356 protein-coding genes, 2 rRNA genes, 14 pseudogenes and 3 riboswitches (1 of these 375 running past the window's edge) are annotated in these 461,373 nt (G+C 43.6%); of the genes and pseudogenes, 236 read left to right on the top strand and 136 right to left on the bottom strand.

All coding sequences use genetic code 11. The features are described 5' to 3' along the window. Window positions 1-331 precede the first annotated feature (331 nt). From ACH59B_RS13965 to ACH59B_RS13940, 6 genes and pseudogenes are all read left to right on the top strand, one after another. Complete coding sequence (locus ACH59B_RS13965) at window positions 332-604, top strand: phage holin family protein (protein WP_045244603.1); 273 nt, start codon at window positions 332-334, stop codon at window positions 602-604. Between the two features lie 606 nt (window positions 605-1,210). Then, window positions 1,211-1,729: a hypothetical protein gene (locus ACH59B_RS13960; RefSeq protein ID WP_019687446.1), complete on the top strand. Its 519-nt coding sequence runs from the start codon at window positions 1,211-1,213 to the stop codon at window positions 1,727-1,729. Beyond that, entirely contained in the window at window positions 1,726-2,424 is a 699-nt protein-coding gene (locus ACH59B_RS13955) for a hypothetical protein (RefSeq protein WP_045244477.1), read from the top strand. The genes ACH59B_RS13960 and ACH59B_RS13955 overlap by 4 nt, the downstream gene beginning before the upstream one ends. A gap of 420 nt (window positions 2,425-2,844) precedes the next feature. Further along, window positions 2,845-3,384, top strand: a complete 540-nt coding sequence (locus ACH59B_RS13950; RefSeq protein WP_145958753.1) for a hypothetical protein — start codon at window positions 2,845-2,847, stop codon at window positions 3,382-3,384. A 243-nt stretch (window positions 3,385-3,627) separates the two neighbouring features. Beyond that, window positions 3,628-3,936 carry a DUF2500 family protein gene (locus ACH59B_RS13945; protein ID WP_045244478.1) on the top strand — a complete coding sequence of 103 codons (309 nt, stop codon included), beginning with the start codon at window positions 3,628-3,630 and terminating at the stop codon, window positions 3,934-3,936. 103 nt (window positions 3,937-4,039) lie between these two features. Then, window positions 4,040-4,510, top strand: a pseudogene (locus ACH59B_RS13940) (nuclease). 118 nt (window positions 4,511-4,628) lie between these two features. On the opposite strand, the gene ACH59B_RS13935 reads toward ACH59B_RS13940, so the two are convergent. Further along, complete coding sequence (locus ACH59B_RS13935; protein ID WP_017427683.1) at window positions 4,629-5,081, bottom strand: hypothetical protein; 453 nt, start codon at window positions 5,079-5,081, stop codon at window positions 4,629-4,631. Window positions 5,082-5,323: 242 nt separating this feature from the next. Here ACH59B_RS13935 and ACH59B_RS13930 point away from each other — a divergent pair, with 242 nt between their 5' ends. Both ACH59B_RS13930 and ACH59B_RS13925 read left to right on the top strand, forming a co-directional pair. After that, a complete protein-coding gene (locus ACH59B_RS13930; protein WP_404301852.1) occupies window positions 5,324-6,739 on the top strand; it encodes a transcriptional regulator in 1,416 nt (471 codons plus the stop codon). A 444-nt stretch (window positions 6,740-7,183) separates the two neighbouring features. After that, window positions 7,184-7,606 carry a hypothetical protein gene (locus tag ACH59B_RS13925; RefSeq protein ID WP_044788171.1) on the top strand — a complete coding sequence of 141 codons (423 nt, stop codon included), beginning with the start codon at window positions 7,184-7,186 and terminating at the stop codon, window positions 7,604-7,606. A gap of 119 nt (window positions 7,607-7,725) precedes the next feature. On the opposite strand, the pseudogene ACH59B_RS13920 reads toward ACH59B_RS13925, so the two are convergent. Then, window positions 7,726-8,031 (bottom strand): annotated as a pseudogene (locus ACH59B_RS13920) (hypothetical protein); the annotation flags it as partial. A gap of 256 nt (window positions 8,032-8,287) precedes the next feature. Here ACH59B_RS13920 and ACH59B_RS13915 point away from each other — a divergent pair. From ACH59B_RS13915 to ACH59B_RS13905, 3 genes are all read left to right on the top strand, one after another. Beyond that, window positions 8,288-9,106 (top strand): MerR family transcriptional regulator, encoded by an 819-nt coding sequence (locus tag ACH59B_RS13915; protein ID WP_017427687.1) that lies wholly within the window; start codon window positions 8,288-8,290, stop codon window positions 9,104-9,106. Window positions 9,107-9,127: 21 nt separating this feature from the next. Beyond that, window positions 9,128-10,303, top strand: coding sequence for an MFS transporter (locus ACH59B_RS13910; RefSeq protein WP_017427688.1), 1,176 nt, complete (start codon window positions 9,128-9,130; stop codon window positions 10,301-10,303). Window positions 10,304-11,094: 791 nt separating this feature from the next. After that, window positions 11,095-11,898: a discoidin domain-containing protein gene (locus tag ACH59B_RS13905; RefSeq protein ID WP_045244480.1), complete on the top strand. Its 804-nt coding sequence runs from the start codon at window positions 11,095-11,097 to the stop codon at window positions 11,896-11,898. Window positions 11,899-11,947: 49 nt separating this feature from the next. Here the strand turns inward: ACH59B_RS13905 and ACH59B_RS13900 are convergent, their stop codons facing one another. Next, window positions 11,948-12,160 (bottom strand): hypothetical protein, encoded by a 213-nt coding sequence (locus tag ACH59B_RS13900; protein ID WP_017427690.1) that lies wholly within the window; start codon window positions 12,158-12,160, stop codon window positions 11,948-11,950. A gap of 449 nt (window positions 12,161-12,609) precedes the next feature. On the opposite strand from ACH59B_RS13900, the gene ACH59B_RS13895 reads away from it, so the two are divergent. Both ACH59B_RS13895 and ACH59B_RS13890 read left to right on the top strand, forming a co-directional pair. Continuing rightward, a complete protein-coding gene (locus tag ACH59B_RS13895; protein ID WP_017427691.1) occupies window positions 12,610-13,155 on the top strand; it encodes a GNAT family N-acetyltransferase in 546 nt (181 codons plus the stop codon). 279 nt (window positions 13,156-13,434) lie between these two features. Then, complete coding sequence (locus ACH59B_RS13890; protein ID WP_017427692.1) at window positions 13,435-14,850, top strand: helix-turn-helix transcriptional regulator; 1,416 nt, start codon at window positions 13,435-13,437, stop codon at window positions 14,848-14,850. Window positions 14,851-14,988: 138 nt separating this feature from the next. Here the strand turns inward: ACH59B_RS13890 and ACH59B_RS13885 are convergent, their stop codons facing one another. The 3 genes from ACH59B_RS13885 to ACH59B_RS13875 form a co-directional block, all read right to left on the bottom strand. Then, window positions 14,989-15,309, bottom strand: coding sequence for a hypothetical protein (locus tag ACH59B_RS13885; RefSeq protein WP_016821966.1), 321 nt, complete (start codon window positions 15,307-15,309; stop codon window positions 14,989-14,991). A gap of 1,094 nt (window positions 15,310-16,403) precedes the next feature. After that, complete coding sequence (locus ACH59B_RS13880; RefSeq protein WP_031461602.1) at window positions 16,404-16,718, bottom strand: multidrug efflux SMR transporter; 315 nt, start codon at window positions 16,716-16,718, stop codon at window positions 16,404-16,406. Further along, window positions 16,715-17,053 (bottom strand): multidrug efflux SMR transporter, encoded by a 339-nt coding sequence (locus tag ACH59B_RS13875; protein ID WP_016821963.1) that lies wholly within the window; start codon window positions 17,051-17,053, stop codon window positions 16,715-16,717. Before ACH59B_RS13875 ends, ACH59B_RS13880 begins: the two co-directional genes overlap by 4 nt. 88 nt (window positions 17,054-17,141) lie before the next feature. Continuing rightward, window positions 17,142-17,242: riboswitch (guanidine-I (ykkC/yxkD leader) on the bottom strand. Window positions 17,243-17,464: 222 nt separating this feature from the next. Between ACH59B_RS13875 and ACH59B_RS13870 the strand changes: the two genes are divergently transcribed. From ACH59B_RS13870 to ACH59B_RS13860, 3 genes are all read left to right on the top strand, one after another. Then, a complete protein-coding gene (locus ACH59B_RS13870; RefSeq protein ID WP_016821962.1) occupies window positions 17,465-17,560 on the top strand; it encodes a hypothetical protein in 96 nt (31 codons plus the stop codon). A 246-nt stretch (window positions 17,561-17,806) separates the two neighbouring features. Next, window positions 17,807-17,932 (top strand): hypothetical protein, encoded by a 126-nt coding sequence (locus ACH59B_RS13865; protein ID WP_257125939.1) that lies wholly within the window; start codon window positions 17,807-17,809, stop codon window positions 17,930-17,932. A gap of 242 nt (window positions 17,933-18,174) precedes the next feature. After that, complete coding sequence (locus ACH59B_RS13860) at window positions 18,175-18,282, top strand: hypothetical protein (protein WP_016821960.1); 108 nt, start codon at window positions 18,175-18,177, stop codon at window positions 18,280-18,282. Window positions 18,283-18,478: 196 nt separating this feature from the next. Here ACH59B_RS13860 and ACH59B_RS13855 read toward each other — a convergent pair whose 3' ends face one another. Further along, window positions 18,479-19,948 carry an FAD-binding protein gene (locus tag ACH59B_RS13855; protein ID WP_242210995.1) on the bottom strand — a complete coding sequence of 490 codons (1,470 nt, stop codon included), beginning with the start codon at window positions 19,946-19,948 and terminating at the stop codon, window positions 18,479-18,481. Between the two features lie 412 nt (window positions 19,949-20,360). Between ACH59B_RS13855 and ACH59B_RS13850 the strand changes: the two genes are divergently transcribed. Continuing rightward, entirely contained in the window at window positions 20,361-21,242 is an 882-nt protein-coding gene (locus ACH59B_RS13850; RefSeq protein WP_044788167.1) for a glycosyltransferase, read from the top strand. Between the two features lie 527 nt (window positions 21,243-21,769). Next, the gene (locus tag ACH59B_RS13845; RefSeq protein ID WP_016821956.1) at window positions 21,770-23,182 is read left to right on the top strand and encodes a helix-turn-helix transcriptional regulator; all 1,413 of its coding nucleotides are present in this window, start codon (window positions 21,770-21,772) and stop codon (window positions 23,180-23,182) included. A gap of 730 nt (window positions 23,183-23,912) precedes the next feature. On the opposite strand, the gene ACH59B_RS13840 is transcribed toward ACH59B_RS13845, so the two are convergent. After that, window positions 23,913-24,791, bottom strand: a complete 879-nt coding sequence (locus ACH59B_RS13840; RefSeq protein ID WP_117289553.1) for an SDR family NAD(P)-dependent oxidoreductase — start codon at window positions 24,789-24,791, stop codon at window positions 23,913-23,915. Window positions 24,792-24,946: 155 nt separating this feature from the next. On the opposite strand from ACH59B_RS13840, the gene ACH59B_RS13835 reads away from it, so the two are divergent. The 3 genes from ACH59B_RS13835 to ACH59B_RS13825 all read left to right on the top strand — a co-directional run bounded on the left by ACH59B_RS13835 (window position 24,947) and on the right by ACH59B_RS13825 (window position 27,011). Further along, window positions 24,947-25,420: a MarR family winged helix-turn-helix transcriptional regulator gene (locus tag ACH59B_RS13835; RefSeq protein ID WP_167438453.1), complete on the top strand. Its 474-nt coding sequence runs from the start codon at window positions 24,947-24,949 to the stop codon at window positions 25,418-25,420. 161 nt (window positions 25,421-25,581) lie between these two features. Further along, window positions 25,582-26,064 carry a hypothetical protein gene (locus ACH59B_RS13830; protein ID WP_228552592.1) on the top strand — a complete coding sequence of 161 codons (483 nt, stop codon included), beginning with the start codon at window positions 25,582-25,584 and terminating at the stop codon, window positions 26,062-26,064. A 446-nt stretch (window positions 26,065-26,510) separates the two neighbouring features. Next, window positions 26,511-27,011 (top strand): DUF2798 domain-containing protein, encoded by a 501-nt coding sequence (locus ACH59B_RS13825; protein ID WP_167438454.1) that lies wholly within the window; start codon window positions 26,511-26,513, stop codon window positions 27,009-27,011. A 186-nt stretch (window positions 27,012-27,197) separates the two neighbouring features. Here the strand turns inward: ACH59B_RS13825 and ACH59B_RS13820 are convergent, their stop codons facing one another. The 3 genes from ACH59B_RS13820 to lexA all read right to left on the bottom strand — a co-directional run bounded on the left by ACH59B_RS13820 (window position 27,198) and on the right by lexA (window position 28,591). Beyond that, window positions 27,198-27,338, bottom strand: coding sequence for a hypothetical protein (locus ACH59B_RS13820; protein WP_162835279.1), 141 nt, complete (start codon window positions 27,336-27,338; stop codon window positions 27,198-27,200). A gap of 41 nt (window positions 27,339-27,379) precedes the next feature. Then, window positions 27,380-27,544, bottom strand: coding sequence for a hypothetical protein (locus tag ACH59B_RS13815; protein WP_016821950.1), 165 nt, complete (start codon window positions 27,542-27,544; stop codon window positions 27,380-27,382). Between the two features lie 420 nt (window positions 27,545-27,964). Then, the gene (gene lexA, locus ACH59B_RS13810) at window positions 27,965-28,591 is read right to left on the bottom strand and encodes a transcriptional repressor LexA (RefSeq protein ID WP_013310545.1); all 627 of its coding nucleotides are present in this window, start codon (window positions 28,589-28,591) and stop codon (window positions 27,965-27,967) included. A gap of 189 nt (window positions 28,592-28,780) precedes the next feature. On the opposite strand from lexA, the gene ACH59B_RS13805 reads away from it, so the two are divergent. From ACH59B_RS13805 to ACH59B_RS13790, 4 genes are all read left to right on the top strand, one after another. Beyond that, window positions 28,781-29,149, top strand: coding sequence for a LysM peptidoglycan-binding domain-containing protein (locus ACH59B_RS13805; protein WP_045244483.1), 369 nt, complete (start codon window positions 28,781-28,783; stop codon window positions 29,147-29,149). Window positions 29,150-29,257: 108 nt separating this feature from the next. After that, a complete protein-coding gene (locus ACH59B_RS13800) occupies window positions 29,258-29,464 on the top strand; it encodes a DUF896 domain-containing protein (protein ID WP_016821948.1) in 207 nt (68 codons plus the stop codon). A gap of 117 nt (window positions 29,465-29,581) precedes the next feature. Then, the gene (locus ACH59B_RS13795; protein WP_045244484.1) at window positions 29,582-30,091 is read left to right on the top strand and encodes a hypothetical protein; all 510 of its coding nucleotides are present in this window, start codon (window positions 29,582-29,584) and stop codon (window positions 30,089-30,091) included. A gap of 156 nt (window positions 30,092-30,247) precedes the next feature. Next, complete coding sequence (locus ACH59B_RS13790) at window positions 30,248-31,042, top strand: HAD family hydrolase (RefSeq protein ID WP_180986866.1); 795 nt, start codon at window positions 30,248-30,250, stop codon at window positions 31,040-31,042. Between the two features lie 97 nt (window positions 31,043-31,139). Here ACH59B_RS13790 and ACH59B_RS13785 read toward each other — a convergent pair whose 3' ends face one another. Next, window positions 31,140-31,682: a cupin domain-containing protein gene (locus ACH59B_RS13785; RefSeq protein ID WP_045244485.1), complete on the bottom strand. Its 543-nt coding sequence runs from the start codon at window positions 31,680-31,682 to the stop codon at window positions 31,140-31,142. A gap of 281 nt (window positions 31,683-31,963) precedes the next feature. Between ACH59B_RS13785 and metH the strand changes: the two genes are divergently transcribed. The 27 genes from metH (at window position 31,964) to ACH59B_RS13650 (ending at window position 61,122) form a co-directional block, all read left to right on the top strand. Further along, a complete protein-coding gene (gene metH, locus ACH59B_RS13780) occupies window positions 31,964-35,404 on the top strand; it encodes a methionine synthase (RefSeq protein WP_044788161.1) in 3,441 nt (1,146 codons plus the stop codon). A 79-nt stretch (window positions 35,405-35,483) separates the two neighbouring features. Further along, window positions 35,484-36,416 (top strand): ribonuclease Z, encoded by a 933-nt coding sequence (gene rnz, locus ACH59B_RS13775; protein WP_016821944.1) that lies wholly within the window; start codon window positions 35,484-35,486, stop codon window positions 36,414-36,416. A gap of 571 nt (window positions 36,417-36,987) precedes the next feature. Continuing rightward, complete coding sequence (locus ACH59B_RS13770; RefSeq protein WP_243208147.1) at window positions 36,988-37,728, top strand: HAD-IIA family hydrolase; 741 nt, start codon at window positions 36,988-36,990, stop codon at window positions 37,726-37,728. 64 nt (window positions 37,729-37,792) lie between these two features. Continuing rightward, entirely contained in the window at window positions 37,793-38,611 is an 819-nt protein-coding gene (locus ACH59B_RS13765) for an Fpg/Nei family DNA glycosylase (protein ID WP_026065468.1), read from the top strand. Beyond that, a complete protein-coding gene (locus ACH59B_RS13760) occupies window positions 38,601-39,449 on the top strand; it encodes a deoxyribonuclease IV (protein WP_029515048.1) in 849 nt (282 codons plus the stop codon). The genes ACH59B_RS13765 and ACH59B_RS13760 overlap by 11 nt, the downstream gene beginning before the upstream one ends. A gap of 75 nt (window positions 39,450-39,524) precedes the next feature. Beyond that, on the top strand, window positions 39,525-39,863 hold the full coding sequence (locus ACH59B_RS13755; RefSeq protein WP_016821941.1) for a cyclic-phosphate processing receiver domain-containing protein: 339 nt from the start codon (window positions 39,525-39,527) through the stop codon (window positions 39,861-39,863). After that, window positions 39,860-40,174, top strand: coding sequence for a thioredoxin family protein (locus tag ACH59B_RS13750; RefSeq protein ID WP_016821940.1), 315 nt, complete (start codon window positions 39,860-39,862; stop codon window positions 40,172-40,174). Before ACH59B_RS13755 ends, ACH59B_RS13750 begins: the two co-directional genes overlap by 4 nt. Continuing rightward, complete coding sequence (locus tag ACH59B_RS13745) at window positions 40,171-40,944, top strand: ABC transporter ATP-binding protein (protein ID WP_016821939.1); 774 nt, start codon at window positions 40,171-40,173, stop codon at window positions 40,942-40,944. The genes ACH59B_RS13750 and ACH59B_RS13745 overlap by 4 nt, the downstream gene beginning before the upstream one ends. Before the next feature lie 22 nt (window positions 40,945-40,966). Continuing rightward, on the top strand, window positions 40,967-42,025 hold the full coding sequence (locus ACH59B_RS13740) for an SAM-dependent methyltransferase (protein WP_016821938.1): 1,059 nt from the start codon (window positions 40,967-40,969) through the stop codon (window positions 42,023-42,025). 178 nt (window positions 42,026-42,203) lie between these two features. Further along, window positions 42,204-43,697: a serine/threonine-protein kinase gene (locus ACH59B_RS13735; protein ID WP_019687422.1), complete on the top strand. Its 1,494-nt coding sequence runs from the start codon at window positions 42,204-42,206 to the stop codon at window positions 43,695-43,697. Window positions 43,698-43,737: 40 nt separating this feature from the next. Then, window positions 43,738-44,715 carry an SAF domain-containing protein gene (locus ACH59B_RS13730; protein ID WP_103042472.1) on the top strand — a complete coding sequence of 326 codons (978 nt, stop codon included), beginning with the start codon at window positions 43,738-43,740 and terminating at the stop codon, window positions 44,713-44,715. Between the two features lie 22 nt (window positions 44,716-44,737). After that, window positions 44,738-45,451 (top strand): hypothetical protein, encoded by a 714-nt coding sequence (locus ACH59B_RS13725; RefSeq protein WP_016821935.1) that lies wholly within the window; start codon window positions 44,738-44,740, stop codon window positions 45,449-45,451. Further along, window positions 45,448-46,305, top strand: a complete 858-nt coding sequence (locus tag ACH59B_RS13720; protein ID WP_404301835.1) for a hypothetical protein — start codon at window positions 45,448-45,450, stop codon at window positions 46,303-46,305. Before ACH59B_RS13725 ends, ACH59B_RS13720 begins: the two co-directional genes overlap by 4 nt. Beyond that, entirely contained in the window at window positions 46,305-48,140 is a 1,836-nt protein-coding gene (locus ACH59B_RS13715; protein ID WP_017427709.1) for an ATPase, T2SS/T4P/T4SS family, read from the top strand. The genes ACH59B_RS13720 and ACH59B_RS13715 overlap by 1 nt, the downstream gene beginning before the upstream one ends. Further along, window positions 48,130-50,214, top strand: coding sequence for a hypothetical protein (locus ACH59B_RS13710; protein WP_404301833.1), 2,085 nt, complete (start codon window positions 48,130-48,132; stop codon window positions 50,212-50,214). Before ACH59B_RS13715 ends, ACH59B_RS13710 begins: the two co-directional genes overlap by 11 nt. 49 nt (window positions 50,215-50,263) lie before the next feature. Next, window positions 50,264-50,743, top strand: a complete 480-nt coding sequence (locus tag ACH59B_RS13705) for a hypothetical protein (protein ID WP_016821930.1) — start codon at window positions 50,264-50,266, stop codon at window positions 50,741-50,743. A 40-nt stretch (window positions 50,744-50,783) separates the two neighbouring features. Further along, on the top strand, window positions 50,784-51,179 hold the full coding sequence (locus ACH59B_RS13700; protein ID WP_016821929.1) for a hypothetical protein: 396 nt from the start codon (window positions 50,784-50,786) through the stop codon (window positions 51,177-51,179). A 1-nt stretch (window position 51,180) separates the two neighbouring features. After that, window positions 51,181-51,735 (top strand): hypothetical protein, encoded by a 555-nt coding sequence (locus tag ACH59B_RS13695; protein WP_017427711.1) that lies wholly within the window; start codon window positions 51,181-51,183, stop codon window positions 51,733-51,735. Continuing rightward, a complete protein-coding gene (locus ACH59B_RS13690) occupies window positions 51,722-52,711 on the top strand; it encodes a hypothetical protein (RefSeq protein WP_017427712.1) in 990 nt (329 codons plus the stop codon). Before ACH59B_RS13695 ends, ACH59B_RS13690 begins: the two co-directional genes overlap by 14 nt. A gap of 455 nt (window positions 52,712-53,166) precedes the next feature. After that, entirely contained in the window at window positions 53,167-53,706 is a 540-nt protein-coding gene (locus ACH59B_RS13685; protein WP_017427713.1) for a cupin domain-containing protein, read from the top strand. 687 nt (window positions 53,707-54,393) lie between these two features. Beyond that, on the top strand, window positions 54,394-55,947 hold the full coding sequence (locus tag ACH59B_RS13680) for an ABC-F family ATP-binding cassette domain-containing protein (RefSeq protein WP_013371468.1): 1,554 nt from the start codon (window positions 54,394-54,396) through the stop codon (window positions 55,945-55,947). Window positions 55,948-56,032: 85 nt separating this feature from the next. Beyond that, a riboswitch (TPP riboswitch) is annotated at window positions 56,033-56,141 on the top strand. 315 nt (window positions 56,142-56,456) lie between these two features. After that, on the top strand, window positions 56,457-57,050 hold the full coding sequence (locus tag ACH59B_RS13675; protein ID WP_404301829.1) for a thiamine phosphate synthase: 594 nt from the start codon (window positions 56,457-56,459) through the stop codon (window positions 57,048-57,050). Window positions 57,051-57,107: 57 nt separating this feature from the next. Further along, a complete protein-coding gene (gene thiO / locus ACH59B_RS13670) occupies window positions 57,108-58,256 on the top strand; it encodes a glycine oxidase ThiO (RefSeq protein WP_404301827.1) in 1,149 nt (382 codons plus the stop codon). Beyond that, window positions 58,253-58,456 (top strand): sulfur carrier protein ThiS, encoded by a 204-nt coding sequence (gene thiS / locus ACH59B_RS13665; protein ID WP_016821918.1) that lies wholly within the window; start codon window positions 58,253-58,255, stop codon window positions 58,454-58,456. The genes thiO and thiS overlap by 4 nt, the downstream gene beginning before the upstream one ends. A 2-nt stretch (window positions 58,457-58,458) precedes the next feature. Beyond that, window positions 58,459-59,226 (top strand): thiazole synthase, encoded by a 768-nt coding sequence (locus ACH59B_RS13660; protein WP_404301825.1) that lies wholly within the window; start codon window positions 58,459-58,461, stop codon window positions 59,224-59,226. Beyond that, window positions 59,223-60,281 carry a ThiF family adenylyltransferase gene (locus ACH59B_RS13655; RefSeq protein ID WP_404301823.1) on the top strand — a complete coding sequence of 353 codons (1,059 nt, stop codon included), beginning with the start codon at window positions 59,223-59,225 and terminating at the stop codon, window positions 60,279-60,281. The genes ACH59B_RS13660 and ACH59B_RS13655 overlap by 4 nt, the downstream gene beginning before the upstream one ends. Window positions 60,282-60,429: 148 nt before the next feature. Beyond that, on the top strand, window positions 60,430-61,122 hold the full coding sequence (locus tag ACH59B_RS13650) for a response regulator transcription factor (protein ID WP_404303968.1): 693 nt from the start codon (window positions 60,430-60,432) through the stop codon (window positions 61,120-61,122). 64 nt (window positions 61,123-61,186) lie between these two features. Here the strand turns inward: ACH59B_RS13650 and ACH59B_RS13645 are convergent, their stop codons facing one another. Both ACH59B_RS13645 and ACH59B_RS13640 read right to left on the bottom strand, forming a co-directional pair. Continuing rightward, window positions 61,187-61,687 (bottom strand): C40 family peptidase, encoded by a 501-nt coding sequence (locus ACH59B_RS13645; RefSeq protein WP_013371461.1) that lies wholly within the window; start codon window positions 61,685-61,687, stop codon window positions 61,187-61,189. A gap of 280 nt (window positions 61,688-61,967) precedes the next feature. Next, entirely contained in the window at window positions 61,968-62,609 is a 642-nt protein-coding gene (locus ACH59B_RS13640) for a thiamine diphosphokinase (RefSeq protein WP_318300520.1), read from the bottom strand. A gap of 146 nt (window positions 62,610-62,755) precedes the next feature. Between ACH59B_RS13640 and ACH59B_RS13635 the strand changes: the two genes are divergently transcribed. After that, a complete protein-coding gene (locus ACH59B_RS13635; protein WP_013371459.1) occupies window positions 62,756-63,220 on the top strand; it encodes a low molecular weight protein-tyrosine-phosphatase in 465 nt (154 codons plus the stop codon). 141 nt (window positions 63,221-63,361) lie between these two features. Here the strand turns inward: ACH59B_RS13635 and ACH59B_RS13630 are convergent, their stop codons facing one another. Then, entirely contained in the window at window positions 63,362-64,096 is a 735-nt protein-coding gene (locus tag ACH59B_RS13630; RefSeq protein WP_017427717.1) for an esterase family protein, read from the bottom strand. Window positions 64,097-64,351: 255 nt separating this feature from the next. On the opposite strand from ACH59B_RS13630, the gene pdhA reads away from it, so the two are divergent. From pdhA to ACH59B_RS13590, 8 genes are all read left to right on the top strand, one after another. Next, window positions 64,352-65,419 (top strand): pyruvate dehydrogenase (acetyl-transferring) E1 component subunit alpha, encoded by a 1,068-nt coding sequence (gene pdhA / locus ACH59B_RS13625; RefSeq protein WP_016821911.1) that lies wholly within the window; start codon window positions 64,352-64,354, stop codon window positions 65,417-65,419. 100 nt (window positions 65,420-65,519) lie between these two features. After that, a complete protein-coding gene (locus tag ACH59B_RS13620; protein ID WP_013371456.1) occupies window positions 65,520-66,500 on the top strand; it encodes an alpha-ketoacid dehydrogenase subunit beta in 981 nt (326 codons plus the stop codon). Between the two features lie 34 nt (window positions 66,501-66,534). Beyond that, window positions 66,535-68,148: a 2-oxo acid dehydrogenase subunit E2 gene (locus tag ACH59B_RS13615; RefSeq protein WP_045244499.1), complete on the top strand. Its 1,614-nt coding sequence runs from the start codon at window positions 66,535-66,537 to the stop codon at window positions 68,146-68,148. Window positions 68,149-68,151: 3 nt separating this feature from the next. Continuing rightward, on the top strand, window positions 68,152-69,573 hold the full coding sequence (gene lpdA / locus ACH59B_RS13610; protein ID WP_016820706.1) for a dihydrolipoyl dehydrogenase: 1,422 nt from the start codon (window positions 68,152-68,154) through the stop codon (window positions 69,571-69,573). 237 nt (window positions 69,574-69,810) lie between these two features. Next, window positions 69,811-70,605, top strand: coding sequence for a thymidylate synthase (gene thyA, locus ACH59B_RS13605; RefSeq protein WP_016820707.1), 795 nt, complete (start codon window positions 69,811-69,813; stop codon window positions 70,603-70,605). A 17-nt stretch (window positions 70,606-70,622) separates the two neighbouring features. Next, window positions 70,623-71,111, top strand: coding sequence for a dihydrofolate reductase (locus ACH59B_RS13600; RefSeq protein ID WP_045244500.1), 489 nt, complete (start codon window positions 70,623-70,625; stop codon window positions 71,109-71,111). Window positions 71,112-71,347: 236 nt separating this feature from the next. After that, on the top strand, window positions 71,348-72,835 hold the full coding sequence (locus ACH59B_RS13595; RefSeq protein WP_045244501.1) for a glutamate synthase subunit beta: 1,488 nt from the start codon (window positions 71,348-71,350) through the stop codon (window positions 72,833-72,835). Between the two features lie 620 nt (window positions 72,836-73,455). Then, window positions 73,456-75,810, top strand: coding sequence for a type IA DNA topoisomerase (locus ACH59B_RS13590; protein WP_045244502.1), 2,355 nt, complete (start codon window positions 73,456-73,458; stop codon window positions 75,808-75,810). Window positions 75,811-75,836: 26 nt separating this feature from the next. On the opposite strand, the gene ACH59B_RS13585 is transcribed toward ACH59B_RS13590, so the two are convergent. Together ACH59B_RS13585 and ACH59B_RS13580 are read right to left on the bottom strand one after the other, a co-directional pair. After that, window positions 75,837-76,601 carry an HAD family hydrolase gene (locus tag ACH59B_RS13585; protein WP_045244503.1) on the bottom strand — a complete coding sequence of 255 codons (765 nt, stop codon included), beginning with the start codon at window positions 76,599-76,601 and terminating at the stop codon, window positions 75,837-75,839. A 66-nt stretch (window positions 76,602-76,667) separates the two neighbouring features. Then, entirely contained in the window at window positions 76,668-77,585 is a 918-nt protein-coding gene (locus tag ACH59B_RS13580) for a hypothetical protein (protein ID WP_045244504.1), read from the bottom strand. Window positions 77,586-78,038: 453 nt separating this feature from the next. On the opposite strand from ACH59B_RS13580, the gene ACH59B_RS13575 reads away from it, so the two are divergent. The 5 genes from ACH59B_RS13575 (at window position 78,039) to ACH59B_RS13555 (ending at window position 83,461) form a co-directional block, all read left to right on the top strand. Further along, window positions 78,039-79,196: an MFS transporter gene (locus ACH59B_RS13575; protein WP_031461574.1), complete on the top strand. Its 1,158-nt coding sequence runs from the start codon at window positions 78,039-78,041 to the stop codon at window positions 79,194-79,196. A gap of 81 nt (window positions 79,197-79,277) precedes the next feature. Next, window positions 79,278-80,003 carry a phosphonate ABC transporter ATP-binding protein gene (locus ACH59B_RS13570; RefSeq protein ID WP_404301815.1) on the top strand — a complete coding sequence of 242 codons (726 nt, stop codon included), beginning with the start codon at window positions 79,278-79,280 and terminating at the stop codon, window positions 80,001-80,003. After that, window positions 80,000-81,334: a hypothetical protein gene (locus tag ACH59B_RS13565; protein WP_016820714.1), complete on the top strand. Its 1,335-nt coding sequence runs from the start codon at window positions 80,000-80,002 to the stop codon at window positions 81,332-81,334. The genes ACH59B_RS13570 and ACH59B_RS13565 overlap by 4 nt, the downstream gene beginning before the upstream one ends. A 1-nt stretch (window position 81,335) precedes the next feature. Next, a complete protein-coding gene (locus ACH59B_RS13560; protein ID WP_016820715.1) occupies window positions 81,336-82,034 on the top strand; it encodes a response regulator transcription factor in 699 nt (232 codons plus the stop codon). Next, window positions 82,031-83,461, top strand: a complete 1,431-nt coding sequence (locus tag ACH59B_RS13555) for a cell wall metabolism sensor histidine kinase WalK (RefSeq protein ID WP_016820716.1) — start codon at window positions 82,031-82,033, stop codon at window positions 83,459-83,461. The genes ACH59B_RS13560 and ACH59B_RS13555 overlap by 4 nt, the downstream gene beginning before the upstream one ends. 78 nt (window positions 83,462-83,539) lie before the next feature. On the opposite strand, the gene ACH59B_RS13550 is transcribed toward ACH59B_RS13555, so the two are convergent. Continuing rightward, complete coding sequence (locus ACH59B_RS13550; RefSeq protein WP_016820717.1) at window positions 83,540-84,766, bottom strand: glucose-1-phosphate adenylyltransferase; 1,227 nt, start codon at window positions 84,764-84,766, stop codon at window positions 83,540-83,542. A gap of 237 nt (window positions 84,767-85,003) precedes the next feature. On the opposite strand from ACH59B_RS13550, the gene glgB reads away from it, so the two are divergent. Together glgB and glgA are read left to right on the top strand one after the other, a co-directional pair. Then, the gene (gene glgB, locus ACH59B_RS13545; RefSeq protein WP_404301812.1) at window positions 85,004-86,929 is read left to right on the top strand and encodes a 1,4-alpha-glucan branching protein GlgB; all 1,926 of its coding nucleotides are present in this window, start codon (window positions 85,004-85,006) and stop codon (window positions 86,927-86,929) included. Between the two features lie 21 nt (window positions 86,930-86,950). After that, complete coding sequence (gene glgA, locus ACH59B_RS13540) at window positions 86,951-88,402, top strand: glycogen synthase GlgA (RefSeq protein ID WP_123797274.1); 1,452 nt, start codon at window positions 86,951-86,953, stop codon at window positions 88,400-88,402. A 77-nt stretch (window positions 88,403-88,479) separates the two neighbouring features. On the opposite strand, the gene ACH59B_RS13535 is transcribed toward glgA, so the two are convergent. Beyond that, window positions 88,480-89,550 (bottom strand): hypothetical protein, encoded by a 1,071-nt coding sequence (locus ACH59B_RS13535; protein ID WP_404301810.1) that lies wholly within the window; start codon window positions 89,548-89,550, stop codon window positions 88,480-88,482. Between the two features lie 39 nt (window positions 89,551-89,589). After that, the gene (locus ACH59B_RS13530) at window positions 89,590-90,768 is read right to left on the bottom strand and encodes a M20 family metallopeptidase (RefSeq protein WP_404301808.1); all 1,179 of its coding nucleotides are present in this window, start codon (window positions 90,766-90,768) and stop codon (window positions 89,590-89,592) included. Between the two features lie 148 nt (window positions 90,769-90,916). Here ACH59B_RS13530 and ACH59B_RS13525 point away from each other — a divergent pair, with 148 nt between their 5' ends. From ACH59B_RS13525 to ACH59B_RS13515, 3 genes are all read left to right on the top strand, one after another. After that, on the top strand, window positions 90,917-92,380 hold the full coding sequence (locus ACH59B_RS13525; protein ID WP_017427733.1) for an ABC transporter substrate-binding protein/permease: 1,464 nt from the start codon (window positions 90,917-90,919) through the stop codon (window positions 92,378-92,380). Then, window positions 92,367-93,089, top strand: a complete 723-nt coding sequence (locus ACH59B_RS13520) for an amino acid ABC transporter ATP-binding protein (RefSeq protein ID WP_013371435.1) — start codon at window positions 92,367-92,369, stop codon at window positions 93,087-93,089. Before ACH59B_RS13525 ends, ACH59B_RS13520 begins: the two co-directional genes overlap by 14 nt. 243 nt (window positions 93,090-93,332) lie before the next feature. After that, a riboswitch (cyclic di-AMP (ydaO/yuaA leader) is annotated at window positions 93,333-93,502 on the top strand. A 6-nt stretch (window positions 93,503-93,508) separates the two neighbouring features. Continuing rightward, window positions 93,509-94,177: a 3D domain-containing protein gene (locus ACH59B_RS13515; protein ID WP_019687404.1), complete on the top strand. Its 669-nt coding sequence runs from the start codon at window positions 93,509-93,511 to the stop codon at window positions 94,175-94,177. 199 nt (window positions 94,178-94,376) lie between these two features. Here ACH59B_RS13515 and ACH59B_RS13510 read toward each other — a convergent pair whose 3' ends face one another. Beyond that, window positions 94,377-95,183 carry a polysaccharide deacetylase family protein gene (locus tag ACH59B_RS13510; RefSeq protein WP_016820724.1) on the bottom strand — a complete coding sequence of 269 codons (807 nt, stop codon included), beginning with the start codon at window positions 95,181-95,183 and terminating at the stop codon, window positions 94,377-94,379. A gap of 303 nt (window positions 95,184-95,486) precedes the next feature. Between ACH59B_RS13510 and ACH59B_RS13505 the strand changes: the two genes are divergently transcribed. The 5 genes from ACH59B_RS13505 to ACH59B_RS13485 all read left to right on the top strand — a co-directional run bounded on the left by ACH59B_RS13505 (window position 95,487) and on the right by ACH59B_RS13485 (window position 99,101). Then, on the top strand, window positions 95,487-96,509 hold the full coding sequence (locus tag ACH59B_RS13505; RefSeq protein WP_126666526.1) for an NADH:flavin oxidoreductase/NADH oxidase: 1,023 nt from the start codon (window positions 95,487-95,489) through the stop codon (window positions 96,507-96,509). 86 nt (window positions 96,510-96,595) lie between these two features. Further along, window positions 96,596-97,264, top strand: coding sequence for a PspA/IM30 family protein (locus ACH59B_RS13500; protein WP_013371430.1), 669 nt, complete (start codon window positions 96,596-96,598; stop codon window positions 97,262-97,264). A gap of 129 nt (window positions 97,265-97,393) precedes the next feature. Next, window positions 97,394-97,801 (top strand): DUF350 domain-containing protein, encoded by a 408-nt coding sequence (locus ACH59B_RS13495; protein ID WP_013371429.1) that lies wholly within the window; start codon window positions 97,394-97,396, stop codon window positions 97,799-97,801. 24 nt (window positions 97,802-97,825) lie between these two features. Then, window positions 97,826-98,332, top strand: coding sequence for a DUF4178 domain-containing protein (locus tag ACH59B_RS13490; protein ID WP_017427734.1), 507 nt, complete (start codon window positions 97,826-97,828; stop codon window positions 98,330-98,332). Window positions 98,333-98,345: 13 nt separating this feature from the next. Next, window positions 98,346-99,101: a DUF4247 domain-containing protein gene (locus ACH59B_RS13485; protein WP_016820728.1), complete on the top strand. Its 756-nt coding sequence runs from the start codon at window positions 98,346-98,348 to the stop codon at window positions 99,099-99,101. A 133-nt stretch (window positions 99,102-99,234) separates the two neighbouring features. Here the strand turns inward: ACH59B_RS13485 and ACH59B_RS13480 are convergent, their stop codons facing one another. Next, on the bottom strand, window positions 99,235-99,468 hold the full coding sequence (locus ACH59B_RS13480; protein ID WP_016820729.1) for a helix-turn-helix transcriptional regulator: 234 nt from the start codon (window positions 99,466-99,468) through the stop codon (window positions 99,235-99,237). A gap of 266 nt (window positions 99,469-99,734) precedes the next feature. Here ACH59B_RS13480 and ACH59B_RS13475 point away from each other — a divergent pair, with 266 nt between their 5' ends. Genes ACH59B_RS13475 through ACH59B_RS13460 form a run of 4 tightly spaced genes read left to right on the top strand, consistent with a single transcriptional unit; the run spans window position 99,735 to window position 101,791 of the window. Further along, window positions 99,735-100,448, top strand: a complete 714-nt coding sequence (locus ACH59B_RS13475) for a hypothetical protein (RefSeq protein ID WP_016820730.1) — start codon at window positions 99,735-99,737, stop codon at window positions 100,446-100,448. After that, complete coding sequence (locus ACH59B_RS13470) at window positions 100,399-100,947, top strand: accessory gene regulator ArgB-like protein (RefSeq protein ID WP_080690737.1); 549 nt, start codon at window positions 100,399-100,401, stop codon at window positions 100,945-100,947. Before ACH59B_RS13475 ends, ACH59B_RS13470 begins: the two co-directional genes overlap by 50 nt. After that, window positions 100,920-101,051 (top strand): hypothetical protein, encoded by a 132-nt coding sequence (locus ACH59B_RS13465; protein WP_016820731.1) that lies wholly within the window; start codon window positions 100,920-100,922, stop codon window positions 101,049-101,051. The genes ACH59B_RS13470 and ACH59B_RS13465 overlap by 28 nt, the downstream gene beginning before the upstream one ends. 5 nt (window positions 101,052-101,056) lie before the next feature. Beyond that, entirely contained in the window at window positions 101,057-101,791 is a 735-nt protein-coding gene (locus ACH59B_RS13460; protein ID WP_016820732.1) for a hypothetical protein, read from the top strand. A 270-nt stretch (window positions 101,792-102,061) separates the two neighbouring features. Here the strand turns inward: ACH59B_RS13460 and ACH59B_RS13455 are convergent, their stop codons facing one another. Next, a complete protein-coding gene (locus tag ACH59B_RS13455; protein ID WP_016820733.1) occupies window positions 102,062-102,277 on the bottom strand; it encodes a helix-turn-helix transcriptional regulator in 216 nt (71 codons plus the stop codon). Between the two features lie 88 nt (window positions 102,278-102,365). Between ACH59B_RS13455 and ACH59B_RS13450 the strand changes: the two genes are divergently transcribed. The 3 genes from ACH59B_RS13450 (at window position 102,366) to mobB (ending at window position 104,626) form a co-directional block, all read left to right on the top strand. Next, the gene (locus ACH59B_RS13450; RefSeq protein WP_016820734.1) at window positions 102,366-102,605 is read left to right on the top strand and encodes a helix-turn-helix transcriptional regulator; all 240 of its coding nucleotides are present in this window, start codon (window positions 102,366-102,368) and stop codon (window positions 102,603-102,605) included. Window positions 102,606-102,800: 195 nt separating this feature from the next. Further along, window positions 102,801-104,078, top strand: a complete 1,278-nt coding sequence (gene glp / locus ACH59B_RS13445) for a gephyrin-like molybdotransferase Glp (RefSeq protein WP_019687401.1) — start codon at window positions 102,801-102,803, stop codon at window positions 104,076-104,078. Then, window positions 104,075-104,626, top strand: coding sequence for a molybdopterin-guanine dinucleotide biosynthesis protein B (gene mobB, locus ACH59B_RS13440; RefSeq protein WP_019687400.1), 552 nt, complete (start codon window positions 104,075-104,077; stop codon window positions 104,624-104,626). Before glp ends, mobB begins: the two co-directional genes overlap by 4 nt. An 8-nt stretch (window positions 104,627-104,634) precedes the next feature. Here the strand turns inward: mobB and xerS are convergent, their stop codons facing one another. Further along, window positions 104,635-105,735, bottom strand: a complete 1,101-nt coding sequence (xerS, locus tag ACH59B_RS13435) for a tyrosine recombinase XerS (protein ID WP_017427738.1) — start codon at window positions 105,733-105,735, stop codon at window positions 104,635-104,637. 109 nt (window positions 105,736-105,844) lie between these two features. Here xerS and ACH59B_RS13430 point away from each other — a divergent pair, with 109 nt between their 5' ends. The 3 genes from ACH59B_RS13430 to ACH59B_RS13420 all read left to right on the top strand — a co-directional run bounded on the left by ACH59B_RS13430 (window position 105,845) and on the right by ACH59B_RS13420 (window position 111,283). Further along, a complete protein-coding gene (locus ACH59B_RS13430; protein ID WP_019687398.1) occupies window positions 105,845-106,354 on the top strand; it encodes a GNAT family N-acetyltransferase in 510 nt (169 codons plus the stop codon). A 228-nt stretch (window positions 106,355-106,582) separates the two neighbouring features. Then, entirely contained in the window at window positions 106,583-107,755 is a 1,173-nt protein-coding gene (locus ACH59B_RS13425; protein WP_019687397.1) for a M20 family metallopeptidase, read from the top strand. Window positions 107,756-108,211: 456 nt separating this feature from the next. Then, window positions 108,212-111,283 carry a X2-like carbohydrate binding domain-containing protein gene (locus ACH59B_RS13420; RefSeq protein ID WP_107733532.1) on the top strand — a complete coding sequence of 1,024 codons (3,072 nt, stop codon included), beginning with the start codon at window positions 108,212-108,214 and terminating at the stop codon, window positions 111,281-111,283. A 284-nt stretch (window positions 111,284-111,567) separates the two neighbouring features. Here the strand turns inward: ACH59B_RS13420 and ACH59B_RS13415 are convergent, their stop codons facing one another. Next, on the bottom strand, window positions 111,568-112,485 hold the full coding sequence (locus ACH59B_RS13415) for an AEC family transporter (RefSeq protein ID WP_126666525.1): 918 nt from the start codon (window positions 112,483-112,485) through the stop codon (window positions 111,568-111,570). Window positions 112,486-112,725: 240 nt separating this feature from the next. Between ACH59B_RS13415 and ACH59B_RS13410 the strand changes: the two genes are divergently transcribed. After that, on the top strand, window positions 112,726-113,637 hold the full coding sequence (locus ACH59B_RS13410; RefSeq protein WP_017427743.1) for a copper amine oxidase N-terminal domain-containing protein: 912 nt from the start codon (window positions 112,726-112,728) through the stop codon (window positions 113,635-113,637). A 159-nt stretch (window positions 113,638-113,796) separates the two neighbouring features. After that, window positions 113,797-114,585 carry an SDR family oxidoreductase gene (locus ACH59B_RS13405; RefSeq protein ID WP_016820742.1) on the top strand — a complete coding sequence of 263 codons (789 nt, stop codon included), beginning with the start codon at window positions 113,797-113,799 and terminating at the stop codon, window positions 114,583-114,585. A gap of 90 nt (window positions 114,586-114,675) precedes the next feature. Here the strand turns inward: ACH59B_RS13405 and ACH59B_RS13400 are convergent, their stop codons facing one another. Further along, window positions 114,676-115,404: a DsbA family oxidoreductase gene (locus ACH59B_RS13400; protein WP_017427744.1), complete on the bottom strand. Its 729-nt coding sequence runs from the start codon at window positions 115,402-115,404 to the stop codon at window positions 114,676-114,678. Window positions 115,405-115,613: 209 nt separating this feature from the next. Here ACH59B_RS13400 and ACH59B_RS13395 point away from each other — a divergent pair, with 209 nt between their 5' ends. The 11 genes from ACH59B_RS13395 (at window position 115,614) to ACH59B_RS13345 (ending at window position 127,721) form a co-directional block, all read left to right on the top strand. After that, window positions 115,614-116,642, top strand: coding sequence for a LacI family DNA-binding transcriptional regulator (locus ACH59B_RS13395; RefSeq protein WP_017427745.1), 1,029 nt, complete (start codon window positions 115,614-115,616; stop codon window positions 116,640-116,642). Then, window positions 116,635-117,513 carry a ribokinase gene (gene rbsK / locus ACH59B_RS13390; protein WP_031461559.1) on the top strand — a complete coding sequence of 293 codons (879 nt, stop codon included), beginning with the start codon at window positions 116,635-116,637 and terminating at the stop codon, window positions 117,511-117,513. The genes ACH59B_RS13395 and rbsK overlap by 8 nt, the downstream gene beginning before the upstream one ends. After that, the gene (gene rbsD / locus ACH59B_RS13385; RefSeq protein WP_126666524.1) at window positions 117,513-117,947 is read left to right on the top strand and encodes a D-ribose pyranase; all 435 of its coding nucleotides are present in this window, start codon (window positions 117,513-117,515) and stop codon (window positions 117,945-117,947) included. The genes rbsK and rbsD overlap by 1 nt, the downstream gene beginning before the upstream one ends. Window positions 117,948-117,978: 31 nt before the next feature. Further along, window positions 117,979-119,460 carry a sugar ABC transporter ATP-binding protein gene (locus ACH59B_RS13380; protein WP_017427748.1) on the top strand — a complete coding sequence of 494 codons (1,482 nt, stop codon included), beginning with the start codon at window positions 117,979-117,981 and terminating at the stop codon, window positions 119,458-119,460. A gap of 1 nt (window position 119,461) precedes the next feature. Next, a complete protein-coding gene (gene rbsC, locus ACH59B_RS13375; RefSeq protein ID WP_017427749.1) occupies window positions 119,462-120,430 on the top strand; it encodes a ribose ABC transporter permease RbsC in 969 nt (322 codons plus the stop codon). 34 nt (window positions 120,431-120,464) lie between these two features. Beyond that, window positions 120,465-121,385 (top strand): ribose ABC transporter substrate-binding protein RbsB, encoded by a 921-nt coding sequence (rbsB, locus tag ACH59B_RS13370; RefSeq protein WP_113050368.1) that lies wholly within the window; start codon window positions 120,465-120,467, stop codon window positions 121,383-121,385. 220 nt (window positions 121,386-121,605) lie between these two features. Then, complete coding sequence (locus ACH59B_RS13365; protein WP_019687387.1) at window positions 121,606-122,613, top strand: ABC transporter substrate-binding protein; 1,008 nt, start codon at window positions 121,606-121,608, stop codon at window positions 122,611-122,613. A gap of 32 nt (window positions 122,614-122,645) precedes the next feature. Beyond that, entirely contained in the window at window positions 122,646-124,361 is a 1,716-nt protein-coding gene (locus ACH59B_RS13360) for an ABC transporter ATP-binding protein (protein WP_404301793.1), read from the top strand. 37 nt (window positions 124,362-124,398) lie between these two features. After that, on the top strand, window positions 124,399-125,379 hold the full coding sequence (locus tag ACH59B_RS13355; protein ID WP_123797268.1) for an ABC transporter substrate-binding protein: 981 nt from the start codon (window positions 124,399-124,401) through the stop codon (window positions 125,377-125,379). A 229-nt stretch (window positions 125,380-125,608) separates the two neighbouring features. After that, window positions 125,609-126,673 (top strand): FecCD family ABC transporter permease, encoded by a 1,065-nt coding sequence (locus ACH59B_RS13350; RefSeq protein WP_404301791.1) that lies wholly within the window; start codon window positions 125,609-125,611, stop codon window positions 126,671-126,673. A gap of 1 nt (window position 126,674) precedes the next feature. Next, window positions 126,675-127,721, top strand: coding sequence for an iron ABC transporter permease (locus tag ACH59B_RS13345; RefSeq protein ID WP_017427753.1), 1,047 nt, complete (start codon window positions 126,675-126,677; stop codon window positions 127,719-127,721). An 80-nt stretch (window positions 127,722-127,801) separates the two neighbouring features. On the opposite strand, the gene ACH59B_RS13340 is transcribed toward ACH59B_RS13345, so the two are convergent. After that, entirely contained in the window at window positions 127,802-127,969 is a 168-nt protein-coding gene (locus ACH59B_RS13340; RefSeq protein WP_007432475.1) for a hypothetical protein, read from the bottom strand. A 359-nt stretch (window positions 127,970-128,328) separates the two neighbouring features. Next, a complete protein-coding gene (gene aiiA, locus ACH59B_RS13335; protein ID WP_019687382.1) occupies window positions 128,329-129,084 on the bottom strand; it encodes an N-acyl homoserine lactonase AiiA in 756 nt (251 codons plus the stop codon). A 465-nt stretch (window positions 129,085-129,549) separates the two neighbouring features. On the opposite strand from aiiA, the gene ACH59B_RS13330 reads away from it, so the two are divergent. From ACH59B_RS13330 to ACH59B_RS13310, 5 genes are all read left to right on the top strand, one after another. Next, on the top strand, window positions 129,550-130,506 hold the full coding sequence (locus tag ACH59B_RS13330) for a tyrosine-type recombinase/integrase (protein WP_017427755.1): 957 nt from the start codon (window positions 129,550-129,552) through the stop codon (window positions 130,504-130,506). Window positions 130,507-130,748: 242 nt separating this feature from the next. After that, window positions 130,749-131,750, top strand: coding sequence for an ROK family protein (locus tag ACH59B_RS13325; RefSeq protein WP_017427756.1), 1,002 nt, complete (start codon window positions 130,749-130,751; stop codon window positions 131,748-131,750). 36 nt (window positions 131,751-131,786) lie between these two features. Then, window positions 131,787-133,007: a sugar MFS transporter gene (locus ACH59B_RS13320; protein ID WP_017427757.1), complete on the top strand. Its 1,221-nt coding sequence runs from the start codon at window positions 131,787-131,789 to the stop codon at window positions 133,005-133,007. A gap of 472 nt (window positions 133,008-133,479) precedes the next feature. After that, window positions 133,480-134,286, top strand: a complete 807-nt coding sequence (locus tag ACH59B_RS13315; RefSeq protein WP_017427038.1) for an HAD-IIB family hydrolase — start codon at window positions 133,480-133,482, stop codon at window positions 134,284-134,286. A 68-nt stretch (window positions 134,287-134,354) separates the two neighbouring features. Next, complete coding sequence (locus ACH59B_RS13310; RefSeq protein ID WP_017427037.1) at window positions 134,355-135,260, top strand: ROK family protein; 906 nt, start codon at window positions 134,355-134,357, stop codon at window positions 135,258-135,260. Window positions 135,261-135,377: 117 nt separating this feature from the next. On the opposite strand, the gene ACH59B_RS13305 is transcribed toward ACH59B_RS13310, so the two are convergent. Beyond that, window positions 135,378-137,339, bottom strand: coding sequence for an endonuclease MutS2 (locus ACH59B_RS13305; protein WP_193189872.1), 1,962 nt, complete (start codon window positions 137,337-137,339; stop codon window positions 135,378-135,380). 701 nt (window positions 137,340-138,040) lie between these two features. Between ACH59B_RS13305 and ACH59B_RS13300 the strand changes: the two genes are divergently transcribed. The 3 genes from ACH59B_RS13300 to ACH59B_RS13290 all read left to right on the top strand — a co-directional run bounded on the left by ACH59B_RS13300 (window position 138,041) and on the right by ACH59B_RS13290 (window position 142,728). Further along, a complete protein-coding gene (locus ACH59B_RS13300; protein ID WP_404301784.1) occupies window positions 138,041-139,030 on the top strand; it encodes a helix-turn-helix transcriptional regulator in 990 nt (329 codons plus the stop codon). A 138-nt stretch (window positions 139,031-139,168) separates the two neighbouring features. Then, window positions 139,169-141,007 carry an ABC transporter ATP-binding protein gene (locus ACH59B_RS13295; protein WP_404301782.1) on the top strand — a complete coding sequence of 613 codons (1,839 nt, stop codon included), beginning with the start codon at window positions 139,169-139,171 and terminating at the stop codon, window positions 141,005-141,007. Beyond that, window positions 141,007-142,728 carry an ABC transporter ATP-binding protein gene (locus ACH59B_RS13290; protein WP_404303966.1) on the top strand — a complete coding sequence of 574 codons (1,722 nt, stop codon included), beginning with the start codon at window positions 141,007-141,009 and terminating at the stop codon, window positions 142,726-142,728. The genes ACH59B_RS13295 and ACH59B_RS13290 overlap by 1 nt, the downstream gene beginning before the upstream one ends. 82 nt (window positions 142,729-142,810) lie before the next feature. Here the strand turns inward: ACH59B_RS13290 and ACH59B_RS13285 are convergent, their stop codons facing one another. Further along, the gene (locus tag ACH59B_RS13285; protein WP_404301780.1) at window positions 142,811-144,025 is read right to left on the bottom strand and encodes an MFS transporter; all 1,215 of its coding nucleotides are present in this window, start codon (window positions 144,023-144,025) and stop codon (window positions 142,811-142,813) included. 382 nt (window positions 144,026-144,407) lie between these two features. Here ACH59B_RS13285 and ACH59B_RS13280 point away from each other — a divergent pair, with 382 nt between their 5' ends. Next, window positions 144,408-145,511, top strand: coding sequence for a DUF3900 domain-containing protein (locus ACH59B_RS13280; RefSeq protein ID WP_016820767.1), 1,104 nt, complete (start codon window positions 144,408-144,410; stop codon window positions 145,509-145,511). A 119-nt stretch (window positions 145,512-145,630) separates the two neighbouring features. Here ACH59B_RS13280 and ACH59B_RS13275 read toward each other — a convergent pair whose 3' ends face one another. Next, a complete protein-coding gene (locus ACH59B_RS13275; RefSeq protein WP_016820768.1) occupies window positions 145,631-146,560 on the bottom strand; it encodes an L-lactate dehydrogenase in 930 nt (309 codons plus the stop codon). Between the two features lie 232 nt (window positions 146,561-146,792). On the opposite strand from ACH59B_RS13275, the gene ACH59B_RS13270 reads away from it, so the two are divergent. The 11 genes from ACH59B_RS13270 to ACH59B_RS13220 all read left to right on the top strand — a co-directional run bounded on the left by ACH59B_RS13270 (window position 146,793) and on the right by ACH59B_RS13220 (window position 157,134). Continuing rightward, entirely contained in the window at window positions 146,793-148,184 is a 1,392-nt protein-coding gene (locus tag ACH59B_RS13270) for an amino acid permease (protein ID WP_090890563.1), read from the top strand. Window positions 148,185-148,347: 163 nt separating this feature from the next. Beyond that, window positions 148,348-149,598: a YCF48-related protein gene (locus ACH59B_RS13265; RefSeq protein WP_031461541.1), complete on the top strand. Its 1,251-nt coding sequence runs from the start codon at window positions 148,348-148,350 to the stop codon at window positions 149,596-149,598. A 152-nt stretch (window positions 149,599-149,750) separates the two neighbouring features. Then, entirely contained in the window at window positions 149,751-149,933 is a 183-nt protein-coding gene (locus tag ACH59B_RS13260) for a hypothetical protein (RefSeq protein ID WP_013371387.1), read from the top strand. Between the two features lie 188 nt (window positions 149,934-150,121). Further along, window positions 150,122-150,517, top strand: a complete 396-nt coding sequence (locus ACH59B_RS13255; RefSeq protein WP_044786033.1) for a DUF2500 domain-containing protein — start codon at window positions 150,122-150,124, stop codon at window positions 150,515-150,517. A gap of 134 nt (window positions 150,518-150,651) precedes the next feature. Then, window positions 150,652-151,401, top strand: a complete 750-nt coding sequence (locus ACH59B_RS13250) for an SDR family NAD(P)-dependent oxidoreductase (RefSeq protein WP_404301776.1) — start codon at window positions 150,652-150,654, stop codon at window positions 151,399-151,401. Between the two features lie 119 nt (window positions 151,402-151,520). Further along, window positions 151,521-151,943: a cell wall hydrolase gene (locus tag ACH59B_RS13245; RefSeq protein WP_016820774.1), complete on the top strand. Its 423-nt coding sequence runs from the start codon at window positions 151,521-151,523 to the stop codon at window positions 151,941-151,943. A 58-nt stretch (window positions 151,944-152,001) separates the two neighbouring features. Beyond that, window positions 152,002-152,457 carry a spore coat protein GerQ gene (gerQ, locus tag ACH59B_RS13240; RefSeq protein WP_017427029.1) on the top strand — a complete coding sequence of 152 codons (456 nt, stop codon included), beginning with the start codon at window positions 152,002-152,004 and terminating at the stop codon, window positions 152,455-152,457. A 389-nt stretch (window positions 152,458-152,846) separates the two neighbouring features. After that, window positions 152,847-154,148, top strand: coding sequence for a hemolysin family protein (locus ACH59B_RS13235; RefSeq protein ID WP_172494064.1), 1,302 nt, complete (start codon window positions 152,847-152,849; stop codon window positions 154,146-154,148). A 200-nt stretch (window positions 154,149-154,348) separates the two neighbouring features. After that, the gene (gene bioB / locus ACH59B_RS13230) at window positions 154,349-155,356 is read left to right on the top strand and encodes a biotin synthase BioB (protein ID WP_404301773.1); all 1,008 of its coding nucleotides are present in this window, start codon (window positions 154,349-154,351) and stop codon (window positions 155,354-155,356) included. Between the two features lie 36 nt (window positions 155,357-155,392). Further along, a complete protein-coding gene (locus tag ACH59B_RS13225) occupies window positions 155,393-156,511 on the top strand; it encodes a glycerol dehydrogenase (RefSeq protein WP_404303964.1) in 1,119 nt (372 codons plus the stop codon). A 131-nt stretch (window positions 156,512-156,642) separates the two neighbouring features. Further along, complete coding sequence (locus ACH59B_RS13220; RefSeq protein WP_016820779.1) at window positions 156,643-157,134, top strand: hypothetical protein; 492 nt, start codon at window positions 156,643-156,645, stop codon at window positions 157,132-157,134. Window positions 157,135-157,208: 74 nt separating this feature from the next. Here the strand turns inward: ACH59B_RS13220 and ACH59B_RS13215 are convergent, their stop codons facing one another. After that, a complete protein-coding gene (locus tag ACH59B_RS13215; protein WP_016820780.1) occupies window positions 157,209-158,441 on the bottom strand; it encodes an aminopeptidase in 1,233 nt (410 codons plus the stop codon). A 163-nt stretch (window positions 158,442-158,604) separates the two neighbouring features. Here ACH59B_RS13215 and ACH59B_RS13210 point away from each other — a divergent pair, with 163 nt between their 5' ends. The 9 genes from ACH59B_RS13210 (at window position 158,605) to ACH59B_RS13170 (ending at window position 169,106) form a co-directional block, all read left to right on the top strand. Then, window positions 158,605-158,901: a hypothetical protein gene (locus tag ACH59B_RS13210; protein ID WP_013371376.1), complete on the top strand. Its 297-nt coding sequence runs from the start codon at window positions 158,605-158,607 to the stop codon at window positions 158,899-158,901. A 126-nt stretch (window positions 158,902-159,027) separates the two neighbouring features. Beyond that, window positions 159,028-159,831 (top strand): MBL fold metallo-hydrolase, encoded by an 804-nt coding sequence (locus tag ACH59B_RS13205; RefSeq protein WP_404301770.1) that lies wholly within the window; start codon window positions 159,028-159,030, stop codon window positions 159,829-159,831. A gap of 136 nt (window positions 159,832-159,967) precedes the next feature. Next, window positions 159,968-160,987 (top strand): aldose 1-epimerase, encoded by a 1,020-nt coding sequence (locus ACH59B_RS13200; RefSeq protein WP_016820782.1) that lies wholly within the window; start codon window positions 159,968-159,970, stop codon window positions 160,985-160,987. A gap of 153 nt (window positions 160,988-161,140) precedes the next feature. Then, a complete protein-coding gene (locus ACH59B_RS13195; RefSeq protein WP_017427023.1) occupies window positions 161,141-161,851 on the top strand; it encodes a FadR/GntR family transcriptional regulator in 711 nt (236 codons plus the stop codon). 99 nt (window positions 161,852-161,950) lie between these two features. Further along, window positions 161,951-163,495, top strand: coding sequence for a 2-isopropylmalate synthase (locus ACH59B_RS13190; protein ID WP_017427022.1), 1,545 nt, complete (start codon window positions 161,951-161,953; stop codon window positions 163,493-163,495). A 165-nt stretch (window positions 163,496-163,660) separates the two neighbouring features. Continuing rightward, window positions 163,661-165,049: a class II fumarate hydratase gene (fumC, locus tag ACH59B_RS13185; protein ID WP_016820785.1), complete on the top strand. Its 1,389-nt coding sequence runs from the start codon at window positions 163,661-163,663 to the stop codon at window positions 165,047-165,049. A 204-nt stretch (window positions 165,050-165,253) separates the two neighbouring features. Further along, a complete protein-coding gene (locus ACH59B_RS13180; protein WP_016820786.1) occupies window positions 165,254-166,720 on the top strand; it encodes a potassium/proton antiporter in 1,467 nt (488 codons plus the stop codon). Window positions 166,721-166,938: 218 nt separating this feature from the next. Continuing rightward, entirely contained in the window at window positions 166,939-168,060 is a 1,122-nt protein-coding gene (locus ACH59B_RS13175) for a phosphodiester glycosidase family protein (protein WP_016820787.1), read from the top strand. A 41-nt stretch (window positions 168,061-168,101) separates the two neighbouring features. After that, entirely contained in the window at window positions 168,102-169,106 is a 1,005-nt protein-coding gene (locus ACH59B_RS13170) for a stalk domain-containing protein (RefSeq protein ID WP_017427021.1), read from the top strand. 116 nt (window positions 169,107-169,222) lie between these two features. On the opposite strand, the gene ACH59B_RS13165 is transcribed toward ACH59B_RS13170, so the two are convergent. Then, window positions 169,223-169,762: a helix-turn-helix domain-containing protein gene (locus ACH59B_RS13165; protein ID WP_016820789.1), complete on the bottom strand. Its 540-nt coding sequence runs from the start codon at window positions 169,760-169,762 to the stop codon at window positions 169,223-169,225. A gap of 271 nt (window positions 169,763-170,033) precedes the next feature. Here ACH59B_RS13165 and ACH59B_RS13160 point away from each other — a divergent pair, with 271 nt between their 5' ends. Beyond that, window positions 170,034-170,447 (top strand): DoxX family protein, encoded by a 414-nt coding sequence (locus ACH59B_RS13160; RefSeq protein ID WP_016820790.1) that lies wholly within the window; start codon window positions 170,034-170,036, stop codon window positions 170,445-170,447. A 49-nt stretch (window positions 170,448-170,496) separates the two neighbouring features. Next, window positions 170,497-171,363: a VOC family protein gene (locus ACH59B_RS13155; RefSeq protein WP_102998025.1), complete on the top strand. Its 867-nt coding sequence runs from the start codon at window positions 170,497-170,499 to the stop codon at window positions 171,361-171,363. 71 nt (window positions 171,364-171,434) lie between these two features. Here ACH59B_RS13155 and glsA read toward each other — a convergent pair whose 3' ends face one another. Further along, a complete protein-coding gene (gene glsA, locus ACH59B_RS13150) occupies window positions 171,435-172,373 on the bottom strand; it encodes a glutaminase A (RefSeq protein WP_017427020.1) in 939 nt (312 codons plus the stop codon). Between the two features lie 176 nt (window positions 172,374-172,549). On the opposite strand from glsA, the gene ACH59B_RS13145 reads away from it, so the two are divergent. Further along, window positions 172,550-172,831 carry an AMP-binding protein gene (locus tag ACH59B_RS13145; RefSeq protein ID WP_017427019.1) on the top strand — a complete coding sequence of 94 codons (282 nt, stop codon included), beginning with the start codon at window positions 172,550-172,552 and terminating at the stop codon, window positions 172,829-172,831. Between the two features lie 167 nt (window positions 172,832-172,998). On the opposite strand, the gene ACH59B_RS13140 is transcribed toward ACH59B_RS13145, so the two are convergent. Next, on the bottom strand, window positions 172,999-173,310 hold the full coding sequence (locus tag ACH59B_RS13140) for a hypothetical protein (RefSeq protein ID WP_017427018.1): 312 nt from the start codon (window positions 173,308-173,310) through the stop codon (window positions 172,999-173,001). Between the two features lie 290 nt (window positions 173,311-173,600). Between ACH59B_RS13140 and ACH59B_RS13135 the strand changes: the two genes are divergently transcribed. The 5 genes from ACH59B_RS13135 to katA all read left to right on the top strand — a co-directional run bounded on the left by ACH59B_RS13135 (window position 173,601) and on the right by katA (window position 178,323). Continuing rightward, window positions 173,601-174,506, top strand: a complete 906-nt coding sequence (locus ACH59B_RS13135) for an NrtR DNA-binding winged helix domain-containing protein (protein WP_017427017.1) — start codon at window positions 173,601-173,603, stop codon at window positions 174,504-174,506. Window positions 174,507-174,537: 31 nt separating this feature from the next. Further along, window positions 174,538-175,020 (top strand): NADAR family protein, encoded by a 483-nt coding sequence (locus ACH59B_RS13130; protein WP_017427016.1) that lies wholly within the window; start codon window positions 174,538-174,540, stop codon window positions 175,018-175,020. 5 nt (window positions 175,021-175,025) lie between these two features. Beyond that, the gene (locus ACH59B_RS13125) at window positions 175,026-175,925 is read left to right on the top strand and encodes a TIGR02452 family protein (RefSeq protein WP_017427015.1); all 900 of its coding nucleotides are present in this window, start codon (window positions 175,026-175,028) and stop codon (window positions 175,923-175,925) included. 49 nt (window positions 175,926-175,974) lie between these two features. After that, a complete protein-coding gene (gene cysC / locus ACH59B_RS13120; protein ID WP_017427014.1) occupies window positions 175,975-176,577 on the top strand; it encodes an adenylyl-sulfate kinase in 603 nt (200 codons plus the stop codon). A 288-nt stretch (window positions 176,578-176,865) separates the two neighbouring features. After that, complete coding sequence (katA, locus tag ACH59B_RS13115; RefSeq protein ID WP_017427013.1) at window positions 176,866-178,323, top strand: catalase KatA; 1,458 nt, start codon at window positions 176,866-176,868, stop codon at window positions 178,321-178,323. Window positions 178,324-178,444: 121 nt separating this feature from the next. On the opposite strand, the gene ACH59B_RS13110 is transcribed toward katA, so the two are convergent. The 7 genes from ACH59B_RS13110 to ACH59B_RS13080 form a co-directional block, all read right to left on the bottom strand. Beyond that, on the bottom strand, window positions 178,445-179,755 hold the full coding sequence (locus ACH59B_RS13110; protein WP_017427012.1) for an MATE family efflux transporter: 1,311 nt from the start codon (window positions 179,753-179,755) through the stop codon (window positions 178,445-178,447). Beyond that, window positions 179,722-180,564 carry an ABC transporter ATP-binding protein gene (locus ACH59B_RS13105; protein ID WP_017427011.1) on the bottom strand — a complete coding sequence of 281 codons (843 nt, stop codon included), beginning with the start codon at window positions 180,562-180,564 and terminating at the stop codon, window positions 179,722-179,724. The genes ACH59B_RS13110 and ACH59B_RS13105 overlap by 34 nt, the downstream gene beginning before the upstream one ends. Beyond that, window positions 180,557-181,393, bottom strand: a complete 837-nt coding sequence (locus tag ACH59B_RS13100) for an ABC transporter ATP-binding protein (RefSeq protein WP_017427010.1) — start codon at window positions 181,391-181,393, stop codon at window positions 180,557-180,559. The genes ACH59B_RS13105 and ACH59B_RS13100 overlap by 8 nt, the downstream gene beginning before the upstream one ends. Window positions 181,394-181,400: 7 nt before the next feature. Continuing rightward, window positions 181,401-182,255, bottom strand: coding sequence for a nickel transporter permease (gene nikC, locus ACH59B_RS13095; RefSeq protein ID WP_017427009.1), 855 nt, complete (start codon window positions 182,253-182,255; stop codon window positions 181,401-181,403). Next, window positions 182,252-183,196, bottom strand: a complete 945-nt coding sequence (gene nikB, locus ACH59B_RS13090; RefSeq protein WP_017427008.1) for a nickel ABC transporter permease — start codon at window positions 183,194-183,196, stop codon at window positions 182,252-182,254. Before nikB ends, nikC begins: the two co-directional genes overlap by 4 nt. Before the next feature lies 1 nt (window position 183,197). Then, the gene (gene nikA / locus ACH59B_RS13085) at window positions 183,198-184,733 is read right to left on the bottom strand and encodes a nickel ABC transporter substrate-binding protein (RefSeq protein WP_017427007.1); all 1,536 of its coding nucleotides are present in this window, start codon (window positions 184,731-184,733) and stop codon (window positions 183,198-183,200) included. Window positions 184,734-184,937: 204 nt separating this feature from the next. Further along, window positions 184,938-186,401, bottom strand: coding sequence for a DHA2 family efflux MFS transporter permease subunit (locus ACH59B_RS13080; RefSeq protein ID WP_068981556.1), 1,464 nt, complete (start codon window positions 186,399-186,401; stop codon window positions 184,938-184,940). Between the two features lie 137 nt (window positions 186,402-186,538). Here ACH59B_RS13080 and ACH59B_RS13075 point away from each other — a divergent pair, with 137 nt between their 5' ends. From ACH59B_RS13075 to ACH59B_RS13065, 3 genes are all read left to right on the top strand, one after another. After that, window positions 186,539-187,108 (top strand): TetR/AcrR family transcriptional regulator, encoded by a 570-nt coding sequence (locus tag ACH59B_RS13075; protein WP_016820806.1) that lies wholly within the window; start codon window positions 186,539-186,541, stop codon window positions 187,106-187,108. A 195-nt stretch (window positions 187,109-187,303) separates the two neighbouring features. Further along, on the top strand, window positions 187,304-187,555 hold the full coding sequence (locus ACH59B_RS13070) for a YolD-like family protein (RefSeq protein ID WP_025364962.1): 252 nt from the start codon (window positions 187,304-187,306) through the stop codon (window positions 187,553-187,555). 37 nt (window positions 187,556-187,592) lie between these two features. Then, window positions 187,593-187,799 carry a hypothetical protein gene (locus ACH59B_RS13065; RefSeq protein WP_017427005.1) on the top strand — a complete coding sequence of 69 codons (207 nt, stop codon included), beginning with the start codon at window positions 187,593-187,595 and terminating at the stop codon, window positions 187,797-187,799. A 126-nt stretch (window positions 187,800-187,925) separates the two neighbouring features. Here ACH59B_RS13065 and ACH59B_RS13060 read toward each other — a convergent pair whose 3' ends face one another. Further along, on the bottom strand, window positions 187,926-188,255 hold the full coding sequence (locus ACH59B_RS13060) for a DUF3817 domain-containing protein (protein ID WP_016820809.1): 330 nt from the start codon (window positions 188,253-188,255) through the stop codon (window positions 187,926-187,928). A 330-nt stretch (window positions 188,256-188,585) separates the two neighbouring features. Here ACH59B_RS13060 and ACH59B_RS13055 point away from each other — a divergent pair, with 330 nt between their 5' ends. Further along, window positions 188,586-190,625: a fibronectin type III domain-containing protein gene (locus tag ACH59B_RS13055; protein ID WP_038978019.1), complete on the top strand. Its 2,040-nt coding sequence runs from the start codon at window positions 188,586-188,588 to the stop codon at window positions 190,623-190,625. A 110-nt stretch (window positions 190,626-190,735) separates the two neighbouring features. Here the strand turns inward: ACH59B_RS13055 and ACH59B_RS13050 are convergent, their stop codons facing one another. Next, on the bottom strand, window positions 190,736-191,617 hold the full coding sequence (locus ACH59B_RS13050) for a helix-turn-helix domain-containing protein (protein WP_017427003.1): 882 nt from the start codon (window positions 191,615-191,617) through the stop codon (window positions 190,736-190,738). Between the two features lie 185 nt (window positions 191,618-191,802). Here ACH59B_RS13050 and ACH59B_RS13045 point away from each other — a divergent pair, with 185 nt between their 5' ends. Further along, window positions 191,803-192,834, top strand: coding sequence for a quercetin 2,3-dioxygenase (locus ACH59B_RS13045; RefSeq protein ID WP_017427002.1), 1,032 nt, complete (start codon window positions 191,803-191,805; stop codon window positions 192,832-192,834). A 10-nt stretch (window positions 192,835-192,844) separates the two neighbouring features. Then, a complete protein-coding gene (locus tag ACH59B_RS13040) occupies window positions 192,845-194,182 on the top strand; it encodes an MFS transporter (protein ID WP_038978018.1) in 1,338 nt (445 codons plus the stop codon). A gap of 222 nt (window positions 194,183-194,404) precedes the next feature. On the opposite strand, the gene ACH59B_RS13035 is transcribed toward ACH59B_RS13040, so the two are convergent. From ACH59B_RS13035 to ACH59B_RS13015, 5 genes are read right to left on the bottom strand one after another with little or no spacing between them, the layout of a single operon-like run. After that, entirely contained in the window at window positions 194,405-195,793 is a 1,389-nt protein-coding gene (locus ACH59B_RS13035; protein WP_017427001.1) for a HAMP domain-containing sensor histidine kinase, read from the bottom strand. After that, window positions 195,784-196,443, bottom strand: a complete 660-nt coding sequence (locus ACH59B_RS13030) for a response regulator transcription factor (protein WP_019687345.1) — start codon at window positions 196,441-196,443, stop codon at window positions 195,784-195,786. The genes ACH59B_RS13035 and ACH59B_RS13030 overlap by 10 nt, the downstream gene beginning before the upstream one ends. Window positions 196,444-196,481: 38 nt before the next feature. Further along, window positions 196,482-197,240 (bottom strand): lantibiotic immunity ABC transporter MutG family permease subunit, encoded by a 759-nt coding sequence (locus ACH59B_RS13025; RefSeq protein ID WP_025364956.1) that lies wholly within the window; start codon window positions 197,238-197,240, stop codon window positions 196,482-196,484. 1 nt (window position 197,241) lies between these two features. Continuing rightward, the gene (locus ACH59B_RS13020) at window positions 197,242-197,973 is read right to left on the bottom strand and encodes a lantibiotic immunity ABC transporter MutE/EpiE family permease subunit (protein ID WP_257125894.1); all 732 of its coding nucleotides are present in this window, start codon (window positions 197,971-197,973) and stop codon (window positions 197,242-197,244) included. A gap of 1 nt (window position 197,974) precedes the next feature. Beyond that, window positions 197,975-198,682 carry a lantibiotic protection ABC transporter ATP-binding protein gene (locus ACH59B_RS13015; RefSeq protein ID WP_257125893.1) on the bottom strand — a complete coding sequence of 236 codons (708 nt, stop codon included), beginning with the start codon at window positions 198,680-198,682 and terminating at the stop codon, window positions 197,975-197,977. Between the two features lie 150 nt (window positions 198,683-198,832). On the opposite strand from ACH59B_RS13015, the gene ACH59B_RS13010 reads away from it, so the two are divergent. Further along, complete coding sequence (locus ACH59B_RS13010; RefSeq protein WP_103042453.1) at window positions 198,833-199,960, top strand: FAD-binding oxidoreductase; 1,128 nt, start codon at window positions 198,833-198,835, stop codon at window positions 199,958-199,960. A gap of 179 nt (window positions 199,961-200,139) precedes the next feature. On the opposite strand, the gene ACH59B_RS13005 is transcribed toward ACH59B_RS13010, so the two are convergent. Beyond that, window positions 200,140-201,006, bottom strand: coding sequence for a MurR/RpiR family transcriptional regulator (locus ACH59B_RS13005; RefSeq protein ID WP_016820820.1), 867 nt, complete (start codon window positions 201,004-201,006; stop codon window positions 200,140-200,142). 180 nt (window positions 201,007-201,186) lie between these two features. On the opposite strand from ACH59B_RS13005, the gene ACH59B_RS13000 reads away from it, so the two are divergent. Further along, complete coding sequence (locus ACH59B_RS13000) at window positions 201,187-202,206, top strand: Gfo/Idh/MocA family oxidoreductase (RefSeq protein ID WP_019687338.1); 1,020 nt, start codon at window positions 201,187-201,189, stop codon at window positions 202,204-202,206. Between the two features lies 1 nt (window position 202,207). After that, on the top strand, window positions 202,208-203,203 hold the full coding sequence (locus ACH59B_RS12995) for a Gfo/Idh/MocA family protein (RefSeq protein ID WP_019687337.1): 996 nt from the start codon (window positions 202,208-202,210) through the stop codon (window positions 203,201-203,203). 105 nt (window positions 203,204-203,308) lie between these two features. Here ACH59B_RS12995 and ACH59B_RS12990 read toward each other — a convergent pair whose 3' ends face one another. Together ACH59B_RS12990 and ACH59B_RS12985 are read right to left on the bottom strand one after the other, a co-directional pair. Then, window positions 203,309-203,686: a TetR-like C-terminal domain-containing protein gene (locus ACH59B_RS12990; protein ID WP_019687336.1), complete on the bottom strand. Its 378-nt coding sequence runs from the start codon at window positions 203,684-203,686 to the stop codon at window positions 203,309-203,311. A 1-nt stretch (window position 203,687) separates the two neighbouring features. Then, on the bottom strand, window positions 203,688-204,599 hold the full coding sequence (locus ACH59B_RS12985; protein ID WP_404301754.1) for an AraC family transcriptional regulator N-terminal domain-containing protein: 912 nt from the start codon (window positions 204,597-204,599) through the stop codon (window positions 203,688-203,690). Window positions 204,600-205,002: 403 nt separating this feature from the next. Between ACH59B_RS12985 and ACH59B_RS12980 the strand changes: the two genes are divergently transcribed. Continuing rightward, a complete protein-coding gene (locus ACH59B_RS12980; RefSeq protein ID WP_080942679.1) occupies window positions 205,003-205,992 on the top strand; it encodes an aldo/keto reductase in 990 nt (329 codons plus the stop codon). 123 nt (window positions 205,993-206,115) lie between these two features. On the opposite strand, the gene ACH59B_RS12975 is transcribed toward ACH59B_RS12980, so the two are convergent. Further along, window positions 206,116-208,350, bottom strand: a complete 2,235-nt coding sequence (locus ACH59B_RS12975) for an alpha-galactosidase (protein ID WP_404301751.1) — start codon at window positions 208,348-208,350, stop codon at window positions 206,116-206,118. Window positions 208,351-208,852: 502 nt separating this feature from the next. On the opposite strand from ACH59B_RS12975, the gene ACH59B_RS12970 reads away from it, so the two are divergent. The 7 genes from ACH59B_RS12970 to ACH59B_RS12940 all read left to right on the top strand — a co-directional run bounded on the left by ACH59B_RS12970 (window position 208,853) and on the right by ACH59B_RS12940 (window position 216,074). Then, window positions 208,853-209,710: a GRP family sugar transporter gene (locus tag ACH59B_RS12970; protein ID WP_404301749.1), complete on the top strand. Its 858-nt coding sequence runs from the start codon at window positions 208,853-208,855 to the stop codon at window positions 209,708-209,710. Between the two features lie 103 nt (window positions 209,711-209,813). After that, complete coding sequence (locus ACH59B_RS12965; RefSeq protein ID WP_080942680.1) at window positions 209,814-210,875, top strand: LacI family DNA-binding transcriptional regulator; 1,062 nt, start codon at window positions 209,814-209,816, stop codon at window positions 210,873-210,875. 52 nt (window positions 210,876-210,927) lie between these two features. Beyond that, window positions 210,928-212,100, top strand: coding sequence for a Gfo/Idh/MocA family protein (locus ACH59B_RS12960; protein WP_031461508.1), 1,173 nt, complete (start codon window positions 210,928-210,930; stop codon window positions 212,098-212,100). Between the two features lie 36 nt (window positions 212,101-212,136). Then, window positions 212,137-212,865 carry a ThuA domain-containing protein gene (locus tag ACH59B_RS12955; RefSeq protein WP_404301747.1) on the top strand — a complete coding sequence of 243 codons (729 nt, stop codon included), beginning with the start codon at window positions 212,137-212,139 and terminating at the stop codon, window positions 212,863-212,865. Between the two features lie 74 nt (window positions 212,866-212,939). After that, window positions 212,940-214,046, top strand: a complete 1,107-nt coding sequence (locus ACH59B_RS12950) for a Gfo/Idh/MocA family protein (RefSeq protein WP_031461507.1) — start codon at window positions 212,940-212,942, stop codon at window positions 214,044-214,046. 416 nt (window positions 214,047-214,462) lie between these two features. Next, complete coding sequence (locus tag ACH59B_RS12945; protein ID WP_025364944.1) at window positions 214,463-214,834, top strand: hypothetical protein; 372 nt, start codon at window positions 214,463-214,465, stop codon at window positions 214,832-214,834. A gap of 58 nt (window positions 214,835-214,892) precedes the next feature. After that, the gene (locus tag ACH59B_RS12940; protein ID WP_031461506.1) at window positions 214,893-216,074 is read left to right on the top strand and encodes a DUF4272 domain-containing protein; all 1,182 of its coding nucleotides are present in this window, start codon (window positions 214,893-214,895) and stop codon (window positions 216,072-216,074) included. Window positions 216,075-216,147: 73 nt separating this feature from the next. Here the strand turns inward: ACH59B_RS12940 and ACH59B_RS12935 are convergent, their stop codons facing one another. Next, complete coding sequence (locus tag ACH59B_RS12935) at window positions 216,148-218,868, bottom strand: putative Ig domain-containing protein (RefSeq protein ID WP_404301744.1); 2,721 nt, start codon at window positions 218,866-218,868, stop codon at window positions 216,148-216,150. Between the two features lie 347 nt (window positions 218,869-219,215). Here ACH59B_RS12935 and ACH59B_RS12930 point away from each other — a divergent pair, with 347 nt between their 5' ends. The 22 genes and pseudogenes from ACH59B_RS12930 to ACH59B_RS12825 all read left to right on the top strand — a co-directional run bounded on the left by ACH59B_RS12930 (window position 219,216) and on the right by ACH59B_RS12825 (window position 246,292). Next, window positions 219,216-220,826: a response regulator gene (locus ACH59B_RS12930; protein WP_404301742.1), complete on the top strand. Its 1,611-nt coding sequence runs from the start codon at window positions 219,216-219,218 to the stop codon at window positions 220,824-220,826. An 18-nt stretch (window positions 220,827-220,844) separates the two neighbouring features. Next, window positions 220,845-222,596: a sensor histidine kinase gene (locus ACH59B_RS12925; RefSeq protein WP_404301740.1), complete on the top strand. Its 1,752-nt coding sequence runs from the start codon at window positions 220,845-220,847 to the stop codon at window positions 222,594-222,596. 185 nt (window positions 222,597-222,781) lie between these two features. Continuing rightward, complete coding sequence (locus tag ACH59B_RS12920; RefSeq protein ID WP_404301738.1) at window positions 222,782-224,095, top strand: ABC transporter substrate-binding protein; 1,314 nt, start codon at window positions 222,782-222,784, stop codon at window positions 224,093-224,095. Window positions 224,096-224,157: 62 nt separating this feature from the next. Next, complete coding sequence (locus tag ACH59B_RS12915) at window positions 224,158-225,093, top strand: carbohydrate ABC transporter permease (RefSeq protein WP_404301736.1); 936 nt, start codon at window positions 224,158-224,160, stop codon at window positions 225,091-225,093. A gap of 1 nt (window position 225,094) precedes the next feature. Beyond that, a complete protein-coding gene (locus tag ACH59B_RS12910) occupies window positions 225,095-225,931 on the top strand; it encodes a carbohydrate ABC transporter permease (RefSeq protein WP_016820843.1) in 837 nt (278 codons plus the stop codon). A 55-nt stretch (window positions 225,932-225,986) separates the two neighbouring features. After that, entirely contained in the window at window positions 225,987-227,606 is a 1,620-nt protein-coding gene (locus ACH59B_RS12905; protein WP_126666492.1) for a glycoside hydrolase family 43 protein, read from the top strand. Window positions 227,607-227,686: 80 nt separating this feature from the next. Next, window positions 227,687-228,835, top strand: coding sequence for a glycoside hydrolase family 88 protein (locus ACH59B_RS12900; protein ID WP_404301734.1), 1,149 nt, complete (start codon window positions 227,687-227,689; stop codon window positions 228,833-228,835). 438 nt (window positions 228,836-229,273) lie between these two features. Continuing rightward, window positions 229,274-231,664: a cellulase family glycosylhydrolase gene (locus ACH59B_RS12895; protein WP_404301732.1), complete on the top strand. Its 2,391-nt coding sequence runs from the start codon at window positions 229,274-229,276 to the stop codon at window positions 231,662-231,664. A gap of 325 nt (window positions 231,665-231,989) precedes the next feature. Next, window positions 231,990-233,190, top strand: a pseudogene (locus tag ACH59B_RS12890) (macrolide family glycosyltransferase). A 99-nt stretch (window positions 233,191-233,289) separates the two neighbouring features. Further along, window positions 233,290-233,739, top strand: a complete 450-nt coding sequence (locus ACH59B_RS12885) for an Rrf2 family transcriptional regulator (protein WP_016820848.1) — start codon at window positions 233,290-233,292, stop codon at window positions 233,737-233,739. A 270-nt stretch (window positions 233,740-234,009) separates the two neighbouring features. Beyond that, window positions 234,010-234,669, top strand: coding sequence for a nitroreductase family protein (locus ACH59B_RS12880; protein WP_016820849.1), 660 nt, complete (start codon window positions 234,010-234,012; stop codon window positions 234,667-234,669). A 102-nt stretch (window positions 234,670-234,771) separates the two neighbouring features. Next, window positions 234,772-234,882, top strand: a complete 111-nt coding sequence (locus ACH59B_RS12875) for a DUF6254 family protein (RefSeq protein ID WP_014599788.1) — start codon at window positions 234,772-234,774, stop codon at window positions 234,880-234,882. Between the two features lie 370 nt (window positions 234,883-235,252). Next, on the top strand, window positions 235,253-236,782 hold the full coding sequence (locus ACH59B_RS12870; RefSeq protein WP_123797241.1) for a right-handed parallel beta-helix repeat-containing protein: 1,530 nt from the start codon (window positions 235,253-235,255) through the stop codon (window positions 236,780-236,782). Between the two features lie 311 nt (window positions 236,783-237,093). After that, the gene (locus ACH59B_RS12865; protein ID WP_404301728.1) at window positions 237,094-238,398 is read left to right on the top strand and encodes an NtaA/DmoA family FMN-dependent monooxygenase; all 1,305 of its coding nucleotides are present in this window, start codon (window positions 237,094-237,096) and stop codon (window positions 238,396-238,398) included. Window positions 238,399-238,731: 333 nt separating this feature from the next. Continuing rightward, window positions 238,732-240,792, top strand: coding sequence for a beta-galactosidase (locus tag ACH59B_RS12860; RefSeq protein WP_404301726.1), 2,061 nt, complete (start codon window positions 238,732-238,734; stop codon window positions 240,790-240,792). Between the two features lie 470 nt (window positions 240,793-241,262). Then, window positions 241,263-242,225 carry a zinc-binding dehydrogenase gene (locus ACH59B_RS12855; RefSeq protein ID WP_404301724.1) on the top strand — a complete coding sequence of 321 codons (963 nt, stop codon included), beginning with the start codon at window positions 241,263-241,265 and terminating at the stop codon, window positions 242,223-242,225. Window positions 242,226-242,341: 116 nt separating this feature from the next. Continuing rightward, a complete protein-coding gene (gene trxA / locus ACH59B_RS12850) occupies window positions 242,342-242,659 on the top strand; it encodes a thioredoxin (protein ID WP_025364931.1) in 318 nt (105 codons plus the stop codon). 170 nt (window positions 242,660-242,829) lie between these two features. After that, window positions 242,830-243,935 (top strand): annotated as a pseudogene (locus ACH59B_RS12845) (flavin monoamine oxidase family protein). A gap of 90 nt (window positions 243,936-244,025) precedes the next feature. Then, complete coding sequence (locus tag ACH59B_RS12840) at window positions 244,026-244,679, top strand: metalloregulator ArsR/SmtB family transcription factor (protein ID WP_404301722.1); 654 nt, start codon at window positions 244,026-244,028, stop codon at window positions 244,677-244,679. A 28-nt stretch (window positions 244,680-244,707) separates the two neighbouring features. Beyond that, the gene (locus ACH59B_RS12835; RefSeq protein ID WP_404301720.1) at window positions 244,708-245,034 is read left to right on the top strand and encodes a thioredoxin family protein; all 327 of its coding nucleotides are present in this window, start codon (window positions 244,708-244,710) and stop codon (window positions 245,032-245,034) included. A gap of 335 nt (window positions 245,035-245,369) precedes the next feature. Beyond that, window positions 245,370-245,657, top strand: coding sequence for a hypothetical protein (locus ACH59B_RS12830; protein WP_107733587.1), 288 nt, complete (start codon window positions 245,370-245,372; stop codon window positions 245,655-245,657). Between the two features lie 146 nt (window positions 245,658-245,803). Further along, window positions 245,804-246,292 (top strand): OsmC family protein, encoded by a 489-nt coding sequence (locus ACH59B_RS12825; RefSeq protein WP_404301717.1) that lies wholly within the window; start codon window positions 245,804-245,806, stop codon window positions 246,290-246,292. A 143-nt stretch (window positions 246,293-246,435) separates the two neighbouring features. On the opposite strand, the gene ACH59B_RS12820 is transcribed toward ACH59B_RS12825, so the two are convergent. Next, window positions 246,436-247,098: a metalloregulator ArsR/SmtB family transcription factor gene (locus ACH59B_RS12820; protein WP_019687315.1), complete on the bottom strand. Its 663-nt coding sequence runs from the start codon at window positions 247,096-247,098 to the stop codon at window positions 246,436-246,438. Window positions 247,099-247,747: 649 nt separating this feature from the next. Here ACH59B_RS12820 and ACH59B_RS12815 point away from each other — a divergent pair. Then, entirely contained in the window at window positions 247,748-248,698 is a 951-nt protein-coding gene (locus ACH59B_RS12815; RefSeq protein ID WP_123797237.1) for a LacI family DNA-binding transcriptional regulator, read from the top strand. A gap of 74 nt (window positions 248,699-248,772) precedes the next feature. Next, window positions 248,773-249,399, top strand: coding sequence for an HAD family hydrolase (locus ACH59B_RS12810; protein WP_123797236.1), 627 nt, complete (start codon window positions 248,773-248,775; stop codon window positions 249,397-249,399). Between the two features lie 2 nt (window positions 249,400-249,401). On the opposite strand, the gene ACH59B_RS12805 is transcribed toward ACH59B_RS12810, so the two are convergent. The 3 genes and pseudogenes from ACH59B_RS12805 to ACH59B_RS12795 all read right to left on the bottom strand — a co-directional run. Then, window positions 249,402-249,674, bottom strand: a complete 273-nt coding sequence (locus tag ACH59B_RS12805) for a transposase (protein WP_260148572.1) — start codon at window positions 249,672-249,674, stop codon at window positions 249,402-249,404. Beyond that, complete coding sequence (locus ACH59B_RS12800) at window positions 249,646-249,798, bottom strand: IS110 family transposase (protein WP_260148659.1); 153 nt, start codon at window positions 249,796-249,798, stop codon at window positions 249,646-249,648. Before ACH59B_RS12800 ends, ACH59B_RS12805 begins: the two co-directional genes overlap by 29 nt. A 354-nt stretch (window positions 249,799-250,152) precedes the next feature. Then, window positions 250,153-250,368: pseudogene (locus ACH59B_RS12795) on the bottom strand (transposase); the annotation flags it as partial. 812 nt (window positions 250,369-251,180) lie between these two features. On the opposite strand from ACH59B_RS12795, the gene ACH59B_RS12790 reads away from it, so the two are divergent. The 12 genes and pseudogenes from ACH59B_RS12790 to ACH59B_RS12735 form a co-directional block, all read left to right on the top strand. Beyond that, window positions 251,181-252,887, top strand: coding sequence for a sensor histidine kinase (locus tag ACH59B_RS12790; protein ID WP_123797235.1), 1,707 nt, complete (start codon window positions 251,181-251,183; stop codon window positions 252,885-252,887). A 2-nt stretch (window positions 252,888-252,889) separates the two neighbouring features. Then, window positions 252,890-254,296 carry a response regulator gene (locus tag ACH59B_RS12785; protein WP_404301714.1) on the top strand — a complete coding sequence of 469 codons (1,407 nt, stop codon included), beginning with the start codon at window positions 252,890-252,892 and terminating at the stop codon, window positions 254,294-254,296. Window positions 254,297-254,343: 47 nt separating this feature from the next. Continuing rightward, window positions 254,344-256,014 carry an extracellular solute-binding protein gene (locus ACH59B_RS12780; protein WP_260148571.1) on the top strand — a complete coding sequence of 557 codons (1,671 nt, stop codon included), beginning with the start codon at window positions 254,344-254,346 and terminating at the stop codon, window positions 256,012-256,014. A gap of 312 nt (window positions 256,015-256,326) precedes the next feature. Continuing rightward, complete coding sequence (locus ACH59B_RS12775; RefSeq protein WP_016820865.1) at window positions 256,327-258,063, top strand: sugar ABC transporter substrate-binding protein; 1,737 nt, start codon at window positions 256,327-256,329, stop codon at window positions 258,061-258,063. A 63-nt stretch (window positions 258,064-258,126) separates the two neighbouring features. Next, entirely contained in the window at window positions 258,127-259,041 is a 915-nt protein-coding gene (locus ACH59B_RS12770; RefSeq protein ID WP_123797233.1) for a sugar ABC transporter permease, read from the top strand. A gap of 13 nt (window positions 259,042-259,054) precedes the next feature. Then, on the top strand, window positions 259,055-259,948 hold the full coding sequence (locus ACH59B_RS12765; protein ID WP_016820867.1) for a carbohydrate ABC transporter permease: 894 nt from the start codon (window positions 259,055-259,057) through the stop codon (window positions 259,946-259,948). A gap of 64 nt (window positions 259,949-260,012) precedes the next feature. Further along, window positions 260,013-261,650 carry an alpha-glucosidase gene (locus ACH59B_RS12760; RefSeq protein WP_031461486.1) on the top strand — a complete coding sequence of 546 codons (1,638 nt, stop codon included), beginning with the start codon at window positions 260,013-260,015 and terminating at the stop codon, window positions 261,648-261,650. 925 nt (window positions 261,651-262,575) lie between these two features. After that, complete coding sequence (ppsA, locus tag ACH59B_RS12755) at window positions 262,576-265,194, top strand: phosphoenolpyruvate synthase (RefSeq protein WP_404301711.1); 2,619 nt, start codon at window positions 262,576-262,578, stop codon at window positions 265,192-265,194. A gap of 588 nt (window positions 265,195-265,782) precedes the next feature. Beyond that, a complete protein-coding gene (locus tag ACH59B_RS12750) occupies window positions 265,783-266,478 on the top strand; it encodes a response regulator transcription factor (RefSeq protein ID WP_039276033.1) in 696 nt (231 codons plus the stop codon). A 1-nt stretch (window position 266,479) separates the two neighbouring features. After that, window positions 266,480-267,535, top strand: a complete 1,056-nt coding sequence (locus ACH59B_RS12745; protein WP_242210945.1) for a HAMP domain-containing sensor histidine kinase — start codon at window positions 266,480-266,482, stop codon at window positions 267,533-267,535. Between the two features lie 222 nt (window positions 267,536-267,757). Next, entirely contained in the window at window positions 267,758-268,918 is a 1,161-nt protein-coding gene (locus ACH59B_RS12740) for a S9 family peptidase (RefSeq protein ID WP_025364918.1), read from the top strand. Window positions 268,919-269,137: 219 nt separating this feature from the next. Next, window positions 269,138-269,341, top strand: a pseudogene (locus tag ACH59B_RS12735) (ATP-binding cassette domain-containing protein); the annotation flags it as partial. Between the two features lie 117 nt (window positions 269,342-269,458). On the opposite strand, the pseudogene ACH59B_RS12730 reads toward ACH59B_RS12735, so the two are convergent. From ACH59B_RS12730 to ACH59B_RS12720, 3 genes and pseudogenes are all read right to left on the bottom strand, one after another. Next, a pseudogene (locus ACH59B_RS12730) lies at window positions 269,459-269,632 on the bottom strand (MBL fold metallo-hydrolase); the annotation flags it as partial. A gap of 271 nt (window positions 269,633-269,903) precedes the next feature. Further along, window positions 269,904-270,074, bottom strand: coding sequence for a hypothetical protein (locus ACH59B_RS12725; protein ID WP_016820875.1), 171 nt, complete (start codon window positions 270,072-270,074; stop codon window positions 269,904-269,906). Window positions 270,075-270,227: 153 nt separating this feature from the next. Beyond that, entirely contained in the window at window positions 270,228-271,964 is a 1,737-nt protein-coding gene (locus ACH59B_RS12720; protein WP_039276030.1) for a glycoside hydrolase family 2 protein, read from the bottom strand. Between the two features lie 148 nt (window positions 271,965-272,112). Between ACH59B_RS12720 and ACH59B_RS12715 the strand changes: the two genes are divergently transcribed. The 4 genes and pseudogenes from ACH59B_RS12715 to ACH59B_RS12700 all read left to right on the top strand — a co-directional run. Continuing rightward, entirely contained in the window at window positions 272,113-272,949 is an 837-nt protein-coding gene (locus tag ACH59B_RS12715) for an AraC family transcriptional regulator (RefSeq protein WP_080942682.1), read from the top strand. After that, a pseudogene (locus ACH59B_RS12710) lies at window positions 272,906-273,229 on the top strand (MaoC/PaaZ C-terminal domain-containing protein); the annotation flags it as partial. The gene ACH59B_RS12715 and the pseudogene ACH59B_RS12710, both read left to right, overlap by 44 nt. 854 nt (window positions 273,230-274,083) lie before the next feature. After that, window positions 274,084-274,314, top strand: a complete 231-nt coding sequence (locus tag ACH59B_RS12705; protein ID WP_039276028.1) for a DUF1848 family protein — start codon at window positions 274,084-274,086, stop codon at window positions 274,312-274,314. Window positions 274,315-274,358: 44 nt separating this feature from the next. After that, window positions 274,359-274,850: pseudogene (locus ACH59B_RS12700) on the top strand (DUF1848 family protein); the annotation flags it as partial. A 304-nt stretch (window positions 274,851-275,154) separates the two neighbouring features. On the opposite strand, the gene ACH59B_RS12695 reads toward ACH59B_RS12700, so the two are convergent. Further along, window positions 275,155-275,706 carry a TetR/AcrR family transcriptional regulator gene (locus ACH59B_RS12695; RefSeq protein ID WP_016820879.1) on the bottom strand — a complete coding sequence of 184 codons (552 nt, stop codon included), beginning with the start codon at window positions 275,704-275,706 and terminating at the stop codon, window positions 275,155-275,157. Between the two features lie 194 nt (window positions 275,707-275,900). Between ACH59B_RS12695 and ACH59B_RS12690 the strand changes: the two are divergent. From ACH59B_RS12690 to ACH59B_RS12665, 6 genes and pseudogenes are all read left to right on the top strand, one after another. Beyond that, window positions 275,901-276,167, top strand: a pseudogene (locus ACH59B_RS12690) (alcohol dehydrogenase); the annotation flags it as partial. A 69-nt stretch (window positions 276,168-276,236) separates the two neighbouring features. After that, the gene (locus ACH59B_RS12685; protein ID WP_031461481.1) at window positions 276,237-277,460 is read left to right on the top strand and encodes a multidrug effflux MFS transporter; all 1,224 of its coding nucleotides are present in this window, start codon (window positions 276,237-276,239) and stop codon (window positions 277,458-277,460) included. Window positions 277,461-277,542: 82 nt separating this feature from the next. Next, window positions 277,543-277,791: pseudogene (locus ACH59B_RS12680) on the top strand (aldo/keto reductase); the annotation flags it as partial. Window positions 277,792-278,038: 247 nt separating this feature from the next. After that, the gene (locus ACH59B_RS12675; RefSeq protein WP_016820882.1) at window positions 278,039-278,920 is read left to right on the top strand and encodes a LysR family transcriptional regulator; all 882 of its coding nucleotides are present in this window, start codon (window positions 278,039-278,041) and stop codon (window positions 278,918-278,920) included. Between the two features lie 186 nt (window positions 278,921-279,106). Further along, window positions 279,107-280,975, top strand: a complete 1,869-nt coding sequence (locus ACH59B_RS12670; protein ID WP_031461480.1) for a beta-glucoside-specific PTS transporter subunit IIABC — start codon at window positions 279,107-279,109, stop codon at window positions 280,973-280,975. A gap of 30 nt (window positions 280,976-281,005) precedes the next feature. Next, window positions 281,006-282,439 carry a 6-phospho-beta-glucosidase gene (locus ACH59B_RS12665; RefSeq protein WP_031461479.1) on the top strand — a complete coding sequence of 478 codons (1,434 nt, stop codon included), beginning with the start codon at window positions 281,006-281,008 and terminating at the stop codon, window positions 282,437-282,439. 429 nt (window positions 282,440-282,868) lie between these two features. Here the strand turns inward: ACH59B_RS12665 and ACH59B_RS12660 are convergent, their stop codons facing one another. Further along, complete coding sequence (locus ACH59B_RS12660; RefSeq protein WP_017426964.1) at window positions 282,869-283,414, bottom strand: TetR/AcrR family transcriptional regulator; 546 nt, start codon at window positions 283,412-283,414, stop codon at window positions 282,869-282,871. 268 nt (window positions 283,415-283,682) lie between these two features. Between ACH59B_RS12660 and ACH59B_RS12655 the strand changes: the two genes are divergently transcribed. From ACH59B_RS12655 to bluB, 9 genes and pseudogenes are all read left to right on the top strand, one after another. Continuing rightward, entirely contained in the window at window positions 283,683-284,657 is a 975-nt protein-coding gene (locus ACH59B_RS12655; RefSeq protein WP_404301704.1) for an aldo/keto reductase, read from the top strand. Between the two features lie 109 nt (window positions 284,658-284,766). Then, window positions 284,767-284,979 (top strand): 4-oxalocrotonate tautomerase DmpI, encoded by a 213-nt coding sequence (dmpI, locus tag ACH59B_RS12650; RefSeq protein WP_016820887.1) that lies wholly within the window; start codon window positions 284,767-284,769, stop codon window positions 284,977-284,979. Window positions 284,980-285,049: 70 nt separating this feature from the next. Further along, the gene (locus ACH59B_RS12645) at window positions 285,050-285,583 is read left to right on the top strand and encodes an NAD(P)H-dependent oxidoreductase (RefSeq protein ID WP_017426962.1); all 534 of its coding nucleotides are present in this window, start codon (window positions 285,050-285,052) and stop codon (window positions 285,581-285,583) included. A 127-nt stretch (window positions 285,584-285,710) separates the two neighbouring features. Further along, window positions 285,711-286,463: a carboxymuconolactone decarboxylase family protein gene (locus ACH59B_RS12640; RefSeq protein WP_404301701.1), complete on the top strand. Its 753-nt coding sequence runs from the start codon at window positions 285,711-285,713 to the stop codon at window positions 286,461-286,463. Between the two features lie 78 nt (window positions 286,464-286,541). After that, window positions 286,542-287,288, top strand: a complete 747-nt coding sequence (locus ACH59B_RS12635) for an SDR family oxidoreductase (RefSeq protein ID WP_016820890.1) — start codon at window positions 286,542-286,544, stop codon at window positions 287,286-287,288. A gap of 31 nt (window positions 287,289-287,319) precedes the next feature. Beyond that, complete coding sequence (locus ACH59B_RS12630) at window positions 287,320-287,715, top strand: cupin domain-containing protein (RefSeq protein WP_016820891.1); 396 nt, start codon at window positions 287,320-287,322, stop codon at window positions 287,713-287,715. Between the two features lie 146 nt (window positions 287,716-287,861). Further along, window positions 287,862-288,722 carry a DUF3737 family protein gene (locus ACH59B_RS12625; protein ID WP_404301698.1) on the top strand — a complete coding sequence of 287 codons (861 nt, stop codon included), beginning with the start codon at window positions 287,862-287,864 and terminating at the stop codon, window positions 288,720-288,722. Beyond that, window positions 288,652-289,884 (top strand): MalY/PatB family protein, encoded by a 1,233-nt coding sequence (locus ACH59B_RS12620; protein ID WP_225164887.1) that lies wholly within the window; start codon window positions 288,652-288,654, stop codon window positions 289,882-289,884. Before ACH59B_RS12625 ends, ACH59B_RS12620 begins: the two co-directional genes overlap by 71 nt. Before the next feature lie 92 nt (window positions 289,885-289,976). Next, a pseudogene (gene bluB / locus ACH59B_RS12615) lies at window positions 289,977-290,611 on the top strand (5,6-dimethylbenzimidazole synthase). 463 nt (window positions 290,612-291,074) lie between these two features. Here bluB and ACH59B_RS12610 read toward each other — a convergent pair. Next, window positions 291,075-291,542: pseudogene (locus tag ACH59B_RS12610) on the bottom strand (tyrosine-type recombinase/integrase); the annotation flags it as partial. Window positions 291,543-291,693: 151 nt separating this feature from the next. Here ACH59B_RS12610 and ACH59B_RS12605 point away from each other — a divergent pair. Next, window positions 291,694-292,371, top strand: a complete 678-nt coding sequence (locus tag ACH59B_RS12605; RefSeq protein WP_404301696.1) for an SDR family NAD(P)-dependent oxidoreductase — start codon at window positions 291,694-291,696, stop codon at window positions 292,369-292,371. 309 nt (window positions 292,372-292,680) lie between these two features. Here ACH59B_RS12605 and ACH59B_RS12600 read toward each other — a convergent pair whose 3' ends face one another. The 3 genes from ACH59B_RS12600 to ACH59B_RS12590 all read right to left on the bottom strand — a co-directional run bounded on the left by ACH59B_RS12600 (window position 292,681) and on the right by ACH59B_RS12590 (window position 296,227). Beyond that, window positions 292,681-294,189 carry a S9 family peptidase gene (locus ACH59B_RS12600; RefSeq protein WP_164965157.1) on the bottom strand — a complete coding sequence of 503 codons (1,509 nt, stop codon included), beginning with the start codon at window positions 294,187-294,189 and terminating at the stop codon, window positions 292,681-292,683. Between the two features lie 260 nt (window positions 294,190-294,449). After that, window positions 294,450-295,415 carry an alpha/beta hydrolase gene (locus tag ACH59B_RS12595; protein ID WP_026065422.1) on the bottom strand — a complete coding sequence of 322 codons (966 nt, stop codon included), beginning with the start codon at window positions 295,413-295,415 and terminating at the stop codon, window positions 294,450-294,452. Between the two features lie 452 nt (window positions 295,416-295,867). Further along, window positions 295,868-296,227 carry a glycoside hydrolase family 3 N-terminal domain-containing protein gene (locus tag ACH59B_RS12590; protein WP_107733594.1) on the bottom strand — a complete coding sequence of 120 codons (360 nt, stop codon included), beginning with the start codon at window positions 296,225-296,227 and terminating at the stop codon, window positions 295,868-295,870. A gap of 268 nt (window positions 296,228-296,495) precedes the next feature. Here ACH59B_RS12590 and ACH59B_RS12585 point away from each other — a divergent pair, with 268 nt between their 5' ends. Both ACH59B_RS12585 and ACH59B_RS12580 read left to right on the top strand, forming a co-directional pair. Then, complete coding sequence (locus ACH59B_RS12585) at window positions 296,496-297,173, top strand: response regulator transcription factor (RefSeq protein WP_016820900.1); 678 nt, start codon at window positions 296,496-296,498, stop codon at window positions 297,171-297,173. A gap of 187 nt (window positions 297,174-297,360) precedes the next feature. Beyond that, window positions 297,361-298,248, top strand: coding sequence for a HAMP domain-containing sensor histidine kinase (locus ACH59B_RS12580; protein WP_243537225.1), 888 nt, complete (start codon window positions 297,361-297,363; stop codon window positions 298,246-298,248). 87 nt (window positions 298,249-298,335) lie between these two features. On the opposite strand, the gene ACH59B_RS12575 is transcribed toward ACH59B_RS12580, so the two are convergent. Continuing rightward, entirely contained in the window at window positions 298,336-298,851 is a 516-nt protein-coding gene (locus ACH59B_RS12575; protein ID WP_019687294.1) for a TetR/AcrR family transcriptional regulator, read from the bottom strand. Window positions 298,852-299,190: 339 nt separating this feature from the next. Between ACH59B_RS12575 and ACH59B_RS12570 the strand changes: the two genes are divergently transcribed. The 3 genes from ACH59B_RS12570 to ACH59B_RS12560 all read left to right on the top strand — a co-directional run bounded on the left by ACH59B_RS12570 (window position 299,191) and on the right by ACH59B_RS12560 (window position 301,750). Next, a complete protein-coding gene (locus ACH59B_RS12570; RefSeq protein WP_260484560.1) occupies window positions 299,191-299,325 on the top strand; it encodes a hypothetical protein in 135 nt (44 codons plus the stop codon). Beyond that, complete coding sequence (locus ACH59B_RS12565) at window positions 299,322-300,293, top strand: alpha/beta hydrolase (protein WP_404301690.1); 972 nt, start codon at window positions 299,322-299,324, stop codon at window positions 300,291-300,293. The genes ACH59B_RS12570 and ACH59B_RS12565 overlap by 4 nt, the downstream gene beginning before the upstream one ends. Window positions 300,294-300,817: 524 nt before the next feature. Then, entirely contained in the window at window positions 300,818-301,750 is a 933-nt protein-coding gene (locus ACH59B_RS12560) for a chlorophyllase/cutinase-like alpha/beta fold protein (protein ID WP_244944251.1), read from the top strand. A 760-nt stretch (window positions 301,751-302,510) separates the two neighbouring features. On the opposite strand, the gene ACH59B_RS12555 is transcribed toward ACH59B_RS12560, so the two are convergent. Continuing rightward, window positions 302,511-303,899 (bottom strand): MFS transporter, encoded by a 1,389-nt coding sequence (locus ACH59B_RS12555; RefSeq protein ID WP_045245378.1) that lies wholly within the window; start codon window positions 303,897-303,899, stop codon window positions 302,511-302,513. 318 nt (window positions 303,900-304,217) lie between these two features. Here ACH59B_RS12555 and ACH59B_RS12550 point away from each other — a divergent pair, with 318 nt between their 5' ends. Continuing rightward, complete coding sequence (locus ACH59B_RS12550) at window positions 304,218-305,231, top strand: LacI family DNA-binding transcriptional regulator (protein ID WP_080561166.1); 1,014 nt, start codon at window positions 304,218-304,220, stop codon at window positions 305,229-305,231. Window positions 305,232-305,543: 312 nt separating this feature from the next. On the opposite strand, the gene ACH59B_RS12545 is transcribed toward ACH59B_RS12550, so the two are convergent. The 6 genes from ACH59B_RS12545 to ACH59B_RS12520 all read right to left on the bottom strand — a co-directional run bounded on the left by ACH59B_RS12545 (window position 305,544) and on the right by ACH59B_RS12520 (window position 314,210). Continuing rightward, on the bottom strand, window positions 305,544-307,022 hold the full coding sequence (locus ACH59B_RS12545; protein ID WP_019687286.1) for a sucrose-6-phosphate hydrolase: 1,479 nt from the start codon (window positions 307,020-307,022) through the stop codon (window positions 305,544-305,546). 11 nt (window positions 307,023-307,033) lie between these two features. Then, the gene (locus ACH59B_RS12540) at window positions 307,034-308,269 is read right to left on the bottom strand and encodes an MFS transporter (RefSeq protein WP_044785903.1); all 1,236 of its coding nucleotides are present in this window, start codon (window positions 308,267-308,269) and stop codon (window positions 307,034-307,036) included. Window positions 308,270-308,469: 200 nt separating this feature from the next. Beyond that, window positions 308,470-309,453: a LacI family DNA-binding transcriptional regulator gene (locus ACH59B_RS12535; RefSeq protein ID WP_029515032.1), complete on the bottom strand. Its 984-nt coding sequence runs from the start codon at window positions 309,451-309,453 to the stop codon at window positions 308,470-308,472. 547 nt (window positions 309,454-310,000) lie between these two features. Further along, a complete protein-coding gene (locus ACH59B_RS12530) occupies window positions 310,001-312,043 on the bottom strand; it encodes a serine hydrolase (protein WP_044785902.1) in 2,043 nt (680 codons plus the stop codon). A 123-nt stretch (window positions 312,044-312,166) separates the two neighbouring features. Next, window positions 312,167-313,468 (bottom strand): ATP-binding protein, encoded by a 1,302-nt coding sequence (locus ACH59B_RS12525; protein ID WP_044785901.1) that lies wholly within the window; start codon window positions 313,466-313,468, stop codon window positions 312,167-312,169. 1 nt (window position 313,469) lies between these two features. Then, the gene (locus tag ACH59B_RS12520) at window positions 313,470-314,210 is read right to left on the bottom strand and encodes a LytTR family DNA-binding domain-containing protein (RefSeq protein WP_017426931.1); all 741 of its coding nucleotides are present in this window, start codon (window positions 314,208-314,210) and stop codon (window positions 313,470-313,472) included. 342 nt (window positions 314,211-314,552) lie between these two features. Here ACH59B_RS12520 and ACH59B_RS12515 point away from each other — a divergent pair, with 342 nt between their 5' ends. After that, on the top strand, window positions 314,553-315,362 hold the full coding sequence (locus ACH59B_RS12515; protein ID WP_404303906.1) for a helix-turn-helix domain-containing protein: 810 nt from the start codon (window positions 314,553-314,555) through the stop codon (window positions 315,360-315,362). Between the two features lie 22 nt (window positions 315,363-315,384). On the opposite strand, the gene ACH59B_RS12510 is transcribed toward ACH59B_RS12515, so the two are convergent. The 11 genes from ACH59B_RS12510 to ACH59B_RS12460 form a co-directional block, all read right to left on the bottom strand. Further along, window positions 315,385-316,017, bottom strand: coding sequence for a GNAT family N-acetyltransferase (locus ACH59B_RS12510; protein ID WP_017426929.1), 633 nt, complete (start codon window positions 316,015-316,017; stop codon window positions 315,385-315,387). A gap of 336 nt (window positions 316,018-316,353) precedes the next feature. Then, the gene (locus ACH59B_RS12505; RefSeq protein ID WP_017426928.1) at window positions 316,354-317,055 is read right to left on the bottom strand and encodes an SDR family oxidoreductase; all 702 of its coding nucleotides are present in this window, start codon (window positions 317,053-317,055) and stop codon (window positions 316,354-316,356) included. 464 nt (window positions 317,056-317,519) lie between these two features. Next, window positions 317,520-317,975, bottom strand: a complete 456-nt coding sequence (locus ACH59B_RS12500; RefSeq protein ID WP_031463558.1) for an Rrf2 family transcriptional regulator — start codon at window positions 317,973-317,975, stop codon at window positions 317,520-317,522. A gap of 165 nt (window positions 317,976-318,140) precedes the next feature. Continuing rightward, window positions 318,141-321,779, bottom strand: coding sequence for an S-layer homology domain-containing protein (locus tag ACH59B_RS12495; RefSeq protein ID WP_404303903.1), 3,639 nt, complete (start codon window positions 321,777-321,779; stop codon window positions 318,141-318,143). A gap of 319 nt (window positions 321,780-322,098) precedes the next feature. Further along, window positions 322,099-322,644, bottom strand: a complete 546-nt coding sequence (locus ACH59B_RS12490; protein ID WP_404303901.1) for a PTS glucose transporter subunit IIA — start codon at window positions 322,642-322,644, stop codon at window positions 322,099-322,101. Between the two features lie 87 nt (window positions 322,645-322,731). Beyond that, complete coding sequence (locus ACH59B_RS12485) at window positions 322,732-325,398, bottom strand: glycosyl hydrolase (protein WP_404303899.1); 2,667 nt, start codon at window positions 325,396-325,398, stop codon at window positions 322,732-322,734. Between the two features lie 668 nt (window positions 325,399-326,066). Then, window positions 326,067-326,936, bottom strand: a complete 870-nt coding sequence (locus tag ACH59B_RS12480) for an SMP-30/gluconolactonase/LRE family protein (RefSeq protein WP_017426924.1) — start codon at window positions 326,934-326,936, stop codon at window positions 326,067-326,069. Window positions 326,937-326,993: 57 nt separating this feature from the next. Continuing rightward, entirely contained in the window at window positions 326,994-328,175 is a 1,182-nt protein-coding gene (locus tag ACH59B_RS12475) for a serine hydrolase domain-containing protein (RefSeq protein ID WP_404303897.1), read from the bottom strand. Window positions 328,176-328,306: 131 nt separating this feature from the next. Further along, a complete protein-coding gene (locus ACH59B_RS12470) occupies window positions 328,307-330,730 on the bottom strand; it encodes a glycoside hydrolase family 3 N-terminal domain-containing protein (RefSeq protein ID WP_193190651.1) in 2,424 nt (807 codons plus the stop codon). Between the two features lie 36 nt (window positions 330,731-330,766). Further along, window positions 330,767-332,140, bottom strand: a complete 1,374-nt coding sequence (locus ACH59B_RS12465; RefSeq protein WP_016820933.1) for a PTS transporter subunit EIIC — start codon at window positions 332,138-332,140, stop codon at window positions 330,767-330,769. Window positions 332,141-332,155: 15 nt separating this feature from the next. Then, complete coding sequence (locus ACH59B_RS12460; protein WP_193190653.1) at window positions 332,156-333,136, bottom strand: family 43 glycosylhydrolase; 981 nt, start codon at window positions 333,134-333,136, stop codon at window positions 332,156-332,158. A 430-nt stretch (window positions 333,137-333,566) separates the two neighbouring features. Between ACH59B_RS12460 and ACH59B_RS12455 the strand changes: the two genes are divergently transcribed. Next, window positions 333,567-334,577: an AraC family transcriptional regulator gene (locus tag ACH59B_RS12455; RefSeq protein ID WP_102998097.1), complete on the top strand. Its 1,011-nt coding sequence runs from the start codon at window positions 333,567-333,569 to the stop codon at window positions 334,575-334,577. 135 nt (window positions 334,578-334,712) lie between these two features. On the opposite strand, the gene ACH59B_RS12450 is transcribed toward ACH59B_RS12455, so the two are convergent. From ACH59B_RS12450 to ACH59B_RS12405, 10 genes are all read right to left on the bottom strand, one after another. Beyond that, window positions 334,713-335,426 carry a glycoside hydrolase family 16 protein gene (locus tag ACH59B_RS12450; protein ID WP_017426919.1) on the bottom strand — a complete coding sequence of 238 codons (714 nt, stop codon included), beginning with the start codon at window positions 335,424-335,426 and terminating at the stop codon, window positions 334,713-334,715. Between the two features lie 197 nt (window positions 335,427-335,623). Further along, window positions 335,624-337,531 (bottom strand): carbohydrate-binding protein, encoded by a 1,908-nt coding sequence (locus ACH59B_RS12445; protein ID WP_404303894.1) that lies wholly within the window; start codon window positions 337,529-337,531, stop codon window positions 335,624-335,626. A 1,692-nt stretch (window positions 337,532-339,223) separates the two neighbouring features. After that, on the bottom strand, window positions 339,224-381,514 hold the full coding sequence (locus ACH59B_RS12440) for a non-ribosomal peptide synthase/polyketide synthase (RefSeq protein ID WP_404303892.1): 42,291 nt from the start codon (window positions 381,512-381,514) through the stop codon (window positions 339,224-339,226). Window positions 381,515-383,560: 2,046 nt separating this feature from the next. Further along, a complete protein-coding gene (locus ACH59B_RS12435) occupies window positions 383,561-384,250 on the bottom strand; it encodes a type 1 glutamine amidotransferase (protein ID WP_045245286.1) in 690 nt (229 codons plus the stop codon). Window positions 384,251-384,435: 185 nt separating this feature from the next. After that, window positions 384,436-385,203: an IclR family transcriptional regulator gene (locus ACH59B_RS12430; RefSeq protein WP_404303890.1), complete on the bottom strand. Its 768-nt coding sequence runs from the start codon at window positions 385,201-385,203 to the stop codon at window positions 384,436-384,438. Between the two features lie 207 nt (window positions 385,204-385,410). Next, entirely contained in the window at window positions 385,411-387,261 is a 1,851-nt protein-coding gene (locus ACH59B_RS12425; protein WP_016818806.1) for an ABC transporter ATP-binding protein, read from the bottom strand. Continuing rightward, entirely contained in the window at window positions 387,248-389,017 is a 1,770-nt protein-coding gene (locus tag ACH59B_RS12420) for an ABC transporter ATP-binding protein (protein WP_404303888.1), read from the bottom strand. Before ACH59B_RS12420 ends, ACH59B_RS12425 begins: the two co-directional genes overlap by 14 nt. Before the next feature lie 79 nt (window positions 389,018-389,096). Continuing rightward, window positions 389,097-389,504 carry a MarR family winged helix-turn-helix transcriptional regulator gene (locus ACH59B_RS12415; RefSeq protein ID WP_045245283.1) on the bottom strand — a complete coding sequence of 136 codons (408 nt, stop codon included), beginning with the start codon at window positions 389,502-389,504 and terminating at the stop codon, window positions 389,097-389,099. An 865-nt stretch (window positions 389,505-390,369) separates the two neighbouring features. Then, window positions 390,370-392,043 (bottom strand): RICIN domain-containing protein, encoded by a 1,674-nt coding sequence (locus ACH59B_RS12410; protein ID WP_277376395.1) that lies wholly within the window; start codon window positions 392,041-392,043, stop codon window positions 390,370-390,372. A gap of 387 nt (window positions 392,044-392,430) precedes the next feature. After that, window positions 392,431-392,604 (bottom strand): epoxide hydrolase N-terminal domain-containing protein, encoded by a 174-nt coding sequence (locus tag ACH59B_RS12405; protein ID WP_354005623.1) that lies wholly within the window; start codon window positions 392,602-392,604, stop codon window positions 392,431-392,433. Here ACH59B_RS12405 and ACH59B_RS12400 point away from each other — a divergent pair. Then, window positions 392,588-393,337, top strand: coding sequence for a LysR family transcriptional regulator (locus ACH59B_RS12400; protein ID WP_277376394.1), 750 nt, complete (start codon window positions 392,588-392,590; stop codon window positions 393,335-393,337). The genes ACH59B_RS12405 and ACH59B_RS12400 overlap by 17 nt on opposite strands. Before the next feature lie 153 nt (window positions 393,338-393,490). On the opposite strand, the gene ACH59B_RS12395 is transcribed toward ACH59B_RS12400, so the two are convergent. From ACH59B_RS12395 to ACH59B_RS12385, 3 genes are read right to left on the bottom strand one after another with little or no spacing between them, the layout of a single operon-like run. Then, a complete protein-coding gene (locus ACH59B_RS12395; protein WP_031463540.1) occupies window positions 393,491-394,588 on the bottom strand; it encodes a GerAB/ArcD/ProY family transporter in 1,098 nt (365 codons plus the stop codon). 20 nt (window positions 394,589-394,608) lie between these two features. Next, on the bottom strand, window positions 394,609-395,820 hold the full coding sequence (locus tag ACH59B_RS12390; RefSeq protein WP_017426908.1) for a Ger(x)C family spore germination protein: 1,212 nt from the start codon (window positions 395,818-395,820) through the stop codon (window positions 394,609-394,611). A gap of 17 nt (window positions 395,821-395,837) precedes the next feature. Then, the gene (locus ACH59B_RS12385; RefSeq protein WP_257127057.1) at window positions 395,838-397,337 is read right to left on the bottom strand and encodes a spore germination protein; all 1,500 of its coding nucleotides are present in this window, start codon (window positions 397,335-397,337) and stop codon (window positions 395,838-395,840) included. A gap of 357 nt (window positions 397,338-397,694) precedes the next feature. On the opposite strand from ACH59B_RS12385, the gene ACH59B_RS12380 reads away from it, so the two are divergent. After that, window positions 397,695-399,863: an amidase gene (locus ACH59B_RS12380; RefSeq protein ID WP_277376393.1), complete on the top strand. Its 2,169-nt coding sequence runs from the start codon at window positions 397,695-397,697 to the stop codon at window positions 399,861-399,863. 481 nt (window positions 399,864-400,344) lie between these two features. Here ACH59B_RS12380 and ACH59B_RS12375 read toward each other — a convergent pair whose 3' ends face one another. Together ACH59B_RS12375 and ACH59B_RS12370 are read right to left on the bottom strand one after the other, a co-directional pair. Continuing rightward, the gene (locus ACH59B_RS12375; RefSeq protein ID WP_249507467.1) at window positions 400,345-400,866 is read right to left on the bottom strand and encodes a GNAT family N-acetyltransferase; all 522 of its coding nucleotides are present in this window, start codon (window positions 400,864-400,866) and stop codon (window positions 400,345-400,347) included. Window positions 400,867-400,897: 31 nt separating this feature from the next. Beyond that, entirely contained in the window at window positions 400,898-401,350 is a 453-nt protein-coding gene (locus ACH59B_RS12370) for a MarR family winged helix-turn-helix transcriptional regulator (protein WP_017426905.1), read from the bottom strand. A gap of 114 nt (window positions 401,351-401,464) precedes the next feature. Here ACH59B_RS12370 and ACH59B_RS12365 point away from each other — a divergent pair, with 114 nt between their 5' ends. After that, window positions 401,465-402,109, top strand: a complete 645-nt coding sequence (locus ACH59B_RS12365; protein ID WP_016818794.1) for a YitT family protein — start codon at window positions 401,465-401,467, stop codon at window positions 402,107-402,109. Between the two features lie 211 nt (window positions 402,110-402,320). Continuing rightward, window positions 402,321-403,208, top strand: a complete 888-nt coding sequence (locus tag ACH59B_RS12360; RefSeq protein WP_016818793.1) for a dihydrodipicolinate synthase family protein — start codon at window positions 402,321-402,323, stop codon at window positions 403,206-403,208. 89 nt (window positions 403,209-403,297) lie between these two features. Here the strand turns inward: ACH59B_RS12360 and ACH59B_RS12355 are convergent, their stop codons facing one another. Continuing rightward, on the bottom strand, window positions 403,298-406,945 hold the full coding sequence (locus ACH59B_RS12355; protein ID WP_404303882.1) for a glycosyl hydrolase 115 family protein: 3,648 nt from the start codon (window positions 406,943-406,945) through the stop codon (window positions 403,298-403,300). A 139-nt stretch (window positions 406,946-407,084) separates the two neighbouring features. Between ACH59B_RS12355 and ACH59B_RS12350 the strand changes: the two genes are divergently transcribed. Both ACH59B_RS12350 and ACH59B_RS12345 read left to right on the top strand, forming a co-directional pair. After that, window positions 407,085-407,897, top strand: coding sequence for an AraC family transcriptional regulator (locus tag ACH59B_RS12350; protein ID WP_404303880.1), 813 nt, complete (start codon window positions 407,085-407,087; stop codon window positions 407,895-407,897). A 98-nt stretch (window positions 407,898-407,995) separates the two neighbouring features. Then, window positions 407,996-408,850, top strand: coding sequence for an SDR family oxidoreductase (locus tag ACH59B_RS12345; protein WP_017426900.1), 855 nt, complete (start codon window positions 407,996-407,998; stop codon window positions 408,848-408,850). A gap of 304 nt (window positions 408,851-409,154) precedes the next feature. Here ACH59B_RS12345 and ACH59B_RS12340 read toward each other — a convergent pair whose 3' ends face one another. Then, window positions 409,155-409,808 (bottom strand): GntR family transcriptional regulator, encoded by a 654-nt coding sequence (locus tag ACH59B_RS12340; protein WP_019687259.1) that lies wholly within the window; start codon window positions 409,806-409,808, stop codon window positions 409,155-409,157. A 159-nt stretch (window positions 409,809-409,967) separates the two neighbouring features. On the opposite strand from ACH59B_RS12340, the gene uxuA reads away from it, so the two are divergent. Together uxuA and ACH59B_RS12330 are read left to right on the top strand one after the other, a co-directional pair. Further along, entirely contained in the window at window positions 409,968-411,044 is a 1,077-nt protein-coding gene (gene uxuA / locus ACH59B_RS12335; RefSeq protein ID WP_404303878.1) for a mannonate dehydratase, read from the top strand. Next, window positions 411,045-412,655: a mannitol dehydrogenase family protein gene (locus ACH59B_RS12330; protein ID WP_404303876.1), complete on the top strand. Its 1,611-nt coding sequence runs from the start codon at window positions 411,045-411,047 to the stop codon at window positions 412,653-412,655. Window positions 412,656-412,761: 106 nt separating this feature from the next. Here ACH59B_RS12330 and ACH59B_RS12325 read toward each other — a convergent pair whose 3' ends face one another. Next, window positions 412,762-413,523, bottom strand: coding sequence for an SDR family oxidoreductase (locus ACH59B_RS12325; RefSeq protein WP_016818786.1), 762 nt, complete (start codon window positions 413,521-413,523; stop codon window positions 412,762-412,764). A gap of 307 nt (window positions 413,524-413,830) precedes the next feature. Here ACH59B_RS12325 and ACH59B_RS12320 point away from each other — a divergent pair, with 307 nt between their 5' ends. The 4 genes from ACH59B_RS12320 to ACH59B_RS12305 all read left to right on the top strand — a co-directional run bounded on the left by ACH59B_RS12320 (window position 413,831) and on the right by ACH59B_RS12305 (window position 418,373). Continuing rightward, window positions 413,831-415,039, top strand: coding sequence for a sugar MFS transporter (locus ACH59B_RS12320; protein ID WP_277376389.1), 1,209 nt, complete (start codon window positions 413,831-413,833; stop codon window positions 415,037-415,039). 252 nt (window positions 415,040-415,291) lie between these two features. Continuing rightward, window positions 415,292-416,530 (top strand): aspartate aminotransferase family protein, encoded by a 1,239-nt coding sequence (locus ACH59B_RS12315; RefSeq protein ID WP_404303874.1) that lies wholly within the window; start codon window positions 415,292-415,294, stop codon window positions 416,528-416,530. Between the two features lie 34 nt (window positions 416,531-416,564). Then, window positions 416,565-417,614, top strand: a complete 1,050-nt coding sequence (gutB1, locus tag ACH59B_RS12310; RefSeq protein ID WP_404303872.1) for a 2-amino-2-deoxy-D-mannitol dehydrogenase GutB1 — start codon at window positions 416,565-416,567, stop codon at window positions 417,612-417,614. Window positions 417,615-417,644: 30 nt separating this feature from the next. Further along, entirely contained in the window at window positions 417,645-418,373 is a 729-nt protein-coding gene (locus ACH59B_RS12305) for an HAD family phosphatase (RefSeq protein WP_290404059.1), read from the top strand. 446 nt (window positions 418,374-418,819) lie between these two features. Here ACH59B_RS12305 and ACH59B_RS12300 read toward each other — a convergent pair whose 3' ends face one another. From ACH59B_RS12300 to ACH59B_RS12275, 6 genes are all read right to left on the bottom strand, one after another. Beyond that, entirely contained in the window at window positions 418,820-419,431 is a 612-nt protein-coding gene (locus tag ACH59B_RS12300) for a DUF1349 domain-containing protein (RefSeq protein WP_016818781.1), read from the bottom strand. Between the two features lie 37 nt (window positions 419,432-419,468). Further along, on the bottom strand, window positions 419,469-420,023 hold the full coding sequence (locus ACH59B_RS12295) for a GNAT family N-acetyltransferase (RefSeq protein ID WP_404303869.1): 555 nt from the start codon (window positions 420,021-420,023) through the stop codon (window positions 419,469-419,471). 137 nt (window positions 420,024-420,160) lie between these two features. Beyond that, the gene (locus ACH59B_RS12290) at window positions 420,161-421,090 is read right to left on the bottom strand and encodes a D-alanine--D-alanine ligase (RefSeq protein WP_404303958.1); all 930 of its coding nucleotides are present in this window, start codon (window positions 421,088-421,090) and stop codon (window positions 420,161-420,163) included. A 36-nt stretch (window positions 421,091-421,126) separates the two neighbouring features. Further along, window positions 421,127-422,638, bottom strand: a complete 1,512-nt coding sequence (locus ACH59B_RS12285) for a PLP-dependent aminotransferase family protein (protein WP_019687249.1) — start codon at window positions 422,636-422,638, stop codon at window positions 421,127-421,129. A 310-nt stretch (window positions 422,639-422,948) separates the two neighbouring features. After that, a complete protein-coding gene (locus tag ACH59B_RS12280) occupies window positions 422,949-423,485 on the bottom strand; it encodes a hypothetical protein (RefSeq protein ID WP_167441011.1) in 537 nt (178 codons plus the stop codon). Between the two features lie 69 nt (window positions 423,486-423,554). Next, on the bottom strand, window positions 423,555-423,722 hold the full coding sequence (locus tag ACH59B_RS12275) for a hypothetical protein (RefSeq protein WP_162835295.1): 168 nt from the start codon (window positions 423,720-423,722) through the stop codon (window positions 423,555-423,557). A 165-nt stretch (window positions 423,723-423,887) separates the two neighbouring features. On the opposite strand from ACH59B_RS12275, the pseudogene ACH59B_RS12270 reads away from it, so the two are divergent. Together ACH59B_RS12270 and ACH59B_RS12265 are read left to right on the top strand one after the other, a co-directional pair. After that, a pseudogene (locus ACH59B_RS12270) lies at window positions 423,888-424,546 on the top strand (LysR family transcriptional regulator). A gap of 129 nt (window positions 424,547-424,675) precedes the next feature. Further along, the gene (locus ACH59B_RS12265) at window positions 424,676-425,497 is read left to right on the top strand and encodes an AraC family transcriptional regulator (RefSeq protein WP_222822307.1); all 822 of its coding nucleotides are present in this window, start codon (window positions 424,676-424,678) and stop codon (window positions 425,495-425,497) included. A 36-nt stretch (window positions 425,498-425,533) separates the two neighbouring features. On the opposite strand, the gene ACH59B_RS12260 is transcribed toward ACH59B_RS12265, so the two are convergent. Together ACH59B_RS12260 and ACH59B_RS12255 are read right to left on the bottom strand one after the other, a co-directional pair. After that, entirely contained in the window at window positions 425,534-426,538 is a 1,005-nt protein-coding gene (locus ACH59B_RS12260; protein ID WP_016818776.1) for an aldo/keto reductase, read from the bottom strand. 433 nt (window positions 426,539-426,971) lie between these two features. After that, a complete protein-coding gene (locus tag ACH59B_RS12255) occupies window positions 426,972-427,655 on the bottom strand; it encodes a winged helix-turn-helix domain-containing protein (RefSeq protein ID WP_404303956.1) in 684 nt (227 codons plus the stop codon). A 258-nt stretch (window positions 427,656-427,913) separates the two neighbouring features. Here ACH59B_RS12255 and ACH59B_RS12250 point away from each other — a divergent pair, with 258 nt between their 5' ends. Further along, window positions 427,914-428,108, top strand: coding sequence for a helix-turn-helix domain-containing protein (locus ACH59B_RS12250; RefSeq protein WP_228552616.1), 195 nt, complete (start codon window positions 427,914-427,916; stop codon window positions 428,106-428,108). Window positions 428,109-428,164: 56 nt separating this feature from the next. Here ACH59B_RS12250 and ACH59B_RS12245 read toward each other — a convergent pair whose 3' ends face one another. The 5 genes from ACH59B_RS12245 to ACH59B_RS12225 all read right to left on the bottom strand — a co-directional run bounded on the left by ACH59B_RS12245 (window position 428,165) and on the right by ACH59B_RS12225 (window position 435,376). Next, on the bottom strand, window positions 428,165-429,646 hold the full coding sequence (locus tag ACH59B_RS12245; RefSeq protein ID WP_103042413.1) for a glycoside hydrolase family 5 protein: 1,482 nt from the start codon (window positions 429,644-429,646) through the stop codon (window positions 428,165-428,167). 561 nt (window positions 429,647-430,207) lie between these two features. Further along, window positions 430,208-431,212, bottom strand: coding sequence for a LacI family DNA-binding transcriptional regulator (locus tag ACH59B_RS12240; protein ID WP_019687244.1), 1,005 nt, complete (start codon window positions 431,210-431,212; stop codon window positions 430,208-430,210). A 223-nt stretch (window positions 431,213-431,435) separates the two neighbouring features. Next, window positions 431,436-432,500 (bottom strand): polysaccharide deacetylase family protein, encoded by a 1,065-nt coding sequence (locus ACH59B_RS12235; protein ID WP_045245264.1) that lies wholly within the window; start codon window positions 432,498-432,500, stop codon window positions 431,436-431,438. 274 nt (window positions 432,501-432,774) lie between these two features. Further along, window positions 432,775-434,148, bottom strand: coding sequence for a tetracycline resistance MFS efflux pump (locus ACH59B_RS12230; RefSeq protein WP_045245263.1), 1,374 nt, complete (start codon window positions 434,146-434,148; stop codon window positions 432,775-432,777). A 340-nt stretch (window positions 434,149-434,488) separates the two neighbouring features. Next, on the bottom strand, window positions 434,489-435,376 hold the full coding sequence (locus ACH59B_RS12225) for a LysR family transcriptional regulator (RefSeq protein WP_044787911.1): 888 nt from the start codon (window positions 435,374-435,376) through the stop codon (window positions 434,489-434,491). 112 nt (window positions 435,377-435,488) lie between these two features. Here ACH59B_RS12225 and ACH59B_RS12220 point away from each other — a divergent pair, with 112 nt between their 5' ends. Further along, window positions 435,489-436,874: an MFS transporter gene (locus tag ACH59B_RS12220; RefSeq protein ID WP_019687240.1), complete on the top strand. Its 1,386-nt coding sequence runs from the start codon at window positions 435,489-435,491 to the stop codon at window positions 436,872-436,874. Between the two features lie 77 nt (window positions 436,875-436,951). Here ACH59B_RS12220 and ACH59B_RS12215 read toward each other — a convergent pair whose 3' ends face one another. The 6 genes from ACH59B_RS12215 to ACH59B_RS12190 form a co-directional block, all read right to left on the bottom strand. Then, entirely contained in the window at window positions 436,952-437,179 is a 228-nt protein-coding gene (locus ACH59B_RS12215; RefSeq protein ID WP_404303864.1) for a DinB family protein, read from the bottom strand. Then, window positions 437,151-437,945, bottom strand: coding sequence for an SDR family NAD(P)-dependent oxidoreductase (locus ACH59B_RS12210; protein ID WP_249507462.1), 795 nt, complete (start codon window positions 437,943-437,945; stop codon window positions 437,151-437,153). The genes ACH59B_RS12215 and ACH59B_RS12210 overlap by 29 nt, the downstream gene beginning before the upstream one ends. A 212-nt stretch (window positions 437,946-438,157) precedes the next feature. Beyond that, on the bottom strand, window positions 438,158-439,207 hold the full coding sequence (locus ACH59B_RS12205) for an AraC family transcriptional regulator (RefSeq protein ID WP_249507461.1): 1,050 nt from the start codon (window positions 439,205-439,207) through the stop codon (window positions 438,158-438,160). Window positions 439,208-439,470: 263 nt separating this feature from the next. Further along, window positions 439,471-440,493: an NADH:flavin oxidoreductase/NADH oxidase gene (locus ACH59B_RS12200; protein ID WP_016818765.1), complete on the bottom strand. Its 1,023-nt coding sequence runs from the start codon at window positions 440,491-440,493 to the stop codon at window positions 439,471-439,473. Between the two features lie 215 nt (window positions 440,494-440,708). Then, window positions 440,709-441,137, bottom strand: coding sequence for a MarR family winged helix-turn-helix transcriptional regulator (locus ACH59B_RS12195; RefSeq protein WP_016818764.1), 429 nt, complete (start codon window positions 441,135-441,137; stop codon window positions 440,709-440,711). A 253-nt stretch (window positions 441,138-441,390) separates the two neighbouring features. Continuing rightward, window positions 441,391-441,654 (bottom strand): WGxxGxxG family protein, encoded by a 264-nt coding sequence (locus tag ACH59B_RS12190; protein ID WP_016818763.1) that lies wholly within the window; start codon window positions 441,652-441,654, stop codon window positions 441,391-441,393. A gap of 151 nt (window positions 441,655-441,805) precedes the next feature. Between ACH59B_RS12190 and ACH59B_RS12185 the strand changes: the two genes are divergently transcribed. Then, entirely contained in the window at window positions 441,806-442,324 is a 519-nt protein-coding gene (locus ACH59B_RS12185; RefSeq protein WP_016818762.1) for a DUF3231 family protein, read from the top strand. Window positions 442,325-442,434: 110 nt separating this feature from the next. Here ACH59B_RS12185 and ACH59B_RS12180 read toward each other — a convergent pair whose 3' ends face one another. The 8 genes from ACH59B_RS12180 to ACH59B_RS12145 form a co-directional block, all read right to left on the bottom strand. Next, entirely contained in the window at window positions 442,435-443,499 is a 1,065-nt protein-coding gene (locus ACH59B_RS12180; RefSeq protein ID WP_017426882.1) for a Gfo/Idh/MocA family protein, read from the bottom strand. A 156-nt stretch (window positions 443,500-443,655) separates the two neighbouring features. Beyond that, a complete protein-coding gene (locus tag ACH59B_RS12175) occupies window positions 443,656-444,378 on the bottom strand; it encodes a hypothetical protein (protein WP_068981553.1) in 723 nt (240 codons plus the stop codon). Window positions 444,379-444,545: 167 nt separating this feature from the next. Beyond that, entirely contained in the window at window positions 444,546-446,147 is a 1,602-nt protein-coding gene (locus ACH59B_RS12170; protein WP_017426880.1) for an alpha-amylase family glycosyl hydrolase, read from the bottom strand. A gap of 194 nt (window positions 446,148-446,341) precedes the next feature. Further along, on the bottom strand, window positions 446,342-447,184 hold the full coding sequence (locus ACH59B_RS12165; RefSeq protein WP_013371135.1) for a carbohydrate ABC transporter permease: 843 nt from the start codon (window positions 447,182-447,184) through the stop codon (window positions 446,342-446,344). Window positions 447,185-447,212: 28 nt separating this feature from the next. Continuing rightward, window positions 447,213-448,091, bottom strand: a complete 879-nt coding sequence (locus ACH59B_RS12160) for a carbohydrate ABC transporter permease (protein WP_016818758.1) — start codon at window positions 448,089-448,091, stop codon at window positions 447,213-447,215. Between the two features lie 78 nt (window positions 448,092-448,169). Continuing rightward, complete coding sequence (locus tag ACH59B_RS12155; RefSeq protein WP_019687230.1) at window positions 448,170-449,471, bottom strand: ABC transporter substrate-binding protein; 1,302 nt, start codon at window positions 449,469-449,471, stop codon at window positions 448,170-448,172. A 196-nt stretch (window positions 449,472-449,667) separates the two neighbouring features. Next, window positions 449,668-450,774, bottom strand: a complete 1,107-nt coding sequence (locus ACH59B_RS12150) for a response regulator (RefSeq protein ID WP_102998128.1) — start codon at window positions 450,772-450,774, stop codon at window positions 449,668-449,670. Continuing rightward, entirely contained in the window at window positions 450,767-452,575 is a 1,809-nt protein-coding gene (locus ACH59B_RS12145) for a histidine kinase (protein WP_102998129.1), read from the bottom strand. Before ACH59B_RS12145 ends, ACH59B_RS12150 begins: the two co-directional genes overlap by 8 nt. Window positions 452,576-452,750: 175 nt before the next feature. Between ACH59B_RS12145 and ACH59B_RS12140 the strand changes: the two genes are divergently transcribed. Then, window positions 452,751-453,749 (top strand): substrate-binding domain-containing protein, encoded by a 999-nt coding sequence (locus ACH59B_RS12140; protein WP_016818754.1) that lies wholly within the window; start codon window positions 452,751-452,753, stop codon window positions 453,747-453,749. Window positions 453,750-453,788: 39 nt separating this feature from the next. Continuing rightward, window positions 453,789-456,065: an alpha-galactosidase gene (locus tag ACH59B_RS12135; protein WP_123797196.1), complete on the top strand. Its 2,277-nt coding sequence runs from the start codon at window positions 453,789-453,791 to the stop codon at window positions 456,063-456,065. Window positions 456,066-456,130: 65 nt separating this feature from the next. Here ACH59B_RS12135 and ACH59B_RS12130 read toward each other — a convergent pair whose 3' ends face one another. From ACH59B_RS12130 to ACH59B_RS12110, 5 genes are all read right to left on the bottom strand, one after another. Further along, window positions 456,131-456,691 carry a GNAT family N-acetyltransferase gene (locus ACH59B_RS12130; RefSeq protein ID WP_019687226.1) on the bottom strand — a complete coding sequence of 187 codons (561 nt, stop codon included), beginning with the start codon at window positions 456,689-456,691 and terminating at the stop codon, window positions 456,131-456,133. Next, window positions 456,692-457,414, bottom strand: coding sequence for a YjjG family noncanonical pyrimidine nucleotidase (locus tag ACH59B_RS12125; protein ID WP_016818751.1), 723 nt, complete (start codon window positions 457,412-457,414; stop codon window positions 456,692-456,694). A 355-nt stretch (window positions 457,415-457,769) separates the two neighbouring features. Further along, complete coding sequence (locus tag ACH59B_RS12120) at window positions 457,770-458,621, bottom strand: alpha/beta fold hydrolase (protein WP_404303856.1); 852 nt, start codon at window positions 458,619-458,621, stop codon at window positions 457,770-457,772. A gap of 381 nt (window positions 458,622-459,002) precedes the next feature. After that, window positions 459,003-459,119: ribosomal RNA gene (rrf, locus tag ACH59B_RS12115) — 5S ribosomal RNA — on the bottom strand. Window positions 459,120-459,269: 150 nt separating this feature from the next. Then, a 23S ribosomal RNA gene (locus tag ACH59B_RS12110) occupies window positions 459,270-461,373 on the bottom strand (it continues 842 nt past the right edge of the window).

Raw genomic sequence — 461,373 nt, 5'->3', positions numbered from 1 at the left:
TCGAAGCAAGAAAGTTCTACATGTATCCGTTCAACTCCCATCATCAAATTACATCCAGTTTATCACAATAGTAATTTAACTACAACCTGTGTTAGTTCCGTTTAGGCTGAAGCCTTGCGTAGATCGACATGCTATTTAGATTGATTACTGTTATTCAACAATCTTCTGCTGTCATTGCTTTGCAACCAGCACGCCAGAAAGAAATACCTATAGGTTTGGATATTACGGTAGGAAATGCATTAGCAGAGATAAATGAACAGTAATTGAAGGGAAAGAAACCAAACGAAGAGGGGTCAGGATAATTTTCCTGAGCTGAGATGGTGGAAGAAGGTTGGATAAGTGGAAGATTTTTAAATTCAGTGCCACTTTAGTTAGCGTTGTGACGTATTTTTACGGTGGGTGGTCGGGAGTATTGGGGGCGGTGTTTACTCTGGTTATTATTGATTATGTGATTGGATTATTTGCTGCTGGTGCAGAAGGTGGTGAGAAGGGAACCGAACCAAATTTAAAAAGTAAGATTGGTCTTCGTCGGCATCGCTCGAAAAGTATTTATTTTTGCAATGGTGGCAGACTTGGCGCACCTATCCCTCTCGTGGCCCGATAGGCCGTAGAAGTTTTGAAAAGTAAGGTATTGCATTTGCCTTCATTAAAGCAAGTCAGGGACAACGATACGTTGCTCAAACATCATTTAAAGAAGCTGGGGGAGAACGTAAGCTTCAGGAGGCTTTGCAGTATGCTTCACTTACTCTTTTCAGTCAAGGTATTGTAGTATCTCAACTAGAGTTAGGATCGCAATTGAGAAGGCATATCATGAGTATAAGGCAAAGACGAAGGCAGTACTTGCTACTGAAGCACAGCCAAACGAGGAGGTAGCACAGGCCGCAGCTAAGGAAGCTGTATCGGGTCTGGCTGCAAAGCTCAATGAATTCTTGGCACAGGCTACTGCAGAAGCCGTACTCACTGCTTCTGCTCAGGTGCAGGTTGAACCTGAGCCTATTCCGGCACCAGTAGAACCTACGCAGACGACTGTAACTACGGAATAAAGAATGAAGAAAATACCCTACCAGCAGTGCTGATGGGGTATTTTTTACCGTAAAAAGAACGTGTGTTCTGGTATGATTGATACATAATAAAGTCGAAAATACATACCATATTATTGTAAACATGTGTATAATATCGTATAACTAATATAAGGGAGGGGATGATAAAGATGAGTTCAATAGGTAAGATTTTCTCTGGACTAACTGGACAAACACCTCGCCCAATTAAAGAAAAAAATAAAGTGCATGAAAATGAAAATTTAGTAATCATTTTCTATGATTATAAAAAATCTAACTCGTATTTGAGTGTACTGAATGATGCTAATGCTAATGGATTAAGACAATTAATTTTTCCCCCCAACAGATTTTCAAAAGTTATAAAAAATCTTTCTGAACTAAATTTTAAAGTTAAAAATATTGAATTTGACCCTCCGCTAAACCAGGAGGATCAACTTTCAATTAATAAAACATTAGTTGAAGGCATTATAGAAGAAAACTTTATAAAGATACATGATGAAATTAGTTTTTATAATTCAGAGCAAGATTCAATACCGAAGAAACTTTCATTTATGAGCAAGAATGGTAACTATTATTCTTTGTTTAATAATGGCGTAATTTCAATTGAGGAAGAAGAGGATGTAGGCGAGCTTAATCCCTTTCTAACTACTCTAAAGGGTGGGGGATTTTGAGATATTTTTGGAATGCATTCAAATATTTATTTACTGTTTCTGCAACCCCCGTTTCTCTCCTCCTTCTGTTGATTTTTAATATAAGACCCTTCAAAAAAATACTAGAAATAACAGGATGGACACTCAATGCCACTAATGTTGAAACGACAACAGCTGCAATTGATTTAGCGATTTTAGTATTATTGTACAATATATTGGGTAAAGTGTTTTCAAAATTTAAAAAGCCTGTTTCAATAAAGTTTTCCATTGAAGATCCTAAAGACCCTGAAGGTGATCTTACTGTGAAATATGACTCCTCAACTGGTTTGAAGAAAATGAAGATAAAAGTATCAGTCGATTATAAGAATAATTTCTTGAAATTTTTATCAAGGTTAGGATCAGAACATTATATTGAAGTACACTGGAATAATTGGTTTACATTTGAGATAGATGAAGAAATCTCAAATAGTATAGGTGGAGCTACATCGGTAAATAAATGGTCTGCTCCTATTTCGCTTGGAAATTATGATTATCAGGCGAAATTCGATATACCTTTCTATTTCACTATAAACAATACATTAAGAAGAAATGGGTCTATAGTCCCTGAATTGAGATTTCATAGTAATTTTGTATTGAATTATGTTATGATTCTATTGACCTACATGTGGATAGACAAAAAAGAGCAAAAAATTGATGTCATTTTACTAAGGGAGTGAACGTTATGTTTGCAGTGCAAATACTACGTTTTGATGGGGTAAGGAGTTTAGAAGAAGCAGCACGTTTACTTGAGGAATCGTCTATATTAGACGAGGTAGTAAATGATGAGCTGTGGCCGGCACACGAACCATTGACAAAACGCTGAATCAGGTGTCAGGATTTGACCTTGGAATTAATGAATTAGTTTCTGGGACACGAGTTCCTGTTCGCTTTTTACTTGCTGAAGGACACAATGAGAGATATAAAAGAAAGGAGAGTTGGTTTGAAGGTGAGGAATTGGTTCCAAAAGAAGATCGCATAAATGTTGTCAAATACAGTTCCATTTTTTTTGAGTATCAACAAGCTGTGTATATAGCTCCATTGATGCCATTTAGTGCAAATTTGAATACATATTGTAGTGATTTGCTACCAACTGAGATATGGAGGCACATCAAAAAGAGCCTTCTGATTATAAGTTAAGTAAAGACTTTTTTTATTGGTTGCTTAATGTATTTACGAGAAATAACAAACTTGTTTCATTTAACCCTTCAATACGAATTCGTTCTTGGACAGGTTTTCATGGAACTACACAAGATACTGTTCATAAATTAATGGGCGAAGGAGAACATATATCGGCTATTCTTGGAACTTTGGCATTCTTGTTTATGGATGACCCATTTAAATCACTAAGCCTAAGTATTCAATACGAAAATGAAAGAATACCTGTGCATTTATGGGCAAATGGAAGTCTCTCGATCCATGATTACGAATATGAGGGAATGTTTGCTAATGCCTATCAAGATGAGAAAAGAAAAGTCCTTTTATCAATTCTGATGTATACCGAAGTCCTACCAGCTCTTTTCCAAGCTTATCAGCAAGCTATCACAAATAATAAATGGAACGAGCAAGCTAAGGAAGAATTCAGAAATTATATAGGTGATGAAATTATTACACGTGTTAAATCTGAACTTCAGATATAAATAAAATGTTTTGAGATTTGTAAACTCGAATAGGAATGGTTATTATCCTTTTTATAACTTGTATTTTGATCATGACTTGCTTCTAACAACATATTGTCCATCTTAGATGCGAAAATATCGGTGATACCCTGCTGGCATACGCTGGTGGGGTGTTTTTCTATTAATTTTCATTGGATATCAAAATAATCAGTTGAAAAGCCGATATTATAATTACCAACGAATGAATATTTAGGAGGATTATAGATGGGCTTTTGGATTCTTTCAGCTTTGGTCGTGGGACTTATTCTTTCAGCGATCATAGGTGCAGATATTACAGCCAGAAAAAATCGTAAACAACCGAAAATAGAACGGATAGGAGAAGTGGTTGATAAACGAGTTAATTGGACCGAAGGATCGTCCTCAAAAACATTCTACATAACCTGCGAGTTTGAAAACAATGAGCGAAAAGAAATTATAGTTAGGGAAGATAAATACGGTCTTTTTGTTGTAGGAGATAAAATAAAAGTAACAAGTCAAGGTACTTGGGACTGGGTAGAACGCGTAGTAACGTAAGGTCATCAGGATATTTACAGAATCAACCAAGCGGTATATACTTTCTATATAAATCCGAAAGCATCGGTAGCACTCCGCTGGCTCAAGCCGGTGGGGTGTTTTTCTGCTTTATAGGGGGAGGAATACATATGTTAAATGGATTTTTACCGTGTTAATAACAATCCTATTAGCTGGATGCAGCGTACAACAAGACGTTGTAAAGACTACTAAGAGCGACCCTGTAGCCGTTCCAGTAACCCAGGTATCGGCTGACACGGTCAAACTGGAGTTTCCGTCAGAGCGCTATCCTGAGACAGCATAGCACATAAAAGAGGCCATAGCAGCCGGAAAATCATCGGTATGCACCATCGAACGAGCAGGAGCCGATCATAACCGCGAGCTGTCCCTTAAAGGCGTGCCGACTAAAAAGGGCAAGGATAGAGACGAGTGGCCTATGGCCTTATGCGCCGAAGGTGGAGAGGGTGCAGACATTAAGTACATAAGTCCAAAGGATAATCGTGGAGCAGAATCGTGGGTCGGTCACAAGCTGGACGACTATGCTAACGGAACAAAAGTTGAATTTATCGTTAAATAGTAAAAAGCCCGGCCGACCTATTAAGGTTAGCTGGGCTTAGTAGACACTAAGTATAGCAAAATTGAATTCAAAAAGTGTCTCGGATATAACTCCAAGATACTCACCTGCTTGAGGTTGGTTAGTTAATGTCTGATGGATACTGACCGGTAGTACCCCAAGCTTCGCCTTCAACTCTGTTACCGCCAGCTCGGAATTGAATTACGTATTCCCCTGATGGCATCCCGTTAGGGTATGAATTAAGACTAGTCCACGTTAATGTATCACCTCTGCCAACAGTTTTATTAAGGTATTCCCTCCCGTTACCCTGCAAGCTCCACGAAATTGTGTTGCTTCCTGTATTCTTCACTTTAATCTTTACATGTCCATAACCTTTTTTGACAGTAAACTCCATCGTCGGACTTGTCCCGCCAAGAACCTCATGTACTTCTTGACCAGTTGACTGGATAACTATACCTCCATGCCTCTTTGATAATTCAACCCCCATAACTGGTGTGGCGGAAGCAGCCAGCGGAGCTACTGCCGTAAGAGCCAATAGACCTGTAAGAATGATTGCTGTGTTTTTAAGCTTCATCAAAAACCGTCCTCCCGAATGGTATAATTTGTACTACTGACCAATCATAGCACATAAAAAGGAATAAAATGTACATTTTCATTAACAAAATGGTAAAAAAATTAATATTCGAAAATATATAATTCTTTTAAGTATTGCATGACAAATATTTCAAAACTTATTGACAACTGTTAAATTATGAACAACAATAGAATGCAATAATATATAAGTTTTGGAATTTCTGTATGAAGGGTGGATATGACATGAAGCATACACCTACGATTAGAGCAGAATTAGACAGATACCTACAACAAGAAGGTTTGAGCATGACGGAGTTTGGACATATAGCAGGCATGAATAGGGGAGCGGTAAGCGCCATTGTTTCAGGGAATAAGTCTATGTCTGTTAACCAGCTTGACTTAATCACTGAGGCTATGGGTTTACCAGAAGGTCACTTTTATGATCTATTTATAGAAAACTACATCATCGACCATCCACCCAATATGAGGCGAATCGAACCGTTTTTGTTTCGTTGTGCGGAGTTGGACAAGTTGGATGCGATCCGTCGAGTGGTGGGAGCCATCATGGACAATCTACTTTATTCACCCAAGCTATTTGAAAATGCAGAGGAATTATTGGTACAGGGACGACATAAGGCTGCATTGCTGCTCTATGAAGGGGTAGCTGAAGCGGAGAGATATCAACATTCTGAACGTTTGGCAGTCTGCCAATATCGTATATTCACGATTCAGATTGGGGACGATCAAAGCCAAAATGTTAGGGTAGCAGCCGTTTTTGAGGCTTTTGTCGAACGCTTAGATGAAATAGAACAGCTTGACGCGCTGAAGGATTTAGCTAACGTGTACAGGTCTTTGCGTAAATGGGACAAGGTAGACGAAATGGCAAGGCAAATGAGAGCTAAAGCTGTAATCCAATACTCGTTTGTCCATAACGAGCAACACAAAGATGGAACGCTAGAAAAGAAAACAAGAGGACCGTTATTTGGATACATTGCTTATGCTGATCTATTGTGTGCCAGTGTTTGTGAAGCCCGGGGCGATTATCAGCAAGCTTTACAATATACATATGCCTATGCTGATTTAGACTGGGTTAAAGAGGACGACGAGGATACTAAGCACTGGATGAACTTGTTCAGTCAGTGGGCAGAAGGTAATACTTACGTATATAAGCTTTTATCTGGAGATATAAATGTACTGCATGATTATGTTGAATATATTGTAGCGACATCAGAGACTAACGAAAATGAAAAGATATCAAAACTGCTTAATGTTATAATTGCCGCAAACCAATATAGCATAGATGTAGACGATATACTAAAACGATTTGAAACCCTTATCGGGACTTTTTCACAACAACTATCATCAGATGATATGTACACCAGACAAGTGATACCGGATTATATCGCGTGGTTTGGTTATGAGTTAGGTTTTTATTTTTTACATCGAGGGAAGTACATTGATGGCTTTAAATATTTGATGAATGCAATGGTAAAGTCACATATAATAAATAATGAAACTTACTTTATAAACTGCATGGGGTTGTTTGTTCGTTTTCAAGCCCATGCGGTTCCTGAAACTAAAGCTGAGTATTTCAATCTTATTGAAAGGGTGTGGGAAAACAATGTTCAAAAAAGTGGTACTTCTAATCATTGCGGCTAGCTTTTTGTTGATTGTTACTGTGCCGGATCAAGCCTTTAACCATCACCATAGTATTCAGCCTAACGTTACCATTGGAGGATTTTAAAGCTAAAGCTCTGCTAACCTTATGGTTGGTAGAGCTTTCTTTAGTGCAGGAATTACCACACATACGGCAGAATAACTATCTGAGGTGATCAGTATGAACCATACATATAAAATGTTAAAGCCGGGTATAGAACTATTTACAGCTGCATTAGGATAGTAAGAGTATATGTAGTACAGCCGTTGGGAGAGGGTTTGATAAATATTGTGGACTACGGTGGAGAAGTTTACACTGGAGTCGGTTAAGATTAATGGATTGTGTTTCTTTCGTAATAGTTTGAATTTAGAGTAGAAGTGAAAGGACCTACCAGATTGTAGATGGTGTCACTTTAAGGTAGAGCATATCAAAAATAGGAGGGGAAAATGATGAAAAAAAGAATATTTCAGTTCTTGATTTTATCTTTATCTATAGCAACTACGGTAGGTGCAGTTCCAGCTTCACCCAGTAAAACTAGTGGAAACAATATAATTTCTCAAAGATCGGGTGGAAGCGCAACTGTAAAAGAAGCCTTTAGTGTCCCTAAAGGATGGGGGCATGTTAAACTTTGTATGAAGAATCACTCTGATCATCCAGTAAGAGTAAGTTTAACTCACAGCGGTTCAAACAAACTATATATTGAAAGTTTAATAATCGTTCCTCACGACACAGTGACTTGGAAATCTACAGACCAAGGTTTTAGCGACGGATTGCGTTCTGGAGACTACATACTTCAGTGGAGAGGCAGCGATTATAAAGTTGACGGAGAAACATGGGGAGTAGCTGATTCACAGCCTGGAAACCTCTAAATTACTCTAGGAATACAACTTGTCCTTCTGGCCATTTGATGCGGAAAGTTAAATATGTGTTTGTTCAAGCCAGCAAGTGAATTAATCCCCTTAATTGGTGGGAGAGCTTTTTTCGTTAATCAATTTGAATTTAGAGCAAATGTGAGAAAGGATTCCGCTGGTATGTAACCAGTATGGAGTCCTTTGTTATTATTGTGCTTATCAATGGCAAAGAATGAAGGGCCTCTACCTGCATCTTTAGCGTCATACCAAGCGATGAAGGCGTTCAATTCTTTTTTACTCAAATCGAATTCTTTATCAAATCCATTATCCATTGTTACAGTCAAAATAGCGCGATCACCAGTTGGTTGCGATGATCTATCTGTATCCGATGATCCAGGTGTTGTAGACGGATCGGGCTTTGTTGATGGATCAGGTGTTGTGTTTAAATACTATGAAGGTATCGTATGATAAAAGAAATCGCAAGAGGATTAATTGTATTTTTAAAAGAGTGGAAGCAAGTGTATAAAAGGTTTTCAGGTGGTGCAGGTCCACGGTGGTTCCGACCTTTTACACCAACATAGGTTGAGACAAGGAAGGCAATCGATCTTAGATATGAAAAGGAGAAACATTCACACCCTTGACTTTCCCCTGCACGGGAAACTGTATACTCCCATTATGTTATAGATTGGAGATGATATTTTGTTTAAAATCAGTGAGTTTTCCAGGCTAAGCAAGGTCTCTTTAAAAACTCTTCGCTATTATGACCAGATTGGCATACTGAAGCCGAGAAAGGTGGATCGCGATACTGGCTACCGTTTCTATTCCGCAGATCAGCTTCTTGAGCTCAACCGAATCCTATTCTATAAGGAATTGGGTTTCACTTTGCCACAAATTACACAGTTGCTCCACGAAGATATTACATTGGAGAATATTCAAGGGATGTTTAAGCTGAAAAGAAGCGAAATCCAGCAAATCATCGATACGGAACAAGCCAAACTTGTCAGGATTGAGGAACGTATGCAGCTTATAGAAAAAGAGGGGCAAGTCGAAACAGGGCAAGAAATCAGAGTCAAAGCAGAAGGTGCCAGGCAGTTTCTTTTTCAGAAAGCATGCGGGAGAGAAGAGGACATTCCAGACCTGTTTCGTAAATTTAATCAGTTATTAACAAAGGAAATTCGCCAGTTGACTCAAGGTCCGCAGGTTGTTTTGTGGAAAGAAATAGACGGAAAAGAGGATGAGTTCGAGTTTGAAGTCGGTTACTTTTTAACCTGTGAGTTGCTATTATCTCCAGACCCATTTCGGCTACGGACTCTTCCTCCTGAGCCGATGATGGCCACAATGGCTTTTCGTTCAAATTCTAACTTTGCTTGTACAGCCTGTGTCCATTTAGCTACGTGGATTGAGAAAAATAACTATCAGATCAAGGAAAACGAATCTGGTAGGGAAATATATTTACCATTATCTCCAGAACAAGATGCACAATTCATGGAAATACAAATTCCAATTATAAATAAATAACTGGAGAAGGAGTGGAGTGAATTGAAAAATAAACTGATCATCTATGTCCTGGCACTGGCTGTTTTTCTGATCGGAACCATTGAATACATTATCACAGGAGTCATTGAAATGATTGCTATGGACTTAGGAGTATCTACTTCCGAAGCTGGGTTACTGGTGACTGTGTTTGCTCTCGCAGCAGCTATTATCGCTCCGATTTTGATTGCATTAACGATAAATGCAGATCGCAAGAAGCTACTGATGGCCACCCTTAGTGTGTTTATTGCCAGCAACGGACTTATGTTTGTAGATCTTGCTTACGAAACAGTACTATGGGTACGAATGATTCAAGGAGCTAGCGGAGGAATTACTACGGTGGTAGCCATGGCAGTAGCGACACGACTCGTTGAAAAAGAAAAAAGGGGGAATGCCATCGGTATCATTTTGATGGGGCTTAGCAGTTCGCTAGTGCTCGGGGTTCCCATTGGCACATTTTTTAGTGAGATGTTTGGATGGAGAGTTCTATTTATTTTAATCGGTTTGTTAAGTGTTCTTCCTTTACTTATCATCTATAAAAAGGTGCCGGCAATCAAAGAAAAAGAAAAGGTTACCCTCAGAATGCAGCTCTCCATTTTAAGGAATTCAACAATTCTGACTGCTTTGGTTATTACTTTACTTTATATCGGCGGCTATTCTACACTGTTCACCTATATTACGCCTTTCTTGCAAGCCACATCCTCTCTTTCCATAACCGAAATTAGCGGTGTTCTATTCCTGGCGGGAATTTGCAGCTTTGTTGGATCAAGAGTGGGCGGACAATTGGCAGATGCAAAAGGATCGAAATTTACAATTTGTTTCGGACTCCTGTTACAAGGGGCGACTCTTCTTTTATTCGCTCTAGCGGGTGTCAATATCTTGGTATTAATCTTGGTTTTAATGATTTTTATGTTAGCAACGTGGAGTATTTCCCCCGCCCAGCAACTATATCTAGTTACTCTAGCGCCTCGAAATCCGGACATTACCCTTAGCGTAAATACTTCGTTCATCCAATTTGGTTTTGCACTGGGATCTGGATTAGGCGGGATTGTCATTAGTCGTATATCTGTCCTGTTTTTGAATTGGCTGGGTTTTGCCGCTGTAAGCATTGCTTTACTTCTTGCCATCTTACTATTTAAAAAAATGAGCAGTAGGACTGGAACTCCTATTGTTACTAAATAAATATGAAATGGACTGACTAGGGTGAAACTAAATTTATATTCCGCCTTCTTCAAGTGAGCCCATCATGTATTCCACATCTCTTAGAGTGAGCAATGATGCTTCTAATCTCCACTCTAAGGGGTGTATCTTTATTTACTGTGTGAAAGAATTGCACGAAGATTAGTAGTTATCCCGATGCAATTTGCGGTAATTTGAAAGAGATAGATCATAAAAAGATGCAAACTGTTTTGAAAAAAAATTAGAGGACTGGAAACCCACATCAAGTGGAATTTCAGTGATGGGGCGAAAAGTATATTGCAGAAGTTTTCCAGATTGTTGCTTAAATAGATGGGGAATTCTTGAAAGGGAAAGGCGGACTCCACGAGCCAAATCCTTGATTTGGTAATCCTCAGTGTACTGTTCTACAAGGATATCGAGTACTTCTTGAATACGGGCATCCAGTATTCTTTTTTTTACTATTTAGCCTAGATACTAATAAAATATTCTCTTCCAAAGTGCTTAGAGTAAGTTCGTTCCTTAGCGAAGCCAATGTATCTAAACAGTAGGAAAGTATCGCCAATGGCATGTGTGCAGAAGGTGACGCAGGTGCTGATGGAACTAAAGTAAGGTTTATCGTGAAATAAAAACAAGGACTCAACCAGTATAGCACTGGCATGAGTTTTTTTAATACCCAATAAAAAAAAAATATGCAAAAATATAGAACATATTTATAGATAAGCAAGTTTATGTTTAGACACATTTCCTCAATTAAATTATTCTTAGTTCTATTAAACATATTGGAGGATTATTTAATGAAGAAAGCATGTATAACAATTCTATTTTTAGTTCTTTTATCGCTTCCCTTGTCAAATGTCTTTGCAGCTGAAGTAGAGTATTCAGAAAATTTAATTCCCAAAATGACATCTAACACTTTGCCATCTGGAGTAGCTAGTGCGAGCAATGAATTTTCATACGCATATAGATCTTTTGACGGAGATTTTGCTACTATCTCTAGTGCTTGGGGATCTAATGAAACTACTGCATGGTTAAGATATGACTTTCTTAAACCTGAAGTTATTGAACAATACGTTATATATCCACAGACAACGGCAACCGACCGAGCTCCTAAAGATTGGACTTTTGAAGGCTCAAATGATGGGATTACTTGGAACGTGCTAGACACTCAATCAAATATCACTGAATGGGTAGATAGCACTCCAAAAAAATTCACTTTTTCTAACTCTAATTCATACAAGGACTATAGAATTAATATTACAGCGAACAATGGAAGTCAGTATATAACTCTTGGCGAATTAGAGATGATGTCTAAAGTATCAAGTTCCACTCCTAACCCAGGAACAGAGGAACCGACTCCAAACGGGGACCGTGCAATCCTTGTTGTCACCATGACAACTGGCTTGGAGAAAGAATTCGATTTGAGTATGCAAGAGGTCAATGACTTTATTGCATGGTACGAAGGCAAACAAGCTGGTTCTGGATCAGCATCCTATGCAATCAATAAACATGATAACAATAAAGGTCCATTCAGTAGCCGTAAGGACTACATGTTGTATGATCGTATCCTAATGTTTGAAGTAAGTGAATACTCTAAATAAATTAAAAGCTCTGCCGACCCATTAAGGTTAGCAGAGCTTTTTAATGTTATCACTTCATTGCACTGGTTTGGCGGTAATCTCTATATATCTCCGTTAGTCCCAAGACTTCTTCCATTGTCAGGTTATTACGAAGGTGATTCAGCGCTTCGGCGATATACAATGCTACCACTATTTGCTTTTGTTCATCAGTTCGTGGCCGTTCCTCTTGTAATTTGTCTTGTATGTTCCTGCGATGTATTTCTAGGAATCTTTCTAAATTCATAATCATCGCTCCTTTTTTGTTAAGCTGGATGGTTTTCGTTTTAGCCTATTCAAATAGTAAACCATGATCACGGAATTCAAATGTCTGGACTTTGTGACCAGGTAGTAATTCTGTTTCCTTGTAGAAAACTTCAAACTCAATTAGCAGGCAATCAGTGAATTTATCAAAAGTACATATGACCAGGAGAAGATCTTCTATTAATATTCACAAAATAGTCCAATCGGATTATACTTGACGCGACGGATACAGAGCAACCCCGACAGCATCGATGACACCCTATGGCTCAAGCGAGTGAGTGTTTTTTGCGTTTGGGGAAGTATACATATATGTCTAGCAGGAGGGAATATGAATAGGCGAATGGAATGAAGTAAACTGAAATTATATTCGAGACAGACATGCTATAATTGAATCCAATCAAGTATTAAAGTCCAGCATTAAGGAGAGATATTTTGGAGCAAATTAGAGGAATTGAAATTGTTGAAATGACATTCGATAACAAGGATGATTACGAATGCAAAGATCAACCTTTTATGGTCATAGGGAGACTTATCCCCAAACTAGAAAATGGCATATGGAGTTATCATGAAGAACTTTATGAGCAACCTTATGAGTCAAAATACCCGGAACACGAAGATCTTGATGAATATATTAATAGCAATGACAGTATTGCTTTCTTATACTATTCCGGAAGGAAATGCTTGGGACATATAAGACTGGGGACAGTAGAGGAAACTAAATTTGCTTCTATTGACAGGCTTATTGTATTAGAAAGTAGCAGAGGAAAAGGAATTGGAACTGCCTTGTTAAACAAGGCAAGAGAGTGGGCATTACAAAAAGGAATGCAGGGATTTACGCTTGAGACGCAGGATATTAATTTACTCGCTTGCCGATTTTATTTGAAAAATGGGTTTGATATTGGAGCAGTGGACACTATGCTTTATTCAAACTCAAAATACAAAGATGAAAATGCGGTATTTTTCTATTCAAAATTCTAATGCATCATGATAATTTAATGTATTGTATTTACAGAATCCCGTTATGCAATCCGAAAGTATCGGTGAAACCCTACTAGCCAAAGCCAGTGGGGTATTTTTACGTTTATAGTTGGTGGAATGCTATTATTTGAGACATGCGATGAGTTTTTTATTTCATTTCATGCGAAAAATTGAATGTTTATATTAGTCGAATAATATATTGACATATGGTTAATTATGGTGAAAAATGAAGTATGTTTTTAAAAAATATGGAATATTCAAGCGAAGGGTGGCTATGGCATGAAGCATACACCTACGATTCGGGCGGAATTAGACAGATACCTGCAACAAGAAGGTTTGAGCATAGCGCAATTTGGGCATATCGCAGGCATTAATAGGGGAATAGTAAGTGCCATTGTGACAGGTAATAAGTCTATGTCTGTTAATCAGCTTGACCTAATGACTGAGGCTATGGGTTTAACAGCGGGCTGCTTTTACGACTTATTTATAGAAAACTACATCATCGACACGTCCCCGAATATGAGACGAATCGAGCCATTTTTGTATCGTTGTGCAGAGTTGGACAAGTTGGGTGCGATCCGTCGAGTAGTGGGAACCATCATGGACAATCTACTCTACTCGCCCAAACTTTTTGACATTGCGGAGGAATTATTGGCACAGGGACGACATGCGGCTGCACTGCTGCTCTATGAGAGTGTAGCTGAAGCGGAGAAATACCAACATTCTGAGCGTTTGGCAGTTTGCCAATATCGTATTTTCACGATTCAAATTGGTGAGGACCAAAACCGTAATCTAAGAGCAGCCATACTATTTGAACCTTATATTGAGCGTCTGGACGAAATAGAGCAGCTTGACGCATTGAAGGATTTGGCAAACGTGTACAGGTCTTTACGTAAATGGGACAAGGTTGAGGAAATGGCACGGCAAATGAGAGGGAAAGCGGAAGTTCAATATTCCATAAAACATCAGGCAAAACGAAATTCTCAAGAGCTTGAAAAGGAGACAAAGGGCCCACTATTTGGATATATTGCTTACGCCGATTTGTTGTGTGCAAGTGTTTGTGAAGCCCAAGGCGATTATCAACAAGCTCTACAATATACATACGCCTATGCGGAATTAGACTGGGTCAAAGAGACTGACGAAGATACTCAATACTGGGTAAACTTGTTCAGTCAGTGGGCAGAAGGTAATACGTATGTAAATATGCTTCTGTCTGGAGATGTTAGTGTGCTACCGGCCTATGTTGAATATATAGCAGCCACATCAACCAATAATGAAAATGAGAAGCTCTCAAAGCTGTTGAACGTTATGATAGCGGCTAACCGATATGGAATAGATGTGAATGATGTCATTTCTCGTTTTGAAGCGGAGATTCATTCGTTTTCTGAACAGCCCACATCTGATGATATGTATACTCAACAAGTAATGCCAGACTATTTCGCGTGGTTTGGTTACGAAATTGCTCATTATTATTTACAGCGAGGAAACTACAATGATGGCTTCAAACAATTGATGTATGCAATGCTAAAGTCACATATAATAAATAATGAAACTTACTTTATAAATTGTATGGGCCTGTTTGTGCGTTTTCAAGTCCATGCGACTCCTGAAGTCAAAATGGAGTTTCACAATCTTATTGAAAAGGTGTGGTTAAGTAATGTTGAAAAGAATGGCATTGTTAATCGTTGCGAGTAGCTTTTTGTTTTTTATAACCGTACCCGCTCACAATCATGATCAGCTTGTTCAGACCTTTGTACAAATAGGTGGATTCTAAAGTAAAAGAAAGCTCTGCTAACCTTAATGGGTCGGTAGAGCTTTAACTGTTCACGCCTCTTATAGTGTATCAAGGTAGTCTTTCTGGAATTTGATAAAATCTTGCACACTATCGTGATAGGTAAATCTACCGCCATTTTTATTAATAATCCAGTTGATCTTCTCGTCATTTAACAAGACTCCATACATGCAATGATGAAGCAGTTCAATTTGCTTTTCATCCCTAATTCGGATCAAGTGTTTTTCTTGTTCGTCAATCAGATACCATTTCGTTTCTGTTTCATCTACATCTGCATCCACATACAGTATTGATACCGATAAGGGGAACGGCCAGTCAAACCAATGTTCTCGCTTGTCTTCTCCATAACCTTCAAATGCCATGGTTATTTCCTCCTACTTGGATAATTTCCTGATTAGTTTAAATGGATCTAACGTGTTGCGATTGTACGCTTTATTGATAACTGTTTTTTTGGGAACTCGCAGCTACTCTCAGCCTTTGGCATCTGGGCACCAATGCGGTGAATGACCTGCCGTTTGAGGTTGGAGCGAACTGCGATGCGTCTGTTTAGGCTGGGTTAATGGGGGGATCGAACTGGTAATCCTGGTTCAAGAGAGAATTTTCGGTAATTTCTTTTGGCAATGACGACGTAGGCTTTTAGGAATACACACATTAAATTTACTGCTGTTCTTGTCTTATTCTACTGGCTCAGGAATATCGCCCCCATATTCTTTCCATGGCTTATCGTGCGCCATCGTAAACTTCTGCAAAAGTTTAGTGTAACTTTGGCAACTCTCTATTCCGCTAATGCTGCATAATAGTTGTGTCCGCTTTCGTCGTTCATTGTTCTGATCTGTATAGTATACAGAAACGCGGGTAACAGAAGAGGTTGAATGTTTTGTTACCTGATATCGAACGCTACAACCAACGAAGACGGATACGCTCTATATTGTAATCATGGGAGGCTGGGATGGTGACCAAAAGATCATTACATTTCCTCGTCTGAAAATAGGCATTATACGGAATTAAACCTCCAATGATCCAGAGTTTATTTTTTGTACTCAAAATATAACTTGCGCATAACACATCAGGAGGCTACATACATGTCATGTCAATAAGACTCGAAGGTAATGGATTATGGGACCCACTGGAAAATACTGTTGATAACGTTCGGTCTTATAAAATAGAAAAAATATTGTATATGTGGTTGGTGAAAATAGCTTCATTAAATTGGATTCAAGTACCAACACGTATGAGCAAAAGCAATGGATTTCCGAATTTACTTCCAAAGATAGAGAGATATTCAATAAATTAATGGAAAAGTAGAGGGGAGCATAAGCAAATATGGTAGAATTTTATTTCAACGGCAGCCATGGACAAGGAAATAAAGTCCCAGACTGCCGTAGCTTTTTCAAAGTTAACATTCATCGTTAGTTTGCTCAGGAAACGACCTTTAGAGCTACACCAATATATATTTTTAACTGGCTAGTTTCAGCCCTACAGCAGAGCTAAGGACCAACCCTATACACAAAATACGCATTAATCCGCGTGGCTCGTTATAAAAGATCATGCCGAGGATAGCACCTCCAGAAGCGCCAATTCCAGTCCATACAGCGTAAGCCGTTCCCATCGGGAGTGTTTGCATTGCCAACGACAAAAATATAAAACTTAGGCCAAAACCAGTAATCAAAAGAGTCAGCGATTTCCAACTGCGGGCTTGATTGAACTTGTTTATAAGCAAAACCCCGATCATTTCAAAAATCCCTGCTAAGATCAAATACACCCAATTCATAGTCCACTTACCTCCTCTTTCTTCTTACTAAGCATTTTCAGACCAATCACTCCAATAAGCAGCAGCCCGATCAAAGCTACTTTCGAAACACTTATGTCTGCGCCAAACAATAGGATTTCAGCTACTACAGTTCCTGCCGTTCCTAGTCCGACAAATACAGCGTATACAGTTCCAACCGCTAATGAACGAGCCGCCTTGATCATCAAATAAAAGCTGATGTAAATAGCGACTACTGTACCACTCCATTCCCAAAAACTATCCGCATGCTTTAACCCACTAACCCAAGCAACCTCGAATATAGCCGCCACAATGACTGAAATCCACGTTTTGTTCATAACACACTCCTCCTTAAACTTTTTATTAAAAATTGGGCCATAAAAGAAAAAAGATAAAAGCCTGGGAAATAAACCGCACAATGCGTTTATCTCCCAGGCTTTTATCCCTCCGTGTCACAGCCATATGGCTGTGCGTTTTCTCTCGGACCAGACCAATCTTGTGATTGCGGAACCCTAGAAAACGTTTTTATTCAGTTATTGGCTAAAAACATACTAACACGCGATGTAACGTGAGTCAATTTACAATTCACCTACTAACTTGCCAGTTACTTTGACGCCGATGCCTAGTCTACAACTTCATTTTCACTGGATTCGCCTGGTTGGGTATATTTTCTGTTTAACTGAATGCCCGGTCACAGAGTCGTAGCTATACATATATTAAGGTGAAAACAATTAAAGGAGGGCTAAGCTATGAGTGGATGTGCAGGTGGTGTGTGGACTTCTACAGCGGCAATTTTGGTGCTCTATATCCTTTTGGTTATCATCCTTAAATCGTGCTGGGTTTAATATTGCGAAGAAAATTATATAGACCCCATCATTCAAGTTCAATGCCCTTATTTCTTTAGTAATCTGCCCGAAATCAGATTAGATAACAAGCTCTGCCGACCGATTAAGGTCAGTAGAGCTTGTTTTATTTGAACATCTTCTCGACTAGCTTTAACAACTCAGATGCGCTATGATATCCACTTTATATTCTAGTTACAATTACCAAAGTATAGTGCAATCTAATATTTTAAAATGAGGGGTTAATTGATGTTGGGTATGTGGAAATTTAGTCACAGAATGCTGAGTCTTAAAATTAAAGTTGTCCATAAGATTTTAATTGGTACGATCGTTATGGGGATTGGAACTACAGTAGGCAGCGACCGAGCCGGATAAAGCACCTATTCTCATTGGTGCCTGCTCTAACGGAGAGGTTGCGTCCAATATTAATGAAAACGAGAATAAGAGTGGATATATTCAAAATAGGGGAAAAATGTTTCTGTGAACTAGCAATGCTTTCCTTCCCTAGCTTCTAGCTGGTCCTGCTAGTGTGGTGTTTTTTATTTACCAGTATGCCCTACCACAGAATGTATTTTTACATATATTAAAGTGACGACAGATAAAGGAGGTTAAAAGGCATGGGTGCATATGAAGGTAATGGCGGCGGCGGTGTATGGACTTCTACAGCGGCAATTCTAGTGCTCTTTATTCTCTTAGTTATCATTACTAAATCACTTTGGGTTTAATTTGTGAAAAGAACTGCTGGGTAATTTCACTTCACTCATGGATTGTAAAAGGTTGATCCCAATAAGCGCATAAACTATTTGGCAATAGCCACAGCATTCGCTGTTCTTTTGGTGGGTGCTCGCTGAATTTCTGCCATAATAGTTTTGCGCTTATTGGGTTTTATCGGAAGGGAGATTGTCTCATCTGAAGGGTTTATTAGCCTATACCGAATGCCTTTTCTTCAAGATCTTCTATAATTTCTAACGCAACAAAATATCCAAAAAATAATGTTAAAATATCCTCATATCGTTTTCCTGATCCTCTTGCTCTACTTAATATTATGTTTTGACTTTCTTGTATTTCTCTTTTATGGAGTGATCGAGAAACCACAGATGAATCGGGAGCGATCAGATCCACCATTAGAGTGGACAACTTTTTCTGAAACTCTTCAATTGGAAAGTCATTATTTTCTTTTGAGTACAGCTGCATAGTTTCAGGTGGATCTTTAAATGTAATCGGGTATTGAGTATTGAAGACACCTTCATTAGCTATTTTGTCAGCAATTAATTTACCGAAAACGATACCCGCTGCAAATGCTTGCCCAGGGATTCTTCCCATACCAAGAACACCATTAAATTGAGCTTCTCCAGTAGCAAAAACACGATTCAAGTTTATAACTTCAGCATTCGCATTGATTTCGATTCCTCCTGAAGAATAGTGCATTGTTGGTGTAATTTTGATTCTTTTATTTTTAACCACATTAGTGCTAAATCCATATTTTTTAAATCTTTCATTCAATATATTTTCATCAGCATGGCTCATATCCAAGTACATATCCTTTTTTTGCTTGATGCAATCGAGTTCAAAATGTAAAATCTCGTCAATCATTTCATGGTAATCATCTCGAGCAATGGCATCACATATATACTCATCTTTTAATAGTTGAATTCCTTCCTCATCTACTATTTTCCCTTGACTTAAAGAAACAACTCCGCCCAATAAAATTTGTCTTCCATTGTATATTGACCAAGGATGAGACATCACTGTAGACATTCCCTTTAATCTTGCACCCATTTTTTTAGCTAAGATAAGCGTTTCTCCAGTCGAACCCGGTGAATTATCATTGTAGTTAAATTGCCCCGCATATCCTCCCGTAGCTAATACCAAATAATTAGTATATATCCTGATAAATTGATCTAATTGGATGTCATAAAATAATGCGATAATTCCTTCATTATACTTTTCCAAATGAATCAAAATTTTATTACACAGCGGTTGTTCAATATGTTGTAACAAACAATTAATTAATTTCTTTCCTCCCTGTGATTTAATCAAACATTCAGGCATGATACCAAAGGATGTTTTCTCATAAGAGATTCCTAATTCCTCGAAAAAATTTATGACTATGTTGGAGTTTCTATATAGCGTTTCAATAACCGATCGATCTGCTCCACATTTATCAACCGTAAGATTAATAATATTATTAATATCATTCTCTGATGGAACACGTGTATTTGCGGCTGCAAGAAAGGAGTTGCTCTGTTTGGGCGCATTCTTTTTTGTTGTAATCGTGTACTTGATATTGTTTTTTGATAAATAATAAGCAACAGCAAGCCCCGATATACCCGTACCAACAATCAAAATTGGAGTGTAGTGTTCTACGGATGTTACATTTCGTTCCATCATTCTATCTCCCTTTTTAAGATGCAGATATTATCTTAGGCTGAATCTCACAGTCCGTTTTCCACTTAGATATATTTGTTTGTTACCGATGAAGAATGGAATCTAAGTGAAATATTTTTCCTAATTGTACAAATTTATTACTTATATTGTCAACTTCGTCTAAGAAGTAATTAGCCCGACTTTGAAGCAGGGATATTCAAACCAATCAATCTTTGATGGCACTAGCTTCTAGGACTGGAAGCTTCTAAATTTTCAAAAGGGCATATTATATTACCGGGAAGCCGCTTCGAAATATATTTCAGAACATATCTTAGAACATGAGAATATAGAGGGAACCATTATCAAAAAAATAGGGAAGCTGCTTTGTGATTTTAATACTGATTCCATTTGAAAAATATGAAATGGAGGGAATATTGTGCCACGAGCTTCGGTCATACTGCCAGTTTACAATAATGCAGCTTTTGTCTTGGAGGCAATACACAGTATTTTAGCTCAAACTTATTCGGATTTTGAATTAATTGTTATTGATGATGGTTCGACAGATGGATCTACCTTTCTTATTTCACAAATATCAGACCCTAGAGTGATAAAAATCTTCCATAATACCAATCGAGGGTTGATCGCTTCTTTAAACGAAGGATTAAAAAAGGCCAATGGTGAATATATCGTTCGTATGGATAGCGATGATATTTCTACGCCAGATCGACTAGCTGTACAAATCGCATTTATGGATCAAAATCCATTGATTGATGTATGCGGTGCTGCTTTTACTTCATCTAGTGGGGGATCAATAAAGGTAAATCCGGCCAGTCATGACGAAATAAAAACATGGTTGTTATTTCATTGTTGTATCTGCCATCCTGCTATAATCATGCGCAATAGCATGATCCGTCGGCTTGGCATTCAATATGATAGTAATTATCCCCATGCCGAAGATTACGAGTTGTGGAACCGACTAGCTTTCCAAGTACAAATGGCGAACATCCCCATAAACGTATTGTATTATCGTCAACATAATGGACAAGTGTCCAATCAGCATAGAGCTATACAAGATGCTACTGCTCGGAGAATTCGTCAAAGACAGTTTAGTAAGTTAGGCTTGGAATTATCAGATGAAGAGAACCAGATTATGCTGGATATTCTTGAGTTTAAAATTAATCCCTACGATTATGATAGTTACACCAGAGCTTTAGGTTTTGCCAACTGGGTGCTGGACCAAAACAGTAAGTATTTAGTTTATAACCAGGAACTATTAAACATGGCGTTTTCACGGTGCATATCCCATATTCCTTATTAACAGAGAGTTAAGCAAGTGATCCGGTTGGAAAGAAGATACTCTAATAGCACAAGCTTTTGAAGTTTTTGCAAAAAGGTGATTAGGCTCTGCCGGTTTAGCTGGTTGAGCCTTTGTTTTGTTTGTCTGTATGCCCTGTCACAAAACGCAGCTATACATATATTAGAAGTTTTTATCCTCTTGGTTATAATTACTAAAGCATTTTGGATTTAATTTTATGAAAAAACTGTTAGGCAACACACTTCACTTTTTTTAGATGGTAAAAGTTGAACCCAATGGCGCATAGGTTATTTGGCAGTAGCCATAGTAATCTCTTCCTTTTGGTTAACTAAGTTTTTACAGCGTACTTAGGGGACCCTGCCATAATAGGTTGTTGCGCTTATTGGGTTCTGCTGTCAGTGAACAGCATGGACTATACATTGAAATCTTACATTATTCGCATAATATATTGACATATGGTCAATTTTAGAGAAAAATAGACTACAACAATATAAAAATTTTGGAATTTTTATGTGAAGGGTGGATATGGCATGAAGCATACACCTACGATTCGGGCGGAACTAGATAGATACCTAAAACAAGAGGGTCTGAACCTGACGCAATTCGGGCATATTGCAGGCATTAATAGGGGAATAGTTAGTGGCATTGTAACAGGCAATAGTTCTATGTCTGTTAACCAAATTGATAGAATTACAGAGGCTATGGGTTTACCAGAAGGCTATTTTTACGACTTATATGTAGAAAACTATATCATCGACATTCCCCCCAATATGAGGAGAATCGAACCATTTTTGTATCGCTGTGCAGAGTTGGACAAGCTGGATGCGATCCGTCGAGTGGTGGGAGCTATCATGGACAATCTACTCTACTCACCCAAACTATTTGACATTGCAGAAGAATTATTAGCCCAGGAACGACATGATGCTGCACTATTGCTCTATGAGAGTGTAGCAGAAGTGGAGAAATATCAACATTCTGAACGTTTGGCCATCTGTCAATATCGGATTTTCACGATTCAGATTGATGACGATCAAAGCCGCAATCTTAGGGCAGCCATACTTTTTGAGCCTTATGTCGAGCGCCTAGACGAAATAGAACAACTTGATGCATTGAAGGACTTAGCTAATGTGTATAGGTCTTTGCGTAAATGGGATAAGGTTGATGAAATAGCGAGAAAAATGAGAGCTAAAGCGGAAATCCAATACACTTTGAAACATCAACAGAGCAGCCGAGAACGCACTGAGTCTACTAAGAAGCTAACTCGCCCCATGTTTGTGTACATTACCTATGCCGATTTATTGTGTGCAAGTGTCTGTGAAGCCCGAGGCGACTATCAACAAGCTTTACAATATACATACGCCTACACAGATTTGGATTGGGTCAAAGAGACTGACGAAGATACCCAATACTGGATTAGCTTGTTTCAGCATTGGGCAGAAGGTAATACTTATGTTAATAAACTTATGTCCGGAAACACTAGTGTGCTGCTAGATTTTGTTGAATATATAGGAACAACCGCCAATGAAAGTGAGAAGCTCTCAAAGTTGTTGAACATTATTATAGTAGCTAACCGATACAATTTGGATATAGATGGTGTACTTACAAAATTTAAAATAGACATTGATGCCTCTACTCAACTCCCGACATCTACTGATATGTACACCCAACAAGTGGTACCTGACTATATTGCATTGTTTTGTTATGAAATGGCCTATTATAATTTAAATAGGAAGAAGTACAGTGATGGTTTTAAACAATTATTATGTGCAATGGTAAAAGCACATATACTAAACAATGAAACATATTTCATAAACTGCACAGGTCTCTTTGCACATTTCCAAGCATATGCGTCTCCAGAGACCAGAGAAGAGTATTTTAAACTATTAGAAAAGGTGTGGTTAGACAATGTTGAAAAAAATGGCACTGTTAATCGTTGCGAGTAGCTTTTTATTTTTTATAACTGGTCCCGTCCTGACGCAACATATTCAGATCCTTGTACAAATTGGAGGTGCTTAAGCACAAAACTCTGCTAGCCTTATGGTTAGCAGAGTTTTTTAGTTAAAGGAATTGTTACACTATGCGCCGAATGAGTCGCTGAAGTGATCAGTTTTCAAGCATACATATAAATATTTCGATGGCACAAAGTTATGACAAATTATATCTTCCTATGAAATGAGGTTTTTTAATGATTAATCATACCAATATTCTGAGAGGGGATATTATTACTGGTGATGAAACTGCAGAAGCATACGGGAGAATAGACGACAAAAAATAGATTACTATAGAGAAATTAAAATATTGTATGAAGCGACAAGAGTGACACAAGGCATACCGTAATCATAGTGAAGCTGGGGCCGTGACCCAAAAGATCGTGTTACGCCGCCTGGAGTGTAAATAGGTACTGTATGGAACACTGAGCCTCAGATTAATCTGAGGCTTATTTTTATGTGGACCAATTTACGAACTTATCAGAGTGACTGATAACGCGTGGGCTATCAACGTTATAAAGAACGAAATCACAAAGCTGAATGGGTTCGCTGCTGCTTTTTGGTGACTCATTCCGTTCATTGATTTAGCAAATGATTGAAGATATGCTTGTATGTAGTGCGGGGTTGGCATTATTGATGATTAATGCTTCATTCATTGCCGTCTTATCCCTTCATCAATCATTTCTTATGGAAGGAATCCCTTCTGTTCCAGCAAATCCTCTGTGACCTTCCACAGTTTTTGCTGCATCTTGGGATCTCCTCCAGGTGAGACTGGTTGAATAGATTTCCCAGTTCCGACGTTAAAGTATCCACCTGTTTTTTTATGATATTCCGGATCTACAATTAATCGGGTGATGATATCTGCTCCTCTTCGCGGATCTCCAAGATGAAGGATTTTCAACAATCGTTCTAATAGAGGGGCAAACCAAAGTTCTCGTCCCAATCCGGTAACATTGAATCCTGGATTTAGTGCATTTACGCTGATTCCCGTATCCGACCATCGTCTTGCCAGTTCAGCAGTGAACATAATATTCAATAATTTGGTCTTTCCATAGATGGGCGATGAGCCACGAGCGGTAAAGGCAGTTGTATCCGTTAAATCCTCGGGGAGCTTCAAAACTCCATGATGGCGTGAAGCTTCGGAGGCAACATTGACAACTCTGGCCTTGCCTACGTTCTGCAGGCACGGTTTTAGTGTATATGTTAACAGCCACGGCGATAAATAATTTATAGCAACCATTTCAGGAAACCCCTCGGGAGTGACGCGTTGCTCAAAAGCATGGATACCCGCATTGTTTAACAGCACATCAATATTAGAGTATGCGGCGGCTATCTCATCCCCGATTCGTTTAACATCCTTCAGTACCGATAAATCTCCATAAAAAAAGTCAACCTTCGCTGATGGGCTAACCAGCTCAATCTGTTTTCTTGTAGCTTCAGCACGTTCCCTACTCCTGGCAGTCAAAACAAGGTCAAAGCAGCCGCGTTTTCCCAATTCAACTGCGACTAGTTGTCCAAGACCACTGGTGGCACCTGTTATGACAACAGTAGTATTTTTAGACATTCGTCATTTCTCCTTCATGTGTTACAATTTTATTGGAGTAGCCAATTCGGTGAGTTAGCATATTTGATTGACATATGTCCACTATAATAATTTGGTTGATATATGTCAATCAAATTTGACTTGTGGTTTTTTGAACGAGAGAAAGGTGATTGAAGATGAAATATAATGAAGTTAAAAATGAACCAAGGGGGAAATTGGAGATTGAGTTGGGCGAGCAGCTTAACGCACTTATCAGCGCTTCACACGCCCTGAATGTCAGAGCTGCTGCGAAATTTGACTCCTCCTTACAACCTGCCGCCTTCCATATTGTTCGTTGGCTGTATTCTTATGGCCCAACAAATGCCGCCACTTTAGCGGAATCAACTGCGATGGATCGAAGTTCAGTGAGTCGTCTTGTCAAACAGCTTGAGTCTTTGGGGTATTTGAACAGAGAGGCCTCCCGAAGTGATGGACGAGGAATTGTATTATCTCTTACTGAGCATGGACAGCAAAAATTAATTGATGCGCTTAAGGAGAAAGAGTCCGTTTTCTATGAACGAATTTCGGACTGGGAAGATGCTGAGCTTCATAATTTTAACCAAATGCTTAGGCAATTTAATGGACTCCATCGCCACGGATCACAACCTTAAGAAGTGACCCGCATGTAAGGAGTTTGGATATAGAGTAGAAGTGGATAATGAAATCTACCCGAATGTGTATTTTTTATGTCAGACAAAGCTCCCCTTACTTTGACAATCAATAAGCCGTATGTTTATGGATGAAGATAAATAGGAAGGAAAGGATGAAAATAATGAGTATGAAATTAGGAAGGAAAACTACTTTATGTTTCTCCACAATTGCTCTCTTATTTTCAGTTTTGTCCCCGCTATCAGCCTCGGCAGATGTAGCAAGCGTCACCCATGACACCTATACAAACTCTTTAAATCAGGAATTAGTTTCATCTCAATTAGTAATTTTTAAAGATGACACAGCATATACAGATGTATCTATTGTCGGGAAAAGAGTGAAATTTTCGATTAGTGGTTTAGAAAACCCGTTTAACACTAATTATTACAATCGATTAGTCTGGACTAGTACTGATGAAGAACCAAATATAAAAAATATTCTGACAGTAAAAGTTGCGCCAAAGACAGGGTCGCTTTACAGTTCCAGCAACTATGAAAACCTTTCACTGATAAAACAAAAAATCAACTCTGACTCACCTGTATATGGATGGATTCAACTAGAATCCAAAGAGTGGGTTAAAGCAGGATCAGCTATAATCAAATATTAGAATGTGTAGTATAAGTAAATACTATAAATAAGCGAAATCCCCGCCGACCAGCTAAGGTAGTGGGGATTTTTCAATATAAAATAAGACTTCATCAACTATTGACAGAGTCTTTTAGAAAATTGTTGAAAGTAGTGTTCTTAAGAAGGGAAAAGTGTTTCGAAATCTGGAAAAACGCCATCACTAAGCCAACGGGTAGGGCCTTCAAAACTTCCATCGAGTGTAGCGGTAGCATAATCTCCATTGGAGCCATACAAAGTAATAGAGATATTTTTTATTATTTGTATTTAATGCTATAAATGTGTAATGATTTTGTACATAGTTCATTAGTTGTGAAGAATATTCCTTACTTGTCTTTGTTTGTTACGATATGTTCATAAAAAGTTCACTTACATGAAAATTTGGTTGCAGCTAAAATAATCACATCCAAAAATGAAAGGTTGAATTAAATGCCAACAACTAAAAAGGAAAGCTTTTACTTTGGGGTTATTATGTGTTTTGGAATGGTCGTTATTATGACCTTCTATAATCTTTTGATTAACGGATTGATTGGAAAAATTAGCTTGATTACCATTGCTGTTGAATTTCTAATTGGATTTATTATAGCGCTCATATTAGATTTATATATCGTGGATCCTGTAGCAAAAAAAGTTGCTTTAAGTCTACCTTTTGATAAATCCAAAAAAATATTTTTAATTATCACGATTTCAACATGTATGGTGTTCGGAATGGCCTGTTCTATGTCTTTCTACGGTTTATTAACTTCAATTCTAAGTCAGGGTATTGGCGATCATTCATTATTTGAAGCCTATTTAGAAATTTTTATAAAGAACTTTGTTGTGGCCTATCCATTACAATTATTGGTTATGGGTCCTGTTGTTCGAGCCTTGTTTATAAAATTTATAAAGAAAAGCGGGCAAGTGGGACCTTATAAAAAAGTATTAAATTAAATAATAGAGCAAATCCATTGCAGCAATGTTAAGCTAATGAATGGTTTTACAGCTAGAAATGTTTAAGTTATGAAAATCGGATACAAGTTTGAGGAAGCTATAACTGGCGGGATTGGTAGTTTGGTGTATTATTTAACACAAAAAAAGCAGGAAGAATTCTTCCTGCTTTTTGCTTGAAAATAATTATTAACGTCTGCGTTGTCCATCATTCACGCTAAACAGATTAACAGCCAGTGCGTTACCTCTTGCACGCGCATTGGCTCTTTGGTTGGAACGGATGTTTAATCTTCTTCTTCTCAATTCACGGTTGCTGTGTCTTCTGCTCATAATATCACCTCCCTTCAAAGAAATGAAGGTACGGTTAAATCTTAATGATGTTTATGCTTACGCTTGGAAATTTTGATATTTAATGCGTTAGTTGCGAGTGCATTTCCGCTTCCTGTTTTAGCAGCTGCGGCTTGAAAGACTTTAACGACCAGATATCTGTTTTTCCCGATGCGATGCTTATACGTTTTAACTCTATTTCTGATCATCTGCATAACTCCTTTGCTTTAGGTCTGCTATATACATATGTCAATTGTGCTAGTAATGTATCAGCATAAATCTACTAAAGACAAAAAGAAGCTAGTACCTATGTTCCTAAATGTTTAACAAAAAAAGCTCATGCTAGCCTGCGTTCGCCTTCCCAACTTTACGTTATAGAGGAAGGCCACCGTAGGTTCATATGTGTCAAATTTCCATTTGTTTAGCTAATAAAAGTAAACAGTTTAAGATCAGAGTGGAACTATCTCGGATATGGGGCGGATATAATAGTAGAGACAATATAGGTTGCTGAAAAGGAAAGAATAGTTGGAGACACATACATAGTAAATATAACAAAAATATAAAACCGGCTCGCCTAGGCGGCCGGTTTTATATTCGTGGTAGTATAACGGGGAAGAAAGCACGATAAATCAGTGGAAGTCCCGGAAGAGTCCAACAACCTTGCCCAATATGCTGACGTGTGTCAGTCGAAGTGGCTCAAAGGCTGGATTTTCAGGTTGAAGCCGGATATGATCTTTTTCTTTGTAAAAGGTTTTAACTGTAGCCTCGTCTTCATCTGTCATAGCTACTACAATGTCTCCGTTATCAGCAGTCTGCTGCTGACGTACGATTACATAGTCTCCGTTAGCAATACCAGCTTCAATCATGCTTTCGCCTACAACAGATAACATGAATATTTTATCCTCACCAACAAAGTGTTGGGGAAGAGGAAAGTAATCTTCAATATTTTCTGTCGCCGTAATAGGAAGACCAGCGGTTACTTTGCCGACGACGGGAACACGACTAATGGAGTAATTAATCAAGTTGCTGTTATCCGATTCGTCTTGACCGAGTAATTCAATAGCCCGTGGTTTCGTAGGATCGCGGCGAATGAGTCCTTTTTTCTCCAAACGATCCAAATGACCGTGAACCGTAGAACTGGAGGCCAATCCGACTGCCTCGCCTATTTCGCGCACAGAAGGGGGGTATCCCTTTAGACGCACTTCATTGCGGATAAATTCAAGAATGGCCTGCTGGCGGCTCGAAATCTTAGACATACCGTATCAACCCCATTTAGTAACGTTTGGGAAAATTATAGCATAGAACCTCCGTTCGTACAAACATAAGTTCTAAATAATCCCTAAAAATATTCACGAACTTTTGTTCTCTTTTCTATTGAACAAAACAAACGTTCGTGTTATATTGTGAAAAACATAAGAACAAACGTTTGGAGGACGCGGCCAATTATGAAATATAGCACTTATCAAAGTATTTTTCCGATGAATTTAGAGAATTTACAGGAGACCCGAAAAGAGGGTAAGGTACGTTTGTTACAGGCTCTTACCAATACTCTTTTACTCAAGCTTCTTATTCTAGTAATTATCGTTTGGGTTGCAGGGGCAGGTGTACTTACGGTTTTTGCAGCACCTCCAGTTTCCAATGAAGAAATGATTAAGCTGACTGTACAACCTGGAGATACGTTATGGAAGATTGCCGTGAATCATAAACCGAAACGAATGGATACACGGGTATATATTGAAGGAATTGTACGTATTAACGATTTGGAGGATCGGGGGGTGCAGGCAGGTCAGGTACTTAAGCTCCCACCCTTCTGATCTATAAGACTATAGAGCTTGTCAAGGAGCGCAATGAGGGAGCCTTGACAAGCTCTTTTCTACATGTCAAAGTGTATTATATCTTTGCTTTTATGGAGGGGACACAATTTGGATATAGACAGTTTGGTACAGCGCATTAATGAATTAGCGCGCAAAGCAAAAGCCGAAGGATTGACGGAAGAGGAAACCACGGAGCGCGCCAACCTTCGGGAAATTTATTTGGGCAACATTCGCCGTAATTTTCGGCAGCAACTTGAAACCATTGAATTTGTGGACGATGATACGTCGAAGGGAAATGGCGGGCTGAAGCATTAATGTTGCTAAAGCCTGCATCATTTGCCTTTTGTTATTAGGTATCTTTCTTGGTATCTATATAGATCAGCTTTAAGGCAATTGTTTTAATGTAATATTTATTGGGAAGGGAATTGAGAGATGGCCCGATCATTTGAAAGAAAAGTACGTAAAAACACAGCGCATTTAAATAAAACGCGCAAGAAACAAGGCATTCAAACCATTAACGGCGCAGGTTCAGCAATGGACATTTTCCGTGGCCGTAATATTACTGTGCCAATCATGCTGGCTGGTCTTGCTGTATTGTACATGCTTATGAGTTACTTTTTGACTAAGACCGGCATGCGGGGAATGGATTGGCTGGTATTTGGCTTGTACTTGATGCTGGCTGTTATCTTCTTCATTCGCCGTCCTTATTTAAAAGTGGGAAAAGATACCCTTTATATGTTAAAAGGTGGCAGAGAACGGCCGATGACGGCAGGGGACATGAAAGCCATCAAAATTGAAAAGGGTTACGTTACCGTTGAAAGAAAAGGGAAGGGCGGTAATTTTATTTTCACAAAATCACTGGGACGCTATGATACAAATGCCATCGCAGAGCGCCTTGAAAAATTTGCACTATCCAATCAGATACAGGTAGATAAGAAATAACCGATTTAGCCTGTAGCTCTGTAAGTAAGGCCGTATGATGTTATTTTTCATATAACATGGTGCGGCCACTTGCTTAATATGGGCACACATAATGATCTGATTCGTGACCAAACAGACAAGCTTACATATACAGTGGAAAGAGAGTGGATAATTCGTATGACGATTCAGGCGATAATGTTTGATCTTGATGATACCCTTCTGTGGGATGAACGTAGTGTAGAAGAGGCATTTGATGCAGCATGTCAAACAGGCTCCCGAGAAACAGGCGCTGATCCGAAAACGCTGGAAGAAGCCGTACGCAAGGAAGCGCGCGCTTTGTATGAATCCTATGAAACCTTTAGTTTTACTCAAATGATTGGCATTAATCCGTTTGAAGGACTGTGGGCGAATTTTACAGCAGGTGAGCAACCTGAATTCCGCCAATTGGAACAGTTGGCTCCTGTTTATCGTAAGGAATCATGGCGCAGAGGGCTTCAGCAACTGGGGATAGATAATGAGGAGTTGGCGGAAAAGTTGGCTGCCCAATTTGCTTCGGAAAGACGTGCACGTCCACATGTATATGAAGAAACGTTTGAAATTCTGGATCAATTGAAGGGACAATACAAGCTGCTATTGCTGACAAATGGTTCCCCTGATCTACAACAGGAGAAGCTGGATGGAGTTCCTCAATTGGCTCCTTTTTTTGATCATGTTGTCATTTCAGGTTCTTTTGGTCGGGGCAAGCCTGATCCTTCTATATTCCAGCATGCTTTGGGACTTCTAGGAATTGAACCTGGACAAGCTTTAATGGTAGGAGATAAGCTGACGACTGATATTCAAGGGGCTTTGTCAGCTGGTGTACATTCGGTGTGGTTGAATCGGAACGATAAAACCAATACTACAGAGATCAAGCCGAAGTTCCAAATCAAGCATTTGTCTGAGTTGCATGGAATTATTCAATCTTTAAAGTAAATAATCTACAGTCTTCTAAACAAGTATAAAGAAAACTCCCTTCGCTCGATATGCTACAGAGCAGAGGGAGTTTTCTTATTGACACAATACATCGTAATTATGCTGTAGTGAATGTTGGATCTTCGAACGGTTCAGCAATCCATCCATTTTCTTCGATGAACAAGCGGACTGCGACGATCTTTTGATCTTCCATTAAAGTGAAGAAGTGCGGTGTATTTTCAGGAACAGAAATAACGTCGCCTGGTGAAAGCTCTACATTAAAATAGCCGATCTCTTCAGAGCCTTTAATGATAAAAATCCCTTTACCAGCAACAATGGCGCGGATTTCATCCTCGGTATGGGTGTGAATTTGCTCGAATTTGACCAGCAGCTCCTCCAAATTCGGCGTTGCTTCAGATAAAGTGATGACGTCCCAGATTTTATATCCGCGACGTGCGGCTAAATCTTTGATTTCAGGTTCAAATGTTTTAAGAACAGCGGCTTTTTGATCATCTGTCAAAGTAAAGTTTTCTTGCAGCTCCCCTGGCAGCTTGGAAGCATCCCAGTGTTCATACAATACCTGGTAGCTCTCCAAAAATTCACGTACTCGCTCTTCACCGCTAATTCGCTCATTCGTATTGCGTATAAAAATTTCTGCCATGCACAAATCCCTCTTTTCCACTTGGATTAATGTTGTATAAAGAATACCATGTCTTAACCAGTTGTACAATACAGGCTGAAGCATTTATGTGGGAACGACTATAGTAATACGATACAGTTTAAAGACGTTCGTCTATAACGATGCATACTACAAAAATAGATCAGCTAAGTCGTTTGTAAAGAAGAATAGCCTGCATAAAACGTATGTTTTTACTTCAATCTATCTAAATGATACGGTTTCTGCTAAACTAGGATTTAACGTTTTGCGGGGGTGAAGAAATTTTGGATAAAGTTAGCTTGCAGGATGCGTTACAACGAAGAATACTCCTTCTTGATGGGGCTATGGGCACTATGATTCAGCAGGAAGACCTTTCTGCCGCTGATTTTGGTGGGGAAGAGTTAGAAGGCTGCAACGAGATGTTGGTCTTAACAAGACCGGATGTCATTCAAGGGATTCATGAAGCATACTTGGAGGCCGGAGCAGACCTGATTGAAACGAATACATTTGGAGCGACATCCGTCGTTTTGGCGGATTACGATATACCAGAACGTGCCCGTGAAATTAATCTGGTGGCGGCCAAACTGGCGCGTAACGCGGTGGATAAATATAGCACTGCGGACAAGCCTCGTTTTGTTGTAGGAGCTATGGGTCCAACTACAAAAACCTTGTCTGTCACAGGCGGTGTTACATTTGTAGAGCTGATTGAAAGCTATCAGGAGCAGGCTTTGGCGCTTATTGAAGGTGGGGTAGATGTTCTTCTGTTGGAGACCTCACAGGATACGCTTAACGTTAAGGCAGGTAGCATTGGAATTCGTCAGGCTTTTGAGCAGACAGGGATTGAGCTTCCATTAATGATTTCTGGCACGATTGAGCCGATGGGAACAACGTTGGCCGGACAAAACATCGAATCCTTCTGCATATCACTCGAACATTTACATCCAATCTCGATTGGACTGAATTGTGCTACAGGTCCAGAGTTTATGCGTGATCATATTCGTTCTTTGTCTGAAATGTCCTCTGCAGCTATTAGCTGTTATCCAAATGCGGGCTTGCCCGATGAAAATGGTCAATACCATGAATCGCCGGATTCATTAGCTCGTAAAATGGCTGCTTTCGCTGAAAAAGGCTGGTTGAATATTGCGGGAGGCTGTTGCGGTACTACTCCAGAGCATATAAGAGTAATGAGTGAAAGTATGGCGCAGTTTGAGCCTCGTCAGCTCGTAGGTCATCATCCTCCTGCCGTATCAGGCATTGAGCCTGTGTATATTGAACAGGATAATCGTCCGTATATGGTTGGTGAGCGAACGAATGTTCTGGGTTCCCGGAAATTCAAGCGTTTGATCGTGGAAGGCAAATATGAAGAAGCGTCTGAAATTGCCCGCGCTCAGGTAAAAAGCGGAGCACATGTCATTGATATTTGTGTGCAAGATCCGGACCGTGATGAAATGATAGATATGGAAGCGTTCTTGAAACTGGTTGTAAACAAGGTGAAAGTACCATTGGTGATTGATACCACGGATATTAAAGTTATCGATAAAGCACTTCAATATTCGCAAGGTAAGGCAATTATTAACTCCATTAATTTGGAGGATGGTGAAGAGAAATTTGAGAAAATGGCTCCTATTATTCATAAATACGGCGCTGCTGTTGTTGTCGGAACGATTGATGAACGTGGACAGGCAATTGGGCGTGAGGATAAGCTCGAGGTAGCTAAGCGTTCTTATGATCTGTTGGTGAACCGTTACGGTTTGGCAGCGGAGGATATAATTTTTGATACGCTCGTATTCCCAGTAGGAACAGGGGATGAGCAATATATCGGTTCGGCTAAGGAAACGATTGAGGGCATACGTATCATTAAAGAAGCGCTTCCCGGGGTTCATACCATATTGGGCATCAGTAACGTATCCTTTGGTTTACCGGAAGCGGGTCGTGAAGTGCTCAATTCTGTCTATTTGTACGAATGCACCAAAGCGGGACTGGATTATGCAATTGTAAATACGGAGAAGCTTGAACGCTATGCATCGATCCCCGAGCATGAACGGAAATTGGCGGAAGACCTGATCTATAAAACAAATGACGATACGTTATCTGCATTTGTAGCAGCTTTCCGTAACAAAAAAGTGGAGAAAAAAGAGAAGATATCAAACCTTTCGCTCGAAGAACGGCTGGCTTCCTATGTAGTGGAGGGAAGTAAGGAGGGACTGATCCCGGATCTGGAGCAAGCGCTCGCTAAATATTCTTCTCTGGAGATTATTAACGGACCGCTAATGAAAGGGATGGAAGAAGTAGGACGTTTGTTTAACAACAACGAACTGATTGTTGCGGAGGTTCTGCAAAGCGCTGAAGTAATGAAAGCATCCGTGGCTTATTTAGAACCGTTCATGGAGAAAAATGAATCCTCAGTAAAAGGTAAGATTTTGTTGGCTACGGTTAAAGGTGATGTGCATGATATAGGTAAGAATTTGGTGGAGATTATTCTATCCAACAATGGTTACCATATTGTAAATCTGGGTATAAAAGTACCACCAGAACGCATCATTGAAGCTTATCGTGAAGAAAAGGCTGACATGATCGGCCTGTCCGGTCTGCTTGTTAAATCGGCACAACAAATGGTGCTAACCGCGCAGGATTTGAAAAATGCGAACATTGATATTCCAATAATGGTTGGTGGAGCTGCCTTAACGCGTAAGTTTACTAAAAATCGTATTCGTCCTGAGTATGATGGGCTGGTAGCCTATGCGAAAGATGCTATGGATGGACTGGATATTGCCAATAAGCTTATGGACCCTGAGTCCCGTAAAAAAATGGCCGAGGACATGAAGGCTGAGCAGGAGGCGGAAGCGGCAACGGTCGTGGAGGTCAAGCCGCTCCCTAAGCTAACTCGGGCTGTACGTTCTAACATTGCTCAGGATTTGCCCGTCTATATCCCGCCGGATACGGATCGCCATGTACTGCGTAACTACCCACTGAATTATATTCTGCCTTATGTGAATATGCAGATGCTAATGGGGCATCATCTTGGCTTAAAAGGCAATGTTGAGCAACTGCTAGCTTCGGGGGATCCGAAAGCGATTCAGTTGAAGGAAACCGTAGACAGCATCATGTTTGAAGCTGTTACAGACGGAATTATTCAGGCGAGTGCTATGTATCGGTTCTTCCCAGCTCAGTCCCAAGGAAACCAAATTCTAATCTATGATCCATCGGATGTAAGCAAGGTACTGCACACATTTACGTTTCCACGTCAGCAGGTAGAGCCTTATCTATGTCTGGCTGATTTTTTGAAATCAGTGGAATCAGGGGTTATGGACTATGTAGGTTTTATGGTTGTTACCGCTGGTCATGGCATTCAGAAGCTATCCACCCAATGGAAAGACAACGGAGATTACCTGCGCTCACATGCACTTCAAGCAGTAGCGCTCGAAGTGGCAGAAGGGTTAGCAGAACGGCTTCACCATATTATCAGGGATAGCTGGGGTTTCCCGGACCCTGCCGATATGACGATGAAACAGCGGCACGGCGCTAGATATCAAGGTATACGGGTATCCTTTGGCTATCCGGCATGTCCGGATCTGGAGGATCAGGGACCGTTGTTCCAATTGTTAAAACCTGAGGACATTGGCGTTGAGCTAACGGAAGGGTTTATGATGGAACCGGAGGCATCAGTATCAGCCATGGTGTTCAGCCACCCTCAGGCGCAGTATTTTAACGTCGAAAAGGTTTAACACCTTTATCAGATGGGATAGCAAAAACCCTCCGAGCTTCGGAGGTTTTTTGCTGGTCAGCAGGAAGAAGGTAAATGTCATGGAATTATATTTTCTCGGTACAAATGCAGGGGTACCTACAATTCAGCGAAATGTAACATCCATTGCTCTTCGTTTACTGGAGGAACGAAGAAGCATGTGGTTGTTTGACTGCGGTGAAGGCACTCAACAGGAAGTGTTGCGTTCGCCGCTCAAGCTGAGCAGACTTGAAAAAATATTTATCACTCATTTGCATGGGGATCATCTTTTTGGTCTGCCGGGTCTTTTGTCGAGCAGGGCATATCAGGGAGGTACGGCACCTCTGACGGTATATGGACCGCCTGGTCTTCAGCAATATATTGAGCTATCTTTAGGGATCAGCCAATCTCGTATCAATTACCCACTACATATTGTGGAGCATACGGGCGGGGTTCTGTTCGATGACGGTCAATTTCGGGTGGAGTCAGCTTTGTTGGATCATCGGATTGACAGTTATGGCTACCGAATTGTAGAGATGGATAAGCCCGGTAAGCTTAACCAAGAACTGTTGGAGCGATACGGGATCAAGCCTGGCCCAGTGTACGGTAAATTAAAGCGTGGAGAAAGTGTGGAAGTAGAGGGTGGAGTTATTCTGCATCCTCAGGATGTATTGGGTTCACCTAAAAAAGGGCGGATCGTCACTATTTTAGGTGACACGAGACCTTGTCCGAATACAGTAGTGCTGGCACGAGATGCAACTGTCGTCGTTCATGAAGCCACATTTCTGCATGATCTGGCGGATACGGCGTACGAGTATCATCATAGTACGGCGCTTCAGGCAGCGGAAGCTGCCAAAGCCGCAGGCGCAGGGCAGTTAATTATGACGCATTTTAGTTCTAGGTATAAAGATCAAGAGCAGCTTCAGCCTTTGCTGGAGGAAGCGCGAAGCCTATTCCCCAATTCATTGCTTGCGGAGCAGCATGTGTTGTTACCGGTACCTGATATCGGCCAATAAATGATTGGAGAAAAGATATGTGCATAGGTGCCGGGGCTTGCTCCGGTGCTTTTCTTTTTCCCTAGAAATTATTTTCCGGGAAAGCGCAGGATGCGACAAGAGGTGAGACGGGCATTAGTATGGGATGAACGAAATTGTTCTACCACATATGGAGGCATGTCATATTGGAGCTTCTATATATCGAATTTAAAGGATTTAGTTGCTTGAGTACGCCCAGGAAATACAGGGAATTTCCTTTGAAGACGTAGCATCTTCGATGAGATTCGACGAAGAAATGATCTTATGCTATGTGGAAGCGACGGCTTTTAGCGAGGGATGACGCTATTTTGGATGGTTTACCAGCAATACATGGACTTCATAAGCATTTTTGACTTAAGATAGATGAGAGGAATGGAAATGACCGATTATTTAATGCCCTAAGTCATTCAGGTGGTTAAATAAAAAGGAGAATACCATTCATGGGGTGAATTATTATTTTCAATGTTATGATGTATGAAATGAAGCGGGGGAGGGGATTGCGATAAAATCGTTACTAATTGATCTGGATGGAACACTTTATCATGGAAATCGGATGATCAAGGGTGCGGATCTGTTCATTTCGCGATTGCGTTCAGAGCATATACCTTATGCATATGTCACCAACAATGCTTCACGCACACCCGAATTGGTGGCCGAGCATTTGATTGGTATGGGAATTGAAGCAGCTAGTCATGAAGTATATACTTCAGCGTTAGCAGCTGCACAATATGTTGCACAGCAAAGCCCTGGAGCTCATGTATATTGTATTGGTGAAACGGGATTACGCGAGGCACTCACAGGGGCTGGCTTGCAGCTTGTTCAGAATCATCCTGATTATGTGGTACAGGGGATAGATCGTCAATTTACATATGAAACGCTGGCAGCTGCCATGCGTTGGATTCGTGAGGGAGCTACATTTATTTTGACAAATCCGGATCTACAATTGCCTTCGCATGACGGGCTTACACCAGGTGCAGGTACCATTGGAGCTGCCATTGAAGCTGCTTCACAGGTCAAACCGGTCGTCATCGGCAAGCCTTCAAGCGTGCTAATGAATTATGCACTAAATCGCTTGAGCATTAGAGCGGATGAAGCTCTGGTTGTGGGCGATAATATGCTTACAGATATTGCGGCAGGTGCAGCAGCAGGTTGTAAAACAGCTCTGATTCTGACGGGTGTGACGACTCGCGCTAATATGGATGAACATATTCGTACCGTTGGAGTAAAACCTGACCTGATGTTTGAAAGTTTGGACGAACTGCAGGAATGGATGCAAAAAGAGCTGAAATCATAAAAGGATATGACTTAGAAATATATGAGAATTCAAAGCTATGAGCTACGAAAGGAAAGATGTTGATATGCCGGAACTTCCTGAAATGGAAAACTACAGAATCTTATTATCAAAACAAATTTTGGACATTCCGATTACTGGAGTGGCGGTTAGCCGTGAAAAGTCCATTAATACTGAAGTGGAAACCTTTAAGAAGCAATTGCTGGGTGCGACCGTTGTATATTTAGAGCGTCGGGGCAAGCATTTGATTTTTCATTTAAATACGGGTAAACGGCTTGTGCTTCATCTCATGTTGGGAGGATTGTTGTATCTGGGAACGGAGGAGCAACGTCCAGACCGTACGGTTCAGATCGAATTGGATTTTAGCGGAGCGAAGCTTTATTTTATCGGACTGCGCTTAGGTTATCTGCACTTGCTGACGGCTAAAGAAACAGATGAAGCTTTGTCAGACCTGGGACCTGATCCGTTAGACCGTCGTATGACATTGGAAAATTTTACAGCACGTCTAAAAGGGCGACGGGGAATTTTGAAAACAACACTGGTAAACCAGCAGGTTTTTTCGGGGATTGGCAATTGCTATTCGGACGAAATTGCATATATCGCCGGATTTACACCGGGTTCCAAGGTGCAAAATATTGTGCAATCCCCAGAAAAAGTGGAGAAGCTATATCATGCTACTCAATCCGTACTTCGTGAAGCTACTGCGGAGGGCGGTTATATGGAAATGCCTCTAATGGAGGGAGACACGCTCACAGGTGGCTTTGATCATCAGTGTCGAGTATATGACCGTGAAGGAGAAGAATCTCCAAGCGGTGGGAAAATTGTAAGAGTCGAGCTGGCGGGGAAAAAAGCATTTTATTGCCCGGTGCAGCAGCATGATGCCTAAATTGCTTATCGGCTCTCACGTGAGTACGCGGGGTGGCTTTTCCAAAGCTGCTATACGTGCACGAGAGCAGGGAGGACGTTCATTTCAATATTTTCCGAAAAATCCTCGTAGTCTCAAGCTGAAGGAATGGAACTCCATAGATGCTGCTGCTTGTAAAGATTACTGCTCAGAGCACCAGCTTCAATCTATTGCTCATTCGCCCTATCCCGTTAATCCAGCTCATGGTCGCGAACGTGGTCAGGAACTTTACGAGTTGATGGTTGCTTCATTACGCAACGATTTGGATATTGCTGAAGCCTGTGGATCGAAGGGGATAGTTGTTCATTTTGGGCATATGCATTCGTCTGACCCGCTGGAGGGCTATCATAATATTATTAACTGTCTGAATGATGTGCTCGAAGGCTGGCAGGGAAATGCTAAAATATTAATTGAAAATCAAGCTGGGGATCACGGTCCCATGGGAACCACGCTCGAGGAAATGGTCCAAATTCGCCAATTGTGTCGAGATCCTGGCAGTATCGGATTTTGCCTGGATACTTGTCATGCGTATGCAGCAGGATTGTGGAACGGTGGAGTGGACGAGGCTTTGTTTGAAAAAGGGGACCGTCTCGGTTATTGGTCAGCGCTGTACGGAGTTCATTTGAATGATTCCAAACACCCGTATGGCTCTAAAAAAGACAGACATGCGCGCGTAGGGCAAGGTTACATTGGTATTGAAGGCATGCGCTGGATAACAGAACAAGAAGCTGTAAGAGGTATTCCCGTCGTTTTGGAGAGTGAGGCGGGACCTGATGGGACACATCAGGAGGACATTCGAATGATTCAAAGCTGGGAGTAAATTATTTTAAATAAATAATAGTTATCTTAGAGGCTTATGTAAGCTTACTTTTTTGGGAAGAAGGAGGAGAAGTTGGTGTATTTGTTTATGGACGATTATCGACCTTGTCCTCCAGGTTTTAAGCTGGCAAGGGACGCGGATGAGTGTCTGCTTCTGCTTCATGAATACCCAATTTCGATACTATCGTTAGATTATGATTTGGGTCCGGGTCAACCGACGGGAAAGGATGTAGCTGCTGCTATTGCAAGTAAACAGTTATATCCGCGTGAAATTTACTTGCATTCCTCCAGTCCGCAGGGGCGCCGAGCCATGTATGAACTGCTTTATGCGAATAAGCCGGAGGGAGTCACTGTGCATAACGGGCCGATTCCTGAGGTGCGTATGCAAGAGATCATAAACGAGTCTAAGCGATGAAAGAGATCGGACAAAAAGAAGCACGCCGTGCCATATGGGAGGGATGCAAGCTGGCTTTGTTTGTATACACTCCCATGTGCGGAACATGCGCGGCTGCCCGTAGAATGTTAGAGGTAGCAGAGCATTTGCTCCCCGAAGGAGCAGTGGTGCAGAGCAACATTAACTATATTCCTGAACTGGTTCAGGAGTATCGGATTTCCAGTGTCCCCGCGCTTCTTATATATAATGGTGAAAACAAAAATCCTGAAATCATCTACAAAATGGAATCTGTAGAACACTTGCTGAGCAGGATAAGGAGCGTGATGGAATGATATCCATGAAGAACATTACATTACAGCGGGAAGAAAGACGTATCTTGGACGATGTAAGCCTAGAAATACGAGAAGGTGAACATTGGGCTATTCTGGGTCGAAATGGTTCCGGCAAAACAACATTGTTGGAAATGATGACAGGGTATATGTTTCCAAGTCGTGGTACGATTGAGGTGCTTGGGCAAACGTATGGTCAATGTGATGTGCGGGAAGTTCGCAAGCAGATCGGATATATTAGCCAGACATTACTGGAAAAGCTGGCGCTAAAAGATCCCGTTTGGGAAGTGGTAGCTACAGGTGCGTATGCTTTTTTGCGTTTTTATCAGGAGATTCCGACGGAGGCAAAAGAAAAAGCCGTATCTCTTTTGGAGGGTATGAATTTAGGCGATCTGATTCATCACCCGTTAGGTACCTTATCTCAAGGAGAACGTAAAAAGGTAATGCTGGCCCGCTCGCTGATGGCTGAACCTCGCCTACTGATAATGGACGAGCCTTGTGCCGGATTGGATTTATTTGAACGGGAAAAGATGTTGGTCGAGATTGATCAGCTTCGCAAGCGAGACTTATCAGTGGTCTATGTAACTCATCACATTGAGGAGATTGTCCCTCTCTTTACGCATGTTGCGTTGATTCGGGATGGCAAGGTTGCAGCTGCTGGATTGAAAAAAGAAGTTTTAACGAAAGAATTGATTATGCACACTTATGAAGTTCCAGTTGAGCTGGAATGGGATGGAGAACGTCCTTGGATTCGGGTGTGCGCTGGAGGGTAACGTTATTTTGGAGGAACTATACGTGAATACAGATGAACAGAGTGAGTCCACTTTGTCGACATCGAGATTTGTTTGTACGGCCAACCATGGTTTTGCACCCTATGCTCAGGAGGAGCTTAGAAGATTATTTGGCTCTGTGAAAAGCACGATGCTTCTACCTGGTGAAATTTTTCTAGCAACATTACCTGCGCAAGAAATTGAGGCAGTGAAGACGATTACAGGTCAGCCACCGATGTTTCTGCGTCACTTGTTTCCTGTTCATTTTCAGGAGGAAGGTACGGATCTGGTTCAAGTGCAAGAGCGTCTGGTTGCATTTATCCGTAACCGCAGGGAATTGATAGATCAGCGTGTTTCTTTGCAAGTACGCAAAGGATCTAATAGCAGTTGGGCTGAAAGCGCAGGTGCGCTCAAGCTGGCTTTGAGTGAACAATTAAGTGATCTACCTATGGAATTGGTAGTACATGGCGCCGATGTTATTGTGTCCGTTTTTGCAGATACAGATACGTGGTACGCAGGCGTATCACATCCTCAGGACAACCTATCAGATTGGAGCGGAGGTGCAGTTCGTTTTCAGAAGGAGGACGGACAGATCTCGCGTGCCAAATTCAAGCTACTGGAAGCAGAAGCAACGTTCGGCATTGATTTTAGCGCTTTCCATCAGGGACTGGATATTGGGGCAGCACCGGGTGGATGGACTTCCTTCTTGCTGGAGCGTGGACTGAAAGTTACAGCGGTTGATCCGGCCAAGATGGAGCCATCGCTGATGAAGTACGCCAATCTGACATTTTTGCGTAAAAATGCAAGTGAAGTCAAATTTAAAGAGAATTCGTTCGATCTGCTGGTTTGTGATATGAGTTGGAGTCCAAAACAGATGGCAAGGCTCGTTACTGATTTACTGTATAGTTTGCGGAGTGGTGGTACGGCTATCGTAACAGTCAAGCTAATGCATAAAAAGCCCTTGGCGCTTATTCATGATGTGATTGCTTCCTTTGAGGAGTCCGGCATGCAGATTCAGCGAGCCAAACAGCTTTTCCATAACCGAGATGAGATTACCCTGTATATGATCAAGTATGGAAAATAATTCTTTACAATAGATGCAGTGTGCTATATAATAAATCCAAATTGTTCCTTTAAAAAATATTTGTATTAAATCAAGGGAAAGCATCCCGCGAAAATTGTTTTCATGTCATTATGAAGACTTCATTTTGCGGTGGCTTTCCCTTTTTTGCGTTGTCTGCTTGTAGAAGGGAGGTAAGAGAATGATGAATCAACCATCACAATTAGAGTTCGGGTCAATTGTCGGTGAACGTTACCGAATTATTCGTACGTTAGGTTCGGGAGGCATGAGCCGCGTGTTCATGGCCGAAGATTTAAAGCTGCCGGGCAAGCATTGGGCAGTGAAGGAGTCGATTGCCGATCCAAAAATAATGAAGATTGTACGGACGGAAGCCGAAATGTTGATTTCGCTAAGCCATCCACGTTTACCGAGGATTGTTGATTTTTTTGAATATCCTCCATCTGGTGCGGTATATCTGGTTATGGACTACATCGAAGGAATTACACTGGAAGCATACATGAGGGGATACCAAGGCTGTATTCCACAGGAGCAAATCATTCCATTCGCTCTGCAGGTACTGGATGTACTTGATTATTTGCATACCCGCCAATTGCCAGTCATTTATCGGGACCTCAAGCCGGCGAATATTATGCTGACACCGGAAATGGAATTTAAACTGATCGATTTTGGGATAGCGAGGAGCTATAAGTCCGAGCTGGATCAGGATACGATAAAGCTGGGCACAGTGGGCTTTGCTGCCCCAGAGCAATATGGAACAGGACAGACGGATGCTCGCTCGGACCTGTACAGTCTAGGGGCGTTACTATTGTATCTATGTACAGGTGGTAAATATAGCGAGTGGACAGCAGGAGTTGAAGGGTATATTCGCGGGGAATTGCCTCGACATTTGATTCCGATAATTCGAAAGCTGCTGCGGCATCATCCTGAGGAACGATTTCAGTCTGCTGAGGAGGTCATTGGAGAACTGAGGCGCAGTGCTAATTTTCAGTCTGCTCAACCAGGGAAATCTGTTAGTAATGCTTCGTCGGATTATGCTGGAACAAGGGTAGTGGCAGTGTTGGGTGTGTCTTCCGGCTCCGGTGCTACACACACAGCAATTGCAGTGAGCCACTACTTGGCTCGAAAGACCCACTCCGTAGCCTTGGTTGAGCTGCATAGTACAGCTAAGGCATTTGCCCGACTGCAAGAAGTCGTGGAAGGCATACCTGTTGGACAAGCAAGTTCAAGTCGGCGTTTTGAAGTCGATGGAGTTCATTATTGGCGGCAAACATCTCGTGCAGATGTCATTTCCTTGCTGGGCGGATCCTACAGATTTATCGTACTGGACTTGGGGAATGGGCAGGACAATGAACGACTGGAAGAATTTTTGAGAGCCGATTATCCGCTAGTTGTCGGCTCAGGGGCCGAATGGAGAGTTCAGGATATAACGGGTCTAGCCCGATCTCTTCAGCGTCATCCGCAACACAAATGGAATTACTGCTTGCCATTGGCACCCTCGGGGGCTGTCCGCAGGTTACGAAAGGAGCTAGATCACGATAAAGTATTTGCGCTGCCGTTCCATTCAGATCCTTTCGAACGGGATGATGAAATGGATCAGGTATTGGACGAGCTTTTTCGTGGAGTCATTACAGACACTCGGAAAAGACGTTTCAGATTCCTTAAACAACAGCACTAAATAGGCAGGTATATATCTAAAGAGGTAGGGGAGAAGCTGTGTGTCCAAGCTAAGAAAAAGCAGCAAACAAAAACTATATGCAGGTTGTGTTGGCGCGGGTATTGTAGGCATGATCTTTGTGGGCTACCTTATGGTGAATATCCATCAAATGAGTGAGATCAGGAAGCAGGCAAAGGTGGAGGCAGAGCAGAAATGGAAACTGTATGAACAAGAGCAACGGACTGCGAAAACAGGCTGGGCGGTTGTTCGTGACATTTCACCAGGCGAGCAGATTACATCTAATGATTTGAAGGGAATTAAGGTTCCTGGTTCTCAAGCCCCGTCTAATTTGTTGACAAATAAAAGTGAAGTTTCTCGCACTACAGCTAAGATAGAACTAAAAAAAGGAGCTGTGCTTACATCAGCTATGATTACTGCTGATGAACCCACACCTAAGGATCTACGCAACCGTGAGTTAAAAGTGGTGGTACTGCCCAGCAGCCTGAAGCCAGGGGACGAGGTAGATATTCGCATTCAATTTCCAACAGGTCAGGATTACATTCTATTATCCAAAAAGAAGATTTCTCGGCTAGAAGGCCCAACCGTATGGGTTACTATGAATGAGCAGGAAATACTATCCCTTTCGAGTGCTATTGTAGATGCCTATCTGCATAAAGCATCCATCTATGCTCTGACATATGTAGATCCCCAATTTCAGCCCAAGGCCATACAGACCTATCCGCCTAATGCACAGGTGTTAGCGTTAATGAATAGTGATCCGAATTTAGTCCGTGTTGCTGAACAAATACTGTCCAAGCAGCTACGAAATTCTCTAGAAAATGCAATTAATTCATCAAACAATGTGATTTCAACACCTGTGGAAAAAGGTCTAAGTGAGGAGGTTGCAGCTCAGCATGCAGGCACAACTATTGAAGATGCAGTAAGTGGAATTGATGATACAGGGAGTGAGGAACAGGACCACGAAGAACAAACGAAGATTCTAACGCAGGGTGGTAGCTCTGATCCGTATGCCAAATAAATGAGAGAAAAGGAACGGAAGTATGAAAACATGGATATTTGCCGGTCTTTGTGACAAAAGCGATACTTTATTATACATCAGCAGCGTATTGGCAGCTTCAGGCCAACAGGTACTGCTTGTGGACGCTACACTGCGGGGACAATATCGGTACAGCATAGGAATGCTCGATAAACCACTACCCATTACACAGTTTTGTGGATTCGATGTGGCGATTGGATTTACAGCATGGGAAGATCTGCATATCGGTATGCTGGCTGATCAAAAGGCAGAACAGACTTATGACATTGTTATTTTGGATGTAGAGCTACCTGATTTTTGTCCAATTTCTGTTTGGAAAATTTCGGAACTCCGGGTTTGGGTCAGTGATTATAGCCACATGCTAATGCACAGCGGACAGAATTGGCTTGAGCATTTGTTTGGCCAACCTGGATTTCCCAAAGATCTTGTATTTCACAAGCTATTTATACAGGCAGTGGATTGCGGTGTGGAGGAGGCGTATTTGTGGGAATACATGAATCGCTTTCCTGCCTTATGGCAACCAGAGCCGTATGTACTGCCATGGGATGAAGGACAGCTTGCTCTAAAGCTGGAAAATGAGCATAAAAAACAGCTTCTGTTAAAACCTCTATCCAGAATATATAAGAGAGAATTGTGCCGTTGTATTGGAGAATGGATGAGTTGGGAGATAAAAGAAAGTCGTCGTGCGCTAAAGCGTGCGGAAAGGAGGAGAGCATGAGCACCATTTTGTTTTGGAGCCCCACTAAGGGAGCGAGTGGAAGTAGCTCATTAGCGGCAGCAATAGCAATTACCATAGGTAATTTATATAGAGGAAGACTTTTGTTGACTCATTTGGGCCGTAGGCATACCGGTATTGAATCAGGATTTCCTATACAGGAGTATGGCATGGACGATCCAAGTCTACAGATTCAGGAAGGGGGCTGGGATGCTGTTTCACGTTTAGTTCTGAGAGGGACGCTGTCTAGAGAAAATATTCGTAACTATACGACACCTGTACTAGAACACACTCTGGATGTACTTGAGGGAACCTCTGGTTTTGGAGCTGCACCGCCGCTACTTTCCCCTGATCTTGTAAAAGTGGTAATTGATACAGCGAATCAATATTATGATTTAACGCTGATTGATGCAGGGAGTGGAGTAGGCTGGGGGGCTGTACAGCATGAAGCATGTGCACGTGCCAAACTGGCCGTTCTTTCGCTCACTCAGAATATGCGTGAGTTGGACGCTTATTTTGAATCTGTGTCTCCATTATCCACATATTCGTCATTACCCATATTAGTTGTCCTTGGAAAATATGATGTGCATTCACAAGCGAATGAAGCGAATATCCGCAGGAGATATGGCTACAAGGGTACTTTGCTTACAGTCCCTTACAGCACCGACTTTATGGATGCATGGAACCGCAGGGATGTGATTGGTCATGTGCAACGCGAGGTGCGAAGTGGAAAAGAGCAGCAACGTAAGCCTTTTATGTCTGTAGGATGGGCGCAGAGCATACGGCAGATTAGCAAAGCTATTCTGGAGGCGGCAGAGTCCGATCTTCGGCTCAAGGCTTTGGAGAGGGGCGCTTAATGCTGTCCGCTCATATGATCAACGGATTAATTATTACCTGCATTGTGCTACTGTGCATCGTACTGATTATTTTTAAATATCGAGGAAATCTTCACTCGCAACATTCAGCTCTTCGGGTAGAACCAAAGAGCGAAGATGCCACATTCGAAACATTGATAGAGTATATCAAAAATGCGCTTCATGAACTAAGTCATAGCCAGATGGCGGATGCCGGATTACATGAAGAGGAATATAGGCGGCGTATCCATCAAAGGGCAGAACTACGAAGGGCGTTAAAGGACTGTGCCAATGGCAGCAGTGGAGATAAACGTTTTGTTAAAAATCTGATGAGTGAGCTTCTGATTAACGGTTACGGATTGAACGAGAAAATCGCCGATACTGTTATGCCATTCTCCAGACCTGAGTTGTTTAGCACACAAGATCAATTCGAAATTATTTTTTACCAATATCAGCAGAAATTTGGCGCGGATGCACTATCACGTTTGCTGGATACTTATGACTTAGCCGAAATGAGGTATTCACAGCAAGGTGAAGAGGATGGAAGCTATTTCGTAACGACAGAGGATATCCGCTATATCTATGACTGTGAATACCGTCCCCTTTCCTTTATGGAGAAAGTGGATATTATTGTGCAGCGGATTTATCAACATTACAAAGGTTTTTCTGTCATTGATGATATTCGTGACCAGAGGATCGATGGTGTAAGTGGGGGTGTAAGTGGTGTGCCGGAAGGGAGTATTTCTTCATCACCACAGTGGCCTTCAGATAGGTATGCATTTGAACAAACCTCTGCGCCCATAATGAATGGATATGAGAGTGTATGGATTTTCTACAAAGGTAAAACTATCCACCTTTCATTCCTCTCCTTTGGATCGGAACGTGAGCTTAAAAGGGTATGTCAAAATATTTACAAATACAATTACCCAGGACAGCTTTCTGAAGCGAATGGTTATAAGGTCAATGAAATGAAGGATGGATCACGGGTAGTAGTAGTGCGCCCGCCTTTCTCTGAATCATGGGCTTTCTTTGTTCGTAAATTTGATATTCAAAGCGCTTCGCTCGAACAGTTAATTAGGGGACAAAACGCTGATGTTCCAATCCAGCTACTATCATATCTAATGAAAGGCAGTCGGATTACTGCAATTACAGGTGCGCAGGGTTCAGGTAAGACAACATTGTTAATGGCGATGGTCAAGCATATTTACGCTTCGTATACGCTTCGCGTTCAGGAAATGGCCTTTGAACTGCATCTACGCAGCATTTACAGTCGCCGTAATATTCTTACTTTTCGAGAAACAGATCATATTTCAGGGCAACAAGGTCTTGACTTGCAGAAAAAAACAGATGGAACCGTTAATATTCTAGGCGAAGTAGCGAGTGATGAAGTAGCTGCTTGGATGATTCAAATGTCGCAGGTTGCTAGTTTGTTCACTATTTTTACTCACCATGCTAAAACATTTCGTGATCTTGTATTTTCACTTCGTAATTCACTGCTCAAAACAGGAGTATTTCAGCATGAAGATATTGCTGAAGAACAGGTAGTGCATGTCATTAACTTTGATGTTCATCTCAAGCGTGATGCGCAAGGGCGGCGTTATATCGAACGGATCACAGAATGTGTACCGCGTAATCCAGAGCATACGAATATAGGTCCCAATGCTTCATCGAGTTATAGCTATCGCCATGTTATGGAATATCGAAATGGAAGCTATATACCAATGGAGCCCTTAACAGCTAAAAGTGTAGAAGAAATGTGTGAGCAGATGAATGCAAACGATGCGGCAGATTTCCGCAGTTTTTTGACCCGTTATTGGGAGGAAGACTATGAGTCTTAAAGAAATTTTATTGTGGGTTTTGCTTATATCAGGTGGGGGATTTGCAGTTCTATATACAGTTTTGTATGGGTTGCATAAGCATAAGAGCTATGCAGTTCGCAGAGGTAGAATTCATTCTGTACAGGAAGCACGAAAGGGAAAAGCGGTACTTCAACGGGAACTTCAAACTTTAATGCATAAATTGTATACGCTGTGTATGAGGGTCCCTATCACAGCTGGATACATCACAAGTGTACGTAAGCGACTAGCTGGTCAGCATGCATACGATGAGTATAAGCTTCGTCTGCAGACCATGAAGATGATACTGCTCATTTGGGGGGCTTTTGCTTGCAGCGGCGTTGTGCTGCTGATGATGAAACCAGGAATAGAGTTTGCTGTATTGGCCGTTTTATGCGGAGTGGTAATCAACAGCCTTATTATAGACGTGACCACTAGCCAAATGGAAAAAAGGCTACTTGGGCAAATGATCGAATTGTTCGCCAATGTACGTCATCACTATCATCAGCACGGTATGGTGGAAGAAGCCATATCCGAAGCAGCCGATTTAGCAGAGGCAGAGGCTGGAAGACATGCACGGCTCATCCATGAGGCGCTGACAGATGCGGATCCCCACGAGGCCCTCGAAAGATATTATGAATCAGCTCCAAATCGTTTTTTAAAAGCCTTTGCTGGTATCTCGTATATGGTCATGGAGTTTGGTGATCGGGTTGAGGATGGTGGTTCCATTTATTTAAAGGGGCTAAGCAGTCTTGCACGCGAAATCCAGTTGGAGTTGCTGAGGAGAAATAAACTGGACTACCTGCTAAAAAGTTTAAACGTGATCGCTCTGGCCCCTGTTTTCTTTACTACCCCAATCGAGAGATGGGCGAGATCCAGCTTTCCATCCATGGATGAGTTTTATCAGGGGAAATTGGGTTATATCACAAAATTGACCGTTTACATTGTTATCATCCTATCCTACTTTCTGTTACAGAAACTGCAACAGTCCGACGAGACAGGATATCGTGCGGGTAAAGGGCGTAGGGTGTGGGAGCAGAGGTTATATCGTATGCCCATCATTCGTAATATGGTGGATTCTCTAATTCCTCGGCAGCATATGTCATCTTATTTCCAGATAACCCGACTCCTAAAGGAAAGTGGTGCGGAGGTAAAGTTCGAGTGGCTCTACATTCGCAGAATTGCTCTTTTTATCTTAGGATTAGTGCTTAGTATTAGTACTATATTTGTTTTACATGGAGCTGAAAAAAGGCATATCCTTCACGCGCCAGTACAATCGGGGCAAATGTTTGGACGTTTAAGTCCGACAGAGGAAAAGGAAGCTTTGAAGCAGAGTGAGATTGACCGCAAAATCATGCAAATGTTGAACATGAAAGCGGACAGCACATACGAGCGAACGTACGCTGCTTTAGAACATTATGCTAATGGCACAGCTACTCCAGAGCAGCTATCCAGGAATACTCATCGAATCCTCCAAAAGCTGAAAGATTGGAATGAAGAATATATAAAGTGGTGGGAAGTACTGATTAGTATGATTGCTGGGTATGTAGCCTACCAAATGCCCATACTTTTATTATATTTGCAACGGAAAATGCGTCATTTGGACATGAAGCATGAGGTCTATCAGTTTCAAACGGTTATTTCCATTTTACGGGTTATGGAACGAATGTCTGTCGAGGAAATATTGGAGTGGCTGAATAGATTTTCAGTAATCCTCAAAAGACCTCTGCAAAAATGTCTGCTTCATTATGAACATGGGCCTGAGGCGGCTCTCGATTTGTTGAAAGAAGAAGCACCTTTGCCGGAATTTCAACGTCTGGTGGACAAGCTCCATTTATCTTTGGGTAAAATTACCATTAGAGAGGCGTTTGATGATTTGGAATCCCATATGTCCTACTATTTTGAACAAAGAAAACAGGAGTATGAAAAAATAATAGACAGCAAGGCGATCTGGGGGAGGATGATTGGTTTTGCCCCAATGTATGGTCTTATCTTTTTATATTTGGTAATTCCACTGATCGGTATGAGCTTTGTTCAAATGGATAGCTATTATGAGCAAATACAAAAAATTCAGTAAGTAAGTTCAATGATGATTAACCAATATTACAAGTTGAGGAGAGAAAAAAATGAATAATGCATCAACGGCATTAAAGGTAGCCGCTGGGATATTTTTGACCATCGCACTAATCACAATTGTAGTTATACTGTTTATCTCAGCTCAGGAAGCCACTAAAACGGCACAAAACAATTTCGCCGATATCCAGACCGAATTGTCTCAAGCCTCTTTTACGGTATACGACGGCACAACGATTAGCGGCTCCCAGGTAACCAATGCGCTGCGGAAGTTTCAGGGAAAGGACCAGTTCGGTATTCAAATTAAAACTGGCAAAAACATGTCAGGACAGTGGTACGGAAATGCTCTGAACATTAGTCCAGACAGTGAGCAGTATGGCGCTGTGAATGGCGGCAGTGATAAGACAGGAAAAATCGCGAATACACTGAATGAAAAGGAGAATGAATATGTAAATCCAAGTGGTAAATTCAAGGCTGAAATCGTTAAAGACAAATCTAACGTGGTACGTGGGTTGTTGTTTACCCAGTCTTAAGTAGTACAGCAAGAATAATAGTTATAAGGGAGTCGTGAGTATGTCTGATCACGCTTCAAGTATGCTGCGGCTTGGTGTGTCAGTTATTCTATTTGTAACCGCATGTGCAGCAGCAGCAAACTTGTCCAGTCAACTGGATAGCGCACTGGAATTAAGGTCGCAGCAGGAGGAGCAATCTGAGGGACGGATCTCCCGTACTATAGGGGTGGAGACGCCGCAACGGATTAAAGGGACTCAAGTCATTCAGACCATTCGCTTGAACTTGCAGGAGGGGATTTCGGTTCAAGTTGACGGTTCAGAGTACGATGTATATTCTGAACCGTTTGAGCCTGATGTATCTACCTTGGATGCTTCCTCTATATATGCCATGTACTCACAGCGTAATGGGAATGGAGACATAACATCTGTACGTTTTGAGAAATTGGGGGAGGACTGAAGTGGTTCAAACAATATCTAAGCTGTTGGGAGCACTGCTAGCTGTATTACTTTTGTACATCGTACCCGCAGCTCAAGCTGCTGAACGGCAGGATGATATATCCGGGTTAAATACATATCATTCGACTGTACATTTTGTTGATATGGTAAGAACCAAAGGTTACATTACACCGACGATGTATAACGATTTTATACGTGATCTGGAGCTGACAGGCAATACGTACGAAGTTCATTTGGAGCATATGCACAAAAAATATGTACCGAATTATGCAGATGCGGCGAAGCCAGACAGTTTTCTGGGTAATTATGAAGTTGTATACGATAGTTACTATAACCCGCAAATCTTACCTGTACTGTTTCCTGATTATTCGCAGCCCAAGTCGGAACAGATACGTCGGTATACCTTGATGGCCGGTGATTATTTTACAGTACGATTATATAATACGAATCGGACTCCTGCGGATTTATACAAATCATGGCTTCTGGGTGGAATAGATAACGATAAGCCGGCAGTTTCAGCTTCTTACGGGGGCATGGTTTTGAATGAAGATTACTGATTTTGCAGTTATATTTATCCTACTCTTTTTGCCCTTTGGTGTGGTTAGTGATTTACGAGTGCAGAATCAGCGTGAAGTACAGCAGCTAGAAATGAAATATACGTCTGCTCTCCGTACCGCAGTTCAAGATGCAGGTGTTGTGCTCTCACAGAATGAACGTCAGGAACGCGAGGCCGGATATGGATCAGATAAGTTTTTTCGTGTAGATAAAGAAGAAGCGCTGGTCACGTTCTTGCACACTTTTTTCCTTAATATGGACATTGATGGGGATACAGCAGCACAACGTGCGTTATTGAATTACATACCAGCTATTGTGATACTGGATTATGATGGTTATTATACGTTCGCTTCATCATCCTATAAAGATGCGTATGGACAAGCGGTTATAGGCCCCAAGTGGAGCGAAAAAAAGCCTTATGCCTATGTTGATTCCGCAGGCAATAGTGTGGGATTCACCCTGGATAATTATCTACATGCCTATGATGCGCAGAATCACAGATGGGTGGAGGGGGTTCAAAAAGAGCTTGAGGGTCAGACCCCCATTTCGTTACTGAACAATTCATTAACCTTTGAGCAAATACGCCGTTCCACCATTGTTCGCACCATTCAGGAAGATCTGGCTCGACTGATTAATGTCCATAACGAAAAAGTAGCACGGAATGGCATTTCCTATACGTTCACCCTACCACTCATTTCACAAGAGGAGTGGTATAACACAATAGATGATGTGGGTATGATCGCGTTTATCCAAGGTATTCCAGTTGGAGACAGGTATTACAATAACTATGGGTTTGGTGGTGGAAGAGTCGTCCGAAAGCAATCTATTATTGGTGGCATAGAACCGGGTACTGGAATGAAATATTTTTATAGAGATTCATATCCAACCCCTTTTCAAGCGACTGAGCGTTTTACGGATGAAAAATCTGCGGCAGCTGCTGGTTATTTTGAGTACCAATATCATAACAGCTTAAAATAATTACCCTCCGGGGTGGGTTTCGTATTATTAGGTCAACCAAAAGGTTGGCCTGTTTTAATAGGAGTTTAATCTGACGTTAGCCGGGAAGAACTTTGTTTTGAAATGGGCAGAGAAATAGACGAATCTCCAAGCCAAGCCGATAGCACAGTAGAAGCAGTGCCAGCCTAGTCTTTTGCCTTTATGGTCACTGCTTTTTTAAAGAGTGAGTCAAATAAATGGAATTTAATACTCGACTTACCGGGGGAGTTCCAAAGAAGATGATACCACTTGGAAGTATATGTTATTAAATGTAACTTTAAGTAATAACATCTTTTGAAGTGAAGGACGAAAACGCTTGTGAATATTTTTGTCTTGGCCTCAATTAGGCTTTTGCCTATTGTTAAAGGTTTTTTAGTCCTTTATATAGGCAGCCGCATATGATAAGTAAACACTGAATCAAATAAAGGAGAATGAGTATGTACTATAAATCATGCCATCACTTTCCATGGCATATTCCTATGTATAACAGCTGTAATTACAATTATCGGAGTTATGATCCTCAAGACTACAATTGGTATAATAACGACAGTAATCTCTATGAAAAGATAATATTAAGAGATTATGGACAAAGTCCATTTGTAGTGAATATGGACCAGGCTGCAAAACAAAACAAAAATTATCGTACCGCTATATGGACAGGAAAACATTTACAAGTGACTCTAATGAGCATTAATGTTGGCGATGATATCGGTTTAGAAGCTCATCCAACAACTGATCAATTCATACGTATTGAAGAAGGTCAGGGACTTGTTCAAATGGGGGATAGGAAAGACCAATTAGATTTTCAAGTGATGGCCTATGATGGCTATGCAATTATGATACCTGCTGGAAAATGGCACAATGTAATTAATACAGGAAATATGCCCCTTAAGATATACGTTATCTATGCACCGCCTGAGCATCCATTTGGAACAGTTCATGAATCAAAAGAAATTGCCATGTCTGCTGAAAGATAAATAAATCCAATTATATTTTATTTCTTCCCGGTCCGGAACCCAGGCCGGGATAATTACATTTTCTCCATTTTATTATTCCTTCGATACTCATGAGGACTGTCTACATAGAGTTCTGTTTTTTAATTGTTATTAGAACTTATCAATTATTAAGGTATTCATTATTTGGAATTGTAAGCTTATGTATACTAACTTCAACGCTGGTTCAACATCTTAGAACTGAGCTTGAAGCTTAAATTGCCAAAAGAAGCAAAGAAACTCCTTATGTACCTACCGAAGAGGAGCTTAAGCGCTAATTCTATATGATTTAGCAAGCGAAAAACCTTCAAGACATATTGATTGTCAATACGTTGCTATTTACCGACTTTTGGGAAGCGAGTTGACCAATATCAAGTTGGCCAATATCAATTTCTACTACTTTCAAATCCGGTTTAATAAGGGTAAGGAGGGCAAGAAAAATAAGCCATGTCCTTAGTGTATATTTTCATTAAAATGTTGGTGGAACCCTTGACTAACATTAGCTGGCTTTCTTTTTTTAGGCCTATCCATCTGAAAACCTTAAAATTCGCTGTTTTCAATGTTCCGATAAGGGTGCCGAATGTGCTACAATAAAGCTTTGAAAGAAACGAAAGATTGATGAAATAAGAACACTCGGCAGTGCCGATGACAATAAGGAGCCAAAAACAGCTTATGAGTTTATTGACTGTAGAAAATGTATCCCACAACTTTGGGGACCGTGCATTATTTAAAAATGTTTCCTTTCGATTACTTGCGGGGGAACGTGTAGGATTGGTAGGAGCTAATGGTGTTGGTAAATCGACACTCATGAACATTCTGACTGGAAAATTGCTTAAAGATGAAGGCAAAGTGGAATGGACTCCACGTGTACGTTATGGCTATCTGGATCAGCACACCAAGCTGACGCCGGGCAAAACAGTACGTGATGTATTAAAAGACGCTTTTCTTCCTTTGTTGGAACTAGAAAAGGAAATGATGCAAATTACAGACAAAATGGGAGAGGCTTCTCCCGAAGAGTTGGAAGTTTTGCTGGAACAGATGGGAGAAATTCAAGAGCAATTGGATATGGGGGATTTTTACCTCATTGATGTGAAGGTTGAAGAAATGGCGAATGGATTAGGTCTCTCTGCCATCGGACTGGATCGGGATGTAGCAGCACTTAGTGGTGGGCAACGGACAAAGGTGCTTCTTGCTAAGTTGCTGTTGGAAAAGCCAAATGTATTGCTGCTGGATGAGCCTACCAACTATTTGGATGTGGAGCATATTGAATGGCTTACGCGATATTTGAAGGATTATCCCTATGCCTTTATCCTCATCTCACATGATACTGAATTTATGAACCAAGTCGTTAATGTAATCTACCATCTTGAATTTGCTAAGATGACCCGCTATTCAGCTAACTATGAAAAGTTTCTTGAAATGGCGGATCTGAACAAAGCACAGCATATTGATGCATATGAGAAGCAGCAGGAATATATTAAGAAACAGGAAGATTTTATTCAGCGCAATAAAGCGCGCGCATCTACATCAGGCCGTGCAAAAAGCCGTGAAAAGCAGCTTGATCGGATCGAACGTATTGATAAGCCTGAAGAAGCTGCAAAGCCAACCTTTCAGTTCAAAGAAGCCCGTGCGAGCGGGAAAACGGTTTTTGAGGGTATTGATTTTGAAATTGGCTACACTCATGCCCTTTTGCCTAAAATGTCCATGACGATCGAACGTGGCGAAAAGATCGCAATTGTTGGCTGCAATGGTGTTGGTAAGTCTACGTTGCTCAAAACCATTCTCGGGAAAATACCTCCAATCAGCGGAAAAACCTATCAAGGGGATTTCTTGCAGCCTGCTTATTTTGAACAGGAAGTAAAGGCGGAGAAAATTACACCGATTGACGATGTATGGAATGAATTTCCGCATTTGAATCAGCATGAAGTACGAGCGCATTTGGCGCGCTGTGGTTTGAAGAATGAGCATATCACCCGGCCTTTGTCTGCGCTTAGTGGTGGAGAACAGGCTAAAGTCCGCCTTTGTAAACTGTTAATGCGTGAGAGCAACTGGGTACTGTTTGATGAGCCTACCAATCACTTGGATGTCAAAGCAAAGGATGAACTCAAACGCGCTTTGAAGGAATACAAAGGGACCGTATTGCTTGTATCCCACGAACCGGACTTTTACGAGGATTGGGTAACCAAAACGTGGAATGTAGAAGAGTGGTCTAGTAAAGTTAACTAAAATCCAGTTCTGACAGATTTCACACAAGGTGGGGTTTGCAGAATTAGGAAAATATGCTAAGCTATCTTTAGCTGATACAATAAAATAGTCACACTAGGGGAGCCGCCCATGCGGCTGAGACGAAAAAAATGGATTTCGGACCCTTTGTACCTGATCTGGGTTATGCCAGCGTAGGGAAGTGAGTACTGTACAAACAAGGTAGTAGCTCTTTACTTTTGTTTGCGCAGGGAACGATATACGTTTACGGATATAATAGTCCGTTCGATTTTGAACGTTTGTCAAGCCACTTCCTTTGGGAAGTGGCTTTTTGCGTTTCGTTCATCCTCATTTGTTCGAGCTTCCGTAGACGGATTACATATGATCTCCTTTCATTATTGCTGGTACATGTGACTGGCTCCGTATGATATTACCCAATAGGGAGCTGCAACAATATAGTTCAGCTTATACGATTATTTTATATTTTTTAGTCCAAGTGAGGTGAAAATGAGATCGAATTACACGTAATTACGATGGAAAGCATCTCCTGTGTGGATGTACCCCAAGTGGCTACCGCTATTTGTCCTTATATTCATTATGTACACGCACGTTCGAAACAGAAGGGTGCCTCTGCTTTGCTTTCTTTGACTCGTAGCATGATCGAGCAGGAAGTTCCTTTGCAGCAAATTGTAGTAAATGACCGTATGGACGTAGCTTTACTTACCTTGGCAAGAGCTGTCCAGCTACCAGCTAATGGGTTATCTGTGATGGATGCGAAAAGTCTGCTTCCAGTGGGTACACGCTGTGGAGTGTCTGTACATTCCTTGGAGGAGGTGCAGACCGCCGAGCAGGGGGGAGCAGACTATGTACTATTTGGTCATGTATATGAGACCTATTGTAAGGCCGGTCTTGTACCGCGAGGTGTAGCACAGCTTGAACGCATTTGCAGATTGTCGGCCATTCCGGTGATAGCGCTGGGAGGCATACAACCTCATCATGTTCCAGAGCTCTATCATGCCGGAGCAAGCGGAATTGCGGTGATGTCTGGTATATGGGAAGCAGAGTCACCCGTTGCAGCAGCGATGGAATATAGGCGAATGGTGGATCTTGTAGTTCACGACCTGTAGCAAGAAAACGAAACGAAGGGAAAGCAGAATGCTCACCGGAGAGGAGACACGGAACATATGTCAAAGACACATACAGAGAAAAAAGCAATAGGACACGCAGAATGCTTGGTCATAGGCGGGGGTGTGATCGGCAGTGCCATTGCTTATCATGTGGCTAAGGAGGGACGAAGTACAATTATGCTGGAACGATGTATCCCCGGTGAGGGAGCATCAGGAGCAGCGGCGGGAATGCTGGCAGCGGAAAGTGAAGAGTTCTCAGACCTTGAGCTGGCACGATTTGCTCGCGCAAGTCGCGATGCATTCCCTGACCTTGTCTGTGATTTGGAGCGTTTATCGGGTATTTCAGTGAATTTTCGTACCGAAGGTTTTGTGACCCCTTTTCGTTCAGAAGCAGAGGGCCAAAGGCGCTGGAATGCTGCGAATATCCGAGAGGATGATAGCCCTATTTGGTGGGATGCCAGGGAATTGGCTCGACGGATTCCGGGCTTGGCAGATCAAGTAATTGGGGCTATATACCGATCAAAGGAGACACAAGTGGCCCCTGTTCAGCTTTGCCGTGCTTATGCAGGGGCAGCTGCGGTGCTGGGAGCAACAATATGGTCTGGAACTCATGCCGAGGAACTGATCATACAGGACGGCCGAGTTTGCGGTGTGCGAACGGATAGTGGATTTTTTTCCTGCGATCAGGTCGTGATTGCCGCAGGCTTGGACAGCTTGAAATTGCTAGAACAAATTGGATTTGATTATCCTCTTTATCCAGTCAAGGGTGAAGTGGTAGCAGTCTCCTTGAAGGACCATCCGTTGGATTATACCATTTATGCCGACGATGTTTACCTCGTGCCTAAACAGAATAACGAGCTTTGGATTGGGGCTACGAGTCTTCCACATCAATATGACAAAGAGGTGACCGTAGGAGGCTTAAAAGGACTGTTAGCACGTGCATCTGCCTGGTTGCCGCGTGTACAAGGAGCTTCTTTTATACGTGCTTGGGCGGGCTTACGTCCACAGGCAGCTGCGGAGCGTCCTTTCATTGGCCCTGTTCCTGGAGTAGAGGGCGTCTATGCTGCAGTCGGGCATTATCGTAACGGTGTCTTGCTTAGTGATGCGACTGGGCGAGCGATGGCAGCTATGCTTAAAGGGGCTGATGCGGCTGGACTTGGAATAAGCAAATTTTCTTCTGAACTCCTCAAGGAGGAAAGCTTGTGAAGCTGATCATTAACGGACAGAGCATGACCATTTCTAATCGAATCACTCATGTGGATCAATTGCTGCATGAACTTGATTTAAAGGTGAAAACCGTAGTGGTAGAGCTGAATCGGCATATATTGACTCGTGAAGATCATCATGAGACGGTACTTAAGGATGGAGATTGCCTAGAAATCGTACATTTTGTAGGAGGCGGTTGATCATGTTAACCATTGGAAAAGCATCATTTACCTCAAGGCTGTTGCTGGGAACAGGGAAATTTTCGGATCTGGATATCCAATCCCATGCTGTAGAGGCTGCTGAGACGGAAATATTAACGTTCGCTGTGCGCAGACTGAATTTGGAGGAACGGGATAAGCAACATTTTCTTGATACGTTAGATTTGAGCCGGTATACACTTCTTCCCAACACAGCAGGAGCAACAACAGCAGAAGAGGCAATCCGTATTGCCAAGTTGGCAAAAGCCTCTGGCTTGTGCGACATGATTAAGGTGGAAGTCATTGGGGATAGCAAAACGCTGTTGCCTGACCCTTTTGAAACGTTGAAGGCTAGTGAAAAACTGCTAGAGGAAGGCTTTGTCGTACTGCCCTACATATCGGATGATGTGATACTAGCAAAGAGGCTGCAAGAGCTTGGAGTACATGCCATTATGCCTGGTGCCTCACCGATTGGTACAGGACATGGTTTGCTCAATCCGTTTTCATTAGAGTTAATTATTGAGCAAGCAGAAGTTCCGGTTATCGTCGATGCAGGTATTCGCTCACCTGGTGACGCAGCAATGGCGATGCAGTTGGGAGCAGATGGTGTTCTCCTAAATACAGCTGTGTCGGGAGCGAAGAACCCTGTGAAAATGGCTGAGGCCATGAAGCTGGCTGTGCGTGCAGGCAGATATGGTTTTGAGGCAGGGATGATACCTGTAAAACGATATGCTTCAGCGAGCAGCCCAACAGAAGGCATGGTTCAAGGATGAGGATATCTGAAAAATCCGGTGCTGGAACACCACAAATTGATCGTTATTCCAGACAGGAAAGGTTTGCACCCTTTGGGCCTGCAGGCCAACGCCGGCTTGCTTCTTCTCACGTACTAATCATAGGTGTTGGAGCGCTGGGTACAGGCATTGCAGAAACGCTAGTTCGTGGAGGCGTAGGTACGGTAAGTCTCGTAGACCGGGATTATGTGGAATGGAGCAATTTGCAGCGCCAGCAGCTTTTTCAGGAAAGTGATGCAGCGCAAAGGTGTCCCAAAGCAATAGCGGCCCAGCGAAGATTAAAGGATATTAATTCGCAAACAGTCATCCATGCACATGTTTTGGATGTTGGGGTAGAAGAGCTGGAAGAGTTGATCCAGAGGGTGGATCTCATGATGGATGCAACCGATAACTTCGATACTCGGCTTCTTATGAACGACATGGCTCTCAAGCATCATATTCCTTGGATTTATGGAGGATGTGTGGGTAGCTACGGTGTAACTTACACTTTTTTACCGGGTCAAACACCTTGTCTACACTGTCTGATGGGAACTGTACCGTTTGGAGGAGAAACATGTGATACAGCCGGCATTATTCCGCAGGCAGTACAAATGGTCACCGCTAACCAGACTACAGAAGCTTTCAAACTTCTTGGTGGATATCCCGAGGACTTGAGAGGAAAATTGCTTTCGTTTGATTTGTGGAAAAATGAATATGTAGCAATAGCAGTGGATCGTCTTAAAAAGTCGAATTGTCCTTCTTGCGGTAGCCAACCGACGTATCCCTATTTATCGGCCTCTCATCGGCAGAAAACAGATGTTTTGTGCGGTAGGGATACCGTTCAAATAAGACCTGCCAACCGGATATATCTGAATCTCGCAGAGATAGCAGATAGATTTGCAGCATTGGGCGAGGGAAACGTAGAGTGGAATTCGTATCTGGTTTCCTTTAGTGTGGGAGAGCATCGCTTGGTGTTTTTTGCAGATGGCAGAGCGCTGATCCATGGGACAAAGGACGTGGCCAAAGCAAGAAATCTATATCATCGTTATTTGGGCTAAAAACCATAAACCTTAAAGCAGAAAGCCATTCTTCAGAGAATGATTTTCTGCTTTTTTGTTACACTAATACAAATATGTTTAATGGCTTATAACAAACTTGTTCGTATCCAATATGTAATGCGATGTCCAAACCAGGTGGGTGAAAAAGATGAGCCCGTTAATTGTACTTGTGGATGAAAATGAAGCGCCCGCTGTATTCGTTCGTCCATTGGAGCAGGCAGGTTATCAGGTGGTTCATGTTCGTAATACGTCGGATGTACGCTCTTATATAGCTCAGCATCCTGTGAGTTTGCTACTCCTAAACATTAAAGATGAACAGGCGGGCACTCAAGGCTTGATTCGCATTTTGCAGCAGAACCATCCTCATGTCCCGATACTTGCAATGATTTCATCAGATGAAGAGGCACATATGGTTTCCTGCTTTGAACAAGGAGCTCATGATGTAATGGTAGTGCCCTTTTATCCTAGAGTTCTTCAGGCTAGAGTGGCTAATTTATTACGAATTTTTGGTGTTGAACGTGATGCGAAAAGGGCAATCGAAGCGGGGGATATACATATAGACACTGCAAGCAGAATGGTGAGCAGAGGGGAGCGAAAACTGGAATTAACTCCGAAAGAATTCGATCTTTTGCTACATCTGGCAATGCATCTTAACCAAGTTTGCAGCAGGCAGCAAATTTTAAAGGATGTTTGGAAACATGATTATATCGCTGATACGAACGTAGTAGATGTGTACATCAGGCATTTAAGGGTTAAAGTAGATAGAGGACAAAAGTTTAAAATGATTCGAACGGAAAGAGGTATTGGGTATTCACTCAGAACGCCAACCGAAGCAAAATAGCAAAGTTATATAAAAAAAGCCGGAACTTTTCGTCCCGGCTTACCTATTTCAAATGAGTGTTACATTACAGCACGCGACGTGCTTTAATGTATGTTCTTTTCCAGTTGCCAGAGTTTAAATCAGAGATGGTCACCCCAGGTCCGCCGTAAGTGTGTAAAATTTTACCCCCGCCCATATATACTGCTACGTGAGTAATGTTACGTCCTGTGGCACGGCTACCGCTTGAAAAGAACACTAAGTCCCCTTTTTTCAAATTGGCCTTGGATACGGCATGTCCGACTTTAGATTGTTGAACAGAAGTACGCGGCAAATCGACTCCGTATTTCTTGAATATGTGCTTCATGAAAGAAGAACAGTCAAAATTGCGTGTGGTGCTTGTGGAAGCTCCAAACTTATAAGGAGTACCCATATATTTTTTGCCGTAGTTAATTACTTTTTGACCTACGGTAGTAGTAGCAGTAGCAGCTTGTGCTGTATTTGTTCCCTCAATGGCAAAAGTACCAAAGCCGATCGTGGCAGCGACTCCTGCGATAATTACCTTTTTTATGATTTTATGCATATTCATGTTGTAAATACCTCCGAAAATTGATTTGTGCAATAATTTGCTGAGTTGCTAACTAACTGACAGCGTTGAGTATAACAGTTTTGAAGCCACCTAATAGTTGGAAAACTACTCTCAAATGCTTGAGGGACAAGACTTACGTCGTAATTATTAAAAAACGATTAAAAATTACAATTTGTAAAAAATAAAATGATTCTAGAACCTGTGAAAACGGAAAAACCCTTGTTAATCAAGGGTTTTGAGTGGAGGAACAACTTTTGGAATAGTTACAACAATGTCATAATTAATCCTTGCTTTGAATAACGAGTAGTAGACCGCTTTTAATAGAAATTGTACCTTTTGCAGCCGTTAGCTTATTGCTAACACCACGTGATTGTCCCATTTTAAGGGTTGCATTATGAAGTGGATACATAAATCCTTCCAGTTGTATACCTGTTACTTCGGCGGTCATTGGAATCAGCGATATATATGTATAGCCCATAGGCTGGATCTCGAGCGTTGATCCGGTCAGCTCGATATAATTATGTGCGTCCATGATAGCGCAACTAATATGATGCTGCATGGCCCGTACTAATATTTGAACATTGGCTAATGTGTGATCCATCCGAGTACCAGTCACACCGAGCATGAGTACATGATCTGCTTGTTCGTCCATAGCGATTTCTAAAGCGAGTTCTGTATCTGTTAGGTCCTTAAGTACTGGATCACACGCAAGCATACGTTGGCTTGCTGATTTTACCCTTTCTTGTTCCTCTGAAGTAATCGAATCAAAATCTCCTACAGAGACATGAGGCGTAATACCGTGTTCTATCAGGAACAGGGCACCTTTATCTGCACCTATAATAAAATCATCGGGTTGTATTTGTTGTAAATCTTCTTCATTAAGACGACCGCCTGAAAATACAATGGCTCGTTTTTTCGTCATATCCAACATCCTTTCATTCTGCATACGGTCCCATATATACGATCATTTTAAGTATACCGCGATAAATATGGCTTGCACAATTTTGGAGGACCTGGCTACAATGGAACTGAAAAAAGAAGTGTGACGTGAATAGGAAGGGGAACGAAATGATTAACGTTTTGTTTGTGTGTTTGGGCAATATTTGCCGCTCTCCCATGGGGGAGGCAATACTGAGACATAAAGCAAAGGAACGGGGATTAGACGCAGAAATCCGGGTGGACTCGGCTGGAACAGGCGATTGGCACATTGGAAATCCTCCGCATGAGGGAACGCTAAAGCAGCTTAAACTGCACGGAATCAGCGAACAAGGCATACAGGCACGGCAAATAACGGATCGTGATTTTGACGCGTTTGATTATATTGTGTGCATGGATGACTCTAATGAACGAAATATGCGTAAACTTGCAGGTGGAGCTGATGCTGATATTCTAAAATTCATGGATTTGCTTCCCCAAGAAAAGTTAAGAGAAGTACCCGACCCATATTTTACCGGAAATTTTGAAGAGACCTATCGATTATTGGACGCGGGATGCGAGGCCTTGCTGGACAAGATCATAGAAGAAAAGCTATAATGTGAACGACAGATGACGGCAATCGTTGCCGTTTTTCGTTATACATTTTTGAAAGCGCAACCAAATCATAAAAAAGAGGAAGGAGCCTTATGACCTCCTAGGTCAATGCTCCATTCCTCATCATGCTGGGATGTTTTTTACTCAGGCACGATCCAAAAAATACATTAGCGCGTCAGGCAACTCGTTTTGCCAAAAGCCCCATAAATGTTTGCCATCCTTTTCACGGTAAGAAACTTCGGCGTTCCGCTCGCGCAGTAAATGTGCGCATTGACGGTTCAGCTCTACAAAGTTGTAAATGCCGGTATCACTCTCAAAAGCATCTTCCTGAAGGCCAACTGTCATCCAAACATTTAGATGCGACAGTTCTTTCTCACGGGCAATAATTTCTTGCGAAGCTTCATAGTAGGCACCTGAGAGGCTGATAATACGATTAAACAGCTCAGGATACAATAGCGCCAAATGCAAAGACACACTGCCTCCCAGTGAATCTCCAGCAAGAATGCGGGAAGCTGCATCTTTTCTTATAGGATACTTTTGTTCCACATAGGGAATAATCTCTTCTGCAAAACAGGCAGTGTATGCCTCAAAACGATTGCCGAAGGGAGCGTACTCCTGAGTTCTGATTTTGGTGTTCACTTCTACACCTACAATAATGAAGGGTTCCACGCCTTCATCCAGTATGAGACGGTTGGCGTGTGTTGCAATGCGTCCAAAGTTGAAGAATTCCTCTCCATCCTGACAGTAGACGACAGGGTAGCTCAATATTTCATTATAGCCGGGCGGCAAATAAATCCGAAGAATTCGGGTTTCGCCAAGTAAGCGGCTGTCTACTTCGTCTTTAAGGATAGTTCGTTTTAAATACCTAGAATCCGTCATTTTTCGTCACCTTTCTTGGGTATTATTTTGCATTAAGGATCACAATAAGTTAAGATTACCCTGATTGCAATAGATGTTTAAAATTTCAATCATGTACTAAGCTGTTATAGTAAAAAACACACCCTGTTACATACACAAAAATGTGGCAAACTCAAAAAAAATAACTAAATCTTTGACGCGAGCGATATAACAGGTGTATAATAATCCTATAACAGCGGAACTTGATATTCAAATTTTTTTGTTGAGGTGAAGAAAATGAGCAAGGTTCCTTATGAAGTTTACACAGAGGAAGTTGAGGCTCTGTCCGTGCTTTCTCCGGATGGTGAAATTATCAATAAAGATAAATTGCCTAAACTTACAGATGATCAATTGAAAGAAATTATGTATCGTATGGTATTTACACGTACTTGGGATGACCGTGCTGTTAACTTGGGCCGTCAAGGACGTCTCGGCTTCTACGCTCCGGTATCCGGACAAGAAGCAACAATGGTTGGTAGTGAATTTGCGCTCCAAAAAGAAGACTTTATTGCACCAGGCTACCGAGATATTCCGCAACTCGTTTGGCATGGCCTGCCATTATATCAAGCTTTCTTATATTCCCGTGGTCATCAACACGGTGGTCAAATTCCGGACGGCGTTAACGTATTGATGCCGCAAATTATCATTGGTGCGCAAATTCTGCACGCTATGGGTATTGCAATGGGCTACAAACTGAAAAAACAAAAACAAGTCGTCATTACATATACAGGCGACGGCGGTTCTTCCGAAGGTGATTTCTACGAAGGTCTGAACTATGCTGGTGTGTACAAGTTGCCAGTTATTTTCTTTGTGCAAAATAATGGTTACGCGATCACAACGCCATTCTCAAAACAAACAGCTGCTCTTTCGATCGCTCATAAAGCAGTAGCTGCTGGTATTAAAGGTGTTAAAATTGACGGTATGGACGTGCTTGCAGTTATTAAAGCCGTTCAAGAAGCTGCAGAGCGTGGACGTAATGGCGAAGGCGCAACATTGATTGAAGCCGTTACTTACCGTTTTCGTCCGCATTCCCTTTCTGATGATGCGACGAAATATCGTTCTAAAGAAGAAGAAGGCGAATGGAATGCAAAAGATCCAATTGCCCGCTTTGCGAAATATCTTGAGAAAAAAGGTCTTTGGACTGAAGAAGATACAGCTCGCGTAAAAGAAGAAGCTAAGGCAAAAGTGAACGAAGAGATCAAAAAAGCCGAGAAAACAGAAAAAATGACAATTTCTGGCCTGATCGATAGCATGTTCGAAACTACGCCTAAGCATTTGGAAGAACAAAAAGCTGATTTTAAATAATTGAACTTGAAAGAGACCGGGCGGGAACCCGATCCGGTCTGCTTTTCGATTGACCTGAACTGAAATTGATCTGTCAATGTTTAAGGAGGAAATGAAGCAAATGGCACAAATGAACATGAAAGAAGCGATTCGTGACGCACTGCGCGTAGAGTTGAAACGCGACCCTAACGTCCTGCTTTTCGGTGAAGACGTAGGTCATGTAGGTGGCGTATTCCGCGCTACAGAAGGTTTGCAAAAAGAATTTGGCGAAGAACGTGTATTCGATACTCCGCTGGCGGAATCCGCAATCGGGGGTCTTGCTGTCGGTCTGGGTATCCAAGGATTCCGCCCTGTAGCTGAAATCCAGTTCGTAGGCTTTATCTTTGAAGCACTCGATCAAATGGCAATTCAAGCATCCCGTATGCGTTACCGTTCCGGTGGACGTTACAATTCTCCAATCGTATTCCGTACACCTTTTGGTGGCGGTGTTAAGGCAGCCGAGCTGCATACTGATTCCTTGGAAGGTCTTTTGACTCAAACACCAGGTATTAAGGTTGTTGTTCCTTCCAACCCTTACGATGCAAAAGGTCTTATGATCGCGTCTATTCGCGATAACGATCCAGTATTTTTCATGGAGCATTTGAACCTGTACCATGCATTCCGTGCTGAAGTTCCTGAGAATGATTACACAGTTGAACTGGGCAAGGCTAATGTAGTTCGTGAAGGTTCTGATGTAACGATCATTACTTACGGTATGATGGTACACACTTCAGTTAAGGCTGCTGAAGAGCTGGAAAAAACAAAAGGTATTAAAGTGGAAATCATTGATTTGCGTACAATCAGCCCGATTGACATTGATACCATTGTTGCTTCCGTTCAAAAAACAAATCGTGCCATCGTTGTTCAAGAAGCGCAAAAGAGTGCCGGTGTTGCTGCTGAAGTTATTGCACAAATTAACGAAAAAGCAATCCTGCATCTGGAAGCACCAGTTCTGCGTGTAGCAGGTCCGGATACCGTTTATCCATTTGCTCAAATTGAAGATACTTGGTTGCCAACGCCAACACGTATCATTGATGCGGTTAATAAAGTATTGGAATTTTAATTAAAGCACACCGTAAATTTGGGAGGTTTTAAACGTGGCAAAATTTGAATATAAATTCCCGGAGCTGGGTGAAGGTCTTCACGAAGGCGAAATCATCAAGATGCACATCAAGCCCGGCGACAAAGTAACTGATGATGATATCATCATGGAAGTACAAAACGACAAGGCTGTAGTTGAAGTTCCATGTCCGGTTAATGGTACGGTTCAAGAAGTATTTGCCAAAGACGGAGACGTCTTTAACGTAGGTCAAGTTGTAGCTGTCATCGACGCAGAAGGTGAACTTCCTGAACAAGAAGATGCACCGGAAGCACCAGCAGCTAGCCCTGAGCCAGTTGCTGCTGCACAAGGCGGAGCTGCAGGTGCAGCTAGATTTGAATATAAATTCCCAGAGCTGGGTGAAGGTCTGCACGAAGGTGAAATCATCAAGATGCACATCAAACCTGGCGACAAAGTAACTGATGATGATATCATCATGGAAGTACAAAACGACAAGGCTGTAGTTGAAGTTCCATGTCCGGTTAATGGTACGGTTCAAGAAGTATTTGCCAAAGACGGAGATATCTTTAACGTAGGTCAAGTTGTGGCTGTCATCGCTGCTGAGGGTGAACTTCCTGAGCAAGAAGAAGCACCAGCTGCTGTTAAACAAGAAGAGGATGCTGCAAAAGGCGGAGCGAACACGCAACCAGGTGCAACACCTGCTGCTTCGAATAAAGACGTACTGGCTACACCTAGCGTCCGCAAATTTGCACGTGAGCAAGGTGTTAACCTCGCTCAAGTGAGTGGTTCCGGCAAAAACGGTAAAATCACTAAAGAAGATGTAGAAGCTTTCAAAAATGGCGGAGGCCAAGCGGCTGCACCAGCAGCGAAAGAAGCTGCAAAAGCGCAAGAGCCAGCTAAGAAAGAAGCGAAAGCTGCAGCACCATCCGCACCAGCTGCAGATCCGCGTGCTGAGGAAGAACGCGTACCATTTAAAGGTATCCGTAAAGCAATTTCCAATGCTATGGTTAAGTCGGCTTACACGGCTCCACACGTTACAATTATGGATGAAGTGGATGTAACAGAGCTGGTTGCTTTCCGTACTCGTATCAAACCAATTGCAGAGAAGAAAGGCACAAAAGTAACTTACCTGCCGTTCATCGTAAAAGCTTTGGTTGCTGCTTCCCGTCAATTCCCGGCTCTGAATGCCTCGATCGACGAAGAAGCTAACGAAATTGTCTACAAAAAATACTACAACATCGGTATCGCTACAGATACAGACAACGGCTTGATCGTTCCTGTTATCAAAGATGCTGATCGTAAAAGTATCTGGATGATTGCTGATTCCATTCGTGATCTGGCTGTACGCGGTCGTGATGGTAAATTGGCTGCCAATGAAATGAGAGGAAGCACAATTTCCATCACGAACATTGGTTCCGCAGGCGGTATGTTCTTTACTCCAATCATCAACTTCCCTGAAGTTGCAATTTTGGGTACTGGCCGCATCAGTGAAAAAGCAGTCGTGAAAAACGGTGAAATTGTTGCCGCTCCAGTAATGGCTCTTTCCCTGAGCTTTGACCACCGTATTATTGACGGTGCAACTGCTCAAAACTTCATGAACTATATCAAACAGCTGCTCGCTAACCCTGAGCTGCTTGTAATGGAGGTGTAATCAATGGTAGTAGGAGACGCTTCTCTGGATATTGACACGTTGGTTATCGGTGCGGGTCCTGGCGGCTATGTAGCTGCCATCCGTGCCGCACAATTGGGACAAAGCGTATTGATCGTTGACAAATCTGAGCTGGGCGGTGTCTGTCTGAACCGTGGATGTATTCCATCCAAAGCTTTGATCTCTGCAGCTCATCAATACGAAGCAGCTAAACATGGCGAAACTTTCGGTATTACGGCTGAAAATGTAAAAGTAGATTTTGCTAAAACGCAAGAATTCAAAAACGGTGTTGTTAAGAAAATGACTGGCGGCGTAAGCGGCTTGCTCAAAGGCAACAAAGTCGAAGTTTTCAACGGTGAGTGCATGTTCATCAACGAAAACGAAGCGCGTGTATTCAACGAACATGAATCACCACGTTACCGTTTTAAAAATGCGATTATCGCAACAGGCTCCCGTCCTATCGAATTGAAGCCATTCCCGTTTGGCGGACGCATTCTGTCTTCTACAGAAGCATTGAACCTGCCTGAAATTCCGAAAAGCCTGATCGTTATCGGTGGTGGATACATTGGTGCAGAGCTTGGACAAATGTATTCCAAATTCGGTTCCAAAGTAACGATCATTGAAGGTATGGATACTGTTCTTCCTGGCTTCGATAAAGATATGACTTCCATCGTTTCGAAAAGCATGAAGAAAACAGGTATCGAAATCTTCACTGGCGCTAAAGCGGAAAGTGCGGAACAAACTGATAAAGATGTAACAGTGAAATTCTCTGTTAACGGTGAAAGCAAAGAAGTAACTGCTGAGTACCTGCTTGTAACTGTTGGACGTCGTCCAAATACAGACGGTGAACTGGGTCTGGATTTGATCGGTGTAGAACTGGATGACCGCGGAATGGTGAAAGTTGACCACCAAGGACGCACAAGCATTCCTCACATCTTCGCAATCGGTGATATTGTTCCTGGTCTTGCTCTGGCTCACAAAGCTTCTTACGAAGGTAAAGTAGCTGCTGAAGTAATTGCCGGCCAACCATCTGTTGTAGACTACAAATGTATTCCGGCTGTTGTGTTCACAGATCCAGAATGCTCTAGCGTAGGCTACACAGAGACACAAGCTAAAGAAAAAGGCTACAATGTCAAAGTTGGTAAGTTCTCTTACGGAGCAAACGGTCGTGCTGTTTCCCTGAACGCTGCTGAAGGCTTTGTGAAAATCGTAGCTGACGCAGATACAGGTCTGGTACTGGGTACGCAAATCGTAGGTCTGGAAGCTTCCAACCTGATTGCTGAGCTGGGTCTGGCGATTGAAATGGGTGCTACACTTGAAGATATCTCCCTGACTATCCATGCTCACCCTACACTGGGCGAACTTGTGATGGAAGCAGCAGAAGTCGTAATGGGTCATCCGATCCACGCATTGGCGCCACGTCGCTAATTCCATTTCATTATCTTGTTTTTGGATTCATACATGAAAAAAGAGGCAAGGAGCGCTATATGTGCGCTCTTTGTCTCTTTTTTCAAACTTTAAGATTATTGGACTATCATGAAAATTCACACAGTACATGGTCAAAAAAGTACCCTACATGATAAACTTAATGGTGTAGATCGAGAGTTTTCAAAATTAAAAATGGACGATGCTGTTTTTTATTCATGCTCAAAGGAGAGAAACAACGTGCGCAACTACTTGGAATTGCTGGAGGATATTTTAGAGAACGGGGTAAAAAAAGAGGATCGGACAGGGACGGGAACATTATCTGTTTTCGGAAGGCAACTTCGTTTTGATCTGGCCAAGGGCTTCCCGTTAGTGACCACTAAAAGAGTACATTTGAAATCGGTTATACATGAGCTGTTATGGTTTTTGCGAGGTGATACCAATATTGCTTATCTCAAGGAGAACGGAGTTAGCATTTGGGATGAATGGGCAGATGAACAGGGGAATCTGGGACCTGTATATGGATCGCAATGGCGCGCATGGGAAACAACGGACGGACAACATATTGATCAAATTGCGAATGTCATTGAAGCTATCAAAAACAATCCGGATTCACGTCGACATATTGTCAGTGCTTGGAACGTGGCTGAAATTGAATCGATGAAATTGCCGCCATGTCATTTTGTATTCCAGTTCTACGTAGCTGGGGGAAAGCTATCCTGTATGCTGACGATGCGTTCAGTGGATACCTTCCTTGGACTGCCGTTCAACATCGCTAGTTATGCATTGCTGACGCATATGGTTGCACAGCAGTGTGGTTTGGAGCCTGGAGAGTTTATTTGGTCAGGTGGCGATGTGCATATTTATTCAAACCATATACAACAAGTGCATACGCAGTTGGAGCGTGATCCTTATCCCTTGCCACAGTTGAAAATTCTGCGCAAGCCTGAATCCATTTTTGATTACACTTACGAGGATTTTGTTTTTGAGAATTACGAGCATCATCCAGGGATTAAGGCGCCTGTCGCCATCTGATTAGAGGAGGTGGAAAGATGAGCATTTCGATGATATGGGCTATGGCACAAAATGGTGTGATTGGTCGGGATAACAGTCTTCCTTGGCGCCTTCCCAGAGATATGGCCTTCTTCAAAGAGCAGACGATTAATAAAACAGTACTCATGGGACGCAAGACGTGGGAATCCTTTGGCGGGAGAAGCCTACCAAACCGCCGCAACGTCGTTTTGACTCGAGATGAGAGCTATCAGGCGGAAGGTGCAGAAGTGATCCATACACTGGAGGAGGGGCTCCAACTTGCACAGCAAGAAGAGCTAATGGTCATTGGCGGAGCGGAGATTTATTCACTGTTTTGGCCACATGCGGATCGACTGATTGTGACTCGAATTGAGGGGACTTTTGAAGGCGATACGACGTTTCCTGAGCTGGATTGGAGCGGCTGGACTATAGTCAGTGAGACGCCGGGTATCAAGGACGACAAAAACTTGTATGACTACCGTTTTGTTGTTTACGAGAGAACAGAATAACATACAGGAATTCAACCTAGCTCATTTGAAAAATTAATAAACCATATAAAAAATCCTTTTGGCTGTAGATGCAGAAAGTTGCATAAGTTTTCATTACTTTTACGCTGTATTGTGATACAATAAATCAAATTCAATGAGAACAGACCCTTTCATAACACAAACAGACAAGTTCGAATTTGATTAGAATTCTGAATGGATGATCGGGGTTCATAAGCGAAGAGATGGGGGAACGTAACATGTCTACACCAACTGGATTTATGGAATACACACGACAGCTTCCTACAGACCGGGACCCGGCAGAGCGTATAAAGGATTGGGAAGAATTCCATAAGCATATGTCTGAAGAAGAGCTGCGTACCCAAGGGGCGCGTTGTATGGACTGCGGAACTCCTTATTGTCATACGGGGATGGATCTCATGGGAGCAACTTTAGGCTGCCCAGTTCATAATCTTATTCCGGAATGGAACAATCTCGTATATCGTGGTTTGTGGAAGGAAGCGTTAGATCGGCTGCACAAAACGAATAACTTTCCAGAATTTACGGGTCGTGTCTGTCCTGCGCCATGTGAAGGTTCATGTACAGTTGGCCTTATTGGGGAGTCTGTTACCATTAAGACAATTGAGGAAGCGATTATCGAAAAAGGCTTTGAGGAAGGTTGGGTCGTTCCTAACCCGCCGGAAAAACGTACAGGCAAACGAGTGGCTATTGTTGGCTCGGGTCCTGCGGGATTGGCTGCGGCGGCACAGCTTAACAAGGCAGGGCACAGCGTGACTGTGTATGAGCGTGCAGATCGTGTAGGTGGGTTGCTGATGTACGGAATTCCATCCATGAAGCTGGATAAGAAGGTTGTACAGCGCCGTGTAGATTTGCTGGAGGCTGAAGGTATCCAATTCATCACGAATACGGAAATTGGCAAGGATATCCCTACTGAGCAGTTGGTTGCCGACTATGATGCAGTTGTGCTATGCGGTGGATCTACAAAGCCGAGAGAATTCAATATTGAAGGCAGCGATTTGAATGGTGTTCATTATGCTATGGATTATTTGAATGGCACCATCAAGAGTTATCTGGATTCCAACCTCGAAGATGGCAACTATTTGTCCTCCAAAGGTAAGGACGTTATTGTTATCGGTGGTGGTGATACAGGTTCGGACTGTGTAGCTACTTCTTTGCGGCATGGTTGCCGGAGTGTCACTCAATTTGGCACACACACCAAAGCTCCGCTGGAACGTGATCCGATTGCGAATCCTTGGCCGCAGTTTCCGAATGTGTACTCTCTCGATTATGCACAGGAAGAAGCGAAAGCGTTGTTCGGAGAAGACCCGCGTGAGTTCTCTATCATGACAACCAAATTTGTGGGTGATGAGAATGGCAATCTGAAAGAACTGCACACCATTCAAATTCAACGTATTGTCGATGAAACAGGACGTAAAATCTATCAACCGATTCCAGGTACGGAACGCGTATTTCCGGCACAAATTGCGCTGATTGCAATTGGATTTGATGGGCCTGAGCAAACGATTGCGAAGGAAATAGGTTTGGAAACAGACCGCCGTTCCAATGTTAAGGCACGTTATGGGGAATATGTGACGAATGTGGATAAGGTTTTTGCTGCAGGTGACATGCGCCGCGGGCAGAGTCTTGTCGTGTGGGCTATTAATGAAGGCCGAGAAGCAGCACGTGAAGTTGATAAATACCTCATGGGTGCTACTGTTTTGGTATAATTATAAATTTTTATGTTACCGTTACGAATCAAGTAAAGGCTCCATCTTAGGATGGGGCTTTATTTGTGTTTAAAACTTTATCACTAGTAGTTGTTGAAACCAATTTTCTAGTGAGGTATACAAATCGTTGTAAATTAAATGTTATATAAAATAACTCTAAATTAACTTTAAATTAACTTTTTAATCATGTATTTGTTATCTATAGTGATCATAACATAAATAAGGACGGTGTGTGTAGCCTTTTCAAAGAAAAATACATTTATTTTACAAAATAATTAGATAAAAACTTAAATTGTGTAATATAAATTAACATTAATATTACACAAGTTTGCTAATAGTGCAGTTTTATTTTGGGTTTTCTATATTTATATTGCTTTAAAAGGAAGATGACATGATCTTTTCCAAGGTTACATAAAATCATGACCTGAGAGAATCATGATATCTATGGTATAATAGACGTACATTGTTGAAGCGCTAGACTAAATGAATTTACAAAGGAGCTTTCGCCGGGAGAAGGCTCCTTTTGCATGAGGCCGGGAACCTGTGTTTTCATTTGCGTTCCATGTATATCTATGATTCATGGAGGAGAAACAGAAGGCCGTCAGGAAGGAATGGAATGAATGAAGACGTTGATTATTGCTGAGAAACCAGATATGGGGCGGACAATTGCCGCTGTTATGGAGCCGCGTGCTAAAAATAACCGTACCTATTTGGAAGGGGAGAAATACATTGTAACCTGGGCGATCGGTCATTTGTTGGGTCTGGCTGAGCCGGATGCTTACGATGCTAAGTACAAACGATGGAATATTCAAGATCTTCCGATTATCCCTGAACAATTCAAAATCGTACCTAATCCGAAAACAAAAGATCAGCTAAAAATGATTGGTGAGCTGGCCAAACGCTGCAATGCCATCGTGAATGCTTGTGATGCTGGACGGGAGGGGCAATATATTTTTGCGTTAATTCAGCAGCAGTTAAATCTACGACAGCCGGTTAAGCGATTGTGGATCTCGGACTTGACGGCGGAAAGTATTGCGACTGGCTTTGAACGATTGCGAGATGCCTCGGAGTTTGAATTCCTGACTCAAGCTGCGCGGGCACGAAGTGAAGCGGACTGGCTGATTGGCATGAACGCCTCCAGAGCGTTCACAACACGACATAACACCTTGCTGTCGGTAGGACGGGTGCAGACTCCCGTGTTGGCACTAATTCATGATCGAGAAAAGGAAATTGAAGCATTTCAGTCTCAAACCTTCTATGACGTATGGGCTGAGTTCAAGCAAGATCAGATTAAGTACAAAGGGGCATGGCAGGGTGATCGGCTGACGAATCCGGAAGAAGCTGAGGGGATCGCTGCGGCGGTACGCGGAAAAGAGGGTGAAATTACCAAATATGATACGAAGCAGACAAAGGAGTATCCTTTTAAATTATACGATTTGACGCTGCTTCAACGCGAGGCGAATGCCAAGTACGGTTATTCGGCTAAAAAAACGCTGGATGTGGCACAAGCGCTTTATGAGCGTCACAAGGTCATTTCCTATCCGCGGACCAACTCTAATTATGTGACAGAGCAGAATATAGACGGCATGCATAAGGCATTACGGATGCTGGGGACAGGCCCTTATGCTGATCTGGTACAACAAGCAAACCCTAATTTGGTCCATAAACAGAATAAATCGGTCTGCAATCCGTCTCGTGTTGAGGATCACCATGCTATTTTGCCGACGTTAAAAAGGCCGGGAACGCTAAGCAAGGAGGAACAAAATGTATATGACCTGGTTATTCGTAGGTTTCTGTCGCATTTTTTTCCGCCGGCTGAATATAAAATGCATACCGTAATGACGCAGGTGGACAAGCATCTGTTTAAAACTAATATTAAGGAGCTTCTGTCCTTGGGATGGAAAGTGGTTTTGAGCAAGGCTGATCAGGATAAAGGTAAAAAGAGCAAAACATCCAAAAAAGAGGATGAAGAGGAAACGGACGAGTGGACGGACAAGAAGTTTGAAATTGATGCAGGGCGTCCGGTAGATTGTGTTCGCGCTGAGATGAAAGAAAAGGCGACTCAGCCTCCTAAAAGCTACACGGAGGGCACATTGCTTAAAGCGATGGAAAGCGCGGGAAAGCAGATGGAGAATGAGGAATTACGCGAGGTTATGAAGGATGCTGGATTAGGTACACCTGCGACACGGGCCGCCACAATTGAACGATTAAAGAAAGTCGGCTACATTGAGATGAAGGGCAAAAAGATTCTGATTACAGATAAGGGAAAGATGGCTATTGACCTGATCCGTCATGCCGGGGTAGATCTATTAGCTTCACCGGAGATGACAGGTCAATGGGAACGCCGTCTTCATCAAATTTCCAAGGGTGAGGCAGCTCAGGAGAAGTTTATGGATAACGTTAAAAGATTTACGTTGTCCATCATTGATAAGGTAAGGCAGCAGCCACCTGCTCCCGCAAATGCCTTTGGCGAGGAGGCAAGGAGTAATCGCTCGGGAGGAAAGACGAACGCCCGCGGCGTAGGTACGAGTGAAAGTGCCACCACCGCCAAAGGAAGAGACCGCACAGCATCAGGAGGCGGTAGCAGTGCAGGAAGTGCTGCGCTAAAGCAAGCATCGGCGCCAATAAGTCGCAGTTCGACTACAAAAGCAGTGCGGAGCTCATCTGATGGACAGTCAGATACTTCAGCAAGCCAAAGGCAGGCGTTAGGCAGCTGCCCGTGCTCCAATTGCGGTGGAAGCATTATTGAAGGCCGCAAAGGATATGGGTGTAGCCACTTTAAGCAGGGCTGTGGTTTTGTCATTTGGAAGGAATATGCGGGCAAGCAGATTACCGAAACGATGCTCAAGTCTCTGCTCGCCAAGGGGCAGACGCAATTGTTGTCTTTTAAACGTAAAGATGGATCGACCGTCAAAGCGCGGATTGTTCTGGATGTGCCAGGAACAGGACAACTTAGCGTTCGTGAGGATGTCTGAGATAGGAGCATCAACAAAAAAGGACCCTATCCGAGGGTCCTTTTTTGTTGATGCAATTGTATGCTTTCGTGGATCACCCGTGGCACTTCTGTTAGCTTTTGTATAGTATACATCACAGAGTTCACGCTTTTTTGCAATTCAACCATATTGTAAATCCATTCTTTGGGCTGCTTAAGATACACAGCGTGAATACCTGCCGCAAGGGCTGGAGATACGTCGGTGCGTAAAGAATTCCCAATCATCCAGGTGATGCTTCGGTCCAAGCGATTCATTTGGATGATTTCTTCCAGTGCATCTACATTTTTATGCTGGCGAATGTAGATACGGTCATCAAAGTAAGTAGCCAGCTTCATTTGTTCAATCTTTCTTTCTTGAATGACCTGCTCACCCCCAGTGTAAAGATGAAGGGAATGCCCTGCTTTTTGGAGTGAATTTAACGTTTCGGCCATACCTGGATACGGTTCGATTTCCTGCTCGTACACACTTCGGCCAAGCGAGCGAAGCTCCTGCTCTTCCCGAGAATCCGTACGGCGTCCAAATTGTTTCGAGAAAAACTGGTACGTATCTATTAGGGATTGTGGAAAATGCTCGCTGGCAAAACCCACCTGATGAACTCCAGCCACATCAATTTCGATTTGTTTTTCACGGATCGAATTTCTCGTTAGGTTATGAGCTGCAAACCATTCCTGAAGCAAATCGAAAAAGTGGTTGAGAATAAGATCGAAATACTTGTTGCAGTGGACCAAAGTGTCATCAAGATCAAATAAAATGTGCTGCTTCGGATACGACATGGTGCATACTCCTTCCAAGCCAAAGCTTTAACGGTGTTCGGTTTATAACTAAAGTTGCGATTCAAATTACAATCCAATATAGGATTCCAAAAATACCTGCAAATCAGCCGCACCGTCGGGACGGATGCTGAATTTTTCCTTGTGATAGCGTCCAATGTGGATGCGGAGCAAGCCAGCCACACGCAAAATCATCATATCAGACATAAGTGTATCTTCCAATCGTCTCAAATCATGACGCATGTCTTCAAGAGACTTAGGACCTTGAGCTACATAACGCAAAATGCGCAGTCGTTGCGGATCATTGACAGCACGAGTAAGCCGTAGTAGAAGCGTAGGCGGTTCTTCCTCACTCTCCTCGGGAATATCTACCGGATACTGGATCAGCAGTGTACGAGTATAAAAGCAATATGAATTAATTGGGCGATTATGGACGACCGGAAACAGCACCACTGTATCGAGATCTTCCATATGTGGGACGACTAGCCCGGCTGTTGCATATTCAACAAGTGCTTCCGGTTCCATTTTACTTAACAGCATGCGCTTTTCCGCAGCGTCTTCTTCTGCCAACACACGCAGTTCGCCTTCCAAGGTCCGAAAATAATCACGATCCCACAATCTGAGGAGTGGTGCATATACCTTACGAATGCGTAAAGATTCTTCAAAGGTTAAAAAAGGAATATGCGGAACAAGCAGCTCAAACATATCCTTGTCCGGTCCGTGATCCAAGTAAGAAATATAGTCGGATATTTCATCTGATTCCGGTCGAAGCAACGCCCAGGCATAGAGTGCGTCATAATCGCTAAAAGGGCAATCCTGAGCTGTAGCAAGCTCAGTACGAACTTCTTGTTGTAGTCGTGCATCCACCTTGTCGATCCATTCATGGCCCAAGTCCATATCTTGGACCCACTTTTTAGTTACATAGGCCATAAAGCTGCCGAGCAATTCATAAATTGGAGAAGTGTCTATTTTAATTTGATAACTCATGGAACCAAATGCCTCCTATTCTGTCTTCTAGCCCAGAGCGGTGAACGTAAATAAAGCCCGTCCATAAGCAAAACATGAGCATTTTGAAATTGCCCACTTATTTATTATGGCTTGTTCTGCCGGGCATTGTCCACTATAATATGAAATAGTGCGTTGTGACGTGAACTTGGTCGGATTGAACATACGAGGCTCTTCACCAAATGGAGTCGGATACATACCAGACTAGCTCTATCCGTAAAATCGTCATCTCAGATGGCGATTTTTTTCTTTTTCTCTTTAATACACTAAAATTAACGCTAAAAACATCTTAATATGTAATATACCGATTTTTCAGATGGTCATGGTATACATCGTGATAAGAATTATTATTGATTATGGTATCAAATGCAAATCATTTCTAAGCATTCATTTTATGATGTTAATAATTTAATTGTTCGGGCAGGAGGAGCTAGGATGTCGTCGTCGTTACGTGTTCATTATTTTATTTTAATTGCAGTTATTATTGTTGCTGGATTATGTCAGGGTTTGCTATTACCTATTTTGTCGATTTCTTTGGAACAAATGGGTGTTTCGTCTTCGCTAAACGGAATGAACGCGGCTGCACTGTATATTGGTTCATTTGCAATGACACTGGTGGCTGAACGGACTTTGGGATGGCTGGGGTTCAAAAAGCTGATGGCCGGTGGTCTTGTGCTTGTGCTCATTACGCTGCTGCTGTTCCCGCTAATTCCTGATATTCGGATTTGGTTCGTACTGCGTCTGCTCGTAGGTATTGGAGACAGTGCGTTGCACTATTCTGCGCAGTTGTGGATATTGCTAGTAACTCCACCAGAGAATCGAGGCCGCAACATTTCCTTTTATGGTATGTCTTACGGTCTGGGTTTTGCATTAGGCCCATTGGGATTATGGCTACTCGATTATGGAATGCTGGTTCCATTTGCTGCGTTGGCTTTTTTGTGCTTGCTTGTGTTGCTGTTAGTGTTAATCAAGCTACCTGACTCCAGACCGGAGAAGCAGGAAACTGAGGCGCGTCCCGCACAAAGATTCCGACGCAGCTATAGCTGGGCATGGTATGCTCTGTTGCCTGCATTTCTATACGGTTATATGGAAGCGAGCCTGAACAGTAATTTTCCAGTCTATGGCCTGCGTATTGGCTTCCATACCGATGAAATTGCTGCTTTGCTGCCTTTCGTTAGTTTGGGAGGCTTAGTGTTGCAACTGCCTTTGGGTATATTAAGTGACCGTTGGGGACGTAAAAAAGTGCTAATGAGCGTAGGTATAGCGGGAGGATTGACCTTTATGTTGCTACCCTGGAGTGGTAATCATTTTATGTTCACTTTGGTATTGCTGACCATCGCAGGTGGATTGGTAGGCTCCTTTTTCTCACTCGGTTTGGCCTATGCAGCTGACCTGTTGCCCAAATCATTTTTGGCGGCTGCAAATGTGCTGGCATCCTTTCATTTTAATCTGGGAAGTGTGGTCGGACCTAATATTAGCGGAGGGTTGCTAGACATTGGAACTCAAGGCAGCATGTTTCTAGTTCTTGGAGGTAGTTACATTGTTTTCGGATTGTTGGGTCTGTTTTCCCGAAAAAGAGTACCGGCGGTTTAAAACTGCGGTTTGCATGGTATTTGTTTCACAATTACTATAAAATATAAACATGTATTGATGGCGGACAAAGGGGAATCATAGATGATTAAAATTCGGAAGCTGACCAAGCACGTGGGGCCTGAACGTACCCCGTTGCTTCGAGGGATTGATGCTGAAATTCATCAGGGTGAATTCATTGCTATAGTGGGGCCAAGCGGAAGCGGTAAAACGACACTTCTTCGCTGTCTTGCTTTACATGAATCTTGGGAAGAAGGCAGTTTAATTGTAGGAGGCAATGATGTACTGAAATCCGGGTGGACAGGCAAGATGAAATTAAAGCAGGAATGGGCATATCTGGAGCAAAATCCGCATCTTAATATGAATCGGACCGCTCTTAAAAATGTGCTCATTGGCAGATCGGGTCAGACCCCCTGGTGGAGAATGGTTACTGGTATGGTGCGTTCCGACGATTATATGGGAGCGATGGACGTTCTGGAGGATCTGGGTCTGCTGGATAAGGCGCATGATAAATGTGACAAGCTCAGCGGCGGCGAACGGCAGCGGGTAGCCACAGCGCGTGCTCTCGTTCACGGAGCTAAGGTTATTTTAGCTGATGAGCCTGTAAATGGACTTGATCCTGCCTCAGCAGCGCATGTACTGGAAACCTTTCGCAAGCTGTGTTCTGACGAGCGAGTAACAATCATTACTGTACTGCCACTGGAAATGGCTGAACGTTTTGCTTCCCGAATCTGGGGTCTGAATGAGGGTAAACTGGTGTTTGATATCCAGGGAAGACGATTGACACAGGCAGAAAAGAACAAATTGTGAAGGGGACGGCAAGAGAAGTGAAAAAAATGCTGTTGAAAATGGTGGCTTGCTGCTGTTCCTTGCTGCTTCTTGCTGGATTTTTAAGCGGCTGTAATGTGATTAGCGATCCGATTTCGCTGATGCAGACACCAACGATGTCTGACGAGAAACAACAGCTGAATGGAGCAGTGAATACGCAATTAGGGGCGGTACAGCCTTTAAGGCCGAATGATCCAGATGATCCTACGCCAATTCGGACGGGAGATTTGAATAATGATGGTATAGACGAAGCAGTGCTCTTTTATGAAACACCAGATGAGAGTGTAAAGATACATGGTGCCTTGTTTGAAGATCAGGGCGGGACGTGGGTAAAGAAGCTTACATTTGATGGGGAAGGCACAGTGTTGGAATCATTTAAACTAGTGGATCTAACAAATGACGGTACGCTTGATATTGTAGCAGGTTTTTCGAGCGGAGACAGTAATGAGAACGGGGACCAGAAGGGCCTCATCGTATACTCTTATACTGGAGGAACGTTAGAAAAAATATATGCAACGGGCTATACGGACTTCGTTGTAGACGATTTTAACCATAAGAAGATGGATTTGAACGGGGATAATCTGAATGACTTGACGATTATCTTGCTCCGTCGTAATGAATTCTTCACTGTGAAAACATTCCAATTCAGTGGAGGGACCTTTAAGGAAATTGGATCGTTGGATTTGGACAGTCAGGCTCTAGGTGTCTACAATGTCGTTGCTGGTAAGGTAGCCCAAGGTAGGCAAGGGATCATTATTGATACAAAGATTGCCGAGACAACTACGGTCTCCAATGTTATCGTGATGGATCACGGCAAACTCAGAAAGCTCAATCTTATGGATGTTACCTTCAAGGATGCTACCATCGCTAGTGGTGATGTGGATGGTGACGGTATTCTTGAATTTGGAAATTTAGAGAAGCCTAAAGGCTGGAGCAACAGGCCACTGGATGAAGTTCCTTATTTTGTATCGTTCTATCAGTGGGATGGAGCCAAAGGGACGATTTTCAAGCAGCAACAGTATCGTGATTCTAATGAACAGGTCTACTTCAGACTGCCGAAAGAGCTGCATGGCAAGGTGACTATTGATCCGAAGGTTTCCAGGAAAGACAGCTATTTGCGGTTTATTCTGGATGATACAGACAAAACGATAGCGGAAATTAAATTTTTCTCGTTATCACAATGGGAGCGAAACAACGAAGGCTATAGCCAACTGTGGCGAACGAATGCACAGGTAATTGGTATTAAGCGATCCAGCGAGCTGGAACCACGTAAAACCATTAAAAACAAGATGGGGGAAAGGCAGGTAGAGTAGAGTGAGTAAAGTTTTAATCATGGAAGACGAGGAATCGATCCGTAGCTTTATCGTTATTAACTTGAAACGTAACGGTTTTGAGGTCCTGGAGGCAGCAGATGGGCATGAGGCTCTGAATATTTTGAACACAGTGCGGGATATTGATATCGCGCTGCTTGACGTGATGGTGCCTGGGATGGATGGTTTTGAGGTTTGTCGGAGAATTCGGGAAACGAATGAGCGTATTGGCATTATCTTTCTGACAGCCAAGGTACAGGAACAGGATAAGGTGTATGCCTTGTCTGTAGGGGCTGATGATCATGTGAGCAAGCCTTTCAGCCCGACAGAGCTGATTGCACGTATCCAATCGTTATTGCGTCGGGTAAATGTACATCGTGAAACAGCAGCCAAGGTGTCTTTCCAGTCCGGTCCGTTCACGCTGGATTTGATAGCTAAGCAATTTAAGAAAAACGGACAGCTGATCGAACTGACACCGACAGAGTTTTCGCTGATTCAGTTTTTTCTGGAGAAAGAAAATACGCCGCTTAGCCGAGATGTACTACTTGACCACGTATGGGGCAAGGAATATATGGGCGATCCGAAAATTGTAGATGTGAATATCCGTCGTCTGCGGCAGAAAATTGAAAACAATCCATCCGAGCCGGCTTTCTTACAAACCGTGTGGGGACATGGATATAAATGGAAAGGTCAGTCTCAATGATCAAAAAGGGGATTCGCCGACAGATTGTGCTTCACTATTTTTTCGTAGTGTTCTTGGCGCTTCTGTTAGTAGAAGTCATTTTTATGTTTGCACTCCGGTCGTATTATTACGACTCCATTTACAAACACATCGAAAGCCGTATCGAATCGGTAAGTGAATTTGCATCCAAATTCAAAGAGCCAGAACAGTCTTTGCAATCGTATTTGTTGAATACATTTTCTCTGCCCTTCACTGAATTACAATTGCTTGATGAACAGGGAAATGTAATTGATAACTCGACAAATTTTGCTGCGGATCTAAGTGTGCAAACCAGTGATGTGACACAAGCCTTAGCTGGAGATACGGGCAAATGGATTGGAAAGCAACCCGGCACGGGACAGCAGGTGATGGCGGTATCTCAGAAACTGGACAATATCGTCGGAGATCAGGTGTATATTATCCGGTATACGACTTCGTTGGAATTAGTAAATGATAAATTATTCATCATTACATTATTTTCGGTGGGAATCATGGCAGCTGTACTGATTATTGTATTTATAGTAAGCACAGGGCTTGCCAATTCCATTGTCAGACCGATTAACAATATTCGCGATGTATCTGCTCAGATGGCACAGGGGCGATTTGATGCACGTATCAAAGGCGATTATCGCTATGAACTGGGTGAATTGGCATCGACGTTGAACTACATGGCACAGGAGATTGTCCGAACCAACCAAATCAAGGATGATTTTATTTCTTCTATTTCTCATGAGCTGCGTACTCCGCTTACATCGATTAAGGGCTGGAGTGAAACGTTAAATTCTGGCGGATATGACCCGGAAGAGACGAAAATTGGGATGCAGATTATTTCCAAGGAAACGGATCGACTGATTGGCTTAGTGGAGGAAATTCTCGATTTTTCCAAACTGGAGCAAAATGCCATGAAGCTCGTGATGGGAACAGTTGATCTTCGAGAGCTTTTGCAGGAAATTATGCTGAACGTATGGGCAAAGGCGGAAATGAAGCAGATCAAGCTTCAACTGGATTCCGAGGAAACGGCTTATCTCGTTCATGGAGACGGTAACCGTCTGAAGCAGGTATTTTTGAACATTGTAGATAATGCTATCAAGTTTTCGCATGAAAGCTCGATTATTTATTTGTCTCTTCAACGCATTAAGGGGAATATCGAGATATCGGTACAGGATACGGGGATTGGGATTAGTGAAGAAAATCTTGCCAGAGTAAGGGATCGCTTTTTCCAGGTAGACCACCAAAATGGGGGGACGGGTCTGGGATTGGCAATCTCGCAACAGTTTGTTGAGCGTCATCACGGTCAGATGCTCATCAGAAGTGAATTGGGAGCTGGAACCACCATTACGGTTTCATTGCCTGCTCTGCAAGCAGAGTCATCCGTGGAACCACCACAACTCTCGGAAGGGCAAATTTAAAGTCAGTTGTAAGAAGTAATAAAAAACAGCCAGTCCTCACTATATTGGAGGGCTGGCTGTTTGAAATTTTAGGGAGAGTTATGAAGTAAAGCCTTCTGCACGCAAGCGTGTGTTACGCTCATAGGCTTCTTTTAGCATACGTGTAGTTTGCGGCCGTACTGCCATTTTACCAAATACTGTTTCATTGGGTCCGATAACCATAATTTCGCTCGGATTACCTTTAATCACAGCACCATCACGAATCACAGCACCTTCACCGATAATGGCATGCTCAATATGCACGTTGCGCCCAATACGTGTGTCGGGCATAACGATACTTTCCTTGATGGATGAGCCTTTTCCCACCTCGACGCCACTAAACACTACAGAGCGCTCAATTTGGCCTTCTACTTGGCAGGAATCATGCAGGAGGCTGTCCAATGACTGCATTTTACGACCAGGCACCTTTTGCGCGCTCAGCCTTGTGCGGCGTTCACGTGTATACATCGGCCAGTCTTGATGCTGAAGGTCAATTGCGCAATTTTCATGGAGCAGATCCATGTGGGAGTCCCATAGGCTTTTAACTGTACCTACGTCTTTCCAGTAGCCCTGGAATTCATAAACGTATAGAGATTCTTGGTCCGCCAGCATTTTAGGTATGATATCTTTGCCAAAATCATGACTGGATTGAGGATCCTGTGCGTCTTCCAACAGGTAATTTCTTAAGTAATCCCATTTGAAAAGATAAATCCCCATAGAGGCCAAATTACTTTCGGGTTTCTCCGGCTTCTCTGCAAATTCAGTGACACGCAGATCTTCATCGGCGCTCATAACACCAAAACGGTGTGCTTCATCCCAAGGAACCTCCATGACAGAAATAGTTGCCGCAGCTCCTTTTTCCTTATGGTAGTTCAGCATCTCGCGATAATTCATATAGTAAATATGATCACCGGATAAAATAAGCACATGCTCTGGATTTTGGCTGTCAATATATTCGATATTCTTATGAATAGCATCTGCCGTTCCTAAGTATTCAGCGTTACCTGTATTATAAGATGGAAGCAGGGTAATTCCTTTGTCATCCGTTTTTGTAAGGCCCCATGGAGTCCCATCCCCAATATGTTCGTGCAAGGATTCCGCCTCATATTGCGTCAGTACACCTACAGTATCAATGTTTGAATTTACGCAATTACTGAGAGGAAAATCGATGATCCGGTAATGACCGCCAAAAGGTACGGCGGGTTTTGCAATCGTTGAAGTAAGGGGAGCAAGACGGCGCCCCTCTCCGCCTGCCAGCAGCATGGCAATGCATTCTTTATTAAACATTTCGTTTCCCTCCCGGTTTAGTTGTCTGTTGTAGTACATACATAAACGGTATGGGGTACTCTTGAAACCATCAGGTATATAAGATTCCCCAAAAACTAAGGTTTATTTTTTTCCTAGTCATTTTTCTGTTCATTGTGGCTAGAATGGGGTAATAACTCAGGTCAGCTTTGACCCAAAAGCGAATGCATTACCGACTCATACATTTTTACTCACAAAACATAAAAGGGTGGTGACGTGATGACAGACCAAACTCTTCCGCAACAGACGATATCATCGGAAGATATTTATTTGTTTCATGAAGGAACGCTTTATCACAGCTACCGATCTTTGGGTTCCCACCTTACTGTGGAGAACGGAGAACAGGGCGTTCGTTTTACGGTCTGGGCTCCTCATGCTCTCCATGTCGGGCTTGCTACAGATCGCAACAACTGGAATGGGGAACAGGATTCCTTATATAGGGTTCCCAAATCCGGTTTTTGGAGTCGTTTTTTTCCGGGGATATCCCAAGGAACATTTTACAAATACGACATTACAGGTCCAAATGGTGAACGATTTCTGAAAGCAGATCCTTACGCCGTACGTGCTGAAGTAAGACCGGCTACGGCGTCAGTGGTAGCTTCATTGGATGGTTATGTTTGGAACGATGCAGCTTGGCGCCGTAAACGTAGAGCACCATATGGTAAACCTCTACATATATATGAGCTTCATCTAGGCACTTGGAAGCAAAAAGCAGATGGTACGTTTTATACATACAGGGAGATGGCTGAGCTTCTTGTGCCTTATGTAACAGATATGGGGTATACACATATTGAGCTGATGCCGCTGAGTGAGCATCCGTATGACCTTTCCTGGGGCTACCAACTCACCGGGTATTTTGCACTCACAAGCCGTTATGGTGAACCACATGATTTTATGTATTTGGTGGATCGTTGCCATCAGGCGGGAATTGGAGTGATTATGGATTGGGTTCCAGCTCATTTTGCCAAGGATGCTCATGGATTGAGACGGTTTGACGGATCGCCGCTGTTCGAATACGCAGACCCGCTAATTGCGGAAAAGCCCGGCTGGGGAACCCTGACATTTGATTATAGCAAGCCAGAAGTACGTTCTTTTCTGATCTCCAATGCATTGTTCTGGATGGATGTGTACCATATTGATGGTCTGCGTGTAGATGCAGTGACGAGCATGTTACGGCTTGATTTTGAAAAGCAGGATGGACAATATTGTCTCAATTCCAAGGGAGGGATTGAAAATGAGGAGGCTATCGCCTTCCTTCAACAGCTGAATGAGACGGTATTCCGCTATTATCCATACGCACTCATGATGGCAGAGGAGTCCAGCGCTTGGCCGATGGTGACCTCCCCAGTAAGCGATGGAGGACTCGGTTTTAATTACAAATGGAATATGGGTTGGATGAACGATACACTTGATTATATGGAATCAGAGTTTGATCAACGACCCGATCGCCATAATTTGCTGACATTCCCCATAGCCTATGCGTACAGCGAAAATTTTACACTGCCATTGTCACATGATGAGGTTGTGCATGGTAAAAAGTCGCTGCTTGATAAAATGCCGGGTACCTATGAACAAAAATTTGCCGGACTACGGGCACTTCTTGGCTACCAAATGACCTCACCAGGTAAAAAGCTTTTATTCATGGGAGGGGAATTTGGTCAATTTATTGAGTGGAAGGATGAGGATCAGCTTGACTGGTTTTTGCTGGACTATGACAGTCATCGGTCTCTGCACGCATATTCGAAAGCACTGAATCATTTATATCTTCAGGAGAAGGCGTTATGGGAATTGGACCATTCGTGGGACGGCTATCAATGGATTGAAGCTGAAGACCGCGGACAGAGTGTGATTACGTATTTACGTAAAGGCAAAAAAGCAGGAGATACGCTGGTTGTCCTCATTAATTTTCAACCTGTGCCAAGAGAAAATTATCGAATTGGGTTGCAAAAGGCAGGAAGCTATATGGAATTACTGAACAGCGATCATAAGGACTTTGGGGGGAGTGGTCAGCTTAACTCTGGGGTGATACGTACTTCCAAAATCCCTTACCACGGCCAGCTTCACAGCTTGGAGGTGACGATTCCACCCCTAAGCATCGTTATACTCAAGAAAACACCACCACGTAGGTCTAAAAAAGTAGATTAACCACATAAGGAGGAAGCACATATGAACATTTTGTTTGCGGCAGCAGAAGCACATCCATTTATTAAAACAGGCGGGTTGGCTGATGTTATTGGCGCACTGCCAAAGGCACTTCATCAGGCAGGATGCGACGTCCGAATCATCTTACCTAAATATGCGGGCATTCCCGATACCTATAAGAAGTCTCTGCGTCCGGTAACGGTCAAGCATGTAGCTGTAGGCTGGCGTGATCAGTATTGTGGAGTAGAGGAGCTGACGTTGGACGGGATCAGGGTTTATTTTATAGATAATGAATATTACTTCGGTCGTGACGGTATTTACGGTTACATGGATGATGGCGAACGCTTCTCCTTCTTTAACCGGGCGATTTTGGAAGTGCTGCCTGAACTGAATTTTCGGCCGGATATTGTGCATTGTCATGACTGGCATACGGCAATGGTTCCGCTGCTTCTGAATGCCGATTATCGACATCTGCCCTTTTACAACGATATTCGCACGGTGTTTACGATACATAATCTGTTGTATCAGGGTGATTTTCCATATGAGGTCTTAACGGAGCTGCTTAACTTGGATGGAAGCTATTTTACTTCCGAAGGTGTGGAATATTATGGCAGACTGAATTTTATGAAAGGTGGGCTTACTTACTCCGATCATGTCACGACCGTGAGTCCAACCTATGCAGAGGAGATTCAAACTGAATTTTACGGATACGGACTGGAGGGTTTACTTCGTAAATTAGGAGAGCAGGGACGCTTAACGGGGATTGTGAATGGAATCGATACCCAAAGCTACAATCCTGCCACAGACAACCGTATTTATACAAAGTACCGCACAAGTCTGGCAAAGAAAAAGGAAAATAAAATTGCCTTGCAAAAGGAGCTAGGTCTGCCGGTGCGTCCGGACGTACCTATGATAGCAATGGTAACTAGACTTGTGGATATGAAGGGACTAGATCTGGTTACGAGAGTGCTTGACGAAATCTTGTATTATGACGCTATTCAGTTTGTCGTGCTGGGAACAGGGGACCCGGCTTTTGAGCACTGGTTCCGGGAAGCAGCGGGACGGTATCCTCTGAAAATGTCGGCGCAGCTTACTTTTAGCGAGCCACTGTCACGAAAAATATATGCGGCAAGTGACATGTATCTTATGCCATCGAGGTTTGAGCCTTGTGGGATTAGTCAACTGCTGGCGCTTCGTTATGGAAGTATCCCTATAGTGCGAGAAACTGGAGGGCTGAACGATACTGTACAGGCTTACAATGAATCCACAGGTGAAGGTAACGGTTTTAGTTTCACGAACTATAATGCACATGACATGCTGCACACCATTCGTCGTGCTGTTGATTACTATCGCCAACCTGAGCATTGGAACAAGCTTACACAGACGGCCTTTGCAGGAGAGTACAGTTGGGATGTATCGGCCGAGGCTTATATGGATATTTACCGTTCGCTAGCAAAGATTGATGGAACAGAGTAGGATACCATATTTGTGCTAATAAAAAAGGGAATCCCTTTAGCCAGTGTCTGGCTGAGGAATTCCCTTTTTTGCTGCGGTCAGTCGCCCCCGCCACCACAACTGCTTCCACACGAAGATCCGCTGCTACAAGAGGAATGACTCCCAGAATCGCCTGAATCGTGGTGAGAAGAGCCTCCACCATGAGAACTGTCATGGGAGGAATGATGGTGCGAGTGGTGTGTATCCCAGTTTGAGCAGCCGCTTGCAGAGCTACAGCCGGATGAGCTGGCTAGGGCGGCACTGCTTGTAGAGTCTGGGTGCATGTGTATGGCAAATTCATCAGGCCGATACCATGAATACCACACAACAGCCAGTAGCAAATAGTCAACCTGCAAATAGTTGATCTTGGGGAGCTGCTTGCCCTCAGGATCATTTACAGCTTTATTTACCCGCTCACGGAGGTGTTGGACTATCTTATGAACCGCTTGTTGTGTCTGCTTTGAAATGCCTATATTTTCACTTATATTCCATCGGTCACCTACTGGCTGCGCTGAAGCTGTCAGGTTGTAATAGTGTGAAAGCTCATCATTCGGTAATGGATGTTTAAAAAAAGTTCCCCACAAACTGGCGCTATAGCGATTCCAGCCAAAGCATTCCACATACAACCAGTCAAACCACGCCCGCTCCTCTGGCATCGGCTGAGAGCCGCCCGAATGGGGAGCATGGTGAAGCATACGACCAAAAAAAGCTTCCGAGAACTGCTGGTATTCGCGCGTAAACATTAACATTTCGTGCCATAGTTCATCCACATCACTACTGAACATAGGCACTCGATTCATAATCGCGCATAGCATGAAGTATCGTTTTAGCTCATGCCAGCGCCAGTCATATTCTTGTTCCGTCAGATTAGGGTGGGCTTCCATGACACGTTGCTTTACGTTGTGAGCATAGGAGGCTGGAATGGATCGCTCCAGCAGCTCCTTCAGCTCCGTAATTTCTGGATGACGCTCTTGCGTGAGTGACGAAGGAAACGGGGAACTAAGGAAAAATGCATTCCGGCGGCGCGTGCTTCTGTTTCCACGATTCCTGCGTATTGCTCGGAATATAAACCAAAAAATGATGAGGTCAACCACAATAAACAACGTCCAAAAGCTACTCATACTATTCATAAAGGCACTCCTTTCTCCAAGAAGACGGCATTTCCGATTTTAGCTTTTGCTATTCAGTAGAGCGAATTCTTCTTTAATCTGTGCCAGCAGATCAGAACTTGTGATTACATCGCAAGCTGTCCATGCCAAGGTCCTCGCGGCCAAGAGCATTCCTTCCATTGCGCGGTCCTGCATCGCCAAATCGCGGAATTCTGGTGTATGCAAGGCATGCTTCTCGTCAATAACTTGAATGTACGGATGGATCGCAGGGCAATGAAGTGATACATTTCCGATATCCATAGAGCCATGATCTTCGCCTTCCGTAATATCTTCTTGCGCAATACCAGCCTGCACCAAATTTGCAGTAAAGATGTCGGAGAGTACACCGTTAGTCACCATTTCATCATAAGAAGTCTCATAATTGGAGGTTTCCAAGCGACACCCGGCTTGTAAAGCAGCTCCTTCAGCAATTTGAATAACACGACGGGTAAGCGGGTTCAATTCTTGGCGTGTCGCGGCTCTCACGTAAAATTGAGCTGAGGCGTAATCAGGAATAATATTGGCAGCCTGCCCACCCTGATTAATGATGCCATGGATACGTACTGTACTTTTCACCTGTTGCCGAAATGCGTTGATCCCATTAAACGTTTGAATCACTGCGTCCAAAGCATTAATCCCTTCGTGCGGACTGGCCGCAGCGTGAGCGGATTGACCAAAAAATTCGAACTGTACAGCATCAATCGCCAGCGATTTTCCTGATTTTTCGTAGCGATCGAAGGGATGTGTCATCATGACTATGTCGCAATCATCAAACAATCCAGCCGCCGCCATCGGAACTTTTGCACCGCGTGTTTCTTCGGCAGGTGTGCCGTAAACACGTACTTCTCCACCAGTCTCGTCGATGATCGATTTGAGACCGACGGCAGCGCCTGTACTCATCATGCATATCAAATGGTGTCCACAGGCGTGCCCTAAACCTTTCAGGGCGTCATATTCTGCCAGAAAAGCAACAACTGGTCCAGGCTTGACTGCTTTGTAAGTAGCAATAAAGGCCGTTTCTATACCCAATATGGGTGCCTGAACTTCAAAACCGTGAAAGGCAAGTTCTTCTTTTAGACGGGCAGAGGCCAGGAATTCCTCGTTTCCAAGTTCAGGATTTGCGCCTATATACAACGAAATGTCCTTAAACCGCTCGGTATGCTGTTCAATGGTGTGTTGAATGGTCTGTTTAAAATTCATGCTGAAAACTCCTTTATATATGCTGTAATGTAGGTACTGCGATAGATATACTAAAATTGTACTATAACATTCATTGCATAATCATGCATATTCATTTATAATGACACAATCTTATTTATTATAAAGAATTTAAGGAGAGAAAAAAAGATTGAAAAAGGCATATCGTTTTACCGCCCTGGTTTTGACGGCGGTTATCTTGCTGTTGGCTGGTCTTCCTATGCTCACTGCATACGGATCGGAAGGAAAGCCACAGAAAAAACTTGTAGTGGGTATGAGTGCTGACTTCCCGCCGTATGAGTTTCACAAAGTTATTAACGGTCAGGATACCATTGTCGGGTTTGATGTTGAAATCGCCAAGGAAATCGCCAAGGATCTGGATGCAGAGATGGTCCCAGAGGACATGAGTTTTGACTCTTTGCTGCCTGCTCTGCAAAGTGGTCGCGTAGACTTGGTCCTGTCTGGTATGACACCGACAGATGAACGCAGAAAGAGCATTGATTTTTCGGATGTATACTATCGTTCCAAGCAAGTCATTATGGTTCGTCCAGAGGACAAAGACAAATATTCAACGATGGCTGCTCTAAAAGGAGAGAAGCTCGGTGCGCAGAAGGGGAGTATCCAGGAAGAAATTGCGCAAAAAGTACCTAATGCTTCGGTAACCTCATTGGATAAAATATCCGATCTGGTACTCCAGCTTCGGACCAAGCGTATCAACGCGGTTGTAATCGAAGATACCGTTGCTAAAGGATACACGCTAGACGGTACCGTAACACTTGCCAAAGCAGTACCTGAAGATGAAGGAGCAGAAACTGCTGTAGGCATCCGTAAAGGAAATGCGGAATTGCTTGCTTCAGTAAATAAAACGTTGGCTCGCCTGAAAGCGGACGGTTCGATTGAGAAGTTTTCTACAGAAGCGAGTGCACTGTCTGCTGACAGACAGGTTTCTTCGAATAGCATTGTAGATATATTTTTGAAATATCGCAGTTTCTACGCTACGGGTATCGGCTACACTCTATTGCTGTCTGCGCTCGGAGTACTGTTCGGATTCATTATTGGCCTGATCATATCCTTGCTACGGATGAGTGGTATTCGTATTATCGAGTGGCTAGGTACCGCATATGTAGAGATACTGCGCGGCACACCTATGCTGGTGCAGCTTATGATCATTCATTACGGAGTTGCTTTGACGTTAGGTGTTAATTTTACGCCACTCCAGTCCGGTATAATTACGTTGTCTCTGAATAGTTCGGCATATTTGGCTGAAATTTTCCGTGCTGGTATTCAGGCCGTAGACCGTGGACAGATGGAAGCTGCCCGCTCGCTCGGGATGGGACGAGGCAAAGCGATGCGTCACGTTATTTTACCGCAAGCATTTAAATCTATATTGCCTGCTATTGGTAATGAGTTCATTACGATCATTAAAGAATCTTCTATTATTTCGACCATTGGGATGGTGGACATTATGTATCAAGCCCAGGTCATTAAGAATATTACCTACGAAGGCTTAAGTCCATTCGTAATCGCAGCTGCTATTTATTTTGTAATGACATTCAGCTTATCTAAGCTGTTGGGTTTATGGGAAAGGAAGTTGAGAGCCAGTGATCACCGTTAAACAACTGCGTAAATCATTCGGTAAGAATGAAATTTTAAAAGGCATTGATATAGATATCGCCAAAGGTGAAGTAGTCGTCATTATCGGCCCCAGTGGTTCGGGGAAAAGTACGTTTTTGCGTTGTATGAATCTGTTGGAACAGCCAACAGAAGGGGAAATCTTGTTTGAGGGTGAGCCGATTACGGCCCGTGGTCATAATATTAATGCGACTCGAGAGAAGATGGGGATGGTTTTCCAACATTTTAATCTGTTTCCGCATAAAACAATACTGCAGAATCTGACGCTTGCACCAACGCAGGTGAAGAAGCAATCGGGGAAAGAAGCGGAGAAAATTGCGTTGGAGCTCCTGCGGACCGTGGGTCTTGAGGATAAGAAGAATACCTACCCGAACCAGTTATCTGGCGGTCAAAAGCAACGTATAGCGATAGCACGTGCTCTCGCCATGCAGCCGCACGTAATGCTGTTTGATGAACCTACCTCTGCCCTGGACCCTGAAATGGTTGGAGAGGTTCTGGATGTGATGAAGAAGCTTGCTGAAGGCGGCATGACGATGGTGATCGTGACGCATGAAATGGGCTTTGCTCGTGAGGTAGGAGACCGAATCATCTTTATGGACAACGGTCAAATTATAGAGCAAGGTACGCCGGAGCAAGTTTTCGGAACTCCAAGCCATGATCGTACCCGTGATTTTCTGGCTAAAGTGCTGTAAGAAAATGCTTTTATGAATTATTGACAAAGCCCTCTCGTGATGATATTTCACGGAGGGCTTTTCTCTTTTTGTCACCATATCTCCATATTTTCGTAACAAAAAACCGATTTTTGATGACAAAATTGTAATGGATATAGTATGATGTTCAAGGTTCCCAACATTTTCATGCAGATAAGGTTACAAAATTGTGATATTATGCAGTAAGCCAAAACTTACCGGGGCAGCAGCAATGATAACAATTACTCAGGTGCTGGGCTCAAACCATGGGAAGTGCGGGGGACGTAACAACGGCAATTATTCCAATGCGTCATATAGATGTTGTGGAATATGCCTAGGGGTGAATTGCACAAGCATAGGGCTTCTCCTGAGTCCGAATCCGACAGCTAACTTCGCAGGCATAACAGAGGAGGTACATATCTTTGAAACACTTAAAACATATTGGAAAAACCATGAAATTTGCGGTGCTTGCCGCAGCGATTGCAGGATTGGCACAGACAGCTGGAGTAGCAAATGCTGCTTCGCTTCATACTGCCAAAGAAGGCGATACTTTCTTTTTGCTTGCTCAACGTTATGGGGTATCGGTAGATGACTTGACGAAGGCTAACCCGGATATTGCGTCCAACAACATATATGCAGGTCTACAAATTAAAGTGCCAGACGAAAAAAGTGTGAAGGCGGCTTCGGATTCGAAACCACAGCTTCTTACGGAGAAAGCACCAGCGAATGAGAGGCCAACAATTGAAGCATGGGGCAAAACATTCAATTACAGTAAAGTTGTTGATGTTAAAGCAACAGCATATTCAGCCGCAGCTGATGAAAATGGCAAATGGGGTGCAGTCGATTACTACGGTAATCCGCTTAAACTGGGTACAATTGCAGTAGACCCGAAAGTCATTCCTATGGGAACAAAGGTGCTAGTTACAGGCTATTCCCATCCCGGCTTGCCAGACCATTCTTTTGTAGCCGTTGCCCGTGATCAGGGCAGCGCTATTACCGGAAAGCGGATTGATATCTTTATCCCTGGCAACAAATCATTCGTGAACGACTTCGGCTTCCAAAATGTGAAACTGTACGTTATTGATAAATAGCATTGTGCATATATTTGAATTCATTAAACATAATATATATTATGTAAACTTAATATTATAGCACACAACATATAACTGGGACGACTTCTTATCAGTACGGTCGTTTATCGCTAAAAAAGGCTGTCTTACAAGCAGAAGCATTCTGCTCGTCAAGGCAGCCTTTTTACGTTGTTGGTATATACGAGGCTTAGACATACTGTTATTTTCGTTCCGATGTGTGAAGTAGCCGGGGGACTGTGACAAACTTGTAGCCCTTAGCTTTTAAAGAGTGGATTAGACCCGGCAAAGCTTGGACAGTACCTTGCAAGTTGGAACTTTGACCTCCACCTGCATGCATTAAAATAATGGAGCCAGGTCTGGTAGCCGGGATCACGTTACGCTGAATCTGTGTTTTGCTTAATCCCTTCCAGTCTAGAGAGTCCACATTCCAATTGACGATCATGTACCCATGACGACGCGCCCACTGAATTTGAGGCTCCGTGATTTCACCATAGGGTGGTCGTATCAATCTGGGCCGAAAACCTGCGCTGGCTTCTAAAATACGTTCTGTTTTTGTAATCTGGTGGCGAAAGCGTTCTGGTGTGGCCTTCCTGAAATCCGGATGAGTATAGGAATGGTTTCCTATAGCATGACCCTCGCGGATGATGCGGCGTATGATCCCCGGATGCTTTTCCGCACGATGGCCGACGATAAAAAACGTAGCTTTGATACCGTTTGCGTGTAATACGTCCAAAACCTGCGGCGTATACCTTGAATCGGGCACATCATCAAAGGTTAAGGCAATTTGGCGGGTGTGCGGGCCGCACATTTTAAAAATGTCCGCATGCTTTTTTCGTAGCATCGCTAATGTTGGAGTAGCTCGATCTTTACTTTGATATACCGAAGTAGCGACAGTAGCTTCCTTGGGATGGGGCGTTCCGATGTTGGGAGGCGTGTCAGCGTGAACGGGAAAACTTGAAAATGCTAGTAACAGTGCTAAACATGGCAACACTCCCCTGTACCGCATTTGTATTCCCCCTTTCCGTGCAGTGGTACCTAGTGGTGCTCTCAGCTATTATGTACCTGTCCTATTAAAATTATGCTGGTGATTGAGTGAAGCCCTACATGACTGAAGAGAAGTACATCAAGAAGCGGATATCCGTGAAGATGACGAAGTAAACGCGCATATTCTCCTAAACATGAACGAAAACTGGAGCATTTTCGTAAGTTTTAGCCTTACAAAGGATTCGGTATACCGTGACAGCTGGTGTATAATGGGGATGCTAATCATAATGCTACAGACTTGGAATTGAGGGAAGGATGGATAAAAGTGACCGACTTGTTTACTCCTTATCAATTAAAGGGGCTTTCTTTAAGAAATCGGATTGTCATGCCCCCAATGTGCCAATACAGCGTGGAGGCCAAGGACGGCAAACCGACGGATTGGCATTATGTCCATTATGTGAGTCGCGCGGTAGGAGGGACTGGACTCATAATTGTGGAAATGACAGCGGTTCATCCGGATGGGCGCATTACGGATCGTGATTTGGGCATTTGGAGTGATGAACATATTCCTGCATATCGTAAAATGGTAGAGGAAGTCCACAAGTATGGTGCCAAAATTGCCATTCAATTAGGCCATGCCGGACGCAAGGCTGAAGATGCTGAGCCACCTGTAGGCCCGTCCTTGATCCCCTTTAGTGAACGATTTAAAGAGCCGCACGCTTTGACGCGAGCAGAAGTCAAGGAACTGGTTCTTGCCTACAAAGAGGGGGCGCGTCGGGCGGTAGAAGCTGGTTTTGACACGGTAGAGATTCATGGCGCTCACGGCTATCTAATCCATCAATTTCATTCTCCTTTAACCAATACCCGAGAAGATGAGTATGGGCAGGATTTATCACTGTTTGGTGTTGAGGTGATACGTGCTGTTAAAGAGGTACTTCCTGCTGATATGCCTGTGCTAATGCGGATATCTGCCAAAGAATATGTCCAAGACGGATATGATGTTGAATACATAGCAGCCATAGGGGAACGATATCGTGATGCGGGTGTAGACATTTTCCATATTTCTTCTGGTGGTGAGGGTCCGATTGGTTCCAGCGGAGGTCCGTCTGCGCGTGCTGGTTATCAGGTGGATTTGGCTCATACCATCCGTGAGAAATTGAATGTGCCTGTCATTGCTGTCGGCTTATTGGATGATTATGAGGATGCCCGCCGAGTCGTTCAGCACAATGAAGCTGATCTGGTAGCCATAGGGCGTGCCATGCTGCGTGATCCCTATTGGGCGCTGCATGCATCACGGGCGCTAAAAGTACAGGCGGATATTCCAGAGCCTTATCTACGCGGTTTTTAGATATTTTTGAAACCTCTTTGCAAAGCTTGCGTAAACATGTGTACAGAGCTTAAAATTTAAGCATTCAATTCTAGGAGGAACTTCACATGTCTATTTTCAAACGATTAAGAGATCTTACGATGTCTAACATTAACGCCATTATCGACAAGGCAGAAGATCCAGTTAAAATGACGGATCAATACATTCGTGATATGCAAGAGGATCTGGAAGACGCAGAGAAAGCGGTAGCCGCTCAAATTGCTATTGAAAAGAGATTTAAACAGCAATACGAAGAACAGGCAGCTTTGGTGAAAAAACGCGAAGAACAGGCTCATACGGCTGCAAAAGCACAAAATGTGGATCTTGCTCGTCGTGCGCTGGAAGAAAAGAAATCTGCCGAACAAAAAATGAACGAGTTCCAAGCTGGTTATGAGCAAAACAAAGCTGCAGCTGACAACCTGCGTGGTAAGCTGGATGAAATGCGCAGACAGCTGACTGAAATGAAAAACAAGCGCGAGACACTGGTTGCCCGTTATAATGCAGCTAAAGCGCAAACTGAAATTAACAAAGCGATGAATGGTTTTAGCTCGGATACGGCAACTGCTGGATTAAAGCGTATGGAGGAAAAAATGCTGCAAGCAGAAGCACGTGCTGAAGCGAGCAACGAAATGGCTTCCAAGGAAAAATCGCTGGATGAAGAGTTCAAAGAGCTGGATAAGAAAAGTGCTGTGGACGACGAACTTGCTGCTTTGCTGAAACAATACGAAAATAAATAAGAACTTTTAAGCATTGCCGCTAGTGTGATGGCTCAGTAAGCGAAGGAGAAACGTTATCTCCTTCGCTTTTCCCTGCCTGGGGGCGTAAATCAATATATGTAGTCAAGAAGATGTGGAGGATGGTAGCAAATGCATTTTTTAGAAACGATGAAAGCGATGCTGGTATGGACGGGCGCAGGTGCTATTTTGCTGTTCGTATTAATGTATGTCGATTCTTTATTTACAAAGTATAAGGATTTTGCCGAAGTAAAAGCCGGAAATATGGCTGTAACAGTCCGGATGATTATGAAGCTGATTGCACAAGGATACATTTTATCGGGTTCAATTGCTACAGCTAATAATTTGCTCGAAGCGCTTGTGTATTCTGTGATTGCCTTTATCATCTTGCTTGTTTTGGAAGTGATTGTGCGTCTGCTGTTGCGGTATTGGGCACAGTTTGATCTGGACAAAGGTACCCAAGAAGGTAAAATTGGTTTCGGTCTGTTTTCAGGAGCGCTGCATTTGGTGGGTGCCTTGATCATTACAGCATGCTTCTAGGCAAAGTAAGGAGGAAATATGACCATGAGTGTATGGAAACGAATTTCAAATCTATTTGCCAAGCCTGAACCGCCGAAAGCGGAAAAAAGCATGCTTCACTTAAATCCTGGGGATATTTGTGAAGTGTCGCTTGTCACCTATGAAGTGGTAGGTCGTGTACATAATCGTGCCCGGAATGCCGTTGTTTTGACGCTTCAGGATGGTAATCAAGTGAGTTATCTTCATATTGAGGAACGGGAAACACTGCAATTCGGACTATATCAGGCTATCGATGGCAGACTAGACAACCCGGAGGAAGTACCGACCATTTTAGAACTGGATGATACAACGTATCATTTGGAAGAACAGTATTTTGGGCATGTTACCGTTATGGGCCGTGCTCCTTTCCGGCAGGGTGGAGAGCAACATGTTTGGCAGTACCAGTCTGATGATTACCATCTATTGCGGGTAGAATGGCAGGACGGTCGCTTTATGCTTTATGAAGGAGAAGAAGTGATTACCGGAGACGTCAAGGTTATTCGGGCAAGCTAGGAGAGGGTTACACATGAGCAAACGCACCTGGCAATATGCATTAAAGATCATTGTGGCGCTGAGCTTGTTCGTATCCGTGCTAAGCGGCTGCGGGGCGCCAAATGTGAAAGATACGTATCCGCTGGAATCCGTTAGTGGTAGCGGAAACTCGACCTCGTACGTGTATCGGGCGGCAGGCAAAACGGTTCCCGAAGTAGCGGAGGAATTGAAAGAACAGCGTACACCGGAACAAATATCGCCTCAGAGCAATGAGCGGATGTTTCTGGTATATAGCGATGAATGGTACCATTTGCAGCAAGATCCAGCTAAGAAGGAAGATACACTCATTGAAATCGACAGTAAAAAGTATGTCGAGCAAAATTACAGTTCCAGCTTTCTAAAAGGATACTTAACTGCAACTGTGCTGGATGCTCTGTTCGATTCATTGCGGGGGTCTGGCTCCTATCGAGGTTATTCGAGCAGAGATGTATACCGACCTTCACAAGGGCAATATCGTGCTCCAACAGCACAGGAGAAAAAAGCGATTCCGCCGATAACGGTGGAACGAAAAGGTTCAGTTACCCGTAGAGGGAAAAATTCGGATTCCAGCGTTGGATCAAGCGGAAGTCTATTCGATCGAGGCTCCAGCAGTTCACCGAGCAGAGGCTCGATTTCACGTGACCGAGGCAGCAGCGGTGGTTCCAGCATATTTGATTCACCGCGCAAATCTTATAGTAAGCCTAAAACACGCAGCGGCTCAGGTAAAATTAGCCGGCGAAGTCGACGATGATGGGTAATATTTTATTTTCTTCTAAAGTTGTTTGCGGAACTGTGGAACTGTCTTGCACAGTTCCTTTTTTTGTTGTTTAACATTTACTAATGTAAATTGAATGGATGCTCCCTCACTTCGATTTTATTGCCGTCTATTTTGACCTGCGATCAGGGCTTATGTGCTCAATGCCATCTTCTTCAATGATATTGCTTTTTTTGATATGGAGATGACGAGCTATCTTTTCTATAGCACCCATCCGTGGTTCAGAAAGTCCGCTCTCCCAAGCTGAAATTGCTTTATTGGTAACCCCAGCGATCTCAGCAAGCTCTTGTTGAGTCAAATGATATTTTATACGTAATTTTTTGAAATTGTCACTTAAAGCCACAATAATCCCTCCACCCCAAATTAAGTAGATTATAACCTTGATATCGAAAAAAAACCAACATAATACATTGGCAAAAGCAACGTCGCTCACTTGGGGTGACTTTTTTTATTACCACGAATGGATGTCGAGTTTGAAAAAGAAAACCAGGGGGAGAAAATCTCATCTCATATTCATACAAAAAATTCCAGTTTACTAGATTATTTCATTGCCACATCTATTAGTAAAATATACAATTACATCAGGCGAAATAGGAGGATGATGTAACTGTGTTATCTGCTTTCTTATATATTATACTTGGTTTTTTCGATGCTTTAGCGGCAGTTACTTTGGTCTTGAAGCTTTATATGCTTCCCGTGTGGGAAAATCGAAGAAAAATAATTTTCTATGCAATGGGCATAGCCTTGTTTTCCTTTCTCATGAGAGAAGTTATAGGCATGCCTAAATTTGATTTTCCGCTTCAGTATTTGTTAATGGTTCTCTTTTTAAGATTTGGTTTAGGGATCAAAACATATCTTGCGGCTTTTTCTGCTGGTTCCGGTCTTACAGCTTACATTAATCTACAGCTATTTGTATATATCTTTGCAAACTTTTTCGGAGTAGCACAACCAGGTGTTATAAGTGATACAGCTGGCTCTTCCATTTACGTTATACAGCTAGCTTCTATTTTTACTGCGTACTTTATTTCTTTTGTCATGGGGAAATACAACTTTGGTTTCTCATTTATCATTCAGCCCCCACATGATTTTTTGAAAGGTGAAAATTACCTATCACCCCTTAATAAAATGTTCATTATAGGCTCCTTAATATCATTTGTCACGATTCTTGTTACTTTGTATATGCTCTATAACTCCAATACGATAGGACTACTTTCCATCTCATTGCTGACTTTTGGAATTTCGTACTTCTTATCAGAGAAAGGAGATTACGAGGATGCTAGAAACGCTATCGAGGCACATCGCATCAGAAATAAAGAAAGCTGATCCTGATGGACCTACAAGTGTAGAAGTGATGGAGTATGCGATTGGTGTGAAAATTACCGAAATTTCGGCAGTACTAATGGTCGCAGTTATGGCCTGGATAACAGGACATTTTTGGGGGGCATTACTAGCCCTGGCTACGATCATGTTTGTAAGGAGATTTTCAGGAGGGGTACACTTCAGCAACCTTACCCTTTGTGTCTGTTTTACAACGGCCATATGTGTAACTATACCTTTCGTATCTTTAAGTTTATCAACGATTTTAATAATTAACGCTTGTTCATTATTAATGTTTGTAGTATATGCTCCCAATCATTTTATCTATATTAACAAGACCAAACATCACAAATATTACAAAACGATATGTATTTTGGTTTGCATATTAAATATTTTTATACAATCTCACATAATATGTTTATCTTTAATTATACAAGCATTCAGTATTCTTCCTTTATGGAAAGGAGGTGAGCGAAAATGGATAAGAAATTGGCGAGAGCTTTAAGTATAAGCCTTGGTAATTACGCTAACGAGTCTACCAAAAAAGAAAAAACAATTTTTGGCGCTAAACCTGTACCAGCTGAGCTGAAGAAAACAGAAAAGAACTGAATTTAATGGAAGAGGGAAAGCGAATCCTAGCTACTCCATTGCTTGATGACAATTCACTTGGAGATTGCTCTTTTTTTTGTGAGAATCACCTAGTTGCGATTGAATTGTGGAAGCCCAAAAGCAATTATCACATCCCGCTTTTTCATACTTCTCATGGAAGATTTACAGTTCCCACCACCCTCCATGAATGTTCCGTAGGCTTACCCACTTTTTGCAATTTGGACGGATCTAATTTGGTTAACATCACACAAGTGGACAAGATCGTTACGGGAGATTATGGAGGGGGGCAGGTTGTTTTTAAAAATCAAGACATTAAAGAAAGTATAAATTCAGCAAATTTATCTCGATGGAAACAAATATATGAGAATGCAATGAATGCCGATAGAGAAATTCGTTATATTTTCGGATCGGAAATTAAGGTAGTGGGTAAAGCGGCAGTGAGCGGTTTTTTTAAAGTAGGGAATATGCTTAGTGTGGATATGTGGGAACCTAAAAAAAATTATTATGTCCCGCGTTTTCACTCTGGAGATCGCTCTTATTCAATCGGGCTAACCGCTCAAGCTTGCAGGGAAGCTTTTCCGTATCTATATCCTGCTTATAAAGACACCCTGATAAACCTAGAATTGGTTTGTGAGATTGAGTCTAACGCATTTGGAGGTTTGGTACGATTCGAAGGATCAGACTTCACTTGCTCGATGTCTCATAATAAACTTAAAGCACTTAAAAAATTGTGGAAATGACCCATGAAAATTCAGGGGTCATTTTTGTTACCAGATTTAAATGAATAAGTCAATAATCAGTTAGACTAGGATAAGCCGGACGGGTTCGATTTAATTCGACATATTTCCCGTTTTTAATCATTTTCTATGTGATAAAATTTGATTATGAAAAAAATAACAATCTTTTAAATTAAGATGAAAACAATCTACATATAAGAAAAGGAGGGTGAAAGCGGGATATATAATGTAAATGCCGGCATGTACAAACGGTCCGAAGGAAATGCCTGTTTGTCAGGCAAGTTCCCACTCATATAAGTCCTCAGCTTTACACTCCAATATCCTAGAAATGAGGACTGCCGCCTCAAATGACATTTTGTCACGTCCCGCGATCCAGTTGGATATTTGTTGCCGCGAATATCCAGTTCGTCGGGCGAGCCATGATTGAGTGCGTCCATGAGATTTGAGCTCCTCTTTCAAAAGGCATTTCCCCCGAGTAAGTTTTTGCACCTTACTTGCTCCTAACAGGGGAAAAGTGTTTCGTTCAGAGTATACAGGTAAATTACTTTTTTATCAATTATATTGTGGAGTTGATTGGATGGTTGCAGATAAAAATGAAAATGTAACTTGCACTAGCTTTTATACAATAAAGATGGCACGACTCGCTTCAGGTTATAGTGAGTTAATAGCTTGCAATATACTTGGTATGTCAATGAATGAATTAAAACATATAGAGGAAGATTCATCCGATTTAACAATAGCTCGAGCGCAGCAAATGTCCTCGTTGTATGAGGTTTCAATAGATTCAATCTATTTCGGTAAAAATAATATAACCTAATATACGTAGAAAACTGACGTGATGACATGCAAAACAAAAAAGCAAAATCTACCAATAACAGCCGAGATATGATATTCAGGCTGTTTTTTGGCGGATAGAGACTTGCAGTATCCAATAAACACCGTTCGGATTTGCCAGATAACGGTTTTAGCGTTATAACAGAAAGAGGGTATTTTAGAAGAACGGAGTGAGAACATGAATCAGACGCCATTAAACACAGAAAAATTCCAACGTAAAGCAGTTAAGGTGGAAGAAGCACAAAGCAGGATAGCTAGCTATGTTCAACAGGGCGAAAGGGAGGACGTAGGGCTCGAGCAAGCACATGGTCGCTATCTGGCGATGGATTTGACTGCGCCACATCCGTATCCCCGCTTTCGTCGTTCTGGTATGGACGGCTATGCGATCCTTGCCTCGGACACTGAAGTCTGTTCGACCGGTCAGGAAATCTGGCTACACGTGATTGATGAAATTCCTTGTGGCACCGTATCGGACAAGCGGGTGGAGACGGGAATGGCAGTCCGCATCATGACAGGAGCACAACTACCTGAAGGAGCGGACACGGTGGTGATGCTGGAGGCGACACAGCTGCGTGAGGAAAATGGACAGACATATGTTGGCTTGAAGAAGCGTATGGAAGTTGGCAAAAATGTGACACAAATTGGTCATGAGATTAAGGAAGGTCAGCTTTTGCTCAGTAAGGGAACTTGCGTGGGAGCGGGGCATGTCTCGGTACTAGCTACTTTTGGTGTACATCGGGTGCCTGTTTACAGGAAGCCACGGGTGGCTGTCTTTTCCACTGGATCAGAATTGCTCGCAGTGGATGAGCCGTTACAACCGGGGAAAATTCGAAACAGTAATACATATATGCTGGCTTCTCAAATTAGAGAGGCAGGAGGAGAGCCGTTCATTCTGCAAGCCATTCATGATGATTTGAACCTTGCTCGAGCTTCTGTCCGAGAAGCGATAGCTGCCTATGATATTGTGGTTACGAGTGGTGGAGTGTCGGTGGGTGATTTTGATATTATGGGTGATCTCGTACGACAGGAAGATGTGAATATGCTGTTCAACAAGGTTACGATGCGTCCAGGTAGTGTAACCACAGCCGCAGTGATAGACGGTAAGCTGTTATTTGCGCTCTCTGGCAATCCCGGTGCATGCTTTGTAGGCTGTGAGCTGTTTGTACGACCAACTATTCAAATGATGTTATCTTCGGCACATCCGTATTTGCAAACCTGGACGGCGAAGCTAGGAGCAGATTATACGAAGGTAAACAACTATACCCGCTTTGTACGCAGTTCTCTGGAGTTACGTAGTGGGCAAGTATATGCGATTCCTGCGCGAGTAGATGAATCCAGTGCTATGGTTACGATTAAGGACAGCGATTGTCTGATCGTAGTTCCTCCCACAACAGAAGGCTTGCACGAAGGTGAAGAGGTGCATGTACTGGTGCTTCAAGGCGGACAGGTGACGTGAAAACGAAATATCCATTTGTATGTCAAATCGTCGGATTCAAAAATACAGGAAAAACAACCTTCCTCGGAGGTTTGATTCGTTATGCGCAGCAGTCAGGACTGCGTGTAGCTGTGATCAAGCATGATGGTCATGAATTTGAGATGGATCATGAGGGGACAGATACGTATAAGCACCGACAGGCGGGTGCCAAAGGCGTAGCGATTGTTTCGGCAGGAAGAACTGCCATTTTAGAGGAACATAGTCGGCCTGTGATCGGACTCATCCGGCATTTTCAGACCTATGACTGTGTGTTGCTGGAAGGTTTCAAGCAGGAAAAATATCCGAAGCTGATCATGGTGCGGGAACAATCGGATGCGCAGCTTGTTCAGGAACTGACAAATGTACAGGGAGTAGTAGTTTGGGAGTACCACATGGATTGGGCTCAGGACTACTACTCAGTTGAACAAACGGTGCAAATATTTCCTGCCGATGCCAGTGAACCGGCAGGCTGCTGGCTACTCGAACAGATTCAGAGGCACAAAATGGGATTCCAGACAGAGCAGGGATGAGAGGGCTACTAATTAGCGGAGTCAGTCTGAGTCTCTATCCGTCGTTCGATCGCCTGAGACATCGTTTTGTCAGTCAGGTGGGCATAGACTTCCGTTGTTTCTGTCGAAGCGTGACCCAGCTGTTCCTTGGTTTTGTAAATATCATTTTGTAAATAATAGTCTGTAGCAAAGGAATGACGGAGCTTGTGAACGGTCAAATAGGGCTTGCCGAACCGCTTGGCGTATTTGATGATCATTGCTTGAATCGCTCTTTTAGTCATCCGTTTGCCCTCAGCACTACCGTTGGGTCGCGCGACAAAAAGAGCTTTTTCTTTTTTTGGAGCGCGATAACGGGTATGTCTTAAGGATAAATAAAGTGCGAGATCATCTTTGGATTGCTCGCGGAAATATACTGGCGTTTTAAAAGTTTCATCGTTATTTCCTTTACGGTACACATACAGCAATTTATTGTTTATATCGAGATCGTCCATGTTCAAGTTGACGATTTCGGATACACGCAGTCCCGAGTTCAGAATAAGACTTGCGATACAGGCATCTCGCTCCTTGTTCAATTCATAAGAGTATAGGGCTTGCTTGTTATCAGCCAAATCTTGTCCATAGCCTTCATAAATATAGCCGATAAATTCAAGCAGTTCTTCCTCTTCCAGTATTTTTCCTTTGAGCTTGGCGGCCGTATCCTTGGGTTTATGTACGCGCTTAATTTCGACTTTGGCCATAATATTGCGCTTGAGCAACGGATAAAAGTTTTCATCCTCAGCGATTTGGCTCAAATAATGAAAGAGTGAACGCAAGGACGATAGCTTACGTGAAATGGTGATGCGGGAATTGGAGCCTTCGCGTTTGGTAGACAGGAACAAACGAAAACCTGTAATGCTATCCATATGGAGTGTCTCTAATTCTTCCAGTGTCACTTGGGCATTCGTTTCTCCGGCAGACAAGCCTTCCGAGCGAAGCCATGAAAAAAAAGCTTCGTAATCCCGCACATATTCCAGCAAAGTAGAGGGGGATAGGTCGGGAAGCTTGTAATCCATAAATTGCTGTACGTACCATGGCAAATCCGGCAACTTTTCATCCAGTTTGCGCCGGTCGATGATCTTTTGTATGTTCATAGGGTTCACCTCGTCCGGTCATAATACATGTATTTTAGCATATTTTGAACAGCACTGGATGGGAGTAATCAAAGTAAAGAACAAGCTGACCGCCAAGAGAGGTGAAAGTATGGGATATAATATCAAAACAGAATTGAAGCTGTCCATAAAGAGTGTACCAGAGTCGCAGAAGGACATTATTGTCCAGCTCATGCAATTTTACTTATACGATTTTACAGCCTATCTGCGAATTGATGTCACTGAGAAGGGGACATTCCCGGCTTATCCAGACTTGTATCAATACTGGACGAGCGGCGAACAAAAGCTGCCTTTTTTGATCTGGAGACAGGATATTCCTGTGGGCTTTGCACTCGTTGACCGAATGTCTAGCAATCGAGAAGCTGACTATTACATGGCTGAGTTCTTTGTACTTCGTCCTTATCGACACAATGGCGTGGGCACTTGGGCGGCTCATGAGCTGTTTGGACGTTTTAATGGGCGATGGAAGGTGACTCAGATGAGCACGAATAGACCAGCCCAATCCTTTTGGCGCAAGGTCATTGGAAGCTATACGAATGGTGAGTATAGGGAGCAAACACATCCAGTACGAGGGAATATAAGTCAGTTTTTCAATACATGAAAAATTCATAATAGAAAACCACCAGAAAAAAGCCGAGGAGAATATTTTGTCGGCTTTTTTGTTGTCATTTCAAGCCTTCTGTTCATGGATCGTTCCAATTAGAACTTGCATTGACATTGGTAAAAACGCAGGTATACAGTTATTTGGTAATTCATATATAACTTATTGGAATCATTTATGGTAAGATAAGGATAGAAGTATATAAATTCAATAGGAAAAGAGGGTAATATGCTGGAGAAATGGGTTCAGGAACTAAAAGATGGTGAACAAGAACTGATTGCGTGGAGAAGATATTTGCATCAGCATCCAGAGCTTTCTTTTGAGGAAACGAATACATCTGCATTTATCGCAGACCAATTACGCTCTTTTGGTATTGAAGTAAGAACGAATGTCGGTGGTAACGGTGTGCTCGGTTTTTTAGAAGGCGGGCAGCCAGGTAGAACGATTGCATTTCGTGCTGATTTTGATGCACTTCCTATTCAGGATGAAAAGGATGCGCCTTATAAATCGACCGTTCCCGGTGTTATGCATGCTTGTGGACATGATGGTCATACCGCTGCGTTGCTAGGAGTGGCACGAGTGTTAAGCCATCACCGTGAGACACTGAAGGGGAAGCTTGTGTTTATTTTTCAACATGCCGAAGAAAAACCGCCTGGTGGAGCCAAATTCATGATTGAGGATGGTTGTCTGGATGGGGTGGAAGCAGTATATGGTATTCACCTTTCCTCGGAAATTCCACTGGGCAAAATCGGTTTAAAGAGTGGGCCGGCAATGGCTGCTGCCGATGCCTTTTCAATTCAAATCAACGGCAAGGGCGGACATGGCGCCAGACCGCATCAGACAGTGGATTCCATTGTTATTGGAAGTCAAATTGTGAACGGACTACAACAGGTCGTGAGTCGCAGAGTGGACCCTACGGAATCAGCAGTGTTAACGATTGGGGTATTTCAAGCAGGAACTGCCTTTAATGTAATTGCAGATAAAGCCAAAATTGAAGGGACCGTACGTACGTTTAATAAGGATATACGCAAGGAAGTCGAAAACGAAATTCGTAGTATCGTAAAAGGTCTAACGGATGCTTATCATGCGGGATACGAAATTGATTATTTGAATGGTTATCCTGCTCTGGTGAATGCCGAGGCCGAAACAGAACGGGTACGTGAGCTAGTCAGTAGGCTGTATGGAGCAGATGCTTTTATGGACTTAAAACCGGCCATGGGAGCAGAGGATTTTGCCTATTATCTAGAACAACGACCTGGAGCTTTTATTATTGTGGGCGCTCGTAATGAGGATGAACGAACCCATTTTGCTCACCACCATCCTCGCTTTGATTTTGATGAGCGTGCGTTACTCATCTCAGGACATATTTTTTTAGCGCTGGCGCTTGAATATTTGCAGTAATTTCAACCTATTAATGAATAGCCATAGCATTACGGAAGCCCGAACCGCGCATAGCGCGGTTTTTTGCTGTAAATCAAAGTATTTTGGTACCTCGTTCGAATGAAATTTAAAGAAAATAATTCATTATATGAAAAATTCATATTAGTAATTTATAAGAGGAATCAACTGTAAGTGGAAGCCAACTCGTTATCAAGCAGAAGATACTATTACATTATCTTGATTTTTCACACAAGGAAATGAGAAAAAGATGACGAATCTTTTGAGCAGACACCGATGTAAGCGCTAACAAAAAAGAGGTTGCAAATCTATTGGATTACTGGAGGTGAGCTTGAGAGAACGCTTGTTTGATTGATGAATGGAATAATAACGATAGGAACGAATCCGCAATTGACTGCTTACTTTTAGCTCGAAATGACTTGCATTTTTAAATGATTACGGAGAAGGAGGTTGAATTCATTGACTAAGGCAAAAAGCAGGTTGAGAATTGTATGTTTGGCGCTTATAGTAGCGGGTGCTTCCTGGACAGGCATGATAGCACCCACCCATGCTGCTCCAAGTGACGATTATACTTGGAAAAGTGTCGTTACAGGCGGTGGAGGTGGTTTTGTACCTGGTATTATTTTTAATGAAACGGAAAAAGATCTGATCTATGCCCGTACAGATATTGGAGGAGCTTACCGCTGGAATCCTGCGAGTGAAAGCTGGATTCCGCTGACGGATTCTGTGGGCTGGGAGGATTGGAACAAAAATGGTGTCGATGCACTAGCCACCGACCCTGTGGATCCGAATCGTGTATATATAGCTACAGGCACGTATACTAATTCCTGGGATAAACAAAACGGGCAAATTATGCGCTCTACCGACAAGGGGAATACGTGGCAAACTACAAAGCTTCCCTTTAAGGTAGGAGGCAATATGCCGGGACGCTCAATGGGTGAACGTCTGGCAATTGATCCGAATAAAAACAATATATTATTCTTCGGAGCTCGAAGTGGTAATGGATTGTGGAAAAGCTCCGATTACGGGGCGACCTGGAGCAAGGTGAGTAGTTTTCCGAATCCGGGGACGTATGTACAGGACCCTTCCAATGAATACACCAGTGATATTGTCGGTTTAGCCTGGATCACTTTTGACAAAAAAACGGGCTCTTCCAGTAAAGCAACACAGACCATCTATGTGGGTGTCGCAGATAAAAAGCAAAGTGTCTATCGCAGTACTGATGGCGGGACAACCTGGTCTGCTATAGCGGGCCAGCCTACAGGCTATTTGCCACATCACGGCGTTTTATCGCCAGATGGCGACCTGTATATTTCTTACAGCGATGGAGCTGGACCGTATGATGGAACAAAGGGTGAGCTGTGGAAACTGAATACAGCCAGTGGACAGTGGACTAACATTAGCCCCGTTGCCAGCAGCAGCGCAGACAATCATTTTGGATATGGTGGACTGACAGTGGACGCCCAGAAGCCAGGTACACTTATGGTTGCAACGTTGAATGCCTGGTGGCCGGATGAAACGATTTACCGCAGTACTGATCGTGGGGCAACTTGGAGCCCTATTTGGGAATTTGATGGTTATCCAGCTCGTAAGCTGAAGTACAATTTGGATATATCCGGTGCGCCTTGGCTGACTTTCAATGCCAATCCTGCACCGCCGGAAGTATCGCCCAAGCTGGGCTGGATGATTGGAGATCTGGAAATAGATCCATTTAATTCAGATCATATGCTGTACGGCACAGGAGCTACGATATACGGCTCTAAAAATCTGACCAATTGGGACAAGGGAGGTAAGCTGGACATCTCGGTAGCCGCTAAAGGGGTAGAGGAAACGGCGATTTTGGATTTGGTGAGCCCTCCAACTGGAGCTCCTCTGGTGAGTGCAGTGGGTGATGTCTCCGGATTCAGACATGATGACCTGTTCAAGGCTCCTGCTAAAATGCTGGATAATCCAACCTTTACAAGCAGCGAAAGCATTGATTATGCCGAGTTAAGCCCTTCTTTTATGGCTCGGGTAGGTAAAGCGGACTATAAAAAAGATCCAAACGCCAAATCTATCGGATTATCCAATGATGGCGGAGCGAACTGGTACAAAGCTAATAGCGAGCCTTCCGGTACAGCAGGAGGAGGCAGCATCGCTGTAGCGGCAAATGGTAATGGATTGCTGTGGAGTACATCGGACAAAGGTGTATTTTATTCCAAAACCGGAGGAAACTCATGGACAGCAAGCACGGGAGTTCCAGCTAATGCAAAGATCGCCTCTGACCGAGTAAATCCTAACAAATACTACGCGTTTGCTGCTGGGAAAATATATGTAAGTGTTGATGGAGGCGCATCCTTCACACCATCCACAGTTACTGGTTTGCCAAGTGTAGGGAATGCAGATATTGGTGCTGTACGAGGAGCGGAAGGAGATGTGTGGTTTGCTGGAGGCTCCGAGGACGGAGGGCCATACGGCTTATGGCATTCCAAGGATTCAGGTATTACATTCACCAAGCTTGATCATGTGCAGGAGGCGGATTTTGTAGGCTTTGGCAAAGCAGCACCCAATCGTACGAATGCAGCAGTGTTTATCGTTGGTAAGATTGACGGAACTCGTGGATTTTATCGTTCGGACGATGCTGGCGCAAACTGGGTGCGCATTAATGATGACAAGCATCAATATGCTCGAGTGACCACCATTATTGGGGACCCTCGGGTTTACGGACGTGCTTATCTGGGAACGAATGGCCGAGGCATTCTGGTGGCAGATCGTGTGGGTGGTGACCAGCCATCTACCGGGCAAGCAAGTATTACGCCGACGGCTGCAACCTATGAAGTGGCTAACAGTAATACCGATATTACTGTCAAGCTTACTCTTAACGGTAATACACTAGAAGCGATCAAGCAGGGGAGTGTGGCACTGAACAAAGGTGAAGATTATATGGTTAGTGAAGAAACAGTTATTCTTACCAACAAGTATTTATCTAAACTTCCTAAAGGAGAGACAACGCTCAACTTCCATTTTAGTACAGGCAATGATGCGTTGTTCACGATTACGGTGAAAGGGGATACGCCAAGTGAGCCGGGAACAGGCGAGGGTGCTCTGAAGGTGCAATCCTTCAATGGGAATGTATCTGCAACAAGTAATACGATCAGTTCCAAGTTTAAAATAACCAATACAGGAAGCTCACCCGTTTCCCTAGCAGATGTGACATTGCGTTATTATTACACCGTTAACGGCGAGAAATCACAAAACTTCTTTACGGATTGGTCAAGCATCGGTACAGAGAATGTCATTGCTAACTTCAAAAAATTAACTAATACGAAGCCAGGTGCAGATTCTTATGCAGAAATTGGTTTTAAGTCGGCAGCAGGTTCTTTAGAGCCTGGTCAGAGTGTTGAGCTACAAACCCGGATATCCAAAGCGGATTGGAGCAATTATACACAAACTGATGATTATTCCTTTAATCCCACAGCAAACAGCTTACAAGATTCCACTAAAATAACCGCTTACCTGTCTGGGATCAAGCAATGGGGAATTGAGCCTTAAATCTTCATAAAAATAATCTTAAGTCAGCCACTCTAATGAGCGAGCTGGCTTTATTTTTGGAGGAATCAGAGGTTTAAATTCAAACACATAACTATTTCACTATATGAAAAATTCATAATAGAAAAAATTCCTTCTCGCATACCATCATCGTCAAACAAACACACCACTATAAACAGAAAAAGAGGTACAATAACGAACGTGTGTTCCTATTTTAATTGAAAAAGAAACGCTCCTGTCGTCAGACAAAAAGCGTTACAAATCAAGCTTTATATTTATCATACACCTCAAGTAAGATGACGGGATATTGAAATTAATAAGGTCATCGTAATGACATTCACAATCGTAGAAAGTAATACTGTCTGTGCCGCAAAGTCAGGTTCATTTTTATATTCTTCCGCCAAAATACTCGTGTTAACACCAGTAGGCATACCTGATGCAATGAGCAATGCTTGAGCGGGAATCCCCTTAAGACCTAGGAAAAACACGAGCATAAAGCCAACTATTGGACCTGCAATCAGGCGTAATACCATACTGATATACACGGCTGTCCGGCGCAAATGAAAAGGATACTGCACAATTTGTGCTCCCAAAGTAAGCAGAGCCACTGCGACCATCGAATGGCTAATATAATTTAGAGGCTCAGCCAGCAAATTAGGCAATGGACTGTGCAGTAGATTCAGGAGCAGGCCCAGCACAAGCGCGTAGGGGACAGGCATTTTTAAAAAATTAATTAAAATTTTTCGTGTATTGGCCTTACCGTTCTGTACAACAAAAGTACCATATGTAAATGTAACAAAGCTTTGAAAAGTCATAATCAGAGCTTGGACAGAAATAGCCAGCGGATCACCTTTAAACACCAACTGATTAATTGGTAGACCATAATTCCCTGAATTATCTAGCATGACACTGTTTGTAAAAGCTCCACGCATTCCGGGGCTGTATTTCAGAGATCTGGCAACAGTAGTACTGATTACGTACAGAATAGCTATGTACAGGGCATAAAAAAGTGAAACCTCACCCATGAGAATTAAAGAAATTTCAGAGTTATAAAGACCGGTAAACACAGCTGCAGGGGTGACATAATAAAAATTAATTTTAGCTAGGGTATACAAATCCAATCGAAAATAATACTGCATGATACAGCCAAAACCGATAAGGACAAAGATAGGTAAAACAACGTCTAAAAGAATGGTGCCGAACATGTCTGTCTCCTCTTCTTTTTATTATACGAATGTAAACGTTAATCCTAAAATTGCATGTGCATTTCCCATTATACTGTGGAAATAGGTTGAAGCATAATAAAATTTATTATAATGATTCTGCCATCAGCCCCTACAAATGCAGCACTAGTAAAAAAGGGCTTCATATTCAGCTTATAGTAGCCGTTAATATATGTAGGTTACATTTAAACCTGGTCTTTTACTATAAGGAGGAAGCGCATCATGAGAAACACTTGGACAGCATTATTAGCGTGTATACTGGTCTTGGGACTGGCAGCAGGAACAGCCGAAGCCAAACAGGGGCGCGGAAATGGTCAGGAGAACAAACAGGAAGCAAAGGCGTCTGATAAAGACCGGAATGAAAAGAGCAGCAAAAAAGATAAACACGACGAAATCAAAAAGAACACCCCTGTTGCAGTAACGGATGATACATACGGGGAGTCCAAAGACCAAAAAGGTCGCAAGGGACACAACGGATATAACGGTCTGCTACAAGCAGTAGAAAATACAAAAGATAAGCCGGCAGGAGCGGTTATTGCGAATCTGCTGCTTACAAAATACCCGGATCGTTTGACCTCGGGGCAGGTAGCTGAACTTGAATTGATCCGAAATTCTGACAAAGCACTAACTAAGGCTGCTGAGCTACTGGATAAAAACGGAAATGTAACAGATGCCGTTTACATGCAGGAGGAGGCAGTTTTGGCTGATGTGTCCAATCTGGATAGCTACAAAAAGCTGGATGTACTCTTGAGCAAGGCTGGACGGTCATCAGGTATGAAGCTGTTCGTGAATGGTGAAAAATACGATGCCAAGCCGATTAACCGCAATGGCACCACACTTGTCCCGTTTAGAACAGCTTCCGAAGCTCTGAATGCCAAGGTTTCCTGGGATCCGAAAGAAAAGGCTGTTACTGTCAGTCGCAATGGTGTGTCCGTCAAATTATTCGTGAATAGCGCCAAAGCATATATTAACGGCCAGCCGTATTCTATCGAGCAACCAGCATCCATAGTGGATGGAACTACAATGGTACCTGTAAGGGTAATCGGAGAGGCTTTGGGAGCAAATGTTAAATGGGAGCCTGAGAGCCAGTCCGTTGTTGTATATGAGCAGTCAACAATATCTGAAGCATTATAGTGCTATAAACCAAGAAAATAGTGTATAACAGAAAGGGCGCCTGACTAAATGTCAGGTCCTTTTTTGTGTTGCCTTGCTACTTTGTACCTAGCTATTCGCATTATGTGCTGGTCATGTGTACAATTAAATAGAGAAATCTCAGAAAAGGGAGTGTCATAGATGGATTTAGGACTAACGGGAAAAGCAGCCTTTGTTGCAGGCTCCAGTAAAGGCCTTGGCAAAGCAAGTGCACGCGAATTGGCACGTGAGGGTGCGAATGTTGTTATTTCTGGACGAAATGAAGCAGAGCTTCAGCGGACTCAGGCCGAATTACAGGAAACAGCGAGTGGTCGCGTTGAATATGTAGTTTGTGATGTAACCAAACCTGAACATATCTCCCAGGCCATCCGCCGTACAGTTGATTGGTTTGGCACCGTCGATATTTTGGTTAACAATGCGGGCGGCCCTCCTGCGGGCACCTTTGATGATTTTACAGATGAAGTATGGATGCAGGCCTTTGAGCAAAATTTACTTAGTCATATCCGGTTGATCCGTGAGGCGTTACCCTATATGAAAAAACAACAAAGTGGTAGAATTTTAAATATCGCCTCATCATCAGTGAAGCAGCCGATTCCGGGCCTAATTATTTCCAATACACTACGTACTGGAGTTGCCGGATTGGCGAAAACATTGTCCATGGAATTAGCCCCATATAATATTCTGGTACATACTGTAGCACCAGGGAGAATTGCAACCGATCGCGTACGTAGCTTGGACGAGCATCGAGCCGAAAAATCCCACCAAACGACGGATCAAGTTCGCAAACAAGCAGAAGAGGGCATTCCGTTGGGACGGTACGGTGAGCCTGAAGAGTTCGGTAAAGTCGTTGCTTTTCTGGCGTCATCGGCTTCATCCTATTTGACCGGCAGCACCATTCTTGTGGACGGCGGAATGATTAAATCACTATAAAAAAATAAAGAAGCGTGCCGCATCAGGTTTAATTGGTGCAGGCACGCTTTTTCATAAGTTATCTAAAAAGAGGTTTAGTTCATTGGCTGATCAGCTCTCGCGGCTTGGAAGCTCACAACCATCATCAGTACATACACCAGCTGCATTCTGCTTGGACGAGCTGCCGCTAATCATAGTGAAAGGAGAACGTTCATCCCATGCTTTTTGAAGCACATCGTGAAATACCTCCTCAGGCTGAGCACCAGAAACAGCAAATTTTCGATCAAATACAAAGAATGGAACACCCTGAACGCCTAACTTAGCACCTTCAGTTTCATCAGCTCTAACTTCGTCGGTAAATCGGTCACCGGCTAATATGGCAGCGGCTTCGTTATGATCCAAACCAACTTCGGCTGCCAACGCTGCCAGTACTTCATGATCCCCAGTATGCTTGCCTTCCATGAAGACAGCCTGAAATAAACGCTCGCTCAATTCCAGCATTTTGCCTTGTGTGTGAGCCCAATGCGTTAGACGGTGAGCATCGAAAGAGTTTGTCGGCACCATGGCATGAATATTGTACTTCAGACCTGTAGAACGTGCGTTTTCGGTCATGCGATCATTCATGGCATGAGCCTCTTGCAGACTAACGCCATATTTTGCTGATAGTTCCTCATTAATCGTCTTACCACTATCTTTCACAGCATTCGGATTTAATTCAAAACTCTTGAATGTCAATTGAACCTCATCGCGATGTGGGAACTGCTGCAAGACTTGCTCCAAACGGCGTTTGCCAATATAACAGAACGGACACATATAATCAGACCAAACTTCGATATTCATCAGGAAATGCCTCCATATATATATTTTATTAAGCAACTGAGAGTGAATCTGCCTACTTTAGTGTAAGCGAAAGGTGAAACTTCACCAGTTACAAAAAGAATTATACGGCTAATGCTTTCGACGTGCAAATATTTAATGCTTGTCAAAAAATAAATGCTATGATATTTTATATCTGTAACCGGTTACACAATTGGAGTTGAACCTACATTATGACAACAATTAAGCAAGTAGCAAGTTTTGCAGGTGTTTCCGTGGCGACCGTATCCCGAGTTATTAATGAAACCGGCTATGTCCACGAGGATACACGGCGAAAAGTTGAAGCTGCGGTGAAGCAGCTAAATTACAAGCCTAATGAAGTTGCACGTTCTCTGTATAAAAAGAAATCCAGATTAATCGGCCTGCTGCTGCCGGATATTACAAACCCTTACTTTCCCTTGTTGGCTCGTGGGGTGGAGGATCGAATGCAGGAAAATGATTTTCGTATTATTTTCGGTAATAGTGATGAGGATCGCCAAAAAGAATTAGATTACATGGATACTTTTGTTCAAAATAATGTTGTTGGGGTTATTTCATCTACCAATGACCCTGCTGCCGACTGTTACGCCAAACTGAAAATACCAGTCGTTTTTCTCGATCGGACTTCCAGTGACAGTCTCTCCGTTTATGCGGATGGAGCTCATGGCGGTCGCTTGGCTGCACAGGCTATGGTTGCCCGTGGCAGCAGACAAATTACAGTCATGCAGGGTCCTGCTCATATTCGTCCAGCACAAGATCGTTTTCGCGGAGCAGTGGAAGAGCTTCAGCATTCTGGTATTGCTTACCATATCGTCGAGACAACGTCCTTTTCGTTCAAGGAAGCTGAGTTATGGGCTAAAGAGCTGTTCAGCAAGTATCCGGATACGGACGGAGTTATTGCCAGTAACGATATTGTAGCTACCGCGGTGATGCATGAAGCACATAGATTAGGAAAGAAAATCCCGGAAGATGTTCAAATTATCGGGTTTGATGATATACCATTAAGCAGCTTGTTATTTCCGCCATTATCAACAATCCGGCAGCCTGCTTATGAAATGGGCTGGGAAGCGGCAGGTCTGCTCATTCAATTGATTGAGCAGTCGCAAGCAACGAAGTCAAGTGTACCTAATCTTCATTCGAAAGTACTTACCTATTCAAGCATACAATTGCCCGTCAAATTTATCGAACGGGAAACAACGAGAAAGGTGGATCATCATGGCTAAAATTTCGGTTATCGGAAGCAGTTCGATGGACCTCGTAGTTACTTCTTCCAAGCGTCCCGGTGCTGGTGAAACCGTATTGGGAGAAAGCTTTACAACCGTACCTGGCGGTAAAGGAGCCAATCAGGCAGTAGCTGCAGCACGACTCGGGGCGGACGTTACGATGATTGGACGTGTAGGAGACGACCATTTGGGACAACAGATTTTACGCAATTTTGAAGAAAATCATGTTCATATTAACTATGTGAAACCGGTTACACATATGGAAAGTGGTACAGCACACATTGTACTAGCCGAGGGTGATAACAGTATTGTCGTGGTAAAAGCAGCGAATAATGAAGTTACACCCGCTTACGTGGAAGAAGCGCTTGATGTTATTCGAAGTTCGGATATTGTATTAATTCAACAGGAAATACCAGCAGAGACGATTGTCTATGTAAGCGAAATTTGTGCGAAGTATCAGGTACCCTTGCTGCTGAATCCAGCCCCGGCTCGTGAGGTGGAAGAAAGCGTAATTGCCAATGCAGCCTACATTACGCCAAATGAGCATGAAGCCGCCATCATGTTTAAGGATATGAGTCTTCAAGAAGCGCTGCACAAATATCCGAACAAGTTGTTTGTAACGGAAGGCAGCAACGGTGTACGGTTTTTCGACGGAGAACAGGAAGTTGTAGTTCCTACTTACAAGGTCGAAGCCGTGGATACAACAGGTGCAGGAGATACGTTCAACGCTGCTTTTGCGGTGGCACTGGCTGAAGGAAAATCGGTGGCAGATAGTGTGAAATTTGCTAATCGTGCTGCGTCCTTGTCTGTTACCAAATTTGGAGCGCAAGGTGGAATGCCAACCCGTCGTGAAGTGGAGGAGCAATTATAATGAAGAAACATGGAATCCTAAACAGTCATATATCCAAAATACTAACGGATTTCGGCCACACGGACTTTATTGTCGTGGCTGATGCTGGCTTACCTGTTCCTGAAGGCGTTACCAAAATTGATTTGGCATTGAAACTGGGTATTCCGTCCTTTCAGGACGTTGTTGATGTCATTGCCGCAGATATGATGATTGAAAAAGTAACACTGGCTGAAGAAATCAAACAAGAAAATGAACAAGCACTCCAGTATATTATGCGCACCTTTGCAGGAGAGCAACTAGAGCATTCGCAGATTATTCAGCCGACTGCCGTCATTGAGTTTTGCTCACATGAACAATTTAAGACATTAACTCGGCAAGCCAAAGCTGTCATCCGTACAGGAGAGGCTACGCCGTTTGCCAATTGTATTTTACAGGCAGGAGTTCTTTTTGGATAAATTAGTGTTGAATAAAAAAGGGGGGAATAGCATGCAGATTCAAATGAAAGGAATTCACAAAGCCTTTGGAACCAATCAGGTACTAAGTGGTGTTGACTTTGATCTCCGTGAAGGAGAAGTACATGCCCTCATGGGTGAAAATGGTGCAGGCAAATCAACGCTGATGAATATTTTAATCGGACTGCATCGACGCGATGAGGGAACGATCATCATTGACGGTCAGGAAACCTATTTTGCCAACCCCAAGGAAGCGGAGCAAAAAGGAATTGCTTTTATTCACCAGGAACTGAATGTATGGCCAGAGATGACGGTACTGGAAAATCTATTTATCGGCAAGGAAATGACTTCCAAGTGGGGATTACTAGATAGCTCTAGAATGAAAGCGCTAGCAAATGAGCAATTTAGCAAGCTTTCAGTAAACCTTCCTTTGAACGGTGAAGCAGGCGAGTGTTCAGTGGGTCAACAACAAATGATTGAAATAGCCAAAGCACTCATGACGGATGCCAAAGTGATCGTAATGGATGAACCGACAGCAGCCTTAACCGAACGGGAAATACAAAAGCTGTTTGAGGTTATTACTTCCTTGAAAAAAGATGGTGTTTCAATTGTGTATATATCTCATCGGATGGAGGAGATATTCGCGATCTGTGATCGGATTACCATTATGCGTGACGGGAAAACCGTAGATACTCAAGCGATCCCCGATACGAATTTTGACGAGGTTGTACGGAAAATGGTTGGCAGAGAGCTGACTGAACGCTACCCGGTAAGAACGCCTGCTTTGGGAGAAGTGGTGCTAGAGGTCAAAAACGCATCACATAAAGGTCTATTTGAAAATGTGAATTTTACAGTGCGCTCTGGGGAAATTGTAGGTTTTTCGGGCTTGATGGGCTCGGGACGGACCGAGATCATGCGGTCGTTATTTGGACTGGATACTTTGGATCGTGGTGAGATACACGTACGTGGGAAAAAGGTGTCTATTCGCAAGCCGGATGATGCAGTGAAACTAGGGATTGGCTTCATTACAGAAGATCGAAAAGATGAGGGCTTAGTGCTGGATTTTTCCATTCGGGAAAACATGGTGCTGACGAATCTGTTCAGTTTTACATCAAAAGGATTTATATCAGGCAAAAAAGAGATGGATTTTGTTAATACATTAATTAAGCGCTTACAAATCAAAACCCAATCAGCCGAAGCGACGGTTGGCAGTTTGTCAGGTGGCAATCAGCAAAAGGTGGTTATTGCCAAATGGGTAGGTATCGGTCCCAATGTGCTCATTCTTGACGAACCGACGAGAGGCGTGGATGTAGGAGCCAAACGGGAAATCTACCAGTTGATGAACGAACTGACCGAACGTGGAGTCGCAATTATCATGGTATCCTCAGAGCTTCCCGAGGTACTTGGCATGAGTGATCGTATTGTCGTGGTGCACGAGGGAAAGATCAGCGGAGAGCTAAGCAGGGAAGAAGCCACACAAGAAAATATTATGACGCTAGCTACAGGAGGACAGTAATATGACAACTATGAATGAAGCAAAAGGTAGCAAAGGCATCCAAATATCACAAATCACACAGAAGCTTGGCCCATTGTTGGGGCTCATTATTTTGGTGATCATTGTATCGGCCTTAAATCCCAGCTTTTTGGAACCGCTTAATATTTTGAATTTGTTGCGCCAGGTATCTATTAATGCGTTGATTGCGTTCGGTATGACCTTCGTTATTCTTACAGGCGGAATCGATTTGTCCGTTGGCTCTATATTAGCACTATCCAGTGCGTTTGTCGCAAATATGATGTTGGCCGGCTTCGATCCGATTTTGGCGATTATCATTGGCTGTGCATTGGGTGGCGTGATGGGAATGGTCAACGGCTTGATGATTACGAAAGGTAAAATGGCTCCGTTTATCGCCACACTCGCAACCATGACTATTTTTAGAGGATTAACATTAGTTTATACCAACGGTAACCCTATTACGGGGCTCGGGGATAGTCTGGTATTTCAATTATTCGGTCGTGGTTATCAGTTTGGTATTCCGGTCCCGGCGATTACGATGCTCATTACCTTTGCTGCTCTGTGGATCATTCTGCATAAAACACCTTTCGGACGCAAAACGTATGCCATCGGCGGCAACGAGAAAGCTTCGATTGTTTCAGGTATTAAAGTACCACGTGTAAAAATCTGGATTTACTCTTTGGCGGGAATGCTTTCCGCATTGGCGGGTGCTATCTTGACCTCACGCTTGAATTCAGCGCAGCCGACAGCAGGTGCTTCTTATGAACTGGATGCCATTGCGGCTGTCGTACTAGGTGGAACAAGCCTTTCGGGAGGACGCGGACGGATTGTAGGTACATTAATTGGTGTGCTAATCATCGGGACACTAAACAACGGCTTGAATTTGTTGGGGGTTAACTCTTTTTACCAAATGGTCGTAAAAGGAATCGTCATTGCTATTGCTGTATTGATTGATCGTAAAAAATCCGCATAATACACCTAATCTGCATAGAAGGAGACACACAAATATGAAAAAGCTTACATTAATCATGACATCCTTGCTGCTCCTGCTCATGACAGGGTGTTCCCTGGAACCGCCCGAATGGGCGAAGCCTAAAGCGGCTGCAGACCTGAAGGACATTAAAATCGGCTTGTCGATCTCAACATTGAATAATCCATTCTTCATTTCCCTCAAAGACGGAGTTGTTGCAGAGGCCAAAAAACAAGGATTGCAGGTTATTGTGGTTGATGCACAAAATGATTCTGCGAAGCAAAGTAATGATGTGGATGATCTGATCCAACAGGGAGTAAATGCGTTACTCATTAATCCGACAGATTCGTCGGCTATCTCCACTGTGGTCCAGTCAGCGAATGCTTTGAACATTCCTGTAATTACGCTGGACCGTTCCGCTGACAAAGGTGATGTGAAAGCGCTAGTCGCTTCAGACAACGTCGAGGGAGGACGGATGGCTGCCAGATACGTGATTGATCAAGTCGGAAAAGGCGCCAAGGTTATTGAGTTGGAAGGCGTTCCAGGCGCATCGGCTACCCGTGAACGTGGGAAAGGCTTCCATGAAGTGGCAGATAAGGACCTGAAGGTCATCGCCAAGCAGTCGGCTGATTTTGATCGGACCAAAGGTTTGAATGTGATGGAAAATCTACTGCAAGGCAACCCGGATGTTCAGGCGGTATTTGCCCACAATGATGAAATGGCGTTGGGAGCGATTGAAGCCATTCAAAGCTCTGGTAAGAATATTCCAGTCATCGGCTTTGATGGTAATGAGGATGCGCTTAAATCAATTAAGGAAGGGAAGCTGACAGCTACTGTGGCTCAGCAGCCTGAGTTGATTGGACAATTGGCAGTGCAAGCAGCCAAGGATGTACTTCAAGGTAAAACCGTGAAAACATCGATTCCCGCCAAACTGGAGTTAGTGGATCAATCCAAATAGGAATGGGCATGTGAACCAACCTATGAAGCTTTCGAACTGATGCAAAGAATACGCATCAGTTCTTTTTTTTGGATATTTTCCCAAGACGATATATACACATAAATGGAAGTTTTTAATTTTTGTATTGTAAGAAGAGACGGTAAAAGATAGAATAACACTTGTATGATAATGAGAATCACTATCATTTCATGAAGGCATATATCTAAGGAGGACGTATATTGTGCAACAAAAGAACAGATTAAAAAGAGGAATTATGCTTGGTTTTGCCGTTTTTTTGATGGTTGTATTGGCTGCATGCGGAAATGCAGCAAGTAGTAACCAGACCAATGACAAGAGTGGAACGGATGCCCTTAACGGGCAATCCAAATCAGTTGCCACGCGCGAATATGTTGATGCCACTGGCAAAAAGATCAGTATCCCTGCAAATCCACAGCGGGTTGTCACGACACAATATTTGGATGCGATGCTGGCTTTAGGTGTTAAACCAGTAGGGGCTGCTTCTCATGTGTTAGAAGGCGACTATTTGAAAGGAAAGATTGACGGGATTGCTGATATTGGGAACCCAACGAATGTGGAAAAGGTACTAGAGCTACAACCTGATCTGATTATAGCAACAGAAGATACCTCGCCAGAAGTGAAGGAGCAGCTGGAGAAGATTGCTCCAACCGTAGCCGTTTCTTTTGGAGATGGAGATGTATTTAAGCAACTGCGGGATGTCGCAGCCGTACTGGGTAAGGACAAGGAAGCCGATCAGTGGATTGCTAGTTTTGACAAAAAGGCTGAAGAAGGTCGAAAAAAGATGGCTGGAAAATTCAAGAAAGATGAAACGATTACCATTTATATGACCTACGGTAAGGACGTGCTGAGAGTGTATGGGGCGCGAAATGTAGGACATGTCATCTACCGTTCACTGGAATTGAATCCTCCAGAGTACATACGTCAGAAGCTCGCAAAGGATCCGAAGTATAACTTTGTATACGATAGCATTTCGATGGAAAAACTGCCTGAACTGTCAGGAGATCGTATTATTATGCTGGTTTACGATGAAGCGACTAAGGACGGAATGTTGAAGGAAATTGAACAAAGTGCGCTGTGGAGAAATCTCCCGGCTGTCAAAAACCACAAAGTGTATTTCATCAAGGCCGATCCTTGGTTTACCTACTCACCACTGGCTATCGATCAATCACTGGATGAGGCCGTTAACATGTTTTCCGTCGAACCTAAATAATCAGCTCATTTAAATAGGAAGGGAGAAGTCTTATGCTAAGACGATTTTTTGAATATTACCGTCCCTACCGGACTTTGTTTATCATTGATTTTACTTGCGCCATACTAGCTGCACTGCTGGAGTTAGCTTTTCCGCTTGCAGTCAATCGGGTAGTTGATGATTTGCTACCCAGTGGAAATTGGAAATGGATTTTATTTGCCTGTTTATCTTTGCTTGGGATTTATGTCGTAAGCGCCGGATTGAACTATGTCGTTACCTATTGGGGACACAAGCTGGGGATAAACATTGAGTCAGATATGCGTAAAAAGCTGTTTGATCGAGTACAAAAGCAATCCTTTCGCTTTTTTGACAATAACAAAACAGGCCATCTAGTCTCCCGTATGACCAACGATCTGATGGATATCGGAGAGATTGCCCACCACGGACCTGAAGATTTGTTCATCGCACTGATGACCCTGGGCGGGGCTTTCGGTATCATGCTCAGCATTAACTGGAAACTAGCAGTTCTGACGTTTATTATCGTTCCACTAATGATTTACCTGTCCTTGTACTTTAGTCGTAAAATGAATGCCGCCTTCCATCGTATGTTTTCTGATATTGCGGACTACAACGCCCGGATTGAAAATAACGTTAGTGGTATCCGTGTTGTTCAAGCATTCTCCAACGAAGCACATGAAATGGAGCGTTTTGCTGAAAATAATGGACGGTTTCGTAAAACAAAGCTGATCGCATATCGCATTATGGCATGGAATTCTTCAATTAGCTTTATTCTGATGAAGCTGGTCTCGTTGTTTGTGCTTGTATGTGGAACATGGTTTGTTATTAAGGGGCAGATGTCCTATGGGGAATTTATCGCATTTGTAATGCTGTCCAATGTATTCCTCGCACCCATCAAACAAATTAACTCTGTCATTGAAACGTATCCCAAAGGAATTGCCGGCTTCCGACGTTACTTGGATTTGCTGGAAAGTGAATCTGACGTAGAGGATCTTCCAGGTGCGGAGACCGTTAAGCATCTCAACGGAGATATTCAATTTGAAGGTGTAACGTTTGGCTATGAAAACAAAGACAAGGTACTGCGCAAAGTGGACCTTGCTATTCATGCGGGAGAAACTGTAGCTCTTGTGGGTCCTTCAGGAGCAGGCAAAACGACACTTTGCAGCTTGCTGCCACGCTTCTATGATGTCGAGGAAGGCAGCATTAAGATTGATGGTATGGATATCCGTGAAATGAAGCTGGATTCGCTGCGGTCCATGATTGGAATCGTACAGCAGGATGTATTCCTTTTTGATGGAACGATTCGTGAAAATATCGCTTACGGCAAACTTGATGCTTCAGAAGATGAGATCTGGGATGCTGCCCGTCGAGCCCAGATTGAAGAACTTGTTCGATCCTATCCAGAAGGGCTGGATACGATGATCGGTGAGCGAGGCGTAAAGCTGTCCGGTGGTCAAAAGCAACGTTTATCCATTGCCCGGATGTTTCTGAAAAATCCGCCAATTCTCATTTTGGATGAAGCGACATCAGCATTGGATACAGAGACAGAAGCTGCAATTCAGCAAGCTCTGACAGAGCTATCTCAAGGTCGCACGACACTCGTGATTGCCCATCGTCTGGCAACGATTAAAAATGCTGACCGCATTATTGTAGTTGCAGATCAAGGGATTGCCGAGCAAGGAAAACATGAAGAATTAATGGCTGTAAAAGGTGCATATAGCCGCCTACACCAAGCTCAGTATGGAACGTAAGAGTCAATTGCGACTTCGTAAATAGAGAGAGGAATGAATGAGTTTGACAAAGAAAATGTGGATTGTGACGATGCTTTTGTCAGTTATTGTCATTCTTAGCGCCTGTGGTGGAAAGGTAAATCTGCCAGACGAAAAGCAAAATCAAGCTTCTGGTGAATCAAAGTCAGCTGCAACGAAAACAGTTAAGACGATTCATGGAGAGATTCAGATTCCGATTCATCCTCAGCGGATTGTAGTAGATATGTACCAGAATGATTTATTAGCATTAGGAATTAAACCTGTGGGAAGTGTTAAATATTATCTGGATAATCCGTTTTCGAAGGATCTTGTACAAGGCATTGCAAGCATTGGAGACCGCGGTAGTGTATCCATTGAAAAAGTATTGGCTCTACAGCCGGATATGATTCTGATTGGTTCCAAGGATGCTTCTGAATATGAAAAATATAGTAAAATTGCTCCGACGATAGTCATCCCTTATGGAACATACAAGAATGTGCATGAGGAACTGACAGCTTTTGGTGAGCTGCTGGGAAAAGAACAGGAAGCTAAAACATGGCTTGCCCAATACGACCAGCGATTGCAAGCTGCACGTGACAAATTAAAGGGAATTGTTCAACCCGGGGATACTTTCACAGTAATGGAAGCCACAGATAAAGAATACTATGTATACGGTGATAATTTTGGCAGAGGAGGACAGGCGGTTTATAGAGGATTGAATTTGACACCTCCACCACTTGTCCAAAAAGAACTATTAGGCGAGACTCAATGGAAGTTAATTTCCAAGGAAGTTATTAATCAATATGCTGGCTCTTACATTTTTCTGACGGTTAACAAGGATTTGAGCGGTTATGAAGGAGACAGCATATGGAAATCACTAAGTGCAGTCCGAAATGGGAAGGTTTTTGAGCTTCAGGAGGATCGATACTGGTACTTCGATCCTATCGCTATTATGGGGCAAGCTGAAGAATTGGCAGATATGATCGTCCAGCGGAATAATGAAAACGTCTCACAGAAGTAATGGTTTCGGTAATGTTGGCAGCCCTTTGGTATTTTTGCCGGAGGGCTTTGTTTTTTCACAAAATAGCAGGGCATTAGAGAATCGTCGAAATTTTGCTATTGAAGCCGTTGCCACATTAATTTACAATAGTAAAGATTGCATGATAATAATTCTCATTATCAAACATTATCTCCACTACAGGTTTTCGTGATACCTACATACTATTCAACAGTAAGGGTGAACCATAGTTATGAAATTATCAGAATCTTCGGATAGTCCTGCTCAAAGTAATCACAATCAGCCGCCGACTCAATTTCACTCGCGGCCATGGGCGGCTTCGCTTATCCTGACAGCCGGATTAGCACTGTTAGCGTTCGGTATCGCTCTTTCTTTATCATTTGGTGCTGCCTCAATCAGATTGGAGGAGGTCTGGAACGCCGTCTTTCATTTTAATCCTGAGCTGCAAAACCATCAAATTATATGGGAAATCCGTCTACCTCGAATTCTGGGTGGTGTGTTAATCGGAGTTTGTTTTGCCGTAGCAGGGGCCATTATGCAGGGAATGACCCGCAATCCGCTTGCGGACTCTGGCTTGCTTGGGCTGAATTCGGGCGCCAGCTTGACGATGGCGATTTGCTTTGCTCTTTTTCCGGGTACTTCCTTTTTGCAGTTAATGTTGTATTCTTTTGTAGGTGCAGCCTTGGCGGTTGTGATGGTCTATGGTACAAGCGCTATTTCCAAATCAGGTATTACGCCAGTTCGTCTTGTATTGGCGGGTGCAGCTGTCACAGCGTTGCTGTCTGCCTTAGGTGATACGATCAGTTTATACTTTAATGTTGGACAGGATTTGGCCTTTTGGTACGCTGGGGGACTTAGTGGAACTAAGTGGGTTCAGCTAGGCATTGTCGTTCCGTGGGTTGTGGCAGCTTTTATCGGTACTCTCATGTTATCACGCTCTATTACGTTACTTAGTCTAGGCGATGAAATTGCGTTGAGTCTTGGTCAGCGAACTGGGATGGTAAAGATCGCCGGGATGATTCTCGTATTGATCCTGGCGGGTGCCGCGGTATCGTTGGTTGGTTCTATAGGGTTCGTAGGGTTGATTATTCCCCATATTACGCGCAAACTGGTTGGGGTTGATTATCGCTGGATTATTCCTTGTTCGGCTATTATGGGAGCTTTACTTATCGTTTTTGCCGATCTGGCGGCTCGTATGATTAACGCACCTGAGGAAACACCAGTGGGCGTACTTATTGCCTTAATTGGTGTTCCATTCTTCCTTTATCTGGCACGTAAAGAAAGGAGGGCACTGTAAGATGAGTAACGTTACGAATGGGGCTATTGCCAAAGCAAGTCACCGTAAAAAAATCCATGATTGGATCGTTGTTATCATTTTGCTTGTATTGCTCGTTGCTGCATTCACCATAAGCGCGAATACGGGAACGATCCGGCTTTCGCCAATGGAGCTTTTTAGAACCTTGTTCGGACAAGGGACTCCACAGCAGGAATTAATTCTGTTTGAATTCCGGTTGCCGAGAATGGTTATTTCCATTCTGATTGGCGCAGGTTTGGCTGTTTCCGGTTGCATTATGCAGGGGGTATCGCGTAACAGCCTAGCGGACCCTGGTATTCTGGGGATTAATGCAGGCGCCGGGCTGATGGTTATGCTGTTTGTACTGCTTTTCCCATCGATGCAAACGATGAATTCATTATTTTTACTTCCCGCTCTTGCGCTCATTGGATCGGGAGCGGCTGCTATTCTGATTTATGCTCTTTCTTACAAAAAAGGCGAAGGTATTTCTCCGACAAGGCTATTGCTGAGCGGAATTGGGGTAGCGGCGGGTATCAGTGCTGCCATGATCATTATGACTCTTAAGTTAACACCTGAAAGCTACACGTTTGTAGCTAATTGGTTAGCAGGAAGCATATGGGGTTCAAATTGGAAATTCGTAATGGCTCTGCTGCCTTGGCTAATTGTATTGCTTCCTTTCGCATACTATAAAGCAAATGTTATGAATGTGCTTAATTTGGGGGATCAGACGGCATCCGGGTTAGGTACACCTATCGAAAAGGAACGTATTCTTCTCCTCGCGGCTGCGGTCGGACTGGCTAGTTCAAGTGTGTCGGTTAGTGGCGGAATCGGTTTTGTCGGTTTGGTAGCTCCACATTTGGCAAGAAAGCTGGTGGGTCCGAAGCATAAAATGTTGCTTGTAACGTGTGCTTTAGTCGGAGCACTTCTGGTACTCGTAGCGGATACGATCACACGAGCCTTACCTTTACAGAAAGAAATTCCGACAGGATTAATTGTTGCCATCATAGGTGCGCCATACTTCTTATATTTGCTGAGTCGCTCAAAAGGATAAAAAATAAAAAATAACCTTCAACACCACTAAGGAAGTGGAACTGAAGGTTATTTTTTTATTTCTTGTAGCAGCCTTTCATCTCAACGGGAAGTATTCAAGGCATGAGAGGTTTGATGCAACTCTCTGATCATTTTATGCAACGTGTAATTTTCCTGCCGTGTCACACCGTGTTGATTTTCCTGAACCAGCAGCTGATGAATGTTTCGTTTTAAAATCTCACTTCGACGTTCCAGCATTTCGGTACTCATAAATAAATGAACACTCCCTTTGTCATGAATAAATCTACATTTTAGAAATAAGCATAGACTGAATATAAGGTTGCCTTTCGACTTCTTTAAGTATATCGTGCTGGATGATCAAGGGAAAACGGAACGAGACAGCAAAATACTTATCCTCATCATCCATACCGTGTCGACAGCTACTCACCCCATGAGTTCTTAGATATACTTCCTTATGCTGGCGATAACAGGAGATTAGGGACAATTAGCTTCACATATATGGAATCACTTATCAATTTGCTGGAAGCTGTGGTGAGGAGCCAACCAAAACTGCAAAGGTTACAACTACCTAATGAGAAGAAAAGAATAAGAGGCTATAACATTTATCATTATTTATATTGTGGATATACTGGCTGAACAGCTACTTGCTCAGGATCATGACCGAAGAACAACAGACTCGGCTTGACCTCCTGCACAATCTGCTGAATACGGGCAATTGACTGGCGCGTCTGTTCACGGTCAAAGCCGTCAAATGGCACGTCGTTTGCGTAATTCTCCTGAGTATAGGCAACATCAATCGTCAGCATGATCGGACCCGATTCCTTTGTTGTGATCAGCGCGGACTGATGACCCGGCGAATGACCCGGAGTATAGAGCAGTTGCAAGCCCGGAACCAGCTCATGGTCCCCTTGGAGCAGTCGGTAATTCAAGTTCGTCTGCACGCATTCCGGCGGCGCATACTCTAGATTACCGATCGCAGCGTCTGCTTCGGTCTGCTGCACATAAATCGGTGTATTCGGAAAATGCGGATTGCCTCCGGCATGATCCATATGCATATGGGAGATAACGATGGCATGAATATCGTCTGGTTGATAGCCGATCCGATCCAGTACTGCCACGATACTATCATCGGCTGTCATACGGGGGATGAAGCGTCCTTCAAACGGTGTACTTTTAAAATAATCTGGGTTGTCGATAAACGAATCTGGCATACCGGTATCTATGAGGATCGGACCGTGATCTGTCTCCAGCAGATACGACCAGATTTGCAGACGCACCAGTTCACCGGGCTGTGCATGATGGTTGAGTGAGGAGCGATCAATATCAAGCTGACCGACCGGCAACCAGTGCAATTTGTTAATCATACAATCATCCTCCAGTATTAGTTTACATAATAATTATTATGTAGTTTATAAACGAAATTATAGCTGGCAGAAAATGATGCTTGTACTTCATTGTAAGATGGGGCGATGGAGTCTCATGCTTTCGCCGTAATCCCACTCTTTCAAAAATTAATTTCTAATAGTTTAAATGATAAGGCATGTAGGCGTCCAGCAGGAATCTGCCGTCAGACAGGCAGTATGTGTTGACGTATAATCGGATGAACAAAAAAGGGTAAGTACATAGACTGGACAAGAGAGACACGCTTTATTTATACTTAAAAAGGGCTCAAAAAACTGCGTATAATATAAATTATACGCAGTTTAGGTTTAAAACGACTTTTAGATGCTCTCCTGCATAAGATGTCGATTGGATTGTCGATAAAAATCAGACGAAAATGATCGTTTTACAGCATTTTTTGGATTTTGAACTGAATGGAGGCAAGCACGATGAAAAAAGAATTGCGTCATATGGATCTGGATACTATAGACGAAATTGATGAAGTGTATAATGAGGAGCTGGAAGCATTTTTGATCTGGATGAAGGATGCCGGATATACGATACATACGCAAAAGAATTACACAGGGGATGTAAAACAGTTTTTACGTACATTGCGTGATAAACCACTCGACCAGGTGAAAAAGATTCATGTGATGTCATATTTATCTAAAGCGCGGGAGGGAGGCGCCGGAGATAGTACGCGGAACCGGAAGCATGCTGCGGTGAATAGTTTTTTTAGAGCGCTACAGGAATTTGAATTATGCAGCACCAATCCGGCAGCGGGAATTAAAAAAGCAAAGACTGAAAAGAATCGTATGCCCGTTTATCTGGATGAGAAGGACATTCAGCCATTTTTGCTTGCGGTGGAAGGGAAATATGCAAATCGTAATATGGCTATTTTTCTGCTCATGGTCTACATGGGATTGCGGGTGGGGGAGGTCCATTCTTTGAATGTCTCGGATTACAGCCGAGAAAGACGCACATTAGATGTGTTCGGTAAAGGGCGTAAATGGCGTACCCTTCCAGTACCAACGGCTGTATGTGATTTTATAGAGCAAGCGTTGGAGGAAAGATTGACGCCGTGGAGAGGTAAAGAGGACGCGATGTTCGTATCCCAAAAAGGCCGACGTCTGGCAGTGCGTTCTATTCAACAGATTGCTACAGAAACGTTTGAACGATTCCAGGAAGAAAAGGGTATAGAACGTCGGGAGGCTTATTCCAGCCATAAGCTGCGACATACATTTGCGACAATGCTATTACGTAAAGGAGCAGACCTACGTACCGTACAGGAGCTATTAGGGCACTCATCCATCCAAACGACAACGGTATATACTCATGTTACAGATCGAGAAAAAGAAAAAGCGATGGATAAGCTGGATATTCAGATCCCAATAACGGGATTGTAAGTATGTTCCACGAGTGTATTGTATAATGAAATAAATTGGTTTGCATAAATATTATTATGTAAACCAATTAAAAGAATTAAAACTTGAATTGTAAATTGTAACCATGATTTTACGTTCTTATTTAATAGCCAGTATCCTATGCTCTTGACAAAGGTAATATTTTGCTACAAGATTAGTGAGATCACTTTATAAATATGGTTTATGAAGTGGTCTCACTAATTTTGTAAACAAAGGAGCACTGTATGGAAAAAGCCAATACAAATTTAATTAAAGAAATAAACTTGAATCTGGTTCGCAAAGTATTGAAGCAGGTTAGCAAGGCCACAAAGCCCCAACTGGCCGCATTGACTGATTTAAGCGTGGTGACTATCAACACTCTTATGCAGGAATTGCTTAATAATGGAGAAATTTTTGAAGATGAAATCGTTCCTTCAAATGGTGGTAGACATGCGTTAACCTATCGTTTTAATTATGAGTATAGTCTGGCACTGATTATACACATTAATGAAAAACAAGGAATGGATGTAGTATCGACCACGGTAGTTAATTTAAACGAGGACGTCCTCATGAAAGAAGAACATCCCTTTCAAATTTTTGATGCTACACAATTTTATTCCATAATTCAAGATATCATTTCTCTTTATCCTTCCATTAAAGTTATTGGTATTGGAATCCCGGGACAATCTGTAGATGGAGAGATTACAGTCAGCAGTCATGAAAGGTTGAATGGAATTCGGCTGGCAGAGGATGTGCAGAGCCAATTTGGTTTGCCAGTTATTGTGGAGAATGATGTAAATGCGGCTGTATGTGGATACGTTTACAGAGAACAGATCGATGAAGATCAATGTGTGCTGGCTGTCTATTTTCCTGAAAATTCACCACCGGGGATGGGAATTTATTTGCGTAATGGGGTTTTAAAGGGCAAGCATGGATTGGCTGGTGAAATCAAATTCCTTCCGTCTATAGTTTGGGATGAAAGCAAGGGAAGAGAAGTTTTTTTCAATAGTGTATGTGAAATTATTCAAATATTACAGTCTGTATTCGATCCTAATCAAATTGTGGTCTATAGAGAGAATATAGAAGAAGAGGCTTTCTATCATTTTTTGGAAGCCTACAAAGCTAAGCATGAGATGCCTTTGTATCCTGACATTGTTCTCTCAGATTTATTTTATGAAGATTTTAAAACAGGGTTGAGAGGGTTAACTCTAAAAGAATTAGAACGTCCTATTATTGTCTTTAAATAATAATGACATCATCGTATTGAGCAGAGGAGGAAAGGAATGTTGGCAACCTGGTTTCTGATTATTATTTATCTAGCGTTTATTAGCTTGGGAATCCCGGATTCCCTGTTTGGGGCAGCATGGCCTGTGATGTGGCCGGAACTTGGGGCAGCTTTTGGGCCAGCTGGAATAGTATCCATGGTCGTTGCAGGCGGAACCATTGTATCAAGTCTAGCTAGCGGAAGTATCATTGAAAAAATAGGCACAGGTAAGATTACCCTAATGAGCTGCTTTTTGACTGCAGGAGCGTTACTTGGATTTTCTTTTGCGCCTTCATTATTTTGGCTTGTACTATTAGCAATTCCTCTTGGTCTTGGCGGGGGAGTTGTTGATGCAGCACTCAATCAGTATGTGGCTACTCATTATAAGGCACATCATATGAGTTGGCTGCATTGCTTTTGGGGAGTTGGAGCTACCATGGGGCCAATAATTATGTCTTTCTACATTTCGAACTACAATTCATGGAGAAGTGGTTACACAGCCGTATCCATGATTCAGTGGGGCCTTGTTATTATTTTGCTCATTACACTGCCATTATGGAAACGTGTTACCGCGATACAAAATCCCATTATTTCTGAATCCCCATCAGACTACTCACAGATGGATGACAATATCGTACAAGTTGAGAACATACCCAAACAAAATCCAATTCAAATGAAAGGAGTTAAGAACACGCTCATTGCTTTTTTGTTTTATTGTGGTGTGGAAGCCACGGTGGGCTTATGGGGAGCCAGCTATTTGGTAAGCGCAAGGAACATCACAGCCGACACTGCTGCTGGTTGGATATCTTTATACTATGGTGGAATCACGGTTGGCAGGCTTATTACGGGGTTTGTAACTATAAAAATAAATAATGGTATGCTAATCCGAATTGGCCAACTTACTGCTGTTGCAGGAGGACTCATTTTGTTGCTTCCTTTGCCTGTTGCCTTTTTATTACCCGGTTTTATTCTTATTGGTTTAGGGCTTGCGCCGATTTACCCTGGACTTCTTCATGAAACACCAACACGGTTTGGTAAGGAAAATTCCGCTAAACTCATGGGGTATCAAATGGCAGTTGCTTATACAGGAACGACTTTGCTCCCGCCCATTTTTGGGATTATAGCTTCACAGGTAAGTATTCATTTTTTTCCAGTTGCAGTCGTTGTGTTCCTTCTTTTTATGCTGCTCAGTTCAGAACAAGTGAATCGGATACTGAAGAAGAAAATTTTGAAGAGTTAAGACAAATTACAACTTGACCTGAAACGCGTTTCATCGGCTAAAGTAAATATATAACCTAAAAGAGAAAGGAGAGTACCCTATGATCTCACTCATTTTATTATGTTTAGTTATATGGGGGGGAACGTATTGTTGTGTAGTGTTATCAAGAGATCCTATAGAAGTAAAGCCTTACCGCTCCATCGATGATTTTTTCGAGTAGCTTTGTATCCACTTAATAAAGGTCTTTTTTTACTAACTTTATTAACATGTTTAATTAAGTGATTTATGAAGTGAATCGAATCTGTTTCGAGCCCATTACATTGGATAGGTTTTGCTAAAGGTCGAGATACGAATACAAGGGAGTGGGACAATGTGGGGATTGAAAATGTCTTAGGTTAATAGAGACTTTGATATTGATCCCTGGAAAGAACATAAAAAACCGTAAGTATGAACTGACCGGTAGGAAACTCTAACAATTAAGGGAGGCTTATTTATGTTTAAACTGGTAGTAAGTGATTTGGATGGTACTTTTCTGAACAATAGTGGTACTTTTGATGTTGAATTATTTAATCAGGTGTACGGAGAGATGAAAGAAAATAATATCGCCTTTGTTGCTTGTACAGGTAAGCAATGTGAAAGAGTAGAAGAGTTGTTTGATGAGCACGGAAAAGGAATCTGGATCTTGGGAGACAGTGCTACTCGCATTAAAAGGGATGGAGTCGTTGTAAAAGAGTTTACAATTGAACGTAATTTGGCTTTACAAGCGATCGGTCAAATTGAAGCTTTCGCTAAGGATTTTATTATCATCGCATGTACAACTGAAGCAGCCTATGTCCACTCTCAAATTCAAGAGGAATATTACAAGATTGTGAAGGGCTCCTACAAGGAAGTGCTGAAGATTGATTCGTTTGATCAAATAAATAGCAACTTTCTTAAAATAACTGTTTACGATCCATCAGGGAGAAGTTCCATTTTAAGAAAACATGTTGAAAAGACGCTACTAGACCAAATTTATATTGTAGATTCTGAAGCAAATTGGCTGGATATTACAGCCCTTCATACCCATAAAGGGGAGACGGTAAGAAAACTCCAAGAGATATTGGGTGTTACTATGGACGAAACCATGTCTTTTGGAGATGGTGAAAATGACGTGGAGCTTATGAGTATTGCCAAATACAGTTTTGCTGTAAAAAATGCTTGTGAGAATACTAAAAATGCAGCAAGTTTTATCACCAAATCCAATGAAGAGAACGGTGTGTTATTAACGATAAAGAAAATGATGGATTTACAAAAGCATTAATATTAATTATCGTTTTTAAGAGATACACTCCAGATTTCACACTACCCAATGAGAGGACTATAAGCAGCATGAAAAATAAAATACTGGTTTTTGATATTGGTGGCTCTTTTATTAAATTCAGTTTATATTTTCAAGATAAATTTATGACGAAAGGTAAAGTTGCTACACCATTAGATTCACTAGAGAATCTGCTTATAGTCTTGAAGCAAATTCATAATCAGTTTATAGATGAATGTGAAGGAGTAGCCGTCAGCATGCCAGGTATTGTGGACTCGGTCACTGGTCATATGGTGCATGGTGGTTCGTTAAGGTATATAAACGATATCAATATGATCGAAGTTTTCAAGAAAGCGTTTCATTTGCCTGTAGCTATTGAAAATGATGGGAAGTGTGCAGCTCTTGGAGAAGTATGGCGCGGCTCACTACAGGGGATCGCTGATGGTGTAGTTTTGGTAGTTGGAACAGGAATGGGCGGTGGAATCATCTCTCAAGGGAAATTGCTGAAAGGCCATCATTTATCGGCTGGGGAATTCTCCTTCATCAGAACTAACAATGAGCATGCAGACAATGTTGATTATCTGCTTGGTATGCAAGGGAGTAGTTCTGTTTTAGCTAAAACTGTTGCCAAGGCTAAAGGACTTCCTGAAGATGCTATAACAGGTGAAAAAATATTCAAGCTTATTGAAGAAGGTGATCACACGGTACAAAAGATTTTTCAAGAATACTGTAGGAACATCGCAACACAAATTATTAATTTACAAACAATTCTTGACCCTCAAAAGTTTGTGATCGGGGGAGGCATATCTGCCAATCCTTTGCTGGTTGCTACCATTAAAGAAGAATTAGAGAAACTTTACCTGCATTCGATCTTAAATTTTGTGCGTGCAGATATTGAACAAAGTAAGTTAGGCAATGAAGCGAATTTGCTAGGTGCTATATACAACTACATGCAGTCACACCATCTTGAGGTATAAGATAAAATAAAAGTAAAAGAGCGTGCCTTGAACTTAAGACACGCCTTTTTGCTTTTTTAAGTTTACATAATATATATTATGTTTATTTATTTGATACGTATAACATTTCAAAGCAACTTATTTTTCATTTTCCGGGGGAGATTCAATTATCAGCCCCTGAACATGCTTGCGCGTTAGAAGCTTCCGTTTTTTGCGGTTTTCCTTTGTTTCTAAAACAATATCCAAATCATAGTCGTCAGGATACAATTCTGTTGCAGCGATGTGAAGAGTGAGCCTCTTTTTATTTATGATCAGCTTTTGTCCTTGAATCAAAATTCCAACATTGCCTCGTTCATCCTCGGTTTTGTAAACAATACCGGTTCGATCTAGGTAGCTGGCATAAACACTATCTCCAAGAGCAAATGGCTTGGTTATGAGCGGGTGCTCTTGTTTTCCCTGTTTTGCGACTGTGCGGTCTGTAGATGCTTTTTTAGAGGCAGGTTTATATACATCGTCAGACTTTTTATCATCAAAAGAAGGGGGAATAACCAAAAACTCCTGTGCATCCTGAGACGTTCTTCCAGCAGAAATGGCCTCAGAACGCTCGATAATGCGAGTCCACATGCCTAGCTTCAAAGCAATTGCGTATGCGTAGCTTTCCCCGGCCTCGCCAATGCGAAGTCGGTACAAGGGTTGCAATGTTTCGGTATCAAACTCCATGCGAGCATTTTGGAACCCCGGTGTGTTTTCAGCAAAATGCTTGATTTCGCTAAAGTGCGTGGTAGCCACTACTGTCGCACGGCGACGATGAAATTCTTCCAGTAACGCGATAGATAGGCCTACGCCTTCTCCCGGATCAGTACCAGAGGCCATTTCGTCGATCAGGATCAGAGTAGAGCTGCCTGCCGTTTCCAAAATGCCAATCATATTGCGAATATGAGCAGAAAAGGTGCTCAAAGCATGTTCAATGCTTTGGCCATCCCCGATGTCTACCACAATGTCCTCGAATACAGCCATTCGGCTACCTTGCAAAACAGGTACCAGCAGGCCGGATTGCACCATGAGTGTTAACAAACCTACGCTTTTGAGAGCCATCGTTTTTCCGCCTGTATTTGGCCCGGTAATAATAAGTGAAGAATAACCTTCACCAATTGAGAAATCAAGCGGCACCATAGTATGGGCCATCAATGGGTGACGTGCACCATAGATATCTATTATCCCATCATCGTTAAGCTCGACAGAGACAGCATCCAGAGTCATAGCGTATTTGGCTTTAGCTAATAAAAAATCCAGTATGCCTACCGTCTCTGTATTAATGCTTAGTTCACGGTTGTATGACTCAGCCATTGCAGTCAGGTCTCCTAGCACTTTCATTTCCTCTTTTGATTCTTCTGCCATATTTGCGCTCTGTTCGAATTGCAGATTTATGATCTCGGCAGGTTCCACATAGACGGTCTGACCGCTACCTGACTCATCCAGTACATTGCCTTTCACTTGTTTGCGGAATTCTTTTTTGATCGGAAGGACGTAACGGCCATTGCGCTGACTGATCATATTTTCCTGCATGATGGCTCGGTGACGGCTGATAAGAGAATCTAGTTTCCTCTTGATACGTTCTTCAGTAACTGCAATTTTTTTGCGAATTTTAGCTAGTTCTTTACTGGCATTATCCGTTACTCGACCCGAATAAATGCATCTCTCGATTTCGGATAGGAGTGACTCCATGTCATACATGGAAGAGGCATAAGCACTGACGGTTGGAGCTGAATCCGCCTTGGCATGCATATATTTCATCAGCTGCATGCAGCTTCTGATGAATTGGGCCAAATGAGAAAAATCACGCTCGCTGAACATATAGCCAGTTCCCAAGAGGTGCAGAATGTGCTCCATTCCTTCCAATGAAGGAACAGGTACGCTAGCTCCGTGGCGAATGAGCTGTAAAGCTTCGCTCGTTTCGTTAAGACGAATTTTGATTGTACGGATATCTGTAATTGGCTGCATGGAAGCGGCATGCTGCTTACCTAGGTACGAAAAAGCACATTCAGACACTCTTGTTTTAATCTGATCATATTCCAAACGCAACATTGTAGTTTCATTCATGGATAAATCTCTCCTTTAGTTGTGTATTGACAGGATTTTTTAAAACCTTTCTGAAAAACAAAAAAGGGCGGAGAATGAACAAAACGTCCATTCTCCGCCCTTTAAGGGAGAGGGAGTGTATCATCAAATAAGCCTATAATCCAGCATGTGCTCTCATCAATTCTGCGTTTTAATCCACATGCCAACCAACATATCAGTTCATTGGCTTATGAATAGAAAAACGTGTAAAAGGAGTTCACAAAAGTTGGAAACAAAAAAACCGTGCTGAACACAGCACGGAATAAGGCCTAGATGAAAATAATCCCTAAGGCGATTTATGATATCCGCATGTTCTTAACTAATACCAGGGTAAAAACTCAGCAAGAAACAAACCTGTCCCTAAAGGGTACAAGCGCCTGATGGTCTTCCCTGAATATGCAATTGCTTAGTTAAGAACGTTCACCGACATTAAAATCTCTCCCTTAATTGAAGATCTATCCATAATATACGATCAGACAGGTAATGAAGTCAAGGGCGACTTCTTCAATTCGATGTAAAAGTGACCATGAGGATAAGGGGTTTATGTAATATATATTATGTAAACTAACTACTCGGTGAATGATTATCATCTTTTAATTGAGAATGATAATCATTATAATTGTAATGGTGAATGAAACTCGTATGTACTGCGAATCCAGCTATAAGAAGGAAGTGATGACAAGATGAAGACACAAACTTCACCGTCTACTTTTAATGAATATTTTAATCAGATAATCGATTCCAACTTAATGATTCATGAAAATAGCTCCACTCCAGCAGGAATACAGCACGAACATTTTTATCAGATACCCGAAAAGTGGGGAGACGGAATACATCGAACACATTTTTTGCGCAATGGCCTTGAGCTATCACAAAGCAAAATGTTATTTCATGAGCCAGTCCAGATATCAAGAAGAATTGATAAGCCTTATCTGGAGTTGGCACTAAACATCGATTATTCCGCCACTTGGTCTGTGGATGATTTTCGTTCAGATCGTGAGCACGGGGGACATGTACAGCTCGTCTACATGAATGATGTGAAGATTCACGCAGAGATAGCAGCTAGTAATGTGATGAATCATCTAGAGCTGCGTTTTAATCCATTGCTATGGCAAGAGTTACTACAGGAACTGGGTATTCGTTTGGAGCAGTCTTTTGCTTGCATAGAAGCGTTGATTACTCCTGATATGCGGGCTATTGCTCAGGAATTGTCGTCTCATTCTTATGAGGGCATAACCCGTCAGCTTTTCTTGGAGAGCAAGACGCTGGAATTGATGGCTCTGTTTTTGCAAGAAACACGCACTTCTCCACCTAAACTTACTATGACAATTAAACCCACTGATGTGCAATGTATTCACGAGGCGCGAGACATTTTACTCCGTACACTGGTGCAGCCACCCAGTCTGATTCGGTTGTCACAGATGGTACATATTAATGAGCAAAAACTGAAAAATGGCTTTAAAGAGCTATTCGGCACAACAGTATTTGGCTTTGTGCGCCAGCAGAGACTGGAAAAAGCCAAGCAACTGCTAGAACAGGAGCAGATTTCAGTCAGTGAAGCGTCAGCGATGGTCGGCTATAGTAACTTTAGTCATTTTGCCGCACTATTCCGTAAAACATATGGCTACAATCCAAGTGCCTACCGAAAAAATAAGAATTTATGCTCCTTATAAAACCTTCATCTTTATAAAACTCTCCTTCCAGTGGTGATGTTTCTCCCGGAATTGGCGGTAGGAAGCAGAATGTGAGCCTACAATAGACACAGGCTCAAGCATTCTGCAACTGCCGTATTTGGAAAGGAGAAATGATTCATGCAACCAAAAACGGGCATTGCCCGATTACTTCAAATCGCTGGGGAAAAACGCGGATTACTTGCTGTTTCCGCTTTATTTTCCGGTTTAAGTGCCATTTTCATGTTGGTGCCTTATGCTTCAGTTTATTTTGTACTCAAGGAGCTACTTGAGCACGCTGCACAACCTACAACAGCAGACGGGCCATTGATGATTCAATGGGGACTGATTGCTTTAGCAGGTTTATTAGCCAGCCTTATTACAATGTACATCGGCGGGCTTATCTCACATATTGCGGCTTTCCGTATTTTATACGGCTTACGCGTCAAGCTGTCTGCGCACATCGGTAAACTCCCCTTAGGATGGCTTAATGGCACTTCCACGGGGGCTGTCAAAAAGACTTTGGAGCAAAATGTGGAAAAAGTAGAGACGTTTGTCGCTCACCAATTACCGGATCTGGTGCAGGTTATCGTGACAGCAGTAGTGATGATTGTCACCATGTTTAGCTTGAATATATGGTTGGCGTTTGCTTGTATCGTGCCGATTCTGCTTGCTTTCACCGTTCAAATGACGCTGATCGGTGGCTCCAAAACACAGGATAACATCAAGGAATATTATAACTCACTGGAACGTCTAAACGGATCGGCTGTGCAGTATGTCCGTGGTATACCCGCAATCAAGGTGTTTGGACAGACGGTGCATTCGTTTCGTAAGTTTTATTCCGATATGGTGCATTATCGTGAATATTGCATGAGATTCACTGACCAATTTGAAACTGGTTTTCTCGTCTTTAAGGTAATCATTGGCTCATTCGCTGCTTTTGTACTTCCTGTCGGTGTATACCTGTTGAGTGGTAACCCGCAGAATGTTGCATTTGCCTCGGTGTTACTATTTTTTCTGGTAATGGCCCCCGGGGTGTCAGCACCCATGTTTAAAATTATGCATCTCATGTCTTCAATGCGTGATATTAATGAAGGCGTTGATCGGATTGATCGTATTTTTAAAGAACCTGCAATACAAGAGCCAGCACATCCGCAAAAGCCGACTACTTATGATGTGCAGTTCGAGCAAGTTTCCTTTTCCTATGGAAACACAGAAGAGGTTAACAAGCATGAGGACGGAGATGACAATCCATCGACCTATGTGCTGTCTAATATCACTTTTACGGCAAGACAAGGGAAAATGACCGCTTTAGTCGGCCCGTCTGGTTCCGGTAAATCGACGATCGCCAATTTGGTGCCGCGTTTTTGGGATGTACAGAAAGGTGCAATCCGCATTGGTGGGGCCGATATCCGCCAGATGAGCACATCTAACCTGATGGATACGGTTGCTTTTGTATTTCAGGAAACTTTTTTGTTTTATGACTCCGTATTTAACAATATTGCCGTAGGTGATGCGAAGGCTTCTATGGAGCAGGTTATAGCGGCTGCAAAGGCAGCACAGTGTCATGAGTTCATTTGTAAGCTGCCGAACGGCTATGATACGCTCATCGGAGCTGGAGGGGTATACCTATCGGGCGGAGAAGAGCAGCGACTTGCGGTAGCACGTGCCATTCTCAAAAATGCACCTATTCTCGTATTGGATGAAGCTACGGCATTTGCTGATCCTGAAAATGAATATGAAATGCAGCTGGCATTAAAAGAACTAATGAAAAACAAGACGGTTATTGTTATTGCACACCGTTTGTCTACTATTCAGCATGCGGATCAGATTCTGGTGCTTCAGGAAGGACGTATTGCTGAACGGGGTCAGCACAGTGAGTTGCTGGAAGTAAACGGCCTGTATGCCCACTTATGGCAGGCCTATACGGATGTCGGACAATGGCAGATTGGGGCACGGGAAGAGGAGGCGGCTCAATGATGAGAATGTTGCAAAGTATCACGGCTGGAAATCCAAGGGTACTGTTAAAACCGGTATTATACACAACCTTAGCCAATATCGCAGGGTTGGTTCCTTTTGCCTTGCTGGTAGGGGCGGCCCGTCTGATTTTCGAGCCTTTCATCCATCCGGGAGCTTCGCTCCAATCTGCTGGCTTATGGTGGATTAGTGGAGGTCTGCTCCTGTCGCTACTTCTGCTGTTTCTGTGTGAGATTCCGGCCTATCGTTCCCAATACCGTGGAGCCTATGATGCCTCGGTAACCGGGAGGTCGCGTCTAGCTGAGCATTTGCGAAGACTATCTCTGGGATTTCTGAACAAACGCGATCCCGGTGACCTAGCCAATATGATGATGGGTGATTTTACAATGGTGGAACATGGAATTTCCCATTTGGTGCCGCAGATGATCGGGGCGGTGACGATGCCATTTCTGGCATTAATTGGATTATCCTTTTTAGATTGGCGGATGGCGCTGGCATTGTTTGCTGCTTTTCCGGTGGCCATTTGCTTGGTATTGCTTACTTCCCGTATCCAGCGGCGGCTGGGGGCCAATCATATGCGTGCCAAAATCAATGCTGCGAATCGTCTACAGGAGTATTTAAATGGTATTCGGGTGATTAAAGCCTACCAGCTAACTGGTGAGCGTTTTGTCCGGCTGGAGCTTGCGTTTAGAGAACTGATGCGGCACAGCATCCGTATTGAAGGGTTGTTAGGACCGATTGTATTGGCTGCTATTGCTTTCATGCGGTCTGGCTTGACGTGGATGGTTATGATCGGTGTATATCTACTGCTGGCGGGTCAGATGGATGTTATTGTGTTTGTTTCTTTTCTGATTGTAGGAACACGTATTTATGATCCCCTAACCACTGCACTTGTAAACTTCGCTGAATTTAGATACCACGAGCAGGCAGGTGAACGTATCGTCCAATTGCTGAACGAGCCAGTGATGCCGGGTGACCAATTGCCTTCGGAGAGACACGATATTGAACTAAGAAACGTAAGTTTTGGATATGGTGATCAGCCAGTATTGCGGAATGTGAGTATGTCTATGCCGTTTCGTTCTTTCACAGCATTAGTAGGACCCTCCGGCAGCGGAAAAAGTACGGTATTGCGGATGATTGCCCGCTTTTACGACCCGGATCAGGGCAGCGTGCTATTAGGTGGAAACAACATACAACAGATGAATACGGAAGCGCTATTGCGCAAGATATCTATGGTGTTCCAGGATGTATATCTGTTTCAAGATACCATTGCGAACAATATTCGATTTGGCAAAAGCGATGCTACACAGGAAGAAATCGAAGCTGCTGCTCGCCAAGCTTGTTGCCATGATTTTATATCCAGGCTACCCAAGGGATATGATACCCGGGTAGGTGAGGGAGGCAGTACGTTATCGGGCGGCGAGAAACAGAGGATATCCATTGCCCGCGCTATACTTAAAAATTCGCCGATTGTTTTGCTAGATGAAGCTACGTCTTCGCTGGACCCTGAGAATGAAAGGGATATTCAGCAGGCTATTAATCGTCTTGTACAAGGTCGAACAGTTATTGCGATTGCTCATCGGCTCAAAACGATTCGAAACGCAGACCGTATTGTAGTGTTGGACAAAGGAAGGGTCGTGGAGCAGGGAAGACATGATGAACTGTTGGGTAACAACGGCCTATATGCACGATTGTGGAACAGACAGCATGAGGTAAGAGAGTAATAGTCTGTATGAACTCAGGATATAAACATTAAGAAACCGCCCCGGGAGATGTCATATCTACCAAGGGCGGTTTCTTGTGGTGTTATTCAGAATCATCGGCTATGACAGCTTGTACAGGCTGCCTGTCACGTAGCAATGGTAACAACAGCATCGCTCCCAGTAAAAATAAACCGGCACTCACGGAATATACGGTGTTCAGGGAGGATTCGCGTTTGAGTGTACCGCCGATGCTCATACCCACGACCATCATCCCCGAGAACAGGGGAGAGAGGGCACCACCGACGCGGCCGATAAAAGCAGCTTCGGCATTTTTCATCATCATCGTGTTGATACCAATATGAATGCAAGGATAAAATAGACCGCTGAGTACTTGCAATGCCATTGTCAGCACAATATTGTGCGACCATCCGACTCCAAAGGTTGTCAGTGTGCTGACCAGAAGTCCAGTCGCCAGCAGCAATTGCGGCTGGACTTTTTTGGCAACCCCCATAATCAGACCGCCGCCCAACAGCATAGCCGCCCCGTTCGCCATTAACGGCCATTGTAAAAATTCCTTATCTTGTCCAAGGTTCTCGATAGCTACAAAAACCATTAATGGTTGAATAAGTCCGACCGCCAGCCCAATTATGGTAAATGTTCCTCCAAGCGTGCGAAGTGTACGGTTATTCCATACATAACGTATTCCTGCTTTAAGCTCTTCAATGAAATGAGTTGGTCGATCTATCTCAATTACTTGCTCATCTTGTGGGATACGAGTTAGAACAAGCGCAGAGATAAGAAACAACATTCCTGTTATAGACAATGAAGAGAAAATTCCAAAGTGTTGATAAATAAATGCACCGACGACAGGACCGATAACCATAAATAATGCCATGAGAGACTGAAAAAGAGCCATCACTCCCTGAAGCTGTTCTGGTGCTACATGCTGCTTTAATATTTTCATCGCAGATGGCTGAGAAAATTGAGATAGAATGGCCGAAAAGAAAGTGGATAGCAAGAGCACCTGCCATGACCCGTACCACAATGCGAGCAACACGATAAAAATAGACGCGGCCGACAGCAGATCGCAACTAACCATTGTCCGTTTAGGCCGCCAACGATCTGCAAATGTACCTCCAATGATGGCAAACAGAAAGATAGGCGCAAATTCAGCGACCGAAATGAGCGATACGTATACAGGATCATTATGGGTCAGATCTGTTACATACAACAGTATGGCAAAGTTCCGCACCCAGATGCCCAAATTTAGCAACGCATTGGAGGCGATAATGGTCCTTATATATGGATTTTTAAACAACAACAAACTCTCCTTTCTTATTTTCAGAGTATTTCCTTGAATATTTTTATAAACAAAATTAAAATTTGTCTATATAACAATAGATAATATAATAAATATACTGTTATTTAGTCAAATGTTTTTTGTAATCCCTGAATAAAATAGAGAATAGAAAAGGAAATAGTCAATCATGCAAAAAGCGGATTAGAATAGAAGAGGGGTGGATCACTACATATTTACAAATTGGATGGGATATCCAAATAAAAAAAACAAAATTACATAATAAACATTATGTTAACTATTACGTGTCTATTATCTATCAGAATCTGAATCCGATGTACCTTTTAAAATCATAGTGATATAATTACGCGTACATGCCTGAAAAGGAGCGTATAGAACGTAAATGAACTTTCAAGTGGACTTTTTATCTTTTTTTGTGATTCAGGTAGACGGGAAAGAAGGACAAGGCGGTAAGTCCTACAAGCATTATGCTACAATGGATGACTATGATTACGACGAGAGTGATGTCAAAAAATTTTTGGACGGGGAATTTGCTCGCATTAGCAAGCGAAAGGTTGAAAAAAATCCCAGCACAGAGCAGGCACCGACTAAAATCGGCCGCTTTATCGTCGAACCGGAACATGAGCTGAGCAGTAATCCGAATTTCAATATGTTCGCTCGACTACGAGCAGCAGAGGATAAGGAAGATTTTAAAAATGCATGTGATGACCTGGTGCGGATGTATCTGGATACAAGCGCGGTACGAGGTGGAGCACTGATCATTGTACAGGCTACATTAAATACCCACTCTGACGACCCGTTTATTTTTGTACTCAAATGTGATTTTGAACCTAAAATTGCACGAATTACTGAAAGCAGCCTGGTCAGTGAGGTCGAAATGGCCATTTCAGCCCGTAATATGAAATCCATCATGTATCCATACATGCTGGAGGAGGGTATGAACGATGAGTGGGAGCTTAAAATACATCAGTCTTCGCATGCGCGGTATTTTGAAGACTTTTTGAAATTCGTCACTTATGAGCAATCCATGCCGGAAATTGTTAATGAACATGTCATGGGCTTTGTTCAGAACTATGTAGAAACCAAATGGCCGGATGCATCTAATGAGGAAAGACAGCAGGAAGAGCGCGATCTGGAACTGTGGGCGGCCAGCGAAAAACGGGATCTACAAGGAAAATGGGAGCCTCTTCAGGTCGTAGAAGCTGCGCAGCATATTGTCGAGCTAAAACCGGAAATTGAAGTTCGTTTCAAACTGGATGATACGGCTGTGCGTGGGTTACTATCCGACTTTGGTGCCAAGCTGCATATCACGAAACTTCATGATAGATATGCACTTATTATTGAAGGTGATGCATTTACGTTTGAAAAGGGATTTTCTCCGATTGAGCTGCTACAACCTGAATCCTTTGAAACGGTGGCTGAGCGACTCAAAGAGAAACGGCAACATGAAAATGAGGGTATGGATGGCGATACACCACCTTGGTAATTTGGAACGTATAGCAGGGCGACAAACTGAATTTTATTATCAAAAAACGGACCTCACAACGGATGTATCCGCTGTGGAGGCCCGTTTTTGTTTAGCTTTTATGTTCCTAACTTACTGAATTACATATGCACTTTACTAATTTGATCTCTTAGCTTGTCCGCAGATTGAATCAACCTTGCACGTTCCTCGTCATTGAGCGGAAGATCCAAAATTTCACGTACTCCATTGTGATCGACGATACTTGGTACACCTAAATAAACATCAGATACACCGTTATAATCTTCCAGCAGGGTGGACACATTAAGTACCGACCCCTCATCTCCAAGAATAGCGGCTACGATACGGTCGAGAGCCAGTCCGATGGCATATGATGTTGCGCCTTTGGCATCTATAATTTCATAGGCAGCATTTTTGGTATTTTCAAAAATTTCATTTTTCGTTTCTTCGCCCAGTTCCAGAGGTGTTCCAGCAACGTTAGCTGTGCTCCATACAGGTAATTCGGAGTCACCATGTTCACCAATAATATGTGCGTGGATGCTTCGTGGGTCGATACCCTTTTGCTTCCCGATCAGATAGCGGAAGCGTGCGCTGTCTAGTAATGTACCCGATCCAATAACTCTGCTTGAAGGCCAACCACTGCGTTTCCAAGAGATGTAGGAGAGAATGTCCACCGGGTTGGTTGCGATCAGCAAAATGCCATGGGTATTGACCTTGACTATATTATCAATAATACTTTCAAAAATTTCGGCATTACGTTTAAGCAGATCAATGCGCGTTTCTCCAGGTTTTTGTGAAGCGCCTGCTGTAACAATGATGATATCTGCATCACGACAGTCTTCATAATCACCCGCCCACACTTTTACACCGCCGAGAAAGGGAAGCCCATGATTCATATCGAGCATTTCCCCTTTCGCCTTCTTGACGTTAACATCAATAAAGACAAGTTCTGACATGCGTTGGCGCAGCAGTAGGGTATAGCCAGTTGTTGTACCGACCGCTCCCATGCCGACAATAGCCACTCTACTTCGTTTGTAAGGTTTTAAGCTCATTAAATCCTCATCTCCTTCTCGGGTTGTATACCTTTTCATTTTGGGGTATTTCTTTAAAATTTATGTTTCTAACTCAGTGTACCGTATATATTTACCCACCGCAAAGAAATATGACATTTTTCCTTGACTTCAAAGGCGAGCTCGCTAATAATTAATCGAATGATAAGAACATGCACTAAAGCGTTGCAGCACCGATATTGACGCATGAAATTATGGAAAGAGGATTAGGAATATGGACTTATTTCGAAAAAAAACAGGACTGCTCTCGCACGAGGAAAGCGGATCTACAGGTCACTTAAAGAGAACAATGGGGCCTTTTGATCTCACCATGCTAGGAGTAGGATGCATCATCGGGACAGGGATTTTTGTTATTACTGGCAAGGCAGCAGCAGAAAATGCAGGTCCCGGCTTGATGCTTTCTTTTGTTATTGCAGGGATTGCCTGCGTATTGGCAGCCTTGTGCTATGCAGAGCTTTCATCTACAGTTCCCGCGGCTGGGAGCGCTTATGCATATAGTTATATTGTTTTTGGAGAAGTTCTGGCCTGGGTACTAGGTTGGGACTTGATTCTGGAATATGGAGTGGCGGCCGCCTCTGTGAGTAGTGGCTGGTCTGCTTACTTTCAAGGCTTGCTGGCCGGATTTGATATACATCTACCGTTAGCTTTAACCGCAGCCTTCGATTCGACCAAGGGGACCATTATTGATCTGCCAGCGGTGTGCATCATCATGCTCATCACACTGTTGCTTAGTCTCGGAGCCAAGGAAACGGTCCGATTCAATTTCATTATGGTTTGTGTCAAAGTCGGGGTCGTACTGCTATTTATTGGAATTGGAATCTTTTATGTTAAGCCTGCCAACTGGACACCGTTCTTGCCTTATGGATTTTCTGGTGTATTGAGTGCTGCGGCAATCGTATTTTTTGCTTATCTAGGCTTTGATGCTATCTCAACTGCTGCTGAAGAGGTACGCAATCCGCAACGGAACATGCCCATCGGCATTATTTCCTCTTTAGCGATCTGCACGATATTGTATATTGCCGTTTCAGTTGTGTTAACGGGAATGGTACCTTATACGCAGTTGGGCGTTAGTGATCCGGTTGCGTTTGCTCTCCGCTTTATTCATCAGGATTTTGTAGCTGGATTAATTTCAGTTGGTGCGATTGCTGGGATGACGACCGTTTTGCTGGTGCTGTTGTACGGCCAGACACGATTAATTTTTTCTATGTCACGAGATGGTCTTTTACCCGTTTTTCTTTCTAAGATAAATGCCAAAACTCAAACACCGATTCGAAGCACATGGCTGGTGGGTAGCATTATCGCATTGGCAAGTGGTTTGTTCCCGTTACATGCACTGACCAACTTGACGAGTATTGGAACCCTGTTCGCTTTTGCTGTAGTTTCGGTTGGGGTCATCGTTTTGCGGAAGACACGACCAGATTTAAAAAGAGGGTTTACCGTACCATGGGTTCCGTTACTTCCGCTACTGAGTGCTTTGGTTTGCATCGGTCTGATGCTTCAGCTTCATATCAGCACCTGGATCGGATTTATCGTGTGGCTACTGCTTGGATTACTGATTTATTTCTTCTATGGATATCACAAAAGTTTGTTGAATCATAAATCCTAACAATATTAGTATGAAAAAAGCCGGCATTCTTCACTTTTGTGAAGGAGCCGGTTTTTTTTGTCATTACGCGAAAAGTGTCACATAGGGGTGTTTATGGTATAATTCTGTTTCAGATAAGCTTTTGGCACGTGATTACCGCATGCCATCGAGGGAGGATTTTGATATGAAACTGCGCTGGCGTGCGCTATTGGGAGGAGTAATGCTATTGACGGGCATCCTGCTAACTGCCTGTTCTGCTGAACCCCCAAAAACTGTAACTAAACCTCCGATTGAGGAACCAGATGACCAGGGACAAACGATAACTATTAATCCGCCGGTAACCCCAAAGGCTGGCGATCCAAACGCCAAATATGTAGTACAGACACGAATCGCGGATTTTCATTTAATCGATAACAATAAAGGGTTGGTTTGGGGAGTTACCCATAATGAGCTTCGACTTTATGATACCCATGATGGTGGGAAAACATGGAATAATATTTCTCCTTCTGAAAACGTCCAATTTCAAGACAAGCTTGAATATGGCAAGGATATCAGTTTCACAGATTCACGTCACGGTTGGGTCGTCCGCCAAAATCTGGACCAAACAGCAACAGTCATTCTAAGAACGGCAGATGGAGGGCAGAGCTGGGATGTTTCAGCGCTACCTAGCGGAGACCATGTAAGCTCGATTCAATATGTAAATCCAACCACAGGCTGGATCATGGCTTATACAAAACTGAATGAGCAGGATCAACAAAAAATGTTGTATCACACCACGGACGGAGGAGCCACGTGGAATAAAGTTGCGCAAAGTTCTGGTATGACTTCCAACAAATCAGGCTCAGGTTTACCCGATCAAGGCAGTATGGCGGGAATGAGCTTTTCTTCCAACAATCAGGGTTTTGTGGCGATTAACGTGGACAATAGCGTGAAATTGTATAAAACTTCGAATCAAGGGAAAACGTGGACTTCAGTCGCTAACAGCATGCAAGGGTGCCCTCAGGCTAAGGCAGAAGCTCAGCAGTCTCTTAAAGGTAACAGTTCCTCATACTGGATTCCGGTTTTCTGCTATGGGGATAACGGTACCAAATATAACGGGCTGTTTACGAATAATACAGGAACACAATGGAATGATGTGCCATTGGGTCTGAGTAGCAATAATAATTCTATAACTCCTGGGCGTACCTTTCTAAACGATAAAGAAGGATGGGTTATAACCGTAAACGGAATGAGCCGTACAATAGATGGAGGCAAGACGTGGACAAGTCTCAAAGGCAACAAGGTGCTGCCTTCGAAGCTAAAAGACTACCCACGATCAGTCAAGCTGCGTTTTGCTTCTTCATCGGTAGGTTGGCTGCTTTTGGAACGACTCGACGACAAGAAATCACTGCTGTTAAAAACAACAGATGGTGGTGCAAACTGGAGAATTTTATAATCACGATAAAGGTGATTGCCCTGGGATGTCTTCCCAGGGCGTTTTATTTTTAAAAAATTTAAATTTTATACGACAACATGTGAAAAAAATCACAAACTAACAAATGAGCCACTGTTATACTAAACCTGTAAACAACGATAGGAGTGATAATCATGAGAGCGAATCAGGATCATATGTTAACCCAATACTACCTTCAATTTTGCTACACTTGTCAGGATGCCTACGGTTGCACGACGGAAGAGGACTGCAAGCAATGCGCAGAGCGTTACGCCGAAGAAGAAGATCATGAAGTTCTGGATGAAACACAACGTTATCTCCAACTTGTACATGTGTAAATCGATGAGCCATTCTGATATCGCCATATCTTGAGCCTCCCGGATTAATCCGTGGAGGCTCTTGGCGTTCTTGAGGGTTGCTATCAAATTTGGGCAGCAACATACATATACTGTTATAGAAGGCTTGAGGCAGGTCAGGATGCCCAGTGGTTTCCCTGTGGAATGCCTGGCGGAGAGGAGTGCGGTGCATGGGATTTGAGTCATTATGGATGTTCGATTGGCTGGGTACGGTATTGCCCGTATTTTTCGTAGTTGTGTTGGGTATTGTCGTGTTGTCTGCGGGCAGGGAAGTCATGGAATGGAGCCGGAACAAGCGGCAGCCTGTGTTGACGGTGGGTTCCCGCATTACGGCCAGAAGGACACATCTCCAACAGAGGCGCCAAGAGGAACAAGGGAGTCATACCTATACTTTCTATTATGTAACCTTTGAAGTGGAGAGTGGCGACCGGATGGAGTTCAAGGTATCAGGGGAAGAATATGGTCAATGTGCTGAAGGGGATGAGGGACGGCTTACTTTTCAAGGTACAAGGTATATCGGGTTTCAGCGTCTTAATCGTTATAGCTTGGAGCAGGTTAAAATGTAGGATTCAGTCAAAAACATTCATGCTCATTTACAGCCTTCTGCGAGGAGCCAGGGTAGGGGGCTGTGAATGTTTCTTGTACGGCACATTTTGGTACATATATACTAAAACAGAGTAGTTCAGAGGAGGAATAAGTCGTGTCATTTGAAGGACAAGTTGTTATTGTAACAGGAGCGGCGCATGGCATCGGGAAAGAGGTCGCTTTTGCCTATGCTGCTCAGGGTGCCAAAGTTGTATTTGCTGACTACAATGAGGAAGAGGGCGCCGCAGCCGCTGCAGCAGCCCGGAACGAGGGTCATCAGGCTATTTTTATTCCTTGTGATGTGCGTAAGGAAGCAGATATTGTAGCGCTGATCCGTGCCACGGAAGAAGAATACGGTACAATTCATACGTTGATTAACAATGCAGGCGTATCCAGGTGGAAATCTCCATATGAGTTAACCGTAGCAGAATGGGATGACATTCTGAATACAAACGTACGCAGTTGTTTTATTGCAACCAGAGAAGCGGCTAAGGTAATGAAGCGAAACGCAGAAGGGGGCTCAGTGGTTAATATGACCTCTACACGAGCTTTCATGTCAGAGCCGGATACAGAAGCCTACGCAGCATCCAAAGGAGCCATAGCAGCCCTTACACACGCGATGGCCATATCGCTAGGAAAGGATAGGATTCAGGTCAATTGTATTAGTCCAGGATGGATTGAAACCGGGGATTACGAGCAATTGCGTGCGGAAGACCATCAACGGCATCCGGCTGGGCGAGTAGGGACCCCTAAAGACATCGCACGAGCCTGTCTGTATTTAACACAACCCGGCAATGATTTTGTAACAGGCACGAATCTAGTGGTCGATGGTGGCATGACGCGTAAGATGATCTACGAGCCATGATAAAAGCCTAAATGAGTAGTCCCATTCATGGGGCTATTTTTTTATTTTCTGGACTGTCACCTATTGGGCATTTGTACCATAGGATAGGGTATGTGAAGGAGAAGCAAGGAGGGGACGCGGTGGCTGTAATCAAGACCAACTCAGAGGATGTGAGGACCCTCGCCCGGCTGATGCGGGCTGAGGCTGAAGGTGAAGGCGAGTCTGGAATGCTCATGGTTGGCAATGTCGGTGTGAACCGAATTTTAGCCAATTGCCTAGATTTCCAAGGGATACGCCTCATGAATGACATGGTGTTTCAAAGCCCCGGAGGTTTTGAAGCTACTCAGAAGGGGTATTTTTATCAGAGGGCCCGTGATCGGGACATTCGACTTGCCCAGCGTGTAATCAATGGTGAAAAAATACGTCCAGCATCCAATGCATTATGGTTTTTCAGACCGGCTGGAGACTGCCCGGGTACCTGGTATAACCAGACCAATACCGGACGCTTTAAAGCCCATTGCTTTTTTAGCCCGACTGCACAGGACTGTCCTAATGTATATTAGACACCTTTCAGGATGGCTTGAAGAATTAAAAATTAAAACCATTTTAGGAGGAATTTAAATGATTTCACAGCAAGCTTACCGTCCCGTATCTTATGCTTCCGGCAATGGATATCCCGAATGGCCAAGAGGAATGGCTCCAGCCGGAACCATGCAACCTATGACTGGCTTTCCACCTCAAGTAAGTAGTGGCAGCCCTATGACACCAACGGGTACGGTAGTGCAGGTTCAGACTCCTCAATACGAGCAATCATACATCGAGAATATTTTACGCTTGAACTTGGGCAAAACGGGAACTTTTTATATGACCTATGAAAATAACCGAGAATGGAATGCTAAAATATTCAAAGGCATTCTGGAAGCAGCAGGTCGGGACCACATTATTATTAGTGATCCGGCGACAGGCAAACGGACCATTCTGCTGATGTTAAATCTGGATTATGCAACTTTTGATGAGCCATTGTTGTACCAATATCCCGGCGTCATCGGGAACCCGGGCGGATCTCCGGTTCGCTGATGCCTTCATATATATGAGTTTACATCCTCTGCCAGACGGCAGGGGATGTATTTTGTTTATATTCTTTCTCAAATATAGTTGCTTTCTTGGTGGTAAGAGGCGAAAATGAGAGCTTTTCGACCTAAATGATAGAGGGATTGATTTTTCTGACATTGCTTGTAGTTTGACTGTATAGAGTATAGTTATATAATTAAATATAAGCTGATGAATGATTTAAACATTTATGCGGAATATGGCTTATGGAAGCCGGAAGGGGTGAATGTGTTGGGAAGTTGACGCTGCTTATGATGTGTTATCGTTCTGTCTATGATGAAAATATCCGAAGGAGGTGCGCCTGTCTGCCGTAATGACGGCTGATGGGGAGCATATTGAGTGACCCTTTACCGAGTATGTTTAACTTAATTATTGTTTTTGCATTAGTATTATTGAATGGATTTTTTGTATCTGCGGAATTTGCCATGGTGAAGGTCAGGGGCAGCCGTATCGAAACCTTGGTGGAGGCGGGCAATAAAAAGGCCGTATACGCCGCCAATATGATACACAATTTGGACGCTTATTTGTCTGCCTGCCAATTGGGTATTACCTTAGCATCGTTGGGACTGGGATGGATCGGAGAGCCGGCCATCGCACATTTGATTGAGCCTATATTTACTGCCGTTGGCTTGGGAGCGGTATACGTACACGGTACTGCCGTGGTGATTGCATTTATTGTCATTACGATTCTGCATATTGTGTTGGGTGAATTGGCACCCAAAACGATAGCTATTCGTAAATCTGAGACTATTACACTGTATTCGGCCATGCTGATGACTTGGTTTTACAAGTTGATGTATCCATTCATATGGGCGTTGAATGGAATGGCGAACAGCCTGTTGCGTTTATTCCGTCTGGAGCCGGTATCCGAATATGATGATTCCGCGCATACGGGGGATGAAATACGCATTCTGATGAAAGAAAGCAATAAGAGCGGACTAATTGATAATACGGAATTGGCGCTTGTTGATAATATATTTGATTTTGCCGACACGACCGCCAGGGAAATCATGATTCCGCGCACGGAGATGATCTGTTTATACAGTAATGAGTCCACAGAAGAAAATCTCGCGATTGCAACGGAAAGCATGAGAACCCGTTATCCAATCTGCGCCGAAGATAAGGACCATATTATCGGCTTTATCCATATTAAAGATCTTCTACGTGCGAACACGCTGGATACCCGTACGATGATTCGCCCGATTCTTGCTGTTCCTGAATCAACGCAAATTAGTGATCTGCTCAAACGCATGCAGCGTAGCAAGACGCAAATTGCAATTTTGATTGATGAATACGGTGGCACATCGGGTATGGTAACATTGGAAGATATTATGGAAGAAATCGTCGGTGAAATTCAGGATGAGTTCGACCAAGAACGTCCGAGTTGTGAGCAGATTAATGACGAGGAATTTTCCATTGACGGTATGTTATTAATTGATGAAGTGAACGATCGTTTCGGGCTGGATCTTGATCATGAGGATTATGATACAGTAGGGGGCTGGCTCTACTCACATGTAGAGGTTATCCCTCCACAGCCAGGTCAGTCTGTAGTGTTTGAAGGATGTATGTTCATTGTAGAAGAAGTTGAAAACAAGCGGATTTCACGTATTCGGCTAATCAAACAGCCTATCATCGTGGAGGAAGCAGGAGTTTCATAATGGAATAAATATGGAAAGCGACCTTTAATGATGTGGGGTCGCTTTTTAATTTGTCTTCTTTACATAAAGGATGTGAATTGATATGATATCTGTGTTATTGTCAACCTATTATATAATTATTAAGTTGACAATAAAGTGGATTTCCTTACGGTAAAAATCTCATCTGCTTACATAACCATCTAAATGAGGGAGGATGAAGTATGAATTTATTCAATAAGGCTGTAAATTGGGACTCATTAGCTGAAAAAGCGATACATTTCAGCAATCTGACGCTGGAAGAAGGCACGGCGGTACTGGAAGCGGACGATGTGGAAATATTACCGATTATGCAAGCTGCATTTCAGGTAAGGCATCATTTTTACGGAAAAAAAGTAAAGCTCAATATGATCATGAACGCCAAAAGTGGTCTGTGCCCGGAGGATTGTGGTTATTGCTCACAATCCATCGTTTCTACGGCACCTGTCAGCAAGTATAGTATGCTGGATAAGGAATCATTGTTGGCTGGGGCAAGGGAAGCCCTAGCACGAAAAGCGGGGACATATTGCATTGTAGCTTCCGGCAAAGGTCCGACAGATCGGGAACTGGATCAGGTGATTGATGCTGTACAAGAAATTAGTCGTACCATGCCGCTCAAAATTTGCGCTTGCTTGGGGATTCTCAAGGGAGATCAAGCACAGCGATTGGCAGATGCTGGGGTACACCGTTACAATCATAATTTAAATACAAGCAAAGCCAACTATCCCTCGATTACGACCACACATACATATGACCAACGCATCGAAACTGTGAAAATGGCTCAATCACACGGAATGTCTCCATGCTCTGGCGTTATTATCGGTATGAGCGAGACGAATGAGGAAATCGTTCACATGGCTTATGCCTTACGAGAGTTGGATGCCGACTCTATTCCGATTAATTTCCTGAATCCAATCCCCGGAACCCCTTTGGGAGAAGCACAGCGGATCTCGCCGATCCAAGCTTTAAAGGTGTTGGCACTGTTTCGGTTCATCTGTCCATCCAAAGAAATACGCGTCGCAGGCGGAAGGGAATTGAATTTACGCTCATTACAACCGCTAGCCCTTTATGCAGCAAATTCGATTTTTGTAGGAGATTATTTAACGACAGCAGGCCAAGAAGTTACCGCTGATCATCAAATGATAGAAGATTTTGGCTTTGAAATTGAGATGTGTGCCCTTTCAGCCGTATAATAGAGATTGTACAAACATGGAAGGGAGAGTTGAATGATGAGCGAAAAAGTATTTATTAGTCCAGGTAAATATGTGCAAGGGAAAAATGTGATTGATAAAACAGGTGAATATGTTAAGCCTTTAGGCCATACGGCTTTGGTTATTGCGGACAAGCTGGTTTGGGAGATTGCAGCCGATCGAGTGGTCAAAAGTCTGGAGCAGGCTGATATCACTGCTATAAAGGTTGACTTTCAAGGAGAAGCATCCAAAAATGAAGTAAACCGTATTGCTGATGAGGGACGAAGCGGCCAGGTCGATATTGTCATTGGTGTAGGTGGCGGTAAAACACTGGATACCGCCAAAGCCGTTAATGAGCTACTCGGTTCCTCGGTGGTGATTGTTCCAACAACCGCCTCTACAGATGCCCCTACCAGTGCTCTATCTGTTTTGTACACGGATGAGGGTGCATTTGATACCTATACCTTTTTCAGTAAAAATCCGAGCTTAATCCTGGTTGACACGAAGGTCATATCCCAGGCACCGCCTTTGTTCCTCTCCTCAGGTATTGCGGATGCCATGGCAACGTGGATTGAAGCCCGTGCAGTCATTGAAGCTCGTGCTACAACTATGGCTGGCGGCTTGCCAACCTTGGCGGCAGAAGCCATTGCGTCCAAGTGCGAGGAGGTTCTTTTCGATTACGGACTGCAAGCTTATGAATCTGTGAAGCGCAAAGTCGTTACACCAGCGCTTGAAGCGGTGGTAGAAGCCAATACATTGCTAAGCGGTTTGGGCTTTGAAAGTGGCGGCTTGGCAGGTGCACATGCCATTCACAATGGTTTTACCGTACTCGAAGGAGACATTCATCACCTGACGCATGGCCAAAAAGTAGCTTTTGGCACCTTAGTACAGCTTGCCTTGGAAAAAAGACCTTTAACTGAGGTGGAGCGGTATATTGATTTTTACCTAAAACTGGATCTGCCGGTTACGCTGGAAGACATTAAGCTGCAGGAAGCTTCCCGAGAGGATTTATACCGGGTAGCTCAGGCTGCTACCAAAGAAGGCGAAACCGCTCACAATTTACCATTTGCTGTTACAGCGGATGATGTGCTTGACGCGATTTTAGCGGCTGATCAGTATTCAGTTGCCTACAAGACTAAAATTGGACATAGAAACTAATCGCATACGAAATAAGTAGATTCAAAGGTCGCTGATAAGCGGCCTTTTTCCATTATTTAACTTGCGGCTTATGGTATGATTTTCATGGTACATAATTAGAAAATTACCTAAAATTTGAGAGGGGTTTAGCGATGGCCAAATGGAATGTAGAAGACCAAGGTATTCAATATAGTATTGAGTACAAGCGTGGCTTTACCGGAGGAAAAATTATTGTGAATGGTAGCGAGCAGAAGGTGAAAAGCCAGAACGCATTTTTGAACTTGATTGATTTTCCAATTCGATTGAAGGAGAAAGCTGTGAATGTTGTGGTCATTGGCAACAAAGCAGATTTAGCTGTGGACGGTATTTATCTTGGGTCCAATCAACCTTATGTTCCAGTAAGTAAGGCTCCGGGCTGGAGCTGGGCTTTTGTCGTGGTCAGCTTGGTTATAGGGTGGCTATTTGCAGGTATCTTTGGTCTGTGTTTGGGGATATTAGGCAGCATGTTTTATGTGAAATCATCTTTATCCTTACATCAAACCATTAATCGAAGAGTTGTAAGCTGCTTTATTGTCTTTTTCATCATCAGCATAGTACAAATCGTATTTGGACTTGCAGCGAATTATTGGATTAATACACTGTAAATGTATGTAACATAACTTAAAGATGAAGCAAGAAGGCTCTCTCGCATGAAGCGGTGAGAGCCTTTTTTACCGTGTTAAATCGCCCAATTTCCTTTACGGAAGATCGGTTCCTCAGTACCGTCTTCGGTAACGCCGTTGATGTCCATTTCACCTGAACCAATCATAAAATCGACGTGAGTCAGACTGGAGTTCAGACCGTTGGCAGCCAACTCCTCTTGAGTCATATCCTTACCGCCTTTAAGATTGAATGCATAAGCATTACCGATAGCCAGATGGTTAGAGGCATTTTCATCAAACAATGTATTGTAGAATAAAATATTTTTATCAGAGATCGGTGACTTATGAGGCACGAGCGCAACCTCGCCCAGGTAGTGTGAACCTTCGTCCATTTCTACGAGATGCTGGAGAGTCTCCAAACCGGTTTCGGCCTGTACATCGACAATACGACCATTTTCAAAGGTCAGTGAGAAGTTGTCGATGATATTGCCACTGTAGCTGAGTGGCTTGGTGCTGCTGACTTTACCGTTTACTCCCGTTTTAAGTGGAGCAGTAAATACTTCCTCAGTAGGCATGTTGGCTACAAAAGTATGTCCCTGTTGGTTGACGCTTTCGGCTGCTACCCATAGATGGTCTTTTGCCAGTTCGATAGTGAGGTCTGTACCTGGCGCCAGATAATGCAGCTTTTTATAGCGTTTGGAGTTTAAAATATCAGCTTTGCTGGAGAGGGTTTTCAAATGCTCATTCCACGCCTCCACAGGGTTGTCCAGATCCACACGTACAGTGCTGAAAATGGCTTCCCACAGTTTATCCATTTGCTCGGAAGCTGGCAGATCAGGGAATACTTTGGCTGCCCATTCTGCTGAAGGATAAGCAATCAGAGACCAGCTGAACTTGTCAGCCATTTGGTATTCACGGTATTGACGTAACTCATGTGATCGCACACGCTGGGCAGCGGTAATTCTGCTGGACGGAATCCCTTGAAGCAAATCAGGATTCTCGGCAATGACATGGAGCACTGCAGCGCCATTTTCGACTTCTTCTGTCATTTCGGCTGCGTACCATTTGGGGGCAATATTAAAAGTTTCATCAGGAGCTAGTTCATACTGTAATCGGGTAACCGTCTCATCACTCCATTTTACTTTTACCAGCTTAGCTCCGACAGTATACGCTGATTTAACGATAAGTCGTACGAGTTCGGCGGACAAGATTGGCGCATGAACGATAAGTGTCTGCCCAGGTTGGACATTGGCGCCCACTCGAACGGCTAATTCCGCATATTTCTGCAATTTTTGTTGAAAATCTGACATGTAACTTTCCTCCATTTCACGAAAAAGCCTCAAATAAGAATAGGGTAATTCGCACAGTTTTTTTGCAAATTCCACACATAGCTTATATATTGTACAATGTAACGAAAAGGTTCACAAATCAGTTTTGGTACTTTTTAGTGAAAATGAAAGGGCGGATAAATAAATGACGGAGCAAAATTCTTCTCAGGAATTGAAAGAAGTACATATTCAGCAGGCGCAAATGACTAGAGATGAGAACGGTGCATATTTAGGCCAAGTGGTATTTGGAGTAGACGGACAGAGTTCTATATATGAAATCACCTTCCACAGTAAAAAGGGAAAGGAGTGGGATTATAGTCTCCATTTTGCAGGAGAGCCACGCTTGGAGGAAGAGATGCTACAGATGGATAGCTGGATTGAAGAGAACGATGATCTTTTCGACTATTTGCTGGATGCGGCATGGAGTAAATTACCCGAGTAATGTAAACATGGTCTATTTTCGTGACAAGCGGATTATATTTAGCAGTGTCCGCATAATCTGCTGACATGGGGGAAGCCTAAAGGTCGAGTATAACAGGAAATTCCATGTGAATAGGAGGGTGAAGCTTTGGCAAATCATCTGTTCACCGAAGGAATGACGGCAAATGAAGAGGCTGCTCCCGATCTCCTGAGCTTACGGACGCTGTTTGTAAATGTGTGTTTTATCGGAGAGCCGGGAAGCCGATCCTGGGTGCTGGTGGATACGGGGATGGCAGGATTCACAGACTCGATTATACGCCTAGCTGAGGAACGGTTTACGGGTCCTCCGGTTGCTATTGTGCTTACTCACGGTCATTTTGACCATGTAGGTTCGGTTATTGAGTTGGTTCAGCATTGGGGTACACCTGTTTATGCACACCCTTTGGAATTACCTTATTTAACGGGAATGAAAGATTATCAAAAACCTGACCCTAGTGTTGGGGGAGGCTTGATGTCGGGAATTTCCTTCTTGTATCCCAATGATGCTATAGATCTCGATGATCGCATCACCTCCTTGCCCCAAGATGGCAGTGTCCCCGGCGCCCCTGGTTGGAAGTGGCTGCATACACCAGGACATACGCCTGGTCATGTATCGTTTTTTCATGAGCGGAGACGCTTAATGGTAGCTGGTGACGCTTTTATCACGGTAAAGCAGGAATCGGCCTTGGCTGTGCTTTTACAGGAAAAAGAAATCCACGGACCGCCTGCGTATTTTACAACAGATTGGCAAGCTGCACAGCGGTCAGTGAAGATGTTAGCCGGCTTAAAGCCTGCAATTGCAGTTACAGGGCATGGACATTTCATGCAAGGTGCCGAGCTGACTGATCAGTTGGAACAGCTGGCTGGAAATTTTGAACACATGGCAGTACCCAAACAAGGACGTTATGTGTAATATGTGTGAAGGACGATGCCTTGCGGGGCATCGTTTTTTTGCGTGGACGTGGAATTTTTTTGCTGGACATGGTATAGTCAAGCCAAAAGCTAAACGCTTTCATTAAACATCGTCATTTCATCAAGGAGGATTTTTGATGACACAACAGCATACTGCAATTGGTGATCTTTATTATGGAATACCGGCGATTCGTCTTAAATTTGGACGATATGAAGCGGTTGCCCTGCCAGGAAACGGCGCAAATCTGATTTCTTTTCGTGACAATGAGACGGGATATTCTTTTTTACGTGAGCCAGATGCTGAGAGCATAGAGGCTTTTAAGCAAAGCCCATCCGTTTACGGAATTCCTTTCTTATTCCCTCCGAATCGATATGAGGATGGAAAATTCCTGTGGAATGGTGTTACATATGAGCTGCCAATTAATGAAGAGGCTACCCATAACCATTTGCACGGCTTTTTACACACCGTTCGGTGGGAGGTTGAGGATTACGGTTCCGGGGAGCAAGGTAGTTATGTGGTAATGAATCAGCATGTAAGGGAAGGGCATCCTATGTTCCGTTATCTACCCTTCACCTTTACGATGAAGCTGACGTACAGCCTTGACGAATTTGGCCTGCATCAGCGTTATGTGATCCATAACGAGGGGGATCAGCCGATTCCCAACTTGTTTGCCTTTCACACAGCCATTCGGGTACCGTTTGTACCTGATAGCTCGCCTGAGGATTACAAGATTAAGGTTACGATCGGTGAGCGGCGTGAGCTGACAGATCGGTTGTTGGCCACTGGACAGTTCCAACCTTTATCCCCGGAAGAGGAACTGATGAAGACAACAGGAGTTAGCCCTTATTTTGCCTCTATGGATAATCATTATACGGCGGCTCCGCAAAATGGACGTAACTATATGGAACTCACACACAGTAAGACAGGTGCTACCCTTGTATACGATGTAGGCACTGCTTATAAGCACTGGATGATCTGGAACAACAAAGCGAACCAGGAATTCATCTGTCCTGAACCGCAAATGAACATGATCAATGCACCGAATCGACCAGACTTGCCTGCGGAAGACATCGGGTTAATTGCACTGGCTCCGGGACATATTTTTGAAACAACCAGCCGTCTGTATTGTGTTACTCCGAATAAAACGAAATCTTAATATGTTTTTTATCCAAATAAGCTTGCATCGTGGTGAACGGTGCAGGCTTTTTCGATTGCTAAGGCTCCAGTTACAAGACCACTAAGAAAGATTATGAAAAAGGTTGCAGAAAAGCAATGTGTCATAGTATGATACGAAACAGGAGATGATCAGATGAATCATGGAATGATGCCTTTTCAAGCTGTTAAACGCAAGCAAATTGCAGATGAAGTGGCTGAGCAGTTGCAACGAAAAATTGCTGCTGGTGAATGGAATGTAGGCACTAAGATTCCAACTGAGCCCGAGCTTATGAAGCTATTTGGAGTCGGGCGATCTACAGTTCGGGAGGCGGTTAGCGTACTGGTGCATGCCGGTCTATTAGAGAAAAAGCAAGGACACGGGACCTTTGTCTGCCAACCGACGACTTCTCAAGAACCATTGGATTACCGACTAAGCCGTGCTGAAATTATTGAAGTTTATGAAGTGCGGAGCGTGCTGGAACTGGAGATTGCCAGATTAGCTGCATTACGTCGTAATGACGAAGATTTACGCTTGATGCGAGAGGCACTGGACCGTCGAGCTGCGACATTGGCCGCTGGAGATATGAATGGGTACTTGGATGCGGATATCACTTTTCACTTGGCTGTTGCAGCAGCTACAGGCAATAAGGTGCTTACGGACGTATACCGCAGCTTTGTAGAGGCTATTCGCAAGGCGCTGAGCAATCTGATTACCAATCCAGTGATGCCAAATCATTTTACACTTCAGCATGAAAAAATTTATGAAGCGATCTTGGATCAGGATGGTAAGGCTGCAGAGTTATATAGTATTCAGCATTTGGACGGCACCAAGCTGGAGCTGCAAAAGCATATGGGAAGTTCCTAATTTTTTTAATCCTAAACATCAGATGATCGGATGAATAAAATGATGTATAAACCTTCTACTTTGAGCATCTCCTAAAATTAAACCAAAGGTGGTATCTGTATGCGCAAAATATGGGTGTTGGACACAACGTTAAGAGATGGAGAACAATCACCAGGAGTTAGCTTAACCAGCACAGAAAAGGTGGAAATCGCTCTTCAGCTTCAAAAATTAGGCGTAGATCGGATTGAGACCGGCTTTCCGGCAACCTCACCTGGTGAGATCATCAGCATGCAGGAGATTGCCAAACAGGTCACCCAAGCAACACTGGTTGGTTTTGCACGCTCGAAAGAGCAGGATATAGATGCGGTCAGAGAAGCTCTACGGGGAGCGGAGGACGCTTGTCTTCACTTGTTCCTGGCTACCTCACCTATTCATCGCCAGCATAAGCTACGAATGGATAAAGCGAAGGTATTAGAGACCGCTGCTGCTGCCATTCGTTATGGACGTAAGTATTTCAGCAAGGTAGAATTTTCGGCAGAGGATGCCAGTCGTACCGAGTTGGACTTTATTTGTGAAGTTGTAGATATGGCAATTCGCGCTGGAGCGACCGTCGTCAATTTACCGGATACCGTAGGTTATGCCTCGCCAGATCAGTTTGGAGAAATGTTTAGAATCGTAAAACAACAAGTACCAGGTATTGAAAAAATACAGCTTAGCACACACTGTCATGATGATCTTGGGATGGCAACAGCTAATACGCTGGCAGCTATCCGTAACGGTGTAGATCAATTTGAAGGTACCATTAATGGTATTGGCGAGCGAGCCGGAAATACACCTATCGAGGAGGTCGCACTGGCCCTTGACACGAGAACCGATCTCTATGGTGCACAAACGAGTCTGGTTTTGGAGGAGCTGTATGCTACCAGTCGATTGGTAAGCAAGCGTACTGGAATGTCGGTACCGGGGAACAAGGCCATTGTTGGGGCCAACGCATTTGCACATGAGTCCGGTATACACCAGGACGGGATGCTGAAGGAGCGTACAACATATGAGATCGTGTCCCCTGAGCGCATTGGTTTGAAGACCAGTAAACTTGTATTAGGCAAGCATTCGGGAAGTCTTGCGTTTAAGGAAAAACTGGCGGACATGGGGTTTGATGTTTTGACAGAGGAACAACTTCAGGCTGCATTTCGCAAATTCAAAGCCTTGGCAGATAAGAAAAAACAGGTGTTGGATGAGGATTTACTTGTCCTGATGGATGAAAGCCGCAATGCCTCACCTCAAATTTACACACTAAATTCTATTCAGGTGTCCTATGGTAATCAGTCGGTTCCAGTCGCCTCTATACGGTTGAATAAACAAGATGGCACATCAATTGATGAAGTTGCGATGGGTAATGGTTCTGTAGATGCGATTTTTCATGCGATTGACAAGGCTAGTGGTGAAGTGGTGGAGTTGGAGGATTACTCCATCCAGTCTGTAACGTATGGCAAAGATGCGTTGGGGGAAGTTCACGCTATTTTGAGGCAAGGTGAGTACACAGCACTGGGAAGAGGTACTAGTACAGATATTTTGGAAGCTAGCGCTAAAGCTTATATCGACGCACTAAATAAGCTACTGGGCAGAAAAGAAGTGCATGCCAAAAGCAACATCACGATTAGCTGAGGCTGGTAATCAAGCTCATAGCTGAATTTTTTCTTCTATCTCCTCTAACCTTATCGTAAAAAAGCGCTTGCAAAATATATGATAACATTTGAAATTTAATGTATAATAGGCAAAGAAGATCACCATATTTTGTCTGAATTACATAGGCCAAGAGGAGGAAATGAGTTGAACTACCGCATTGAAAAGGATACGTTGGGCGAAATCAAAGTACCGGCAGATCGTTTGTGGGGAGCGCAGACACAGCGCAGTAAGGAAAATTTCCCGATTGGCTCGGAGAAAATGCCATTAGAGGTCATTCAGGCGTTCGCGGTACTCAAAAAAAGTGCGGCGATCAGCAATTATAAGTTGGGTAAGCTATCTCAGGAAAAACAGGATGCTATTATTTATGCAGCGGATGAAATTCTAGCTGGACGAGTTGATGACCATTTCCCATTGGTTGTATGGCAGACAGGGAGCGGTACGCAGTCTAATATGAATGTCAATGAAGTGATTGCTCATCTAGGCAGCGAATGGTTACAAGAACAGGGAAAAGATGCGAAGCTGCATCCGAATGACGATGTGAATATGTCGCAAAGCTCAAATGATACGTTTCCTACAGCGCTTCATGTAGCGGGTGTCATTGCGGTCGAGGACCGTTTGTTGCCTGCCATTGACAAGCTGAAAGAGACTTTTCAACAGAAGTCAGAACAGTTCAAGGATATTATCAAAATTGGTCGAACCCATTTGCAGGATGCGACACCGCTTACACTGGGTCAGGAAATTAGCGGCTGGTATGCCATGCTGGACAAAAGCAAGCGAATGATCGTCGACATGGTTCAATATATGAAGGAGCTGGCGATTGGCGGAACAGCAGTGGGCACAGGAATTAATGCTCATCCAGAGTTTGGCTCCCGAACCTCTGCGGAAATTTCCGGCTTCACTGGCAAAACGTTCACTTCTGCACCTAATAAATTTCATGCGCTGACCAGTCACGATGAAGTGGTGGCTGTACATGGAGCAATCAAAGCGCTAGCTGCGGATTTGATGAAAATCGCCAATGATGTTCGCTGGCTGGCTAGTGGTCCGCGAAGCGGCTTGGGGGAAATCACGATTCCTGCTAACGAGCCGGGTAGCTCCATTATGCCAGGTAAGGTAAATCCCACCCAGAGTGAAGCACTGACGATGGTCGTTACGCAAGTCATGGGTAATGATGCAGCTATCGGATTTGCAGCAAGTCAAGGTAATTTTGAACTGAATGTGTTTAAGCCAGTAATCATATACAACTTTTTGCAATCAGTTCATCTACTGGCCGATTCCATCATTGCTTTTAATGACAACTGTGCCGTTGGCATCGAGCCCGATCTCGCCAAGATTGAGCACAATTTGAATAATTCACTAATGTTGGTGACAGCATTGAATCCACATATTGGATATGAAAATGCTGCTAAAATCGCCAAACTTGCACATGCAGAAGGGCTGTCTCTAAAGGAAGCGGCACTCCGCAGTGGACTGCTGACGGAAGAGCAGTTTGACCAATATGTTGTACCAGCACATATGATTCAGCCCAAAGCCTAAGCACGACGAACGGGTACAGCTTGAGAAATTTAAAAAAAATGTACAAACCAGCTTGTGGAGTGCGGAATTTAGCACAGACCATGAGCTGGATTTTTTGATTTTCTCATATATTTTTTTACTTATGATTAGTATTCTGTGTGATTTGAGGGTATATAGTTAGAAGGCGAAAAAATGAACATTTATTTTCAAGATAGGAGAAGCCGTATGGAACAGACAACCGTGATTAATTTGATTGTGCTTTTGCTGTCCGGCTTGCTGCTGGTCGGTGTGCTGACTACCAAATTTTCCAGCCGTTTCGGTATGCCTGCGCTCGTTTTGTTTATTGCTGTAGGCATGGTGCTCAGTCAGTTTATTTATTTTGATAATGCCTTTATCACACAGCTGGTGGGCATTCTCGCGCTCATTGTAATCTTGTTTGAAGGCGGGATGCAGACAAAGTTTACAGATGTTAAGCCAGTAATTCGACCTGCGTTGTCATTATCAACGTTAGGGGTCATCATCACGACTGTAGTCATTGGCGTGTGCGCCAAGTTTATTTTAGGCGTAAGCTGGATGGAATCCATGCTGTTTGGCGCTATTGTCGGATCGACAGATGCGGCAGCTGTGTTTTCCGTTTTAGGAGGTAAAAACATCAAAAAGCGAATTACCTCGACGCTTGAAGCGGAATCCGGCAGTAATGACCCGATGGCTGTATTTCTCACAGTAACATTGATTGAGCTGATACATCACCCTGAGCAATCCATTTGGATACATATCTTGTTGTTTTTATGGGAAATGGGTTTTGGTCTAGCCGTTGGTTTTGTACTCGGACGCTTAGGTGTATATGCGATTAATAAAATGAATTTTGATTCATCCGGTTTGTATCCTGTAATGGCATTGGCATTTGCAGTCTTGACGTATGCGGCGGCATCATTACTGGAGGCGAGCGGATTGCTGGCGGTATATGTCATGGCCATTGTATTGGGAAATTCCGACTTGACCTACAAGCGATCCATTATCCATTTTAACAATGGCTTCGCCTGGATGGTGCAAATTATGATGTTTGTCTTGCTCGGCCTATTGGTCTTTCCCGATCAATTGCTGGGCATTGCGTGGCAAAGTTTGGCGCTCTCCTTCATCCTCATGCTGGTGGCTCGTCCAATAGGTGTGTTCCTAAGCTTGCTTTTTTCCAGGTACTCTGTTCGCGAGAAGACACTGTTATCCTGGGCAGGACTGCGGGGAGCGGTACCCATTGTACTAGCAACTTATCCATTACTGGACGAAATGGATGTAGGACCTTTGTTTTTTAATGTCGTATTTTTCGTTGTGCTCACCTCTGCGATTATTCAAGGTACCACGATCTCGTGGCTAGCGGTGAAGCTTGGCTTGATGGACCCTAACGAGACATCGTCGCCTTCACTGTTGGAATTAGTTTCTTTGGGAAAAACCACTTCGGAAATCAACCACATTCAGGTACAAAAGGGGATGTCGATAGCCGGCAAGGCGATTCAGGATATACAGCTGCCTGAAGACATCTTATTCACAGCCATTATTCGGAACGAGCAAATTATTGCCCCGAGAGGTACAACTGTGATTGAACCGGGCGATACTTTGTATGTGCTTAGTCCCAAACTTAAGCGCCAGCAGATGAAAGAGCTGTTCATGCTACTCGAACCGGAGGCTGCTCCGTAAATAGGATATCCCCCTATTTACAGCCCTTCACATTTATGTGAAGGGCTTTTTGCTGTATTCTTTTTAAGAGTGGATGAATCTGTTAAAAAATTGACACTATCATTCTACAAAATTAGTTTATGATATTGTCGTTAGATGTCGCAGCCTATCGCTACTGATCATTTGATGGGCAATAGTGAAGAAATACGATAGAAGTCACCAAACAGGAGAGATGATGAATGAAACCGGAAGTCTTGCCACAGCGTGCAGCAGCTCGCAGGCAGAAAAATAAGAAAAAGAAACGAAAAGGAAAATTTGGTCGCTTTATGTTGCGACTTTTTATTGTATTCCTGTTAGCAGGAATTGGGGGCGGTGCATGGTTGTTTTTAACCCCTTCTGGCAAGGAGATGCGCTATTTGGCTGCGGATACGCTGATTACGACTCAGCATCGTCACTGGGCGAAATATTTTATCGGCGAAGCAGAGGCGAAGAAGCGCGTGGCTGAATATTCGGCCCGGTTCGAAGAGATGGGAGAGGAAAAGGATAGACATACAATCAATCTGCCTGATCTGATACCTACTAAAGTACAACAGACGCCGTTGGTTGAAGTGGAAGAGGTATCGGGTCGTAACTATCATGGCTATGTTATGACGGTGCATGACCCCACTAAAATTAGGCTCGGGGTTCCTGCTAAAGTCGGCCGGGGAGAACATGTATCTAGTATGGTCGAGCGTTTGGGGGCCGTTGCTGGTGTAAACGGCGGTGGATTCGCTGATCCCAACTGGAACGGAAATGGCTTTAAACCGATTGGTGTTGTCATTTCTCAGGGCCAGATATACTACAACGATATGGGTAAAAATGCCTCTGTTCAAATCGTAGGTATTGATAAACAGGGAAAAATGATAGCCGGTCACTATTCGTTGTCCGAGTTGTCCAAAATGAATGTGCAAGAAGCGGTTACTTTCCAACCACGCCTAATTGTGAATGGAAAAGGTCTGATTCGCAATGCAAGCGAGGGATGGGGCATTGCTCCCCGTACCGCGATGGGACAGAGAGCAGACGGGGCAATCCTTTTCGTAACCGTCGACGGTCGCCAGCCTGGGTACAGCATAGGTGCCAACTTGTATGATATGCAAAATATTTTACTTAAGCATGGAGCGGTTATCGGTGCTAATTTGGATGGAGGTTCATCAACGGTGCTCGTCAAGGATAACACCATTGTCAACAAGCCTTCCTCTGAATACGGAGAACGATATTTGCCGACTGCGTTTCTCGTATTTGAGCATCCAGAGACCGTCAGTATTCCGAACATCTGGGCAGGGATGAGACCTGGAGACATTGACGCAGCCAAAAAGAAATAGAGCCGGAATGAACAAGTCTATTAAGTGAACGGAGACTCATAATGAAGCTAGATCGAACAGGATTTCAGCGATTGTTTGTCGCCTTGCTGATGCTACCATTGCTCTTGACAACAATGCACCAAGGAGAAGTCGAAGCGGCTGAACAGGGAACCACAGCACCTCAATCAACACCACAAACAGATATTGTTATAGCCGGTCAACCCTTAAACAACAAGACCAAATCTCTATTGATTGACGGTAAGCTCATGGTACCGCTTAAACCTTTGGCTGAAGCTGTAGGTGCAAGCTACCATTGGGATGCTAAAAAAAAGCAGGTCACGCTGCAAAAGTGGGCAGAACCCTTAGTTCTTAAGGAGCGATTACGTAAGAGCAAGCAGCAGCTTACATTTGAGGTTGTAGGTAAAGACGTATATGTGCCTCTTAGAGATGTATCGCTTGATTTAGGTTATACGTTAGAGAAGACAAATACACAGATTCAGATCCAGCCACCGATTCACGGTAAACTAAAAGAACAAATATATGAGGGAGATCTCGTGGCAGCACGTGAAGCATTAATCCACTTAGAAAGACGTTCTGTCCATCCTTATATAGAAGAACATCGTCCTAACACTGAGCTGCTGTCCAGTGTCTATATGTTCCCCCAAGGCGAAGCATTGCGGTATTTTACAGTGAACGGGGATGTGCTGAGTCTGGTTGAAGTGAAGGACGGTTTTCCGATTGTTACCTATCAAGGGTATGTGGGAGCTCCCTTTGATAAAACCTTTACGATGGAATACGATCCACTGGAGCTGTTTTTGGCTAATAAAGCCAAAGATCAGTGGGGAACCTATCCGAAATTAAATAAGCCGCTGATCTACGAGTATACTACAGGATGGGGGGACAGCAGCTCTACTTATTATGGGCGTATTACTACGGATAAAAAAGAAGAGTTGTTGGGTACGACGGGTGATCCGGTAAGCGGGCTCCCAGCCAATGCCAAGCAGATCATGAAAACCTTTAAGCTGCCGTGGGAATCACGTACAGATGCCCAGCAGGCGATGGGATAAGTTTAGCAGAGTAGCTACTACAAAAAAGCGTGTATCGTTGAAGTTAATTTAACTTCCCGGTACACGCTTTTTACAATGAAATGGGTAATGAATATTGTGATATGCTCAAATCTTGTTTAGGCGTCATTTTCTGCTTCGAGAAACACGGAGATCAGAATACGCGCGTTGTTTTCTCCAACATTTTTGGCATAGTGGGGGATGGCTGCTCTCCAGCTAAAGGAATCTCCTGCTTCCAGAGTAGCTGAATCCTCACCCTGCTCCACGTATACCGTACCCTCCAAAATAAAATGAATCTCATCCCCTGCATGAGCATGTTCTTCTTCTGTAGATGAGCCTGGCGGCATGTCCACCAGCATCATTTTGACATTACCCTGACCACCCAAATGATCGACCTGGAGTTTGTTTTTACCATACAATGTTTTACGACGCTCGTCCTTACGAATCACTTGCATCCGTTCCTCTTCTTTAAGAAGCAGAAAAGCGAGAGGTACGTTCAGCGCATTAGCGATGCTGTCCAATGTAGCGATGGAAGGGGAGGTTTTATTATTTTCGACTTGACTCATAAATCCTTGAGATAGACCGGTTCGTTCGCAGATTTGCTGGATGGATAAATTTTTACGTTTACGAGCCGCACGAATGTTGCATCCTATACCCATAGAGCGTTCCTCCTTTTAGGGAAATATAATATATACTAATTTATTATTCATCATACCAAATAATTTGTTGACAGACTATAGTTTCTTATGCTAAATTCACATTACAAAATAATTATTACTATTACTAATAATTTGAGTGTAATTCATACTTATGTGTTGCAGTATAGATTCGGACGTCATTATTTTTTTGGCTAAATTATTAGTAATATAAATTAATTATTCATATACGCTTGTATGAGTGTATTAAAACAAACAGAATGGAGAGATAAAGATGAGTTCAGCAAGCAGAAATGTTTCTACAATTATGCGGGTGGCGCTCGGAATTTTGTTTTTGGCGCACGGAATTGCTAAATTCCAAATGGGATTGGGTAATGTTGCAGGCTGGTTTTCCAGCATTGGTGTCCCAGGATTTTTAGGTTATGTCGTTGCGGTGATTGAGTTGGTCGGCGGGATTGCATTAATTCTTGGATTGCTTACTCGCTATGTATCCGGACTTTTAGTTATTGTATTGATCGGCGCTATTTTCACGGCCAAATTGTCCGGCGGGTTGATGGGGAATGGTCAAGGCGCTGGCTATGAGCTGGATATTGCTTTTATTCTGGTAGCTCTTCATCTCGTATTTGCGCCGACAACTCGCTGGTCTCTGGATTCTTTGTTCAGCCGTCGTGGGTCAACAGAACAATAAATTTGATTAAGCCTTAGTCCTCCAATCCATGTAGAAAGAGGGAAATCTCATGACAGCACATATTCATGACAACACTAAAATCGGGCAGGTTTCATTAAAAGTTAGTAACTTGGAGCGCTCTATTCAATTTTACACTGAGGTCATTGGTTTACAGCTTCTACGTCAAACAGCGGATACCGCTGAATTGACTGTTGACGGAAAGCATGCGCTACTGATTCTTAACTATATTGAAAATGCAGTTATTCTGCCGCGCCAGTCTGCAGCCGGATTGTATCACTTTGCTATTCTTCTACCGGATCGTATAGCTCTGGGTTTGTCTTTGCGTAATCTGCTGGCTCATGAGATTGAAATCGGACAGGGAGACCATGATGTAAGTGAAGCATTATACATCCATGATCCCGATAATAACGGAATTGAAATCTATGCGGATCGTCCTCGTAATCAATGGAAAAAAGATGCAAATGGATTTTACATGATGGGAACTGGACCTGTGGATGCAGAAGACCTGATTGCCATTTCTGAAAATTTACCTTGGCAGGGACTGCCACAGGGAACGGTAATTGGGCATGTTCACTTCCATGTGTCTAATTTGCTCACAGCACAGCAATTTTATTGCGATGTGCTTGGCTTTGACATTACATGCCGATATGGATCTTCAGCCTTGTTCGTTTCCGCAGGTGGTTACCACCACCATATGGGCTTGAATATATGGGCAGGTGAAGGAGCGCCACCAGCTCCCGAGCAGGCTGCTGGATTGGATTATTTTGAACTGATTGTTCCAGACCAACAAGAATTGGATGCCATTACTGCTCGTTTGACTGCGACAGGTTATCGATTACAAGAACGTGATGGGGCCTTGTATGTGGCTGACCCGTTCCGTATTCAAATCAAATTGGTTCAGGGTCAAACCATTTAACATAGCAAGAACGTAACAGAAAAGGGTATTCCTATGAGCCGTACTGGCTGGGAATACCCTTTTTTTATATCCTAAAACAAACTCCAATCCAAATCGCGGGACATTGTCTCCAGCAAGTGTACCCCCGCTGTACTGTTGCCCATACGATTCAATGAAGGTCCCACTAACCCGATGCCGTATCGTCCAGGTACCATCGTCATTATACTGCCAGATACGCCGCTTTTGGCAGGGAGTCCGACTTGAATGGCAAATTCACCAGAGGCGTCATACATACCGCATGTTGTCATAAATGTTTTGGCGATCTGTACATAGCGACGAGGGATCAAAGGTATACCTGTGACCGGATCACGGCCGTTGTAGGCTAGTATGAGTCCCATACGTGCTAAATCTGTACAGTTTAATTTGACAGCACAATGTCTGAAATAGACGTCAAGCACATCCTCCACATGACCTCTTAAAATCCCCTTTTCCATTAGAAAATAAGCAAGGGAACGGTTCAAATGGCCTGTGGCTGATTCTGAATCGTAGACATCCTGATCATATTCCAATGTGTCATTATGAGTAAGCAGACGGAAAAATTGAAGAACACGGGCAAATCTCTCTTCTGGACTGTTTCCGCGAATCAGAGAGGAGACCGCGATTGCTCCGGCATTAATCAGTGGGTTAAATGGAATCCCCGGCTCGACTAGTTCTAGCTTTAGCATGGAATTAAAACGGTCTCCGGTAGGCTCCATACCTACCTTAGAGAAGACAACGTCCTCTCCATTATCCATCAAGGCCAGAATGAGCGTAAATACCTTTGAGATGCTTTGCATCGTAAACTGGATTTCCGTATTTCCGGCTACCACGGTCTCACCCGCACCGTTCATGACCACAATACCCAGCGCGTCGGCCGGGGCCTTGGACAGTTCGGGAATATACGCTGCTACCTTGCCATGAATATACTCATGACGGCTTTGTTCTACCCATTCCGGCAGTTTGGTCTGTAGTCTCTGCCACTCCGATGTCATTTCTTTTCCTCCAGTCGAGTAACCAATCTGTGGTATTTATTGTAGAGCAAGAAGTAGCTATATACTTATTTTAAAGAAATGTTCAGTCGAAAAACAAGCTCTGATGTCATTTCTTTTTCTCCAGTTAAATCCCCAACCTATTGTAATATCTGGATTATGGCTGACAGGAGAAGGAGATGAAGTTGAGCATGTTACATGGTATGTTAGCGGATTACCCACGGGAGAAAACGATTCATCAGTTGTTTGAGGAGCAGGTTGAGCGCACACCGGACCATGTGGCGGTTGTACTTGGGGACAAGCACTTGACGTATGCTGATCTGAACAAACAGGCCAATCAGCTTGCACATGCTTTGCGGGTCAAAGGTGTAGATAAGGACGAGCCCGTCGGGATCATGGTCGAATGCTCATTGACTATATCGATACCGAACTTTATGTCGATAACTCAAAATCGTTTTTGAGCAGTCTACAGGAGCTTGAAACCGATGACCTTTGGTACAAGTAAAGTGAAGTGAAGTGAAGTAAGGTGAAGTAAAAAAACTGCCGACAGGGTCGACAGTTTTAGTTTAAAGACCTTCTGATGATTCAATTGGATTCATCAGAAGGTTATTTTGCTATGTACTAGAAATCAATAATAGCTGCTGGAATTTAATGAGCTTATGATCGCAGGCAATAAAGCAACAGCCATAATGATATAGATAACAATTACAATAGCGGCCCATAGCAGGCCTGCTTTAGCGTAGTTCGCTTTGCTCGGATTTGTCGAGCCGCTAAAAGCCCACACAAACAGCATAACAATTCCAACTACTGGTATTGCCATCAGGAGTAAGCTGATCATCCACTCCTTGAATGAAACAGGTGGCGGGTAAACAGGGGCGGGTCTGGACGGTGCTCCTTGTTGATTGTATTGCGGATTAAACGGGTTAGACGGGTTAGACAATTGAATCTTCTCCTTACGTGTTTAGTATGTTGTGTTTCCTATATTGTCCAAAACATCATACATGATATGACAATAAGCAACAAGTAAAATTCAGTAAACAGTCTAATAGTACTATCACATGACCAAAAATAGGTCTATACACCCTATTGACGAAGCGCTAATTATATATTAACGTATTGATATTAACATTTTGTTTTTATCAAATAATTTAAATTGAAATTTTTATAGAGTATTCGTTGCTTTTGAAGCAAAAGCGATGATGTCCCAAATATGAGCAGGAGGTGACACAAGTGACAGATAGATCGAAATACAACGACAGTGGCTTGACGGAGGAGCAATTTTTGGCCCTTTATGATGCGAATCAATATGAGCGTCCATCCGTAACGGTAGATATGCTGCTATTTACTGTAATGGATCAGCTCCAGCAGAATTACCGTAAGCTACCGGAGAAAACACTTCAGCTCCTATTGATCCAAAGAGGAGAGCATCCTTTTATAGGGCAATGGGCGTTGCCTGGTGGTTTTGTAGGCATGAATGAAAGCCTCGAAGAAGCTGCACGACGCGAGCTTAAAACCGAAACCAACGTAGATCAGATTTATATGGAACAGCTGTATACTTGGGGAGATGTGGCACGTGATCCGCGTATGCGGGTGATCAGCTGTGCTTATATGGCGTTAGTCGATCATGAATCTTTGGAGGTACAGGCAGGAGATGATGCCGCAGATGCTCAATGGTTTGAGCTGGATTACAGTGTGGCTCAGGAGACGCGGACGAATCAACCGGAAGGTTATACGTGGGAGCAAAACATTGACATCACATTGAAGCATGCGGACATCCTTCTGTCAGCCAAAGTGAAAGTAACTGAAATTCTTAAGGGGAAAACCATAGAAATCAAGCGAGAAGTCTTGGAGTCACAGGGAATTGCTTTTGATCATGCCAAAATTATTGCGTACGGTATTGAGCGTCTACGCAGCAAAATTGAATATACCGATATCGCATTTCACCTGATGCCAGCTCTATTTACACTGAGTGAACTTCAGCAGGTGTATGAAATTATTTTAGGTAAAGAACTGTTGGCCGCGGCTTTTCGTCGTAAAATAGCAGATCTTGTGGAAGAAACCAATGAATACAGGAAGGCGGCCGGACATCGTCCGTCCAAGTTATACCGATTTAAGCCACGGTCACGTTTTATATAGCATAAAAAGGAAGAAGAAATGAGGATTAGTCATGGAGAAGTTTACATTTTTTTATCGCAGTCATTCACCATTTTCGCAATGGTACCCTTGTGAATTTGTCGTGGATGGATTGGAATTTAACTGTGCTGAGCAATATATGATGCTGAAAAAAGCGCAGCTTTTTGGAGATGATGAGGCAGCCCTGAAAATTATGCAAGCTCCTACCCCAAGGGAGCAAAAAGCCCGTGGTCGCAGTGTACGCGGATTTGACCAATCCTTATGGGAAGCAAATTGTCAGCAATTCGTGTATGACGGGAATTATGCCAAGTTCACCCAAAATACGAATTTGCTCAAGCATCTGCTTAAAACGAAGGGTACTACTCTGGTTGAGGCTAGTCCGACGGACACCATCTGGGGTGTCGGTTTAGCTGAAAATGATGCTCGTATACAGTACCGGAAACAATGGCGGGGTACGAACTGGCTCGGCGAAATATTGACGAATTTACGTGAGGATCTATTGCAAAAGGAGGATTAGTTATCATGAATCACACAATGAATTCCCGGAGTAAGCGGGATGCCAGGTCACATATGGCGCATGAAACACTGTCCATTATGGAGAATGGGCATTATACGAATACCAAACAGATACAAGTAAATATTGCTAAAGAGGTAGGGAATGCGGTCACAGGTTCGAAACTATATAGACCTTCTCAACTGGTAGCTGTAAAGCAAGAGGCAGAGCAAAGAATAAAAAGTATATTAGGAGCTTCTTCCCATGTTGACGAACAGGCGATCATTGGGAACATGGAAGTTACGGGAGAAAGTACGTTGCAGGCCGCACATAGACTCCGGGTCGAGGAGAAGCGGGAACACGTAGCATGTTTGAATTTTGCATCAGCCAAAAACCCAGGAGGTGGATTCCTCGGAGGCAGTCAGGCTCAAGAGGAAAGCTTGGCTCGTTCGTCAGCACTGTATCCTTGTATTTCACAAATGGTGGAAATGTACCAACATAATCGGAAGCTGCGGAGCTGTTTTTATTCAGATTATATGATTTATTCTCCTCGAGTTCCTGTATTTCGGGATGATCAGGGAACATTGCTGGAAGAGCCGTATCTAGTCGATTTCCTGACCGCGCCTGCTGTGAATGCTGGAGTCGTGCATGAACGGGAGCCAGAGCAGGTCAATCGGATTGGAGAAGTTATGTTGGAGCGCATTCGTTACATTTTGGGAATGGCCATGCAAAACGGTGTAGAACATCTTGTGCTTGGTGCTTATGGTTGTGGAGTATTCCGCAATAAGCCGGAGGAGGTAGCCAGTTGGTTTAAGCAAGTACTTGTAACTGAAGGATATGGATTCCTGTTTAAACGGGTTGTCTTTGCGGTATTGGACCACAAAGCAGAGCAGCGTACTTTAAACAGTTTTAAAAATGCTCTATCCTGATGTTAGAGACAGATTAAACATTAATACTGATGAAATAGGAGAGTGCTGAATGAACCCATCTTCCAACATTACCTGGCATGTATCAGAAGTGGATAAGCAAGCTCGACAGCTTCTGAACGGACATAAGAGTCCGGTGCTTTGGTTTACGGGGCTGTCTGGCTCGGGAAAGTCAACGGTATCCTCCACACTCGAAAAAGCGTTATATGCAAGAGGTATACGTACATTTATTTTGGATGGGGATAATGTTCGGCATGGTTTGAATCGCAATTTGGGTTTCCTGCCCGCTGACCGCAAAGAAAATATTCGTCGTATAGCCGAAGTGTCCAAGCTAATGGCCCATGCGGGTGTTCTAACGATTTGCGCCACCATTTCGCCTTATCGTGAGGATCGTGAAATGGTAAAGGACATTTTACAGCAGGAGGGCTGTTACGAGATTTATATCCGATGCAGTCTAGAGGAATGCGAGCGTCGTGATCCAAAAGGCATGTACAAGAAAGCAAGAGCTGGAGAAATCCAACATTTTACAGGGATTGATGCTCCATATGAAGTACCGCTGGAACCTGATTTAATCGTATCTACGGAAGGCCGGGAGGTAAAGCAGTCGGTACAGGATATTTTGGATTTTCTCGATAGAAAGCAGCTCTTATTATGATTTTATGATGAATTCTATATGAATATTGTCTGAAAGTCTCTATAGCAAAACCTAAAGAAGTGATCAATGCGATCATTTCAGAATATAGAAATTGAAGTCACTTTATTGTAAATAAATACAGCACTATATTACGGCAAGCCTTAAGGGGCTTGCTTTTTTATTTGTGATTTTAAACTAATTCTAAATCCTACATTATAATTATTATAAAAAAGTATTGATTTTTGTTTGTGCACAATTTATAGTGAAAGGCACAAGGTCAACCAATTCAATCAAGAGGTGATTTCAATTATGAGTAACCAACCAACGAACCTGACTACAAGCTGGGGCGCTCCTGTTGGAGATAATCAGAATTCGATTACAGCAGGCTCACGGGGGCCTGTACTAATTCAGGATGTGCATCTGCTGGAAAAATTGGCGCATTTTAACCGGGAGCGTGTGCCGGAACGGGTTGTTCATGCCAAAGGTGCGGGGGCACACGGATATTTTGAAGTCACTAATGATTTGTCTTCATATACAAAAGCAAGCTTTTTGTCCGAAGTGGGTAAGCGTACACCGATGTTTATCCGTTTTTCTACTGTGGCAGGTGAGCTAGGCTCGTCCGATACTGTACGCGATCCACGTGGATTTGCGGTAAAGTTTTATACAGAAGAAGGAAACTATGATCTCGTGGGCAATAATACACCTGTCTTTTTTATTCGGGATGCCATTAAATTTCCTGACTTTATTCATACGCAAAAACGTCACCCCCAAACGCATTTGAAAAACCCGAATGCGGTCTGGGATTTCTGGTCCTTGTCTCCTGAATCGCTGCATCAGGTAAGTATTCTCATGTCTGATCGCGGTATTCCCGCTACACTTAGACATATGCATGGTTTTGGCAGCCACACGTTCAAGTGGGTGAACGCCGAGGGACAGGCCGTATGGGTGAAATATCATTTTAAAACAGAACAAGGCATACAAAATCTCGATGTGGATTTAGCTGCGAAAATTGCCGGTGAAAATCCTGATTATCATATACAAGATTTGTTTAATGCGATTAAAAAGGGCGATTTCCCGGCATGGAAACTTTATGTGCAGATTATGCCCATAGAAGATGCGGATACGTACCGTTTTGATCCATTTGATGTGACCAAAGTATGGTCTCAAAAGGATTACCCGCTGATCGAGGTAGGGCGCATGGTGCTGAATCGCAATCCTGAGAACTACTTTGCTGAGGTAGAGCAGGCGACATTCTCGCCGGGTTCATTTGTTCCTGGTATTGAGGCTTCCCCGGATAAGATGCTGCAAGGACGCCTGTTTGCCTATGGTGACGCACATCGCTACCGTGTCGGTGCAAACCATAATGCGTTGCCAATCAACCGGCCGCATGCGGAAGTTCACAACTATCAACGCGATGGTGCATTGCGCAGTGACGGTAATGGCGGGGGATCTGTCTATTACGAGCCGAATAGTCTCGGCGGACCGAAAGAATCATCTGCTCACAAAATTGCTCCTTTTGAAGTGTCTGGCGAGGCACAAAGTGTAGCCTATGATCATCACGATCACTACACACAACCAGGGGACCTGTACCGCTTGCTGAGTGAAGAGGAGCGCTCACGTCTGGTCCGAAACATTGTAAATGCCATGAAGCCTGTAGAAAGTGATGAAATCAAACTGCGTCAGATCGGTCATTTCTATAAAGCTGATCCTGAATACGGGCGTCGTGTAGCGGATGGTCTGGGCTTGACCGTACCACAAGGCGAGTAGAAGGATTGGCAAACGCCTAACCTGAAAGCCGTATGAATAAATAATAAAAGGATGTCCCCACACCACATATATGGTGGAGGGGACATCCTTTGTTTTTGAGAGTCATGTAAAGCAGGGGCTACTAAATCCTCTTCAACCGAGGTAAGTAGACCACCAGAAACAGTGACCGTCCCAGGGCAAAGATGATAAAGGATAACCAAAGTCCATGATTCCCATAATGAGGAACGCACCAGAAGAGAGCAATCAAAAAGCAGACCAGTGAAATCAGCATCGAATTACGGATCGGATACGTTACCGTCATCCCTGTAAACACACCGTAGAATACCAGTCCCAGCCCGGCTGCTAGGGGAAAGACCACCAGCCACCCATTGTAAGGAGTCGTCAGGCTAATCACTGTAGCATTCACCGTAAATAGCGAGATCAGCGGATCTTTCAGTGCAAGATACAATCCTCCCGTCACTACACTGGTAACCAGTGTCCAGAACCAGGACAAATGAATAACTCTCTGCAGCATTTTACGATCCCCGGCACCACGAGCCTGACCCGTCATGATGCTACTGGCGTTGGCGAACCCGTCAAAAAAGTAAGCCATAATGTAATGGATCTGCAACAAAATAGCATTTGCCGCCAACTGATCGGTTCCAAAGCTCGCACTGCGCGCCGTAAACAGATTAAACATCGTCAACAGGCAGGCAGTACGAATCATGAGATCAAGGTTCGTCGCCATGACTCTTTTTAACCCTGAGGCACCGAACCATTCTCGCCAATTCCTCTGTCCGCTGCGCTTCCATTCTCTCCAAATCGGTGAACGGAACACCAGTACAAGACCCAATACACATGCAAGAGCTTCTGCAATCAGGGTAGCGCTTGCGACCCCAGCGACATTCCAATGCATGACCTGTGTAAATACAATAGCTAATAGCATATTAATCACATTCATGGATATTTGTAAAAATAGTGTAGCTTTCACGCGGGACAATCCCATCAGCCATCCGAGCAGCACATAGTTCACTAATGTAAGGGGTGCTCCCCAAATACGGATGTTAAAATAAATTGCTGCTTGCTCTGCCACATCCTGAGCTGGATGGATGAGCTGGAGAGAAGCTAGCAAAATGGGCTTTTGCAATACAATAAATACTGCACTAATGAGTAGAGCTATGGCAAGTGGGCGCATGAGAGCAGCTATGCCTTGATCGTTATTTTGTGCCCCTGCGGCTTGTGCTGTGAAAGCTGACGTACTGACTCGCAGAAAGCCAAACAGCCAATATAAAGTATTGAAAATAAGAGTACCGACTGCCACGCCGCCTAAATAGGCAGAGTGGCTTAAATGACCGATTACTGCTGTATCCACCGCACCGAGTAGCGGGGTTGTAATCGTCGAAATAATTAAAGGGATTGCTAAAGCAAGATAGGCTCGGTGGGAAGGCAGCATGTTGAAAAAACCTCCAGTAACGATTGTGTATAGGGATGCTGATCCGAATGAAATAATGATTCCTTGGAAAAATGCTCAAGCACACGGCCATCTTTCATAACCATGATTCGATCACTCATAAAGTGCACAGCCGCCAGATCATGCGAGATAAACAGATAAGCCAGTCCAAACTCATCCTGCAAATCCTTAAGCAGATTCAAAACCGTGGCTTGTGTGGTCACATCCAAACTTGCAGTCGGCTCGTCCAATACGATAAAATCCGGTTCTGTGCTAATGGCACGTGCAATGGTTACACGCTGCTTTTCCCCACCACTGAGCTGATGTGGGAACTTATCCAGATAGCTGGCCGGAAGCTTTACCATACCTAACAGTTGTTCTGCTATATTCCGACGTCCGGAGGGCATACCCGCCATAAAGGAAGGAACATAGCACTTGAGCTGATCCAATGGCTCCAGCAGTGATTGCAGAATGGTTAGTCTGGGGTTCAAAGCTGCGGATGGATGTTGAAATACCGCCCCCAGTCTGCTGCGAATCCGTTTTAATTCACTTCGCTTTAATCCTCGAATGGACTGTCCGCCCAATCTAAGCTCACCTTGATCAAACGGGTCCAATGTCAAAATACAGCGAGCGAGTGTGCTTTTCCCACTGCCGCTTTCTCCGACAACACCCAGACATTCTCCGGGCAAGACCGACAGAGTAACATCGTGCAGCACAGTTTTGCCCCCAGTGTAAGCCTTCGTCAAACCGGAGACGGTAACAACAGGATTAGAGCTGTCTTGCCACTGAGCGCAGGCGGCTTGATTATTCATGTAATATGCTCCTTCCCGGTGCAAGCTGTTCATCAGTGCTATTGCATGGCAAACGCGAAGGAGCGCCTGGAGACAGCGGCGGAATAGCCGCCAGCAAGCGACGCGTATAGGGATGGACTGGATGGTCTAGCACCGCTTGCGTTTGGCCAGCTTCAACCAAAACACCTGTACGCATTACGGCAATTCGATCCGCATACTTCCGTACATGCCGTAGATCGTGAGTAATCCACAAGACGGAAATTCCCGTTTCCATCCGGATTTGATCAATGAGCTGGAGTACTTGGTGTGCAGTCAGCGTATCCAGCGCAGTTGTGGGCTCGTCGGCAATAAGCAGCTTTGGCTTTAGAAGCAGTGCAGCTGCAATAGCCGCTCGCTGCAATTGACCGCCGCTGAGCTCGAATGGATAGCTGCGGTACACACGTTCGGCGGGAAGCTGTACGTGCTCAAGCACCTCGATACAACGCTGTTTACGCGCTTTACGGTCTTGCTTGCCGTGAGCACACATCAGCTCGTCGAGTTGGCTGCCTACACGTAAAAAAGGTGTAAAAGCCCCGTGATAATCTTGAAAAATGTAAGATATTTCACTGCCAAGCAAGGAACGTCTTTGTTTAACAGGTAGGGCAAGCAAATTCTCGTCATTCCACATGATGATTCCTTCAGCGCTAACAGAAGCGGGGAGGAGACCGCCAATAGCGAACGCAGTCATGCTTTTCCCGCTGCCGCTTTCGCCTGCCAGAGCACACCATTCTCCCGGATGAATGGCAAGTTCCAGTTGTTCTACAATCGTTTTTGCTTTTGTTCGAATCGTTAAGCCTTCAATAGTCAGCATGTATAGTTCACTCCTCTGACCGGGTTCTAACATCATATCGGTCGCGTAGCTTGTCTCCAAACACGTTCGCCAGTAGCACGGTGAGTACGACAGCTATGCCGGGACCAAGCATTAAATGGGGTGCCATTTGAAAATATGCACGCCCTTCATTCAACATCGTTCCCCATTCGGGAATGGGCGGTTGAGGACCTAAGCCCAAAAAAGATAGAGAGGCGATCATTAAGATGATTTTGCCGATATCCAGCGTAGCCAGTACCAGTACATTCCCAATGGCATGGGGTAGAATATGCCGCATGACAATTCGCAGGGAGGAGGTACCCGCAAGTATCGATAGCGAAATGTAATCCTTTTGCTTTTCAGCCAGAACGGTACTGCGCACCAGGCGGGCATAACCAACCCATTTTACTGCAGACACCGCAAATATAAGATTCCCTAAGCCTGGTCCAAGCAGGCCGCTTAGCACAATGGCAAAAATATAATCAGGCAAAGTCATGAAGGCATCGACTACACGTTGAAATACACGATCCACCCAGCCTCCAATAAATCCTGACAGCAGACCGAGGGGAACCCCGACAACCAGTGAAACGATCAAAATCAACAAACTGGTTCCGACTGTCGTCCGTAGTCCTGCTATGACTCTCGACAGCACATCTCTACCCAAATGATCGGTTCCCAGCCAGTGCATTGCACTGATCGGTTGAAGTCGACTTCCCATTTGGATATGATACGGATCTTGCGGAGCTAAGAAGGGTATGACTGTAATGGCTGTAAGAATAAACAGGATGGAAAGTGATCCGATCCATGCTTTGGACAATCGTGCCCTGGTGAACTGCCTGTTTTCCGCATGTACGGATTCTATCATGATAAACGTTTCTCCTTCAAAGCAATTTCAGGATTGACCCAACGGTAGGACAGCTCTACCAAGATATTGAGACATATAATGAATACGGCCATAAAGATTGTATAGCCCTGTATAATGGGGTAGTCTCTCGCGGCAATTGCATCCACAATCCATTTGCCAAGCCCCGGATAGGCGAATAGCACTTCGATCACCACCGTACCTCCCAATAGGCTGCCTATGCTCTCGCTGAATACCGTAATAAGTGGAACTAAGCTGTGACGGAACATGTGTCTAAAAAAAATGCGAACCGGACTGATTCCACGCGCTTGCGCTGCTTTGATAAAATCCTGCCCCGAGCTTTCAATCAGACTTGCGCGAATCATTCGTACATAAACAGCCGCCATTGCCAATCCGAGGGTAAGAGAAGGGAGGACTAAATGGAAAATGGTCCCATCACCCATAGACGGCAAAATACGCAATTTAACCGCAAACCATTCGATAAACAAAAGACCTAACCAAAAGCTGGGAATCGAGGAGCCAATTAAGGCAAACACACGACTGGCACTGTCAATCCAGCGGTTACGGTACAGCGCGGACAATGTGCCTAACGGGAGAGCTATCAGCAGCATAATGAACAGGGAGCCTCCAGTCAGGAGAAGTGTATAAGGCAGCTTTTCTATAAACTCTGTCAAGACTGGACGATGGGTTAAATAAGATTGTCCAAAATCCAACTGGAGCAACTGAACCAGCCACTTACCATATTGCACAGGCAATGGCTGATCCAGCCCCAATTGGCTACGCATATCTGCAATTTGCTGATTGGATACAGCTACATCATCTACTCGAAGAATGCTCCGAACGGGATCGCCCGGAACAAGCTTAAGCAGACAGAAGCTCACAAAGGAAAGAACAAGAAAAAACAACATAAACGTCAGAAACTTTTTGGCAATGGATTGAAACATGCTAGTTCACATCCAAGTCCTGGGTCAGCAGATAGTATTCACTTTGGCTGGTTACCCAGTTATGTACGTAATTACGATAGGCCACTACGTTGTTTGGATGAACTAGAAAGGATTGCAGATTTTCTTGGTCAATCAGCGTGACAGCCTTCAGCGCCAGCTTGTTGTGCTGCTCCTCATTCACAGTTGTGTTCAGTTGTGTAATCATACGCTCGAGTTCTGGTATATGCATACGACCGTAATTCAATGCTCCCTCCGGCATATAGGCCGCATTCAGGAAGTAGCTTGCATCGCCGCGCGGGGCTGTAATGTTACTGTAAGTCGCCAAATCCCAATCCTGATGAGCGGCCAGATATTCATCAATATTATCAACCTGACGGATATCAATCGTGATGCCAAGCTCCTTAGCGTTAGCCTGAATTAGCTGCGAAATGAGTGGGAGTTCTGCTCTCGACTGGTAGGTTAACAATGTAAAATGAAGGGGGGAGCCATCAGGATTCGTAATTTTGCCGTTCTGCACTGTATATCCAGCCTCTTTGAAGCCTTCTCGCGCCGCATTCAAATCAAACTTTTTCGTAATATATTCCGGTGAAAAAGGAAAATCCGGCAAGAACGGACCTTGCGCAGGGGTTCCCTGACCAGACATGATACCGCTCGCAATCTCATCTCGGTTGATCAGATGATCAAATGCTTTGCGCACAGCTGTTTTTTTCAGATCATGATTGTTCATATTGTAAATAAGTTGGTGCGTCCGCAGGCTGGGGAGAGAGTCAACTTTAACGGTAGAATCAGCTTTCAAGAGTTCCAGACTTTCAATGGGCGGACGGTACACAATATCGGCTGTTTTAGCTTGAAATGCAAGCTGACGTGCATTGGCGTCTTCGTTAAACATGAACTTGGCATGTTTCAGCTTTACTTCACCGTTCCAATAGTGCTCGTTGCGCTCCAGATTCAGTTCACTTCCGGCACGGAAACTGGCAACCTGGAACGGCCCCGTTCCCGATGGGAAGTCACCTGTGGCTGTGGTGTCCATAATTGCGGTATTCGGATGAACCAGCTCAGATACAAATTCCGGGAAGGGCTTGTCCGTCGTAATGCTCAAGGTCTGCCCTTCTGCATGAATATCACGGATATGTAGTGCATTTTTGACCGATGGATTGAGCTTTAGCGCTCTTTCCAGAGAGGCTTTGACAGCTGCCGCATCTACGGCTTTACCGCTATGGAATTTCACGCCTGGTCGGATGCTAAAGGTCCAGTGTCGCCCGTCCTTACTATCCCATTTCTCTGCAAGCCAAGCTTCCAGCTTGAGATCCTTATTCACTTTGATCAATGTTTCATTTACTCCAGCACGAACGGCTGTGTAATTAATATCTGTATGAGGATCAATAGAAGGGCTTTGCACGTTGAACAATAAGGTGACACTCTTATCTTGTGGTGCCGTAGAGGATGTGGATGTAGTTGATGGAGATGAAGCACAGGCTGTCATCATCACCGCCATTACCGCGGGTATAAATAGTTTGAAATATGAACGTTTAAACAACAGGGAGTCCTCCTTAATAGTAATCGTAATTTTTACGCTTTACTCCGTGAGTCATATCGTAACCAAATGAGGAGGATTTGTAAATATGTAATTATATGAATACCTATCTAGATTCGTAAAAAAAGGCTGCTTAACCATAAATGAGATGGTTAGCAGCCTTTAAATTTATTCAGGTATTATGTTTGGAATAAAAATAATGGTTAATTAGTGCATGGGTGCTTTAGCAGTGCCATGTTCAACATGAACTCTGCGAATGAAAAACGCAAGGATCAGACCGATCACGCTGATGACCATTGCAAAGAAAAATGAATTCTGAGATCCGACTACCATGGCTTTAGCCATTTCATTTACGGATTGAGGCATGCTGGATTGGCTCAAATAGCTGTCCATGCCTTTGGAGAGAATACTTACCGCTACGGCAGTACCGATTGCACCAGCGACTTGCTGGAGCGTACTCATAATAGCCGTTCCGTCTGGGTATAGATCCATAGGGAGCTGGTTTAGACCGTTAGTTTGGGCTGGCATCATAATCATAGAAATGCCGATCATCAAGCAGCTATGCAGCACAATAATGAGTACGAGCGTGGATGTCGTTGTAATGCCTGACAGGAAAAACAACACAGCAGCCACGATTACAAGTCCTGGAATCACAAGCCATTTGGGACCGAATTTATCGAATAAGGAGCCCATAATAGGCGACAAGAGACCGTTGATAATCCCACCGGGCAGAAGCACCAAACCTGCTGTTAGAGCGGACAAGGCCAGCCCTTTTTGCAAGAACAGTGGAAGAATCAGCATCGTAGAAAGGATCGTCATCATACATAAGAACACCATGATAACGCCGATCACAAACATTGGATATTTAAATACACGCAAATTCAGCATAGGTGCTTTCATTTTTAACTGTCGTACAGAGAACAGAATCAACGATACCACGCCGATGATCACAGGAAGCAAAACAACCAGGCTGGTCCAGCCTTCGCCACCTTCACCAGATTTACTGAAACCAAACACGACACCGCCGAAGCCAATGGAAGACAGGATAATAGATAAAAGATCAATCTTGGGTTTGGTCGGTTCTGAGACGTTCTGCATAAACAAAATACCGCAGATCAGCGAGAGGACCAAGAAAGGAAGAGAGATCCAGAAGATCCAGTGCCAAGATAAATTCTGAAGTACCAGTCCTGCAATGGTAGGTCCTACCGCAGGTGCAAACATAATAACCAATCCGATGATTCCCATAGCCGCGCCTCTCTTTTCAGCTGGGAAGATAATTAAGATCGTGTTAAACATCAACGGCAATAACAGCGCTGTACCCATAGCCTGCAAAATGCGTGCGATCAATAACACTGAAAAGGTAGGGGCAAGCGCTGCAACGAGACAACCAGCTATTGAAAATAGCAACGATGTCACAAACAGCTGTCTTGTGGTAAAGGTTTGAAGCAGCAATCCCGATACAGGCACCAAAATACCAAGTGTCAGCAGATAGGCGGTAGTCAGCCATTGAGCTGTTGCAGTTGTAATATGCAAAATCTGCATCAAATCATTCAACGCAATGTTAAGTGCCGTTTCACTGAACATTCCAATAAAGCCACTAAGGAGCAGGGCAATCATAATAGGTAGCACCTTGAACGTTTTGGGTTCAGAGGGTGAACTTGTTTGACTCATTGTACTCATGTTGTTTTTGTTCCTCCAATAAATTAATGGGTATTGAATTATAACGATCGGTCTATATATAATAAACATGCTATTATTTTTTTGTCAAAATAAAAGTTTCAAATATTATATAATGAAGGATGCTGTATATGGCTGCTAAACCCGAATCATATGAGAATATCGTACAAACGGCGTCAAGACTCTTTTTTCACCAGGGGTATCATGCGACCGGACTGAATCAGATTCTTGCCGAGAGTGGATCGCCGAAGGGATCACTTTATTATTATTTTCCACATGGTAAAGAAGAGTTGGCTTTGGAGTGCATAAGAAGAGGGAATGAGTTTATTAAGCAAAAATTAAAACAGGCACTGAGCGGAAACGAAAATCCTGTAGTAGCCATTCAGGATTTTATTCGTCATACAGCTGAGGAGGCAGATCGTCTCGGCTTTGACAGCTTCATGCCGATTGGCTTCTGGGCTGCTGCGGAAACTTCCTGTATCAGCGAATCGCTACGTCATGCTTGTGTGAATACGTTTACAGATTGGCAGCGCATTTATATGGAGCGTCTTCAGGAATCGGGCTTGGATGAGGAAAAGGCACACAGTCTGGCGGTACTGATCATTTCAATGCTCGAAGGTGCATTAATTTTGGCCGTTACGCAACAGAGCAGTGCTCCTATTTATAACATCGTGGATTACATTCCACAATTGGTCAAATGACTTAGCTATTCGGGTTTCAAGCGCCCCTAATGAGCTCCAACAAGCGACTTTAGAGAGTCGATGTTTTCATTTTTGAGAACTCGGCTTTTTGGTGCATCCTGGGATGTAATTTTACTCACATTACCAGCACCAAATGATGAAAAGTATGGTAAAATGGAATGAATTTGATTTTGCGCGAAAGGAAGAGTGATGCAAGTGGCAAAAGCGAAGGTACCCAAACGGCCTACTCGGGATGAATTTGTACTTGAGGAAATCGGGAATCAGCTTGTAGAAGCACAACAAGAGCAATCCGAAGTTGTATTGACTGTATGGGGACGCGAAGAAGCAACCCGCGGACAAATCGTTAAAATGGATCCGAGAACAGGCAAGGTTCATGTAGAGAGCAATGGAGAAACGGATAAAGTTCCTTTTATGGATATCATGAGTGTAAATTACCCGAGAGATTAGTTGTGATTACATAAATATAACAGAAAGGGATGAAAGAATGTCAAAGTTAGGCGTCTCCCTTACAATCGGTATTTTTATGATCATCTTTTCAATGATTTTCGGTTTTAAAGTATATATAGTTGTTTCTGCTGCTATGTTCGGACTTTTTGCTTATCTAGCTATAGCAGGATATCTCAAACGTAATAACCAGGATGATCCGTCAAATGATGGCTATTATGAATTTTTGGAAAATGTCAGGAACTAATAATTATTATTCATGAATAAAAAAACAACCGAGTGGTTTACAGCCATCGGTTGTTTTTTTATATTCTGCTATATAAGTGGTAAAGAGAACACCGCATGGCTGCGTTGACCTAGGCCTGGTATAGGTTTATGTAGCTTTGATCGGGCTGGCATGATTGGTGCGGGCTGCGGCTTTCTTAAGCACCTTACGATCGAAAATGAAGGGGCCGAACGGCAACAGCGAGGCAATCAAGGCTGCAAGCCCTTGCAGCAGCGTAATTTTACGCAATATCAACATGACTAACGTGGCAACCACATAAGCCACAAACAGTACCCCATGGATCATTCCCACCCAGCTTACCATTTGCGGCATTCCAGCTGCGTATTTAAGTGGCATGGCAATACATACAAGCAGCAAATAAGAAATCGCTTCAATATTACCAATGGCACCAAACGTTTTAAAAGCATTTTTGAACATAATAGACCTCCTTTTTCTGTTACTTAAAATTTAATATATCCTATAATGCAATGTTATTAAACGGTAGAAAGTTACGATATATCGAAAATTTACAGCTAACTCTTAATATTTACTTTGATACTCGGGTCACAACGTCCGGGTTGTTTAGATTAACGTAAGAAAAAAATGAGGTCTAAACATTTGGTATGGAAATTCCGATAACAGTTAAATGAACGTCTGTACGTTATGGTATATATTTTAAAAGCTGGATTGCAGCAGAAGGGTTTGTGCGTTTACTTATTCGTTTTAACAAATAAAATTTCCATACTGGTATCAAGGAGAGCATAGCATATGAATAAAAAACGTCTGCGTCAATGGATGGCTCCGTTCGCAACGGCCACACTGATTTTGAATACGGGATATGGCATTTTGGGACCCGATGCAGTGGCTAGCGCGTTGCCGACTGAAAGGCATAACTCAAATCTGACAGGTTTGAATAGTGCACAATCACATACCAAATTAGCAACCGTTCAAGGGCGCCAAATGCCGTTCACTTCTGGCGCGAAATTGACTTCGTTAACTGGTCAGAAGACCACTCTTAACCAAATGATAAAAGTAATGTCGAGCCAGCTGGTTACTTCGAATATTGCGCCAGCAGATGTAAGCAGTCTTACTGCGGTTCCTACAGAAACAACAAAAGTAAATTTGTCTTGGATCAATCCGTCGGACATCAATTTTGACCATGTAAAAGTGGTTAATGTCACTAACGATGTATATGTAGATAACATTCGAAGTAACTCTTATATGATGAGCGGTTTACAGCCGAACACGACATATACCTTTCGCGTGAAAACGGTGAATAAGAGTGGAAATGAATCTCTCGGTACAACAATTCAGGCTAAAACAGCTTCCGTTGATGGTCCTGTAGATAAGACACCCCCAGGAGAAGTAAGCGGGCTGACAGCGACGAATGTAGGTTATAATGGATTTACCATCAATTACATATTGCCTAAGGATACTGACTTAAGCCAAGCGATTATCTATTTAAATGGTACAGAAATTCAGAGAACCACAGGCACGTCTTACACGTTTAATGTCTTGAATGCTGCTACAGCCTACAATGTAACGGTCAAAACGATAGACAAATCCGGAAACTTATCTCAGGGAGTTAGTATTCCCGTTACAACGTCTTCAGTCTCTACCGATATTGTGCCCGAAGTGACAGGTGCTTCAGTGACATCAGTTAATAACTATAGCGTTACTGTTTCCTGGACAAGACCTAGCGGAATTAGTACAGTCAGCCTGTATAAGGATGGCCAGCTGGTAACGGATTCAACAGGATCATCCTATACATTTAACAATCTATCGGCAAGCCAGACATACACATTCACGATAAAATCCAAGCGAAGCACAGGTGCGTTGTCTTCCGGTGTGAAACTGACTGCCACAACGGATAGTACATCCTCCAATTCGTCAGAAGTGTCCAATCTTGAAGTCGATAGCAAAAGCGACACCTGGATCAAAATCACCTATGACATGCCGAGCAGAGCAGAGAAGGTGAAAATATATGTTGATGGCGATTATAAGGGAACTACAAGCTCAGAATCCTATAAAATTACGGATTTACGAGAGGGACGCTGGTATGAGATTAAGGTCATAACTGTAAATAGTAGTGGAAGGGAATCTAGTGGTGTAAAGATATCGGAACGCACGAATTCGGATGGTTACTACTCTTCGTCTTCTAGTTCATCGAACTATGAGAAAGCAAGAGATTTGATGCGGATTGCAGAGAACAGTCTAAATGCGTCCGACTGGCGTTCTGCCAGAGATGCGATTAGTGATCTGCCAACCGGTACACGTAAAAGTGATCTGCTGGATCGATTGGAGGCTATTCGCAATAGGGCATTAGGCACCAGCAGTTCATCGTCCGGGACAAGCTCTACTACCACCACTTCCGGTACTACGACGAATTACACGAACAGTGCGGTTGCTTCCTATTCAACGTCGTTCACCCTAACACCAGGAGCTAAAACAGCTTATGTGGATGGTCGGGCTACAACGATAGCTCAGGCGCCGAAAATCATAAATGGGGTAACGATGGTCCCGTTACGATTTATCAGTGAACGGGTGGGTTACGATGTAAATTATGAAAAAGGCACCAAAAAGATCATTCTGAATCGTCCTACAGACGGCAAACAAATAGTACTTCAAGTCAAGAATTCCACACTTGCTGTATATGAGTTAAACAACTCCCGGAATTATTCGACGAGCATCACTGCTCCAGTTATTGTTAACGGCTATACGCTGGTTCCATTACGAGTCATCAGTGAGCTTTCGGGTTATCAGGTAAACTATAATGCAGCATCCAAACAAATTACGATTACCAAATAAATACTTCTGAAAAAAGAGTTCTAAAGTAAAAACTTTAGAACTCTTTTTGTTAGGAAATGTACATGAACATGCGAAAAAGGGAGCTTTTAGACGCCCGTAAGATCTACGCATTACTGAATATTCGAACAGGCATGAAAGCGAAATTCATGAGGGGTTAATCCACATCGTTCCTTGAAGATTCGATAGAAATATTTCATATCATGAATACCGACTTCAAGTGCGATCGTTTGAACGCTCCAATGAGTATCTAATAGTAAGCTACAACTCTCGTGAATACGAATATCCTGCAGCATTTTGGTGTAGGTCATGCCGCTGGCTTGTTTAAATTTGCGTTGAAATTGCCGTGAGCTAATTAAGAATTGCTTGCAAATTTGGTCAACAGACAACGGATTTTTATAATTTCTGGTTATATCATCAATCGCATACTGAATGGGATCGGTTATGATTGGCTTGGAAACATGAGCTACTTGTTGCATAGCATGGCTGATATGTTCTAATAAATCGATTAAGTATAAATAAAGTTTATATCTAAATCCGGTGGATTTACATTTTTGCTCCATTTCAATAGTGTACATAATTTTAGCAAATTCTTTTGCGTTTTCTCGAACTTGAATATAGTCAGTACATTCCCGAAAAAGAAGAGCCAAACGATAGAAATCCTCTTGAATTTGGCTATCAGCAGGCTCTCCGGGCAATGTTAGAATTTGCTTGTCAAAAAGACAGTTCATAACCTCAAGCGGTGTATGATCTGTTGTATTACTCTGAACAAAGAGATGTTCTTTTCCATAAGGGATAAAAATAATATCTCCCTTGGAGACGGGCAACGTTTGTGTAGAAAATTTTAGTGTGCCGATACCTTCCTTGATATAAGATATTTCGTAAAAATCATGAGCGTGTTTTTGAATATTTCCCTCTATTTGAATAGGACAAAGAGAAATTGGAGTCCCATTTGTGAAATTATGGTCTAGATAATATGCCTCTTCGCTAACCAATGCGATCCCCTCCTTTGTTGGTAGAAAGCACACCATTTTTTAGTCATAAATTTTATTATATCAATTTTTAAGATGTATTCAATTGGTACAGGTCGTAATTGCCCATAAGCTGTCGCTCATGACCATTTAAGTGAAAAATCGAAACTATTAAAATTTTAAATATAAATACAAAGGAGGATAACATGATGAGTGTTAGTTTAACTACAGAGCTTCCAGAAGAAAAAAAGCCATATTTGCTGCGTAGCGGGGATGGAAGAAGGTATGTATTTGGTCAACAGGTAGCTACTGTTATTGCCGATTTTAAAAGCACTGGGGATGTACTCGAATTAACGACGATTTCAGGTGGGAAAGGAGAGACCTTTCCGCTACACAGACATAAAGATGCTTTTGAATCTATCTATGTAATGGAAGGTAAAATTGAATTTATGCTCGATGGAGTGAACTATTTGTTGACTGCCGGAGACTATGTTCATATCCCTCCTGGAATCGCACATGCGTATCGAATGGCTGGGCATCGAAATCGCTTTGCTTCCTATTCGATTAAAGGTAATCTCACGGCAATATATGAGCTTTTAGGAGAGCCGTATCCTTACTTTGAACATCCAACCACAGCGATGAATTCGTATTCTGAGAATCAATTGACGGAAGCTTCCAATAGAGCAGACATTGTATTCCTTCAAGATGCTGTTCAATGGGGGGAGTATAACTCGCCTGAAGAAAGCCATAATCCAAGACGCGTAGCTCCTTATGTTCTGGAAAATGGAGAGGGAGACCGTTTGCTCACTGGAGACCAGCTTCACAGGATTCTAGCTACTCAAGAAAATACGAACGGGGAATACATTTTTGTAGCTTCTGATGGCCCGAAAGGAGACCCCATTGTTGAACATTTTCATAACCACCATACAGAAACTTTCTTCTGTGTGCAGGGACAAATGACGATGTGGGCAAACGGAGAAGAAGTAAAACTATTCCCTGGAGATTTTCTTCATGTACCTGCAGGAACACTTCATTCGTATAGACTGGACTCTCATTATACGAAAGTCGTAGGTATGTTGGTGTCTGGATTGTTCGAACCTTTCTTCCGGGCATTGGGTGAACCGCACGAAACATACACCTTTCCAACAGAACCAGGCCCGCTCCGTATGGATCGTGTAATGGCTATTATCGACGAACTTGATCTGAACGTGGTGGCTAAATCTCCGCTCGATCGTAAGTAGGGAGGACGCAGTGTCAGTTAACAATCGCACCAAACAATCTGAGTCCTATGCTATTATCTGGATACTCGCATTTGCAATGGTGATTTCAGTGATGAATTCTACCATGTTTAATGTCGCGCTACCTTCACTACGCGAAGAATTTCAATTATCCTCTTCCCAAGTAAGCTGGGTTGTAACAGCATATATCATTATTTATGCTATTGGATCAGTGGCTTACGGAAAATTGGCGGACATGTTTAGGTTGAAGAACCTAATTACCTTTGGATTATGTTGCTTTGCGCTAGGATCTATAGTCGGCTTTTTTTCTTCTAATTATTGGATGGTTATTGTGAGCAGAATATTCCAATCCATTGGGGCGTCTGTTGTTCCGGCCTCATCCATGTTGATCCCGATTCGCTATATATCAATCGTAAATCGTGGGAAAGCTTTGGGGATTACTTCTGCCGGAATGGCTTTAGGGACGGCAATAGGTCCAATTATTGCTGGTTTTGTTATTGGATTTGCAAGCTGGCGTTACCTATTTTTAATCTCATTTTTAATAATTGTTACCATTCCTCTTTTTAGAAGGTATTTAATCAATGAAGCACCTTCAAAAGGAAAAGCTGATCTCATAGGAGGTATTTTGCTTGCCGCTTCCATTACGCTGCTGCTGCTCTCCATTACTGGTCACAGCTGGAGCTATTTCGCGGCTACAATCCTCATATTCGTATTGTTCATTATTCGTATTAACAAAACAGGTGAACCCTTTATTGAACCGACACTCTTTAAAAATACAAGATATACGATAGGGTTGTTTATCGCTTGTATGGTTCTTACCCTTAATTTATGTGTTCCGTATTTGATACCGCAGGTGCTAAGCTCAATGCATCACTTATCTTCAGTAAGTACAGGACTCGTAATGTTTCCCGGTGCTTTGATTGCTGCATTGCTTGGGCTGGTAGGTGGGAAAATCGCGGATGCAAAGGGCAACCGCTTTGTATTTTCGTTGGCTTTCCTGTTTCAAGTGATAGCATATCTTATATTAGGTATTTTTATAAAGGCGGTTCCAGCAGTTATTGCGATTATTTTAATTCTAGCGAATACTGGGTTAACGTTCGCTCAGATTACAATGGCAAGCACCATTTCTCGAACATTAAGCGGCAAGCAAACCGGAGTTGGTATGGGTATCTATATGATGGGAAGCTTTATGGCGGGGGCTATCGGAACGTCTATTCTAGGATCCGTACTTGATCAAGAAGCACAAAGTCAAAGTGTGTTCAGCTCTATTTTTTGGATTATGGGCATATGGATCATAGGATTTGCTATATTTTATTTTACAGTTTTCCGTAAAAAAGCAACATTCGTTTAGCAACACATACAGTAATCCAATAACCACGTACCTTATAATAATCGCCATAGCCTGTGCCAGGAGTGTTTTCATTCCGATGGCAAAATGATAAAACGCTACTGACCTTCGTATGTCAGTAGCGTTTTATATCGTTTCAATAACAAACGAGGAAGAGGGGGGAACTTAGGAAATCGATCCAACCTAATAGCTACTACTTATTTTGGTGGTTTTAACATTAGGTCATCAATGCACCGATGGTATCTCAATGCTTACTTGTCCGCCGCCTGTCTGGGTAGAGTTGGCGATGATCAACTGTCCGCCATGTAGGTTCACAATGGATTTTGTTATATATAGGCCCATACCGTAATGTCCACTTAATCTTCTGGACGAATCACCCATATAAAATTGCTCCGCTGCTTGTTTGAGGCCTTCAGGAGAGAAGCCCGGGCCTTCGTCTACGATGCTGAACCGCATACATTCTTCCACAGACTCTACAGTCAGCCGGATTTCGCTATTTTCTGGTGCTTGATCTACCGCATTAGAAGCAACATTCATGATGGCTCGCTCAAGCAGAACGGGGTCTGCATACAACGTCTTAGGGAGGTTGTATGCAGCAAATGCGACGGATGTTTTTTTGACAGCAGCCAAGGCCTTTACCTGATCTTTCACCTTCGTTAAATAGTAGTCCGTATCTATCGTTTCCGCCTGCAGGGTGGCTACTGTTTCTGCTTTTGAAATTTCAATAAGAGTTTTGATATACTGTTCCATTTGCCTGGTGCTCTCCGCTATATAATCGGTATAGTTCTTTTGCTCTTCCGATTGATCGGTTTCGGACAGCAGCTCTACGTTTCCGCGAACGATAGTGAGCGGTGTTTTAACATCGTGCGCAAGCGCGGATATTTGCTCGCGGCGTGATTTTTCGAGATTCCATTGCTTCTGAAGCGAAGTCTTTAACGTTTCTTTCATTTTATCCATGGAATGGAGCACCTGATCGATCTCCATCACACCACTGAGCTGAATTGAGAAGTCCAGATCCTGTGCCTGAATTTGCTTTGTAGCCTGCTGCAATCCACTCATTTTGCGTGTCAGCTTTCGTCCGAAGGAGGAAGCGAGTAGGGCTCCTCCCCCCAGGAAGGCGATACAAAACACGGCAAAAAAGGACAATTCCGCGTTCGGCAGATATTGACGTAGAAAAGGATGTTCAAACTGTGCCGAGACAGAGTAGCGCATCACAGTAACTTTATTATTATGTGAAACTTTTACATAGTTATAGGGAAATTGATAGGCAGTATTGCTCTGCTGCGTAACACTCCAAGCGGCTTGAGCCTGCTTTTCAGGAAGATTTCCCTCAATGTGGCGGCCTTCCGAAGTGAATAACGCATATCTATATAGTTTCTGCCGAGAATCCGGCTGTAGGGTCTTGCCAGCTTCAATGATTGCCTTATCCTCCCGTACTTGATTTTCAGCATAGTTCGCGGGAAGAATGGTTCCACAAGACATCAGGACATAGAAGATGAGGACCAGGAACAGCGCGAGCGCAATTGTCCCGATACAGAACATAACTAAATAGCCCAGGAAAATGGTTCGCAGTTTGGTTGTCTTGCGTGCTTGCTGTACTTTGGCTACTTCCATCGGTACCCGATCCCCCAAACTGTCTCCACTGGCGAAACCTCTACTTTGCCAAGCTTGGCCCGGATATTTTTGATATGCTCCACAATGGTAGCGGAATCGCTGTCCCCATCAAACCCAAAGACGGCTTCATAAATCTGCTCTTTAGAGAACACCTGGCCCCAATTTAGAGCTAAAAACTTACATATTTCATATTCACTTTTGGTAAACGGGATTACAACATTCTGAACGGTGATTTCCTTACCAGACAGATTAAAATGAACTTCCCCGATGCAGAATACATTTCGTCGTTCACGATGCTCCCGTCTGAGATGGGCGTTGATTCGAGCGCGCAGCTCTCCAGCCCCAAACGGCTTGACAATATAATCGTCAGCCCCTTCCCCAAGGCCCAACATCACATCGTTCTCCATGGATTTTGCTGTGAGGAACAGTATCGGACAGTCCACCTTGCTGCGAATTTCCCGACAGAGGGTGAATCCGTCCATGCTTGGCATCATTACGTCAAGCAGGATGAGGTCAAAGGCTCCAAGCTGCATGGTGAGAACCTGTGGGGAGGCGGAGACCACCGTGACAACATGGCCATCTTTTTGCAAAATATTTTGAAGGAGTGCCAAAACGGCAGGTTCATCATCAACGGCCAACAAGTTTGCCATGCTTAATTCACTTCCCTTTGCTTTCTTTACTCTAATCTTTACTCCGATGAGTTTTGTCCTTCCCAACGACCAATCCATAACCCTAATAATACCATGATGACGAAGGTCCCTACTACGCAATATCTGATTCCCAAATCAAGCTGTATAGTTTCAGGGATAGAATCTGCTGAGCTTACGCCGTATTGTACCCAGATCGTGATGAACCGGGCCGCCCAAGCAGGGGGGATGAATATCCAATTATGATCACCCAGCCCTGTAAGGAGCAAAGCAGACAATAGACTCTCCATGATGCCCAGACCGATAGAAGCTCCTTTGCCGAATCTCAAGCTAATGAAAAAATGCAGAATATAAAGGAATACACTGGACATAAACAGAATGCAGGCAGCCAACACATAAAACATCAAGCCATACGGGGACTCTTTCATCAGATATATATAACCAGCTCCAAAGCCGCCTGAGGCAAGCAGCACACTACCAAATCCCAAGCACAGAAGCAGGCTAAGCTTGCTCAAAAAAGGTAGCAGCTTCACCGGCGAGGTCAAGAGGTGTTGGAAATTTCCAGCGACTGACTCCTGCTCAACAGCAATGGAGCATACAATACCAATCATGGTAGGAAGAGCCACAGCCAGGACTTGCAAATAGCCGTCTACCTTCGAAATTGGTGAGTATGGAGTAAAGGAATAATAGGCTAGAAAGATTGCTATGCCTAGGAGTGGCACAAGCAGCTGCACCAGCAATAAGGGCTGTCTTCTAAGTTTAAGCACATCAGATTTCAGATTGCGGAAGAAAGATATCATCTTACTTAGCCTCCCGCTTGCGGAAAGACATGGCCGTCAGGACGGACAGAATCATGAATAGACCAACTGTGATCACTAGGCCGGGCACAATTACGCCTCTATCCAAAAGTGGATCTTCTGAAAGAATAGCAAGCCCATTAGGCAGCACTTGAATGACGGCGCACATCAATCGCGCTGTAATAGCATAGGGTACCGCCCACCATATAGAAGACGTTGCGAACAAGATGGTGCAGGCTACATTGCCTAGCATGTTGATGATTAGGGTGGCAAACATGCCTATTCGGTCCGTTAGGAACAGGCAAAGTGGAATTTGCCACAAAAAGGTAACAAAAAGTATCAGAGTTGCAGCGACGCTTCCTGCTAGTGTCACGGAAGATGAGAATACGAATCCGCCAAGAGTTATTCCTACAAATAGGATAATAGATGAAACCATTAAGAGCCTTACGCAAACCCCGATTTTACCGTACCATACCTGGGCCAAATCCACAGACATGCCGAGGATAGCACGGTATTTCAGCTTCTTGCCATCCTTTTGGATGACTCCTGAGCACATTAAGGTGAGAGCACCTGGCAGCAGCATGATATACCACCAGTTGTAGCTGGCGCTTTGGAACATATGTCCTCCCATGAGCCCGGTACATAGAAGAAGAGTAACGATGGGAGCCAGCCAGACTAGCTTTTTCGTGAAGGTGCGCTTTAATTTTAAATGTTCGGCTGCTATGTATTGCTGCATGCTACTCACCTCCCTTTCGGTATTCCTGTGCAATCTGCATGAACAACGATTCCAGGTTTTGCCCTGGAGTGACCGCCTCTTGATAAGCTAATACGCCGCCAGCAATGATCCCAACATGGTCAACGATTTGTTCGACTTCGGATAGGATATGACTGGAAAGAATTACGGTAATTCCATGCTTCGGGAAGGAGCGAATCAACTCGCGTTGCTCCTGAATACCAATGGGGTCTAGTCCGTTGGTTGGCTCATCTAAGATCAATAGCTTGGGATGATTGAGGAGAGCAATCGCAATGCCTAGCCGCTGTTTCATACCCATCGAGAACTGGCCCGAGCGCTTTTTCCCGGTATGGGTCAAATCTACAATGTTCAGCACTTCATCAATCCGCGAGTCAGGTAGTCCAAGCAACGTTGTGCGAACCTTCAGGTTCTCTCTAGCTGTCAAATTCTCATAGAGGGGAGGAGCTTCGATCAGTGCACCGATCTGAGCCAGATCTTTTCGGGACCAGGGTTTTCCTTGAAATAAAATCTCACCGGCCGTGGGGCGTAGCATACCGGTTAACATTTTTAAGGTAGTTGATTTTCCTGCCCCATTCGGGCCGAGCAGACCATACACGGAATTCTCCTGAATAGACAATGTGACGTTGTTCACCGCCTGTTGTCGTCTGAAGGTTTTGCAGAGATTTTTAGTCTGTAAAATAATGTTATCCATATCAGTTCATCCTTTTCATTCGTTCTGACAACTACTTTACAGATCAATTCTAAGAACTTTATAAGGATTGAAATATTAATGTTTCAAACTTTATGCATTCATGCAGTATTCGCTATAATGGATACAGTGATTTAGGAAAGGGATGTATTCATGAAGAAGGTTATCGTAATCGGAGCAGGAATTCTGGGGGCATCGACAGCATACCAGTTAGCAAAAATGGGCGCTGATGTCATTCTTGTAGACCGCAAAGATAAAGGACAGGCGACAGATGCAGCTGCTGGCATTATCTGTCCCTGGCTATCACAGCGACGCAATCAGGCTTGGTACCAGCTAGCCAAAGCGGGCGCACGTTTTTACCCTGGGTTGATTGAAGAACTCAAAAGCGAGGGAGAAACAGAAACTGGCTATGCTCAAGTCGGGGCTCTCAGTATTCATGATGATTCGGAGAAAATTAAAAAAATGCAGGAACGGGCACACTTACGACATACAGATGCACCAGAAATCGGCGAAATTACGCAACTAAATCAAAAGGAAACCCATGAACGTTTTCCTTTGTTAGTAGATCACTATCATTCTGTTCATATTAGCGGTGCCGCTCGTATAGATGGTCGTGCGCTGCGTGATGCGTTGATCCGCTCAGCACAAAGAAATGGGGCAACCCTTATCCATGGGGATGCTGTGCTTCAGTATGATTCCGACCATGTAACCGGAGTAACGGTCGGCGCAAGCAGCTTCTCATCTGACGAAGTCATTGTTTGTGCAGGTGCATGGGCCAATCAACTGATGCTGCCGTTAGGCATTCGCTTTAAGGTTAGTTTTCAAAAGGCACAGATTATGCATTTGCAGGTTCCTGTCAAACAAGATACCGGCACCTGGCCTGTAATCATGCCGCCTACTGATCAATACTTGTTGGCGTTTGAACAACAGAAGATCGTAATTGGGGCAACTCACGAGAATGAAATCGAAGGCTACGATACAAGAGTAACAGCAGGCGGGATGCAGGAAATCCTAAATAAAGGTTTAGAGTTAGCACCTGATTTAGCAAATAGCACTTTTCAGGAGGTAAGAGTCGGTTTTCGTCCGTTTACCCCCGGTTTTCTACCGGTGCTTGGAGCTGTCCCTGGCTGGAACGGCCTTATCGTTGCCAATGGGCTTGGAGCATCCGGGCTGACCATGGGTCCCTTCATTGGAGATCAACTGGCAAGATTAGCACTTGGGATGGCTTTGGATATTAACATCGATGATTACGATATTCGAAACGCTATTGATGAAAATTGACCTTGAATGTGGACAATAGTTGAAAAGCATAAGAAGCCGCCAGTATGGCAGATTCTTAGCAAGCAACAAAAAACAAAGGTCTAGTTAGCATAATACTAACTAGACCTTATTTGCCGAAAAACAACCATATATACTTATAAGTTGCCACTTATTTTGCAGTTAGAGAGAAGCTAATCCCTCTACACGTCATTCATCATGTCATTGAGATGCGAATTCTCCAACGATTGTGTTAGGGTTTGCATATTTTTCAAGTAGTCAATTTTATAGATACAGGAGTAAATCACGTTTAATACATAGTCAAAGGCAATTTGCGACGAAAATGTACCAATCTTAGCATGCTTTACTTCGTCATTAGGCACCTGGATACATATACTACTTCGTTTGGCCAACTCACTTTGATTGGTAGCTGTAATGGTGATAAAAGGGATATTCTCACGCGTAAAATGTCGTGCCGCTTTTAAAAAAATCGGTGACTTACCGTGGTAAGTTAAGAAAATAGCGCAATCCTCTGTAGTTAGATTAGCCGTATGATAAGCCCATTCAGACAGCTCTGTGGCTATAACCACGTATTTGTTGATTTTTACTAATTTATTCTGAAAACTTTTCGCTCGGATTTGTGAATCGCCTAACGCATATATAAAGATCCTGTTCGCTTGATCCAGCAACTGAGCCGTTTGTGACAGCAAGTTATCATCCATGAATGTAAAGTTTTTTTCAATCGTTTCCTTCATTAATTCTGCAATTTCTTTCGCCACTTGAAGTGGGGTTTCATCAATCCCGAATGGATAGTTAGGGTCCACATTGGATATATTCTGGGTATCTTGCTGAAATTCCCGAGCGAGTTTTATGATAAACTCCTTGAAGCCGGATAGCCCAAGTTTGTGAATTAATCGATTAATGGCGGAATGCGAAGTATACGTAGCTTTGGCAAGCTCCTGAATATTTAAGTGCAGAATCGCTTCCTTGTGGACCAAAATATAGGAAGCAATGCTTTTTTCGTTTGGTGTAAAGTTTTGCATTTCAGATAATTGCATCAGTATTTTCAACATGTTCCCCCCGGTTCAATTGAACTAACGTTTTACAAAAGATACCAAATAAACATTTTGTTTAAAAACAAGCCGCCATGCTTACAAATATTCGGTTAAATGTACCATTTTGATGGCAAATTCTTTACGATCGACGTTCTTCTACTATAATAAATGAAAAAGAGCCTAGGGGGAATTAATATGCTTACTATCGGTTATATTGGGAATGGCAAAAGTACCAATCGGTATCATCTTCCTTTTTCATTGACCAGAGATCATTTGAACGTAAAGACGATCTACGCGCGTAATCCAGATAAAGGGGAGTGGGAGAAAACCCCAGGCGTTCAGTATACGGATCATCTTGATTCTCTAATGAACGATAAGGAAATTCAGTTGATTGTTGTCTGTACACCTGTAGAATCTCACTACACTTATGCGAAAATGGCACTCGACCACGGAAAAAATGTACTTGTCGAGAAACCCTTTATGTTAACGAAAGAAGAAGCTGTGTCCATCTTCCAATATGCCAAGGAGAAAAATCTGATTATACAGTGCTATCAGAATAGACGTTACGATTCGGATTTCCTCACTACAAAGAAGGTTATTGAATCAGGAAAACTCGGTGATTTGCTGGAGGTGGAAATGCATTTCGATTATTATCGCCCTGAAACCCCCAACTCCACCTCTCATTTTTCCAAATATAACAGTTACCTTTATGGACATGGCGCTCATACCATTGACCAGGTTCTTTCCTATTTTGGGAAGCCTGACACGATCCATTACGATGTGCGCCAATTGCTCGGTTCTGGAAGAATGAATGATTATTTTGATCTGGATTTTTATTATTCTTCACTCAAGGTATCCATCAAATCCAGCTTTTTTCGTTTAAAAGAGCGGCCGAGTTTTGTAGTATACGGCAAAAAAGGCGTTTTTATAAAGCAGACAAAGGATCGTCAGGAGGAGCATCTTAAATTATACTATCTGCCTAAGGGACACGCCGATTTCGGCATCGACCAGCCTGAGCATTATGGCATTTTAACGTACCTGGATGACGATGGAGAGTACCATGAAGAAAAAGTTGTTTCTGAAAAAGGAGATTATGCCCGAGTATATGACGATCTCTATCATTCGATCATACACGGCAAAGAAAAAGCGATTACAGATGAAGAAACAATAACTTCAATGGAAATACTTGAGAAGGGTATAGAGGAGTGTAACTAGAATGAAATTGGGAATTGTCGGAGCAGGAATGATTGTAGGGGATCTATTGAGCTTTATTCAGGAAATCCCGACTATTTTATTAAAGGCCATTTGTTCTAGACCTAGCCATGAGGAGAAATTACTAGATTGGCAACGTAGATATGGAATCTCTCAGATTTATTCGGATTACAGCAAAATGCTGATGAATAATGACGTTGATACTGTCTATATTGGGTTGCCTAATCATCTTCATTATTCATATGCCAAAGAAGCATTACTGAGTGGTAAACATGTCATTTGTGAGAAGCCGTTCACATCCAATTTGCATGAATTTCTAGAGCTAAAAGAAATTGCTCAGCAAAGAAAACTGGTATTGGTGGAAGCCATTACGAATCAATATTTGAAAAATTATTTTTCCATGAAGGAGTATCTGCCTAAGCTTGGTGAGATTAAAATAGTTGAATGCAACTATTCTCAATATTCATCTCGGTATGAGGCTTTTAAATCGGGAGTAATCCAGCCTGCGTTTAATCCAGAAATGTCTGGCGGAGCCTTGATGGATATCAATTTATACAATATTCATTTTGTTGTTGGCCTTTTCGGGAGCCCTAAGAAGGTAGAATATTTGGCGAACATGGAACGTGGAATTGATACTTCAGGCATACTGCTACTTGATTACGGCAATTTTAAGTGTGTTTGCATAGGTTCAAAAGACAGTACGGCACCCAATGCAGTGAACATTCAAGGCAATAAAGGCTATATACACATGGCGAGTTCAGCTAATATATGCGATTATTTTGAATACACTCCTAATAAGGAAACGCCCATCCGTGTGGATCTGAAGGATCATTCGCATCGTATGTATGACGAATTCGTTGAATTCGACCGTATCATCCGTGACAACGATTTGGAAAAGGTCTCGGATATGCTTGAACATAGCGAAAAGGTTATGAATGTCATTGAGGAGGCCAAACAGTCGGCGAATCTTGTGTTTGGTCCTGATAAACATAATCTTTAAAATACTTGTACCTAAAATTGAAGAAGCAACTCGCTTGAGCTGCTTCTGACTCATGGATGTGAGAGTAGCAGATAGATACGTCTGCTACTCTTTTTTCGCCCAGATTCACAATTTCCGGTCTAAAAGCATGCCAATTTGCTCGGCCATCTCGTCCGGTGGGAGAGGTTTTTCGTTCATAAACCACCACTCCATGATCCCCACTACAGCGGACGCTGCATAACGGACAACTACTTCTTTGTTTAATCCTCGATTTCTCTCTTCATTCATGTCGACCTCTTCCCGAAGTTCATCCATCATAAATTCAAGGAATTGAGTGCGGAAGTAAGGAGCGCCCTTACTCACCAGCATTGTGGAGAAAAATAAATAATTAGCCTCAAAATATTCAAACCAGATCATTTCGGCTTCTGTAAAGCTCAAATGGGCCGATTCATTGCACAATCTTCGGAGTTCATCAATATGTGTGGCGATCAGCTTATCCAGCAAATCATAGGACCTGGTCGTATTTTTCCCTCAATCGCTTGATGTCCGCTCTTGGGGGAGCACCGAACATGCGAGAGTATTCACGGCTAAATTGGGAAGAACTCTCGTAACCAATCCTGTAAGCGACATCCGCGGCATCCGCCGATTCAGCCATTAAGATACGACGGGCTTCCTGAAGTCTCAGCTGTTTCTGAAACTGGATCGGGCTCATGGAGGTTACTTCTTTAAAATGCCGATGGAATGAGGAAATGCTCATACTGGCGGTCTCTGCAAGATCTTCGATCCGAAAAGACTGATCCCAATGTTGAACAATATAGTCGATAGCTTCCCGGATTCGATAGGTGCTGCTTCCTTCGACCGCAATCTGAGCCAATTCGGCTCCATAGGGGCCCTGAAGGAGTCTGTACAGAATCTCTTTTGTGTAGAGTGGGGCGAGAAACGGGATTTCTTCTGGAGTATCCAGCAGGCGGGCAAGTCTAAGCACAGCATCCTGAATAGACGGTTCCATTCGGCCGACGAATAAGGCACGTTTGGCGTTTTCTTTTAATTTGACCTGGATTTTAGAATCGTTCAGTACCTCAAGGATCTGATTATGGGTAAATTCGAGCTTGAGACTTAGGTAAGGAGATCCTGGAGAAGCTTTTATAATTTGACCGATCACTGGCAGATTCATAGACGCGATCAGATAATCGGAAGGTCCATATTTGAAATTTTCCTGTGCCAGCAAAATTTCTTTCAAACCTTGAACAACAAAACAAAAGGAAGGTTTGTAAACCCGGTAAACAGGCTCGGTTTTGCTGGAATGCTGATAGAAAAAAAGGGAAGGAATTGCTGTTTCCCTCGAACTATTTTGAAGTGAGTGACGCTCGATCAAACTGGTGAGCTCTTTTTGTTGTTCAAGAATGTTCTCCGACATTCAAATCCTCCTTGCGAGTTTGTCTTGCTCCATTATAAAACGCAACTGCCTGTAACAAAAGTAGTGGTGATAGGATCAGGCAATCAATTAAGACAAATGAGATAACGCTTTGCTTCTTCTGTTTGGCATAATAAAACTAAACTCACAGAATCAAGCAAGGAGGTGGATAACGGAATAGGAAGTGGGTTCAAGATAACGGCATTTAACAAGAACAATTTTCAACAGAGGGAGAAGATGAATCATTTGAATCGTTGGTTTAGGAACTTATTGGTTCAAAGGCTTATCACATTAATAGAGTTTGAAGAGCATGAAGGTTTCAAACAATTATATAATAGTTCTCTTGACAGAACCGTAAGCCAATTAACTAAAGAAAGATAATTAACGTCTTAAGGAAGGATGAATTATGATGCAAAAGCGTAAATTGGGAAATAGCGGTCTGGAAGTTTCTGCGATGGGACTTGGATGCATGGGAATGAGCTACGGTTATGGCCCAGCTTCTGATCCAAAGAAAATGATCTCAGTCATTCGGGAAGCAGTCGAGCGCGGCGTAACTTTCTTTGATACCGCCGAAGTATACGGACCTTATACGAATGAGGAACTTTTAGGCGAAGCGCTTCTTCCTGTTCGCGACCAAGTCGTGATTGCCACGAAATTCGGCTTCCATATTCAGGATGGCAAGCAGTTCGGTATGAACAGTCGCCCTGAGCATATCAAGAAAGTTGCCGAAGCATCGCTTAAACGTCTCAAGATTGAAGCCATCGATCTGTATTATCAGCACCGGGTCGATCCAGATGTGCCAATTGAAGAGGTAGCGGGAGCCGTGCAAGATCTGATCCGAGAAGGAAAGGTGAAGCACTGGGGATTATCTGAAGCAGGAGTGCAGACGATCCGTCGAGCACACGCCGTTCAGTCGCTCACTGCAATTCAGAGTGAATATTCTCTGTGGTGGAGACGTCCCGAAGAGGAACTCCTTCCTGCGCTTGAAGAGCTCGGCATTGGCTTCGTTCCGTTCAGTCCTTTGGGCAAGGGTTACCTAACGGGGAGTTTTAACGCAGACACGACATTCAGTCATGGTGATTTGCGCAATATTCTTCCGCGTTTTACTTCAGAAGCGCTAGAGACCAATCAGGTGCTGGTGGACCTGCTTAAAGAGATGGCTGAGCAGTTAAAGGCAACACCAGCCCAAGTTGCACTCGCCTGGCTGCTTGCCCAAAAGCCGTGGATAGTTCCGATTCCGGGCACGCGGAAATTGAGTCGTTTGGAAGAAAATCTAGGTGCCGTGACCCTTCAGCTTACGTCTGAAGATGTGCGGAACATTAGCAACGCAGCCTCACAAATCACATTGATGGGCGCGAGATATACAGAGGAGTTGGAGAGAAGAACGGGTCTGTGATTTAATTCTTCAAGTCTTTCGTAGCTATGCAGAATGGGTTGAAGGAAACCCTTATTTTTAGAGAGTTGTACCGGGTAAAATCATCAGATTTACACGAAAATGATTTCACCCGGTACGATATGTTTAAGAGAAAGTCTCTTTAGTTAAAGTGAATAATTGAGATGAAAAATCACATTTCTCCGCAATATTAAAATCCTGGTCAGCCTGATAAGGTGGGGTGAGTATAAGTCCGATGTTCATTAACTCGCTGCCTGTAAAACGTCGGTCCAGTTCTTCCACGAAATATACTGCCTTTTCGTCCAGTCCGATGAGCTTTAGCCGTGAATAAGCTGCATTGGGGCGCGAGAGCACCTGGTACCAGCCAACGAGAGCATGCTCTCGTTCTGCATCAATGGTCATCCAAGCTGTCTCATTTTTTTCATAAGGACTTAGCAGACGGTAAAACGTTCCCTGGGTAACTAATCGTTGGTGACGTTTATACAATTGTATTTGCTTTTTGATTATATTGCACTCTTCCTCGGTCAAAGCTAATGGATCAAGTTCATAACCGAATACACCGAAGTAGGCGACATTTGATCTGGTTTGTAGTGGTGCAGTTCTGCCTACCTGGTGGTTCGGAATGGTTGACACATGAGCACCCATGCTGCTAAGCGGATAAGCCATGGAAGTGCCATACTGAATCTTAAGACGTTCAATAGCTTCGCTATCGTCGCTCGTCCATGTTTGCGGAGCATAATAAAGCATCCCTGGATCAAACCGTCCTCCACCGGAAGCACAGGACTCAAACAAAATCTCAGGGTATTTGGTAATCAGCTTCTCATATAAAGCATACACGCCTAGGACGTAACGATGGAAAAACTCGCCCTGTCTTTCCTTGCCAAGTGATAATGAATAGGCTTCTGAAATGCAGCGATTCATATCCCATTTTACATATTCGATATGAGCAGAAGAGAGCACGTCATCCATTAACTTAAACAGGTAATTCACAACAGGGGGTTGGGAATAATCAAGAACATACTGATGCCGTCCATGCTTGCGTTTACGCCCGGGTGTTCCCACAACCCAGTCTGGATGTTCCCTCATAATATGAGAGTCGGAGTTAACCATTTCCGGCTCAAACCAAAGACCGAATTTCATACCGAGCTCATTGATCTTCTTTGCCAAATTCGAGATTCCGTTCGGTAGCTTTTCACGATTTTCAAACCAGTCACCGAGTGAGGAAGTATCATTGTTTCTTTGACCGAACCAACCGTCATCCAAGACAAAGAGCTCAATCCCTAGTTCACTTGCTTTTTTAGCCATATCCACTATTTTCTTCTCGGTAAAATCAAAGTAGGTTCCCTCCCAGTTATTGATTAATACAGGTCGTTCCCGTTCGGCCCAGCTACTACGAATTAAGTGTTTATTGTATAGGCGATGGAACGCCTGGCTCATTCCGTTCAAACCGTTCTGTGAGTAGACCATAACTGCTTCAGGCGAATAAAAACATTCTCCAGGCTTCAGAGTCCAGCAGAATTTGTCAGGATGAATACCGAGGCTCAGTCGGGTAGTTGAGTAGCTGTCCACTTCCGCCTGGGCAAGAAAGTTTCCACTGTAGACGAGATTAACTGCATATACTTCTCCTTGGTGTTCCTGAGACCCCGGTTTGGCAAGCGCCATGAATGGATTGTGAATATGACTACTAATTCCTCGTGTGCTCCCAATGGACTGAACACCTGGTCTGAGTGGTGTACGCTCCACATGTCGTTCCCTACCCCATGCCCCCGACAAATGAATAAATTCATATTCGGAGTCAGGAAGATCAAGGCTCATGCTCATTAGACGGTTGACTCTCAGAGTACTATTTCCGGAGTTCGTTATGGATACGGATCTCGTGATTACAGGCAGTTCATTGAAGATGGTGTAAGCAAGTACGGCAACCGCCCCTGTAAGGGAATCGGTCAGCGTGATCAGGAGTGTCTCTGCTTCATCTGCTTCCTTACAAAACGTAGCAGGGAGATGGGGGATTTTAGGTTTCCCCGTGATGACCTCGTAACGGTCAAAAATGAACTCCATGACATGAGAACCATCCTCCTGTATGATCTCAACTGCTGGTTCTCTAAAGTCTCCACTTCCCGAAGAAGGAAATTCCTGCTTAATGCTTTCCAATGATGTTACCAAGTCGCCATCAAATTCACCGACAGACACAGAGCGGTAGCTTCGTTCAATAAAACGGTCATATTGACCTAGGTACTCCATTTTTTTGCCATAATATAAATGCTCCAATTGCCCGTTCTCCATGACACGGAAAAGATAACTGCAGTATTTGTTCGTTAAGTGAAATGTACGTTCCTTTGGGTTAACTTGTATACTAGCCATGTACATAGCTCCTTTCAAAATATAACAGACCTGTTGAAAGCGTTATTATTGAACTCAGCATAACAAAGCCAGGGATAGAAAATACATTACTTTTTTTAAGCGTATTATGGGAAAAACAAAGAATATTCCAAAGGGGATTTATAGTTAGGTTCAACCTTATTTCTTGTTATTTGTCATCCTTAACTTATGCTATAGTGATAAATTAACAAAAATAGATTCTATGTTGGGAAAAGTACGAGGAAGGTGCGAATGGACCAGAATATGATTTTCAGGATTTGGATACACATCCCAGTTCAGAGCTTAAAAATATATTGGATCTGATTCTATATAATTGTGGGAGAAGCACATATAGGGAACAACTTCTTTGGTTTTACTATATAAATCTATAAAAATATTAGTATTTGAAAGCGGTTTTTTTTGCTATCGTAAAATTGTTGGTTTTTTCCTGCATGGTATTTTTAGCGATTGTAGGAAGAGTACTTTTGCGGGAGGAGAACCGTGCGTGGATTTCTTAACTGCTTTTATTCCAGCTGTCGGCTGGGGAGTCATGCCGATATTGGCGTATATGACTAAAGCCAGTCCCCGAGAACAGCTGACAGGTACTGTTATTGGTGCTGTGTTGTTTGCCCTGTGCTTGTATATCATTCAGCCAGCTTCATTAGCACCGATTCCTTTTGTGATAAGTTTTATATCCGGTATTTTCTGGGCCGCTGGACAATTGCTCCAGTTTCGATCTTTCCAAAAAGTAAGCGCATCCATTGCCATTCCTGTAATTTGCGGTCTACAGTTGATAGGGACGACGCTATTTGCCGCACTTATCTTGGGTGAATGGATAACAGGTTACCAATATGGGATGGGTGTTGGTTCTCTTCTATGTATTTTGGCGGGAGTTCTATTCACCAGCTATCAGGGCAAGTCTGCTGGGCTGTCTAAGCCTTTGCCGTTACGAATTATTATGATGCTGGTTTGCTCCGGGTTAGCGTTAAGCAGTTATGTAGTTATCAATCAGTACCTTAATATATTGGAGCTGTCCATCATTCTGCCGCAATCGCTCGGGATGTTATGCTCGGCCATAGTCATAAATCTGAAAGGCAAACATCGGCTGCGATTCTCTCCAGTACTTCGCAATTTGTCTACAGGATTGGTTTGGAGCATTGCTAATCTAGCACTATTTATTTCCAACAGTTTGATCGGCATGGCGGCTAGTTTTCCGATCTCTCAAGCGAGCATTGCGATTGCCTGTGTCGGTAGCATTTTAATATTTAAGGAAAAGAAAAGCTCTCAGGAATGGATAGCTATACTTGTGGGAATTACGGTGCTGATGATAGGAGTGGGAATGATCAGCTTACTTAAGCCCTAGAGAGAATTTGTGGAGGAAAAAGCTTATATATCCATAGGGCACGCTTTTCGGGATTGACAGAGGTATAGCAGCATGAGAAAATGTACGCGCGTACATAAAATGATTGGAGGTGGGAAATATCGTTTCGCGCAAGGAAGTAGCAGAACTCGCTGGCGTGTCTGAAGCGACGGTGTCTCGAGTATTGAACGCGACCGGTCCTATTAAGGAAGATACGCGGAAAAGGGTCCTGGACGTTGCCAATCAACTTGGATATGTTCCCAGTGCATTGGCCCGCAACTTTGCCCGAAGCAAGAGTGGCCATCTTGGTGTGGTTATGCCTTATGTCCCGAAGGCGCATCTGTTCTCTGCTTATTTTTTCTCTGAGATGCTGAGCGGCATCGGCAATAAAGCCAGAGACAGCGGGCTCGATCTACTACTATTATTCCGAAAACCGGGGGAACGGATGGACTACAGCAGTCTTTTCCGTCAGCAGAAGGTCGACAGTTGTATCATCCTTGGAGCAAGAGATGACCACGATGAGGTGGAGGCTCTGAAGAGACTTCAGCAAGAGGGGCGACCGTTCTGTGTCATGAATCACCATTTCGAAGGGCAGTCGTTCTGTGAAGTGGATGCAGACCATGTAGAAGGAAGCCGGGTGGCCGTTAGTCATCTCATTGAGCAGGGGTGCAAGCGGATAGCCTTTCTCAACGGTCCGGATATCTATTCCAACAGTACGGAGCGCTTGAAGGGTTATCTCATCGCGCTTCAGGAGGCTGGTATTGAATATGACTATGAGCTGATTCTGCAAGGCAATTACAGTCGTCGAAGCGGGCTCGAAGCGTCGGCTACCATCGCAGACAAATTAGATGATATTGATGCCGTATTTGCGGCGAACGACCGGATGGCCCTCGGCGTAATGCAGGGTCTCCGTGAGCGCGGACTGGCAATTGACCAGTTCCCAGCATTTGTGGGCTATGACGATTCGGATGCGGCTGAGATGGCTGTTCCCCCACTAAGCAGTGTTCGTGTTCCTTTTTATGAGATGGGGGAGCTTGCAGCCTCGAAGCTTATACCCGATTCTCAGGACCACATTCCGGCTCTGGAACTGACTGCGACTGGGTGCGACTCAATAAGAGAACTTCTGTCCACAGAGCTGATTATCAGGGCGTCATCCATTCGTCAATAACACCATTCATCAATAATTCGTTGAAACTCATACCTATAAGGAGGATCACGACATGTCTAATCGTCTTCGTATTGGAATGGTTGGCTACAAATTTATGGGCAAGGCTCACAGCAACGCTTACCGTAGTCTACCTATGTTCTTCCCAGATGCCCCGCTGCAGCCAGAGATGTCCGTCATCTGTGGACGTAACGAGCAGGGGGTTCAGGCGGCTGCCCGCCAGTTCGGCTGGACCGAGAGTGTTACGGATTGGCGTGATCTAGTGAAACGTAACGATATTGATCTCATTGACATTAACGCCCCGAGTAATGCTCATAAGGAAATTGTTATCGAGGCTGCCCTCCATGGCAAGCATCTGTTTTGTGAGAAGCCGCTTGCGCTTTCACTGGCAGATTCCCGTGACATGTTGCAGGCAGCAGAGAAAGCAGGAGTCAACCATATGATTGGCTTCAACTACCGCTTTTCTCCGGCTGTCCAGCTGGCGAAGCAGCTCGTCGAAAGCGGTCGCCTAGGCAAAATCTATCATTTCCGTGCGTTTTTCCTTCAAGACTGGATCATGGACCCGTCCTTTCCGCTGGTATGGCGGTTGCAAAAAGAAGTGGCCGGTTCTGGCTCTCATGGAGACCTTGGCGCCCATCTGATTGATCTCGCTCGGTTTCTGGTCGGCGAGTTCGACGAAGTTATCGGCATGAGCGAGACGTTCATCAAACAGCGTCCGCTGGCTATGGAGATGAGCGGATTGAGCTCCAAAAGGAGTACCGAGGCCAATGCACCAATGAGAGAAGTGACGGTCGATGATGCCACGCTGTTCCTAGCACGCTTTGCTGGAGGTGCGCTGGGCAGCTTCGAGGCCACACGCTTTGCTGCCGGACATCGGAGTACAAATTCATTCGAAATCAACGGTAGTCTAGGCAGTGTACGGTTTGACTTTGAGCGGATGAATGAACTGGAAGTGTATTTCACACAGGATGAGGAAGACGTTCAGGGCTTCCGCCGAGTGCTCGCCACCGATCCAGCACACAAATATTCCGAAGCCTGGTGGCCTGCAGGACATACAATTGGATTTGAGCATACCTTCACCCACGAGATGCTTGAGATGTTGAGTGCCATCTCCGAAGGACGGCAACCTTCGCCGAATTTCCACGACGGGGTCGCTTGTCAGGCTGTGCTTGAAGCAGTAGAACGATCTATAAAGGAACGTCGCTGGGTATCCATTGAAGAAATGTAGTATAACAACACATTCCGAAAGGTGAGTGGATTATAGATGCGCAAGGCACTGATTGTATGGGGTGGATGGAACGGACATGAGCCCGAGCAGGTGGCGGCTATTTTTGAACGCATTTTAAAGGAAGAACAGTTCGAGGTGGAGGTGTCTAATACCCTTGATGCCTACCAGGATGCGGAGAAACTGCTTGGCCTGGACCTGATCATTCCAATGTGGACTATGGGCCAGATCGAGCAGGAACTAGTCAATAATGTCTCAGCAGCGGTTCAAAGCGGTGTAGGTCTGGCAGGCTGTCACGGTGGCATGTGTGATGCCTTTCGGAACAACGTGGACTGGCAGTTCATGACAGGCGGGCAATGGGTTGCTCATCCCGGTAATGATGGAGTGGAGTATATGGTGAACATAAAGCGTGGCTCCAGCCCGCTGCTGGACCATATTGAGGATTTTCACGTCAAAAGCGAGCAGTACTACCTCCATGTAGACCCTGCAGTTGAGGTGCTGGCAACCACACGCTTCCCGGTCGTACCAGGACCTCATTCGGCTAATGGGCCGGTGGATATGCCTGTTGTATGGACAAAGCGGTGGGGAAGCGGACGCGTATTCTACAATTCGCTAGGTCATCACGCAGATATTATAGATATACCTCAAGTGACCGAGATGATGCGCAGCGGGTTCCTGTGGACCGCGGCAGGCAAACAGGCAGCGACCAGCTACGGTAGCTTGCTGGCAGAGGCATACACGGGTATGGCAGACAACCAGCAGCAGTAGCGCGAACAGGATGGTATCCGATTTAATAAAAGAACGCCATTATCCATTTTTTCTCAAGGAGAAGGGAGTCCAGCATGAACAAAATGAAAGTAGGCATTATCGGATGTGGTAAAATTAGCGGAATTTACATGGAAAATTGCCATCGTTTCGACATTCTGGAGCTGTTCGCAGTAGCGGATCTGGACCAAGGTCGAGCAGAGGAGCAGGCGATAGCGTTCAACGTTCCGAACGTATATACAGTAGATGAGATTTTAGCTGACCCGCAGATCGAACTTATCATTAATTTGACCATACCGGCCGTTCACGCCGAGGTGTGTCTCAGAGCTCTTGCGGCTGGCAAGCATGTCTATGTGGAGAAGCCACTTGCCGTCACCCGTGAGCAGGGCCAGGCTGTCTTGGATCTTGCTCGTCAAAAAGGACTACTTGTTGGCTGCGCACCGGAAACTTTCTTCGGTTCCGGTATACAGACATCATTGAAGCTGATTGAGGACGGTGTCATTGGGAATCCAGTAGCTGCTACAGCTTTCATGATGAGCCGTGGGCATGAACATTGGCATCCCGATCCTGAATTTTATTATGCAGTCGGCGGCGGGCCGATGTTTGATATGGGCCCTTATTACTTGACGGCTCTGGTACAACTGCTGGGACCGATTACTGCTATTTCGGGCATGACCAGCAAGGCGATGGATCAGCGAACGATTACGAGCGAGAAAAAGAAAGGCCAGACCATCCCGGTCGATATTCCGACCCATGTAGCCGGATTGTTGCGCTTCAAGCAAGGAGCTGTCGGTACGCTGATTACCAGCTTTGACATCTTTGGTGGAAGCACTCTGCCACCGATCGAGGTGTATGGTACGCATGGCACGCTACAGGTGCCTGACCCGAACACGTTCGGAGGACCAGTTCGCTATAGACTGTTAGGCGAACAAGAATGGACAGAGGCACCGCTGCTGCCGGGATACAAGGAGAATACACGGGGTATCGGTGTTGCCGATATGGCCTATGCTCTCCGTAGCGGACGGCCTCACCGCGCTAGCGGGGAACTGGCCTACCATGTGCTGGAAGCGATGTGGGCGTTCCATGACTCTTCCGATCAAGAGACCTTTTATACGATGCAGAGCACCTGTCAGCGCCCGTCGGCTTTACCGGAAAACCTGCCCTTGTATACATTAGATGTGTAAACGAGTATCAGTCTGAAGCTGACCTGCAGCATACAAGAATTATAAGACTGGAGGGCTGTCCCAGAAGTCGGTCTGGGATTTGCACATTCTGCTTTGACTATTTATTACTTAAAAAAGAAGGCTCCAGCCCCGATTTGACTGCGGCTTAGGAGTCTTCTTAGTTAACTTTCAAGACATCATGCTACAATCATTTCGAGCCTTGAACAAGATTTTTATGCTATAAAAAATAACATCACTACTGCGAGGAATGCGCTAGAACGGACCTTATAGCTTGATTAGTTCTGTAATTTCGCTCTAATATAAAAGAAACATCAGCTGGACATCATTGTATTCTTAATACGGTGGCGCTGTGAATGTATTCTTGATAATTCAAGAAAAATATCAGATCAATTTCAATTTTTGAAGAGGGTGAAAATATGTGTAGATATGCAATGTACGGTCCATACAAAGATATCTTTGCCTGCTTTACTTGTAGGAAGGTGTATAAGCAAACATCCCGCTTTGAGATGCCAAAGGATGAATATGAGCGGCTTGTACATGTCTGTCCGCAATGCCAGACGCCCATGCATGACATGGGTCATGATTTTCAGGCCCCGAAGCAAACGGATATCAAGCAGTGGAAAAAGGTAGAGCTTTTGTATCGAAACGGATACTCTTACCATTCCTGTGGGTGTGGCGGTCCTGGGTACAGACCTTCCCGGTTGCAAGATGTTCCTGAATTTCTGAAGGAACACCGAAGGTTTGAGAATGAGGGAGAGGCATTACTGCATCGAATTTTGCAGAGTTAGTTGAATCGTGCCCATAACAAACATCGGCTATTCGTAGTATTTTCATAAGGAGGTCATCATGAGAAATTGTGCGCTTTACAGCTCAACCTTTGATCTGGATCAGGTTGAGAGACTATTAAAGTCGATTTATCCCAACAACAAGATACACGTGAATGAAAGCAAAACTAAGTTTGAGGTCAAAAGCCGGGGCTGGTTTAGTAGAAAGATCAAAGGATTTAACATAATGACCAGCAAAACGAATCCGGAGGAGTTTGCCTCCATGCTTAACGGAATGATAAACTTTTTTAGTCAAATTCCTGCTGAAAACGAACAGTTGCAGCAAAAGCTGTTGATCAAAATGAGTACGCTGAATATGGTGATTGGTGTGGAGACTGAGGAGGATATATCTGAAGCCTTTTTTGCCGAATTACTTGATATCATAAATTCGCTGGATGGACTGATGTTCCGGGGTGGCGGTGATTTGCTTGCACCTGACGGAAGTCTGCTACTAGATGTGAATGGACGTTCGGAAGTGGAAGATTATACAGTGACTGCTCATGTTAGTTATTTGTACGGAGAGGATCAAATTAGCGAATCCGGGATGGAGCGAAAGCTGCAGTCAGAAAAGATATTGCTCGATCAAGGCTTTACGCAAATGCCGCCGATCCCAGGAAGGCTAGGAGATGAAGCCGCAGACAGCATCCGTTCCCTTAAGGAAGTGGCTGGCCGTGCCGTTGCTTTGTGTATTGTAGCCCTGAAAGGCGAGTGTATCGGTGCGGGCGAAAGCATGGATGATACGAATCGAATGATAAATCAAGTGACTGATCAGTATGGCGCGGACTGTTTCTTTTCACCAGAAGAGAAGAGGTTCCTATCCAATGAGTATGACGATGAGTCAGAGGGTGTCCAGTTCTCCTGGCGTTATGAAGGCTTTTGGACTCTGTTATGGGCTTTGGGCCATCTTGAGAAGCTAGGTGACCCAACTGGTATTTGCGACGTGCCATTGTCTGTTTCAAAGTTGCAGCAATTTGACTCATTTGAGGCTTTTCTGTCAAGCTCAAGGCTGCGCAGTAGCAAGGAAATTTTAGATGAAGCCGATTTAATCTGTCGTTACGACTGGATGTGTGTGGATAGCCGTATTCATAAACAGCCAGCCCCTGGAAATCTGGATGATGGTGTAGTGTATGAACGTCATCGTGTGCTAAAATGGCTCACTGGTTACATGGGACAGGATTGGGATGATGTGCGCACAGATACATAATAGGAAGCGTAAGAAAGCAACAATCCTCTACCAAATAGGTAGAGGATTGTTTGTTTGGTGTGGGGCACTTTACTTAAAATTCATGACGTTGACCGTAAATTCGCAATTCACTGATCTCAAACATCGTACTTTGCGGCTCGATTATCGCCAGCTTGAAAAAGCGGAAAGGGGTGTTTTTATACTCATTCCTCACGTAAAGCCGTTGCTTTTCTTCGGTTCGTACAGTGAGCTGATCCGTCAAACGGGTCCAATTCTTCTCATCATTCGAACCAAACACGGCAAGACCGGAGATCCGTTCGGGAAAGCTTCTTCTACCTTGGACCTCGAAAACATGCGCATTGATTTTAAACTTACTTCCAAAGTCAAGGGTATGGTACTGATTCGAAGCCAATCCGTAAGCGACATAACTGTTGTCATTATGATCCGTGAGACTTGATAAATAATTGCCGAAGGAAGACGTAGATAGCATCTTCACAAAGTTGAGGCTTCCATCCGGCAAAGTGATATTTAGAAGCTCTAATCCTTCTACTGCCTCACGAACGGTTTGCAATTTGGCATAAAACGCTGCATCTGTATCCGTTGCAATATGATTGATAACGTCTGTATATGCATTTGTGTAAGTCGCAAGGGAGGCTGACACATAATTCTCAGCCGAATTATATCCGGTGGTAGCTGCAGTAACAGCAGATGGTCGGTCAGCTGTCACCTCAATTTTTACATGTTTCGTAGCTAATGAGGTTCCGTCGCTGACCACGACGGTAAAAGAACTTGTTCCGATTTGCGTAGGAGTCCAAGTGAAGGCGCCGGTGTGGGCATCCAAGATGGCGCCCTTAGGCCCATCTGCCATTTCATAGGTAATGATACCTGAAGCGCTCGAATCCGTAGCCGAAAAATCTGCGTTGATCGTTCCGCCTGTATACGTAAATAGGTTCAGTGTGGATGAACCGGAGGCAAACGCTGGAACGGACAACTGGCTACCCGCCAGGACATGGAAGTGATCTAGGTCTACCTGGGCACCGATTCCCTTTACCTTCATATACATAAGACTATAGTTTTCATCCATCTGAGCATATGAAACTCTGTCGATGGACATATCAAAGGTGACATATCTCCATTGTCCTTTTGTATCCGGCAGCGAAATCGTATGGAAAGGAACAGAGTTTTTTTCTTTACTTAGTTCAAGAGTTGCGATTCCTTGGGTCCTGATTTTCAAGCCGATGAGTTTGGTGGAGGTTCGCTGACCGAAGGAAAGATTCAAAGGTACAATAGTGCTGCCCTCGTCCGTTGCTGTAATTTCCACATAGGAAATTGTACCTTCCTGCTTGGTTGTCGAACGGCTGTCAAGAGCCGTGTATCGGTCTTCAATTTCTACTACAGCATCACTTGTCATTTCCTTCGGGACATTATTTGACCCCTCCAAAACGGCTGCCGGAGGAATATACAACCAGAAATCACCGCCTCCGTCTGGACTCTCCCATGCTTTGGATAGTGTACCTTTGTAATAATAATTTGGTGGGATACGTTTTCTAAACGCTTCATAAAAGTATGGCGCCTTCTCTGAGAGATTGACTCCTTTGCTGTAAGTATAATAGTAGTATATGTCCCAAAACTGGGCGGTGTTCATTCTACCTCTATAAAAATCGGATATCGTCCTATAGATGCCCATTGGGTTACCATTCGCATCCATGGTATAAACCACTGGGGTCCAAGGGGTATCATATCCCAACATGTATTGCCAAAAATAATTGGCTGCCGTCAGAATTCGGTGATCCAGAAAATCAAAAATATCCACCGCATTCGGAGCATTTGAGACCGTGCCTTTTACCGGATCTATTTTTGTACCTTGGGCAAGAAGCATTCGGGAAATAATCGCTGCATTTGTAATGTCTCCCGCGCCGTGAGCCTGGTCCCTGCCCATTTCCACGTGCTGGATGACCGGTTTATCCAGTTTCTCTCCCGTTACAGAATTGGTGTCAACTAGACGAAATAGTTGTTTAATTGAGCCGTTAATTCCTTGATCTGTTGCCGTTTTGTTCACAGTAAACCATTCTACAGCCTCTTCATATCTATCGGTGTTGTCTGTAAAAATATATCCTGCCATAGCTCCCAGCAGGGGATAAGTGTGTTGGTTCATGAAATGATTGTTATCGTGAAGAAACGTTTCCGTAACCGGAATAATGAGATTGTTGCTGAAATTGGCCGTATCCTGGTCCGTCCACCTCAAGGATTCCGTCTTGCAACTGGAGTACCGCAATATCTCTGCGGCTGTTACCATCCGGTTCAGCGGAATCCCAGTATGAATGTGAGCATCGGTGAAATAGGTGTATTTCGCAGGGTCCATTTGGGACCAAATGCGAATAATGCGCATAGCATTAGCCCGGTAGATTTCATCGCCTGAAATATAATATAGCAGTGCTTGTGTATACGCTTTCAAACCATCGGATATAAATCGCGAGTTAAAACTCTGGCTGTTAAAAGCATCACTGGCTGGTTTCGTTGGTTCCATAGGATTTTGGTTGCTTGATGTAATCGACTTTGAGGTGGTTGACGATACCAACATGGCCTTATAATACGAATACCAGGGTTCCTGCTTCGCCATAATTTGTGCCCGCATGTTTTCAAGAATGTCCTTGGTTACTCCGATCCCGGGATGCAGAAATCCGTTGTTGGTTGTTTCCATAATTTCTACAGCATCGGTTGCCTTCGGCAGTTCCATTGTAGACAACGAAGCAGATGCTGGCGACCAAGGTATACATATGGCGGCAAAAATTAGGGCAGAAAAAAGGGCTGTCATTCGTCTTCACATACTCATTTGGTATAGTTTATACATTCTGTTCAGAAAATCTCCTCCTTTGCTGTTTATTCAAGAAACACAATAGCAGAATGGAGAAGGAGAGGTATGCTGTTTTTTTTAGAGAAATATGCAGAAAAACTAGTGAATTCCAACAACACATGCAACTATTGGCTGAAGTCCACAACTGGAGTAGAGGCCAGCATATTCAAACAATTGGTTAAAAAAACCACACATAAAGATGCAATAAGTTCATTTATATGTTTTCATTCGCATGATATTTTATGAAACAAAAATAGGGCTTAAGAACATACAAACAAGTAATAAGCTCAAGCAAGGAGGACTTATTCATGAAAACTATTAAATTATTGCTTGCAGACGATGAACCTGTCATATTACGCGGCTTAAAAAAACTGATTTCCTGGAAAGAGCTTGGGATTACCATTGTTGGTGAAGCTAATGATGGGAAAGAACTCCGCGATCTAATACGTATACATGAACCTCACCTCATTATCAGCGATATTAGCATGCCAGGTGGAAGCGGCATTGATATTATTTCAGAATTGAATGAACAAGGATTCCATGCCAAAGTTATTTTTATCAGCGCTTTTCAAGAATTTGTCTATGCCCGTCAAGCTATTCAATTAGGAGCGCTGGATTATCTGGTTAAACCTATAAATAAAAATCAGCTCGAAAAGGTAATAGCAAAGGCAGCCTCAATTCTCCGGGAAGAATCCAACGGCGAGCGCAATAAAGAGATGTTGACTTATTACGAAAAAAAGAATCGCTCGACAACAATAGAACAGCTGCTTGACGGGTTGTTGGATGGGGAACAAAAGACACTCAGCGCACTCACACAAATGGGAGCCATAGCGATAAGCCGATTGACTACCGTGTGTGTGCTGGAGATTGATGAGAATACCAACAGCTCACAGTGGGAGGAGCGGGAACGCAATCTAGTAAACTTTGCCTTATCCAATATCATTAGAGAGACATTAGATCAGGAACTGAACGCGGGCAACGGATTGCTGGTTCAGAAAGAAGGGGGCTTTGCAATTCTAATCCAACATGAACAGAGAGAATACCCCCTACAACTGGCCACTGACCTTCACCATAAAATTAACAGCTATTTAAAACTGAGCGTTTCGTGCGGCATAGGGCTCAGTATAACGAGCATTGAAGAAACAGCGAAATCCTATCGCTCTGCTTTGAAAGCGCTTAAAATAAATTATTTTATAGGAATGAATCAAGTCATTCGGTATGGAGACGAGCTCACAAGGGTCCAGCCAGAGAATAGAACCATTACAGAGCTTCAATCTGATTTGGTCAAAGCGCTGATTAACCAGCAGAAGGAACAGCTTCAACTACTGACAGAGCAGTTACTTGAGCAGATCAGGATTCAAACCGGGGAGAATAAGAACTTGGCCATTTCGGGGGTTTACAACTCTATCTTGACCATCAATCAGGAGCTTACAGAGATCGGGGGAGGAATGGAATACATTAGTAGCAAGCAAGGAGCCCTACTGGAAAGATTGGCGCCTTGTCCTTCCTACGCCGATGTTGCTCATGTTGTTGAGGAGATTTTATCGGAAATGCTGCAGCAGCTTGCAAGCAAGCTGACAGGAAAAGAAAGTGCATTACTTATCAAGATTAAGACCTATATCGAAGAGCATTATGCAAGCAATATAACGCTGGAGTCTATGGCTGCTCTTTTTTATATGAACTCTTACTATTTCAGCAGCTTTTTCAAGAAGCATACCGGCCAAAATTTTAAAAACCACGTCACTGAGGTGCGAATGAAACATGCCCTCAAGCTGCTTATAGAGAGTAATCTGATGGTGTACGAAATTGCCGAGCAAGTAGGATATAACAATGTGAGGCATTTCAGCGATATGTTCAAAAAAAAGTTCGGCAAGGTGCCGCAAGAGTATCGGCAATCCTTCCGCCAACCACAATCATAATGAAGTAGGTGCTCCTTCATGCGTTCATGGATACCGATACCTAAAAGCATATTCGTTAAATTCTCTGCTTCTTTTATTTTGGTTGGGCTTATTCCTTTATTCGCACTTAGTTTCTTTTCCGTTCAGATTTTCTCAGGCTATGTAGAGCGATATACAACCAGCAACTTACAGCAAATGGTGATGTACATGAGCTACAATATTAATTCTGCCTTCCAGCAGTACAATGATATTTCCAAGCTTATGTATAACGTTCGTTATGAGGGATTATCAGAAAATATACGTCGGAACCAAACCTATAATGTTAATGAACTAGAGCAGATTAATTCGACTCCTATCGACTCATTTTTGAAAACCGTACTATATAGCGACCCTTATATTACAGGCGCTTATTTTGTGCGGGAAGCCGACGAGAAAATCTATTACCAAGAAAGGGAGAATAGGGGGCTTAGAAGCGAATTCCTCCCTTTCCGTCAGTGGAGAGAGAAAATGAGCAGCCAGCCTTCGAAGGTGGCTATCTTCCCAACTCATCAGGACCAATATTTTCCCGGTGCAAGGCGTGACGTTTTCACTATAGCGCGAAATTTGATCGATACTTCAGGCTCTCTCAAGCATGAACATAAAGTGGTGGGTACGCTGTTTCTGGATATCGATAAGTCTATGTTTAATCGGTTTTTAAGTGAGCTTTACCTTGGAGACCAAGATGAACTGGTACTAATCGATGGCAAGGATGATATTTACTTCGGTCATTTAGATGACAGGTTGAATGAAAAATTATTATTGAATTCTAATATAAATGAAATGCTTGTGTTGCAGGAGGAAATCCCCTTTCTAAACGGTAGGCTGATTGCTGGCATTCATCGCGAGGGGTTGTTTGATCAGCTTTTTTCCGCGAGGGCTACCGTGTATATTGCGATTCTGATCTGCTCGTTAGTGCTGATTATTATGGGTACCTGGTTCTCCCGCCGTCTCGCTTCGCCCATCCAAAATCTGATACAGCAAATGGCTGTCGTGGAATCTGGAAAATTGGACATGAACCTCCCAGTGAACAGCAACGATGAAATGGGCAGATTGACCCAAGGCTTTAACCGGATGGTCGAACGTCTTCAAGCACACATTGATGAGGCCTATGTGGCTCAAATCAAGCAGAAACAGACTGAGCTGAATGCACTAAAAAGCCAAATCAGACCTCATTATCTCTACAATACTTTAGAAGTTATACGGATGAATGCAGTGGATAAGGAGGCTGATGAGGTCGCTGATATGATTCACTCCTTGGCCAATCAATTGAAATACGTCATTGATTACGGTGAAGACCGTGTAATTCTATCCAGAGAGCTTGAACACCTGCATGATTATTTCTATATTATTTCGGTCCGTTATGAGAACAGATATACACTCCGCTGCGATATATCACAGGAAGTTCAAATGGATTGGCCGATCTTAAAATTATCTTTGCAGCCAATCGTAGAAAACGCAATCCAGCACGGGCTACGAATGAAGAAAAGAGGTACTGTCGCGATCACTGTGGAAAAGAGGGAAACAAATCTGGCGATAACGATTTACGATGATGGTGTAGGCATGGATAAAGCGACTTTGGCGCGTATAACTGAAATCCTGAATAAGCCTGATGCTCTCAGCAGATCCGTTGGTTTAAAAAATGTGCACGAGCGAGTACGTTCCATGTACGGAGAACAATATGGGCTATCCGTAAGCAGTCATGAAAATATTGGAACGTCTGTGCTGCTCTGTTTTCCTATCCCTGAAAAGTAAAGCCTGCATCAAGAGCGGATGACTCGTCCGTTCTTTTTTCATTCTTAAATTCCCCCCATATGAGGCTTAAAAAAGTTCATACAAGTAAAAACCAGCCAATGTTATTCTAAATAACGAAAGCGCTTACTTATGCCGCAGCCGCTTTCAACAGCTTTTATTACATTAAAGAGGGGGTTTCAGTAGCTATGCTGAAAATGGCAAAATTTACGTTAAGTGCACTAGTGCTTACAACGACGATGTTCTTGGGAGCTTGTAGTGGAAGCAACAGCGATACGAATGGAACGAGGTCTGATCATGAGGGAGAGAAAGTGAGCTTTACCATCGGATATGCCTCAGGAGATCCGGCTGCTAAAAAAGCGATAGCCGATACCATCCAAAGATTCATGAAGGCCAATCCTGATATTAAAGTAAAGGATTACAGTGAAAACTCCAGCAGCTCCTACCTCGATTGGCTGAAAACGAAGGATGCGGTTGGCGAGTTTCCTGATCTGGTAGAGATGCGGGATACAGAGGTCTTTGCTGATGCGGGTAAAATCGTTGAACTGCCTTCAGACTTAGTGCAGTTGCTAGATTCACCTCCGGCAGTAGAAGGTAAAGTGTGGAATGCGCCTTTATCTATGAATGCACCCCAAGGCATTATCTACAGCAAAAAAGCATATGCGGATGCAGGGATCACTGAGCTTCCTAAAACGTATGACGAGTTCATTGCCATCCAAGAAAAATTGAAGGCTTCCGGAATGACTCCGCTTGTGGTTGGTGGAAAAGACATTTTTCATATGGGATTTTGGGTAAACAAGTTTCTTATTGATGATGTGTATTCAAAAGATCCAAACTGGAATTCCAAGAAAACAGCCAAGAAAGTCAGCTTTACGGATGAAAATGTCGTACAGGCGATGACGGATTATAAAGAACTGTTCAAAAATTATGTGGATAAAGGTTGGCTTAGTACTCCTGACAATCAAACGGCTTCCTTTCTGATTACAGGCAAAGCCGCTCAACTATACTCTGGGACCTGGATGTTTTCACAAATCGAAGAAGCTGACCCGAACTTTGAATACGGCTTCTATGCGGTGCCTGACCGCAACGGCAAAGTGAATATTATAGGGCTTCCATCGCCTGCCGGATGGTCCTTGTCCGCTGAAGTAGCCAAGGACCCTGAGAAAACAGAAGCGATCAAAAAATTTATTCGTTTTTTCTTCGAGCCAGAGCAATATTCGCAGTATCTTGCGAGCATTAACGGAATTCCGTCTACGAAAGAGAAAGTCAAGTATAAGACCGGGGAAGCCATGCAGGTGGCTCTTGATCTGATGAACGACCCGAATGTTACAAAGTCTTTGGCTATTAATAACTGGTGGGGAGAAAACTTGATACAGCCTCAGTTCCGCAACTGGTTCTACAAAAAGCTGCAGGAGATGGTCGTGAACGACGGAGATGTCAAGACTTATATGCAGCAGGTGGACACAGAATATGACAATCAGGTGAAGGCGAATTCGATGTGAAATAAAACCTTTGGAGGAATCAGCTCCTAAGTGGTTCCTCTTTATAGGAAGGAATGGATTGTATGAGAGCACCCACAGCATCAACAGGAGGGCGCATTGCTACAGCGACAGCTCACCTAAAAAAGAAAAAGCAGCACCCCTTTGCCATAATATTTATACTTCCATCATTGATACTGTACACCTTGTTTGTTATCGTTCCTACCCTTGGCAGTGTTTATCTCAGCTTTACCTCTTGGAATGGAATAAGCGAGGATATCCGATTTATTGGCTTCGCAAATTTTGTTGAGATATGGAATAGTCCCCGGGTTCATAATGCGCTTAAGAACACACTCATCATGACCATAAGTCTAGTCATTCTGGAAAACATAGCGGCGATTGCCATGGCCCTGATGGTTGATAGGATAAGGTGGTTCAAAAATTTATTTCGCAGTATTTTTTATTTTCCCACTTTGCTTAGCGGGATCGTTATGGGCTTCGTATGGGCGATGATCCTTAATTATAATTTTGGCGTTGTAAATAAAATCCTAGACACAGTCGGACTTGGAAGCTGGGCTGTCGATTGGTTGGGAGACCCCAAATACGCAATGCTGTCCATCATTCTGTCCACGGTCTGGAAAGGTGCTGGTTATTACATGATCATCTATCTGGCAGGGCTACAGGGAATCCCAGCAGACCTGTCCGAAGCCGCAAGCATTGATGGAGCGAATGGCTGGCAGCAGTTCCGTTTTATTACCTTTCCGCTGCTTGCTGGCTCTATGACCGTATGTATGGTGCTTTCCATGATCAGTGCACTAAAAATATTCGATCAAATTGCTGTTATGACGGATGGGGGACCCGGCTTTGCGACTGAAACGTTGACCTACATTATTTACAAGGTAGGCTTTGGCGAATTGAGACAGGGCTTCGGCACTGCGCTTGCTATAGTATTGTTTGTCATTATATTGATCATTACCATTATTCAAGTGAAAATTCTCCGAAAAAGGGAGGTGCAGTATTGATATGAGCATGCAAGCACGCCAAAAAATAGGCGAAGTGATCCTGTTCGTGGTTACTCTGCTAGTAGCGGTCGTATTCTTTTTTCCGATTCTATTTAACCTAATGTCTGCCTTCAAAAGCAATGGTGAAATTATGCGCGATGCTCTGTCATTTCCGACCTCACTGTATCTAGGCAATTTCAAATATTTGTTGACTGAGACTGAGTTCCCAAAAGCAATTGTCAATAGTTTGATCTTGACCGTTGTTTCAATCGTTATGCAAATCTTGATTATTCCGATGGCAGGGTATGCGATTGAAAGAAGAAACGCCAAATGGACCCATTTCGTGTTCCTTTATTTTCTTGCCGGGATGATGATTCCTTTTCAGGCTTACATGATTCCGTTATTCAAAGAGCTTAAAATCCTTGGCCTTTACGGAAGTCTAGCAGGACCGATTTTTATTTATATCGCAGGCGCTGTGGGCTTCGGATGTTTGCTCTACACAAGCTTTGTAAAAGGGATTCCTAAGGAAATTGAAGAAGCAGCAGAGATTGACGGCTGTAGCAGGTACACTATTTTCTGGAGAATTGTATTTCCGTTGTTAGGTCCGGTTACGGCTAGTATGGTCGTATTGAACGGGCTTGGCATCTGGAACGATTTTCTCTTGCCAATGCTAGTACTTCCATCCGGTGAACCCAAAACGATGGTTGTAGAAATTTATCGATATATCGGGGAGTTTTCGTCAAGATGGGATATGATTTTTGCCGGAACCGCCTTGTCCGTTGTTCCTGTGCTTATTGCATTCGTTTTTATGCAAAAGTTCTTCATTAAAGGAATTTCGTCAGGGGCCACAAAAGGATGAAAAATCCTTCTTCCTTCCATTTAACAAATTACTCTACAGGAGGTTCTCCTTAGACATGAACAAAATTGTTAACCCTGTTCTGGTTGGCTTTCATCCTGACCCCTCTCTGATCCGAGTCGGGGATGACTACTATATGGCTACTTCTACTTTTGAGTGGTTTCCTGGTGTGGAAATCCACCATTCTCGGGACTTGATTCATTGGAGGCTGACAGCCAGAGCTCTTACAGAATCCTCTCAAGTTAATTTAAGAGGCAATGTCGCATCCGGATCAATCTGGGCGCCTGCAATTTCCTATCATGATGGTTTATTTTATTTGTTATTTACGGATGTAAAATCGCGCAGCAGAGTGTATAAGGACCTGCATAACTATATCATTTGTTCGAAAAGCATTGAGGGTCCTTGGAGCCAACCGGTAAGACTGAATGGTAGCGGTTTTGATCCATTTCTGTTCCATGACGATGACGGACGCAAGTGGCTGCTCAATATGCGTTGGGACTTCAGAAAAAATCACAACAACTTTTCAGGTATTATCATGCAGGAATATGATGCAAAGTCTCAATCCCTGATTGGACCAATACACGAAATTTATAAGGGCACGCCAGTAGGCGTTACAGAAGGACCCCAGTTGTATAAACGAGGAGAGTTCTACTATTTATTAACCGCAGAGGGCGGAACAGGGGTCCAGCACATGGTAACTCTTGCGCGCAGCCGCAACCTGACCGGACCTTATGAAACTGACCCCCATTTTCCGCTCATGACCACGGCGCACGATCCAACATACCCATTGCAGCAGGCGGGTCATGGGACGCTGGTCGAAACGCAGCACGGGGAGTGGTACATGGCCCATCTGTGTACCAGGCCTTTTTCTGACATTTCTTTAATGAATCCGCTCGGCAGGGAAACAGCGATTCAGAAGTGTATATGGACCGAAGATGGCTGGCTACGTCTGAGCCAAGGCGGCAAATTACCGGCTCTGGAGACAGAAGCTCCGAACCTGCCAAGCCATCCTTTTCCAGCAGAAGAACCTAGAGACCACTTTGACAGGGAGGACATTGGCCTTGCGTATCAAAGTCTGCGTGTCCCATTCGATCCCTCATGGGTTAGCCTGACCGACAGACCCGGATTCTTGCGCTTACGCGGAAGAGAATCGCTTGCGTCTTTACATGATCAAAGCATGGTTGCCCGCCCAATCCAGCATTTCCATTGCTCGGTGGAGACCTGCATGGAATTTAAGCCGGAAAGCTTTTATGAAATGGCCGGTTTGGTTTGCTACTACGATGATGGAGATTACTACTATTTACGAGTGACTGGCGACGAAATCCGTGGAGTTACGCTAGGTGTAATCCTATCTAAGGCAGGCAAATATGATGAGATTTCGACAATGCAGCTTTCAGTAGTAGATTGGAAGCAATACTATTTGAAAGCCGTAATTCATGGACGGGATTTGATATTCTATGCATCTCCTGACGGGCAGGAGTGGACTGCCGTATGTAATCCACAGGACTTTGGCACACTGTCAGACGAATATGGAGGCAAACTCGGATTTACAGGAGCTTTTGTCGGAATCTGTGTCCAAGATCTGGATAGGCAGAGCAAGGAGGCCTGGTTTGACTATTTTGAATATCTTCCTCTGGAAAGTCTTTTAGACCATACTTCTCCGCAGAAAGAGAAATAGAGGGTTACGCCCATGTTTGGTTATTTTCGTGACAGGCTGGGGTTGTCTTCATATTAGAGAATAAAGAAGGGACGAAATTTATGCTTACTTTAGATAGCACAACCGTTTGGGTTAACGAGATCGTAGACCAAATCATCGCTAAGATGGAGTGGCTCAGCGAAAAATCAAGAAACAAAATTCCGTATACAACAATCGATGGTGAACATGATGACCGATCGGTCTGCAATCCTACCCATACGGAAGCGGATGGAATAAATTGGTGGACCAACGGATTCTGGGGGGGAATGCTGTGGCAGATGTATCATGCAACAGGCAATCCGAAATACAAGGACGTTGCTGAAATCTCTGAGCAGAAACTGGATGCCTGCTTTCATAATTATTATGGTCTGCATCATGATGTAGGCTTCATGTGGCTCCCCACGAGTGTGGCTAACTTTAAACTCACCCAAAATCCAGTATCCCGCAAACGGGCAATGCACGCGGCAAACCTACTTGCAGGTCGCTACAATCTGGCAGGGGAATTCATCCGAGCCTGGAACGACCTAGAAGGCGAAGATACCAGAGGCTGGGCCATCATTGACTGCATGTTGAACATTCCGCTCTTGTACTGGGCTTCCGAAGAAACCGGCGATCCTCGTTTTCGGCAGATTGCTGTGAAGCATGCGGACATGACCATGAATGCTTTTGTGAGAGCAGATGGGTCCGTCAACCATATTGTCGAATTGGATCCAATTGTAGGCGGAGTGGTAAAAAGCTATGGCGGACAGGGGTACGAGGAAGGATCTTCATGGACGCGGGGGCAAAGCTGGGCATTGTATGGGTTCATGATGAGCTATAACCATACGCAAAAAGAAGAGTATTTGGATACGGCAAAGAGGGTTGCCCATTACTTTATCGCCAATATTCCTGAAAATGGGGTTATTCCAGTCGATTTCAGACAGCCCAAAGAACCGGCGCTTGAGGATTCGACGGCTGCAGCCATTGCCGCCTGTGGTCTGATCGAGATTGCCAAAGTGGTCGGGTTGCATGAGAAGGATATGTACTTGCGAGCAGCGATAAAACTGCTGCAGGCGCTACATGTCGACTGGACGACTAGCTGTGACTGCATCCTTAAGAACGGCTCTGCCTCATACCATGCCACTACTCATCATCAATCCATCATTTATGGCGATTATTTTTTCATAGAGGCTATGTTCAAGCTCAAGGGGAGCGATTTATATTTCTGGTAAACAAGATTACCACCCTGAGAATATCGAGTTTAATCGACAACTATATAAATATAACAAAACTAGACAAGACAACTGTTGAGAGAAAGTTGTCTTGTTTTGCACTTTTAGGACCCATACCATGGAGTTAGGAAAACAGATTTTAAAACTTTTTAATCATCAAGGCATAGTACTGGAAAACAAAAATATATATGCTTTAGGTCGCTTTGATAAAATTTCATCGCTGGGAATGATACAGAAAATCTATTAAAGCGAATAATTTTTTAGTTGTAAAAGAAAGCGTTTACTTAAGGGTTGTTCCACGTTTGTTTGTTTTTGTCCCAATTTTGAACGGAAAGGAGAAGACTTTGCCATGCCTCAAGGATGGAGATTGGAATTGAAATCTATGAGAAGCAGGGGTAACCAATTAGCTGTTTATTATGCTCAATAGGAGGTTTGGGAATGAAAAAAACCATAACATGCTTGATTTTGTTTGGACTGCTTATGAGTATGTTGCCGATCAAAAATGTGAGCGCTTCCGAAAGCTCTAAGCTTACCCAATCTGCAACCTCAAGCTCCATCGAAGATGCGAGTAAAGCGGCTGATTTTGCGATTGACGGCGACCCACTAACTAGATGGTCCTCACAATATTCAGATCCGCAGTGGATAAGTGTAGATCTCGGTAGCACCACCAAAATCAATGGCGTTACGCTTAACTGGGAAGCCGCATACGCGAAGTCCTACCAAGTTCAGACATCGACGGATGATGATCATTGGACTACCGTCTATTCCACCACGACTGGAGATGGAGGAATCGATAAGATATCTTTCGAAGCAACAGACGCTAGATATGTAAAAATGAGCGGCATTGAAAGAGCTACCAGCTACGGATATTCCCTTTGGGAATTTGAAGTGCATTCAGCTGACCAGCCGGAGGATAACTCACCTCCAACAGCGCCCTCCAACCTGGCTAGTTCCTCTGTATCGGATACGACAGTAAGCTTGCAGTGGACGGAATCTAGAGACAATGTAGGTGTTTCAGGCTACGACATCTACAAAGGATCAGACCTCGTAGGTTCCAGTGCGTCGACATCCTTCATCGTTACCGGCTTAACAGCCAACATGGCGTACAGCTTTTACGTGAAAGCTAGAGATGCCGCAGGTAACGTGTCAGATACAAGCAATGTGATTGATGTTACCACCACCACAGCTAACACAAATATTGTTTCAGGTGAAACATATAAACTAACGGCACAGCATAGCGGCAAAAATCTGGAAGCAGGAGACTCAACTGCCGATGGAGCGAAGGTGCAGCAGTGGACGGACAGCGGCAGCGCTCGGCAGAGATGGAAAGTCATTGACGTTGGCAACGGATATTATAAATTGATTGTACAATCCAGCGGTAAAGCATTAACAGTAGCCGGAGGCTCCTCAGAAGATGGTGCTAGTGTACAGCAATGGACAGACAGCGATTTAACTAATCAAAAATGGAAAATGATTGACGTCGGCGATGGATATTATAAGCTGCTTGTACAATCTAGCGGTAAAGCGCTGGATGTAATCGGGGGTTATACTAATGACGGGGCAAATGTGCAGCAATGGACGGATAACGGAAATGATCAGCAGAAGTGGAAGTTTACGCTTGTTGACTCAACCCCTGATACGACGGCACCAACAGCACCAACAAATCTGAAAAGCTACTCCAAAACAAATACTTCGGTAAGTCTTGTATGGACCGCATCAACAGACGATGTAGATGTTACCAGCTACGATGTGTATAATGGAACAACATTAGTCGATTCAACAACCACGACAAGTTATACGGTGACGGGACTTACCGCTAATACAGCATACAGCTTCACTGTAAAAGCCAGGGATGCAGCAGGAAATATTTCAGCAGCAAGTAATATCATAAAAGTTACGACGAATTCTACAACTGAGAATACAGGTTTTTATATTAACGGAACAACGCTCTACGATGCCAAGGGAAATCCGTTTGTGATGAGGGGAATCAATCACGCTTATACCTGGTATAAGGGACAAGAGTCTGTAGCGATCCCTGCCATTGCGAAAACGGAAGCGAATACTATTAGAATCGTACTGTCAGATGGTCAGCAATGGACGAAAGATGATCTGTCAGCGATACAAAATTTAATCACATTATCAGAGCAAAACAAATTGGTCGTTGTTCTTGAAGTCCATGATGGCACAGGGTCTGACAGCGCTGCTGTATTGGATAATATCGCTAATTACTGGATTGAAATGAAAAGCGCACTCATTGGGAAAGAAAGCACCGTCATCCTCAATATCGCGAACGAATGGTATGGAACCTGGGATGGAGGAGGCTGGGCGCAAGGTTATAAGTCTGTTATTCCTAAGCTCAGAAATGCTGGCATCAAAAATACAATTATTGTTGACGGTGCAGGATGGGGGCAGTACCCGCAATCTATTTTTGACTACGGAACAGAAGTCTTTGATGCAGATCCACTTAAAAATACGATGTTCTCCATTCATATGTACGAATATGCCGGCGGAAATGCCGCCACAGTAAAGAGCAATATGGATAATGTACTGAATAAAAACCTGGCTCTGCTGATTGGAGAATTTGGTATTAAGCATACAAGCGGTGATGTGGATGAGGCTACCATTATGAGTTACGCTGAGCAAAAGGGCGTAGGTTATCTTGCATGGTCTTGGAAAGGAAACAGCCCGGGTCTTGATTATCTGGATATGGCCACTGACTGGCAAGGATCCAGCCTTACGGAACAAGGTCGTATTATCATTGAAGGCCCTAATGGTATTAGGGCGACATCAAGATTAAGCACGGTTTATAGCGATTCAGCCAACAAATAGTCATCCAGTAAACCATGAGTATTTAACGTTATCCAACAGTGTCCAGCATGAAAACAAGTCTTTGCTGTATGCAAAGCCGCCAACTTGGCGGCTTTTTTTGTTGCAGAGTAAGAATATACATCGAATCAATTCAAATGTCGTCTTACAACCTACTAACTTAAAAGAATAATAAACAAGTTATGGAGACGGAGACGATTGAAAGTATATTAACTTGAGAAAGCAGCTACAATGTTCATTAGAGAAGCAGCACCCTGAAATTCAGAGAACATGTTAGAATCAGAAACGGATAATTTTACTGAAGAAAATGAACTAAGGAGCGGTTGAAATGGCGCGTGTTTTATTTATTAATGGTGGATCAGAGGGACATATCAATCCAACCATTGGAGTTGTACAGGAGCTTATTTCGCGCGGAGAAGAGGTAGTGTACTTTTCTATAGAAGCCTTTCGGGAGCGTATCGAGAGGACGGGAGCTTCAGTACGAACATTTGACGATCAAAAATTTATAAAAGCTTTTATCTCAGGTGGAAGAGATTATTTGCTGGAAAGAATTAACGGTCTTTTACTTACGGCAGATATCATCATTCCAAGCGTTCTCGAACAGATCAAAGGAGAGCATTTTGATTATATCATCCATGATTCCATGTTTGGGTGTGGACGTATACTTGCTCAAATTCTTAAGCTTCCTGCAATCAATTCTTGTACTTCTTTCGCCCAGACAAAAGAATCATTCAATCATATTATGGAACAATTCTCCATTAATGTCCCTAAAGATATAGTTAAACCTATAAATGATAAATTTCAAAACCTGACGGCAATGGTAAAGGAGAAATATGGAGTGGAGATCCATTCACCTTACGAAGTGTTTTGTAATCCTGCACCACTTACAATCGTATATACAACAAGAGAGTTTCAACCTTATGGAGAAGCATTCGACCAAACTTATAAATTTGTAGGTCCATCCATCTCTTCACGATTAACGCAAGAAAGCTTCGATTTTACTGCAATCAAGGAAAAAAAACCAATTTACATCTCATTGGGTACAGTCTTTAACCGAGCAATTGACTTCTATAAGCTTTGTATTGAGGCATTTGGGAACACGGATCATACGGTTGTCATGTCGATTGGGAATAGAACCCAAGTTTCCGATTTAGGGGAAGTTCCTGAAAACTTCATCGTAAAAAATGATGTACCACAAACGGATATCTTGCAACACACTAAATTATTTATTACACATGGTGGAATGAACAGTACCCACGAAGGTCTATATTACGGGGTTCCGCTGATTATAATCCCGCAAAGCGCGGATCAACCGATCATCGCAGGACAAGTCGCCAATATGGGAGCAGGTATTAAGTTACAAATGGAAAGCTTGACTGCAAATCAATTGCGTGAAGCCGCAGATCATGTGTTAAGCCTCCCATTCAAAAAAGCTGTTGCACATATGAGAGAATCTTTTCAAAAAACTGGTGGAGTATCACCAAGCTGTTAATGAGATTTTCGCATTTAAAGGTCAATATCATATTTAAATATATATTGGATGTAAGCTCGTCTATTGCAGCATATTAGGGAATTCGGTAGAATTTACTCATACTACTTATGAGTAAGCTGGAAGGAGAGAGTAAAGGTTGAAGCAGGAGTATTGTACGCCGACTCAGCACCCAAAGTGGTTTGGACTGGCTGTTCAAGCACTTGTTATATTGTCGCAGGAAGACAAAAGCATAGCTTGTCCAAGTATTGAACTCGCCAAATATCTTCAGTCGGAGCCTTCTTTGCTGCGCCGCATACTTTCCGTTCTCGCAAAGGAAGGGTTTATCGGGACCCGGGAAGGCCGTGACGGCGGGTACCACCTTAGGAAACCGGCAGAATCTATACAACTGGTTGATGTATACGATGTATTTCGTTCAGGCAGCAGGCTTTCCTTCGGTATTACCGAGACAGCTGGCACGCATCCGCTCGGTAAATGTATGAAATCTACGCTTGAGGATATTACTCAAGAAATGGACGACAGCATACGCGGAGTATTAAGCAAGTACACAATTGCAGATCTCGCCAACCAACTGGAAGCCAAGCTTTAGATGGACCTGGAAAAAGACGGTTGACAGCGGCTTGCTTAGATTTTATACTGTGCAATATAAACCACAGTTAAATGCAAGCCGCGCGCAGCGTTAATTTTTAAGGTTATCTGTGTGATAATGAACACAGTTATGTCTGTGCGCAGAAGCGTAAATATTTTGGATTTTTCAAGGTACTTCGTTTTAGTAGGAATTCAAGCTCTGACTAGCCGCAAAGTCTGAATTTAACTGTGCTGAATAAAAAACAGTATTTATTTAAAAGGAGGATTCATAATGTCAACTTCAACTCATACTGGCCAGAGCTCCGCCTTGTTCGCCGATGTCATCCGCGAGCGCCGCTCTGTGCGTCATTACGACAAATCGGTTCGTCTATCTCACGAGGAAATTAAGGATATTCTGAAAGAAGCGTCGCTTGCACCTTCTTCGAGTAATGTTCAGCCCTGGCGCTTCTTGGTTATTGAAACAGAGGAATTGAAAGCAAAACTGCAGCCAATCGCCTATAATCAATCCCAGGTTACTGAGGCTGCAGCGGTGATCGTTGTGCTTGGTGATACGGAAGGATATAAGAAGCTCGATGAAGTTTTCGGCGAAGCAGTAAAACATGGCTATATAGCGGAAGATACCGCTAAATCGTTCGTAGAAAGATCGATTCATACGTATGCTTCGTTACCAGAGGAAAGCCTTCACAAAGTCATTCATATCGATGGTGGTATTGTATCCCAGCAGCTCATGCTGGTTGCACGTGCTCACGGCTACGATACGGTCGCGATGGGTGGCTATAATGCGGCCGAGCTTAAGCAAGCGTTCGGTATTAGAGACCGCTACATTCCAATCATGCTGATTGCACTCGGTAAAGCGGCACAACCGGGTCATCAGACAACTCGGCTGCCGATAGACGACATCACATTCTTTAACGAGATGCCCGCTAACTAAAAACAAAACCCAACGAATTTAATTTTATGAATGAATAGAGACGAGAAATGACAACTTAAGGAAGTAGTATACATTCACAATTTCCAAAGGAGGATATCTGTTATGGCTCACCAGAAGAGAAGGAAAGAAGCTGCATGGAAGTCACGAAAGCAAGAACAGCATCCCCATGGTAAAATCAAATCGCTCAAGGAATTGTCCAGCGAACAGGATTGAGGAGTATACTACTTGGAAAAGAAGGGCTGTCGATGAATTTATCGGCAGTCTTCCCATGGTGTGTGATCATAAAGGCCCTTCATACAGGCGGCATCCAATATGTTTTATTTCAGTGGTCAGTGTTATTGGAGGCATTAAGTTAGCTATTCACCCCTGAAAATATACATATATTTTCAGGGGTGTTTTTATTAGGTTTTCTTTGTCAAAGCGAAAAATTACTGCAATTCACCAATGCGTGTGGGGTACTGTCGGCCCTTTTACGGAAAGCTTACCGACGGACGGTAGAGGACGTTCTTCGCTTGCAAGAAGCCGTAAACTGATGATAACGTTAATTTGACGAAAGCTAAATTAGGATGGGAGTTGAAAATTCTTGAAGAAACTCGGTAAATTTTTGCTTGTAGGTTTAAGCTTGGGGTTGGGCCTTGCAATCGGTAATCTACTGACTCCTGCCGCCTCTGCCGCTAGTACCGAATATTATGTGTCGACAATTGGTAGCGATTCCAACGCGGGAACAAGCGACGCGCCGTGGAAAACGCTCCAGCATGCGGCTGACACAGTCTCTCCAGGCAGCAAGGTCTATGTCCGAGGCGGTGTTTACAAGGAGAAACTGAAAATCACCCGCTCTGGCTCCGCCTCGCAAGGCCCCATCGTGTTCGCAAGCTATGGCAACGAAACCGCCATTGTTGACGGAACAGGCCTATCGGTCAGCGGGAACGAGGGGTTAATCGAATTGGCCGATGTCAATTACGTTACCATCCAGGGGTTTGAAATCCGCAATTTTACCACAGCTTCCAAGAACGCAGTGCCTACAGGCATTTACGTTCACGGTGCAGGGAGCTTCATCAATCTGTCCGATAACAAAATCCACGACATCAAAAACACGGCCACCCCAACCGGAAAGGACCGGCTGGGACGGGACGCTCACGGCATCGCTGTTTATGGCACGAAAGCTCCTGCATCGATTCACAACCTTACAATCAGCGGCAATGAACTATACAATCTCGTGCTCGGCTCCAGCGAATCGCTTGTTTTAAACGGTAATGTGAACGGCTTTGCAGTGACCAGCAACCTCATTCACGATAACGACAACATAGGAATCGATCTGATCGGCTTTGAAGGAACCGCACCGAATACTGCTTACGATCAAGTGCGAAACGGGTTGGTAAAGGGCAACCGAGTGTACAATAATTCGGTTCGAAATAACCCATCCTACAAGAGCGATGACAACTCGGCCGGCGGCATTTATGTAGATGGGGGCAAGGACAACATTATTGAGCAGAACTACAGCTATAACAATGACATCGGTGTCGAAATAGCCTCCGAGCATGCCGGCAAAGCCACCAGCAATATTACGGTCCGCAGTAACGTGATATATAACAACCGATTGACCGGCATTGCTATGGGCGGCTATGATGACGAACGTGGCTCAACGGTAAACAGCAAGATCGTGAACAATACGCTGTACAAGAACGATACATTGGACGATGGAAGCGGCCAGCTTTTAGTTCAGTATGATACACGAAACAACGTGATTAAGAACAATATTTTCGTAGCGAGTTCGACTGATGTGTTGATCTACAATGGATATACCCAAAATTCTGGAAATGTTGTTGATTATAATTTATATTTTGCACCTGGTGGCAGTTCGGGGGCCAACTGGACCTGGAAAGATAAAGAATATACGGGATTCGCCACGTACAAATCGGGAACGGGTAACGATGCGCATTCTCTGTTTGTCGATCCTAAATTCGTGAATGCCACGAATGGCGACTTCCATTTGCAGCCCTCGTCACCAGCGATCGATTCAGGATCAACGGATAACACCATCATCGGAACCGAGGATATCGACGGGGAGCCCCGCGTGAAAGGGAAGGCCGTGAATATCGGTGCAGATGAGTGAAACAAAACTAGACTCAAATGAATAGCTGATTTATCCCAAAAGCCCTCTAGGTTCGAGGGCTTTTGTCTTTATACATATAACATTCATAATTTGTATATTTGCAATTTTTGTAGTTCTTGATACACTGTAATTGATAATGAGAATCATTATTGATTAATTGAAAGGTCACTTTATGATCACCGAGCGCTTGTTGCTATGGAGAGGCATTCGTCCTGGATGTTAACTCGGTTGGCTTTGCCTACTTGAGCATACACTGATCGGAACATTTCCTAGGGGCAACATTATTTTTCTATAGAGAAAGGTTGATAGTATTGGCTGCAAATAGACAATTATGTATTGGGTTATCCTTATCTGCAACATGGATGAAAGGAGACGGTTGGCGGCGCTCAGACAGCGGTGTGGAAAAGATGGGGGCCATTGACTATTACATTGATTTGGCGAAAATGGCGGAGAAGGCAAAGCTCGATTTTCTTTTCAAGGCGGATTATCTGTATGTTAGCCCACAGATGCTGGGCGATTCCGCTAATTTTGGTAGTCCTGACCCTACAATGATGTTTGCGGCGATTGCTCGTGAAACCGAGCGAATTGGATTAGTGACAACAATTTCCACTACGTTCAATCCGCCGTATGTTGTCGCAAGGCAGCTTCAGTCGTTACACTGGCTCAGCAACGGACGTGCTGGCTGGAATATCGTGACTTCGATTGAAGGGGCAGAAAATTTCGGTGATTCGCCTATGCCTTCACCGCAAGAAAGATATGCGAAAGCCATGGAATTTACTGACGTCGTTCGCAAGCTCTGGGAAAGTTTCCCGAACGAAGCAATTGTGATTGATCGGGAGTCAGGCATTTTTTCTGATAAGGATAAGGTTACTTCAATCCATCATTCAGGTGATTTTTTCAGTGTCCGGGGGCCGCTTACTTTGCCTGCCCATACATCGGGGTCCATTCCTTTATTTCAAGCAGGCGCGACAGATACAGGGCGAAATTTTGCCTCTTCAATAGCGGATGCTATCTTTGCGGCGATGCCGGATCTTGAGTCCGGCGTGGAATTACGAACCGATCTGAGAAGAAGAGCCAAGGAACATGGACGCGATCCGAACGCCATCAAAGTTTTGCCAGGATTGTATTTTTTCTTGGCTGAAACTCGCGAGGAAGCGCATGAATTGCATAAGTCTGCACATGCTCATTTGAGTGTGGAGCGCAGACATGCATCGCTCAAGTCAGTACTTGGCCTTGATTTAAGCAGCTTTGAGTTGGATCATTGCGTAACTGCCGATATGCTTCCCGATCCAAATCAGCCAGTCCGCAGCCGGACACATGCTGAGCTTTTGCGCCGGTATATTACGAAGTATGAGCCTACAGTGGAAGAGGTATTGGCAAGACCTGAGGTCGTTGGTTCTGCACATTGGGTCTCCGTTGGAACGGTTGATGACGTATTGAACGAGATTGTTCAGCGGTTTGAGGCTGGGGCTATTGACGGATTTATAGCTCTTCCGGGCGGTTCAGAAGAATCTATGAAAATATTCTTTGAAAAACTGATGCCGCAGTTGGTTGAAAGAGGTTTGTTCAGAAGCGAATACGCAGGTTCTACACTGAGGGCACATTTAGCTATTTAACCTCTAATACTATCGAGGAACGAGAACATTAAAAGTCGCTATTTTGTGGCTTTTTTTTGTTTTAACGGTACAAGCTCTTGATCAAATCGAGGTCAAAATTTGTGTCTATTGCCGGAGAGGGATTTTTTGTAGAGAAAACTGGGAATCGATCAAAACTATTTGGAGAAATTAAAATTAGAGGCTATTAAACTAGTTTTTGAAGAGAATATAGCCTATCGAAAAAAAGGAGGACCAATACCAAGTTTCAGTGCAGATTAAAGATATGCGCATTCAAGAGCAATCCAAAAAAAAACAATTGTTAGTTAAATGAAGAAATAAGAGGAGGTAGATTAAATGAGGAAATCAATCCAAATGGATGAATTGACACTAGGCGTTTGTTATTATCCAGAGCATTGGCCGGAGAAGTTATGGGCAGATGACTTCCGTCGAATGCGGGAGATGAACATATCAGTTATTCGCATGGCAGAATTCTCCTGGGCGATGCTTGAGCCTGAAGAAGGCCGATTTGATTTCAGTTTTTTTCACAGGGTAATGGACTTGGCACATAAATATGGATTAAAGGTTATTTTAGGGACACCGACTGCCACGCCGCCAGCTTGGTTAACACACAAGTATCCTGAGGTATTGAACGCAAACATGGATGGCGTGTTATATAGGCACGGTATGCGGCGGCACTACAACTACAGTAGTGAGAAGTACAGAGATTTCTGCTCAATCATCGTGAGGAATATGGTTGAAGCTTACAAAGATCACCCCGCAGTCATTGGTTGGCAGATTGATAATGAACTGAACTGCGAGATGAATGTGTTTTATTCCAAAGCAGACCATATTGCGTTCAGGGAGTGGTTAAAGGGACGGTATGGCTCACTCGACAATTTGAATAAGGCTTGGGGGACAATATTTTGGAGCCAGACTTATACCGATTGGGAACAGATATATCTAACACGGACGATGGTCAACAGTTCACCTAATCCACATCTTGCGTTGGACGAGAAACGTTTTATATCTGCAAATGCGATTTCTTTTGCTAAGATTCAAGCGGAAATCATTCGGAAACTTGCGCCACACCATTGGATCACTACTAACGGAACTTTTGGACATCTGGATAGTCACGAGTTAACGGATAAGCTTCTAGATTTCTTTTCATACGATTCCTATCCCCAATTTTCGACGATATTTCCTGGGGGTGACGAAGACCCGCTTGCAGACCGTGCATGGAGTATGAACTTATCTAACGTCCGATCTATTTCGCCGAATTTCTGCATCATGGAGCAGCAGGCTGGCCCGGGGGGATGGGTTGATCGGATTGAGATGGGTTCGCCTAGACCGGGACAAATTCGGCTGTGGTCGTATCAGTCGGTATTGCACGGAACCGATTTACTAGTCTACTTTCGTTGGCGGACAGCGACAATGGGCACCGAAATTTATTGGCATGGTATTAACGACTATCACAATCAACCAAATCGCAGAGTGCGTGAAGTAGCTCAAGTCGGTGAGGAATTTGCCAAGATCGGCTCCTTGATCGCGGGTACAACATACCAAGCCGAAATCGCCATCATGCAGGATTATGATAATATCTGGGATGGAGAGTTTGACAAATGGCATGGACCTCTTCAGTGGCAGAGTCAGCGATCTTGGTATAAACAGCTTCAATACCGTCATATTCCAGCGGATCTTATTACACTCCGTAAGGAGACCATCATGGAGGATTTGACCAAGTATAAGGTAATTGTGTATCCGCATCCAGCAATCATGACTGATGAAACAGCTGACCTTCTCACAAAATATGTTGAACAAGGCGGGACCATATTCTTTGGCGCGCGTACCGGCTATAAGAACACGAGCGGACAATGCTATATGCGACCATTCCCAGGACCTGTGGCTGAGCTTTGCGGAATAAATATTGAAGATTTCACTTTAATCAAGGGTAGCGTTCTTCCAGCAGAGTTGCATTGGGAGGGCAGCCGGTTACCTTTAGGTACAAAGGCCGTTGGTTTTAATGAAATTCTCAGCGTAAAGAAAACCGAAGTGGACATTGTAGCAACGTACTCAACTGAATATTATAAAGGTGAGCCTGCATTAACAAGACGCATAGTCGGTCTTGGAAAAGCATGGTATTATGGTGCTGCCTATAGCGAACCGGTAGTTGATTCCCTTATAGATGAATTGGGCTTAACTTCCCCGGTTACTGACTGGTTAGATGTACCGAGTGAAGTTGAAGTGGGGATTCGAGCTTCAAACGGAACCTCTTATCTCTTTTTGCTGAATTACTCGGGTAAATCGGTCATCATCACAATGAAGAAGTCGAGTAAAGATCTTTTGACTGATACATGGATAGAAGGCGAGGTTAGTATGCCGCCTTATGGAGTCATCATTTTAGAGTTGTTCGTTTAATAGGCGTGTTCACGCCACAAATCATCAGGAGGTGAGAAGTGCCATATACATATTGTTAACCAGAGTGTGAAGGGGGAATGGAAGCCAACAGTGAATACAGATAGTAAGGCAATTGCTTTTCTTAATCATGCAGATTTGACTGCAGCATTAGAGGGATATTCGGGTGGTCTAACAGTACGTATTTTTTCAGCACTGTAGCTTTTTACTTTGTCATTTTCATAATATATTAATAATTACACATATATTATTGCAAGGAAAAGGCGCTATTTAGCGTCTTTTTTGTTTCAACGGAAAAAGTTATTAAACCATATTGAGGACAGGATCTTGTTCCTTATATTATACCAGCTTTGCCCAAAAAATAAGCGGAATGCAACCGAAATAATTTTATTATTCAATTAAACAATTGAGTAATATTAAACTATATCATATACTAAGAAAGTTCTATAACAGAATCTAAGGAGGTCAATCTTATGACTATGATGAGAGCGATACAAGTTCCTGCTAAAGGCGAATCCATGAAATTAGTTGAAATTCCTATTCCCGTACCTGAAGAAGGGCAAGTACTTCTCCGTATAGAAGCGTGCGGCGTATGTAACGGTGATTCCATGGCCATTGGTGGTGCTTCCCCAGGATATCCGCGGATACCAGGTCATGAAGTGATCGGAATCGTGACGGAGTTAGGATCTGGATCTACCAGATGGGAAATCGGACAACGAGTAGGTATTGGATGGCATGGAGGACATGATCATGTTACCGGCCTGACTATGGATGGAGGCTATGCTGAATACATGGTAGCATTTGAAGGTAGTCTGACCCACATACCTAATGAAGTGTCTTCTGAAGAAGCAGCTCCTTTGATGTGCGCAGGAGAAACTACATTTAGTGCACTGCGAAATAGCTCAGCCCGACCAGGGGACCTCGTTGCGATTTCCGGAATTGGTGGACTTGGTCACTTGGCTGTACAATACGCAAAAAAAGCTGGGTATCAAACCATAGCAGTATCTCGTGGTAGTGATAAAGAGAAGCTTGCTCGGGAACTTGGGGCACATTATTATATTGATTCCGAAAAAGAAGATCCTGCTAAAGCTTTACAAGCGCTAGGGGGAGCAAAAGTTATTCTTGCTACAGCACCAAATGCAAAAGTCATTTCCACATTAATTGATGGGTTAGGAAAAGATGGAGAGCTCATTATTGTAGCCGGTTCTGGTGAACGTTTAGAACTGTCTGCCATGGACTTTCTGAAGGGACCCCATACTGTTCGAGGTTCGTTTACAGGACAATCGAAGGAAATTGATGCGGTAGTTCGATTTAGTGTACTGACCGATGTACGACCTATGATCGAAGTTTTCCCGTTGGAACAAGCTAGTGAAGCATATGAAAAAATGATGTCGGCTAAGACACGATTCCGTGCCGTGTTGAGCATGACCAAATGATAAATCCTTCGCAAATCTCTTCATTCTTGACAGATATAGACTTCAGTTTTATAATTCAATCAATCAATTGAATAATATATGATTGATGAAAATTATATTTATTGGAGGTATTTCTAATGGGAGCAACTGCATTGACAAAAAATACGTTTTCAAATCAAATCCAGTCCGGTGTGACCTTGGTAGACTTTTGGGCTCCATGGTGTGGGCCTTGTAAAATTCAGCTTCCTATTGTGGAAGAATTAGCTGATGAACTGAAAGGACAGGCGACGTTGGCAAAAGTTAATGTCGACGAAGAAACCGAATTAGCTTCACAATTTGGCATTCGAAGTATTCCAACTTTGTTGCTGTTTAAAGATGGTAAGCTCGTTGATACCATGGTTGGTGTGAATCAAAAAAATGTTCTTAAGGACAAAATTCTTAAATTGGCTAATTGATATGAAAATCGACAACATTATAATGAAATAATGTTGTCGATTTTTTGCTCTTAGAGCGCCCCTTTCAACGTAGCGGATACAATTTGAGAGTGACTCAATATCATCATATAAAGAAGATAATCTTTTAACATATGTGACTCCCTGCTGAAACATGGAGAAGGAGAGAAACAATGAGAAACCAAGTTAAAAAAAATGCTCCGGTAATCATCGTTGGTGCAGGTTTGAGTGGACTTCGCGCAGCATCGTTACTCACCGCTCACGGTATAGAATGCATTGTTTTAGAATCGAGAGATCGTATTGGTGGTAGAGTTTTGACTTTAGAGGTTTTAGACAATCCTGAACTCGGAAAATTCGATCTTGGACCCACATGGTTCTGGCCACGCTCTGAGAAAATTATTACTCAGCTCACGAAAGAACTGGGTTTGGAGACTTTTAATCAATTTAACGAAGGACGAATGCTCCTAGAACGCTCCCAACATGAAACACCACAACAGCATCTTTTGCCAGAGGGGGCAATGGAGCCCTCGCTAAGATTTGTTGGTGGTGTACAGTCTCTGATTGAGGCGCTTAGTGCTACTTTGCCGTCAGGAGCAATCCAGCTCAATACACGTGTAACTTCGATTCATCAAGAAGAAGACGGTACAATCTCCTTAGAAGCCAATGGAAAACAATTTTACACAACTGCAGTGATTATCGCTATTCCACCACGGCTGGTTGAAAAAAATATTAAATTCGAGCCAGAACTTCCTTATGAACTGAAGTCTTTTTAATTGATAAACCAACATGGATGGCCGGTCAAGCTAAAGTGATTGCCATTTACGACCGACCATTTTGGCGTGAAGCTGGACTCTCCGGTTTTGCATCAAGTTGGGTGGGCCCTTTACAAGAAATTCATGATGCTTCACCAGGTACAGGAACAGGTGCGCTATTTGGCTTTTTTGGTTTACAGGCAAAAAAGCGGAAGATTTTGGGCGAAGATAAACTCATGCAGCTTGTGTTGGAACAATTGGCTAGACTTTATGGGCCTGCTGCCGAGAATGTAAATACACTACTATTTAAAGATTGGTCAAGCGACACCGATACAGCTGTTGAGGAAGACGCCGAACCACTTCGTCACTATCCAAATTATGGCCCTGTTTACGGAGATCCTTGGGGAGAGGGCATATTTTTTACGGGCACTGAGACGGCTGATCAACAGGGAGGACATTTGGAAGGGGCGATTCAATCAGCTGATCGAATCGTAGCAAGATTTTTAGAACGATTTGATGAAGCATAGTACAGATAGTTGTAAAAAAACGGTCATGCTTCGCTAACTTAACATGCTATTGAATATGAAGTATTTCAGATAAAGTTTGGGGGCTTCAAAATGAAAGAAACAGATATCAAAGATCGATTGTATCAACAATTTTCTCGAATCGGGAAATGTTTATCGAGTGACAAGCGCTTAGAGATCATGGACATTTTGTCCAATGGTCCAAAATCAGTTGAAGGTTTAGCAACACAAACGGGTATGAACGTTGCAAATGTCTCTCGTCATCTACAAATCTTACTGGATGCTAAATTGGTCAAGTGCTGCAAAAAAGGGACATACGTCATATACAGTATCGGTAACCCTTTAGTAATTGAATTTCTATCTTCTTTATGGAGAATATGTGAAGATCGACTATCTGATATAAAGCAGATTAAAACTGAGTTGGAATTACAATATCCAGAGGTTCAAACCATCACCAAACATGATTTGTTAGAAAAAATGAAAAAAAAGACTGTTATTCTTCTAGATATTCGTCCCACAGATGAATATGATGCTTCTCATATTCCAGATGCCATTTCAATACCATTAGACCAACTTGAGCACTACCTGAAGACAGTTGATAAAAGTACTATAGAACTTGCCGCATATTGTAGAGGCCCATACTGTTCGCTGGCATCTCAAGCGGTTGATTATATGCTGAAGCAAGGGTATATGGCTTATCGAATTGAAGAAGGAGTTCATGATTGGAATGTGTGTGAGGAGTCATAAGTATTTTTAAGAGAGGAGCAGTTTTATTATGAGTGTAGTGGAACTGACATCAATAGAAGAAATAGATTCCTTTATCGAAATTAATCCTTTGAGTATGTTATACGTATCCCAAGAAGATTGTAACGTATGCCATGCCATTTACCCCAAGCTCAAAACAATGCTTAAACTATATCCTAAATTGGCTCTTGCTCGTGTTAATGCTAGTCAAGTGGAGGAAACCACAGGAAGATTTTTGATTTTTTCTGTACCGACAATCTTGATTTTTCTTGATGGGAGAGAATATCTACGCGAAGGGCGTTTTGTTCAATTTGAACAATTAAAAAAACAATTACAGTTATTGTCCGATGAAGTTTAATTTTTCGATGAAAAACAAACGATGCACCTTCAGTATTATGTCCTTTTTTAGGCGTTTTATTGAAGGTGCATTTCAAGTAATTGTCGACACCCCCGCTAAATCAGCAATTTCCTGAATATTGGCCAACTCTACCCACCTCTTTGTGTCAGCATAGCATGTTTTAATTCTAGAAACAAAAATTAATAAAACAAAATATAAATTTATATTACAAATATGTGAATGTGTTATTTGTAGGCTTGACGTTAGAAAAATTGTCTATTATAATTCAATTGATCGATTGATTAGTTGATCCTTTAATCGAGCGATACATAAATTAAATTGGAGGTTTGATTTCAATGGCAAAAGCATATCTTCAAATTACATTAAAAATTAATGCACCAGAACGTGAGGCAGCTGCAAAGGTTTATACAACTTATAAAGAGCCTTTCCTGTCTGTTATTCCTGGTGCGGTTTCTAAAGAATTGCTTGTGCGTGATGAGGATGTTCAAGTTTTGCATGGCTTTAACAGTGAAACCGACGCTAAGGCTTATCTCGAAAGTGATCTATTTAATAATGATGTCGTTGTTGGACTCAAAGACCTGCTTCAAGCTGAGCCAGAAATCAGGATTTATAGCACATTCTAGAAATTGATTTAGCACACTCTGACTATTTTAATTAGATTTAAAATCAGGAAAGAAACCGACAGAGCACAGCTGTAATGTCGGTTTCTTTCGTTAAATAGAGCAAACTATAAGTTTTGGACTTACAATACCTAAAAGGGGATGTTAATATGGCAGAAAGGATAATTAACATGAATACGGTTTGGTACAAAGATGCAAAGGGCGATGGACGCATTAAAAGTGACAATCTCCAAACTCAAATTGCAATTCCAGTCCCCAAAGGGGGAAGTGGTAAAGGGGCTGAACCACAACAACTTCTTATCTCTTCTGCGGTGGCTTGTTACACGGTGACCTTAGCATATATGTTAGATAAAAATAAACTTCCTGTGACTGGATTCTTTATGGATACAGAAGGTAACATAACTCAAGGTGATCAGTTAAGTATTACCCACCGCCCGCATGTTGTTCTGAATCCAGGAGCAACCCATGAAGACGTAAGCATGACGGAAGATTTTATACAAAAAGCAGAAGAAAATTGCCATATTGGTCAATTACTAATAAAGGCCGGCGTCTCCGTAGGAACTCAAGGAAAAGTAACCATTGATTCTGGAGAGGATCTTACTAGTAGCTATATTGCAGAACACGGATTGGAATGGTAAGTTTAAGCACCAATTTTTAAGTCGTATTTTTCAATCTAATGAAGTGCATAATGTGCAGGCTTGCATTATTCACAAAAAGACTTCAAAGTCACAAATATGTGGGCTTCGAAGTCTTTTTTATTTGATGCTTAGATTGGTTACTGTTAGTGAAAATGTTCCTGCCACTCATTCAATCCGTCTTCCATACGATACGCCTTAAATCCCTCAACTTGCAATTTTTGCGTAGCAAGTGCCGAATAAACGCAAAATGGCCCTCTACAATAAGCGACCACTTCAGCTTCCTCTGGTAACTCTCCCATTAATACGTCTAGGTCTTCCATAGGCATTGAAATGGCTCCTTGAATATGTCCTGTTTCAAACTCTTCTTTGGGACGCAAGTCAACTAAGATAATGGAGTTTTCATCTAGTTTTTTCTTTACTTCATCCATGGATAGGGTATGAATGTCATTCAAGTTGTTTAAGAAGTCATCTTTCATTTTCCCGATATCAGGAATTTGTTTCTCACTAATCTTCCACAGTGAAGAGAGAAAGTCAATGATCTCCGGGTCTGCTAGCGAGTATATGGCGTAAGTTCCTTTCTTTGTAAACTTAACAAGCTTAGCGTCCAGTAACACCTGCAGATGACGAGAAACATTAGCTATATTCATATCCGTACATGTCGCTAGTTTCTCCACTGTTCTGGGACTTTGTGATAGTACATTCAAGATTTCAAGACGTTTGTCACTTGATAGACATTTACCTATTCTAGCCAGTTGCTTATATAGATCTTCTTTGAAAAGCTTTGCGCACTTTAGCATATCTTCCATTCATTTATAACCTCATTTCAACTTGGTGACATATGTTAAGGATTCTACACTTTATATTTTGACCAATATGGCAAATCAAAAATACTTTTTATACACTAAAAAACCCTTTGAATCCAGCATTCTCCTCATAATAGGGCACTATATCAATTGATGAATAGAATTTTAACATGTGGAGAGACGAAGTCAAGGGCCCCTGAACTAATGGATAATATGAGGATGGGACACAAATGTACAGTGACGCAGCGTTTCACCCATTCAAAGAGCTTGTGATGCAAAACGTGAACAGGTAGAGTGGTGAGGTTTGTGGATGTGCTGTTAAAAGTGGTTGACATTTGGGCTGGCTGAAGACTTTGCTTGGTAGCGGAAACAGAAGAAAACACGTAAAGACAAGAAAACCAGCTAATGTTTGTCAAGGGGTACCACCAATATTTTAACGAAACTATACGCCAAGGACATAGCGTATTTTTCTATAAACTGAACGATATGATGTCTAATAGGTCGAGTATCAAATTCCATATATTTGACTCCCACCCAAAAAAGCAGGGGCCGAAAGTCCAAAGTCTAGGCTGTCATTGTGATGGAAGTCTTGTTTTAAAAGCAGAAGTCATGTAAAACTTAATGAAAAGGCTGGAATATAGGAGTATGCTACTTGGCGAATATAAACGATATTGCAAAGCGGGCAGGCGTTTCTGTATCGACAGTATCAAGAGTTTTAAATCATAATCCGTATGTATCGGAATCCAAGAGGCTGGCTGTTCAGCGTGTGATTGATGAGATGGATTATACGCCTAATCGACTTGCTGTCGATTTAATACGTAAGGAAACGAGAAGTATCGGTGTAATCATTCCCCACAATAACAATCAAGCTTTTGATCAAATGCTACATGGCATATTAAATCAATCGGTTGAGCTTGGCTACACCGTGATAGTGCTACCTACAAAATACGATGCAGACAAAGAGCTCAGCTACATGAGCATGCTTAAAAGTAAGCAACTGGATGGAATCATCATTACCTCTCGCTCGAACCCTTGGGAGTTGCTTACCCCCTTTGCCAATTATGGAACAATTGTTGCCTGTGAGTTCACCGAACACCCCGAGATTGGCTGTGCCTACATGGATCGATACGCGTCCTTCGTAGAAGCGTTCTCACTGTTAAAGGATAAAGGGCATACACGCGTCGCTTTTACAACGGCAAGAGGTGAAGAAAGCAATAGTACAAGGCTAACGATAAAAGCATATCAGCATGTTTTTGGAAATTTGCTGCCCGAGCACCACGTCAGTAATTGCTACAACATCAATGACGGTATTCGCGCAGCGCAACAATTGTTGAATACACAACATAGGCCAACTGCCGTATATGCCAACGGAGATGAGGTTGCGACGGGGATCTATCAATACGTCAGGAGCGTGCAGCTACTCATGCCTGACGATTTTGCGATCATTGGTCAAGAAAATCAGCCTGTCGGCGTCGGTTTAGGTCTAACAACAGTGGATCATCGATTGGTTCAGGTCGGTGAACAAGCGTTTAATCTTGCCATACAGAAGTCAACGGATAAGCTAGAGATTCCATATCGCATTATCGTTAGACAATCCACTTAAAGTGTTGACTTGAAATGGATTTCATACTTTAACATATCCCTTAGCGTTACCAATAACTAAAGGGGATGATGCTCATGTTTTCAACCTATATTTTCGATATAGATGGCACGTTAATCAATACCGAAGAAGCAGTCCTAGGGTCTTTGCAAAAAATGCTAAAGGTTCACTTTAATCGGAATGTTGACCGACATGACCTCACATTCGTGCTGGGGATCCCTGGAGCTGTGTCGTTGCCCCAACTCGGGATAGCCGATTTTGATCTTGGGAATCGTTATTGGAACAATTACATGACGGATTATCGCCAGACCATTCATGTATTTGAAGGTATCCAGCAATTGCTTAGCACCCTAAAGGAGCTTTCAATTACAACTGGAGTGGTCACTTCAAAGACAAATCAAGAATTTCAAAATGACTTTGTCCCATTTGGTCTCGCTCACAATTTACCACACATTGTATGTGCAGATGATACGAAATTGCACAAACCTCATCCAGAGCCGTTGCTGAAATTCCTTCAGATTTCAGGTGCGAGAGAGGGGTCATCCCTCTATATTGGCGACACCATTTATGACTATGAATGTGCAAGAGACGCTGGTGTAGAGTTTGGACTCGCACTTTGGGGATGTAAGCAACCCGACCTTATTCCGGCGAAATTTAAGTTTGAGCATCCGAAAGATGTACTTTCTTTATTAAATCCTCAATAATTCTATAGGTGATAGGGCTCGTTTTTACTAAGGATGGCGTATATGTGATGTATAAGCTTGTTGGCGCAGGCGATCACAGCTACCTTGTAAGGCTTGCCCTCTTTCTTTTTCTTTTCGTAATAGTCCTTTATTTTTGGATTTGCTCCTTGTCGCAGTCCACATTGAACGGCCAAATAAATGGCTCTTCGTAGTCTCTTTGATCCTCGTTTCGTAATCCTATTATTCGTTGCTGTGAACTTACCTGAGCTATACACTCTCTGGATCAAGGCCTGCATAGGCAACCAATTGTTTCGGCCCCACGAATTGTTTCGTATCTCCGATTTCAGCCACGATAGTAGAAGCGAGTTTGTCACCAATCCCGGGAATGGATTTGAGCAAATAGACCTCCGGAAGATTCATGGAAATGTCCTCCATTTGTGTCTCTAATATTTCGAGTTGTGACTGAAAAGCAAGTAATAAAGTAATCATTCCTTCTAAAACGGTTTGTTGAGAGAGGCTTCGGCTTACTTTGGCCTTTTGCTTCAGCGCTATGTCTAGCAGCTCTGCTCTATCGTTAATCCACTTCTTAGAGTGAGAGAGCTTGGCATGCTCAAACAAAGCCTGAGAGGCATTTTCCACGCTGCCCTGAAGGCAAGCTTGTAGGACTTTTAGAGCCGTTACCGAGTAAAGGTCATAAAATACGGGTTCATATTCGGGAAATACCTGATCTAACAAAGCCCGAGTGTTTAGCTTGGCTTGCACATATAATGATGTTATAAATTCATGCTGTCTGGTCACATTCTGAAGCTCCGTGTGGGCTTCATCCCATTCCCGGTGCGGCTTTAAATCACCGCGGTAGAACATTTCAGCCAAGTGCCATGCATCTGCTGCATCTGTTTTAACTTTGCGCAGCGTAGTCCCTCGAGCTCGCTTAGACTGCAAGGGATTCACAATGAGATGTGCGATTTCTTCTCGTATGAGAAATGCAACAAGCCCACGATGATAATGGCCTGTAGCTTCTAAAACAACAACTGGAGCCTTTCCTGTGCGTTCCTGTAGTTGTTGTAACTACTTCGCGTATACGACGAAAGCCTTGCTCTTCATGGAGGATCGTTTCCGCCTTTGCTAACGGCTCATTTCTTTGCATAAAGGGTTGAAGTACACTCATTCCTTTGGATACGTCTAGTCCAATAACTGGTTCCATAATTCCCCTCCTATGAATACCACCAGTGTCCCCACAATGATTCCAACCTCATAGCTTCGCTTGTTATACGGGATCGCATGCCCCAACCAGCTCAAACATGGTCGTTGGTGATAGTGGGAGAACAGTTTTCTTGACGGGGTTATTTATTTCCCTAAAACCACCTAGTTCTTCCCGGCTATCGTCATCTTAAAACACCTATTAAAATAGGCCAACCAAATTTTTGGTTGACCTAATAATACGAAAAACCTTGGTTAGGATTTTGAACGATGTCGCTTTTTTGGGGTACGTGATGAACGGAATGACTACAATCAGCAATTAAAAAACGGCAAGTCGATGTATGTAAAGAGGAAGGGAAAATAAATTCCATGTAAGCGTTTGACATATTGGAATATCAATCTATAATTATGAGCAGACTTCACCTCACCGAGAGGGAAGAATCCTGACTTTTCTCAGTCTGAATCAGATGATGATGTTACCTGTTTTTTTAATGGGTTGTTGCCTATCAGGAATACGATAATCGATAGAGCTGTTGTTCAATAAACAGCAAGCTCCATAATCAGGGGCTTGCTGTTTTATTTACCTAAGGAGAATGGTCGAAATGACACTTAAAAAAAGAATCTTTTTATTGTTTTTTCTCAGCGCGTTTATTCCCTTTATCAGTATATTTACAATTTCTTATTATACCATTGATTCCATTTTTGCGAATAAAATCAATGATGGAATTAGGAGCAATCTACAGCAGGTAACTTCATCACTGGAAAATTCAATTACCAACCTGAATCATGTGACTCAGCAATTATCATATCGCGGTACATTAGGAAAAAAACTGGATGAAGTTTTGAAGCCTTCCTCCAATATATTTGAATTGGTTGAGGCTAGAGATGAATTAAAGAATGAGTTAAATGTCGTAACGTTTACTAATCCGAATATAGGTCTAACCTTGTACTATTTTCAGAAAGAAGGCACTACACAGTTCGCTAACTTTCCCATCAAAGATCGTTTTTCTCCTGAGTCTTTGCCTGTGCTTACCAAATCATATGGCATTGCGTACTATGGTCCCCATATGAGTATGAACCGATTTGATGATCAGCTTGTTTTATCTGCTATGCGAAAGGTACAGCTGCCTCAAAGGGACGATGTATATATTTACGTCGAATCCGGCTTTCGTCTTACACAGGATATACTGGGTTACAATCAATACCAAGGAGCTTTATCGCATTTGATCCTGAATGGTGAGGGCAAAATTGTGTACAGTGAAATTCCAGAAGTGATGAAAGTCGGGGAGAATTTCTCCAGCTTATCAAAAAGTGCTGCAAAAGATGGAATAGCCCGTGATTACCATTGGTTTAAGGAGGACTCCGCTCAGAATTGGAGCGTCATATCGGTAATTTCGCAGGCTAAGTATCAACAGGAGAAAAACCAGTGGTTGCTTCAAATATTACTGGTCGCTTTATTTTTTCTCGGCTTTACCGTATTCCTTGCTTGGCTTCTGTGGAAGATGGTCTACAAACCACTCGGTCTTTTCCATTCGGAAATTAACGGAATGTCTCAGAATCCACAAAAGGCAGGCAGCCAGACCCGCACTCAAATTCCTGAGTTTGACTTTCTGTTGGGGGAATTCTCAAATATGCAGCATCAAATCGGCGACCTGTTCAAGGAAGTGCAGCAGAAAGAGAAGATTCGTGCAGATTTGGAAGTGGAAAAATTGTTATATCAGATCAATCCTCACTTTCTGATGAATACGCTGGATACTGTACACTGGCTGGCCGTCATGAACGGACAAGGGGAGATTGACAAGTTGGTGCAATCCTTGAACAAGCTGTTGTATTACAACTTGGGTAAATTAGGGCAAGTATCCACGATGGAAGAGGAAATTGATGCGCTAAGACAGTATCTAATCCTGCAGCAAATTCGATATAACTTTGAATTTGACGTACGTATTTCAGCGGATGATCAAGTGCTTAAAATACCTGTGCCTCGTTTTATTTTGCAACCGTTGGTTGAAAATTCACTTTATCATGGACTGAGTGACGAAGGTTTTATTCAAATTGAAGTTACACTTGCCAAAACGCTGAATATTTTAATACAGGATAATGGAGCAGGCATGACCGAGGAAGCGATTCAAAGACTTCTGAACAATCGTATAACTGAACATAAAAAAGTAGGGATGGGCATCGGACTCAATTATGTCCACCGCATGTTGAGGGCACAGTACGGAGATCAAGCACAACTGGTGATCGAAAGTGAATTGGGTACAGGGACAAGTATACTGCTCATACTTCCGATCAAAGGAGAAGATGTCTGAGGATGATTAAGGTATTGATAGTGGATGACGATAAATTAGTACGAAAAGGAATAAGCTCCGCGATGCCGTGGAACGAGTTCAATATGGAGGTTGTAGGAGAAGCAAGTAACGGGTTGAAAGCACTGGATTTTCTAAAATCCCAACCGGTCGATCTGATGTTGACGGATCTCGCGATGCCGGTGATGTCAGGTATTGAACTGATGCGAGCTGCAAGGCTGCTCTATCCAGAACTACATATTGTCGTATTAACACTGCATCAAGATTTCGATTATATCCAGGAAGCGCTCAGGCTTGGGGCCATCGACTATATAGCCAAAGTTCAGCTCGAGAAGGAGCAATTCGAACATGTGCTGCATCGAATACATACCCGGATTGACGAACTGGCGAATACAAGACCAAAGCTGCCACTGCTAAGTGAGACCAATGTCCATTATCGCCATGTGTATGCACTTGTATCACTGGATCGCAAGTCAGGACAGAGCTGGCCGATTGAACTGACATTCAATGTAGACGAGATCCGATGGGAGGTTGAACGGAACTGCTGGATGTGGGCGGCACCCATGGACGTAGAGGATCAGCTGTTCCATAAACTGAAGGAATCCCTGGATCAAGTTCCCCAAGGCGCCTTGCTGGTTATGTCCGATGTACAAGGCCGAACATGGTCGCAAATCCAAAACTGGATTATGAATTATACAGAAACGTCGTTATTCTATGCATACAACCCTTATGATCCTGTTATTACCGTTTCGATGAATGTGGAGGACTCATTTCCAATAGAACCGAAGGATGAAGACATGGATCGTATTAAGCAAAGTTGGTTCCTATCACCATGGACCCACAACGACAGTTATTACAACCAAATGATTGAACAGCTCAAATCACTAAGACTGAATAAAGGCCAGCTGATGGGATTGCTATACTCGATAGTTATGGAATGGAATCACCTTTTTGCCCAGACTACGCTGGGTAGAATCTCAATGATCCATTCTTTTCAATCCTGGTACGAGGTAGAAGATTGGATCAAGCAGACCTCTGTGGGCATTCGTAAGTCAGATGAACAGACTTCGTATTCAGAGGAAATTGTAGACGCCGTGAAAAAAGCGATTATAATCATGCAAAATGATTTGAGCCAAGCTTTTACAGCCTCTGGTCTGTCCCAGCAACTGAACATCAGCCGAAGCTATTTCAGTCAATGCTTCAAGGATCTGATGGGGAAAACCTTTAATGAGTACTCCCGATTTATACGAATAGAGAAGTCCAAAGAGTATTTATTGAATACAAACAACACGATTTTCTGGATTGCGGAGCGAGTGGGTTATACGGATGAAAAATATTTCAGCCGAATTTTTCGCGAATTGACAGGTCTGTTGCCAAGTGAATATCGACAGCTTGGCAGAGGGGATAAATAGCGTACTTTCCCAGATGACCAATAAACCAGGCGAAAGAAGGGAAAGCGATGATTAAGAAGATGGCTGCATGTGTTCTTGTCGTCAGCTTAATTGCAGTGACCGTATATTTCAGCAGGCCATACTTCCGTGAATCGCCAATGGGACCAACGAAAACAATCTCGGACACTGCCGCTGCTGATCCATTGGGGAAATATGAACATCCCGTTTCCATCCGACTGGGATATGTGGTAGACCCAACAGGCGCGGATCTCTCCGAAGGAGAAACGCTTGAGAAGAATATATGGAAAACGATGATTAAACAAAACCTTAACATTGATATCCAGGTATTATGGCAGGTATCGAAGGAAAATCTGAGTCAGAAAATCGATCTGGCTATCGCCAGCAATGATCTGCCGGATGCCATGATTGTAAATCAGCTGCAGCTGAACGAGATGATCAAGGCTGGAGAAATTGAAGATCTAACCGAGGCATACAATAATAGCGCATCACCAGAAATAAAAAAAATTATCGATAGCACAAACGGATTGGCTATGGAACAAGTGACCTTCGCTGGTAAGATAATGGCTGTTCCTTCTGTGACAGCGGAAGACTTCAGCATGCTCTGGATTCGACAGGATTGGCTGGACCGTCTTGGACTGAAGCCGCCGAAAACGGTAGATGATCTGGAAGCTATCGCCAAGGCCTTTGTGGAGAATGACCCAGATGGAAACAGTAAGCGGGATACGATTGGCCTTGCTTCAAGCACTGGACTGTATAACGATTTCAACAACAGTGCTTTTTCTTTTGATCTAACGCCAATCTTCGCAGCATATGGATCTTTCCCGGGATATTGGCTGAGCAAAGATGGAAAACCTGTATACGGTTCGATACTACCGGAAACGAAGGACGCCTTGGTCAAACTGCGTGAAATGTACGCCAAAGGCCTTCTCGATCCAGAACTGGGTATCCGTAAAGAAGCGGAAGAAACAGTTATTAACGGTCAGGCGGGGATGTTCTTTCAAGGTTTCTATGCTGGGTACTGGCCCCTTCCGAGCGCTTGGCAGAACGAGCCGGAGGCGAACTGGCAAGCATACGCACTCCCGCTGGATGCAAACGGAGCATACCATGTGAAGGTGGATAATCCGTCAAGTTCATTCTTGGTGGTACGAAAAGGATATGCTCATCCCGAAGCGATTATTAAAATTAACAATCTGTACCTTCGTGATGAGTTCAAGTACGGTACGCGTTTTATGCTGGGCCGCAATTTCTTTGCTCCGGCAGATGAAGCACGATATGAATCGAAGGCCGCGCAGGACATTCTGATGGGAACCAAAACACCCGCCGATTTCAAGGACAAGTCTGAATACAAATTGCTGGAACACTTGGTTTCGACAATAAAACAAACCAAATTGAAGCCTTATGATCAATATGGTATTTCCTATTGGAATAAACACAGCGACAGCTTTATGCGGGGTTACTCGCTTCTTGTAGGTGGAAGAAATTTTTTTGATCCAAACATTCATAAAGTTCGAAGCCTTACCTATATACGAACTCCAGCGATGGAGAAGACGTGGAGTAAACTATCAAAACTGGAACATGATACATTTTTAAAAATTATTTTAGGCGCTGAACCGATAGATTCATTTGATCAATTTGTCGAGGAATGGAAGGAACAAGGGGGCGACCAAATGACTGTGGAGGTGACTGTACCCCATAATCATCGCCGAAGACCATCATGAATGTGATACGATAAATTCTATAAGACACTTTTATAATTCCATTAATCAAGCCGACAGATTTCTGTTTCAGGATCTGCCGGTTTTTTGTTCTTCACTTTGATTAGTAAGTATGGATAGACAGATGTATGTCGATAGGTAGGATAAATGATTACAAGCTAACTATGACCTCATGGTCTGACATGAAACCGCATACATTTTTCTATCCAAACAGACGTTAAATCCCTATCTCGATTTGTCTTCAGCAAGTTTTATAATGAAAGCGTAAACAACAATGATTAAGAAATATTCACAACAAAGGGGAATCGAAATGTGATGAGAACTAAATGGTCCATAAAAAGCAAACTGTTAACGAGACGTCTGGCTGTACTGTCGATATCTGCCCTGATGATTTCAACCCTTGCAGCCTGTGGGGGTTCATCCAACCCTCCCACTGCGAAGGAAGCGGGGAAATATGAGGTAACACCGGGAGACCCATTCAGTGCCTATAAAGACGAAATAACGGTCACGATGGGGCGTGTGACTACAGCCAACCCAAAACTGCCGGCTGGAGATTCGTATGAGAACAATGCGTATACTCGACTGGTCAAAAAAGCGTTTAACGCTCAGATTAAAGACCAATTTGAAGCCAACGGAGAAGATTACAGCCGTCAGGTTTCTCTCGCCATCGCCTCTGGAGAACTGCCTGACATGATGCGTGTCGATTCCAAGGATGAACTCAAAGAACTGGTTGATAATGATCTGATTGAAGATATGACGGAAATTTACAAACAGTATGCCACGGATAATATCAAGAATATTTACGACTCTTATGAAGGCCGTGCATTAGACAATGCGACGATAGATGGACGTTTAATGGGGCTTCCGGCTACTTCCCTAGATTCCGCACCAACCATGGTCTGGGTTCGTCAGGATTGGCTGGATCTACTGGGAATCCATCTTGACGCAGACGGAGATGGTGCCATCAAGCTGGACGATGTGGAGAAAACGGCCGAGGAATTCTTGAAAAGAGATCCGGGTCAAACCGGGAAACCGGTAGGCATACCCTTTGTGAACACCCTGAATACAACTGACTATAATGGTTCTGCCTATACCATGCTCGGAGTTGCCTCAACAAAGGGTTCATTCCCTCAGTACTGGATGAAGGGTAAAGACGGTAGCATTGTTTATGGCTCGACAACAAAGGAAACCAAGCAGATGCTAGGCGTCATGGCAGATTGGTTCAAGAAAGGCATCATCGATCCGCAATTTGGAACACGCACATTTGATGACATCACGGCACTGTACACCAACGGCCAATGCGGCATTGCTTTTGGACCATGGCATATTCCCGACTGGGGTCTGGGCAACGTGAAGCAGAAGGATAAGAATGCGAAATTCACGGCTTACACTTTGGAGGATGCAGATGGAAAGGTAAACGTGGCACACGCCAATCCAGCTAATCAGTTTATCGTTGTAAGAAAAGGATACGAACACCCGGAACTCGCTGTTAAAATAGTAAACCTATTCTACGATAAACTAGCAAATGATAAAAATGTGGGAACATCTATGCCAGAAGCTGCCAAGTATCAAGAGAACGGCGTAGACGGTTCTACCAGACCGTTTAATATTGAAGTCAACTCGGCGACCTCGTTACTGGATGACTACTCTGACATCGTTCGCGGGATTAAAGGAGAGATTAGTCTGGATCAGGTCCGGACAACAGAATCAAAAAACAATATTAAGAGTATCCAAACTTACTTGAGTGATATGGATACGGATAACGTAACAGCCTGGTCGAAATATCACTCGCGTATCAACGGAGTGGGGCTTATTGACAAACTGACAAGGGAAAACAAATTCGTTTGGATGACACCTGCTTACTCTGGAACTACACCAAGCATGAAACAGACCTGGGCTAATCTGACCAAGATGGAGCAGGAATCTTTCATCAAAATTGTGACTGGTGCTGAACCTCTGAATTACTTCGATACATTCGTTAGCAATTGGAAGAAGCAAGGCGGTGATCAGGTAATTCAGGAAATTAAAGACGAGGTTGCATCCAAAAAATAAACAATCTTGAACTGTTTATAGGGCTGCGATACGCAGCCCTGCTTTTAGGAAAGGGGTCCATCCATGAAACAGGGAAATGATAAAGCAAAGAGCCCGCTCGGTACGGGTGCCATATATCATCTGATGATGCTTCCGGGTATTTTATTTTTGCTGGTATTCAGCTATGTTCCGATGGTCGGTGTCATTACGGCGTTTCAGGATTATATACCAGCCAAAGGAATGTTAGGCTCCAAATTTGTAGGGCTGAAGCACTTTATTTATATGTTTAAGCTGCCGGACATCGCACAGGTTTTTAGTAATACGTTGGTGATTGCCATTGCCAAGATTCTATTGGGAACAATCATGGCTATCATTTTTTCCATTTTGTTAAATGAGATCCGCATCAAATTCGTTAAAAAATCCGTACAGACAATTGTTTATCTGCCACACTTTCTATCCTGGGTAGTTCTAGCGTCCGTGGTTGTTAACATGTTCAGTTTGGATGGAATTGTGAATCAAATTTTGGCTTTTTTCGGTCTGCAGAATATTAATTTTCTCGGCAGCAACACCTGGTTCCAGCCGCTGATTATTGGGACAGACGTGTGGAAGGAGTTCGGCTACAGTTCCATCGTCTATTTGGCTGCAATTACTTCGATTGATCCGGGCCTGTATGAAGCGGCAGGAATGGATGGAGCCAGCTGGTGGAGAAAAGTATGGCATATTACGTTGCCAGGCATGCTGCCTATTATCCTGCTCATGGGAGTGATGAGTCTGACCAATATTTTGAGTGCCGGCTTCGATCAAATTTATAATCTGTATAACCCCGTTGTCTATGAGTCGGGAGATATTCTGGATACTTATGTATATCGGATTGGACTTGTCGGGCGACAGTATAGCTTTGGTACGGCTGTTGGTCTGTTCAAGTCAGTGATCGGTATTGTTTTGTTATTGTCCGCCAACCAATTGGCCAAAAAATACACTGACCGAAAAATATTTTAAGGAGGTCAAGCCTGTGTCCTATTTTGTAAACCAAAAAGGTCGAATTGGCGGGTTAATCATCTATGCCATCGTCATTTTGCTGGCATTGATTTGCCTTCTTCCATTATGGAATATCGTTGCGATTTCATTTAGCAGCAGTGAGGCCGTGTCAGCTAATGCTGTAGGTCTCGTACCGGTCAATTTTACAACCGCAGCGTATACGAAAATTATCGATGATGCTCAGTTCTGGCGTTCCTTTGGCATATCTGTTCTACGTGTTGTGCTCACACTTCTTCTCAACATGATTCTTATTGTTCTAATGGCATACCCGCTCTCCAAGTCGAAAAGAGAATTCAGGGGCAGAAACATTTATATGAACGTCATGATTTTTGCCATGCTGTTCAGCGGTGGGATGATTCCAAGTTATCTATTGATCAAAAACCTCAATATGCTCAATACAATTTGGTCGCTTGTTCTACCAGGAGCTGTCCCTATATTCAGTGTCATCCTTGTCATGAACTTCTTCTCTGCTGTACCTAAGGCCCTAGAAGAAGCAGCATTCATCGATGGGGCGAGTCCGCTGCAGGTCCTGTTCAAAGTGTATGTTCCCGTGTCCATCCCTGCGCTGGCGACGGTAGCACTATTCAGTATCGTGGGAACGTGGAATGATTTCTTCAGCGGTTTGATCTATATGACTCAAGTCAGCAATTATCCACTAATGACTTATATTCAGTCCCTTAACGTGAATATTGCGGAACTTCTTCAATCCGGGACCAACTCAGCACAACTCAGCAACTTGACTGAAATTTCAAACAAAAATCTAAATGCGGCCAAAATCGTAGTCGCTGTCATCCCGCTGCTGCTGATTTATCCGCTGCTTCAAAAATATTTTGTGACTGGAATTGTTGTAGGATCGGTAAAAGAGTAATTGTATGATGTGACTTGATTAAGATAAAAACACTATTCGTCTATTGGAAAGGTTGTAATGAACAATGGAAAATAAAAATTGGTGGAAAGAAATTGTTGTATACCAGATATATCCACGGAGCTTTCAAGATAGTAATGGTGATGGAATCGGCGATTTGAAAGGAATTGTTTCCCGTCTGGACTATTTGCAGCAACTCGGTGTCGGTGCAATTTGGCTATCACCAGTTTGTAAATCCCCTCAGGATGATTATGGTTATGATATTTCGGACTATCGGGATATTGATCCGATGTTCGGGTCTTTGGATGATATGGAGATGTTAATTCATGAAGCTGGGAAACGTGACATTCGGATCATAATGGATTTGGTATTGAACCATACTTCCGATGAGCATCCCTGGTTTCAAGAAGCAAAAAAAAGTAAAGAAAATCCGCACCATGACTATTATGTCTGGAGAGATGGCGTTGAAGGAATGCCACCAAACGACTTGGGTTCCACCTTTGGTGGTTCAGCTTGGGAATGGGTACCCGAAATAGGACAATATTATTTACATCTTTTTTCTGTAAAACAGCCGGATCTCAACTGGGAAAACCCAAAAGTCCGACAAGAGATTTACGAAATGATCAATTGGTGGATAAGCAAGGGTGTAGGCGGTTTTCGGCTTGACGTAATTGACTTAATCGGAAAAGAACCAGATTTGAAAATTACCAGCAACGGGCCAAATCTGCATAAGTATATCAGGGAACTCAGCAAGGAGACGTTTCAAAAAGCTGGAGACCTGCTGACGGTTGGAGAAACATGGGGCGCTACGCCAGAGATCGCCAAATTGTATAGCAACCCGGACGGCAGTGAGTTTTCAATGGTATTTCAATTTGAACATATTAGTTTGGATGAACAAGAGGGAAAAGGGAAGTGGGATCTTAAGCCTCTAGATTTTCTAGAATTAAAAAAAGTGTTGTCCAAATGGCAGACAGAGCTGAAGGGGGATGCCTGGAACAGTTTGTTTTGGAATAATCACGACTTACCCCGAATCGTTTCTCGTTGGGGAAATGACGGAGAATACAGGATAGAATCGGCTAAAATGTTGGCAACCCTTCTTCATGGCATGCGAGGCACACCATACATTTATCAGGGGGAAGAATTAGGAATGACGAATGTTCAATATCCAATTGAAGACTATCGGGATATTGAGTTACTAAATTTCTATAAAGATAGAATTGAGAAAGGATACCCCGAAGACAAAGTTATGGAGTCAATCTTTGCAAAGGGTCGTGATAACGCTCGAACACCAATGCAGTGGGACGCTTCAGACAACGCTGGTTTTACATTAGGGAATCCTTGGATTAAAGTAAACCCGAATTATAAGGATATCCATGCACAAGAAAGTTTAAATAACCCTGAGTCCATATTCCATTATTATCAGAAACTAATCCGATTAAGGAAAGATCATGAAGTGATCATATATGGGGATTATGAGCTGATGTATCCCGAGAATAAAGATTTGTTCGCGTACACTCGAACGCTGAAAGGGGCTAAACTACTTGTAGTATGTAATTTTCAAAAATACACAACCGATCTCCCACTTCAGAAAGAGCTGGCAGAGACTAAACAGCTGCTAATATCCAATTATCCGAATAACATGTCTGATGTAGAAATGCGCCCTTATGAAGCGAGAATGTACCTTATCGATACACTCAATAAATGAAAATGATTATCCCACAAATGTATATTGTCGGACATTCCATCGGTGGGCAAGTGGTGACTGAGTTTGCGTTATCATATCCATCTATGATTGCCCTTTCATTAACGGGATTTGCATATTCGCAAGAATTCACCCATTATAACTAGCTAATAGCATCTGACGTTTTTGTCACAGGTAAGAACCATACGTGAATAGATTGGGTATCCCTTGAATCAAAAAAGAGCAACTCCGAAGAAACATCTTGGTGCTTGGAAGCGGCGGGTGAGTGGAAATCGGTTGTTTACAGATATGGAACAGCGACAGTCTAGGACTTTATTTTCTCGTCCTTGATTGTCGCTGTTTCAATTTCTAGGCTCAGTCTAATAAGGAATTTATTTAACAGATATAGAGAATGAGATGGTGCAACAGACAAGCGGATTGACACAAGAGATTGAGAACGAACTTATAACTTCCATGTCAATAAAGGAAATGAAACAGTTCCCAAGAAGGAAGCATCATCACTAACAAGCCAATAATAGATCTAAGAGGCAGCGGGACGATAAATCATCAAGAATGACTAACTAAACTAACATGATGGTTCAACTGAACACAAAAAGAGATAACCCTAATAAATTCAAGGATCATCTCTTTTTATATAAAACAATTGAACACGAATAAACGCTATGATATAATCGATAACGCTACTGACAAATCATATAAATGCCAATAATTTTATTATCCCTATTTTCATAATACATCTAGAACTTTGATTTGTCAATGCTTTTTTTGCCCCCAAAAAATAGAAAAGGATGGTGGAATGTGCGATCAGGCTGCGTACATCCTCAAGCGGTTTTGAGAAGAAGTACGCGGCGACTTACTTCAGTGGTGACTAGGCATGATCATGATTGTTCGCTTTTTTCTCTATATTAATGGTTAGGAGAGATGTTGAATGAATTCACTGGTTCTTGATTTTCAAGAAATGGATAACACTCAGCTTTTGCTTGTTGGTGGAAAAGGGTTGCACTTAGGGGCATTAGCCAAAATGGAAGGAATGCAAGTGCCAGAAGGGTTTTGTGTTACAACAGTGGGATATCAAAAAGCCCTCGAACAAAACGAAATGGTTCATGCTTTGTTGGATCAGCTAACTACGCTTAAAGTAGAAGATCGAGAACAAATTGATGAAGTCAGCAAAAAGATTCGACAGGCCATTATGGAAGTAGCCATTCCTTCCGATGTTGTGAAAGCAGTTGCCCACTATCTCTCCCAGTTTGGAAATGAATATGCTTATGCCGTGCGTTCTAGTGCGACTGCTGAGGATTTGCCGCATGCTTCTTTTGCTGGTCAACAAGACACCTATTTAAATATTATCGGCAAAGAATCCATCTTGGAGCATATCCGCAAATGTTGGGCTTCTTTATTTACAGAACGCGCGGTAATTTACCGAATGCAGAATGGATTTGATCACAGACAAGTTTATTTATCTGTTATCGTTCAAAGGATGGTGTTTCCACAGGCTTCAGGGATTTTATTTACCGCTGATCCCATCAATTGCAACCGAAAGCTGCTCTCTATCGATGCTAGTTTCGGACTTGGAGAAGCGCTGGTCTCCGGCTTGGTATCTGCCGATTATTATCAAGTACAGGATGGGGTAATCGTCAACAAGAGGGTGGAAACCAAGAAAATGGCTATTTATGGACGAAAAGAAGGCGGAACAGAGACCAAGCAGCTCAGTCCTGATCAGCAAAAGACGCAAACCCTTACGGATCAACAAATTTTACAACTGGCACGCATTGGAAGACAGATCGAAGAACATTTCGGCTGCCCACAAGACATTGAATGGTGTTTGGCTGATGATACATTTTATATTGTTCAGAGTCGGCCGATCACCACTTTATATCCCATTCCTGAAGCAAATGACCAGGAGAATCACGTGTATGTATCTGTCGGCCATCAGCAAATGATGACTGATCCTATTAAACCACTGGGGATATCTGTTTGGATGTTAACAGGTGCTACACCCATGTTTAAAACTGGTGGTGGAAGGCTGTTTGTGGATATCACGATGGGCCTATCTTCACTGGATGGGAGGCAGAATTTATTGGATGTTTTAGGACACTCCGATCCGCTCATAAAAGACGCGCTTATTACCATCATAGAGCGGGGAGATTTTATAAAATTGGACCCATCTGACAAAAGCGAACCGGGGCCTGTTAAAAGCCATAAGGGTATGTCGTCTGCGGATATTCTGGAAGAGGCAGGAAATGACCCGGCAATTGTTGCTGATTTGATTAAGAGTAGTGAGACATCGTTATCAGCGTTAAAACGTAACATCCAAACGAAATCAGGATTGGATGTATTTGATTGTATTCTGGAAGATATGCAGCAACGGAGGCAGCGTGCATCAGATCTGAAAAATTTGAGTGTAATTATGTCCGCCATCCATGCTTCAGCATGGATCAATGAAAAAATGAATGAATGGTTAGGTGAAAAAAATGTAGCAGACACACTTTCCCTATCTGTACCTAATAACGTCACTTCTGAAATGGGCATGGAGCTACTGGATGTTGCAGATGTGATTCGTCCCTATCCGAAAATAGTTGAGTATTTACAACAGGTAAAGGATGATAATTTTTTAGATGAACTGGTTCAATTTGAAGGTGGGCAGCAGGTGCGTGATGCTATCGCTACTTATCTCGACAAATATGGCATGCGATGTGCCGGGGAGATCGATATTACAAGAACACGCTGGAGTGAAAAACCAAGTATACTGGTGCCTATGATCCTCAGTAACATCAAAAACCTTGAGCCTGGCGCCAGTAAACGAAAATTTGAGCAAGGGCAACAGGAGGCTTTGAAAAAAGAACAGGACTTATTAGCCCGATTGAAACAATTACCAGGTGGTGAACAAAAAGCCGAAGAGACAAAACAAATTATCGACCAGATCCGGAATTTCATCGGTTATCGTGAATATCCGAAATACGACATTGTTAGTCGCTACTTCATTTATAAACAGGCTTTACTAAAGGAAGCGGAACGACTCGTACAAGCCAACATTCTTCATGAAAAAGAAGATATTTACTATCTCTCTTTTGAAGAATTGCAGGAAACTATACGCACCAATAAACTGGATTACCAGGTCATCGACAAACGAAAAAATGAGTACAGATTATATGAAAAATTAACTCCCCCACGTGTTATCACATCTGATGGCGAAATCATTACAGGTCAATACAAACGAGAAAATATCCCCGCTGAAGCTATTGTAGGCCTGGCTGTTTCTTCGGGCGTTGTAGAGGGGCGAGCTCGTGTGATCCTGAATATAGAAGGGGCTGATCTGGAAGATGGCGACATACTAGTCACCGCCTTTACCGACCCCAGCTGGACTCCATTGTTTTTATCCATAAAAGGCTTGGTTACAGAGGTGGGCGGACTGATGACGCATGGAGCCGTTATCGCACGTGAATATGGCTTGCCAGCCGTTGTCGGAGTGGAGAATGCGACCAAACTGATAAAAGATGGCCAACGAATTCGCGTGCATGGAACAGAAGGGTATATCGAATTTTTGTAATGGATAAATAAGGGGGTTATTTATAGGCAGCGGCGGTCATTTAAGCTTGCCGCTGCATTTAATTCAACACATACAGGCCTGGCATTCGTTTCACGTATCCCACAGGTCAGTACCATGATTCCGCTAACTAGCGGTAGTATCATCCAAAAGTGATTTCCTGCATGAATTAGTGTTCAATTCTCCTGTATGATAAACTTGCAAGAAGTTATTAATAACTGCAAAGTGACCGACACTCAAGTCATGTGGAGTGCGTAGCTCGGATGGACTTTATCGGAAAAGGCTGAAAACCAAAACTTGTGATAGTTTTCTTGCTCCTTTTCACACTGTCTTTTGATTAGACACACTCCCGGACATTACGTCAAAAGCTATGTGCAGGCCTTCAAGCTGGAATATGTACATAGCTCGAACGCTATTGAAGAGCATGCCAGTTTGTTAAAGCCAGCATTGCCCAGGTCGTTGCTCAAGCTCTTTTTCCAGCTTATCCGGGACTGGAGAGACGCTTTGAGCGCGACTTTTTTCAAAGCGAGAAGTCCATGCGGCTTTTGTTTTATAAATTCAGTCCATTTAAAGCGGCTGGGAGGTATAAATATGCTAAAAACGATATTAGTTGTAGACGACGATGAAGAAATCGTAAAACTCATCACCAAGAGTTTAAAGTACGAGCAATTTGCAACACTTTCGGCATATTCTGGGAAATATGCCTTATCCGCATTAGAAGAAAATCATATTGATTTCATCGTTCTTGATATAGTGATGCCTGATATGGATGGACTTGATGTCTGCAGAAGTATCCGAAATTCTTATAATGTTCCAATTCTGTTTTTAAGTGCGCGTGATAAGGACATTGATAAAATCGTTGGGCTCGAAATAGGAGCAGACGATTACATGACCAAACCTTTTAGTATTCAGGAGCTTGTCTCCAGGATAAAGGCTCATTTCAGAAAAATGGACAGACTTTTTAAAGAGTGGGATGAACTTAGTCCCAGTAACGAAAAGGCGGATTCTCCGCTCATTCTGAACGATAAGACGTTTGAAGCATTCCTGAATAGCAGGAAGCTCGACTTGTCAACGAAGGAATTTCAGATTCTGTCTATCCTCATGCGCCACCCCAATAATGTATTGACTCGTGAGCAGATATATGAAAACGTCTGGGGAGACGAATACGGAGAAATAAATACCGTAACGGTTCATATAAAAAATATCCGTAAGAAACTTGGTCCTGAATATGACTTTATTAAAACAATATGGGGCATAGGATATAAATACACGGAAAGAGAGCAATAGTATGAAACTGAAAATAAAGCTTCCTCTTTTGTTCCTGCTGATGTTTATAATATTCATGTTTTCGATTGGAATGTACCTGAAGCTTGTCTTTGCAGTATATTCTCCTATACGCAGTTCATTGCTGGACTCGCGATATATAGCATTGCTCCTGCCCATATTTGCAATTGCCTGCATCATATTTATTATTCTAATTATCTATATTCATTTTTGCATAGAGAAACCCATTCAGCTTCTGAATACCAGGCTTGAAGAAGTAAATATTGTACATCCACTGCCTCCGCTACCTCTAAGAAGTAATGACGAGATCGGAGAACTTTATAAACACTTCAATAATATGGAGCATCGGCTTCAACTCGCGCACAAAGAGCAAACCGATATGATCGCGGCAATTGCCCACGACTTGAAAACTCCCTTGACATCTATTAATGGCTTTACTGAACTGCTGGCTATGCACAAGGATTTACCAGAAACTGAAAAGCAGGAATATTATGATTTGATTCAAAAGAAGTCAGGATATATGGTCGAACTCATCAATGATTTCTCCAGCTTCACCAAAGAAAAACTGGAGTTGGAATCTATGGTAGCTAAACCTGTAAAAGCATCAAAATTATTTGAAAACATTGCCCTTGAATATGAATATGAGTTGGCGGGACTTGACAACGAGCTTACTTGCCTCCATTCATTCACGGAAAATATATGGCTGATGATCAATGAACCGATGATACGTCGGGTTTTCGGCAACCTCTTTAGCAATGCTGTAAGATATGGAGGGAAAAATAAGCTGAAAGTGTATATGACCGGTTACCCGCTAGGACAGTATGCCTTTTTTCAAATCGAGGATAATGGAATTGGAGTGCCGGATAAGGATATATCTTCTCTGTTCCTCAAATTTTTCACTGTGGATAAATCGCGACAAATCCAAAAGGGCGGGCTGGGGCTGGGTCTTGCAAGCTGTAAATCCATTATTGAACATCATAGGGGCGAAATTGACGCCTACCCTTCCGAATATGGCGGTTTGGGGATAAGATTCAGCCTTCCCTTGGCCGCACAACACTGATTTTATTTTTTGCACATTTTCTTTTACTACAGGAGTTAAAGGCTGCTGCCAGCTGTGAACACCCAGGCAGCAGCCATTTTTTGTTTTTTTAGTATTTTATAATTTTTTATATTCTCTTTATAAACATTTATTTTTCTTTTAAAGAAGCTTTATCTTTGTGTTGTAAAAATTACTTGTAGTAAAAAACTACAATAACTAGAACTGGAAAAGGAGGATGTTACAATGTCAATTGAGTTCAGCCGTTGGCCCAATCACTACATGATGTCATATCAAGTCACCAAAGCTTTAGGTATGGCAAGCCTCGGTGCTACGGACGTCACCGAGATCTACGAGGCCTGCAAAAAAATCGACCCCGAAGACAAGGACACGTGGCACAGGGAATGGCTCATAACGGCTCAGGCATTGGAAAGACACGGCAAGGAGGCCGAAACAGCTGGAAACTGGTATACAGCACGAAACTGCTACATTCGTGCCTGCAATTACTACAGAATTGCAGAATATACGGTGATGGATGATGACACCGAGAAAATCCGTGTATTTAAAAAAGTAAATGAACTCTTCGAAGCTGCCGGGAAGTACTTCGATGTCCAACCGGAGAAGATCCAAGTCGATTACGAAGATGTCAAGCTGGATGGTTACTTCTTCTCCCCTTCCTGGATAAAAGGTCCGAAGCCGACCCTTTTTGCTCTCAACGGTGGTGACGAGTGGTCAATTGAAAACTATTTCTGGCTAGGTCCCGCTTTTATTTCGTGTGGATATAACTTTCTGGTCTATGATCAGCCTGGCACCGGCCTCTCGCTGTACGAAAAGGGAAAAGGAAGACGAGCGGACAGTGAGGCTTTCCATTCCCGAGCAATCGATTTTCTTCTAACGCGGCCGGAAGTCGATCCCGACAAGATTATCGTGCACGGTGAGAGTTTTGCGGCTTACGACTCTTTGCGATTCGCTTCGTTCGATCACAGAATTGCTGCCGTCATCTCCGACGGTGGTACGCATGCCTTTGATTGGGATGCAATGCTTAAATGGATGCCACCGAGTCTGGCCGCACATGGCATGAGAATTCTGGGGGCAAAGAGCATGGAGGACTTTGCGGGTAATCCGCGTTTTGCCTATGATCTTGAGGGGGTGCTTCACCAGATAGAATGTCCGCTTCTTGTAATGCACGGAGCGGAAGAGATATTGGTTCAGCCAAATCCGCTGACACAAGCCTTGAAAAATTATGAGCAAGCGGGTTCGAAAAACAAGACGTTCTTCCCGATAGAGGATAGACGACTTGGGGGATTAGAACACTGTCAGGTAGACAACATCAACGTGCTGCATGAGGTAGTGCTGAATTGGCTCTGCTCAATTGGACTTGGACCAGCCGCACCTCGTCCTAAGTGATTGTCAGGACGTCATTTTAAGTAAATTTGGACCATCGGAATTGATCCCATTGCGGATGATGCTGGCAGCTTCGATCTTCCGGTTGCCAGAGGCACCAAGTACTATCATGAAAAAGCAAAATTCGATATATTGAAAGATTTAGATTTCTGATGAGCTTATTCAGGAGTGTCCTACTTAGAATCCTGAATAAGCTCTCTCTTTATTGAAGAGTTGAAGACTGTGAGTATTTCCTCAAAGGAAAAAATTAGCGTAACGTCCGCCATACAAATTGAGGGACTGCACAAAAAATTTGGCGACTATATCGCATTGAATAATCTTTCGCTGGAGGTGAACCGAGGAGAGATATTTGGATTTTTAGGACTGAATGGCGCTGGAAAGACAACGACCATAAAGATGCTCTTAGCGATGCTGAAGCCGACCTCAGTTAACTCCTAAGTTAACCATTAAAATCCCAAAAAAACAAAAACGGGTGCCGTCCAACAAAGGAGAGCGCCCGCTTTGATTTTTTAGTTAATAAGCTCCCCACTTCGTTTTGCAATTTCACGGTATTTCCAACATGATCCCCGTGTCCATGGGTCAGAAGGATTACATCAGCCTGCACGTTGGCTGCTTCCAGATCGGTGTTGGAGTTGCCTGTAATAAAAGGATCAATGAGAATAATTGTGCCATGGGTTTCGATTTTTACAACGAATGTCCATGATAAGATACTTTCATTTTTCTTCCCCTTGGTCAAATCGGCGATGCCGAGTTTATTCGGATTAACGTTATGTAACGAACCATAGCCACGATATTGACTAACCTCCAATCGCTATCGAAATACTCTTAGAAATTCTTCGCAGCATTGCGAGCTTTTTCGTTTGCTTCGGCTTCGATTTGGGGAGCGCAGTCTCCCGCCGTGGACATACCTTCCACAAACTGGCTATCAAAGTCTGTTACGCCGACAAAATTTAAGACAATTTGCTTGGATAGCTTTTAGAGGATATGTTTATGGAAACAAATCGACCCAATACGTCAGTTTCGTTAAGGGGTGATGCGGATCTGCTTGCTCGGTTGGTTCGGTTTGTTGGCCACTACAAGCGGCTAATGTCGTTGTGAACAGTACCGAGACGATTAAAACAGCAGCATACCTTTTAAAACTTTTAGTGTGCTTGAACATGAACAAATCGCCCTCCTGATTATCCATAATGATGTTCATATCGTTGGAATGACGGTTTATAAAACGGCTTTATATTTGGAGGCTATCCTCAAAAGGATTGCCTCTGACCATATAAGTGCGAGTTCGAAAAAGGCTTATAGAATCTCTACAAACTCATTTCAGTGTAGAGCCCCAGTCATACGGATTACTGTGGTCGGTGTAAATACCTTTCACCACACGATAGGCATGCTTGGGTTTGCGATATTCGTTAACCAGTCCCTTGTTATTGAAGGAGCGTGCCCGGTCTCTGAAGTGCGGTTGATGGCTCAGAAGTTGGCCCCGTGTATCTGCAAATTGCCATACGTAAGTGCCGCTAATCTTCGGATCGCTTCGGAAGAGCTTCAGCGACTTGCCGAGCAAATCAGCTTGATAATCCTCGCTGAATAAGCGCGGTTCCCAGCCAGAATCTCCATATATACCAGCTCCACCAAACTCGGTCATGAGCACCGGGGTATACTCGGCTCCATACTCATTGCAACGCTCATGAAAGACTTCAAGCATCTCCTCAAACTCGACATGTCCGAAGTACCATCCACCATAATAGTTAATCCCGATGACATCGAATAGTCCAAGACAGATATCTGTCATAGGATGCATCGTGGCAAAAGTGACCAGTCTGGATTGATCCTTGCTTCGAACGAGCTCGGTCATTTTGACAGATAGATCATAAGCCTGCTGAGAACGTGTATCAATCTCGTTGTGTACAGACCAGAACAGAATTGAAGGATGGTGAAAATCTCGCTCGATCATCTCATCCATCATGGTCAATGCTCGTTCCACGAAGAGGGGATCATCTGTCTCCTTGGCGGGAAAAGCAGCGCCCCAAATCGGAACTTCGCTCCAGAAGAGGATACCTTGCTCATCAAGCAGGTCGATCCAGTACTCACTCTGGGGATAATGTGACCCGCGTACCGTGTTGCATCCCATATGTCGGATAATACCAAGTTCCTTGGTCATCAATTTGTTGGGAAAAGCGAAGCCCCATTCCGGGTGCTCTTCGTGACGATTAACGCCTTGCAGATAAAGTTCCTTGCCGTTCAGTAAAAACTTCTTGTTCCGCGTCTCCACGGTACGGAACCCGATGCGATCTGCCCGGTCGTCTTGACCCACGACTGCTCTGATCATGTATAGGGCAGGAGCGTTCGTGTCCCATCGTTGGAGGTCTGACCAAGCTTGTTCGAGCACAAGTTCCGTGCTACCCTTAGCAGAAAGGTAAGCGCTATCACTTTGAAACATCTCATTGTTTCGATAGAGAGAGACAGGTACTTCGACCGGTTTATCCGACATCGAGCGGAGCTTAAGTAGGATTCGGGCATCTGCACTGGAATCTCCGGTCATTTCATAGGTGATGCGCATCCCCTCAATCCAGACATCAGGCAAAAGTTGAACCTCAACGGGCCGGATGATTCCACCGTAATGAAACCAGTCTACAATATGATATGGTAACGTATTGGTCCCCAGTGTGCTGTCTGTGCGGACAATGAGTTCGTGAACACCGGAGGAGACATCTGGAATGGTAAAGTCAAAAGGAGTGAATCCACCATAATGGTACCCTAGATGCTGTCCATCCCAATACACATCGGCATGCCCCATCACGGCGTGGAACAGTAGCCGGAGATGGCTGCGATCGTCAAGGGTTACCCAGGTGCGGTACCATGCTACGCCTTCGTAGTCGTATTTTCCGAGCTCGTTATTCCAACAAGCTGGCACGGGTATACGATCAGGGTTGGAAGGGAAGTGCGTGCTCCATTTTTCAGATAAACCAACATTATTCTTGTCAAAAACAAAATCCCATAATCCGTCAAGCTGTTGGGATTTCCTAAGTCGATGCTGCTGAAACGTTCGGATCATATTCATCATCTCCATTATCTTTTTGCAATAGAATATCATTGATGGTCTGTATGTTGGGAGTGTAGCATTGGTAGCAAGAAAGCGACAATGGTAAAAACAATCTTGATCATTTGTCATAAATGATACTATTAAGGATTGAGGGATTTCTATGGACTATGCTTTGGGAAATATGGTAGTGCACATCCATTGGGTACTTGCCAAGCCTCCCCTGCCAGGATGGGAAGATATTCGGCAAACCGTATCGGGGCACACCTTTTATTACATTTACAGTGGTAAGGGAACTTTTCGTTGTGAGGAGAAGGATATAGAGGTTGGTGGGGGAACATTGGTGTATCTTTGGCCTGGGCTGCCTCTTTATATGAAATCCTCTGACGCACATCCACTCCGAATGACGATGCTACTCTTCGATTGCGCTTCGCTAATGAAAAATGAGAATGAATGGGGTACCCCAAAGCCGATTGAGCAGCTGCGGCTTCCATTTCTTATGCCTCTACAGAGTGAGCGTACGGGCCGGATTAGAGAACAATTCCGGGAAGCGGAAAGGGAATGGGTACCTGGAGATCTTGTGCAAGAGGCCAGAGTAAAGTCAGTATGGTATCGTTTGGTACAAGAGGTACACGAGGCAGCGGAAGCAGGAGGGAGGCACAACGATGGGAACGGAATAGTAGAGGCTCTTCGTAAATTCAAAGAGAAGTTAGATACGGGATTTGCTACCGAGTTGCGGATTACCGAATTGGCGGAGCAGACGGGTTTCTCACCTGTTTATTTACGCAGAACCTTTGCATCTCGGTACGGGTGCAGTCCTAAGGAGTACCTGAATCATCTTCGTAATGAGCATGCCGTTCGCCGGCTCCGGTTCACAAGCGATTCCGTCAAAGATATCGCGAGAGCCTGTGGCTATTCTGACGTATACCAGTTCAGTAAAACGTTCAAAAAGCGCAATGGTCTCCCTCCGATTGAGTACCGAAGAATGCAAGGAAATTGATACCAAGGGTGATATCATCAGATTCGCGTCTGAATTTGATCCCCAACATATGTACTTAAACGAGGACAAAGCGTAACAGGGAAGATTTAACGGAATTATTGCATCAGGAATTCAAACCCTAACATTTTCGTTCAAACTGTGGGTTGAAACAGGTGATTATGGTGATGGGGTCATTGCAGAAACAGCAATGAGCAATATCAGATTTATAAAATCTGTATATCCGGGAGACGAATTATATACACTTGTGAAGGTCACCGAACTTATGGAAAAACGCAATGAAACGAAGGCTTCGCAGTGGAATGAAGCTAATCTATCAGCTAGAGGAAACTATAGTAATACATAGCAGTTGGTCGAAACGATCTTGCACAAGGATTGTATGAGATAGTTGTCGAGGGAAAAGAATATAGTCCCATTGAAAGTCGCTATTTTAGCGACTTTTTTGTTATGGCTTTAGCCAGTTGTGTGCGTGAAACGTGCGAAACAAAAACCACCCGCTACGCGGGTGGAGGAATCAGCGTTTGACCACTTAGACCATTCCGATTAAATCGAGATGTTCAGATTTAGCATGAGATTCGGATAAGTACAATAATTTTCGATGTTTTTTATTTTCTTTATACAATGAGCTTATTTAAGCCGCCAAGTCAGTGCGTTTTTTAAATACTTAAATGTTTGAAAACATTCCATACAAATAACTATTATATTATTCATAATTCCACTGGTTTATGGAGCTTTTAAGGGAATTCAAGTCACACCCCTCACCCAAATCACAAATAAGGATTGAGAGAATGCACCCGATTTGATCAAAAGAACCACCTATGTTATTCATTTGACATTAGTACTATATACAACTATAATGCAGACTACAATGAGAACATACGCTCTTGCAGGCATAATACTTTAAAGGAGTGAAAAAAATGCAATTATGTCAAGGCGGGTTTGTTATTAAAAGGGTTTGAGGAGGGTTATGTTCTCTCAAGAATTCCCCACCTTTCGAGTGAAAGTGCTCTATTTCATGCCCGCTGCCCTACAGGCAGAATGGACTCCATAGAAAGGAGGTGATCCAGCTGTACCTTCCGATACGGCACTCATTACAAATAAAGTGACTCGTTATGAACTGACACCTGAGGCAGTTGATTGCGTAGTTTTTTGCTCAAAAACAAGACACCGATACTTTCCCACATTCGTGGCATTGCGGAAAAATTTAATATCTACTGTTATTACTCCATCACTGCTTATAGTAGAGATGTTGAACCAGGAGTTCCTTCGATTGAAAATAGCGTAGAAACACTCATCCAATTATCTAAAATTGTAGGAAGTAAAAAGGTTGCTTGGCGGTATGATCCTGTTCTGCTTACACAAGATTAAACGGTAGAACGTCATCCTGAAACCTTTAATGTCTCGCTAGTCAGCTTGCACCTTATATTGATCGTTGCATTTTTGGTTTTGTTGAAATGTATAAAAAATTGGAAGTAAACATGCCTGAACTGGAGCGCATCTCATCTGAAGATATGGATCAATTGGCACAACGGTTTGGAGCTATAGCGTCCAAATATGGTATTTACATTCAAACTTGCGGACCGAGCGAAGATTATAGCAATTACGGTATTCATGCTTCAGGTTGCATGACGCTTGAGATTCTTGGAAATGCAAATGAGACGGAATTCCGTAATTTGAAACATAAAGGTATGAGAGCAGGATGTAACTGCATTGAGAGTAGAGATATTGGTGCTTATGACACATGTGTGAGTGGCTGCAAATATTGTTATGCAAACAAGAGTCCCAAAGCTGCATCTGAAAATTATAAGCTACATGACCCGAATTCGCCATTACTGTTCGGGCATCTGAAGACAACAGATATCTTACAACAAGGAGCACAGAGGAGCTTTTTGAAAAAGAATTAATTTGACTTATGCCCGGTACCAATTGAGGCTACTTGAATGAATGTATATACAGGTGCGTATATGCAAGTGTAGTGAGGAAATCTATCTACCGGAAACAGGAGAGAAAGCAACTGCTTTCTCTCCTGTTTCCAGTTTGCTTCCGACATGGGAGATAACCTGATCTCTTCCAGCCAAGTAACAAAAAATGAAAAAAACATGCAGAAGCAGCAGCCGATCGGCTGCCGTTGTTTTAGTGTTTCGTTGTATACTGTGACCTTTATTGAAAAGGGAAAATGCCATTTACTTTACAGAATATAATTACCGATTAAAAACTTCTTTCTAGCAAGGTGCCAACTTGCGTGGCCATGACTTGCGGTGAATAGGGCATTCCATTTCGAATCCACCATTCAATAACCCCTACATAAGCAGTCCCAGCATATTGTAACATCACATCTTCGGTTAATTCCGCATTTTTTCCGCTTTCTTTGTCAATCTCCCCTTTGAACCCTTCCATGAAATAAGCAAGTAGCCGCGTTCTAAAAGATGAAGGTGTACCTTTTGATCCAGCTAGCATGGTTGAAAAAAGTAAATAATTTTTCTCAAAGTACTCGAAATATGGAACAAGAGCATCAGCCCACTCCATCTGACATGCCCACGTATCCATTTCTTTTAATTCATTAATGTGTGTTTCCATGATTTGATCTAATAAATCATATTTGTCCTGATAGTGAAGATAAATTGTACCGCGGTTTACGTTTGCCTTGTTTGCAATGTCTTGAATGGTAATGTCATCAAAGTTTTTTACAGCCATCAGTTCAATAACGGCTTTTTTTAAGGCTTCTTGTGTTTTTAGGATTCTCCGATCCACTTTAATCATCTTGTCTTTTCCCCCTGATCAACAAAATAATGAACACTTTTCCTGATGATGTTGCTATTTCAACAAATTTCGCTTTTTTAACCATTGAACTTAGGTTTCTTTTTTTATAATAATAGACATAAGTTGATAAAACAACCAGTTTTGCTTATTTGCTCTCCGTGGCATACATACCTAAAAGGGGAATTTAAATTTAAAAAAGAGGGGTGTTCACTTGGTGTTTAAATGGACATATGGGTACCTACGGAGGCATCGATAGATATGGACAATATACGCAGGGAGGTTATTCCAGCCATATCGTTGTAACGGAGGATTTCGTGGTTAGAATTCTAGACGGCATTAATCTTGATGTCGCCGCTGCGCCATTGGGGTGTTAATTCCGGAAAAATATAGCCGTTGTTGGACTTGGTGGACTCGGACACATGGCTGTTAGGTTCGCTTATTCTATGGGGGCAGAAGTAACAAACCCATAACATCTAAAGCATATGCGTTAGCTTAAAGAAAGCATTTAAACAATCATAGGAGTTAAAAGAATGAAGACCCAAAAAAATTCTTTCGGTTTTGCTCTATTATTGGCCATATTTTCGGCGTTGGGGCCGTTTACCGTCGATATGTATCTTGCATCACTTCCGCAAATCGCTGTTTTTTTTGGAACAAGCGCAACTGCGGTTCAAGCGAGTTTAACCACTAGTCTGTTAGGATTAGGGCTAGGACAGTTGATAATGGGACCTTTAAGCGACATTTATGGAAGACGCCAGCCTTTGTTGATTTCCATGATACTATATATCCTTTCCTCTATTGGATGCGTTTTTGCTCCAAGCATAGGATGGTTTATATCTTTAAGATTTATACAAGGGGTTGCTGCGTCCGCTGGACTCGTTATTTCGCGCGCTATTGTTCGAGATCGGTTTAGTGGGATTGAAATGACTAAGTTTATATCGTTGCTGACAATGATCAGCAATGTGGCACCATTAATTTCCCCTACGGCTGGAAGTACGGTTATGTCATACTGCTCTTGGTCAGGTGTATTTATATTTTTAGGGGTGCTAGGCATAGGGTTAACTGGGATTACCATATGGGGGTTAGAGGAAAGCTTACCTGTACAACAACGTATTTCAGGCAGTCCCCGTGCGTTGATAAAAAATTATAATAGCTTATTCCGAAAGCGGTCTTTTATGGGGTATGCTCTAGTCAATGGCATATTGTTCGCAGGTGTTTTTGCCTATGTTGCAGGTACCCCTTTTATTTATCAAAACATATACGGCGTGTCGCCGCCACTGTTTTCAATCCTCTTTGCGTTGAATGGCCTTGCTATTATCTTGGGATCTCAATTCGTCAAACTGCTTGCAGGCCGGGTTACGGAAAGGCGGCTGTTTTTGATCGGAATAATACTAGCGTTTTTATCTTCTGCAGCAGTCTTATTTATAGTACTAGTACATGGAGTATTATCAGCTATGTTTATTTCGATCTTCTTATTCGCTTTATCCATTGGGATCATTGGCCCCATCTCTTTTACATTAGCAATGGATTCCCAGGGGCATATTGCAGGGAGCGCGTCTGCCGTGCTCGGGACCTTACAATTTGCATTAGGTGCCGTTACGTCTCCACTTGTGGGAATTGCAGGCGAAAATTCTGCTATACCTTTTGGAATTATTATTTTTTCTACAAGTTTATTATCTATAATTACCTATATCATTCTGGTTAAAGGGATAAAAAAATTATCCGGCACCAAAAATAGCTTTGAATCCAATACTTAACCAATCGCTAGCGAACATTAAGTAGGATCTAAAATGTAAAATGTTACACTAAACAATGGTGTCGAGATGCCGATACTCGGTTTTAGCTGAGAAACATCATAAATCCGTGGCTCAAGTTGCTTTACGTTGGTTGATACAAAGAGGAATTGTTGCGATTCCAATGTTTGTTCATAAGGAAAGAATTATTGAAAATTTCAATATCTTCAACTTCGAATTGAGCAGGGACGATATGGAGAGGATTGCTAAGTTGGATTCCAAAGAGAGTTTAATTTTATCTCTTCACGATCCTGAGAACGTTGAACGGCTCAGCAATATGAAATTTTATTACTAATTTTGGGGAGGTCTTATCACAAAATGCTCAAATCCAACAACACTATGTTCACGTAACAGTCCCAAATCCTTCCCATATATCGATTCAATTCCACATATAAACATATGCATATAGAATTGATTAATGGTTATAATGGCAGAGAAGTATGTGAAAAGTGTAAACTGAAAGAACTGTATTTAAGATGGTAAGTTAATTACTAGGACATATTGAATCTATTCTTAAGCACATATTGTCAACAGGGGGAAACATGGAGTTAAGAGTGCTTCGTTATTTTCTTACAGTCGCTCGTTTGGAAAGTATTACGCATGCAGCAAATGTACTACATGTAACACAGCCGACATTAAGCAGACAATTGGCTGACTTAGAAAAAAATTTAGGAACTCAATTGCTTATTCGCGGTAAAAAAAAGGTGTCATTAACGGATGCTGGCATGCTTTTACGTCAAAGGGCAGAAGAAATCCTAACGATTGCGGATAAAACAGAGAGAGAATTCAAAGATCAAAATAATCTGGTTGGAGGGACTATCTCTATAGGAAGCGTCGAATCACTAACATCGCATTATTTATTTCAAACATTAAAAGCTTTTCATGAAGAGTATCCACAGGTTAATTATTATATTTATAGCGGAACAGGGGATGATATAAAGGAAAAAATAGACAAAGGATTACTTGAAGTTGGGATTTTATTAGAGCCCATAAATATTGAAAAATACGATTTCATCAGATTGCCTCAAAAGGAACGATGGGGAATTCTAACACAGGCTTCATCCCCTCTTGCTCAAAAAGAATATGTTACTCCCAATGATCTTGTTGGAGTTCCTTTACTTCTTTCTAGTCGTCCAACAGTACAAAATGAAATTGCTAATTGGTTTGCTGATGAATATGAAAATATACATGTTCTAGCCACATACAACTTAATTTCTAACATAGTTAATTTTGTAGATAATGGTATGGGAACTGCTATTTGTATTGAAGGTGCTCTTGCGATGACAGGTTCAAAACATCTTTGCTTCAGACCATTTTTTCCAGAACTCAAATTTAGTTGTGTTATTGTTTGGAAGAAACACAAGATTTTTAACCAGGCTACTTCTCACTTAATTCAATTAATCAAGTATGCCTCACAAGCATAATAAAACATAGATTATAGGTATTGGATAAGGTTATTTATCTAGTGATATCTTAAAGGTGCAGCTTGAATGAAGCCTTTAAATATTACTGATAAATAACTTTTTTTATTTAGCGGGTAAAGTTGTTTATGTTTAATAAATAAAAGGCGTAATTCATTGTTCAACAACAAGAAGAGGGGGCATTTTCTAATGAGCAAAAAATATGAAAAATTAGCTCAGGATATTGTAGAGAAGATTGGTGGTAGTGAAAATGTATCAACACTAACTCATTGTATGACAAGGCTTAGATTCGCACTAAACCAAAATAAAAAAGCCGATCAAGACGCTATTAAAGCTTTAGATGGCGTAATTGATGCGATTGAAAGCGGTGGCCAATTTCAAGTGGTTATTGGCACCCATGTTGAAGAAGTATATGAGGAAGTGGTTAAATATATAAAACATGCAGAAAATATAGATGATAAATTATCTAATGAAAAAAATGTAAGCGTTTTTGGCAAATTAATCGATTTTATTTCAGGTACATTCAGTCCAATCGTTCCGGCTATTGCAGGCGCGGGAATGATAAAAGCGCTATTGGCTTTGCTGATCTTATTTAATGTAGTTTCAAAAGCGTCACAAACTTACTATGTAATCAATTTCATGTCGGATGCCATTTTTTATTTCTTACCCTTTTTATTAGCATATTCGGCTGCAAACAAATTAAAATGCAGCCCTGTACTGGCACTTGTGTTGGCTGGGGTATTGCTTCATCCGAATCTGGATCTATTGAGAACTGCGGGTAATAATGTTAGCGTTTTCAATATTCCATTGACACTTGTTGCTTATAGTTCATCGGTTGTTCCGATTCTATTAACCGTGTGGGCGCAATCCTACATTGAACCATTCTTTAAAAGAATCATTCCTAACGCTGTAAAAATTATTTTTGTTCCGATGTTTACCATTCTGGTTGTTGGATTTATTTCCTTAACTGCACTAGGACCGCTAGGTTCTTTCTTCGGAACATATTTGGCAATGGGGTTTGATTTTTTGGGATCGCACGGAGCATGGGTGGTCATTTTCATAATTGCAACCTTCTGGCCAATCCTCGTTATGTTTGGACTTCATCACAGTATCGTTCCGTTATCATTGGCTCAAATCACGACATTGGGATATGAAAATATCATTGGACCTGGAGCCATGATATCCAATATTTCGCAAGGTGTAGCCGCGTTGATTGTCAGTTGGAGAACAAAGGATACAGTATCCAAGCAAATCTCCACTACAAGTGGAATTACAGGTTTAATGGGAATTACAGAAGCAGCACTTTACGGTGTTAATTTACCTAAAAAATATCCTCTTGTTGCGGCTATGATTGGCTCCGCTGCTGGCGGGCTTTACGCAGGGGTTATGGAAGTTTCACGTTATGCAACAGGTTCATCAGGGCTTCCAGCTATTCCGCTTTATATTGGAGAAAACATTTGGAATTTCTATAATATACTCATCGCATTATTAATTACGACGGTTATAACTGCAGTGCTTACCTATTTTTTAACCTTAAAATATGAGAAAGAAACGTCTGAGCAGAATAAAGTCACCACAAACGATAAAATCATCACACTTAAAAATACGGTCATTACAAGTCCTATCAAAGGGGAAATGATTCCATTGAAGGATGTTCAAGATGCGGCCTTCTCCACAGAATCAATGGGAAAAGGAATTGCCATTGAGCCAAGCGAAGGAAAAGTGGTCGCTCCTTTTGATGGGAAAATTGTTTCGTTGTTTCCCAAGAAGCACGCAATCGGTTTACTCTCCGATGATGGGGTTGAAATACTCATCCATATAGGATTGAACACCGTTAAACTGAATGGGAAGTACTTTGAAGCTCATGTTGAAGAAGGTCAGAGAATTACCAAGGGACAGACACTAATCACGTTTGATTTGGAGAAAATCAGGGAGGAAGGATATGTTACCCAAACCCCGGTGATCGTTACGAATACTTACAGTTATGCTGATGTGCTAACTAATAACAGTAGTACAGTCACTGATTTTAACAATGAGTTGTTAGTCCTAATAGTGTAACCATATCAAAATTCAAGGAGTGGATTATAAATGACTTTAGTCAAAGACTTTTTATGGGGAGGAGCAACTGCTGCAAACCAATGTGAAGGTGGATATTTGGAAGGGAATAAGGGATTGTCAACCGTCGACGTTATACCCGCAGGACAGGATCGCGTTTCTGTAATGAAAGGCAAGATGAAAATGATGGAATGTGATGATGAGCATTTCTATCCGAGCCATGAAGCCATCGACTTTTATCATAATTATAAGGAAGACATTGCTTTATTTGCAGAAATGGGTTTCAAATGCTTTCGTTTATCTATTGCATGGACACGAATCTATCCAAATGGGGATGATACATTACCCAACGAAGAAGGTTTGAAGTTCTACGATGATGTTTTTGATGAGTGTTTAAAATATAATATAGAGCCTTTAGTAACGATCACTCATTTTGATGTGCCGATGCATTTGGTAAAAACGATTGGTTCTTGGAGAAGCCGTAAAATGGTTGATTATTATGAAAGACTATGCGAAACACTATTCACTCGCTACAAAGATAAAGTGAAGTATTGGCTAACCTTTAATGAAATCAATATGTTATTACACCTACCATTCGGGAGCTCAGGATTGGTGTTTGATGAAGATGAAGATGAAGATGAAGAAGCTGTGAAGTATCAGGCAGCTCATCACCAATTGGTCGCGAGTGCTAAAGCTACTGAAATTGCACGCAAAATAAATTCCGAATTCAAGATAGGATGTATGTTGGCGGGTGCCAGCACTTATCCCTATACTTGCGCTCCTGAAGACGTATGGAAAGCCATGACAAGGGATCGAGAACATTACTTCTTTGTGGATGTACAATCTCGTGGTGAATACCCGAATTATGCCAAAAAAATGTTCGAAAGGATGAATATACATCTGAAGATGCAAGATGGTGATAAGGAGCTTCTGAAAAATAATACAGTTGACTTCGTTTCATTTAGTTACTATGGTTCGCGATTAACAAGTGCTGACCCAGCAGTTAATACTCAAACCGCTGCCAATCTATTTCCGACATTACGAAATCCCCATTTAAAAAGAAGTGAATGGGGCTGGCAAATTGACCCACTCGGGTTGAGAATTACATTAAATGCATTGTATGATCGCTATCAAAAACCATTATTTATTGTCGAGAATGGGTTGGGAGCTGCGGACAAGCCTGATGTAAATGGATGTATCTCGGATGATTACAGAATTGAGTATATTCGGGAACATATCCGAGCATTTAAAGCTGCTGTAAAAGAAGATGGTGTAGAGTTGCTAGGATATACAACCTGGGGGTGCATTGATTTAGTAAGCTCAAGTTCTGGAGAAATGAGCAAAAGATATGGTTTCATCTACGTGGATAAAGATGACCAGGGAAATGGTACGTTAAGCCGTAGTAGGAAAAAGTCCTTTAATTGGTATAAGAAAGTAATTAGCAGCAATGGAGAAGATTTAGACTAAGTCCGCCAATTAATAAAACAAACCTTTGATTTTATACAGCTAAAGCTAGTTGATGGTGGAATCACAGTCGACCAGATGTGACGCATACAAACTTTTTCTAAACAAGACCCTTAATTTAAAACGCGATAGGTTCTCTTGTTCTCACTAACATGAGGCAAGTTCTTCTTGTGGTAAGCATTTTCTTGTTATTCGGGACCGTGCTCTCAATAGGAAATAAAGTTATGGGTTTAAGTACGAAAACATGGAGCGAATGCCGCTTCATGTTTTCGGTGCTGTGCCGGATATAGGCGTTATCTTTAATGTTCAAGTCCCGAATGCGAGAACAGTATTCAAAACCCTACCCTCATCACGAAATTAGGATGAGAATTTTGTTTAAATAACCTCAGTACAAGAAATTACTCGATTTACTAGATTTGTTGGGAATGCAATTTAAAAATTTCTGTCTAACAATATCCCAGTTTGTTCTGCCATGACACGAGGGGGGACTGACATTCCATTTTTAAACCACCATTCTACGATCCCCACGACCGCGGCCCCAAAAAATTGAAGAATGACATCTTCACTTAAGCCTTGATTTTTTCCTTCTGTTACATCGACTTCAACCTTATACTCCTGGACGACTAAATCAAGGAATTGACTACGAAAATAAGCTGAACTTTTCGTGTTTAACATGGTTGAAAAGAACAAATGATTGTCTGCAAAGTATTCGAACCAGACATAATTTCCTTCTTGGAAACTCATTTCAGATGCTGTGTGGCAAAGTTCACGGAGATTGTTTATATGTTCTTCAATTATCTTATCTAGCAAGTCAAATTTATCCATGTAATGGAGATAGATTGTTCCTCGATTAACATTTGCCCTATCAGAAATATCCCGAATTGTAATGTCATCAAAGTTTTTTTCAGTCATCAGTTCAAGTATTGCTTTCTTTATGGCTTCTTGAGATTTGAGTACCCTTCTGTCCACTTTAGTCATTTTTAAAGTCCCCTTACTGAGATAATCAGCAATTATTAATAATTTGTTGAGTAATCTACACATCGAGAGAAATTGATTATTGCAAGCATTTTGTTTCCGTTTAGAATTATAAACGTAAGTTGATTAAACAATCAATGTTCATTTTTTATTTGGAGTTATCTAAACTCAATGATCAGCACGCCTACCCGTTCTGAGGCAAGTCAAGATCGCACCACACGAAGCCAAGGACAATATAATTTTTAAGAATAAGAAAGGGAGGAACCATGAAATGGATTATACGAAACTTGGAAATACTGGCTTGGATGTATCCCGGATTTGTCTTGGTTGTATGGGCTTTGGAGACGCACAAAAAGGTCATCATCGATGGGTGCTTGATGGGGAACGCGCTCGTCCAATCATAAAAAAAGCTCTGGAGCTTGGAATCAATTTTTTTGATACTGCAAACGTGTACGCTGACGGGACAAGTGAGGAAATAATTGGAGGTGCATTAAAGGATTATACGAACCGTGATGAGATTGTCATCGCGACTAAAATACATGGACGAATGCATCAAGGACCTAATGGAGCTGGGCTTTCCCGCAAGGCGATCATGAGCGAAATCGATAAAAGCCTTAAGAGATTGAGAACCGACTACGTCGATTTGTATCAAATTCACCGTTGGGATTACAACACGCCCATCGAAGAAACGATGGAAGCACTGCACGATGTAGTCAAGGCTGGTAAGGCGAGATACATCGGAGCCTCTGCCATGTGGGCATGGCAGTTTCAGAAAGCTTTACATATAGCTGAGAAAAATGGGTGGACCCGATTTGTATCAATGCAGAATCATTTAAATCTCATTTACCGCGAAGAGGAACGAGAGATGCTCCCACTTTGTAAGGCAGAAAAAATCGGGGTCATTCCTTATAGCCCGCTCGCAGGAGGAAGGTTAGCGCGGGAGACAACAACACATCGTGCCGAAACTGATGAAATTGCAAAACAAAAATATGATGCAACAACAGATGCGGATCAATTGGTGGTGAACCGGGTTGCGAGTTTGGCAGAGAAACATGGTGTTCGCCGGGTTCACATCGCACTTGCGTGGCTTCTACATAAAGAACCGGTAGCCGCTCCTATTGTCGGTGCGACAAAAATATCCCAGCTCGAAGATGCAGAAGCTGCTCTATCTATTCAATTAACTGCTGAAGAAATTGCGTTTTTGGAAGAACCATATGTACCGCACCGAATCGTTGGTCATTTTTAAATTCATATAAATTGGTGTCGCACGGTCTCTTTGATAAGAGAGATGCACATGAGTTTTTGTGTCAGCTCGTCGTCATTAGACATAAACTCACAATAAAGGAGAATAAATTATGCCTGTAATTACAATTGAAGCAGCTAAATTAACTAAAGAGCAAAAAAGAAAGTTAGTAAAAGACCTTACTACATCAGCTTCAACTATCATGAATATACCTGAACAAGCATTCTTTGTGTTCGTAAGGGAAAATGAACTAGATAATATAGGTGTTGCAGGACGGATTTTAGCAGACAAAGCTGTAAATAATCCACTGAAAAGTGAGGAGTAAAATAATTAACTTGGTATCCATTTAAACAATTAAGATAGAAAAAAATATTCTTGGATGGAGAAAATTTAAAATGAAAACACTCGTTCTTGTTTTTCACCCTGATTTAACTGCTTCCCGTGTTCATCGTCGCTTAACGGAAGAAATGAAGAAGCAAGCTGGTGTTACAATTCACCATGTTTATGAGGCATACCCGAATGAGAAGATCGATGTCGCTGCCGAGCAGAGTCTATTGGAGCAGCATGATCGCATCGTTTTGCAATTCCCATTCTACTGGTACAGTACGCCTTCATTGCTGAAAAAATGGGAGGATGTAGTCCTAACTCATGGCTGGGCATTTGGAAGCAAAGGGGACAAGCTGCACGGAAAAGAGCTGCTGATTGCCGTTTCTACCGGCGCTGCTAAAGAAAACTATTTACCAGACGGTAATTTTAAATACACCGTTTCCGAGCTGCTGCGACCTCTTCAGGCAACCAGTAACTTGATTGGAACACGCTATTTGACACCATATATCTTGTATGGTGTAATGCAACACCTGTCAGATGAGGAGCTAGAGCAAAGTGCCAAGGATTATGTGGCTTATGCGCTGAACCCTAAACTTGTCTAGAAGAATGGTGATGCTAAGCTTGTCGGCTTCATCATAGAGACGGGAATTGGAGGTTACCGCGTCGCAATTATCGTCATTCTTTCATGGGTCTTATTCATCCACAAAAAAACAAGCAGGAGGCATAGTTATGAATCGAATTGAAAAGAGTGAAGAAACGTTTAAACAGCTATTTGGTAATGGAATGCCGGGAGCATACGCTACTGATCCTGATTTTCAGGACATCCTGAGCCGTTTTATTTTTGGGGAAGTTTTTTATCAAGGGAAGTTGGACGATAAACAACGTGAGCTTATCACTCTGGTGGTGCTTGTAACGAATCAAACGTTACCTCAGCTCAAGGCGCATGCTCATGGTGCACTGAACGTTGGACTAACTCCGGTAGAAATTAAAGAGGCCATTTACCAATGTGCGCCTTATTTAGGATTCCCTAAAACGCTAAATGCCATCGCGGAGATTAATGAGGTTTTCCAATCCAGAAATATCGAGTTACCTCTCGAAAGTCAAAAGCAGGTTGAAGAAGAGAATCGATTAGACAAAGGCCTTGCAGTGCAGGTAGAAGTCTTTGGCGATATCATTGAAAAGAACAGGGGGAATGTTCCATACAATCAAAAGCATATACAGGACTATCTTTCTGCCTTCTGTTTTGGTGACTTCTACACTCGTGGAGGCCTTGATCTGAAAACACGGGAGTTGCTGACCCTCTGTATCGTGAGTAGTCTCGGCGGTTGTGAAAGTCAAGTCAAGGCACATGTGCAAGGCAACCTGAATGTAGGCAATGACAAGGATATCATGATCACTGCCATCACTCATTGCCTTCCTTATATGGGTTTTCCGAGAACATTAAATGCTTTGAGTTGTGTGAATGAGATCATTCCAGAATAGCAGAAGAAAATTAAGCGAAGAAATAGATTTTTTTATAGATGAAAGTATACCTAAAATTAAGAAAGGTGTTTATCTAAAATGTCAAATATTCAAGAAAAAGTAGTTATTATTACAGGAGCGTCCAGCGGTATTGGAGAAGCAGCTGCAAAAGAACTGGCATCCAAAGGTGCAAAATTGGTTCTTGCCGCTCGCCGCGAAGACCGGTTAAAGAAATTACAAGATGAAATTGAACAAAGCGGCGGAGAAGCTGTGTATAAAGTGACGGATGTAAGTTCGCACCAACAAATGGAAGATCTTGCTGCGTATGCGCTGAACGAGTTTGGAAAAATTGATGTTTTAGTCAACAATGCTGGAATCATGCCGCAGGCTTTTCTTGCTTTGAAAAAGGTTGATGAATGGGACCGAATGATCGATGTCAATATCAAAGGGGTATTGTACGCAATCGGGGCAGTCCTTCCATCTATGAGAGAACGGAAATCAGGTCATATTATTAACCTTTCATCCGTGGCTGGACACAACATCTACCCAGGCGGGACAGTTTATTGTGGTACCAAACATGCCGTAAGAGCAATCTCTGAAGGCTTGCGCCAAGAAGAAGCGATGAGTGGTACAAATATTCGTGTGACCAATATTTCGCCGGGAGCTGTGACCAGCGAACTGCTGGAGACGACAACCGATCCGGCAATGAAAGCGGGCTTGGATGATTTTTACAAGATAGCAATTGATGCAGACAGCATCGCACGTGCCATTGCCTTTGCCATCGAGCAACCATCGGATGTGGGCATTAATGAGATGATCATTCGACCAACAGCTCAAGTTGGATAACGTTAAAAATATAAGAAAGTAGAGATGAAAAATGAAGAACGAGCACTTAAGCCATAGCACACTCTTCCCATTGGGTCAAAAAGTCGAAAAAAACTTTATCGGAGACGCGTACTTACAAATGGTGTTTACCGATCCAGCACCACTCAATACAGCAATCGGGAATGTAACCTTTGCTCCCGGTGCCCGCAATAACTGGCACTCTCATCATACTGGACAAGTGTTGTTAGTTACCGGCGGTGAGGGGTGGTATCAAGAAGAAGGAAAGCCAGCTCAATCACTCAAAACAGGCGATGTGGTAAACATTCCAGCGAACGTTAAACATTGGCATGGGGCTACGAAGGAAAGCTGGTTTGTTCACTTAGCTCTTACACCAGGACAAACAGATTGGTTAGAACCTGTACTGGATGAAGAATATATTAAGCTATGATAAATAATTAACACATATAAACGGCAGCCGTTAATGCCGCCGTTTATATAGAAGCTTCTAATAGATCTGGAACCCTCTGCTGCTATTCTGCGAATTATGGGTCATGAAATATTTGAAGCTAGCACTGAGCGATTGGAGACAGTATTATGCAAACGATCGACCAACAAATGCTTACCGGAGAACGAGCACTTTTCAAGAGAAAGAATCTCATGGTCACTAATTCCATTTTCGCGGATGGCGAGTCCCCCCTGAAGGAAAGCAACGATATTACTATCGATAATAGCATTTTTAAATGGAAATATCCCTTGTGGTATTGCAATAATATTCGTGTTGATCGTAGCACTTTCCTTGTAATGGCCCGATCGGGAATATGGTATACACACCAAATTGTCATCAGTGACAGCGTAATAGAGGCGCCAAAGACATTTCGGCGTTCGAGCGGAATCCGACTGACGTATGTCGATCTGCCCAACGCGCAAGAAACCTTATGGAATTGCGAAGATATTCACTTGCATCATGTGACCGCAAAAGGTGATTACTTTGGAATGAATAGTGCAAATATCACTATCGACGATTTCACATTAGCGGGGAACTACGCATTCGACGGAGCTAAGGATATGGAGATTCGCAATGCGAAGATTATTTCAAAGGACGCCTTCTGGAATTGCGAGAATGTCACCGTCTATGATTCATTGATCATCGGAGAATATTTAGGATGGAATTCGAAAAACATCACCTTTATCAACTGCACTATCGAAAGCAATCAGGGAATGTGCTACATGGACCGTCTCGTAATCGAGAACGGAACGATTCTGAATACCGACTTGGCATTCGAATATTCAACCATTGAGGTGGAAACCAAGACATCAATTGATAGCGTGAAAAATCCAATCTCCGGGAAAATCAAAGCAAAGGATATCGGTGAAATCATCATCAATGACGAAGAAATCAACGCTGCCTACACCCGATATGAGCTGGATAAAGCAGGTGATCGATTTGTCCTTTAATTTTGATAAAATGACGAACCGTTTGGCCACTAACTCTTATAAATGGGATGTTGAACCAGAAGAGCTGCCGATGTGGGTGGCGGATATGGACTTTGAGACTTCGCCTGCTGTAGTCGATGCTCTGCAAAAGAGATTAGACCATCATATTTATGGATATACCTCGATACCAGATACTTATTATGATGCAGTTGCCCATTGGTGGGAAAAGAGACATCAATATCAGATCCAAAAAGAATGGATTATGTTTTGCACGGGGGTAGTGCCGGCGATATCATCTATCGTACGCAATATGACCAAAGCCGGCGACAAAGTGCTAGTGCTTGCGCCTGTCTATAACATTTTCTACAACTCCATAAAGAACAATCAACGAGAAGTTCTGGTAAGCGAGTTGATTTACAAAGACAATGGATATTCGATCGAATTTGACGATGTGGAGAAAAAGCTAGCCGATCCTGACACAACGCTTATGATTTTCTGCAATCCGCACAACCCCATAGGTAAAGTGTGGGACAAACAAGTTCTTGAGAAACTCGGCACGCTCTGCGTCAAACATGAGGTCCTTATCCTTTCCGATGAAATTCACTGCGACTTAACACACCCAGGCCACCAACACATTCCGTTCGCTTCCGTATCGGAAGTGATCGCACAAAATTGCATCACCTGTGTGGCACCGACGAAAACTTTCAATCTTGCGGGAATTCAAACTTCAAGTATTATCGTGCCGAATTCGAAGATTCGAAAACTTGTACACCGTGGCATTAACACCAATGAAGTGGCCGAACCTAACTTTTTTGCGATTGAAGCAGCAATCTCTGCCTTTACGGAAGGCGAACCCTGGCTGCAAGCCTTATTGGAATATCTCATGGCGAACAAGCAATATCTCGAACATTATTTGGCTAGTGAACTACCGCAGCTCCAAATTATCCATTCGGAAGCGACTTATTTGGCCTGGATCGATTGCCGGAACATAACTTCTAATGTAAGTCAACTGTGTAAGTTCATAAGGAAAGAAACGGGGCTGTATGTCTCGGAGGGCGCCATTTATGGCGGCAATGGACACGGTTTCATTCGATTGAACTACGCCTGCCCTAAAAAACGACTAACTGATGGATTGCAGCGCTTGAAGATTGGGATTCAGGCATATCAAAGAATGAATGATTGATTCAATAATGGTTACACTTGAACCTGAAACCATGTCATAATAATCTGAGACTGGCGCATTCTGGGGATTTTTGTTTTAAGTGAGGAATTAAGTTGTTAAATGTTTATGAGAGAAAAGGAATATTTAAAGCCATTTTTGAAAGGAGAGATATTCGATCATTTAATAGAAAACCCATATCCAGAGATAAGTTAAACAACATATTAATGGCTGGATCATGCACCTTCCGTTGGTTTTATGAAACCTTGGGATTTTATTGTAATTGACTCTCAAGAAGTTAAAGAACGATTGGCGCATGCATGTCATAAAGAAATACAGGCCTTGTCCATACACTATGAAGATGAAAAAAAGAAAAGATTTCTCTCGTTAAAATTAGAGGGTATAAGGGAAGCACCTATAACGCTCTGTATTACATGTGATCCAACAAGAGGTGGCGGACATGTAATTGGGCCAAAATTCTATTCCTGAAACTGATATTCTATCCGTAGCCTGTTGTATCCAAAATATGTGGTTGGCGTCTTATGCAGAAGGAATAGCAATGGGGTGGGTGAGTTTTTACAAGAAAACAGACGTACGGGAAATACTGAATATTCCACCACATATTGATCCTATTACATTGATTTCATTAGGTTACACGGATTTTTATCCTACAAAACCAATCCTAGAGCAAGTAAATTGGGAGAGGCGTCGAAATCTAAATAATCTAATACATCATAATGCTTGGGAATGATTGAAATATAAATGAAAAAGATAAATTTATTCGAGGTTGCAAAAGACATAAACGATTATGCGAACTTGGAGTCACTTATAACCTCAGTAAACAAGTTTCCTGTAGAATGACATAAAATTACCAACCAAGAAATCCCTTGTTTTATAAGGGATTTTTAATTTTTGGTAGGGAACTTTGTGTCAATTTTAAAAAAAACGTTTATGTTAGGCATTTTTATCTCCGAAGATCATGTTATACATATGTACAAAATACGGGTTTTGTGAATATGTCTGAAGAGAACCTTATAGATGTAGTTTTCTGCTGCAGTTGTGTCCGTTGAAGTTAACTTTATTGCATTAGTGAACTTAAGATTATTGCATAAGTAAAAATGAAGATAAAGTTGTGGCATAAATCATATCATCCATCCTTTATGCAATAACTTTATCTTCAATAATCATCTACTGAATTACAATTGAACTTAGAGTTAATGCATAAAAAAATCTAAATCCATTTTATTAACCGCTGTCTTCAGATCGTCATCTGATAAATGTGTATATATCATCGTTGTCTGTACTGATAAATGACCTAGTTGATCCTTCAGTTTTGGAACATCACTTTACCATAAAGATTAGCATATTTTTGAATTAACTTTTCTATGGATCTTTGAGTAAGTCTTCGTGTGCCTCCTTTTCTTCCTACAGGAGCAGCTATAAATAAGGCTATCTCTTTGAGCTGGGTTTATACCTTTGATCTCTAATTTTTATATATTCTTTGATGTCATATAATGCAAGTCACTAAAGTAAACATACTGCTCCTTACCGCCTTTACGGATTACTCGTAGTAAATTTTCAGTCAAGTCTACATCTTCAATGTTAGCGCCAACCACTTCGGATAGTCTCAATCCAGATCCCAAAATCAAGGAAGCAATGGCTGTATCACGCTCACGATTAAATATAACAAACTCTGTTGAAGTAACCCAATTATAGCTGCAGAAAGACAAAAAGATGAAATAGACTGCTGATATTAATTATTCAAAATTAGTGTTGACTTCAAGTTAACTTTAAGATTTAAAGTATGATTATTAACTTGAAGGAGTGATTACATTGTCAGAACAAAAAGTATGGCTTATCACAGGATGTTCAACAGGATTTGGTCGACACATCGCGGAGCAAACGATTGATGCAGGTTATAAAGTCGTAGTAACCGCCCGTAATGTTGAGCAGATAACAGAGCTTACAGCCGGGCATGAAGATCATGTGCTCGCTCTCCCACTCGACGTCACTAATCCGGAACAGATCCGAAATGCGGTTGACCATACGATTGAGAAGTTTAAACGTATTGATGTGCTCGTGAACAATGCAGGTATCGGATATTTTAGCTCTGTTGAGGAAAGCGTAGAAGAAGAAACGCGTAAGATGTTCGAAATTAACTTCTGGGGACTCATGCATATTACGAATGCTGTACTTCCCTACATGCGCTCACAAAAAAGTGGTCACATTATAAACTTCTCGTCCATTGGCGGTCTAACTTCCTTCCCAACTCTCGGGTATTATCACGCAACAAAATACGCCGTTGAAGGTATTTCCGAAAGTCTTGCGCAAGAACTGGCTCCTTTTAATATTTATGTGACTTTAATGGAGCCAAGCAGTTTCGTACAGATTGGGGTGGCCGTTCTTCTGCCAAGACTGAGACAAGCATACCTGAGCTTAAAGAATCTATTGTCGGCCATATGCTGCAAGGTATTCAACTTGGTGCTGGTCAAGAAGCTGGAGATCCTGTAAAGGCTGCTGAAGCGGTTATTAAAGTCGTGGAAACAACGAAACCTCCACTTCATTTGTTGCTTGTTCAACAAGCCTATGATGCATCAACCTATAAATTTAACAACATGCTTGCCAGCATAGAACAATGGAAAGAAACAACGATAAACGCAGATTACAAATAATAAAATCACATATTGGCAGGATAGCTAATGTATTGTTTCTGCTGCCCTTTTCTGTGTATCCACATCTCGTCCTTCATTCAGAGCCAGCTAAATAAATCAAGTTTGCAGCATCCTGTTAAATTTTTAACGAGATGCTGCAGTAACTAATTTACATTCGTGATAATTTTTCCTTTATCTCTTTCCATGTGGCTGTGTACTGGTTCTTTAATATGGTATCATCGATATCTGTGATTGATCCCTGAATAAAATGATTCAATTCATTCATAGAATGGTTTTCTGCCCACTGATTTAATTCCTCTACGACTTCCTGCTGATAAATGACAAGGGAGCAATAAACAGTATCATCAATTCCTTGATGAGCAGGTAATTGTATACTCTCTCCCTGATAACGATCCAAAAGCAGAAGAAGCTTTCCAGGTAGCAGCATTTCTGTTTCTGCCAAGCTACGGGAGAGCATATCTCTGAGATACGGAATATCATCGGTTACACCTGTTCCGGATGTCGCTCGGTGGCTCCCGTAAGATTCTACAGTTCCATCGTCGTAAATGTTCAGGTTGAACGGTTTCTTACTGTCATAAGGAAGTATGCTGTCTTTATCCGGGTCAGTAATAATAATGTGCACTGTTCTTGTGAGGTCTGAAGGCAGTTCTTCTTCCAAAGTATGTCCGAGAACTCCCGGATAGCTGCTATTCAGTCTTGTCGAAAACCCCTCCGGCATTGAACTTCCGTTTTCTTCATAGGTGAATCGTCTTGAAATCTGATCGACTGGAACCAAAACATCAGACGTAACATGATTGATGACCAGAGGACTACTAAAATGATTTGCCAGTGCAACCGGGGAGAATGCTTCCCATCTTGAGATGTCTTCTTTATCCGGAAAATTATCTAAGATCGGCTCAAACATGCCGGATACCATACCTAGAAACGGAATCGGTAAGTCCATCATCGTTTTCAGCATTTCTTTCGCCGTTATCTCCGCAGTGATCATTTTAAACAATCCTTTAAGCATAACCCAGCCCATCTTGTTGTTGTTCAATTGGTTTCCTTCGGGAAAATACTGATAAAAATTAAAGTACACATTAGCAATCGGTGAATTCGCGATCGAAGCATTAATCCCCATTTGCAAAGCGTTAAGCATCAGTGTCGTGTATCCACCTGCGCTGCCCCCAACGAGGGCGATTCTTTGATGATCGACTTCTTCCATATGACGAAGCGTATATAAGGCGGCATTATTGAAAACCAGATCATCATCGGTCAGCTGACCGTTGTATTTATTATCAAATTTCGTCGGTGAAGCAACCATCCACCCTTCAGCTAGATACTTGCGCAATTCCACAGCATCCTCGGTCATTTCATAGTGAGGAATATAGATGACGGGGATCGGCTGCTCCGCATCCTTCGGAATATAGAGCCTCATTTGTCGGGTGTCCACTATATTGTCCTTGTTGATGTATTTTATATCAATGGTTCTCTGCTCAATATTTTCAAGAGGATGAAGTCCTTCTTGGGATTGCGCCTGTTGTGCAAATATCTTATCAATATCTAGTTCACTGCTATCAACTTTTGGAGGGAATAACACATTTTTAATTCTCAGTCCCACGATCAAAAGAATGAATATCAATATACACATGCCTATTATTTTAATCATTTTTCTCATTGAATTCTCCTTGATATTTGTTGAGGATGTCTACTGTCTTGTGTCTTATTTTCCTTGAAGTAATATACCTGATCTGAATAAACTGAAAATAAACTGATATGATGATGCCTATAACCAAATAAAACACAAACGGATATTTTTAACTTAATATTTCTGTTCTGTAGCAATCTTACGAAGTAATTCCAACTCAACTAAAAAAGGACTGGAATCCAGTCCTTTATCAGGTATATAACATTGTTGTAATTGTATATAAAAATAATTCATTGACTTCTAATAACATCCTGCCAGTTCGCATTTTCAAGTAACTCTGCATCGTCACCAAAGAATGCGTTACCCGCTTGTACATCACCTTTCAGCCAATACATAAACCAGGCTGTCATATATCCGTCTGCATGGTTCACCATATCGCTGTGGTCAGTGTTTACGCGCCTAGCCATAACTTTGGTTACCGTATCGGGAATATTGGAATAATTCGTATTAAGTGACCAAAGCGGAGTAATTCCTTGCCCTTCTGTAGCCGTTATGTCTTCTGCAGTTCCCGCATCAAAATCTCCCGTACCAGCAACCATGAAGTAAGGGATTTTGATCTTGGATACGTCGTAACTCCAATCGGTTCCCAATTGGCTTTGCTGTCCCCAGAAGCTTGAAGTGGCGCTTGCCGTAAACATAGCTTTGTAGAAATCACCGTTCTCCTGATTGGTTACGGCATTTATTGTTCCCACGCCTCCCTGCGAATGTCCGCCGATCCCAATGTTATCAACATCAATTTTCCCATAAAAATCGCTCTCCCTATCCTCATTCAGCTTTAGCATAAAGTCAAGGCTTGCAGACGATGAAGCTCCCGTTCGAGAATTCAAGTCCTCATTGCCAACAACAATAAACCCCCATGATGCAAGATGTTTAAAAACAGATTTATATTTTGATGCCGGGGTTCCCGTCCCGTTTGCCAATACAACGAGAGGATATGCAGATGAACGATCTTTCATTTCGGACGGATACCAAATTTCATATTTTTTATAGGTATCATTTTCTGCATCGAATTCTACAGAAGAAACCTCATTTGGTCCAAGAGCTGTATATTGTGCCTCTATTGGCTTATCAGTCTTTACAAACTTATAATAATTATCAAAGCGGTATGACTGAAATGCAAACAACGCTATAACTGCCAGAATAATTACAATAACTATGATAAACACAACTAACAATATCCTTTTTAATATTTTCACTATTTCCTCCTGAGTATGATGATAGTTTTTTCGTGTAACAAATGTATCATCAGATAATAGTTGAATCAATAAACCAAGACAAAACGATACATAAAGCATTAAATGTAACATGCTGATAAAAAAAACAGCAAACACCATTAATTAATGTCTGCTGTTTTACACCTTTACTAACATTAAGCTAATATGAAATAAACTATACAACATCGGGTGCATAATTATATACCGGCAAATTATCTGGCAATCGTTTTGCCTTCAAATACGGCATTATCTTCAGTATTCATCCCCTTAATGTCTTAGAAGAAACAATATAAAATATGTCATTATAACAAACATAGAGGGTTCTGCGCCTCTCTCGAAGACACTTCTCCAGATTTGCGCGGGTCAGCGGATAGGCTGCCGTCTCATTGTTCAAAGCGTTCATCAAACCTTCATGGTTTTCCTGCCGCCAGGCATCATGATGTCATTGCCCGTTCGCTGACCACGCTATTGGAATTGAAGCGGTTGGTTTCCTGGTTGTTGCAGACAAAATGCTTGACCGTGGCACCGCAGCCCGGATGTTTCTGGGCTCCCAAGATGATACCAACCGCCAATTTGCCGCTGATAAGAGGATCCTCCGAGAAATACTCAAAGTTCCTGCCACAGAGTGGATTGCGATGGATGTTCATCGCCGGTGCCAGCCACAGGTGCACGCCTAACCGTTTCATCTCCTCCCCCACAATGTCGCCGCACTCCTGGCAAACCGCCGGGTTCCAGCTCTGGGCAAGGGCCGTGCCTACGGGAATGGCCGTACTTCTGCTCGCGGATCTCACCATTGCGATTCTGGCCTGCCGCAGCGGGGTAGATGCCCAGCAGAATATTCAGCAGCGCCTCCGGCAAACACCTAATTTTACAATCAAATGAAAATATTAGATATTCAGAACATCCGGGGGTTTGATGAATTGTACTTCGCTGGACATATATTACCATGAGTATATAAACTGAAAATAAACAAAAGCGTCGTGCTCGTTGTTCACTTCAAGCAGTACATTGTGATAGAATGCCAGTTCAGTTACTAAAGAGTAACGGAAAGGATTGAGGGGAATGTTTCAAATTCTCGTTGTAGAAGACGATAAAAATACGGCCAAATTAATGAAAACTATCATTGGGTCTGCAGGATACGAGGTGTTTTTGACGGAGAATGGCATCGTGGCATTAGAATTATTAGACAAGCAGCATATTGATTTAATTGTTCTTGATATCATGATGCCTCAAATGGATGGATTCGAGTTGACTCAAACGATCCGCGAGAGCAAAAATGATATTCCTATTCTGATGGTTAGTGCCAAACATTTACCGGCAGACAAACGTAAAGGCTTTATGGCAGGAACAGACGATTACATGGTCAAACCTGTCGACGAAGACGAAATGCTACTTCGGATTAAGGCTTTGCTTCGGCGAGCCAAGATCCAGAATGAACGGAAGCTTCAAATAGGAAAAATCACGTTGCAATACGATGAATTATCGGTGTCAAGAGAGAATGAAGTGCAGACACTGCCGCAGAAGGAATTTTATTTATTGTACAAATTGCTGTCGTACCCAGATAAAATTTTCACCCGCATTCAGCTAATGGATGAAATTTGGGGCATGGACTCTGAAACAAGTGATATCACGTTAAATGTTCACATCAACCGTTTAAGAAAGCGATTTGGCGATTATCCGGAATTTGAAATCATATCCATCCGAGGAATTGGCTATAAGGCGGTAAAACATAGTGAGTAGAAGGATAATAAACTTTATCAGAGAGAGATCTTTACGTGGGTTTGGACTAACTTTTATGTTTACGTTCATTGTGTTGTTTATTTTGCTCATATCCATTTTTCTTTCGTTGGTCATTGTCGTGTTTTTCGTGTATATCGGACTCTACAGTTCCCCTCCTGCCGAAGATCCAAATTCAGGAGGTGGCTTAGTGCTTGTTACATATTTTGGAACAGTGAGTATTCTGGTCAGTATTCTTGCATCGTTGATATTTAGCCGAATCCCGCTCTCTCCCATTCGAAAAGTTATACATGCTTCTGAAGAGCTGGCCAAAGGGAATTTTTCCGTCCGTATTCACCTTAAGGGGCCAAAAGAGTTAAGAAAGTTGAACAGAAGTTTTAATCACATGGCTGAAGAACTCGGTAGTCTTGAAATGCTGCGGTCCGATTTTATTAATAATTTTTCGCATGAATTTAAAACACCGATCGTTTCCTTACGAGGGTACGCGAAAGTTTTGAAAAGAAAAAACTTATCAGATGAGGAACGCAATGAGTATTTGGATATCATCATCAATGAATCGGAACGTTTGGCAGAACTTGCCACAAATGTGCTTCAGTTATCCAAGATCGAAAGCCAAGCCATCATCACTGAGAAAACGACTTTTAACTTAACCGAACACATCCGAACGGTTATTGTATTGTTGGAGCCGAAATGGTCGGCGAAAAATATAAGCTTTCAGTTTGATTCGTCTGAACTGATGGTTACTGCAAATGAAGATATGCTTAGTCAAGTTTGGATCAATCTTCTGGACAATGCCATTAAGTATTCGACTTCGAATTCCGAGATCACAATCGATATGAATTCGAAGATTCAACATGTTAGTATATCTATTCACAACAACGGTCCAGAGATTGATGCCTATCAGCAAAAACACATATTTGATAAATTCTATCAAGGAGATCCTTCTCACGCCTCCCCGGGCAATGGATTGGGTTTAAGTATTGCGCAAAAGATTGTTATACTGCATGGTGGGACGATCCGGGTTGCAAGCTCAGATGACACAGGTACAACTTTTGAAGTGATTCTTCCTTCACCCTAGAAATAATCCCATTTTCTCAGCATCTAAATTGAGAAAATGGGATTATTCACTTCTGGAAAATGTCCAAATCCCAACAACCTCAGGAGATTAATTTTTATTTAAATCACGATTTTTCAGAAGTAAAGTCATCTCTTCTGAAGTTTCCTGCATACCTCTAGCAAACCATTCTTCAATCCATCCGAACAATCCATATGAAAAATAAGCTGCTACATAAGCACCGAAGTTTGGATATTCTGGTTTTGGTCCGAATAGTTCTTTGAGTATTTCCTTCAGCAGATAGAACAATTTCCTTTGGCTAAGAAGCAGATAAAACTCTCTATTTTTACTAAAGTGTCCAAACAAACTCCCCAAAAGTTCATCTTCCGATGTACCACCACTATCTTGATATTCCTTATACCAACTGTCTATTAATTTATAAAGATATTCTTTCAGCACATCTTCTTTTTCATCATAATTCCTGTAAAACGAAACGCGACTTACTTGTGCTGTTGAGGTAAGATCACTGATTGAAATCGCCTTAAGTTCTTTCATTTTCAACAAATCAAGAAGTGATTTTGTAATTTGAAGCTTCACATGTGTGTTTTTCAATCTTTTATCTTCCACGTTACATTTTTTCCTTTCTGTATCATTTTCTATTGATTCATTGATTCTGATTTTAACCAATGATACATTTGTTACACAAAAAATGATACGTCTATTTTATGGAGTTCATACAACGGATGTATTCTAGATAAAGGAGAAAATATGATAACAAAGGACCTCTGATCACTCTTGTTAAAATTGTAGTTGAGCCAATTAAGTGACCAATCGATATCAGCTCCCTAGCGTATAGTTCGGTATGTTGTAAAAAGGCCCAAATTCCGGCACGGAAAAAAGTCTGAACATTAGGATAAAACAACTCAAGGGGTAACATCACGAAGAAATTGATAAGGAGATTAAGAGATGACACTTTCACAAAAACACATGGTTATTCTGATTTTAGTTATCATCGTAGCTGCCGTTTTGGGCCGTCTTGCAGTGCGGGCATTTATGAATTTTTTGCTCGGCGGTACACTGTTTGGAGGTAACTTCTTATGAAAAATGAGAGAAAAGGCAGAAAAAAAATGTTGTGGGGATCTATTTATGTTGGTGTTTTTATTCTTGTGTTCGCGGCTTCAGCAATCATCAAAATGACATACAATCCACTGTCTGGAGAGATGCAAGTTCATTGGAATGACACCGTTGGGCATGCATATTCAGATATCGCCTATGACGATAAGGAGCAAAATAAATTTGATCTCTATGTTCCAGCAGATAATACAAAGAAAAGCTATGGTCTTGTCGTATATCTCCATGCAGGAGGTTTTTCAACTGGTGACAAAAGTGATGACGCCAATATGCTGAAATGGCTTACTTCAAAAGGTTATGTCGCCGCTGGTATTAATTATACGCTGCGTAATGAAAATAATCCCGAAGCCAGTGTATATACTATGTCACAGGAAATCAAAAAAAGTATTCCAGTTGTAAAAGCGGAAGCGGAAAAGTTAGGCTACAATCTCGATAGAATGGCGATATCCGGTGGCTCGGCAGGTGGAACTTTGGCGCTATTGTATGCTTACCGTGATGCGGACACCTCTCCTATTCCTGTAAAAATGGTATTTGAGATGGTAGGACCACCGAGCTTTTATCCAGAGGACTGGACTACCTACGGTTTGGATCAGAATCCAGAGGCAGCAGCAAACTTATTCAGCGTTATGTCTGGTAACACGATTACAACAGATATGATAGGAAAAGCAAGCTATGATGAAGCAGTCAAAGATATTTCACCGTTTATGTGGATTGATAAAAATTCTGTACCAACGCTAGCTGCCTATGGAAAATACGATAAGGTCGCTCCGTTCGGAACAGTAAAATATCTGATCAACGCACTGGAAAAAAACAATGTTCCCCATGATTATTTCGAGTTTCCTCATTCGGGGCACGGTCTGCAAAATGACAATAAGCTATATTTAAAATATATAGAAAAGTTGAATGAGTACCTGGAACGATATATGGGGAGTGAATAAGACAGATTAGATCCGCTGTTCTGTTTGAGGCAACAAAATGTGCAGATTTAGAGAAGGTACTATTTTTAAAAACTACCTTCTCTACTATCCAAAGTGAAAACGAAAAACTTAAGAATAACCGTCAAAAAAGCAGGTTTATTAATTAAATTTGAAGTTTAATATTTCCTAATACATTACGCTTAAGGTTACTATTTATATATTACGCTTAACAAGACAATATCTCTTTCAGGTTATACGACTTCAACATATGTCTGAGCAGGCTTTTCCGCCCGTGTTTATCTCTTCTTGAGTCTTTTTGTCATATGAAATGAGAAATCGTACTTCATTATGCTACCTATTCAAGTTAACTACATATGCTTTTTATTTAGATATATAACTAAACTAATCGGTAATCGGTCTATGCTTACATCAGTTTATTTTCAGTTTATTCAGATCAGGTATACTACTTCAAGGAAACAAGGCAGACAATCCACAAGACCTACGCTAAATTTATAATTTATTGAGAGTTAAGGAGATTTACGTGCATGAGAAAGATGTTGAAAATTACTGGTTGTATTATTTTTATCATTGCAGTATTGATTGCCGCTTTGTTGATTTACTTAGCAAATAATCCTGCCGTTCCGAATAATTATACGGAAACAGTCAAAACAGGCGGCGAGTTGGAAGCAAAGTATATAGCTATGGGTGAGCACGAGGTAAGTTATTTTGAAAGTGCCGCTATGATGTCATTTAAGAAATATGAGATTTTTTTTCCAGCGGATATATCCGAAATGAATAGATCGCTCCCCGTTGTTGTATTTGTCAACGGAACAGGGATCACAGGCTCTAAATATCAAGCACTGCAAAAACATCTTGCCTCTTGGGGATTTATCACAATTGCCACAGAAGAAGAGTATGCATGGAATGGGTTTTCCGCTGAAATGTCTGTTCGGTATCTTGAGCTTTTGAATGAATACAAAGATAAAATCAATGGTGGGGATAATGTTTTTTATAAGAAGATAGACCTCGACCATATTGGTATTACCGGACATTCACAGGGCGGCATCGGTGTAATAAACGCTATTACAGATCAGAAGCATTCTGACATCTATAAAGCTGCTGTAATGTTGAGTTCCGCGAAGACCGTGATGAGCGAAGCTCTGCAATGGACGTCTGATCCTACGCTCATCAAAGCACCAACTATGATTATTGGTTCCACTGGCAACACAGATGAGCAGATTGCACCTCTGGAAAGCCTGCAAAAACTTTATAACGACATCCCCAATAATGTCACAAAAGTGATGGCAAGAAGAAATGATGCCGATCATGGGCAAATGCTTTACTATGCAGACGGATATGTAACCGCATGGTTTATGTACTATCTTAATGGCGATACCGAAGCAGGAAACGCATTCTTCGGAGTGAATGCTGAAATTCTATCTAATGCAAACTTGCAGGATATTAAAAAAAACCATTAAGGGATTTGTGAAAGATTCGTGAGCGGTTTTCCACCCCTTACATTTTCGGGCAATGGTTGATTAAATCAAGCGAACGCTCCAAAGCCACATCGGATACTTGGGCAAAGTCTGTGCCTTTAGGAAAGAACGGTACAGTCTAACTTTCAATTTTCTGCATCGCATATGACCGACCAGATGCTGGAGATTACGAAATTTACTCATTCGCATTAACGATTCCAGCCTACTGATTATCCGCATATGCCATCAATCAACAAAGCAAAGCAGCGATACTTCACTCATGGGAAACATCGCTGCTCTAATGGTTATTTGTAGATAGGTTTAAAGCGTTTTATTCGGAATATGATGTAGGGTAGTTTGTTTATTGACCCTTTAAAGGCTTTGTTTTTAACCTCTGAATAATCTGTCGTTTTCTAAACTTTATATTAGATGCTTCCTCTGCCGAATGGTTATAGGATATACTAACTCATATTCTCCATTACATACAGGGATAACTCTTTATTATGATCCAAGGGTTATGCCACAGCACACATTTGATAGTTTCGACTGAATTTCTATTCAAAGATCTTTTATAAATATTAATCATCTTACGAATATTCTTATTTTCTTGCCCGATCGGGGAATAGCCGTTTTAATTTGTCTCCCACTGAATAATACTGCCCATTACTTCAATGAAAAAAGTAGCCCCTCTTGAACTGCCCTACTGCTAGTCACTTCAACAATAGGGTGAGTTCATTCATGGGCTACCTTATTTACCCAGTAGCTATTCAGCGTTTTTTAAGAATTCAAGCTCTTTGACAATACCCGGAAATAATTTATCTAGATTGTAAAATGCCAGCAATAAAATTTGCAGGAGAGCCAAGATAATTGGAACGTAGATAAACATGAAATGAATAGACGCTAGCGCAGTAGCACTGATTGTAGCTTGTCCACCAGCATATCCTCCCAATGCCAGCCCCCAACCGATAAGTGCCGCTCCCAAACCGCCTCCCGCTTTTGTGCCGAAACTACCCGCACTGTACACCAGTCCTTCGGTGCGCATCCCTGTCTTCCATTCGCCATACTCAATGGTATCTGCCAACATGGCAAAGAAGGTTCCGAGAATAGCGGCATGTCCAAGCGCTTTAATAACGAGTCCCAGACAGACCGCCATCAGACTTGTGGGACTGACGGCAATGACAAGCGACCCGACAATAAGGAGGATACTTCCGATAATGGAGGAATTTCGTTTACCGATCCGCTTGACGATGGGGGGCAATAGCATATAACCAAGCAGGGAAGGAAGCAGTAAGGATATGCCGAGCACTCCAATCAGATTGGCGTCTTTTAACACATAACGTGCGTAGTAAATATTCATACCTGTGCCCAGTGCGTTATTTATAAAATAGACCACAGCAAACCCAAGGATCAATTTCCAATACTTATTACGCATCAGCGCTCCAAAAGCGCGTCCAAACGGAATTGGCTTTTGTACAACAGATGGAGTAACCCTTTCTTTGGTACTGAAGAAGGTAACAAGAAATAAGAAGGTTCCGAGCAAGCCAAATATAATAAAGGTGAAAATCCACCCTTTTTGACCGCCGCCGAATGACTTCACTAACGGGAGGGTGAAATAATTAATTAGCAAGGCACCAATATTCGCCAGACTCATACGAAAAATATTAAGCAGAGAACGCTGGTAAGAATCCTGCGTTATCATGGAATTAAGCACACCATAAGGGACATTAATACTGGAATAAATAAAGTTCATCAGCAGATAGGTAACGTAAATGTATAGAATAGTGATCGTCATATTTCCACTTGGAACCGTGAACAAGAGAATTCCAGACAATGCAAATGGCCCGGACATCCACAGTAACCAAGGACGTGCCTTCCCGTGTCTGCTCTTTGTTTTATCGATCAAAGCCCCAATCGCGACATCAATAAACGCATCCAGTACGCGTGCAACTAGCATTAAAGTACCAATGACCCCAGCGCTGATCCCGATTACATCTGTGTAAAAGTAGGACAGAAAAGTCATTGCGGCGGCAAACAGCAACTGGCTGGCAAAATCACCGAATCCATAACCAATTTTTTCTTTCAGCGTAATAATTGAACCGGTTTGCACTGAAGCCTCATTTCCCCTTACAACAATATCGCTTGAACTTCTCATGCTCATGCTCCTTTTCCCTTGTTATTCTCTACAATTCAAGGTTATAAAGAAAACGTTTTCTTAATTATCAAAAAAACAAGCTGAAATACCCTGAATCCAGCCGATTATTGGTAAAAACAACTATGTTCGTCCAAAAAATACTAGAAAACGTTTTCCGGAGTTGATTATACTCTCCTTATAAACCAAGGTCAAGCGCTTTCTTTGCTCTAGAATCTTTGTTAAACTCAATAAACAATTCAATAAACTGATATAATAAATTCAATCCACTTTGAGAACCTATTTTCTAAATAAATACTTGCTTGAAAGTCGGTGTGTACAATGAAAATGACTATAAAAGATGTGGCTCGAATGGCCAACGTCTCCATTTCTACAGTTTCCAGAGTGATCAATAATAGCCAGACGGTCAACAGTGAAATACGCAAACGAGTTCTGGATGTTCTTGAAGCCACTCAATTCCGTCCAAATGCCATAGCACGGACATTGGTAAAGAATAATACATCTTTGATTGGGGTACTTCTGCCCGCGATTAAAAACAACGTTTTTGATGACATGGTTGAAGGCATCAATCAAGTAGCGCATCTATACGGCTTTGATGTCATAATCGCCTTGTCAGGGGGAGACGCGGACTCTGAATTACACTATTACAATATGTTCCGTGAAATGCAGGCGAGCGGAATTATTATATCGGTAAGCGGAATCCGGGATGCGCTATTCGCGCTCATTGAAGCGGCGGGAATTCCCTGCATCCTTGTCGGACGGGATTTCCGAGACCAAACCATTCCTTCCGTGCATGTTGACAACATAACGGCTGCTTTTGAAGCGGTAACTTATCTAATACAGCAGGGTCATCAGGATATCGCGATGCTGCAGGGACCAGCGGGGGATATTTCAGTGAGCAATCAGCGTTTTTTGGGCTATGAACAGGCATTGAAGGCCGCTCACCTGCCAGTACGCCCCGAACGTGTGTTGGAAAGCGGCTTTTCAGTTGAAGATGGCATAACCTCTATGAGAAAACTTTATCATTCAGGCCCACTGCCTAGTGCGGTGTTCTGCGCAACGGACCGAGTTGCCATAGGCGCTATGAACTTTCTGGCTGAAAATGGGGTGAAAATACCTGAACAGGTCTCTTTCTTCGGATTTGACGACATTGACATGGCTACAATAATCCGGCCTAAATTGTCAACTGTCCGATATTCAGCATCCGAACTTGGCATGGTCGCCGCCCGCAATCTCATTAAGCTTATTAGAGGAGAAGAATTGGCGGCTGTCCACTGGTCCATATCTCATCAGTTAGAAATTCGGGACAGCAGTACAAAACTTGGAGTATCCTAACCTTTGATGCTCCTACGGGTTGCGGGAAATGCTAAACCGGCAGGGGTGGTCTTTTCAGCGAATCCAACGCCGAATAATGGAAACGTTCTCTTGCAGACTTTTTCGCAAAAGGGCATGATTGGAGATACGCAGAAACCAGGCTCGGTTTAAAATTGGCTATCATGTAGATGGGCATTTCCGGGGAAAGTCGCTATTGCCAGACTCGCTCGTATTCAATTTTCTTTTCGATAGCAGTCAGATTAACTATCAATAAGAAAAGGTTGCTTTCTAAGTCAATACCAGGACTCAGAAAGCAACCTTTTCTTCGAGTTATTAAGCTTGCCAAATATCTTTCAATTTCCAGTATGTCAACTCATTTACTAGAGCCTCTCCGCCCTCCGTTACGAGTTCTATGCCTAGCAGTTTTTCACTCGAATAGATGCGACTTGTCATCGTAGCTTGCCCTTCATTAGCAAATATTTCAATGGATGAGCGATCCAGATATACATGTAACGTCAGTTGCCCCTCTGCACTTAAGGCTGTTTGACGTACTCCATCCGTCTTTTTGCCTGATTTAGAACAATCAAGCATAAGTTTCTGACCCGGGATAGAATAAGTGATAACCGTTTCCTCCTCACCTGTACCGCGAAGCTTCAAGCCTACCAGATCTGCACTTGACTTCGTCAGGTCGAACACGACCTTCACTTCAAGCAGATCCGCTTCAACTTCCGTCAAGTAACTTCCAGAAATAGCGCAATATTGGTGCAAAACATGTTCGCTTTGACGAAGCAACTTCATTTCCTCTACTGGGTTCATCAGCAATTTATTATTGGCACCCAGCGTAATTACACGTGGGATCGTCAATGCTCCGGACCAGCCGTCTGCTTTCGTCGGCATATCCGATTCCCACATATCCATCCAACCAATCGCAATGCGGCGACCTTGATCATCTAGAAAAGTTTGAACCGCATAGAAGTCATGACCATTATCCAACTCGATGAACTCTCCATGTTTATATTCATTACTATCATAATTATATTCGCCAACATAATATCCCGTCTGGAACAAATTATTGTACTTATCTCCTTGCGCATCAATGCCTTGCGGGGAGAACATAAATATATGCTTACCGTTCAGTTCAAAGAAATCAGGGCACTCCCACATGAAGCCCATATTCTTATCTCCCTGCAGAAGCACACCATGATAGGTCCAAGTTCTAAGATCAGGAGATGTATATAGAATAACACGCGGCAGATCTTCTTTCGTGCTGTTACCTAGGATCATGTACCATGTATCCTCATGCTTCCATACCTTCGGATCACGGAAATGCTGTGAGCTATCTGTTGGAGGTTCAGCGATTACGGGATTCTGCCCTAGTTTTGTAAAATGAATGCCATCTGTACTTACTGCCACATTTTGATTTTGGAAAAAGATATTGTTTGGTTGATCAATATAGTGATGGCCAGTATAGATTAATGTCAATTCGCCGTTATTATCTACTGCGCTTCCTGAGAAGCAGCCATCAAGGTCACATGCATCTCCAGGCGCTAATGCAATCGGACAATGCTCCCAGTGTACAAGGTCTTTACTCTTCACGTGACCCCAATGCATTGGACCCCAGTTCTCATCATAAGGATGATGCTGATAGAAGGCGTGATATTCACCTTTAAATTGGATTAATCCATTGGGGTCGTTAATCCAGTTTGCTGGTGCCATAATATGATAACCTAACCGGTACCGCTTGTTCATTTTTGCTTCTGCCTGTTTCAATGCTTCCTCAGCTTGCTTTGTATTGTTATTATATGTGTTCATTTGTCTTCCTCCTATGCTGTTTCAATATGCTTGTTAGGCTTGGGATCCAGATTTTTCGGTTCTTTCTTTAAGGTAAAGATTGAGATTGTTGTAAAGACAAATACGAATACACCCATAATCACGTACGTATTTGCAAAACCTCTAATGTCATAAGACATACCGGCGATTGGCGAGAAGATCGAAGCTCCTACCTGACTCATAAACTGGAATCCCACCAGATACAAGATCGAAGACAGACGCGTATCGAAATTAGCAGCCAAGTACTTAAATACGGCAATCAGCATGATTGGCAGTTCCAATGCGTGAATCAATTTCATAGCTGAGATACCATAAGGTCCAATAACTAAGCCTGAACCCATGATCCGGAATGCCATCAAGAATCCTGCCAATATCAGACCCTTTTTTGCTCCAATTTTGTTGACAATGAAAGGCGCTAAGAACATCATGCCTGCTTCCAAGAACACTTGTAGGGAATTTAAGTAACCATAAACTTGATTGCCTAATGCAACCGTTGAGAACGTCGATGAAAAGTAATTTGGGAACTGTTGGTCATACACATTGTAAATACAGGTAACGCCAAGAACATATAAAATGAAGAACCACAAATGCTTATTTGCAAACAAATAGCCGATTTGCTTAAAGTTAACAGATTCTGCTCGCTCCATTTCGGAATCTGTCATTTCAACTTTAATTGTCATCATAATGATAAACAGAATGACAGCAGATACTGATGCAATCCAGAAGTTAATGTTAGGGTTGATATTGAAGAGCTGACCAGCGAAAAATGTTGCTGCTGCCCAACCTAGCGAGCCCCACATACGAGATTTCCCGTATTCAAATTCATATTTTCGGCTGATTTTCTCGACATAAGATTCAATAGCTCCGATCCCTGCCAAAAAAGCAATACCCAAGTAAAAGCCACCTACAATGGCGCCGAGAAATACATTGTATTGAAGTAACGGCCCATAGATAAAGATATAGAAAGGACCAACAAATAAGAGCAAAGAACTGATTAGAAATAAAATATGCTTCTTCAATCCGATTTTATCAGATATATAGCCATAAAGCGGTTGCATACATAGCGCAAAGATAGCGTTTACAGTAAAGATAACACCTGTTTCAGCACCATTTAGACTGATTTCTTGTCCTAGCCAGATGGAGAACAATGAATAACTTGCTGACCAAGTAAAGAAGAAAAAGAAGAAATAGGCACTTAGTTTCCAGTACATGCTCTTTGACTTTCTCATATCGAACGCTCCTCTTAGTTGAACATTTAATGTAAATGAAAGCACTTTCGTATTTACAGACTGATTATATGTCAACCGCTTTCATATGTCAACCGCTTGACATATTTTCGAAAGAAAAAGAGCTCTCCTCTTTGATTTCAATTACTCTAATAAGGATAGCTCCATTTTATATCACAATGCTGAAAACTATGGGAATTGTATTAAGCTGTACTAGCTTCAATGAGTTTCACGGGTAGATAGGTTTCTCGCGGGACATCACTGAAGCCACCTTCAATTTCTTTAATAAGTAACTCTATGGAAGATCTCGCGATCTCCTGTATTGGTTGCTGAATGGTTGTCAATTCAGGGAGAAGATTGCGGGTTGTTTCTGTTCCGTCATATCCAACTACGCGGATATCTTCAGGAACCCGTTTTCCTCTTCTTCTTGCTTCAGCAATAAAAGACGCTGCCACCATGTCATTACTCGCGAACAATCCATCTACTTCAGGATGTTCATCGAGCAAGCGTTTAATCGGTTCATCGTGATTCTGTTGGTGAAAGGGATCATGTACTTCATAGGTAATTGCCTCTCGACTATACTGCTCCATCACATCTTCATATGCTTTTCTTCTTAAACTTGCTGGTGTTTCCAATTCAACAGGGCCATTTATGTGTAAGATATGCTTGCACCCCTTTTCAATAAGCAGCTCTGATGCCAGTTTTCCACCCATATAATTATCCGATCCTACAACTGGGATTGAATCGGATAGGAAACGGTCGATCGCAATGACTGCAATATTCTTCTGTTCATAATTTACGATACCTCGGTTGTGTGTACCGACGATAATACCGTCAACTTGATTTCGCATAAGCATATCTACATAAGACTCTTCTTTATCCAGCTGATTTAAGCTGTTACATAGCAACAGCTTATAGCCTAATGACGCACAAATATTCTCTATATGGAAAGTCAGCTCTCCGAAAAATGGGTTGCTCGTAGTTGGAATGATTAATCCAATCAGATTTGTCCGTTTAGTAAATAATGACCGAGCTACATCATTAGGAAAATAATTTAGCTCCTGCATCGCTTTATGAACTTGATCCTTCGTTTCTTGACTGATATAGCCACGATTATTAAGTACGCGAGAAACCGTAGTCGGTGAAACTCCAGCTAATTGTGCAACATCGTTAAGTTTTGGTTTCATTGATTCAACCTGCCTTCTCTTCATGCCAAGTCTCCAATTATTCTATTATTTTAACATTGTTAAACGTGAAAAAACATGTCTTCATCATTCCACGCTGTATATGCAATGACATCATTTTAACCATTATTGTTCATCATATTTAATAATATATGTTCCTGTCTCTCCTCGAGAATATTTTATACACTATGTAGTATGTATGAGGTAGTGAATAAACTTGGTTGAAATATCATCTAGAGAGTTATGGATAAATGTATCCATTTAACTGTATATACCCCGATATTTTTCTCATTTTATATGGACTAATATGTGAATATACCGTAGTGAAAAGAATCTCACATGTGATTTCGTAAAAGTCGTTGTCGCAGGACATTAGTAAACAAAAAAAACACCCCTCAGAAATCCTGGAATGAAGTATATCACATAATATAGTAACTTCCTCGTGGGGGTAAGTGTTACTGCAAAAGGGACAAAAAAACACACAATCCAAAATAAAGAACTCATCCTATCATAATAGCCGCTCCTAAATTTTTCAGGAGCGGCTACACGCTTAATTCAAATTGATTTTAAATCTATCCCCTGCCTTGCCACCCAAAACGATCAAGCCACCTTTGGGCAGCACAACCGAATTGTTATGGCTAGCAGTTGAAAAATCTACAACCGTTCCGTTTTCATCATAGACAGCGTACCCTCCACTTGTTGGAACATCAACGGTCATCGTTTTATGGGCTACGTTTTTATCTATTTTAAACCATGTGGCTTGACCATTCGATGGTATGGTGTACACTGATTTCCCGCCCAGGACAGGTTTAATAGCATCCTCACTGATGTAGGACTGTCCATCTATGGTTAAATACTCTGAACCATCCTTGGTAGTAAAATTCAAATCAAATGCATCTCTTCCACTCATAACAGGAATCTCAACAGCATTAACGGCTTTATTCTCATCCACAATTTTAGTACCACTTGCGTATCCATCATGATCAACGGATATTTTTTTCGTTATAAATGATGGGGCCAAATAAAAAATAGAAGATATCTTTTCATCCAGGGCATAATAATTTTTCCCGTTTCTATGTTCCCATGCCTTTTTAACAGTAGTATTTAGAGGATTGGCATCCAGCTTTTGATATTCATAAGTCACCATAACCATTTGACCTAATCCCGGAAAGTTTACGTAGAAGTTAGCCTTAATATACGTTTTCCCATTTTTTTGTTTGTCAAAGCCTATGGCTACACTGCCATCACTGCTTTTGAATTCTCCATTGCCTGTATACACATATTTTTGCGCCGGGACTATTCCATCCAGAAAAGCTGGTAATTCAAGCTCTCCGTTTTTAATTTCTACATTGATGGTTGTACCCACAGTGCCATATAATCCAGAATAAGTAAGTAAATCAGATGGCATTTCCACTTTTACAGGAGGTTCAAAGGTTTTACCTGGTAGAATGCCTTTAATGATGCCCTTATCTTTTAGAAGCTCCAATAAAACATTAGAAGCAAAAATACTATCCAGGATGGAAGAACCTCCAGATGAAAGCACAGCCATAGAAATATGATGCTCTGGTATGGTGATCAAAGTAGAATGATACAAAACAGTATCCCCACCCTTGGACAACGCAGTTATTCCGTAATCACTAAACGGTGCCAACTGAACCGCATCCCAACCAAGTCCATAATTAAAGCTGTTTGTCTCTTCAGGCACCCATATTCCTTTTCGATATTCATGACTTTGCATGGACTTCGCCGATTGTGCAGATAAAATATCAGGCCTGTTCCCTGTTAATACCTCCGAAAACATAGCCACCTCTTCTGCGGTGGAGTATAAGCCCCCTGTCCCGATGACATTGGCATTTTCAACCGGTAAGGCCCCCTCAATCGCAGGAAAATAAGTTTTGGACAGCTGTTGTCTATCAAATTGATCGAGAGGTGTTTTGGTAGATTTCAAACCCAAAGGGGTATTTATATGCTTTGCCAGGAAATCGGTGTAACTTAGACCGCTCACCCGCTCAACCAATATTTCGAGCAATTGAAATCCATCATTGGTATATACGGAATATTCGCCAGGGTTTGATTTTAAAGTTTCTGATTGCAACCTTAGCAAGAGCTCATCATGATTTTTTGTATCATTGTCATTAAATAACATACTATTTTTTAAGTGGGCACCGTAAAGGCCTGACGAATGATTTAACAGCATACGCGGTGTAATTTTTTTGTACCTTTCATCGGCCATTGTAAAGTTCTTAATGTATGTTGTGAGCGGCTGATCAATATCTACCTTATGGGCATCCACCAGCATCATCGTTGCAGCAGCTACATACATTTTGCTTGTAGAGCCTATACCAAACATCGTATCTTTGGTGATCGGCTCGTTGGTTGCTTTATTCTTTACACCCACGCTATCCGATAATACGATGTTTCCATGGTCCATAATGGCATACTGCACACCGCTAGCACCGTATTTGGATACCAGCTCTGAGGCCAGACTGCGAGCCTTTTCCTTGATGGGTTCAGGAGTGCCTTGAGCAAAAGTATTCGTCATTGGCAGCACAAAAAGCATAGCAGAAACGAACACAGCTATTATTTTCTTCATTCCATATTTCCTCCTCTTATAGCTTCATCAGACTTTATTACTGACCTGATCATACAACGAACGAGGATTCTATAAAAAAAAACACCCTTAAACGTAAAAAACAATCCCTAAACAACAAGATGTCTAAGGAATGTCCTTATAAAATGGTAATAAAACCATATTATCGAATACTTTATTTTTCGTTTCAATGGTCATGTTACCACCATATTTGTCACATATTCTAGATATATTGGTTAAGCCAATACCATGAATATCCGGGTTTGATTTTAGACTTTGCAAATGGGCCACTTCATTCTCCATATGATTCAGAATGTGAATGAAAAGCGCAGATTCATTGGAATGTATTTTAATAAGAATGAACCTGTCCTCAGCAATCTTGACCTTTTTAGATGCTTCTATGGCATTATCCAGCATATTCCCTAGAGCAACACATAAATCATAACGTTCAATATTTACTTTCTGTGAATATAAGTTAAGTTGGGTATCTACCTTTATGCCATTAGCTTGTCCAATATTAAGACTATTCGTGACAAGGGCATCTATAACCAGATTACCGGTATTAACCCTTTGATATGCTCCTTCAATTTTATTTAATGTGATCTTAATATGTTCACTCGCCTCAGCTAATTCATTTCTCTTGATACATTCGTCAATATACAAAAACTGTTGATGTGTATCATGAATGATTCTCTTTATATTTTTGAAGCTGTGAACCGTTTTTTCGTAGTTAGCATCTTGGTAGTCCATCTGATGTTGTAGTTGAGCATTTTCATGCATTAACTGGAATTTTTCAATAACATTATCGAAGATGTATATAATAAAAACATTTAAAGAAATAAAGCCAATAATAGAGCCAAAATAATACATATTCTTTTCACTATAAACAGATAAAACATTGACCTGGTATATACTTATGATGGGAACGATTAAAAATAAAAAATAGTAACGATGCTGCAAAGGGAAGGTTCTGCGTTTGGCGAATAGCCGTATAATCTGAATGACAGCAAACATGATAATACAGCTGAGTAGCATAACCTTAGAAAATATCAAGTGATCCTGTCCGCTCAAATGACTAAAGTTGCTAATCTTAACGGAGTCTACAGCATATAAAATATACAGGGATAAAAGATTAACGATGGTGATCAACACAGCATAAAGAATGGAAAAAATGATCTTTGTCTTTATTTCCACGTTATAAGAATGAGCCAAGCTAAATATGACAAATAACGCCAAAATGGAGGAAAACGTAGGAGTCAGATAAACAGTTAAATATAAGAAGTTCAACAACCCGAAAATAATGAAATACATCATTCTATTCGGCTTTCGACTGGACTTATCAAAAACCGAGTTGAAATAAAAATTGACCTGAAAGCACATCACCAGTACGACACATAGGTTAAGAAACAGGTAGTTATATGCCATCATATTAATGCATCTTCATAATCATAAATTTGGTATACAAATCTTTAACTTCTTTTATTTTAGAACGTCCAATAGGCAACTTCACATCATTTGACATCAGAACATCACCGCCAGCAAATTTTTTGACATGAATTAAATTTATAATAATCGAACGATGAATTTGTAAAAAATTATGTTCCTTTAATGCTGATGCATAATCAGAAAGAATCCCTTTGCTATCATAGGTTTGTGTAGAGGTTACAAAATGCAGCTTGTTTTTTATGGTCAAGCTTTTGGCCACTTCAATACTAATGATATCATCATATTTTAAAAGCACTTCCTCATAAGCTGACTTGATGATAACGAATTTTTTATCGAGAGCTTGAAAATATTGACACAGCTTTATTATTTTTTCCTCAAAGATATAGGGAGCAATCGGTTTTATTAAATATTGAAATGTAACTACGTCAAAACTTTCCACCATATATTCAGGGTAGCTCGTTAAAAAAACAATCTGTTCATCTAGGTGATTTAAACTCCTTATTTTTCGGGCGGTTTGAATTCCGTTCATGCCATTCATTTCAACATCCAATATTAAGATATGGAATGGAGACTCATGGTTTTGATAATGAGATACTAGTTGTTCTCCTGAGTCGAATAATTCAACTTTAAATTCTATATTTGTTTTGATTGATAAAGCGATCAGCATATTTTTAACAAGCTCTCTTTGCTTGTACTCATCATCGCAAATAGCCACTCTATACATAAATGCTCCCCTCTTTCCCATTACATGTTGCAAGGAAGTATAGTCTGAACAGTATACAATATCTTAATATTCTATACATAGCTTTTGGATAAAACGCAAATTCAAATCCCTTAAATGCGATTTATTGTGTGCTATTCGTTCTCTATGCTTAGGCGTTCCCTTTTTGCCATCAGGGCTTGCGTAGGTTGGTCGGTTTGTGGACGATGTCGCTGGAATGATGTTTGCTGCTGTTTTGACTATTTTGACCCGTTGAATAAGAACACAACTTATGATTTATTAGGAAGATAGGAATTGATGTATCAGGAGAACGACTTTCATACATAAGATCTATTGGAGGAATTTATGGATAATAAAAGGTATTTTTCAATTGGAGAAGTTTCTAGATTAAAAAATGTTACGATAAAAGCTTTACGTTATTATCATAATATTGGTTTGTTAATACCTGCATACACTAATCCCGATAACGGTTATCGCTATTATACAATTAATCAATTCATCTATCTGGATATTATAAAAATTTGTAAGCAAAGTAATGTAAGTGTTAAAGAAATTAAAGCTTTATTTGCTAAAGCCGATACTAATTACCTTAAATTTTACTTAGAACAGAAAAATGAAGAAATTCATAAAGAAATAAAGAAATTAGAGCAACTTAATAAACAAATAGAAATATTAAAGACAGCTATCCATTCATCTGAAGATGAACTTATGAACAATGGATTTAATATTCAAACAGTTAAAGACAGATACTTTTTAAGTTTATCTACTCAAGTTGGAGAACTTAATGAGATAAAGTCATTCGATAAGTTAGATGAAAAATTAGGCGAATTGGCAGTCCAAACGTTTCAGTATGGATTAATTTATTCATGTCACCATGATAATTGGAAAATCAGTGATGTATTTCGTCTAATAACATCAGATGATTATAGATTGCTTAAAGATACCTTTAATGTATCTAAATTATCAAAAGGAGAATATTTAACTATTAATTGCACAGGAGATACTGAAATTGAAACATTTCAATTAGTAAAAGAATATTTGGAGAAAAACAGTTTGACGTGTAATAAGGTTTATATGTTTTATCTAGTGACAGATGTTTTTAATCAATATAATCATTTCTCTCAATTTCAAATTAGTCTAAAGCCCACCCTATAAATAAGGTGGGCTGACTTTTAGCTTATAGCTTGTATTCATAAATAAAATTTGTATTTTCGAGTTTGCCGTTAGGTAGATTAAATACAGTTACTTCTTCATCAAGACGGACAAATCCATTATGATCATAGAATCCATAGTTACTCATTGTATCTGTATACACATAAATTTTATTTGTTTTTGTATTTCTTAAGTAAGAGATAAGCTCATTAAATAATTGTTTCCCTACCTTTTTTCCTCTAGCTTCTTCAGAAACAGCAAAGAATTCTAAGCACCCCTGAAACTCATCTTCTTTTCCTCTAATTAACTTGCTGTATGCCTCATTAGTCATAGAGGTGAGTTCAACAAATACTTTTCGTTCGATGTCATTTAGATTTAAGAGTTGTAGCAATTCACTTGTATAATCTTCTTGTAACAATCTATAAGATGTTATTTCACCAACTCTTGAACCAAAAATTACACCAATGACTTCTCCATCTAATGTAGCTACTCTTCCAAAAGTACTTTTATTTAATATTGGACTTATGAACATCATTGTAACTGCTGCATTTATTATGCCGTCATCCTCGATAAAATCCTTTGCGTTCCAGGTATCTGCGATAATAGATTTAATAGGTTCTATATCCTCTTTTCTAATGTCTCTAATATCTAAGTTCATTTTGACTTCCTCCTTTTAATCAATTAACTTACAAATTGAGTTTAATGTCTCCCCTAATGGGGAGAGTCAAGTATTTAATGCAGTGTCTTTTTCAACAGGGCTCACTTACAAGAATAGACGGCTAATAATTATGTTAGACTGGGAGAACCAAAAAATGCCGAACTCTATCACAAAGAGTTCGGCATTTTCAGGTGAAACTCATTAAACTATCGCCATTTAGTTTAGCGATTCCGTACAGTCTAAAACTTTATTATTTACAGACAATAAGGATGCCCCGATTGATCCAGAACTAAAGCTTTCATCTATGATATCACCTGTATAAAAGGGACTATTATGTTACCAACTGATCACGGAGCGATCTCTAAAAAACTTGCCGGTCGTTCCTACATCGCCCGTCGCAAGCCAAACAGCCGTATCAGCCCCTTGCTCAACCGATCTCGGAGCATCGGCAGTACCCATATCGGTACGAACCCATCCCGGACACATTGAATTTACCGTGATTTTGCTGCTACTTAAGTCTGCTGACAGTTTTAACGTAAGCGCGTTCAGGGCAGTTTTGGACATACTGTATGCAAAATATCCGCCGCCCATACCATCATTTAAAGCTCCCATGCTGCTGGATACATTGACGATTCTGCCGTCTGCACTTTCTTGCATTAAAGGGATGAGCACTTGCGATAAGAGAAGTGGACCGTAGACATTCGTTTCCATTGTAGTTCGAACCGTTTCCAAATCGATATTTGTTGTATCCTTATTACCATCGATAGAGATGCCTGCATTATTAACCAGAATGTCAACGACTCCAAATTGCTCCCGCATGTCGTAAGCCAACTTACGAATACTGGACTCGTTAGTCATATCAAGCTGGTGAAAATGAACGTCAAGCCCTTCCTGCTTCAATTTGTCGCAGGCCGCCATCCCTTGATCTTCTTTGCGAGCCGTCATAATGACGGTGACGCCAAGCTTGCCTAGCTGTTTAGCAATTTCAAACCCGATCCCCCGATTCGCTCCCGTAACGATTGCAATTTTTCTTCTCATACATATATCCTCCTCATTTTCATCTTCTTTAGATGTGTAAACCCGCTTACACCCTGAAGGTTAGGCAAAGTGGCAAGATACACAGGAGTTTTGATACCTTTTTCCGCTGATCTGAGCATTTTCTGTTCGCCAGGCGATTCCGTAAAAACTAAACTGGTAAATCCACGTGCAAGCAATTCACTTGGCATTTGTAACTATAACTATTTCATTTTAATATTATCACCTCCTCGATTAATTTAATTGACGCATTGTGTATTGACACCTATCTTCTCACCGGCAAGGTGGGCAAGACCGACATATTAATCACTTAGCCGTCTTCAAGCATGAACTTGCCAATAGTTTCACTTACACCAATTAAAGTAATATTCATGGAGGCCTATTTCTTTTATGTGCTTATTTCAAGCACAATTTATTCTAATAAAAAGTTGCATATGATTCTGCAACTTATTGTTAGCTATTGAGCTTTATTGTTCTTTAAAGAATTGGACTCGATCCATTAATTGAGCAATCGTGTAACTTCGCAAATACTCAATTGTCTTTAATTCGGCTTCCTGGAGAATCTTTTCAAGTTCAACATCTAACTGTTCAACATCTAACTTTTCTCCATCATCTCCGCAATCCACTTTAATTTCAGCATCATTCGAAATACTACTTATTGCTTCGTATATATCGCCTATTGTAATCTCTGCTGAAGATTTTCTTAAAAAATATCCACCCTCCCGTCCACCTTTTGATTCAACAATACCGGCATTGTTCAGTGACTGCATAACTCTCCGGATAAAGGTGGCATGCGAATCGACTTGTCTCGCTATCAACGCACTGCTTATCATGCTGCCACTTTTGGCTAGCCAAACAATGGCCTGAATCGCTATTTTTAGACGAGGGGGACCAATGTAAACACCCCTAGACGCTGTACTCAATATACTCCCTCCTTCTTAATTTAAATTGCAACTTTGATAAGCACATTATACGCAATGAAACATCTATACACAAGGGGCTTTTAAATTTTAATATTGATTAGCCATTCATACAATGAGGCTTAACCATCATCATACGATGGTGGTTAAGCCTCTATAAAACAAATCTTATAATGAGAAGAGAATATTATTAATTACAACAGCAGCTTGCGCACGGGTTAATTTAGACTTTGGTGCAAATTCTCCATTATCCATTCCGTTTATTATTCCAGCGTTTTGCATTGCAGTAATGCCTTCTAACGCATATGAAGAAATGGTATTTGCATCTACAAATCCTAATGGGATTTCACTATCTGATGTCAGCCCGGCATATGTCATTGCTTGATAAGCCATTATAGTCATATCCTGTCTCGTGATTTCATCTTGCGCACTAAAACCACCATCCGGTCTGCCTTTAACAATACCTAACCGTTGTGCTGTAGCAACCTCATCATAGTACCATACGCCTGTTTTGATATCTGAAAAGGTCGTTGTCGCATTGCTATCGGTTAGTTCAAAAACATTCATCAGCATCGCAATAAATTCGGCTCTCGTCACTTTATCGTCCGGATTGAACTTTCCATCCCCTGTTCCGATGATAACGCCCCTTGCAGCTAAAGCCTCAATCGGCTCCTTTGCCCATTCTTTTGTTACATCCTGGAAGTTTACTTCCGTAAAAGCTACTGCAAACTTACCCAATCGCTTAGGCTTAAATTCTATCCCATCTGTCTTTTTGTTTAGTCTTCCATTAACTACAATTTCACAATCTCCAGTATCCCTAATTTGGTAGATGACCATCTTATTGGGTTGTTCACCTGATTTCAATTTGTATGGTATTGTCACTTGAACGTCGTTTCTTCCATCAAGCTCACTTACCTTTTTACCGTTAATTTCCAAACTAAAACTGTAAACTGGTCTATCGCTCAATGGAATTTGTATCTTCGGTGATAGGCTGGATGAATTTACTTTAGTCACAGAAACCTTCACATTCTTTGCCTCTGCTGAACTTTTAGAAATCAACTTAGAAGATACATTTAATTTAGCTAATCCTGTCTCGATTTCGAAATTATTAATTAAATATTTTCCATTGCTTAACAATGCATCAACAGGAAATTCAATTTCAATTTCATTCATATCTTCAATTGCATCTACTTTAATTCCAAGTTTGTCTCCATCTGTTTGTTTGAGTGCACGCTTAACAGTTTCAGTGTCCAGTTGAGCAGTTGCTTTTCCATTAGCATTGATCGTCGGTTTTACTCTTATTTTACCGTTATTCACCTCAGCATTGTCTTGTATGCTTCCTAAAGAGTTCTCTTCTCCAGCCTTGTTTTGTATACTTTCTAAGAAATTTTCTTTTTCGCTTGATTTTCCGTTCCCTGCATTTTTCTGTTCTTCTTCTACAACTACACGAACACGTTCCAAATTCTCAATTCGTGTAAAGGGTATTTCTTCGTCACCATCACGCTGTGCGGTCACTCTTAGGGCTGGGTAGTAGGTTCCGGGCTTGGTATAGGTAAAGTATACAGACTCCGTTACCGAGGCCTCAGGAGTACCGAAAGATACCTTCTTGTAGTTCCCCGTACCTTCGAAGTCCCATTCGGTTTTCACAACCTTGCTGTTACCAGGGGGGACAGCAGCTTTGCCCTGGAAGGTGACACGTTGGCCGGTCTTAACATAAATTTTAGTCGTGCCGTTAACAAGTAAATCGACGACTGGCTGTATCCCCTTACGTTCCGCAGCACTCTCCGGCAACTTGATCTGACCATCGACTACCTTGTATTGGGTTGACTCTGCAGGAGCCACCCCTTGTTCTACCCAAGCGCTTAGGTCACGAAGTGCCTGTTCGAGAATGCCATCGTATTGTACAACAGTATAAGTGCTTGCCCCATTATCGTAATGATCCGCATTGTCGTTGAACCAGACACGGAAATGATCATCGAAGCTTTCACCGAGATACTGCTTCACCCTTGCACTATACCAGTCCGAATGCCAAGGAAAAGATCCCATATCGAGCAAGTTTGAGATAAGAATGACTTTTCCTTGGATATGCCCGTTGTGTGAGCCACCTCCTGCAACACCACTCATGATCATGGGGCCAATCTCCATAGGACGCTGAGGATAAATGGGAGTTCCGTCAGTTGCTCTAAATTGATCCCAGGAATAAAAGTTGGGTCCGCTCGGAACCTGGTGACGATGGTACGATAGCAACGCAAGATGCCATCGGTTGTCGATATGCAGTTTGGCACCGCTTTCTAGGGCGCTTAATACGCTATTGGAGTTTTCGCTCCCAATCGTGAAGACTTTCTTAGTCGGATGAAACGAACCTTTTAGTGTCCCGATCTTCGTCGTCCCGTCAGCTGTATAAAGTGTGTAATCTGCACCGGTTCGAGGCAGTGTTGATGGCGCATTATCAAGAGAAACGCTTGTCGGTGCATTCTGCTTGTCCCGGCTAACCTGAGTAATGGTGGCCCATTGATCGATCTTGGCGCTGCGGAACAAATCTCCGAGATCCGATTGTTCCGTACCTAGATAGCCTGGCTTGTTCCAGAAATCTTCGACATAGGTGCTATCCATTGATTTAATCGTGTCTCCGAAACCAAAGAGGAGACTCTGAAGATCGTTCTGGCTGAGTGCCCCCTCCAACCCTCTTAAAGGAACTCCCAACTTCGTCACCTCTTGCAGTACTGCCTTCTCCATGTCATTCAAACTGGAATAAGGGTCACCGCTACCTCCCGGGCTCAATGCGTCCTTTAGCTGTAAAGCCTTGTCTCCAAGCACGAAGTTCGTATAGGCCAATATGAATCCATTGTTTGGGATGGACGTTGGTACAACCGGGACAAATGGCACTGCTCCGTCCCACACTCCCTTAGTATTTTCAATTGCACCAATCGTCTGAAGAGAGCCTCCGCTTCCACCGTATATATATCCATAGATATAATCGTCAGTGTCGTAGTAATCCGCCGCGTACACCTTAGAGAACTTTGCCGCGGCTGCATCAATTCGGTATCCGCTACTTGCATTCGTCTGAACCGTATAAGCCCCGCTGGCTGCGCCGAAAGCAATATGACTATCAAAGGCATTCTCATCATAAAGCGGATATACTTTCTGGAAGAAGCGGCCCTTCCACTGTTCTTTCGGCGGTAAGTAGAAGTTGAACTTCGCATCAGTACCCTCAAAGTGGCCTGACACTTTATGATGCGGAACTGGAGATGTTAGATCAACTTCCCTATCAATAACTGGTTTATTAAACTGTGGGTCGGTACATCCTGCAGTGATCCAAAGAGGCCCACCAGTTTCATGCGATGTGCATTCCTGTTGTGAAGGTGAACCTGGTGCCCGTGTCACAATCACCCTATACAGTTTCGTTGTCACTTGTCCCGTTACTTCGATGGTGATGATGTCATTATTACCATCGCTCAAGATCATTGGGTCGCTCGCTTGACTGCTTGCAACAGGTTTCCCGTTTACTTTCATTGTGGCGTTGCTGTCATAGACGCTGGCTGTTACCGAAATACTGGTTACATCATAGGGAACATTCACACTATATTCGGTTGTTTCAGCTGCAAAAGCAGGAGTCAGCGTGCCGCTCGATAACACCAGTCCGCTCAGATCCGCGTTTTCCATTCTTTCATAATCGCTAATTGAGGTATTAGCCACATGATCATGTATAGCTAATGAAAAATTTGAATTTGCGCTGATTTGCGTCGTATTTGCTACCAAAAATAATAGAGCCGCTAAAATTGCACTGATGATTTTGCTTTTCCTCATTAACTATTCCCCTTCCTTTCGCTACACATCAGGTAAAAAAAAAACCTTAACGTAAGCGTTTCCATATCATTGTAATCGTTTTCATTTTTATCTATATTAAAAGGAACACTGTAACGAACATAAGACTCCATTTGGACTCTGTACATCCATTTGTTAGTTCCGTTGTTGAACAAAACAGCTGTACAAATCACGTCGGAAAATTGAGGCATTTTCCGATTGGATTAAGTAACACCTCAATATTCCTACGTTGTTTGGTCCCACTGAAAATGCTCATATTGGTGGCTGCTTTATTTTACTCTTCCACCTTTTCACACTACTATCATGATATAACTTCCATCAGCCTATCTTTTGCTAATACCTTATTGCTATCCGTTTTCTTGATATCCCTATAGTTATCTGTATTAGTAATTACGATAGAAGTTATAACTTCATATCCCTCCTTTTTAATAGCTTCCACATCAAATTCTACTAATAGGTCTCCGATATTAACTTGATCCCCCTCATTTACATGAGGTACAAAATATTTGCCTTTTAAAGCAACTGTATTAATGCCTATATGAATTAAAATCTCAACTCCATCGTCGGTCTTCAATGCAATAGCATGCTTAGTAACAAAGAACGCTGCAATTTCCCCATTAACCGGCGAAACAACTTTACCTATAGACGGCTCAATTGCTATTCCTTTCCCCATTAATTCTTGGGAGAATGTGATGTCATTTACTTCACTAAGATTTTTAACCTCACCACTTAATGGGCTGTATATTATTTCTGATTTTTGTTTATTATTAAGTGCTGGATCTTTTTTAATTGTTTCTTTTTTATCTTGTGTATTAAACATGTTCTTAATAAAATTTGAAAAACTCATAAGAACCCATCCTCTGTCATTTTAATAATTAAATTTAGGATAATATCTCATTTAAAACCGCTTTAGACCGAAGCTACAATAATACGGTTAGTAAAGCACTAAATTAACAGAACCCGTAATGCCAGTTGGTTCATGTATAAGGTACTGCGAAAAAAAGTCTTTTTGCTCTTTTTCTAAAGTATTTGTTACTTCAATTACTAAATTATTACTCCCCGTTCTTAAGCAATTGCTCACTTCAAAATTATAGGGTGGGCATATTCTACTTCCAACATGGCAGCCATTCATGGAAATATTCACAATTTCATAGGCATCTTTTATGAATATAAATGCATTTTCAAAGTTTTTACTTACGTTGAAGTCTATTTCGTATCTAACGGTACCCGAAAAATCAGGGTATAAATTCGGTGCTGCTAAGTTAACCAGTTTATCTATTACTGTAGTGGTTTCAAATTCAGGATATTTTTCAGAGGTAGATAACGAAATTTTCCACTCACCACTGACCTCCTGAATATCAATCTGCTCCTTATCCGTTATTATAGATTCGATACTCGCAGTTATGTTTTTACTAAAAATAATTATTTTAGATTCATATTTTTCAAGGTTTAATTTAAACTTGCTGCCTTTTTGAGTTCTCTCTAAATTTATATTAAGAACTTTATTTTCAAAGGCATCATATACATATGCATCTAAGTGAAGAGGAACCTCAACCACTGTATTAATGGAATGATACGGATGTTCATTGAAGAACATAAATACATCTCCATCTTGATGGGTGTAGTGATAATATCTTAAGTATGGTTGCTGATCATAAACCTGGATATCATAAATATCTGAATTTTTTAAATCAGTTACTAAATTATCAAGCCCTATTACTTTACAATTTTCAACTTCTTGTAATTTTCGAAGTTCCTTATCAATATTAATACCTTCACTAGAACCCTTTGGAAGATCATCTATAAAATAAACTTTGAACCCAGCCTCTAAATAAACTAATAGTTTTTCTATTAGTTTTTTAGGTAAAGATTCAGAATATGGTATGACTAGCCCTGAAAACGATTCGTTATTTACAATAAGCTTCTTATCTTTAATTTCAGACGACATTAATATATCAGTGGGCAATATATCAAAATCAATTTGATTTTGCATTAACTCTTTAGCCGGTTTTTGTAATAGCATATATTCACCGGACCACTCTGCTTCGCCATGATATAAAACAGCTACGGGTGCTACATGTATCCCATCCGTCAGCAAATGGCTAATCTTATTCGTATACTCATTTAAAATCTTCATATATCTAAACTGTGGATTTTTACCATGAGCATAAAAGTGAGGTGGACAATCTAAATCTGGAAATTCTTTTGGCGAAAACGCATGTGGTACAAAGTAATTTACTCCTCTTACAAGCATATGATCCGTTATCCATTTCATTAGTTTTAAACCTTCACCCCAACCATAAGCTCCAAAAACTTCACACATTGTACGTCCTTTTTTCTTTTCATCCATATGGCCCAAAGAGGCTCCCATTTTAGCCAATGCATAGTGGAAAAACTCACCATCCCAACCTGATGATGTAGATGATTTAAAATATCCTTTATCCATTCCGGGCAATATTTGATGTAATACTACATCTAGCCCTGACATATCTTGTTCCCACAAGCTTCTATAAAAATGACCTGCTCCATAGCCTAATCTGGCATGTGCATTATTATCCTCTATTACATGCCCAATATATTCAACATTATGGGCTCTACACCATTTACCTAACCTTTGGGTAAAATTTTCAGAATATAACTTAGTAATAATATCCATATATAAATATCTAATTTTATTTTCTTTTGACTTTCCATTCACCCATAGCAAAGGTAAATATTTAACAACATCTTCTGAAATATTTTTTTGCAATATCTCTACCAGATCTTCTCTCCATGGTAGTACCATGTCAAATCTTCCAATTGAAGCGTTTGGTCCTTTCACATTTCCAAAACGTGGTTCATCAGAAAAAAATCCCGCAATAGTTGTTCCGAAATCTTCTTTATACCTATTTAAATGTGCTTCATAAACAGTATCAATTAATACTTGTGTTCCTTTTGGATCAATTGGATTTAAGTAGCCTTCAGTAGACTTTTCTCCTCCGTCAAAGGTCTGTACAATAGTAAAAATTCTCCAATCCCCTTCTGGAATATCTAAGTAAGCAACTCCATTAATTACTTTATTTGATACATCAAATAAAGTATCAGGATCTATTTCATCACTGTTAATTATCTTAGCTGCAATGACTCCTATCATTTTATCTTCTAAACCAAATTTGCTTGTTTCCTTTTTAGATTTTTCTACTCCAACGTTCATGACAGCATCTCTTGAACCATTGGCTGCCCACTTTACAATAATTCCTGCATCTTTATATGGACCTGCAAAATCTTGCTGATGGATTTTTAAAAATAATTTTTGTAGATTTGGATAATCCTTTTTAATTTTTCCATTGGCATAACCTGTTGGAAAATGAGAATCATCTAAAATCCAGACTTTCATATCACGTTTTCTTGCTTCATCCATAATCACATCCAAATCTTCCCACCATTTAGGTCCCAGGAAATCAGGATGAGGACGTGATTCCACACATACAGCTTTTATTCCAGATTCATTAATTTTTTTCATATATTCACGTAATACACCTTCTTCTTCACCATGCTGCCAGAAGAAAGGCATTAAATAATTACTTTCCCTATTTTCTAAAACTTCATCTAATTTCTTCATATATTATTCTTTCCTTTCTTGATACTATCTACTAATTACCTTTTTATGTAAGTAGACTAGCAGTTCATTTTATATCAATTAAAAATAAAATATTTCATGTAGTATCAATACTTTAGTCATTTCAATATCAAAATGAAAGAAAATAACTAACCAAATCTAACATATAATAAACTTATTCATTTTTAACATTGAAAATTGGGCTTTTATATATTTGAATTAATTCAAATATGTATATTGTCCTCTGTACCACCAAATGCGTATGATCTATATAAATAAAGGATATCATCTTCTCAAATACTCTAAAATATCAAATCAACACGTATTTACTGACCTATCTTAATATTTTTTCTCACACTAAACTTGAAACAAAAATAACCCTATAAAATATATCTATGGGTAGTATGCTTTTTATGCGCATAATATTGCTTTTTGATTAGCCATGAGTTCCTTCTTTTAATCGATAATTTAAATTCCCTGTAAACTAGCACAATAAAACCTAAGCACTGATACCATAATTCGTAGTATCAATAGCTTAGGTTTTGGTTTCGTCCAGTATATATTTTAAAGCTTTTAATAAATATCAACTAACTTTTTCTGATAAAGCACACGGAAAAGGTTTCTGAATTAAAGACATGTCAGCTTTTTAATATTTAAATAACGTTAGAAAGTTATGGCAGACCTGCACCTGGAATCTCTACGTCAACAATTTCAATTCGAGAGCCGCGTTTAATCTGAGCAGCCTCAGGGTTACTTAAGGTATCTACATCTAAATCATTATGCGCATCAACTGTGACAATGAATAATGTCCTGCGCTCAGGTCCTCCCAACATGCATGCTAAAGGTGTAGTTGATACTTTTATGCGGTGAGTTACTTCACCACCTTCACGTAAACGAATCACCTCACCCCTATTTGGAGTAGCAGCCCAGATAGCACCTTCAGCGTCAAGACAAATCCCATCAGGACCAGCTTCCATATATGCCCAGACACGGCGTCCTGTTAGTGATCCATCCTCCTCAATGTTAAATGCAACAAGCTGTTTCGCAAACGTGTCAGCCGCTATAAGCACATTTCCGTCAGAAGTAATAACCATTCCATTGGGACAAATCATTTCATCAGCTACAACACGCACATCCCCTTCTGGGGTAACCAGTGTTATCCATGCTTCTACTTCTTGGCCAGGCTTATAAGACCGTACGTCATAACCATAACTTCCAACGTAAGCACGTCCCTTATGATCGACTACCATGTCATTAATACCCACCGCTAACTTGCTAAGGTCTGCTACTATCGACAGCCCACTCGGGTCCTGTCGCAATATTCGGCCATCTCCTGAAACTATAAGCAACCGACCATCAGGAAGCCACCCTAATCCTGATGGCAAGTTTGGCACAATAACCACACTCTCAGCCTTGCCACTGAAATCAACATTCATCACCTTTTTACCAAATATATCTGAAAACCAGAGTTTACGCTCGTGCCAGCGTGGACTTTCACCCCACACCAGTTCATCCAAAAGAATTTTAGTTCCATAATTCATAATATACATCTCCTTATCAATATACATTACTTCCAGAAACAAAAAACTAACTTGGATTTATTTGCAACATGAACTTAGAATAATATTGCGCAGCTTTCTAGTGAGTGTCGTCGTTCCCGCATCTTTTTTTTGCATCATGAATAGGAATGTTAAATCGTCCTCTGGACAATTACAAAAATATGCCCCAAGCCAACCATCCCATCCATATTCCCCAAGACATCCCAAATCTCCAGCTTTACTGCAATCTGTCATTACACGCATTAAGTTTCCATAACTGTGTCCGCTTAACGTTAGCCATTCATCAAAGCTTTTCTGCTGTATCTCATTTAAAGTTCCTGATGTCAGATATTTCACTGTTTTAGGTCGCAAAATCTGAACGTCGTCAAGATTTCCTCCATTCATAAGCATTGTAGTAAATTTTGAGTAATCATCTATTGTAGACGCAAGTCCTGCTCCTCCAGATTCAAATGCCGGATCCATATCCATCTGATTAATAATACCCAAATTATTTCCGGTATAAGGCTGTAATTTACCTAGCCCATTGTCTTCATATGCTCTTACAAGACGGTGCCTTTTCTCTGATGGTATCCAAAAACCAGTATCCCACATTCCTAGCGGTTCGAATAATTCCTTCTTTAAAAATTCTCCGTAACTTTTACCACTAGCTATTTCTATAACTGCCCCGAGTACATCTGCAGAGGTCCCGTAATTCCAAGAAGTTCCTGGTTGAAAGGCAAGGACGCACTCTCCTAGTCTGCTCATAGCTTCCACAGTACTCATTGGAGAATCCCCTAATAGCCTATTTTTTATCTCTATAAATAATGCTTCAGTATCCCGACCAGCTCTGTTATCCCCGCCGTAAACCAAGCCTGAGGTCATTGAAAGCAAATCTTTTAAATTTACTTCACGCACCGCCGGAACCAGCTTGCCTCCCTCATCAACCATCTGTTTTTTAAAACTAGGAATATACTTACTTACTGGATCATATAAATCTATATCGCCTCGCTCTAGTAGTATCATTACACCAGCAGCTGTAACAGGTTTAGTCATAGAATACAGTCTGAAAATGGAATCTCTTTTTATTGGAATTCCAGCTTCCTTATCTGCCCAACCATCTTCATGGTAGAAAATTTCTTTTCCATCTTTGATAATCATTAAATTTGCGCCGGCTATGTAGTCATTGTCTATGCTATTTCTTAAAGTTTTTTTTATCTGACTGATTTCTGTATCATTAATCATTTTGGACCCCTCCATATTCCTACTATTTACTGTACTTTGCTTTTATAAAACAATTGGAAAATAAGATATAGCAGATTATATACTAACCTGCTATATCTTACCGATTGCATATTTAATTAATTGTTGGGAACCTATTCACTGATTTTATAAGAGGCGTAATATTCCCTATTCTTACTTTGCGTGTAGCCATCTTCTAAAATATAGACATTCGTTTTTAACCGGATATCCTCCGAAGAAGAGCCAATCATCACATCAAATTCCCCTGCTTCTATCTTCCATTTCAAATCTTCATCTAGGAATGCAAGTTGACTAGGATCAATATAGAAATCTACTTTTTTCTTTTGTCTAGCTTCTAAAGGTATTCTACAAAATCCAACCAATTCCTGTGCTGGTCTAACTAAAGATGCCACTTTATCACATACATAGATTTGGGCAATTTCAACACCAGCTGTATCCCCTGAGTTTTCTACTTCAAAACTAATATGAAACTTCTCAAATGGTTTTATCTTTGATTTTTCTGTTTGTAGATTATGATAATCAAATGTAGTATACGATAAACCATAACCAAAATAATATCTTGGAGTATGGGGAAGATCGATATATCTAGTAAATGGGGAACCGGTTTGAACATGATAACTTGATCCCTGACTGTGGTTATAATAAAGTGGCGCTTGAGCCGAACTATATGCAACAGAAACTGGAAGTTTACCACTTGGATTATTTGTACCAAGAATTGTTTCTACAATAGCTTGACTGCCAAACTCCCCAGGGTTCCATGCTTCAATAATTGCAGAAGCATATTTATCAGCAGCATCACTAGATATAGGCCTTCCATCTAAATGAACAACTATAAAAGGAATATCACTCTCGCCTAATTTCATTAAAAACTCTTCTTGGCATTGAGGAAGATTAATACTACTTGAATCAATTCCTTCTCCTGTTGAGCATGATGTTCCCCATCCATATTTTCCGCCAACCGTAACAATTGTAACATCAGATTCTTTCGCAAGTTTTAACGCATCTTCATGATGACGAGTATCATTACCTACATACGGATAACCATACTGATATTGAATATCAGAGTTTGGACAACATTGCTTAAACTGTTCTAAAATATTCCTACAATGCTTATAAGCTTTACTTGCAACTTGTTCAAGCTTTGGAATTTCTACATCAATAATACTTCCAGGATATGTGTCTTTCTTTTTATTTCTCCAAAGCACGTCATCTGTTTGTACTTCAATACCTGCCATCGTATTTCTAGCACCCATAGCAAGTTCTAATACGCTACCATATGAATACCCACCGAATAAGCTTCTTGTAGATCTTGCATTATGTCCAATTATAGCTATTTTTTTATCGGCTGCATCTAATGGTAAAATTCCATTATTTTTGAGAAGAATTAATGATTCTCTTGCATATTTCAAACTAATTTTTTTTGATTCTTCTTTATTAAATACTTCTTCTATTTTTTCATATGAAGAAGGAAATGGATTTTCAAAAATTCCGAGTCTAAACTTCTCAGTTAAAACTCTTAATACTGTTTCATCTAGAAGCTGAATATTTATTGTACCTTCTTCCAATAGTTGAATTAAATTGTCCCCATAAGCACTTGGTGTTGGTAATTCTAAATCAAATCCAGCATTCAATGCTTTTACTGCAGCTTCATTCTTTCCTTCACAGACTTTCATTCGTGTAAAAAGCTCTTCAATAGAAGCATAATCTGCGACAAGTAGCCCATCAAAACCCATTTCTTTTCTCAATAGGTCTTGCAATAAATATTTAGATGCAGCTACTGGCTCACCATTTACACTTCCGTATTGATTCATGACTGAGCGAAGATTTCCTTTGCTAATTGCAGATTGAAACGGCTTTCCGAAAATCTCCTGCAACTCCCTCTCAGGAACATTAGTCGCAGCAGCATGTATTCCGCCTTGCCCAGCATGATAACCAATAAAATGCTTGCTAGTAGCCATAATATTATATTCATCATTTTCTCCAGAATTTTGGATACCTACAACATATGAAGTTCCTAGTGCAGAAACAAGAGTAGGGTCCTCTCCATAACTTTCTCCTTGACGACCTAAGCGCGCATCTCGAGTGACATCAAGAACTGGAGCTAATGCATGTTTAATTCCAATTGCACTCATCTCTTTTCCAATTACTTTCCCTGCTTCATACTCAAGCTCTGGATCCCAGGCAGAGCCTCTACCAATGCCTGTAGGGAAACTTGTTGCTTCTGGCATCAATGCCCCTGTTAATCCTTCAATATGAAAAAGAGCAGGTATATCAAATCGACTACGTTCCATTACTTTTTTTTGATAGTCTCTAAGCTTATCGGCTACCATTTCTTTCGAATCATCCCATGCAGCAGCCAAAAAAGCTATTGCACCAACCCCATAGTGAAAAGAATTTTCTAAATTCGGACCATTTTTATCCTTAGGGTTATAGCATTGCAACTGAGCAACTTTTTCTTCTATGCTCATTCTATGAATTAAATCCTTAGCACGCTCTTCTGACGATAATGTTATATCTTTATATCTAAATTCATTCATTGATAAATCCTCCCTGTTTACTTCAGTGCTTCTAAGCTAATCGTTCGCTCTCGTTGTAAAGTATGTTAAAACTGCACTGAGAGTAAAACTCACGAAAAAGCAGATAAAAAATCCTATGAGTGGCCCTGGATTACCACTAGGGTCCATTTGGGCGCCAAATGTTAAAATTCCTCCAACAGCAGCTGGTGAAAATTGATTTGTTCCTAAAATTGTATTCAATGGTCCAGCAATTCCTCCAGCAATCATTGCGCAAATAAACGGTTTCCTATATGGCAAAGCAATCCCGAAGATGGCTGGTTCAGTAATACCAAACAGTGCAGAAGTCATGGCCGAATAACCAGTAGCTTTATTTTCTTTTCGTTTATTCTTAAGTGCAAAACCAAGCGCAGCTCCAGCTAATGCCCAAACTCCCATACCTAAAATCGGGCTCAACGCATTAGAGCCATTTCTTAGGGTGATATCGGTCAAAATAGGAATAAACGCATAGTGTAATCCAAAAAGCACACAAAGCTGCCAAAAGGCACCGAATATTACACCAGTAGCTAAAGGGAACAAATTATAAACTCCCATAGTACCATTCGCTAATAACTCACTTACTTTTACAAAGATTGGTCCAACTACCATGAATGTGAAAGGTACCATTACCAAAAGTAATATCATAATTTTAAGGAATTCTAAAAATGGAGGTATAAACCTTTCTAGATACTTCTCAAGTTTTGCAGCAATAAAAGTACTAAACATAATAGGAAAAATCGAATTACCGTATGATGTTAAAATAACTGGAATTTTAAAAAACGTTAAAGCTGTACCCTCATCATGTAATTTTACAATACCTGGGAATACCAGTGATGCTCCTATTGCAGCAGCAACATAAGGGTTTGAGTCAAATGTTTTCGCAACTGAAAATGCTACAATTATGGGTAAGAAGTATAAGAAAGCATCATTTATATTTTGCAAAATAATAAAAGTACCATCTGTTGTCTGCAATACGCCTGCCATAAGGAATATAGCCAAACAACCTTTAATAATGCCCACCGCGGCCATTGTTGGCACTAATGGAAAAATCATTTTCATAAGCGATCTAGATAGCCTATTAATCAAACTTGTTTTATTTTTTGTTTTAACTTTATCAATTTTTTCCTTGATATGATCTTCATTAGCATTGCCTTTTAATATAGAATCAACTTCAGCATAAACATCTTTAACAACATTACCGACAATTACTTGATATTGCCCACCAGCTTTCATAACACCCAGTACTTTATCAATACCTTTGATTTCATTATCATTGGGAATTGATTCATCAGCTAAAACAAATCTCAATCTGGTTACACAGTGCGTAACACTTACAATATTCTCTGGTCCTCCAACTTTTTCAATGATTTCTTTTGCTGAATCTTTTAAATTCATACAAACTGCCCCTTATTAAAAATTGTTTGGATTCCATTCCGACTTCCATTGGATTACTGGGATATTCCCTTTAAATTCTACAGGTAGCCAGACATAATCAGACTCACTTGTATTAATATTCCATGAACTCTTCTCTTTTTTTCTTGTTAAGTCAACAACCCACCGATCCCCAATCGCAATGAATAAATCTTGATTAGGTACTTTAAATACACTACTTATTTGGGAATTGAAAGTGTTCTTTTCTGTATCCTCTATACACGGATCTCCAATAATATACCAAGGTCCATGCATATTATCTGCTTTGGCACTGAGCGTTTGATTAGGATAATAAGCAGTTGTCCCAGACGTAAACATAAAGTATTCATTCTCTCTTTTAAAGACAGCAGGTGCCTCACGTGCTAATGGAGGTGAACTAAAATGCAAATGCGTTGAATATTTTCCTGTTAGATTTTTATAGTCGTCAGTTAAATCTGCAATTACAATTTCTGTATGGACTTTTCCAAAGATAATGTATGCTTGATCATTATCATCAACAAACAAATCAAAATCACCACTGCTCATATCTAAAGGAACTATCTTATCAATAAGTTTAAACTCTTCAGTGATACTTTTTGATGTAGCGATCCCCATATATTGATAATTCCAATCTCGTGGATTCTCATCTGTCCCTGCTAATTTCATCCACATTACAAATTCTTCATTTTTTTTGTTATAAATGATATGGGGACGATCCATAATTCTAGAAGGATGTAACGGGTTATTAACATCTGAAGGCGCCTTCAGAATAGTTTTTTCAAATTTCCAATTTATTAAATCCTCAGATGAATAACAATTAACACCATTATGCCAAACGCCACTACCCGGAATTGTATTTTCCTTATTTTCCCCATACCAGTAATAGACACCATCTACATACATTACAGAACTACCATGAGCTTGTATACGCTTACCTTTTGTATCAAGCCAAACCTGACCTGGTCGAATAGAATTAGACATTTAAAACTTCTCCTTATAAAAGATAATAGTTAAATCCCTACTCTTACATTATTAGATCTAAATACGGAAAATTTAAATATATCCTATATTGAAACTTAATGTTGGTCTCTTTTTTAATTACAGGAATTACCCCTTTCAACACTCATATAGCTCCTTGTTCACACTTAATAATAAGTCAACTGACAATAAATACGTTTTCTGTAAATGAGTGTTTTCGTTGGATATACTAACTGATAAAAACTATAGTTTTAGATGAAATTATATAGACGTCTCTATATTTGTGACCTCAAGGAAGCTATTAAATAATTCCCTTGAAGAAAGGATAGCATTTTCTTAATTGCTCTTTAATATCAAATAAACACATATTGACTGACCGATTTTAATATCATAACCTATTATATAATGACTAACCTTGAAAGGGGTTTCAACTATGAATCACGATGAATTAGATAGAATGCTTAGAGTTTTAACAGAAAAAGAGCTAAAATATAAATCAAATCCTGTTATATCGGAAAGATATAAAAAAATGGAGATAATTAACTGTGAAGGGCATGATGCTTATTTATTTGATGATAATGATATGAATATGGGCGAAAATATCACCCCACGTAAACATACACGATTTGTTGAAGTACCCATGCATGTTCATACTTATATCGAACTTAGTTATGTATATTCAGGAGAATTTACAGAGGTCATAAAAGATAAGACTGTAAAACTGAAAGAAGGACAGATATCTATTATAGATACAGGAATTCCTCATTCTATTTTACCAACTACTGAAAATGACATTATTATAAATATATTAATGAGTAAAGAATACTTTTCAACTGCCTTTCTTAGCAGGCTATCAAGTAAAGGCATTATCTCAGAGTTTTTAATTAATGCTATTTCTGATAAGAGGGATCATGATAATTATATAATATTTAATTCCGAAAATAACAAAAAAATCCCTATATATATAAGGGAGCTTCTTTGTGAATATTTTGATAAATCTTTATGTTCAAATGAAATCATTGATTGCTTTATGGTGCTTATATTTTCTGAATTATTGAGGGTATTTCAGTACGACTCTAGCCACTCTAACTCTAAATCATTAAATAATGCACCCGTTATAGAAATACTTAACTATTTAGAGAAAAATTATATGACATGTACTTTGATTTCCACAGCTAAGCAGTTCAATTTTCATCCAAACTATCTAAGTAATTTAATTAAAAAAACTACTAATAGATCTTTTTCTGAAATTATATTACTTCAAAAGTTAACTAGAGCCTCTATCTTACTTGAAAATACTGACGTTCCTATTTATGGGATCGCAAACGAAATAGGTTATAACAATTTAAATTTCTTTTACAAAAAGTTCAAGGAATATTTTGGTGTAACACCAAAAGAATTTCGAGACAATTCTATTTCTAAATCTATTCAAAAATTTAAGTGAAAACACTTGCTTTTTTGAAGTTTTTCATAACATCATTATGCTAACTAAAAAATCCCCTAGCGGGGTCTATTCAGCTATCTCTACCTGGACAGGCAAAAGCAGCCCTATAGGGCTGCCTCTTCTGCTGTAATCATACTAATTGCTCGTATATTTTACCCAGTCATATTCGGCGTACAGCGGATTTGCTCCATTATATGACCCTAACCAGCTATCTACTCCGGTACCATTCCATAAATTCATCATAATTTTGCCTGGCGTACTCGGAATATTCGTGGTTGCTGTATGTTTCAGAACACCGTCAACGTACCATTTAATATACCCTGGCTGCCAATCGAAAGCATAGGTATGGAAGCTCGTTGAAGCATCAAAGCCAAGATTGATAATTTTCTCGTGCCCACCGACTCCATTGGTATAATAGTTAAACTGTACTTTTGTCGTGTCCTTTCCTAAAAATTCGATATCTATTTCATCCCATTGCGTGCCATGGGAAGGTCCTGTATACGTGAAAAAGGATGAGACAATTCCCGTGTTTTTAGCAGGCTTCATGCTGACCTCGTACAGGCCATATCCGTAATTGTTCGTTGATCGGTACTCCCCACAATCAAATTTGTTGTTCGCCGGACTCGTTAAACTCAGCTTGAGCTTTCCATCATTCGTAAAGTTAACATTGTTGGCACGCCAAGTGCAATTGAACATCTGCCCATTGGAGTACCCATCTGCCTTTTGCCAAGTACTTGAATTAAAATAACTTAATGGTTCCCAGAACACATTCCCCGCAAATGCGCTTACCGAAAAAAACAGAGAAATCACACCTGTGATCATCAGCGTAAACCAAGACTTCTTCTTCATCATACACCTCCAAGGACAATTTCAAATATGAATGAAAGTTGTGGAACGTGGTTTCCAGCAAACGTAATATGATCTGCCGAAAACCAAATAATAGAGCTTGCCTGGACATTTACCCGCTAATAGCGTTCTCTTGGAATAACAGGGCGGGTCCCTCGATTTTGCAAAAGCTCCAAAACAACTACTGTTTATATGAGCGATCATAATGAAAATTCAATAAAATCCACGTAGACATCCCAAGTGCCGTCATCACTCGTCAAGGCGAGTTTGATCTCCTGATCTCCAGTAGCGTGAGTAATATTGGACAAGGTTTGGACAGTCGGCGTTTTGCCCGTGAAATTGAAGGAACCTACAGTTACTCCGCCAATAACCAAGTCCACCTTGGCCGTACCAGCATTGCTTGAAGCCCCCCGCACTGAGATATTATGCGTAGAGTTGGCAAAATACTGTGAATATGATACATAGTCAGCATTGGCATACAAAGCGACCCCGTCAAACGGTGCACTGATCTTGCCTGCATAAGTGCCGCCAATCTTCATATTCTCAGCTTCAACCTTGGTTATCGTATTCCCTCCCGTGTTGGGAGTGAACTGCCAGGCATCCAAATTCAACAGATTGCCGCTGCCTGACCCAGTAAACACCAGATAGATGTTGTGAACCCCCGTTGCATTATTGATCGTGGTCTCTACTTCTCTCCAGGTCTGCATACCTCCAGTTGAAGGTACTTTCAAGGAGCCGACTAGAGGGCCTGTTTCACTGTCAAGCCGTACTTCAATGTTGCCACCGACATTAGTGGCCACATTAGCTTTGAATGTCTTCGCTCCGGCAGAGCCAAAATCAGCCTTCCCGACAGCGATCCAGTCTCCATTATGGATGTTGGTCACATTCAGATTGCTAATCGGGCCGCCACTGGCTTGTGTGGGTTCGGTCGTAACGCCTGCTTGCCAGGCAATGGTCTCCGCTTCAACTCTGGTATATGGGTTCATATTGGATAGCTGAGCGATTCCTGTCATATTCCCTTGCACCTCAGAGATGCTTCCGTCCTCCTTGTGCACCAGCTTATTAATATGCGGAGAGCGATAGCCTTTTCCAGCTCCAATTTGAGCCTTGCTGACCGTTTGGGCATGGTATACGACATACCATTCATTCTTAAAATTAAATACAGCATGGTGGTTGTTGCCTCCAACGCCGAAGAACGTATACGGATTTTTTAGGAAATGACCTTTATAAGTGAAGGGACCCATCGGGTTGTCGCTAACCATATAACCGATTTCACCTGCAGGGTACTGTTGAGGGTGTGTTCCGGCAAAGTTGATACAGTACGAATAGTAGTATTTGCCGTTGTATTGATGAATACCGGAATCTTCAAACAGGTAAGGAGCGTCTATAGTGGTGGCGCTTCCAATAACGCTGGTCATATCTGCGCCTAATTTGATGACTCTGGCGGTTTTAGGATTTGCAATGGAAGCCGGATCCGACTCATTAGGGATTCCCCCACCGCTATACAGGTATCCCGTGCCATCATCATCTACCAGTACAGCCGGGTCAAAAAGCCAAGTCACGCCAGCCATCCCAGGTGTACTATGTGTCACAAGCGCTTTGCCAAGGGGATCTGTCCAAGGTCCGATAGGCGTGTCTGCTGTTAGGACACCAATACCTGCTCCCCCATTGGCAAAATATAAAAAGAACTTGTCTCTGCCATTTATTTTTTTATGCGCAACTGCTGGAGCCCAAGAGTTAGAGGCCCATCTGGCAATGCCTCTTCCACTGTTTTTGTTGTTGGCACCTGCGACTGGTATCGTTCCGTGATCCGTCCAGTTCACCATGTCTGTAGAGGATATGACCTGGATACGATCCAGCGCACTGAAGTCGTTCTCTTTAATCGATCCATCCTTGTTATACACGTACGTATCACTTGACATGTAAATATACACTCTTCCATCATACACCAATGAATAGGGATCAGCTCCCAATTTATGATCCATTAGAGGATTGGAATTTCCAGATAGCTTTGCCAGTGGTCGATTGGCAGCATCTACATTTAGCATGGGAAAGACGCTGAGCAATAAAGCGAAGGAAAGAAATAAAACTAGACATTTTCTAATCATAACATAACCTCCGTTTTTTATATGGTCTAAAGCTGAGCTATCCGTAAATTTATCAAGCTTAAGAATATGCTCAGACCTCTACCCGCAAGGAGAACTGACGTAAAGAGTGGTAAGGGATAGAAATAATTTGAAACCGCTTACAAATTATTGTTTGGAAACGCCCTACAAGAGAAGTCAATACTTACTTATCTCTGTCCTTATGCTGTGAACTTCAGTATTAATTGAATAAAGTATAGAATATAAAATATTAAGTACTAATATGTAATTCGATTCATAATAATGGATTTATTTGGAATGATCATACCATACTCTATCACATATAACAATATCATTCTAATTTAAAAGAGCACACCAATAGGGATGTAACCTACCGATTTACTCTGTGAAATACTGACGTTTTTCCGTAACCGTTTAAGTATAATATTTGCCCTGAGTGGGTTGAGTTTGATTGTAGGCGAGCAAATTAAGGGCAGACTGTCTGTTAGGGTTATTGAGCAAAATCCACCCGCTAAATACATCACAATTTAGGCTTGATCCACCGAAAGTTGAGTTAGGTTATTTCTAAAATCGGGCGCTCTCCTCTGTTGGACAGCGCCGATTTACAACCTTGATTAAGGCAAGATAACTACCATCGGTATCGTTCCGATGAGGAAGATCCAGAAGCATTGTCTCTTCAACCTGGTTATCGTCTAACTCATAGCTGTTTGTCAGGCATAAACGAATATGATTATTGCATATAGCGTTCGCCATCCATGACAATGGTTTGTCCAGTGAGATAACCAATTTTCGGATTGGCAAGCTGGAGCACAAGCTCTGGATCACTTCTTTTTAGCTCGCACCATATATCAACAAAAGCAAGCTCATAAAAAATTGAGTGGATTGTATATCCTTATAGCTGAAGCTTATTATCACCAAAAAGATTTTGAGACCGCTTCGTATTGCTACAGGCAAGGCCTTCATGCTCAATGACAAAAAACCTCAGGGCTCCTTCTAGATGGATAAGGTCCCTGAGGTTTAATCATTTATATTCATTTATGGCTCATAACGCTTAATAACGATGACCGATTGTGGCCACCAATGCCGAAGGGATTGGATAGCCCGATATTTTAATGAGGCTTTACGTGCTTCGTGAGGCACATAGTCCAGATTAACCGTTACCGAATGAGTGCTGGAATTCGCTTTTTTTTCAAATGGTGAAAAGCAGACTGAGCATGTTTCAATTTTCCAGTGGGACGCTGCCTTATGGTTATCGTTAAGTTGGAAACACAGACCTTTTATTCTATCTAGGACAAGTTAATGTCTCCAGGCCGTGAACTGACTACTCCCCAAGTTTCCCCATTAACTTTATAATTGCTGCTTCTCCACTGAAGTGTGTATTTACCAGAACGCATACCGTCAAATTCTTGATTGTCTCAGAGAATATGATTTTGTTATTCGTGCTATATGGTGCATATCTACTCTATTGTGGTCAAACGCACGATAGCTGGGGCTTCATGAGCTGTGTTCATGGGCATGTCAGCAGTATAGGATCGCAGATATTGTGGCGCGTAAAGCAACTTGAGAGAACGACAAAATGAGAATGGATCGTTGTTATATCAGAAAAAAATATTTTGCAGGCCAGGGCCGTCGGTTTGAGCCGCTACCCTTGCCTGCAAACTGAAATCATTTCTTTTTAGAAAAATGAAAACTGATTTAGAAAATAAAGTCGATGGAATCCGGCGAGAAGCCTTCCGGCTGCTCGTCCGAGTTCACCTGAATATCGCTTAATAGCAAATCTGGATTGGCTCCAACCTGGGACAGGATCGCTATCAAATCTCCGGTTAATCGTTCAATAGCATCTGCGCCAAACAGCTTCGTACAATATTCAAAGGAACCCTTGATCTGCCCGTCTTCATCACTCATGGACAAGGTCAAATCGAATTTGGAGGTCCTGTGTTCCTTAACATAAGGACTAAAGGACAGCGTTTCAAGTTGCGCTTCCTGTGACTCTGTATTTTCCAGTACAAACATGGTGTCAAACAACGGATTACGGCTTGCATCCCGCGCTACATCCAGCTTTTCCACCAACTCCTCAAGCGGATAATCCTGATGCTCGAAGGCTTGCAGCGTACGTTCTCGGGCTTCCAGCAGGTAGCTGTGGAACGTTTGGTTGCCCTGCGGCTGGTGCCGGATGGCTAGTGTATTGACGAACATGCCGATCAGTGGCTCCAGTTCTGGCAACAAGCGGCCTGCTACCGGCGTACCGATGATCAGATCATCCTGACCGCTGTATTTGGACAGCAGGACGGTGTAGGCACTCAGTAGCACCATGTACAGCGTACTTCCGGTCTGTGCCGCGATTCGGCGCAGTTGCTCGGATACATTCGGGTCCACTGTAAATTCATACATTGCTCCCTCGAAGCTGCGAACAGCAGGTCTAGGATAAGCAATCGGCAGCTCCAGTACAGGCAACTCTCCGGCTAAATGCTCCAGCCAGAACTGTTCCCGGCGTTGGTATGATTCACGCTGCATTTCCTGCTGCTGCCACACCGCATAGTCCTTGTACTGAATGGGCAGCGGCGCCAAGGCCTGTCCCTCGTACAGTTGTCCCAGCTCCTGCACGATATTGTTAGACGACACACCGTCTGAAATAATATGGTGCATGTCGTACATCAGGAGGTGACGTTCGGGTCCGGTTTGAATGAGACGGACACGCAGCAGAGGTGCCTGCTGAAGATCGAAGCTGCGTACAAAAGACTCGATATAGGCTTCGGCTTCAGACTCATGGGCCTGCAGGCGCTCTACTGCAAACGCCACCTGATCGTAAACTCGCTGCACAACCTCACCATCCACCATTTCAAAGGAAGTTCGCAGCGTTTCATGGCGGGCTATTAACTGACGGAACGCATCCTCCAGTCGATCTGCCTGAAGCGGCCCCTCCACGACTAATACACCCGGCATATTGTAGCTGACCTCCCCACCGTCCAGATGGCTCAAAATATACAGTCGTTTTTGAGCCGAGGAAGCAGGATAGTAAGACTGTTTGGCAGCTGTAGGGATCACCGTATAGGTGTCTGTGCCCTGCGCGGTGATCAGCTGGGCTTGCTGCTCAATCGTAAAGTGCTGGAACACCTCACGCAGTGTAATTCGGCTGCCCAGTTCCTGATGGATTTTGGCCACCAGCGTCGTGGCCCGCAGGGAGTGTCCACCCACATCGAAGAATGAGTCGGTGACTCCTACGCTGGACAGCTTCAAGACATCCTGCCAGATTTGGGCTAGCTTGGCCTCCAGTGGCGTCCGCGGTGCCACATACTCTAGGCCTCCTTCAAGGCGTGCTTCCGGTGCTGGCAATGCCTTCCGGTCGATTTTCCCGTTTGGCGTCAGCGGGAAACGATCCAGCTGTACCACATACGTCGGGATCATGTAATCCGGCAGCTTCGGCTGCAGCGCATTCCGTAGTTCTGGTAGACTTAGCGACTCCGAAGCTACGATATAGGCACACAGATCCTTGTGCCCGTCTTCATTTTCCCATGCTGTGACTACAGCTTTCTGAATGCCGTCCACGGTCAGCAGCTGTGCTTCCACCTCGCCCAGCTCGATCCGATACCCGCGAATTTTGACCTGATGGTCGATCCGGCCTAAATACTCGATACTGCCATCCGGCAGCCACCGTGCCAGGTCGCCTGTCCGGTACATCCGGTTTGCGTAAGTGCTGTCCGCTGGATCAGCGGCCGTCGCCTCAGCAAACGGATTCGGGACAAACTTCTCAGCCGTCAGTTCCGGCAGGTTGAGGTATCCTCGTGCGATACCTGCCCCTCCGATATAGAGTTCACCCGCGATCCCCATCGGTACCAGCTGTTGTCGAGTGTTCAAGATGTACACAGCCTGGTTGGCTATCGGCGTTCCGATGGATACCGTGTGCTCCCCTTTTTCCAGCAGTACATTCAGCGACTCTACATCTTCAATCGTATAGGCGGTCGCATCTACGGTCGCTTCGGTCGGACCATACACGTTCGTAATGACCGGACGATACCCGGACCATTTGTGTAGGAACACATGGACCAACTGCACGGATAAGGCTTCGCCCCCGATCAGGTAATGCTTCACATCCGGCGCTTCTGTCACGCTGACGCTTTCGTTCAAAATATGCAGATGCGCTGGTGTGCCGTCCGACAGATCAATCCGGTGCGTGCGGTAGTAGGCGATCAAATGCTCTCCGCTCAGGCTGACGTCACGGGACACCACATGCAGGGTATGACCTAGCAGCAAGCTGGCAAAGATTTGCTTCACCGAAGCGTCAAATACAAATGCGGACAGCCATGCGATGTGAAGCGGCTGATCATACCGACTGTATACTCGCTCATACAGAGCATCTACCAGATTGCCGACACTGCCTTGCTCAATCATAACCCCTTTCGGCTGACCGGTTGTACCTGACGTGTAGATCATATAGGCCAGGTTATGCAGGCCGGCGACAGGGATCAGGTTGCTCGCATCCTGTGCTCCCCATTGAGCTTGAACGTCCTCATCGTCAAGAACGATAGCTTGTACTGTGGATGGCAAGCTCAGCGAAAGGTTGGCGGCTCTGCTGGTGATCACGACCTTGGCCCCACTGTCTTGAAGCATGTAGTCGATCCGTTCCTGTGGATACATCGTATCCATTGGCACATACGCGCCTCCAGCTTTCAGTACTCCCAGAATGCTCACCAGAAGATCCGCAGAACGTTCCAGCAGTACGCCTACCGGTTGATCTGCTTCAACACCTTTCGCCCGTAACACACGGGCCAACCGGTTCGCCTGCTCATTCAGCTCAGCGTAGGTTAGACCTATGTCCCCAGATACAACGGCTATCCGCTCAGGGCTGTTTTTCGCTTGCTCTTCAAAACGCTCGCTGAGCGACAGACCTTGGAGTGTTCCACGCACGCTGTGCGCGTTCGGATCATTGAACACCTCCAGAATCTGTTCGGTTTCTTCGGTCGTAATCAGTTCCAGCTCACCCAGCTTCGCATCCGGGTTTGCCGCCACGGCTTCGGCTAAGCGAATAAAGTGACGTGTCATCCGTTCAACGGTTTCCCGTTGATACAACGCAGTTGCATATTGCAATCCGAACTGGATGCCTGCCTCTTCCTCTCTGGCTTCCAGCGTGAAGTCAAACTTCGCTGGTGTTTGCTCCAAGCCGTATGGACGGAAGCTCAGGTCTGCCAGTTGCAGCTCGCCTTCCTCGGTCGTTTGCAGGGTAAACATCGTATCGAACAATGGATGGCGGCTCATATCCCGCTTCACATTCAGCTTTTCCACCAGTTCCTCAAATGGATAGTCCTGATGCTCGTAGGCTTGCAGGGCCCGAACCTTCACTTCTTCCACGTAGCTGCGGAAGGTATGTTCCGCTGTCGGATAGTTTCGCAATGCCAACGTACCGACGAACATCCCGAGGATTGGCTCCAAATCGGCATGCGGTCGTCCGGCAATCGGCGTGCCGACAACGATGTCCTCTTGGCCGCTGTATTGATGCAAGAGTGCGGTGTACGCCGCCAGCAGCACCATATACAGCGTAGAGCCTGTGTGCGCCGCCAGTTCCTTCAGGCGTTCGCTCACTTCGCGTTCCAGCCCAAACACCACGGTATCGCCTGCCGTACTTCGTATCGACGGACGGGCAAAGTCCGTCGGTAGATCCAGTATAGGCAGTTCCCCCCGGAAGGTGTCCAGCCAGTAGGCTTCCTGACGCTGCATCCATTCCTGATGGGTCTCACTTTGTTGCCATAAAGCATAATCTTTGTACTGAATCCGCAATGGCGCTAGCTGTTCACCGTCATACAAGCGGACAAATTCATTAGTTAGTACCCCCATCGACACACCATCCGAAACGATGTGGTGCATGTCGAGCATGAGTACATGCTGCGGTTCCTGCTGAGTTCCGGATACGCCCAGATCTACTAGGCCCACCCGCAACAGCGGCGCAGCTTTTAGATCAAACGGACGGACAAAGCAACTCACCAGCTCATCCACTTCCTTGCCGACCCTCGTGTCTGTATCCGTAGTCGCACCTTCTGCTTGTACCTTCGTATATTCCACCTCGAACGGCACAGTGTCCTCAACCCATTGCATCGGCTCACTGTCGATCAGATCAAAGCGGGTGCGCAAGGACGCATGACGGGCGATCAGTTGACGGAATGCATGTTCCACTCGCTTCACGTCCAGCGGACCGCTCACTTGCAGCACCGATGGCATGTTGTAGTTCACATCCTGCGGATCGAACTGATGTAGCACGTACAGTCGTTTTTGCGCCGAGGACAGGGGATAGAAGCTACGTTCTTCCGTTACCGGAATGGACGCATACGTTACTTGATTCAGCTGTTCCAATACAACGGCCAGTTGCTCAATCGTTGGTGCTTCAAAAATACTGCGCAGGGGAAGCGGCTTGTTCAGCTCCTTGTGAATCTTCGAGGCCAGTGTCGTCGCCCGCAGTGAATGTCCACCAATCTCAAAGAAGTTTTCCTTTACGCCGACCTGCGTCAGGCCTAGCACATCCTGCCAAATTTGCGCCAGCTTCACTTCGACCCACGTTCGCGGTGCAACATAGTCGGCTCCGGTTTGCAGGCTGTCTTCTGGTGCTGGCAGGGCCTTGCGGTCGATTTTGCCGTTTGGTGTCAGCGGCATCTGCTCCAGCTGTACCAGATAGGAAGGGATCATGTAACCTGGCAGCTTCTGGCTCAAAGTGCTGCGTAGCACACTTGCGACAACTTCCTCATTGGCGACCACATAAGCACAGAGCTGCTTTTGCCCTTGCTCATCTTCTCGTGCGATGACCACAGCTTCTTGCACTGCCTCCAGCTTCAACAGCTGCGTTTCTACCTCGCCCAGTTCGATTCGGTAGCCCCGAATTTTCACCTGCGCGTCGATCCGCCCCTTATATTCCAGCGTACCGTCTGCATTCAAGCGTACCATGTCGCCTGTGCGATAGCAGCGTTCTCCACTGCGGAACGGGCTGTCGATGAACTTTTCGGACGTCAGGTCCGGACGGTTGCGGTATCCACGTGCCACCCCGTCACCGCCTACCAACAGTTCACCCCATACCCCGACGGGCTGAAGCCGCATCGAATGGTCCACGACATACGCTGTCGAATTATGGATCGGTCTGCCAATTGGCACTGATTCCGATTGCACACCGATGATCGCATGCACTGTTGAAAAGGTCGTATTTTCAGTCGGGCCATAGATGTTACTAATTCGCAGGGATGGATGGGTCTCCAGCACCCGGTTCATATGTGGTACGGACATTACATCACCACCGACCAGCAGCTCCCGTATCCCCTCGAACAGCGTCAAATCCTGTTGAGACAGCTGGTTAAAGAGCGGTGTGGTCAAAAACATCGTGGTAATGCCGTAGCTGTGGACAGCATCCTTAAGTTTGAGCACATCCAAAATGACATCCTGACTCACTAGCACAAGCTGTCCACCGTTTAATACAGATCCCCAAATTTCGAAGGTGGATGCGTCGAAAACAATAGCGCCTGTCTGCAATATGCGCGTGTCAGCATCCAACTGCGCGTAGTTTGTATTTTTCACCAAACGAACGACATTGCGATGCTCCACCATAACACCCTTCGGCTGCCCCGTCGTACCCGACGTATAGATCACATACGCTAGATCGTTCGGACCGGACAACGGCTCCAGGTTAGAACCATCCTCGTGATACACACTTTCTGCCCCATTCAGCACCAGCATGTGACCGTCAAAAGCTACCTTGTCCACCAGATGGCTTTGCGTCAACAACAGCTCTGTTCCCGAGTCGTCCAACATATAGCGGATACGCTCTTCCGGATACGCCGGATCGATTGGGACATATGCGCCTCCGGCTTTCAAAATGCCTAACATACCCACGATCAAGTCTACCGAGCGTTCGGTCATCAGACCCACCAAACGATCTTTCGTCACACCTTGACTGCGCAAGGTACGAGCCAGACGATTCGCGCGTTCATTCAGCTCGCGATAACTCAGTTGCTCTCCTTCGAAGTACAACGCTGGCTGCTCTGGTGTGTGCGCCGTTTGTGTCTCAAACAGACCATGGATCGTTTGCTGGCTTGGATACTCGGCGGCTGTATCTCCCCATACGCTGAGAATTTGCTCGCGTTCCTGCTCGCTTAACACATCCAGCTCTTGCACCCGAATGGCCGGATTCGCTACCACTTGTTCCAGTAGCTGTATTAAATGGCCCTGAGTCCGTTCCACGGCTTCCCGATCAAATATTTTTGTATTATATTCGAATCGGATTTTCATCGCTTCCTGCGGCATGACGACCAGATTGAAATCATAGTTCGTTTGTTCAATCATGCCTGCATTGCTGATTACAAAATCCGACGCTGCACCTTCGCCAAGCTGCTCGACCTGCTCCTCCACCGGATAGTTTTCAAACACGATAATGTGGTTGATCAGCTCTTGCTTTTGCTCGGTCAAGGCTTGAATTTCATACAGCGGATACGTCTCATAATCTTGAGAAGCCAGCGCCTGCTGCTGATTCACTCTGATCAGGTCGGCAAAGGTGTCCTCAGCTCCACTGCGGATACGTACGGGAATGGTGTTAATGAACAAGCCCACCATATTTTCGATCCCCGGAATATCAACCGGGCGACCCGATACGACACCGCCAAAGACGGCATCGTCACTACCGTTGTACTTTTGAAGCAGTAGACCCCAGGCGGTTTGTAAGAGCGTATTGGCAGTCACGTGATACTGCTTGGCTACCATTTCCAGGCGTCCTGTCAAATCCTTACCTAAATCGCACAACACATGCTCAAATTGTGCACCGTCCGCTTTCGCGCCGACTTTTCCGGTTGGAATCGACGTTTGTTGATCATAGCCCAGCAAATAATCTTTCCAGTATGAGGCTGCTGCTTCTACATCCTGGGCTTCAAGCCACTCAATATACTGACTGTATGGAGTCACCGGGGCGAGCTTTGGTTCTCTATGTTCTACGGCTGCAAAATAAGCCTCAAACACCTCATCCGTTACCAACGCCACACACCAGCCGTCCATTAGGATGTGATGAGAGCTCCACACAAAGTAATAATCCTCATCACCTGTCCGTAAAATCGCCACGCGCATCAACGCATCCCGGGACAAATCGAATCCGGCTGCCTTGTCCTGGCGAATAAATTCCTTTACATACGCGTCACGTTCCTGATCATCCAAATGACGCAAATCTTCATAGCTGAAACCAACATACTTGCGCCGGAAAATCACCTGCACGGGCTCATCCTGCCAGCCGCTAATGAAATTAGCTCTAAAGATCTCATGCCGCTGCGCCAAATGATTCAAGCTATCTTGGAAAATATCTGCCTGGAAGCGACCACGCAAGTCAAAGGTCGTTTGTTCAAAATAAGCCCCTGACGCTGCATCCATCAGGCTATGGAACAACATGCCTTTTTGCATCGGTGTCAAGGCATATACATTTTCCAGTTCCCCGATGTCACGAGTCCGCTCTACTAACTGATCCAGCTCGGCCAAGGTTACATGTTTAAGCTTGACATCGCTTGGCGTCAGCTCCTGCTGTTTGCGACCCGCGCAATGTGCGATGATGTCCTGCAGGCTGGTTCTGAGCGCTTCGGCTAGCTGCTCCATCGTTTCCTTGCGATATTCCTGATGGCTGTAGCTGATCGTCAATTGCAATTGACCTTCTGAAATCAGTCCGTTCAGATCCAGCGTGTGCGATCTGGCTGCATGTGCGCTCAGCTCGGCACCGCTAGCGTAAGGAGACACGCCAATGGATTGATTTTGCATATCCTGATCAAATTGTCCCAAATAGTTAAAGCTGATTTCAGGTTCGGTTACAAAACGCTCTTGCTCACATGCTGCGGACAGGTATCTCAGCATACCGTAGCCAATACCCTTTTGCGGAATCCGGCGTAGCCCTTCTTTCACCTGTTTGATGCGCTGTGAAAGGTCTTGCCCCGCGTTCATATCCAGCACAACCGGGAATTGGGTCGTAAACCAGCCCACGGTGCGCGTAATATCCAGCTCTGGCAGAATGGATTCCCGTCCATGGCCTTCCAGGTTGACGAGCACTCGTTCAATCCCCGCCCAGCGATGAATAGCCAGGCCGAGTGCGGTCAGCAGCAAATCATTCATATCCGTGTTGTAGGCACGATGTGCTTGTTTTAACAGCTGCTCCGTTTCTTGAGCTGTCCACGTGACTGTCATGAGCTCGCTGTCTTTATTCAAGGAATGAGAAGGGGATTCGTCTTTTGGAAGCGGCTCATACACACCTTGTTCTACTTCTTGCCAGAAGGCGAGCTCTGCTGCCATTTCTGGGCCGTTCGCATAGTGAGACTGTCCCTCAGCCCAGGTACGGAACGAATCCGTTTTGTGCGGAAGACGAGTCGGTTGTCCGTTCAATGCTTGTTCGTAGGCTGTCGTAAGATCCTCGAACAAAATGCGCCAAGAAACGGTATCTACTACTAAGTGATGAATAGCTATCAGCAAATGATCTCCATCTGGGCAATGGAACAGCCCCAGCTTCATCAGCGGTCCTTCGCTTAAATGAATCCCCGCCTGAATTTCATTTACTTTGGCCTCAATCGCCGCAGACACTTCCGACTCATGGCTGAAGTCTATGCGTTCCAGCGTATACAGCTCACCCTCGCCAATGGCGCGGTTCCAGGCTTCATACCCGTGTTCGGTAGGACGGAAAACGATCCGCAGTGCATCGTGATGGCTAACGATGTGGTCCATCGCTGTGCGCAGTGCCGCTTCATCAAAACCATCCTTGCTATGCAGCATGATGGACTGGTTGTGATGATGAGCATCCGCCAGGTTTTGCTCCAAGAACCAGTGTTGAACGGGTGTCAGCTTCACCGCGCCCACCACTTCGCTTTGATCCGCCAATCGGGTAACGGATTGGACTTTCGGCGCCAATGCAGACACCGTTGGATGGCTGAACAGGTCTTTCATCTCCAGTCGATAGCCTGCTTGTAGCAAGCGGGACGATACTTGCAGCGCTTTGATCGAATCGCCGCCCAGCTCGAAGAAGTTATCCTGCGTGCCTACGGCCTCCACGCCGAGCACTGCGGCCCATACCGCAGCCAATACTTGCTCCACCTTCGTACGCGGGGCTACATAGGCTGCTCCCGTATGGATGCTGCCTTCCGGTTCCGGCAAGGCCTTACGGTCAATTTTGCCGTTGCTGGTCAGCGGGATCGTCTCCAGTCGCATCAGCCGTGCTGGCACCATGTGCGCTGGCAGTCCGGCTTCCAGCGTGGCCTGTACTTCCTCGATCCGCAGCTCGGTTTCTCCCGTGATGTATCCGCACAAATACTTGTGTCCACGCTCGTCCGTCCGGTCGATGACTACGGCTTGACGCACACCCGGTACCCGCTGGATCGCCGTTTCAATCTCGCCCAGCTCGATCCGATAGCCCCGGATTTTGACTTGATAGTCCATCCGGCCGATAAAGTCCACATTGCCGTCTGGCATCCACCGCGCCAAATCGCCGGTGCGATACAAACGTTCACCCGGTACGTACGGGTTCGCTACGAATTTCTCGGCTGTCAGGTCCGCACGGTTCAGGTACCCCCGTGCTACCCCGATGCCGCCGATGCACAGCTCGCCCAGTACACCGATCGGTACCGGATTCAGCTGGCTGTCTACGATGTAGAAGCGTGCATTCAGCCACGCCTGTCCAATCGGCACATTCCCGCTGCTTGGCAGCTTCGACAGCTCTTCGTCGTAGAAGCTGGAGTCGATCGCCGCTTCCGTGACGCCATAGCTGTTGATGATGCGGATATCTGCGCCAAACCGTTCTTGCAGCACTCGGTAGTCCGTCACGCTGCAGCTATCCGAGCTCGTGATCAGCAGTTCCAGACTGCTCATGTCCAGTCCGTGTTCGTATACATGCTGCATAAACGGTACGATCAAGGCTGGCGTCGATTCGAACACGGTAATTTGATAATCGCGAATCCAGCCGTACAGACGGCTTGGATCAATCCGATCCTCTTTCGGACAGATGACCATCGTGCCGCCGTTATAAAGCGTCCGTGCAATATCGCCGACGAACACGTCAAAGGAGAAGCTGGCCAGTTGCAGCAGTCGGACCGGGAACTGGTTCAGACGGTAATCCCGGCGATACGCCGCAGCCGTATTGACCAAGCTGCGATGCTCGATCATGACGCCCTTCGGACGTCCCGTTGTCCCGGACGTATAGATCACATACGCCAGATCCTGCGGCTCGTTGATGTGATCGACGTCTGTGACATCTCCGGTATACAGCGACTCATCGTCTAATGCTAGTACGGTGTGCAGACGCAGCCCTGTTGCTGGCTCGGATGCTGCTTCGCGGTCAGGTGGCGAATCTGATTTCAAGCTTACGCCTTCATTCAGGCGGTCTCTTTCTATCGTTTCAGCGCTAACCGCTGTTTCCAACTCACTCTCGGTCTTTCCTTCGCCCAGAGCCCCTTGGCTTTCTTCGAGCCATGCTTGCGTGCGCTCCTGCAAACTGGTTTGAGTCAACAGCACCGTCGCACCGCTGTCCTCCAGCATGAAACGAATGCGCTCGGACGGATAGTCTGCATCCAGCGGCACATAGGCGCCTCCAGCCTTCCATACCGCTAGTACGCCGACCAGCATGTCTACCGAGCGTTCACTCCAAATGCCGACAATGGATTCGCGTCCAATGCCTTCTTTTCGCAGTCTGCGCGTCAATTGGTTCGCACGCTCGTTCAGCTGGCGGTACGTAAGCTGCTGCTCCTCGTACACCACCGCCACATGATCTGGCACAAGCTGTGCCTGTTCTTCCACATAGGCATGGAATAAGACTTCTGCTTCAGCCGCAACCTCCGATACGCCTACATCTCCAAAACCATAGAGGATTTGTGCCTTCTCCTCGACAGTTACCATATCCAGAGCTGCCAGTAGCTGCTGTGGATGAAGTGTAATGGCACGTATGAGTTCGGTAAAATGCTGTGCAAAGCGTGCGATGGTCTCCGGCTTGTACAGCGCCGTGCTGTATTCCAAACTACACAGAATACCTTCTGGCTGCTCTACGGCATCCAAGGTCAGATCAAATTTGGATGTATGATTGTCCGTCGGATACGGCTTGAAGGCCAGACCTTCCAGCTCGAACTCCTGCTGCTCAAATGTTTTCAGCTCAAACATCGTGTCAAACAGCGCATTTCGGCTCGTATCCCGCGTTAAATTCAGCTTTTCAACCAACTCTTCAAACGGATATTCCTGATGCTCATACGCACGGAGCGCGTGCTCTTTGACCTCTTGCAGATAATCCAGGAACGTTTTGTCGCCACACGGATAATTGCGAATCGCCAGCGTGTTGAGGAATACGCCTACCAGGCTCCCCAGTTCCGCATGTGGTCTTCCGGCAATCGGCGTGCCGACGATGATATCCTCTTGACCCGTGTATTTATGCAAGAGCGTGCTATACGCTGCCAGCAACACCATGTACAAGGTGGAGCCGGTTTGCGCGGCCAGCTGTTTCAACTGCTCACTGTCCTCCATACGGATCGCAAACTCAAATCGAGTCCCTTCCAGACGCTGTACAGCAGGTCTTGTAAAATCCGCCGGCATATCCAGCGCCGGGATTTCACCAGACATGGTTTTCAGCCAATAGCTTTCTTGCGCACGCAGACGTTCACTTTGCATATCTGCATGCTGCCAAACCGCATAATCCTTGTACTGAATACGCAGTGGCGGCAGTTCCTTGCCTTCATACAATTGAGAGAACTCCTGCACGATAATGCCTTCCGTCACGCCATCCGAAATAATATGGTGCATGTCATAGAGCATGACGTGACGCCCCGGTCCATTTTCGATCAACTGAACCCGCAGTAACGGTGCTTGTGCGAGATCAAATGCACGTACAAAGTCCTGTGCGTACTGCGGTGTCTCTTCTTCACTTGCTTGCACATATTCCACGCTGAATGGAGCGCTGGATTCAATCCGCTGAATCACCTCACCATCCATCATCTCGAATCGGGTTCGCAGGGCCTCATGACGTTCAATCAGCTGGCGGAAGGCTTGTTCCAGTCGTTTTTTATCCAAGGAACCTTCGATAATCAAAGCTCCTGGCATGTTGTAGCTAACCTCTCCGCCTTCCAGGTGACTCAGAACGTACATCCGTTTTTGTGCCGAGGAAACGGGGTAATATTCGCGCTCCTCTGCCACAGGTATGGATACATACGTTTGCTGGGTCTGATCTTCACCCATCACCTGTACCAATTGCTCAATCGTCGGATATTGGAAAATATCTCGCAAGGCCAGCTTGTGATTCAGCTCCTGATGGATTTTCGCCATCAGGGTAGTAGCGCGCAGCGAATGTCCTCCCACTTCAAAGAAGTTATCCTGGATGCCTATTTGGTGATGATTTAAAACGCTTTGCCAAATACGTACCAGCTGCTCTTCCAGCTCTGTGCGCGGCGCCACGTACTTCGTGCCTCCTTCGAGACGTGTTTCTGGCGCTGGCAACGCTTTGCGATCAATTTTTCCGTTTGGTGTCAGCGGGAATTGATCCAGGGGTACGACATACGTCGGGATCATATAGCTCGGCAGTTTGGGCTGCAGTGTGCTGCGTAGCTCCGGCAAATTCAGCGCCTCCGAGGCTACGACATACGCACACAGATCCTTGTCTCCGTCTTCGTTTTCCCAGGCGGTGACGATGGCTTTCTCAATGCCAGCCACAGTCAGCAGCTGTGCTTCCACCTCGCCCAGTTCGATCCGGAAGCCCCGGATTTTGACCTGATCATCCATCCGGCCGATAAAGTCTACATGGCCGTCCGGCATCCACCGCGCCAAGTCGCCGGTACGATACAGTCGTTCACCCGGCACGTACGGGTTCGCTACGAATTTCTCCGCCGTCAAGTCCGCACGGTTCAGGTACCCCCGTGCCACACCAGCACCGCCAATGCACAGCTCGCCCAGTACGCCGATCGGCACTGGATTCAGCTGACTATCCACGATGTAGAAGCGTGCGTTCAGCCACGCCTGCCCAATTGGCACATTCCCGCTGCTTGGCAGCTTCGACAGCTCTTCGTCATAGAAGCTGGAGTCAATCGCCGCTTCCGTAACACCGTAGCTGTTGATGATGCGGATCTCCGCGCCAAACCGCTCCTGCAGCACTCGGTAGTCTGTCACGCTGCAGCTGTCTGAGCTCGTGATGAGCAGCTCTAGACTACTCATGTCTAGTACGTGTTCATGCACATGCTGCATAAACGGTACGATCAAAGCTGGAGTCGATTCGAACACCGTAATTTGATAATCACGAATCCATCCGTGGAGACGGCTGAAATCAATCCGATCGTCTTTCGGACAGATGACCATCGTTCCCCCGTTATAGAGTGTCCGCGCAATATCACCGACGAACACGTCGAAGGAGAAGCTGGCCAGTTGTAGCAGTCGTACCGGGAATTCGCTCAGGCGGTAATCCCGACGATAGGCCGCAGCGGTATTCACCAAGCTGCGATGTTCGATCATGACACCTTTTGGACGTCCGGTTGTCCCAGACGTATAGATCACATATACCAGATCGTGCGGTTCGTTGATCGGCTCGATATCTGTGGCATCCCCGGTGTACAGCGACTCATCGTCCAGCGTCAGTACGGTATGCAGACGCAAGTTCGCTACGGATTCAGATGCTGCTTCGCTGTCAGACTTCGAATCTGATTTCAAGCCTAAGCCTTCATTCAGGTTGTCCCTTTCCATCGTTTCAGCGCTAACCGCCGTCTCCAGCTCACCCTTAGCATTTTCATCGCCCAAAGCCCATTGGCTTTCATTCAGCCATGCTTGTGCGCGCTCCAGCAGGTCGGTTTGAGTTAACAGTACCGTCGCACCGCTGTCCTCCAGCATGAAACGAATCCGTTCGGATGGATAGTCTGCATCCAGCGGCACATAGGCGCCTCCAGCCTTCCACACCGCTAGTACGCCGACCAGCATGTCCACTGAGCGTTCACTCAAGATGCCGACAATCGACTCGCGTCCAATGCCTTCCTTTCGCAATTTACGCGCCAATTGGTTCGCACGCTCGTTCAGTTTGCGGTACGTCAGCTGTTGCTCCTCGTACACCACCGCCACGTGATCTGGTACAAGCTGGGCTTGTTCTTCCACAAAGGCATGGAACAGGGCTCCTGCTTCAACAGCATCAGCACCTAATACCCCCACATTTCCAAATCCATCGATGAGTTGCTCTTTTTCCTCGGCGGTTACCATATTCAAAACTGCCAGGGGCTGCTGTGGATGATAGGCAATAGCTCGAACGATTTCCGCAAAATGCTGTGCCAATCGCGTCATGGTCTCCGGCTTGTACAGCGCCGTGCTGTATTCCAGACTGCACAGAATACCTTCTGGCTGCTCTATGGCCTCCAAGCTCAGATCAAACTTGGCCGTATGATTGTCCAGTGGATAGGAGCTCAAGGTCAGACCTTTCAGCTCGAACTCCTGCTGCTCCATTGTTTTCAGCTCAAACATCGTGTCAAACAGCGCATTCCGGCTCGTATCCCGCGTTACATTCAGTTTTTCAACCAGTTCTTCAAACGGGTAGTCCTGATGCTCATACGCACGGAGCGCATGCTCTTTGACCTCCTGCAGATAATCCAGGAACGACTTGTCGCTGGACGGATAATTGCGCATCGCCAGCGTGTTGATGAATACACCGACCAGACTCTCCAGTTCGGCATGCGGTCGTCCGGCAATCGGCGTGCCAACGACGGTGTCCTCTTGGCCTGTGTATTTGTGTAAGAGCGTAGTGTACGCCGCCAACAACACCATATACAGAGTAGCGCCGGTTTGTGCCGCCAGTTCTTTCAGGCGTTCACTAACCTCATGTCCCAGTACAAATTCGATCGTATCCCCTGCCGTACTCTGCACCGCTGGGCGGGCAAAGTCAGTGGAAAGATCCAGTACAGGTAGTTCACCTTGGAAGGTGTCAAACCAGTACGCTTCCTGACGCTGCATCCATTCCTGGTGGGCTTCGCTTTGCTGCCATACGGCATAATCCTTGTACTGAATCCGCAATGGCGCTAGCTCTTCACCGCCATACAAGCGGACAAACTCGTCGGTCAGGACCTCCATGGATACCCCATCCGAGACGATATGGTGCATGTCAAGCATAAGCAGATGTTGAGCTTCCTGCTCTACTCCCTGAGCGCCCAGATCCACCAAGCCTACCCGCAGCAGCGGCGCAGCTTTGAGATCAAACGGACGGACAAAGTGCCGCACCAGCTCTTGTGCTTCTATGTTGACTCTTGTGTACGTATCTGTAGTTGTGTCCTGATCTGTGTCCACAGTCGCACCCGCTGCTTGTACCTTCGTATATTCCACCTCGAACGGCACAGCGTCCTCAATCCATTGCATCGGCTCACTGTCGATCAGCTCAAAGCGGGTACGCAAGGTCGCATGGCGGGCGATCAGTTGACGGAATACGTTCTCTACTCGTTTCACATCCAGCGGACCGCTCACTTGCAGCACCGACGGCATGTTGTAATTCACATCATTCGGGTCGAACTGATGCAGCACATACAGTCGTTTTTGTGCCGAGGACAGTGGGTAGAAACTACGCTCCTCCGTCACCGGAATGGACGCATACGCCACCTGATCCAGACCTTCCAGAACGGCTGCCAGCTGCTCAATCGTTGGCGCTTCAAAAATGCTGCGCAGGGGAAGTGGCTTGTTCAGCTCTTGGTGAATCTTCGAGGCCAGTGTCGTCGCCCGCAGCGAATGTCCGCCAATCTCGAAGAAGTTTTCCTTTACGCCGACCTGCGCCAGGCCCAGCACATCCTGCCAGATTTGCGCCAGCTTCACTTCCACCCACGTCCGCGGTGCGACATAATCGGCTCCACTTTGCAGGCTGCCTTCCGGTGCTGGCAGGGCCTTGCGGTCAATTTTGCCATTGGGACTCAGCGGCATTTGCTCCAGCTGTACAAAGTACGATGGCACCATGTAACTTGGCAGCTCTCGGCCCAGCTCACTTCTCAGCTCGCTGGCACGGATTTCTTGCCCCGCGACATAGTACGCCACCATTTGTTTTTGGCCCGTTTCATCCGCACGAGCCATGACCACCGCTTCTCGTACCGATTCCACTTGAAGTAGCTGCGTTTCGACCTCGCCCAGCTCAATCCGGTACCCACGGATTTTCACCTGATGGTCGATCCGGCCTAAGTATTCAATATTGCCGTCCGGCATCCATCTCGCCAAGTCACCAGTGCGGTACATCCGTTCATACCCAGCTTCCCCGCTGGCAAACGGATCGGCAACAAATTTCTCGGCCGTCAGCTCCGGACGGTTCAGGTAACCGCGGGCTACGCCAACACCGCCGATGCACAGTTCCCCTGCCACCCCAATCGGCTGCAATTGCTCCGTGCCTTCCTTCACGATGTAGAGACGGATATTTTGAATCGGTTTTCCGATCGGAATCGCTGCATATTCCTCATCCGGCTCGCAATCGAAGTACGACACGTCCACCGTCGCTTCGGTTGGTCCATACAGGTTGACCAGCTTCGCTCCGGCCAGACTCGATACGAGCCGCTGGAACCGGGCCACATGCTGTGGCGGCAACGCTTCACCACTGGCAAAGACATGGCGCAGCGTGCCCAGCTTCGCTTGCATCACTTCCCGTGGCTGCTGTTCCACATACTCCAGGAACGCATGCAGCATGGCCGGTACAAAGTGCATCGTGCTCACACTGTCGCGGGCAATCGTGTCCACGATGTCTTCCGGGTTCTTTTCCCCGCCAACCGGCAACAGGCTTACCTTCGAGCCGACCATCGACCACCAGAACAGCTCCCACACCGACACGTCGAAGGTGAAGGCGGTCTTTTGCAGAATCGTATCTTCTGCACTCAAGCCATAACGATCATGCATCCACAAAATCCGGTTCAGCACGGAATGATGCTCCACCATTACGCCCTTTGGTTTTCCGGTCGAACCGGAGGTATAGATGACATAGGCAACATGATGCGGTCCAGCTAGGGGCTCCAGATTCGAGCCGTCTTCGTGATAAATGTTCTTGCCATCCTGCTCCTGACGATCCAGCACCAGCACCTGGCCGTCGAAACTCAGCGACACTTGCTCCGCCAGATGCGATTGTGTCAGCACCAGCTTCGCGCCCGAGTCCTCCAGCATAAAGCGGATACGATCGGCCGGATATTCTGGATCAATCGGCACATAGGCTCCGCCGGCCTTCAAGATCGCGTAGATGCCTACGATCATGTCCAGCGAACGGTGAACCAGAATGCCCACAGGCTGATCCGGCTGAACCCCTTGCGCACGCAAGGTCCGGGCCAAACGGTTAGCCCGTTCGTTCAGCTCCGCGTAGGTCAACGACTCTGCACCACACAGTACTGCCACTTGCTCCGGTGTATTCGCTACCTGCTGCTCAAACAGACTGCTTAGCGTCTGATCCTGCGGATAGGCTGCTGCCGTATCTCCCCACACCTGAACGATCTGTGCCTGCTCTTCCGCTGTCACTAGTTCCAGCTCATTCACTCGGATATGCGGATTGTCAATAATTTGCTCGATGACATGCAGTACATGTCCCTGCATCCGCTCGATCGTAGACCGATCGTACACATTCGCGTTGTATCTGAACATGATCCGGAAGGTTTCATCTGGCATCACAATCAAGTCCAGATCATAGTTCGTTTGCTCGACAACCTCTACATTCGTAATGTCAAACGCGGATGGACGAACTTCACCCAGCTGCTCGACTTGCTCCTCGACCGGATAGTTCTCAAACACCATAATGTGGTTAATTAGATGCTGCTTCTGCTCGGTCAGCGCCTGTATTTCATACAGCGGGAAGCTGTCATATACGCCTGAAGCCAGCGCCTGCTCCTGCGTTTTGCGCATGATGTCCACAAACGTGGCATTTCGCTCACTTTGGATCCGCACTGGGATGGTATTAATGAACAGGCCGATCATATGCTCTACACCCGGAATAGCCGTCGGACGTCCAGATACGACACTACCGAATACAACATCCTCGTTGTTATTATATTGCTGCAAAATAAGGCCCCACACGCTCTGCATCAGCGTATTAATTGTGACCTGCTGCTGCTTTGCAATCCGGTACATGGCTTCGCTCCACGTTGGATCCAGCTCTACCGTTATTTTTTCAGAAACATATTTGCTGGTATCGCTTGTTGTCGTAGACAGAACACTTTCGCTGCTATCCGCCACTTGGTCTTTCAATGAAGTATCCGCTCCAGGTAACAACGTCTGCTGTTCAAAGCCCGCCAAATAACTGCTCCAATACTCTTTTGCCGCACGTTCATCTTGACGCTCTAGCCATTCGATATATTGGCCATACGGTGTAATCGGAGCAAGCTCCGGCTGTTTCTGCTCCAGCAGCGCAAAGTACGTACCAAACACCTCGCCCGTAACAAGCGATAAGCACCAGCCGTCCATGACAATGTGATGGAAGCTCCAGACCAAGTGATACGTTTCTTCATCGGTCTGCAACACTTGTACGCGCATCAGTGCATCCGTACCGAGATTGAAGCCTCTCGCCTGATCCTCCTGCTTAAACGTCTGGATATATGCCTGTTGCTCCGCTTTCGGCATGTTGCGTATATCCTCGAAGGAAAGATCGCTATTTTTATGACGGAACACGATTTGCAATGGCTCCAGACCGTGTCCTGTCTCAAATTGATGGAAATTCGTCCGCAGCGCTTCATGACGCTGTGTCAGCAGATCCAGACTCTTACGGAAAATAGCAACATCAAAGCTACCTTTTTGATCAAACGACGCTTGCTGGAAGTATGCGCCTGAGTCCGGCTCCATCAGACTATGGAACAGCATCCCCTTCTGCATGGGAGAAAGAGCATACACATTTTCCAGTTCGCCCACAGAAGCCGTTTGCTCCGTCAATTGCTCCAGCTGCTCCAGTGTCAAGCCTTTGAACAAGACATCGCTTGGCGTTAGCTCACTCCGCTCTTGGGAGGCACAATGCTTGATGACTTCCTGCAAGCTTTCCTGCAATAGCCGGGCAAACTTCTCTACGTTTTGCTGTTGGTATACATGGCTGTCATAACGAATTTCCAGGGTCAGCACGCCTGCTGTAATCATGCCGTTCACATTCAGCGGCTGCTCCAGTACGGTGCGGTCACTCAACGGCTCTCCACCTGGATGTGAAGACAGCGTGATCTCCCCATTTTCCAAGTCCTGATCAAATTGTCCCAAATAGTTAAAGCTGATCTCAGGCTGCAGGCTCCAGGAAGAGGTAGCATCATCCTGTGACATATACTTCAACATACCGTAGCCAATGCCCTTATGCGGTACATGCCGCAGGTCCTCTTTTACCCGTTTGATGCGCTGCCCTACTTCTGATGTTCCATCCACATCCAGCAGCACCGGATACTGACTCGTAAACCAGCCCACGGTACGTGTGATGTCGATATCGGGAACAATAGCTTCCCGGCCATGGCCCTCCAGATTGACCAGCACTCGCTCCTGCCCGCTCCAGTTGTACAATGCGGTACCGAGTGCGGTTAACAGCAGATCATTGACCTCGGTGTGGTATGCACGATGTGCTTCCTGCAGTAGCAGTCGGGTGTCCTGTTCGCTCCACGCCACGCTCACCGTCTCACTGTCTCTGACCACAAAATGCTGTCCTGCCGCTCTTTCTTGATCCTTAGGTAGCGATGCGACTTCCGCGTGGGCAAGACGCTCCCAATATTCGCGTTCATTGTCGATGGCCGGACTGTTGGCATATTGAGACAAACGTTCTGCCCAAGTGGAGAACGAATCCGTTTTATATGGCAAGCGAATCGCTTCTCCCCGAACGGCCTGCTCATATCCAGTCGCAAAATCCTCAAACACAATCCGCCATGAAATGCCGTCTACAACCAAATGGTGAATGGCAATCAGTAAATGATCTCCATCTATGCAGCGGAAAAGTCCCAGTTTCACCAGCGGTCCTTCGTCTAGACGAATGGAGCTTTGGATGGCATTGGCTTTCGTTTCCATCGCCATCGCAACATCTGCCGCATCTTCGACGCCTGTCAAATCCACAACGTCCAGACTGTACAGCTGACCTTCATTCACACCGCGATTCCACGCTTCATAGCCCTGTTCGGTCTGACGGAAGACCATACGCAGCGCATCATGATGCTCCGTCAGCTTGGTCATCGTTTGACGCAATGCGGCTTCGTCAAAGCCTTCTGCTCGATACAGCATCACCGATTGGTTGAAATAATGCGGCTCTGCCGAGGCTTGTCCAAAGAACCATTGCTGAATCGGCGTCAGCTTGACGCTGCCTGATACCTCGCCCTGATCGGCCGTACGACTCACTTTTTGTACATGACCGCTCAGCAGCGAAATGGACGGATATTGGAACAAATCCTTCATGTCCAGCTTGTAGCCCGCTTGCAGCAAGCGGGACGATACCTGAATCGCTTTGATCGAATCACCGCCGAGGTCAAAGAAATTATCCAGAATCCCGACGCTCTTCGTTCCTAATACCCCCTGCCAAATCGAAACCAACGTCTGCTCCAACGCTGTGCGCGGCTCTACATAATCCGCTCCGCTTTGCAGGCTGCCCTCCGGTGCTGGCAGGGCCTTGCGGTCGATTTTGCCGTTCGGTGTCAGCGGCATCTGCTCCAGCTGGATGAAGTATGAAGGCACCATGTAGTTGGGCAGATCCTCACCCAGTAAGCCGCGCAGTTCACTCGCGCTGACGTCTCTTTCAGCGACATAGTACGCCACCAGTTGGTTTTGTCCCTGCTCGTCCGCTTGGGCCAGGACGATGACCTCTTGCACGTCCTCCACTTTCAATATTTGTGCTTCGACCTCGCCCAGTTCGATCCGGTAGCCCCGGATTTTCACTTGATGATCGATCCGGCCCAAGTATTCAATGTTGCCGTCCGGCATCCATCTTGCCAAGTCGCCTGTGCGGTACATCCGCTCATAGCCGGCTTCGCCAGACGCAAACGGGTTCGGTACAAATTTCTCCGCCGTCAGTTCTGGACGATCCAAATATCCACGCGCCAGACCCGGACCAGATACGCACAGTTCACCTGCTACGCCGACCGGAGCCAAATGTCCATGTACATCCAGCATGTACACCCGGTGATTCGGCATAGGACGACCGATGGAAATGAGTTGGCCTGCCCTTTCATCCTCGGATACCGGCCAGATGGACGTCGCCACCGAGTTTTCGGTTGGACCGTAGCCGTTGTAGTACGCCACTTGATCCTTCCACTTGTATACCAATTCTGTGGAAGAGGCTGAGCCCGCAGTGAACAAAATACGCAGATTTGGCATCCGCTCCGGCTCCAGGTACACCGCATAGGTCGGCGGCAAAGCGGCCACCGTAATCCGGTGATCGGCCATATACTGCTCAAACCGTTCGTAGTTCAAAATCGTCTCTGTTGTTGGTACGTATAACGTGGCGCCGCAGAACAGCGCCTGGAAGATTTCCCAGCAAGCTGCATCAAACGAGTAGCTGGCGAACAGCAGCGCATGATCCGACGTACGGATCCGAAGCGTCTGATCAAAATACGTTTTCAGATTGCACAGCCCATGGTGCTCCAACATCACGCCCTTCGGCTGCCCCGTCGTCCCTGACGTATAAATCACATACGCCAAATCATTCGGGCCGGACAACGGCTCCAGATTGGAACCATCCTCGTGGTACACCGTTTGCTCACCGTCTAGCACCAGCATGTGGCCGTCAAACGCGACTTTGTCTACCAGATGGCTTTGTGTTAACAGCAGTTTCGCTCCCGAGTCGTCCAGCATGTAGCGGATACGCTCTTCCGGATAGGTTGGATCGATAGGTACATAGGCGCCTCCGGCTTTTAAAATCCCGAAGATCCCCACGATCATATCCACCGACCGCTCAGTCATCAGACCCACCAGACGATCCTTCGTCACGCCTTGACTGCGCAAGGTACGAGCCAATTGATTGGCGCGTTCATTCAGCTCGCGATAAGTCAGCGTCTCTCCTTCAAAGAACAAGGCTGTCTGCTCCGGTGTCTGCGCCGTTTGCGCCTCGAACAAGCCGTGAATCGTTTGCTCGCTTGGATAGGTTGCCGCTGTATTGCCCCAGGCCTCAACGATTTGCTCGCGCTCCTGCACCGTAACCATATCCAGCTCATGTACACGGATGTCCGGATTGGCTGTCACCTGCTCCAGCAGCTGTACCAGATGACCTCGAATTTGCTCTACACTTTCCCGTTCAAAGGCCAGGGCATTATAGCCGAAGCTCATGTGAATGGTATTCCCCGGCAGCACTACCACGTTAAAGTCATAGTTGGTCTGCTCGACAGACTCGGCTCCTGTGATGGTGAAGCTGGCCGCCTCACCGCTACCTAATTGCTCGATTTGTTCCTCGACCGGATAGTTCTCAAAAATAAGAATATGATTAATCAAATCCTGCTTAAGCTCTGACAATCCCTGAATTTCATACAGCGGATACGTATCATACACATGGGAAGCAATCGATTGCTCCTGGGTTTGCTTCATCACGTCGGAGAATACGCTGTCCACTTGACTGCGGATACGCACCGGAATCGTATTGATAAACAGACCAATGATATGCTCCACGTTCGGAATGTCTGCCGGACGTCCAGATACCACGCTGCCAAACACGACATCATCGGTGCCATTATATTTTTGCAGCAAAAGGCCCCAAACGGTCTGCATCAACGTATTGATGGTCACCTGATAACGCTTGGCTATACGCTGAATACCAGCGGTTAGCTCTACGCCCAAATCAAAATCCAGACGCTCCGCCTGATACCCTGTTTTGCCCTGGATTTTTGCCTGTGGCAAACGGGACTGCTCCTCATATCCATCCAGCACCTTGCTCCAATAACTTGATGAGGCCTGACGATCCTGCTGCTCCAGCCATTCGATATATTGACTGTACGGGGTTACAGGGGCCAGTTCCGGTTGTTTATGAGCCAGGATCGCAAAATAGCTTGCAAACACTTCGTTTGTCACCAGCGACAAGCACCAGCCGTCCATCACGATATGATGGAAGCTCCATACAAAACGGTACGATTCCTCACCTATGTGCAATACAGCAACACGCATCAAAGCGTCTTGTGCCAGATCAAAGCCTCTTTGCTTGTCTTTATGTGTAAATTCGAGGATGTACTCGTTTTGCTGCTCTTCCTCCATATCCCGCAGATCCTCAACATACAGTTCACTGCGCTTATTCCGGTACACGACCTGAAGCGGTTCATCCTTCCAGCCACTGTAGAAGTTCGTACGCAGTACCGTATGCCGCTGCACCAAGACATCCAGACTGGCCGCAAATGCAGCAATATTAAAATGCCCTCGCAGATTAAAGGATGCCTGTTCAAAATACGCTCCCGATTGCGAATCCATCAGATTGTAAAAGAGCATCCCCTTTTGCATTGGCGTCAGTACGTATACATTTTCCAGCTCACCAATATGTGCCGCCTGTTCCGCAATCTGCTCCAGCTCTCCCGTCGTCAGACCTTTGAAGGACACATCACTTGGCGTCAGTTCCGGTTGTTCCTGAGCGGTGCAATGCGCAATGATCTCTTGCAAAGCGGATTGCAGCAGTCTCGCCACACGCTCCAGCGTTTCTTTACGATACTGCTTACGGCTGTAAGCAATTGTCAAACACAGCGTGCCTTCCGAGATCATCGCGTTTAAATCCAACGTGTACGGCAAGCGGGAATGGGCATCCTCTGTCTCCCCTGCATGGTAGGACGACAACGTGATTCCACTGTTTTGTAGATCCTGATCCACCTGCCCCAAGTAGTTAAAGCTGATTTCCGGTTCTGCAATCGCACGCGCTTCACCTGTTCCGAACGTAGGGGACAAGTAGCGCCAAATGCCATAGGTCAGCCCTTTATGCGGAATCCGGCGCAAGCCTTCCTTGGTTTCTTTAATTCGCTGAGCCAGTGTCATTTCCTTGCTGGTCTCCAACAACACCGGATACAAGCTCGTAAACCAGCCTACGGTACGCGTAATATCCACCTCTGGCAGGATCGTTTCCCGACCGTGTCCCTCTAGATTCACCAGCACATGGCCTGCGCCTGTCCAGTTGTGCAGCGCGAGTCCCAGCGCGGTCAGCAGCAAATCATTGACCTCGGTGTTGTAGGCACGATGAGCCTGCTTTAACAGTTGCTGGGTTTCAGCTTCGGTCCACGCTACGGTCAGCACTTCGCTGTCTGCGTTTAAGGAGCCCTCGTAGGCAAAATCCTTAGGCAGCGGCATAGCTTCCGCTTTGGCCTGTTCCAGCTGCTTCCAATAAACTTCATCCGAGGCAGCCTCAGGACGGTTGGCGTAAGAAGATAACTCCTGTGCCCAAGTTTGGAAGGAATCTGTTTTATACGGCAATCGTACAGGCTCACCCTTGCTCGCCTGCTCGTAGCCTGTCGAGAAATCTTCGAACAGAATCCGCCACGACACCCCGTCCACCACCAAATGGTGAATGGCGATCAGCAGATGGTCGCCTTCGGCTGTACGGAACCATCCCAGCTTCACCAAAGGTCCTGCGGACAGGTCCAGGCTGCTTTGAATTTCCGTTGCCTTCGCTTCCAGCGCTTCCGCATAAGCGGACCGTTCACGGAAGTCCACTGTTTCCAGCGTATACAGTGTGCCTTCCTCTACACCGCGTGTCCAAGCCGTATAACCAGCGGAAGTCTGACGGAAGACCATACGCAGCGCATCATGATGCTTCACGAGGTGATCCAACACTTGACGAATCGCCGTCTCGTCAAAGCCCTCGGCGCGATAGAGCATGACCGCTTGATTAAAGTGCTGTGGACGCTCGCGCTCCTGCGCAAAGAACCAATGCTGGATCGGAAGTAGCGTCGTTTCCCCGCTCACTTCTTCTTGATCTGCCATACGACGGACCTCATGCATATGCGGTGCCAGGGCTGCAACTGTCGGATATTGGAACAAATCCTTCATGTCCAGCTTATAGCCGGCCTGGAACGCACGGGATGCGATTTGGATGGCTTTGATCGAATCGCCGCCCAGATCAAAGAAATTGTCCAATATACCGACCGTCTGTAGTCCCAGCACGGACTGCCAGACCGCGACCAGCGCGCGTTCTTGCGCCGTACGCGGCTCTGCATAGTCGGCTCCGGTTTGCAGGCTGCCTTCCGGTGCCGGCAATGCCTTGCGGTCGATTTTGCCATTAGGGCTCAGCGGCATTTGCTCCAGCTGTACAAAGTAGGACGGTACCATGTAGCTTGGCAGCTCCCGGCCCAGCTCACTTCTCAGCTCGCTCGCTCCTAGCTCTTGCTCCGCAACATAGTAGGCCACCATTTGTTTTTGGCCCGTTTCATCCGTACGAGCCATGACCACCGCTTCTCGTACCGATTCCACTTGGAGCAGCTGCGTTTCGACCTCGCCTAGTTCAATCCGGTACCCCCGGATTTTCACCTGATGGTCGATCCGGCCCAGATACTCAATGTTCCCGTCCGGCATCCATCTCGCCAAATCGCCGGTGCGGTACATCCGTTCATAGCCTGCTTCCCCGCCAGCAAACGGATCTTTCACAAATTTCTCGGCCGTCAGCTCCGGACGGTTCAGGTAACCGCGGGCTACGCCGACACCACCAATACACAGTTCCCCTGCAACCCCAATCGGCTGCAATTGCTCCGTGCCTTCCTTCACAATGTACAGACGGATATTCTGAATCGGTTTCCCGATCGGAATCACTGCATATTCCTCATCCGGCTCGCAATCAAAGTACGATACGTCCACCGTCGCTTCGGTTGGTCCATACAGGTTGACCAGCTTCGCTCCGGCCAGGCTCGACACGAGCCGCTGGAACCGGGCCACATGCTGTGGCGGCAACGCTTCACCACTGGCAAAGACATGGCGCAGCGTGCCCAGCTTCGCTTGCATTACTTCTCGTGGCTGCTGCTCCACATACTCCAGGAATGCACGCAGCATAGCGGGTACAAAGTGCATTGTAGTCACGCCGTCGCGGGCAATCGTGTCCACGATGTCTTCCGGGTTCTTTTCCCCGCCCACGGACAACAGGCTTACCTTCGAGCCGACCATTGACCACCAGAACAGCTCCCACACCGACACGTCGAAGGTGAAGGCGGTCTTTTGCAGAATCGTATCTTCCGCACTCAAGCCGTAGCGATTATGCATCCACAAAATCCGGTTCAGCACGGAATGGTGCTCCACCATCACGCCCTTCGGTTTTCCCGTGGAGCCAGAGGTATAAATGACATAGGCAACATGATGCGGTCCAGCTAGGGGCTCCAGATTTGAGCCGTCTTCGTGGTAAATGTGCTTGCCATCTTGCTCCTGACGATCCAGTACCAGCACTTGGCCGTCAAAACTCAGCGAGGCTTGCTCCGCCAGATGCGCTTGCGTCAGCACCAGCTTCGCTCCCGAGTCCTCCAGCATAAAGCGGATACGATCGGCCGGATATTCCGGATCAATCGGCACATAGGCTCCGCCGGCCTTCAGGATCGCGTAGATGCCTACGATCATGTCTAATGAACGGTGGACCAGAATGCCCACAGGCTGATCCGGCTGAACCCCTTGCGCACGCAACGTCCGCGCTAAACGGTTGGCTCGTTCGTTCAGCTCCGCGTAGGTCAACGAATCCGCTCCGCACAACACCGCCACTTGCTCCGGTGTATTCGCTGCCTGCTGCTCGAACAGTGCACTTAGCGTTTGGTCCTGCGGATAAGCTGCCGCTGTATCTCCCCACACCTGAACGATCTGTGCCTGCTCTTCCGCTGTCACCAATGCCAGCTCATTCACACGGATATACGGATTGTCTACGATTTGCCCGATGACGTGGTTGATATGACCATAGATACGCTCCATTGCAGACCGGTTATACACCAGCGCATTGTACTCAAGCAGAATAGAGATATCTTCATCAGGCACGACAATCAGGTTAAAATTGTAGTTGGTTTGCTCTGCAAGTTCCACATTGGCAATAGAGAAGCCTGTTTGTGCCTCTGCTTCGCCGGAACCGCCCATCTGCTTCTTCATTTGCTGCCCGATGGGGTAGTTTTCAAAAACCATGATGTGATGAATCAGGTCTTGTTTTTGTTCAGTCCGTGCCTGAATGTCGTAGAGCGGGAACGTGTCATAGACACTGGAGGCCAAAGCCTGTTCCTGTGTACGCTGCAATACGTCAGCAAATGTGGCATCCGGTGCACTGCATATGCGTACCGGAATCGTGTTGATAAACAAACCGATCATGTGCTCCACACCTGGAATTTCTGCCGGACGACCGGATACCACACTACCAAACACAACATCCTGATGATTATTGTATTTCTGTAAAATAACGCCCCAAACGCTTTGCAGCAATGTGTTAATCGTGACATGCTGTTGTTTGGCCATTTGGTTTAATGCGGCACTTCGTTCTTTACCCAACATCAATGGCAGCTTTTCCAAAACATAGCCGGGATTCGAACTGTTACCGCTTCTGTTTGTGTCGTCATCCTGTTCTGCTACAGAAACTTGCGCATTCTCACTAGGCAACAAGGTTTGCTGCTCAAAACCTGCCAAATAGTCACTCCAATAACGAGATGCTTCCTGTGCATCTTGGTGTTCCAACCATTCGATATAGTCACTATACGGCTTGACAGGTGCAAGCTCTGGCTGCTTGTTCTCCAGCAAGGCAAAATATGCACTAAATACTTCGTCCGTCATTAGTGACAGGCACCAGCCGTCCATCACAATATGGTGGAAGCTCCATACAAAACGGTATGAGCGATCGCCCGTGCGGAAAACAGCTACGCGCATAAGCGTATCCTCGCTTAGATCAAAGCCTCTGGCTTTATCCTGAGACACAAATTCAGCTACAGTCTGTTCACACCCTCTGACATCTTCATAACGGAAGCTCGAATCTTTATGACGATAGACGATTTGTAAGGGTTGACCATGCCAGCCACTGTAGAAATTCGTCCGTAATATAGCGTGGCGACTAACCAGCAGCTTTAGGCTTTCCTGGAATATGGACGGTGTAAAGTGGCCCTCAAGGTCAAAGGTTGCCTGCTCAAAATACACGCCGGTTTCTGCATTCATCAAATTATGGAACAGCATTCCCTTTTGCATGGGGGTCAGTGGGTACACATTTTCCAATTCCCCAACCGTCTTGGTCTGTTCCTTAATCGTATCGAATTGCTCCAGGGTCAGACCCTTGAACAGTACATCACTTGGAGTCAATTCGGCCTGCTCCCGTGTCACACAATGCTCGATCACTTCAAGCAGATTGGATTTCAACAGATCAGCCAGCATTTGGACCGTATCTTTACGGAAGGCTTTGCCGTTATACCGAATGTCGAGTTCCAGGATGCCGTTCGTGACGATTCCGCTCACATCGAGCGCATATTTCATCTTCGTCCGGTCACTCACGACCGATCCCATCGAGTAAGGAGACATGCGGATATCGCTGTTTGGCAAGTCTTGATCAAACTGTCCGAGATAGTTAAAGCTTACTTGTGGCTCGGCAAAAGCTTGATGTTGACCAAGGTTCAGTACATCTACTTGCTGAATCGCTTGACCAGATTCACTCAAATATCTCCAGATTCCGTAGCCCATTCCCTTATTCGGAATCTGACGCAGGCTCTCTTTGACCTGTTTGATTCGATCCGACAAAGCATGACCACGACCGATATCCAGCAGCACCGGATATGGACTCGTAAACCAGCCTACCGTACGAGAAATGTCCGTATCCGGCAAAATGTTCTCACGTCCGTGTCCCTCTAGGTTGATCAGGCTACGTTCATGACCGGTCCACGTGTACAGCATCATGCCTAGTGCAGTCAGCAGCAAATCGTTCACTTCCGTGTTGTACGCGCGGTGTGCTTGCTTCAATAGTGTTCCTGTCTCTTCTTCCGTAAGCTGGAAGACCACGGTATCCGTGTCAGCCAAGGTAAACGGTTCGGCCTCCGCTTGATCCTCAGGCAAACGTACTTGGTCAGCCAAAGCAGCAGCGTTCCATTGCTCCCAGTAGGCGTATTCGCTGTCCATGGCTACGCTATTCGCATAGACGGAAAGTTTTTGTGACCAGGAACGGAATGAATCTGTTTTGTCTGGTAACTGGAGCGTCTCTTCACGGATGGCCTGTTCATAGGCTACAGCCAGATCCTCGAATAAAATACGCCATGATACCCCGTCCACGACCAAATGGTGAATCGCCATCAGGAGATGATCCCCATCTGCACAGTGGAACAAACCAGCCTTCAATAGCGGCCCTTCATGTAGCTGGATACTGCTTTGAATTTCACTGGCTTTCGCCTCCATAGCTGCGCTGAGCATGGCTTCATCCGTCAAGTTCGTAAAGTCCACCACATCCAGGTGATACAGCTCGCCTTCCTGTACTCCGCGGTTCCAGGCTTCATAGCCTTGCTCGGTCTTGCTGAACACCATCCGCAGTGCATCATGGTGCGCTGTGAGTTTGTCAAGTGCCTGACGCAGAGCGGACTCATCAAAACCCTGCTCCCGGTGCAGCATCACCGCCTGATTAAAGTGATGCGCATCTACTTGCTCCTGGGCAAAGAACCAATGCTGGATGGGAGACAAAGTTGTTTCCCCGCTCACTTCTCCCTGATCTACCCTACGACTTACCTCGTGCATATGCGGTGCCAGTGTTGCGACGGTTGGGTAGCGGAACAAATCCTTCATGTCCAGCTTGTAGCCTGCCTGGAACGCACGCGATACGATTTGAATCGCCTTGATCGAATCGCCGCCCAGATCAAAGAAATTGTCCAAAATCCCGACAGTGGGCACGCCCAGGATGGACTGCCAGATCGCTACGAGTGTCCGTTCCGTTACCATTCGTGGCGCTGCATACTCTGCACCGCTGTGTAGACTGCCTTCCGGTGCTGGCAGGGACTTGCGGTCGATTTTGCCGTTCGGTGTCAGCGGCATCTGCTCCAACCAGATGAAATACGACGGCACCATATAGTTTGGCAGCGCTTGTCCCAGCTTTTGTCTCAGCTCATTAGCTCCAAGCTCTTGACTTGCCACGTAGTACGCCACGAGCTGGGTTTGACCTGTTTCGTCCGTGCGGGCCATGATGACTGCTTCTTGTACGGACTCCACCTGCAGCAGCTGCGATTCGATCTCGCCCAGTTCGATCCGGTAGCCCCGGATTTTAATCTGGTGATCCATCCGCCCCAAATATTCAATGTTGCCGTCCGGCATCCATCTCGCCAAATCGCCTGTACGATACATCCGCTCATGGCCTGCCTTACCACCAGCGAACGGATGATTTACAAATTTCTCGGTCGTCAGTTCTTCACGTTTCCAGTACCCGCGGGCCAGTCCTTCCCCTCCAATACATAACTCACCCGGCACACCGACGGGCTGCAACTCCCCACTTGCATTCATGATATATATTTGCGTATTCGCGATAGGACGTCCAATATGAATATGTTGAGCATGGGTCAGTTCCTGCACGGTCGACCACACCGTCGTTTCTGTAGGTCCGTACATGTTATAAATCCGGGGACCGTTGATTTCTTGCAGTGCTGCAAGCAGCCTGGACGGAAGGGCTTCGCCCCCGACCATAATGGCCTTCACGCCTTGCAGCGCGCGGGAACCTGCTTCATGACCCAGCAGCATTTGCAACCGGGACGGCGTCATTTGCAGCATTTCAATATGATGATGAGCAATCAATTCACCCAGCGCCTGAGGATTCACCTGATGCTGACTATCGCCAAGCACCACCGTCATTCCGCCTAACAGTGGCAGGATGGTCTCCAAGACAAAAATGTCGAAAGAAATGGTCGTCAGTGACAACATCGTTTGGCTCGTTTCAAAGTCAATGACTTCGCGCATCCCTGTAATAAAGTTGAGGACCGAGCGATGCTGGAGCATAACTCCTTTCGGATTACCCGTCGAACCAGAGGTATAGATAACGTAAGCCAAATGCTCTGGGCTGGAGATCGATTCCAGGTTACTGCTTTCTCCCTGATACAATGCTGCATCCTCAAGAAATAGGGCATTGGCGTGGCAATGGTGCTCTTCTGCCAAATCACGACGGGTCAGAAGCACTGCGGCCTCGCTATCTTCCAGCATGTATTGAATACGAGAGGACGGAAATTCGGGATCGATCGGCACATAAGCACCACCTGCTTTTAGCACGGCCAGCAGACCCACGATCATTTCCACGGAGCGATGCACCATCAGACCGACCAGTTTGTCAGGTCCTACTCCCTGTGCTTGAAGCACTCGTGCCAGCGAATTCGCCCGTTCATTCAGCTCTCGATACGTCAGACGCTGATGTTCAAACACCAATGCCACCTGATCCGGCGTACACTCCACCTGCTCCTCGAACAGCTGATGGATCGTTTGATGAGACGGAAATGCACAAGCGGTATCATTAAAGGCCGCTGTAATTTGCTGTTTTTCCGCTGCTGTGAGTAGTTCCAGCTCTTCCACTCGAACATGCGGGTTGAGCGAAATTTGCTCCAAGAGACGCGCAAAATGTCCATACAGACGTTCAATACCTGCTTGATCAAAGCTGAGCGTGTTATACATAAAACGAATCTTGATGCCTTCACCTGGCATCACGACAACGTTCAGATCGTAGTTGGTTTCCTCTGTAGACACCACGTTTGAAATTGTGAAGGGATCCTGTCCATCACTGCCCAGTTGCTCTACCTGCTGCTCCACCGGGTAATTTTCAAATATCATAATATGGTTGATTAAATCCTGCTTCTGCTCGGTCAGTGCTTGAATTTCATACAGCGGGAATGCATCGTAAGCATTGGAAGCCAGCGCCTGCCGCTGTGTTCGTTTCATCAGCTCAACAAAGCTTTCACCTGGTTCAGACTGCACACGCACTGGAATTGTATTGATAAATAGCCCGATCATGTGCTCCACACCTGGAATATCCCCTGGACGACCGGACACAACGCTGCCGAACACGACATCCGTACTGTTGTTATATTTCTGCAACAAGACGCCCCATACCGTCTGAATCAGCGTATTGATCGTGACCTGATTTTGCTTCGCCACCCGTTCGATCTGGGCAACCAGCTCTGGCTGGAATTCGCAATCCAGATCTTCAGCGATATATTCCCCGGCTTGCATCGATTTCGACTGTGTTTTTTGCTGCGGAAGCGTAATTTGCTGCTCGTAGTCCGCCAGATACCCACGCCAGTATTGCAGGGCTGCCTCACGGTCCTGACGTTCCAGCCATTCGATAAAACGACTGAACGGCGTGACAGGCTCCAGCGCGGGCTCATCACCCGCACGCAGTGCCAGATAGCTACCGAATACTTCCTGTGTCATAAAGGACAAGCACCAGCCATCCATCAAAATGTGATGGAAGCTCCAGATAAAGTGATACGTTTCATCCCCAGTTTGCAGGATCGAGATACGAAGGAGTGCATCCTCTGCGAGATTAAATCCCTTCGCTTTATCGGCAAGGGTAAAAGCCTCCACACGCGCCTTTCGTTCCTCTTTTTCTAGTCCGCGCAGGTCTTCATAATATAATTGTCCGCTGCGATGGCGGAAAACGACTTGTACAGGCTCATCCTTCCATGAGTTGATAAAGTTCGTCCGCAATGCTTCATGACGCTGTACAAGCAGATCCAAGCTCTTACCGAAAGTAACCACATCGAAGCGTCCATTCAACTCAAAGGATGCCTGTTCAAAATAAGCTGCCGAGCTCTCATCCATTAGACTGAAAAAGAGCATACCCTTTTGCATCGGCGTCAAAGCATACACATTTTCCAGCTCGCCCAGATCTCGCGTATCTTCCACCAATTGCTCCAGTTCGTCCAGCGTTACATGGTTTAACAGCACATCACTTGGAGTCAGCACTGTTCTTTCTTGGGTGACGCAATGATGAATGACTTCACGCAAGCCAGATGCCAGCAGTTCTCCCAGCCGCTCCATCGTTTCATGACGGAACTGTGTTGTACCGTAGCGAATCGTGAACACCAACTCGCCATCCTCGATTAATCCGTTGATATCCAGTGCAAAATCCATAACCGCGTTCGTGCTGACAGGCACACCAATGGAATAAGCGGAAGGCTGTAAATCGTTGCCTTTATAATCCTGATCGAATTGGCCTAAATAGTTAAAACTGATCTCAGGCTGAGTCTCTAACTGCACGCCTGCTTTCTCCAGCACATTTAGATCCGACAGGTAGCGTAAAATACCATAGCCGATGCCTTTTTGCGGAATATGACGCAACCCTTCCTTGGTCCGCTTGATCAGGCGAGCAGTATGTCCCCCTTCTCCCAGACTTCCATCCAGGACAACCGGGAACTGGCTCGTAAACCAGCCGACGGTGCGCGTAATATCCACATCCGGTACAATGGCTTCCCGTCCATGACCCTCCAGATTGACCAGCACTCGTTCAGAACCCGACCAGTCATACACCGCTTTTCCGAGCGCGGCTAGCAACAGGTCATTCATTTCCGTGTTGTACGCGCGATGAGCTTGTTTGAGCAGCTGCTCCGTTTCCTGCTTCGTCCAGCGGACCGTCACCACCTCACTGTCTCCCAGCCGTGCCTTGTCATTTGCAAAATCCTTCGGCAAAGGCTTCGCGAGGCTTGCTTCGGCTTGTTCGATATGCTGCCAGTAAGCCAGCTCCTGCTCCATCGTCGCACTGTTGGCATAGGCTGACAGCTGTTTGGCCCATACCTGGAACGAATCTGTTTTATGCGGCAGCCGAATAGCTGTGCCGGTTTGACCTGCAACTGCCTGCTCATAACCAGATGCCAAATCCTCCAGTAAAATACGCCACGATACACCGTCCACCACCAAATGATGAATGACGATTAATACATGGTCGCCCTCAGCACAATGAAACAGACCGAGCTTCACCAGTGGACCCGCGCTCAAATGAATGCTGGCTTGAATTTCACTCGCCTTAGCTTCAACAGCGGCAGATTCGTCTTCCACTCCGCTGAAATCTACAATATCCAGCGTGTATAGCTCGCCTTCCTCTACACTGCGGTTCCAAGCAACATAACCCTGCTCCGTCTCACGGAATACCGTGCGCAATGCGTCATGATGCTGGACCATACGGTCCATCGTACGGCGCAGCGCGTCGACATCAAAGCCCCCAGCTCGGTACAGCATCATCGCCTGGTTGCTGTGGTGCAGATCAGCCGGCTGCTGCTCGAAGAACCAGCGCTGAATAGGTGTCAGTTCCACCTGTCCTACGACCTCTTCCTGACTGGCCACCTTGCCATCGGTACGAAGTAATGGACTGAGTGCCGCTACCGTCGGGTAGCTGAAGAGATCCTTCATGTTCAGTCGATAACCTGCTTGTAGCAAGCGGGAGGATACTTGCAAGGCCTTGATCGAATCGCCGCCCAGCTCGAAGAAGTTATCCTGCGTGCCTACGGCCTCCACGCCAAGCACTGCGGCCCATACCGCAGCCAGTACTTGCTCCACCGTAGTACGCGGTTCCACATAGGCTGCTCCGGTATGAATGCTGCCTTCCGGTTCCGGCAAAGCCTTGCGGTCGATTTTGCCGTTGCTGGTCAGCGGGATCGTCTCCAGTCGCATCAGGCGTGCAGGCACCATGTGCGCTGGCAGTCCGGCTTCCAGCTCTGCTTGTACTTCCTCGATCCGCAGCTCGGCTTCCCCCGTGATGTATCCGCACAAATACTTGTGTCCACGCTCATCCGTCCGGTCGATGACTACAGCTTGTCGCACACCTGGTACCCGCTGGATCGCCGTTTCAATCTCGCCTAGTTCAATCCGGTAGCCCCGGATTTTGACCTGATAGTCCATCCGGCCGATAAAGTCTACATTGCCGTCTGGCATCCACCGCGCCAAGTCGCCGGTGCGATACAGTCGTTCACCCGGCACGTACGGATTCGCTATGAATTTCTCGGCCGTCAGGTCCGCACGGTTCAGGTATCCCCGTGCGACCCCGATGCCGCCGATGCATAGCTCGCCCAGTACGCCGATCGGCACCGGATTCAGTTGGCTGTCTACGATGTAGAAGCGTGCGTTCAGCCATGCCTGACCAATCGGCACATTCCCGCTGCTTGGTAGCTTCGACAGCTCTTCGTCGTAGAAGCTGGAGTCAATCGCCGCTTCCGTGACACCATAGCTGTTGATGATGCGGATGTCCGCACCAAACCGTTCTTGCAGCACTCGGTAGTCCGTCACGCTACAGCTATCTGAGCTCGTGATCAGCAGTTCCAGACTGCTCATGTCCAGTCCGTGCTCGTACACATGCTGCATAAACGGTACGATCAAGGCTGGAGTCGATTCGAACACGGTAATCTGATAATCACGAATCCAGCCATATAGACGGCTTGGGTCAATCCGGTCGTCTTTCGGACAGATGACCATCGTGCCTCCGTTATAGAGCGTCCGTGCAATATCGCCGACGAACACGTCGAAGGAGAAGCTGGCCAGTTGCAGCAGACGTACCGGGAACTGGTTCAGACGGTAATCCCGGCGATAGGCCGCAGCCGTGTTCACCAAGCTGCGATGCTCGATCATGACACCTTTTGGACGTCCTGTTGTCCCCGACGTATAGATCACATACGCCAAGTCTTGCGGCTCGTTGATACGTTCAATATCCGTGGTATCCCCGGTGTACAGCGACTCATCGTCCAGTGCCAATACAGTACGCAGACGCAGCCCTGTTGCCGGTTCGGATGCTGCTTCGCTGTCAGACTTCGAATCTGCTTTCAAGCTTACGCCTTCATTCAGGAGGTCTCTTTCCATCATTTCAGCACCAGCCGCTGTTTCCAGTTCAACCTCAGTCTGCCCTCCGACCAAGGCCAGCCGGCTTTCCGCGAGCCATGCTTGAGCTCGCTCCTGCAAACCGGTTTGCGTGAGCAGCACCGTCGCACCACTGTCCTCCAGCATAAAGCGGATCCGTTCGGACGGATAATCTGCATCTAGCGGCACATAGGCACCTCCGGACTTCCACACTGCCAATACACCAACCACCATATCCACCGAGCGTTCGCTCAAAATGCCCACAATGGACTCGCGTCCAATGCCTTCATTTCGCAGTCTACGGGCAAGCTGGTTCCCACGCTCGTTCAGCTCACGGTACGTAAGCTGCTCCTCCTCGTATACAACGGCCACGTGATCCGGCACAAGCTGCGCTTGTTCTTCCACATAGGCGTGGAACAACAATTCCAATTCCTTTTCATCACTCCATGCAGCTACGCCCACGGATCCAAAACCATCGATGATTTTCGCTTTTTCTGCAGCAGTCACCAATTCAAGCTCGTCCACCAGCGCATCTGGTCGGTGAATCGCTTCTTCAATCATATGCAGCAAATGCTCACGGATTTGCTCTACAGCTGTACGTTCCAACACCTGCGTGTTGTACTCCAAATGGACATGGATTTCATCGCCTGGCACCACGGTGATGTTGAAATCATAGTTTGTTTGCTCTGACATGGAAGCATTGGCAATCGTAAAGCCATTGTTCCCGCGGCTACCCATCTGCTCCATGCGCTGTTCCACGGGGTAGTTTTCAAACACGATAATATGGTTCACCAGGTCCTGCTTCTGCTCGGTCAGGGCCTGAATTTCATATAACGGATAGGTTTCATAGGCACGGGAAGCCAGTGCCTGCTCCTGAATCTGCTTCATCAGCCCAGCAAATGTCATCTCTTTCTCACTGTGAATCCGTACAGGAACGGTGTTAATGAACAACCCAATCATTTTATCGATGCCCGGAATATCTGCTGATCTGCCGGAGACGACACTGCCAAATACCACATCCCGACTGTTGTTATACCGCTGTAGCACAACGCCCCACGCTGCTTGCAGGAGTGTGTTGACCGTCACTTGCTTTTGCTTAACCAGCTTGTTCATCCGCTCCGTCACTTCACGGCCCAGTGTAAATGAAAGCTTGTCCGCTTCATATGCTTTAGCGTGACCGTCCAGCTGTTTGACCTGCGGCAATACGGTCTGCTGCTCAAAGCCCGCAAAATAATCGCTCCAGAACCGTTCTGCCTCCGCGTTGTCCTGTCGATCCAGCCATTCAATATATTCACTGTATGGCGTTACCGGGGCAAGCTCCGGCTTGCGGTCTTCAAGGATGGCAAAGTACGTATGAAACGCTTCCCCGACAACCAGGAACAAGCACCAGCCGTCCATCAAAATATGATGGAAGCTCCACACAAAACGGTACGACTCCTCACCTGTACGTAAAATAGACACCCGCATCAGCTCGCCGGAGCTGAAATGAAAGCCTGCCGCTTTGTCACGTTCCGCAAAATCAGCAAGGTATGCGGCCTGCTCTTCTTGTCCCATTGAACGTATATCTTCAAACCGGAATCCAGCCGCTTTATGGCGGTACACTACCTGTAAAGGCTGCTCATTCCAGCCACTATAAAAATTCGTTCTGAATATTTGATGGCGATCCACCAGCTGGTTGAGGCTTTCGGCAAAAGCCTCCACTTGGAAGCTGCCTTGTAGATCAAATGTCGCCTGCTCAAAATATGCCCCGGATTGCGGCTCCATGAAGCCGTGGAACAGGATGCCTTTTTGCATAGGGGTTAACGAATAAATGTTTTCCAGTTCTCCCGCAGCAGCCGTCTGCTCTACAATATGATCCAGCTCTACAGCCGTCAGTCCTTGGAAGGACAAATCGCTTGGGGTCAGCTCCGGCAACTCTTTGGCCACACAGTGAGCCAACACCTCACGCAAGCTCTCCTGCAGCAGATCAGCCAGTTTTTTAACCGATTTTTTCATGAACATTTTGTTGCTGTAGCTGATCGTCAGTTCCAGGGCACCGTCCGTGATCATGCCGTTGATATCCAGAGCATACCGCTTGGTCAACGTGTCACTGATGGAAGCTCCGACGGAATAAGGAGACATACGGAATGCATTCTGCTTCAAATCCTGATCGAATTGGCCGAGATAGTTAAAGCTGATTTCCGGCTCGGCCACAAAAGTGGCTTCTTCTGCCCTGTCAGCAAGATATCTCAAAATTCCGTACCCAATGCCTTTATGCGGCAAACGGCGTAGCCCTTCCTTGACGTTCTTGACACGCTGTCCCACATTCCGGTCCTCGCCCATATCCAAGACTACCGGGAATTGGCTGGTAAACCAACCGACGGTGCGCGTAATATCCATATCCGGCAAAATGGCTTCCCGTCCATGCCCCTCCAGATTCACAAGCACCTGACGGAGGCCTGCCCACTCCTGAACGGCTGTACCCAAAGCTGTCAGCAGCAGGTCGTTTGCTTCTGTATTGTAGGCTCGATGGGCTTGTTTCAAAAATTGTTCCGTTTCTTCGACCGTCCACGCTACGGTCAGTGTCCGATCATCGCGACGCTGTGGCTTGGCCTGAGATTTTCGAGTGTAATCCTTAGGCAATGCCTGTTGAACAGCACCAGCTCGCTCCACCTGCTCCCAATACGCACGCTCCTTCTCTAATGCTGCGCTAGTCGCATAGGTTGACAGCTGATCCGCCCACAGACGGAAGGAATCCGTCTTATTCGGTAAACGGACAGACTCGCCCCGTAAAGCCTGTTCATAGCCGGATGCCAGATCCTCCAGCAAAATACGCCAAGACACGCCGTCGACCACCAAATGGTGGATCGCTACCAACAAATGGTCTCCATCGATGCAACGGAACAGACCCAGCTTTACCAGCGGTCCTTCGGACAGGTTCATGCTACTTTGGATTTCAGTTACTTTCGCCTCAATCGTCGTGCTCAACATGGCTTCATCTGTCAGAGCCATAAAGTCCAGCACGTCCAGATGATACAGCTCGCCTTCCTGTATTCCGTGGTTCCACGCTTGATAGCCTTGCTCGGTCTTCCTGAACACCATCCGTAGTGCATCGTGGTGCTCCGTCAACTGAATTAGCGCCTGATGCAAAGCAGCTTCGTCAAAACCCTGCTCCCGGTGCAGCATAAACGCCTGATTAAAGTGATGCGCGTCTACTTGCTTCTGTTCAAAGAACCAATGATGGATCGGAAGTAATGTCGTTTCCCCGCTCACTTCTCCCTGATCTGCCATACGACTTGTCATAAGTGGTGCCAATGCTGCGATGGTTGGACACCGAAGCAGATCCTTCATATCCAGCTTGTAGCCTGCCTGGAACGCACGGGATACGATTTGAATCGCCTTGATCGAATCGCCGCCCAGGTCAAAGAAATTGTCCAAAATACCGACGGTTGGCACGCCCAAGATGGACTGCCAGATTGCGACGAGTGCCCGTTCTGGCGCGGTATGCGGCGCTTCATAATCCGCTCCGCTTTGCTGGCTGCCTTCCGGTGCTGGTAGGGACTTGCGGTCGATCTTACCGTTCGGTGTCAGCGGCATCTGCTCTAACTGAATGAAATACGACGGCACCATATAGCTTGGTAGCTCTCGTCCCAGCTCACTTCTCAGTTCACTAGCTTCCATGGCTTGATTGGCCACATAGTACGCTACCATTTGTTTTTGGCCCGTTGTTTCGTCCGTACGGGCCACGACGGTCGCTTCTCGTACCGACTCCACCTGCAAAAGCTGTGATTCGATCTCGCCCAGTTCGATCCGGTAGCCCCGGATTTTAACCTGGTGATCCATTCGTCCCAAATATTCAATATTGCCGTCCAGTGTCCATCTGGCCAAATCACCTGTACGATACATCCGTTCATAGCCCGCTTTGCCTCCAGCAAACGGATTTTCCACAAATTTTTCGGCCGTCAGATCTTCGCGATTCCAATACCCACGGGCCAACCCTTCCCCTGCTATACATAATTCTCCCGGTATACCGACTGGCTGCAATTCCCCGCTCGTATTTAGGATATATATTTGGGTGTTCGCGATGGGACGTCCTATATTAATTTCTTGAGCATGAGTTAGTTCCTGTACAGTCGACCAAACTGTCGTTTCTGTAGGTCCGTACATGTTATAAATACGGAGACCATTTATTACTTGCAGCGCTCCCAAAAGCTTGGAAGGAAGGGCTTCACCTCCCACCATGATTTCCTTCACACCCTGTAGCGCGTGGGAACCTGCTTCATGATCCAGCAGCATCTGCAGCCGGGATGGTGTCATTTGCAACATCTCAATATGATGATGGGTAATCAACTCACCCAGTGCCTGAGGGTCCACTTGATGCTGGTGGTCGCCAAGCACAACCGTCATTCCAGTCAGCAGCGGCAAGATGGTTTCCAAAACGAAAATATCGAATGAAATGGTTGTCAGTGACAAAATGGTTTTGCCAGCTTCAAAGTCAATGATTTCACGCATCCCGGTAATAAAGTTGAGTACCGAGCGATGCTGGAGCATAACTCCTTTTGGATTTCCGGTTGATCCAGAGGTATAGATGACGTAGGCCAAATGCTCTGGGCGAGCAATCGTCTGCAGGTTGCTGCTTTCTCCCTGATACAATGCTGCATCCTCAAGAAATATAGCATTGGCATGGCAAGGGTGCTCTTCTGCCAGATCACGACTGGTCAGAAGCACTGCCGCTTTGCTGTCTTCCAACATGTATTCAATACGAGATGACGGAAATTCGGGATCAATCGGCACATAAGCTCCGCCTGCTTTTAGAACGGCCAGCAGACCTACAATCATTTCCACTGAGCGTTGGACCATCAGGCCAACCAGCTTGTCAGGTCCTACTCCCTGTACTTGAAGGATTCGTGCCAATGAATTCGATCGTTCATTCAGTTCCCGATAAGTTAGACTCTGATTTCCAAACACAACCGCTGTCTGATCCGGCGAACGTTCTGCCTGTTCCTCGAATAGCTCATGAATACCCGCATCGTGTGGAAAGGGGACAGCTGTCGCATTAAATACATCCATAATTTGAGTCCGCTCTTCGTCACTCATCAGTGACAACTCCTGAATCCGCTTCTGTGGCCCTTTCACCATATGCTCTACCACACTCACGAATTGGCGAATAATTCGGGCGATCTCCTGCTCGCTGAACAGCTCGGTCCGATAATCCAGTTGCAATACAAGTTTATCGTCATCCAGCATGTCTATCATGGCAATATCGAAGTCGCTCACCGTATCTCCGCAGAAATCAGTATGTACCTGCTGAATGGCTTCATCAAAACGAGAGAAGCTCAGCGTACGGTACTGAATGGTAACGCCAAACAAGCGGCCAATATCCGTGCCGCTTTGCTGTTCACGCAAATCCTGCATAATTTTGTTATACGGATAACGCTGATGCCGCAAAATGGACGCCTGCTCCTTGCCAACACCGTGTAGAAAAGTGAGCAACTCGGATTCCGGCTCAACTTGCAGACGTGTAGCCACAGTGCTGACGAACATGCCCATTGTATTTTTTTCCTTCTTTAACGTGCGGTTTGCATACAATGTACCAACGGTTAAATCTTGTTCACCTGTCGTTTTATGTAAAAAAATATACAATGCGGCCAGGAAAAATGTAAAAATACTGATGTTATGCGCCTCGCAAAAAGCCGTGACACCACGATATAATTCGTGCTCCAGTGTATAAACCTCTCGGCGTGCAGCCGTGCTTATCGTGAGCGGATTGTAAGACTTTAAACCTGTAACCTCCGGCAAGTCGGCAAATTTCTCCGTCCAGTACACCTTGTCCTTTTGGTAGCGTTCTGATTGCTCATAGCTTTGCTCCGTCTGAATAAAATCGAGATATGAGTTCGCTGGGACCGGCGTATCTGAACCTGTACCATGTACAATACTCATATAATTCCCCGTAATTTCATTAATGGCCTGCTCCATGGTAACGCCGTCAGAAATAATATGATGCATCTTGAAACTAAACCAGGTGTCTTCTGCCCCCAGCTGCAAAATAACAAATCGATACAACTGCGAATCCAGTAAGGGGAACGGCTGGGCATTATGATGACTCACCCATAGCTCAGCTTCCTCTGGAGTAACCTGAAGGGTTTCTATGCTTTGAGCAGCAAACGGCTCAACATATTGATAGGGAATGCCGTCCCGAACCGTGATTTTGATACGAAAAGAATCGTTTTGTGCAACCACCAGGTTCATTGCCTCCTGCAATGCATCTATGCGAACCGTTCCCTTGATTTTAACAGTGGTAATAATCGTAGATGTGTTGCGATTGGGATACACAAGCTCCGTGTACCAAATACGTTGCTGTGGCTGGCTTAATGTAAACAATTGAACATTGTGCTGAGTCATACGTATCTCTCCTCGCAAAATAGATATGGGTAAAAGTAACTCTGCTTAAATGACCTCCCTTGGCAAGGAACGGTCATGCGAGCCTTTTCTCCGGTATTAAATTGCCAATAGAAGTCAGTAAAAAGCGCCCACTCCTGATATACCATTAAGATCTGAGTGCGCATATTTGTTGTAGCAGTTTGATAATTATGCTTTTGCCGCCACGGCACGCGACGACAATCGTTACCGTTTCTCCTTCTCCTATCAGGAAGCTGGTACCCTTCAGCCCCCGGAGCTTCGAGAAGCTGGTTTTGATCAAAACAAGTACATCTTCTTTTCTTCGCTCACACTTTCGCAGTGCAAGCTTTTTTAGTTGGGCAGACATGGTGAAAAAACTCTGACTCTAGATGTATGAATATGTGCATGGAATGGGGACATTTTTGAATTATGCTGTGAGTGCATCTTGGTGGCGGGTTGTAGAACGGTTATCGCAATGTTAACAACGTAGTGTGTCGTGATGTGTGCTGTCTGAATCTTGGCTTGAGGGTATTGATGCTATGAGACGCATGAGCTACTGCACCGTGGTTAGGAGCGTAATTCTAGGTTGAAGGGGGCTAAAACTCACGATTGCGCTTATGACTTCCTGATTTTGTACATGGATAAAAAAGCGACGGTCATCGAAAGAGCTAGCGAAGTTTCCACGCTGCTAGGAAACGTTTCGCACTCCTCAAAATCTGTGCACAAACGGGCTTAATCATTTGAACTAACCGTGCATTTTACAGTACTTCTTCAGGTGTTTTCTGCATCAAATGAAGCTCTTCGGTGAAAGGTTAATCTGAATAAATAGGATTTGTCTTTGGAATACGGAAGATATGGGACAGATTTACCGGAATGATGCTATGGACAGATAATCTTGCAGTCTTGTTTATACAACTGCCATGATTTTTGGATACAGTCAGTGCTCCCTACAGTGTCTACAAAAGAAAACAGCTTATGTACTTATGAAGCCATTTTAGGCAATGCTCTCATGTCCGGTGAAACAAAATAACTGGGTCTTCTCAGTCAGATTGGATCACGATTTTCAAAAGCCAAGACACGACCGAGTCGCCATAAAAATTTCTAACACCCTCTTTCTGTCCATAATATAGCAATAAATCCTTATATATCTTCTTTACTCCCAATACTTTCTAGCTATTTTAAATATACAAACTTTAAAACCGATTAACATGGGACATAAGTTCCAAATTGATAGATTTCATAAAATTAATAAACACCCCATATTATTCTATTATATTTATATCTTTAAATGCAAGAATTGCACTTTTTTATTAAATTGAATACTAAGCATGACAAGTTAATGTGATTTAGAACAAAATTTTTGATTTTATAACCGATAAAATAAAAATGATGTATGCTTGCATGAAACTCCAAACCCCTTGCACCAAAACAAATTTTACATTACATATCATTAACACAAATGTAACAAACCGTTCCCGACACCATCCGACAAATTTCAACTTTTTCAGCGATTATCTTTAACTACCTAAATCATGGTATTTATTTACTCAAGCTGAATTAATTCAAAATTAATAACTCTTCACTTTTTAAATAGATAGTGATTTTTTTAGCTCTTTTGAACTATTTTCCAAGCGGAATTTTCTTTAAATTTTCTCTTGAAATTTCGATTTAGGTTAAATATTCTCTCATTTCAGCTATAAATTTTATTTTTTTATTAATAGAAACGTTTTGATTTTTCATTAAAAGTTTAGATTTTTAGAGAATTTATAACTTTTGGACCATTACTTTTGTAAAATGTATTGACCCGAAAACACAAAATAGCAAGTCTCCATGTGGCAGGAAGACTTGCTATTTTTTTAAGTTTTGGCGACTTGACCTTAAATAATGGAGTGAATATTGACACAGTGGAAGTACCGAACATATTTGTCGTGTGATGGATACTTTGTGCAAATCGAATCGTTTTTGTGCCAAGCTTGTAATGAAACTACCCCCAAGCCAATTTGTATTCGTGCAGCTCCCGATCCCATTCCCATGTTGATTTATCGCTTCCTAAGCGGTTAACGCAATTTGGTCCAGAATTCCCCACAATAACATTTTTGATTGCTCACAATGATCTATCCCTTCCCTGATCAAGGAAGTGGTTTGAATAAACGGTGCATCCCGAAGCTCATGCGGCCAATTTGCAAGCATTTGCTGGATACAATCAGTGGTAGATTCCAAATGAAACTGCAAACCTAGAACATGTTCTCCATACGCAAAGGCTTGATTCTCACAAGCTTCGGAGTAAATGAGATGCTGGGCCCCATCAGGCAACGTGAACGTATCTCCATGCCAAGCGAATGAAGTGAATTTTTTGGGAATTTTAGCTAACCATGCATGGTATTCTTGCGTCCTGTGGAAGCCATGCCAGCCAATTTCCTTTTCGCGGTTTGGAAATACGGATCCTCCTAAAACCTCCGATATCATCTGAGCCCCTAAACAAATTCCTAGTACTTTTTTCTTCATTTCAATTGCAATTTTTACAAACGCCTTCTCCTCAATAAGCCATGGATGTTCTTTTTCTTGGTAAACACTCATGGGTCCGCCCAAAATCACAAGGAGATCTAATGTTTTAAGCCACTTCTTATCAATACCTTGGGCAGGATCCTGCACGATTAGTTCGTGACCTGCATGTTTGGACCACGAAGCGATTACGGATGGATCGTCAAATGAAAAGTGACGAAATACAACAATCTTCATATACACTCACCCCTCTTGTTGAATAATCATATATTATCTCACTTTTCAGTATTAACAATATGATTATCCCGAATAATGGGATGATAACAAAAAATATAACTATTCCCATCACTTCCCTGAATAACGAAACAGGAATTGATAAGGCAGATGATGTGCAATGAATAGGTGTTTCTAAGCAAGCCAAACTACCTAACACGTCCTCGATAGCCAAGCTCGTTGGATATGAGGTTAGCATACTTTTTCACCATGTTTGAATACTTTTCGATGTTAACTTCCCCAAATCTTATCGAAGGTCCAGCAACATTCAAGGAACCGATTACGGTGTTCTCGTATGAGAAGATAGGAGCGCCAATTCCTGTGGTTCCCTCCGTTGCCTCGCTTATTGAAATAGCATATCCATTCTGTTTAATCGTCAAAAGTTCTTGTTCGACATCTTTTCGTAAAAATGCTTTTAAAGAAGTAGCCTCACTCCATTCGAAGGAATCCATGATTGTTTTTTGCAGCATCGGGTTCAGGAAAGCCAGAATAACTCGATTAGAGGCTCCTATAAACAATGGCAAACGCAGTCCGATGGGTTCTGATATTTTCAAGACTTGTGGTGAGTCGACAGAATCAATGTAAATTCCTTCTGCATTTTCTCGAACCGATAAATATACAGTCTCCTTTGTTTGTTTCGATATCTCCTCCATAAAAGGTCTTGCGATGGTACGCAACATTAAACTGTCCCGCATTAAAAAACCGTACTTCATAATGGACAGACCAAGCTTGTAACGTTTCGTCTTTGTATTTTGGGCCACAAAGCCATGTTCCGCTAATGAGGTAAGCAAGCGATGCACGCTCTGCACCGGCATATTTAACGCTTTGCTTATTTCCGTCACACTCATATCTTTCTCAGTGCCTTGCGGAAGCAGCAAATCCAAAATTTGAACAGCCTTAGAAATTACACCAGACAATCTGTTTTCACTCCTCAACTCCAATTTGGACTCATTATACCAAAAAGGTTAGAGAGGATAACATTACAATTGCGATATCTTACAACTGAGTAGTTTATAAAAAAAACGTGTCTGGGTCGCCCTTTGAAGGGGTCATCCAAACACGTTTCATTTTTACCCTGATATGATATTGATGGTTCCTATCGTGTTTCCCTAAAATTGTACTTTTCAGGATACATGTTCAAACTGGCTGTTGTATAAATCGGCATAGAATCCGTTTTTACCTAGCAATTCCTCATGATTACCCGTTTCAATAATGTTACCGTCCTTCATGACCAGAATCAGATCGGCGTTCTTAATCGTTGAGAGACGGTGGGCAATCACAAAGGAGGTTTTCCCAACAGTAAGTCGGTCCATCGCTTGTTGAATCAGTAACTCCGTACGCGTATCGACCGAACTTGTGGCCTCGTCCAGAATGAGCATGGGCGCATCTTCAATCATGGCTCTTGCAATGGTAATCAATTGCTTTTGACCGGCAGAGAGATTAGCTTTGTCGTCTAGCACTGTATCATAACCCTGCGGTAAAGTTTTAAGGAAGCTATGCAGACCCACTGCTCTACATGCGGCTTCTACCTGTTCATCGGTAACATGCTCTTTGGAAAAGACGATATTCTCACGAATCGTTCCTTCAAACAGCCATGTATCCTGCAGTACCATGCAGAATAATTTATGAACATTCTCACGTGTTAATTGGCTGATCGGAGTTCCATCAATATAAATTTCCCCTCCGTTCAGCTCATAGAACCGCATGAGCAAATTCACGAGCGTCGTCTTACCGGCACCTGTAGGGCCAACAATGGCAATTTTCTGACCAGCTTCAGCTTTCATAGAGAAGTCCTTGATAATCATATGGTCTTCCTTATAACCGAAACGGACATGCTTAAATTCGACATCCCCTTTGGCGTTATCCAGCTTCATGGTCTTGTCGCTCTCATCCACCAATTCTTCTTCACCCAGAAATTCGAATACACGTTCACTAGCAGCTGCCGCCGATTGCAAATTGGTTGCAGCCTGCGCCAACTGTGACAAAGGCTGTGTAAACAGACGAATATACACCATAAAGGCCACGATAGTTCCGATCGTTATAACATGTTGGTTCACCAGCAAAGCGCCCACGATACAGACCGCAACATAACCGAAATTCCCGATGAACATCATAACCGGCATCATCAGGCCAGACATGAACTGGGATTTCCATGCATTTGTATACAAGCGGCCATTAATGCCATGAAACACTTCTTTGGCTGCTTTTTCTCCGTTATATACCTTGACTACGTTATGACCAGCATAAGTTTCTTCGATATGACCGTTGATCTGGCCAAGCTCTGCTTGTTGTGCTACAAAATATTTCTGTGAATGCTTCATAATTATGGTCATCAGTGAAAAACCGATCAGCGTAGCTACAATCCCAGTAATGGTCATGATCCAGTTCGTATATAGCATCATAATCAATGCACCCACAAAGGTTGCCAGTGCGCTGACAAGCGTGCCGAGACTGTTGTTTAACGTTTGTCCAATCGTATCGACATCATTGGTCACACGGCTAAGCACATTACCATAGCTCGTAGCATCAAAATACTTCAAAGGCATATGATTGATTTTTCGGGACAGCTCTGTCCGCATCTTCTTTGTAAGACGCTGTGACACGGTTACCGTAATGAATCCTTGGAAATAATTAAAGATAAGGCCGAGACCATACAAAACTACCAATACAAGAACAATCTTCTGAACAGCATTCACATCAATCCCTGTTACGATTCCTTCCTGGATCAGGTTGGCAATATCGCTGAGCTTATCTGGACCAATCACGTTGAAGACGGAACCGGCCAGCGCCAGCACCATAGAGAGTATGATCATAGGCATATAAGCCTTGATGTAGGATAAGAGCTGGTGAATGTTCTTTTTAAAATCATTCGCTTTTTTACCAGTTCCCATCCCTTCCGTAGGACCTCTACCTATGGGACCTCGCTGTTTCATTTCGATGTGCTTACTGCCGACGGTGTGTTCATTCTTGTCCATGTACGAGTTCCTCCTTCGAAAGCTGCGAATAAGCGATCTCCTGATAGGTGCTGCAATTCGCCATCAGCTCTTCGTGTGTTCCGTTCCCTACAATCTCACCCTGGTCCAGTACGATAATCCGGTCAGCGTCCTTAATGGTGCCGATGCGCTGAGCAACGATGAGTGTCGTAGCATGGCCAGTTTCTTGTTTAAGCGCCGAGCGCAGAATCCGGTCTGTTCTGTAGTCGAGTGCCGAGAAGGAATCATCGAAGATATAAATCTCCGGCTGACGGTAGATGGCACGCGCAATGGACAGACGCTGCTTTTGACCACCGGACACGTTCGCTCCACCTTGTGAAATCCGTCCTTGATACTGACCGTCCATTTTTTCGACAAACTCCGTGCCTTGGGCAATCTCCACGGCTGTTTTGACGAGTTTCTCCGAAGCTTCTGCTCTTCCGTTATCGCCATACGAAACGTTGGATGCCACTGTACCGCTGAAAAGTACGGCTCTCTGTGGGACATACCCGATTTTGTTATGGAGTGTCTGCTGCTTATAGTTTCTGACATTCACACCATCCACGAGTACCTCTCCCTCAGTCACATCGTAGAAACGAGAAATCAGATTGATTACGCTGGTTTTACCGCTGCCTGTTGCGCCAATAAAGGCAACCATCTCGCCTTGTTTTGCCGTAAAGCTAATGTTGCGAAGCACAGGCTCCTCCGCATCCGGATATTTAAAGCTGACATTACGGAATTCCACCTGACCCATAACGCCCTCTTCTCCAGCTGTCTCATGCCCGTCAATGATGCGGGATTCGGTATTCAATACCTCCATAATCCGTTTGGCAGAAATCGAAGCTCGAGGCATCAGGAAGAATATCATACTTACCATCATAAAGGCCATGACCACCTGCACCGCATAAGATGAGAATACGACCATATTAGAGAATAGCGAAATGCGGTCCGGCACGGCCGTTCCGTTAATCAGGTAAGCGCCAATCCAATAGATCGAGACACTCAGACCCGACATAATAAAGGTCATGCCCGGACCAACCATTGTCATTAACCGGTTCGCAAACAGGTTTGTATTCATCAATTCGGTATTGGCCTGCCCAAACTTCTCCTCCTGATACTGATCTGCATTATAAGCACGCACTACGCGAAGCCCCGTCAGATGCTCACGTGTTACCCTGTTCAGATTATCAGTGAGACGTTGGATTTTTTGGAAACTGGGGAGAGCAAAAATAACAATGACACTCAGCATCAGGATCAGGACAGCCACAGCCACTCCTGTAGAGGCGGTCCACTGCCAGTTTTTATCTGCGATCTTTGCAATGGCCCACACGGCCAGAATCGGCGCCTTGATGATCACCTGCAACCCCAGCGCAACCACCGTTTGAATTTGGGTAACATCGTTCGTGGAACGGGTGATAAGGCTGGCTGTTGAAAAGCTGTTCATCTCTTCCATCGAAAAAGATAAGGCCTTGTCAAAGACCATCGCACGCAGGCGCATGGCCAGCCCTGCCGCGACCTTTGCCGCAAAATAGCCGACAATAATAGATGCAATCATACTCCCGACAGCACATAACAGCATATAAATACCAGGAATCAGCAGTTCCGACATCGGCGTTCCTGCAGTTTGCAGCTTGGTTGTAATTTCGGCCATATAATCAGGCAACTTCAAATCCAGCCACACCTGCACAACGATGAAGGCCAAGCTGCAAAGCACGAATATCCATTCATTTTTCTTGAGATATTTGAATATCTTCAGCATTCTGTTGTTCTCCTTTATCTGAAAATCTTAGGTGTTTGGTGCAATTAACGTATCCTGCATACGTCCTCTACATAGGAATTTAGCTTTTAGAGACAATAAGCTTGATGAGTCGAATAAACTCTTTGGCATCCTGTTCGTCCAGCTTTCGAAGAATTTTCTCGCTCCATGCGACTCCTTCGTTATACCTGTCAATCATAAATTGCTTGCCTGAATCCGTAATGAATACAATCACCTTACGTTTGTCGTTGGCATCCGTACGGCGTACAACCAACCCTTTCTTCTCCAAACTTTTCAGCGCCGTTGCTATCCGTCCCGTACTGACGGACAAGTATTCGCTCAAATGGCCCGAAGTAACCCCGTCCTGATGACTCAAAGCAATGAGAATTCCCATTTCACCACGAGAGAAATGCACTCGTTCCTCTAATGCCGGTTTGCGCGATTTGACGATACACTCGAATAGTTCGGTTGCCGATGCTTTATAGTCCATTGGCCGTACCACCTTTGTATTATCTTATACTGTAAGATAATAATGACATCTGGATATAAAGTCAATTCGGGGAAATATGGAATGGTTGAAGTTTCATGACCATTCACGACCTAGAAGTTGAATGAATCGAATAGAATGAATGTGGGGATTTTTAAAGACTCTATTGAAATGGCGGAGCAATCCAGCAGTGAACTGCCCAACATACTGTTTCTGAAGGAATGCGAAGAGGAATTTTCATTGCAATGCAACTGAAACAAGGAGACTGCGACAAGGAGTTTGACGCTTTACTCAGCTATTCACGGAAAAAATCCAAGGAAATATGCTATCCGAATATTGCTGGGGGTTGAACCGATGAGTTAGATTTGTTGATATGGACGTTTTAGCTCATTGGAGACAAGGAATACGATGACATTCTGCCTCCTCATCGTCAATCTAAATCGCGACAAATAAAAAAAGCCGCGATTTTCGCAGCAATCATTTTCCTATTTATTATCAACTGTTCCTCATGGTGAGAAATCTTTGGACAAGAATACTGGCTTCATCAATGGTTTGTTTTACAGTAGAAGCAGCAGGTTGGTCGTTAGCTAACCGAAGACCCTGTCCCGCCCAAAGTGACATATACTCGGGGCTGTTCGCTTTTGCAGCCGCCTGACGAATGTCCCGGGTCATCGCGTTTTGAATAGGGTAAGCAGGAATTGTTCTCTTTCAATTATAGAAAAACTGGCGCCGAACGGAATATCGACACCAGTTTTTGACCGTACATCTTTTCCAATATTGTGGCTTGACTAAGAAATGTTGAATGAGATTCAACTGAATGAATAAACAAATGTTAGAATGATGCTTTTAGGCAAATTATTGATCAGTGCTATTCAATAGATTCAAGCTTCCATTGTTGATTATAATTGGATGTATACCGCCATTGCTGAATAGGAACTCCCTCTGCAGTGGATAGACCTGTGACATCAGCTGGCTTATTGGAAATGACAGGAGTGATGCGATAGTAACCATCTCCTGTAGAGATAAAAGCAAATTTTTGTTGATCTTGGTCAGTACTAGCAGCCAGTTGGAACTTAGCGCCATGATCAAGAGAGCCATTTGTTACCTCGAGTGAACGTCCACTCTGCACATTCTTGATACTGTATTGACCTCCACCTAGATGCGTAACACTCCATTGCTGATTTGCTTCACCTGTATAGGTTGATTTAATTACACTTGTACCTTCTATCGTATTCTCAGTTTCCATAGCCTTGCCGTCCAAACGCACAAGCAAGCGATAAATACCATTAGGAACATTTCCAGCAGGAAGGCTTGCCTGATCTCCGCTACCGGCTGGCCGGGTGTAAAGAAGAGTCCCGAAACCAAGTTGGTCAAACGTTGATGGATACTTCAAATTTGGACCACCTTCGGTACCCTCCAGAGCCATTCGGGCAGCAATATTGGGTGCAGACAGACCTTTCCGATTGACATAATGGTTGTAGATCATCGCCCAGATGGGACGCATTTCGCTACGTTTGTCAGGCGATATTCCAGATTGAATATTTACCGCACCGTTTCTTCCTGATCCCCATTCATATGTTGCAAAGGGCACATCCTCGCCATTGTTGTATTTGGCAACATATTCAGCAGCACGTAGGAAGCGATTGTCCGCCCATCCATAAAGATCATCTCCCTGATTCCATGCCATTTCAGCAATTGTTGCCATTAAACCAACGCCTAATTGAGTATGCGCTTGGTCCCTTCCAGACTCTTGCCATTGGGCAAGACCATCAGGATGAAGGAATGGGATCGCATTATAAATGGACCCATTTCCTGCACCATTTTTAAAATATTCAACACCGATATCATAAATATCCTGGCGGTCACAGAATATTCCGATGGCAATGGTGGCAGCCATATTACTTAGATCCCAGTTCGCCCAGTAATTCTGTATATATGAATCATTATGACTATTGCCGTATTCATTGCCAATAAGGAATCTCTCGTTCAATGGTTTGTAAAATACAGTAAGAAGCATGTTCTGCATTTGTTCCACATTAAACCCCGGATAATCTCTCATAAGTTCTGCTGCATTAGCCAACTCATACCCATAAATTCCCGCCGCTAAGTAGCGATCAGCATTGCCGGAGATCGTTTTAAGATTAGAAGACCAGGCATTCAAAATATCACGAGCTGTATCTCCATTTGCAGTGTCCCCTGTAATTTTCCAACGAAGTGCATTCTGATAAGCACGAGCTATATCATTATACAACAGAGCTACATTTTGCCCACTTCCTCCTCGGATAATAGTAGAAGTAGCGCGTGGTTTCCATCCAGCCTGTGAAAGTGGGCTGGACAGCAATTGATTCCAACCATCCAAATAGGGTTGTCTGCCTTCATGAATCATCTGCTTCATTCGGTCAAAATCTGCTTTCGTATGTAATAGACCAGGATGAGCAAATCCAGTGGACGCTGCAGCTTTCGGCAATGTTTTCTCAGTGAATCCAAATGCACTTATTACTAGGCAAAAAATAATTGATACTAATAGTGTTCTTTTCAACAATTTACATTCTCCTTATATTAGTGTATTTAAAATAAATCCTCTGCTATTTTTTCTCGATCCTCCTTTATGTAATTCTCCTTTGAGTTGGTATATATACCTGTTTTTTCTGCGCTATTATGTTTATCGGTACTTCGATGTTTGATAATAGTAATATCTTAAAAAATAGTTCTTTTGAACTGTTAGCTGAAAGATTTGAAAGACAAAAGGTTGTTAACACAAAAAAGCCGCCAATTAGGCGACTTCTTAAATGGTACATGCTCATCAATTTTCTTCATTTTTATTTCCAGTTTCATTGTGGTTATTTCGAAGACTAGGGTTGAGGGCAACTTTGTGCAGACGGTAACCAATTGTACTGGTTGTTCATAACCCTCACAAGGATAGAGACTATCAGATGTTTAATGAATGAAAAAAACGATTTAGATGCTCGGCAAACAATTTAGGATAAGGTATTAGTTCTAACATCTCTACGAATGATCCTGGCCACCCATGAGTCAGCAACAGTGGTCGCTCGGATGTCCCTTCACCTCGAACGTGCACAAAGTGTATGTCGAAGCCGTTCACCTGTTCAATAAACTGTGGGAAACGGTTTAGCCATGCTTCCTGTTCACGCCAAGAGATTGGCGGGGAGCTTTTCACTTACGAGAGAAGGCATCTGAAGCTCAGCCCATTAGGGAGAGAATTAATACCTCTAGCAGAAGATCTACTGGCTACTCATGACCAGATTAGAAATATACGAAGCAACCAGGAGGTTAAAGGCGTTGTAAGGGTGGCTGCACCAGAGTCTTTAACGATGATTTCTAGATTAAGTCCGATTATTAGGGAGTTCTCTTTAAAATATCCTCATGTCAAATTCATCCTTACCAACGGTACATGTGAACAAAACCAGGTTGACTTAATTAGTGGACGTGTAGATGTGGCTTTGATGGTCTACCCGGAAATACATCCGGAAAAATGCATTCATTATTCTTTGGTCAAGGAGAACATTGTCCTGGTGTGCAACAATGACGGTCCAGACCATTTTGATGAATACAAGCGAGAGAACACCAACCATTGTTTTATTACGAATGAAGAAGGCATTTTAGATAAAGACCAAGAACGCTCAATACCTGACTACGGGTATGTATTGGTGGAGATAATAGCATTAGCTTCCCTATTTCAGAACTGTAGTAATTTCAGTTCCACACCAAGGAGACTTAAGAACCATGAAAATTGTAATTTTATATTTCATCTTGGCTTTGTTAGCATTGTCGATGACCATCTTAATCGATTTACTATCAGGAATGAGCCTATTTGAAGCATTTCACTCTATCCGGGCGGCCTTCGCCAACACAGCCATACCAGAGGTAATTGTCATGGTGTTTTTTCTATTTCTTCCTTTTGTTAATGTCATTACAGCAGCTGTACGGAAAAGGAGTCTGCGGAAATAACTAAGCTCAACGCTTATCGCTTATCGCAATAGCCCTAATCTTTTACGTACCCGGTGGACAACGAACAACAGAATGGGAATGGCCGTGAATAGAACAGACAGGATATAGCGCAAAAAGAATGCTCCCTCTTCCAAATGCCTTGGATAATTCTCCGCACTGATCAGCGAACCAAACAGAACAACAACACCAACAGGAATGGCCAGTCTTCGGGTATCTTGTACTTTGAATAAGTCCGCAGTCACAGCTATGACGGCGTAACAATAGAGGGTCATTTTAAAGAATACTCCTATAATTAAAGTTAAAATAACAAGAGCATCCAACCGTTGGATAAAATTTGCCAGGTTAACCAGTGTTATCGTTGTGTACATGGGAAAGGTACTTCTCTCATATATATTTTTTCCAAGTACTGAAATTTCGATAGCATGTGTAGAACAAAGCAGGATGCCGCTTAAAACGATAGCCGCAATCCCTGTTTTTCGGGACTGACAAGATTTTTGCAGATGAGGGAAAATTGTAGTCATGCAGATCAGCTCGCCAAAAGGGAAAGTTAAAATATTGGGAAAAGCCGACCTAAGAGCCTGCTTCCAATCCACAGCATGCAGCGGAAACAGATTTTTAAAATCAACCAGCCCCGCAGCAATCACGACAAAAAAACATATGAAACCCATGAAAAATATAACTATCAGATAAATTTCTGAAGTTCTAAAAAACACTTCAATCCCCTTATTCAGAATATATATGACAGCAGTGACCATAATGGCATTGATTATGAATACCGGCGTTTGGTCATAGGAAGCAGCGATCAGCAGGTCACCGGATTCGCGCAAGATTCTGGACCCATTAAACACTAAAACAGGAATGTACAGAAAACTCAATGGCCACCCAATAGTTTTACCCAGGATTTTTTGGGTATATCCGCTGATGATCAGATTAGGATATTGACAGTACAAATCATGAAATATCAGATACAAAAGCACTCCCCCAGGCAAAGCTAGAAGGATCGATAACCATATAGTATGTCCAGTTTCAAGCCCGATGGGAATCACAATGGCCGTTCCTAATTCAAATAAAATAATCATGGCAAACAATTGATTTGTACCAATAACTTCTTTTTTCATCACTTCTGCTCCGCTTCCTTTTAGTTAAATTGATCCTTATTCATGTACGGCTTTAACCTCATTCCTGTCCCTCGGATATAAGCCTCTACACGAATGTCCAGCTTGCCTTGGGCAAACAAGGAGTCCCACTGCTCTTTTACTGCTTCCCACTCCTTCGGACGGAGACGTTTCAGTTCATTGCCAAAACCAAAAATGTCACTTTTTAACCGCTGAGCTGCTTGTATGGACTGGATTACTTCTTCTTTCGTATGCTTGGCCAATTGCTCTTCCAACTTCATGATCTCATCCGCACTACTGAAGTCTACAAATCCCCGTGTTTCGTTCACTTTTCCTTCCTCTTGAATGTGAACATGAAAAACGGGTATCCCCTCCTGAAGCTCCACGTTTATATCCGTTTTGGAATAATTTATATGGACTGCGACCGATGCTTCCATATTTTCTGTATCAATGTTGACTATGGTTTGATCTATCTTGTTCTGAACCCATAATGTACCCTTGGCCTCGGAGCCTTCCAGCCACGCTGTTAGTTTCCCTTTTTTGAACACTCCAAGCCCATTTATTGAGAGAATAGCCTTCACTTCCGTCTGTTCCAAACTTGCTTTCTTCTTGCCTTCTTCCCTGTCTCCGATAATTCGGATGCCACTAATAGCCACTTCTCCTTCCCCAGTGATTTCATTAATTAATTCAAAAATATTGATATTCTTGTTTTCTCCCCATATTTTCGCCGTGTTTTTAGCTTTCTTGACCATGCCTATCGCAGGCAGACTCTCTATAGGTAGCAGGATTTTCAGAACAGCATTAGCATCAACACCTCTTGAAACCAGAACAGTAGAGTTCAACCTAAGCTCGTGAGACCTTTCAAACACATCAAAAATCTCATTTATTCCACTTCTAGCGAACGCTTCCCCGATAACAACAAGCTGCGTGTGAGCAAAAAACAACTGTCTTGCTGTCTTTTTTGATGTTTTGCGAAATGCGCCAAATAAAGTCCTGTCCGTCGTAGAATAGACCGTAGTGGTAGATTGTCCTGTATTTGCGCCCGTACTTGTGGCCGTCGACGAAGGATTCACAATTTGAAAAGTGACCTCATATTCCTCTTTATCTGGGGCTTTATCGATTCCAATGCCGGTTACGATCGCCAGTTCATTTAGTTCCCGTCTGTTCCAGCAACTTGTCAGCAGCATAATTATAAGGATACAAAGTATGATTCGCAGCAGCCCTTTATCCTTCATTCGGCTTGCCCCCCTCTTTACCTAATACGTTTATTGTGCTTTTTCTGACTGATTAAGCGCGGTCGGGTCTTCATGAATTGGAAGGGTAATCGGAAGAAGGCATCATGCTGATTCTGGGCTATAAACGGACCCATAGGAGACATATACGGAACCCCCAAGGAGCTTAGACTACACATATGCGCAATCATTATAAAGCTAAACACGCACACGCCGTAGAGCCCCATAAATGCCGCTATGAACATAATGACGAATCGAAGAATTCGCACCGAAAGAGCCATGTTGAACGCCGGGGTGGCAAGACTGGAAATACCCGTGAGAGAGACAGCGATGACTATGGCTGGAGTAACAATGCCTGCCTGCACCGCTGCCTGCCCAATTACCAACCCTCCGATAATCGATACTGTCTGTCCAATTGGGCTTGGCATTCGAACGCCAGCTTCACGGATAATCTCAAACGTCACTTCAAGCAGGAGTATCTCAATAAAAGTAGGGAAGGGTACATTTTCTCTCTGGGAGGCCAGATTAATCAACAGCGGGGTCGGGATCATTTCCTGATGAAAGTTCAGAGCTGCCACAAACAGACCGGGGCCTAACAAAGAAATCGCCAGACACATAAATCTCAATAACCGGATCAAGGATGAGATGTCATATCGCTGGTAGTAATCTTCAACTGCATGAAAAAACATAAAAAAGGTAGTAGGCGCAATTAGCACGAAGGGCGTTCCATCAACAAAAATGGCAATTCGCCCCTCCAGCAGATTACCTGCTACACTGTCCGGACGCTCGGTATTATAGAGTGTTGGAAAAGGTGAATATTTGTTTTCTTCAATTAGCTGCTCTATGTACCCTGATTCCAGAATTGAATCGATACGGATACCCTGTAACTTTTGCTTTAGGTTCTGTATCGTCGATTCTTTTGCGATGCCGTTTATGTACATGATAGCCACATCTGTTTGTGTAACAGCACCGATTTTCATCGTTTCAATCCATAGATTGACGTTTTTTATCCTCCGGCGGACCAGGGAGAGATTTGTCCCAATGGATTCCGTAAAACTTTCTTTGGAACCGCGGATGGCTACCTGGGTAGAAGCCTCTGTGACCGCTCTGACCTCGCCCCCGCTGGTGTTCCCGCTAATAGCTTTGGCCATTCCATCCACTAGAATTATCGTATTTCCAGATAAAAGGGCTTCAAAAAGCTCCTTCCAGTCATTAAGTACTTTTTCTTCACCGATACTCAAGGCTTTGTCTTTCATAAATTGATAAATTCCGCTTACCGATTTGACTTCCGGACCTCCCCAGTTGGGAGTGTCAAAGGCCATAATGTGCGTAATAAACTCATCGACGATGTTTTTATCATTTAAACCGTTGAGATATACAGCAGCCACCTCTATATGTGAAGTTACCAGCTCAAATTTACGAATAATAATATCAGGGCTGTTTCCAAGCCGGGACCTGATTTCCTTCAAGTTGTTTGCTAAATTCATGGAGATCAAGGGGTCTTCATTACTGGGCATCATCTACACCTCCTGCCCATACTATTTGCTGTCCAAACCTGTTTTATGCAGTATATGGGAATTTTATTATCGGTAATCAGGCCGCTGCTAGATTTTTACTCCTGTATGCCAAAAAGATTACAGTATGTTCACCTTTAATACTCTGAAATATACTGAAAGAAAAAGAGAGTAGCTGAGAACAAAAATCAAAACTTGTATCGTTACCGTACTTCCTCATCCTCAACATTACAAAAATTGACATTTCGGATGAAAATAAGTAGTATAATTAGAAAGATTTATATAAAAAAAGGAACCCTTTTCTCATTCCCCTCTATTCAAATTCCTATTTCTATCTATCCTATTTTAAGGAGTGAAAATGCTATGCGCGCACGAATGGTAAAAGCGAATACAAGGAATGTAATCGGTAGCTATTGCAAATGGATCGCGGCTGGGATGATTGTAACTCTCACGGGATGCTCGCTTGCATCCGCCGCTCCTTCACCCTCACTCTCATCCTCAAGTAAAACTAGTGAATCTACCTCCTCCCTGGTTACATTTCAATTGCAAGAGGCTACGATTGCTCAGATGCAGGACGCGATGAAGTCAGGAGCACTGTCGAGTGTCGAGCTCACAGCCATGTACCTCAACCGGGTATACGCCTATGATTCTAGTGGCATTCGGCTGAATTCAATCCCTGTTCTAAATCCCAATGTGCTAAAAGAAGCTGCTCAGGCTGATCAGCTAAGGGCACAGGGGATTAATACCGGGCCTCTGCAAGGCATCCCCTACACAGTTAAAGACAGTTACAAGGTTAAAGGACTCACTGTTGCTTCTGGATCTCCGGCTTTTAAAAACCTGATGGCAAAAGATGATGCCTTTACTGTAGAGAAGATACGCAAATCCGGTGGAGTGCTAATTGGTAAAACCAACATGCCACCAATGGCAGCAGGAGGAATGCAAAGAGGCGTTTATGGCCGTGCTGAAAGTCCGTACAATCCAAATTATTTGGCTGCAGCCTGGTACTCTGGCTCCTCTAACGGATCTGGCGTGTCAACAGCCGCCAACCTTGCTGCCTTTGGTATGGGGGAAGAAACAGTATCTTCTGGAAGATCACCAGCATCTAACAATGGTTTAATTGCCTACACGCCATCGCGGGGCTTAATCTCCATTCGAGGGAATTGGCCGCTTTTTCCTATACGGGATGTCGTGGTCCCACATACAAGAACTGTCGAGGACATGCTCCGCTTGCTTGACGTGATTGTTGTAGAGGATAAAATCACAAAAGGTGATTTCTGGCGAGAACAGAAAGCCGTTCGCCTCCCTTCTGTCAACAGTGTTCGTCCCAATTCCTATCTAGAGCTGCGAGATACTCAAGCTTTGAAAGGCAAACGAATCGGTGTTCCGAAAATCTATATCGGTAAGGACCATGAAACCACAACTCCGATTAAATTCAGACCTTCAATACAAGCATTATGGGAAAAAGCTGTAAAGGATTTAACTGCTCTTGGAGCTGAAGTAGTGGAAGTTGACTTCCCCTTGCAAGTGAACAGCGAGAAGGACCGACCAACAGCGAAAACACCTGAAGAACGTGGTTTGATGCCGGCAAAATGGAGTGAAAAGGAATTCGGGCTGCTTAATCCTTATGCAGCTGAGGAATTCCTTAAAAGTGTGGGTGATCCGAATTTCCCGTCATGGGCTAATATCGACCCTGCAACTGTCTTCCCGAATCCGCCCGGTTCGGTAGATGCCAAACGTGGCAGAGACCTTGGTCACTATGACGTATTCATTGAAACCATAAAGAAAGGCGTCACCCCTTTCGAACAAATTCCTCAGTTTCATGAAGGGTTGCGGGGGCTGGAAAATGTACGAAAGATAGATTTTGAAAATTGGATGAAGCAAAACAACCTTGATTTTATTGCTTTCCCGGCCAATTCGAATATTGGCAAGGCTGATTCTGATGTGAATGAAACGTCTTATGAGGAGGCTTGGGAGAATGGCAACTATTTCTCCAATACGAATTTCCTTCTACGCGAGTACGGGATCCCAAGTGTGTCTGTGAGTATGGGCGCAATGAAGGATACGGGTATGCCCGTCAATCTGACGATGGCAGGTGCCGCATATAGCGATAATGACCTGCTTCGATACGCGTATTCCTATGAGCAGGCAACCAAAAACCGTCCTATTGCAACACGCACGCCAGCGCTTGAGGATGAAACCTTTTCCTATAACCCGCAAACTGCTCTTCCACCCTCTAAACGCAAGGAAACAGGAGCCCCTGCACTTAAGTTGAATGCTTCGGTCAAAAACGATGTTCTCGCTTTGGAAGGTTCAGTCACAGATCAAAGCGAAATCGCGCAGCTCAAAGTGTATGTCAATGGCATGCGTGTCGCTATTACAGAAGATAAAGCTAATTGGTCAGCAGCGCTCCCAACTACTAAATTCAAGCAGGGTGGCGCCTCCCAAGCCGATACACTGCATATCCTCGTGCTGGCGAAGGATATTTACGGAAATACCGCAGCTCAAATCAAGTCTGTCACTTTACCCCAATGACGAAGGACATCATGGTCTTAGCAACGGGATCATTGAGCTGGGCAGGCTGGAGGTTGGTCAGATGAAGCTGTAACTTCCAGCTCTTTGAATTAAATATTTAAATTAGCAAGCTCCCTCGCTGCTTTCGCAGTATAGGGAGTTTTTCTTTAAAATCCCATCATTATTCAGCTTACCTGCTTCAGTCCAACCGCTGAACTGAGTACTATCGCAATGAATAAAATTCTCGTGGTATTACGCGGTTCACCATAAAGGATCATATCCAGAATGGTCCCGACCAAAGCTCCAATACCAGTTTTTGATAACGCCGCAAATGTAGTGCGGAACTAAAGCAGTAATGAAAAAAAAGCCTGAGATCATACTGCATACAGCAGTTTTTCTCCCAGGCTCTTATCCCTCCGTGACACAGTACAACGACTGTAAGTTTTCTCTTGGACCAGCCGATATGACATCGCGGAACCCTAGAAAATCTTTTTAAATTCAATTATAGTATTAATGTTTTGGTCATTATGAAATCAATCTGTTCTTCATCCCCCATATAAAAAGAGTGTGCACCCATTTGAACAAACCCCATTTTCTCATAAAAAGCAATGGCATTTTCATTTTTTTCCCATACACCGAGCCAAACCTTCTTTTTATGATGTTCCAGTGCAATTTCGATAGCTTTATTTAACAGATGCTTACCCAGCCCATGTTTTTGAAATTTGTTTTTAATATAAATCCTCTCCACTTCGAGTGACTCATCACCCATTTTTTCGGATTGGGCATCATTTATATTGATCTTCAAATATCCGGCAAGTTCTTCATTGAAATAGATGAAAAAGATTTCTGAAGAGACATTAGCCAATTCCTTATCCAGCTGTTTCAAGTTAAATGCTCTTTCCAGATAGGCTTGCATATTTTCAGGTGAATTTTGATCTTTAAAAGTATCGTTGAAGGTTTCAATGCTTATTTCTTGGAGTATTTGTACATCTTCACGGCTGCATTTGATCATTTTCACATTCATTATAACTATATCGCTCCTTCATATAAATCAATTAATAATTTCTTTTGTTCCCTTTTTTCACGAATTCCCATTCATCACTTATATTTTTTCTTACTCTTTGAAGAAGAGTAAAAATAGTGTTTACTTCACTTTCCGAAAATCCCGCTAATGCAACTTGATCCGAATAATCATGTTCTCTTTTTATGAAAGGATAAACACTGTTTCCTTTTTCTGTTGGAAAGAGTTTATTAATTTTTTTGTTATGCTGATCCTCTTTCTTTTCAATAAAACCATTAATTACAAGTTTTTGGATAGCGCGAGATGCTGTTGTTCGATCTACTTTTATCATCTCAGCTAACTTTTCTTGAATAATTCCTGGGTTTTCACATATTCGTACAAGGTATAAATACTGTCCTTTTGTAAGGTCATATTCTTTGAATTCAATATTACTGATAGAATCTAATGCCCTTGCTATCATTCCAATTTCACGAAGTACTTCCTTCATAATGAACTCCTTTGCCCCTATTTTGTTGCAAATGCAATAAACATAGTATATATTTAATCTACCCTAATTTTGTTGCATTTGCAACTTGAAATTATAATAAAGAGGTCGAGTAAAGTGAAATATGTTTTTTTTGTAATAGGAATTTTTATATTATCCCTTGGTATTTCTTTCACTATACAATCAGACCTTGGGACATCACCTTTTGATGCACTATTGGTAGGACTATCCACAAATGTGGGGCTTACTGTAGGAAGTTGGGAAATCATAATGGCTTTAATCTTGATCTGTTGTAATTCACTTTTAAAAAGACAAAGACCAGAAGTTTTGGGGTTGTTAACAGCATTTATAACGGGGATTGGTATTGATATGTGGCTTTTTTTATTGCAGGATTTAATAACACCTGAACTATGGTACAGCAAAGTTGTTTGTTTTGGAATTGGTTTAGTTATTGTGGGATTAGGAACTGCAACCTATTTACAGACAAACTTTGCACCCATTCCAGTTGACCGATTAACCATAATCATACAAGAATTAACTGGAAAAAATCTATTTTTTTCGAGAACATTCATTTACCTTATCTTCTTGATCATAGCATTCATTTTAAATGGACCCATTGGCATTGGAACTTTGTTAACTGTTTGTTTAGGGGGGGTAATACTCAATTATTTCATGCCCCTCACTGGAAAAGTATTAGACCGCATATTAACACACTCTGGTACATCACCAAATCATGATAAAGATAAAAAGCATTCAATGTAGAATGCTTTTTATCTTTCTTATTCAACTGACCTGATCTGAAGGCATAATATCATTATATTAATTTCAATACAGAATCTTTGTTTTCAGTTTTAAGTTTCTCTAGAAGAATTGGTACAGTTATTTGTCTCTTAATTGGTACTTTAATTGTGTCTAATTCATTTTTATAATGTGTTTGTATTTTGAAGGTCAATTCATAAAGGAGTGTAACTTTATGTTCCACGGATTATCTGCTTTTCCACTCACCCCGGTGAATGAGACAGGCATTGACGAAAAAGCATTTGTAGCACTGATTCAACGATTAGTTGCAGCTGGTGTAGACTCAATTGGGGCATTGGGTTCAACTGGAAATTATGCATATCTTAATCGAGAAGAACGTTTCCGGGTTCTTCAACTTGCTGTCCACTCAGCAGACGGGATTCCCGTGATGACAAGTATAAGTGCGATTCGTACCTTAGAAGTACTTCGATTAGCGGAAGATGCACAAAAAGCAGGAGCAAGTGCAGTACTGCTAGCCCCTATCTCCTATCAAGCACTAACGAATGAAGAAGTATTTTCACTCTATGAACAGGTAACCCGTTCACTCTCCATTCCACTTTGTGTCTATGATAATCCAGGCACCTCCCATTTTCATTTCAGTGACGAATTGCACGGCCGAATTGCTGAGTTACCTCATGTTGGTTCTATTAAGATTCCCGGAGTACCTACTGATCCCGAAGCAGCCAAGACACGCATCAAAAAACTACGAGAGTCGATTCCTCCCCATGTAACTATAGGAGTAAGTGGAGATTCATTTGCAGTCACCGGCTTGAATGCAGGTTGTGAAGCATGGTACTCCGTTCTCGCTGGTTTGTTTCCAAAGGCATGTCTAAAAATAACCCGATTGGCCCAGGACGGTTTTGCTGACGAAGCAGAACGACTCTCGACACTACTTGAACCTATTTGGACGTTATTTCATCAGTATGGTAGCCTTCGTGTTGTTTCAGCAGCAGCAGAAATAAGTGGCTTAATCTCAAGTCCCAGTCTTCCTTTGCCCTTACAACCATTGAATCAATCAGCTAGAGAACACTTGAAACTTATACTAAAGAATCTTCAGGAATGAATTGTTTCTTTTACTATTTATCAAAAAAAGAGCGGAATCTCAACATGTATCTAGATTCCGCTCTTTCAGCATGGAGACGCTGCTTTAGCTTAGGACTGTTTTCTTATCGAATCCGTCCAGAGAGCATCCACAGGCGGTAATTCGCTCCCTTGTGTCATATATATCCGGTCGACTCTGAGTTGTGACTTTCGAGCTAAGATCGAAAACAGGTGAACACCACTGGGCAATTCCAAATCCGACAGTAAACACCAATAGTACACTTGAGCGGTGTTATACGTATGCAGTGTGCCCTTGCCCAGTTGTTCGGATAACGGTCTTACTACGCCGTCCAGCGATAAGTAGCATGAATCGGATTGGTCATTATGATGTCGAACCAAAATCCAAATATGGTAAATACCTTCATTTTTGATATTTATTTTGTAATGCATGGTTGGAGCAATCTCCGGGTTCTCCCACTGTCTTCCAGGCTCAGAAACATGCATGGCGAAACCTGTCCTTCCATTGGTTTCTGCCTGTAAGTGGCTCCAATGAATAGCAGTACCTTCTTTACTGGACGTGAGATATGCATATTCAGAGTTTTCCAACGCATATTCGGCTTCAATCGCAACGATGCCATTCGATTCGATAAACATACCCGTACCAAATTCTTTTATAACATCCTTTGTACCGTCAGCATCACAAATGTTTGCATAGCGCGTATCCCCTAATGTGGTCTGCGGAACATCAAAACATTTCAAGAAGATTTCATCGATGGTGACGTAAAAATCTCTTGTGGCATAAAGGACGACGGGAAGAGGTACTTCATGCTCTCCCGTTTCGTAAAATTGATTACATAATTGTTCGACTTCATTCCAATTCACAGTGGGACTTTCCAGTCCATGATCGGTAACCAGCCTATGATGATGCTCACTGGGAATCGGTCCCAGATTGCACGTTTTTTGCTCATTCGTATATATTACTAACTTGTTAATAGTGACATAGGGGTCTACCATATAAATTTTTAAGACATGTATACCGGAAGCCAGGTAGGGCAGCTCCACTCTCATTTTCTCACCGTTATTAAAGACGGCTTCCTGCCAAGCCCCCAACCACTCGTCACGAGTCTCTGATTCTACCAGAATGGGTGCTGTATCATCGACTCCAATACCGAAACGAATATTGCCTGTCGAATTTAAAGTAAGAAAACGATGAATCTCTAAGGTAAACTGTCCAGCCTCTTTCAAAAAAATATCGTATCCTAAATATGGATGATTCTTAAGCTCTCCTGCAAGCGGTCGTAGTTCACCGCTCCAGGCCATCATCGCGGCTCCCTCATACCTTGCCATCCCCGGTATGGCCACCCAACCGGATTTATCGGTCGAATCTACACCGGGAACATTATGGTCGTAGGAGGCTGCTGGGATAGACACATATCCGTCTGCCTCTATATGTCCGTAAAACGTTTCAGGAACATTTACACCTTCCTCAACTTGCACCTTTATTGGAACAGAAGTCATATCTTTATGGTTTCGGACGGTCAGTTGTCCAGTCTTTCCAGCATACTTATGCGAATCGATGACCGAGACAAGAATTCTTTTCTCCGTTTGGATCGATCCTTCACTTTCGGAAAGAATGATCCAATCTACGTCTTCCATTACCTCAATCGTGAATGGAATGGTTCCGTTCCCCTGGTTTCCAATCTCGAACCATTTTTGTTTCTGACCATGGATGGAAAAGCGCAGCGTTGTTTCTTCATTCCAAAGATCGATTCTCATGCCACCTTGAGCAATTTTCAATGCGGGCTTTCGCGCAGGATACAAGGCGGTAGGCGGTGGTGGAAAGCTTTCCGGTGTAAGGATCCCGTTCCACTTGCCTTCACTCATTTTTGCGTTATAGAAATGAAGCATTCTTCGTTTGTAGTCCGCCATTTTTACCGAAAGCTCCACATATAGGTCAGCAGCCTGCATGTTTCCGCGCTCATAAGAAAGCGTGCTTCTGTCGGCAAAATAAAACTCATGGTTGGTATAATACGATGCGTGAATTTTCATGAGAAACATCTGGAAAAATGCAACCCGCTCCTGGACCGGAAGGCTGTACATTATGGCATTGCCTCGACGAAAAACATCCTCCAACCGCATTAATCTACGCCCTGCTTCATCACCTAATACAGTTTGTGAAAACACATTGGATTGCATATGTTCGATCTTTCGTACGTTAGTGACCTGTGCAAATGTTTCGTATATTCCCGCAGCTTCAGATCCGTGGTTGCCGGAAAAATTGGCGTTTATCCAAGATTCGACGAATTGAGATGCATTCTTGGTCATTCCTTCTTCTTTGCCGGCTTCCCAGCCAGATCGCAAAAAGAATTCCATATCCTGTTCAAGGGGCTTCAACCCGCCAACATTCAGAATCCACAATTTCCGGATTCCCGATTCATACGATTTTTTCAATTCATTCCCTGTATGGGCCAATGGAATTGAATTGATAAAAAGATAACTCATCGCCGTTCCTGGAGCTGCCCAGTAAGAATTGTGATAATACAAACCGTTGCCTCCACTGCGTTGACGCTCCTTCTCATTCGGATATCGGCGCATATGCCCAAAGTTGTCGTTTGCCCAAATGAGGGTCACACCTTCAGGTAGATCAAGACCTCGGTCATATAGCTCTAACACTTCTTTGTACGGGATAAATGTCCGTAATGAAGCATTTTCTTTCGACTCGCCGATCACGTCCTTGAGAATTTGCTTTTGATCCTGTATGACCTTTCCTAAGAGAGAACTCTTGGCTTTTGCCCGTTCTTCCTTAGACATGGAATTATCCTCATCAATGGACTGCGTATGAAATCCGGAATCATGGATTCCACGCATACCAACTGTATAACACACCTCGTAATTTTTATTCTTCTCGACACTTTCCCGCCAATATTCCTGTAGAATTTCGCGATTTCGGCCTTCGATGGAATAATCGTATGAGGCGTCGTCATAACCCTTGGCTGCGAGCCATGGCTCCCATTCATTCTGGTTGCTGCGAAGCAACATATCGCAATGCGACGTGCCTACTACAATCCCCATTCTTTCCGCGAGTGCTCCATTTTCGGGATTCTCATTAAAATAATTCACATGCATGGCAGGCCAAATGAAATTGGCTTTCAGACGAAGTAAAAGTTCAAAAATAGATTGATACGCGTCAGGTCCGATTGTGCCATCTTGAGTATGAATCTTGGCCCAGTCATCAAGCTCTTCCTCATCATTCAGGAAAATTCCCCGGTACTGAACCGCTGGCCAATCTGCTTTGGAGAGGTCCAAAGGCAAACAAAATACATCGCAGGTTTTCACCGGTACATCCGCCCAGTAATACCACGGAGACACACCCATCGCCTCGCACAAATCATAGATTCCGAAGATGGTACCGCGCCTGTCGGTTCCTATGATATATAACACACCGTCAATGACTTCCTGAAGAAATGCTTCCCACCGGTACGAGCCATCCTCCAACACTAGTTTTTTCAGCGATACCCCTTTATCTTGCAGATAAGCGAGTAACAGCTCATTGTCTGTGATCGTGCCGATCACGATGCTGCTTTGGTCCATTTCTTTTGCTCGCACTAGCTTACAACCGCAAACCCAATCAATATCTCGCATAAGATTGCAAAAAGCAAGATGCACCGCGCTGTTTTCCGTTTCGGAAACAAAAACAGGCACCTCGTGATTTCTTTTCAACAGTTCAAATTCATTCTGGGTTCCTTGGTGTGATTTCAAGTGTCTAACCTCCTCGTGTGCTCCATTCGGAAGAAAATCTGGTAGCTAAACTATACCTGAATACCAAGCAATAATCTTTTAATATGTTGCCGAATTATCGATTTATTATATTATATTGCTATAGGATGGAGGTTGAGCAATGGTTGCTGATGTAAGTCATACGCACCCCCTATTTTCAATCGAGTATGTCGTCCATGATTCAGACCACAACATGACCAATTTTCATTATCACGATGCATATGAACTTTATTTTCTAGAAAAAGGGTATCATCAGATTTTGATCCAGGACTCCATCTATGACATTAAGCTGCATGATGTTGCACTGTTTAAACCAAATCTGTTCCATAAAAGCTACCAAAATCAAGGTTGTGCCAGAACATGTGTCTATTTTACGGAGCGTTTCTTGCGATTATATTTTACGGAACGGGCAATAAAATCTTTATTAGGCTGCTTTGATACAGAAATTATCTCTTTGAAAGAAGAAGTATTTGCGAAAGTGAAAAGACTATTAAAGTCCCTGGAGAAAGAAAACGTCTCGGGTGAGAGTGACCGTATTTTTATACTTTTAGCTGAACTGTTATCTCTATTAAATAATAATAAGGATTCCCAAACAGTGGAGCAGCAGTCTTCCAAGTACGCTAACTTTGGACCTATTCTGTCGTACATCAACCAAAACTATAACAAAATCACCAAAATCGAAGATATTGCAAAGTCGTTTTACATGTCCAAATATTATTTGTGTCATCGTTTTAAAGAAGCCACGGGACTTACGGTTATTCAATATTTAAATAACATTAAGATTCAACATGCTTGCAACTTGCTGATCAATACAAAGTTAACGATACTCGAGATTGGTAACGAATGTGGCTTCAACTCGTCCATGTATTTTTGTAAGATCTTTAAACAAACGGTATTTATGACACCTAGGGAATTTAGAAAGAAAGCTAGATAAGATCATCTGTTATAGTTTTAGGCTAAAATTTATGACAGCTTGTGGAACGCGTATAAGCGTAATGCGGGCTTATCTTCCAACGAAAAGAGGAATGTAAATTGACTAGTCTTCCCCTGCATCCGGCTTTGTCTGGAAAAACAGTTGTAGTAACCGGCGGCTCCGGCGTGTTGTGCAGCTCCATGGCCAAGGAACTTGCCCGCCAGGGTACCAAGGTCGCTATTTTGAACCGTACTGCTGATAAGGGCGAATTGATAGCCAAGGAAATTTGTGAGAGTGGTGGAGAATCCATCGCTGTTGCCTGCGATGTGACCGATGTTGAAAGCGTGAAGCAGGCTGAGGAGACGGTCCGTCGTCTGCTCGGTCCGTGCGATATTCTGATCAATGGAGCAGGCGGCAACCACCCCAGTGCGAATACGAGTTTGGAGACATTTCATCCTGAAGATCTGAACCAGTCTGGAATCACTACCTTTTTTGATCTCAGTGTACCTGGCTTCCGCAATGTGCTTGATTTAAATTTTATCGGGACTTTAATCCCAACACAGGTTTTTTCCAAAGGCATGATCGGACGACCTGGCGCTGTGGTCCTTAACATATCCTCCATGAGCGCTCCCAGCCCAATGACCAAGGTTCCCGCTTACAGCGCTGCCAAAGCCGCCATCAACAACTTCACCCAGTGGCTGGCCGTACATCTAGCCGAATCTGGCATTCGGGTGAATGCCATTGCCCCCGGATTTTTCCTGACAGAGCAGAACCGACAATTGCTCACCAACGAGGACGGCTCGCTTACCGAGCGTTCGGCCAAGATTATTGCCCACACCCCTATGCGCCGTTTCGGTGAGCCTGAAGACCTCCTCGGAACGCTGCTTTGGCTGGCAGATGAAACCGCTTCCGGTTTTGTGACCGGTGCAGTCATTCCTATAGATGGTGGTTTTATGGCCTATTCGGGGGTATAGAATCTTCACTTTCCATCCCTTGCCCTTCTATTTACAATTACGAAGTGGCAAGGGGCTTAGTGTGTCAACAACGCTCTACTATGGTTTCAACTGAATCCGTTTACATAAATAATAAGTCGAAGGAAGCATTGCTCAATTGGTCATGCTTTAATTTATCACATTCTCCTATGCGTATATTCAAGCAGGATTACACTTGTCTTGTATACAAGATATCGAACCTCTATGAAAATCCTTCAATTCCATCCACCGCTTGACGGCAAACAACTAGACTCACGAGCAAAAAAATGAATAACACAGACCAGCATTATTTCTTGATATAGCCAGCGAACTGCCGGAGGAATTCGAGAGAATGTATATCCTTTCGGAGATGATGGTGAACCAGATCATCCATTTTGCTTGTATCCTGATTCAACATATATTCAAGCATAGTTTGGTGCTCATGCCAGATTTCCATCAGCTTCCCTGCTTCCAGCATATGGAGCTTGCGATATCTGATATAGTGAACATTTGATTGCTGAATCAGCTGCCAAAGAAATTCTCGGCCCACCAATTGGAACATAGTATGGTGGAACTGATCGTCCAAAATGAGAAATTGATCCGTAGCATGATCGTCTTCAATGACAGCCCTCTGCCTGTCCAAAATTTCGCTCAGCTTCTGTATATCGCTTAATGCAAATTGCGTAGAAAGCTCCTTCATAATCTCTTTTTCCACTGCGCTTCTCAAGTAGCTCATTTGTTCTACGGACTCCAGATCAATATATGAGACAATGTTCCCCTTCTTGGGAAAAATATCAATATAAGACTCCAGCGCAAGCTGTTTCAACACATCGCGCAGCGGAGTTCTGGACAACTGGAAGCGTTCTGACAAGGTCGTCTCGCTGAGCAGAGTCCCAGGCTTTAAGGTCAACGACAAAATATCATTTTTCAAAAGCTGCTTGATTTCTTCCTTTGTAAACATAACATTCCTGCCTTCACTTTATAAATCTAGTCTTATTATAAAGCATTTTGATGTGATAGACTCCTCAAAAATTGTCATTGACAAGGATAAACTTTGCATTTTATGATCAAGTCAATCTTGTATACAAGATTAAAAAAATCAATCAGGGAGGGTATCGTTATGAACATGACCTGGAGATGGTATGGGGAAGGCAATGACAATATTACACTGGATCATATCCGGCAAATTCCAGGAGTTATGGGCATTGTTTGGTCTTTACATGAAAAGATAGCCGGTGAAATATGGGAAATGGAGCGAATTCAGGAGGTAGCTGATCAGATTACAAGCAAGGGCTTTAGTACGGCAGTCGTAGAGAGTGTAAATGTCCACGATGATATCAAAATCGGCCTGCCATCCCGCGATCAATATATTGACATTTATATTGATACCATTCGAAAATTATCCAAGGTGGGAGTCAAGGTGATTTGCTATAACTTTATGCCTGTCTTTGACTGGACCAGAACGGAGCTTTATAAGGAACTGCCTGACGGGTCCAACGCCCTCTTTTATGAAAAGGCTGCCATTACCGATAACCCCCGTCAAATGGTGGATCGGATTCTCAAGGGAGCCGGGAAGTTCACGATGCCAGGCTGGGAACCGGAGCGGTTGGCGAGACTGGATGAACTGTTTGCTGCTTACGCAGATGTCACCGAAGACAAGCTGTTTGACAACCTGAAGTATTTTCTTGAGCGCATCATCCCGGTTTGCGAGGAGGTTGACATCAAGATGGCCATTCATCCTGATGATCCGGCATGGCCCATCTTCGGGCTGCCGAGAATTGTCCGAAGTCGTGAGACCATCCGGCGCATCCTGAATGCAGTGAACAGTCCATATAATGGTCTAACCTTCTGCACAGGCTCACTGGGGACTAACCCTGAGAATGATTTGCCAGCTATGATTCGGGAGTTCCATGATCGTATTCATTTTGCGCATATTCGTAATGTCAAGGTGTTTGAGAATGGCGACTTTATTGAAGTGTCACATCGTGGGAAAGACGGAAGCGTCGATATACCGGAAGTGGTTAGAGCTTATCACGAAAAAGGCTATCAGGGATATGTGCGCCCAGATCACGGTAGACATCTATGGGGAGAAGAAAAAAATTGTCGGCCAGGCTACGGTTTGTATGACCGTGCGCTGGGAGTTATGTACTTGCTAGGTGTCTGGGATAGTCTTGCTCAAAGCAAGGGAGTGAAATAGATGCTCCAGCTTGACCGGAAAGGTCTTTTAGATAAGGCGGCCTGGGAAGCAGCAGGCATTGAACTACCAAAGTATGATCTGGAGCTTGTAGCCCATAACACCCGAGTTAGACCGCAATGGGTGCATTTCGGAGCAGGCAATATTTTTCGGGGGTTCGTAGCCAATGCACAGCAACAACTGCTGAATAGTTTGAAAGCGGATACAGGTATAATTGCGGCCGAAACCTTTGATTTTGAAATGATTGACAAAGCCTACAAGCCTTACGACAATCTAACCTTGCTGGTGTTAATGAGTGCAGACGGTAAATTTCACAAAAGTGTGGTCGCAAGCATCGTTGAGAGCCTTGCAACGGAGCAGAATCGTCGTCTGGACGACTATCTCCGTCTGCTTGAGGTATTTGAAAATCCGACTCTGCAAATGGCCAGCTTCACTGTCACGGAAAAAGGATACGGCCTCACCGGGCCCGACGGTAAGTATCTGGCTGTTGTGGAGAGGGATTTAGTGAATGGTCCTGAACAGCCGGTGCATGTGATGAGCATAGCTACTTCGCTTGCCTATCGGCGTTATTTAAAGGGACAGCATCCAATGACCTTGGTAAGCATGGATAATTGCTCCCATAACGGCGATCTGTTAAAGGATAGTATGATTGCTATCGCCAAGGAGTGGACGTGCAGAGGCCTGGTAGAGAAAGGATTTGCAGACTATCTGCAGAATGAGGAAAAAATAACCTTCCCGCTGACTATGATTGATAAAATCACCCCCCGCCCTTCCTTACAGATACAATCTGCTCTTCGAGAGCTGGGGTTAGCCGACATGGAGATTGTCGTTACCTCCAGGCATACGTATACGGCTCCCTTTGTCAATGCTGAGGTTAGCGAGTATTTGGTCATTGAAGACAAGTTTACAAACGGGAGACCTGCACTGGAGGAAGCTGGCATCATCTTCACGAATCGGGATACGGTAGACAAAGTGGAGAAGATGAAAGTCACGACCTGTCTCAATCCGCTACATACAGCGCTGGCCCTCTCCGGGTGCCTGCTCGGGTATCAGCTCATTGCAGATGAAATGAACGATTACACCTTGCGTCGTCTGGTGGAAACCATCGGCAACAAGGAAGGCTTGCCTGTTGTGGTTGATCCCGGAATTATCCAACCTCAAGCGTTCATTAACGAGATATTGCAGGAACGCTTCGCCAATCCCTATATTCCAGATACGCCACAGCGGATTGCAACAGATACTTCCCAAAAGATGAGCATCCGTTTTGGCGAAACCATAAAGTCGTATGTTAGCACAGCAGGGCTTGATCCCACCGACCTGACTGCTATTCCCTTGACCATTGCGATCTGGTGTCGTTATTTGCTGGGGGTGGATGATCAAGGAACACCCTTCACACTCAGTCCGGACCCGTTACTGGATACATTGCAGGGGTATTTGCAGGATACGAAGCTGGGCGATCAGACCTCTGGGGTTCGCAACCTCCTTGAGGATGAAAAACTGTTCGGCGTCCGATTATATGAGATTGGTCTGGGCGACAAGATTGAAGCCATGTTTCATGAAATGCTATCAGGTCCCGGAGCAGTCCGAAGCACCATAGAGAAGTATGTGAACTAGAACTTACATTAAACAATCCCCCTGCCACGAAACTTTGGTCAGGGGGATTTGTAATTCTCATGTTTGTTAGCTTGTTGCCAACAGTAGAACCGGGCCACAACTCTGATTAGAATCCTGCCGTCCAACCCGCATCAGCAGCAATAACTGCCCCATTCACAAAGCTCGACTCGTCTGAAGCCAAGAAAAGGGCTATTTTCGCGATTTCTTCAGCCTGCCCTACACGAGGAATTACGCCTTGCGTGACCTTCGTTCGAGATGCGCCAAACTCATTCAAGTTATGAATCGTTGAAGTAATGTTGGTAGCTGTTGCACCTGGCGCAATGGCATTGCATCGGATGCCTTTTTGAGCATACATAAATCCCGTGTTTTTCGTAATACCGACTACCGCATGCTTTGAGGCGGTATAGGCAGCGCCTGCATGCGCACCACTGAAGCCACCCGTAGATGCCGTATTTATAATTACTCCATTTCCTTTATCCAGGAAGATCGGGATGACTTTGCGAATCGCACGCATAACGCTTTTTGTATTAATATCGAATATCAAATCCCAAGTCTCGTCGTCCACATCCCCTACTGGCGCCATGTTATCCATAACGCCCGCATTGTTAACCAAAATGTCGAGAGTTCCGAATTCATTAACAGCTGTATCGATCAAAGCATGTATATCATTCAAATCAGCAACATTGGTTTTTATTGCGATGGCGTTTCCTCCAGCTGATTTAATTCCTGCTGCAACCGCTTCTGCTCCTTCAATGTTCAGGTCTGAAAGAACAACACTTGCCCCTTCTTTTGCAAATAATTCTGCAATCGCTTTCCCCATTCCTGATGCTGAGCCTGTAACGACCGCAACTTTTCCTCCCAAACGCATGAAAGATCCCTCCAATGTTTTTTAATCAACCGTTCATTTGAAGTATGGATCAACTGCTAAATCAAAGTCAATTGTACGAAAGTACAGGCGAATAATCTATCTTTCATACCATAACCCTGATAGTCCCCTTGTAAGATAAAACTGATGTGTATCACGTTGATAAGGAGCAGGATGCATATTATTAAGAGTTTATCGATTTATTTTTACAATTTCTGTGGAATTATATATATACTTTTCCAGAGTAATGGTATATTCTAGTAAAAACAATGCTCATATAAAAAAATATGACCTTATGGAGGGACAGGCCTTGAAGAGACTTTTCGCTTTAAGTTGTGCTTTCTATCTATTAATCGGCGTCACCAGCGTGGTGCTTGGGGCATTACTGCCGACTTTTCTGCCTCACTATGGACGGGGGTACAGCGATGGTGGATTACTGCTGTTCTTGCAGTTTTTCGGCTTTCTTGTCGGTGTTCTGCTCACTCCCTTCATGGCTCTACATATGGGCCGCAAGTCCATGCTTGCTATTGCCTTGGGGAGTATTGTCGTCTCATGTACTATCTTGGGCCTACTTCCCTCTTGGAATTGGGTCATTGTAATGGCCATATGGATTGGCTTCGGCTCAGGCATTATTGAATCATCCATCGGAGCGTTCACCATTGAGTTTACGGAGGAGCAAAAAGCCGTAGCGATGTCCAAGCTGGATGTCTATTTTGCACTTGGTGCACTGCTTATGCCTGCGATCGTTAGCCTGTATATCTGGTTTGGAATTTGGAATCTAACCTTTTACACCATCTCCTTTCTCACTTTTATCCTATTGCTATTTTGGCTTACCATGCCTGTTTCCGCCTCCACTCACCTCACTCAAGCAGACATCCGCACTACTGAGCGTTCAGTTGAACAAGCCCGTTACTCAGGACAGCACCGTGTATTGCTAGGAATCTTCATTATTTTCTTCTTTGTTTATATGGGTCTTGAACTTGGACTCATGAACTTCCTACCTTCTATTCTGACCGAAACGCTACAACTTCAGGGATCTGTTGCCTCGCTAGGTGTCAGCGTGCTTTGGATTGCAATGATCATTGGTCGTATGTTCTCAGGAAGGATTGCAGAATCAGTAGGATATATTCCTTATCTGCTATGGAGTGCAATTGGAACTTTCTGTTTCTTAGTCGCTATGGTGTTTATATCCAGCCAATGGGCTACATACCTTCTAATTTTTGGTGCAGGGATATTCATGTCTGGACTCTTCTGTATCGCACTTGTCTACGCCAACGTACTGATTCCGGGAATGACGGAGCGGACGACCAGTATTCTGATTGCTTCAGGCGGAATTGGCGGCTCAGTGCTTCAATACGTAATAGGCTGGAGCATGAGCGAATGGCCAGTGACCGCTAGCCTCTGGATCTTAGGAGGATTTACTTTGATTTTGCTGCTGGCACTTATTCTCACACATCTGTGGAATAATCGGGGCAGCCGAGTAATTGACTCCCTTGTCCATCAGGGCAAGGAAGGATGATATTGTTTTAGTCCTTAGGGGAGGTGAGGCCTATCGCGTTTTTGCTTTTCGGGCAGATTCTGTTGCTGCGGTTATCTCTCATATCTGTGAAATCGCAGGAACAGTCAAATTGTGGCTTCTTTGTCCATTAGGACATGGAAGGTGATTTTCTTATTTTGGGGAGGTGAGTTCAGCCTCGTTATGCTGATTGGGCGTTACTCTTTTTAAGGATGACTTAATGAAAAGTATATTCTGATATGGAGGGGAAATATCGTGCATACCTTGACCAAAGAACGTTTCAGATACGGAAAAGGCATTACTTTGATTGACGATTCAGGTAAGGAGTATTTGGATGGCGTATCTGGCACCTTCAATCTGTCGCTCGGTTATAATCACCCTCATGTCGTCTCCAAAGTACAGGAGCAAGTCGCCAATCTTGCCCACATGTCTTCATCCTTTACCGAGCCTTACGTTGAAGAAGTCCTAGACCATCTAATCCAATATGCCCCGAACGGCATCGATGCCGGGTGGATGAGAGATATTACCGGCTCCACGGCGAATGAATGTGCTGTGAAACTGGCCCAGAAATATACCGGAGCAACTGATATCATCAGCCTGCATCTGTCACATCATGGACAGACCCAGTTCGCAACAGGCATTTCCGGTAATGCCTTTCGCCGCAAGAATTTTCCCAATTCAACTGCGGCATATTCTCTGCATGTGCCTGCCCCCTACTGCTATCGTTGTCCCTTTAATTCTTCACCAGACAAGTGTGGTCATCACTGTATTGAAGCCATATCGGACGCCATTGAATATGCAAGCTCAGGCTCTGTGGCCTGCATGATTATTGAACCCATTCTGGGCAACGGAGGTAATATCATCCCGCCTGCAGGATATTTCAAGCGTCTCCGTCAGTTATGCGACGAGCATGGGATGATTCTGATTGCTGACGAAGTGCAGACTGGGATTGGGCGGACAGGCTACATGTTCGCAAGTGAGCTGTTTGACATCCAACCGGATATTATTACTCTTGCCAAGGGTTTGGGCGGCATTGGTGTCCCGGTTGCGGCGGTCTTGATGCAGTCTCGTCTCGATGTCCTGGAGAAGCATGAGCATTCCTTTACCTCGGGCAGCAATCTGATCTCGGTCACGGCAGCCAAATCCACGCTGGAGGTTGTAAGCGAGCCCGGTTTTCTGGAAGCCGTCCGGTCCAAAGGAAACCTGCTCAGATCCCTGCTGACCGAGATAGCTGACAAGCATGATTGCATTGGTGAGGCTCGTGGCGTCGGACTGATGTGGGGACTGGAAATTGTAGACGAGGACGATGGCCCGGACGCAGTGAAAAGCAATGGAATTATCGATCGTGCATTTGAGGAACAGCAATTAATCCTCAGAGGTTCCCGTTACGGTTATGGCAACGTGGTCAAAGTGAGACCTTCCCTTACGGCTACAGAAGATGAGATTGTCGAAATTGTTAAACGGCTTGACACCGTTCTTGCCACCCTTCACTAACGATCTGTCCAATAGACAAAAGGAGGAATTATTCATGCTTGCACTGGTATACAAATCAGCTTGGGATGTCGCACTTGAAGAAAGACCTATCCCGGAGATTAAAAAAGATAACGATGTACTTGTCCGGATTCGGGCGACAGGCGTATGCGGTACGGATCTAGGTATCATTAGCGGTAAATATCATGCCGTGCCGTCTACGATCTTGGGCCACGAATCAGCGGGGGATGTGATCGCTGTAGGATCAGCCGTCAGTTCACTGCAGCCTGGGGACCGTGTGGTGATTGATCCAACATATTACTGCGGTCAATGCGAAATGTGCCGGACAGGAAGACAGAATCATTGCACACATAAAGCCGTAACAGAGACCGGAGTCAGCGCCGACGGTACGTTCACCGATTATTATGTGACTGAGGACCGTTTTTTGTACAAGCTGAAGGATCATATCAGCTACGAAGAAGCGACGCTGACCGAACCGCTGAGCTGTATGCTGACCGGGATCAACCAGATTAACCTGCTGCCGAACTTCACCACTGTTATTATAGGCGCAGGTCCGATCGGGATTCTGTACAGCTATGCTCTTGCTTCGAAAGGCGTGACTGGTTGCCTTGTGGACATCTCAGAGGAACGGCTCGCTATTGCGGATTCTATTGCCCCCGAACGGTGGTCCGCGCACGCCACACTGGAATCGGCCATTCATAAGCTGGCTCCGTTAAAAAATCAGGTGGACATGATTGTGGACACCACAGGAGTGGTCGGCACTGAGGTACTAAGCCAGCTTGCGAGCGGCGGGTATTTGATGCTGGTGGGGCTGAGAGATGGGATAAGCTCGTTTAATCCGAAAGAGGTAGTTGACCGTAGCCTTAAAATCATCGGCTCCATTGATTCTCTGGGCACGTTCTCCACGGCACATTACCTGATTGAGCAGCAAATCATTCCCGCCAAAAAAATCATTACCCACTCGTATCCGCTGGACGACTACCATGAAGCCTTCAAGACGCTTGGATGCAATATCAGCGAGCGGACACTTCAGCCGTCGTCGCAGGCGATCAAGATTGTGCTGCAATCGAATGGCTCCAGCAACTAAATTTAGCTACTAACAAGGAGGAGAATGGACATGACGAGCATTCATCATGTTACACCGACGAATAATGAATGCACAGGAGACCCATCAGCGTCCGTTCCGGTCAAAGCGGTCATCTTCGACATGGACGGGGTGTTGGTAGACAGCGAACCGATTTATTTTGAAGTTGAACGCAGCTCCTTTGCCCATTTCGGTGCACCCATGACAGAGGAAGAGCACCATACCTATGTCGGAGTGACACTCGAATCCATGTGGCGTCAAGTGCTGGACAGGCATCAACTCACTCATACATTGGAAGAGGCGCTTGCCTATCACCGAAAAAATGTGATGCAGACCATAACAGCACACGAGGGCCTGGTGGCGATCAACGGACTGGAACGGTGGCTGGACTGGCTACAGGAAAAAGGAATTCCAGTTGCAGTAGCCTCTTCCTCTCCACGGTCGTTGATTGATCTCATTATGGAAAAAACGGGACTGGGCCGTTACTTTGATATTCGAATCACCGGAGAAGAAGTATCCCAGGGTAAGCCGGCTCCGGACATCTTCCTATATGCCGCCGAACTGCTAGGTATAGCACCGGCCCATTGTATTGTTATTGAGGATTCACGGAACGGTGTTCATGCAGCCAAGAGTGCGGGTATGCGCTGTATTGGTTTACACAATCCTGGCTCAGGCCAGCAGGATTTGTCCAAGGCAGATCACAATATTTTCAGCTATGATGATCTGTGGGCGCTTAAAGAGAGCTTGCCATTCGGGGAATAGTTGCCTGCCAAGAGAAGGACCGTAAGATGCTGGAAGGCATATCTCCTCTATAAATATATTAAACCGCATAACCTTTAAAATGGATGAGGACATATATAAATATGCCCCATAGAGTACACAGTTGAGTATGTTAACCTACCCTGTGTGTACTCTATGGGGTATGCTTTACATCAAATATTTTTTAACCCCATTTTGTTACGGAAAAAACTGAACTTAGGAATGCCATAATCGGAATTTTTATAGTATGTATTTTATGTGTCAAGTAGCAGTTTTCCGCTTTGGCCATCCTCATCAGTCCCGGCTTTCACACCCAAATACACCTCTTCCCTTTTGGGTCCATTAAAAACCATTTTATTATAAGACGCTTGCTCTTAATCATTGCTTTATGTGCATATAAGCTAATTTATAGGATCTCATATTGCTGTGCTCAGTTGTGCAGTCGTTTTTCAATGATGTTCTACTGGAGGATCACTGTGAAGGTCTTGATCCCGCTCTGTAAAGTTCCAGCGAGTAAAGGTAACCTCAAAACCCTCTCGGGTTGGCGAACAGGTATAAGGACCGGCCTGATTTCCGGTGGTGTAGGGAAAACGCGCCACACGTATCGTTCGCCATCCGTGCTGCTCCGTCCTTGCGCGAATAATTACAGCATCCTTGATGATGGAAGCGCGCAGGGTGACTTCTTCACCGACCCACTCTGGCACAGCCGCAAGCGACCAGTCAGAATATCCAGCGGTTACGACTGTGGAAAGCTGAGGAATGCCGTCATTGATTTCTATCCCCGCTTTAATCCATTGCTCCGGGCCATGGTATAACAAAATACCTGCCTGATCGTAAAGCTCCGTAAATGATGCGAGTTGAAACGACACTTCCACCGCCGTGTTATGATTCCAATCCGATAATAGAGCGGACCCATCCTCAAATTCAAAACCATATAAAGTCTTTTTCCAGAAGTCTCTTCCCTTTTCAGGCGCAACCTTAAGAAAATCTCCTTCTTTCCGGGCATATAGAGGTGAATTGATCCAATTCCCTTCCTCCCATTCCATTCTCTTTTTAGTCATCTTTTTGTCCTCCCTTGTTCAATAAAGGTGTGTCGTTCTAAGCAAACATTAGATACCAATAGATCGCGATCTCGTCACTTTCTCTATTTAGACCTTTGTAGACGTAGGAGTCGAATCCACCGATCACAAAACCGCAGCTTTCATAGAATTTACATGCGCGAACATTATTGCTTTGTGTCTCCAGCATGATCCCTGGCATTCCGCCATCTTTCGCCCAGCGTTTAGCCTGTTCGATTAGTTTCTTACCGATACCGAGGCTTCTATATTGCTTGTCGACTTTGATATCATCCACATATGCATATTTGTTCCAATTTCTTTTCAGAACAATTTGACCTACAACTTGATTATTTACGAGTGCTACATATATGATTTGATCGGGATTGTCGATATAGTTCGTATAGTCCTCAACTGTGTCTTCTTCAAACTGATCATCATCATAGCTTTTTTTACGAATAGGCCTCTCCTTCACCGTATATCCGATTTGTTGTCCCGTTAATTGCAAGACAAGGGTAGAATCTACGATAAAGCTACCATCAATGTTAGTACCACACTCACCGTCCTCAGCCTTCAGTTCTCTGATTAAAATATCCATTTTCACCTCCCCCATCTTGAAGCAAAATCAAATTGCATTAATACTGCACATTCTTCAAATCTACATCAGTTTAACGCTGTTCCGTTCTAACCATTATAACAAAGTTTCGCCATTTTCTGTATAATCCATCAAACACATTAAACCTTCTCCCATTCCCGATTCCGCTCATAAAGTGAGCTAGTAATAATACGGTCCATCAACTGCGTAAAGGTTATGCCTGCTGCAGCTGCACTCTTCGGTAGCAGGCTGTTAGCGGTCATTCCGGGTAAGGTGTTTACCTCCAGTACGTAAGGTATATCCTGACACAAAATCATATCGACCCTTGCATACACCTTGCACTGCAGCAGCCGATAGCTGACAAGTGCCGTCTCGCGCACACGCTGCTCAATAACGGGAGGAAGCTGGATTACCTTCTCCTCAGCGCCGCCGATCTCATATTTCGCTTTATAGTCAAACCATTCAGAATGAGCGGAGCGAATTCTGATGATTGGTAATACCTCGCCATCCACAATTGAGCAGGTAAGCTCCGTCCCTTGAATAAAAGGCTCAACTAAAAGCGTCTGATCCAAACCGCAAGCCTCCTGAATAGCCGAGTGAAGCTCCATCTCATTATGCACAAGCTGGATGCCGATGCTGGATCCTCCCATATTCGGCTTCACAATAACGGGGTAACCCAACTGCTCTACCGCTTGCTGATCATAATCGTCCCTTCCCTGCCAGCAGAGGCCTGCAGGCGTATGCACCCCTGCCGACTTCAGCAGCATCTTGGACAGCTGCTTATTCATGCACAGGCTGCTTGCCAGAACACCGCTCCCTGTATAGGGAATGCCTAGTGTCTCCAGCGCTCCCTGCACCGTGCCGTCCTCGCCATATTGGCCATGCAGCGCCAACAGTGCAAAATCGATGCCTGCGTGCTGAACCTGTGCGATTAAATCCGCTGGCTGATCAATCGCAATTGGAACCACTTCATAGCGGCTGCGGTCCAAATGATTCAGCATCTCTTGACCTGTCTGCAGCGAAACCTCACGCTCAGTGGAAGTCCCTCCCATAATAACGCCTATCTTCATCATGACCCCCCATTTTCTTGAAAAATCATAGTGCAATTACAGGCTGTTCTTATGACCACATGCCTTATGAAAGTTACGCACCTGTTGGCCTATGATCTGAATCCCCCGCTCGATCTGTTCATCGGATACTCGGGAAAAACCAAGCCGCAAAGTATTCGTCCCTTCACCTTCTTGTATAAAAAACTTGTCTCCAGGTGTATATATAACCCCTTGATTTATGCATACTTCAAGCAACTGGCGCGTATTTACGCCTGACGGAAAGGTAAGAAACACATGTAAGCCCCCATCGCCAGATAGTTGCGCCTCAGAGAGATGGGTTTCACAGCATGCCTTTGTAAGCTCGTATTTGCGCTTATACTCCATACGTGCTCTTTTTACATATTTCTCAAAATTTCCATTGAGCAGATATTGATATAATATCGATTGGTCGATCGTTGAGGTATGAATGGTGCGCGCCCGCTTAATGCTTTCCAGAGTGTCAATCAGCGCTCGATCTCCAAGCACCCAGCCTACTCGCAAGCCAGGGAACAGCACCTTGGAGAAGCTGCCTATATAGATTACTCCGTTCCCTCGCCCTGCTGTTGCTATTAATGGCGCAATATGCGCTCCTGAATAGCGCAGCTCCTCATTAAAACCATCCTCAATCACCGGAATCTGATAGCGCATCATTAAATTCATTACAGCGCTTCGCTTTGCTGGTGACATGACAATGCCTGTAGGATTGTGATAGGAAGGAGTCAAATAAGCGAGATCGAAGCTATTTGTCTGCTTCTGCAATACCGCTTCAAGCTGATCTACATTAATACCATCCCGCTCCATTGGAATACCGGTAATCTCAAAACCTTGTAGTTTTAAATTTTTGATCGCTGTGTGATGGGTTGGATTTTCACAAATTACCGTACCGCGGCGCGCTGAAGGGCGGAGTGCCGACAACACAATGTCAAAGCCTTCTGTAAACCCGCTTGTAATCAGTATATCCTTGCCGCTTATATCGACGCCCTTATTCTCCATATATCCCATCAGGTAATCGATCAGTGGTTTGTAACCCTTGGCATAGCCGTAGTTGAGCAGCACCTGCCCTTCGATTGCCATCCGATCCATAAAGGCTCGCCTTACATCTCCCAGATCAAACAGCTGCTCATCCGGTGCGATGCTTGTAAACGAGATGGTTCCTTTTGGGGTGCGAATGCCCTGCTTCATCATATCAAGCTCTGCAGCCGATACAGCGTACTTGCTCATTCTTGTCTTCCAATCAATCTGCCAGGCGAAGGAGGCGTCAGACCCTCCGTTATCCACAGCCAAACGGCCCACCATAGCGGCCACATAGCTGCCTCTACTCGGTATCGTATACGTAAATCCATCGTCCTCCAGACCTTCATAGGCTGCAATAACTGTATTGCGACTCACCTTGAGTACACTGCTCATTTCTCGTGTGGAGGGTAGCTTCTGATCCTTATGAAACGTCCCTTTTATAATTAAACGTTTAATATATTCTTTTACTTGTATCGCGACCGGACGGTCACCAACAAGCTTAAAATCTTGGAACATGGTTCATCGCCCTCCATCTACAATGATGGCACAGGTAACAAAAGAAAAAAAGAACCACCGCTCTGGACTTTTCATCCTTCGATGGTTCCTTCGATTTTATTCCAGCACATCCGCACCATAACCGTGCCCCCAGATGGTTGTTTACCCAAAGATTATCTTTTGACTAATCTCGAAATCCTTAATGGTTGCATCCGGTCTTAAAACTTTATTTTGATCCAGCTCAGATAACGGACCACCATTTCTAACCTTCTTTATCCAATCATGATTTGCAAGTGCCCCTTTCCCTATAGTCTAACCCTGCTTGCCCTAATTACATGAAAATAACTTCGGCCTCATCCTCTTTTCCTGACCATTTATGCTGATAATCATTAACCTTAGCCTGGGAAATTCGAATGCCTACTGTAAAATCGGGGCCAACGGCTTGGCGAATTGCAGTAGCCACTTCAACCAAGAGTCGTATCCGGTTTTCAATGGATCCACCGTATTCATCTGTTTGACGATTCGTATAGTCCGTAAGGAACTGATCAAGCAAATAACCATTTGCTCCATGGATCTCCACGCCATCAAATCCTACGCTCTTCGCACGAACGGCTGAAGCAACAAATCCACGGATGACTTCCTCAATATCTTCTTTCGTTGCAGCGATCGGAGTAGAAAACGATTCAGCACCACCATAAAAAGCTAGAGGTTCACCCTTTGGAAGCACTTCTGACGGAGCTAGATTTTGGGACTTGAATCGATTTCCTTGTGATAAGGCTCCTGCATGCTCAAGCTGCACAACAATAGATGAGCCTGCTGCATGAACAGCATCCACCACTTTTTTTCCAAGATGTGATTTGCTCCTCATTCACTAAACCAGACTGATTAAAATAACACTGGCTATACAATTCATCTGTATATGTTCCTTCTGTTATGATTAGACCAAGCCCCCACGAGCGAAAGAGGCATAGTAAGCTGCCATTTGATCAGTGGCTAATCCTTCCGATGTAGCACTGATACGTGTCATTGGAGCTACGCCTACACAGTTAATTAACACGTTATTACCTATCTGCACGCTCTTAAACAATGTATTTAGTTGTCCCAATTCACATCCACCTCTAACATTAGATTCATTCGTAACACATTCAATACTTGATTTATGATCATCGAACAAGTACATTATAAACCGGTATATTTTATCGGTAAAATTGATGTTATCGAACGATTAATTCAACAAAATTGAACTGTTATTAACGAAAGACGTGGACGTATGGAACTTCGTTATTTGATCACATTAAAAACCATTGTCGAAACAGGAGGATTTAAAAAAGCAACTGAACACTTGGGTTACGCTCAGTCTTCTGTCACGACACATATTAAGGAATTGGAATCCGAGGTCGGCAAGCCCATCTTTGATCGCTTAGGTAAGAAGGTGGTTCTAACCCATCACGGTCATCAGTTTCTCCCTTATGCACTTAAGATCATAGAACTCTACACTCAGACACTAACGACCAATGATGAACCTACCGGCAACTTGACATTAGGATTCTCAGAGTCATTAATGATCTGCCGTATTCCATCCTTGCTTGTTGAATATAGACAAATGTATCCCAAAGTCAATCTTTCTCTGAAATCTTTGGATTATCAAGATGTCTCTCATGCTGTTCAGACCGGTGAGATTGATTTCCTTGTCGCCTTGGAGAAAGAAGGCTGGGGAGCTAATGTGTTAAGAGCGGTTTAGGCATCTCCATGGTTCCTTTTTTCTCCGTTAAAGAGGAACTAGAACATAACAAGCTTCAGGGTGAAGAGGTTGGACCAGACTGTCCTGCAATATCAACATATTTGGCATATCACAAAGATAAATGGCTCTCACCTGCTATGAAGGAAATGATCAAGCTCATTAAAAGACATGCGGAGAAATGGGTCTAGTTTCCTGTGAGGGTGATATCATATGTATTTTGTAGTTATAAATTGTTCTTCTCTGTATATTGACATATCGCAAGTGACTTTCAGGGTCTTATATATCATGATGTACTATTTTAGGAGGAACGCAACCAGATGGATATTTGTTACTGTTATCACGGCAAACAAGTTTGTGAACCCAGCTATTCATGGGGACCCGGCATCAAAGGACAATACAAAATCATGTTTATCCATGCGGGTAGAGGCGTTTACCAGATTGACGGTAAGACCTTTCATCTTCAGCAAGGCGAAGGATTTATCGTATACGATAACATTCTTTGTTACATGGAGGCAGACCAAACCGATCCTTGGATTTATTCTTGGATAGCCTTTTCGGGTAACGGGGTTATACCTCTATTCGAACAGGCACACATTTCACCCTTTCATCCCGTATTCAGGTACTCCCCGTTGTTTTGGTTTGATTCTTATTTGGGGGAATTTTCTGCCTGCGACGTGAACCACAGCACCAGTGAACTGCGAAGACAGAGCATTTTGTTCAGGTTACTTGCCGATTGGATCGAAATGTTGGTTGCTACGAGTCAACTACTGCCCGAGGTACGGCCCAAAGACGCCTACATCCGTAAAGCGGTCGAGTTTATTCGAATGAACTATAACCAAAGAGTTTCCATTTCCGAGGTCGCACACATAGTTGGCATTGATCGTGTCTATCTGTCCGTTCTTTTCAAGGAAATTCTTAATGTTTCCCCTCAGCAATACTTGTTGAACCTCCGGATGGACAAAGCAAGCGATCTGCTGGACAATTCGCAGCTGTCCATCACGGAAGTCTCCTATTCTGTTGGCTATAGCGACCCGCTGCTGTTCTCCAAAATGTTTAAAAAAGTGAAGGGACTTTCTCCATCACACTTTCGCGCAAGGCTTAAAAGAGACAGCTTAATGGGTCTTTCAAGCCTTGACTGATTTGTTCGTTTAATGAATCGTATTGTTGCTCTGACATTACCAGGGGACATCCCCGATATTATGCATAACCTGGTCGATCTCTTGAAGATCCGCTGCTGATAGCGGATCCGCATGTACTGCTAGCACGTTTTCCTCAATTTGACCTACACGGCTTGCACCGATTAGCACCGAATCGACGCCGCCTTCGCGTAGCGCCCATGTCAACGCCATTTGCGGTAGCGTCTGACCGCGGCGCTTCGCGATCGTCTCTAGCGCACGGAATTTGTTGATCCGCTCCTGAGATACGGCCTCCGGTTTCAGTGTGCGCTGGCCTGTTTTAAACTCAGTTTCCAGCTTCTCGATGTATTTTCCCGTCAACTGTCCGCGACCAAGCGGGCAGAAAGCCACTGTGCCGGCTCCCACTTCAGTCAGCACGTCCTGCAATCCGTTCTCAATCCACCGGTTCAGCATTGAATACATAGGCTGGTGGACGAGCAGCGGTGTACCAAGGTTCTTAAGGATCATAGCTGCTTGCTTCGTTTCCTCCGGTCCGTAATTGGATAAACCGACATACAGTGCTTTGCCTGATTTTACAGCATGAGCAAGCGCTCCCATCGATTCCTCTAATGGGGTATCACCATCGGGACGATGATGGTAAAAGACATCGACATAGTCGAGTCCCATTCGTTGAAGGCTGCGGTCCAGGCTTGCAAGCAGGTTTTTTCTCGAACCCCACTCACCGTACGGACCAGGCCACATATAGTAGCCAGCTTTAGTTGAAATAAACAGCTCATCCCGATAAGGTGCAAGGTCTTTTTTTAAAACGTGTCCAAAGGTCTCTTCGGCCGATCCGGGAGGCGGTCCGTAATTGTTTGCCAAATCAAAGTGCGAGACACCAAGATCGAAGGCGCGTAATATCATTGCACGACTATTCTCAAACGGTTTGTCCCCTCCAAAATTTTGCCACAAGCCGAGCGAAATGGCCGGCAGCCTGACGCCGCTCCGTCCAATCCGCCGATATTTCATTTGTTCGTATCGATTTTCTTGTGCGATATAAGTCACCTGATTTCATCCTTTCTCATTCCTAGCGAAATGCTGACCTCCCACGTACCCGCTTCTTATTTTTCATTTCATGCCTCCCTCAAGACATGTCATAAGGTTGAGGACTTAACCTTAGGCAGCTCAAGTATATCTAACAATTCTTATGTATTGGAATGTCACTGTGATAGTAGTACATGTCATAATGTTATTAGATAACAGGACAGCTCCTAAAAAAGAAGCCAAGAGCGAGTAATGTGCTCTTGGCTTGCTTGAAAAGGCGCTGCATTCGACTTTGGATTTATTCTGCCAGCATAAATACCCTTGAATAGTTTCACTAGAGGAATTTGCTCGCTTTCCCGATGGTGCTCTGATATCCGACCGAAGCCAGTCTTCACATGTCGTTTACCAATAAGTTCGTGTCAATGTAAGGGCTAATTCTTGGTTTGCTTTTCACCTATTTTTCGAATTTGTATCCAATACCAAACACGGTAGTAATCAGATCGCTTGCATCCAATTTCTTGCGAAGCCTTTGTATGTGTGTATCAACAGTCCGAGTATCGCCGACAAAATCATATCCCCATACAATATCCAGCAGTTCCGAGCGTGTGAACGTTTTGCCTCGGTGATTTATCAGAGTCATAAGTAAATCAAATTCTTTCGGAGTCAAGTCAATTGGAATACCATTTTGTTTGACAAGATGTTCCTCGACAATAATTTCGATTTGTTTAAACCGAATTACTTTACTCTCCGTATTTTTTCCATTGTTTGCTTGATCTACCCTCCGGAGGATTGTCCGAATCCGAGCAATAACCTCCCTTAAATCAAAAGGCTTTGTAATATAGTCATCCGCGCCGAATTCAAGACCAAGGATTTTATCAGTGATATCCGATTTCGCGGTAATCATCAAGATCGGTATGTTATAACTTGCAGTTACTTGTTTGCAAATATCTAATCCGCTTTGATCCGGCAGCATCCAGTCAAGTATCAAAAGATTAGGTTGAAATTGTTGAAGTTCAACCATCCCTGCTGCTCCATTTGCCGTAGTTCGCGTTTCAAACCCCTCCATTGAAAGTCCGTATGATAATAAATCTGCTATTGGTGTATCATCTTCAATAATGAGAATTTTTGCTTTATTCATCATAACCCCCGTCTTCTCTCGTTAATCCGCGATATCATAATGTTAATGATTAGTTAGGGAATAATCAACTCGGAACATAATACAGTAATCTTTGCACCTTGGACTGCAGTTCATGAAAACATCAGCCGTTTCTGGCGTTTTGTGTGACACAACGAAGGATGCCTATTTTATAACAAAGAAAAACAACCTTGCTCCAGTCCGAGGACTAAGATAAGGTTGCACTTAAAAGGAGGTTTATTGATTCTATTTATAAGCCACATGTTAATGGCATTTTTGCACAACGGACAACATACCGCCAAAACATCCAGTGAATTGAATATTCACAAAAATACGCTGCTTTACCGCGTAAATAAGATCAAAAAATTACTCAATTCCTCGCTTGATGAGGGTGACGAACTCTTCTCTTACCAGTTGTCTTTCAAAATTTTAAATTATATGTCCTCGCAGCTGTAGCCTTATTTTTCCCAACTACAAAACACGGTACTTCATGAAGACCTGTTAGGAATGTGTTATTGCAGCGTCACGTTGTCAACGTAAACGGCTGACTTACCGCTGCTGTTCTCCGAGGCAAGAAATTGTACGCCGATTTCCCTAACATCGTCAAGATTAGGTACAGATGTAAGGTTGAACGACAACGTCGTACCTCCAGACGAATTAATCTTGACGGCTTTACCAGCATACCAAGCCCAACCTGATCCTGTCTTGGCATAAATCTTGGCATGGAGTCCGTCACCTGCGGAGTCCCAAGATGCATGTTTGACGGTCGCGCTTAGCGTGGTCTTACCACTTAGGTTGCGGCTTTGTGAGAGAAGCAGGTAGTGCTGGGAATTGGCAGACATGATGATATCCGCTTTAAGAGAATTACTGCCCTTGGATGACCACTCGTTTACGCTCCATGGACCATCGGATATATTCGAACCGGTCCAACCCTGCGTACTACCCTCGAAGTCATATAATGTGTTTGCGCTACTGCCACCGCAAGCCGCATTCTGCCTCCACTCGGCATATGGAGCGTGCCCAGCTAAAATGCTTTTCAGATAGTTACCTCCTGCTGTGAGACTCCCGTTCGTATTGAAAATACTGGCGCCTTCTGTCTTGTCATTAATCGCCCAGTTGGCCCATGACAGGTTATTCTGGTTCATCCAGTCAAGCCATTGGTTCGTGGAATCGTAATTAATGCCGCCGTCGCCATCCGCGTTAACAAAGCCCATCTCGGTAACAAACAGCGGGATACCCTTGCTCATTGCGTAGTTGGCTTTGTCCCGGAGCGACTGAAAATGAGATCCAGCGTAAAAGTGCAATGTATAGGCGATATTACCAGAGGATGTAATGGGGTCGTTCGCTGCCTGATCTACACTCTGAGACCAGAACGGCGTTCCAACGACAATCAGATTGTCGGAATGTTGACGAATGGCCGGGATGACTTGCTCAGCGTAACTTTTGATTGTCCCCCACGAGACTTGGGTAGGTTCGTTATAGATCTCAAAAATGACGTTATCATAGCTTCCGTATTCCTGCGCCATCCGGCTGAAGAAACTTTTGGCAGCGTTGACGTTGTTGTGCGCGTCATGTGAGTGCCAATCGATAATGACATAGATCCCTTTTGCGATTGCCGCATTGACCACGTCACGAACTTTGGACTCATCGGCCGTGTTATACGGATTTCCGCTGGGGTCCACGCCATATGCCGCTCTTACGATCTCTACTTGAAATTCATCCACCATCCGATTCACCGTGGTGGTATTCCAAAATGGACCGGACCAGTTGCTCCAGAAGTAACTCGCCCCTTTGACCATCATCGGTCGATTCGTTTTGGAGCCGTTAATCTTGTTTCCACTTGCTTTCATTTCACCGAAATAGCTTACAGGGTTTGCGCAGGCAGCTGCAGAAGCAGGCGTTGCAGGTATGACCGCTTGAAAAAGCAGCGTTAATAAGCTGAACAGTAGGATCATGGTTAACGACTTAGTGAATGAATTGAACGACATTTTCATAATTCTCTTCTCCCTTTAATATGGCATGGTTACGCGAAAAATTTCGGCAAGTAGCCCCGATATTCATCAGCATATCGGCTGGGTTCAAGAACAGTGACAGTATACATACTTGTTATCGAAAACGTTTTAGAATTCAATACCAATTTTCTAGTTTTATATCTTTCACAAAAAGTATAAATTTATTGATTTCAAAGAAGAATATGAAATTTGATCAGTCGGCATCAAGTTCTTAAAGCTTTATTTTATCGAAAACGTTTTCGGTAATTAAGCTGAAAATGTTAGTAAAACCTCCTGCTCCCATAGATTCAACCATTAACATTCCAGGCTTGCATTGGGTTTACAACATATCGCCCTACGTCTTCCAGGTCATCACCTTCTTTCAAAATCATACCTCTTCTAGTTTCCTCCCCTCTGACGCAATATGAGGCTTTCCCTTTTGTCCATAACTCGGGAATGAAATAAGAACGAGCAGAAGAATGTTTAATTCAAGGAAACTTATGTTAAGCGCTTACATCATAATTAAAATACAATTTGTTTTTGTGTTTGTCAATTCTTAAAAAACTATTCCTTATACTGTCCTGTCGAGTCTCGTACAACCAGATCTGCCGGGACAATCTCCGTCGGCGGTGAATAATCGGGATTCTCAATCATTCGGATGAGATGCTCTCCTGCTTTCATTCCCATTAGAGTAATGTTCTGATTGATCGTCGTAAGCTTAGGCATGGTCAGCTCCGCATAGAACGTGTTGTCAAACCCAACGACGGAAATGTGCTCAGGTACTCGCTTTCCGATTTCGCGAATTGCTTCGATCGCACCGGTCGCCATATAGTCTGAAGAGCAGATCACGCCGGACGGTGCTTCCGGAAGCTGTAGCAGGCGCTTCATCGCCTTATATCCACCTTCAATGCTGTATTCCTCTACCTCAACATATTTGGCATAGTAAGGAAGATCGTTCGAGCGCAGCCCTTCCTGATACCCGGAAAATCTCGTTTGACCAACCAGACATCCCAAATCCCCGGAAATAAAGGCGATGCGTTTATGTCCAAGTTCCACCAAATGCTGAACACCTAAGTAAGCACCTCTGCGATTGTCGGCTGTTACATAGCCGGTTCTAGGTCCCAGCAGATCGGTATCAATCATCATCGTCGGCATCTCAGCCTGAAGCAGATCCAAAAAATTTTGATTAGTTCGATCGACACCAAACATGACAACTCCATCTACATTGCGGCTGATGCAATGCTTAGTGAAGGTATAATCGGGATTGCTAAGATTCGGTGATAGAAAGAGCAGGTCATAACCGCTATCTTCAAGAGACTTTCTTAACCCATCAAGAAGCTCCGAAATAAAAGGATTCGTGAAGAAATCCAGCAGGAACATCCCGACCGTCCAGGAACGCTTTTTCACGAGGCTTCGGGCAACCACATTCGGCTGGTAGTTTAGCAATTCAATCGCCTTGTTTACCTTATTCCTCGTTTTGCTGCTGACATCTGAATAATTATTAATCACTTTGGATACCGTTGCCACTGATACCCCTGCTTGTTTGGCCACCTCATGGATAGATGCCACTACACTCACCCCAAACCAAAATAAACGAATTCACACACAGTTCATAACCATTTACTATATATTATACGCGATGCTCAGCCTCATAGGAAACGTTCAGTAATATCGAATAAACAAAAAAAGTCGCCGATATGGCGACTTCCAAGCGTATATGTTTTTGTCCATTGATAACAGTGACAACAAGTTTATCCTTTTCTTCTTTGTGCATTTTTAACTTCCTTTGCTTCTAGTTGATCTCCAAATAGTCAATGTATGCATCCCATGTTCCGTTTTCAGCTGTTAGAACGAGCTCAATCTCTTGATTTCCGGCTCCATGGCTGACATTGGTTAGAGTATAGACCGCGGGATTGCTCCCGCCGAAGTAGAAGGTCCCCTTTGCCTGTCCACCGATTTTTAGGTCGACTCTGGCCATGTTGGAATTACTTGAAGCACCACGGAGTGAAAAATGATGGGTGCCGCTCGCAAAATATTGCGTGTACTTCACCAAATCATTGTTAGAATATAAAGCAACTCCGTTGAACGGCAAACTGATATTCCCGGTGTACTGACCGCCTTTGGTCATACTCTCGACTTCCACTTTTGTACCTGCGCTTGGAGGAAATGTAGAGCTGTCAGGCGCCACCGCGCGACCGGTGGTCGGCGAGATCATGCCAGAGCATAGGCTACGGCTCTTGAGATTTTGTGCAATCTGCGGGATCGCTTGGAGCGTCGTCTGGTACTGGTCATGCATAAGGAGCACGTCGCCGTTTTGCAACCTGTTCGCAGACGCTACGATTTGGGCCGTAGTGGCACCATTCCAATCATGGGAATCAACGCTCCACAGCACTTCAGTAAGAGCATTTTGGCTCTCGATGGATTTCAAGGTCGAGTTGGTCGCACCGTATGGCGGACGGAACAGCTTTGGTGCAGTTCCAGTAATCGACTGGATCGCCTGCTGCGTCCGTGTGATTTCTGACGACATTTGCGAGCTACTCAACGTAGTCATATCCGGATGCGTATAGGAGTGGTTACCGATCCACATGCCTGCGTCCGCTTGGTCCCGTACCAGAGACGGACTATTCTGCGCGTTCTGCCCGATGTTGAACATCGTTGCGCGCAAACCGGCCTGCTTCAGAGCCGCAAGCAGTTTTGTCGTGTTACTGGTATTTGGGCCATCGTCGAACGTCAAACCTACGTAACCGTTCGCGCAACTCGCATCAGCAGCACTGGCGACAGACATCATCGGTACGGAGAACAATGTACCGATAAGCATCAGGGCCATTGTGCCTTTTACTAGCTTTGCTTTAAGCATAAAAGTATCTCCTATTCATATAGTATTTGTTTTCACCAAGATTTGGACTGAAAGATTTTCCGTTTGCATTCCCCTGCTCTGCTACGGGTTTAATTGCCAAAAAAAGCCACGTATCTATTGATTGTAAACGTTTACAAATAGTATTTTATCATCGAATTCTTCATATTTAACCTGCAAAGAATTAACCTTATACTATAAAATGTTTAGTTTTTTGTATAAAAAAGCTGACATCATGATGTATCAATGTCAGCTCTATAAAAAATATTATTTCCTATTAATGATCCAAGGAAGCCTTTTCTCCCTTGAACACGATCATAAAAATGGCACCGCCTGTAATTACTACAGCTAGAAGTAGTAACGTTAAATTGCTGTATAAATATGCTGCAACGTCAGTAACGATTGGGAAAATAGAAAAGTTGAACCTCAGCTGTGTAAGCAGTCCGCCTACAACTGCGATACCGATCCCTTCCGCCAAAAAGCAGGAAAAATTCAAAAAACCCATACCTGAGCCAGATTCGTCAGCACTTAGCGAGCCTGCCACAATGGTTGAGATGACCGTTTTGACAAAGGATAGTCCACCAAAAATCAAAACCAATGCTCCTGAGATGATCCAGGGGCTACGATCGGCAAAAAGTGAAACGATTAAAAGACCCGACCCCAGAAGCAATAACCCTGCAACCATGACAAAACGAGCTCCCTGCCTATCGACCAAAGAACCGCCAACGATCCCGAAAAGAATCACGCTAATCGTTCCTGGAAACAGAACACCGCCTCCAATGAGGCTTGTCGACATCTGGTGCACTTCTCTCATCATATAAGGGACCATAGACATAAATCCTGCAACGGTTCCTAGAAGTATTCCACCTACAAATACGCCGACAATAAATCTTCTCCTCTTGAATAAAGCTGGTTCTATGAAAGGTTCCTTAGCTCTTCGAATTCTCAGCACAAATCCTATGAAAAGAATGACACTGATGTTCAAATACCACCACTCGTAATGTGTCGTAAATAAAGTGAACGAAACCGTTCCAAGAACAAAGAGCAGGCCTCCCGGAACATCAAGCCCACCTTTTTTCACAGGTTCGTCAGAGAGCGTCCGTAAGAAAAACGGTAGTGTGACTAGCGTCATCATGGGCAGGAAAAACAGATAGGACCAATGTACATAGTCCGCGATCCAGCCTCCAAGTATAGGACCAAAACCTTCTCCCAAGGCAACGGTCGATCCAATCATACCAAAAGCTTTTCCTTGATGCTGCATTTCGATACTTTTGGTAACGATGACCATAATCAGCCCAGGGACGGCAGAAGCACCCGCTCCTTGGATAAATCGTGCAACAAGCAAAATCGGAAACCAGGCATGAAAAAGCAAGCCAATTAGCGATCCCCCGCCGTATATCATCATACTGATGAAAATCAGTTTTTTTACGCCGTAAATATCCGATATTTTTCCGTAAACGGCCGTTCCTACGGCAAAAGAAAGAATGAAGCTGGTATTAACATAATTTGCAGCGGATGGCTTAATTCCAAATTGAGCGGCAATGTCGGGCAACGATACGTTGAACACCGTCTCATTCAATACGCTGAAAAATGCAAGCACGCACAGCCAAATCAAAGAATTAGGAATACGTTTCTCAATCGATTTTTCCATTATGCAAACCCCTTAAAAATGCCAGGGATTACGCAGTTTATAGGGCCAGTGATGCGTTATCCCCTTTAATTTGTGCCCTTCTTTTCACTATGTACTTCATTCTAACGCCTCCACAAAATAAAATTGAAAATCTGTTTAATTTCAATTACCTAACCATATTATCACTAAAATAATAAAAATATCACCTGTTATTTTTGACGATAATCATTTCATGACGAGGTAAAGCAAAAACGGTTAGTTCCACTCGTTGGATAACAATGTTTAGCCTCTGAGCTATCTTATTAACGCAATCTCCTACTTATTTATTTTCAATGGTAGATCATCAAAAACATATAGGGAATTAAGTTGTTTGTTTGGAAATCGTCGCAAAATATTTTACAACTATCTCGCGGAATTCCTGAGCAGCCCGCGAAATATACCGATTCCTGTTCCATAATAAAGCAATCTCCCGTATCAATTCGTGATTCTCTACCTGGAGATATTTGAGATGTTCCTGCGAATTTCGTGCCGTGCTCGGTATGAAAGCTATGCCAATTTCGGCTTCCACAAGAGTACTAAGCCTTGCAGGTTCATCCCCCTCATACACATATTTAGGCACAAATCCTTCCGACATGCATACAGAGTCCACTAAATCACGAGTACCATAGCCTGTCTTTACGCCGACAAACCATTCTTCCCTTAGCTCTGTCAAGGATACGCTATTTCGATCCGCAAGCCGATGCCCCTTTGGAACAGCTACAAGAATGGGGTCGATACATACGATTTTACATTCAATGTCATTCCCTTCTACAGGAGGTGAGGATAAGCAAAAATCAACCTCCCCTCTATGAAGAAGTGTAACCATTTCCTGCGTGGTCAGCATTTGCACATGAAATTGAATATAGGGTCGTTTTCTCCGAAACTCTCGAAGGATATTTGGTAATGTGCTTGCGGTGGTCACTGCCAATTCGAGAGTTCCGTGTTCTGGGCTGGATAAGTCGCTAAGCTCCTGCTTCCCTTGTTCTAATTCAAACAAAGCCCTTTCTGCACGGTGAAGAAATTTGCTCCCGTACTCATTCAATCGCAGTTTTCTCCCTGTTCGATCGAATAAAGGGACCCCCAGATCTTCCTCCAAGCGTTGAATCGTTTTGCTGAGCGACGATTGAGTAACGTGCAGACTTCGTGCAGCTTCTGTTACATGTTCCAAACGAGCTACAGCGAGAAAATATTGCAGTTGAAGAAGTTCCAATTCGCATCCTCCATTCATTCCCTCAAGTCAATGAGATTATAACATCAAATGCATTGGAATAAATAATCGATTTCGAGTACGATGACATTAATTCGCTATAGGGGGACCAGAAATGAGTGTTCGCAGCTGGTGGTTAATGATTTCAGTTGGTCTAGGGATACTATTGAATCCATTAAATTCTTCGATGGTTTCTGTTGCTATCCCAAGTCTGCAAAAGGTATTTCGCCTTGACTTTACAGGTGTTTCCTGGATTATTTTTTCTTTCTACATTGCAAGCAGCATCGCTCAACCTGTCATGGGCAAAGCCAGCGATTTATTCGGTCGTAGAAAGATATTTCTTACAGGTCTTGTTGTATCATTCATTGCATCATTACTAGCCCCATTGTCACCAAACTTTGGATCGCTCATCGTGTTCCGCATTGTGCAATCCATCGGAACAAGCATGATGGTTGGGGTTGGAATGGCCATTGTTCGAATCCATATTACAGAGAAACAAGCGACTGCGCTGTCCGTTTTGTCCATTTTCCTATCAGGAGCGGCAGCAATTGGACCCTTTATTGGCGGGGTTTTGATCCATTGGTGGAATTGGCCTGCCATCTTTTTCATCAATATTCCGTTTGTGGTAGCCAGCTTTCTATTGGCTTGGAGGACTATTCCTAAGGACGAATCACCAACATCCGTTGCACGCAACATGTCCTTTCGTAAATGGTTTGATTTAATTGATGCAAGAGGAATCCTGCTCTTCACATTAGGGCTGGTTGCCTTGCTCGTTGGATTACTCTCGGCAAAATCATCTGGGCATATCTCGTTAGAAAACGTCATTGTCGGGTTAATAGGCCTCGGTGCGCTGGGGGCATTCGTACGATATGAGTTAAAAGCGACGTCACCCTTTATTCCTTTACGCACGTTCGCCAAATATCCTGCGTTGACTTGGGTTAATGTCGAATTCATGTTCGTTAACGTACTCTATTACTCGCTTTTTTTCGGACTTCCGTCCTACTTGCAAGTGGTAAGGCATGTAAGCGAGTTCCAAACAGGGATTCTCATGCTGAGCTTAGGCTTGTGCTCGCTAGCTGCTTCTCCAATAGCAGGACGATGGATTGATAAATCAGGACCCAGACCGGCATTACTGGTATCCGCAATCCTGATGACATTGGGATCTGTGTGGCTTGTAACATTAAATCCAACTTCTCCGGTGATCAGCGTGTGTTTGGCTTTGGCTGCATTCGGTATTAGCAACGGACTGAACAATGTAGGTATGCAAGCAGCCTTGTTCCAAAGTTCTCCAAAAGAAATAATCGGTGTAGCATCCGGATTGTTTAATACATCAAGATATCTGGGAACCATTTTCTCTTCATTGTTGATAGGTATCGTAATGGGAGGTAAGTTCAGCTTTGAGGGATTTCAAGTGCTTGGGATTGTCCTTACGGTAATTGCATTGACTTTGGTATTCATGAGTCGGCGACGCCGGGAGTCAGGACAATTGCGAGAGTCATAGGTTCACCGTTTCTTCAAATAAACCCCTCTACTCTTTATTTAACGTTAACTTTTCAACGAAAGAGAAAGGAGTTTAGTTTAAAAACAGCCGAGCGATCGGCTGCTTTTGGTAGCGATGGGTAGGTGACAATAATTCCAGTTCACAGCCCTAATCCAGCTCTCAATCCCTTTATGCAAAGGTAAATTAGCTTCTCTCATCAGGACAGTCATTTGCGCTCGATGGTGTGCTTGATGCATTACGGTAAAACGCATTGAAGCCCTGTTCGCAGTAAAAATATTAAAAAATAGTTGGCACCATTCCCCCATCTATACGGATTGGAGAGCCCTTAAATGCGGCTGCATAAGGACTACATACAAATGTAGCTAGTCTACCTATTTCTATAGGTCTAATAAATCGTTGTATTTCGGATTGAGGCAGATTTACAGCCATAAATTGTTTCTCTTTTTCTAAAAAAGTCATATCATCATTGGCATAAATACCCTCAATAATTTGGTGTACATTTTCAGAAAGCGTTGGTCCTGGCATAATCGTATTGACTGTAACTTCTGCTCCTATTGTTAATTTAGATAAGCTTTTTGACAGTGATAACAGCATCGATTTGGTCATACAATACTGTGGCATTTGCCCTGAAGGCATGATTGCTTCTTCACTCGCAATAAAAATAATACGGCCATAATTGTTTTTCAACATTTTAGGTAAATAAAATTTAGATAATCCGTTTGCAGCAAGAACATTAGTACGGAAATATCTTTCCCATACTTCATCATCAACGTCTTCATATTGCATAATTTCATAAATCCCCATATTATTCACTAAGATATCGATATTGGGGTATTTTTCAAACAAAATCTCCCTCTGCTCCAGATCCACAATATCGGCTGTAGCATTTTGAGGAAAGGTCGTTGGAAAATTTGATTTTATTTCATTTACAGTTTGTTCTACCTCTTTATTATTCCGTCCATTAATAAGTACATTCACACCTTCTTTGGCAAGCTCAATGGCTATTGCTTTACCTATACCTTTCGTAGACCCTGTAACTAAAGCTGTTTTATTGTTTAATCCCATATCCATAATACTTTCCTCCCTCTCATTCGTTTATCTTTGCTGGCAAGCGAATTCTTAGCTTATTTTAAAACAACCTTAAGCTCTGGTATTTGATTATATTACCTTGGGCAGCAATGCTCAGTAACTAGCATATTGCGCCAAAGTTCTTGTTTAACACGCCAGATGAATAAGGTCAGTAATTACAAGCTCTCTGTAGAATGAATGGAGTTGGGAAACTATTAATAGATAGTCGATCTTCCTAGCGGTTCTTTTGATATCGGGTTGGTATCTAAATGTGTAGTGCGCCAATTTGAAGGAGTATTCCCTTCCCAAAGACGAAAAGCGCGGTAAAATGAGTTCTGGTCTTCATATCCAATCAAAAAGGCCACTTCTTTTATATCAAGCGAGGGATCTGCCAAGTATTCTAGTGCCTGCTCATGTCTAGCTTGTGTTAACAGTTGTTTAAAGCTCGTATTGTCGTCAGTAAGCCGGCGCTGCAAGGTACGATCGCTCATTCTGAGCTCCTTCGCCACAGCCTGAATGTCGGGGCGTCCTCCGGTGAGGCTACGTTTTATAATCCATTTGACCGCCTCAGTAATTGAGCGGCTGCACTGTTCATCCAGCGACCGGTCCAGAGCGGGTGTGAGAATCTCTAACAACTCTTGGTTGTATGAGACAAAAGTTCGGTCCAGATCTCTTCGATATAACGTCAATCGATTACATTTTGCACCAACCTGGACACTACACCCAAAATAAGCTTCAAGAACCTGCACATCTCCCATGGATTGCGAAAATTCTACGAGCTGCGCCGTCAAAGGCTGGCCAGTGCCTCGGCGCCCAAGCTCCAGAAGACATGCAAGTGTAATACCCGTCAGCATCGGTGGACCGGGCTGTTTGGTATATAGCCATTCCAGTTCTATGGTACAGTGCTCCCCCTCCTCAGTGACACGTAAGGTTTCGGGAGGACATAGTTGTTTGTACCGAGCCATTCGGTTTAGAGCGTCGCGGTAGTCACGAGCGTGGTAAGTCGCTAAGACGGTTGGTGGGTACTTCGCTGTCTCAAAGACAGTTGCAAGCTTAACGATTCCTTTTGCAGTGTCACCAATGAGATCGGAATATGCCTGCCAGATCGCGAGATATTGTACGCTTGTGACTACGGGCTCATGAATAATGGTGAGCGGCAGTCTTGCTTTACAAGCTACGTCGTGAGCGGAAATTCCTAATTGATACAAACCTGTCCAAAATCCTGGTGGAATTTTAATATGGTCAGAAGTATGAGACTTCTTCATACATAGAGACCTCCTTTATTACTTCCATTTTACCTACTAATTGCACTCTCTGATCATTCCAGTATAGTGAATTTTGTTAATATATGCTTACTGAATGTTTGACCACCATAATAAAAAAGCAACCGGCATACCGGTTGCTTTTGAGTCATTTCTACTTCCAAGTTTATTTTCAAGAACACCAGGGTGTATCAACGTGTATGTTAAATTACTATGTTAAAGTATTCTGTCTTCTTAATACCTGGAAGTATAGTAAGGTTTTGTATCTAAAAACCTGTAGTATACTGTTTCGGGATCGTTATTTCTTTTTTCAAGTTTGTTGCGGCTTCAAGAGCCCAGTAAGGATTTCTTAACATTCCTCTCCCGACAGCCACAAGATCTGCATCCTCATTTCCTACTACAGCGTTAGCTAGGATCGGATCATCGAGTCTTCCGACTGCAATGACTGGAACTTCGAGTGCTTGTCTGATTTCTCGAGCAAGTGACACCTGGTATGCTGCGTGACTGCCTGGTCTACCCCATGCAGCGATAGGTCCTTCCCCGCCTGAAGAAATGTCAAAAATATCTACCCCTGCTTGTTGATATTCTTTGGCAAAAGAAATGCTATCTAGAATATCGTACCCGCCTTCTACGTATTCTTTAGCGGAAATGCGCATGATAAGCGGCATGTCTTCCGGCATCTCTGCCTTGGCTGCCTGAATAACTTCTCGACCAAATTTCAGGAGATCTTTCCCGTATTCATCATCTCTTTGGTTGGTAAGAGGCGAATGAAATTGATGGATTAAATATCCGTGAGCTCCATGTAATTCAATGGCATCAAATCCGGCCTTCACAGCACGTGCTACTGCACCGCGGAACTTCTCCACCATTTCTTTAACTTCTTGTGTTGAAAGAGCTCTAGGTAATTTAGATTTCTCATCAAATGGAACAGCGGACGGAGCAACAGGCACTTCAGCATCTTCTGCTTTACGTCCAGCATGAGCAATTTGAATACCTACTTTTGCTCCATAACTATGGCAGGCATCTACAATTCTTTTCAATGCAGGAATTTGCTCATCAGACCACAATCCCAGGTCAAAGTCAGAAATACGTCCATCTGGTTCTACATCAGTCATTTCAACTATAATGAATCCAGTTCCACCAATGGCACGACTTACATAGTGCATAAAATGCCAATCGGTAGCTATACCATCTTTCTTGTCAACAGAATATTGACACATTGGAGGCATGACGACCCGGTTCTTTAATTCCAAGTCTTTAAATTTATAAGGACTAAATAAATCTTTCATTAAGAAAGACCCCTTTCTAGGTTTTATAGTGAACACTCTATTAAATGCATGCACATGCATATAATACAGCATGCATTTTTTATTTGTCAACTATCGTTTAAACTATGCATTTACGTAAATAAAGGCCCAGAGATTGTATTCTCTAGACCTAGGGTTAAATTTTACTCTATTCAGGCATTAAATTTCGTATTAAGTTTTAATTTTATATGAAAGAATTATATTTTTTCAATGAGTGATTGTAATTTTTGCTTCAACTCATCTTTTGAAAGAGCCGACTCCAAAATTTGGTTGAAGGTTTCGAGCGCTCTGTCAAACTTCTTTTCCCCAAAATCAGTCATACTTGTATAGATTCCCCGACGATCATCTTCACATATATGTCTTTGCAAAGCTCCGCAGCTTTTTGCTTCCATTCTAACTACCAGTCTAGATAATGCACTTTGGCTTAACCCAACCATCTCTTGTAAATGCTGCAATCTCAATTTCTTTTCCTCGGTTTGAGATAAGAAATACAGAACCAAAAATTCATTTAAGGATAAACTATAGTTTTCTTGAAGTGCATGTTCCAATTCATCGTTTATGTTCGATTGGAGTTTAGTAAGGGACAGCCAAATATTTAAAAGTTCGATAGTATTGTTGTTATGCATTTCGACTCACCCGTTCTATTCTAAAGTATAAATAACACATATTATAGGAGTCATTATAGGGAATAATTAATTCTATCAGGGTTACTGGAAATGGTCAAAACCCTTAAGAACAGATAGAGGTTATAAAAAATCCTTTCTGAAGCAGTGACTTAAGTGGTCAACACAAAAACACCTTTCAAAATCGGCCTCCTTTTAGAAATGGAAGCATTCTCCTGAAGGTGTTTTTGTTTTGAAACCCATTGTAGTTTACTAATTATTTATGGTCAGATACTCTTTTGCGCATTCCAGCCAGTCCCAGTAACCCAAGTAAGCCAATCCATCCCCAATCCATATCGTTGTCATTATCTACGGCGTTTGCTCGTACACTGTTAGCGTTGTAGGTTGAATTGTTGTTGTGATAAGCATTATTAGCTGTGTCATTGGCCACATCTACATTTGCACTTTGTGCTGATGAAGGAACGACTAAAGCTGCAAAGAAGAACATGGAAGCTACAGCAGTGACTATTTGTTTTTTCATAAAAAGGAATCCTCCCTGAAAGTGTGATGCATATAATTTCTCCAAAAAACTGCTCCTTATTCCATTGTGTAATTACAAATTTATTTGGATACTTTTAATCATTAATTGGAACTATAAGATCGGTGTAAAAAATATTAAAGGAGCGGTTATGATGGGAATATTAAGTGGAAATCCAAAAGATGAACCTATGCACTATGGTGAAATTTCCGGTGTTTGGCAATTTTCATTGGCCGCAAAAGGAGCTCTGTCTTTCTACCAAGCATTCCTGAATCATGCAGGAGATAAGGATTTGAAAAAAACATTGGATGCACTCATTGATCAAGCGAAACTTGAAATTAAAGAGTGTGATACACTCCTTACTGATAATGGGATTGCTCCAGCGCCAGCCTTACCAGAAAGACCTCCAGTGAAACTTGAAGATATTCCTGTTGGTGCGCGCTTCACTGACCCGGAGATTGCTGCTAAAATTGCGTCTGATACCTCATTGGGACTGGTGGCTTGTAGTCAAGTGATGGGGCAATCCATTAGAGAGGATATAGGGGCCTTGTTTGCAAAATATCATGCTACCAAAACTGCTTTAGGAGTTAAGATTCTTCAAATGACTAAAGAAAAAGGATGGCTGGTGCCTCCTCCCCTTCAAGTGAAAAGGCCTGAAGCTGTTGAAGTTTAAAAATAGATTAAATCGCTTCTAGCCATATTCAGAACAGATTGAAAGTTAAAACAATAACCCCCATTATCCTCAATATGAGGACAATGGGGGTTAGATTTGTTTACAATTCGTTAAATATCTCTTCGAATCACGCTTTTGGTCGCTGCCGCCTCAAAAATCGTCTCAATCAGCACCAGTACACGGTGCACTTCTTCGCTTTTGATCGCAAGCTCGGCTTTTCCTTCAATGGTGGAGACAAAATTTTCGTAAAAGCTTTCTGCAGCAGCAGGTATTTTCTCAATCGGGAACTTAAGGGTGGATTCCTCAGACGGAGGTGCCATCGTTTTCGTCAACCCTTGACCTGCTTGAATCGGTTTGGGTTCCACGTGAGCGACATCTGGATTCCGAGTGACAATCTCTCCGCTCAGATCCCAATCCTTGATCACTGCGGTTCCTTCGGTTCCTTTAACATACCAACGCGGCAACTTTACGTAATTCGTTGTACCTACTTCAATGACCGCTGTAAGACCGTCCTTAAACTCAATGAAGCTACTAAAGCCGTCATCCACTTCTGTCCCCAAAATATAACTTAAGGTAGCGGTCACGCTTTCGATTTGACTGTTCGTAATCTGAAGTAGCTGATCCAACAGATGCACTCCCCAATCCAGCAGCATTCCTCCACCATACGCCTTCAATTGCCGCCAATCGCCTGGAATGCCGTTAGCTCCCTGAACCCGCGATTCCAGATGGAAAAGATCGCCAACAGTCTTCCTACTGATTATATCTTTGACAATACGGAAGTCTTCATCCCATCTGCGATTCTGATGTACTGTAAACAGACGATTTTCTTGCTTGGCCACCTCGACAATATCTAAGAAATCTGCGCTCGTGATCGTAACGGGCTTTTCACAAATAACATGTTTGCCAGCTTGCAATGCTTGGATCGCAATTTCTTTATGAACGTCATTAGGCGTTGCTATTAATACAATATCTACGTCCTGATCGCCGAGAACGGCATCTAGACTGGCATAGGTTTTATAGCCGGCTGCTGCAGCCAATTCCATCCGATAATCGACAATATCATATACACCGCCAATGGCAAGCTGCTCAATAGGTTCAATTAATTGAACATGGTAGCTTCCCATACCTCCATAACCAATAATAACTACATTGTATTTCCGATTGTCCATTTTCATTTTCCTTCCACTCCTAAATTGAGCCACCACCTATCAAACGGTTGCTCACGGATCGAATTCAATTGTAAATCGGGTACTGCCATGCAGGTCATCTGTAAGATGTTATTGCATACGCTTTCATTATAAAGGAAATCTTTCCCCAAAAAAAGGGGGATATCAAGATCTAGGGGATTCAGTATTGGATAAATACTCACTCAAGATTTCCTGCATTGACTTCTTTGAATTTTGAAACTGTTTTATTCGATGACCATTAGCACCAGACGGGTGAGGGAACCCCCACAGAATTTTCTTTTCTTGAATTTTCTGTTCATCAAGCAAGCGACGAAGAACAGTCTCGACTGACTTTCCTAGTGGAATAATAAGTGGATACTCTAAACATTCTAATTCAGGAAGAAAAGATTCAAGCACTGCTCCATACAAAAAAGCATGATTAATCATGGAAGGTTGATGTCCATTGTAATTCTCTTTATTTACGAAGACTGGAAAACGAATTAAGGAAGTTGTATGTAACAACGAGCAATCTGAATCAAATAGTTTACGTACATGCGACACTTTCAAAAAATCATGCAATCCTATTTCTTGAAGCATATTTATTAAGTTGTCTCGCATGGAACCGGCCATCCTTGCTGCAAATTTGGCTTTTTTACAAGCTTCCTCATATGACTGTTGATCCTTCAAAGTTACTATGGCAGTTCGAAAGGCAATTTCCATCTGCTGCCAACCGGGTGTAATACCAACTAGCATTACTTTCGCGGAAGAATTGATATATTCATTATGCGGGGAATAGAACATTTCAACGTCTCCCGAAGACTTTAATTTGAAATCATTAATCAGTAATTCGTTTTTAGAATACTTTTGCTTTACCGGTAACGAATTCATCACAGCAACTATACGCTTTTGATGAGTGGAAGAGATCAGGTTGCATCCTCCTTACGAGCTTATATTTGAGTATATATTACAGTTTTACAAGAGGGGTGTTCTTCACACCCCCCACATGTATTTACCAATAAATATCCATCCTTATTGTGGCTGTAAGTTTGCGTAGCTCAGCTCTTTCTATCTTCTTGGGTAATTAAAGAACTGTAAGCGGGAATCGTCACCGTTTCTTTCCTTACTTTAGCATCCTTTGAGGTAGAGAAAACCACTTTCCGCTTTTCCTTATCTCGATCTTTCATCTGGATGGTAACCGGCTCTCCTGACAGATTATGATATACATACAATGTTTCTTTGCCTGAAGAACGTTTGTATGCCGTCACGCTGGCAGAACCTGCTTGGATCGGCTCTAGACTGTCGCTGCGAAGAGCCTCATGTTCTTCCCTCAGACGGATAAGCGTGCGGTAGCTTTCCAGCAGAGAATCATTGTCCCGCAACTGCGCTTCCACCGATACTTCGCCTTTGTTGTATTTGGGTTCCTCCCACTTTGTTTGACCGAGGCCTTCTCCCTTGTACCAGCGCATAGGCTCTCGAAGATACTCATCGGGCTTCTCTCCCTTCATGCCGATCTCTTCCCCATAATAGAGAAACGGCTGACCCGGCAACGTCAAAAGAATGGATGCAGCCAGCTTGGCTTTTCGTACATCCCCGCCCAGCTCGCTCATAACTCGGGTTTGGTCATGATTGCTTAAAAATGGAGCATCGAGTGCCGCCTTATTGTATGATTTGTACAGCTTCAGCGTTTTCTCGGAGAATGTAGCAATACCTTGATCTCGACCGTTTTTCACAGAGTTCAATATCGTTCCGCCCAGGTCAAAATTAAACAGAGAGTGGAGCGATTCGTAATAAGGAGCTATTGTCTCCGGTTTATCCCATACCTCTCCTGCCAGATATACGTTTGGATTTATCTTTTCCATCTCGGAACGGAATTCATTCCACCACGCAATGTTTTTATCGGCACCGTCCTTCGTTTGCCCTTTAAAAATATGCATCGCCGCATCAAGCCGGAAGCCGTCTGCACCTTGCTGTAGCCAATACTTACCGACTTTGATCATTTCCTTGCGGACTTCGGGATTATCAAAATTCAGATCCGGCATCCCGGACCAGAAGGTACCGTAAAAATACCCTTCGCCATTCGGATTCTTATGCCATACCTGCTGGCCCCATGATCCCTTTTCATCCAGGTTTGTATTCTCATCAGCCCATACGTAATAGTCATGGTATTTGCTTTGCGGGTTGGCACTAGCCTCCTTGAACCAAGGGTGCTCGCTACTTGAATGATTGATAACAAGGTCAATGATCACCTTGACACCTTTTCTTTTTGCTTCTTTCGTCAAGGTGCGGAAATCATTCAGATTCCCGTACTGCGGGTCCACTTGATAGTAGTCAGTTACATCATATTTATGGTAGCTTGGAGACGGATTCAGTGGCATGAGCCAGAGACCGCTGACCTGCAAATCCTTACCCGAACGGGGATTGCCGTCGTTTAAGTAATCAAGCTTTTGCGTAATACCTTTTAAATCACCATGTCCGTCCCCGTTCGAATCATAAAAAGAATTGATATAAATTTCGTAAAACACGCCGCTTCCAGCAGAAGTCGGAGGCTTATGCCCGTTCATATCCTGCTCGGCCATTGCACTTGAGGCGAACATCGTGAGCATAGGCACCGTTAACAGGATCGTGGACCATTTTCTTAAGCGTTTGTTACGAGTCAAAACATATCAGCTCCTTTAATTGTTATGGGTGCGCCTTCATTATAAAGAAAAACCACCCAAAAAAAGGGGATATTATTATCTATTATAGTGGAAAATATCGATTTTATTGTTTGATGTCTGTATCGAACAAACTGCCTGGGTTAGAGGATCTTTTTCTGATCCTTAACCCAGGCAGTTTGCTTGCAAGTCTATTTTTATCCTTTTACAGCGGAACCTACCGTCATCGCCCGCTCCACTTGTTCACTCAAGAACAGATACACGAGTACCATCGGTAAGGAGGCAATAGTCATAACAGCCCCCATGGCTCCCCAATCTGTACTATAAGAACCTTGGAAGAAAAGCAAGCCTAGCGGCAATGTCTTCATATTTTCATCAGAAATGAGAATATAGGCCAAAGTGAACTCATTCCAGTTGTTCAAAAATTGAAAAATGGCTACAGTTGCAATTGCAGGTAATGCAAGGGGTACAATGATTTTCAGGAACAGTCTATAAATATTAGCTCCATCCATGCATGCTGCCTCTTCTATCTCCTTAGGGATTCCTGTAAGGAACCCATAGAAAATCATGGACGAGAAAGGAAGGCCAATTGCGATATAAGGAAGAATAAGAGCTCCATACGTATTCGTTAGATTAAAATCGCGAACCAGAATCGCCAGCGGTATCATGATAACCTGAAGTGGCATAAACATTCCTATGGTCATATAAGTCCGGACAGTAGAACGAAATCTCCACCTCATACGAGCCACTGCGAAGGCAAACATCAGAGCTAGTAAAAGGATAAACAGAGTCGAAATCGTTGATACGACCAGACTGTTCAGAAAGTAACGGGGAATATTAAATTGTGTCCAGGCATTAATATAATTTTCGTATCGAAAATGCGTTGGCAGTCCAAATGGGTTAGAGACGAAGATCTCATCGTTGTTCTTTAACGAGTAGGATACCATCCAAAACAACGGGTAGACCGAAACAATTAGATACAACCACAGTGGTATCTGCAGGGCAGCATGTCTGAACTTGCTCAAAGCGGTTTTACTCATTTCGTTCTCCTTTTCAATACACGCCTCATCAGGCGGTTTGTCCGCGGTCGAACAGCTTATTGATAACTACAGTTGCCAATAACGAGATTAATACAAGCAGCACGGATACAGCACACGCATAACCATAGTTGCTCTCCATAAAAGCATAGCGATAAATCATGAATGTCATTGTGTAGTTTGTAGTGCCGGGCCCACCATTTGTCATAATCAGCATCTGCACAAACGCCCCTATTCCAGAGGTTATCGCGATAATGAAGCAAAATTTGTATGTTTCCCTCATTAAAGGAAGCGTAACATGCAGATGCGCTTTCCATTTGCTGCAACCGTCAATTGTGGCCGCCTCAAAGTAGTCTTCGGGTATTGACTTAACTCCCGCATATAACAACGAGAATTGGTATCCCATAAACTGCCAGGCATTAACAAAGGCGATGGCAATAATGGATGTTGTTGGGGAGCTCAACCAATTTTGCTGATACGGGATGTTCAAGAGTTCAAACAGTCGGTTGATTAATCCGTTGGTTGGATCGTAGATTGCAATCCATAGCTGGCACACCACGGTTACCGATAGGACAACTGGGATAAAATAAGCCGTTTTCAGTATTTTCCGCCCGCGTGTACGTGGGTCCGCACAGATTAGTGCCAATATCGTTCCCAGTCCGATCTGAAAGACTGCCAGTACAATTGCAAAGATCAATCCGTTCTTAAGCGAAGTCCCAAGTAGAGGATCGGAGAATAATTCTCGGTAATTATTCAATCCCGAAAAGGTCAGCGTACTAAGACCATCCCAATCATAAAAGCTGCGAAGAACGGTTTGCAAAACAGGATAGATTAGAATCACGCTATACAGTATCAAAGCAGGGAGGAGAAACAGTGCGAGCGCCGGTTTGTTCCCCAAATATTTATTCATGTCTTGCTTCCACCCCTTATCTTTGGAACAGCACCCTCAGCGCCTTATGCCGCCAAGGGTTGCCGATTCCCTGAATTCTCAGTTTTCTTTATTCAATGTGCTATTCAGATTGCTCACAAAATCGTTTTCAGAAAAGTTGTCTACCATCATATTTTGAGTATTGTCATTAATGGTGTTCTGAATTTTTGTATTGCTCAGAAGTTGAGCATATTCCTGCGCATTAGGCAGCAACTCTTTGACAACTCGCTGCATCATTGCTGGAACATTGGAGGCCATTGGCTTATCTACTTTCACTGAAACTATCGGACTTCCAAGTTGAGTGTATCTGTACTCTGCTGACTTCGAGGCAAGGAATGCCGCTACCTTTACGGCTGTTTCCTTATTTTTGCTATTCGCTGATACTGCATAACCTTGCGGAGAACCTGAGCCGTCAATAAAATATTTGGACTTCTCGTAGGTTGCTTCATCCTTTGCAGGCCAGTACATCCAATCGACTTGATCGCCCAGCTTTTCCTGGGAACTGTAAATTTCCCATTGTCCATTCACGAACATGGCAGCTTTGCCCTGATAAAATAGGGAGGATGCCTGATCATAATTGGTGTTCGTAGCGTTGGCATCGAACAATCCGGCTCTTTGCAGTTGCTTCATTTGCTGTGCTGCTGTTACGAATGCTTCTGGCAATGCTTTTACACCCTTCTCCTCAAGTGCTCCAAATCCACGCGGCTGCTCTCTTGTAACCAGTCCGTTATAAAAAGCGGTCGTAATCCATTTTTCCTTTGCAAAGATCGACATCGGTACATAACCAGCAGCTTTTAACTTTTTCGCTGCATCGGCCATCTGATCAATCGTCTTAAGCGGTGTTTTGATTCCTACCTTCTCAAAAATGGACTTGTTGTAATAAATCATTTGGAATTCAATACCAGTTTCAGGGTAAGCATACACATGATTGTCAGGAGCTACCAAGCGCGATTCAACTCCCGGGTTAAGACTCTTCTTGAATTCGGCTGTTGTGTCATAGTTGTCAAGAACCTCGACATTTTTCGATTTTGCAAAAGTTTGCAGGACAGACCAATCCGCTAAATAGACATCCGGCATGTTGCCCGTTGCCGCATATGTTTTAAGCTTCTGGCCTCCGTCCTGCACGGCAGGATCCAGTTCAATTTCTACGTTTGGCATCTTCTTTTTGAGCTCTGCCACCGCATAATCGAACGGCTTAATGGTATCGTCATCGAAATGCTGTGCATACACCTTCAATTTGATCGTTCCGTCCCCTGATCCGTTATTGGAAGAGGCTGAGTTGTCTTCGCCACAAGCAACCAATCCAACGGACATGGTGAGTACTAGCAAGGCTGCACTCCAAATTTTAAGATTTTTTTTCATTTGTTTTATCCCCCTCATGAAGAGTCTTTGATGATTGCGCTTTCATTTGCTTGACTACAGTATACCGCTGCCTCTATTCTTCTTTAAGGAATAAAACGGGTATTATCAGTAAAAAACGGGACAAATAGAGCAGCGGTCCTCCATATAGGAAAACCGCCAGGCTTAAATTGATGTGTTCTGCCTCACAAGGCAGATACTATCTCTTTTTGAGTTGCTCATATTCAGTGGGTGTCATACCAAAACGTTTCTTGAAACATTTGCTGAAATAATTGGGGTCACTATAACCGACACTTTCAGCGATTTCTGACAGCTTCCGATTGCCTTTCAGCAGAAGCTCCTTAGCCTTCTTCATTCGGATGTGTGTAATATGATCCACTATGGAAAAGCCAGACTCCTTGCGGAATACGCGGCGCAGGTAGCTGGGATCGACGAATACTCCGCACGACACCTGCTCAGCAGACAACTCTGCGTCTGCATAATGTTCCTCAATATAGTTGATCGCCGCCGCGAATAAATTGGAAGCCTTCGTAGGACGCATATTCTCCATCAGCAGGATCAGCTTGCGGTATAGGGCGAGCATCCAACCTTCAGCAGCCTCCCAGGAATCTAACTCTCGCAGCCGTTCGTAAGGAGACTTGTCTCCTCCGTTTTGCCATAGCTGGTCATAAGGAATGCCACGTTCACTGGCAAAAGAAAGGGCTAAAGATACGATTCCCATAAGCATCGCATCTGCATATTCATCTCCCCATTTATATTTACTAAGCTGGCGGATTGCCTTGCGGACCTCCTCTAGCGTTTCACTGTCTTTCATTCTGAGGTCAAGCACAACCGCATCGCGTAGATGACCCAAATCAGGCATACCTGCTCTGCTATGCAACACTTCGCCGTCCTGTCCCCTTAACTCTGCACTTTCACTCTCCTGTGGAAGCACTGGTAATTTCGCTTTAATACGCTCCAACATTGAGAGCATTTCTTCTGCATTGAACGGTTTCAGCAAATAATCCTGCACTCCAGTTCGAACGGCCTTCTGTAGATATTCAAACTCGTTATGCCCGGATATGAATACAATTACGATTCGTTCGAACTTGACTTTCAACCTCTCGGCTAATTCAATTCCGTCAATAAAGGGCATATTGATATCAACGAGGGCAAGGTGCGGCTGATGCCGCTCGGCTTCCTGAAGTGCTTCCTGCCCGTTCCTTGCTTCACAGCAAACCCGAAAGCCGTGACTTTCCCAGTCTATCTTAATTCGCAGAAAGTCTCGAAACAGCGGCTCATCATCAACAATCATCACTTTATACATCTTGGTGTACACTCCCCTTTGGCTGCGTTGGTAGCGACAGATCAACAATAGTTCCCTCTCCGAGAACACTCTGCACGTATATCCCATACTCCTCGCCAAAATACAGGCTCAGCCGTTGCTGAACGCTATAGGTACCGATTGATCGTATTCCTTCTTTCGGTAAATGTCTGGACATAATGTTCTGAACTTGAATTTCGTCCATTCCTACACCGTTGTCCTCCACCCGGACGATCACCCTATCGTTCTGTGTAAAAGCGAAAATACGGATAAAACCTTTGGTTCCTTTCTTCTTAAGACCATGGTAAATCGAATTCTCGACAAGTGGCTGGAGCGAGAGTTTCGGGATCGGTGTACCCGCAAGCTCTGGAGGGATATCCACTTCATAGCGGAACACATCGGGATAACGGATTTGCAGAATAGTCAGGTAATCATCAGTAATCTGAGCTTCCTTTTCTAAAATAATGAGTTCCCGTCCTTTATTTAGCACCATTCGATAAAAATCTGCCAGCGCCTTCGTAGTATCTCTAGCCTCATCATTACGATCCAACTCATTCAGTGCATAAATGGTATCTAAAGTGTTGTACAGAAAATGCGGTTTTATTTGAGCCGTCATCAGTGCGAGTTCATATTCACGCTTGCGGTTTTGCTCCTGCCTCACTTCATCCAGCAATTCCCGAATCCGTCTTATCATAAAGTTAAAAGCTTCAGCAATGGTGCCGATTTCATCTTCTGTTCGGACTATCGCAACCGATTGTAAATCGCCGGCAACTACTTTCCGCATGGCTCTAGTCAGCTGTTCGAGAGGACTAACGACCATTTTGGACAGGAAGCTAGCACCGAGCCAGGAAAAAGCAAGACAAAATACGCCGATTAAGAGTGAAAGCCTTACATTTTGCCGGACATCAGCTGTAAGCAGGTTAAGAGAAACAATATTGACCAGCTTCCAACCCATCCGGTTATAATCATTGACCGTTACGAGATTGCCGCTATCCTCAAATGAACATGTTTTTGGGGACACATCAGATCCACAGCCTTGGATGGCCTCCGCTAACTGTGAACTCACTGGCTTCATCAGCATCCCATTGTCTTCTGCCACAGCCACACGCATCTCGTTATCTAAAAAATAATAAGATTTGGGCGCATCGGGATCGCTGGAACGAAAATAATCAGACAAACCTTCTTCCTTCACTAACAGAAAAAGCGTTCCATAGGGTTCGCCGGTGTCTATATTAATGACCATCTTTCCCAGCGTCAAAACCGGAGAGTTGGGATCCGGTGTTAGGAAATCTCTCTTATCCATATCAAACCAGAGTGCTTGTCCATAACTTTCGGATTCCCTTACCCGCTTGAGCATGCTATAGACTTTACTATCATCCCCACTCTCGGTATAAGAAGCAAAAATTGTCCCTTCATTATCAATAAATACCGCCGCATCCACTTCGCGAAAGATTGATAAATCAATAGATAGACGACTTTGCATCAGGTTACCAAATTGAACACGATCTATGGCAGTATCAGGTCTAGCACCGTATGAATCATACATCCGGTTAATATTCGTGACCATAATGTTGGCCGCCGTTTCCACACTACTGAATATGTAGTCGGTCCGGGACAGGATGAGCTGAGATTCGTCAACTACGTTGCTGGTCGTTTGCTCTATCAATGAACGACTGAAAAATTGGTTGGACACAAGTCCAAGAATGAGCAGAGAAATAATGATCAGCGGGAGAAATACCGCTATAACCTTGCTTTTAAAGCGAAGGCGACCAAACCACTTACGAGCTAGGGACAGAATATTCAAATAAGACCCCTCCGTCATCAGAGAATATTCATCATGTTAACACAACTAATCTGAACAGTAGTAGAACTAAAATAATGTTAAAAAAATTCAACAATCCATCTTGAAAGTGCCAAAAGTATGTGTTAGGATAAAGTCGATTTTTAGTAAAATTATTAACTAAAAAGGTGTGAGCTCTTTGGCAACCATTAAAGACATTGCCCGCGAAGCGGGAGTGTCTGCCGCAACCGTTTCAAGGGTTTTAAATAACGATCTGTCACTATCCGTGAGTCCAGACACCAAAAACAGAATTTTTTTAATTGCTGAGCAGCTCGGGTATAAGCCTTCCCGCCTGAGGCAGTTAAAGAGGAACACGGAACGTGCCGGGAAAACGGTCTCCCTCCTGCTGTGGTGTTCCATTGAGGAGGAAAGAGACGATCCGTATTACGCCTCGATCCGCCGTGGAATCGAACTGCGCTGTGAAGAGCTTGGCCTGACATTGGGACAGACGCTGCGAGGCCGTTCATCTCTCGACACCTTGCAGAAGGCGGATGGTCTGATTGTCGTGGGCGGCGTTGATCCTGAAGAGGTGTCCAAGCTGTATCCGGACAAGAACACCATTGTCCTTGTCGACCAGTACCATGAGCAGCTGGAATACGATTCCGTACGACTCCATTTTCGGCAGGCGGTTGACCAGGCACTTGGACATCTGCTCGAGCTTGGCCACCGACAAATCGGATTTATTGGCGGGAAGAGCGATGGAGAGCGAAGGGCGCATTATTTTGAACGATTCATGCGGGAACGAGGTTTGTATAATCCGAAGTTCGTCCGCATAGGCGCCTGGAGTACTGCGGATGGATATCTAATGATGAACGAGCTTCTAGCCGAGCAGGAACGACCGACAGCCTGCTTCGCTGCCAGCGATCCGCTCGCCATTGGAGCCCTCCGCGCCCTTCATGGACATGGAGTCAAGGTACCCGAAGATATGGCTGTTGTCGGCTTCGACGACATTGAGATGGCGGCCTTCGTGCAGCCTCCGCTAACTACTGTACGTGCCTATCCCGAACAAATGGGAAAAGCTGCCGTGCAGTTGCTCTCTGAACGGTTTGAGGGACGTGAACCACCTGCGTACAGCGTGATCGGGACTAAGCTTGTCATACGGGAAAGCTCATGCATCAACAGTAAAATCAATATTTGAGAGTCAATCGAGATGATAACCCCCTAAGGAGTGAATATCATGAACATTCATGTTAACGAAGCGCTTGGTTTGTTTCACCTGCAGTCCAAGGATTGCAGCTATATTATCCAGCTGGTAGAAGGATATCCTGCACATGTCTATTGGGGAGCTCAACTTCATCATGACCAAAGTCTCGCAAGTATATTGGAGCTTAGAGAGCGCTGCTCCTTCTCCCCCACTCCCGTTTCTTCTAATCGCGTGCTTTCTTTGGATGCGCTTCCACAGGAATATCCACAGTATGGGACAAGTGACTTCCGTCAACCGGCTTATCAGGTTGCGCTTGCGGATGGAACTCGAACTACGGAGCTAAAATATAGTGGCCACCGTGTTGAACCGGGCAAACCAAAGCTTGAAGGCCTCCCTTCCGTCTATACCGAATCGGATGATGAAGCAACAACTCTCCTGTTGTTCCTTGAGGACCAGCACTCAGGTCTTAAGGCTACACTGCTCTATACTGTATTTGCGAACCACAGCGCTATTGCTAGGTCTACTCTTTTTGAACATAAGGGAAGCGCTGTCATGAATATTGAGCAGGCGATGAGCGCCTCTGTCGACTTCGCCGATTCCAATTATCAAGCTCTCTATCTATCTGGAGCCTGGGTTCGGGAAAGACATATCCAACGCCGCGATCTTGGACCCGGCGCCATTCGGTTGGAAAGCCGGCGAGGCTCGAGCAGTCACCAAATGAATCCTTTTTTGGCCCTGCTTCGTCCAGATGCAACAGAAGATCGTGGGGATGTGTACGGCTTCAGTCTAATCTACAGCAGCAATTTCGTTGCGCAGGCGGAAGTAGAACAGTTTAATCAGACCCGTGTAAGTATCGGAATCAATCCTTTTGACTTCTCCTGGCGTCTTGAACCGGGTCAGTCATTCCAGACCCCTGAAGCCGTGCTGGTCTTTTCCGAAGAAGGTCTTGGGGGCATGTCGCGCACCTATCACCGACTCTACCGCACACGTCTGTGCCGGGGAACTTATCGCGACAAGGAACGCCCGATTCTCGTGAACAATTGGGAAGCCACATATTTTGACTTCGACGCCAATAAAATCGAGGCGATTGCCAAAGAAGCGGGACCTCTTGGAATTGAGCTATTTGTTCTTGATGACGGTTGGTTTGGCAAGCGCGACAACGACAACAGTTCGCTTGGGGACTGGTTCGAGGACCGCCGCAAGCTACCTGGAGGTCTCACCGACCTAGCCAAACGGGTTAATGAACAAGGATTACAATTTGGCTTGTGGGTTGAGCCGGAAATGGTATCACCTGATAGTGAACTGTACCGCACCCATCCCGACTGGTGCCTACATGCGGAAGGTCGGCGGCGGACGGAAGGCCGATCCCAATTGGTGCTTGATCTCTCCCGCAAGGAAGTATGCGATTACTTGTACGAGACGCTGAGCTCCGTATTCTCGATCGCCCCAATTACTTATGTCAAGTGGGACATGAATCGTAATATGACGGAGATTGCTTCGGCTACCGCTACTAGCGAACGTCAAAAAGAAACTGCGCACCGTTATATGCTCGGACTTTATGACCTGCTGGAACGCCTGACCTCACGCTTCCCGGACATCTTGTTTGAAAGCTGTTCTGGTGGAGGTGGACGATTCGATCCCGGGATGCTCTACTATATGCCGCAGACATGGACCAGTGATGACACTGATGCTATTGAAAGATTGGCTATCCAGTACGGCACCAGCATCGTGTATCCGGCCAGTACCATGGGGGCCCACGTATCGAACGTGCCGAACCACCAGGTGGGACGAAACACCTCCCTCGCCATACGTGGCGACGTGGCAATGAGCGGGAATTTTGGCTACGAGCTTGACCTTACTGCATTTACGAATGAAGAAAAAGAGCTTGCTGCCAGACAAATTGCCCAGTATAAAGAAATCCGTTCCCTTGTACAGCAGGGAGATATGTATCGACTTCTTAGTCCGTTTGAGGGCCGAGGCAATACTGCCTGGATGTTTGTTAGCGAGGACCAGTCCGAAGCTTTTGTCGCTTACTTCCGTGTGTTGGCTGAGCCAAATGGTCCTATCCGGCGACTAACTCTAAAAGGACTTGACCCAGCTAAAAAGTATATAATCGAAACCGGGGCAACCAGCAATACTTCAGAACCTGTCGGTGGTACCTTGGCTGAAGATGGCGTCTCCCCCTTCCGTGTGGCGTTCGACGGTGAAATTTTTGGAGGTGACCGTCTAATGAAGATTGGACTTGTTGTCTCGGATCTCACTGGGGATTTTGCCAGCTCTACCTTCCGCCTTAAAGCTATCTCCTGTTAATCATAGTTCAGCCGGTGACGATAAAAAATTAAAACAAGGCAGGTCGATTTTCCGACCTGCCTTGTTTAATAACTTTGTGACCATTTAATAGCATCCTTGATTTTGATTCTCCATATCATATGATCAAAGCCTTTTCCCCAATAATCTTTTAATAAATAATCAGGAGTTCCAAACTTCTTTTCCCATATTTTTTGTGCAATACGATACCCACTATCTAAACAAAATTCTTCTACTCCTCTATCTTTCAACGCCAGATACATTGATTTCAATAATAAATTTCCTACTCCAATCTTCTGGTAGTCAGGGTGAACAAATACAGTTCCTACCTCGCACAAATTTTTTAATGCATCATTGGTAGATTTACTTATAAGTTCACTTGCCGGGCCATATTCAATTGAACCCATTATTCGATCCCCGTCTACAGCGATTAAAAAATATCGTTGCTCACCGTGGCTTTCTAAGTCACTTTCCAAATACGCTCTTTTAGTCTCAATTTCATCCTCTATATCCTCCAGCTTGCTTCCAATACCTTCTTTAGCAAATGTGTCTGTAATCACTATTCTAAACAATTCATTTAACTTTTCGGCATCTTTAACTTTCGGTCTTCTGATTTCTACATCATTCATCTAGATTTCCGCCGACGTACGATTCAGTACAGACCCTATTGAAAGTACACTACTCAGTAGTTCCATTAAACTTGTTATTTCATAAGTGGGTTGAATACCAGACGTATTTGTTTTTCTGGCAGGGTTGAACCAGCAGGTATCAATTCCGTACTTATTCCCTCCTTGAATATCAGAGGTTAAAGAATCGCCGACCATAAGGACCTTACTTTTATCTGAAATGGCTAGCTTGGCAAATGCGTAATCGAAAATACCAGCTTGTGGCTTTTGGCAACCCACTTCTTCTGAAATAATTACCTGCTCAAACACATCACGCAGCGGAGAGAGCTGAATTCTGGAGGTTTGTACCTCTTTGATTCCATTCGTAATAATCGCCAAACGATACTCAGATAGTACGTCACATAGTTCAACCGCTCCGTCCATCAAAAAAGCACCTTCACCCAAATAACGTAAATAAGCAGCACTAAAGGCGTCTGGATTGAAGTCTAGCTTATGGACAGTAAACAATCGTTTAAATCTTTCCACCCGCAACTGTGCCGAGGTAATAAGTCCTTCCTCTGCTTCTCGCCACAACACACTATTAATCTCATCATAGCTGGATTTGTACTCTGTGGCCCCTTGCGGCAATCCAAATTGGGTGAACGTATTATGTAGCGCATGGCTCTCTGCCATTTTAAAATCAAACAGCGTATCATCAACATCAAATAAAATAATTTCGTATTTCAAAACGTACCTCCAACTCCATATCAAATGGAAATAAACTATCATTACAGTATGATCTCTCGGTTATTATACAGAACCTCATTGATCCGTCAAGTCATGACAAAAAGAATAGAGTAATATTTTCTATGAGTTTGAGCCAGTGCGAAGTAACATGCTTCGTGCCAAACTACTACCATAGCGATTTATAAATGAAAGGAGAATGCTAACTCAAGCTGTCCCGATGCTTCAGTGACAAGCCTAAAGGTAAACATTCTCCTTTTAAAATTCAAACTATTTGTTCTCCATTCGTAGATCTTTAGGGTCAACCTGCCATCATCTTCAGGTCTGTTTCCAGTACCGAATCGACTGTTTTAAAAACCTAGTGATTTTCATTAATCCATTCGGTTAATGTTTGATCAAAATAATGAGGTTCTTCAAACATCGGATTATGGCCACTATGCTCAAAAACCACCTTTTTTACGTTCGTATAGCTATCATCGACCCGATCCCACAATGAAACAGGCGCGACTAAGTAATCAGTTCTTCCAAGACCAATAAACATGGGCTTATCGACATCTGCCAAGGACTGTATCAAATCTATCTTTCCGAAGGCTTCTCCCCATAAATAATCAATGATAGGCATGTTCGTGTGCACATCATTCCACATATGAGCTGCATCATAGGTATAATCATAAAAACTTTGGGCTCCCATACGTATACACATGTGAACAAATCTTCTGTCGGGATCTCTTTTGATATCATCCTCTAATAAAACAATATCTTTTTCAAAACGTTCTTTTCTGGCTGGACTGGCCGTTTCATAAAAGTATGACAAGCTTTGCCGTTGTCTTTCTTGGCTGTTCGTAGGGGCTGAATTTAATAGCACCACTTTTTCAACATAGCCTGGGAATTGTTTAGCATATTCCAAAGCCATAAAAGCATGCCCGGAATGCCCTAATATAATAAATGTATCTAAATGAAGGCAATGTCTTGCTGTTTCTATATCATTAATGACTTTATCCAAAGTATAGTCTTCTGGTTTTAAAGCACGAGTCGGTTTTGCAAACCCTCTATGATCTAAGAAAATAAACTGAAACTTTTTATATAAATGGTCTGAAAATATGCGAGGATAATATACACTACTGCCGATCACCAATATCGGCTTTCCGTTACCTCTTATAGTATATTTCAGCTCAAATCCATCACTAATAACCGTTTGATAAGTGCTCATCCTCATCGTCTCCTTTTCTTCTTTAAATCACTCCCTTTCCGTTGTTTAAATCCCTTGTATTCTCCATAGAGCGTTCCAGCACTACAACTCACCTCTGAAAGTCCGTTTATTTTATGAGAAAAGTTTAACATGATTTTTTCAAAAACAAAACCGAATTTGGATCTTCTCAATCTTGCCGTACAAGTCGGAGATACAAAGTGGCAAAAGGAAATTACCCATAAACTTCAATCCTTAAGTGCCCTCCAGGCAGTACTGTATAAGGAACAACCAGAGTATTGTAGTACTTTTAACCGAAGGCATGGCATGAGCCGTTCAGGTGACCGATAAATAAATCGGTTATACAAAAAGAGCACAACCCTAATGGCTGTGCTCTTTTTTCGTGCTTGGCAACGTCCTACTCTCCCAGGACCCTGCGGTCCAAGTACCATCGGCGCTGGAGGGCTTAACGGTCGTGTTCGGGATGGGTACGTGTGGAACCCCTCCGCTATCGCCACCAAACATGAATTTGCTCTGCAAATTCTTCCGTAGGGTTATTCGGTTCATCACATATTGTGTGAATGAATCGCCATACGCTTGTCGTATGTACTTCTACATACCTTCAAGGTTACACCCTGAAAACTGGATCCGAAACTTCATTGCGCCTTATCTTAGGATAAGCCCTCGACCGATTAGTATTGGTCAGCTCCATGCATTACTGCACTTCCACCCCCAACCTATCTACCTCGTCGTCTTCAAGGGGTCTTACATACTGGGAAATCTCATCTTGAGGGGGGCTTCACGCTTAGATGCTTTCAGCGCTTATCCCTTCCGTACATAGCTACCCAGCGGTGCTCCTGGCGGAACAACTGGTACACCAGCGGTACGTCCATCCCGGTCCTCTCGTACTAAGGACAGCTCCTCTCAAATTTCCTACGCCCACGACAGATAGGGACCGAACTGTCTCACGACGTTCTGAACCCAGCTCGCGTACCGCTTTAATGGGCGAACAGCCCAACCCTTGGGACCTACTTCAGCCCCAGGATGCGATGAGCCGACATCGAGGTGCCAAACCTCCCCGTCGATGTGGACTCTTGGGGGAGATAAGCCTGTTATCCCCAGGGTAGCTTTTATCCGTTGAGCGATGGCCCTTCCATGCGGTACCACCGGATCACTAAGCCCGACTTTCGTCCCTGCTCGACTTGTAGGTCTCGCAGTCAAGCTCCCTTCTGCCTTTGCACTCTTCGAATGATTTCCAACCATTCTGAGGGAACCTTGGGGCGCCTCCGTTACTCTTTAGGAGGCGACCGCCCCAGTCAAACTGCCCACCTGACACTGTCCTCGTACCGGATCACGGTACCAAGTTAGAACCTAGATACGATCAGGGTGGTATCCCAAGGATGCCTCCCCTCAAGCTGGCGCTCAAAGTTCTACGGCTCCCACCTATCCTGTACAGATCGTACCCAAATTCAATATCAAGCTGCAGTAAAGCTCCATGGGGTCTTTCCGTCTTGTCGCGGGTAACCTGCATCTTCACAGGTATTAAAATTTCACCGGATCTCTCGTTGAGACAGCGCCCAAGTCGTTACGCCATTCGTGCGGGTCAGAATTTACCTGACAAGGAATTTCGCTACCTTAGGACCGTTATAGTTACGGCCGCCGTTTACTGGGGCTTCGGTTCATAGCTTCGCCCGAAGGCTTACCACTCCCCTTAACCTTCCAGCACCGGGCAGGCGTCAGCCCGTATACTTCGCCTTGCGGCTTCGCACAGACCTGTGTTTTTGCTAAACAGTCGCTTGGGCCTTTTCACTGCGGCCCCCTCGGGCTATTCACCCTACCGAGGCACCCCTTCTCCCGAAGTTACGGGGTCATTTTGCCGAGTTCCTTAACGAGAGTTCTTCCGCGCGCCTTAGAATTCTCTTCTCGCCTACCTGTGTCGGTTTGCGGTACGGGCACCTTCTCCTGGCTAGAGGCTTTTCTTGGCAGTCTGAGATCATGACCTTCGCTACTATAATTTTCGCTCCCCATCACAGCCCAGCCTTACGATGTGCGGATTTGCCTACACACCAGCCTCACTGCTTAGACGGACATCCATCAGTCCGCGTCACTACCCTACTGCGTCACCCCATCGCTCATAGCGGATTACGGTGGTACAGGAATTTCGACCTGTTGTCCTTCGACTACGCCTATCGGCCTCGCCTTAGGTCCCGACTTACCCTGAGCGGACGAACCTTCCTCAGGAACCCTTAGGCTTTCGGCGGATCTGATTCTCACAGATCTTTTCGTTACTCATACCGGCATTCTCACTTGAATGCAGTCCAGCGCTCCTTCCGGTACACCTTCAACCCGCATTCAACGCTCCCCTACCCCTGATGCAAAGCATCAAGCCATAGCTTCGGTGGTGTGTTTAGCCCCGTTACATTTTCGGCGCAGAGTCACTCGACCAGTGAGCTATTACGCACTCTTTCAATGGTGGCTGCTTCTAAGCCAACATCCTGGTTGTCTGTGCAACTCCACATCCTTTCCCACTTAACACACACTTGGGGACCTTAGCTGATGGTCTGGGCTGTTTCCCTTTCGACAATGGATCTTAGCACTCACTGTCTGACTCCCGGAACTAAATCTATGGCATTCGGAGTTTGACTGAGCTTGGTAACCCTTGCGGGCCCCGCACCCAATCAGTGCTCTACCTCCACGATTCTTCTTTCCGAGGCTAGCCCTAAAGCTATTTCGGGGAGAACCAGCTATCTCCGGGTTCGATTGGAATTTCTCCGCT

Source organism: Paenibacillus sp. DP01 (assembly GCF_044784315.1).
GTDB classification, from domain to species: Bacteria; Bacillota; Bacilli; order Paenibacillales; family Paenibacillaceae; genus Paenibacillus; species Paenibacillus polymyxa.
Note: the sequence above shows the minus strand (reverse complement) of the source record. Positions and strands in the feature narration are given on the sequence as shown.

Bases quoted from the DNA above. Each gene is read 5' to 3' on its own strand.
- ACH59B_RS13355 (WP_123797268.1), top strand. From the start codon at position 124,399: ATGAGTTTGACAAAGAAAATGTGGATTGTGACGATGCTTTTGTCAGTT.
- ACH59B_RS13860 (WP_016821960.1), top strand. From the start codon at position 18,175: ATGGGTGCATATGAAGGTAATGGCGGCGGCGGTGTATGGACTTCTACA.
- ACH59B_RS13820 (WP_162835279.1), bottom strand. From the start codon at position 27,338: ATGAGCAGAAGACACAGCAACCGTGAATTGAGAAGAAGAAGATTAAAC.
- ACH59B_RS13400 (WP_017427744.1), bottom strand. From the start codon at position 115,404: ATGAATATCGAAGTTTGGTCTGATTATATGTGTCCGTTCTGTTATATT.
- ACH59B_RS12435 (WP_045245286.1), bottom strand. From the start codon at position 384,250: ATGAAGATTGTTGTATTTCGTCACTTTTCATTTGACGATCCATCCGTA.
- ACH59B_RS13490 (WP_017427734.1), top strand. From the start codon at position 97,826: ATGAGTGTATGGAAACGAATTTCAAATCTATTTGCCAAGCCTGAACCG.
- ACH59B_RS13760 (WP_029515048.1), top strand. From the start codon at position 38,601: ATGATGCCTAAATTGCTTATCGGCTCTCACGTGAGTACGCGGGGTGGC.
- ACH59B_RS13485 (WP_016820728.1), top strand. From the start codon at position 98,346: ATGAGCAAACGCACCTGGCAATATGCATTAAAGATCATTGTGGCGCTG.
- ACH59B_RS13500 (WP_013371430.1), top strand. From the start codon at position 96,596: ATGTCTATTTTCAAACGATTAAGAGATCTTACGATGTCTAACATTAAC.
- ACH59B_RS12800 (WP_260148659.1), bottom strand. From the start codon at position 249,798: ATGAATCTTCCGGAGGTCTATTTGCTCAAATCCATTCCCGGGATTGGT.
- ACH59B_RS12290 (WP_404303958.1), bottom strand. From the start codon at position 421,090: ATGAAGATAGGCGTTATTATGGGAGGGACTTCCACTGAGCGTGAGGTT.
- ACH59B_RS13450 (WP_016820734.1), top strand. From the start codon at position 102,366: ATGGTTGCAGATAAAAATGAAAATGTAACTTGCACTAGCTTTTATACA.
- ACH59B_RS13595 (WP_045244501.1), top strand. From the start codon at position 71,348: ATGTCTACACCAACTGGATTTATGGAATACACACGACAGCTTCCTACA.
- ACH59B_RS13200 (WP_016820782.1), top strand. From the start codon at position 159,968: ATGACACAACAGCATACTGCAATTGGTGATCTTTATTATGGAATACCG.
- ACH59B_RS12740 (WP_025364918.1), top strand. From the start codon at position 267,758: ATGTCAATTGAGTTCAGCCGTTGGCCCAATCACTACATGATGTCATAT.
- ACH59B_RS13535 (WP_404301810.1), bottom strand. From the start codon at position 89,550: ATGAATAGTATGAGTAGCTTTTGGACGTTGTTTATTGTGGTTGACCTC.
- ACH59B_RS12960 (WP_031461508.1), top strand. From the start codon at position 210,928: ATGTCTAATCGTCTTCGTATTGGAATGGTTGGCTACAAATTTATGGGC.
- ACH59B_RS12495 (WP_404303903.1), bottom strand. From the start codon at position 321,779: ATGAGGAAAAGCAAAATCATCAGTGCAATTTTAGCGGCTCTATTATTT.
- ACH59B_RS13655 (WP_404301823.1), top strand. From the start codon at position 59,223: ATGAGGATATCTGAAAAATCCGGTGCTGGAACACCACAAATTGATCGT.
- ACH59B_RS12160 (WP_016818758.1), bottom strand. From the start codon at position 448,091: ATGAATAAATATTTGGGGAACAAACCGGCGCTCGCACTGTTTCTCCTC.
- ACH59B_RS13675 (WP_404301829.1), top strand. From the start codon at position 56,457: ATGGAAAGCATCTCCTGTGTGGATGTACCCCAAGTGGCTACCGCTATT.
- gerQ (WP_017427029.1), top strand. From the start codon at position 152,002: ATGATTTCACAGCAAGCTTACCGTCCCGTATCTTATGCTTCCGGCAAT.
- ACH59B_RS13350 (WP_404301791.1), top strand. From the start codon at position 125,609: ATGAAATTATCAGAATCTTCGGATAGTCCTGCTCAAAGTAATCACAAT.
- ACH59B_RS12600 (WP_164965157.1), bottom strand. From the start codon at position 294,189: ATGAGAAAAATGATTAAAATAATAGGCATGTGTATATTGATATTCATT.
- ACH59B_RS13770 (WP_243208147.1), top strand. From the start codon at position 36,988: ATGATCAAGGGTGCGGATCTGTTCATTTCGCGATTGCGTTCAGAGCAT.
- ACH59B_RS13750 (WP_016821940.1), top strand. From the start codon at position 39,860: ATGAAAGAGATCGGACAAAAAGAAGCACGCCGTGCCATATGGGAGGGA.
- ACH59B_RS13710 (WP_404301833.1), top strand. From the start codon at position 48,130: ATGAGTCTTAAAGAAATTTTATTGTGGGTTTTGCTTATATCAGGTGGG.
- ACH59B_RS12820 (WP_019687315.1), bottom strand. From the start codon at position 247,098: ATGGAAGATATGCTAAAGTGCGCAAAGCTTTTCAAAGAAGATCTATAT.
- ACH59B_RS12955 (WP_404301747.1), top strand. From the start codon at position 212,137: ATGCGCAAGGCACTGATTGTATGGGGTGGATGGAACGGACATGAGCCC.
- ACH59B_RS13295 (WP_404301782.1), top strand. From the start codon at position 139,169: ATGCAACCAAAAACGGGCATTGCCCGATTACTTCAAATCGCTGGGGAA.
- ACH59B_RS12840 (WP_404301722.1), top strand. From the start codon at position 244,026: ATGAAAGAAACAGATATCAAAGATCGATTGTATCAACAATTTTCTCGA.
- ACH59B_RS12300 (WP_016818781.1), bottom strand. From the start codon at position 419,431: ATGACTAAAAAGAGAATGGAATGGGAGGAAGGGAATTGGATCAATTCA.
- xerS (WP_017427738.1), bottom strand. From the start codon at position 105,735: ATGAACATACAAAAGATCATCGACCGGCGCAAACTGGATGAAAAGTTG.
- ACH59B_RS12360 (WP_016818793.1), top strand. From the start codon at position 402,321: ATGTTCCACGGATTATCTGCTTTTCCACTCACCCCGGTGAATGAGACA.
- ACH59B_RS12465 (WP_016820933.1), bottom strand. From the start codon at position 332,140: ATGAATTTAAAAGATTCAGCAAAAGAAATCATTGAAAAAGTTGGAGGA.
- ACH59B_RS13060 (WP_016820809.1), bottom strand. From the start codon at position 188,255: ATGTTCAAAAATGCTTTTAAAACGTTTGGTGCCATTGGTAATATTGAA.
- ACH59B_RS13945 (WP_045244478.1), top strand. From the start codon at position 3,628: ATGGGCTTTTGGATTCTTTCAGCTTTGGTCGTGGGACTTATTCTTTCA.
- ACH59B_RS12375 (WP_249507467.1), bottom strand. From the start codon at position 400,866: ATGAATGTGAAAATGATCAAATGCAGCCGTGAAGATGTACAAATACTC.
- ACH59B_RS12165 (WP_013371135.1), bottom strand. From the start codon at position 447,184: ATGAGTAAAACCGCTTTGAGCAAGTTCAGACATGCTGCCCTGCAGATA.
- ACH59B_RS13705 (WP_016821930.1), top strand. From the start codon at position 50,264: ATGAATAATGCATCAACGGCATTAAAGGTAGCCGCTGGGATATTTTTG.
- ACH59B_RS13700 (WP_016821929.1), top strand. From the start codon at position 50,784: ATGTCTGATCACGCTTCAAGTATGCTGCGGCTTGGTGTGTCAGTTATT.
- ACH59B_RS13125 (WP_017427015.1), top strand. From the start codon at position 175,026: ATGAATCACACAATGAATTCCCGGAGTAAGCGGGATGCCAGGTCACAT.
- ACH59B_RS13930 (WP_404301852.1), top strand. From the start codon at position 5,324: ATGAAGCATACACCTACGATTAGAGCAGAATTAGACAGATACCTACAA.
- ACH59B_RS13680 (WP_013371468.1), top strand. From the start codon at position 54,394: ATGAGTTTATTGACTGTAGAAAATGTATCCCACAACTTTGGGGACCGT.
- ACH59B_RS13840 (WP_117289553.1), bottom strand. From the start codon at position 24,791: ATGTCTAAAAATACTACTGTTGTCATAACAGGTGCCACCAGTGGTCTT.
- ACH59B_RS12565 (WP_404301690.1), top strand. From the start codon at position 299,322: ATGAAAAATGAGAGAAAAGGCAGAAAAAAAATGTTGTGGGGATCTATT.
- cysC (WP_017427014.1), top strand. From the start codon at position 175,975: ATGAACCCATCTTCCAACATTACCTGGCATGTATCAGAAGTGGATAAG.
- ACH59B_RS13280 (WP_016820767.1), top strand. From the start codon at position 144,408: ATGAACTTTCAAGTGGACTTTTTATCTTTTTTTGTGATTCAGGTAGAC.
- nikB (WP_017427008.1), bottom strand. From the start codon at position 183,196: ATGTTTCAATCCATTGCCAAAAAGTTTCTGACGTTTATGTTGTTTTTT.
- ACH59B_RS13465 (WP_016820731.1), top strand. From the start codon at position 100,920: ATGGATAAGAAATTGGCGAGAGCTTTAAGTATAAGCCTTGGTAATTAC.
- ACH59B_RS12685 (WP_031461481.1), top strand. From the start codon at position 276,237: ATGAAGACCCAAAAAAATTCTTTCGGTTTTGCTCTATTATTGGCCATA.
- ACH59B_RS13220 (WP_016820779.1), top strand. From the start codon at position 156,643: ATGGCCAAATGGAATGTAGAAGACCAAGGTATTCAATATAGTATTGAG.
- uxuA (WP_404303878.1), top strand. From the start codon at position 409,968: ATGAACATGACCTGGAGATGGTATGGGGAAGGCAATGACAATATTACA.
- ACH59B_RS12445 (WP_404303894.1), bottom strand. From the start codon at position 337,531: ATGATTAGAAAATGTCTAGTTTTATTTCTTTCCTTCGCTTTATTGCTC.
- ACH59B_RS13640 (WP_318300520.1), bottom strand. From the start codon at position 62,609: ATGACGAAAAAACGAGCCATTGTATTTTCAGGCGGTCGTCTTAATGAA.
- bioB (WP_404301773.1), top strand. From the start codon at position 154,349: ATGAATTTATTCAATAAGGCTGTAAATTGGGACTCATTAGCTGAAAAA.
- ACH59B_RS13585 (WP_045244503.1), bottom strand. From the start codon at position 76,601: ATGTCGTATCCGAAGCAGCACATTTTATTTGATCTTGATGACACTTTG.
- glsA (WP_017427020.1), bottom strand. From the start codon at position 172,373: ATGACATCGGAGTGGCAGAGACTACAGACCAAACTGCCGGAATGGGTA.
- ACH59B_RS12330 (WP_404303876.1), top strand. From the start codon at position 411,045: ATGCTCCAGCTTGACCGGAAAGGTCTTTTAGATAAGGCGGCCTGGGAA.
- ACH59B_RS12325 (WP_016818786.1), bottom strand. From the start codon at position 413,523: ATGCGTTTGGGAGGAAAAGTTGCGGTCGTTACAGGCTCAGCATCAGGA.
- ACH59B_RS12190 (WP_016818763.1), bottom strand. From the start codon at position 441,654: ATGAAAAAACAAATAGTCACTGCTGTAGCTTCCATGTTCTTCTTTGCA.
- ACH59B_RS12175 (WP_068981553.1), bottom strand. From the start codon at position 444,378: ATGAATTCGTTACCGGTAAAGCAAAAGTATTCTAAAAACGAATTACTG.
- ACH59B_RS12460 (WP_193190653.1), bottom strand. From the start codon at position 333,136: ATGTCTAATTCTATTCGACCAGGTCAGGTTTGGCTTGATACAAAAGGT.
- ACH59B_RS12520 (WP_017426931.1), bottom strand. From the start codon at position 314,210: ATGTATAGAGTGGCTATTTGCGATGATGAGTACAAGCAAAGAGAGCTT.
- ACH59B_RS12775 (WP_016820865.1), top strand. From the start codon at position 256,327: ATGAGAACTAAATGGTCCATAAAAAGCAAACTGTTAACGAGACGTCTG.
- ACH59B_RS12785 (WP_404301714.1), top strand. From the start codon at position 252,890: ATGATTAAGGTATTGATAGTGGATGACGATAAATTAGTACGAAAAGGA.
- ACH59B_RS13620 (WP_013371456.1), top strand. From the start codon at position 65,520: ATGGCACAAATGAACATGAAAGAAGCGATTCGTGACGCACTGCGCGTA.
- ACH59B_RS13825 (WP_167438454.1), top strand. From the start codon at position 26,511: ATGCCAACAACTAAAAAGGAAAGCTTTTACTTTGGGGTTATTATGTGT.
- ACH59B_RS12760 (WP_031461486.1), top strand. From the start codon at position 260,013: ATGGAAAATAAAAATTGGTGGAAAGAAATTGTTGTATACCAGATATAT.
- katA (WP_017427013.1), top strand. From the start codon at position 176,866: ATGAGTAACCAACCAACGAACCTGACTACAAGCTGGGGCGCTCCTGTT.
- ACH59B_RS13660 (WP_404301825.1), top strand. From the start codon at position 58,459: ATGTTAACCATTGGAAAAGCATCATTTACCTCAAGGCTGTTGCTGGGA.
- ACH59B_RS12715 (WP_080942682.1), top strand. From the start codon at position 272,113: ATGGACTATGCTTTGGGAAATATGGTAGTGCACATCCATTGGGTACTT.
- ACH59B_RS12750 (WP_039276033.1), top strand. From the start codon at position 265,783: ATGCTAAAAACGATATTAGTTGTAGACGACGATGAAGAAATCGTAAAA.
- ACH59B_RS13935 (WP_017427683.1), bottom strand. From the start codon at position 5,081: ATGAAGCTTAAAAACACAGCAATCATTCTTACAGGTCTATTGGCTCTT.
- ACH59B_RS13310 (WP_017427037.1), top strand. From the start codon at position 134,355: ATGAAAAATAAAATACTGGTTTTTGATATTGGTGGCTCTTTTATTAAA.
- ACH59B_RS12670 (WP_031461480.1), top strand. From the start codon at position 279,107: ATGAGCAAAAAATATGAAAAATTAGCTCAGGATATTGTAGAGAAGATT.
- ACH59B_RS13015 (WP_257125893.1), bottom strand. From the start codon at position 198,682: ATGGATAACATTATTTTACAGACTAAAAATCTCTGCAAAACCTTCAGA.
- ACH59B_RS13320 (WP_017427757.1), top strand. From the start codon at position 131,787: ATGTTGGCAACCTGGTTTCTGATTATTATTTATCTAGCGTTTATTAGC.
- ACH59B_RS12745 (WP_242210945.1), top strand. From the start codon at position 266,480: ATGAAACTGAAAATAAAGCTTCCTCTTTTGTTCCTGCTGATGTTTATA.
- ACH59B_RS12590 (WP_107733594.1), bottom strand. From the start codon at position 296,227: ATGGTGAGATCCGCGAGCAGAAGTACGGCCATTCCCGTAGGCACGGCC.
- ACH59B_RS12385 (WP_257127057.1), bottom strand. From the start codon at position 397,337: ATGATGCCCAGTAATGAAGACCCCTTGATCTCCATGAATTTAGCAAAC.
- ACH59B_RS12665 (WP_031461479.1), top strand. From the start codon at position 281,006: ATGACTTTAGTCAAAGACTTTTTATGGGGAGGAGCAACTGCTGCAAAC.
- ACH59B_RS12305 (WP_290404059.1), top strand. From the start codon at position 417,645: ATGACGAGCATTCATCATGTTACACCGACGAATAATGAATGCACAGGA.
- ACH59B_RS13105 (WP_017427011.1), bottom strand. From the start codon at position 180,564: ATGAATAATCAAGCCGCCTGCGCTCAGTGGCAAGACAGCTCTAATCCT.
- ACH59B_RS13785 (WP_045244485.1), bottom strand. From the start codon at position 31,682: ATGGCAGAAATTTTTATACGCAATACGAATGAGCGAATTAGCGGTGAA.
- ACH59B_RS12940 (WP_031461506.1), top strand. From the start codon at position 214,893: ATGAGAAATTGTGCGCTTTACAGCTCAACCTTTGATCTGGATCAGGTT.
- ACH59B_RS12295 (WP_404303869.1), bottom strand. From the start codon at position 420,023: ATGGATATTTTAATCAGAGAACTGAAGGCTGAGGACGGTGAGTGTGGT.
- ACH59B_RS12455 (WP_102998097.1), top strand. From the start codon at position 333,567: ATGAATCACGATGAATTAGATAGAATGCTTAGAGTTTTAACAGAAAAA.
- ACH59B_RS12215 (WP_404303864.1), bottom strand. From the start codon at position 437,179: ATGGGGGAATGGTGCCAACTATTTTTTAATATTTTTACTGCGAACAGG.
- ACH59B_RS12950 (WP_031461507.1), top strand. From the start codon at position 212,940: ATGAACAAAATGAAAGTAGGCATTATCGGATGTGGTAAAATTAGCGGA.
- ACH59B_RS13165 (WP_016820789.1), bottom strand. From the start codon at position 169,762: ATGGGTATAGGATGCAACATTCGTGCGGCTCGTAAACGTAAAAATTTA.
- ACH59B_RS13345 (WP_017427753.1), top strand. From the start codon at position 126,675: ATGAGTAACGTTACGAATGGGGCTATTGCCAAAGCAAGTCACCGTAAA.
- ACH59B_RS13215 (WP_016820780.1), bottom strand. From the start codon at position 158,441: ATGTCAGATTTTCAACAAAAATTGCAGAAATATGCGGAATTAGCCGTT.
- glgA (WP_123797274.1), top strand. From the start codon at position 86,951: ATGAACATTTTGTTTGCGGCAGCAGAAGCACATCCATTTATTAAAACA.
- ACH59B_RS13575 (WP_031461574.1), top strand. From the start codon at position 78,039: ATGTCGTCGTCGTTACGTGTTCATTATTTTATTTTAATTGCAGTTATT.
- ACH59B_RS12900 (WP_404301734.1), top strand. From the start codon at position 227,687: ATGCTTACTTTAGATAGCACAACCGTTTGGGTTAACGAGATCGTAGAC.
- ACH59B_RS12805 (WP_260148572.1), bottom strand. From the start codon at position 249,674: ATGCAGGCCTTGATCCAGAGAGTGTATAGCTCAGGTAAGTTCACAGCA.
- ACH59B_RS13550 (WP_016820717.1), bottom strand. From the start codon at position 84,766: ATGTTTAATAAAGAATGCATTGCCATGCTGCTGGCAGGCGGAGAGGGG.
- rbsK (WP_031461559.1), top strand. From the start codon at position 116,635: ATGGCTAAAATTTCGGTTATCGGAAGCAGTTCGATGGACCTCGTAGTT.
- ACH59B_RS12135 (WP_123797196.1), top strand. From the start codon at position 453,789: ATGAACATTCATGTTAACGAAGCGCTTGGTTTGTTTCACCTGCAGTCC.
- ACH59B_RS12830 (WP_107733587.1), top strand. From the start codon at position 245,370: ATGGCAAAAGCATATCTTCAAATTACATTAAAAATTAATGCACCAGAA.
- rbsC (WP_017427749.1), top strand. From the start codon at position 119,462: ATGACAACTATGAATGAAGCAAAAGGTAGCAAAGGCATCCAAATATCA.
- ACH59B_RS13175 (WP_016820787.1), top strand. From the start codon at position 166,939: ATGAAACCGGAAGTCTTGCCACAGCGTGCAGCAGCTCGCAGGCAGAAA.
- ACH59B_RS13180 (WP_016820786.1), top strand. From the start codon at position 165,254: ATGGAACAGACAACCGTGATTAATTTGATTGTGCTTTTGCTGTCCGGC.
- ACH59B_RS13110 (WP_017427012.1), bottom strand. From the start codon at position 179,755: ATGCTGCCTTCCCACCGAGCCTATCTTGCTTTAGCAATCCCTTTAATT.
- ACH59B_RS13735 (WP_019687422.1), top strand. From the start codon at position 42,204: ATGATGAATCAACCATCACAATTAGAGTTCGGGTCAATTGTCGGTGAA.
- ACH59B_RS13925 (WP_044788171.1), top strand. From the start codon at position 7,184: ATGATGAAAAAAAGAATATTTCAGTTCTTGATTTTATCTTTATCTATA.
- ACH59B_RS12200 (WP_016818765.1), bottom strand. From the start codon at position 440,493: ATGAAAGATTTATTTAGTCCTTATAAATTTAAAGACTTGGAATTAAAG.
- ACH59B_RS12265 (WP_222822307.1), top strand. From the start codon at position 424,676: ATGGATATTTGTTACTGTTATCACGGCAAACAAGTTTGTGAACCCAGC.
- ACH59B_RS13875 (WP_016821963.1), bottom strand. From the start codon at position 17,053: ATGAACAAAACGTGGATTTCAGTCATTGTGGCGGCTATATTCGAGGTT.
- ACH59B_RS13870 (WP_016821962.1), top strand. From the start codon at position 17,465: ATGAGTGGATGTGCAGGTGGTGTGTGGACTTCTACAGCGGCAATTTTG.
- ACH59B_RS12440 (WP_404303892.1), bottom strand. From the start codon at position 381,514: ATGACTCAGCACAATGTTCAATTGTTTACATTAAGCCAGCCACAGCAA.
- ACH59B_RS13745 (WP_016821939.1), top strand. From the start codon at position 40,171: ATGATATCCATGAAGAACATTACATTACAGCGGGAAGAAAGACGTATC.
- ACH59B_RS13020 (WP_257125894.1), bottom strand. From the start codon at position 197,973: ATGCAGCAATACATAGCAGCCGAACATTTAAAATTAAAGCGCACCTTC.
- ACH59B_RS12790 (WP_123797235.1), top strand. From the start codon at position 251,181: ATGACACTTAAAAAAAGAATCTTTTTATTGTTTTTTCTCAGCGCGTTT.
- ACH59B_RS12825 (WP_404301717.1), top strand. From the start codon at position 245,804: ATGGCAGAAAGGATAATTAACATGAATACGGTTTGGTACAAAGATGCA.
- ACH59B_RS13460 (WP_016820732.1), top strand. From the start codon at position 101,057: ATGGAAGAGGGAAAGCGAATCCTAGCTACTCCATTGCTTGATGACAAT.
- ACH59B_RS13715 (WP_017427709.1), top strand. From the start codon at position 46,305: ATGCTGTCCGCTCATATGATCAACGGATTAATTATTACCTGCATTGTG.
- ACH59B_RS13835 (WP_167438453.1), top strand. From the start codon at position 24,947: ATGAAATATAATGAAGTTAAAAATGAACCAAGGGGGAAATTGGAGATT.
- ACH59B_RS12150 (WP_102998128.1), bottom strand. From the start codon at position 450,774: ATGTATAAAGTGATGATTGTTGATGATGAGCCGCTGTTTCGAGACTTT.
- ACH59B_RS12420 (WP_404303888.1), bottom strand. From the start codon at position 389,017: ATGCTGAAGATATTCAAATATCTCAAGAAAAATGAATGGATATTCGTG.
- ACH59B_RS12880 (WP_016820849.1), top strand. From the start codon at position 234,010: ATGTCAACTTCAACTCATACTGGCCAGAGCTCCGCCTTGTTCGCCGAT.
- ACH59B_RS13300 (WP_404301784.1), top strand. From the start codon at position 138,041: ATGAAGACACAAACTTCACCGTCTACTTTTAATGAATATTTTAATCAG.
- ACH59B_RS13415 (WP_126666525.1), bottom strand. From the start codon at position 112,485: ATGTTCGGCACCATTCTTTTAGACGTTGTTTTACCTATCTTTGTCCTT.
- ACH59B_RS13305 (WP_193189872.1), bottom strand. From the start codon at position 137,339: ATGAATGAAACTACAATGTTGCGTTTGGAATATGATCAGATTAAAACA.
- ACH59B_RS12350 (WP_404303880.1), top strand. From the start codon at position 407,085: ATGGTTGCTGATGTAAGTCATACGCACCCCCTATTTTCAATCGAGTAT.
- rbsD (WP_126666524.1), top strand. From the start codon at position 117,513: ATGAAGAAACATGGAATCCTAAACAGTCATATATCCAAAATACTAACG.
- ACH59B_RS12425 (WP_016818806.1), bottom strand. From the start codon at position 387,261: ATGGACAAGAATGAACACACCGTCGGCAGTAAGCACATCGAAATGAAA.
- ACH59B_RS12550 (WP_080561166.1), top strand. From the start codon at position 304,218: ATGAAAATGACTATAAAAGATGTGGCTCGAATGGCCAACGTCTCCATT.
- ACH59B_RS12380 (WP_277376393.1), top strand. From the start codon at position 397,695: ATGCGCGCACGAATGGTAAAAGCGAATACAAGGAATGTAATCGGTAGC.
- ACH59B_RS12855 (WP_404301724.1), top strand. From the start codon at position 241,263: ATGACTATGATGAGAGCGATACAAGTTCCTGCTAAAGGCGAATCCATG.
- ACH59B_RS13195 (WP_017427023.1), top strand. From the start codon at position 161,141: ATGAATCATGGAATGATGCCTTTTCAAGCTGTTAAACGCAAGCAAATT.
- ACH59B_RS13805 (WP_045244483.1), top strand. From the start codon at position 28,781: ATGAAATATAGCACTTATCAAAGTATTTTTCCGATGAATTTAGAGAAT.
- ACH59B_RS13255 (WP_044786033.1), top strand. From the start codon at position 150,122: ATGGGATTTGAGTCATTATGGATGTTCGATTGGCTGGGTACGGTATTG.
- ACH59B_RS13055 (WP_038978019.1), top strand. From the start codon at position 188,586: ATGAATAAAAAACGTCTGCGTCAATGGATGGCTCCGTTCGCAACGGCC.
- ACH59B_RS12635 (WP_016820890.1), top strand. From the start codon at position 286,542: ATGTCAAATATTCAAGAAAAAGTAGTTATTATTACAGGAGCGTCCAGC.
- ACH59B_RS13315 (WP_017427038.1), top strand. From the start codon at position 133,480: ATGTTTAAACTGGTAGTAAGTGATTTGGATGGTACTTTTCTGAACAAT.
- ACH59B_RS13790 (WP_180986866.1), top strand. From the start codon at position 30,248: ATGACGATTCAGGCGATAATGTTTGATCTTGATGATACCCTTCTGTGG.
- ACH59B_RS12535 (WP_029515032.1), bottom strand. From the start codon at position 309,453: ATGAAACCAAAACTTAACGATGTTGCACAATTAGCTGGAGTTTCACCG.
- ACH59B_RS13340 (WP_007432475.1), bottom strand. From the start codon at position 127,969: ATGAGTACCGAAATGCTGGAACGTCGAAGTGAGATTTTAAAACGAAAC.
- ACH59B_RS13630 (WP_017427717.1), bottom strand. From the start codon at position 64,096: ATGACGGATTCTAGGTATTTAAAACGAACTATCCTTAAAGACGAAGTA.
- ACH59B_RS12390 (WP_017426908.1), bottom strand. From the start codon at position 395,820: ATGAAGGATAAAGGGCTGCTGCGAATCATACTTTGTATCCTTATAATT.
- ACH59B_RS13510 (WP_016820724.1), bottom strand. From the start codon at position 95,183: ATGCGGTACAGGGGAGTGTTGCCATGTTTAGCACTGTTACTAGCATTT.
- ACH59B_RS13330 (WP_017427755.1), top strand. From the start codon at position 129,550: ATGAAAAAAGAATTGCGTCATATGGATCTGGATACTATAGACGAAATT.
- ACH59B_RS13570 (WP_404301815.1), top strand. From the start codon at position 79,278: ATGATTAAAATTCGGAAGCTGACCAAGCACGTGGGGCCTGAACGTACC.
- ACH59B_RS13690 (WP_017427712.1), top strand. From the start codon at position 51,722: ATGAAGATTACTGATTTTGCAGTTATATTTATCCTACTCTTTTTGCCC.
- ACH59B_RS12280 (WP_167441011.1), bottom strand. From the start codon at position 423,485: ATGAGGAGCAAATCACATCTTGGAAAAAAAGTGGTGGATGCTGTTCAT.
- ACH59B_RS13010 (WP_103042453.1), top strand. From the start codon at position 198,833: ATGAAGAAGGTTATCGTAATCGGAGCAGGAATTCTGGGGGCATCGACA.
- ACH59B_RS13815 (WP_016821950.1), bottom strand. From the start codon at position 27,544: ATGATCAGAAATAGAGTTAAAACGTATAAGCATCGCATCGGGAAAAAC.
- ACH59B_RS13225 (WP_404303964.1), top strand. From the start codon at position 155,393: ATGAGCGAAAAAGTATTTATTAGTCCAGGTAAATATGTGCAAGGGAAA.
- ACH59B_RS13405 (WP_016820742.1), top strand. From the start codon at position 113,797: ATGGATTTAGGACTAACGGGAAAAGCAGCCTTTGTTGCAGGCTCCAGT.
- ACH59B_RS12285 (WP_019687249.1), bottom strand. From the start codon at position 422,638: ATGTTCCAAGATTTTAAGCTTGTTGGTGACCGTCCGGTCGCGATACAA.
- ACH59B_RS13065 (WP_017427005.1), top strand. From the start codon at position 187,593: ATGTCAAAGTTAGGCGTCTCCCTTACAATCGGTATTTTTATGATCATC.
- ACH59B_RS12780 (WP_260148571.1), top strand. From the start codon at position 254,344: ATGATTAAGAAGATGGCTGCATGTGTTCTTGTCGTCAGCTTAATTGCA.
- ACH59B_RS13035 (WP_017427001.1), bottom strand. From the start codon at position 195,793: ATGGAAGTAGCCAAAGTACAGCAAGCACGCAAGACAACCAAACTGCGA.
- ACH59B_RS13270 (WP_090890563.1), top strand. From the start codon at position 146,793: ATGGACTTATTTCGAAAAAAAACAGGACTGCTCTCGCACGAGGAAAGC.
- ACH59B_RS13145 (WP_017427019.1), top strand. From the start codon at position 172,550: ATGAAGTTGAGCATGTTACATGGTATGTTAGCGGATTACCCACGGGAG.
- ppsA (WP_404301711.1), top strand. From the start codon at position 262,576: ATGAATTCACTGGTTCTTGATTTTCAAGAAATGGATAACACTCAGCTT.
- ACH59B_RS12945 (WP_025364944.1), top strand. From the start codon at position 214,463: ATGTGTAGATATGCAATGTACGGTCCATACAAAGATATCTTTGCCTGC.
- ACH59B_RS13725 (WP_016821935.1), top strand. From the start codon at position 44,738: ATGAAAACATGGATATTTGCCGGTCTTTGTGACAAAAGCGATACTTTA.
- ACH59B_RS12515 (WP_404303906.1), top strand. From the start codon at position 314,553: ATGGATAATAAAAGGTATTTTTCAATTGGAGAAGTTTCTAGATTAAAA.
- ACH59B_RS12585 (WP_016820900.1), top strand. From the start codon at position 296,496: ATGTTTCAAATTCTCGTTGTAGAAGACGATAAAAATACGGCCAAATTA.
- ACH59B_RS13210 (WP_013371376.1), top strand. From the start codon at position 158,605: ATGACGGAGCAAAATTCTTCTCAGGAATTGAAAGAAGTACATATTCAG.
- ACH59B_RS13430 (WP_019687398.1), top strand. From the start codon at position 105,845: ATGGGATATAATATCAAAACAGAATTGAAGCTGTCCATAAAGAGTGTA.
- ACH59B_RS13260 (WP_013371387.1), top strand. From the start codon at position 149,751: ATGAGAGCGAATCAGGATCATATGTTAACCCAATACTACCTTCAATTT.
- pdhA (WP_016821911.1), top strand. From the start codon at position 64,352: ATGAGCAAGGTTCCTTATGAAGTTTACACAGAGGAAGTTGAGGCTCTG.
- ACH59B_RS13045 (WP_017427002.1), top strand. From the start codon at position 191,803: ATGAGTGTTAGTTTAACTACAGAGCTTCCAGAAGAAAAAAAGCCATAT.
- ACH59B_RS12555 (WP_045245378.1), bottom strand. From the start codon at position 303,899: ATGAGAAGTTCAAGCGATATTGTTGTAAGGGGAAATGAGGCTTCAGTG.
- ACH59B_RS13000 (WP_019687338.1), top strand. From the start codon at position 201,187: ATGCTTACTATCGGTTATATTGGGAATGGCAAAAGTACCAATCGGTAT.
- ACH59B_RS12770 (WP_123797233.1), top strand. From the start codon at position 258,127: ATGAAACAGGGAAATGATAAAGCAAAGAGCCCGCTCGGTACGGGTGCC.
- ACH59B_RS13470 (WP_080690737.1), top strand. From the start codon at position 100,399: ATGCTAGAAACGCTATCGAGGCACATCGCATCAGAAATAAAGAAAGCT.
- ACH59B_RS13600 (WP_045244500.1), top strand. From the start codon at position 70,623: ATGAGCATTTCGATGATATGGGCTATGGCACAAAATGGTGTGATTGGT.
- ACH59B_RS12980 (WP_080942679.1), top strand. From the start codon at position 205,003: ATGATGCAAAAGCGTAAATTGGGAAATAGCGGTCTGGAAGTTTCTGCG.
- ACH59B_RS12220 (WP_019687240.1), top strand. From the start codon at position 435,489: ATGAGTGTTCGCAGCTGGTGGTTAATGATTTCAGTTGGTCTAGGGATA.
- ACH59B_RS13075 (WP_016820806.1), top strand. From the start codon at position 186,539: ATGGCTGCTAAACCCGAATCATATGAGAATATCGTACAAACGGCGTCA.
- trxA (WP_025364931.1), top strand. From the start codon at position 242,342: ATGGGAGCAACTGCATTGACAAAAAATACGTTTTCAAATCAAATCCAG.
- ACH59B_RS12545 (WP_019687286.1), bottom strand. From the start codon at position 307,022: ATGAACACATATAATAACAATACAAAGCAAGCTGAGGAAGCATTGAAA.
- gutB1 (WP_404303872.1), top strand. From the start codon at position 416,565: ATGCTTGCACTGGTATACAAATCAGCTTGGGATGTCGCACTTGAAGAA.
- ACH59B_RS13235 (WP_172494064.1), top strand. From the start codon at position 152,847: ATGTTTAACTTAATTATTGTTTTTGCATTAGTATTATTGAATGGATTT.
- ACH59B_RS13890 (WP_017427692.1), top strand. From the start codon at position 13,435: ATGAAGCATACACCTACGATTCGGGCGGAATTAGACAGATACCTGCAA.
- ACH59B_RS13865 (WP_257125939.1), top strand. From the start codon at position 17,807: ATGTTGGGTATGTGGAAATTTAGTCACAGAATGCTGAGTCTTAAAATT.
- ACH59B_RS13130 (WP_017427016.1), top strand. From the start codon at position 174,538: ATGGAGAAGTTTACATTTTTTTATCGCAGTCATTCACCATTTTCGCAA.
- ACH59B_RS13845 (WP_016821956.1), top strand. From the start codon at position 21,770: ATGAAGCATACACCTACGATTCGGGCGGAACTAGATAGATACCTAAAA.
- ACH59B_RS13530 (WP_404301808.1), bottom strand. From the start codon at position 90,768: ATGAATTTTAAACAGACCATTCAACACACCATTGAACAGCATACCGAG.
- ACH59B_RS12525 (WP_044785901.1), bottom strand. From the start codon at position 313,468: ATGATGGCATATAACTACCTGTTTCTTAACCTATGTGTCGTACTGGTG.
- ACH59B_RS13325 (WP_017427756.1), top strand. From the start codon at position 130,749: ATGGAAAAAGCCAATACAAATTTAATTAAAGAAATAAACTTGAATCTG.
- ACH59B_RS13950 (WP_145958753.1), top strand. From the start codon at position 2,845: ATGGAGGCACATCAAAAAGAGCCTTCTGATTATAAGTTAAGTAAAGAC.
- aiiA (WP_019687382.1), bottom strand. From the start codon at position 129,084: ATGATTAACAAATTGCACTGGTTGCCGGTCGGTCAGCTTGATATTGAT.
- ACH59B_RS12180 (WP_017426882.1), bottom strand. From the start codon at position 443,499: ATGAAAATGGACAATCGGAAATACAATGTAGTTATTATTGGTTATGGA.
- ACH59B_RS12130 (WP_019687226.1), bottom strand. From the start codon at position 456,691: ATGAATGATGTAGAAATCAGAAGACCGAAAGTTAAAGATGCCGAAAAG.
- ACH59B_RS13855 (WP_242210995.1), bottom strand. From the start codon at position 19,948: ATGATGGAACGAAATGTAACATCCGTAGAACACTACACTCCAATTTTG.
- ACH59B_RS12630 (WP_016820891.1), top strand. From the start codon at position 287,320: ATGAAGAACGAGCACTTAAGCCATAGCACACTCTTCCCATTGGGTCAA.
- ACH59B_RS13380 (WP_017427748.1), top strand. From the start codon at position 117,979: ATGCAGATTCAAATGAAAGGAATTCACAAAGCCTTTGGAACCAATCAG.
- ACH59B_RS13170 (WP_017427021.1), top strand. From the start codon at position 168,102: ATGAAGCTAGATCGAACAGGATTTCAGCGATTGTTTGTCGCCTTGCTG.
- ACH59B_RS12695 (WP_016820879.1), bottom strand. From the start codon at position 275,706: ATGATTAAAGTGGATCGGAGAATCCTAAAAACACAAGAAGCCTTAAAA.
- ACH59B_RS12400 (WP_277376394.1), top strand. From the start codon at position 392,588: ATGTCGAAGCCGTTCACCTGTTCAATAAACTGTGGGAAACGGTTTAGC.
- ACH59B_RS13275 (WP_016820768.1), bottom strand. From the start codon at position 146,560: ATGAGCTTAAAACCTTACAAACGAAGTAGAGTGGCTATTGTCGGCATG.
- ACH59B_RS12250 (WP_228552616.1), top strand. From the start codon at position 427,914: ATGTTAATGGCATTTTTGCACAACGGACAACATACCGCCAAAACATCC.
- ACH59B_RS13265 (WP_031461541.1), top strand. From the start codon at position 148,348: ATGAAACTGCGCTGGCGTGCGCTATTGGGAGGAGTAATGCTATTGACG.
- glp (WP_019687401.1), top strand. From the start codon at position 102,801: ATGAATCAGACGCCATTAAACACAGAAAAATTCCAACGTAAAGCAGTT.
- ACH59B_RS13900 (WP_017427690.1), bottom strand. From the start codon at position 12,160: ATGAATTTAGAAAGATTCCTAGAAATACATCGCAGGAACATACAAGAC.
- ACH59B_RS12470 (WP_193190651.1), bottom strand. From the start codon at position 330,730: ATGAATGAATTTAGATATAAAGATATAACATTATCGTCAGAAGAGCGT.
- ACH59B_RS12655 (WP_404301704.1), top strand. From the start codon at position 283,683: ATGGATTATACGAAACTTGGAAATACTGGCTTGGATGTATCCCGGATT.
- ACH59B_RS12930 (WP_404301742.1), top strand. From the start codon at position 219,216: ATGAAAACTATTAAATTATTGCTTGCAGACGATGAACCTGTCATATTA.
- ACH59B_RS12835 (WP_404301720.1), top strand. From the start codon at position 244,708: ATGAGTGTAGTGGAACTGACATCAATAGAAGAAATAGATTCCTTTATC.
- ACH59B_RS12810 (WP_123797236.1), top strand. From the start codon at position 248,773: ATGTTTTCAACCTATATTTTCGATATAGATGGCACGTTAATCAATACC.
- ACH59B_RS12255 (WP_404303956.1), bottom strand. From the start codon at position 427,655: ATGAATAAAGCAAAAATTCTCATTATTGAAGATGATACACCAATAGCA.
- ACH59B_RS13720 (WP_404301835.1), top strand. From the start codon at position 45,448: ATGAGCACCATTTTGTTTTGGAGCCCCACTAAGGGAGCGAGTGGAAGT.
- ACH59B_RS12920 (WP_404301738.1), top strand. From the start codon at position 222,782: ATGCTGAAAATGGCAAAATTTACGTTAAGTGCACTAGTGCTTACAACG.
- ACH59B_RS12660 (WP_017426964.1), bottom strand. From the start codon at position 283,414: ATGACTAAAGTGGACAGAAGGGTACTCAAATCTCAAGAAGCCATAAAG.
- ACH59B_RS12195 (WP_016818764.1), bottom strand. From the start codon at position 441,137: ATGCATAACAACAATACTATCGAACTTTTAAATATTTGGCTGTCCCTT.
- ACH59B_RS12935 (WP_404301744.1), bottom strand. From the start codon at position 218,868: ATGACAGCCCTTTTTTCTGCCCTAATTTTTGCCGCCATATGTATACCT.
- rnz (WP_016821944.1), top strand. From the start codon at position 35,484: ATGGAATTATATTTTCTCGGTACAAATGCAGGGGTACCTACAATTCAG.
- ACH59B_RS13885 (WP_016821966.1), bottom strand. From the start codon at position 15,309: ATGGCATTTGAAGGTTATGGAGAAGACAAGCGAGAACATTGGTTTGAC.
- ACH59B_RS12645 (WP_017426962.1), top strand. From the start codon at position 285,050: ATGAAAACACTCGTTCTTGTTTTTCACCCTGATTTAACTGCTTCCCGT.
- ACH59B_RS12485 (WP_404303899.1), bottom strand. From the start codon at position 325,398: ATGAAGAAATTAGATGAAGTTTTAGAAAATAGGGAAAGTAATTATTTA.
- ACH59B_RS12505 (WP_017426928.1), bottom strand. From the start codon at position 317,055: ATGAGAAGAAAAATTGCAATCGTTACGGGAGCGAATCGGGGGATCGGG.
- ACH59B_RS13830 (WP_228552592.1), top strand. From the start codon at position 25,582: ATGAGTATGAAATTAGGAAGGAAAACTACTTTATGTTTCTCCACAATT.
- ACH59B_RS12475 (WP_404303897.1), bottom strand. From the start codon at position 328,175: ATGATTAATGATACAGAAATCAGTCAGATAAAAAAAACTTTAAGAAAT.
- ACH59B_RS12640 (WP_404301701.1), top strand. From the start codon at position 285,711: ATGAATCGAATTGAAAAGAGTGAAGAAACGTTTAAACAGCTATTTGGT.
- ACH59B_RS12185 (WP_016818762.1), top strand. From the start codon at position 441,806: ATGGGAATATTAAGTGGAAATCCAAAAGATGAACCTATGCACTATGGT.
- ACH59B_RS13960 (WP_019687446.1), top strand. From the start codon at position 1,211: ATGAGTTCAATAGGTAAGATTTTCTCTGGACTAACTGGACAAACACCT.
- ACH59B_RS12395 (WP_031463540.1), bottom strand. From the start codon at position 394,588: ATGAAAAAAGAAGTTATTGGTACAAATCAATTGTTTGCCATGATTATT.
- ACH59B_RS13155 (WP_102998025.1), top strand. From the start codon at position 170,497: ATGACAGCACATATTCATGACAACACTAAAATCGGGCAGGTTTCATTA.
- ACH59B_RS13495 (WP_013371429.1), top strand. From the start codon at position 97,394: ATGCATTTTTTAGAAACGATGAAAGCGATGCTGGTATGGACGGGCGCA.
- ACH59B_RS13590 (WP_045244502.1), top strand. From the start codon at position 73,456: ATGAAGACGTTGATTATTGCTGAGAAACCAGATATGGGGCGGACAATT.
- ACH59B_RS12480 (WP_017426924.1), bottom strand. From the start codon at position 326,936: ATGAATTATGGAACTAAAATTCTTTTGGATGAACTGGTGTGGGGTGAA.
- thiO (WP_404301827.1), top strand. From the start codon at position 57,108: ATGTCAAAGACACATACAGAGAAAAAAGCAATAGGACACGCAGAATGC.
- ACH59B_RS12910 (WP_016820843.1), top strand. From the start codon at position 225,095: ATGAGCATGCAAGCACGCCAAAAAATAGGCGAAGTGATCCTGTTCGTG.
- ACH59B_RS13555 (WP_016820716.1), top strand. From the start codon at position 82,031: ATGATCAAAAAGGGGATTCGCCGACAGATTGTGCTTCACTATTTTTTC.
- lpdA (WP_016820706.1), top strand. From the start codon at position 68,152: ATGGTAGTAGGAGACGCTTCTCTGGATATTGACACGTTGGTTATCGGT.
- ACH59B_RS13160 (WP_016820790.1), top strand. From the start codon at position 170,034: ATGAGTTCAGCAAGCAGAAATGTTTCTACAATTATGCGGGTGGCGCTC.
- ACH59B_RS12725 (WP_016820875.1), bottom strand. From the start codon at position 270,074: ATGTTCAAGCACACTAAAAGTTTTAAAAGGTATGCTGCTGTTTTAATC.
- ACH59B_RS12875 (WP_014599788.1), top strand. From the start codon at position 234,772: ATGGCTCACCAGAAGAGAAGGAAAGAAGCTGCATGGAAGTCACGAAAG.
- ACH59B_RS12155 (WP_019687230.1), bottom strand. From the start codon at position 449,471: ATGAAAAAAAATCTTAAAATTTGGAGTGCAGCCTTGCTAGTACTCACC.
- ACH59B_RS13030 (WP_019687345.1), bottom strand. From the start codon at position 196,443: ATGGCAAACTTGTTGGCCGTTGATGATGAACCTGCCGTTTTGGCACTC.
- ACH59B_RS12530 (WP_044785902.1), bottom strand. From the start codon at position 312,043: ATGAAGAAAATAATAGCTGTGTTCGTTTCTGCTATGCTTTTTGTGCTG.
- ACH59B_RS12925 (WP_404301740.1), top strand. From the start codon at position 220,845: ATGCGTTCATGGATACCGATACCTAAAAGCATATTCGTTAAATTCTCT.
- ACH59B_RS13410 (WP_017427743.1), top strand. From the start codon at position 112,726: ATGAGAAACACTTGGACAGCATTATTAGCGTGTATACTGGTCTTGGGA.
- ACH59B_RS12120 (WP_404303856.1), bottom strand. From the start codon at position 458,621: ATGAGCACTTATCAAACGGTTATTAGTGATGGATTTGAGCTGAAATAT.
- rbsB (WP_113050368.1), top strand. From the start codon at position 120,465: ATGAAAAAGCTTACATTAATCATGACATCCTTGCTGCTCCTGCTCATG.
- ACH59B_RS13905 (WP_045244480.1), top strand. From the start codon at position 11,095: ATGAAGAAAGCATGTATAACAATTCTATTTTTAGTTCTTTTATCGCTT.
- ACH59B_RS12570 (WP_260484560.1), top strand. From the start codon at position 299,191: ATGACACTTTCACAAAAACACATGGTTATTCTGATTTTAGTTATCATC.
- ACH59B_RS12415 (WP_045245283.1), bottom strand. From the start codon at position 389,504: ATGGACTATAAAGCATCGGCAACCGAACTATTCGAGTGTATCGTCAAA.
- ACH59B_RS12510 (WP_017426929.1), bottom strand. From the start codon at position 316,017: ATGAACTTAGATATTAGAGACATTAGAAAAGAGGATATAGAACCTATT.
- ACH59B_RS12450 (WP_017426919.1), bottom strand. From the start codon at position 335,426: ATGAAGAAGAAGTCTTGGTTTACGCTGATGATCACAGGTGTGATTTCT.
- dmpI (WP_016820887.1), top strand. From the start codon at position 284,767: ATGCCTGTAATTACAATTGAAGCAGCTAAATTAACTAAAGAGCAAAAA.
- ACH59B_RS13645 (WP_013371461.1), bottom strand. From the start codon at position 61,687: ATGAATATGCATAAAATCATAAAAAAGGTAATTATCGCAGGAGTCGCT.
- ACH59B_RS13425 (WP_019687397.1), top strand. From the start codon at position 106,583: ATGCTGGAGAAATGGGTTCAGGAACTAAAAGATGGTGAACAAGAACTG.
- ACH59B_RS12915 (WP_404301736.1), top strand. From the start codon at position 224,158: ATGAGAGCACCCACAGCATCAACAGGAGGGCGCATTGCTACAGCGACA.
- ACH59B_RS12860 (WP_404301726.1), top strand. From the start codon at position 238,732: ATGAGGAAATCAATCCAAATGGATGAATTGACACTAGGCGTTTGTTAT.
- ACH59B_RS12235 (WP_045245264.1), bottom strand. From the start codon at position 432,500: ATGCTTAAAGCAAAGCTAGTAAAAGGCACAATGGCCCTGATGCTTATC.
- ACH59B_RS13025 (WP_025364956.1), bottom strand. From the start codon at position 197,240: ATGATATCTTTCTTCCGCAATCTGAAATCTGATGTGCTTAAACTTAGA.
- ACH59B_RS12895 (WP_404301732.1), top strand. From the start codon at position 229,274: ATGAAAAAAACCATAACATGCTTGATTTTGTTTGGACTGCTTATGAGT.
- ACH59B_RS12370 (WP_017426905.1), bottom strand. From the start codon at position 401,350: ATGAAGGAAGTACTTCGTGAAATTGGAATGATAGCAAGGGCATTAGAT.
- ACH59B_RS12675 (WP_016820882.1), top strand. From the start codon at position 278,039: ATGGAGTTAAGAGTGCTTCGTTATTTTCTTACAGTCGCTCGTTTGGAA.
- ACH59B_RS13635 (WP_013371459.1), top strand. From the start codon at position 62,756: ATGATTAACGTTTTGTTTGTGTGTTTGGGCAATATTTGCCGCTCTCCC.
- glgB (WP_404301812.1), top strand. From the start codon at position 85,004: ATGACAGACCAAACTCTTCCGCAACAGACGATATCATCGGAAGATATT.
- ACH59B_RS12720 (WP_039276030.1), bottom strand. From the start codon at position 271,964: ATGATCCGAACGTTTCAGCAGCATCGACTTAGGAAATCCCAACAGCTT.
- lexA (WP_013310545.1), bottom strand. From the start codon at position 28,591: ATGTCTAAGATTTCGAGCCGCCAGCAGGCCATTCTTGAATTTATCCGC.
- ACH59B_RS13765 (WP_026065468.1), top strand. From the start codon at position 37,793: ATGCCGGAACTTCCTGAAATGGAAAACTACAGAATCTTATTATCAAAA.
- ACH59B_RS13685 (WP_017427713.1), top strand. From the start codon at position 53,167: ATGTACTATAAATCATGCCATCACTTTCCATGGCATATTCCTATGTAT.
- ACH59B_RS12540 (WP_044785903.1), bottom strand. From the start codon at position 308,269: ATGAGAAAGTCAAAGAGCATGTACTGGAAACTAAGTGCCTATTTCTTC.
- ACH59B_RS12490 (WP_404303901.1), bottom strand. From the start codon at position 322,644: ATGAGTTTTTCAAATTTTATTAAGAACATGTTTAATACACAAGATAAA.
- ACH59B_RS13190 (WP_017427022.1), top strand. From the start codon at position 161,951: ATGCGCAAAATATGGGTGTTGGACACAACGTTAAGAGATGGAGAACAA.
- ACH59B_RS13795 (WP_045244484.1), top strand. From the start codon at position 29,582: ATGGCCCGATCATTTGAAAGAAAAGTACGTAAAAACACAGCGCATTTA.
- ACH59B_RS12245 (WP_103042413.1), bottom strand. From the start codon at position 429,646: ATGAAAATGTCGTTCAATTCATTCACTAAGTCGTTAACCATGATCCTA.
- ACH59B_RS12340 (WP_019687259.1), bottom strand. From the start codon at position 409,808: ATGTTTACAAAGGAAGAAATCAAGCAGCTTTTGAAAAATGATATTTTG.
- nikC (WP_017427009.1), bottom strand. From the start codon at position 182,255: ATGATAGAATCCGTACATGCGGAAAACAGGCAGTTCACCAGGGCACGA.
- ACH59B_RS12985 (WP_404301754.1), bottom strand. From the start codon at position 204,599: ATGTCGGAGAACATTCTTGAACAACAAAAAGAGCTCACCAGTTTGATC.
- ACH59B_RS13080 (WP_068981556.1), bottom strand. From the start codon at position 186,401: ATGAGTCAAACAAGTTCACCCTCTGAACCCAAAACGTTCAAGGTGCTA.
- ACH59B_RS12625 (WP_404301698.1), top strand. From the start codon at position 287,862: ATGCAAACGATCGACCAACAAATGCTTACCGGAGAACGAGCACTTTTC.
- ACH59B_RS13290 (WP_404303966.1), top strand. From the start codon at position 141,007: ATGAGAATGTTGCAAAGTATCACGGCTGGAAATCCAAGGGTACTGTTA.
- ACH59B_RS12995 (WP_019687337.1), top strand. From the start codon at position 202,208: ATGAAATTGGGAATTGTCGGAGCAGGAATGATTGTAGGGGATCTATTG.
- ACH59B_RS13650 (WP_404303968.1), top strand. From the start codon at position 60,430: ATGAGCCCGTTAATTGTACTTGTGGATGAAAATGAAGCGCCCGCTGTA.
- ACH59B_RS13100 (WP_017427010.1), bottom strand. From the start codon at position 181,393: ATGCTGACTATTGAAGGCTTAACGATTCGAACAAAAGCAAAAACGATT.
- ACH59B_RS13360 (WP_404301793.1), top strand. From the start codon at position 122,646: ATGCTAAGACGATTTTTTGAATATTACCGTCCCTACCGGACTTTGTTT.
- ACH59B_RS12905 (WP_126666492.1), top strand. From the start codon at position 225,987: ATGAACAAAATTGTTAACCCTGTTCTGGTTGGCTTTCATCCTGACCCC.
- ACH59B_RS12230 (WP_045245263.1), bottom strand. From the start codon at position 434,148: ATGGAAAAATCGATTGAGAAACGTATTCCTAATTCTTTGATTTGGCTG.
- ACH59B_RS12620 (WP_225164887.1), top strand. From the start codon at position 288,652: ATGACGAAGAAATCAACGCTGCCTACACCCGATATGAGCTGGATAAAG.
- ACH59B_RS12560 (WP_244944251.1), top strand. From the start codon at position 300,818: ATGAGAAAGATGTTGAAAATTACTGGTTGTATTATTTTTATCATTGCA.
- ACH59B_RS13580 (WP_045244504.1), bottom strand. From the start codon at position 77,585: ATGAGTTATCAAATTAAAATAGACACTTCTCCAATTTATGAATTGCTC.
- ACH59B_RS12975 (WP_404301751.1), bottom strand. From the start codon at position 208,350: ATGGCTAGTATACAAGTTAACCCAAAGGAACGTACATTTCACTTAACG.
- ACH59B_RS13395 (WP_017427745.1), top strand. From the start codon at position 115,614: ATGACAACAATTAAGCAAGTAGCAAGTTTTGCAGGTGTTTCCGTGGCG.
- ACH59B_RS12210 (WP_249507462.1), bottom strand. From the start codon at position 437,945: ATGGATATGGGATTAAACAATAAAACAGCTTTAGTTACAGGGTCTACG.
- ACH59B_RS12205 (WP_249507461.1), bottom strand. From the start codon at position 439,207: ATGAAGAAGTCTCATACTTCTGACCATATTAAAATTCCACCAGGATTT.
- ACH59B_RS13880 (WP_031461602.1), bottom strand. From the start codon at position 16,718: ATGAATTGGGTGTATTTGATCTTAGCAGGGATTTTTGAAATGATCGGG.